Annotated in this window: 450 protein-coding genes, 36 tRNA genes, 18 rRNA genes, 1 other RNA gene, 9 pseudogenes, 2 riboswitches and 2 other annotated features; of the genes and pseudogenes, 432 read left to right on the forward strand and 82 right to left on the reverse strand. The window is 42.0% G+C overall.

The genetic code is table 11. The features are described from left to right. From dnaA to rrf (MKY77_RS00070), 14 genes are all read left to right on the forward strand, one after another. The gene (gene dnaA / locus MKY77_RS00005) at positions 1 to 1,347 is read left to right on the forward strand and encodes a chromosomal replication initiator protein DnaA (RefSeq protein WP_339148263.1); all 1,347 of its coding nucleotides are present in this window, start codon (positions 1 to 3) and stop codon (positions 1,345 to 1,347) included. Positions 1,348 to 1,426: 79 nt separating this feature from the next. Then, positions 1,427 to 1,576, forward strand: coding sequence for a hypothetical protein (locus MKY77_RS00010; RefSeq protein WP_342515557.1), 150 nt, complete (start codon positions 1,427 to 1,429; stop codon positions 1,574 to 1,576). 100 nt (positions 1,577 to 1,676) lie between these two features. Continuing rightward, a complete protein-coding gene (dnaN, locus tag MKY77_RS00015) occupies positions 1,677 to 2,813 on the forward strand; it encodes a DNA polymerase III subunit beta (RefSeq protein WP_339148264.1) in 1,137 nt (378 codons plus the stop codon). Positions 2,814 to 2,968: 155 nt separating this feature from the next. Next, positions 2,969 to 3,181, forward strand: coding sequence for a S4 domain-containing protein YaaA (yaaA, locus tag MKY77_RS00020; RefSeq protein WP_339148265.1), 213 nt, complete (start codon positions 2,969 to 2,971; stop codon positions 3,179 to 3,181). 17 nt (positions 3,182 to 3,198) lie between these two features. Beyond that, entirely contained in the window at positions 3,199 to 4,320 is a 1,122-nt protein-coding gene (recF, locus tag MKY77_RS00025; protein WP_339148266.1) for a DNA replication/repair protein RecF, read from the forward strand. An 11-nt stretch (positions 4,321 to 4,331) separates the two neighbouring features. Continuing rightward, positions 4,332 to 4,580: an extracellular matrix/biofilm biosynthesis regulator RemA family protein gene (locus MKY77_RS00030; protein ID WP_339148267.1), complete on the forward strand. Its 249-nt coding sequence runs from the start codon at positions 4,332 to 4,334 to the stop codon at positions 4,578 to 4,580. 223 nt (positions 4,581 to 4,803) lie between these two features. Next, positions 4,804 to 6,729: a DNA topoisomerase (ATP-hydrolyzing) subunit B gene (gene gyrB, locus MKY77_RS00035; RefSeq protein WP_339149916.1), complete on the forward strand. Its 1,926-nt coding sequence runs from the start codon at positions 4,804 to 4,806 to the stop codon at positions 6,727 to 6,729. A 115-nt stretch (positions 6,730 to 6,844) separates the two neighbouring features. Next, positions 6,845 to 9,337, forward strand: coding sequence for a DNA gyrase subunit A (gene gyrA, locus MKY77_RS00040; protein WP_339148268.1), 2,493 nt, complete (start codon positions 6,845 to 6,847; stop codon positions 9,335 to 9,337). A 79-nt stretch (positions 9,338 to 9,416) separates the two neighbouring features. Continuing rightward, a complete protein-coding gene (locus MKY77_RS00045; protein WP_339148269.1) occupies positions 9,417 to 10,487 on the forward strand; it encodes an HD-GYP domain-containing protein in 1,071 nt (356 codons plus the stop codon). A 390-nt stretch (positions 10,488 to 10,877) separates the two neighbouring features. Continuing rightward, positions 10,878 to 12,429, forward strand: a 16S ribosomal RNA gene (locus tag MKY77_RS00050). 60 nt (positions 12,430 to 12,489) lie between these two features. Then, positions 12,490 to 12,566, forward strand: a tRNA-Ile gene (locus MKY77_RS00055). Between the two features lie 23 nt (positions 12,567 to 12,589). Beyond that, positions 12,590 to 12,665 (forward strand) — tRNA-Ala (locus MKY77_RS00060). A gap of 204 nt (positions 12,666 to 12,869) precedes the next feature. Continuing rightward, positions 12,870 to 15,801, forward strand: a 23S ribosomal RNA gene (locus MKY77_RS00065). An 84-nt stretch (positions 15,802 to 15,885) separates the two neighbouring features. Then, positions 15,886 to 16,002: ribosomal RNA gene (gene rrf / locus MKY77_RS00070) — 5S ribosomal RNA — on the forward strand. The 16S, 23S and 5S rRNA genes sit together here with 2 tRNA genes alongside, the layout of an rRNA operon. 465 nt (positions 16,003 to 16,467) lie before the next feature. Here the strand turns inward: rrf (MKY77_RS00070) and MKY77_RS00075 are convergent. Next, positions 16,468 to 17,439 carry a YaaC family protein gene (locus MKY77_RS00075; RefSeq protein WP_339148270.1) on the reverse strand — a complete coding sequence of 324 codons (972 nt, stop codon included), beginning with the start codon at positions 17,437 to 17,439 and terminating at the stop codon, positions 16,468 to 16,470. Between the two features lie 140 nt (positions 17,440 to 17,579). On the opposite strand from MKY77_RS00075, the gene guaB reads away from it, so the two are divergent. The 6 genes from guaB to MKY77_RS00105 all read left to right on the forward strand — a co-directional run bounded on the left by guaB (position 17,580) and on the right by MKY77_RS00105 (position 24,305). Beyond that, positions 17,580 to 19,043, forward strand: a complete 1,464-nt coding sequence (gene guaB, locus MKY77_RS00080) for an IMP dehydrogenase (protein WP_339148271.1) — start codon at positions 17,580 to 17,582, stop codon at positions 19,041 to 19,043. Between the two features lie 179 nt (positions 19,044 to 19,222). Beyond that, positions 19,223 to 20,530 carry a D-alanyl-D-alanine carboxypeptidase family protein gene (locus MKY77_RS00085; protein WP_339149917.1) on the forward strand — a complete coding sequence of 436 codons (1,308 nt, stop codon included), beginning with the start codon at positions 19,223 to 19,225 and terminating at the stop codon, positions 20,528 to 20,530. 291 nt (positions 20,531 to 20,821) lie between these two features. Next, a complete protein-coding gene (gene pdxS, locus MKY77_RS00090; protein WP_237665466.1) occupies positions 20,822 to 21,709 on the forward strand; it encodes a pyridoxal 5'-phosphate synthase lyase subunit PdxS in 888 nt (295 codons plus the stop codon). An 18-nt stretch (positions 21,710 to 21,727) separates the two neighbouring features. After that, positions 21,728 to 22,303, forward strand: a complete 576-nt coding sequence (gene pdxT / locus MKY77_RS00095) for a pyridoxal 5'-phosphate synthase glutaminase subunit PdxT (protein WP_339148272.1) — start codon at positions 21,728 to 21,730, stop codon at positions 22,301 to 22,303. 64 nt (positions 22,304 to 22,367) lie between these two features. Beyond that, positions 22,368 to 22,603, forward strand: a binding site (T-box leader). 235 nt (positions 22,604 to 22,838) lie between these two features. Beyond that, on the forward strand, positions 22,839 to 24,116 hold the full coding sequence (gene serS, locus MKY77_RS00100) for a serine--tRNA ligase (protein WP_339148273.1): 1,278 nt from the start codon (positions 22,839 to 22,841) through the stop codon (positions 24,114 to 24,116). Between the two features lie 96 nt (positions 24,117 to 24,212). Beyond that, a tRNA-Ser gene (locus MKY77_RS00105) sits at positions 24,213 to 24,305 on the forward strand. A gap of 372 nt (positions 24,306 to 24,677) precedes the next feature. Here MKY77_RS00105 and MKY77_RS00110 read toward each other — a convergent pair. The 4 genes from MKY77_RS00110 to MKY77_RS00125 all read right to left on the reverse strand — a co-directional run bounded on the left by MKY77_RS00110 (position 24,678) and on the right by MKY77_RS00125 (position 28,243). Beyond that, on the reverse strand, positions 24,678 to 25,346 hold the full coding sequence (locus MKY77_RS00110; RefSeq protein WP_339148274.1) for a deoxynucleoside kinase: 669 nt from the start codon (positions 25,344 to 25,346) through the stop codon (positions 24,678 to 24,680). Continuing rightward, a complete protein-coding gene (locus MKY77_RS00115; protein WP_339148275.1) occupies positions 25,346 to 25,984 on the reverse strand; it encodes a deoxynucleoside kinase in 639 nt (212 codons plus the stop codon). The genes MKY77_RS00110 and MKY77_RS00115 overlap by 1 nt, the downstream gene beginning before the upstream one ends. A gap of 335 nt (positions 25,985 to 26,319) precedes the next feature. Beyond that, complete coding sequence (locus MKY77_RS00120) at positions 26,320 to 27,630, reverse strand: glycoside hydrolase family 18 protein (protein WP_339148276.1); 1,311 nt, start codon at positions 27,628 to 27,630, stop codon at positions 26,320 to 26,322. Positions 27,631 to 27,697: 67 nt separating this feature from the next. Further along, positions 27,698 to 28,243, reverse strand: coding sequence for an isochorismatase family cysteine hydrolase (locus MKY77_RS00125; protein WP_339148277.1), 546 nt, complete (start codon positions 28,241 to 28,243; stop codon positions 27,698 to 27,700). 80 nt (positions 28,244 to 28,323) lie between these two features. Between MKY77_RS00125 and tadA the strand changes: the two genes are divergently transcribed. The 22 genes from tadA to rsmI all read left to right on the forward strand — a co-directional run bounded on the left by tadA (position 28,324) and on the right by rsmI (position 47,052). Next, positions 28,324 to 28,812, forward strand: coding sequence for a tRNA adenosine(34) deaminase TadA (gene tadA / locus MKY77_RS00130; RefSeq protein WP_339148278.1), 489 nt, complete (start codon positions 28,324 to 28,326; stop codon positions 28,810 to 28,812). 98 nt (positions 28,813 to 28,910) lie between these two features. Beyond that, positions 28,911 to 29,175, forward strand: an RNA gene (ffs, locus tag MKY77_RS00135) — signal recognition particle sRNA large type. Between the two features lie 414 nt (positions 29,176 to 29,589). Continuing rightward, positions 29,590 to 31,281 (forward strand): DNA polymerase III subunit gamma/tau, encoded by a 1,692-nt coding sequence (gene dnaX / locus MKY77_RS00140; RefSeq protein WP_339148279.1) that lies wholly within the window; start codon positions 29,590 to 29,592, stop codon positions 31,279 to 31,281. Between the two features lie 37 nt (positions 31,282 to 31,318). Beyond that, positions 31,319 to 31,645 (forward strand): YbaB/EbfC family nucleoid-associated protein, encoded by a 327-nt coding sequence (locus MKY77_RS00145; RefSeq protein WP_087942025.1) that lies wholly within the window; start codon positions 31,319 to 31,321, stop codon positions 31,643 to 31,645. Positions 31,646 to 31,655: 10 nt separating this feature from the next. Then, the gene (recR, locus tag MKY77_RS00150; protein ID WP_047972597.1) at positions 31,656 to 32,252 is read left to right on the forward strand and encodes a recombination mediator RecR; all 597 of its coding nucleotides are present in this window, start codon (positions 31,656 to 31,658) and stop codon (positions 32,250 to 32,252) included. 121 nt (positions 32,253 to 32,373) lie between these two features. Continuing rightward, the gene (locus MKY77_RS00155; protein ID WP_339148280.1) at positions 32,374 to 32,586 is read left to right on the forward strand and encodes a YaaL family protein; all 213 of its coding nucleotides are present in this window, start codon (positions 32,374 to 32,376) and stop codon (positions 32,584 to 32,586) included. A 142-nt stretch (positions 32,587 to 32,728) separates the two neighbouring features. Further along, complete coding sequence (locus MKY77_RS00160; RefSeq protein ID WP_339148281.1) at positions 32,729 to 32,992, forward strand: pro-sigmaK processing inhibitor BofA family protein; 264 nt, start codon at positions 32,729 to 32,731, stop codon at positions 32,990 to 32,992. A gap of 321 nt (positions 32,993 to 33,313) precedes the next feature. Continuing rightward, positions 33,314 to 34,865: ribosomal RNA gene (locus MKY77_RS00165) — 16S ribosomal RNA — on the forward strand. Between the two features lie 60 nt (positions 34,866 to 34,925). Next, positions 34,926 to 35,002 (forward strand) — tRNA-Ile (locus MKY77_RS00170). A gap of 23 nt (positions 35,003 to 35,025) precedes the next feature. Continuing rightward, positions 35,026 to 35,101, forward strand: a tRNA-Ala gene (locus MKY77_RS00175). 205 nt (positions 35,102 to 35,306) lie between these two features. Further along, positions 35,307 to 38,238 (forward strand): 23S ribosomal RNA (locus tag MKY77_RS00180). 84 nt (positions 38,239 to 38,322) lie between these two features. Continuing rightward, positions 38,323 to 38,439, forward strand: a 5S ribosomal RNA gene (gene rrf, locus MKY77_RS00185). A 786-nt stretch (positions 38,440 to 39,225) separates the two neighbouring features. Then, positions 39,226 to 39,426 carry a sigma factor G inhibitor Gin gene (locus MKY77_RS00190; protein ID WP_339148282.1) on the forward strand — a complete coding sequence of 67 codons (201 nt, stop codon included), beginning with the start codon at positions 39,226 to 39,228 and terminating at the stop codon, positions 39,424 to 39,426. 369 nt (positions 39,427 to 39,795) lie between these two features. After that, positions 39,796 to 41,238 (forward strand): aminotransferase class I/II-fold pyridoxal phosphate-dependent enzyme, encoded by a 1,443-nt coding sequence (locus MKY77_RS00195; protein ID WP_339149918.1) that lies wholly within the window; start codon positions 39,796 to 39,798, stop codon positions 41,236 to 41,238. A 7-nt stretch (positions 41,239 to 41,245) separates the two neighbouring features. Continuing rightward, complete coding sequence (tmk, locus tag MKY77_RS00200) at positions 41,246 to 41,884, forward strand: dTMP kinase (RefSeq protein WP_339148283.1); 639 nt, start codon at positions 41,246 to 41,248, stop codon at positions 41,882 to 41,884. Between the two features lie 78 nt (positions 41,885 to 41,962). Continuing rightward, positions 41,963 to 42,292 (forward strand): cyclic-di-AMP receptor, encoded by a 330-nt coding sequence (locus tag MKY77_RS00205; RefSeq protein WP_237665377.1) that lies wholly within the window; start codon positions 41,963 to 41,965, stop codon positions 42,290 to 42,292. Positions 42,293 to 42,374: 82 nt separating this feature from the next. Further along, a complete protein-coding gene (locus MKY77_RS00210) occupies positions 42,375 to 42,815 on the forward strand; it encodes a YaaR family protein (protein ID WP_339148284.1) in 441 nt (146 codons plus the stop codon). Positions 42,816 to 42,832: 17 nt separating this feature from the next. Then, the gene (gene holB, locus MKY77_RS00215; RefSeq protein ID WP_339149919.1) at positions 42,833 to 43,825 is read left to right on the forward strand and encodes a DNA polymerase III subunit delta'; all 993 of its coding nucleotides are present in this window, start codon (positions 42,833 to 42,835) and stop codon (positions 43,823 to 43,825) included. 1 nt (position 43,826) lies between these two features. Next, positions 43,827 to 44,651 carry a stage 0 sporulation family protein gene (locus MKY77_RS00220; protein ID WP_237665375.1) on the forward strand — a complete coding sequence of 275 codons (825 nt, stop codon included), beginning with the start codon at positions 43,827 to 43,829 and terminating at the stop codon, positions 44,649 to 44,651. Between the two features lie 12 nt (positions 44,652 to 44,663). Next, on the forward strand, positions 44,664 to 45,032 hold the full coding sequence (gene yabA, locus MKY77_RS00225; protein WP_339148285.1) for a DNA replication initiation control protein YabA: 369 nt from the start codon (positions 44,664 to 44,666) through the stop codon (positions 45,030 to 45,032). Between the two features lie 339 nt (positions 45,033 to 45,371). Then, complete coding sequence (locus tag MKY77_RS00230; protein ID WP_339148286.1) at positions 45,372 to 46,118, forward strand: tRNA1(Val) (adenine(37)-N6)-methyltransferase; 747 nt, start codon at positions 45,372 to 45,374, stop codon at positions 46,116 to 46,118. A gap of 52 nt (positions 46,119 to 46,170) precedes the next feature. Next, entirely contained in the window at positions 46,171 to 47,052 is an 882-nt protein-coding gene (gene rsmI, locus MKY77_RS00235; protein WP_339148287.1) for a 16S rRNA (cytidine(1402)-2'-O)-methyltransferase, read from the forward strand. 253 nt (positions 47,053 to 47,305) lie between these two features. Here the strand turns inward: rsmI and MKY77_RS00240 are convergent, their stop codons facing one another. After that, entirely contained in the window at positions 47,306 to 47,587 is a 282-nt protein-coding gene (locus tag MKY77_RS00240) for an AbrB/MazE/SpoVT family DNA-binding domain-containing protein (protein WP_064097636.1), read from the reverse strand. A gap of 542 nt (positions 47,588 to 48,129) precedes the next feature. Here MKY77_RS00240 and metG point away from each other — a divergent pair. From metG to MKY77_RS00375, 27 genes and pseudogenes are all read left to right on the forward strand, one after another. Beyond that, positions 48,130 to 50,121, forward strand: coding sequence for a methionine--tRNA ligase (metG, locus tag MKY77_RS00245; protein ID WP_339148288.1), 1,992 nt, complete (start codon positions 48,130 to 48,132; stop codon positions 50,119 to 50,121). 155 nt (positions 50,122 to 50,276) lie between these two features. Then, a complete protein-coding gene (locus tag MKY77_RS00250) occupies positions 50,277 to 51,044 on the forward strand; it encodes a TatD family hydrolase (RefSeq protein WP_339148289.1) in 768 nt (255 codons plus the stop codon). Between the two features lie 225 nt (positions 51,045 to 51,269). Further along, on the forward strand, positions 51,270 to 52,484 hold the full coding sequence (locus tag MKY77_RS00255) for a ubiquitin-like domain-containing protein (protein WP_339148290.1): 1,215 nt from the start codon (positions 51,270 to 51,272) through the stop codon (positions 52,482 to 52,484). 325 nt (positions 52,485 to 52,809) lie between these two features. Then, entirely contained in the window at positions 52,810 to 53,364 is a 555-nt protein-coding gene (rnmV, locus tag MKY77_RS00260; RefSeq protein WP_339148292.1) for a ribonuclease M5, read from the forward strand. After that, positions 53,365 to 54,255 (forward strand): 16S rRNA (adenine(1518)-N(6)/adenine(1519)-N(6))-dimethyltransferase RsmA, encoded by an 891-nt coding sequence (rsmA, locus tag MKY77_RS00265; RefSeq protein ID WP_339148294.1) that lies wholly within the window; start codon positions 53,365 to 53,367, stop codon positions 54,253 to 54,255. It begins immediately after the preceding gene. Positions 54,256 to 54,955: 700 nt separating this feature from the next. Beyond that, complete coding sequence (yabG, locus tag MKY77_RS00270; RefSeq protein ID WP_339148295.1) at positions 54,956 to 55,855, forward strand: sporulation peptidase YabG; 900 nt, start codon at positions 54,956 to 54,958, stop codon at positions 55,853 to 55,855. Positions 55,856 to 56,119: 264 nt separating this feature from the next. After that, positions 56,120 to 56,383, forward strand: a complete 264-nt coding sequence (locus tag MKY77_RS00275) for a Veg family protein (protein ID WP_010191377.1) — start codon at positions 56,120 to 56,122, stop codon at positions 56,381 to 56,383. Between the two features lie 291 nt (positions 56,384 to 56,674). After that, on the forward strand, positions 56,675 to 56,857 hold the full coding sequence (locus MKY77_RS00280) for a small, acid-soluble spore protein, alpha/beta type (RefSeq protein ID WP_339148296.1): 183 nt from the start codon (positions 56,675 to 56,677) through the stop codon (positions 56,855 to 56,857). Positions 56,858 to 57,018: 161 nt separating this feature from the next. Next, the gene (gene ispE, locus MKY77_RS00285; RefSeq protein WP_339148297.1) at positions 57,019 to 57,888 is read left to right on the forward strand and encodes a 4-(cytidine 5'-diphospho)-2-C-methyl-D-erythritol kinase; all 870 of its coding nucleotides are present in this window, start codon (positions 57,019 to 57,021) and stop codon (positions 57,886 to 57,888) included. A 57-nt stretch (positions 57,889 to 57,945) separates the two neighbouring features. Continuing rightward, positions 57,946 to 58,788 carry a pur operon repressor gene (purR, locus tag MKY77_RS00290; protein ID WP_339148298.1) on the forward strand — a complete coding sequence of 281 codons (843 nt, stop codon included), beginning with the start codon at positions 57,946 to 57,948 and terminating at the stop codon, positions 58,786 to 58,788. A 14-nt stretch (positions 58,789 to 58,802) separates the two neighbouring features. Continuing rightward, positions 58,803 to 59,175 (forward strand): annotated as a pseudogene (gene ridA, locus MKY77_RS00295) (2-iminobutanoate/2-iminopropanoate deaminase). Between the two features lie 128 nt (positions 59,176 to 59,303). Beyond that, complete coding sequence (spoVG, locus tag MKY77_RS00300; RefSeq protein ID WP_010191385.1) at positions 59,304 to 59,594, forward strand: septation regulator SpoVG; 291 nt, start codon at positions 59,304 to 59,306, stop codon at positions 59,592 to 59,594. Positions 59,595 to 59,604: 10 nt separating this feature from the next. Next, on the forward strand, positions 59,605 to 59,790 hold the full coding sequence (locus MKY77_RS00305; protein WP_342515558.1) for a hypothetical protein: 186 nt from the start codon (positions 59,605 to 59,607) through the stop codon (positions 59,788 to 59,790). 190 nt (positions 59,791 to 59,980) lie between these two features. Next, positions 59,981 to 61,351 carry a bifunctional UDP-N-acetylglucosamine diphosphorylase/glucosamine-1-phosphate N-acetyltransferase GlmU gene (gene glmU / locus MKY77_RS00310; protein WP_339148299.1) on the forward strand — a complete coding sequence of 457 codons (1,371 nt, stop codon included), beginning with the start codon at positions 59,981 to 59,983 and terminating at the stop codon, positions 61,349 to 61,351. Between the two features lie 108 nt (positions 61,352 to 61,459). Beyond that, positions 61,460 to 62,413: a ribose-phosphate diphosphokinase gene (locus MKY77_RS00315; RefSeq protein WP_339149920.1), complete on the forward strand. Its 954-nt coding sequence runs from the start codon at positions 61,460 to 61,462 to the stop codon at positions 62,411 to 62,413. Between the two features lie 84 nt (positions 62,414 to 62,497). Then, positions 62,498 to 63,139, forward strand: a complete 642-nt coding sequence (locus MKY77_RS00320; RefSeq protein ID WP_339148300.1) for a 50S ribosomal protein L25/general stress protein Ctc — start codon at positions 62,498 to 62,500, stop codon at positions 63,137 to 63,139. A gap of 477 nt (positions 63,140 to 63,616) precedes the next feature. Then, positions 63,617 to 64,177, forward strand: a complete 561-nt coding sequence (pth, locus tag MKY77_RS00325) for an aminoacyl-tRNA hydrolase (protein WP_237665360.1) — start codon at positions 63,617 to 63,619, stop codon at positions 64,175 to 64,177. 141 nt (positions 64,178 to 64,318) lie between these two features. Beyond that, positions 64,319 to 64,549 carry an anti-sigma-F factor Fin family protein gene (locus MKY77_RS00330; RefSeq protein WP_339149921.1) on the forward strand — a complete coding sequence of 77 codons (231 nt, stop codon included), beginning with the start codon at positions 64,319 to 64,321 and terminating at the stop codon, positions 64,547 to 64,549. A gap of 89 nt (positions 64,550 to 64,638) precedes the next feature. Continuing rightward, the gene (mfd, locus tag MKY77_RS00335) at positions 64,639 to 68,172 is read left to right on the forward strand and encodes a transcription-repair coupling factor (RefSeq protein WP_339148301.1); all 3,534 of its coding nucleotides are present in this window, start codon (positions 64,639 to 64,641) and stop codon (positions 68,170 to 68,172) included. A gap of 206 nt (positions 68,173 to 68,378) precedes the next feature. Beyond that, positions 68,379 to 68,915 (forward strand): stage V sporulation protein T, encoded by a 537-nt coding sequence (gene spoVT, locus MKY77_RS00340; RefSeq protein ID WP_339148302.1) that lies wholly within the window; start codon positions 68,379 to 68,381, stop codon positions 68,913 to 68,915. Between the two features lie 186 nt (positions 68,916 to 69,101). Then, a complete protein-coding gene (locus MKY77_RS00345; RefSeq protein ID WP_342515559.1) occupies positions 69,102 to 70,694 on the forward strand; it encodes a polysaccharide biosynthesis protein in 1,593 nt (530 codons plus the stop codon). Between the two features lie 179 nt (positions 70,695 to 70,873). Then, the gene (gene mazG, locus MKY77_RS00350; RefSeq protein ID WP_339148304.1) at positions 70,874 to 72,337 is read left to right on the forward strand and encodes a nucleoside triphosphate pyrophosphohydrolase; all 1,464 of its coding nucleotides are present in this window, start codon (positions 70,874 to 70,876) and stop codon (positions 72,335 to 72,337) included. Positions 72,338 to 72,525: 188 nt separating this feature from the next. Further along, positions 72,526 to 72,795 carry an RNA-binding S4 domain-containing protein gene (locus MKY77_RS00355; protein WP_047972408.1) on the forward strand — a complete coding sequence of 90 codons (270 nt, stop codon included), beginning with the start codon at positions 72,526 to 72,528 and terminating at the stop codon, positions 72,793 to 72,795. Positions 72,796 to 72,873: 78 nt separating this feature from the next. Next, positions 72,874 to 73,179: a sporulation protein YabP gene (gene yabP, locus MKY77_RS00360; RefSeq protein ID WP_237665354.1), complete on the forward strand. Its 306-nt coding sequence runs from the start codon at positions 72,874 to 72,876 to the stop codon at positions 73,177 to 73,179. Next, positions 73,176 to 73,814 (forward strand): spore cortex biosynthesis protein YabQ, encoded by a 639-nt coding sequence (yabQ, locus tag MKY77_RS00365; RefSeq protein ID WP_339148305.1) that lies wholly within the window; start codon positions 73,176 to 73,178, stop codon positions 73,812 to 73,814. Before yabP ends, yabQ begins: the two co-directional genes overlap by 4 nt. Before the next feature lie 15 nt (positions 73,815 to 73,829). Further along, the gene (locus MKY77_RS00370) at positions 73,830 to 74,213 is read left to right on the forward strand and encodes a septum formation initiator family protein (RefSeq protein ID WP_063559021.1); all 384 of its coding nucleotides are present in this window, start codon (positions 73,830 to 73,832) and stop codon (positions 74,211 to 74,213) included. An 89-nt stretch (positions 74,214 to 74,302) separates the two neighbouring features. Continuing rightward, positions 74,303 to 74,761, forward strand: a complete 459-nt coding sequence (locus tag MKY77_RS00375) for a S1 domain-containing RNA-binding protein (protein ID WP_339148307.1) — start codon at positions 74,303 to 74,305, stop codon at positions 74,759 to 74,761. 370 nt (positions 74,762 to 75,131) lie between these two features. On the opposite strand, the gene MKY77_RS00380 is transcribed toward MKY77_RS00375, so the two are convergent. Both MKY77_RS00380 and MKY77_RS00385 read right to left on the reverse strand, forming a co-directional pair. Continuing rightward, positions 75,132 to 75,203, reverse strand: a tRNA-Glu gene (locus MKY77_RS00380). A gap of 9 nt (positions 75,204 to 75,212) precedes the next feature. Next, positions 75,213 to 75,289, reverse strand: a tRNA-Met gene (locus MKY77_RS00385). Between the two features lie 493 nt (positions 75,290 to 75,782). On the opposite strand from MKY77_RS00385, the gene spoIIE reads away from it, so the two are divergent. From spoIIE to rpsI (MKY77_RS00905), 104 genes are all read left to right on the forward strand, one after another. Then, entirely contained in the window at positions 75,783 to 78,269 is a 2,487-nt protein-coding gene (gene spoIIE, locus MKY77_RS00390) for a stage II sporulation protein E (protein ID WP_339148308.1), read from the forward strand. Further along, a complete protein-coding gene (locus tag MKY77_RS00395; protein WP_339148309.1) occupies positions 78,270 to 78,713 on the forward strand; it encodes a hypothetical protein in 444 nt (147 codons plus the stop codon). A gap of 49 nt (positions 78,714 to 78,762) precedes the next feature. After that, complete coding sequence (locus MKY77_RS00400) at positions 78,763 to 79,539, forward strand: VWA domain-containing protein (RefSeq protein ID WP_339149922.1); 777 nt, start codon at positions 78,763 to 78,765, stop codon at positions 79,537 to 79,539. Further along, complete coding sequence (locus MKY77_RS00405) at positions 79,505 to 80,539, forward strand: serine/threonine-protein kinase (protein WP_339148310.1); 1,035 nt, start codon at positions 79,505 to 79,507, stop codon at positions 80,537 to 80,539. Before MKY77_RS00400 ends, MKY77_RS00405 begins: the two co-directional genes overlap by 35 nt. 142 nt (positions 80,540 to 80,681) lie before the next feature. Beyond that, entirely contained in the window at positions 80,682 to 82,103 is a 1,422-nt protein-coding gene (gene tilS, locus MKY77_RS00410; RefSeq protein WP_339148311.1) for a tRNA lysidine(34) synthetase TilS, read from the forward strand. After that, a complete protein-coding gene (gene hpt, locus MKY77_RS00415) occupies positions 82,100 to 82,648 on the forward strand; it encodes a hypoxanthine phosphoribosyltransferase (protein ID WP_339148312.1) in 549 nt (182 codons plus the stop codon). Before tilS ends, hpt begins: the two co-directional genes overlap by 4 nt. Positions 82,649 to 82,733: 85 nt before the next feature. Next, the gene (gene ftsH / locus MKY77_RS00420; protein ID WP_339148313.1) at positions 82,734 to 84,656 is read left to right on the forward strand and encodes an ATP-dependent zinc metalloprotease FtsH; all 1,923 of its coding nucleotides are present in this window, start codon (positions 82,734 to 82,736) and stop codon (positions 84,654 to 84,656) included. A 358-nt stretch (positions 84,657 to 85,014) separates the two neighbouring features. Beyond that, positions 85,015 to 85,788, forward strand: coding sequence for a type III pantothenate kinase (locus tag MKY77_RS00425; protein ID WP_339148314.1), 774 nt, complete (start codon positions 85,015 to 85,017; stop codon positions 85,786 to 85,788). 22 nt (positions 85,789 to 85,810) lie between these two features. Continuing rightward, positions 85,811 to 86,692, forward strand: coding sequence for an Hsp33 family molecular chaperone HslO (gene hslO / locus MKY77_RS00430; protein ID WP_339148315.1), 882 nt, complete (start codon positions 85,811 to 85,813; stop codon positions 86,690 to 86,692). 9 nt (positions 86,693 to 86,701) lie between these two features. Then, positions 86,702 to 87,631: a peptidyl-prolyl cis-trans isomerase gene (locus MKY77_RS00435; protein ID WP_339148316.1), complete on the forward strand. Its 930-nt coding sequence runs from the start codon at positions 86,702 to 86,704 to the stop codon at positions 87,629 to 87,631. 93 nt (positions 87,632 to 87,724) lie between these two features. After that, positions 87,725 to 88,651, forward strand: a complete 927-nt coding sequence (gene cysK / locus MKY77_RS00440; protein WP_339148317.1) for a cysteine synthase A — start codon at positions 87,725 to 87,727, stop codon at positions 88,649 to 88,651. Between the two features lie 45 nt (positions 88,652 to 88,696). Further along, positions 88,697 to 88,834, forward strand: a complete 138-nt coding sequence (locus MKY77_RS00445; protein WP_342515560.1) for a hypothetical protein — start codon at positions 88,697 to 88,699, stop codon at positions 88,832 to 88,834. 50 nt (positions 88,835 to 88,884) lie between these two features. Next, on the forward strand, positions 88,885 to 90,315 hold the full coding sequence (locus MKY77_RS00450) for an anthranilate synthase component I family protein (RefSeq protein ID WP_339149923.1): 1,431 nt from the start codon (positions 88,885 to 88,887) through the stop codon (positions 90,313 to 90,315). Then, the gene (gene pabA, locus MKY77_RS00455) at positions 90,312 to 90,893 is read left to right on the forward strand and encodes an aminodeoxychorismate/anthranilate synthase component II (protein ID WP_339148318.1); all 582 of its coding nucleotides are present in this window, start codon (positions 90,312 to 90,314) and stop codon (positions 90,891 to 90,893) included. The genes MKY77_RS00450 and pabA overlap by 4 nt, the downstream gene beginning before the upstream one ends. Before the next feature lies 1 nt (position 90,894). Beyond that, positions 90,895 to 91,797: an aminodeoxychorismate lyase gene (pabC, locus tag MKY77_RS00460; RefSeq protein WP_339148319.1), complete on the forward strand. Its 903-nt coding sequence runs from the start codon at positions 90,895 to 90,897 to the stop codon at positions 91,795 to 91,797. Further along, positions 91,769 to 92,623, forward strand: a complete 855-nt coding sequence (gene folP / locus MKY77_RS00465; protein ID WP_342515561.1) for a dihydropteroate synthase — start codon at positions 91,769 to 91,771, stop codon at positions 92,621 to 92,623. Before pabC ends, folP begins: the two co-directional genes overlap by 29 nt. After that, on the forward strand, positions 92,616 to 92,978 hold the full coding sequence (folB, locus tag MKY77_RS00470; protein WP_339149924.1) for a dihydroneopterin aldolase: 363 nt from the start codon (positions 92,616 to 92,618) through the stop codon (positions 92,976 to 92,978). Before folP ends, folB begins: the two co-directional genes overlap by 8 nt. Next, on the forward strand, positions 92,978 to 93,493 hold the full coding sequence (gene folK / locus MKY77_RS00475) for a 2-amino-4-hydroxy-6-hydroxymethyldihydropteridine diphosphokinase (protein ID WP_342515562.1): 516 nt from the start codon (positions 92,978 to 92,980) through the stop codon (positions 93,491 to 93,493). The genes folB and folK overlap by 1 nt, the downstream gene beginning before the upstream one ends. Then, complete coding sequence (locus tag MKY77_RS00480; protein WP_339148322.1) at positions 93,445 to 93,675, forward strand: helix-turn-helix transcriptional regulator; 231 nt, start codon at positions 93,445 to 93,447, stop codon at positions 93,673 to 93,675. Before folK ends, MKY77_RS00480 begins: the two co-directional genes overlap by 49 nt. Next, entirely contained in the window at positions 93,675 to 94,676 is a 1,002-nt protein-coding gene (gene dusB, locus MKY77_RS00485) for a tRNA dihydrouridine synthase DusB (protein WP_339148323.1), read from the forward strand. Before MKY77_RS00480 ends, dusB begins: the two co-directional genes overlap by 1 nt. A 158-nt stretch (positions 94,677 to 94,834) precedes the next feature. Then, a complete protein-coding gene (lysS, locus tag MKY77_RS00490; RefSeq protein WP_339148324.1) occupies positions 94,835 to 96,325 on the forward strand; it encodes a lysine--tRNA ligase in 1,491 nt (496 codons plus the stop codon). Positions 96,326 to 96,750: 425 nt separating this feature from the next. Further along, positions 96,751 to 98,302, forward strand: a 16S ribosomal RNA gene (locus MKY77_RS00495). A gap of 202 nt (positions 98,303 to 98,504) precedes the next feature. Continuing rightward, positions 98,505 to 101,436 (forward strand): 23S ribosomal RNA (locus MKY77_RS00500). Positions 101,437 to 101,518: 82 nt separating this feature from the next. Then, positions 101,519 to 101,635: ribosomal RNA gene (gene rrf, locus MKY77_RS00505) — 5S ribosomal RNA — on the forward strand. Positions 101,636 to 101,643: 8 nt separating this feature from the next. Then, positions 101,644 to 101,719, forward strand: a tRNA-Val gene (locus MKY77_RS00510). A 66-nt stretch (positions 101,720 to 101,785) separates the two neighbouring features. Continuing rightward, positions 101,786 to 101,861, forward strand: a tRNA-Thr gene (locus MKY77_RS00515). Positions 101,862 to 101,925: 64 nt separating this feature from the next. After that, a tRNA-Lys gene (locus MKY77_RS00520) sits at positions 101,926 to 102,001 on the forward strand. An 8-nt stretch (positions 102,002 to 102,009) separates the two neighbouring features. After that, positions 102,010 to 102,090 (forward strand) — tRNA-Leu (locus MKY77_RS00525). 16 nt (positions 102,091 to 102,106) lie between these two features. Beyond that, positions 102,107 to 102,181: transfer RNA gene (locus MKY77_RS00530), tRNA-Gly, on the forward strand. Positions 102,182 to 102,189: 8 nt separating this feature from the next. Continuing rightward, a tRNA-Leu gene (locus MKY77_RS00535) sits at positions 102,190 to 102,278 on the forward strand. 37 nt (positions 102,279 to 102,315) lie between these two features. Further along, positions 102,316 to 102,392 (forward strand) — tRNA-Arg (locus MKY77_RS00540). A gap of 4 nt (positions 102,393 to 102,396) precedes the next feature. Next, positions 102,397 to 102,473, forward strand: a tRNA-Pro gene (locus tag MKY77_RS00545). 19 nt (positions 102,474 to 102,492) lie between these two features. After that, positions 102,493 to 102,568: transfer RNA gene (locus MKY77_RS00550), tRNA-Ala, on the forward strand. Positions 102,569 to 102,697: 129 nt separating this feature from the next. Continuing rightward, positions 102,698 to 104,249, forward strand: a 16S ribosomal RNA gene (locus MKY77_RS00555). 202 nt (positions 104,250 to 104,451) lie between these two features. Further along, positions 104,452 to 107,383, forward strand: a 23S ribosomal RNA gene (locus tag MKY77_RS00560). Positions 107,384 to 107,465: 82 nt separating this feature from the next. Further along, positions 107,466 to 107,582, forward strand: a 5S ribosomal RNA gene (gene rrf / locus MKY77_RS00565). 1,122 nt (positions 107,583 to 108,704) lie between these two features. Further along, positions 108,705 to 109,166: a CtsR family transcriptional regulator gene (locus MKY77_RS00570; RefSeq protein WP_339148325.1), complete on the forward strand. Its 462-nt coding sequence runs from the start codon at positions 108,705 to 108,707 to the stop codon at positions 109,164 to 109,166. A gap of 11 nt (positions 109,167 to 109,177) precedes the next feature. Further along, positions 109,178 to 109,726 carry a UvrB/UvrC motif-containing protein gene (locus MKY77_RS00575; protein WP_339148326.1) on the forward strand — a complete coding sequence of 183 codons (549 nt, stop codon included), beginning with the start codon at positions 109,178 to 109,180 and terminating at the stop codon, positions 109,724 to 109,726. Continuing rightward, the gene (locus MKY77_RS00580; RefSeq protein ID WP_339148327.1) at positions 109,727 to 110,791 is read left to right on the forward strand and encodes a protein arginine kinase; all 1,065 of its coding nucleotides are present in this window, start codon (positions 109,727 to 109,729) and stop codon (positions 110,789 to 110,791) included. Positions 110,792 to 110,813: 22 nt separating this feature from the next. Next, positions 110,814 to 113,252 carry an ATP-dependent protease ATP-binding subunit ClpC gene (gene clpC / locus MKY77_RS00585; protein WP_339148328.1) on the forward strand — a complete coding sequence of 813 codons (2,439 nt, stop codon included), beginning with the start codon at positions 110,814 to 110,816 and terminating at the stop codon, positions 113,250 to 113,252. Between the two features lie 194 nt (positions 113,253 to 113,446). Further along, positions 113,447 to 114,823, forward strand: coding sequence for a DNA repair protein RadA (gene radA, locus MKY77_RS00590; RefSeq protein ID WP_237665327.1), 1,377 nt, complete (start codon positions 113,447 to 113,449; stop codon positions 114,821 to 114,823). Positions 114,824 to 114,825: 2 nt separating this feature from the next. Continuing rightward, the gene (disA, locus tag MKY77_RS00595) at positions 114,826 to 115,899 is read left to right on the forward strand and encodes a DNA integrity scanning diadenylate cyclase DisA (protein WP_237665326.1); all 1,074 of its coding nucleotides are present in this window, start codon (positions 114,826 to 114,828) and stop codon (positions 115,897 to 115,899) included. 116 nt (positions 115,900 to 116,015) lie between these two features. After that, positions 116,016 to 117,107 (forward strand): PIN/TRAM domain-containing protein, encoded by a 1,092-nt coding sequence (locus MKY77_RS00600; RefSeq protein WP_237665325.1) that lies wholly within the window; start codon positions 116,016 to 116,018, stop codon positions 117,105 to 117,107. A 187-nt stretch (positions 117,108 to 117,294) separates the two neighbouring features. Beyond that, positions 117,295 to 117,972, forward strand: coding sequence for a 2-C-methyl-D-erythritol 4-phosphate cytidylyltransferase (ispD, locus tag MKY77_RS00605; protein WP_339148329.1), 678 nt, complete (start codon positions 117,295 to 117,297; stop codon positions 117,970 to 117,972). A gap of 168 nt (positions 117,973 to 118,140) precedes the next feature. Beyond that, positions 118,141 to 118,617, forward strand: a complete 477-nt coding sequence (gene ispF, locus MKY77_RS00610) for a 2-C-methyl-D-erythritol 2,4-cyclodiphosphate synthase (RefSeq protein ID WP_339148330.1) — start codon at positions 118,141 to 118,143, stop codon at positions 118,615 to 118,617. A gap of 270 nt (positions 118,618 to 118,887) precedes the next feature. Further along, positions 118,888 to 120,339: a glutamate--tRNA ligase gene (gene gltX / locus MKY77_RS00615; protein WP_339148331.1), complete on the forward strand. Its 1,452-nt coding sequence runs from the start codon at positions 118,888 to 118,890 to the stop codon at positions 120,337 to 120,339. Positions 120,340 to 120,901: 562 nt separating this feature from the next. Next, on the forward strand, positions 120,902 to 121,615 hold the full coding sequence (gene cysE / locus MKY77_RS00620; protein WP_339149925.1) for a serine O-acetyltransferase: 714 nt from the start codon (positions 120,902 to 120,904) through the stop codon (positions 121,613 to 121,615). Then, positions 121,596 to 122,996, forward strand: a complete 1,401-nt coding sequence (gene cysS, locus MKY77_RS00625; protein ID WP_339148332.1) for a cysteine--tRNA ligase — start codon at positions 121,596 to 121,598, stop codon at positions 122,994 to 122,996. Before cysE ends, cysS begins: the two co-directional genes overlap by 20 nt. A 7-nt stretch (positions 122,997 to 123,003) precedes the next feature. Further along, positions 123,004 to 123,414, forward strand: coding sequence for a Mini-ribonuclease 3 (locus tag MKY77_RS00630; RefSeq protein ID WP_339148333.1), 411 nt, complete (start codon positions 123,004 to 123,006; stop codon positions 123,412 to 123,414). Positions 123,415 to 123,416: 2 nt separating this feature from the next. Then, positions 123,417 to 124,160, forward strand: a complete 744-nt coding sequence (gene rlmB, locus MKY77_RS00635) for a 23S rRNA (guanosine(2251)-2'-O)-methyltransferase RlmB (RefSeq protein ID WP_339148334.1) — start codon at positions 123,417 to 123,419, stop codon at positions 124,158 to 124,160. A 6-nt stretch (positions 124,161 to 124,166) separates the two neighbouring features. Then, entirely contained in the window at positions 124,167 to 124,676 is a 510-nt protein-coding gene (locus tag MKY77_RS00640; RefSeq protein WP_339148335.1) for an NYN domain-containing protein, read from the forward strand. Positions 124,677 to 124,789: 113 nt separating this feature from the next. Continuing rightward, entirely contained in the window at positions 124,790 to 125,395 is a 606-nt protein-coding gene (gene sigH / locus MKY77_RS00645) for an RNA polymerase sporulation sigma factor SigH (protein ID WP_087942026.1), read from the forward strand. Between the two features lie 119 nt (positions 125,396 to 125,514). Further along, positions 125,515 to 125,664 carry a 50S ribosomal protein L33 gene (gene rpmG, locus MKY77_RS00650; RefSeq protein ID WP_063558983.1) on the forward strand — a complete coding sequence of 50 codons (150 nt, stop codon included), beginning with the start codon at positions 125,515 to 125,517 and terminating at the stop codon, positions 125,662 to 125,664. Between the two features lie 31 nt (positions 125,665 to 125,695). Beyond that, positions 125,696 to 125,878, forward strand: a complete 183-nt coding sequence (gene secE, locus MKY77_RS00655; RefSeq protein ID WP_237665316.1) for a preprotein translocase subunit SecE — start codon at positions 125,696 to 125,698, stop codon at positions 125,876 to 125,878. Between the two features lie 427 nt (positions 125,879 to 126,305). Beyond that, complete coding sequence (gene nusG / locus MKY77_RS00660) at positions 126,306 to 126,839, forward strand: transcription termination/antitermination protein NusG (RefSeq protein WP_060666616.1); 534 nt, start codon at positions 126,306 to 126,308, stop codon at positions 126,837 to 126,839. Between the two features lie 172 nt (positions 126,840 to 127,011). Then, positions 127,012 to 127,437 (forward strand): 50S ribosomal protein L11, encoded by a 426-nt coding sequence (gene rplK / locus MKY77_RS00665; RefSeq protein ID WP_148967032.1) that lies wholly within the window; start codon positions 127,012 to 127,014, stop codon positions 127,435 to 127,437. A 117-nt stretch (positions 127,438 to 127,554) separates the two neighbouring features. Beyond that, complete coding sequence (gene rplA, locus MKY77_RS00670; protein WP_339148337.1) at positions 127,555 to 128,259, forward strand: 50S ribosomal protein L1; 705 nt, start codon at positions 127,555 to 127,557, stop codon at positions 128,257 to 128,259. Between the two features lie 48 nt (positions 128,260 to 128,307). Then, positions 128,308 to 128,451, forward strand: a sequence feature (ribosomal protein L10 leader region). A 42-nt stretch (positions 128,452 to 128,493) separates the two neighbouring features. Then, complete coding sequence (rplJ, locus tag MKY77_RS00675) at positions 128,494 to 128,994, forward strand: 50S ribosomal protein L10 (protein ID WP_339148338.1); 501 nt, start codon at positions 128,494 to 128,496, stop codon at positions 128,992 to 128,994. A 65-nt stretch (positions 128,995 to 129,059) separates the two neighbouring features. Next, a complete protein-coding gene (rplL, locus tag MKY77_RS00680) occupies positions 129,060 to 129,422 on the forward strand; it encodes a 50S ribosomal protein L7/L12 (protein ID WP_060666612.1) in 363 nt (120 codons plus the stop codon). Positions 129,423 to 129,760: 338 nt separating this feature from the next. After that, positions 129,761 to 130,363, forward strand: a complete 603-nt coding sequence (locus MKY77_RS00685; protein WP_339148339.1) for a class I SAM-dependent methyltransferase — start codon at positions 129,761 to 129,763, stop codon at positions 130,361 to 130,363. 286 nt (positions 130,364 to 130,649) lie between these two features. After that, entirely contained in the window at positions 130,650 to 134,207 is a 3,558-nt protein-coding gene (gene rpoB, locus MKY77_RS00690) for a DNA-directed RNA polymerase subunit beta (RefSeq protein WP_339148340.1), read from the forward strand. 66 nt (positions 134,208 to 134,273) lie between these two features. Continuing rightward, on the forward strand, positions 134,274 to 137,870 hold the full coding sequence (gene rpoC / locus MKY77_RS00695; protein ID WP_339148341.1) for a DNA-directed RNA polymerase subunit beta': 3,597 nt from the start codon (positions 134,274 to 134,276) through the stop codon (positions 137,868 to 137,870). Between the two features lie 127 nt (positions 137,871 to 137,997). After that, entirely contained in the window at positions 137,998 to 138,246 is a 249-nt protein-coding gene (locus MKY77_RS00700; protein WP_010191478.1) for a 50S ribosomal protein L7ae-like protein, read from the forward strand. A gap of 102 nt (positions 138,247 to 138,348) precedes the next feature. Further along, on the forward strand, positions 138,349 to 138,771 hold the full coding sequence (rpsL, locus tag MKY77_RS00705) for a 30S ribosomal protein S12 (RefSeq protein ID WP_010191479.1): 423 nt from the start codon (positions 138,349 to 138,351) through the stop codon (positions 138,769 to 138,771). 49 nt (positions 138,772 to 138,820) lie between these two features. Then, positions 138,821 to 139,291, forward strand: a complete 471-nt coding sequence (gene rpsG, locus MKY77_RS00710) for a 30S ribosomal protein S7 (protein WP_010191480.1) — start codon at positions 138,821 to 138,823, stop codon at positions 139,289 to 139,291. 89 nt (positions 139,292 to 139,380) lie between these two features. Beyond that, positions 139,381 to 141,459 carry an elongation factor G gene (gene fusA, locus MKY77_RS00715; protein WP_339148342.1) on the forward strand — a complete coding sequence of 693 codons (2,079 nt, stop codon included), beginning with the start codon at positions 139,381 to 139,383 and terminating at the stop codon, positions 141,457 to 141,459. A gap of 112 nt (positions 141,460 to 141,571) precedes the next feature. Continuing rightward, positions 141,572 to 142,762: an elongation factor Tu gene (gene tuf, locus MKY77_RS00720; protein ID WP_237665309.1), complete on the forward strand. Its 1,191-nt coding sequence runs from the start codon at positions 141,572 to 141,574 to the stop codon at positions 142,760 to 142,762. Positions 142,763 to 143,638: 876 nt separating this feature from the next. Further along, positions 143,639 to 143,947, forward strand: a complete 309-nt coding sequence (gene rpsJ, locus MKY77_RS00725; RefSeq protein ID WP_010191483.1) for a 30S ribosomal protein S10 — start codon at positions 143,639 to 143,641, stop codon at positions 143,945 to 143,947. 36 nt (positions 143,948 to 143,983) lie between these two features. Next, on the forward strand, positions 143,984 to 144,604 hold the full coding sequence (gene rplC / locus MKY77_RS00730; RefSeq protein WP_339148343.1) for a 50S ribosomal protein L3: 621 nt from the start codon (positions 143,984 to 143,986) through the stop codon (positions 144,602 to 144,604). A 25-nt stretch (positions 144,605 to 144,629) separates the two neighbouring features. Continuing rightward, complete coding sequence (gene rplD / locus MKY77_RS00735; protein ID WP_088016681.1) at positions 144,630 to 145,253, forward strand: 50S ribosomal protein L4; 624 nt, start codon at positions 144,630 to 144,632, stop codon at positions 145,251 to 145,253. Continuing rightward, complete coding sequence (gene rplW / locus MKY77_RS00740) at positions 145,253 to 145,540, forward strand: 50S ribosomal protein L23 (protein WP_010191491.1); 288 nt, start codon at positions 145,253 to 145,255, stop codon at positions 145,538 to 145,540. Before rplD ends, rplW begins: the two co-directional genes overlap by 1 nt. Positions 145,541 to 145,578: 38 nt before the next feature. Beyond that, positions 145,579 to 146,409, forward strand: a complete 831-nt coding sequence (gene rplB, locus MKY77_RS00745) for a 50S ribosomal protein L2 (protein WP_339149926.1) — start codon at positions 145,579 to 145,581, stop codon at positions 146,407 to 146,409. A 57-nt stretch (positions 146,410 to 146,466) separates the two neighbouring features. Then, entirely contained in the window at positions 146,467 to 146,745 is a 279-nt protein-coding gene (gene rpsS, locus MKY77_RS00750; protein ID WP_064097836.1) for a 30S ribosomal protein S19, read from the forward strand. Between the two features lie 19 nt (positions 146,746 to 146,764). Further along, positions 146,765 to 147,106 carry a 50S ribosomal protein L22 gene (gene rplV, locus MKY77_RS00755; protein ID WP_339148344.1) on the forward strand — a complete coding sequence of 114 codons (342 nt, stop codon included), beginning with the start codon at positions 146,765 to 146,767 and terminating at the stop codon, positions 147,104 to 147,106. Positions 147,107 to 147,109: 3 nt separating this feature from the next. Continuing rightward, positions 147,110 to 147,766, forward strand: coding sequence for a 30S ribosomal protein S3 (gene rpsC / locus MKY77_RS00760; protein ID WP_010191497.1), 657 nt, complete (start codon positions 147,110 to 147,112; stop codon positions 147,764 to 147,766). 2 nt (positions 147,767 to 147,768) lie between these two features. Further along, a complete protein-coding gene (gene rplP, locus MKY77_RS00765; RefSeq protein WP_010191498.1) occupies positions 147,769 to 148,203 on the forward strand; it encodes a 50S ribosomal protein L16 in 435 nt (144 codons plus the stop codon). Further along, the gene (gene rpmC / locus MKY77_RS00770) at positions 148,193 to 148,393 is read left to right on the forward strand and encodes a 50S ribosomal protein L29 (protein ID WP_010191499.1); all 201 of its coding nucleotides are present in this window, start codon (positions 148,193 to 148,195) and stop codon (positions 148,391 to 148,393) included. The genes rplP and rpmC overlap by 11 nt, the downstream gene beginning before the upstream one ends. A gap of 20 nt (positions 148,394 to 148,413) precedes the next feature. After that, the gene (gene rpsQ, locus MKY77_RS00775) at positions 148,414 to 148,677 is read left to right on the forward strand and encodes a 30S ribosomal protein S17 (RefSeq protein WP_342515563.1); all 264 of its coding nucleotides are present in this window, start codon (positions 148,414 to 148,416) and stop codon (positions 148,675 to 148,677) included. A 42-nt stretch (positions 148,678 to 148,719) separates the two neighbouring features. Further along, positions 148,720 to 149,088 carry a 50S ribosomal protein L14 gene (gene rplN, locus MKY77_RS00780; RefSeq protein WP_010191501.1) on the forward strand — a complete coding sequence of 123 codons (369 nt, stop codon included), beginning with the start codon at positions 148,720 to 148,722 and terminating at the stop codon, positions 149,086 to 149,088. A gap of 37 nt (positions 149,089 to 149,125) precedes the next feature. After that, positions 149,126 to 149,437 carry a 50S ribosomal protein L24 gene (gene rplX, locus MKY77_RS00785; protein WP_339148345.1) on the forward strand — a complete coding sequence of 104 codons (312 nt, stop codon included), beginning with the start codon at positions 149,126 to 149,128 and terminating at the stop codon, positions 149,435 to 149,437. Positions 149,438 to 149,463: 26 nt separating this feature from the next. Next, positions 149,464 to 150,003, forward strand: a complete 540-nt coding sequence (gene rplE, locus MKY77_RS00790) for a 50S ribosomal protein L5 (protein WP_339149927.1) — start codon at positions 149,464 to 149,466, stop codon at positions 150,001 to 150,003. 30 nt (positions 150,004 to 150,033) lie between these two features. Then, positions 150,034 to 150,219 (forward strand): type Z 30S ribosomal protein S14, encoded by a 186-nt coding sequence (locus tag MKY77_RS00795; protein WP_060666600.1) that lies wholly within the window; start codon positions 150,034 to 150,036, stop codon positions 150,217 to 150,219. Positions 150,220 to 150,249: 30 nt separating this feature from the next. Next, on the forward strand, positions 150,250 to 150,648 hold the full coding sequence (gene rpsH, locus MKY77_RS00800; protein ID WP_010191507.1) for a 30S ribosomal protein S8: 399 nt from the start codon (positions 150,250 to 150,252) through the stop codon (positions 150,646 to 150,648). Between the two features lie 31 nt (positions 150,649 to 150,679). Then, the gene (gene rplF, locus MKY77_RS00805; protein WP_339148346.1) at positions 150,680 to 151,216 is read left to right on the forward strand and encodes a 50S ribosomal protein L6; all 537 of its coding nucleotides are present in this window, start codon (positions 150,680 to 150,682) and stop codon (positions 151,214 to 151,216) included. 35 nt (positions 151,217 to 151,251) lie between these two features. After that, positions 151,252 to 151,611 carry a 50S ribosomal protein L18 gene (gene rplR / locus MKY77_RS00810; protein ID WP_237665306.1) on the forward strand — a complete coding sequence of 120 codons (360 nt, stop codon included), beginning with the start codon at positions 151,252 to 151,254 and terminating at the stop codon, positions 151,609 to 151,611. Positions 151,612 to 151,631: 20 nt separating this feature from the next. Beyond that, the gene (rpsE, locus tag MKY77_RS00815) at positions 151,632 to 152,132 is read left to right on the forward strand and encodes a 30S ribosomal protein S5 (RefSeq protein WP_237665305.1); all 501 of its coding nucleotides are present in this window, start codon (positions 151,632 to 151,634) and stop codon (positions 152,130 to 152,132) included. A gap of 13 nt (positions 152,133 to 152,145) precedes the next feature. After that, positions 152,146 to 152,328: a 50S ribosomal protein L30 gene (rpmD, locus tag MKY77_RS00820; RefSeq protein ID WP_047972360.1), complete on the forward strand. Its 183-nt coding sequence runs from the start codon at positions 152,146 to 152,148 to the stop codon at positions 152,326 to 152,328. 34 nt (positions 152,329 to 152,362) lie between these two features. Further along, entirely contained in the window at positions 152,363 to 152,803 is a 441-nt protein-coding gene (gene rplO, locus MKY77_RS00825) for a 50S ribosomal protein L15 (RefSeq protein WP_237665303.1), read from the forward strand. Further along, a complete protein-coding gene (gene secY / locus MKY77_RS00830) occupies positions 152,803 to 154,098 on the forward strand; it encodes a preprotein translocase subunit SecY (RefSeq protein ID WP_339148347.1) in 1,296 nt (431 codons plus the stop codon). Before rplO ends, secY begins: the two co-directional genes overlap by 1 nt. A gap of 60 nt (positions 154,099 to 154,158) precedes the next feature. After that, positions 154,159 to 154,809, forward strand: a complete 651-nt coding sequence (locus MKY77_RS00835; RefSeq protein ID WP_339148348.1) for an adenylate kinase — start codon at positions 154,159 to 154,161, stop codon at positions 154,807 to 154,809. After that, a complete protein-coding gene (gene map, locus MKY77_RS00840; protein WP_339148349.1) occupies positions 154,809 to 155,555 on the forward strand; it encodes a type I methionyl aminopeptidase in 747 nt (248 codons plus the stop codon). The genes MKY77_RS00835 and map overlap by 1 nt, the downstream gene beginning before the upstream one ends. Before the next feature lie 13 nt (positions 155,556 to 155,568). After that, positions 155,569 to 155,883 (forward strand): KOW domain-containing RNA-binding protein, encoded by a 315-nt coding sequence (locus tag MKY77_RS00845; RefSeq protein WP_063558957.1) that lies wholly within the window; start codon positions 155,569 to 155,571, stop codon positions 155,881 to 155,883. Further along, positions 155,883 to 156,101, forward strand: a complete 219-nt coding sequence (infA, locus tag MKY77_RS00850) for a translation initiation factor IF-1 (RefSeq protein ID WP_003348578.1) — start codon at positions 155,883 to 155,885, stop codon at positions 156,099 to 156,101. Before MKY77_RS00845 ends, infA begins: the two co-directional genes overlap by 1 nt. A 41-nt stretch (positions 156,102 to 156,142) precedes the next feature. Next, entirely contained in the window at positions 156,143 to 156,256 is a 114-nt protein-coding gene (gene rpmJ, locus MKY77_RS00855) for a 50S ribosomal protein L36 (protein WP_003156543.1), read from the forward strand. 20 nt (positions 156,257 to 156,276) lie between these two features. Continuing rightward, positions 156,277 to 156,642, forward strand: a complete 366-nt coding sequence (gene rpsM / locus MKY77_RS00860) for a 30S ribosomal protein S13 (RefSeq protein ID WP_010191536.1) — start codon at positions 156,277 to 156,279, stop codon at positions 156,640 to 156,642. A 29-nt stretch (positions 156,643 to 156,671) separates the two neighbouring features. Then, positions 156,672 to 157,061 carry a 30S ribosomal protein S11 gene (rpsK, locus tag MKY77_RS00865; protein WP_063558956.1) on the forward strand — a complete coding sequence of 130 codons (390 nt, stop codon included), beginning with the start codon at positions 156,672 to 156,674 and terminating at the stop codon, positions 157,059 to 157,061. A gap of 170 nt (positions 157,062 to 157,231) precedes the next feature. Continuing rightward, a complete protein-coding gene (locus MKY77_RS00870; protein WP_148990109.1) occupies positions 157,232 to 158,176 on the forward strand; it encodes a DNA-directed RNA polymerase subunit alpha in 945 nt (314 codons plus the stop codon). A gap of 74 nt (positions 158,177 to 158,250) precedes the next feature. Next, complete coding sequence (gene rplQ, locus MKY77_RS00875; RefSeq protein ID WP_064097824.1) at positions 158,251 to 158,613, forward strand: 50S ribosomal protein L17; 363 nt, start codon at positions 158,251 to 158,253, stop codon at positions 158,611 to 158,613. Between the two features lie 552 nt (positions 158,614 to 159,165). Continuing rightward, on the forward strand, positions 159,166 to 159,999 hold the full coding sequence (locus MKY77_RS00880; RefSeq protein WP_339148350.1) for an energy-coupling factor ABC transporter ATP-binding protein: 834 nt from the start codon (positions 159,166 to 159,168) through the stop codon (positions 159,997 to 159,999). Beyond that, on the forward strand, positions 159,975 to 160,841 hold the full coding sequence (locus tag MKY77_RS00885; protein ID WP_339148351.1) for an energy-coupling factor ABC transporter ATP-binding protein: 867 nt from the start codon (positions 159,975 to 159,977) through the stop codon (positions 160,839 to 160,841). Before MKY77_RS00880 ends, MKY77_RS00885 begins: the two co-directional genes overlap by 25 nt. Then, positions 160,838 to 161,635 (forward strand): energy-coupling factor transporter transmembrane protein EcfT, encoded by a 798-nt coding sequence (locus MKY77_RS00890; protein ID WP_339148352.1) that lies wholly within the window; start codon positions 160,838 to 160,840, stop codon positions 161,633 to 161,635. The genes MKY77_RS00885 and MKY77_RS00890 overlap by 4 nt, the downstream gene beginning before the upstream one ends. Before the next feature lie 14 nt (positions 161,636 to 161,649). After that, the gene (gene truA / locus MKY77_RS00895; protein ID WP_339148353.1) at positions 161,650 to 162,396 is read left to right on the forward strand and encodes a tRNA pseudouridine(38-40) synthase TruA; all 747 of its coding nucleotides are present in this window, start codon (positions 161,650 to 161,652) and stop codon (positions 162,394 to 162,396) included. 164 nt (positions 162,397 to 162,560) lie between these two features. Next, positions 162,561 to 162,998: a 50S ribosomal protein L13 gene (rplM, locus tag MKY77_RS00900; protein WP_060666583.1), complete on the forward strand. Its 438-nt coding sequence runs from the start codon at positions 162,561 to 162,563 to the stop codon at positions 162,996 to 162,998. Positions 162,999 to 163,018: 20 nt separating this feature from the next. Continuing rightward, positions 163,019 to 163,411: a 30S ribosomal protein S9 gene (gene rpsI / locus MKY77_RS00905; RefSeq protein WP_060666582.1), complete on the forward strand. Its 393-nt coding sequence runs from the start codon at positions 163,019 to 163,021 to the stop codon at positions 163,409 to 163,411. Between the two features lie 88 nt (positions 163,412 to 163,499). On the opposite strand, the gene MKY77_RS00910 is transcribed toward rpsI (MKY77_RS00905), so the two are convergent. The 6 genes from MKY77_RS00910 to MKY77_RS00935 form a co-directional block, all read right to left on the reverse strand. Continuing rightward, a complete protein-coding gene (locus MKY77_RS00910) occupies positions 163,500 to 164,678 on the reverse strand; it encodes a site-specific integrase (protein WP_342515564.1) in 1,179 nt (392 codons plus the stop codon). A gap of 41 nt (positions 164,679 to 164,719) precedes the next feature. Next, a complete protein-coding gene (locus MKY77_RS00915; protein ID WP_339148355.1) occupies positions 164,720 to 165,106 on the reverse strand; it encodes a hypothetical protein in 387 nt (128 codons plus the stop codon). After that, on the reverse strand, positions 165,099 to 165,710 hold the full coding sequence (locus MKY77_RS00920; protein ID WP_342515565.1) for an ImmA/IrrE family metallo-endopeptidase: 612 nt from the start codon (positions 165,708 to 165,710) through the stop codon (positions 165,099 to 165,101). Before MKY77_RS00920 ends, MKY77_RS00915 begins: the two co-directional genes overlap by 8 nt. 90 nt (positions 165,711 to 165,800) lie before the next feature. After that, on the reverse strand, positions 165,801 to 166,031 hold the full coding sequence (locus tag MKY77_RS00925) for a hypothetical protein (protein WP_339148357.1): 231 nt from the start codon (positions 166,029 to 166,031) through the stop codon (positions 165,801 to 165,803). Between the two features lie 280 nt (positions 166,032 to 166,311). Beyond that, complete coding sequence (locus MKY77_RS00930; RefSeq protein ID WP_342515566.1) at positions 166,312 to 167,226, reverse strand: lipoprotein; 915 nt, start codon at positions 167,224 to 167,226, stop codon at positions 166,312 to 166,314. A 20-nt stretch (positions 167,227 to 167,246) separates the two neighbouring features. Beyond that, the gene (locus MKY77_RS00935; RefSeq protein WP_342515567.1) at positions 167,247 to 167,627 is read right to left on the reverse strand and encodes a helix-turn-helix transcriptional regulator; all 381 of its coding nucleotides are present in this window, start codon (positions 167,625 to 167,627) and stop codon (positions 167,247 to 167,249) included. A gap of 158 nt (positions 167,628 to 167,785) precedes the next feature. Between MKY77_RS00935 and MKY77_RS00940 the strand changes: the two genes are divergently transcribed. Together MKY77_RS00940 and MKY77_RS00945 are read left to right on the forward strand one after the other, a co-directional pair. After that, positions 167,786 to 168,013 carry a helix-turn-helix transcriptional regulator gene (locus MKY77_RS00940; RefSeq protein ID WP_064097814.1) on the forward strand — a complete coding sequence of 76 codons (228 nt, stop codon included), beginning with the start codon at positions 167,786 to 167,788 and terminating at the stop codon, positions 168,011 to 168,013. Between the two features lie 31 nt (positions 168,014 to 168,044). Continuing rightward, positions 168,045 to 168,326 (forward strand): hypothetical protein, encoded by a 282-nt coding sequence (locus MKY77_RS00945; RefSeq protein ID WP_342515568.1) that lies wholly within the window; start codon positions 168,045 to 168,047, stop codon positions 168,324 to 168,326. A 2-nt stretch (positions 168,327 to 168,328) separates the two neighbouring features. On the opposite strand, the gene MKY77_RS00950 is transcribed toward MKY77_RS00945, so the two are convergent. Next, on the reverse strand, positions 168,329 to 168,532 hold the full coding sequence (locus tag MKY77_RS00950; protein WP_342515569.1) for a hypothetical protein: 204 nt from the start codon (positions 168,530 to 168,532) through the stop codon (positions 168,329 to 168,331). Positions 168,533 to 168,600: 68 nt separating this feature from the next. Here MKY77_RS00950 and MKY77_RS00955 point away from each other — a divergent pair, with 68 nt between their 5' ends. The 59 genes and pseudogenes from MKY77_RS00955 to MKY77_RS01245 all read left to right on the forward strand — a co-directional run bounded on the left by MKY77_RS00955 (position 168,601) and on the right by MKY77_RS01245 (position 208,942). After that, a complete protein-coding gene (locus MKY77_RS00955; RefSeq protein WP_342515570.1) occupies positions 168,601 to 168,747 on the forward strand; it encodes a hypothetical protein in 147 nt (48 codons plus the stop codon). A gap of 12 nt (positions 168,748 to 168,759) precedes the next feature. Further along, a complete protein-coding gene (locus tag MKY77_RS00960) occupies positions 168,760 to 169,077 on the forward strand; it encodes a hypothetical protein (RefSeq protein WP_342515571.1) in 318 nt (105 codons plus the stop codon). Further along, on the forward strand, positions 169,074 to 169,379 hold the full coding sequence (locus tag MKY77_RS00965) for a hypothetical protein (protein ID WP_342515572.1): 306 nt from the start codon (positions 169,074 to 169,076) through the stop codon (positions 169,377 to 169,379). Before MKY77_RS00960 ends, MKY77_RS00965 begins: the two co-directional genes overlap by 4 nt. 44 nt (positions 169,380 to 169,423) lie before the next feature. Beyond that, positions 169,424 to 170,125: an ORF6N domain-containing protein gene (locus tag MKY77_RS00970; protein WP_342515573.1), complete on the forward strand. Its 702-nt coding sequence runs from the start codon at positions 169,424 to 169,426 to the stop codon at positions 170,123 to 170,125. A 106-nt stretch (positions 170,126 to 170,231) separates the two neighbouring features. Beyond that, positions 170,232 to 170,495 (forward strand): helix-turn-helix transcriptional regulator, encoded by a 264-nt coding sequence (locus MKY77_RS00975; protein ID WP_342515574.1) that lies wholly within the window; start codon positions 170,232 to 170,234, stop codon positions 170,493 to 170,495. Then, entirely contained in the window at positions 170,486 to 170,761 is a 276-nt protein-coding gene (locus MKY77_RS00980) for a hypothetical protein (protein WP_342515575.1), read from the forward strand. Before MKY77_RS00975 ends, MKY77_RS00980 begins: the two co-directional genes overlap by 10 nt. Before the next feature lie 372 nt (positions 170,762 to 171,133). Then, positions 171,134 to 171,298: a hypothetical protein gene (locus MKY77_RS00985; protein ID WP_342515576.1), complete on the forward strand. Its 165-nt coding sequence runs from the start codon at positions 171,134 to 171,136 to the stop codon at positions 171,296 to 171,298. After that, positions 171,298 to 173,274, forward strand: coding sequence for an AAA family ATPase (locus MKY77_RS00990; protein WP_342515577.1), 1,977 nt, complete (start codon positions 171,298 to 171,300; stop codon positions 173,272 to 173,274). Before MKY77_RS00985 ends, MKY77_RS00990 begins: the two co-directional genes overlap by 1 nt. Beyond that, complete coding sequence (locus MKY77_RS00995; RefSeq protein ID WP_342515578.1) at positions 173,274 to 173,486, forward strand: hypothetical protein; 213 nt, start codon at positions 173,274 to 173,276, stop codon at positions 173,484 to 173,486. The genes MKY77_RS00990 and MKY77_RS00995 overlap by 1 nt, the downstream gene beginning before the upstream one ends. Further along, entirely contained in the window at positions 173,483 to 174,409 is a 927-nt protein-coding gene (locus tag MKY77_RS01000) for a RecT family recombinase (RefSeq protein WP_342515579.1), read from the forward strand. The genes MKY77_RS00995 and MKY77_RS01000 overlap by 4 nt, the downstream gene beginning before the upstream one ends. After that, the gene (locus MKY77_RS01005) at positions 174,409 to 175,110 is read left to right on the forward strand and encodes an MBL fold metallo-hydrolase (RefSeq protein WP_342515580.1); all 702 of its coding nucleotides are present in this window, start codon (positions 174,409 to 174,411) and stop codon (positions 175,108 to 175,110) included. Before MKY77_RS01000 ends, MKY77_RS01005 begins: the two co-directional genes overlap by 1 nt. After that, entirely contained in the window at positions 175,100 to 175,294 is a 195-nt protein-coding gene (locus MKY77_RS01010; protein ID WP_342515581.1) for a hypothetical protein, read from the forward strand. Before MKY77_RS01005 ends, MKY77_RS01010 begins: the two co-directional genes overlap by 11 nt. Positions 175,295 to 175,305: 11 nt before the next feature. Next, positions 175,306 to 176,238, forward strand: coding sequence for a hypothetical protein (locus tag MKY77_RS01015; RefSeq protein WP_342515582.1), 933 nt, complete (start codon positions 175,306 to 175,308; stop codon positions 176,236 to 176,238). Continuing rightward, positions 176,138 to 176,965, forward strand: coding sequence for an ATP-binding protein (locus MKY77_RS01020; protein ID WP_342515583.1), 828 nt, complete (start codon positions 176,138 to 176,140; stop codon positions 176,963 to 176,965). Before MKY77_RS01015 ends, MKY77_RS01020 begins: the two co-directional genes overlap by 101 nt. Positions 176,966 to 176,978: 13 nt before the next feature. Further along, the gene (locus tag MKY77_RS01025; protein WP_342515584.1) at positions 176,979 to 177,170 is read left to right on the forward strand and encodes a Fur-regulated basic protein FbpA; all 192 of its coding nucleotides are present in this window, start codon (positions 176,979 to 176,981) and stop codon (positions 177,168 to 177,170) included. Beyond that, complete coding sequence (locus MKY77_RS01030) at positions 177,167 to 177,607, forward strand: RusA family crossover junction endodeoxyribonuclease (RefSeq protein ID WP_342515585.1); 441 nt, start codon at positions 177,167 to 177,169, stop codon at positions 177,605 to 177,607. The genes MKY77_RS01025 and MKY77_RS01030 overlap by 4 nt, the downstream gene beginning before the upstream one ends. Before the next feature lie 11 nt (positions 177,608 to 177,618). Continuing rightward, the gene (locus tag MKY77_RS01035) at positions 177,619 to 177,987 is read left to right on the forward strand and encodes a replication terminator protein (RefSeq protein ID WP_342515586.1); all 369 of its coding nucleotides are present in this window, start codon (positions 177,619 to 177,621) and stop codon (positions 177,985 to 177,987) included. A gap of 25 nt (positions 177,988 to 178,012) precedes the next feature. Further along, positions 178,013 to 178,720: a hypothetical protein gene (locus MKY77_RS01040; protein WP_342515587.1), complete on the forward strand. Its 708-nt coding sequence runs from the start codon at positions 178,013 to 178,015 to the stop codon at positions 178,718 to 178,720. Between the two features lie 138 nt (positions 178,721 to 178,858). Beyond that, positions 178,859 to 179,356: a hypothetical protein gene (locus tag MKY77_RS01045; protein WP_342515588.1), complete on the forward strand. Its 498-nt coding sequence runs from the start codon at positions 178,859 to 178,861 to the stop codon at positions 179,354 to 179,356. Positions 179,357 to 179,393: 37 nt separating this feature from the next. Then, positions 179,394 to 179,777 carry a YopX family protein gene (locus tag MKY77_RS01050; protein ID WP_342515589.1) on the forward strand — a complete coding sequence of 128 codons (384 nt, stop codon included), beginning with the start codon at positions 179,394 to 179,396 and terminating at the stop codon, positions 179,775 to 179,777. Continuing rightward, complete coding sequence (locus tag MKY77_RS01055) at positions 179,774 to 180,124, forward strand: IDEAL domain-containing protein (protein ID WP_342515590.1); 351 nt, start codon at positions 179,774 to 179,776, stop codon at positions 180,122 to 180,124. Before MKY77_RS01050 ends, MKY77_RS01055 begins: the two co-directional genes overlap by 4 nt. Next, positions 180,121 to 180,348 (forward strand): hypothetical protein, encoded by a 228-nt coding sequence (locus MKY77_RS01060; protein ID WP_342515591.1) that lies wholly within the window; start codon positions 180,121 to 180,123, stop codon positions 180,346 to 180,348. The genes MKY77_RS01055 and MKY77_RS01060 overlap by 4 nt, the downstream gene beginning before the upstream one ends. A gap of 33 nt (positions 180,349 to 180,381) precedes the next feature. Beyond that, positions 180,382 to 180,654, forward strand: coding sequence for a hypothetical protein (locus MKY77_RS01065; RefSeq protein WP_342515592.1), 273 nt, complete (start codon positions 180,382 to 180,384; stop codon positions 180,652 to 180,654). 80 nt (positions 180,655 to 180,734) lie between these two features. Next, positions 180,735 to 180,914, forward strand: coding sequence for a DUF3954 domain-containing protein (locus MKY77_RS01070; protein WP_342515593.1), 180 nt, complete (start codon positions 180,735 to 180,737; stop codon positions 180,912 to 180,914). Between the two features lie 42 nt (positions 180,915 to 180,956). Beyond that, positions 180,957 to 182,216 carry a DNA cytosine methyltransferase gene (locus MKY77_RS01075; protein ID WP_342515594.1) on the forward strand — a complete coding sequence of 420 codons (1,260 nt, stop codon included), beginning with the start codon at positions 180,957 to 180,959 and terminating at the stop codon, positions 182,214 to 182,216. Positions 182,217 to 182,236: 20 nt separating this feature from the next. Further along, positions 182,237 to 182,980, forward strand: coding sequence for a dUTP diphosphatase (locus tag MKY77_RS01080; RefSeq protein WP_342515595.1), 744 nt, complete (start codon positions 182,237 to 182,239; stop codon positions 182,978 to 182,980). A gap of 145 nt (positions 182,981 to 183,125) precedes the next feature. Then, entirely contained in the window at positions 183,126 to 183,332 is a 207-nt protein-coding gene (locus tag MKY77_RS01085; RefSeq protein WP_342515596.1) for a hypothetical protein, read from the forward strand. Positions 183,333 to 183,385: 53 nt separating this feature from the next. After that, entirely contained in the window at positions 183,386 to 183,691 is a 306-nt protein-coding gene (locus MKY77_RS01090) for a hypothetical protein (protein ID WP_342515597.1), read from the forward strand. A gap of 90 nt (positions 183,692 to 183,781) precedes the next feature. Then, a pseudogene (locus tag MKY77_RS01095) lies at positions 183,782 to 183,952 on the forward strand (ClpX C4-type zinc finger protein); the annotation flags it as partial. Between the two features lie 460 nt (positions 183,953 to 184,412). Further along, positions 184,413 to 184,739 carry a YolD-like family protein gene (locus MKY77_RS01100; protein ID WP_342515598.1) on the forward strand — a complete coding sequence of 109 codons (327 nt, stop codon included), beginning with the start codon at positions 184,413 to 184,415 and terminating at the stop codon, positions 184,737 to 184,739. A 148-nt stretch (positions 184,740 to 184,887) separates the two neighbouring features. Beyond that, complete coding sequence (locus MKY77_RS01105) at positions 184,888 to 185,076, forward strand: hypothetical protein (RefSeq protein WP_342515599.1); 189 nt, start codon at positions 184,888 to 184,890, stop codon at positions 185,074 to 185,076. A gap of 13 nt (positions 185,077 to 185,089) precedes the next feature. Then, on the forward strand, positions 185,090 to 185,542 hold the full coding sequence (locus MKY77_RS01110) for a LuxR C-terminal-related transcriptional regulator (RefSeq protein ID WP_342515600.1): 453 nt from the start codon (positions 185,090 to 185,092) through the stop codon (positions 185,540 to 185,542). A 212-nt stretch (positions 185,543 to 185,754) separates the two neighbouring features. Then, positions 185,755 to 186,195, forward strand: a complete 441-nt coding sequence (locus MKY77_RS01115) for a hypothetical protein (RefSeq protein WP_342515601.1) — start codon at positions 185,755 to 185,757, stop codon at positions 186,193 to 186,195. Between the two features lie 80 nt (positions 186,196 to 186,275). Then, the gene (gene terS / locus MKY77_RS01120; protein ID WP_342515602.1) at positions 186,276 to 187,082 is read left to right on the forward strand and encodes a phage terminase small subunit; all 807 of its coding nucleotides are present in this window, start codon (positions 186,276 to 186,278) and stop codon (positions 187,080 to 187,082) included. Continuing rightward, the gene (locus MKY77_RS01125; protein WP_342515603.1) at positions 187,075 to 188,361 is read left to right on the forward strand and encodes a PBSX family phage terminase large subunit; all 1,287 of its coding nucleotides are present in this window, start codon (positions 187,075 to 187,077) and stop codon (positions 188,359 to 188,361) included. Before terS ends, MKY77_RS01125 begins: the two co-directional genes overlap by 8 nt. A gap of 17 nt (positions 188,362 to 188,378) precedes the next feature. Further along, positions 188,379 to 189,875 carry a phage portal protein gene (locus tag MKY77_RS01130; protein WP_342515604.1) on the forward strand — a complete coding sequence of 499 codons (1,497 nt, stop codon included), beginning with the start codon at positions 188,379 to 188,381 and terminating at the stop codon, positions 189,873 to 189,875. Positions 189,876 to 189,879: 4 nt separating this feature from the next. Further along, positions 189,880 to 191,049 (forward strand): phage minor capsid protein, encoded by a 1,170-nt coding sequence (locus MKY77_RS01135; RefSeq protein ID WP_342515605.1) that lies wholly within the window; start codon positions 189,880 to 189,882, stop codon positions 191,047 to 191,049. 12 nt (positions 191,050 to 191,061) lie between these two features. Next, positions 191,062 to 191,445, forward strand: coding sequence for a hypothetical protein (locus tag MKY77_RS01140; RefSeq protein ID WP_342515606.1), 384 nt, complete (start codon positions 191,062 to 191,064; stop codon positions 191,443 to 191,445). A 58-nt stretch (positions 191,446 to 191,503) separates the two neighbouring features. Next, complete coding sequence (locus MKY77_RS01145) at positions 191,504 to 191,758, forward strand: hypothetical protein (protein WP_339148400.1); 255 nt, start codon at positions 191,504 to 191,506, stop codon at positions 191,756 to 191,758. Between the two features lie 99 nt (positions 191,759 to 191,857). Next, positions 191,858 to 192,547 carry a hypothetical protein gene (locus MKY77_RS01150; RefSeq protein WP_342515607.1) on the forward strand — a complete coding sequence of 230 codons (690 nt, stop codon included), beginning with the start codon at positions 191,858 to 191,860 and terminating at the stop codon, positions 192,545 to 192,547. A 22-nt stretch (positions 192,548 to 192,569) separates the two neighbouring features. After that, complete coding sequence (locus MKY77_RS01155; RefSeq protein WP_342515608.1) at positions 192,570 to 193,466, forward strand: capsid protein; 897 nt, start codon at positions 192,570 to 192,572, stop codon at positions 193,464 to 193,466. 44 nt (positions 193,467 to 193,510) lie between these two features. After that, positions 193,511 to 193,804 (forward strand): hypothetical protein, encoded by a 294-nt coding sequence (locus MKY77_RS01160; RefSeq protein WP_342515609.1) that lies wholly within the window; start codon positions 193,511 to 193,513, stop codon positions 193,802 to 193,804. A gap of 2 nt (positions 193,805 to 193,806) precedes the next feature. Beyond that, complete coding sequence (locus tag MKY77_RS01165) at positions 193,807 to 194,211, forward strand: hypothetical protein (RefSeq protein ID WP_342515610.1); 405 nt, start codon at positions 193,807 to 193,809, stop codon at positions 194,209 to 194,211. Continuing rightward, positions 194,211 to 194,546 carry a putative minor capsid protein gene (locus tag MKY77_RS01170; RefSeq protein ID WP_342515611.1) on the forward strand — a complete coding sequence of 112 codons (336 nt, stop codon included), beginning with the start codon at positions 194,211 to 194,213 and terminating at the stop codon, positions 194,544 to 194,546. Before MKY77_RS01165 ends, MKY77_RS01170 begins: the two co-directional genes overlap by 1 nt. Further along, a complete protein-coding gene (locus MKY77_RS01175) occupies positions 194,546 to 194,872 on the forward strand; it encodes a minor capsid protein (protein ID WP_342515612.1) in 327 nt (108 codons plus the stop codon). The genes MKY77_RS01170 and MKY77_RS01175 overlap by 1 nt, the downstream gene beginning before the upstream one ends. Continuing rightward, positions 194,872 to 195,267 carry a minor capsid protein gene (locus MKY77_RS01180; RefSeq protein WP_342515613.1) on the forward strand — a complete coding sequence of 132 codons (396 nt, stop codon included), beginning with the start codon at positions 194,872 to 194,874 and terminating at the stop codon, positions 195,265 to 195,267. Before MKY77_RS01175 ends, MKY77_RS01180 begins: the two co-directional genes overlap by 1 nt. Positions 195,268 to 195,269: 2 nt before the next feature. Then, entirely contained in the window at positions 195,270 to 195,716 is a 447-nt protein-coding gene (locus MKY77_RS01185; protein ID WP_339148408.1) for a phage tail protein, read from the forward strand. A gap of 93 nt (positions 195,717 to 195,809) precedes the next feature. After that, positions 195,810 to 196,259, forward strand: coding sequence for a hypothetical protein (locus MKY77_RS01190; RefSeq protein WP_251436537.1), 450 nt, complete (start codon positions 195,810 to 195,812; stop codon positions 196,257 to 196,259). Positions 196,260 to 196,268: 9 nt separating this feature from the next. Further along, the gene (locus tag MKY77_RS01195) at positions 196,269 to 196,841 is read left to right on the forward strand and encodes a Gp15 family bacteriophage protein (protein WP_342515614.1); all 573 of its coding nucleotides are present in this window, start codon (positions 196,269 to 196,271) and stop codon (positions 196,839 to 196,841) included. Further along, a complete protein-coding gene (locus MKY77_RS01200) occupies positions 196,842 to 200,618 on the forward strand; it encodes a tape measure protein (protein ID WP_342515615.1) in 3,777 nt (1,258 codons plus the stop codon). It abuts the gene before it with no gap. Positions 200,619 to 200,629: 11 nt separating this feature from the next. Continuing rightward, positions 200,630 to 202,057, forward strand: coding sequence for a distal tail protein Dit (locus MKY77_RS01205; RefSeq protein ID WP_342515616.1), 1,428 nt, complete (start codon positions 200,630 to 200,632; stop codon positions 202,055 to 202,057). A 46-nt stretch (positions 202,058 to 202,103) separates the two neighbouring features. After that, positions 202,104 to 205,352, forward strand: a complete 3,249-nt coding sequence (locus MKY77_RS01210; RefSeq protein ID WP_342515617.1) for a phage tail spike protein — start codon at positions 202,104 to 202,106, stop codon at positions 205,350 to 205,352. A 14-nt stretch (positions 205,353 to 205,366) separates the two neighbouring features. After that, on the forward strand, positions 205,367 to 205,729 hold the full coding sequence (locus MKY77_RS01215) for a hypothetical protein (RefSeq protein WP_339148414.1): 363 nt from the start codon (positions 205,367 to 205,369) through the stop codon (positions 205,727 to 205,729). A gap of 68 nt (positions 205,730 to 205,797) precedes the next feature. Next, positions 205,798 to 206,223: a DUF1617 family protein gene (locus tag MKY77_RS01220; protein ID WP_339148415.1), complete on the forward strand. Its 426-nt coding sequence runs from the start codon at positions 205,798 to 205,800 to the stop codon at positions 206,221 to 206,223. Continuing rightward, positions 206,220 to 206,432 carry a hypothetical protein gene (locus tag MKY77_RS01225; RefSeq protein WP_339148416.1) on the forward strand — a complete coding sequence of 71 codons (213 nt, stop codon included), beginning with the start codon at positions 206,220 to 206,222 and terminating at the stop codon, positions 206,430 to 206,432. The genes MKY77_RS01220 and MKY77_RS01225 overlap by 4 nt, the downstream gene beginning before the upstream one ends. Positions 206,433 to 206,496: 64 nt before the next feature. After that, the gene (locus tag MKY77_RS01230; protein ID WP_339149928.1) at positions 206,497 to 206,736 is read left to right on the forward strand and encodes a hemolysin XhlA family protein; all 240 of its coding nucleotides are present in this window, start codon (positions 206,497 to 206,499) and stop codon (positions 206,734 to 206,736) included. A 14-nt stretch (positions 206,737 to 206,750) separates the two neighbouring features. Further along, positions 206,751 to 207,005, forward strand: coding sequence for a hypothetical protein (locus MKY77_RS01235; protein WP_339148418.1), 255 nt, complete (start codon positions 206,751 to 206,753; stop codon positions 207,003 to 207,005). Positions 207,006 to 207,345: 340 nt separating this feature from the next. Next, on the forward strand, positions 207,346 to 208,134 hold the full coding sequence (locus MKY77_RS01240) for a LysM peptidoglycan-binding domain-containing protein (protein WP_339148419.1): 789 nt from the start codon (positions 207,346 to 207,348) through the stop codon (positions 208,132 to 208,134). A gap of 82 nt (positions 208,135 to 208,216) precedes the next feature. Further along, positions 208,217 to 208,942 carry a hypothetical protein gene (locus MKY77_RS01245; RefSeq protein WP_339148420.1) on the forward strand — a complete coding sequence of 242 codons (726 nt, stop codon included), beginning with the start codon at positions 208,217 to 208,219 and terminating at the stop codon, positions 208,940 to 208,942. Here MKY77_RS01245 and MKY77_RS01250 read toward each other — a convergent pair. Beyond that, a complete protein-coding gene (locus tag MKY77_RS01250; protein ID WP_339148421.1) occupies positions 208,939 to 209,091 on the reverse strand; it encodes a hypothetical protein in 153 nt (50 codons plus the stop codon). The genes MKY77_RS01245 and MKY77_RS01250 overlap by 4 nt on opposite strands. A 216-nt stretch (positions 209,092 to 209,307) precedes the next feature. Between MKY77_RS01250 and MKY77_RS01255 the strand changes: the two genes are divergently transcribed. The 3 genes from MKY77_RS01255 to MKY77_RS01265 all read left to right on the forward strand — a co-directional run bounded on the left by MKY77_RS01255 (position 209,308) and on the right by MKY77_RS01265 (position 211,668). Then, positions 209,308 to 210,588 (forward strand): hypothetical protein, encoded by a 1,281-nt coding sequence (locus MKY77_RS01255; protein ID WP_339148422.1) that lies wholly within the window; start codon positions 209,308 to 209,310, stop codon positions 210,586 to 210,588. Continuing rightward, positions 210,588 to 210,758, forward strand: coding sequence for a hypothetical protein (locus tag MKY77_RS01260; RefSeq protein WP_339148423.1), 171 nt, complete (start codon positions 210,588 to 210,590; stop codon positions 210,756 to 210,758). The genes MKY77_RS01255 and MKY77_RS01260 overlap by 1 nt, the downstream gene beginning before the upstream one ends. 646 nt (positions 210,759 to 211,404) lie before the next feature. Next, positions 211,405 to 211,668 (forward strand): YolD-like family protein, encoded by a 264-nt coding sequence (locus tag MKY77_RS01265; RefSeq protein WP_339148424.1) that lies wholly within the window; start codon positions 211,405 to 211,407, stop codon positions 211,666 to 211,668. Between the two features lie 9 nt (positions 211,669 to 211,677). Here the strand turns inward: MKY77_RS01265 and MKY77_RS01270 are convergent, their stop codons facing one another. Further along, positions 211,678 to 211,875 carry a helix-turn-helix domain-containing protein gene (locus MKY77_RS01270; protein ID WP_339148425.1) on the reverse strand — a complete coding sequence of 66 codons (198 nt, stop codon included), beginning with the start codon at positions 211,873 to 211,875 and terminating at the stop codon, positions 211,678 to 211,680. Between the two features lie 268 nt (positions 211,876 to 212,143). On the opposite strand from MKY77_RS01270, the gene MKY77_RS01275 reads away from it, so the two are divergent. The 12 genes from MKY77_RS01275 (at position 212,144) to MKY77_RS01330 (ending at position 221,606) form a co-directional block, all read left to right on the forward strand. Next, entirely contained in the window at positions 212,144 to 213,442 is a 1,299-nt protein-coding gene (locus MKY77_RS01275) for an FtsK/SpoIIIE domain-containing protein (protein ID WP_339148426.1), read from the forward strand. Beyond that, the gene (locus tag MKY77_RS01280) at positions 213,390 to 213,959 is read left to right on the forward strand and encodes a replication-relaxation family protein (RefSeq protein WP_342515618.1); all 570 of its coding nucleotides are present in this window, start codon (positions 213,390 to 213,392) and stop codon (positions 213,957 to 213,959) included. The genes MKY77_RS01275 and MKY77_RS01280 overlap by 53 nt, the downstream gene beginning before the upstream one ends. Then, a complete protein-coding gene (locus MKY77_RS01285) occupies positions 213,956 to 214,378 on the forward strand; it encodes a hypothetical protein (RefSeq protein ID WP_339148428.1) in 423 nt (140 codons plus the stop codon). Before MKY77_RS01280 ends, MKY77_RS01285 begins: the two co-directional genes overlap by 4 nt. A 78-nt stretch (positions 214,379 to 214,456) precedes the next feature. Next, positions 214,457 to 214,567, forward strand: a complete 111-nt coding sequence (gene rpsI, locus MKY77_RS01290) for a 30S ribosomal protein S9 (RefSeq protein ID WP_339148429.1) — start codon at positions 214,457 to 214,459, stop codon at positions 214,565 to 214,567. 463 nt (positions 214,568 to 215,030) lie between these two features. Next, complete coding sequence (locus MKY77_RS01295; RefSeq protein ID WP_339148430.1) at positions 215,031 to 216,302, forward strand: MFS transporter; 1,272 nt, start codon at positions 215,031 to 215,033, stop codon at positions 216,300 to 216,302. Further along, positions 216,289 to 216,882 carry a TetR/AcrR family transcriptional regulator gene (locus MKY77_RS01300; protein ID WP_339148431.1) on the forward strand — a complete coding sequence of 198 codons (594 nt, stop codon included), beginning with the start codon at positions 216,289 to 216,291 and terminating at the stop codon, positions 216,880 to 216,882. Before MKY77_RS01295 ends, MKY77_RS01300 begins: the two co-directional genes overlap by 14 nt. A 219-nt stretch (positions 216,883 to 217,101) precedes the next feature. Then, positions 217,102 to 217,530 carry a hypothetical protein gene (locus MKY77_RS01305; RefSeq protein WP_339148432.1) on the forward strand — a complete coding sequence of 143 codons (429 nt, stop codon included), beginning with the start codon at positions 217,102 to 217,104 and terminating at the stop codon, positions 217,528 to 217,530. Positions 217,531 to 217,552: 22 nt separating this feature from the next. Next, on the forward strand, positions 217,553 to 218,323 hold the full coding sequence (locus MKY77_RS01310) for a hypothetical protein (protein WP_339148433.1): 771 nt from the start codon (positions 217,553 to 217,555) through the stop codon (positions 218,321 to 218,323). A gap of 28 nt (positions 218,324 to 218,351) precedes the next feature. After that, positions 218,352 to 218,795: a hypothetical protein gene (locus MKY77_RS01315; RefSeq protein WP_339148434.1), complete on the forward strand. Its 444-nt coding sequence runs from the start codon at positions 218,352 to 218,354 to the stop codon at positions 218,793 to 218,795. 367 nt (positions 218,796 to 219,162) lie between these two features. Further along, positions 219,163 to 219,603 carry a YbaK family protein gene (locus MKY77_RS01320; RefSeq protein ID WP_339148435.1) on the forward strand — a complete coding sequence of 147 codons (441 nt, stop codon included), beginning with the start codon at positions 219,163 to 219,165 and terminating at the stop codon, positions 219,601 to 219,603. Positions 219,604 to 219,665: 62 nt separating this feature from the next. Next, entirely contained in the window at positions 219,666 to 220,388 is a 723-nt protein-coding gene (gene cwlD / locus MKY77_RS01325) for an N-acetylmuramoyl-L-alanine amidase CwlD (protein WP_339148436.1), read from the forward strand. Positions 220,389 to 220,559: 171 nt separating this feature from the next. Continuing rightward, on the forward strand, positions 220,560 to 221,606 hold the full coding sequence (locus tag MKY77_RS01330) for a P-loop NTPase (protein ID WP_339149929.1): 1,047 nt from the start codon (positions 220,560 to 220,562) through the stop codon (positions 221,604 to 221,606). A gap of 44 nt (positions 221,607 to 221,650) precedes the next feature. Here the strand turns inward: MKY77_RS01330 and gerD are convergent. Beyond that, positions 221,651 to 222,284 (reverse strand): annotated as a pseudogene (gerD, locus tag MKY77_RS01335) (spore germination lipoprotein GerD). 158 nt (positions 222,285 to 222,442) lie between these two features. Here gerD and MKY77_RS01340 point away from each other — a divergent pair. After that, positions 222,443 to 223,042, forward strand: a complete 600-nt coding sequence (locus MKY77_RS01340) for a KinB-signaling pathway activation protein (protein ID WP_339148438.1) — start codon at positions 222,443 to 222,445, stop codon at positions 223,040 to 223,042. 39 nt (positions 223,043 to 223,081) lie between these two features. On the opposite strand, the gene pdaB is transcribed toward MKY77_RS01340, so the two are convergent. After that, a complete protein-coding gene (gene pdaB, locus MKY77_RS01345; RefSeq protein ID WP_339148439.1) occupies positions 223,082 to 223,846 on the reverse strand; it encodes a polysaccharide deacetylase family sporulation protein PdaB in 765 nt (254 codons plus the stop codon). Between the two features lie 141 nt (positions 223,847 to 223,987). On the opposite strand from pdaB, the gene MKY77_RS01350 reads away from it, so the two are divergent. The 12 genes from MKY77_RS01350 (at position 223,988) to MKY77_RS01405 (ending at position 230,371) form a co-directional block, all read left to right on the forward strand. Further along, positions 223,988 to 224,224: a hypothetical protein gene (locus tag MKY77_RS01350; protein WP_237665332.1), complete on the forward strand. Its 237-nt coding sequence runs from the start codon at positions 223,988 to 223,990 to the stop codon at positions 224,222 to 224,224. A 350-nt stretch (positions 224,225 to 224,574) separates the two neighbouring features. Further along, a 16S ribosomal RNA gene (locus tag MKY77_RS01355) occupies positions 224,575 to 226,126 on the forward strand. Positions 226,127 to 226,327: 201 nt separating this feature from the next. Beyond that, positions 226,328 to 229,259, forward strand: a 23S ribosomal RNA gene (locus MKY77_RS01360). 122 nt (positions 229,260 to 229,381) lie between these two features. Continuing rightward, positions 229,382 to 229,498: ribosomal RNA gene (gene rrf, locus MKY77_RS01365) — 5S ribosomal RNA — on the forward strand. A gap of 9 nt (positions 229,499 to 229,507) precedes the next feature. Next, positions 229,508 to 229,582: transfer RNA gene (locus MKY77_RS01370), tRNA-Asn, on the forward strand. Between the two features lies 1 nt (position 229,583). Next, a tRNA-Thr gene (locus tag MKY77_RS01375) sits at positions 229,584 to 229,657 on the forward strand. Between the two features lie 15 nt (positions 229,658 to 229,672). Next, positions 229,673 to 229,747 (forward strand) — tRNA-Glu (locus MKY77_RS01380). Between the two features lie 57 nt (positions 229,748 to 229,804). Next, positions 229,805 to 229,880: transfer RNA gene (locus MKY77_RS01385), tRNA-Val, on the forward strand. 8 nt (positions 229,881 to 229,888) lie between these two features. Then, positions 229,889 to 229,972: transfer RNA gene (locus tag MKY77_RS01390), tRNA-Tyr, on the forward strand. A gap of 142 nt (positions 229,973 to 230,114) precedes the next feature. Then, positions 230,115 to 230,189: transfer RNA gene (locus MKY77_RS01395), tRNA-Gln, on the forward strand. A gap of 2 nt (positions 230,190 to 230,191) precedes the next feature. Continuing rightward, positions 230,192 to 230,264, forward strand: a tRNA-Lys gene (locus MKY77_RS01400). A 34-nt stretch (positions 230,265 to 230,298) separates the two neighbouring features. Beyond that, positions 230,299 to 230,371: transfer RNA gene (locus MKY77_RS01405), tRNA-Ala, on the forward strand. Between the two features lie 138 nt (positions 230,372 to 230,509). Here the strand turns inward: MKY77_RS01405 and MKY77_RS01410 are convergent. Beyond that, positions 230,510 to 230,701, reverse strand: a complete 192-nt coding sequence (locus tag MKY77_RS01410) for a hypothetical protein (protein ID WP_342515619.1) — start codon at positions 230,699 to 230,701, stop codon at positions 230,510 to 230,512. An 84-nt stretch (positions 230,702 to 230,785) separates the two neighbouring features. On the opposite strand from MKY77_RS01410, the gene rocF reads away from it, so the two are divergent. Beyond that, the gene (rocF, locus tag MKY77_RS01415) at positions 230,786 to 231,688 is read left to right on the forward strand and encodes an arginase (protein WP_339148440.1); all 903 of its coding nucleotides are present in this window, start codon (positions 230,786 to 230,788) and stop codon (positions 231,686 to 231,688) included. A 201-nt stretch (positions 231,689 to 231,889) separates the two neighbouring features. On the opposite strand, the gene MKY77_RS01420 is transcribed toward rocF, so the two are convergent. After that, positions 231,890 to 232,093, reverse strand: a complete 204-nt coding sequence (locus tag MKY77_RS01420; protein ID WP_342515620.1) for an aspartyl-phosphate phosphatase Spo0E family protein — start codon at positions 232,091 to 232,093, stop codon at positions 231,890 to 231,892. A gap of 159 nt (positions 232,094 to 232,252) precedes the next feature. Here MKY77_RS01420 and sigW point away from each other — a divergent pair, with 159 nt between their 5' ends. The 15 genes from sigW to MKY77_RS01495 all read left to right on the forward strand — a co-directional run bounded on the left by sigW (position 232,253) and on the right by MKY77_RS01495 (position 250,238). After that, on the forward strand, positions 232,253 to 232,816 hold the full coding sequence (gene sigW / locus MKY77_RS01425; protein ID WP_237665218.1) for an RNA polymerase sigma factor SigW: 564 nt from the start codon (positions 232,253 to 232,255) through the stop codon (positions 232,814 to 232,816). A 20-nt stretch (positions 232,817 to 232,836) separates the two neighbouring features. Further along, positions 232,837 to 233,466, forward strand: coding sequence for an anti-sigma factor (locus MKY77_RS01430; protein ID WP_339148442.1), 630 nt, complete (start codon positions 232,837 to 232,839; stop codon positions 233,464 to 233,466). 314 nt (positions 233,467 to 233,780) lie between these two features. Continuing rightward, on the forward strand, positions 233,781 to 234,602 hold the full coding sequence (cdaA, locus tag MKY77_RS01435) for a diadenylate cyclase CdaA (protein WP_237665224.1): 822 nt from the start codon (positions 233,781 to 233,783) through the stop codon (positions 234,600 to 234,602). Continuing rightward, complete coding sequence (locus MKY77_RS01440; RefSeq protein ID WP_339148443.1) at positions 234,595 to 235,848, forward strand: YbbR-like domain-containing protein; 1,254 nt, start codon at positions 234,595 to 234,597, stop codon at positions 235,846 to 235,848. Before cdaA ends, MKY77_RS01440 begins: the two co-directional genes overlap by 8 nt. A gap of 20 nt (positions 235,849 to 235,868) precedes the next feature. Continuing rightward, positions 235,869 to 237,215 carry a phosphoglucosamine mutase gene (glmM, locus tag MKY77_RS01445; protein ID WP_339148444.1) on the forward strand — a complete coding sequence of 449 codons (1,347 nt, stop codon included), beginning with the start codon at positions 235,869 to 235,871 and terminating at the stop codon, positions 237,213 to 237,215. Between the two features lie 915 nt (positions 237,216 to 238,130). Beyond that, complete coding sequence (gene glmS, locus MKY77_RS01450; RefSeq protein ID WP_342515621.1) at positions 238,131 to 239,936, forward strand: glutamine--fructose-6-phosphate transaminase (isomerizing); 1,806 nt, start codon at positions 238,131 to 238,133, stop codon at positions 239,934 to 239,936. A gap of 385 nt (positions 239,937 to 240,321) precedes the next feature. Then, positions 240,322 to 241,161, forward strand: coding sequence for a TnsA endonuclease N-terminal domain-containing protein (locus MKY77_RS01455; RefSeq protein ID WP_339148446.1), 840 nt, complete (start codon positions 240,322 to 240,324; stop codon positions 241,159 to 241,161). Positions 241,162 to 241,174: 13 nt separating this feature from the next. Then, positions 241,175 to 243,361 carry a Mu transposase C-terminal domain-containing protein gene (locus MKY77_RS01460; RefSeq protein WP_339148448.1) on the forward strand — a complete coding sequence of 729 codons (2,187 nt, stop codon included), beginning with the start codon at positions 241,175 to 241,177 and terminating at the stop codon, positions 243,359 to 243,361. Continuing rightward, the gene (locus MKY77_RS01465; protein WP_339148449.1) at positions 243,345 to 245,075 is read left to right on the forward strand and encodes an AAA family ATPase; all 1,731 of its coding nucleotides are present in this window, start codon (positions 243,345 to 243,347) and stop codon (positions 245,073 to 245,075) included. The genes MKY77_RS01460 and MKY77_RS01465 overlap by 17 nt, the downstream gene beginning before the upstream one ends. Before the next feature lie 15 nt (positions 245,076 to 245,090). Then, complete coding sequence (locus MKY77_RS01470) at positions 245,091 to 246,974, forward strand: TnsD family Tn7-like transposition protein (protein WP_339148451.1); 1,884 nt, start codon at positions 245,091 to 245,093, stop codon at positions 246,972 to 246,974. Positions 246,975 to 247,272: 298 nt separating this feature from the next. Continuing rightward, positions 247,273 to 247,560, forward strand: coding sequence for a hypothetical protein (locus MKY77_RS01475; protein ID WP_339148452.1), 288 nt, complete (start codon positions 247,273 to 247,275; stop codon positions 247,558 to 247,560). 101 nt (positions 247,561 to 247,661) lie between these two features. Continuing rightward, a complete protein-coding gene (locus MKY77_RS01480) occupies positions 247,662 to 248,033 on the forward strand; it encodes a hypothetical protein (RefSeq protein ID WP_339148453.1) in 372 nt (123 codons plus the stop codon). A gap of 372 nt (positions 248,034 to 248,405) precedes the next feature. Further along, positions 248,406 to 248,891 carry a hypothetical protein gene (locus tag MKY77_RS01485; protein ID WP_339148454.1) on the forward strand — a complete coding sequence of 162 codons (486 nt, stop codon included), beginning with the start codon at positions 248,406 to 248,408 and terminating at the stop codon, positions 248,889 to 248,891. Positions 248,892 to 249,019: 128 nt separating this feature from the next. Beyond that, positions 249,020 to 249,391: a hypothetical protein gene (locus MKY77_RS01490; protein ID WP_339148456.1), complete on the forward strand. Its 372-nt coding sequence runs from the start codon at positions 249,020 to 249,022 to the stop codon at positions 249,389 to 249,391. A 265-nt stretch (positions 249,392 to 249,656) separates the two neighbouring features. Further along, positions 249,657 to 250,238, forward strand: coding sequence for an NUMOD4 domain-containing protein (locus tag MKY77_RS01495; protein WP_339148457.1), 582 nt, complete (start codon positions 249,657 to 249,659; stop codon positions 250,236 to 250,238). A gap of 376 nt (positions 250,239 to 250,614) precedes the next feature. Here MKY77_RS01495 and MKY77_RS01500 read toward each other — a convergent pair whose 3' ends face one another. Next, positions 250,615 to 251,811, reverse strand: coding sequence for an IS110 family transposase (locus MKY77_RS01500; RefSeq protein WP_339146208.1), 1,197 nt, complete (start codon positions 251,809 to 251,811; stop codon positions 250,615 to 250,617). A gap of 673 nt (positions 251,812 to 252,484) precedes the next feature. Here MKY77_RS01500 and MKY77_RS01505 point away from each other — a divergent pair. The 6 genes from MKY77_RS01505 (at position 252,485) to MKY77_RS01530 (ending at position 259,872) form a co-directional block, all read left to right on the forward strand. Next, positions 252,485 to 253,576, forward strand: coding sequence for a hypothetical protein (locus MKY77_RS01505; RefSeq protein ID WP_339148458.1), 1,092 nt, complete (start codon positions 252,485 to 252,487; stop codon positions 253,574 to 253,576). Between the two features lie 688 nt (positions 253,577 to 254,264). Continuing rightward, positions 254,265 to 255,515: a TnsD family Tn7-like transposition protein gene (locus MKY77_RS01510; RefSeq protein WP_342515622.1), complete on the forward strand. Its 1,251-nt coding sequence runs from the start codon at positions 254,265 to 254,267 to the stop codon at positions 255,513 to 255,515. Between the two features lie 805 nt (positions 255,516 to 256,320). Next, the gene (locus MKY77_RS01515; protein ID WP_339148460.1) at positions 256,321 to 256,962 is read left to right on the forward strand and encodes a 2OG-Fe(II) oxygenase; all 642 of its coding nucleotides are present in this window, start codon (positions 256,321 to 256,323) and stop codon (positions 256,960 to 256,962) included. After that, positions 256,940 to 257,548: a hypothetical protein gene (locus tag MKY77_RS01520; RefSeq protein WP_342515623.1), complete on the forward strand. Its 609-nt coding sequence runs from the start codon at positions 256,940 to 256,942 to the stop codon at positions 257,546 to 257,548. The genes MKY77_RS01515 and MKY77_RS01520 overlap by 23 nt, the downstream gene beginning before the upstream one ends. An 18-nt stretch (positions 257,549 to 257,566) precedes the next feature. Further along, positions 257,567 to 258,520 (forward strand): hypothetical protein, encoded by a 954-nt coding sequence (locus tag MKY77_RS01525; RefSeq protein WP_339148463.1) that lies wholly within the window; start codon positions 257,567 to 257,569, stop codon positions 258,518 to 258,520. A gap of 737 nt (positions 258,521 to 259,257) precedes the next feature. Continuing rightward, on the forward strand, positions 259,258 to 259,872 hold the full coding sequence (locus tag MKY77_RS01530; RefSeq protein WP_339148465.1) for a methyltransferase: 615 nt from the start codon (positions 259,258 to 259,260) through the stop codon (positions 259,870 to 259,872). A 62-nt stretch (positions 259,873 to 259,934) separates the two neighbouring features. On the opposite strand, the gene acpS (MKY77_RS01535) is transcribed toward MKY77_RS01530, so the two are convergent. Genes acpS (MKY77_RS01535) through MKY77_RS01545 form a run of 3 tightly spaced genes read right to left on the reverse strand, consistent with a single transcriptional unit; the run spans position 259,935 to position 262,310 of the window. Continuing rightward, positions 259,935 to 260,324 (reverse strand): holo-ACP synthase, encoded by a 390-nt coding sequence (gene acpS, locus MKY77_RS01535; RefSeq protein WP_339148466.1) that lies wholly within the window; start codon positions 260,322 to 260,324, stop codon positions 259,935 to 259,937. Further along, on the reverse strand, positions 260,321 to 261,274 hold the full coding sequence (locus MKY77_RS01540; RefSeq protein WP_339148468.1) for a ketoacyl-ACP synthase III: 954 nt from the start codon (positions 261,272 to 261,274) through the stop codon (positions 260,321 to 260,323). Before MKY77_RS01540 ends, acpS (MKY77_RS01535) begins: the two co-directional genes overlap by 4 nt. 16 nt (positions 261,275 to 261,290) lie before the next feature. Then, complete coding sequence (locus MKY77_RS01545; RefSeq protein ID WP_339148469.1) at positions 261,291 to 262,310, reverse strand: LLM class flavin-dependent oxidoreductase; 1,020 nt, start codon at positions 262,308 to 262,310, stop codon at positions 261,291 to 261,293. A 152-nt stretch (positions 262,311 to 262,462) separates the two neighbouring features. On the opposite strand from MKY77_RS01545, the gene MKY77_RS01550 reads away from it, so the two are divergent. The 22 genes and pseudogenes from MKY77_RS01550 to MKY77_RS01655 all read left to right on the forward strand — a co-directional run bounded on the left by MKY77_RS01550 (position 262,463) and on the right by MKY77_RS01655 (position 285,559). Next, entirely contained in the window at positions 262,463 to 262,723 is a 261-nt protein-coding gene (locus MKY77_RS01550; RefSeq protein WP_339148470.1) for an acyl carrier protein, read from the forward strand. A gap of 6 nt (positions 262,724 to 262,729) precedes the next feature. Further along, positions 262,730 to 263,653 (forward strand): NAD-dependent epimerase/dehydratase family protein, encoded by a 924-nt coding sequence (locus tag MKY77_RS01555; RefSeq protein WP_339148471.1) that lies wholly within the window; start codon positions 262,730 to 262,732, stop codon positions 263,651 to 263,653. A 45-nt stretch (positions 263,654 to 263,698) separates the two neighbouring features. Further along, positions 263,699 to 264,736 (forward strand): radical SAM protein, encoded by a 1,038-nt coding sequence (locus MKY77_RS01560; protein WP_339148472.1) that lies wholly within the window; start codon positions 263,699 to 263,701, stop codon positions 264,734 to 264,736. A 29-nt stretch (positions 264,737 to 264,765) separates the two neighbouring features. Further along, positions 264,766 to 265,782 carry a radical SAM protein gene (locus tag MKY77_RS01565; RefSeq protein ID WP_339148473.1) on the forward strand — a complete coding sequence of 339 codons (1,017 nt, stop codon included), beginning with the start codon at positions 264,766 to 264,768 and terminating at the stop codon, positions 265,780 to 265,782. Continuing rightward, on the forward strand, positions 265,779 to 266,924 hold the full coding sequence (locus MKY77_RS01570) for a glycosyltransferase family 4 protein (protein WP_339148475.1): 1,146 nt from the start codon (positions 265,779 to 265,781) through the stop codon (positions 266,922 to 266,924). The genes MKY77_RS01565 and MKY77_RS01570 overlap by 4 nt, the downstream gene beginning before the upstream one ends. Before the next feature lie 21 nt (positions 266,925 to 266,945). After that, a complete protein-coding gene (locus MKY77_RS01575) occupies positions 266,946 to 267,764 on the forward strand; it encodes a glycosyltransferase family 2 protein (RefSeq protein ID WP_339148476.1) in 819 nt (272 codons plus the stop codon). Continuing rightward, positions 267,761 to 268,870 carry a radical SAM protein gene (locus MKY77_RS01580; protein ID WP_339148478.1) on the forward strand — a complete coding sequence of 370 codons (1,110 nt, stop codon included), beginning with the start codon at positions 267,761 to 267,763 and terminating at the stop codon, positions 268,868 to 268,870. Before MKY77_RS01575 ends, MKY77_RS01580 begins: the two co-directional genes overlap by 4 nt. Next, positions 268,867 to 269,136, forward strand: coding sequence for an acyl carrier protein (locus tag MKY77_RS01585; protein ID WP_339148479.1), 270 nt, complete (start codon positions 268,867 to 268,869; stop codon positions 269,134 to 269,136). The genes MKY77_RS01580 and MKY77_RS01585 overlap by 4 nt, the downstream gene beginning before the upstream one ends. A gap of 98 nt (positions 269,137 to 269,234) precedes the next feature. After that, on the forward strand, positions 269,235 to 270,230 hold the full coding sequence (locus MKY77_RS01590) for a radical SAM protein (protein WP_339148480.1): 996 nt from the start codon (positions 269,235 to 269,237) through the stop codon (positions 270,228 to 270,230). A 12-nt stretch (positions 270,231 to 270,242) separates the two neighbouring features. Next, complete coding sequence (locus MKY77_RS01595) at positions 270,243 to 270,920, forward strand: PIG-L family deacetylase (RefSeq protein ID WP_339148481.1); 678 nt, start codon at positions 270,243 to 270,245, stop codon at positions 270,918 to 270,920. Positions 270,921 to 270,923: 3 nt separating this feature from the next. After that, entirely contained in the window at positions 270,924 to 271,964 is a 1,041-nt protein-coding gene (locus tag MKY77_RS01600; RefSeq protein ID WP_342515624.1) for a DUF4872 domain-containing protein, read from the forward strand. 42 nt (positions 271,965 to 272,006) lie between these two features. Beyond that, a complete protein-coding gene (locus MKY77_RS01605) occupies positions 272,007 to 272,996 on the forward strand; it encodes an ATP-binding cassette domain-containing protein (protein ID WP_339148483.1) in 990 nt (329 codons plus the stop codon). A 1-nt stretch (position 272,997) separates the two neighbouring features. Beyond that, complete coding sequence (locus MKY77_RS01610; protein ID WP_339148484.1) at positions 272,998 to 273,792, forward strand: ABC-2 family transporter protein; 795 nt, start codon at positions 272,998 to 273,000, stop codon at positions 273,790 to 273,792. Between the two features lie 105 nt (positions 273,793 to 273,897). Then, the gene (locus MKY77_RS01615) at positions 273,898 to 274,587 is read left to right on the forward strand and encodes an ABC-2 family transporter protein (protein ID WP_342515625.1); all 690 of its coding nucleotides are present in this window, start codon (positions 273,898 to 273,900) and stop codon (positions 274,585 to 274,587) included. Between the two features lie 325 nt (positions 274,588 to 274,912). Beyond that, positions 274,913 to 275,935, forward strand: coding sequence for a glycosyltransferase (locus MKY77_RS01620; RefSeq protein ID WP_342515626.1), 1,023 nt, complete (start codon positions 274,913 to 274,915; stop codon positions 275,933 to 275,935). Positions 275,936 to 275,961: 26 nt separating this feature from the next. Beyond that, positions 275,962 to 276,921 (forward strand): aldo/keto reductase, encoded by a 960-nt coding sequence (locus tag MKY77_RS01625; protein ID WP_339148488.1) that lies wholly within the window; start codon positions 275,962 to 275,964, stop codon positions 276,919 to 276,921. A gap of 239 nt (positions 276,922 to 277,160) precedes the next feature. Next, positions 277,161 to 277,241: pseudogene (locus MKY77_RS01630) on the forward strand (VOC family protein); the annotation flags it as partial. Positions 277,242 to 277,360: 119 nt separating this feature from the next. Beyond that, positions 277,361 to 277,517, forward strand: a pseudogene (locus tag MKY77_RS01635) (helix-turn-helix domain-containing protein); the annotation flags it as partial. Between the two features lie 247 nt (positions 277,518 to 277,764). Further along, positions 277,765 to 278,038, forward strand: a pseudogene (locus tag MKY77_RS01640) (IS21 family transposase); the annotation flags it as partial. Positions 278,039 to 278,623: 585 nt separating this feature from the next. Next, positions 278,624 to 281,668, forward strand: coding sequence for a DEAD/DEAH box helicase family protein (locus tag MKY77_RS01645; protein WP_339148489.1), 3,045 nt, complete (start codon positions 278,624 to 278,626; stop codon positions 281,666 to 281,668). A gap of 370 nt (positions 281,669 to 282,038) precedes the next feature. After that, positions 282,039 to 283,679, forward strand: coding sequence for a hypothetical protein (locus tag MKY77_RS01650; RefSeq protein WP_339148490.1), 1,641 nt, complete (start codon positions 282,039 to 282,041; stop codon positions 283,677 to 283,679). Positions 283,680 to 283,909: 230 nt separating this feature from the next. Continuing rightward, positions 283,910 to 285,559, forward strand: a complete 1,650-nt coding sequence (locus MKY77_RS01655) for a patatin-like phospholipase family protein (protein ID WP_339148491.1) — start codon at positions 283,910 to 283,912, stop codon at positions 285,557 to 285,559. A gap of 342 nt (positions 285,560 to 285,901) precedes the next feature. Here the strand turns inward: MKY77_RS01655 and MKY77_RS01660 are convergent, their stop codons facing one another. From MKY77_RS01660 to MKY77_RS01670, 3 genes are read right to left on the reverse strand one after another with little or no spacing between them, the layout of a single operon-like run. After that, entirely contained in the window at positions 285,902 to 287,056 is a 1,155-nt protein-coding gene (locus MKY77_RS01660; RefSeq protein WP_339148492.1) for a Ger(x)C family spore germination protein, read from the reverse strand. Continuing rightward, positions 287,053 to 288,144: a spore germination protein gene (locus MKY77_RS01665; protein WP_342515627.1), complete on the reverse strand. Its 1,092-nt coding sequence runs from the start codon at positions 288,142 to 288,144 to the stop codon at positions 287,053 to 287,055. Before MKY77_RS01665 ends, MKY77_RS01660 begins: the two co-directional genes overlap by 4 nt. A 25-nt stretch (positions 288,145 to 288,169) precedes the next feature. Then, positions 288,170 to 289,783: a spore germination protein gene (locus MKY77_RS01670; protein WP_339148494.1), complete on the reverse strand. Its 1,614-nt coding sequence runs from the start codon at positions 289,781 to 289,783 to the stop codon at positions 288,170 to 288,172. 195 nt (positions 289,784 to 289,978) lie between these two features. Next, a riboswitch (purine riboswitch) is annotated at positions 289,979 to 290,074 on the forward strand. Between the two features lie 58 nt (positions 290,075 to 290,132). On the opposite strand from MKY77_RS01670, the gene add reads away from it, so the two are divergent. Further along, positions 290,133 to 291,134 carry an adenosine deaminase gene (add, locus tag MKY77_RS01675; RefSeq protein ID WP_339148495.1) on the forward strand — a complete coding sequence of 334 codons (1,002 nt, stop codon included), beginning with the start codon at positions 290,133 to 290,135 and terminating at the stop codon, positions 291,132 to 291,134. Between the two features lie 143 nt (positions 291,135 to 291,277). Here add and brnQ read toward each other — a convergent pair whose 3' ends face one another. Continuing rightward, positions 291,278 to 292,630: a branched-chain amino acid transport system II carrier protein gene (brnQ, locus tag MKY77_RS01680; RefSeq protein WP_339148496.1), complete on the reverse strand. Its 1,353-nt coding sequence runs from the start codon at positions 292,628 to 292,630 to the stop codon at positions 291,278 to 291,280. Between the two features lie 225 nt (positions 292,631 to 292,855). On the opposite strand from brnQ, the gene MKY77_RS01685 reads away from it, so the two are divergent. Beyond that, positions 292,856 to 293,527 (forward strand): GntR family transcriptional regulator, encoded by a 672-nt coding sequence (locus MKY77_RS01685; RefSeq protein WP_339148497.1) that lies wholly within the window; start codon positions 292,856 to 292,858, stop codon positions 293,525 to 293,527. Between the two features lie 293 nt (positions 293,528 to 293,820). Here the strand turns inward: MKY77_RS01685 and MKY77_RS01690 are convergent. Both MKY77_RS01690 and MKY77_RS01695 read right to left on the reverse strand, forming a co-directional pair. Continuing rightward, positions 293,821 to 294,030 (reverse strand): annotated as a pseudogene (locus tag MKY77_RS01690) (putative glycolipid-binding domain-containing protein); the annotation flags it as partial. 365 nt (positions 294,031 to 294,395) lie between these two features. Continuing rightward, positions 294,396 to 294,998 carry a methyltransferase domain-containing protein gene (locus MKY77_RS01695; protein WP_339148498.1) on the reverse strand — a complete coding sequence of 201 codons (603 nt, stop codon included), beginning with the start codon at positions 294,996 to 294,998 and terminating at the stop codon, positions 294,396 to 294,398. Positions 294,999 to 295,482: 484 nt separating this feature from the next. On the opposite strand from MKY77_RS01695, the gene MKY77_RS01700 reads away from it, so the two are divergent. From MKY77_RS01700 to MKY77_RS01730, 7 genes are all read left to right on the forward strand, one after another. Continuing rightward, entirely contained in the window at positions 295,483 to 296,118 is a 636-nt protein-coding gene (locus MKY77_RS01700) for a hypothetical protein (RefSeq protein ID WP_339148499.1), read from the forward strand. Positions 296,119 to 296,465: 347 nt separating this feature from the next. Continuing rightward, positions 296,466 to 297,410 carry an ABC transporter ATP-binding protein gene (locus MKY77_RS01705; protein WP_339149930.1) on the forward strand — a complete coding sequence of 315 codons (945 nt, stop codon included), beginning with the start codon at positions 296,466 to 296,468 and terminating at the stop codon, positions 297,408 to 297,410. Between the two features lie 2 nt (positions 297,411 to 297,412). Continuing rightward, positions 297,413 to 298,147 (forward strand): ABC transporter permease, encoded by a 735-nt coding sequence (locus tag MKY77_RS01710; protein ID WP_339148500.1) that lies wholly within the window; start codon positions 297,413 to 297,415, stop codon positions 298,145 to 298,147. Further along, positions 298,144 to 298,830, forward strand: a complete 687-nt coding sequence (locus tag MKY77_RS01715; protein ID WP_339148501.1) for an ABC transporter permease — start codon at positions 298,144 to 298,146, stop codon at positions 298,828 to 298,830. Before MKY77_RS01710 ends, MKY77_RS01715 begins: the two co-directional genes overlap by 4 nt. 82 nt (positions 298,831 to 298,912) lie before the next feature. Further along, positions 298,913 to 300,052 (forward strand): sensor histidine kinase, encoded by a 1,140-nt coding sequence (locus MKY77_RS01720; RefSeq protein ID WP_339148502.1) that lies wholly within the window; start codon positions 298,913 to 298,915, stop codon positions 300,050 to 300,052. Next, entirely contained in the window at positions 300,030 to 300,638 is a 609-nt protein-coding gene (locus tag MKY77_RS01725) for a response regulator transcription factor (RefSeq protein WP_339148503.1), read from the forward strand. Before MKY77_RS01720 ends, MKY77_RS01725 begins: the two co-directional genes overlap by 23 nt. Before the next feature lie 113 nt (positions 300,639 to 300,751). Next, positions 300,752 to 301,210, forward strand: coding sequence for a GNAT family N-acetyltransferase (locus MKY77_RS01730; RefSeq protein WP_339148505.1), 459 nt, complete (start codon positions 300,752 to 300,754; stop codon positions 301,208 to 301,210). A gap of 46 nt (positions 301,211 to 301,256) precedes the next feature. On the opposite strand, the gene katG is transcribed toward MKY77_RS01730, so the two are convergent. Both katG and MKY77_RS01740 read right to left on the reverse strand, forming a co-directional pair. Next, positions 301,257 to 303,440 carry a catalase/peroxidase HPI gene (gene katG / locus MKY77_RS01735; protein WP_339148507.1) on the reverse strand — a complete coding sequence of 728 codons (2,184 nt, stop codon included), beginning with the start codon at positions 303,438 to 303,440 and terminating at the stop codon, positions 301,257 to 301,259. Between the two features lie 415 nt (positions 303,441 to 303,855). Then, positions 303,856 to 304,902: an NAD(P)/FAD-dependent oxidoreductase gene (locus MKY77_RS01740; RefSeq protein WP_339148509.1), complete on the reverse strand. Its 1,047-nt coding sequence runs from the start codon at positions 304,900 to 304,902 to the stop codon at positions 303,856 to 303,858. A gap of 364 nt (positions 304,903 to 305,266) precedes the next feature. Between MKY77_RS01740 and MKY77_RS01745 the strand changes: the two genes are divergently transcribed. Further along, a complete protein-coding gene (locus MKY77_RS01745; protein WP_339148511.1) occupies positions 305,267 to 305,464 on the forward strand; it encodes a hypothetical protein in 198 nt (65 codons plus the stop codon). A gap of 67 nt (positions 305,465 to 305,531) precedes the next feature. Here the strand turns inward: MKY77_RS01745 and MKY77_RS01750 are convergent, their stop codons facing one another. From MKY77_RS01750 to MKY77_RS01775, 6 genes are all read right to left on the reverse strand, one after another. Then, positions 305,532 to 307,241, reverse strand: coding sequence for a glutamine--tRNA ligase/YqeY domain fusion protein (locus tag MKY77_RS01750; RefSeq protein WP_339148513.1), 1,710 nt, complete (start codon positions 307,239 to 307,241; stop codon positions 305,532 to 305,534). Positions 307,242 to 307,802: 561 nt separating this feature from the next. Further along, positions 307,803 to 307,943, reverse strand: a complete 141-nt coding sequence (locus MKY77_RS01755; protein ID WP_339148515.1) for a hypothetical protein — start codon at positions 307,941 to 307,943, stop codon at positions 307,803 to 307,805. A gap of 108 nt (positions 307,944 to 308,051) precedes the next feature. After that, a complete protein-coding gene (locus tag MKY77_RS01760; RefSeq protein ID WP_339148517.1) occupies positions 308,052 to 309,710 on the reverse strand; it encodes a b(o/a)3-type cytochrome-c oxidase subunit 1 in 1,659 nt (552 codons plus the stop codon). After that, a complete protein-coding gene (locus tag MKY77_RS01765; protein ID WP_339148519.1) occupies positions 309,707 to 310,180 on the reverse strand; it encodes a cytochrome c oxidase subunit II in 474 nt (157 codons plus the stop codon). The genes MKY77_RS01760 and MKY77_RS01765 overlap by 4 nt, the downstream gene beginning before the upstream one ends. A gap of 28 nt (positions 310,181 to 310,208) precedes the next feature. Further along, positions 310,209 to 310,376 carry a cytochrome c oxidase subunit 2A gene (locus MKY77_RS01770; RefSeq protein WP_237665197.1) on the reverse strand — a complete coding sequence of 56 codons (168 nt, stop codon included), beginning with the start codon at positions 310,374 to 310,376 and terminating at the stop codon, positions 310,209 to 310,211. A gap of 16 nt (positions 310,377 to 310,392) precedes the next feature. Continuing rightward, positions 310,393 to 310,752: a cupredoxin domain-containing protein gene (locus MKY77_RS01775; protein ID WP_339148522.1), complete on the reverse strand. Its 360-nt coding sequence runs from the start codon at positions 310,750 to 310,752 to the stop codon at positions 310,393 to 310,395. Between the two features lie 504 nt (positions 310,753 to 311,256). Here MKY77_RS01775 and MKY77_RS01780 point away from each other — a divergent pair. Continuing rightward, positions 311,257 to 312,081: a DUF2935 domain-containing protein gene (locus MKY77_RS01780; RefSeq protein ID WP_339148524.1), complete on the forward strand. Its 825-nt coding sequence runs from the start codon at positions 311,257 to 311,259 to the stop codon at positions 312,079 to 312,081. A 372-nt stretch (positions 312,082 to 312,453) separates the two neighbouring features. Next, positions 312,454 to 312,591, forward strand: coding sequence for a hypothetical protein (locus MKY77_RS01785; protein WP_339148525.1), 138 nt, complete (start codon positions 312,454 to 312,456; stop codon positions 312,589 to 312,591). Between the two features lie 171 nt (positions 312,592 to 312,762). On the opposite strand, the gene MKY77_RS01790 is transcribed toward MKY77_RS01785, so the two are convergent. The 3 genes from MKY77_RS01790 to MKY77_RS01800 form a co-directional block, all read right to left on the reverse strand. Then, positions 312,763 to 313,620 carry a manganese catalase family protein gene (locus tag MKY77_RS01790; RefSeq protein WP_339148527.1) on the reverse strand — a complete coding sequence of 286 codons (858 nt, stop codon included), beginning with the start codon at positions 313,618 to 313,620 and terminating at the stop codon, positions 312,763 to 312,765. A 72-nt stretch (positions 313,621 to 313,692) separates the two neighbouring features. Continuing rightward, positions 313,693 to 314,160: a DUF4188 domain-containing protein gene (locus tag MKY77_RS01795; RefSeq protein WP_339148529.1), complete on the reverse strand. Its 468-nt coding sequence runs from the start codon at positions 314,158 to 314,160 to the stop codon at positions 313,693 to 313,695. Positions 314,161 to 314,162: 2 nt separating this feature from the next. Further along, positions 314,163 to 314,714 (reverse strand): PadR family transcriptional regulator, encoded by a 552-nt coding sequence (locus tag MKY77_RS01800; RefSeq protein WP_339148531.1) that lies wholly within the window; start codon positions 314,712 to 314,714, stop codon positions 314,163 to 314,165. Between the two features lie 168 nt (positions 314,715 to 314,882). Here MKY77_RS01800 and MKY77_RS01805 point away from each other — a divergent pair, with 168 nt between their 5' ends. Both MKY77_RS01805 and MKY77_RS01810 read left to right on the forward strand, forming a co-directional pair. Continuing rightward, positions 314,883 to 315,353, forward strand: coding sequence for a DUF2243 domain-containing protein (locus MKY77_RS01805; RefSeq protein ID WP_339148533.1), 471 nt, complete (start codon positions 314,883 to 314,885; stop codon positions 315,351 to 315,353). Then, positions 315,350 to 316,153 (forward strand): cytochrome c oxidase assembly protein, encoded by an 804-nt coding sequence (locus MKY77_RS01810; protein WP_339148535.1) that lies wholly within the window; start codon positions 315,350 to 315,352, stop codon positions 316,151 to 316,153. Before MKY77_RS01805 ends, MKY77_RS01810 begins: the two co-directional genes overlap by 4 nt. Positions 316,154 to 316,209: 56 nt before the next feature. On the opposite strand, the gene MKY77_RS01815 is transcribed toward MKY77_RS01810, so the two are convergent. After that, the gene (locus tag MKY77_RS01815; RefSeq protein WP_339149931.1) at positions 316,210 to 316,821 is read right to left on the reverse strand and encodes a spore coat protein; all 612 of its coding nucleotides are present in this window, start codon (positions 316,819 to 316,821) and stop codon (positions 316,210 to 316,212) included. A gap of 197 nt (positions 316,822 to 317,018) precedes the next feature. On the opposite strand from MKY77_RS01815, the gene MKY77_RS01820 reads away from it, so the two are divergent. The 3 genes from MKY77_RS01820 to MKY77_RS01830 all read left to right on the forward strand — a co-directional run bounded on the left by MKY77_RS01820 (position 317,019) and on the right by MKY77_RS01830 (position 318,362). Continuing rightward, positions 317,019 to 317,225 (forward strand): hypothetical protein, encoded by a 207-nt coding sequence (locus tag MKY77_RS01820; RefSeq protein WP_339148537.1) that lies wholly within the window; start codon positions 317,019 to 317,021, stop codon positions 317,223 to 317,225. Beyond that, on the forward strand, positions 317,206 to 317,520 hold the full coding sequence (locus tag MKY77_RS01825; protein ID WP_339148539.1) for a YbjQ family protein: 315 nt from the start codon (positions 317,206 to 317,208) through the stop codon (positions 317,518 to 317,520). Before MKY77_RS01820 ends, MKY77_RS01825 begins: the two co-directional genes overlap by 20 nt. Positions 317,521 to 317,594: 74 nt before the next feature. Further along, the gene (locus tag MKY77_RS01830; protein ID WP_339148540.1) at positions 317,595 to 318,362 is read left to right on the forward strand and encodes a MerR family transcriptional regulator; all 768 of its coding nucleotides are present in this window, start codon (positions 317,595 to 317,597) and stop codon (positions 318,360 to 318,362) included. Between the two features lie 47 nt (positions 318,363 to 318,409). Here the strand turns inward: MKY77_RS01830 and MKY77_RS01835 are convergent, their stop codons facing one another. Then, complete coding sequence (locus MKY77_RS01835) at positions 318,410 to 319,645, reverse strand: CNNM domain-containing protein (RefSeq protein WP_339148542.1); 1,236 nt, start codon at positions 319,643 to 319,645, stop codon at positions 318,410 to 318,412. Positions 319,646 to 320,017: 372 nt separating this feature from the next. On the opposite strand from MKY77_RS01835, the gene MKY77_RS01840 reads away from it, so the two are divergent. The 4 genes from MKY77_RS01840 to MKY77_RS01855 all read left to right on the forward strand — a co-directional run bounded on the left by MKY77_RS01840 (position 320,018) and on the right by MKY77_RS01855 (position 322,933). Then, entirely contained in the window at positions 320,018 to 321,184 is a 1,167-nt protein-coding gene (locus tag MKY77_RS01840; RefSeq protein WP_339148544.1) for an FtsW/RodA/SpoVE family cell cycle protein, read from the forward strand. 377 nt (positions 321,185 to 321,561) lie between these two features. Continuing rightward, positions 321,562 to 321,840 carry an RNA polymerase sigma factor gene (locus tag MKY77_RS01845; protein ID WP_339148545.1) on the forward strand — a complete coding sequence of 93 codons (279 nt, stop codon included), beginning with the start codon at positions 321,562 to 321,564 and terminating at the stop codon, positions 321,838 to 321,840. Continuing rightward, complete coding sequence (locus MKY77_RS01850; protein ID WP_342515628.1) at positions 321,830 to 322,465, forward strand: hypothetical protein; 636 nt, start codon at positions 321,830 to 321,832, stop codon at positions 322,463 to 322,465. Before MKY77_RS01845 ends, MKY77_RS01850 begins: the two co-directional genes overlap by 11 nt. Before the next feature lie 57 nt (positions 322,466 to 322,522). Then, positions 322,523 to 322,933, forward strand: a complete 411-nt coding sequence (locus tag MKY77_RS01855) for a hypothetical protein (RefSeq protein WP_339148548.1) — start codon at positions 322,523 to 322,525, stop codon at positions 322,931 to 322,933. Between the two features lie 194 nt (positions 322,934 to 323,127). Here the strand turns inward: MKY77_RS01855 and MKY77_RS01860 are convergent, their stop codons facing one another. Beyond that, complete coding sequence (locus MKY77_RS01860) at positions 323,128 to 324,603, reverse strand: S8 family serine peptidase (protein ID WP_339148550.1); 1,476 nt, start codon at positions 324,601 to 324,603, stop codon at positions 323,128 to 323,130. Between the two features lie 254 nt (positions 324,604 to 324,857). Between MKY77_RS01860 and MKY77_RS01865 the strand changes: the two genes are divergently transcribed. Continuing rightward, positions 324,858 to 325,238: an SRPBCC family protein gene (locus tag MKY77_RS01865; RefSeq protein ID WP_342515629.1), complete on the forward strand. Its 381-nt coding sequence runs from the start codon at positions 324,858 to 324,860 to the stop codon at positions 325,236 to 325,238. Between the two features lie 37 nt (positions 325,239 to 325,275). On the opposite strand, the gene MKY77_RS01870 is transcribed toward MKY77_RS01865, so the two are convergent. The 3 genes from MKY77_RS01870 to MKY77_RS01880 are packed head-to-tail and all read right to left on the reverse strand — an operon-like array spanning position 325,276 to position 327,070. Next, positions 325,276 to 326,043: a hypothetical protein gene (locus tag MKY77_RS01870; RefSeq protein ID WP_339148554.1), complete on the reverse strand. Its 768-nt coding sequence runs from the start codon at positions 326,041 to 326,043 to the stop codon at positions 325,276 to 325,278. Between the two features lie 17 nt (positions 326,044 to 326,060). Next, the gene (locus tag MKY77_RS01875) at positions 326,061 to 326,741 is read right to left on the reverse strand and encodes a DUF1129 family protein (RefSeq protein ID WP_339148555.1); all 681 of its coding nucleotides are present in this window, start codon (positions 326,739 to 326,741) and stop codon (positions 326,061 to 326,063) included. Further along, positions 326,738 to 327,070, reverse strand: coding sequence for a PadR family transcriptional regulator (locus MKY77_RS01880; RefSeq protein ID WP_339148556.1), 333 nt, complete (start codon positions 327,068 to 327,070; stop codon positions 326,738 to 326,740). The genes MKY77_RS01875 and MKY77_RS01880 overlap by 4 nt, the downstream gene beginning before the upstream one ends. Positions 327,071 to 327,310: 240 nt before the next feature. Between MKY77_RS01880 and MKY77_RS01885 the strand changes: the two genes are divergently transcribed. The 12 genes from MKY77_RS01885 (at position 327,311) to MKY77_RS01940 (ending at position 341,361) form a co-directional block, all read left to right on the forward strand. Next, on the forward strand, positions 327,311 to 327,988 hold the full coding sequence (locus MKY77_RS01885) for a hypothetical protein (RefSeq protein WP_339148557.1): 678 nt from the start codon (positions 327,311 to 327,313) through the stop codon (positions 327,986 to 327,988). A gap of 71 nt (positions 327,989 to 328,059) precedes the next feature. Next, the gene (locus MKY77_RS01890) at positions 328,060 to 329,220 is read left to right on the forward strand and encodes a sensor histidine kinase (RefSeq protein WP_342515630.1); all 1,161 of its coding nucleotides are present in this window, start codon (positions 328,060 to 328,062) and stop codon (positions 329,218 to 329,220) included. After that, entirely contained in the window at positions 329,217 to 329,855 is a 639-nt protein-coding gene (locus MKY77_RS01895) for a response regulator transcription factor (RefSeq protein WP_339148559.1), read from the forward strand. Before MKY77_RS01890 ends, MKY77_RS01895 begins: the two co-directional genes overlap by 4 nt. Before the next feature lie 47 nt (positions 329,856 to 329,902). After that, positions 329,903 to 331,171, forward strand: coding sequence for a DUF58 domain-containing protein (locus MKY77_RS01900; RefSeq protein ID WP_339148560.1), 1,269 nt, complete (start codon positions 329,903 to 329,905; stop codon positions 331,169 to 331,171). 182 nt (positions 331,172 to 331,353) lie between these two features. After that, positions 331,354 to 332,286, forward strand: a complete 933-nt coding sequence (locus MKY77_RS01905; protein ID WP_339148561.1) for an ABC transporter ATP-binding protein — start codon at positions 331,354 to 331,356, stop codon at positions 332,284 to 332,286. 11 nt (positions 332,287 to 332,297) lie between these two features. Beyond that, complete coding sequence (locus tag MKY77_RS01910) at positions 332,298 to 333,560, forward strand: ABC transporter permease (protein ID WP_339148562.1); 1,263 nt, start codon at positions 332,298 to 332,300, stop codon at positions 333,558 to 333,560. Further along, positions 333,561 to 334,664, forward strand: a complete 1,104-nt coding sequence (locus MKY77_RS01915) for an ABC transporter permease (protein ID WP_339148563.1) — start codon at positions 333,561 to 333,563, stop codon at positions 334,662 to 334,664. A 143-nt stretch (positions 334,665 to 334,807) separates the two neighbouring features. After that, positions 334,808 to 336,799, forward strand: coding sequence for a methyl-accepting chemotaxis protein (locus tag MKY77_RS01920; RefSeq protein ID WP_339148564.1), 1,992 nt, complete (start codon positions 334,808 to 334,810; stop codon positions 336,797 to 336,799). Between the two features lie 386 nt (positions 336,800 to 337,185). Continuing rightward, positions 337,186 to 337,716, forward strand: a complete 531-nt coding sequence (locus tag MKY77_RS01925) for a sigma-70 family RNA polymerase sigma factor (protein WP_339148565.1) — start codon at positions 337,186 to 337,188, stop codon at positions 337,714 to 337,716. Further along, on the forward strand, positions 337,703 to 338,995 hold the full coding sequence (locus MKY77_RS01930; protein ID WP_339148567.1) for a hypothetical protein: 1,293 nt from the start codon (positions 337,703 to 337,705) through the stop codon (positions 338,993 to 338,995). Before MKY77_RS01925 ends, MKY77_RS01930 begins: the two co-directional genes overlap by 14 nt. A gap of 270 nt (positions 338,996 to 339,265) precedes the next feature. Beyond that, on the forward strand, positions 339,266 to 340,240 hold the full coding sequence (locus tag MKY77_RS01935) for a LysM peptidoglycan-binding domain-containing protein (protein ID WP_339148568.1): 975 nt from the start codon (positions 339,266 to 339,268) through the stop codon (positions 340,238 to 340,240). 479 nt (positions 340,241 to 340,719) lie between these two features. After that, the gene (locus tag MKY77_RS01940; RefSeq protein ID WP_339148569.1) at positions 340,720 to 341,361 is read left to right on the forward strand and encodes a hypothetical protein; all 642 of its coding nucleotides are present in this window, start codon (positions 340,720 to 340,722) and stop codon (positions 341,359 to 341,361) included. A gap of 156 nt (positions 341,362 to 341,517) precedes the next feature. On the opposite strand, the gene metH is transcribed toward MKY77_RS01940, so the two are convergent. From metH to MKY77_RS01960, 4 genes are read right to left on the reverse strand one after another with little or no spacing between them, the layout of a single operon-like run. Further along, a complete protein-coding gene (metH, locus tag MKY77_RS01945) occupies positions 341,518 to 344,997 on the reverse strand; it encodes a methionine synthase (protein WP_339148571.1) in 3,480 nt (1,159 codons plus the stop codon). Next, positions 344,990 to 346,849 carry a bifunctional homocysteine S-methyltransferase/methylenetetrahydrofolate reductase gene (locus MKY77_RS01950; RefSeq protein WP_339148572.1) on the reverse strand — a complete coding sequence of 620 codons (1,860 nt, stop codon included), beginning with the start codon at positions 346,847 to 346,849 and terminating at the stop codon, positions 344,990 to 344,992. Before MKY77_RS01950 ends, metH begins: the two co-directional genes overlap by 8 nt. Further along, positions 346,833 to 348,035 carry a cystathionine beta-lyase gene (gene metC / locus MKY77_RS01955; protein WP_339148573.1) on the reverse strand — a complete coding sequence of 401 codons (1,203 nt, stop codon included), beginning with the start codon at positions 348,033 to 348,035 and terminating at the stop codon, positions 346,833 to 346,835. The genes MKY77_RS01950 and metC overlap by 17 nt, the downstream gene beginning before the upstream one ends. Beyond that, positions 348,032 to 349,150, reverse strand: coding sequence for a methionine biosynthesis PLP-dependent protein (locus tag MKY77_RS01960; RefSeq protein ID WP_339148574.1), 1,119 nt, complete (start codon positions 349,148 to 349,150; stop codon positions 348,032 to 348,034). Before MKY77_RS01960 ends, metC begins: the two co-directional genes overlap by 4 nt. 260 nt (positions 349,151 to 349,410) lie before the next feature. Beyond that, positions 349,411 to 349,531: riboswitch (SAM riboswitch) on the reverse strand. Positions 349,532 to 350,134: 603 nt separating this feature from the next. Between MKY77_RS01960 and cydD the strand changes: the two genes are divergently transcribed. Both cydD and cydC read left to right on the forward strand, forming a co-directional pair. Further along, entirely contained in the window at positions 350,135 to 351,868 is a 1,734-nt protein-coding gene (cydD, locus tag MKY77_RS01965; protein WP_339148575.1) for a thiol reductant ABC exporter subunit CydD, read from the forward strand. After that, complete coding sequence (cydC, locus tag MKY77_RS01970; RefSeq protein WP_339148576.1) at positions 351,865 to 353,589, forward strand: thiol reductant ABC exporter subunit CydC; 1,725 nt, start codon at positions 351,865 to 351,867, stop codon at positions 353,587 to 353,589. Before cydD ends, cydC begins: the two co-directional genes overlap by 4 nt. 501 nt (positions 353,590 to 354,090) lie before the next feature. On the opposite strand, the gene MKY77_RS01975 is transcribed toward cydC, so the two are convergent. The 4 genes from MKY77_RS01975 to MKY77_RS01990 form a co-directional block, all read right to left on the reverse strand. Next, positions 354,091 to 354,687, reverse strand: coding sequence for a PepSY domain-containing protein (locus MKY77_RS01975; protein WP_339148577.1), 597 nt, complete (start codon positions 354,685 to 354,687; stop codon positions 354,091 to 354,093). 117 nt (positions 354,688 to 354,804) lie between these two features. Beyond that, positions 354,805 to 355,368 (reverse strand): PepSY domain-containing protein, encoded by a 564-nt coding sequence (locus MKY77_RS01980; protein WP_339148578.1) that lies wholly within the window; start codon positions 355,366 to 355,368, stop codon positions 354,805 to 354,807. Then, the gene (locus MKY77_RS01985) at positions 355,365 to 356,735 is read right to left on the reverse strand and encodes a HAMP domain-containing histidine kinase (RefSeq protein WP_339148579.1); all 1,371 of its coding nucleotides are present in this window, start codon (positions 356,733 to 356,735) and stop codon (positions 355,365 to 355,367) included. The genes MKY77_RS01980 and MKY77_RS01985 overlap by 4 nt, the downstream gene beginning before the upstream one ends. A gap of 7 nt (positions 356,736 to 356,742) precedes the next feature. Beyond that, complete coding sequence (locus tag MKY77_RS01990; protein WP_339148580.1) at positions 356,743 to 357,411, reverse strand: response regulator transcription factor; 669 nt, start codon at positions 357,409 to 357,411, stop codon at positions 356,743 to 356,745. 197 nt (positions 357,412 to 357,608) lie between these two features. Here MKY77_RS01990 and MKY77_RS01995 point away from each other — a divergent pair, with 197 nt between their 5' ends. Both MKY77_RS01995 and MKY77_RS02000 read left to right on the forward strand, forming a co-directional pair. Next, on the forward strand, positions 357,609 to 359,318 hold the full coding sequence (locus MKY77_RS01995; protein ID WP_339148581.1) for an ABC transporter ATP-binding protein: 1,710 nt from the start codon (positions 357,609 to 357,611) through the stop codon (positions 359,316 to 359,318). A gap of 90 nt (positions 359,319 to 359,408) precedes the next feature. Then, positions 359,409 to 359,831, forward strand: coding sequence for a general stress protein (locus tag MKY77_RS02000; RefSeq protein ID WP_339148582.1), 423 nt, complete (start codon positions 359,409 to 359,411; stop codon positions 359,829 to 359,831). Positions 359,832 to 360,305: 474 nt separating this feature from the next. On the opposite strand, the gene MKY77_RS02005 is transcribed toward MKY77_RS02000, so the two are convergent. Then, the gene (locus tag MKY77_RS02005; RefSeq protein ID WP_339148583.1) at positions 360,306 to 361,847 is read right to left on the reverse strand and encodes an FAD-dependent oxidoreductase; all 1,542 of its coding nucleotides are present in this window, start codon (positions 361,845 to 361,847) and stop codon (positions 360,306 to 360,308) included. A 209-nt stretch (positions 361,848 to 362,056) separates the two neighbouring features. On the opposite strand from MKY77_RS02005, the gene MKY77_RS02010 reads away from it, so the two are divergent. The 4 genes from MKY77_RS02010 (at position 362,057) to MKY77_RS02025 (ending at position 366,532) form a co-directional block, all read left to right on the forward strand. Beyond that, a complete protein-coding gene (locus MKY77_RS02010; protein WP_339148584.1) occupies positions 362,057 to 363,505 on the forward strand; it encodes a VWA domain-containing protein in 1,449 nt (482 codons plus the stop codon). A 328-nt stretch (positions 363,506 to 363,833) separates the two neighbouring features. Then, entirely contained in the window at positions 363,834 to 364,763 is a 930-nt protein-coding gene (locus tag MKY77_RS02015) for a manganese-dependent inorganic pyrophosphatase (protein ID WP_339148585.1), read from the forward strand. A 515-nt stretch (positions 364,764 to 365,278) separates the two neighbouring features. Next, the gene (locus tag MKY77_RS02020) at positions 365,279 to 365,938 is read left to right on the forward strand and encodes a hypothetical protein (protein ID WP_339148586.1); all 660 of its coding nucleotides are present in this window, start codon (positions 365,279 to 365,281) and stop codon (positions 365,936 to 365,938) included. Between the two features lie 12 nt (positions 365,939 to 365,950). Beyond that, positions 365,951 to 366,532 carry a CDP-alcohol phosphatidyltransferase family protein gene (locus tag MKY77_RS02025; protein ID WP_339148587.1) on the forward strand — a complete coding sequence of 194 codons (582 nt, stop codon included), beginning with the start codon at positions 365,951 to 365,953 and terminating at the stop codon, positions 366,530 to 366,532. Positions 366,533 to 366,750: 218 nt separating this feature from the next. On the opposite strand, the gene MKY77_RS02030 is transcribed toward MKY77_RS02025, so the two are convergent. Together MKY77_RS02030 and MKY77_RS02035 are read right to left on the reverse strand one after the other, a co-directional pair. Continuing rightward, entirely contained in the window at positions 366,751 to 366,897 is a 147-nt protein-coding gene (locus MKY77_RS02030; protein ID WP_169291024.1) for a lmo0937 family membrane protein, read from the reverse strand. A 94-nt stretch (positions 366,898 to 366,991) separates the two neighbouring features. After that, positions 366,992 to 367,141, reverse strand: a complete 150-nt coding sequence (locus tag MKY77_RS02035; protein WP_148989869.1) for a lmo0937 family membrane protein — start codon at positions 367,139 to 367,141, stop codon at positions 366,992 to 366,994. Between the two features lie 245 nt (positions 367,142 to 367,386). Here MKY77_RS02035 and MKY77_RS02040 point away from each other — a divergent pair, with 245 nt between their 5' ends. The 3 genes from MKY77_RS02040 (at position 367,387) to MKY77_RS02050 (ending at position 369,544) form a co-directional block, all read left to right on the forward strand. After that, a complete protein-coding gene (locus MKY77_RS02040) occupies positions 367,387 to 367,575 on the forward strand; it encodes a CsbD family protein (protein WP_088016761.1) in 189 nt (62 codons plus the stop codon). Between the two features lie 49 nt (positions 367,576 to 367,624). Then, a complete protein-coding gene (locus tag MKY77_RS02045; RefSeq protein WP_342515631.1) occupies positions 367,625 to 368,515 on the forward strand; it encodes a hypothetical protein in 891 nt (296 codons plus the stop codon). A gap of 150 nt (positions 368,516 to 368,665) precedes the next feature. Then, positions 368,666 to 369,544, forward strand: coding sequence for an SDR family oxidoreductase (locus MKY77_RS02050; RefSeq protein WP_339148592.1), 879 nt, complete (start codon positions 368,666 to 368,668; stop codon positions 369,542 to 369,544). Positions 369,545 to 369,698: 154 nt separating this feature from the next. Here MKY77_RS02050 and MKY77_RS02055 read toward each other — a convergent pair whose 3' ends face one another. Next, positions 369,699 to 370,256 (reverse strand): hypothetical protein, encoded by a 558-nt coding sequence (locus tag MKY77_RS02055; protein WP_339148593.1) that lies wholly within the window; start codon positions 370,254 to 370,256, stop codon positions 369,699 to 369,701. Between the two features lie 161 nt (positions 370,257 to 370,417). Between MKY77_RS02055 and MKY77_RS02060 the strand changes: the two genes are divergently transcribed. Further along, a complete protein-coding gene (locus tag MKY77_RS02060) occupies positions 370,418 to 370,744 on the forward strand; it encodes a YciI family protein (protein WP_339148594.1) in 327 nt (108 codons plus the stop codon). Positions 370,745 to 371,007: 263 nt separating this feature from the next. Here the strand turns inward: MKY77_RS02060 and bioB are convergent, their stop codons facing one another. Beyond that, complete coding sequence (gene bioB, locus MKY77_RS02065) at positions 371,008 to 372,018, reverse strand: biotin synthase BioB (RefSeq protein ID WP_342515632.1); 1,011 nt, start codon at positions 372,016 to 372,018, stop codon at positions 371,008 to 371,010. Between the two features lie 262 nt (positions 372,019 to 372,280). Between bioB and MKY77_RS02070 the strand changes: the two genes are divergently transcribed. After that, on the forward strand, positions 372,281 to 372,415 hold the full coding sequence (locus tag MKY77_RS02070) for a hypothetical protein (protein ID WP_342515633.1): 135 nt from the start codon (positions 372,281 to 372,283) through the stop codon (positions 372,413 to 372,415). A gap of 72 nt (positions 372,416 to 372,487) precedes the next feature. Beyond that, positions 372,488 to 374,818 (forward strand): RNA polymerase recycling motor HelD, encoded by a 2,331-nt coding sequence (helD, locus tag MKY77_RS02075; RefSeq protein ID WP_339148596.1) that lies wholly within the window; start codon positions 372,488 to 372,490, stop codon positions 374,816 to 374,818. 278 nt (positions 374,819 to 375,096) lie between these two features. Here the strand turns inward: helD and MKY77_RS02080 are convergent, their stop codons facing one another. Beyond that, positions 375,097 to 375,648 (reverse strand): VTT domain-containing protein, encoded by a 552-nt coding sequence (locus tag MKY77_RS02080; protein ID WP_339148597.1) that lies wholly within the window; start codon positions 375,646 to 375,648, stop codon positions 375,097 to 375,099. 101 nt (positions 375,649 to 375,749) lie between these two features. Here MKY77_RS02080 and MKY77_RS02085 point away from each other — a divergent pair, with 101 nt between their 5' ends. The 12 genes from MKY77_RS02085 to MKY77_RS02140 all read left to right on the forward strand — a co-directional run bounded on the left by MKY77_RS02085 (position 375,750) and on the right by MKY77_RS02140 (position 391,316). Beyond that, complete coding sequence (locus MKY77_RS02085; RefSeq protein WP_339148598.1) at positions 375,750 to 376,088, forward strand: metal-sensitive transcriptional regulator; 339 nt, start codon at positions 375,750 to 375,752, stop codon at positions 376,086 to 376,088. A gap of 13 nt (positions 376,089 to 376,101) precedes the next feature. Further along, positions 376,102 to 376,308, forward strand: coding sequence for a copper chaperone CopZ (gene copZ / locus MKY77_RS02090; protein WP_339148599.1), 207 nt, complete (start codon positions 376,102 to 376,104; stop codon positions 376,306 to 376,308). 92 nt (positions 376,309 to 376,400) lie between these two features. Further along, positions 376,401 to 378,821, forward strand: a complete 2,421-nt coding sequence (locus tag MKY77_RS02095; protein ID WP_339148600.1) for a heavy metal translocating P-type ATPase — start codon at positions 376,401 to 376,403, stop codon at positions 378,819 to 378,821. A 173-nt stretch (positions 378,822 to 378,994) separates the two neighbouring features. Then, the gene (locus tag MKY77_RS02100) at positions 378,995 to 379,780 is read left to right on the forward strand and encodes a hypothetical protein (protein WP_339148601.1); all 786 of its coding nucleotides are present in this window, start codon (positions 378,995 to 378,997) and stop codon (positions 379,778 to 379,780) included. Between the two features lie 7 nt (positions 379,781 to 379,787). Then, positions 379,788 to 380,420, forward strand: a complete 633-nt coding sequence (locus MKY77_RS02105) for a nitrite reductase (RefSeq protein ID WP_339148602.1) — start codon at positions 379,788 to 379,790, stop codon at positions 380,418 to 380,420. 531 nt (positions 380,421 to 380,951) lie between these two features. Next, positions 380,952 to 383,135, forward strand: coding sequence for a beta-propeller domain-containing protein (locus MKY77_RS02110; RefSeq protein ID WP_339148603.1), 2,184 nt, complete (start codon positions 380,952 to 380,954; stop codon positions 383,133 to 383,135). Between the two features lie 312 nt (positions 383,136 to 383,447). Beyond that, positions 383,448 to 384,518, forward strand: coding sequence for a D-alanine--D-alanine ligase (locus MKY77_RS02115; protein ID WP_339148604.1), 1,071 nt, complete (start codon positions 383,448 to 383,450; stop codon positions 384,516 to 384,518). Positions 384,519 to 384,980: 462 nt separating this feature from the next. Further along, positions 384,981 to 386,342 (forward strand): UDP-N-acetylmuramoyl-tripeptide--D-alanyl-D-alanine ligase, encoded by a 1,362-nt coding sequence (gene murF, locus MKY77_RS02120; RefSeq protein WP_339148605.1) that lies wholly within the window; start codon positions 384,981 to 384,983, stop codon positions 386,340 to 386,342. A 285-nt stretch (positions 386,343 to 386,627) separates the two neighbouring features. Continuing rightward, a complete protein-coding gene (locus MKY77_RS02125) occupies positions 386,628 to 388,136 on the forward strand; it encodes a DEAD/DEAH box helicase (RefSeq protein WP_339148606.1) in 1,509 nt (502 codons plus the stop codon). A 148-nt stretch (positions 388,137 to 388,284) separates the two neighbouring features. Continuing rightward, entirely contained in the window at positions 388,285 to 389,256 is a 972-nt protein-coding gene (gene uvsE / locus MKY77_RS02130) for a UV DNA damage repair endonuclease UvsE (protein WP_339148607.1), read from the forward strand. 85 nt (positions 389,257 to 389,341) lie between these two features. Continuing rightward, positions 389,342 to 389,821, forward strand: a complete 480-nt coding sequence (locus MKY77_RS02135; protein WP_339148608.1) for a PH domain-containing protein — start codon at positions 389,342 to 389,344, stop codon at positions 389,819 to 389,821. After that, a complete protein-coding gene (locus MKY77_RS02140) occupies positions 389,811 to 391,316 on the forward strand; it encodes a PH domain-containing protein (protein WP_339148609.1) in 1,506 nt (501 codons plus the stop codon). Before MKY77_RS02135 ends, MKY77_RS02140 begins: the two co-directional genes overlap by 11 nt. A gap of 103 nt (positions 391,317 to 391,419) precedes the next feature. Here MKY77_RS02140 and MKY77_RS02145 read toward each other — a convergent pair whose 3' ends face one another. Further along, positions 391,420 to 392,133, reverse strand: a complete 714-nt coding sequence (locus MKY77_RS02145; RefSeq protein WP_342515634.1) for a rhomboid family intramembrane serine protease — start codon at positions 392,131 to 392,133, stop codon at positions 391,420 to 391,422. Positions 392,134 to 392,439: 306 nt separating this feature from the next. On the opposite strand from MKY77_RS02145, the gene acpS (MKY77_RS02150) reads away from it, so the two are divergent. From acpS (MKY77_RS02150) to MKY77_RS02215, 14 genes are all read left to right on the forward strand, one after another. Further along, positions 392,440 to 392,805 carry a holo-ACP synthase gene (gene acpS / locus MKY77_RS02150; RefSeq protein ID WP_339148611.1) on the forward strand — a complete coding sequence of 122 codons (366 nt, stop codon included), beginning with the start codon at positions 392,440 to 392,442 and terminating at the stop codon, positions 392,803 to 392,805. Positions 392,806 to 392,967: 162 nt separating this feature from the next. Next, positions 392,968 to 393,999, forward strand: a complete 1,032-nt coding sequence (locus MKY77_RS02155) for an outer membrane lipoprotein carrier protein LolA (RefSeq protein ID WP_339148612.1) — start codon at positions 392,968 to 392,970, stop codon at positions 393,997 to 393,999. Positions 394,000 to 394,398: 399 nt separating this feature from the next. Continuing rightward, positions 394,399 to 395,574, forward strand: coding sequence for an alanine racemase (gene alr, locus MKY77_RS02160; RefSeq protein WP_339148613.1), 1,176 nt, complete (start codon positions 394,399 to 394,401; stop codon positions 395,572 to 395,574). A 145-nt stretch (positions 395,575 to 395,719) separates the two neighbouring features. Beyond that, positions 395,720 to 396,001 carry a hypothetical protein gene (locus tag MKY77_RS02165; protein WP_010195162.1) on the forward strand — a complete coding sequence of 94 codons (282 nt, stop codon included), beginning with the start codon at positions 395,720 to 395,722 and terminating at the stop codon, positions 395,999 to 396,001. A 4-nt stretch (positions 396,002 to 396,005) separates the two neighbouring features. Continuing rightward, positions 396,006 to 396,356, forward strand: a complete 351-nt coding sequence (ndoA, locus tag MKY77_RS02170) for a type II toxin-antitoxin system endoribonuclease NdoA (protein WP_010195163.1) — start codon at positions 396,006 to 396,008, stop codon at positions 396,354 to 396,356. 389 nt (positions 396,357 to 396,745) lie between these two features. Beyond that, complete coding sequence (locus MKY77_RS02175) at positions 396,746 to 397,573, forward strand: RsbT co-antagonist protein RsbRA (RefSeq protein ID WP_339148614.1); 828 nt, start codon at positions 396,746 to 396,748, stop codon at positions 397,571 to 397,573. Beyond that, positions 397,570 to 397,926, forward strand: coding sequence for an STAS domain-containing protein (locus MKY77_RS02180; RefSeq protein WP_010195165.1), 357 nt, complete (start codon positions 397,570 to 397,572; stop codon positions 397,924 to 397,926). The genes MKY77_RS02175 and MKY77_RS02180 overlap by 4 nt, the downstream gene beginning before the upstream one ends. Before the next feature lie 3 nt (positions 397,927 to 397,929). Beyond that, positions 397,930 to 398,331 (forward strand): anti-sigma regulatory factor, encoded by a 402-nt coding sequence (locus MKY77_RS02185; RefSeq protein WP_339149932.1) that lies wholly within the window; start codon positions 397,930 to 397,932, stop codon positions 398,329 to 398,331. A 15-nt stretch (positions 398,332 to 398,346) separates the two neighbouring features. Then, on the forward strand, positions 398,347 to 399,354 hold the full coding sequence (locus MKY77_RS02190) for a PP2C family protein-serine/threonine phosphatase (RefSeq protein ID WP_339148615.1): 1,008 nt from the start codon (positions 398,347 to 398,349) through the stop codon (positions 399,352 to 399,354). 76 nt (positions 399,355 to 399,430) lie between these two features. After that, positions 399,431 to 399,739, forward strand: coding sequence for an STAS domain-containing protein (locus tag MKY77_RS02195; protein WP_339148616.1), 309 nt, complete (start codon positions 399,431 to 399,433; stop codon positions 399,737 to 399,739). Positions 399,740 to 399,787: 48 nt separating this feature from the next. Further along, complete coding sequence (rsbW, locus tag MKY77_RS02200) at positions 399,788 to 400,264, forward strand: anti-sigma B factor RsbW (protein WP_237665411.1); 477 nt, start codon at positions 399,788 to 399,790, stop codon at positions 400,262 to 400,264. Beyond that, the gene (sigB, locus tag MKY77_RS02205) at positions 400,239 to 401,024 is read left to right on the forward strand and encodes an RNA polymerase sigma factor SigB (protein WP_339148618.1); all 786 of its coding nucleotides are present in this window, start codon (positions 400,239 to 400,241) and stop codon (positions 401,022 to 401,024) included. Before rsbW ends, sigB begins: the two co-directional genes overlap by 26 nt. Then, on the forward strand, positions 401,021 to 401,620 hold the full coding sequence (locus MKY77_RS02210; protein WP_339148619.1) for a PP2C family serine/threonine-protein phosphatase: 600 nt from the start codon (positions 401,021 to 401,023) through the stop codon (positions 401,618 to 401,620). Before sigB ends, MKY77_RS02210 begins: the two co-directional genes overlap by 4 nt. Positions 401,621 to 401,862: 242 nt before the next feature. Next, positions 401,863 to 404,082: a Tex family protein gene (locus MKY77_RS02215; RefSeq protein WP_339148620.1), complete on the forward strand. Its 2,220-nt coding sequence runs from the start codon at positions 401,863 to 401,865 to the stop codon at positions 404,080 to 404,082. 55 nt (positions 404,083 to 404,137) lie between these two features. Here the strand turns inward: MKY77_RS02215 and cmpA are convergent, their stop codons facing one another. After that, entirely contained in the window at positions 404,138 to 404,248 is a 111-nt protein-coding gene (gene cmpA / locus MKY77_RS02220; protein ID WP_237665415.1) for a cortex morphogenetic protein CmpA, read from the reverse strand. A gap of 104 nt (positions 404,249 to 404,352) precedes the next feature. Between cmpA and MKY77_RS02225 the strand changes: the two genes are divergently transcribed. The 16 genes from MKY77_RS02225 (at position 404,353) to MKY77_RS02300 (ending at position 411,554) form a co-directional block, all read left to right on the forward strand. Further along, complete coding sequence (locus MKY77_RS02225) at positions 404,353 to 404,826, forward strand: SprT family protein (RefSeq protein ID WP_339148621.1); 474 nt, start codon at positions 404,353 to 404,355, stop codon at positions 404,824 to 404,826. Positions 404,827 to 405,156: 330 nt separating this feature from the next. Next, positions 405,157 to 405,231, forward strand: a tRNA-Asn gene (locus MKY77_RS02230). 5 nt (positions 405,232 to 405,236) lie between these two features. Next, positions 405,237 to 405,327: transfer RNA gene (locus MKY77_RS02235), tRNA-Ser, on the forward strand. Positions 405,328 to 405,334: 7 nt separating this feature from the next. After that, positions 405,335 to 405,406, forward strand: a tRNA-Glu gene (locus MKY77_RS02240). Positions 405,407 to 405,456: 50 nt separating this feature from the next. Further along, positions 405,457 to 405,532 (forward strand) — tRNA-Val (locus tag MKY77_RS02245). Between the two features lie 150 nt (positions 405,533 to 405,682). Continuing rightward, positions 405,683 to 405,757: transfer RNA gene (locus tag MKY77_RS02250), tRNA-Gln, on the forward strand. A 16-nt stretch (positions 405,758 to 405,773) separates the two neighbouring features. Further along, positions 405,774 to 405,857, forward strand: a tRNA-Leu gene (locus MKY77_RS02255). A 24-nt stretch (positions 405,858 to 405,881) separates the two neighbouring features. Continuing rightward, a tRNA-Leu gene (locus MKY77_RS02260) sits at positions 405,882 to 405,967 on the forward strand. A 98-nt stretch (positions 405,968 to 406,065) separates the two neighbouring features. After that, positions 406,066 to 406,142: transfer RNA gene (locus tag MKY77_RS02265), tRNA-Arg, on the forward strand. A 16-nt stretch (positions 406,143 to 406,158) separates the two neighbouring features. Next, positions 406,159 to 406,232 (forward strand) — tRNA-Pro (locus MKY77_RS02270). Positions 406,233 to 406,244: 12 nt separating this feature from the next. Further along, a tRNA-Gly gene (locus tag MKY77_RS02275) sits at positions 406,245 to 406,318 on the forward strand. Positions 406,319 to 406,439: 121 nt separating this feature from the next. After that, positions 406,440 to 407,991 (forward strand): 16S ribosomal RNA (locus MKY77_RS02280). Between the two features lie 202 nt (positions 407,992 to 408,193). After that, positions 408,194 to 411,125: ribosomal RNA gene (locus MKY77_RS02285) — 23S ribosomal RNA — on the forward strand. 121 nt (positions 411,126 to 411,246) lie between these two features. Next, a 5S ribosomal RNA gene (gene rrf, locus MKY77_RS02290) occupies positions 411,247 to 411,363 on the forward strand. A gap of 33 nt (positions 411,364 to 411,396) precedes the next feature. Continuing rightward, a tRNA-Met gene (locus MKY77_RS02295) sits at positions 411,397 to 411,473 on the forward strand. 5 nt (positions 411,474 to 411,478) lie between these two features. Further along, positions 411,479 to 411,554, forward strand: a tRNA-Asp gene (locus MKY77_RS02300). 680 nt (positions 411,555 to 412,234) lie between these two features. Here MKY77_RS02300 and MKY77_RS02305 read toward each other — a convergent pair. Both MKY77_RS02305 and MKY77_RS02310 read right to left on the reverse strand, forming a co-directional pair. Further along, a complete protein-coding gene (locus MKY77_RS02305) occupies positions 412,235 to 413,158 on the reverse strand; it encodes a DUF2268 domain-containing putative Zn-dependent protease (RefSeq protein WP_339148622.1) in 924 nt (307 codons plus the stop codon). Positions 413,159 to 413,357: 199 nt separating this feature from the next. After that, positions 413,358 to 413,675, reverse strand: coding sequence for a DUF3243 domain-containing protein (locus MKY77_RS02310; protein ID WP_064098062.1), 318 nt, complete (start codon positions 413,673 to 413,675; stop codon positions 413,358 to 413,360). A 164-nt stretch (positions 413,676 to 413,839) separates the two neighbouring features. Here MKY77_RS02310 and thiL point away from each other — a divergent pair, with 164 nt between their 5' ends. The 8 genes and pseudogenes from thiL (at position 413,840) to MKY77_RS02350 (ending at position 419,858) form a co-directional block, all read left to right on the forward strand. After that, on the forward strand, positions 413,840 to 414,808 hold the full coding sequence (gene thiL, locus MKY77_RS02315; RefSeq protein WP_339149933.1) for a thiamine-phosphate kinase: 969 nt from the start codon (positions 413,840 to 413,842) through the stop codon (positions 414,806 to 414,808). 12 nt (positions 414,809 to 414,820) lie between these two features. Next, positions 414,821 to 415,340 (forward strand): annotated as a pseudogene (gene tsaE / locus MKY77_RS02320) (tRNA (adenosine(37)-N6)-threonylcarbamoyltransferase complex ATPase subunit type 1 TsaE). Continuing rightward, a complete protein-coding gene (tsaB, locus tag MKY77_RS02325) occupies positions 415,309 to 415,968 on the forward strand; it encodes a tRNA (adenosine(37)-N6)-threonylcarbamoyltransferase complex dimerization subunit type 1 TsaB (RefSeq protein WP_339148623.1) in 660 nt (219 codons plus the stop codon). Before tsaE ends, tsaB begins: the two are co-directional and overlap by 32 nt. Before the next feature lie 9 nt (positions 415,969 to 415,977). Continuing rightward, entirely contained in the window at positions 415,978 to 416,427 is a 450-nt protein-coding gene (rimI, locus tag MKY77_RS02330) for a ribosomal protein S18-alanine N-acetyltransferase (RefSeq protein WP_339148624.1), read from the forward strand. Beyond that, positions 416,424 to 417,458 (forward strand): tRNA (adenosine(37)-N6)-threonylcarbamoyltransferase complex transferase subunit TsaD, encoded by a 1,035-nt coding sequence (gene tsaD / locus MKY77_RS02335; RefSeq protein ID WP_339148625.1) that lies wholly within the window; start codon positions 416,424 to 416,426, stop codon positions 417,456 to 417,458. The genes rimI and tsaD overlap by 4 nt, the downstream gene beginning before the upstream one ends. 459 nt (positions 417,459 to 417,917) lie before the next feature. Further along, entirely contained in the window at positions 417,918 to 418,286 is a 369-nt protein-coding gene (locus MKY77_RS02340) for a GntR family transcriptional regulator (protein WP_339148626.1), read from the forward strand. Next, positions 418,283 to 419,164, forward strand: a complete 882-nt coding sequence (locus MKY77_RS02345) for an ABC transporter ATP-binding protein (protein ID WP_339148627.1) — start codon at positions 418,283 to 418,285, stop codon at positions 419,162 to 419,164. Before MKY77_RS02340 ends, MKY77_RS02345 begins: the two co-directional genes overlap by 4 nt. Continuing rightward, a complete protein-coding gene (locus MKY77_RS02350; protein WP_339148629.1) occupies positions 419,157 to 419,858 on the forward strand; it encodes a DUF4052 family protein in 702 nt (233 codons plus the stop codon). The genes MKY77_RS02345 and MKY77_RS02350 overlap by 8 nt, the downstream gene beginning before the upstream one ends. Before the next feature lie 28 nt (positions 419,859 to 419,886). Here MKY77_RS02350 and MKY77_RS02355 read toward each other — a convergent pair whose 3' ends face one another. Further along, entirely contained in the window at positions 419,887 to 420,075 is a 189-nt protein-coding gene (locus tag MKY77_RS02355) for a hypothetical protein (RefSeq protein ID WP_237665429.1), read from the reverse strand. Between the two features lie 18 nt (positions 420,076 to 420,093). Then, entirely contained in the window at positions 420,094 to 422,034 is a 1,941-nt protein-coding gene (locus MKY77_RS02360; protein ID WP_339149934.1) for an ABC-F family ATP-binding cassette domain-containing protein, read from the reverse strand. A 318-nt stretch (positions 422,035 to 422,352) separates the two neighbouring features. Between MKY77_RS02360 and MKY77_RS02365 the strand changes: the two genes are divergently transcribed. The 4 genes from MKY77_RS02365 to MKY77_RS02380 all read left to right on the forward strand — a co-directional run bounded on the left by MKY77_RS02365 (position 422,353) and on the right by MKY77_RS02380 (position 424,384). After that, positions 422,353 to 422,991 carry a redox-sensing transcriptional repressor Rex gene (locus MKY77_RS02365; protein ID WP_237665430.1) on the forward strand — a complete coding sequence of 213 codons (639 nt, stop codon included), beginning with the start codon at positions 422,353 to 422,355 and terminating at the stop codon, positions 422,989 to 422,991. A gap of 43 nt (positions 422,992 to 423,034) precedes the next feature. Beyond that, positions 423,035 to 423,217, forward strand: coding sequence for a twin-arginine translocase TatA/TatE family subunit (locus tag MKY77_RS02370; protein WP_063558822.1), 183 nt, complete (start codon positions 423,035 to 423,037; stop codon positions 423,215 to 423,217). A 17-nt stretch (positions 423,218 to 423,234) separates the two neighbouring features. Next, positions 423,235 to 423,993, forward strand: coding sequence for a twin-arginine translocase subunit TatC (gene tatC / locus MKY77_RS02375; protein ID WP_339148630.1), 759 nt, complete (start codon positions 423,235 to 423,237; stop codon positions 423,991 to 423,993). 82 nt (positions 423,994 to 424,075) lie between these two features. After that, entirely contained in the window at positions 424,076 to 424,384 is a 309-nt protein-coding gene (locus MKY77_RS02380) for a hypothetical protein (protein ID WP_339148631.1), read from the forward strand. A 104-nt stretch (positions 424,385 to 424,488) separates the two neighbouring features. Here MKY77_RS02380 and MKY77_RS02385 read toward each other — a convergent pair whose 3' ends face one another. Beyond that, entirely contained in the window at positions 424,489 to 424,695 is a 207-nt protein-coding gene (locus MKY77_RS02385) for a YdiK family protein (protein ID WP_251436104.1), read from the reverse strand. A gap of 42 nt (positions 424,696 to 424,737) precedes the next feature. Further along, the gene (locus MKY77_RS02390) at positions 424,738 to 425,484 is read right to left on the reverse strand and encodes a type II CAAX endopeptidase family protein (RefSeq protein ID WP_237665433.1); all 747 of its coding nucleotides are present in this window, start codon (positions 425,482 to 425,484) and stop codon (positions 424,738 to 424,740) included. Between the two features lie 298 nt (positions 425,485 to 425,782). Between MKY77_RS02390 and groES the strand changes: the two genes are divergently transcribed. The 7 genes from groES (at position 425,783) to nikE (ending at position 433,489) form a co-directional block, all read left to right on the forward strand. Continuing rightward, complete coding sequence (gene groES / locus MKY77_RS02395) at positions 425,783 to 426,070, forward strand: co-chaperone GroES (protein WP_063558818.1); 288 nt, start codon at positions 425,783 to 425,785, stop codon at positions 426,068 to 426,070. A 237-nt stretch (positions 426,071 to 426,307) separates the two neighbouring features. Continuing rightward, positions 426,308 to 427,939 (forward strand): chaperonin GroEL, encoded by a 1,632-nt coding sequence (groL, locus tag MKY77_RS02400; RefSeq protein ID WP_339148632.1) that lies wholly within the window; start codon positions 426,308 to 426,310, stop codon positions 427,937 to 427,939. A 454-nt stretch (positions 427,940 to 428,393) separates the two neighbouring features. Then, the gene (gene nikA, locus MKY77_RS02405) at positions 428,394 to 430,007 is read left to right on the forward strand and encodes a nickel ABC transporter substrate-binding protein (protein ID WP_339148633.1); all 1,614 of its coding nucleotides are present in this window, start codon (positions 428,394 to 428,396) and stop codon (positions 430,005 to 430,007) included. 18 nt (positions 430,008 to 430,025) lie between these two features. Next, a complete protein-coding gene (nikB, locus tag MKY77_RS02410; RefSeq protein ID WP_339148634.1) occupies positions 430,026 to 430,970 on the forward strand; it encodes a nickel ABC transporter permease subunit NikB in 945 nt (314 codons plus the stop codon). After that, positions 430,967 to 431,797, forward strand: a complete 831-nt coding sequence (nikC, locus tag MKY77_RS02415) for a nickel ABC transporter permease subunit NikC (protein WP_339148635.1) — start codon at positions 430,967 to 430,969, stop codon at positions 431,795 to 431,797. Before nikB ends, nikC begins: the two co-directional genes overlap by 4 nt. Positions 431,798 to 431,816: 19 nt before the next feature. Further along, positions 431,817 to 432,647 carry a nickel import ATP-binding protein NikD gene (gene nikD, locus MKY77_RS02420; protein ID WP_342515635.1) on the forward strand — a complete coding sequence of 277 codons (831 nt, stop codon included), beginning with the start codon at positions 431,817 to 431,819 and terminating at the stop codon, positions 432,645 to 432,647. 32 nt (positions 432,648 to 432,679) lie between these two features. Next, on the forward strand, positions 432,680 to 433,489 hold the full coding sequence (nikE, locus tag MKY77_RS02425) for a nickel import ATP-binding protein NikE (RefSeq protein WP_339148637.1): 810 nt from the start codon (positions 432,680 to 432,682) through the stop codon (positions 433,487 to 433,489). Between the two features lie 286 nt (positions 433,490 to 433,775). Here the strand turns inward: nikE and MKY77_RS02430 are convergent, their stop codons facing one another. Further along, positions 433,776 to 433,985 carry a hypothetical protein gene (locus tag MKY77_RS02430; RefSeq protein WP_339148639.1) on the reverse strand — a complete coding sequence of 70 codons (210 nt, stop codon included), beginning with the start codon at positions 433,983 to 433,985 and terminating at the stop codon, positions 433,776 to 433,778. A gap of 138 nt (positions 433,986 to 434,123) precedes the next feature. Here MKY77_RS02430 and MKY77_RS02435 point away from each other — a divergent pair, with 138 nt between their 5' ends. From MKY77_RS02435 to MKY77_RS02450, 4 genes are all read left to right on the forward strand, one after another. Continuing rightward, positions 434,124 to 434,390: a hypothetical protein gene (locus tag MKY77_RS02435; RefSeq protein WP_339148640.1), complete on the forward strand. Its 267-nt coding sequence runs from the start codon at positions 434,124 to 434,126 to the stop codon at positions 434,388 to 434,390. Beyond that, on the forward strand, positions 434,342 to 434,500 hold the full coding sequence (locus MKY77_RS02440) for a hypothetical protein (RefSeq protein WP_342515636.1): 159 nt from the start codon (positions 434,342 to 434,344) through the stop codon (positions 434,498 to 434,500). The genes MKY77_RS02435 and MKY77_RS02440 overlap by 49 nt, the downstream gene beginning before the upstream one ends. Then, positions 434,481 to 434,831: a hypothetical protein gene (locus tag MKY77_RS02445; RefSeq protein ID WP_342515637.1), complete on the forward strand. Its 351-nt coding sequence runs from the start codon at positions 434,481 to 434,483 to the stop codon at positions 434,829 to 434,831. The genes MKY77_RS02440 and MKY77_RS02445 overlap by 20 nt, the downstream gene beginning before the upstream one ends. 211 nt (positions 434,832 to 435,042) lie before the next feature. Then, entirely contained in the window at positions 435,043 to 435,756 is a 714-nt protein-coding gene (locus tag MKY77_RS02450) for a SprT family zinc-dependent metalloprotease (RefSeq protein ID WP_339148642.1), read from the forward strand. Between the two features lie 218 nt (positions 435,757 to 435,974). Here the strand turns inward: MKY77_RS02450 and MKY77_RS02455 are convergent, their stop codons facing one another. The 3 genes from MKY77_RS02455 to hxlA all read right to left on the reverse strand — a co-directional run bounded on the left by MKY77_RS02455 (position 435,975) and on the right by hxlA (position 438,004). Beyond that, positions 435,975 to 436,694 carry a 3-ketoacyl-ACP reductase gene (locus MKY77_RS02455; protein WP_339148643.1) on the reverse strand — a complete coding sequence of 240 codons (720 nt, stop codon included), beginning with the start codon at positions 436,692 to 436,694 and terminating at the stop codon, positions 435,975 to 435,977. A gap of 111 nt (positions 436,695 to 436,805) precedes the next feature. Continuing rightward, positions 436,806 to 437,363 (reverse strand): 6-phospho-3-hexuloisomerase, encoded by a 558-nt coding sequence (hxlB, locus tag MKY77_RS02460; protein WP_308080005.1) that lies wholly within the window; start codon positions 437,361 to 437,363, stop codon positions 436,806 to 436,808. Positions 437,364 to 437,371: 8 nt separating this feature from the next. Then, on the reverse strand, positions 437,372 to 438,004 hold the full coding sequence (gene hxlA / locus MKY77_RS02465; protein ID WP_339148645.1) for a 3-hexulose-6-phosphate synthase: 633 nt from the start codon (positions 438,002 to 438,004) through the stop codon (positions 437,372 to 437,374). Positions 438,005 to 438,433: 429 nt separating this feature from the next. Here hxlA and zwf point away from each other — a divergent pair, with 429 nt between their 5' ends. The 7 genes from zwf (at position 438,434) to MKY77_RS02500 (ending at position 445,470) form a co-directional block, all read left to right on the forward strand. After that, positions 438,434 to 439,891, forward strand: coding sequence for a glucose-6-phosphate dehydrogenase (gene zwf / locus MKY77_RS02470; RefSeq protein ID WP_339148646.1), 1,458 nt, complete (start codon positions 438,434 to 438,436; stop codon positions 439,889 to 439,891). 47 nt (positions 439,892 to 439,938) lie between these two features. After that, complete coding sequence (gene gnd / locus MKY77_RS02475; protein WP_339148648.1) at positions 439,939 to 440,832, forward strand: phosphogluconate dehydrogenase (NAD(+)-dependent, decarboxylating); 894 nt, start codon at positions 439,939 to 439,941, stop codon at positions 440,830 to 440,832. A 191-nt stretch (positions 440,833 to 441,023) separates the two neighbouring features. Further along, on the forward strand, positions 441,024 to 441,368 hold the full coding sequence (locus tag MKY77_RS02480; RefSeq protein ID WP_339148650.1) for a winged helix-turn-helix transcriptional regulator: 345 nt from the start codon (positions 441,024 to 441,026) through the stop codon (positions 441,366 to 441,368). Positions 441,369 to 441,625: 257 nt separating this feature from the next. Then, positions 441,626 to 442,042 carry an Rrf2 family transcriptional regulator gene (locus MKY77_RS02485; RefSeq protein ID WP_339148652.1) on the forward strand — a complete coding sequence of 139 codons (417 nt, stop codon included), beginning with the start codon at positions 441,626 to 441,628 and terminating at the stop codon, positions 442,040 to 442,042. Between the two features lie 412 nt (positions 442,043 to 442,454). Then, positions 442,455 to 443,399 (forward strand): LLM class oxidoreductase, encoded by a 945-nt coding sequence (locus MKY77_RS02490; RefSeq protein WP_339148654.1) that lies wholly within the window; start codon positions 442,455 to 442,457, stop codon positions 443,397 to 443,399. A gap of 38 nt (positions 443,400 to 443,437) precedes the next feature. Next, positions 443,438 to 444,532 carry a tRNA 2-thiouridine(34) synthase MnmA gene (gene mnmA / locus MKY77_RS02495; protein WP_339148655.1) on the forward strand — a complete coding sequence of 365 codons (1,095 nt, stop codon included), beginning with the start codon at positions 443,438 to 443,440 and terminating at the stop codon, positions 444,530 to 444,532. A gap of 74 nt (positions 444,533 to 444,606) precedes the next feature. Then, on the forward strand, positions 444,607 to 445,470 hold the full coding sequence (locus MKY77_RS02500; protein WP_339148656.1) for an SDR family oxidoreductase: 864 nt from the start codon (positions 444,607 to 444,609) through the stop codon (positions 445,468 to 445,470). Between the two features lie 219 nt (positions 445,471 to 445,689). Here MKY77_RS02500 and MKY77_RS02505 read toward each other — a convergent pair. After that, a pseudogene (locus tag MKY77_RS02505) lies at positions 445,690 to 445,913 on the reverse strand (hypothetical protein). A gap of 73 nt (positions 445,914 to 445,986) precedes the next feature. Between MKY77_RS02505 and MKY77_RS02510 the strand changes: the two are divergent. After that, positions 445,987 to 446,628: a VCBS repeat-containing protein gene (locus tag MKY77_RS02510; protein ID WP_339148658.1), complete on the forward strand. Its 642-nt coding sequence runs from the start codon at positions 445,987 to 445,989 to the stop codon at positions 446,626 to 446,628. Positions 446,629 to 446,726: 98 nt separating this feature from the next. Continuing rightward, positions 446,727 to 447,149, forward strand: a complete 423-nt coding sequence (locus tag MKY77_RS02515; RefSeq protein ID WP_339148659.1) for a hypothetical protein — start codon at positions 446,727 to 446,729, stop codon at positions 447,147 to 447,149. 116 nt (positions 447,150 to 447,265) lie between these two features. Here MKY77_RS02515 and MKY77_RS02520 read toward each other — a convergent pair whose 3' ends face one another. Further along, entirely contained in the window at positions 447,266 to 447,745 is a 480-nt protein-coding gene (locus tag MKY77_RS02520) for an SMI1/KNR4 family protein (protein WP_339148660.1), read from the reverse strand. 272 nt (positions 447,746 to 448,017) lie between these two features. On the opposite strand from MKY77_RS02520, the gene corA reads away from it, so the two are divergent. After that, positions 448,018 to 448,977: a magnesium/cobalt transporter CorA gene (gene corA / locus MKY77_RS02525; protein WP_339148661.1), complete on the forward strand. Its 960-nt coding sequence runs from the start codon at positions 448,018 to 448,020 to the stop codon at positions 448,975 to 448,977. 83 nt (positions 448,978 to 449,060) lie between these two features. Here the strand turns inward: corA and MKY77_RS02530 are convergent, their stop codons facing one another. Further along, positions 449,061 to 449,594 carry a dihydrofolate reductase family protein gene (locus MKY77_RS02530; protein WP_339148662.1) on the reverse strand — a complete coding sequence of 178 codons (534 nt, stop codon included), beginning with the start codon at positions 449,592 to 449,594 and terminating at the stop codon, positions 449,061 to 449,063. 192 nt (positions 449,595 to 449,786) lie between these two features. On the opposite strand from MKY77_RS02530, the gene MKY77_RS02535 reads away from it, so the two are divergent. The 3 genes from MKY77_RS02535 (at position 449,787) to MKY77_RS02545 (ending at position 454,434) form a co-directional block, all read left to right on the forward strand. After that, entirely contained in the window at positions 449,787 to 451,577 is a 1,791-nt protein-coding gene (locus MKY77_RS02535) for a sigma 54-interacting transcriptional regulator (protein ID WP_339148663.1), read from the forward strand. A gap of 151 nt (positions 451,578 to 451,728) precedes the next feature. Beyond that, entirely contained in the window at positions 451,729 to 452,925 is a 1,197-nt protein-coding gene (locus tag MKY77_RS02540) for an iron-containing alcohol dehydrogenase (protein WP_339148665.1), read from the forward strand. A gap of 51 nt (positions 452,926 to 452,976) precedes the next feature. Continuing rightward, entirely contained in the window at positions 452,977 to 454,434 is a 1,458-nt protein-coding gene (locus MKY77_RS02545; RefSeq protein WP_339148667.1) for a CoA-acylating methylmalonate-semialdehyde dehydrogenase, read from the forward strand. Positions 454,435 to 454,804: 370 nt separating this feature from the next. On the opposite strand, the gene MKY77_RS02550 is transcribed toward MKY77_RS02545, so the two are convergent. The 5 genes from MKY77_RS02550 to MKY77_RS02570 all read right to left on the reverse strand — a co-directional run bounded on the left by MKY77_RS02550 (position 454,805) and on the right by MKY77_RS02570 (position 461,332). Beyond that, complete coding sequence (locus MKY77_RS02550; RefSeq protein WP_339148668.1) at positions 454,805 to 456,049, reverse strand: extracellular solute-binding protein; 1,245 nt, start codon at positions 456,047 to 456,049, stop codon at positions 454,805 to 454,807. Between the two features lie 217 nt (positions 456,050 to 456,266). Beyond that, complete coding sequence (locus tag MKY77_RS02555) at positions 456,267 to 457,295, reverse strand: LacI family DNA-binding transcriptional regulator (RefSeq protein WP_339148669.1); 1,029 nt, start codon at positions 457,293 to 457,295, stop codon at positions 456,267 to 456,269. A 375-nt stretch (positions 457,296 to 457,670) separates the two neighbouring features. Beyond that, positions 457,671 to 458,750: a Ger(x)C family spore germination protein gene (locus tag MKY77_RS02560; RefSeq protein ID WP_339148670.1), complete on the reverse strand. Its 1,080-nt coding sequence runs from the start codon at positions 458,748 to 458,750 to the stop codon at positions 457,671 to 457,673. Next, a complete protein-coding gene (locus tag MKY77_RS02565; protein ID WP_339148671.1) occupies positions 458,743 to 459,828 on the reverse strand; it encodes a GerAB/ArcD/ProY family transporter in 1,086 nt (361 codons plus the stop codon). The genes MKY77_RS02560 and MKY77_RS02565 overlap by 8 nt, the downstream gene beginning before the upstream one ends. A gap of 19 nt (positions 459,829 to 459,847) precedes the next feature. After that, positions 459,848 to 461,332: a spore germination protein gene (locus tag MKY77_RS02570; protein ID WP_339148672.1), complete on the reverse strand. Its 1,485-nt coding sequence runs from the start codon at positions 461,330 to 461,332 to the stop codon at positions 459,848 to 459,850. Positions 461,333 to 461,373: the final 41 nt, after the last annotated feature.

Below are 461,373 nucleotides of genomic sequence, written 5' to 3' on the forward strand. Positions count from 1 at the left end.
ATGAAAAACATTTCTGACCTATGGGTCAAGGCATTAAATCAGATAGAGAAAAAAATAAGCAAGCCAAGCTTTGAAACATGGCTGAAAAGTACAAAGGCCCATTCACTTCAAGGGGATAATTTGGTCATTACCGCGCCTAATGAATTTGCCAGGGACTGGCTTGAGTCTAGATATTCTGGTCTTATTGGAGAAACCATTTCGGATATCACAGGGGAAGAGCTTTCCATCAAATTCATTATTCCTCAAAACCAAGCGGATGAAGAGATAGAAATCAAAACTCCGCCTGCAAAAGTGAAAAAAGACGATGATTCTATAGAAATTCCGCAAAATATGTTGAATCCTAAATACACATTTGACACGTTTGTCATCGGATCTGGGAACAGGTTTGCCCATGCGGCATCCCTGGCCGTGGCAGAAGCTCCAGCAAAAGCCTATAACCCGCTTTTCATATATGGGGGCGTTGGACTGGGAAAAACCCACTTAATGCATGCGATCGGGCATTATGTCATCGAGCATAACCCAGCGGCAAAGGTGGTCTATTTATCATCCGAAAAATTTACCAATGAATTCATTAATTCCATTCGTGACAATAAAGCTGTCGATTTCCGCAATAAATATCGAAATGTCGATGTGCTGCTTATTGATGATATTCAGTTCCTTGCTGGAAAAGAACAGACACAAGAAGAATTTTTCCATACGTTCAACACCTTACATGAAGAAAGCAAGCAAATTGTCATCTCCAGTGACCGTCCGCCTAAAGAGATTCCAACATTGGAAGATCGTCTTAGATCCCGCTTTGAATGGGGACTGATAACGGACATTACGCCACCGGACCTTGAAACGCGTATCGCCATTTTACGAAAGAAAGCGAAAGCGGAAGGTTTGGATATTCCTAATGAAGTGATGCTTTATATCGCCAATCAAATCGATTCCAATATCCGTGAATTGGAGGGGGCACTTATTCGGGTTGTCGCCTATTCCTCCTTGATCAATAAAGATATTAATGCCGATTTGGCAGCCGAAGCGTTAAAAGATATCATTCCAAGCTCCAAGCCGAGAGTCGTGACCATTCATGACATCCAGCGCACCGTCGGAGAAGAATATAATGTGAAACTAGAAGACTTCAAGGCGAAAAAGCGAACGAAATCTGTCGCTTTCCCTCGTCAAATTGCCATGTACTTATCAAGGGAGCTCACTGATTTCTCCTTACCGAAAATCGGCGAGGAGTTTGGCGGACGTGACCATACAACCGTCATTCATGCCCATGAAAAAATATCTAATCTAGTAAAAACAGATACATCCCTGCAAAAACAAGTTCAAGCAATAGCAGATTCCCTAAAAAGTTAATAGATAACCTTAGCTGATGATTGGAGTGATAGCAAAGACTCCGAATGGAAGTAGAGCTAGGTGCAAACTCCTGTGCGTAATGAGGAAGTTCCAGCAACTTTCCACGGAAAGAGAAGCCTATCGCGGAAATCAACAGCAGTGTTTAGAAGATCATCAGTGGAAACTGTGCATAAGTGGGCCAGAGTTAAACACAGTTTATACACATGTGGATATCTACTCCTTGTTATAGAAAAAGGACTTATCCACATAATCACAGCCCCTACTATTACTTCTACTGTTTTTTATTAATAAAAATATATAAATAGACCTGCCCTATAAGGAGGATTACGATGAAATTTATTATCCAACGCGACAAGCTGGTTCAAAGCGTTCAAGATGTACTAAAAGCCGTCTCTTCCCGGACAACGATTCCGATTCTTACTGGAATAAAAATTGTCGCTACAGAAGAAGGAGTGACCCTTACTGGTAGTGACTCTGATATTTCTATTGAATCTTTCATTCCTTGTGAAGAAGAAGGATCTGAAAATGTAGAAGTGCAAACGGCAGGTAGTGTCGTGCTGCAAGCTCGCTTTTTTAGTGAAATCATTAAAAAGCTGCCTATGGATACAGTGGAGATGGAGGTACAAAGCCAATATGTCACGACCATCCGATCCGGTAACTCTGAGTTTAACTTGAATGGCCAGGATGCTGCTGAATATCCTCATCTGCCACAAGTAGAAGAGCAGAACGTATTTAAGGTACCGACAGATCTTTTGAAAAATATTATTCGACAAACAGTGTTCGCGGTGTCCACCTCAGAAACACGCCCTATCTTGACAGGTGTAAACTGGAAGCTTGAAAACCATGAATTGACCTGTATTGCAACAGACAGTCATCGTCTGGCCTTACGTAAAGCAAAAGTAGAAGCGGAGAACGACATTTCCTGCAATGTGGTCATTCCTGGTAAAAGCTTGAATGAATTAAATAAAATCCTCGATGATAACAATGAGCTGTTGGACATTGTCGTAACGGAGAACCAGGTACTGTTCAAGGCGAAAAACATTCTTTTCTTTTCTCGTCTGCTTGATGGAAACTATCCGGATACTTCCAGATTGATTCCTGCTGAAAGTAAAACAGACATCACGGTAACGACGAAAGAATTCCTACAGGCCATCGATCGTGCGAGCCTTTTGGCAAGAGAGGGAAGAAACAACGTCGTAAAACTTGCTACACTTGAAGCGGATACTTTGGAGGTTTCCTCAAACTCCCCGGAAGTCGGGAAAGTGGTGGAGCAAGTTCAAAGCAACTCCATTAGTGGTGAGGAACTAAAGATCTCTTTTAGTGCCAAATACATGATGGATGCGTTAAAAGCGCTCGAAGGAAACGAGATCTTGATCAACTTTACCGGGGCGATGAGACCATTTGTCATCAAAACGTTGCATGATGACTCCATGCTTCAACTTATCCTTCCTGTCAGAACCTATTAAGAACGTGATGAAGAAAGCTACTAGCGACCATTCCTAGTGGCTTTCTTTTCTATATGGAGAAGTTCTAGTACAATAGGAAATAGACAATAAGGGAATGTTAAAAGAAAAGACAGGCAACATCACATAACCCTTAAAAAGAAAGTGAGCGCGAATCGATGAAAGAAATCCAGATTTCAACAGAATTTATTACACTTGGGCAATTCCTTAAGCTTGCAGATGTCATTCAGTCGGGTGGGATGGCAAAGTGGTTCCTTCAGGAGTATGAAGTGAAGGTGAATGGTGAGCTTGAAGATAGAAGAGGAAGAAAACTAGTCGTGCAGGATGTAGTAGAAATAGACGGTCATGGAAGCTATGTTGTTGTTTCCTGATGAGTTGGTGAAGCGGATTGTATATTGAAGAATTGAGCTTAAGACACTATCGGAATTATGAAAGCCTGCATGCTGTATTCGAAAACGGTGTGAATGTCATTTTGGGAGAAAATGCGCAAGGAAAGACAAATGTCATGGAATCCATCTATGTTCTGGCGATGGCTAAATCACACCGAACGTCCAATGATAAAGATCTTATCAGATGGGACGAAGAGTATGCTAAAATAGAGGGTAGGATACATAAACGAAATGGGCCATTGCCCTTGCAGCTCGTTATCAGTAAAAAAGGGAAGAAAGCAAAGATCAACCATATCGAGCAAACCAAATTAAGCCAGTATATCGGTAATATGAATATCGTCATGTTTGCACCTGAGGATCTGACACTTGTGAAGGGCAGTCCTCAGGTAAGGCGTCGTTTCATCGATATGGAACTGGGTCAGGTATCTCCGAGGTATATGCATGACCTCTCGAGGTATCAAAAGGTATTGCAGCAGCGGAACCACTATTTAAAGCAATTGCAGACGAGAAAGCAAAAAGACGAGACCATGCTATTGGTCCTGACAGAGCAACTCATTGAACTTGCCGCAAGCATCACGGAAAAGCGGCAGGAGTTTGTCCAATTGTTACAAAGCTGGGCTCAGCCCATCCATAAAAGCATCAGTAGAGGATTGGAAGAATTAACCATTATCTACAAACCATCTATTGATTATGTATCAGAAACAACAAACTTGTCGAAAATGATAGAAGCATATAACGAAAAGTTTGATAAAATAAAAGTTAGAGAAATTGAAAGAGGCGTGACACTTTTCGGACCGCATCGAGATGACCTTCTCTTTCAAGTGAACGGAAAAGACGTCCAAACATTCGGATCGCAAGGACAGCAGCGCACAACCGCACTTTCGCTGAAGCTTGCCGAAATAGATCTTATTCACTCGGTAGTGGGGGAGTATCCCATTCTCCTTTTAGATGACGTGCTTTCGGAACTTGATGACTATAGGCAGTCCCACCTTTTGAATACGATACAAGGAAAGGTCCAGACTTTCGTGACGACGACAAATGTTGATGGAATAGATCATCAGACCTTGAAACAGGCGGCTACGTATGAAGTGGTTTCCGGTACGATCAAGAAACGAAATTGAGGTGAATGGGTATGTATCTGCACATTGGAGAAGAAGTGATGGTGCGAGCTTCGCAAATAATTGCCATATTAGATCGCAGGTTGTTGCAGTCGGATTGGAAAAGCTCTCTTCCGGATGTGGCAAGCAAATCCATCAAAAATATTAGTAAGCATGATATCAAATCAATTGTGATTACCGAAGAGAATATTTACCTCTCTCCCTTAGCCTCGACAACCTTAAAAAAGAGAATGGACACCTCCTTTGAGGAGATGCTCTATTAGAAATAGCAGTTATATTAACTGGTGAATGGAGCACAGGGCGAAGAATCCAGCAGGAGATAGCACTTTTGGGAGACCCGCAGGGCGTAGCCCGAGAAAAAAGCGCAGCCCTGTGTGGAAATCCCCAGCGGCGCACCACAATCTTTTCTAAAGGGGGAACGCACCCCGTTAACCATAAACGAAGTCTATTGTGTAGAAATAAAAAGTGAAGGTGATAGATATGACGATGGACCAAAAAGAACTGCAAGAAAATAGCTATGATGAGAGTAATATACAGGTACTCGAGGGGCTAGAGGCCGTTCGTAAAAGACCTGGTATGTATATCGGTTCCACCAGTGCCAAAGGATTGCACCACTTGGTGTGGGAGATTGTCGATAACAGTATCGATGAAGCGTTGGCAGGATATTGCTCCGAGATCAATGTCATTGTAGAAAAAGATAACAGTATTACGGTAAAAGATAATGGCCGTGGAATCCCGGTCGGAATTCATGAGAAAATGGGACGACCTGCAGTGGAAGTCATCATGACCGTCCTTCATGCCGGAGGGAAATTCGGCGGTGGCGGCTATAAAGTATCCGGTGGTCTTCACGGGGTTGGTGCGTCTGTAGTAAATGCCCTTTCTTCCGATCTTGAGATCTATGTTCATCGTGATGGAAACATCCACTATCAAAAATATAACAAAGGGGTACCGAATGAGGACCTGAAAGTAATTGGTGAAACCGACATTACAGGGACCATCATTCATTTTGTTCCCGATGAAGAGATTTTTACAGAAACAAAGGAATATGACTACGATACATTAGCACACCGTTTACGTGAGCTTGCGTTCTTGAATAAAGGAATCCGGATCACCATCGAGGATAAGCGTGAAGAAGGATCCAAGAAAAATGAATACCACTATGAAGGCGGTATCGCATCTTATGTGGAGCATTTGAACCGTACGAAAGAAGTCATTCATGAGGAAGTCGTTTTTGTAGAGGGAGAAAAGGACGGCATCTCCATCGAAGTGGCACTTCAGTATAATGATAGCTACACAAGCAATCTGTACTCATTTGCCAATAACATCAGCACCTATGAAGGCGGAACACATGAATCAGGTTTTAAAACGGCATTGACAAGAGTAATCAATGATTATGCACGTAAAAATAATATATTCAAAGATGCAGATGGAAACCTGACGGGGGAAGATGTGCGAGAAGGCTTGACCGCGATCGTATCCATCAAGCACCCGGACCCACAGTTTGAGGGACAAACAAAAACAAAATTAGGAAACAGTGAGGCAAGAACGGTAACCGACTCTGTTTTCACCGAGAAGTTTGAAGGCTTCCTTCTGGAAAATCCTTCTGCGGCAAGGAAAATCGTCGAAAAAGGATTAATGGCATCCAGAGCCCGTATGGCTGCAAAAAAAGCGAGAGAGCTGACAAGAAGAAAAAGCGCGCTCGAAATCTCCAGCCTGCCTGGGAAATTGGCCGACTGCTCCTCAAAAGATCCGGCTATCAGCGAAATATATGTGGTTGAGGGAGATTCGGCGGGTGGATCCGCTAAACAGGGCCGTGACCGCCACTTCCAAGCAATCCTGCCTTTACGTGGAAAAATCATTAACGTAGAGAAGGCAAGACTGGATAAAATTTTATCCAACAACGAGGTACGTGCCATCATCACGGCACTTGGAACCGGAATTGGCGAGGACTTCGATATCTCCCGTGCCCGGTATCATAAAATCGTGATCATGACCGATGCCGACGTCGACGGGGCCCATATCCGTACCCTGTTGCTGACGTTCTTCTATCGCTATATGCGTCAAATCATTGAACATGGTTTCATCTACATTGCACAACCGCCGTTGTACAAGATCCAACAGGGCAAAAAGATTGAGTATGCTTATAATGAGCGTCAGCTAGAAGAGATTCTTGCAACCATGTCCGACCAACCAAAAGCTGGCATCCAGCGTTACAAGGGTCTTGGAGAGATGAATCCTGAACAGCTGTGGGAAACAACGATGGATCCTGTATCAAGAACGCTTCTGCAAGTAAGTTTGCAGGATGCGATTGAAGCGGATGAAACATTCGAAATATTGATGGGCGATAAAGTAGAACCAAGAAGGAACTTTATCCAAGATAATGCACGTTACGTGAAGAACTTGGATATCTAATTCTAAGCAACCAAACAAGAAAGCGGGGTAGTGTCATGCTATCCTGTCTTTTACATAGAGAAGAGCGAAAGCGAATGTAGTCTAGAACTCACATTTCGCAAGGAGGTTCGTAATTATGTCTGAGAGGTCCTCAGTTAAAGAAATAAATATCAGTCAGGAAATGAGAACATCTTTCCTGGACTATGCCATGAGTGTTATCGTATCCCGTGCCCTGCCGGATGTACGTGACGGATTAAAGCCTGTACACCGACGTATTCTGTATGCGATGAACGATTTGGGAATGACAGCTGATAAAGCTTATAAAAAATCCGCCCGTATCGTCGGGGAAGTAATCGGGAAGTACCATCCACATGGTGACTCTGCCGTTTATGACACAATGGTCCGTATGGCGCAGGATTTCAACTTCCGTTACATGCTGATCGATGGACACGGTAACTTCGGTTCAGTCGATGGGGACGCTGCAGCAGCAATGCGTTACACCGAGGCAAGAATGTCAAAGATCTCGATGGAAATCCTTCGGGACATCAACAAAGATACCATTGACTATCAAGATAACTACGATGGTTCTGAAAGAGAACCAATCGTGTTACCAGCACGTTTTCCAAACCTGCTTGTAAACGGTGCTTCTGGTATCGCAGTAGGGATGGCAACGAATATCCCACCACATCAACTTGGTGAAATAATCGACGGAGTACTTGCTGTAAGTAAGGACCCTGACATTACCATACCGGAGTTGATGGAAATCATCCCTGGCCCGGATTTCCCGACAGCTGGACAAATATTAGGCAGAAGCGGAATCAGAAGAGCATATGAAACTGGTCGCGGTTCCATCACGGTTCGTGCAAAAGTGGAGATCGAAACGAAGCCGAACGGCAGAGAAGTCATCCTTGTTCATGAACTACCTTACCAAGTAAATAAAGCAAAGCTGATTGAAAAAATTGCAGACCTTGTGCGTGATAAGAAGATAGAAGGCATTTCCGATTTACGTGATGAATCCGACCGTAACGGAATGCGAATCGTCATGGAAGTCAAAAAAGACGCGAATGCCAATGTGCTTCTTAATAATTTATATAAACAGACTTCCCTTCAAACAAGCTTTGGTATCAACCTGCTTGCATTAGTAAATGGTGAACCGAAAGTATTGAACTTGAAACAATGTCTGTATTACTACCTAGAACATCAAAAAGTGGTAATCAAGCGCCGTACAGCATTTGAACTGCGAAAAGCGGAAGCAAGAGCACACATCTTAGAAGGTCTGCGTATTGCCCTAGATCACTTGGATGCTGTTATCACCTTGGTCCGTAGTTCCCAAACAGCTGATATAGCCCGTGAAGGCTTAATGACCGAATTCTCTCTATCTGAAAAACAAGCACAGGCGATTCTAGATATGCGACTTCAACGTCTAACAGGCTTAGAACGCGAAAAGATAGAAGAAGAATACCAAGGGCTCATGCAGCTTATTGCTGAACTGAAAGCGATCCTTGCAGATGAAGAAAAGGTACTTGAAATTATTCGTGAGGAATTAACAGAAGTAAAAGAACGATTCAATGACACTCGTCGTACCGAAATTATGGTTGGCGGTTTTGAAAACATTGAGGACGAGGATTTGATTCCACGTCAAAATGTCGTGATTACCCTTACACATAATGGCTATATTAAGCGTCTGCCTCTTTCCACTTACCGTAGCCAACGAAGAGGCGGCCGTGGAATTCAAGGGATGGGAACCAATGAGAACGACTTTGTCGAACACTTGTTGACAACGTCCACACACGATACGCTTTTATTCTTTACAAACAAAGGAAAAGTATACCGTGCAAAAGGTTATGAAATTCCAGAGTTCAGCCGTACAGCCAAAGGAATTCCGATCATCAATCTGTTAGAAGTGGAGAAAGGGGAATGGGTCAATGCCATTATCCCGGTAGAAGATTTTGTGGATGACTGGTACTTGTTCTTTACAACCAAGCATGGTATCTCCAAGCGTTCTCCGTTATCCCAGTTCGCCAACATCCGTAAAGGTGGGCTGATTGCATTAGGACTTCGTGATAATGATGAATTGATATCGGTTAAATTAACGGACGGAACGAAAGAGATGATTATCGGAACGAAGAAAGGGATGCTCATCCGTTTCCATGAAACAGATGTACGTTCCATGGGAAGAACGGCAACCGGCGTAAAAGGTATATCCATTTCCGACAGCGATGAAGTAGTGGGAATGGAGCTGTTGGATGAAGGCCTCGATGTATTGGTCGTAACCAAGAACGGATATGGTAAACGTACCCCAGCAGAAGAGTACCGAATCCAAAGCCGTGGAGGAAAAGGAATCAAGACGTGCAACATTACCGAGCGTAATGGGGAGCTTGTTTCAGTGAAGACTGTAACAACCGAAGAGGACTTGATGCTTATCACGGCGAGCGGCGTTCTGATTCGTATGTCAGTGGACGGGATCTCTCAAATGGGCCGAAACACCCAAGGGGTAAAGCTGATTCGTCTTGCAGATAATGAATTTGTCACGACTGTGGCAAGAGTAGACAAAGAAGACGAACCAGAAGATGGTTCGGAAGATACAGAAATCGAAGAAGGAAATTCCACCGAAGAGGTCGAAGAATAAAAGATGCATAGTAAATGATCAACTCTAACAGAGGAGCACTTTCATGTGTTCCTCTTTGTTTATAAGGAGAGAGACGTTCATGTTAGTAAAAACCGAGCAGTTGGTGGAAGGATGTATCTTAGCAAAGGAGGTAAAAGCACTCACCTCCAAGCCCATCATGACCAAAAGAACCGTCCTGACAAACGAACATATCGAAATACTGGAATCTTTTCTTGTGGAAAAAGTAGAAGTGGAAACTTTTCTTTCAAATGGACAGCCATTCAATCCTCAACTTTTAGCAATGATAGAAAAAAAGCCAAAAGAAGACTCCTTCCTGCAATTGTACTTTAAAGCGACCCAAGCCTATAAAAGAATGTATGAGGGTTGGGAATCCGGGACCCCCATCGATTACAGCGCTGTACGTAAGACAATCATTCCTTTGATAGAGAAGTCCCTACAACACCAAGAAGAAGTGTTCACCGTTTATCATTATACAAATGAAGAAGAATACATCTACCACCATTCCGTGGCAGTGGCACTCATCGCAGCGGCTATAGCAAACGCCCTTGGGAATAAAAAGAAAGACATCATCCAGGTTGGAATAGCTGGATTCTTGATGGATTGCGGCATGTCGCGCATTGATCAAAAAATCTTGAAAAACGTGGCTGTACTTAAAAGAGAAGAGTTTTCCCAAATCAAAGAACATCCCATCTTGAGTTACCAAATGGTTAGCAAACAACCGGTCATCCAAGATGAAATAAAACTTGCGGTCCTTCAACATCACGAGCGCTATGATAAAACCGGATATCCTTTCGGGCTTGCAGAAGACAAGATCCATCCTTATACAAAGATACTTGCTGTAGCTGACGTCTTTCATGCCATGACATCACCAAGAAAATATCGAAGCAAGCAATCACCCTTTAAAGTGTTGGAACAGCTCAAGCATGAAACCTTTGGAAAATATGATCTATCTATCGTCCAAGCCCTTATAACAAATGTTTGTAGTTTCAGCATAGGAGACAAAATCAGACTCTCCAATGAAAAGATCGCTGAAATTGTTTTTCTTGATCCAAGTAATCCCCCAAGGCCAATGGTAAGGGAACTTGACTCGGATCGCTTCATTACATTGACCCAGGAATTAGATATCTATATAGAAGAAGTCGTGAAATAGGCTGATAAGGAGGGGCGTTATATACCCCTCCTTTTCCTTTACGGTTGAGAGTCCGATCAAGCCCTAAAGTCGATAATAGTTCAGTGAAAAAAGAAATTAAAAATATATTAAAAAAGTAATTGCATCCCTATCGCCACCGTGCTATAATCAATCAAGTCAGCAACGACAGCAGCTTACATCCTACATGATCTTGAAAAAAGAAAATAAAAAGATGTTGACTTACATGCTGATAAATGATATATTAGTGAAGTCGCTTTCGACAAGTGACACTAACTAAAGAGTTCTTTGAAAACTAAACAAAACAACAGCGTCATAACGTTAATCCTACGGGATTAACAAAATGATTTAAGTAACACAAGCTAGCAAATTTTGAGCAAAAGCTCAGACTCTTTATTGGAGAGTTTGATCCTGGCTCAGGACGAACGCTGGCGGCGTGCCTAATACATGCAAGTCGAGCGGACCTTTCAAAAGCTTGCTTTTGAAAGGTCAGCGGCGGACGGGTGAGTAACACGTGGGCAACCTGCCTGTAAGACTGGGATAACTTCGGGAAACCGGAGCTAATACCGGATAATATAAGGAACCTCCTGGTTCTTTATTGAAAGATGGTTTCGGCTATCACTTACAGATGGGCCCGCGGCGCATTAGCTAGTTGGTGAGGTAACGGCTCACCAAGGCGACGATGCGTAGCCGACCTGAGAGGGTGATCGGCCACACTGGGACTGAGACACGGCCCAGACTCCTACGGGAGGCAGCAGTAGGGAATCTTCCACAATGGACGAAAGTCTGATGGAGCAACGCCGCGTGAGCGATGAAGGCCTTCGGGTCGTAAAGCTCTGTTGTTAGGGAAGAACAAGTGCGAGAGTAACTGCTCGCACCTTGACGGTACCTAACCAGAAAGCCACGGCTAACTACGTGCCAGCAGCCGCGGTAATACGTAGGTGGCAAGCGTTGTCCGGAATTATTGGGCGTAAAGCGCGCGCAGGTGGTCCTTTAAGTCTGATGTGAAAGCCCACGGCTCAACCGTGGAGGGTCATTGGAAACTGGGGGACTTGAGTGCAGAAGAGGAAAGTGGAATTCCAAGTGTAGCGGTGAAATGCGTAGAGATTTGGAGGAACACCAGTGGCGAAGGCGACTTTCTGGTCTGTAACTGACACTGAGGCGCGAAAGCGTGGGGAGCAAACAGGATTAGATACCCTGGTAGTCCACGCCGTAAACGATGAGTGCTAAGTGTTAGAGGGTTTCCGCCCTTTAGTGCTGCAGCTAACGCATTAAGCACTCCGCCTGGGGAGTACGGTCGCAAGACTGAAACTCAAAGGAATTGACGGGGGCCCGCACAAGCGGTGGAGCATGTGGTTTAATTCGAAGCAACGCGAAGAACCTTACCAGGTCTTGACATCCTCTGACACTCCTAGAGATAGGACGTTCCCCTTCGGGGGACAGAGTGACAGGTGGTGCATGGTTGTCGTCAGCTCGTGTCGTGAGATGTTGGGTTAAGTCCCGCAACGAGCGCAACCCTTGATCTTAGTTGCCAGCATTCAGTTGGGCACTCTAAGGTGACTGCCGGTGACAAACCGGAGGAAGGTGGGGATGACGTCAAATCATCATGCCCCTTATGACCTGGGCTACACACGTGCTACAATGGACGGTACAAAGGGCAGCAAAACCGCGAGGTCGAGCCAATCCCATAAAACCGTTCTCAGTTCGGATTGCAGGCTGCAACTCGCCTGCATGAAGCCGGAATCGCTAGTAATCGCGGATCAGCATGCCGCGGTGAATACGTTCCCGGGCCTTGTACACACCGCCCGTCACACCACGAGAGTTTGTAACACCCGAAGTCGGTGGGGTAACCTTTTGGAGCCAGCCGCCTAAGGTGGGACAGATGATTGGGGTGAAGTCGTAACAAGGTAGCCGTATCGGAAGGTGCGGCTGGATCACCTCCTTTCTAAGGAATGTACGCTTGTTGTTTTGTTTAGTTTTGAGAGATCTCTCTCATAGATAGTCGGGGCCTATAGCTCAGCTGGTTAGAGCGCACGCCTGATAAGCGTGAGGTCGGTGGTTCGAGTCCACTTAGGCCCACCATTTTTTAATTATAGAACTTTTATGGGGCCTTAGCTCAGCTGGGAGAGCGCCTGCTTTGCACGCAGGAGGTCAGCGGTTCGATCCCGCTAGGCTCCACCAAGATTTTTTCACTCTGTGAAAATAATCAACCATACAGATAAATCATCCGATTTATCCCTAGACAATTCTTACGAATAGTCATAGTTGTTCCTTGAAAACTAGATAATGTAACTAATATCAAGATATTCACAAAATATCGTTCATCTTAGTAATTTTCTTATAGATATCATCGCTGATATCGACACATGACCAATTTTGGTCGACGGTTAAGTTATTAAGGGCGCACGGTGGATGCCTTGGCACTAGGAGCCGATGAAGGACGGGACTAACACCGATATGCTTCGGGGAGCTGTAAGTAAGCTTTGATCCGGAGATTTCCGAATGGGGAAACCCACTGCTCGTAATGGAGCAGTATCTTTACCTGAATACATAGGGTAATGAAGGCAGACCCGGGGAACTGAAACATCTTAGTACCCGGAGGAAGAGAAAGCAAACGCGATTTCCTGAGTAGCGGCGAGCGAAACGGAATTAGCCCAAACCAAGAGGCTTGCCTCTTGGGGTTGTAGGACACTCAACATGGAGTTACAAAGGAACGGGGTAAATGAAGCGATCTGGAAAGGTCCGTCATAGAAGGTAAAAACCCTGTAGTTGAAACTTCGTTCCCTCCTGAGTGGATCCTGAGTACGGCGGGACACGAGAAATCCCGTCGGAAGCAGGGAGGACCATCTCCCAAGGCTAAATACTCCCTAGTGACCGATAGTGAACCAGTACCGTGAGGGAAAGGTGAAAAGCACCCCGGAAGGGGAGTGAAATAGATCCTGAAACCGTGTGCCTACAAGTAGTTAGAGCCCGTTAATGGGTGATAGCGTGCCTTTTGTAGAATGAACCGGCGAGTTACGATCCCGTGCAAGGTTAAGTCGAAGAGACGGAGCCGTAGCGAAAGCGAGTCTGAATAGGGCGAATGAGTACGTGGTCGTAGACCCGAAACCAGGTGATCTACCCATGTCCAGGGTGAAGTTCAGGTAACACTGAATGGAGGCCCGAACCGACTCACGTTGAAAAGTGAGCGGATGAGGTGTGGGTAGGGGTGAAATGCCAATCGAACCTGGAGATAGCTGGTTCTCTCCGAAATAGCTTTAGGGCTAGCCTCATGTGTTAGAGTCTTGGAGGTAGAGCACTGATTGGACTAGGGGTCCTCATCGGATTACCGAATTCAGTCAAACTCCGAATGCCAAAGACTTATCCATGGGAGTCAGACTGCGAGTGATAAGATCCGTAGTCAAGAGGGAAACAGCCCAGACCGCCAGCTAAGGTCCCCAAGTATACGTTAAGTGGAAAAGGATGTGGAGTTGCTTAGACAACCAGGATGTTGGCTTAGAAGCAGCCACCATTTAAAGAGTGCGTAATAGCTCACTGGTCGAGTGACTCTGCGCCGAAAATGTACCGGGGCTAAACGTATCACCGAAGCTGCGGACTGTTCTTACGAACAGTGGTAGGAGAGCGTTCTAAGGGCGTTGAAGCTAGACCGTAAGGACTGGTGGAGCGCTTAGAAGTGAGAATGCCGGTATGAGTAGCGAAAGAAGGGTGAGAATCCCTTCCACCGAATGCCTAAGGTTTCCTGAGGAAGGCTCGTCCGCTCAGGGTTAGTCGGGACCTAAGCCGAGGCCGAAAGGCGTAGGCGATGGATAACAGGTTGATATTCCTGTACCACCTCCACTCCGTTTGAGCAATGGGGGGACGCAGAAGGATAGGGTAAGCGCGCTGTTGGATATGCGCGTCTAAGCAGTAAGGCTGAGAAGTAGGCAAATCCGCTTCTCGATAAGGCTGAGCTGTGATAGCGAGGGAAATATAGTACCGAAGTTCCTGATTTCACACTGCCAAGAAAAGCCTCTAGCGAGGAGTATGGTGCCCGTACCGCAAACCGACACAGGTAGGCGAGGAGAGAATCCTAAGGTGAGCGAGAGAACTCTGGTTAAGGAACTCGGCAAAATGACCCCGTAACTTCGGGAGAAGGGGTGCTCTGTTAGGGTGTTAAAGCCCGAGAGAGCCGCAGTGAATAGGCCCAGGCGACTGTTTAGCAAAAACACAGGTCTCTGCGAAGCCGTAAGGCGAAGTATAGGGGCTGACGCCTGCCCGGTGCTGGAAGGTTAAGGGGAGAGGTTAGCGCAAGCGAAGCTTTGAACCGAAGCCCCAGTAAACGGCGGCCGTAACTATAACGGTCCTAAGGTAGCGAAATTCCTTGTCGGGTAAGTTCCGACCCGCACGAAAGGCGTAACGATCTGGGCACTGTCTCAACCAGAGACTCGGTGAAATTATAGTACCTGTGAAGATGCAGGTTACCCGCGACAGGACGGAAAGACCCCGTGGAGCTTTACTGTAGCCTGATATTGAATTTTGGTACAGCTTGTACAGGATAGGTAGGAGCCTGAGAAGCCGGAGCGCTAGCTTCGGTGGAGGCGTCGGTGGGATACTACCCTGGCTGTATTGAAATTCTAACCCGCAGCCCTTATCGGGCTGGGAGACAGTGTCAGGTGGGCAGTTTGACTGGGGCGGTCGCCTCCTAAAGAGTAACGGAGGCGCCCAAAGGTTCCCTCAGAATGGTTGGAAATCATTCGCAGAGTGTAAAGGCACAAGGGAGCTTGACTGCGAGACCTACAAGTCGAGCAGGGACGAAAGTCGGGCTTAGTGATCCGGTGGTTCCGCATGGAAGGGCCATCGCTCAACGGATAAAAGCTACCCCGGGGATAACAGGCTTATCTCCCCCAAGAGTCCACATCGACGGGGAGGTTTGGCACCTCGATGTCGGCTCATCGCATCCTGGGGCTGTAGTCGGTCCCAAGGGTTGGGCTGTTCGCCCATTAAAGCGGTACGCGAGCTGGGTTCAGAACGTCGTGAGACAGTTCGGTCCCTATCCGTCGTGGGCGCAGGAAATTTGAGAGGAGCTGTCCTTAGTACGAGAGGACCGGGATGGACGCACCGCTGGTGTACCAGTTGTCTTGCCAAAGGCATAGCTGGGTAGCTACGTGCGGACGGGATAAGTGCTGAAAGCATCTAAGCATGAAGCCCCCCTCAAGATGAGATTTCCTTTTACTTCGGTAAGTAAGATCCCTGAAAGATGATCAGGTAGATAGGTTCGAGGTGGAAGCATGGCGACATGTGGAGCTGACGAATACTAATCGATCGAGGACTTAACCCAACAATGATGAAATAAGTGAACGATATGAATTCTTGATATGGACACATTATCTAGTTTTGAAGGATCAACCTTCAACTGAATATGTCTGGTAATGATGGCGAAGAGGCCACACCCGTTCCCATACCGAACACGGAAGTTAAGCTCTTCAGCGCCGATGGTAGTTGGGGGATCTCCCCCTGTGAGAGTAGGACGTTGCCAGGCAAATTTAAGGGAAACCAGTGCTTATTAAATTAGGCGCTGGTTTTTTTGTGTTTTTTGGGGGATGAGGAGGAGCGAGAGGGAGAGAGTATAGGTGATTTTGAGGTAGTGGTTTTTATCAGTTGGTGTCGAATGGAGTTTAAATGATGTGACTTGGTTGATAACACGGAAAAGTTGACTGATAAAATCAAAGCTGTTGGATCGAAAGCAAAGATTTACAGTGATTAATCACTTCATCAGAGCTATAAAGACAATCTGGAGGTGAATTTTCCATTGAGATTGTCATAATCAAGGCTATAAAGACAATCTGGAGGCAAATTTTCTGTTGAGATTGTCATCATCAGGGCTATGAAGACCATTTGGAGCTGATTTATCAATCGAAAAGGTCCTCATTTGAAGACCTATCTCCATAGTTTCTCACACCACGAACGTCCTCACCTCCTCCCATGAGAGGAACAAGCAGACCCCCTATGCCTCCCTATCGATACCGAGCGTATTCAACAAATACCCATGCAAATAATACGGTATTTTCAGGAACGCAACATCAAGGAACTGGTTGATGAGGGAAATGTCGCTGCTGTTGAATGTATGAAGCAATTCTCCCCACCATTCTGTTTCATACCGGCAGATCATGCTAAGGTTATATAAAAGCAGATAATGCGACAGTATTTCAGGGGAAAAGGTTAGCTGTTCCTTTTTCCTAGGAATGTACAGGGCGTTCTTTTGATAGTTGTATAATAAAGGGGAGTAATTAACATTCGCAACATGATTCTCCAACCTTTTAAATTGAAGGTATTTGTCTGTCACGGAATCTAACTCATAGGACGTTTGTTTAAGAAAATACTGTACGAAGCGGTCTTTGGTCATTTTATAATCATCGAGAATGGATAGCGGTATCCGAATACATTCATCATTCACCTTTCCTACTGGAAGGAATGGGGTTTTGTTTTTGGTTATTTTAATGGTTGTTTCTAGTTCGGGGATGGAGAAAAGTAAATCCTTCATGGAATACTTTGTACCTTCTGTTTGTTTCACATGGAACATTTTGTCGCTAAAGTGCGAAAAGAGTCCATTTTTCTGAACTTTTACTTCATCTTGTATGAATTCGTAGCTTTGTTTTTTCCGCTTTCTTGTAGAGACTCCGTGAGCTAGTACAGAAGTGGATTCTGGATAGGAAGGATCGACCGTTAACAAGCAGGCTTTGATCAGCTGGACCATGCCATAAAACATAAGAACAGGTTTAATGGACGTGGGAGTAGTATTCGCTTGCTGAAGATATGTCAGTCCATGCTCCACATAGTAGATAAAGCTATATGAATTATGGTAGCTCTTTTGTTCATACTGTTCTATTTGCTGCTTTTGATAACTCGCCTTTAATAATTTCTGCGCGGTTTCCACAGATTGAAATGGGAAAAATAAGTGTGAGAAGGAAGCTGTCAATTAGTCCACATCCTTGTTTAACTAGATATAGTTAGAATAATTAGAAAAAATAAACTTATGTTACTGTCCTTGACAGTATTTTGTCCAGTTGATACTCTACTATAAATATTATCGCGAATAAGAAGGGGGAAAATTTTGTCATGTGGGAAAGTAAATTTGCTAAAGAAGGCTTAACATTTGATGATGTTCTTTTAGTACCAGCTAAATCCGAGGTTTTGCCGAGGGATGTGGATTTGAAAGTGAACCTGACGGAAACACTTCAGCTGAATATTCCAATCATCAGCGCTGGGATGGATACGGTGACCGAAGCGGAAATGGCAATTGCCATGGCACGACAAGGCGGATTGGGAATCATCCATAAAAATATGTCCATTGAGCAGCAAGCAGAGCAAGTGGACAAGGTAAAGCGCTCGGAAAGAGGAGTAATCACGGACCCGTTCTTCTTAACGCCTGAACATCAAGTATTTGATGCAGAGCACCTTATGGGGAAATACAGAATATCTGGTGTACCGATCGTGAACAACAACGAAGAACAAAAGCTAGTTGGGATTTTGACTAATCGTGATTTACGTTTCATCCAGGACTTCTCTATTCCAATTTCCGATGTCATGACAAAAGAAAATCTTGTTACTGGTTCGGTTGGTACCACATTGCAAGAAGCAGAGAGCATTCTACAAAAGTACAAAATTGAAAAACTCCCTCTTGTAGATGAAGCTGGCATCTTAAAAGGTCTTATCACCATTAAGGATATAGAAAAAGTTATTGAGTTCCCACACTCAGCGAAGGATAACCAGGGACGTTTACTGGTTGGCGCAGCTGTAGGAGTGACAGGAGATACGATGCTCCGAGTGGAGAAACTGGTTCAAAAGAATGTGGATGCCATTGTAGTGGATACAGCACATGGCCATTCCCAAGGAGTACTTGATACGGTGAGAAAGATCAGGGACAAGTACCCTGACTTGAACATCATAGCAGGAAACGTTGCAACGGCAGAAGCGACTCGTGATTTAGTCGAGGCTGGTGCAAATGTCATAAAGGTAGGAATCGGGCCTGGCTCCATCTGTACCACCCGTGTAGTGGCAGGTGTTGGTGTTCCTCAGATCACCGCGGTATATGATTGCGCAACAGAAGCTAGAAAATTGGGTGTATCCATCATCGCGGACGGGGGAATCAAGTATTCCGGAGATATCGTGAAGGCACTGGCAGCAGGCGGGCACGCTGTAATGCTTGGAAGTATGCTTGGCGGAACGTCTGAAAGCCCTGGAGATACAGAGATCTTCCAAGGCCGCCGCTTTAAAGTATACCGGGGCATGGGGTCTGTCGGAGCGATGGAAAAAGGAAGCAAGGACCGTTACTTCCAGGAAGACAATAAAAAGTTCGTACCAGAAGGCATTGAAGGGCGTATTCCTTATAAAGGCCCTGTTGCAGACACTATTTACCAAATGGTGGGCGGTCTGCGGTCCGGCATGGGGTATTGCGGGACTAAAGACTTACAGGAATTAAGGGAACATGCACAATTTGTGAAAATGACTGGTGCAGGCTTACGTGAGAGCCATCCACATGATGTGCAAATCACCAAAGAATCTCCCAATTATTCCGTATAATAACATTGCATAGGTGTTAAGACTTATATTAGGACAGGGAAAGAAGTAGTCTTTCTCTGTCTATTTTTTTGGGACATAGTGTGATAAAATAACGACTATGTGAAAAATTATGTGGAGGGTACTTAATTGTGACAAAGAAAAACTTTCAACGTGTTATTGCTAGTTTACTAACCATTGCGATGCTGACAACCATTTTCTCGATACAAGATGTAAAAGCGGAGGGGAATAACCCCCACTTGGATATAAATGCAGAAGCTGCATTACTTCTTGAACAAAGCACCGGAAAGATTATTTATCAAAAGAACATTGATTCCATTCTTGGAATCGCAAGTATGACTAAAATGATGAGTGAGTACTTAATTTTAGAAGCGATCAGTGAAGGGAAGCTTTCACTAGATGATCAATACAATGTGAATGAATATGTTTGGACGATCTCCCATGATCGCAGTCTTTCCAATGTTCCTCTTCGAAGAGACGGTACATACAATGTACAGGAACTTTATGAGGCAATGGCCATCTACTCTGCCAATGGTGCAACTATCGCCCTTGCGGAAATGGTAGCCGGTACGGAAACGGAATTTGTGAAAATGATGAACGAAAAGGCCGAGGAATTAGGCCTAGAAGATTATAAATTTGTTAACTCAACTGGATTGAACAATGCAGATCTTTACGGTATGCATCCAGATGGAACAAATGCAGATGAAGAAAATGTCATGTCTGCCCGTGCAACAGCGAAGCTTGCTTACCACTTATTGAATGACTTCCCTGAGATCTTAGAAACGGCCAGCATTCCTAAAAAGAAGTTCAGAGAAGGTACAGACGATGAAATCGATATGTCTAACTGGAACTGGATGCTTCCAGGACTTATTTCTGAGTATGAAGGAGTCGACGGATTAAAAACTGGTTTCACAGATTTTGCAGGCTATAACTTTACTGGAACTATCGAGAAGGATGGCATGAGATTTATTTCCGTGGTAATGGATGCTAAAAATGCTAATGGCCAGCCTCAAGATACTGCTCGTTTTGCAGAAACTAGAAAACTATTTGATTACGGTTTTGCCAACTACTCTGTTAAAGAAATTTACCCTTCTAACTATCAGATTGATGAAAACTCCAATCTGAAAGTAGTGAAAGGGAAAGAAAAGCAAGTAGAAGTGGAAACCAGTGACGCTTTGAAGGTACTAGTGAAGCGTGGAGAAGAAGAAAGCTTTGAACCACTGTATGTATATGATGAAAAAGTGGTATTAGAAGATGCTATTACAGCTCCTTTTGAAGAAGGTACTAAAGTCGGTCACATGACTGTGAATTATACTGGTGAAGAAGAAGACTTAGGTTACCTTTTTGAACAACAAGGTTCGAAAGTGGATCTTGTAACCAAAGAGGGCGTTGAGAAAGCGAACTGGTTCGTGCTTTCCATGCGTGCGATTGGCGGATTCTTTGCAGATCTATGGTCTACAGTTGTTGGAGCGGTAAAAGGTCTATTTTAATTAGATAATCGTAATAGGAAGTGCTTGGAAATCCTCTTTTTTAAAGGGGGGCTTCCGGGCATTTTGTCTATATAAAGTTTGGTGTATTCTGCTTTAGTAAGGAAATACTATGTATGATATAGAGAAGAAGCCAGAAAAACCGAATCTTTCTAAATAGTGGCAAGCAGAACTTTCGATTTTTTATTAGGATTTTTCTAAAATTTAAGGTAAAATAAAGAACGTGTTAGTAAATTATATGGACTTGTTCCATTTTATGAAAAAATCATTTTATACATATAGGGGGACTTATCGATGACACATCAAACAGGTACAGATCGTGTAAAACGTGGAATGGCGGAAATGCAAAAAGGCGGCGTTATCATGGACGTTGTTAACGCTGAGCAGGCAAGAATTGCAGAAGAAGCTGGTGCAGTCGCTGTAATGGCATTGGAGCGTGTTCCTGCTGATATCCGTGCAGCTGGTGGGGTTGCCCGCATGGCAGATCCAACAATTGTGGAAGAGGTTATGAAGGCTGTATCCATTCCGGTAATGGCAAAAGCTCGTATCGGCCATATCGTGGAAGCTCGCGTATTGGAAGCAATGGGTGTGGATTACATCGATGAGAGTGAAGTATTGACTCCGGCTGATGAAGAATACCACTTGGACAAGCGCCAATACAAAGTACCATTTGTATGTGGTTGTCGTGACCTAGGGGAAGCTGCACGCCGTATCGGTGAAGGTGCTTCCATGCTTCGTACTAAAGGTGAGCCTGGAACAGGGAACATCGTAGAAGCGGTTCGTCACATCCGTAAAGTGAACGCACAGGTTCGCAAGGTGGTAGGAATGAACGAAGATGAATTGATGACAGAAGCTAAGCTTTTAGGAGCACCTTTTGAACTGCTTCTTGAAATCAAGCGTACTGGCAAGCTTCCGGTAGTGAACTTCGCAGCAGGCGGGATTGCGACTCCAGCCGATGCAGCGTTAATGATGCAATTAGGTTCTGATGGAGTATTTGTTGGCTCTGGTATCTTCAAATCAGAAAACCCAGCCAAATTTGCTCGTGCGATCGTAGAAGCGACTACTCATTATGAAGATTATGAATTGATTGCTAGCCTGTCCAAAGGATTGGGAACTGCAATGAAAGGTATCGAAATTTCTACACTATTACCTGAAAATCGCATGCAAGAGCGTGGCTGGTAAGTAAAGGAGTTTTAACGTATGGTGAAAGTTGGAGTCTTGGGACTTCAAGGTGCGGTTCGGGAACATGTCAGGTCCATCGAAGCATCTGGAGCAGAAGCAGTAGTGGTAAAAAGAGCGGAACAGCTTAATGAAGTAGACGGCCTGATCATTCCGGGCGGCGAAAGCACGACCATGCGCCGACTGATTGATAAGTATTCTTTCATGGAGCCCCTCCGTGAGTTCGGCTCTAGTGGGAAACCTGTGTTTGGTACTTGTGCCGGACTTATCCTGATTGCGGATGAAATTGTCGGCTACGAAGAGCCACACTTGGCATTCATGGATGCGAAGGTAGAGCGTAACTCGTTTGGCCGTCAGGTGGACAGCTTTGAAGCGGAGCTTTCCATTGCAGGCATAGCAGAGGATTTTGTCGGAGTATTTATCCGCGCCCCGCATATTGTCGAAGTGGGGGAAGACGTGGAAGTGCTGTGCAAGCATAATGGTCGCATTGTTGCTGCTCGTCAGGGGCAGTTCCTAGGTTGCTCGTTCCATCCAGAATTAACGGATGACCACCGAATTACACAGTATTTTGTGAATATGGTGAAAGAGTCCAAATAAATTTGGGTATAAAACTATTGCAAGTATGAGAAACTTGTAGTAGATTATCTAATAAGAAAATATTGTTAAAGCGTTGATAGGAAAAAGTAACAGGTTGCACATACTCTAAGAGAGTCGGTGGCTGGTGAGAACCGATGTATGGCACTTGTGAATCCATCCTTGAGCACTTGGCCGAATTGCCATTAACGGCATAGTAAGTCAAATCGGTAAGATTATTACCGTTATCGAATGAAGTGGGAGAAGGCGTTTTGTCTTTTTCAACAAGGGTGGCAACACGGGAATATAACTCTCGTCCCTATTAGGGGACGGGGGTTTTTTGTGTTCTCAAAATTCCTGCGTAACTCCCAGTTGATTTCCGTTCCAGGTATTCGCTTATCTATCCAGAGGGCGTGTGCTTGAGCCTCCTCACAACGTTTCAGGGGTCTCAACCTACCGCTACCCCCCGCTGGAATTTTATACCTTGCACTACAATCATCAGGGGGATGCCCCCTACCCTTATTAGATATTTAGAGAGTGGAAAAAGGAGGAATAAAGCATGTTGGATTTAAAGTTATTGCGTGCGAATTTTGAAGAGATAAAGGGTAAGCTTCAACACAGAGGGGAAGATCTTTCTGATTTGGACCGCTTTGAAGAGCTGGATGCGAAAAGAAGGGACCTTCTTGTTCAAACAGAGCAATTGAAAAGCAAACGTAACGAAGTTTCTCAGCAAATTGCTGCCATGAAACGCGAAAAGCAAGATGCTGATCATTTAATCAAGGAAATGCGAGAAGTGGGAGATAAGGTAAAGGAACTGGATGAGGAGCTAAGAGGAGTGGAAGAAGCGCTTGAGTTGTTGCTTTTATCTATCCCAAACATCCCTCATGAGAGTGTTCCTGTAGGGGAAACTGAGGATGACAATGTAGAGATCCGTAAATGGGGAGAAGTACCGAATTTCGGGTTTGAGGCGAAAGCGCATTGGGATATTGCCGATGAGCTTGGTATCCTTGACTTCGAACGTGCAGGGAAAGTAACAGGCAGTCGCTTTGTTTTCTACCGCGGTTTGGGTGCAAGACTTGAGAGAGCCTTATTCAACTATATGTTAGATTTGCATGTGGATGAACATGGTTATACAGAAGTGTTACCACCATACTTGGTAAACCGTGCGAGCATGACGGGGACAGGTCAGTTGCCTAAGTTTGAAGAGGATGCTTTCTTGATTGAGAAGGAAGATTACTTCTTGGTTCCAACAGCAGAGGTTCCAATCACAAATATGCACCGTGACGAGATATTAAGTGGCGATCAATTGCCAATCAATTATGCGGCATTCAGTGCTTGCTTCCGTTCTGAGGCTGGATCTGCAGGGCGTGACACTCGCGGTTTGATTCGCCAGCATCAGTTCAATAAAGTGGAACTTGTGAAGTTTGTAAAACCGGAAGAATCTTATGAAGAGCTGGAGAAGTTGACTGGTAATGCGGAAAAAGTATTGCAACTGCTTGGACTTCCATACCGAGTGTTGAGCATGTGTACAGCAGACTTAGGTTTTACAGCAGCGAAGAAATATGACATCGAAGTATGGATCCCGAGTCAGGAAACATACCGTGAGATTTCTTCTTGCAGTAATTTCGAGAGCTTCCAAGCGCGCCGTGCAGGCATCCGTTTCCGTCGCGATCCGAAAGCAAAGCCAGAGCATGTGCATACGCTGAATGGATCTGGACTTGCCGTGGGACGTACGGTGGCGGCCATTATGGAAAACTACCAACAAGAAGACGGTTCTGTCATCATTCCGGAAGTATTGCGACCATATATGGGTGGGAAAGAATTTTTGACCAAATAGTGAACAATGAAAGGATAGGGTGAAAAAACCCTATCCTTCTCTTATATCGTGTTGACATCCATTTTAAAAATATGATATATTACTTTTTGTCGATACGGAGGAATACCCAAGTCCGGCTGAAGGGATCGGTCTTGAAAACCGACAGGGGTGTCAAAGCCCGCGGGGGTTCGAATCCCTCTTCCTCCGCCATTGATTTTTAAAAAGTTTTTCCTATAGCGCATAAATATGGAGATGTTCGTTACATTATGGAGAAGTAACGACTTTTTTATTGTCAGGATGAAGCGACGTCATCTTACGACAATGAATAAGCCGCCCAATTGGGCGGCTTATTTTTTTTACTGTTGACTTTAAAGCAGTTGATTTCCGTTACAGGTGCTTCGCTTTCCTGCGGGCGACCTTGAGCCTCGTCAGGCTACGCTCTACGGAGTCTCAAGATTGTCGCTATCCCCCGCTGGAGTCTACGCACCTTCCACTTCAATCAACTAGATTATTATTTTTTGCATAAGTTAATTGGGATAGAAAAAGACCAGGCATCTATGCCGGGCCTTTCATCCATACATATTATTTTTTCAGCAATTGAGATTGCTTCATGTGGTGAGAGATTTTTTCGATGATTGGTTCGATGGAATCGGAATTACTCAGCACATCGTATTCATTGATGTTTAATCGCAAGACAGGGCATGCGTGAAAATTATTGATCCATCTTTCATAACGCTCGTGCATTTCTTCCCAGTAGGAGACCGGTGTCTGCTGTTCCATCGGGCGTCCGCGTTCTTGGATGCGTCCTAGGATATCGTCCAAACTTCCTTCCAGATAAATTAATAAATCTGGATGTGGGAAGTAAGGTGTCATCACCATTGCTTCAAACAAGCTGGTATAGGTGTCATAGTCGACTTGTGTCATCGTCCCTTTTTCATAATGCATATTGGCGAAAATACCAGTGTCTTCGTAGATCGATCTGTCTTGAATGAAGCCTCCACCATATTCGAAGATTTTCTTCTGGTCCTTGAAACGTTCAGCAAGGAAGTAGATTTGTAAATGGAAGCTCCATCTTTCAAAATCAGCGTAAAATTTATCTAAGTAAGGATTGGTGTCCACTTTTTCAAAGGATGTGCGAAAACCAAGGGCATTCGCCAAGGCGTTCGTCATGGTAGATTTTCCGACTCCCACTGTACCGGCAATGGTGATCACTGCATTGGATGGGATGCCGTATTTTTGACGTAAATTCATTACACGTTAACTCCTTTTTGCAAGGTATCCTTCAGTTGTTGAAAGATACGTTGTAGGTCTTCTTCTCGTTGTACAAAATCAACATCGTCTCCGTTGAAGCGCAGGATAGGCAAAGAGGGATATTGTTTTTCGAGGCGGTCCATTTCTTCATCATAATCGAGACTAAGTTGTTGCAGATAGAGTGGATCAATTTTCTTTTCAATATCGCGACCGCGCATTTCAATTCTATTCAATAGCGTATCCAGACTAGCGTTCAAATAAATGATGACATTCGGCTTTGGCATATCATTTGTCAGAATGTCGTAAATTTGCAAGTACTTATCATACTGCTTGTCCTTTAATGTGCGTTTTGCGAAAATGAGATTCTTAAGGATATGGTAATCCGCCACAACGGGTGTATGCTTCTTCAAATGATGCTGCTCGATATCTTCAAGCTGTTTAAATCTATTACAAAGGAAAAACATTTCCGTTTGGAAGCTCCACTCGTCAATGTTCTCGTAGAACTTTCCGAGGAAAGGATTTTCGTCTACTATTTCTTTTAATAAATGATATTGGAACTCTTCTGCGATCTTTTTCGCAAGCGAGGTTTTTCCAACTCCGATAGGTCCTTCTACTGTTATAAATGGTGTTGCGTGCACCAGGATGCCCCCCCTTTACAAGCGTAAGCAAAATCTATATTTTGACAGACAATTATCATTCTATCATAGATGTGGGGGATATGGAGGAAGAATTTTTGAGAAGATTTCCCCCTCATAAAAAGGCTATTTTCGTAAACTTTGTTTATTTTGAGTATTTTTAAATCAACCGTTATATTCCTTACTGTCGTGCTCTTTTCCTTGTTGTCCTAAAAATACTACAAGATATTTGAGTATGTAAGCGGCAAAAAGTCCAATTACCGACTTTTTACTAGTAAATAGCCACAATCTTTGAGGAAGAGCCGATAAAAAGAAAAAAGACTGAGGTTACTCAGCCTTCAATAAGAGTAATAGAAGCGTTCTGTTGGATTTTTTACCACATTGAAATTATCGGTGATGAGCAGCCAATTCTGTGGAAACGGAAGGCCGAGCTTCCAATAGCTGATACCTCTGAGATTCAGTTCCTTGATCAGGTCGAATTTTGCCTGAATGGACCTGGCATCCTCAAACCAGACTTCATGTTCTTTTCCATCTTTAAAATAGTTGAAGTGCGGGGCCTGGGCCTCTTCATCGTATTCGATCGCGACGTTATTTTCTGCTGCAAGTTCTATGGCTGCTTGCGGACTGATCGCTTTGGCAAATTCCCCGCCAGGCGTGAACGGAAGCGTCCAATCGTATCCATAAAGGTTCTGCCCCATCATGATCTTCTCGCTTGGCATTTCGGTGATGGCATATTCCAATACTTCTCGGACTGGTCCGATAGGCGAAACGGCCATTGGTGGTCCTCCGCTATAGCCCCATTCATATGTCATGATGACAACAAAGTCGACGATTTCGCCATGTGCCTTATAATCATGAGCCTCATACCATTTCCCTGGCTGGTCGGCCCTCGTTTTTGGGGCAAGGGCGGTGGAAATGAGCCAGCCTTCTTGTTTAAAGCGATCCCTGGCTTTGCGAAGGAAGGTATTATAGTCTTCCCTATCAGCAGGCCGTAAAAATTCAAAATCGAAATGGATATCTTTGAAGTTATATTTTTTGGCTGTGGCAACAATATTATCTAGAAACTTATTTTGCACATTCATATCCGTCAAAATAATCCTGCCGAGTTCGTCACTGAATGCATCGTCTTCCAGGTTGGTGAGTACCATCATCAGGATGACATTATCTTGTGCGGCGATCTGTGGGAGGTTGTTGAGTGGCGGTTCCTTCAAGGATCCATCCCGCAGGACCTGGAAGCTAAAAGGTGCAAGGTACGTCAAGTATGGGGCTGCGTTTCTTGAACTCTGTTGTAATTCTTCTGATACCGTGTCCCCGCGTGGCTCGACATACGCAATAATTTCCGCTTCCCTTTTCGGTTGGGGAGGGATATATAGCCTTAAACCCACACGTAAGGGTGTGGCAGGATTTAATTGGTTTACCTCTATTAATACTTCTGGGGTCGTGTTAAATCTTCTTGCGATGGAAAAAATACTGTCTCCCGGTTGAACAAAATAAAAGCGGCCCACGATAGGGATGACCAACGCCTGGCCCACCACCAATCGATCAGGGTTGGGAAGGTCATTCGCTTGAATGATGTCACTAGGGGTGGTGGCGTAGGCCTGTGCGATCCCTGTTAAAGTTTGTCCTTGCCTTACGACATGAGTTTGCATGGTTCGTCCCTCCTATTCATTCTCCTTTATCAATGTATGAAGGAAGTGGAGGGTTCATTCTACAAACTCATGAGTTGGACAGTAACTTTTCTGTTGAACGGACTTCAGCTTTAAGGACATTTTTCATCATCTTTAAAGCATACTCATTGTCCTGTTCATCTGCAGATGCAATGGCATCATGAGGGATGCAGAGTCCCAACTCACGCATATATGCATCATTTGCCGTGAATAATACACAAATGTTGCCGGCGATCCCGGTTAGAATGAGATTTTTGACCTTCAGCTGGGAGAGCAGCGTATGTAGGGCTGTTCCATAAAAAGCGGAATGCTTGGGCTTGATCAGGAAAAAATCCTGATCTGTCGGTCTTAGGGCTTCAATGATCGGTGCACTGAGAGGGTTGCGGCATTTTTCCATGATCTTATCGTAATCTGCCTGCCATAGGTTATAATGGTCATTGATATAGATGACTGGGCGTTGCTCTTTTATCATCATGTCTTTGAGCTTCACGATATTTGGGTAGATCGTCGCTGTTTTCTCTGCTAAGGCATTTCCGTGCTTAAATTGAAAATCATTGATAATATCTATTATAAGTAAAGCGGAATGCTCCATCATGTTTTATCACCTCATAAGGGTTAGTCTATGGATATGAGGCCGAGAATATAAACAGGGTTGATAAGGAAAGGAAATTATATATGCAGGATGAATATTTCATGAAGCTCGCAATCGCTGAGGCAAAGAAGGCCGAAGCATTAAAGGAAGTTCCCATTGGGGCTGTGCTTGTACTGGACGGGCAAGTAGTTGCGAGTGGCTATAACTTAAGGGAAACAACACAGCGATCCATTACGCATGCAGAAATACTGGTTATCGATCAGGCTTGTGAATCCTTGAAAACTTGGCGTTTGGAGGATGCCACGTTGTATGTGACATTGGAACCTTGCCCAATGTGCGCCGGAGCCATCATCCAGTCAAGAGTGAAGAAAGTGGTGTACGGTGCAAAAGATCCAAAAGCGGGCTGCGCAGGGACACTGATGAACCTCTTACAGGATGAAAGGTTCAATCACCAGACGGACGTTGTGAGCGGCGTGCTTGCAGAGGAATGCGGGGAGCTCTTGTCCACGTTTTTCAGAAGGCTCCGCCAGGAAAAGAAAGAAAAGAAACAGCAGTCCAATAATGCCACCTAAATATTTACAGGTGTATAGACTTGCATTTTAAACCATTACCCTTTATACTAAATTATGCGTCGAGTTAATGACGCAACCAACTTATGGTTTTAATTTTGTCGTGCTAAGCGGGGAGGTAGCGGTGCCCTGTACTCGCAATCCGCTCTAGCGAGGCTGAATCCCTTCTCGAGGTTAGTAGGCTGTAGGGTCTGCCTCAAGTAAGTGGTGTTGACACCTGGGTCCTGCGCAATGGGAACCCGTGAACCATGTCAGGTCCGGAAGGAAGCAGCATTAAGCGGACTCTCTCATGTGCCGCAGGGTTGCCTGGGTCGAGCTAACTGCTTGAGTAACGCTTATGGTGACTAATCGACGGAAGGTGCACGGCAGTTTAATAATAGCTATCAAACCCACTCTAGTTTCTAGGGTGGGTTTTTTCATGGATATTTTTTGACCAAAAGGGGGGACGCCGGCCTCTTGATGTGGGGTGAAATTGTAGTATTTTTAGTGGGAAATGGCATATTTTGAGTGTGGAAAAAGGTTTGGACAACTTTCTTCTTCCTTCGGACAAGAACCCGAAATCTTTGGACATTTGCAATAGTAAGCGTCAGATCATCCTACCTCCAGCCAACTGCAACTAGAGCATCTACATCTAACCAATGCCCCCACGTCCACACGCAACTCGAAAACCCAAAAATAAATATCAATTAACAAGAATCCCACAGACATGGAACAAACATTTTATTTTACCCAAGCCATACGGTATAATGGAAGAGGATAAAAAAGAAGGAGGGCATATTGGTGGCATATCAAGCTTTATACCGTGTTTTTAGACCGCAACTATTCGAAGACGTTGTGGGACAGGAACATATAACCAAAACCTTACAAAACGCCCTGCTTCAACAAAAGTTTTCTCACGCCTACTTGTTCTCCGGTCCAAGAGGAACAGGAAAAACAAGTGCGGCCAAAATACTTGCAAAAGCGGTGAACTGTGAACATGCACCGGTAGCAGAGCCATGCAATGAATGCCCTTCCTGTAAAGGCATTACAGATGGTTCGATTTCCGATGTTATAGAAATTGATGCGGCCTCCAACAATGGAGTGGACGAAATCCGTGATATTCGTGACAAGGTCAAATATGCTCCAAGTTCCGTGAAATATAAAGTTTATATTATAGATGAAGTACATATGCTGTCGATCGGGGCCTTCAACGCTTTATTAAAGACACTAGAAGAACCTCCGAAACATGTCATCTTTATTTTGGCGACAACAGAGCCCCATAAAATACCTTTAACGATCATCTCGCGTTGTCAGCGTTTTGATTTTAAAAGGATTACAGGGGAGTCGATCGTCGGAAGGCTATCTACTGTCTTACAGGCCCAAGCAATAGAGGCGGAGCCGCAAGCGCTTGCTGTAATAGCTCGAGCGGCAGAGGGTGGGATGCGTGATGCCCTCAGCCTGATGGACCAGGCAATCTCTTTCAGTGACGGGACATTAACCGTCCAAGATGCACTGGCCATCACAGGTTCTGTTTCCCAAACCTTCATGACAGACATCGTCCATGGCTTGTATCATAAAAATGTTGCAGAGGCGTTGGACTCCTTACATAAGGTATTCCAATTAGGGAAGGATCCCGCCAGGTTTCTAGAAGACCTTATCTTCTATTACCGTGACATGCTTTTATATAAAACGGCACCAAACCTCGAACAGATATTGGACAGAGTACAGGTGGATGAAGCGTTTCAGCGATTTGCCGAGGAAATCCCTACTGAAACGATCTATGAAACGATTGATATCCTGAATAAAAGCCAACAGGAAATGAAGTGGACAAATCATCCCCGTATTTATCTCGAAGTGGCGATAGTCAAGCTTTGCCAGCTTGAAGCCTCCACGCAGGAAGCAGCCAATCAAGATCAGGTGAATCTGCTGCAAAAGAAAATCACCATGCTGGAAAGCAAAGTGAAAGAGCTTGCGGCAGGGAATGTAGGCGGAGCGGCACAACCTACTGCTCCAAGCAAGTCCCCTGCAAGAAGTGGTGGAGGAGCAAGAAACGGCTTTAAGCCTGCAACCGGCCGAATTCAGGAAGTGCTGAAGCAGGCAACAAGAGGAGATCTGGACAGCATCAAAGGCAGCTGGGCCCAATTACTGGAAGCATTACGCAAGCAGAACAAAGTATCTCATGCGGCTTTGTTGACTGATAGCGAACCTGTAGCTGCAGCAAGCAGTGCTTTTGTGTTAAAGTTTAAATATGAAATACATTGCAAAATGGCATCCGATGAACCGGTCAAGCAGAACCTGGAGCAAATCATCCTTGAGCTTACCGGCAAGTCTTATGATATGCTGGCCGTTCCGGAAGAAGAATGGCTGAAAATACGAGAAGGATTCATTCGTGGACAAAAAAGTGATGAAGAGGGCGACGAGGCAAAAGACGACCCCTTTATTGAAGAAGCGAAAAAACTCGTCGGTCCAGATCTTGTAGAAATCAAAGAATGATAAAACATTATGACAATATTAGGAGGAATTTATTATGATGCGTGGCGGCGGAATGGGTAACATGCAAAAAATGATGAAACAGATGCAAAAAATGCAAAAAGATATGGCGAAAGCTCAAGAGGAGCTGGCTGAAAAGACAATGGAAGGTACTGCTGGCGGCGGTATGGTAACAGTTGTCGTTAATGGTCAGAAGGAGATCATCGAAGTAAATATCAAAGAAGAAGTGGTAGACCCTGAAGATATCGAAATGCTACAAGACTTGGTTCTAGCAGCAACAAACGATGCCCTTAAGAAAATGGAAGAGTTAACAAATGACACCATGGGTCAATTCACTAAAGGGTTAAACATGCCAGGACTTTTCTAGGAGGACCTTTATGCACTATCCTGAGCCTATATCAAAGCTGATCGACAGCTTTATGAAATTGCCAGGTATCGGCCCGAAAACGGCCGCTCGTCTGGCTTTTTTCGTACTTAATATGAAAGAAGACACTGTACTTGATTTTGCAAAAGCCTTGGTTAATGCAAAACGGAATCTCTCATACTGTTCCGTGTGTGGACATATCACAGACAAGGACCCGTGCTATATCTGTGAGGATAATAGGCGGGACAGAACCATCATATGTGTGGTGCAGGAAACCAAGGATGTTATCGCAATGGAGAAAATGAGGGACTATAACGGTCTTTATCATGTCCTGCATGGGGCAATCTCCCCTATGGATGGCATCGGTCCGGAAGATATCAAGATCCCGGAACTTATCAAACGATTGCAGGATGATGAGGTGCAAGAATTGATCCTTGCAACCAACCCCAACATAGAAGGCGAAGCTACTGCCATGTATATCTCAAGGCTTTTAAAGCCATCTGGGATAAAAATGACCCGTATTGCTCATGGACTTCCTGTTGGCGGAGATCTAGAATATGCAGATGAAGTGACATTATCTAAAGCCCTTGAGGGAAGACGGGAAATCTAAGATTTTCGTTTCTTATTGAAAGCTTGGTTAAGCCCGGTGCGGAAATCAACAGCGGTGTTTAGTCTTAAGCAAGCCAAGGATAGAAGCAATGACTTAATTGGTAAAGGGGTTAACACAACCTATGTTCTTTCGAAAAAAAGACCGCTTAAAAAAACAGTTCGACGCCAAACTAATGGATACCACTGAAGAATGTAAACACCGTTGGACAAAACACAAGAGTCTAGTGGATAAAAGTCTGGATCCTTCAGAAGAGGTGATCTGCCAACTAAAATTGGCAGAAGCAAAATATCTCTTCCTATTAAGGGAAGTCCGTACACGTATGGTGAAGAAGTAGCTGAAGGCAACATCTCAGCTGCTTTTTTTATTAGATCTTTTCATAAATAGAGATCCATAGAGACTATTATCCACATAGCAAGTTCTTAACTGTAAGCCTCTCACATATAGTTTAGTACAAGCTGGCAAGAGGGGGAAACATAATGGAACCGTTATTGGTAATAGGATTGATAGGCGGGCTGATCTTACTTGTTCTGTTGGTGGGAACACCGATAAAGCCATTGCGCTTTGCCGGACAGGCGCTTATAAAAGTAATGATTGGGGCGCTTTTTTTATTCTTCTTAAACGCCTTTGGAAACTCCATGGGGATACACGTACCAATCAACCCTGCCACTGCTACCGTTTCTGGACTATTAGGAATACCTGGTGTCATCTCTTTGGTAATCATTCAAATGTATATATTATGAGATGATATTAAGCACCAATTAGCCCTCCTGAAAATAAAGGAGGCTTTTTTATTTTTATCATTGACTTCTCCTTTATATAAATGGTATATTATATTTCGTTGTCACAAACGACCGATTAAATAAATCAAAATTACTTTTAAAAAAGTTGTTGACTTGTTTCGGAAGTATGTGATAAGATAATAAAGTCGCTTCGAGAGAACGACGAAAAAGAGTTCTTTGAAAACTAAACAAAACAACAGCGTCATAACGTTAATCCTACGGGATTAACAAAATGATTTAAGTAACACAAGCTAGCAAATTTTGAGCAAAAGCTCAGACTCTTTATTGGAGAGTTTGATCCTGGCTCAGGACGAACGCTGGCGGCGTGCCTAATACATGCAAGTCGAGCGGACCTTTCAAAAGCTTGCTTTTGAAAGGTCAGCGGCGGACGGGTGAGTAACACGTGGGCAACCTGCCTGTAAGACTGGGATAACTTCGGGAAACCGGAGCTAATACCGGATAATATAAGGAACCTCCTGGTTCTTTATTGAAAGATGGTTTCGGCTATCACTTACAGATGGGCCCGCGGCGCATTAGCTAGTTGGTGAGGTAACGGCTCACCAAGGCGACGATGCGTAGCCGACCTGAGAGGGTGATCGGCCACACTGGGACTGAGACACGGCCCAGACTCCTACGGGAGGCAGCAGTAGGGAATCTTCCACAATGGACGAAAGTCTGATGGAGCAACGCCGCGTGAGCGATGAAGGCCTTCGGGTCGTAAAGCTCTGTTGTTAGGGAAGAACAAGTGCGAGAGTAACTGCTCGCACCTTGACGGTACCTAACCAGAAAGCCACGGCTAACTACGTGCCAGCAGCCGCGGTAATACGTAGGTGGCAAGCGTTGTCCGGAATTATTGGGCGTAAAGCGCGCGCAGGTGGTCCTTTAAGTCTGATGTGAAAGCCCACGGCTCAACCGTGGAGGGTCATTGGAAACTGGGGGACTTGAGTGCAGAAGAGGAAAGTGGAATTCCAAGTGTAGCGGTGAAATGCGTAGAGATTTGGAGGAACACCAGTGGCGAAGGCGACTTTCTGGTCTGTAACTGACACTGAGGCGCGAAAGCGTGGGGAGCAAACAGGATTAGATACCCTGGTAGTCCACGCCGTAAACGATGAGTGCTAAGTGTTAGAGGGTTTCCGCCCTTTAGTGCTGCAGCTAACGCATTAAGCACTCCGCCTGGGGAGTACGGTCGCAAGACTGAAACTCAAAGGAATTGACGGGGGCCCGCACAAGCGGTGGAGCATGTGGTTTAATTCGAAGCAACGCGAAGAACCTTACCAGGTCTTGACATCCTCTGACACTCCTAGAGATAGGACGTTCCCCTTCGGGGGACAGAGTGACAGGTGGTGCATGGTTGTCGTCAGCTCGTGTCGTGAGATGTTGGGTTAAGTCCCGCAACGAGCGCAACCCTTGATCTTAGTTGCCAGCATTCAGTTGGGCACTCTAAGGTGACTGCCGGTGACAAACCGGAGGAAGGTGGGGATGACGTCAAATCATCATGCCCCTTATGACCTGGGCTACACACGTGCTACAATGGACGGTACAAAGGGCAGCAAAACCGCGAGGTCGAGCCAATCCCATAAAACCGTTCTCAGTTCGGATTGCAGGCTGCAACTCGCCTGCATGAAGCCGGAATCGCTAGTAATCGCGGATCAGCATGCCGCGGTGAATACGTTCCCGGGCCTTGTACACACCGCCCGTCACACCACGAGAGTTTGTAACACCCGAAGTCGGTGGGGTAACCTTTTGGAGCCAGCCGCCTAAGGTGGGACAGATGATTGGGGTGAAGTCGTAACAAGGTAGCCGTATCGGAAGGTGCGGCTGGATCACCTCCTTTCTAAGGAATGTACGCTTGTTGTTTTGTTTAGTTTTGAGAGATCTCTCTCATAGATAGTCGGGGCCTATAGCTCAGCTGGTTAGAGCGCACGCCTGATAAGCGTGAGGTCGGTGGTTCGAGTCCACTTAGGCCCACCATTTTTTAATTATAGAACTTTTATGGGGCCTTAGCTCAGCTGGGAGAGCGCCTGCTTTGCACGCAGGAGGTCAGCGGTTCGATCCCGCTAGGCTCCACCAAGATTTTTTCACCCTGTGAAAATAATCAACCATACTGATAAATCATCCGATTTATCCCTAGACAATTCTTACGAATAGTCATAGTTGTTCCTTGAAAACTAGATAATGTAACTAATATCAAGATATTCACAAAATATCGTTCATCTTAGTAATTTTCTTTATAGATATCATCGCTGATATCGACACATGACCAATTTTGGTCGACGGTTAAGTTATTAAGGGCGCACGGTGGATGCCTTGGCACTAGGAGCCGATGAAGGACGGGACTAACACCGATATGCTTCGGGGAGCTGTAAGTAAGCTTTGATCCGGAGATTTCCGAATGGGGAAACCCACTGCTCGTAATGGAGCAGTATCTTTACCTGAATACATAGGGTAATGAAGGCAGACCCGGGGAACTGAAACATCTTAGTACCCGGAGGAAGAGAAAGCAAACGCGATTTCCTGAGTAGCGGCGAGCGAAACGGAATTAGCCCAAACCAAGAGGCTTGCCTCTTGGGGTTGTAGGACACTCAACATGGAGTTACAAAGGAACGGGGTAAATGAAGCGATCTGGAAAGGTCCGTCATAGAAGGTAAAAACCCTGTAGTTGAAACTTCGTTCCCTCCTGAGTGGATCCTGAGTACGGCGGGACACGAGAAATCCCGTCGGAAGCAGGGAGGACCATCTCCCAAGGCTAAATACTCCCTAGTGACCGATAGTGAACCAGTACCGTGAGGGAAAGGTGAAAAGCACCCCGGAAGGGGAGTGAAATAGATCCTGAAACCGTGTGCCTACAAGTAGTTAGAGCCCGTTAATGGGTGATAGCGTGCCTTTTGTAGAATGAACCGGCGAGTTACGATCCCGTGCAAGGTTAAGTCGAAGAGACGGAGCCGTAGCGAAAGCGAGTCTGAATAGGGCGAATGAGTACGTGGTCGTAGACCCGAAACCAGGTGATCTACCCATGTCCAGGGTGAAGTTCAGGTAACACTGAATGGAGGCCCGAACCGACTCACGTTGAAAAGTGAGCGGATGAGGTGTGGGTAGGGGTGAAATGCCAATCGAACCTGGAGATAGCTGGTTCTCTCCGAAATAGCTTTAGGGCTAGCCTCATGTGTTAGAGTCTTGGAGGTAGAGCACTGATTGGACTAGGGGTCCTCATCGGATTACCGAATTCAGTCAAACTCCGAATGCCAAAGACTTATCCATGGGAGTCAGACTGCGAGTGATAAGATCCGTAGTCAAGAGGGAAACAGCCCAGACCGCCAGCTAAGGTCCCCAAGTATACGTTAAGTGGAAAAGGATGTGGAGTTGCTTAGACAACCAGGATGTTGGCTTAGAAGCAGCCACCATTTAAAGAGTGCGTAATAGCTCACTGGTCGAGTGACTCTGCGCCGAAAATGTACCGGGGCTAAACGTATCACCGAAGCTGCGGACTGTTCTTACGAACAGTGGTAGGAGAGCGTTCTAAGGGCGTTGAAGCTAGACCGTAAGGACTGGTGGAGCGCTTAGAAGTGAGAATGCCGGTATGAGTAGCGAAAGAAGGGTGAGAATCCCTTCCACCGAATGCCTAAGGTTTCCTGAGGAAGGCTCGTCCGCTCAGGGTTAGTCGGGACCTAAGCCGAGGCCGAAAGGCGTAGGCGATGGATAACAGGTTGATATTCCTGTACCACCTCCACTCCGTTTGAGCAATGGGGGGACGCAGAAGGATAGGGTAAGCGCGCTGTTGGATATGCGCGTCTAAGCAGTAAGGCTGAGAAGTAGGCAAATCCGCTTCTCGATAAGGCTGAGCTGTGATAGCGAGGGAAATATAGTACCGAAGTTCCTGATTTCACACTGCCAAGAAAAGCCTCTAGCGAGGAGTATGGTGCCCGTACCGCAAACCGACACAGGTAGGCGAGGAGAGAATCCTAAGGTGAGCGAGAGAACTCTGGTTAAGGAACTCGGCAAAATGACCCCGTAACTTCGGGAGAAGGGGTGCTCTGTTAGGGTGTTAAAGCCCGAGAGAGCCGCAGTGAATAGGCCCAGGCGACTGTTTAGCAAAAACACAGGTCTCTGCGAAGCCGTAAGGCGAAGTATAGGGGCTGACGCCTGCCCGGTGCTGGAAGGTTAAGGGGAGAGGTTAGCGCAAGCGAAGCTTTGAACCGAAGCCCCAGTAAACGGCGGCCGTAACTATAACGGTCCTAAGGTAGCGAAATTCCTTGTCGGGTAAGTTCCGACCCGCACGAAAGGCGTAACGATCTGGGCACTGTCTCAACCAGAGACTCGGTGAAATTATAGTACCTGTGAAGATGCAGGTTACCCGCGACAGGACGGAAAGACCCCGTGGAGCTTTACTGTAGCCTGATATTGAATTTTGGTACAGCTTGTACAGGATAGGTAGGAGCCTGAGAAGCCGGAGCGCTAGCTTCGGTGGAGGCGTCGGTGGGATACTACCCTGGCTGTATTGAAATTCTAACCCGCAGCCCTTATCGGGCTGGGAGACAGTGTCAGGTGGGCAGTTTGACTGGGGCGGTCGCCTCCTAAAGAGTAACGGAGGCGCCCAAAGGTTCCCTCAGAATGGTTGGAAATCATTCGCAGAGTGTAAAGGCACAAGGGAGCTTGACTGCGAGACCTACAAGTCGAGCAGGGACGAAAGTCGGGCTTAGTGATCCGGTGGTTCCGCATGGAAGGGCCATCGCTCAACGGATAAAAGCTACCCCGGGGATAACAGGCTTATCTCCCCCAAGAGTCCACATCGACGGGGAGGTTTGGCACCTCGATGTCGGCTCATCGCATCCTGGGGCTGTAGTCGGTCCCAAGGGTTGGGCTGTTCGCCCATTAAAGCGGTACGCGAGCTGGGTTCAGAACGTCGTGAGACAGTTCGGTCCCTATCCGTCGTGGGCGCAGGAAATTTGAGAGGAGCTGTCCTTAGTACGAGAGGACCGGGATGGACGCACCGCTGGTGTACCAGTTGTCTTGCCAAAGGCATAGCTGGGTAGCTACGTGCGGACGGGATAAGTGCTGAAAGCATCTAAGCATGAAGCCCCCCTCAAGATGAGATTTCCTTTTACTTCGGTAAGTAAGATCCCTGAAAGATGATCAGGTAGATAGGTTCGAGGTGGAAGCATGGCGACATGTGGAGCTGACGAATACTAATCGATCGAGGACTTAACCCAACAATGATGAAATAAGTGAACGATATGAATTCTTGATATGGACACATTATCTAGTTTTGAAGGATCAACCTTCAACTGAATATGTCTGGTAATGATGGCGAAGAGGCCACACCCGTTCCCATACCGAACACGGAAGTTAAGCTCTTCAGCGCCGATGGTAGTTGGGGGATCTCCCCCTGTGAGAGTAGGACGTTGCCAGGCAAATTTTAGGGAAACCAGTGCTTATTAAATTAGGCGCTGGTTTTTTGTGTTTTTTGGAACTAGTGGTTTTTTGTCAGTTGATGTCGAATGGGGTTTAAATAAGGTGACTTGGTTTCTAACACGGAAAAGTTGATTGATAAAATCCAAGCTGGCTGGATTGAAAGCAGAGATTTAGAGTGATTAAGCACTTCATCAGGGCTATAAAGACAATCTGGAGGTGAATTTTCTGTTGAGATTGTCATCATCAGGGCTATAAAGACAATCTGGCGATGAATTTTCTGTAGAGATTGTCATCAACAGAGCTATAAAGACAATCTGGAGGTGAATTTTCTATTGAGATTGTCAATATCAGGGCTATAAAGACAATCTGGCGGCGAATTTTCCGTTGAGATTGTCAATATCAAGGCTATAAAGACAATCTGGAGGTGAATTTTCCGTCGAGATTGTCATTATCAAGGCTATAAAGACAATCTGGCGGTGAATTTTCCGTCGAGATTGTCATTATCAAGGCTATAAAGACAATCTGGAGGCAAATTTTCCATCGAGAATGTCATCATCAAGATTATGAAGACACTTTAAAAACGGTCTTTCCATTAAAAATTCCCCCTAGCCTCCAATAAGAATCGTTACCTAAAAAACCGCCCATCTTTTTTTATTTCAAGACAAACACAGACTAGTAGGCCTTACATACACTAAGTGTAGGAGATTGGTAGGCTGGCATTTTACTAAAGTAGTATACAATTGGTTAATCTGGTTAGAATAGTGGATGGAGGTGGAGAAAGAGATATGAAGTCAACCATTCATTCATCAATTGGGGAAACGTGTATTGTTTGTGAGGAGCAGAAAGAAAGAGGGATACATCTGTATACGGAGTTTATCTGTACGGAGTGCGAGGGTACGATGTTGCAGACAGAAGTAGAGAATCCAAAGTATAAGTTTTACCTCAAACAGCTCCGTAAGATTACCATTCCGAAAATATTTTCTTAAAACATAACATTGTTGAAAAGTCCTCTGAGGGCTTTTATTTTTTGGCTTTTTTCGTAAACAAAATTATTTTTACGTACTTATAAATCGACCGTTATATTGCTTATTGTCGTGCTCTTTTCCCAATAGTACTAGATTTACTACTGCTTTTTTTTAAGAGTGTAAGCATTAAAAAGTCCATTGCCGACTTTTCTCGTAAAAAGCCTAATTACCAACTTTTTACTAATGAATAGCAACAATCTTTGAGAAAAGAGCCTATTTATTTGTCCAGAAAGCACGGCAACTATAAGTCTAACGGTCTATCCGTTATAATGGTAGTAGATCAGCTTATAAGGATAAGCAGGAAAAGGTTAGTTAGAAGGTGGGCTAATGTTGGACCAAAAAAGGACACCGCTGTTTTCAGCGCTTAAAAGGCATTGGGAGACTTCTCCGTTATCCGGACATGTGCCTGGGCATAAATTCGGGGATGTTTTCCCTGCTGGAGCAAGGGGTTATTTTGAGGATATATTGAAGTTGGATGTAACGGAAATCTCAGGTTTGGATGATTTACATGACCCTGAAGGTATTATAGAAGAGTCACAAAGATTGGCTGCGGACCTATACGGGGCAGAGGAAACCTTTTTCCTTGTGAATGGGTCGACAGTCGGAAATCTTGCAATGATTATGAGCACATGTACGAGAGGCGGGAAGGTGCTTGTACAAAGAAATTGCCATAAATCCATACTGAATGGTGTGGAGCTGGCTGGTGCGGAGCCTATTTTTTTATCGTGTGAAGTGGATGAACGAATGGGAGTGGCTGTCTCCATCAAGCCCGCTCAGTTAAAGGAAGCTTTGGAAACGATTGATGGCATAGAAGCGGTTGTTTTAACGAATCCAAATTATTATGGTGTCGCCATGGAATTGGATGAGCTGGTTGCGATGATTCATGCGTACGATGTACCGGTGCTGGTGGATGAAGCACATGGTGCACACTTCGTTTTAGGGAGACCTTTTCCTAAAACGGCATTGGCCTCTGGTGCGGATATTGTGGTGCAATCTGCACATAAAACCTTGCCGGCCATGACGATGGCATCATTCATGCATGTGCAGGGGGATAGGGTAAAGAAAGATTCAATTGCCTATTACTTAAAGATGCTGCAGTCGAGCAGTCCTTCTTACCCGTTGATGGCATCTTTGGATCTAGCGAGGTTCTATCTTGCTTCCCTGAATGCACAATATGTGAAACGTGTATACGATGACATACAAGCTATCCATCGGGAGCTTAAGAAAATCGAAGGGGTGGAAGTGGTTGTTCCTAAAGGACGGAAGGTAGATCCGCTAAAGTTGACGCTTCGGTCTACCACCGGATTAAGTGGTTACGCCCTGCAGGAGCTTCTTGAAAAAGAAGGCCTCTATGTCGAGTTGGCAGACCCACAGAATGTATTAATTATTTTGCCGCTGGCGGTCCAAGATAGAAAACATGATATGATAGAGAGAATAGCACAAGCATTATTGGGCCAAACAGAGGATGAACTGGAAAAGGGACAGTTGGTCATCCCGCCGTTTCCTGCTGAATTAAGCAATCTGGCCATCCCTATTGGTGAGCAACATGCCTATAAAGTAGTTCAGTGCAGCTTGGAGGAGGCAGTCGGGGAGGTTGCGGCTAAACCGGTAATTCCATATCCGCCAGGTATCCCCTTGCTTTTTAAGGGGGAGAGGATTACACGTTCCACTCTGGAATGTATCAAGGTAATAGATAAGCTCGGTGCTAGATTTCAAGGAAGCGAATGGTTAAAAAGAAATTATATGTTCATATATAAGAAGGAAAAGGAGTAACAAGCTTGTGAAGGGATTATTTATTACATTTGAAGGGCCAGAGGGTGCCGGAAAAACGTCTGTCATCCAGAAATTAGCCAAAGAGCTGGAAGATCGGAGCTATCCAATCATTTTGACAAGGGAGCCTGGTGGCATTGCCATTGCAGAGCAGATCCGAAGTGTCATATTGGATTGTGATAATACAGAAATGGATGCGAGGACGGAGGCATTGCTTTACGCTGCGGCCCGACGCCAACATTTAGTGGAGAGGGTCATACCGGCCTTGCAGGATAATAAAATTGTTCTGTGCGACCGTTTTATTGACAGTTCTCTGGCCTACCAAGGATATGCACGAGGAATAGGGGTAGAGGATGTGCTCGGCATCAATGAATTCGCAACGGAAAAAATGATGCCATCTTTGACTGTATACTTTGATATTGAGCCCGAAGCAGGACTTGAGCGAATTGCAGCGAATAATAAACGTGAAATCAATCGCTTAGATCAGGAGAAGCTTGATTTCCATTACAAAGTAAAGGAAGGCTATGATCTGGTAAAGAATAAGTATCGTGACAGATACACTGTTGTCGATGCGTCCAGAGATTTTGAGGCGGTTTGCGAGCAGGTAAGAATAATTCTCGTTTCTTATTTTACAGAGCATGGGTTTTAAGGAATGGAAATATTTATTCCTAACGACGAAGTAATGAAGTAACACATATTTAATGGTAAAATAAAGGAGGCGCTATATATGAAGATGATTATGGCTGTTGTACAGGATAAAGATAGCAATAGATTAATGAATGCCTTGGTAGAAAACAATTTCCGTGCCACCAAACTTGCAAGTACCGGTGGATTCCTGAAATCGGGAAATACGACTTTTATGATCGGTACGGAAGATGTTCGTGTACAAAAGGCTTTGGATATTATAAAAGATAATTGCCAGCACCGTCAGCAGTTGGTCGCACCTGTATCTCCCATGGGCGGGAATGCGGATTCCTATGTTCCTTATCCAGTGGAGGTCGAGGTTGGTGGCGCAACCGTCTTTGTATTGCCGGTGGAGCATTTTCACCAATTTTAATAATTGAAAAGTAGCTCAGGGGCTACTTTTTTAGAAGCCTGTTTTCAAAAAAGTATGGGCCAAAGGAAAGGGACGTTCAGCATTGAAAATATCAACCGATCTCAGAACAAGTGTAGATAAAGGAAGAGTGGATTCAAGAGGCGGCAACACCTCTAACATTGCCTTTGGTGGGGTCATGCAAAAGCACTCCAATAAATTGCATTCCGAGCAACTTCAACGGTTAATGAAGGATATTGAAATGGTAGGGGACCGTTTGGGTAATTCACGTTCTTTTCAGGACTTGGCAAAATATAAGACGCTAGTAAAGCGTTTTATGGAAGAAGCGGTTGAATTTGGGATGGAGTTGAACCAGTCCCACCATTGGACACATGATGGACAGTCCAGACATCTTCATGTGGTGAAGCAGGTTGATGAAGCGCTGATCGATTTAACCGACAAGGTAATGAATCAAGAGGAACCAAGAATAAACATATTGAGCAGTATTGGTGAGATAAAAGGACTGCTCATCAATTTATATATGTAAGTTAGTGAGTGATGATGGTGATTAAAAGTTGGTCTGATCTACAAAGCCAGCCTACTGTTGCAAGGATTGTTACAAATAGTTTAGAGCGGAACAGGATTGCTCATGCTTATTTGTTGGACGGAATGAAGGGCACAGGAAAGAAAGAGGTCAGCTACCTTTTTGCAAAAAGTCTGTTATGCAAGGACCGAAAAGGGGTCAATCCTTGTCAGGCCTGTTCTAATTGTAAGCGGATAGATTCTCGCAACCACCCGGATGTACATGTACTTGAGCCGGATGGGAATTCTATAAAAAAGCAACAGATTCAATTTTTGCAAGAGGAATTCACTAAAACAGGCTTGGAGTCTAAGAGAAAGATATATATTATCGAGCATGCAGATAAAATGACCACAAATGCTGCCAACAGTCTGCTGAAGTTTCTTGAGGAACCGAACCAGGAAACGTTCGCATTCCTGCTGACAGAAAACGTCAATCAGATGCTGAACACCATCATTTCAAGGTGCCAACCCCTTTCGTTTCGGGCTTTAACGTCAGAAGGCCTAGTAGATAAGCTGATGGCAGAAGATATTCCGCTTCCATTGGCAAAGTCTGCTGCGTCCCTGACAAACAGTTTAGAGGAAGCAGTAGAATTATGTCGAGATGATTGGTTTGCGCTTGCTAGAAATTTAGTGATAAAATTGTATGAAGCGATATTTAATCGTCCTCAAGCATCATTGTTATTTATACAAGAAAAATGGATGCCCCATTTTTCCGATAGAAAACAACTCGAGATAGGTTTAGATTTAATGCTATTCATTTATAAAGATATGCTCTATGCTCAGTTATCCAAAGAGGAGCAGATGGTGTTTGTCGATGAAAAGGAATTTATCCAAAAGTTGGCTCTCCAGACGACTCAACAACGAGTGACCGAGCATTTATCCTATATATTACAAAGCAAGTCTCGGTTAGCATCGAATGTGAATCCGCACCTTCTCATGGAACAATTAGCGTTAAACTTGCAGGAGGGATATTAGTTTGTATGAAGTAGTGGGAGTTCGTTTTAAAAAAGCAGGGAAAATATACTATTTTGACCCAAATGGGCTTGATATAAAGGATAATGAGTTTGTCATTGTCGAAACGGTAAGAGGCGTGGAGTTTGGAAAAGCTGTCATCGGTCAAAAGAAAGTCGACGAAAATGATGTCGTACTCCCGTTGAAAAAAGTGCTCCGTATTGCTGATCAAAAAGATCGTCTTATTGTGGATGAAAATAAAAAGGCGGCAAAAGAAGCGTTTGATGTTTGTTTTACAAAAGTGAACGACCATGGTTTGGATATGAAGCTGGTGGATGTGGAGTATACATTCGATCGGAATAAAATCATTTTCTACTTCACCGCAGATGGGCGAGTGGACTTCAGGGAGCTTGTAAAGGACCTTGCTTCCATTTTTCGCACCAGGATCGAACTCAGACAAATCGGTGTCCGCGATGAAGCAAAACTTTTAGGCGGTATCGGCCCATGTGGGCGCATGTTGTGCTGCTCCACATTCCTGGGTGATTTTGAACCGGTATCCATCAAGATGGCAAAGGATCAAAACCTGTCACTGAACCCTTCCAAGATCTCCGGGTTATGTGGCCGTTTGATGTGTTGCCTGAAGTATGAAAATGATGAATACGAGTCCGCTAAAGAGCAATTACCGGATCTTGATGAAGTAATCAAAACACCGAACGGAGTAGGACGTGTGGTCGGATTGAACCTCCTGGAACGCGTGCTGCAAGTGGAGTTATCCGGAAAAGACCGAGTGGTGGAGTATTCTCTAGATGAATTACTCCAAGAAGGAGCCGTTTCGCAAGCCACAGATTAAGAGGTGGAAAACTTGGACAAGAAGGAAATATTTGATTCTGTCAGCAATATGGAAGAACAGATTGGACATTTATATAAACAGCTTGGCGATTTAAAGGAGCACCTAGCCCTTATTATCGAAGAGAACAACAGTGTGCTGGTGGAAAATAGCCATCTCCGTAAGCGTCTCGAACAGATGACGAAAGTAGAGGAGCAAGCTTCCACCAAACAGAAGCACAAGAAAAAACAGCAGGAGCAAAACAAGCAAATCGATGTGGGGGAGGGCTATGATAACTTAGCCAGGCTGTACCAGGAAGGATTTCATATTTGCAACCTGAATTTCGGCAGCCCGCGAAAAGAAGGGGACTGTATGTTTTGCTTGTCTTTCCTAAATAAAAAGTAAGAAGTCGCTTTTCCGTTAATCGGATGGCGGCTTTTTGTTTTGGGCCATCGTAATGCGGTTGACTTCCATTCCAGGCGCTTCGCTTTCCGCGGGCGGTCCGGGAGTCTCCTCACAACTGCGGAGTCTCCCATGTCCCTTCCTCCTGCAGGACAAGGAAGGATTTCGGCAGCACATTTCATCGCACGAAGAAAATGGGCTAGCATTTTCGAAGAGTCTGCGCGCCTTCCATTCCAGTCAACTAAAGCTCTCATTCTGCGAAGTAAATTACTCCCTTCTTATGTTTTTCGCAGGGATTACGTTATAATAGGAAAAGATTATGGTACGAAAGGGTTTTGTCAGATGGTAGATCTTATAGGTGATGAGCGGCTCGATTATTTATTGGCGGAGAATTTACGGATCATACAGAGCCCATCCGTCTTTTCTTTCTCCTTAGATGCCGTTCTTTTGGCACAGTTTGCGTATGTTCCAATTCAAAAGGGCAATATTATCGATTTATGTACAGGCAATGGGATTATCCCTTTATTATTAAGCAAAAGGACAAAAGGTTCCATAACGGGTGTGGAGATCCAAGAACGCCTTGCTAACATGGCGAAAAGAAGCATTGACTATAATGGGTTGACAGATCGTTTGAGTATTATGAACATGGATCTAAAGGACCTGCCCGCCCTGATCGGAAACAAGAAGTACGATGTGGTGACATGCAATCCCCCTTATTTTCCGTTGACAGAGAACGAAGAGAAAATAAATAGTAATAGGCACTACGCGATAGCAAGGCATGAGATAGAATGTACATTAGAAGATGTAGTCCGTGTTAGCAGCCATGCTGCTAAGCAGGGTGGAAAGGTGGCATTTGTTCATCGTCCAGGCCGCCTACTCGATATCATCACGTTAATGAGAAAATATCGCCTAGAGCCGAAGCGCTTGCAATTCGTCCATTCCAAACTCGGCAAGCCGGCCAATACCCTACTGATCGAAGGCATAAAGGACGGAAACCCAGACCTAAAGATCCTTCCACCACTGCTTGTATACGATGAGAACGGCGAATACACCCCAGAAGTAAGGAAAATGCTCTTTGGAGAAGAGTAAACAGAAGTAAACGAAATAACATAAGTAGCCTAAAATAAATGAGGGATCCAACATGGAATTATGGCAACAAAACAGTTTTTCAGAATCATATACACAAGGAAGGCTATATCTGATCCCAACACCTATAGGTAATTTGGAGGATATCACCTACAGATCACTTAGAATGTTGAAGGAAGTAGATTACATAGCAGCAGAGGATACAAGGCAAACAAAAAAACTATGTAATTATTTTGATATAGCAACACCGCTTATCAGTTATCATGAACATAACAAAGAACAGAGTGGAAGAAAAATAATTGACCTCTTAAAAGATGGGAAGGACATCGGCCTTGTTAGCGATGCGGGAATGCCATCCATATCAGACCCTGGTTATGAAATAGTAGTGGAAGCACTTGAGGAAAAGCTTTATGTGATACCACTGCCAGGAGCAAATGCTGCCCTAACGGCTTTGATCGCTTCCGGTCTGGTCTCACAGCCGTTTTATTTCTACGGCTTTCTTGATCGACAGAAAAAAGAAAAGAAAAAAGAGCTAGAGCGGCTTAAAAAGCTTACGGATACATTTATCCTTTACGAATCTCCCCACCGATTGAAGGATACACTCAGTTTAATGGTTGAGATTCTTGGGAACCGGTCGATTGTCGTTAGCCGGGAGCTCACAAAAAAATTCGAAGAGTTCACAAGGGGAAATATCTCTGACGTGCTGGCTCTCTATGAAGAGCAAGGGATCAAAGGGGAATGTTGCATTATAATAGAAGGAAGTAGTGAAGAAGCCAAAGAAGATGAAGAAGCCTGGTGGAAAGACCTTTCCCTTTTAGAGCATGTGCAACAAGTAATGGACACAGAAGGCTGCTCCTCCAAAGAAGCCATCAAACAAGTATCGAAAGAACGAAATATACCCAAGCGAGATGTGTACCAAGCATTTCACGTTGAATAATAATTTAGTTTTTGCAAGTCTCTCTGAAGATAGAAACCAGTGCTTATTAGACTAAGCGCTGGTTTTTTGTGTGAAGTGAGTGTACAGAGGGTGGGGATGCAGATGAAGACAATCTGGCAGTGAGATTTCAGATGAAAGTGTCTTCATCTCGTGGAAGTAAAAATTATCCCACACAGCTTTCTTTATAATGAGTTTAAGCTAAATTAACAAAAAAAAGAGGGTGCCGCAGCGCCCTCTTTTGTGTGTCATATAATTATTTTGTTTGCAAGTTGTTTTGGATTTCTTGGATGATTTTTTCTGCACCTTCACGGCTTAAGATGATTTTTCCATCAGCAAGTGTAAGGTTGTTGTCAGAAACTTCACCAGTTACTTGGCAAGTCATGTTTGGCTTGTATTTTTTCAAGATGATCTTTTCGTCATCTACGTAGATTTCTAAAGCATCTTTCTCAGCGATTCCTAAAGTTCTGCGAAGCTCGATAGGAATAACCACGCGGCCTAACTCGTCAACTTTACGTACAATACCAGTAGATTTCATAAGAAAAATACCCCTCTCTCAAATTAAAATTATTTAATATTAATAATCTATCATTTTCGTCATTATTCGACAAATCTAACGTGATTTAATCATAACAATATTTACAAAATCCGTCAACATTATGTTTGAAAATATTTGTATTTCTTTTAAAAAATGTATTCCAAAAGCGGAAAAATCGCTCTGTAATAAGGGTTCACTGGAATAAGGGCTTGGTTAACACTTACAATAAATTACTAATTTTCAATAGAATACAAGTATTATTATAATCATTATTCGACAAAATTCAACTGTTGTTTCGACAAATTTTTCGACAAATGTCGATTTGAAGGATGATGGATTAAAAGTGGAATGGAATTGGGAGGGGACGAGAAAAAGTTTTTGTTCAATCCTTAACAATACCGGCCCAAACCATGTATAATAGGTATAAAAAATAGGTTATGATGTTGATATATATAATTTTAGAAGTAAACGCTGATCGCTCTCGTCCATCGGGCGGGAGTTTTCTACTTTTATATGTTTCGATTATAGGGAGGTAATTTTTGATGGTAGCCGATAAAAAAACTTTTTACATTACAACACCTATCTATTATCCGAGTGGTAATTTACATATTGGCCATGCATATACGACAGTGGCAGGGGATGCGATGGCCCGTTACAAACGATTAAAAGGGTATGACGTGATGTACTTGACAGGTACAGACGAGCATGGCCAGAAAATCCAGCGTAAAGCGGAAGAAAAAGGTGTCACTCCTCAAAGCTACGTAGATGATATTGTTTCGGGAATCAAAGACTTATGGGAGAAGCTTGACATTTCCTATGATGATTTCATTCGCACAACGGAAAATCGCCATAAAGAAGTGGTGGAAAAGATATTTAAGCAATTGCTTGATCAAGGGGACATCTATCTTGATGAATACGAAGGCTGGTATTCTGTACCGGATGAAACCTACTATCGTGAGCACCAACTGGTCGACCCGATTAAGGAGAACGGCAAGGTAGTAGGTGGAAAGAGTCCAGACAGTGGACATCCGGTGGAATTGGTAAGGGAGCAATCCTACTTTTTCCGCATGGGCAAGTATGTGGACCGTCTGCTTCAGTATTATGAGGAAAACCCTGAGTTCATCCAGCCGGAATCCCGCAAAAACGAAATGGTCAACAATTTCATCAAGCCTGGTCTTGAAGATCTTGCTGTATCCAGAACTTCCTTCGATTGGGGTGTCAAGGTACCTGGAGATCCTAGGCATGTTATTTATGTTTGGATTGATGCGTTGTCCAACTACATCACAGCACTTGGATATGGGACAGATAATGACGAGAAATACATGAAATACTGGCCAGCGGATGTTCATTTGGTAGGGAAAGAGATTGTCCGTTTCCACACTATTTATTGGCCGATCATGCTGATGGCGTTGGATCTGCCATTACCGAAGAAAGTCTTTGCACATGGTTGGTTGCTCATGAAGGACGGCAAGATGTCCAAATCAAAAGGAAATGTAGTGGATCCTGTTACCCTTATTGATCGTTATGGTCTTGATGCACTGAGATATTACCTGTTAAGGGAAGTTCCATTTGGAGCGGATGGCGTCTTTACCCCGGAAGGGTTTGTGGAAAGAGTGAACTTTGACTTGGCCAACGACCTTGGGAACCTGTTGAACAGAACGGTCGCCATGATTGATAAATATTTCGGTGGAGAGGTTCCTGTTTATAATGGGAAGGTGACAGAGTTTGATCAGACGCTAAGTGAGCTTGCGGTAAATACGGTTCAACAGTATGAGAATGCGATGGAGAACATGGAGTTTTCCGTAGCGCTATCCTCTATCTGGCAACTTGTAAGCAGAACGAATAAATATATAGATGAAACACAACCATGGGTGCTGGCGAAAAGTGAAGATACCAATGAACAATTGGCTTCTGTTATGGCCCATCTGGCAGAATCATTGCGTTTCATCGGAATCCTCTTGAAGCCGTTCCTGACAAGAACACCTGGAAAGATATTCGCACAACTTGGTGTGGATGACTCACTTGCAACATGGGAAAGCTTATCAAGCTTCGGGCAGATCCCTGCTAGTACGAAAACGGTGAAAGCAGACCCTATTTTCCCTCGTCTTGATGTAAAAGAAGAGGTGGAGCATATCAAACAAGTGATGCAACCAACTGCTCCTGCTGAAAAAGCGGAAGAAAAAGTGGTCGAAGAGGCGCCGCCAACATCCGAAGAAATTACATTTGATGATTTTATGAAAATAGATTTACGTGTTGCAGAAGTGACGCATTGTGAGCCAGTGAAAAAAGCAGATAAGCTTTTAAAACTTCAGTTAAATCTTGGCTATGAAAAGAGACAGGTGGTTTCCGGAATTGCCAAGTTCTACAAGCCGGAAGAGCTGGTAGGAAAGCGTGTCATTTGCGTGACGAACTTGAAGCCTGTTAAACTTCGTGGAGAGCTTTCAGAAGGTATGATCCTTGCAGGAGAAAAGGATGGAGTGCTGTCCTTGGCCTCGGTTGATGCGTCCTTGCCGTTAGGGGCAAAAGTAAAGTAATTAGTTTTTCGATAAAATATTTTTTATAAAGGAAGAGGTGTTTCACGTGTAACAACGGGTTGCACCTCTTTGTTTCTTTATCGATATATTATTGGTTAATATTATTTTGAGAAAATCATTGATGGAGCATAAAAAATATAGTAGGAGTGTTACATATGTTATTTGATACACATGTCCATTTGAATGCGGATCAGTATGAGGAAGATCTGCAGGAAGTAATTGATAGAGCTCGTCAGGATAAAGTAGACAACATGGTAGTGGTAGGATTTGATCGTAAAACGATAAACCGGGCAATGGAACTTGTGGAGAAGTATGATTTCCTTTATGCGGCTGTGGGTTGGCATCCTGTTGATGCGATAGACATGACAGATGAGGATTTGGCTTGGATCGAAGACCTTGCTTCTCATGAGAAGGTCGTGGCAATCGGGGAGATGGGCCTTGATTATCATTGGGATAAATCACCGAAAGATGTGCAAAAGGAAGTATTCCGAAAGCAAATCCGTCTGGCAAAAAAAGTAAAGCTGCCAATTGTCATTCATAACAGGGATGCGACGGCTGATGTGGTGGAAATCCTGAAGGAAGAAGAGGCGAAGGAAGTAGGAGGCATCATGCATTGCTTCACTGGAAGCTTGGAAGTGGCAAAGGAATGTATGGAGATGAATTTCTACATATCATTTGGAGGACCGGTCACCTTCAAAAATGCAAAAAAGCCGAAAGAAGTAGTCAAAGAAATTCCAATGGATAAACTTCTGATTGAAACGGATTGCCCTTATTTGACACCTCACCCATACCGAGGAAAAAGAAACGAACCGGCATATGTTCGTCTGGTTGCAGAACAGGTAGCGGAACTAAAAAAAGTAACGATAGAGGAAGTAGCAGAAAAAACAACAGCAAATGCTAAGAAATTATTCGGCATAAACTGACAAAGAAACATGTCAAAAATCGCTGATACTTGTCCAAATTCGAGTGAAAACAAATAAGTTCTACCCATCTTCTTCTCTTCATAGGATAATCTTGTCGATAGTTTTCACTTCCCTTTTGTGAGAATTTTCCGCATAATAGACATTACGGTCGAGCCGATGGAAAGGGTTGACAAGTTACATAACTGTCTATATAATCCATTCGAGGAGAAGGAGGCGTTTTTTTACATGTTAGATAGCATGAAAAAACTGTTTTCTGGTTCGTTGAGTAAGACGAAACTGGCGATGGTTATTACTAGTTTCATAGTCTTTTCAACTATACTTGGCTTTGGTGTCTTCCATGGCACGAAGGCTGCTGTAACAGTGAATGTGGACGGTGAGGAAGTCACGGTGCGCACACACGCAAAAACTGTAGCGGATATTCTGAAAGAGCTGGACATTACAGTCCATCCCGAGGATCGACTGGAACCTTCAAAGGATACCGTGGTCAGTGACGCCATGCAGATTGTCTGGGATCCGGCGAAAGAAGTGAAACTTGTCATTGATGATAAGGAGCGCTCCATCTTTACGACAGCAGAGACAGTACAAGAATTCTTAGCAGAAGAAGATATAGATATACAAGAGCACGATAAGGTAAGTCACAGTTTTAATACCCCAATCAAGGATGATTTAGTCATTGCCATCGATAAGGCATTTGAAGTTACCTTGAATGTAGGGGGGGAAAAGCAACAAGTATGGTCTACTTCGACTACGGTCGCTGACTTTTTAGAACAGCACGATATCACAGTAAATGATCTTGACCGAGTGGAGCCTAGTCTAGAAGAATTGGTAGCAAAAGATTCTGTAGTAAATATTACTAGAGTTGAAAAAGTCACCGATGTAGTGGAAGAGCCTATTGAATTTGGAGTTGTAACAAAAAATGATGATTCCCTCGATAAGGGGAAGGAGCAAGTGGTCCAGCAAGGTGAAGAAGGGACTGTTGCGAATCATTATGAAGTCATTTTAGAAAATGGCAAAGAAGTGTCCCGTGAATTGGTGAAAACAGAGACGGTGAAAGAATCCTTGGATCGCATCGTTGCTGTCGGAACAAAAGCTCCGCCACCACCACAACCAAAACCTCAACAGGTTGTATCACGTAGCACGGAATCAAGCTCTAATGAGTTTTATGTTTCTTCAACGGCATACACAGCATACTGTAACGGATGCAGTGGTGTCACAAGCACGGGAATTAATTTGCGATCTAACCCGGGAGCAAAAGTGATTGCAGTAGATCCTAGTGTCATTCCTTTAGGTACAAAAGTGTATGTGGAAGGCTATGGTTATGCTGTTGCTGGAGATACCGGTGGTGCTATCAAGGGGCACAAGATCGACGTATTCTTCTCGGATAAAGATGCTGCTTATCGTTGGGGAAGGAAAAAAGTGAAAATCAAAATTTTGGACTAATTTGATGGATGACTCAGCAGGGGTTTTTTTAAGCCTCTGCTTTTTTCTGTTAGGCTCTTTTCTCAAAGATTGTTGCTATTCACCAGTAAAAAGTCGGCAATCGGACTTTTTTCTGCTTACATACTCTAAAATATGCATGTAGTACATTTAGTCTCTACAAATACGAAATGGCGACAAAGTTAACGAAAATAGCCTTCTGTTAAAATAAATATTAGTCAAGAAAGACAAAATAAAGTAGAATACATACTATTGTTTGTAATTCCATTTCATTTCAATAATTAGACGTTTATCATAGACGAAAAGTTTCACCCTTTTGGAGGAAAAAATGAAAATAAAAGAAATTATCGTGGTGGAAGGAAAAGATGATACAGTAGCTATAAAAAGGGCTGTGGATGCGGATACCATTGAAACAGGCGGTTCTGCCATCAACGAGGAGATTTTAAGCCGAATCAAGCATGCGCAGGATACAAGAGGGGTCATCGTATTCACAGATCCTGATTATCCAGGTGAAAAGATCCGCCATACGATCAGACAAGCCATTCCAGGCTGTAAGCATGCCTTCCTGCCAAAAGATAAAGCGCGCGGTAAAAATGGAAAAGGAATCGGCGTAGAGCATGCCACAGTGAAGGACATTCAAGAAGCGCTTGAAGGACTGCATCAGGAATATGAGCAGGAAACAGAAGAAATCCCGTTTGAAGCGCTTGTTTACTATGGATTGGTTGCAGGACCTGCGGCGAAAAGTAGAAGAGAGCGACTCGGCACGGAGCTTAATATAGGTTATACAAATGGAAAACAGTTGCAGAAGCGCCTGCAGATGTTCCATATTTCTTTGGATAGATTGAAACAAGCGATAACGAAAATAGATCAGGAGGAGCAATAAATGCATAAAGATATTGCCACACCGAAAAGAACGAAGGAAATACTGGATAAGTACGGCTTCTCTTTTAAAAAGAGCTTAGGGCAGAACTTTCTCATAGACACCAACATCCTGCGCAATATCGTGGAATATGGGGAGGTATCGGAAAAGACCGCGGCGATTGAAATAGGGCCGGGGATCGGTGCGTTGACCGAGCAGATTGCCAAAAGGGCCGGTAAAGTTTTTGCTTTTGAAATAGATCAAAGGCTCCTGCCGATTCTAGAAGACACCCTATCTCCCTATGACAACGTTACTGTCATCCACAAAGATATCCTGAAGGCGGATGTAACCGAGCTGATCGGGGAAGAGTTGAAGGCATATGAGGATGTAAGAGTGGTTGCCAATCTTCCATATTACGTTACTACCCCAATTATCATGAAGCTGTTGCAGGAAGGTTTGCCGCTTACAAGCATTACCGTCATGCTTCAAAAAGAAGTGGCAGAGCGGATGGCAGCGAAGCCTGGATCCAAGGAATACGGGTCCCTGTCCATTGCCGTACAGTATTATACGAAAGCGGAAACGGTGATGATCGTCCCGAAAACGGTCTTTGTCCCACAACCGAATGTTGACTCTGCTGTCATTCGTTTAATTGTACGCGACGAGCCGCCTGTAAGCGTAAAGGATGAGGAATTCTTCTTTGAAGTGGTCCGCGCAAGCTTTGGACAAAGAAGAAAGACGATCCTGAACAATCTTACCAGCCATCTGCCGGACGGCAAGGCGAAAAAACAGGCTATAGAAGCGGCGCTTGCCAATAGCTCCATCGATCCAAAAAGACGTGGAGAGACTCTTTCCATTGAGGAGTTCGGTGCATTGAGTGATGAACTATATACGGTGTTTAAAGCGGAAACGGCCTGATAGTGGGCCGTTTTTTTGTTGTTCGGGACTTAATGGGGCGGATTTGTCTGTTTTTGGTGTCCTGCGTTTTCTTTACTATCGTTGAAGATGATGAAGACCTTTCCGGTGGAGTAATTTTCACCAAAGGGTCTTGATATTGGTGATGAAGACACTTTTGATGGGGAAATCACCTCTATAATGTCTTCATTAACAAGATGAGGCACTTTCAATAGAAAAATCACCCTTAAACTGTCTTTGGACACTGGCCGATGAGGAAAATGCCTGTGTTTTGGCTGTGAAAAAGTGGTTCGGACATTTCGTTTCTTTGATTGGACAATTGAAGCTGTCATTTCTAGAGGTTCGGACAAAGTACCGGGGAGTTCGGCCAACTTTTACTAGGTGCTTGGACAATGTAATTTTTGGTTCGGACAACAATCCCAAAACTTTGGACAACAATTGAAAAACTTCGGACAAGAATGCAAAAACTTTGGACAAGAATCCAAAACTTCGGACATTTGAGAGAAACGCCTTCAATAATGATCCAAAACACCATTAGTAACCAGCACCACCAGCAACCAACAATGCTTTCACTCTTTCTAATTTCAAGTGTGCTACAACCTGTTGCACACCAAGAAAATTGCTCACACACGTTTAGCAAACTGCATACTCTAGGTTAGATAGACCGTTGGGGTAAATGCCTTCTCCAAGTTGGAGGGAAAATATGATGCTGAAAATTGGAGACATTGTTGCGCGGAAATCTTATAATTATGATCTACTTTTTCGCGTGATGGATATACATGAGAATGAATTAAAACAGCGAGTTGTTTTATTATATGGGGAAGATGTCAGGCTGATGGCCGATGCCCCTTACGATGACCTGAAAGTGGTAGATGGAAAAGAGCAGATGACCAGAAAGCAAAGGGCGGAGTCCAAGGTGAACAGGTCTCTGCAGCTCTTGCAACAGGACTACCAACTCATTAGGGAAAAAAATGAATACGAGGCAACGGGTGGCTATAGTACAGAGCAGGACTATTTTCAAGTGCCAGGAAAGGTCTTGCATTTGGATGGCGATCCCTTGTATTTAAAAAAGTGCCTGGAACTCTACGAGAGAATTGGCGTGCCTGTCAATGGGGTGCATGCGAACGAGAAGGAAATGCCCCTTAAAATCACCGAACTGATGGAAAGATATCGACCTGATATTCTTGTTGTCACAGGGCATGATGCATACTCAAAGAGCAAGGGGAAAGCCTCTGATATCAAAGCATATCGGCACTCTTGGCATTTTGTGCAAACGGTGAAAGAAGCGAGGAGGATCCAGCCGAACCTGGATCAGCTGGTCATCTTTGCAGGAGCATGCCAGTCCCATTTTGAATCGTTGATACAGGCAGGAGCCAATTTTGCAAGCTCCCCCTCCCGAGTGAATATTCATGCATTGGACCCTGTATATATTGTTGGCCGTATTTGCTTTACCCCTTTTATGGAGCGAGTAAATGTCTGGGATCTATTGCGGAATACGTTAACAGGCGATAAAGGATTGGGTGGAATAGAAACAAGGGGTGTCCTGCGAACGGGAATGCCATTCAGGCCGTACAAGGAAGATGAGGAAGATGAAAACTCTTAACGATGAATAGTTAAGGGTTTTTTGTCGTATTTCCACCCCTGCATGCACCTCTCAAATCCCTTGATATATAAGGATATGTAGCTGTTTTGAAATTTTATACATAGTATTACCGATTATTGTACAAAGTAAATGTAGACATATGAAGATAATTGTTGAATGAAATATATTGACAGGTTGCTTTTGTGGTTGTTATAATTTTAAGTTTTATTTGATTTTTGGTTAAAATTATGTTACACTAGTTATAGTATAGTGAGGTGGAGTAAAATGGGAAAAACGTTAGTAGATATCAAAAGAACGTTAGATTCTAATTTAGGTAAAAAGTTAACTCTTCGTGCTAACGGTGGTCGCAGAAAGACAATCGAACGTATTGGGATATTAGCAGAAACTTATCCATCAGTATTTGTAATAGAACTAGATCAAGACGAAAATGCTTTTGAACGTGTATCCTACAGCTATGCAGATGTCCTCACAGAGACGGTACAACTTACATTTTTCGAAGAAGGAAATATGGCCATAAGTGGGCAGTAGACAATATGTTTGCTGCTTTTTATTTTGCCTAAAATCCTAAAATACCCTAGCTGGTGATTGGAGCAATAGGCGAAGACTCCAGCGGGGGGATAGCGACAATCTTGAGACCCCGCAGGGCGTAGCCTGAGGAGGCTCAAGGTCGCCCCGCGGAAAGCGAAGCCGTTTGCGGAGATCAACAGCGACGCTTAAAGTAACTCATATAGAAATACATATATATCCGCTTATAAAAACACAAAAGCCTCCCAATACTAATGATGTCGCAACTATTGATCATTAAAGGGGGCTTTTATCATGAGCAGACGACGAAGCATGATGTCTCATCAGTTAAAAGAAGAACTCGCAAAAGAGCTAGGCTTTTATGATGTGGTTCAAAATGAAGGCTGGGGCGGAATAAAAGCGAAGGATGCCGGCAATATGGTCAAACGTGCAATAGAAATGGCGGAGCGACAACTTGTACAAAACCAGCAGAAATAATTGCGAATGCAAAACCGAAGTGGGTCCCACTTCGGTTTTTTGGCAAATGCTTGAATAAATAGAAGCCAGAAACATAATATTTCCCATACATGGAGATATTTCTAACCTGGAATATGGTACAATACATAGATAATTGGAGACGAATAAAGTAGGTGAAGAAAGTGAGACTGTTAGAAAAAGCACCAGCGAAAATCAACCTGTCGCTAGATGTGCTACATAAGCGTCCAGACGGATTCCATGAAGTGAAAATGATCATGACCACCATCGACCTGGCAGATAGAATCGAACTATCAGAGCGTAAGGATGGTCAAATCAGCATCATTTCCCACAATCGCTATGTGCCGGACGATAACCGAAATTTGGCTTATCAGGCTGCCTCTCTTTTAAAAGATAGGTTTAACGTGCAACAAGGCGTATCCATTGCCATTACAAAGGTGATACCGGTTGCGGCGGGATTGGCTGGCGGAAGCAGTGACGCTGCAGCGACACTCCGAGGTTTAAACAAGCTGTGGAAACTGGGCCTGACACTCGATGAGCTTGCAGAGATTGGAGCGGAGATTGGTTCGGATGTTTCTTTCTGTGTCTATGGTGGTACCGCCCTTGCCACGGGAAGGGGGGAGATTGTCAAGCATATCCCTGCACCTCCACATAGCTGGATTGTGCTTGCCAAACCAACCATCGGAGTTTCAACGGCGGAAGTGTATAACAACTTGAACCTCGATAAAGTGACACATCCGGATGTGGATGGGATGCTTGAGGCGATCTATGAGAATGATTATGAAAAAATGATCGGACTTGTAGGCAATGTTTTAGAAAGTGTCACACTTAAGCTCTATCCTGAGGTGGCGCATATTAAGGATCAGATGAAGAAATTCGGTGCAGATGCAGTATTGATGAGTGGAAGCGGACCGACTGTCTTCGGCATTGTCCAATATGACTCCAGGATGCATCGTATTTACAATGGACTAAGAGGCTTTTGTGACCAGGTATTTGCCGTCCGAATTCTTGGTGAGCGGAACAGCCTTGATTAAATCCGTATATTAATGTTATATTTACATTAGAATATTCGGATTTTAGGAGGAAAAAGCATGAAATTACGTCGAAGTGGTCGTCTTGTGGACATGACACATTACTTGCTGCAACATCCACAAGGGTTAGTTCCGCTTTCCTTCTTTGCCGACCGTTATGGGTCAGCGAAGTCTTCCATCAGTGAGGATTTGGGAATCATTAAACAAACGTTCGAACAGCAGGGGATAGGCACGCTCGTTACCGTACCTGGTGCTGCTGGTGGTGTAAGATATATTCCATATGTAAGCCATGAGGAAGCGGAAACATATCTGGAGGAACTATGTGAGATGATCGCAAAACCGGAAAGGTTACTGCCTGGGGGCTACCTTTATATGACAGATATATTGGGGAACCCGAAAGTGTTAAACAAAGTAGGAAAGATGTTCGCAACGGCATTTAGTCATAAAAAAGTGGATATTGTCATGACGATGGCCACGAAAGGCATTCCTCTTGCTCATGCAGTGGCAAGCTTCTTAAATGTACCGGTTGTCATCGTCAGACGTGACAGCAGGGTAACGGAGGGTTCCACGGTTAGCATCAATTATGTGTCAGGTTCATCGAAGCGGATCCAAACCATGGTTCTGGCGAAACGAAGCTTGGAAACTGGCTCTAATGTACTGATTATCGATGACTTCATGAAGGCCGGTGGAACGGTCAGTGGAATGGTGAATTTGCTTGCTGAATTTCAAGCGAACGTAGCTGGAATCGGGATTTTAGTAGAGTCAGAAAACATCGAAGAACGCCTTGTCGATGACTATGTATCCTTGGTTAAGCTGGAGAAGGTAAGTGAAAGAGACCGACAGATTGAAGTGCAACAAGGGAATTACCTTGAACATGTGAAGGAAAATATTACATTTAAATAAAGGGTGTGTTAGAAATGAAAGTTGTTCATACAGACGCTGCTCCAAAAGCAATAGGTCCTTACTCCCAGGGGATAATCGTCAACAATCTGTTCTATAGTTCCGGTCAGATACCGTTAATGCCAAACGGTGAATTGCTTGAAGGGGATGTAAAAGCACAAACACCAGGTGTTTCAAAACCTGCAAGCGGTATTGGAAGAGGCAGGAGCTTCTTTGGAAACGGTAGTGAAAGCGACCGTTTTCATTAAAGATATGAATCAATTCGGGGAAATCAACGAAGTGTATGGGGAGTACTTTCACACACACAAACCTGCAAGATCTTGTGTAGAAGTGGCACGTTTACCGAAGGATGTCTTAGTAGAAATCGAAGTAATCGCCTTAGTTAAATAAAAACTGTTCTTTTTCCACCATTTTGCCCAAAATTTTCAAAAAAATTTTGAAAATAAGAAGGAGTTCTAGAAAATTTAGAGAATTTATAATACTAAGTTTTTTTATTGGGACAAAAGGTGGTGAACAGAATGGAAGTAACTGACGTAAGATTACGCCGCGTAAATACCGATGGTCGCATGAGAGCTATCGCATCCATCACATTGGATCATGAATTCGTTGTTCATGACATCCGTGTAATCGATGGAAACAATGGCTTGTTCGTTGCGATGCCAAGTAAACGTACGCCAGATGGGGAATTCCGTGATATTGCGCATCCGATCAATTCCGGAACGCGTGGAAAGATCCAGGAAGCGGTTCTAGCAGAGTACCACCGCTTAGGCGAATTAGAAGTAGAATACGAAGAAGCAGGTGCTTCTTAATCGATAGAAGGTGAAACAGGCTGTGTTAATATGCGGCCTGTTTTTCTTTTTGGGGGAGGCTTGGAGGTGGGGAATTCCCTTTGAGTATGTAAAAGTCACAATAACCATTGGAATTGTCACAATGACCATAAAATTAGTCACAATAACCCCAGGAAAACTCACAATCACCATAAAAATAGTTACAATCACCCCATAGAATGCACCATCGCCCCTGGTAGAAGTCTCAAAAACCCAACAAAGCCAACGAACTTACCGGATTTCTTAAAAAGACACGCCTATACCGCCTCCTTTTTTGTCAAAAAAATGTACTTTCGCGTACTTCCTTGAAATGGACACCGTTTTAGGATATATTCGTAATGGATAATTAGGTGAAAATGGAGGCCGTTATGATAAATCGATATGCCGTAATATTAGCAGCTGGTCAAGGTACACGGATGAAATCAAAATTATATAAAGTGTTACATCCTGTTTGTGGCAAGCCGATGGTACAACATGTTGTCGACCATGTTTCTGCACTGAACTTCGAGAAGATCGTGACAGTGGTTGGACATGGAGCGGAAACGGTAAAGAGTCATCTTGGAGAAAAGAGTGAATATGCCCTCCAGGCAGAGCAACTCGGAACGGCACATGCTGTCATGCAAGCCGCCCCGGTGTTACAGGATAAAAAAGGCGTAACCTTAGTTATTTGTGGAGATACTCCACTTATCACACCGGAAACGATGCAAGAACTGCTTGACTTGCATGAAAACACGGGAGCGAAGGCTACGATTTTGACAGCTTATGCAGAAGACCCTACTGGTTATGGACGCATTATCCGTAATGGTGAAGGACATGTCGGAAAGATCGTGGAGCACAAAGATGCGAGTGAAGAAGAGCGCAAGGTGACAGAAATCAATACTGGCACATACTGCTTTGATAACGAAGCTCTTTTTACAGCGCTCAACAATGTATCTAATGATAATGTACAAGGTGAGTACTACCTGCCGGATGTCATTGAGATCTTGAAAGAGCAAGGAGATATCGTTTCTGCCTACCAGACTTTGGACTTTGATGAAACACTTGGAGTCAATGACAGAGTAGCGCTATCGCAGGCTGAAAAAACCATGAAGAAAAGAATCAATAAAAAACATATGATCAATGGAGTAAGCATCATTGATCCAGACAATACGTATATCTCTGCAGATGCGGAGATTGGTAGAGATACTGTCATCAACCCTGGTACTGTCATCTTAGGTGCTGCGAAAATTGGGGAAGATTGTATCATCGGTCCAAACTCTGAAATTAAAGACTGCGAAGTCGGGGACCGTACAACCATTCGCCAATCAGTTGCACATGACAGCGCAATTGGTAACGATGTAAATATCGGACCATTTGCTCATGTCAGACCAGATTCCAACATTGGGAATGAAGTAAAGCTTGGAAACTTTGTGGAAGTGAAGAAAGCGACCTTCGGAAATGGAAGCAAGGCTTCTCATCTTAGCTATATTGGAGATGCGGAAGTTGGAGCGGATGTGAACCTTGGTTGCGGTTCCATTACCGTCAACTATGATGGGAAAAAGAAATATTTAACGAAGATTGAAGATGGTGTTTTTGTGGGCTGCAACTCTAACTTGGTGGCACCTGTGACAATCGGCAAAAATGCCTATGTTGCAGCAGGGTCTACCATAACGGAAGATGTACCTGGAGAAGCGCTGTCAATTGCTCGCGCTCGCCAAGTGAACAAAGAAAACTATGTAGGAAAGCTTCACGATAAATAAGCGCTTATACAGCACTATTAAAGGGTTTTGATGATATAGAGTGTTATCAGAATCTTATCAAAGTCACCAAATAAAGCCATTAAATAAACCTAGCGGAGGGTTCAAGTTATCATGCCAAAGTATGCCGATTCTAATTTAAAGATTTTTACGTTGAATTCCAATACAGCCTTAGCAGAAGAAATTGCACAACATGTGGGTGTTCCAATCGGAAAATGCTCGGTAGCTCGTTTCAGTGATGGAGAAGTACAGATCAATATCGAAGAAAGTATCCGTGGTTGTGATGTGTATGTCATTCAATCTACAAGCGCACCAGTAAATGAACATATCATGGAGACACTTATCATGATAGATGCACTTAAGCGTGCTTCTGCCAAAACGATCAACATTGTGATGCCATACTACGGTTACGGCAGACAGGACCGTAAAGCACGAGCGCGTGAGCCGATCACTGCAAAATTAGTGGCAAACCTTCTAGAGACTGCTGGAGCAGACCGCGTCATAACGCTAGATCTGCATGCACCTCAGATCCAAGGTTTCTTTGATATCTTAATTGATCACTTAATGGGTGTTCCAATCTTAGCGGAGTACTTTGACAGCAAAGAACTAGAGGACCTTGTTATCGTTTCACCTGACCACGGTGGGGTAACGAGAGCAAGAAAACTGGCAGATCGCCTGAAGGCACCAATCGCCATCATTGACAAACGCAGACCTCGTCCGAATGTTGCGGAAGTCATGAACATTGTTGGTCATATCGAAGGAAGAACTGCAATCTTGATTGATGATATGATTGATACTGCTGGAACTATTACACTGGCGGCAAATGCCCTGATTGAAAATGGAGCTAAAGAAGTGTATGCATGCTGTACACATCCAGTATTATCTGGTCCGGCAATTGAACGTATCCAGAACTCTAAGATTAAAGAATTGGTAGTCACGAACACTATTTCTTTACCGGAAGAGAAGAAAATCGGGAAAATTACACAACTATCCGTTGCAGAGCTTATTGCAGAAGCGATTATTCGTGTGCATGAAGAGAAATCCGTCAGTACTTTATTTGATTAATCGTTAGATTCATGTTTAACCTTCCGTAAATTGGGGAAATTGAATGAGAGACAAGTATTTTATTTTCCCAGGAAGGTGATAAGAATGTCAGTATTACATGCAAATGAACGTACAGAATTCAAAGGATCTTCAATAACCAAAATCCGTGAGGAAGGATTAATTCCAGCGGTTGTTTACGGGAATGATACAGAAAATAAATCTATTGCTGTCGATAGTAAGGAATTTATTAAAACGATTCGTGAAACAGGACGAAACGGCATCATTTCGCTTGAAATTGGCTCGGATAAGCGCAAAGTAATGCTTTACGATTATCAAATCAATCCGCTGAAAAGCATGGAATTCGTCCACTTGGATTTCCATGTTGTTGATTTTAAATCAGAGATTGATGTGGATGTTACGGTTCACGTTACAGGCGATGCAAAAGGAGTGAAGGATGGAGGAGTCTTGCAACAAGTTCTCCATGAAGTATCCATCAAAGTACTTCCAAACAACATACCGGAATCCATTGATGTGGATGTAACGGAACTAGACGTGAATGAAAATATCACAATCGGTGACTTAAATACATCAGGTAAATACAGCTTCAATCATGAAGATGATGAAGTGGTTGCTTCCATCTTACCTCCACGACAAGAAGAGGAAATCGATTCTGGCGAAGAGCAAGAGCCAGGCGAGCCTGAACTTGTAGAAGGTAGAGAAAACAATGAAAGCACAGAGGAGGCGTAACCTTTATGGTTACGTCTTTTCTCTTGCATAAGAGAATTGGTGTTAGCCAGCATGGAGCTGATGCGGTTTTCCCCTGTTGATTGGAAAGTGCAAGGTATGAGACTCTGGCAGTAGGTTGAGACCCCGCAAGGCGTAGCCCGAGGAGGCTCAATGTCGCCCTCTGGATAAGCGAAGCCGTTTGCGGAAATCAACAGCGGTGTTAACAAGATTATTAAAATTCATTACTTTTTCAATGGTCTCGAAGCGTTGTGAGGAGGCTCAAGCACCGCCTCGTGGAAAGCGAATGCCTGAAACGGAAAGCACCCAATCGTTTTCTGCCAAGGTAGGTAGATTTGGCTTCCATCCCCTTTTCCATTTCCTTTTCGCTCTGTGTTCAAGTAAAATGGTAGATAGCGAATAGGTTTGTGGGAGGTATCCATGAAAAATTTTTTGCGATCCTTATTTAGTAAACAGGAAGAGGCTTCAGGAGGAAAAATAATGAAAGTTTTTGTGGGGCTGGGAAATCCAGGCCGTCAATACGAAGAAACAAGGCATAACATCGGATTTATGGTAATAGATGAATTAGCGGACAAATGGAATATTCCATTGACGCAATCCAAGTTCAAAGGAATATTTGGACAAGGCGTAATAAATGGAGAAAAGGTATTATTGGTGAAGCCTCTTACATACATGAATCTGTCAGGGGAGTGTGTTCGCCCGTTATTGGACTTCTATAAGCTGGATGTAGAGGATCTGGTGGTAATCTATGATGACCTTGATCTGCCTGCTGGAAAGCTGCGCTTGCGCCAAAAAGGCAGTGCAGGGGGGCATAATGGAATCAAGTCCTTAATCCAACACTTGCAAACACAAAATTTCAACCGAATCAGGATGGGCATCGACCGTCCAAAGAATGGGCCATCCATTTCTGATTATGTTTTAGGGAAATTCCATTCAGAGGAACGCCCTGCGATAGATGATAGTATAAAGAAAGCGGCCGAAGCGTGTGAAGAAAACCTGTCCAAGGATTTTCTTCAGGTAATGAATACATTCAATCAATAATAGAATGTATAGGTAACCTTCCCGTAGTTTGTTCGATGAAATCCGACCTTGTATAACTATGTTTCCCTCTGTTTATACTAATGGTAAAAGAGGCCATTTTTTCTAGTTAGGAAAGTGCCTTTAGAAAGTGGAGGGAAGATGATGGCTATCCATTATCATTGCAGGCATTGCGGCTATAAAGTCGGGACCATCGATTCCAAATCGGTGTTCACGGAAGAACTTGGTTTTCATCAGCTATCAGATACGGAACGACATGAAATGATAACATATCAACAAAATGGTGATGTACATGTTAAAACGATTTGTGAGGATTGCCAGGAGGCGCTTGATCGCAACCCTGACTGGCATGATCAAGAACGGTTCATACAATAGATTAGCTTTGGTGGGAAACCAAAGCCTTTTTGCGTCTAAGGAACGAAAAAATAAATATAGTGAAGCGATCGAGAGAGGAGGGTGCTGACATGAAAGGATTCATTCCATATTTTACTGAAAATGACGATTTCCAATCGGTTCTTGTCGGTTTGCAGGAAGGCTTACAGGAACAGTTGGTTTCTGGAATATCCAATTCCGCACGATCCATGTTGATCGCGGCGTTGTATGAAGAAAGAAAAGCGCCGATTTTGCTTATTACTCATAACTTGTACCATGCTCAAAAGGTTTATGATGACCTAGCTGGTTTTTTGCCAGATAATGAACTGTATCTGTACCCGGTAAATGATGTATTGGCTGCCGAAATCGGCATTGCAAGTCCGGAACTAAAGGCGCAGCGGGTTGAAGCACTTAATCACTGGGCCTCTAAAAAGAGTGGCATCGTTATCGCACCTATTGCGGGCTTGAAGCGTATCCTGCCTTCAAAGGAAAAATGGCAGCAAACAATGTTGACCATTGAAGTGGAAAAGACCATGGAGCTCGATAACCTGGCAGAACGTCTGGTGAGATTTGGTTACCAGCGTGTTGGGATGGTGGCAACCCCGGGAGATTTCAGCATCAGGGGGGGAATTATTGATATTTACCCCATTACCGAGGAATATGCGGTACGGATTGAGCTTTTTGATGATGAGGTGGAGTCCATCCGCTATTTCACAGTGGAAGATCAACGCTCTCAAAAGAGTATGGATCAAGTAACGATCGGACCTGCCACTGAAATGCTCCTTACTGATCAGGAGCTTATCAATGGACGGGAAACCTTGGAAAGTGAATTGGCTAAAACCATTAAAAAAGTAAAAAACGAAAAAGTGAAACAGCTGTTAACAGAAAACATTTCGTATGAGATCGAACAGGTTCGCAATGGCCAAGTGTTTTCAGAGCTGTATAAATATCTTTCTTTCTTTTATAGTAGTCCAGCTAGTTTACTAGATTATCTTCCTGAAGGCGGCTTGGTCATCATGGATGAGATCAGCCGTATTCATGAAACGGCCGAAAGTCTGGATAAAGAGGAAGCGGAATGGCTTGTGGAGCTTTTGGCAGAAGGGAAAGCAGTACATGATCTCACGTTCTCGCATTCCTTTGCCCAGATTGTACATAGCAAGCAACAACCGTTCCTCTATTTATCGCTGTTCTTAAGAGCGGTACCACATACCCACCCGGAGAATCTAATCAGTATGTCCTCCAAGAGCATGCAGCACTTTCATGGACAAATGCATCTCTTGAAATCGGAAATTGAGCGCTGGAGAAAGTCGAATTATGCCATCGTGGTGCTTGCGTCCAACCAAGAGCGGATGGAGAAGCTGGAGACCGTTTTTGCAGATTATGAAATGGATATCCGGAAGCTATCGAAAGGGTCCGCTTTTGCCCATGGCGAAGTTCAGCTTGTAGAAGGTGATTTGCACTCCGGGTTTGAATTGCCGATGCAAAAGCTTGCTGTCATTACCGAGGAAGAGCTTTTCAAAAAGAAGGCGAAAAAACCGAAGAACAGGCAAAAGCTCTCAAATGCGGAGCGGATTAAAAACTATACAGAATTGAATGTTGGCGATTATGTCGTCCATATCAACCACGGAATCGGAAAATATTTGGGAATCGAAACTCTCGATATCAATGGTCTTCATAAAGATTATATTCATATAAAATATCAAGGCTCCGACAAGCTCTATGTACCTGTTGAGCAGATAGATCAGGTGCAGAAATATGTGGGGTCCGAAGGAAAAGAACCGAAAGTCTATAAATTGGGCGGAACGGATTGGAAAAAGGTCAAAAATAAGGTGGAATCCTCTGTTCAGGACATTGCCGATGACCTTATCAAGTTGTATGCCGAAAGGGAAGCAAGCGTTGGGCATGCTTTTTCACCGGACGGAGAGATGCAACGGGAGTTCGAAGCGACCTTCCCTTATCAGGAGACAGAAGATCAGCTCCGCTCCATCCACGAAATCAAGCTCGACATGGAAAGAACCCGCCCTATGGACCGCCTGCTATGCGGGGATGTGGGCTATGGGAAAACAGAGGTAGCCATCAGGGCCGCTTTCAAGGCAATATCAGATGGCAAGCAGGTGGCCATCCTGGTGCCAACAACCATCCTGGCACAGCAACACTATGAAACCATCCGGGAGAGATTTCAGGACTATCCGATCAATATCGGCCTGATGAGCCGCTTTCGTTCTAGAAAACAACAAACGGAAACGATGAAGGGGCTTGGGAATGGAACCGTCGATATCGTCATAGGTACCCACCGATTATTATCAAAGGATATTAAATATAAAGAACTTGGATTACTGATCATTGATGAGGAACAGCGTTTTGGTGTTACACATAAGGAAAAAATCAAACAGCTGAAAGCCAATATCGATGTCCTTACATTGACGGCAACCCCGATCCCGCGGACGCTTCACATGTCCATGCTGGGTGTGCGAGATCTTTCCGTCATTGAAACACCGCCTGAAAACCGCTTCCCAGTCCAAACCTATGTGATGGAGTATAACGGCAATCTGGTGAAGGAAGCCATTGAAAGGGAACTTGCACGCGGAGGTCAGGTTTATTTCTTATATAACAGGGTGGAGGATATCGAGCGAAAAGCGGATGAAATATCCATGCTCGTCCCGGATGCCCGTGTGACATATGCCCATGGAAAAATGACGGAAAATGAGTTGGAATCTGTTATGATTCAGTTTCTTGAAGGAGAAGCGGAAGTGCTGGTCAGTACAACCATCATCGAGACAGGTGTGGACATACCAAATGTAAATACCCTGATCGTATTTGATGCCGACCGGATGGGATTGTCCCAGCTTTATCAGTTAAGAGGTCGTGTAGGTAGATCCAATCGTGTGGCATATGCCTACTTTACCTATCGAAAAGATAAAGTGCTGACGGAAGTGGCCGAGAAGCGTTTGCAATCCATCAAAGAATTCACAGAGCTTGGATCTGGATTCAAAATCGCCATGCGTGACCTGTCCATCCGTGGAGCGGGTAATTTGCTTGGCGCCCAACAGCACGGCTTTATCGATTCGGTCGGGTTTGATATGTACTCCCAGATGCTTAAAGAGGCGATCGAGCAGCGCCAAGGGCCAAAAGATATGAAAAAGGTGCACGAAATCTCCATAGACGTGGAGCTTGATGCCTATATTCCGGAATCTTACATTCCGGACAGTAAGCAAAAGATCGACATGTATAAGCGTTTCAGGGGACTTGAAGAACCGCAAGATCTCACAGAGCTTCAGGATGAAATGAAGGACCGTTTCGGAAACTACCCGAAAGAAGTCGATTATTTATTCCAAGTCTCCGAAATGAGGGTATACGGCCTTAAGGAGAAGGTGGATTCCATCAAGCAAACAAAGCAGGAACTTGTCATCCTCCTTTCAGAGGAAGCAAGTGAAATAGTAGATGGACAGAAGCTGTTCTTGCTCGGAAATGAGTTTGGCAGAATGGTCAGCCTTGGAATGGAAGGAAAGAAGCTGAAAATCGTCATTCAGACGAAGCGCGCATCTACAGAAGAGTGGATTCAAGTTGCCATATCCATGATAAAAGGACTAGAAAAAGTGAAAAAAGAAAGCGTGAATGCTTCCTGAAAGGTTTGAGTTTGTGAAGAAACGTCTATATAAATACTGGGGGAATTTACTATCAGAAAAAAACTTTTCCAACATGTATATAACTCCCTAGGTGTAGGATACTAACTTCAACGAATGGTGAATTCTTCAAAAGCAGGACATCTTGATCAATTCCACCAATTTAACTCATCTCTTTTTATCATCGGATGAAGGAGGCAACCTAAGAAATGAAAGCAACTGGTATTGTTCGTCGTATTGATGACCTCGGTCGCGTTGTAATTCCTAAAGAAATAAGAAGAACCCTGCGTATTCGCGAGGGTGACCCGCTTGAGATTTTCGTCGATCGGGATGGAGAGGTTATCTTGAAGAAGTACTCTCCAATTAGTGAGCTTAGCGACTTCGCTAAGGAATATGCGGAAGCTCTCTATGATAGCCTTGGACACCCTGTATTAATCTGTGACCGCGATACGTTTATTGCTGTTGCTGGCAGCTCCAAGAAGGAATATCTAAACAAGAGCATCAGCGAGGTAGTGGAGAAATCCATGGAAGACCGCTCCTCCGTATTAAAAACGGAAGAGCAGCAAATGGCTATTGTCGATGGACACACAGAAACACTTGCATCCTATACCATTGGACCCATCGTAGCGAACGGAGATCCAATCGGTGCAGTCGTTATCATGTCCAAAGATAAATCGCTTGGCGAAGTGGAACAGAAAGCTGTGGAAACAGCAGCCGGTTTCCTTGCAAGACAGATGGAGCAATAATATCTAGTGGGAGCAGCAGACATGCGTGTCTGTTGCTTCTTTTTGTGTAAGGGAGAAGGTGAGTTATACATAACGCTCCATGTGGTTGGTGTTAGCGTAGGCAACAACCTTTGAGAAAAGAGCCTTTCTTTTTTAAATATGCTATAATTATACAATTGTACGAATACCTTTAAGGCGGGCTTTTTTATGAACGAATTATCACCACACTCCTATCAAAAGGTCTGGAAAGGTGCTATGATCCTGACGATTGCAGGTATCCTCACCAAAATCCTCAGTGCGGCATATCGGGTTCCTTTCCAAAATATCGTAGGAGATGTCGGTTTTTATATTTATCAGCAGGTATATCCTTTCTTCGGAGTGGCTATTATTTTATCTACATATGGATTTCCAGTCGTGATTTCCAAAGTCATTGCAGAACATCCGGAAGATACCAGAGAGCAGGCGGCAAGAAAAATCCGATGGGTCTCCTTCTTTTTTCTTGCGTTGCTCGGATCGATCTTTTTCCTTCTGCTTTATTTTGGTGCCCCGCTCGTAGCTTCCTTTATGGGAGATATCGAGCTTGCGATATTGATTAAAATTGTTGCATTCTCCTTTTTGCTGTTGCCATTGGTCTCCGTGTGGAGGGGGAGCTTTCAGGGGCTTGGAGAGATGACCCCCACGGCCGTTTCCCAGGTAAGCGAACAGTTGATCAGAGTGGCAACGATTCTCTTGCTTTCTTACCTGCTTGTCAACGCAGGCTTTTCACTTTATGAAGTTGGCGCAGGGGCCATATTTGGTTCGGTTGCAGGAGGGTTTGCTGCAGTATTAGTCCTGTTGGCCTTTTATCAAAAAAGGAAAAGAAGCCAAAAACATTCAGTTGCACCTTCAAACCTGCTGCCTTCTTCGAAATCTATTATAAAGGTCCTTCTGCTACAAGGCTTCACCATTTGTATCAGCTCTTTATTGCTGATTCTCTTTCAAATGGTGGACGCGTTTACCATCTATGCCTGGTTATTAGAGGCAGGGGTTGATGCGCAAAGCGCCAAAGAGCTGAAAGGTGTTTACGACAGAGGACAACCCCTTATCCAGCTTGGAACAGTGGTGGCAACGGCATTCTCGCTATCCCTTGTTCCCTATATCATTCTTTCCAAAGGGAAGGAAGAGGAAGTGAAAGAGAAAATAAGCCTTTCCATCCGTGTCAGCATCGGAGTGGGTGCAGGGGCAGCTGTAGGTCTTGCCTGGCTGGTTAAACCTGTGAATATCATGCTTTTCTCCAATGAAAATGGCTACCAAGTTCTATTGGTGCTAGGTTTGTCGATTCTCTTCTGCAGTATTGCCCTGACAGGTGCAGCTATCTTGCAGGGGCTTGGCAACCCATATCTTCCTGCCCTTTTCGTGGGAGTGGGTATAGGAATGAAGTATTTGCTGAATGTCATCTTGATTCCCCCCTATTCGACAATGGGAGCGGCAGTCAGTACAATAATCGCATTTGCCTTTGTTGCCATCATGATGGTCCTGTCGTTGAAAAAGAAAACAGGAACCTCCATTTTTGAGAGAATGCCAACCATTCCTTTGCTAGTGAGCATCGCCATGATGTCGGCTGCATTGGCGGTTTATCTTTTACTAACAGACTCATTTATTGGTGACAGCCGAACAATGGCCACCGCCCAGAGCATCCTTGGAGTGGCAATCGGCGGAACCGTCTACCTATTGATCTTGATAAAAAATCACTTCTTCACAAAAGAAGAACTAATGCTCCTTCCCTTAGGCAAAAAGTTGGTGAAGATAGTAAAGCTCTAATATTTACAACAGTCTCCCTGTTAACTGTATCGCAAGGTGTGAGGCTCCGGCGGCAGGTAGCGGTATCTTGAGACCCCTTAGGCATTGTGATGAGGCTCAAGCATCGCCCTTTGGAAAAGCGAACACCTGGAACGGAAGTTAACAACAGAGTCAAAAAAAACAAAAAGTTGGTGTCATATATGAATGTAATAAAGGTGCTAGGCCTTGGTGCCGGTGACCTCGAACAACTTCCCATGGGAGTATATAAGCAATTAATGAAGGCTGAGCACCTTTTCCTCCGCACAAAAGAACACCCCGTAATCGCGGAGCTCGAAAAGGAAGGGCTCACCTACCAGTCATTTGATGCCATTTATGAGCAGGAGGGCACCTTTGGCATGGTATATGAAAGAATAGCAGAAGAGCTGACTGCGCTTAGCGAACAACAAGAAGTCGTATACGCCGTTCCCGGGCATCCGCTCGTGGCGGAAAAAACGGTGCAGATCCTACTGGATAAAGAAAAAGAAGGCATCATCAAGCTCGACATCAAAGGAGGCCAAAGCTTCCTGGATCCGATGTTCACGGCCATCGGGCTTGATCCAATCGATGGCTTCCAGTTTCACGATGCTACAGCGCTTGTGAAGGAGGCAATCCAACCAAAACAAGCGATGATATTCTGTCAGGTGTATGATGCATTCATCGCATCAGAAGTGAAGCTAACCTTGATGGAGATGTTGCCTGATGACTACCCAGTAACAATTGTAACGGCAGCTGGGTCCTCGATGGAGCAGATTACAGAGGTGCCTTTGTATGAATTGGACAGGGTGGCAGAAATCAATAATCTGACGAGCGTATATGTTCCTGCTGTGACAGAGGAGGAATTGCTTTATAAACAATTCTCTTCATTTAGAAAAACGATAGCCACATTGAGAGGGCCAGGGGGCTGTCCATGGGATCAGAAACAAACCCACGAATCTTTGAAGAAGTATTTGATAGAAGAAGCATATGAATTGCTCGATGCCATTGATGAGGATGACACGGATGGAATCATCGAAGAGCTTGGAGATGTTCTTTTGCAGGTGATGCTTCATGCGCAGATCGGCGAGGATGACGGGTATTTCAGCATAGAGGATGTAATTGAAGGGATCAATGAGAAGATGATTCGCAGGCATCCACATGTCTTTGCTGATACTTCAGTGGAAGATGCAGAAGATGTCATCACCAATTGGGAAGCGATCAAGGCCGAGGAAAAAGGAGAAAGGGCGGAGCAGTCCATTCTCGACTCGGTTGCCAAAGGACTTCCTAATCTCACAAAAGCATATCAATACCAGAAAAAAGCCGGCAAGGTTGGATTTGACTGGGACGACGTGGAGCCTATGTGGGAAAAGGTGAATGAAGAAATACACGAGTTGCAGGAAGAGCTTGCTCAAGATGCAACTTCAGAGCGTGTGGCGGCGGAATATGGGGATGTACTTTTTGCACTCGTCAACATTGCTAGATACTATAAAATCGACCCGGAAGAAGCAGTGGCCCTGACCAACCGGAAATTTTACCGCAGGTTTACTTTTATTGAAAAGAAGGTAAAGGAATTAGGGCACTCCTTCGAGAATCTATCATTAGAACAATTAGATGCTATCTGGGAAGAAGCAAAAAAGAACGGGTTATAATTCGGATTCTCAGATATCCTAGCTGATGATTGAAGAACATGGCGGAGACTCCTCGAAAATGTTACACATTTTCTTCGTGTGATGTATCACTGCCGTAGCTTTCCTAGTCCTATGGGAGGCTCCGAAAAGCCGGGTTCGGAAATCAACAGCGAAGTTAAACAGAGTCAAAATATAGGGGGAGAAAGACCATGCGTTTAGATAAATTCTTAAAAGTATCGAGAATCATTAAGCGACGTACACTTGCAAAAGAAGTGGCCGAACAAGGCCGTATCTATATCAACGATGTACAAGCAAAGGCCAGCAGCAATGTAAAGGCGGGAGATGAGCTGAAAATTCATTTTGGCCAGAAGATCGTGACCGCCTCCGTCGATAACATCCAGGAAAATGCAAAAAAAGAAGAAGCGGCGATGATGTATACGATCGTGAAAGAAGAAAGAGTGGAACAAACCGAAGAGTAGACGGCAGGCTTGTTCTAAAAATATATCCCTCTCATATACATGTACTATCTTCAAGTAATGGATAGGTGAGGGATGAATATGAATCAATATTATGATCCGAATCAAGGAAATAAGCAAACTGTCCAAGAGCAAGACATCGTGATGAGAAGTCGCAGAATGTTGGATATCACAGGTGTAAAGCAAGTGGAAAGTTTTGATAACGAGGAATTTCTGCTGGAGACCGTCATGGGATTCCTCTCTGTGAGGGGACAAAATCTCCAGATGAAAAACCTTGATGTGGAACAAGGTGTCGTTTCAATCAAAGGAAAGATCATGGAGATTATCTATCTCGACGATCAACAGGGGGAGAAAGCTAAAGGGTTCTTTAGTAAGTTGTTCAAATGACCTTAAGCACCCAGCTTTATACAATGCTTGCCATGATCGGTGTGGGGGCATGGTTAGGAGTGGCCATCGATACGTATGGACGTTTTCTGAAGCGGGAAAAAAGAGCCAAATGGATTGTCTTCATCCACGACATCCTTTTTTGGCTCTTGCAAGGCCTTATCGCCTTCTATGTCCTGCTCATGGTTAATGAAGGAGAACTTCGCTTCTATATCCTCATCGCACTTGTTTGTGGTTTTGCAGCCTACCAGAGCCTTTTCCGCTATTTCTACCTGAATTTACTTGAGACCATCATTCAACTTGTCATCAATCTATACCGTTTCCTGGAAAAGGTTATAAGGATACTAGTGGTTAAGCCAATACAATTATTAGTACAAGCCCTTATTATTATTTTGCTAGGCATCTGGAAGTTCGTCATTTCCACAATCCGCTTCCTGCTCCTTGTGATTTGGCGTATTATTAAGATATGTGCATTACCCTTTAAATGGATTGGCATGCTATTATGGAAGCTGGTCCCTAAGGTTGTGAAAAAATATTTACACATACTTTTCAAAAAACTTGAAGGATTTTTCACACTAGTAAAGAATAGGAAACATAGTATAATGAATAGAGTAAAGAACTTTTGGAAAAAGCGCTAGGAGAGGAATGATAAGATGAGCGCGGCAAAAAATGAAAAGGTGGCAAAAATCCACTCCGACTATTCCAAGCAAAAACAGGACCAGCAGTTAAAACAACAGAAAAGACGCCGTGGACTTTATCGCCGATTATCATTATTCTTTTGTTTAGCATTAGTCTTTGGAATACTAATGGGGAAAACACTCTTAGACCAACGTGCTATCCTCCAGGAAAAAGAGGATAGAAAAGAAGTCGTCGAACAAGAGCTGGCAAAATTGGAAAAAGAACAGCAGCGTTTAGAAGAGGAAATTGTAAAACTGAACGATGATGATTATATTGCGAAGATCGCACGTAGGGATTATTTCATGTCAGAAGAGGATGAAATCATCTTCAATATACCAGACGATTCGTCCTCAGATTAGTCGTCATATTGACACCTCAATTTTGCTCTAGGTATAATGGTAGGTAAAGTGATTTATTTTTTATGATTTTAAGGAGGAGCATTTTTTTTATGTCAATCGAAGTAGGCAGCAAGTTACAGGGAAAGGTAACAGGAATAACTAATTTTGGTGCGTTTGTTGAGTTGCCAGGAGGAGCTACTGGTCTTGTTCACATCAGCGAAGTTGCGGACAACTATGTGAAGGATATCAACGACCATCTTAAAGTTGGTGACGAAGTACAGGTAAAAGTGATTAACGTGGAGAAGGATGGCAAAATTGGCCTATCCATCAAAAAGGCAAGCGACACATACCGTGAGCCACAACCGCGTTCTGCTCAACCGTCACAACGTCCAAACAACCAACAACGCTCAAATCAACGCCCACCACGAGGAAAAAGAGAAGAATTCCGTCCAAAGGAAAACTTCGAACAGAAGATGGCAAGATTCTTGAAAGATAGTGAAGATCGTTTATCTTCCCTGAAGCGCAACACGGAATCAAAACGTGGAGGTCGTGGAGCAAGTAGAAAATAACTTGCTGCTGAAAATCCCATATATAAAACGTTACGTTTGAAACACGCCATTTTTTACAGGGCGTGTTTTTTTAACTTTTGGGTTGGGTAAACACCGCTGTTGATTTCCGCAAATGGCTTCGCTTTCCTAGGGGCGCTGCTGGAGCCTCCTCGGCAAGCCTGCGGGGTCTCCACCTAGCGCTAACTCCCTCAGGAGTCTTTGCCTTTTGCTCCAATCAACAGCTAAAAACTATTTAATACATGCGGGATTCTTTGCACCTTACACTACAATATAGAAAGAAATACACGAAATCATTTTTAATAAGTTCAAAAACACAAAAAAGCTGCCACAGTTTCAGGTATTCCCTGAAGCTGTGACAGCTTTTATATTATGACCCATACGGGATTCGAACCCGTGTTACCGCCGTGAAAGGGCGGTGTCTTAACCGCTTGACCAATGGGCCTTATAAAGTTGGTAGCGGCGGAGGGGATCGAACCCCCGACCTCACGGGTATGAACCGTACGCTCTAGCCAGCTGAGCTACACCGCCATAAGTTATAAGTGTTTCATAAGATTCACAGGCACCAGTGTTATTGGTCCGTGTCCCTTCCTCTGCAAGTAAAGCCAGGAAGTGAATCCGTCGGGACAACTCGAAGTTTAATCGTAGAAGTGTCGCTCGTTGCTACACCGCCATAAGTTATAAGTGTTTCATAAGATTCACAGGCACCAGTTTTACTGGTCTGTGTACTCCCTGTGCGAGTCATCTCTCACAAGACACAAGAGTTATCATACTAACTTATCATACATATGTCAATACGTTTTAAAAATGTAAGAATAATTAGAACATTTTCCTCGCAATTACCTAGTGAATTTACAAAAACTGATGAGAGGGATTAGCAAATGTGATGATTTCATGACAGCTTTTCCCTCTTTTCCTTGTAATAAGTCGAACTTTTCTTTGATTCAGATGGGTTCGTTTGACAAATCTTTTCCTTTTCGGCTTGTATAATGACCCCAATAGATAAAATATGGGAGTGGATATCATGCAGGGACTAGAAAGGGAAATGGGGGAGCCGGTTTCCAATGTTCAGTTGGGAAAACTCAGAACAACGATCATGAAGTCGATGCATTCGACGAAGACAAAGCTGATGACGATACTTTTTCACCAAGGTTTTCTTTTGGTCTTTATCGGTTTTTTGCTTGGACGAGCCTTGATCCTGAATGAGTTAACACCATTTGCGCTACCGTTTTTCGCAGCAGTATATTTTATGAAAAAGAATCGGGCCGGTCTTACACTGTTGGCCTTGATGATCGGATCGGCCACCATTTCCGCTTTAACGGCAGCATACGTATTGGGTGGGATGATACTTTTTGTTCTTCTTTTCAAATGGGTAAAGGTATTGAAAATCGAGCCACTTAAATCCATCCCGTTTCTGGTATTCGCATCCGCTTTTCTTTCGAAGACGACGATGATTTATTTTACGACAGGCATTGTCACCTATGATTGGCTGATGATCGGTGTGGAGGCGGGGCTTGGGTTCATCCTGACGCTTATCTTTTTCCAAAGCCTTCCGCTAATTACCATGAGAAAGAAGAGGCAGGCTTTTAAAACCGAAGAAATCATCTGTCTCATTATCCTGCTTGCTTCGGTACTGACCGGAACGATTGGTTGGACGGCTTATGACCTGTCCGTTGAACATATATTATCGCGGTATCTTGTATTGATTTTCGCCTTTGTGGCGGGGGCGACCATCGGCTCCACCGTTGGAGTGGTGACAGGCCTTATTTTAAGCTTGGCGACGGTCTCCAATCTATATCAGATGAGCCTGCTTGCTTTTGCGGGTCTGTTGGGAGGTCTTCTGCGGGAAGGAAACAAGCTCGGCGTATCGGTGGGACTGCTACTTGGCACATTACTTATCGGCATTTATGGGGAGGGGATGACGCTGCTTGTTCCTACCATCATGGAATCCATGGTAGCTGTTGCTATCTTTTTACTGACACCCCAGAAAGCGATCTCCAACTTGGCGAAGTTCATTCCCGGAACAGCCGAATATACAGCGGAGCAGCAGCAATATATGCGGAAGGTACGTGATGTTACAGCAAATAGAGTGGAACAATTTTCACACGTTTTCCAAGCGCTTTCTAATAGTTTTTCAAAATTCCAGTTTGAACATTCCAACTCGGAGAAGGAAGTCGATCTTTTCTTGAGCAATGTAACAGAGAAGACGTGTCAAAATTGCTTTAAGAAGGAACAGTGCTGGACACAAAATTTCCAGAAAACCTATGATTATATGACTCATTTAATGGAGGATACAGAGGAAGGTACCATCAGTTTGAACGTCAAACTACAAAAGGAGTGGGATCGTCATTGTGTCAAATCCGAAAAAGTGAAGACAGTGATCAAAAACGAGCTAGCCCAGTTCCACGCGAGTGAAAAGCTGAAAAAACAATTAATGGAGAGTAGGAGGTTGGTAGCCGATCAACTGATGGGAGTATCACAGGTAATGGAGGATTTTGCAAGGGAAATTCAGCGAGAGAGGGAGAATCATTATGTTCAGGAAGACCAGATCCTGGACGCCCTCCAAGCATTCGGAATTGAAATAGAACAAGTGGAAATATACAGCGTCGAGCAGGGGAATGTGGATATTGAAATGACGGTTCCTTACTGCGAAGGCCGTGGTGAGTGCGAGAAACTCATTGCCCCGATGCTTTCAGATATATTGCATGAGAATATTATCGTGAAAAAAGAGGAATGCAACGCAGATAATAATGGTTACTGCCATGTATCTTTCGGTTCTGCAAAAGCGTTTGTAGTCGACACAGGCGTTGCGCATGCCGCAAAAGGAGGAGGACTGATATCAGGGGATAGTTATTCCACCATAGAGTTGGGTCATGGGAAATATGCCATTGCCATAAGTGACGGGATGGGAAATGGTGAGCGTGCACACTATGAAAGCAAAGAAACATTAAAGCTGCTTCAAGAGATTCTGCAATCCGGTATTAAGGAGAAGGTGGCAATCAAGTCGGTCAATTCGGTCCTATCATTAAGGACGACCGATGAGATTTTTACGACGCTGGATCTTGCAATGATCGATCTCCAAGACGCCTCCGCGAAATTTTTGAAGGTCGGTTCGACTCCAAGCTTTGTGAAAAGAGGGGATAAAGTTATCAAAATCGAAGCCAGCAACCTACCAATGGGAATCATTCAAGAGTTCGATGTGGACGTCGTCAGTTCCCAGCTGAAGGCTGGAGACCTGCTGATCATGATGAGCGATGGGATTTTTGAAGGTCCTAAGCATGTAGAAAACTATGATTTATGGATGAAACGGAAGGTATCCGAAATCAGGACGGACGATCCGCAAGAGATGGCGGATATCATTATGGAGGAGGTTATCCGGACAAGATCAGGGCAGATCCAAGACGATATGACGGTTGTGGTAGCGAAGATAGAGAGGAACATTCCAAAATGGGCAGCCATTCCTGCCTATCACTATTTATCCAAAAACCAAGGGATGAAGGAGGCGCTTTAATTGTTGAAAATTTTATCTGAAATGGTAACGGGTCTTGTGAAAGAAATGGGTGTCCGTCGTGTGATCGAGGCGAACGAAACGGAATGCAACCAAGCGGGTGTGCTTGAAGCGAGTACGGTGTTCAAGGTGGAGAGGCAAGTTATGAAACTGGAAGGTAATGGGAAGGTCATGATGGGGAGAAAGGCCATGGAATTACGGGAAGCCGGGAACATGGTGAAGAGAATGTTCGCCAAGCTGGCAAAAGAAGTTAACGTGTTACTGGGTAATAAAGAAATGAGTGTAAATGGAAAAGAAAAGATTCTATCACCGATGCCAAATCAAGCAGTGGGAGTGATAGAACGAATGAGGCGACAATTAACACCGCCAATCAATCTACTCTCAGATTTCAAATTTGCTCTATCTCTTTCTAGTAAGAAGGAAGTGGTTGGGGTGAATACATCTTAGAAGTTAAAATGTACGGAAAAAGGTATAAAATAAGGCCGTCTCGTCCATGATGGCTAATGTAATTATACGCATTAGGAGGGGACGAAACGTGTATAAAGGAAAGTTGAAACAGATTCTATTAATAACGGATGGATGCTCAAATTCAGGGGACGACCCAATTGCCATGGCAGCCCTGGCAAAGGAGCAAGGGATATCAGTAAATGTAATCGGTGTGATGGATGAGGATACGATAGATGAAAGAGGGATGCAAGAGATAGAGGGTATCGCGATGTCTGGTGGTGGAGTCAGTCAGATTGTGTATGCCAAGAATTTATCTCAGACAGTCCAGATGGTGACCAGAAAAGCGATGACCCAAACGTTACAGGGGGTTATTAATAAGGAGCTTCAACAAATCTTGGGATCTGACACTTCCATGGAGGACCTTCCACCGGAAAAACGGGGGGAAGTGATGGAAGTGGTCGATGAACTGGGTGAAACGGTTTCCCTGCAGGTGCTGATTCTAGTCGATACCAGTGCAAGCATGAAGTCCAAGCTTCCAACCGTCAAGGAAGCACTTTTGGATTTGGCACTGAGCTTGAATGCAAGAATCGGTGATAACCAGTTTTCAGCCTTTGTTTTCCCGGGAAAACGACAAGAAGTGGAGAGAATCCTGGATTGGACACCCAAATTGGAATCGCTGTCCAGCATTTTTCCAAAACTATCGACAGGTGGAATCACTCCGACCGGTCCTGCTATTCAAGAAGCCATTCCTTATTTTAAAGAAACGCGTAACCTAAGGAGCATGATTTCCGATGATGAACAATACTATGAAGAATCCGGTAGGTAATCTGCCTCAAGGGAAGACCATTATCGGAAAATGGCATAAAGAAAGCTACACCATTGTCAGAACGCTCGGTTACGGCGCGACGGGGTATGTATATCTAACTAGGAGTTCCAAGGGCTTAGCTGCATTGAAAATAAGTGAAAACAGCATGTCCATTACTTCTGAGGTTAATGTCCTGCGTCATTTTTCTAAGGTCCGAGGGTTCTCCCTGGGGCCTTCTTTGTTGGATGTCGATGATTGGGAGTGGTTAAAGGGAAAACAATCTTTTTCATTTTATGTCATGGAATATTTAGAAGGAGAGCCCCTTCTCTCTTTTGTGCAAAAGAGAGGAATGGAGTGGGCCGGAATCCTGACCCTTCAATTACTGACAGATCTTGAAACCCTCCATAATGAAGGATGGGTGTTCGGGGACTTGAAACCGGATAATTTGATTGTAACGGCAAGTCCTCCAAAGGTCCGCCTTCTGGATGTAGGAGGGACAACCATCAAGGGCCGGGCCATTAAAGAGTTCACGGAATTCTTTGATAGGGGGTATTGGGGTCTTGGTTCGAGAAAGGCAGAGGCTCCTTATGACCTGTTCGCCGTGGCGATGATCATGATCCAGATTTGTTACCCAAAACAATTCCAAAAGAGCGGGGAGGGGGGACTTAAACAGCTCGAAGGTCATATTGAAAAGAATAGCTGGTTGAAAAGATATAAGAGTGTCTTGATGCGAGCCTTATCAGGTGAATATCAATCAGCAAAAGAGATGAAAGACGGGATGCTGGCTGTGATGAGCCAACGGACCTCAATGGCTTCACAGCCTGCGGCGAAGCAGCCGGGAAGTCAACGGGCAAAAGCCACCTCTTCCGTTAGGACAAGACGAACGGCACATGCAGGTGGTGGGACAGCGGTGAAGGCCGCTCCTCGTAAAACGTCAAGCGGTGGGTGGATGGAGACCGCGGTACTTTTATCTGTCATCCTTGTTGCCTATTTCTTCTACTTATATGGCCAGATAATGTAGGTATGAGCGTTTTATGGCTGTGTTTGAGGGTATAAAGCAGTATGGATGTTTTTGGATGAGCATCTATTTTTGCAGGAGAAGATGTCAAATGGTAGGATAAAATAGAAATTATACGCGTAGATTAAAGGAATGGGTACACTGTATGTGGGAAACTGTCTCGACTTTCATAGATAAATATGACTTGCTGCCAAACCATTCCACTGTGGTGGTTGGCGTCAGTGGTGGAGCAGATTCCATGGGTTTGCTTCATTATTTGGATTCTATCAAGGATGCTAAAAGCCTAAAGCTAGTAGTAGCGCACGTGGATCATATGTTCCGGGGCAAGGAATCGGAAGGAGATATGAGGTTTGTCCAAAAGCAATGCGAAGTGAGGAATTTGACATTTGAAGCCGAACAGATCGATGTGGCAGCCTATCAAATGGAAAAGAAGCTCAGTCCTCAAGTCGCAGCAAGGGAATGCCGGTATGAATTTTATGAAAGAGTGATGGATAAACACAATGCAAGGGTGTTGGCACTAGGTCACCATGCAGATGATCAAGTGGAAACCATTTTGATGAGGCTTGGAAGAGGCTCATCCATGGCGGGATATGCCGGGATCCTACCTAAACGGGCAGTTGGAAATGGCGTAATAATCCGTCCGTTTCTATCTATTACGAAGGAGGATATCTTGGAATTCCTGAAGCTCCACGACGTGCCATTCAGGCATGACCCAAGCAATGACAAAGACGCCTACCGAAGAAACAGGTTGCGTCATCATGTTCTGCCTCTACTGAAAGAGGAATTCCCGGGTCTTCATGAGAAGTTCCAGGCCTTCAGTGAGCAGGTACAGGAAAATGAACAATACATAGAGGCATTAATAGAAAAGGAATGGAATAACGTTATTAGAACCAAAGCGAAAGATAGAGTGGTATTAAGTAGAAAACCTTTGCTTTTCATGGCTAAACCTTTACAAAGGAGAGGGATTCAACTAATATTAAACTATCTCTATAATAATGAAATTCCTCCATCTCTTTCCTCTATACATATTGATAATTTATTATCCTTATTGGAAAGTGAACACCCTTCTGGAAGGCTACATTTTCCACACGGCTTACAGGTTATCAGATCCTATAATGAATGCATATTGACATTTGATAAGGATGAACATGATAGCCCCTACAAGTGTATGCTTGAAGTCCCGGGCAATGTGACGCTGCCAACCGATGATATCATCACAAGCGAGATTCAGACACACCATAAACAAACAGATGTCAAAAAGAATCAAGCAGTCATTGATTTATCCAAGGTCGCACTTCCGCTTCATGCGAGAACCCGTTTGGAGGGAGATCGAATGAAACTGAAGGGGACGAACGGCACCAAGAAAATCAAGAGCATCTTCATTGAAGGCAAAATACCTATACAACAACGAAACACTTGGCCCTTGATTGTCGATGCCAATAATCAGATTTTATGGATGCCTATGCTTAAACGTTCCGCTTTTGAAGCAACAGAGGAAACGGTGGGTCCTGTTTTAGTATTAACTTGCAAGACGAGTCAAAAAGTTTGGGAGGCAACAAAGAAATGAACAAAGATATCGAAAAAGTACTCTTTAGCGAAGAAGAGCTTCAAGCAAAAGTAAGAAAACTAGGTGCACAATTAACAGAGGACTACAGCGACCGTTTTCCTTTGGCTATCGGAGTGCTAAAAGGCGCGATGCCATTCATGGGAGACCTGATCAAGCGAATGGATACATATTTGGAAATGGATTTCATGGACGTATCAAGCTACGGAAACTCCACTGTTTCCTCCGGTGAAGTGAAAATCCTGAAAGACCTGGATACTTCCGTGGAAGGAAGAGACATCCTGATCATCGAGGATATCATCGACAGCGGCTTGACACTAAGCTACCTAGTGGAACTATTCCGCTACCGCAAAGCGAAGTCCATCAAGATTGTTACACTACTTGACAAGCCAAGTGGAAGAAAAGCTGATATCACAGCTGACTATGTTGGATTCATCGTACCAGATGAATTCGTTGTAGGATATGGCTTAGATTACGCTGAAAAATATCGTAACCTTCCGTATATCGGAGTATTAAAACCTGAAATTTATACTAACGTAGAAGAATAAACTATCCCAATACAGATTCCTTGAATTGGATTAATTTACTATGTTACTATTGGTTTAGTTTGGCTATCGTGGGAGGAGGTAAGGGATGAACAGAATATTTCGTAATACCATCTTTTATTTATTAATATTTTTAGTGGTCATTGGTGTTGTGAGCTTTTTCAATAGCCCTAACACGAGCGAAAAACCGATCACCTATAATACATTCATCCAGCATCTTGAAGAGAATAAGGTGAAGGAATTCACCATTCAACCAACGCGTTCTGTCTATGAGGCGCGTGGTACATTGGAAGGTGCTGCAGAAGGAGAGACCTTTGTAACGGTTTTCCCTAATAGTGCCAGTGCACTCGACCGTGTGGAGAGCATCGCGGAAGAGCAGAATATTCAATTGACTGTTGAAAAGGCGGAAGAAACGAGCGGTTGGGTAACCTTCTTTACTTCCATCATTCCTTTTGTCATCATCTTTATTTTATTCTTCTTCTTACTTAATCAAGCGCAGGGCGGCGGAAGCCGTGTGATGAACTTTGGTAAAAGTAAGGCGAAGCTGTACAGTGAAGAGAAGAAAAAAGTTAAATTCAAAGACGTTGCCGGTGCAGATGAGGAAAAGCAAGAGCTTGTCGAGGTCGTGGAATTCTTGAAGGATCCACGTAAATTCTCCGAGCTTGGTGCGCGTATTCCTAAAGGGGTACTCCTTGTGGGACCTCCAGGTACAGGTAAAACGTTACTTGCAAGAGCTGTTGCTGGGGAAGCGGGCGTTCCGTTCTTCTCAATCAGTGGTTCCGATTTTGTGGAAATGTTCGTCGGGGTCGGTGCATCCCGTGTGCGTGACCTTTTTGAAAATGCGAAGAAAAATGCTCCATGTATCATTTTCATCGATGAAATTGATGCAGTTGGACGTCAGCGTGGAGCGGGTCTAGGCGGAGGTCACGATGAGCGTGAGCAAACCTTGAACCAATTGCTAGTGGAGATGGACGGATTCGGAGCGAACGAAGGTATCATCATCGTTGCTGCGACGAACAGACCGGACATTCTGGACCCGGCACTATTGAGACCTGGGCGTTTTGACCGTCAGATTACCGTAGATCGTCCTGACTTGAAGGGCCGTGAAGCGGTACTGAAAGTTCATGCAAGAAACAAGCCTTTAGATGAAAATATCAATATGAAGACGATTGCGATGCGTACACCGGGATTCTCGGGTGCAGATCTTGAAAACTTGTTGAACGAAGCAGCACTTGTAGCTGCCAGACAAGATAAAAAGAACATCGATATGTTGGATGTTGATGAAGCAATCGACAGGGTCATTGCAGGACCTGCCAAAAAGAGCAGGGTCATCTCCCAGAAAGAACGTAATATCGTGGCGTATCATGAAGCGGGGCATACCATCATTGGTGTGGTACTAGACGAAGCCGATATGGTACATAAAGTGACAATCGTTCCTCGTGGGCAAGCTGGCGGTTATGCGGTCATGCTTCCGAAAGAAGATCGTTACTTCATGACAAAACCAGAACTCCTGGACAAAATCACCGGTCTTTTAGGTGGTCGTGTAGCGGAAGAAATCACATTTGGGGAAGCAAGTACTGGTGCCCATAATGACTTCCAGCGCGCAACAGGAATAGCTCGTAAAATGGTAACCGAATACGGAATGAGCGAAAAGCTTGGACCGCTTCAATTCGGTCAAGCTTCAGGGGGGCAAGTCTTCCTTGGACGTGATATCCAAAATGAGCAAAACTACAGTGATGCAATTGCACACGAAATCGATATGGAGATTCAACGCTTCATTAAAGAGTGCTATGAGAGAGCCAAGCAGATCCTTACGGAAAACCGGGATAAGCTGGAGCTTGTAGCTCAAACTCTATTAGAGGTTGAAACACTTGATGCAGATCAGATTAAAAGCCTGTATGAAAAAGGGAAGCTTCCAGAACTCCCTGTTAACGAAGATGTGAAAGTGAACATCAACTCTAAAAAAGATGCGGACAAAACGGAATCGACAGACGAGAAAAAACCTGAATAAGTAAAAGGTGCCTGGAGTAACATTCAGGCATCTTTTTTATGTGATTTTGGGGTATGTGTTTCAAACTTGCATCAATAGAATAATTAATGTTCTAATAGTTTCGAGCTGTTGATTGGAGCAAAAGGCGAAGACTCCTGAGGGAGATAGCGCTAGGTGGAGACCCCGCAGGCTTGCCGAGGAGGCTCCAGCAGCGCCCCTAGGAAAGCAAAGCCATTTGCGGAGATCAACAGCGGTCGTTAACGTAATCAGTAGAATCTTGTCGAATCATGATTTCCCAAGGAATAATTATTTCTATTGGGTTTGTTAGGTTACCATATAGTATAATGAAACTAATTTTAAAGCATGGTGGGGGATATAGATGTTATTTGTGTTGGATGTTGGTAACACCAATACCGTAATTGGTGTATATGAAGGAGAAGAACTGAAGCATCACTGGCGTGTAGAAACCAGTCGAAATAAGACAGAAGACGAATTCGGAATGATTTTCAAATCGCTCCTTGAACATGTAAACTTGAGCTTCAAAGACTTTGAAGGGATCATCATCTCTTCCGTCGTACCGCCAATCATGTTCTCCCTTGAGAGAATGTGCCAAAAATACTTTCATTTGAAACCGCTGATTGTCGGACCTGGAATTAAAACAGGTCTAAACATAAAGTATGAAAACCCGAGAGAAGTGGGAGCAGACAGAATCGTCAATGCTGTTGCGGGTATCCATTTATACGGAAGTCCACTGGTAATTGTGGATTTCGGTACTGCCACAACTTATTGTTATATCAATGAACACAAGCAATACATGGGGGGAGCAATTGCTCCTGGGATCAGCATTTCCACAGAAGCACTTTATTCCAGGGCATCAAAGCTTCCAAGAATCGAAATTGCGCGTCCTGACGATGTTATCGGCAAAAATACCGTGAGTGCGATGCAGGCAGGAATCCTTTTTGGGTATGTTGGGCAGGTTGAGGGCATCGTAAATCGTATGAAGAAGCAAAGTGATGTGACTCCGAAAGTAATCGCAACAGGAGGGCTCGCTGCACTTATTGGAAACGAGTCAGATGTCATTGATATTGTCGATCCTTTCTTGACGTTAAAAGGGTTGCATTTGATTTACATGAAAAATTCTAAAGAAGATTGAACTGTGAAAGGGGCAAACTAACATGTCAGACTATCTCGTAAAAGCGTTGGCTTTTGAAGGACAAGTTCGTGCATATGGAATCAGAACAACAGATACTGTGGGAGAGGCGCAAAAGCGCCATCAGACATGGCCAACCGCCTCCGCTGCATTGGGCCGCGCCATGACCGCTTCTGTCATGCTTGGCGCCATGCTGAAAGGCGAAAATAAACTGACCGTCAAAATAGATGGTGGTGGACCGATCGGAGCGATCCTTGTCGATAGCAATGCCAAAGGACAGGTGCGAGGGTATGTAACCAATCCACAAACACACTTTGATTTGAACCAGCACGGAAAACTTGATGTAGCACGTGCGGTTGGAACAAATGGAACCCTTTCCGTCGTAAAGGACCTTGGGTTAAGGGAGCACTTCTCCGGTCAGACGGAACTAATTTCAGGTGAGCTTGGAGAGGATTTCACTTACTACCTCGTGTCGTCCGAACAGGTTCCATCTGCAGTGGGAGTAGGCGTCCTTGTTAATCCTGACAACACCATCCTTGCTGCGGGCGGTTTCATTATCCAGCTTTTACCCGGCACTTCAGAAGAAACCATTACAGTAATTGAAGAAAAAATAAATAATATGACTCCTGTTTCCAAGTTGATTGAAAAAGGATTGACCCCAGAGGAACTTTTAACAGAAATCCTCGGAGAAGGTAATGTTAAATTCCTGGAAACCATGCCGATTGAGTTCAAGTGTACATGCTCCAAGGAACGCTTTGAGCAAGCTATCATTTCCTTGGGAGAAAAGGATATTACGGAAATCATCGAGGAAGACGGTCAAGCGGAGACGCACTGTCATTTCTGTAATGCAAAATACCTTTTCAGCAAAGAGGAACTTGAAGCGATGAGGGAGCAAGTAAAAGGCTAGGGGGCACATATGAACCAAAAGCGGAGATTAAAGCAGAAGTGGGTATGGAATATCATTTTTGGTCTTGTGATTATAAATTGCCTCACATTAGCTGTGGTGGTTAAACAAACCTTCTCCCTAAAAGAAGCGGCAGACGCAAGCGCATTTGTGAATGGGCAGGCTAATATTGTCGCAACGGTTGGGGATACCGTCATTTCAAGAAAAGATATGCTACAAGAGCTTGAAGGAATGTACGGGCAGGAAATGCTTACGAAAATGGTCAATAAAGAAGTGGTCAAACAGATTGCGGAGAAATACAAGGTTTCCGTTTCCGAGCAGTCCGTGGATCGTGAATGGAAAATGATTAAAACGATGTATAGCAGGTCTCCTTTGCATGCCAATTCTTCCGAGGAGCTGGTCAAGGAACAAATCCGATCCAGCTTATTGCTAGAAGAGTTACTTGTAAAGGATGTGGCAATTCCCGAATCGGAGCTTGAAAGCTTTTACCAAGAGAACAAGCAGCTCTATACAATTGAGGATGCCTTTCATCTTTCCCACATTCTTTTGGAAACCAAGGAAGAGGCGGACACAGTAGTAAAGGAACTGGAAGATGGATCGAATTTCACCTCTCTTGCGATGGAAGTGTCGACGGATGAATTGACGGCAAATCAAGGGGGAGACTTAGGTTTTCTTACACATGAGACTCAAGTCTATCCGCCTGCCTATCTGACAGAGGCTGCGAAGCTGAAGGAAGAATCGTGGAGTGAACCCATTTCATTGGACGGAAAGTATGCGGTCATCTATCTTCATGAAAAAATGGATGGAGTTACTTATTCTTTTGAAGAGGTAAAAGATCAAATTCGTAGACAATTGGCACTGGAACAAATGGACGGTTCGGTGGATGCCTCCATTTTCTGGGATGAGGTCGGGGTGGAATGGAACCTTCCCACTGCGCAATAGGTCGAACCAAATAAATTGACAATTCAGATTTAATGGTGTTAAATGGGATTAATCCGACAAAAACACTAAGTTTTAAAGGCAGGGGGAAAAATAATGGTACGAGTAGCAAATTCTATTGATGAATTAGTAGGGAAGACTCCCGTCGTAAAGCTGAATCGAATTGTAGAAGAAGACATGGCTGATGTGTATCTGAAGCTTGAATTCATGAACCCGGGAAGCAGTGTGAAAGATCGTATTGCACTGGCGATGATTGATGCTGCGATGGAAGAAGGGAAATTGAAAGAAGGCGACACGATTATCGAACCAACAAGTGGGAACACCGGTATTGGCCTCGCGATGATCGCTGCAGCAAAAGGATTGAAAGCTATTCTGGTTATGCCTGAAACCATGAGTCTGGAAAGAAGAAACCTTCTTCGAGCTTATGGAGCGGAGCTGGTACTGACACCTGGTCCTGAAGGAATGGGTGGGGCAATCCGTAAAGCGGAAGAGCTTGCAAAAGAGAAAAGCCTGTTCATGCCACAGCAGTTTAATAATCCTGCAAACCCTGACATTCATAAAAGAACGACAGGGAAAGAGATTGTAGAACAGTTTGGTGATGGGCTGGATGCTTTTGTATCTGGTATCGGAACTGGCGGTACGATTACAGGTGCAGGAGAGATCTTAAGAGAGAACTTTCCTGACATTAAAATTGTAGCGGTGGAACCAGCCGACTCCCCGGTACTTTCCGGTGGGAAGCCAGGGCCGCATAAGATACAAGGAATTGGTGCCGGCTTTGTTCCATCGATCTTGGACACAAAAATCTACGATCAGGTCATTACAGTGAAAAATGAAGAGGCGTTTGAGTATGCGCGACTTGCGGCGAAGCAGGAAGGGATACTTGGTGGTATCTCATCAGGAGCTGCCATTTCGGCGGCTTTGCAAGTAGCGAAGGAGCTTGGAAAAGGCAAAAAAGTCCTTGCTGTCATTCCAAGTAACGGGGAACGCTATTTGAGCACGCCATTATATCAATTTGAAGAATAGGTTATCTTAAAGGGAAACAGTCCATCGAGCTGTTTCCCTTTTCTTATGATGGCTATCTGGAATACACCGCTGGTGATTTCCGTACTGGGTTTGGCTTTCCGCGGGGCGACCTTGAGCCTCCTTCATTGCCTGTCCATCTATCCCAAAAAATCAATCATCTTTTTATCGTGCATCCCTACATAAATTTCATGTAATATAAGGGTAGTATGCAATTTAGGAGCGTGACAGCAAGAATGCAAAAGGTACCTGTGGGTCTTAAGATAAAGTTGGACGAAAATAAATGGTTTGCCAGATATAAAACACTTGCCAAGGACAAGCCGTATCATGTTCTGTTGGAAAGCGGCCGCGGCGGGAGATACCATATCATCGGACTGGATCCTGTGGCGACGGTCCAAGGAAAAGGACAAGAGCTGCAAATAGATTATCTGGATGGAAAAAAGGAAAAGAGAAGCGGGAATCCTCTACTGCTATTACAAGAAGTCATTTCTGAACGGTCCATCAGGAAATTGCAGGATTTTCCTGATTTTACTGGGGGAGCAATTGGCTATTTGACATATGACTGCGTACGTTATATCGAGCGGCTTCCGGAAAGCGCTGATGATGACCTTGGATTGCCCGATTTGTATTTCTTGTTATTTGACGATGTATTCGTATATGACAAAGAAGAGAAGGTACTCTTTTTAATCACTCATTCGCCTGAAGGGGAGGAAGAGTCGGCTAAGAATCGTCTGGAGCAATATCGCGAGCAATGGGAAGGCCAAAACGAAGAAACTATCTATCCATACACTTCAGGAAAACAACCGGTGTCAGAAAGAGAGGTTTCTTTCACAGAAGAAGACTTTATGAAAGCTGTTAAGAAAGTGCAGTCCTATATCGCCCAGGGAGATGTATTCCAAGTGAACCTCTCTGTCAGACAGGCGGAGTCCCTAGAGACTCATCCGATGGAAATTTATACGGCGCTCAGGGAAATCAACCCTTCTCCATATATGGGGTACCTACAATTTCCGGACTTCCAGCTTGTCAGCGGATCTCCAGAGCTTTTAGTCAAGAAAAAAGACGATATCGTCAGTACGCGGCCAATAGCGGGGACAAGGTCCCGGGGGATGACAGACGAAGAGGACCGTCAACTTGCGCAAGAGTTGATCGACAATGAAAAAGAGAGAGCGGAACATGTGATGCTCGTTGATCTTGAGAGGAATGATCTGGGCCGGGTCTGTAAGTACGGCACGGTGGAAGTGAATGAGTTCATGGCCATCGAAAAGTATTCCCATGTGATGCATATCGTCTCGAATGTCCAAGGGGTCCTGGCTGAGAACAAAAGTATTTCCGATATTATTGAAGCGACCTTCCCAGGCGGCACGATCACCGGAGCTCCAAAGGTAAGGACGATGGAAATCATTGAAGAGCTTGAGCCGGTTAGACGTTCTGTATATACTGGTTCCATAGGGTGGATCGGCTATGATGGGGAAATGGAACTGAGCATCTCCATCAGGACGATGATTGCCAAAGAAGGTATGGCCTATGTGCAGGCTGGTGCCGGAGTGGTCATTGATTCGGTGCCGAGGCGGGAATACAAGGAATCCCTGAAAAAGGCCGCGGCCCTATGGAAAGCAAAAGAGCTGAGTGAAGAAGAGCAAAAAAATCGAGCAGAGGTGAGAGCATGATATTAATGATTGATAACTATGATTCTTTTACGTACAACTTGGTTCAATATTTAGGGGAGCTTGGAGAGGAACTTGTGGTAATGCGAAATGATGAAATTACCATTGAGGAAATAGAAGCACTAAATCCTGAATTTTTAATGATATCTCCTGGTCCTTGTTCTCCGAATGAGGCAGGAATCAGCTTAGAAGTGATCAGGCATTTTGCCGGGAAGAAACCGATCTTTGGTGTATGCCTCGGCCACCAGTCCATTGCCCAGGTGTTCGGAGGCGATGTGGTGCAGGCGGAAAGGCTGATGCACGGGAAAACATCTGAGATGCACCATGATGAGAATACGATTTTTAAAACCTTGGCAAACCCTTTTGTGGCAACAAGGTATCATTCCTTGATTGTAAAAAAAGAAACCTTGCCGGATTGCTTTGAAATTACGGCTTGGACAGATCAGGATGAAATTATGGCTATCCGCCATAAGGAGCTCCCAATCGAAGGGGTGCAATTCCACCCGGAATCCATTATGACTTCGGTAGGAAAAGAGTTGCTGCGGAACTTTATTGACACCTACTCAATGAAAAAGGTGTAGCGTGATTGTCTATAAGGATGGAAGCTGGCAGCCGTTAGAGAAAACGAACGTCTCGGTCATGGACCACGGTTTTCTCTATGGGGTGGGGCTGTTTGAAACCTTCCGTACGTATAATGGTGTGCCATTTTTATTTCATGATCACCTGAGCCGTTTGAGAAAGGGGCTCGAATCCGTCTATATCGATTGGCGGGAATCAAATGAGCATTTAGAGGAACTGGTGACGGAAGCTCTAAAGAAAAACGAGGTGACGGAAGGCGTAATCCGTCTGAATGTCACAGCCGGCATCAGCAACTGGGGCCTTCCGATCGATACCTACGATGCCCCGTCCCTGCTTTTATTTACGAGGCCCGTTCCGCAAATGGTAGCAGAAAGCAAGGATGCGGTGTTTTTGGAACGGAGGCGTAACACCCCGGAAGGTGACACGCGGTTGAAGTCGCATCACTACTTAAATAATCTTTTAGGTAAAAGGGAGCTCGGAGCGAGAACGGATCTAGAAGGGATATTCCTGACTAGGGAGGGGTATGTGGCAGAGGGGCTTGTCTCTAACATCTTCTGGATAAAAGGCGACACCCTCTATACCCCAAGCATCTCGACGGGCATTTTGAACGGGGTAACAAGGAATTTCATTCTGCACCTAAGCACACTTATAGGATTAGATGTGAAAGAAGGCGCGTTTACCCCGGAAGAGCTTCTTCAAGGGGACGAGGTCTTTATCACGAACTCCACCCAGGAAATATTACGGGTGGGCCGGATGGATGCAAAAGTATTTCCTAAGCGGGAATCTTCTTGGCTTTCCTGTCTGAAGATTTTATATAAAAAAAGTACAGAACTGCAACTCTTGTCCTATCAACAAGTAAAGAAGGTTGAAGTGAATAATGGGAAATACGAACTTATATCAGACTAAACTGACATGTGGACCATATGAATTGCCACTTGGGCAAAAAACCCTGATCATGGGGATCTTGAATGCCACGCCAGATTCTTTTTCGGATGGTGGAAAGTACAACGAGGTGGAAAGGGCTGTTATGCGTGCCAAGGAATTGGTGGAGATGGGGGCTGACATCCTTGATATCGGCGGGGAATCGACAAGGCCCGGATCAGAGAAGGTGAGCCTTGAGATGGAGCTTTCACGTGTCATCCCTGTCATTCAAGCTATCTCAAAAGAGGTGAAGGTGCCAATCTCCATCGACACCTATAAGGCAGAAGTGGCGAAGCAGGCAATAGAAGCCGGTGCCCACATCATCAATGATGTGTGGGGGGCAAAGGCGGACCCCGACATGCCCGCTGTTGCAGCAAAGCTTCAAGTACCGATCATCCTCATGCAGAACAGAAAAGAGCGGGACTATCAGCAATTAATCCCGGATATGATCAGTGACCTGTTTGAGAGTATCACCTTGGTCAAGTATGCCGGCGTGAAGGACGAGAACATCATCCTTGATCCCGGGATAGGGTTTGCCAAAACGTTTGAAGATAACCTGAAAGTGATGCGGCAACTCGAGCACTTCCATACACTTGGGTACCCGCTACTCTTGGGCACCTCGAGGAAAAGGTTCATCGGTCATGTCTTAGATCTTCCGGCCGAAGAGAGAATGGAAGGGACAGGCGCCACAGTATGCCTTGGCATACAAAAAGGCTGCCAAATTGTCCGTGTGCACGATGTGAAAGAGATTGCACGTATGGCAAAGATGATGGATGCCATGCTTACAGAGGGAGGGCTTACCTATCGATAAAATATATGTGAACCAGATGAAATTTTACGGCTACCATGGGGTGTTTCCAGAAGAAACAAAACTTGGACAACGTTTTATGATCGACTTGACGGTAGAATTGGATCTTTCCAAGGCAGGTAAATCTGATGACCTTTCACAATCCGTCAACTACGCGGATCTTTATAACACGTGTAAAAAAGTAGTCGAGGGTGAAACCCATAAGCTGGTGGAAACTGTGGCTGAAAGGGTGGCAGAGGAAATCCTTGCTTCCTTTGGACTGATAGAACGTTGTACGGTCAAAGCGATCAAGCCAGACCCGCCGATTCCAGGACACTACGATTCGGTTGCGGTGGAGATTACAAGGGGCCGCACGTAATGAATACAGCATATATTGCACTGGGTTCCAATCAAGGGGACCGGTACGGATACCTCTGTAAAGCTGTGGAGGAGATCGGTCGTCACGAACAGATTACAGTCGAGAAAGAATCTTCTATCTATGAAACAGATCCTGTCGGGTACACCGATCAGGATAGGTTTTTAAATATGGTAATTAAAGTAAAAACGCAGTTGACTCCCGTTGATCTCTTAAAGGTGTTACAGGGTTTTGAGCACTTTTTTGGCCGGAAGAGAGTGCTTCGCTGGGGGCCGCGAACTTTAGACCTTGACATTTTATTGTTTAACCAAGAAAATATTGAAACAGAAGAGCTTATTGTCCCTCATCCGAGAATGTGGGAAAGGGCTTTTGTTTTTATTCCTTTAATGGAGATCGCGGAAAGTGAGCTGCCCGTAGAGATAAATAGAAAAGAACTTCTTGCAAGACAAGATAGAGAAGGGGTACATGTATGGAAGCCGAAAAGTGGGGGAGACGTATCCGAGCTTACCGAAAGCTGAAAGGATATACTCAAGAATCGTTTGCAAAAAATCTTCATATATCGGTCTCTGTGTTAGGAGAGGTTGAACGGGGAAACCGCGTTCCTTCAGAGGACCTGGTTCAGTCGATTGCACAGGAACTGAACATTACGGTGGAGGAACTAATCCCGCCGGAATTAAAAAGAGAGGAGGTCAATAACTGATGTTGAAAATTGGTGATATCACCATGAAAAACCAAGTGGTCTTAGCACCGATGGCTGGGGTGTGTAATGCCGCATTCCGGCTGACAGTCAAGGAATTCGGTGCGGGTCTTGTGTGCGCCGAGATGGTAAGCGACAAGGCTATCCTTTATAAAAATGCCAAAACGATGGGCATGCTCTATATCGACGAGCGTGAAAAGCCACTAAGCCTGCAAATCTTTGGCGGCGAAAAAGATACCCTTGTAGAAGCGGCGAAGTTTGTGGACAAAAACACGACTGCAGACATCATCGATATTAATATGGGATGCCCGGTGCCGAAGATCGTCAAGTGTGACGCAGGCGCAAGATGGCTGCTAGATCCCAATAAAATCTATGAGATGGTATCAGCGGTGGTGGATGCAGTCGATAAGCCGGTTACCGTAAAAATGCGTACCGGCTGGGATGATGAGCATATCTATGCAATCGAGAATGCCCGTGCCGTTGAGCGTGCCGGCGGTCAAGCGGTAGCGGTCCACGGTAGAACGAGAGTTCAAATGTATGAAGGACATGCAGATTGGGACATCATTAAGCAGGTAAAAGAGTCAGTGAACATCCCTGTCATCGGAAATGGTGACGTTCAAACTCCTCAGGATGCTAAAAGAATGCTAGAGGAAACGGGAGTCGACGGTGTCATGATCGGTCGCGCGGCCCTCGGAAATCCATGGATGATCTACCGCACTGTACAATACCTAGAGACAGGTAAGTTGGTCGGTGAACCTTCTGTTCGTGAAAAAATGGATGTATGTAAGCTGCATCTCGATCGTCTAATCGACCTTAAAGGAGAAAATGTAGCAGTGCGTGAAATGCGTAAACATGCAGCATGGTACCTTAAAGGCATCCGCGGGAACGCAAAGACCCGCAATTCCGTCAATGAATGTAACACCCGTCTCGATCTAGTAAGCCTGATCGACAACCTTGTGGAAGAGTCGGAACAAAAAGAAGCCATGAGTTCACAGGCGATCTAAAGTTTAGCAAGGCAATTGTACCCCTCTGAACATATAGGAACTGCCAGTAAGTTGTTACTGGCAGTTTTAGCTTTATTTATAGTTGGAAAGTCTATATGATAGATAAAAGAAAAGGCTACATAATTAAGTAGATAAATTTCTAGTTGGAGTTGAATAGAATGAGTCAAGAAGAATTGAACTTGAATGACCAGTTGTTGGTTAGGAGAGAAAAACTGCAAAAACACCGTGACAAAGGCCTAGATCCGTTCGGAGCCCGCTTTGAGCGCACTAATGATTCCAAAGAATTGATCAATCAGTACGGGGAAATCGAAAAGGAACAATTGGACGAGCAGGAAATTTCCGTGACACTCGCTGGCCGTATCATGACAAAACGCGGCAAAGGGAAAGCTGGCTTTGCGCACATCCAGGACCTGACAGGTCAAATCCAATTATATGTCCGTAAAGATGCTGTGGGAGAAGAGGCATACGAAATCTTCAACTCAGCAGATATCGGGGATATTGTCGGAGTAACAGGGTTTGTTTTCAAAACCAAAGTGGGAGAACTTTCTATTAAAGCGACTTCCTTTGAACTGTTAACAAAAGCCCTTCGTCCTCTTCCCGAAAAGTACCATGGCCTTAAAGATGTAGAACAACGCTATCGCCAACGCTATCTGGACCTGATCACAAATCCAGAAAGCAGGGAAACATTCATTGCGCGATCTAAGATCATCCAAGCAATGCGCCGCTACCTAGACGACCATGGCTACTTGGAAGTGGAAACACCAATGATGCATTCCATCGCAGGAGGGGCATCTGCCCGCCCGTTCATCACACATCACAATACTCTGGACATGACATTGTACATGCGTATTGCGATTGAGCTTCACTTGAAACGTCTGATCGTCGGCGGATTGGAAAAAGTCTATGAAATCGGACGTGTTTTCCGTAACGAAGGCGTATCCACTAGACATAACCCTGAGTTCACCATGATTGAACTATATGAAGCCTACGCTGACTATAAGGACATTATGAGCCTTACAGAAAACCTCGTAGCGCATATTGCTAAGGAAGTATTGGGCAGCACAAAAGTTCAATATGCAGACAGTGAAATTGATCTGACTCCAGAGTGGAAGCGACTGCACATGGTAGATGCGGTTAAAGAAGCTACGGGTGTAGACTTCTGGCAGCAGATGACAGATGAAGAAGCACGTGCCCTTGCAAAAGAACACGGAATCCAGATCACAGAGCATATGCAATTCGGCCATATCCTAAACGAATTCTTCGAACAGAAGGTGGAAGAGACGTTAATTCAGCCTACGTTCATTTATGGACATCCGGTAGAGATCTCTCCGCTTGCCAAGAAAAACGTAGAAGATCCACGCTTCACGGATCGTTTTGAATTATTCATCGTAGGTCGTGAGCATGCTAATGCATTTACGGAGCTTAATGACCCAATCGATCAAAAAGAGCGCTTCGAAGCGCAACTTAAAGAAAAAGAGCAAGGTAATGACGAAGCACATGAAATGGATCACGACTTCATCGAGGCATTAGAGTACGGTATGCCGCCAACAGGCGGACTTGGTATCGGTATCGACCGCCTTGTTATGTTGCTGACAAATTCTCCTTCTATTAGAGACGTGCTGTTATTCCCACAAATGAGACACCGTTAATTCTATAAAGTAGCGCCGCCCCTCTATCAAAGAAGGACGGCGTTTTTCGTTAGGGTTTTAATATTTGCTTTGAGGTATGGTAGTTGGTAAATCCAAATGAAAACCAGCACTGAATAATAAGACTATTACAACATTATCATTTTAAGAAAATAATCGAAAAAACCTATTGCCTTTGTATTCTAGCGATGGTATATTAATATTCGTTGTCACAAACGACATCACTTCTTCAAAAAAAGAAATGAAAAAAGTTGTTGACACAAAACGATAGATTTGGTAAGATAATAAAGTCGCCTTGAGAGAGACGACAGAGTAAATGATCTTTGAAAACTAAACAAAACAACAGCGTCATAACGTTAATCCTACGGGATTAACAAAATGATTTAAGTAACACAAGCTAGCAAATTTTGAGCAAAAGCTCAGACTCTTTATTGGAGAGTTTGATCCTGGCTCAGGACGAACGCTGGCGGCGTGCCTAATACATGCAAGTCGAGCGGACCTTTCAAAAGCTTGCTTTTGAAAGGTCAGCGGCGGACGGGTGAGTAACACGTGGGCAACCTGCCTGTAAGACTGGGATAACTTCGGGAAACCGGAGCTAATACCGGATAATATAAGGAACCTCCTGGTTCTTTATTGAAAGATGGTTTCGGCTATCACTTACAGATGGGCCCGCGGCGCATTAGCTAGTTGGTGAGGTAACGGCTCACCAAGGCGACGATGCGTAGCCGACCTGAGAGGGTGATCGGCCACACTGGGACTGAGACACGGCCCAGACTCCTACGGGAGGCAGCAGTAGGGAATCTTCCACAATGGACGAAAGTCTGATGGAGCAACGCCGCGTGAGCGATGAAGGCCTTCGGGTCGTAAAGCTCTGTTGTTAGGGAAGAACAAGTGCGAGAGTAACTGCTCGCACCTTGACGGTACCTAACCAGAAAGCCACGGCTAACTACGTGCCAGCAGCCGCGGTAATACGTAGGTGGCAAGCGTTGTCCGGAATTATTGGGCGTAAAGCGCGCGCAGGTGGTCCTTTAAGTCTGATGTGAAAGCCCACGGCTCAACCGTGGAGGGTCATTGGAAACTGGGGGACTTGAGTGCAGAAGAGGAAAGTGGAATTCCAAGTGTAGCGGTGAAATGCGTAGAGATTTGGAGGAACACCAGTGGCGAAGGCGACTTTCTGGTCTGTAACTGACACTGAGGCGCGAAAGCGTGGGGAGCAAACAGGATTAGATACCCTGGTAGTCCACGCCGTAAACGATGAGTGCTAAGTGTTAGAGGGTTTCCGCCCTTTAGTGCTGCAGCTAACGCATTAAGCACTCCGCCTGGGGAGTACGGTCGCAAGACTGAAACTCAAAGGAATTGACGGGGGCCCGCACAAGCGGTGGAGCATGTGGTTTAATTCGAAGCAACGCGAAGAACCTTACCAGGTCTTGACATCCTCTGACACTCCTAGAGATAGGACGTTCCCCTTCGGGGGACAGAGTGACAGGTGGTGCATGGTTGTCGTCAGCTCGTGTCGTGAGATGTTGGGTTAAGTCCCGCAACGAGCGCAACCCTTGATCTTAGTTGCCAGCATTCAGTTGGGCACTCTAAGGTGACTGCCGGTGACAAACCGGAGGAAGGTGGGGATGACGTCAAATCATCATGCCCCTTATGACCTGGGCTACACACGTGCTACAATGGACGGTACAAAGGGCAGCAAAACCGCGAGGTCGAGCCAATCCCATAAAACCGTTCTCAGTTCGGATTGCAGGCTGCAACTCGCCTGCATGAAGCCGGAATCGCTAGTAATCGCGGATCAGCATGCCGCGGTGAATACGTTCCCGGGCCTTGTACACACCGCCCGTCACACCACGAGAGTTTGTAACACCCGAAGTCGGTGGGGTAACCTTTTGGAGCCAGCCGCCTAAGGTGGGACAGATGATTGGGGTGAAGTCGTAACAAGGTAGCCGTATCGGAAGGTGCGGCTGGATCACCTCCTTTCTAAGGAATGTACGCTTGTTGTTTTGTTTAGTTTTGAGAGAGCATTCTCTCTAAATAGGCAATTCTTACGAATTGTCATAGTTGTTCCTTGAAAACTAGATAATGTAACTAATATCAAGATATTCACAAAATATCGTTCATCTTAGTAATTTTCTTTATAGATATCATCGCTGATATCGACACATGACCAATTTTGGTCGACGGTTAAGTTATTAAGGGCGCACGGTGGATGCCTTGGCACTAGGAGCCGATGAAGGACGGGACTAACACCGATATGCTTCGGGGAGCTGTAAGTAAGCTTTGATCCGGAGATTTCCGAATGGGGAAACCCACTGCTCGTAATGGAGCAGTATCTTTACCTGAATACATAGGGTAATGAAGGCAGACCCGGGGAACTGAAACATCTTAGTACCCGGAGGAAGAGAAAGCAAACGCGATTTCCTGAGTAGCGGCGAGCGAAACGGAATTAGCCCAAACCAAGAGGCTTGCCTCTTGGGGTTGTAGGACACTCAACATGGAGTTACAAAGGAACGGGGTAAATGAAGCGATCTGGAAAGGTCCGTCATAGAAGGTAAAAACCCTGTAGTTGAAACTTCGTTCCCTCCTGAGTGGATCCTGAGTACGGCGGGACACGAGAAATCCCGTCGGAAGCAGGGAGGACCATCTCCCAAGGCTAAATACTCCCTAGTGACCGATAGTGAACCAGTACCGTGAGGGAAAGGTGAAAAGCACCCCGGAAGGGGAGTGAAATAGATCCTGAAACCGTGTGCCTACAAGTAGTTAGAGCCCGTTAATGGGTGATAGCGTGCCTTTTGTAGAATGAACCGGCGAGTTACGATCCCGTGCAAGGTTAAGTCGAAGAGACGGAGCCGTAGCGAAAGCGAGTCTGAATAGGGCGAATGAGTACGTGGTCGTAGACCCGAAACCAGGTGATCTACCCATGTCCAGGGTGAAGTTCAGGTAACACTGAATGGAGGCCCGAACCGACTCACGTTGAAAAGTGAGCGGATGAGGTGTGGGTAGGGGTGAAATGCCAATCGAACCTGGAGATAGCTGGTTCTCTCCGAAATAGCTTTAGGGCTAGCCTCATGTGTTAGAGTCTTGGAGGTAGAGCACTGATTGGACTAGGGGTCCTCATCGGATTACCGAATTCAGTCAAACTCCGAATGCCAAAGACTTATCCATGGGAGTCAGACTGCGAGTGATAAGATCCGTAGTCAAGAGGGAAACAGCCCAGACCGCCAGCTAAGGTCCCCAAGTATACGTTAAGTGGAAAAGGATGTGGAGTTGCTTAGACAACCAGGATGTTGGCTTAGAAGCAGCCACCATTTAAAGAGTGCGTAATAGCTCACTGGTCGAGTGACTCTGCGCCGAAAATGTACCGGGGCTAAACGTATCACCGAAGCTGCGGACTGTTCTTACGAACAGTGGTAGGAGAGCGTTCTAAGGGCGTTGAAGCTAGACCGTAAGGACTGGTGGAGCGCTTAGAAGTGAGAATGCCGGTATGAGTAGCGAAAGAAGGGTGAGAATCCCTTCCACCGAATGCCTAAGGTTTCCTGAGGAAGGCTCGTCCGCTCAGGGTTAGTCGGGACCTAAGCCGAGGCCGAAAGGCGTAGGCGATGGATAACAGGTTGATATTCCTGTACCACCTCCACTCCGTTTGAGCAATGGGGGGACGCAGAAGGATAGGGTAAGCGCGCTGTTGGATATGCGCGTCTAAGCAGCAAGGCTGAGAAGTAGGCAAATCCGCTTCTCATTAAGGCTGAGCTGTGATAGCGAGGGAAATATAGTACCGAAGTTCCTGATTTCACACTGCCAAGAAAAGCCTCTAGCGAGGAGTATGGTGCCCGTACCGCAAACCGACACAGGTAGGCGAGGAGAGAATCCTAAGGTGAGCGAGAGAACTCTGGTTAAGGAACTCGGCAAAATGACCCCGTAACTTCGGGAGAAGGGGTGCTCTGTTAGGGTGTTAAAGCCCGAGAGAGCCGCAGTGAATAGGCCCAGGCGACTGTTTAGCAAAAACACAGGTCTCTGCGAAGCCGTAAGGCGAAGTATAGGGGCTGACGCCTGCCCGGTGCTGGAAGGTTAAGGGGAGAGGTTAGCGCAAGCGAAGCTTTGAACCGAAGCCCCAGTAAACGGCGGCCGTAACTATAACGGTCCTAAGGTAGCGAAATTCCTTGTCGGGTAAGTTCCGACCCGCACGAAAGGCGTAACGATCTGGGCACTGTCTCAACCAGAGACTCGGTGAAATTATAGTACCTGTGAAGATGCAGGTTACCCGCGACAGGACGGAAAGACCCCGTGGAGCTTTACTGTAGCCTGATATTGAATTTTGGTACAGCTTGTACAGGATAGGTAGGAGCCTGAGAAGCCGGAGCGCTAGCTTCGGTGGAGGCGTCGGTGGGATACTACCCTGGCTGTATTGAAATTCTAACCCGCAGCCCTTATCGGGCTGGGAGACAGTGTCAGGTGGGCAGTTTGACTGGGGCGGTCGCCTCCTAAAGAGTAACGGAGGCGCCCAAAGGTTCCCTCAGAATGGTTGGAAATCATTCGCAGAGTGTAAAGGCACAAGGGAGCTTGACTGCGAGACCTACAAGTCGAGCAGGGACGAAAGTCGGGCTTAGTGATCCGGTGGTTCCGCATGGAAGGGCCATCGCTCAACGGATAAAAGCTACCCCGGGGATAACAGGCTTATCTCCCCCAAGAGTCCACATCGACGGGGAGGTTTGGCACCTCGATGTCGGCTCATCGCATCCTGGGGCTGTAGTCGGTCCCAAGGGTTGGGCTGTTCGCCCATTAAAGCGGTACGCGAGCTGGGTTCAGAACGTCGTGAGACAGTTCGGTCCCTATCCGTCGTGGGCGCAGGAAATTTGAGAGGAGCTGTCCTTAGTACGAGAGGACCGGGATGGACGCACCGCTGGTGTACCAGTTGTCTTGCCAAAGGCATAGCTGGGTAGCTACGTGCGGACGGGATAAGTGCTGAAAGCATCTAAGCATGAAGCCCCCCTCAAGATGAGATTTCCTTTTACTTCGGTAAGTAAGATCCCTGAAAGATGATCAGGTAGATAGGTTCGAGGTGGAAGCATGGCGACATGTGGAGCTGACGAATACTAATCGATCGAGGACTTAACCCAACAATTGAAATAAGTGAACGATATGAATTCTTGATACGAACACATTATCTAGTTTTGAAGGTTCAACCTTCAACTGAATATGTCTGGTAATGATGGCGAAGAGGCCACACCCGTTCCCATACCGAACACGGAAGTTAAGCTCTTCAGCGCCGATGGTAGTTGGGGGATCTCCCCCTGTGAGAGTAGGACGTTGCCAGGCAGATATATGGAGGATTAGCTCAGCTGGGAGAGCACCTGCCTTACAAGCAGGGGGTCGGCGGTTCGATCCCGTCATCCTCCACCATATTTTTTCACACTAGTGAAAATAATTAGATTTTTTCACGTTAGTGAAAATAATCATCCCTAATATGCCGGTGTAGCTCAGTTGGTAGAGCAACTGACTTGTAATCAGTAGGTCGTGGGTTCGACTCCTATCGCCGGCACCATTTTCCTTAACATAGACATAACGAAGTTATGGTCAACTGAATTGCATAAAACCACTTTTATTGCGTGCCATTAGCTCAGTCGGTAGAGCATCTGACTTTTAATCAGAGGGTCGAAGGTTCGAGTCCTTCATGGCACACCATTTATCTTGCGGGTGTGGCGGAATTGGCAGACGCGCTAGACTTAGGATCTAGTGTCTTTGACGTGGGGGTTCGAGTCCCTTCACCCGCATTGTAATTTTATATTAGCGGAAGTAGTTCAGTGGTAGAACACCACCTTGCCAAGGTGGGGGTCGCGGGTTCGAATCCCGTCTTCCGCTCCAACAGATTTGCCGGGGTGGCGGAACTGGCAGACGCACAGGACTTAAAATCCTGCGGTAGGTGACTACCGTACCGGTTCGATTCCGGTCCTCGGCACCAGATTTTTTTACAGCAGTAAAATGACTTTCATTTATAAGCGCCCGTAGCTCAATTGGATAGAGCGTTTGACTACGGATCAAAAGGTTAGGGGTTCGAGTCCTCTCGGGCGCGCCATTATCGGGGAGTAGCTCAGCTTGGTAGAGCACTTGGTTTGGGACCAAGGGGTCGCAGGTTCAAATCCTGTCTTCCCGACCAGCAGGAAACTTTATACAATGGGGCCTTAGCTCAGCTGGGAGAGCGCCTGCTTTGCACGCAGGAGGTCAGCGGTTCGATCCCGCTAGGCTCCACCAACAGAACTTTCGAGTAAATGATCTTTGAAAACTAAACAAAACAACAGCGTCATAACGTTAATCCTACGGGATTAACAAAATGATTTAAGTAACACAAGCTAGCAAATTTTGAGCAAAAGCTCAGACTCTTTATTGGAGAGTTTGATCCTGGCTCAGGACGAACGCTGGCGGCGTGCCTAATACATGCAAGTCGAGCGGACCTTTTAAAAGCTTGCTTTTGAAAGGTCAGCGGCGGACGGGTGAGTAACACGTGGGCAACCTGCCTGTAAGACTGGGATAACTTCGGGAAACCGGAGCTAATACCGGATAATATAAGGAACCTCCTGGTTCTTTATTGAAAGATGGTTTCGGCTATCACTTACAGATGGGCCCGCGGCGCATTAGCTAGTTGGTGAGGTAACGGCTCACCAAGGCGACGATGCGTAGCCGACCTGAGAGGGTGATCGGCCACACTGGGACTGAGACACGGCCCAGACTCCTACGGGAGGCAGCAGTAGGGAATCTTCCACAATGGACGAAAGTCTGATGGAGCAACGCCGCGTGAGCGATGAAGGCCTTCGGGTCGTAAAGCTCTGTTGTTAGGGAAGAACAAGTGCGAGAGTAACTGCTCGCACCTTGACGGTACCTAACCAGAAAGCCACGGCTAACTACGTGCCAGCAGCCGCGGTAATACGTAGGTGGCAAGCGTTGTCCGGAATTATTGGGCGTAAAGCGCGCGCAGGTGGTCCTTTAAGTCTGATGTGAAAGCCCACGGCTCAACCGTGGAGGGTCATTGGAAACTGGGGGACTTGAGTGCAGAAGAGGAAAGTGGAATTCCAAGTGTAGCGGTGAAATGCGTAGAGATTTGGAGGAACACCAGTGGCGAAGGCGACTTTCTGGTCTGTAACTGACACTGAGGCGCGAAAGCGTGGGGAGCAAACAGGATTAGATACCCTGGTAGTCCACGCCGTAAACGATGAGTGCTAAGTGTTAGAGGGTTTCCGCCCTTTAGTGCTGCAGCTAACGCATTAAGCACTCCGCCTGGGGAGTACGGTCGCAAGACTGAAACTCAAAGGAATTGACGGGGGCCCGCACAAGCGGTGGAGCATGTGGTTTAATTCGAAGCAACGCGAAGAACCTTACCAGGTCTTGACATCCTCTGACACTCCTAGAGATAGGACGTTCCCCTTCGGGGGACAGAGTGACAGGTGGTGCATGGTTGTCGTCAGCTCGTGTCGTGAGATGTTGGGTTAAGTCCCGCAACGAGCGCAACCCTTGATCTTAGTTGCCAGCATTCAGTTGGGCACTCTAAGGTGACTGCCGGTGACAAACCGGAGGAAGGTGGGGATGACGTCAAATCATCATGCCCCTTATGACCTGGGCTACACACGTGCTACAATGGACGGTACAAAGGGCAGCAAAACCGCGAGGTCGAGCCAATCCCATAAAACCGTTCTCAGTTCGGATTGCAGGCTGCAACTCGCCTGCATGAAGCCGGAATCGCTAGTAATCGCGGATCAGCATGCCGCGGTGAATACGTTCCCGGGCCTTGTACACACCGCCCGTCACACCACGAGAGTTTGTAACACCCGAAGTCGGTGGGGTAACCTTTTGGAGCCAGCCGCCTAAGGTGGGACAGATGATTGGGGTGAAGTCGTAACAAGGTAGCCGTATCGGAAGGTGCGGCTGGATCACCTCCTTTCTAAGGAATGTACGCTTGTTGTTTTGTTTAGTTTTGAGAGAGCATTCTCTCTAAATAGGCAATTCTTACGAATTGTCATAGTTGTTCCTTGAAAACTAGATAATGTAACTAATATCAAGATATTCACAAAATATCGTTCATCTTAGTAATTTTCTTTATAGATATCATCGCTGATATCGACACATGACCAATTTTGGTCGACGGTTAAGTTATTAAGGGCGCACGGTGGATGCCTTGGCACTAGGAGCCGATGAAGGACGGGACTAACACCGATATGCTTCGGGGAGCTGTAAGTAAGCTTTGATCCGGAGATTTCCGAATGGGGAAACCCACTGCTCGTAATGGAGCAGTATCTTTACCTGAATACATAGGGTAATGAAGGCAGACCCGGGGAACTGAAACATCTTAGTACCCGGAGGAAGAGAAAGCAAACGCGATTTCCTGAGTAGCGGCGAGCGAAACGGAATTAGCCCAAACCAAGAGGCTTGCCTCTTGGGGTTGTAGGACACTCAACATGGAGTTACAAAGGAACGGGGTAAATGAAGCGATCTGGAAAGGTCCGTCATAGAAGGTAAAAACCCTGTAGTTGAAACTTCGTTCCCTCCTGAGTGGATCCTGAGTACGGCGGGACACGAGAAATCCCGTCGGAAGCAGGGAGGACCATCTCCCAAGGCTAAATACTCCCTAGTGACCGATAGTGAACCAGTACCGTGAGGGAAAGGTGAAAAGCACCCCGGAAGGGGAGTGAAATAGATCCTGAAACCGTGTGCCTACAAGTAGTTAGAGCCCGTTAATGGGTGATAGCGTGCCTTTTGTAGAATGAACCGGCGAGTTACGATCCCGTGCAAGGTTAAGTCGAAGAGACGGAGCCGTAGCGAAAGCGAGTCTGAATAGGGCGAATGAGTACGTGGTCGTAGACCCGAAACCAGGTGATCTACCCATGTCCAGGGTGAAGTTCAGGTAACACTGAATGGAGGCCCGAACCGACTCACGTTGAAAAGTGAGCGGATGAGGTGTGGGTAGGGGTGAAATGCCAATCGAACCTGGAGATAGCTGGTTCTCTCCGAAATAGCTTTAGGGCTAGCCTCATGTGTTAGAGTCTTGGAGGTAGAGCACTGATTGGACTAGGGGTCCTCATCGGATTACCGAATTCAGTCAAACTCCGAATGCCAAAGACTTATCCATGGGAGTCAGACTGCGAGTGATAAGATCCGTAGTCAAGAGGGAAACAGCCCAGACCGCCAGCTAAGGTCCCCAAGTATACGTTAAGTGGAAAAGGATGTGGAGTTGCTTAGACAACCAGGATGTTGGCTTAGAAGCAGCCACCATTTAAAGAGTGCGTAATAGCTCACTGGTCGAGTGACTCTGCGCCGAAAATGTACCGGGGCTAAACGTATCACCGAAGCTGCGGACTGTTCTTACGAACAGTGGTAGGAGAGCGTTCTAAGGGCGTTGAAGCTAGACCGTAAGGACTGGTGGAGCGCTTAGAAGTGAGAATGCCGGTATGAGTAGCGAAAGAAGGGTGAGAATCCCTTCCACCGAATGCCTAAGGTTTCCTGAGGAAGGCTCGTCCGCTCAGGGTTAGTCGGGACCTAAGCCGAGGCCGAAAGGCGTAGGCGATGGATAACAGGTTGATATTCCTGTACCACCTCCACTCCGTTTGAGCAATGGGGGGACGCAGAAGGATAGGGTAAGCGCGCTGTTGGATATGCGCGTCTAAGCAGCAAGGCTGAGAAGTAGGCAAATCCGCTTCTCATTAAGGCTGAGCTGTGATAGCGAGGGAAATATAGTACCGAAGTTCCTGATTTCACACTGCCAAGAAAAGCCTCTAGCGAGGAGTATGGTGCCCGTACCGCAAACCGACACAGGTAGGCGAGGAGAGAATCCTAAGGTGAGCGAGAGAACTCTGGTTAAGGAACTCGGCAAAATGACCCCGTAACTTCGGGAGAAGGGGTGCTCTGTTAGGGTGTTAAAGCCCGAGAGAGCCGCAGTGAATAGGCCCAGGCGACTGTTTAGCAAAAACACAGGTCTCTGCGAAGCCGTAAGGCGAAGTATAGGGGCTGACGCCTGCCCGGTGCTGGAAGGTTAAGGGGAGAGGTTAGCGCAAGCGAAGCTTTGAACCGAAGCCCCAGTAAACGGCGGCCGTAACTATAACGGTCCTAAGGTAGCGAAATTCCTTGTCGGGTAAGTTCCGACCCGCACGAAAGGCGTAACGATCTGGGCACTGTCTCAACCAGAGACTCGGTGAAATTATAGTACCTGTGAAGATGCAGGTTACCCGCGACAGGACGGAAAGACCCCGTGGAGCTTTACTGTAGCCTGATATTGAATTTTGGTACAGCTTGTACAGGATAGGTAGGAGCCTGAGAAGCCGGAGCGCTAGCTTCGGTGGAGGCGTCGGTGGGATACTACCCTGGCTGTATTGAAATTCTAACCCGCAGCCCTTATCGGGCTGGGAGACAGTGTCAGGTGGGCAGTTTGACTGGGGCGGTCGCCTCCTAAAGAGTAACGGAGGCGCCCAAAGGTTCCCTCAGAATGGTTGGAAATCATTCGCAGAGTGTAAAGGCACAAGGGAGCTTGACTGCGAGACCTACAAGTCGAGCAGGGACGAAAGTCGGGCTTAGTGATCCGGTGGTTCCGCATGGAAGGGCCATCGCTCAACGGATAAAAGCTACCCCGGGGATAACAGGCTTATCTCCCCCAAGAGTCCACATCGACGGGGAGGTTTGGCACCTCGATGTCGGCTCATCGCATCCTGGGGCTGTAGTCGGTCCCAAGGGTTGGGCTGTTCGCCCATTAAAGCGGTACGCGAGCTGGGTTCAGAACGTCGTGAGACAGTTCGGTCCCTATCCGTCGTGGGCGCAGGAAATTTGAGAGGAGCTGTCCTTAGTACGAGAGGACCGGGATGGACGCACCGCTGGTGTACCAGTTGTCTTGCCAAAGGCATAGCTGGGTAGCTACGTGCGGACGGGATAAGTGCTGAAAGCATCTAAGCATGAAGCCCCCCTCAAGATGAGATTTCCTTTTACTTCGGTAAGTAAGATCCCTGAAAGATGATCAGGTAGATAGGTTCGAGGTGGAAGCATGGCGACATGTGGAGCTGACGAATACTAATCGATCGAGGACTTAACCCAACAATTGAAATAAGTGAACGATATGAATTCTTGATACGAACACATTATCTAGTTTTGAAGGTTCAACCTTCAACTGAATATGTCTGGTAATGATGGCGAAGAGGCCACACCCGTTCCCATACCGAACACGGAAGTTAAGCTCTTCAGCGCCGATGGTAGTTGGGGGATCTCCCCCTGTGAGAGTAGGACGTTGCCAGGCAAATTTAAGGGAAACCAGTGCTTATTAAATTAGGCGCTGGTTTTTTTGTGTTTTTTGGGGGATGAGGAGGAGCGAGAGGGAGAGAGTATAGGTGATTTTGGACTAGTGGTTTTTTATCAGTTGGTGTCGAATGGGGTTTAAATAAGGTGACTTGGTTTCTAACACGGAAAAGTTGATTGATAAAATCCAAGCTGGCTGGATTGAAAGCAAAGATTTAGAGTGATTAAGCACTTTATCAGAGTTATAAGGACAATCTGGCGTGGAATTTTCTGTAGAGATTGTCATTATCAGAGCTATAAAGACAATCTGGCGATGAATTTTCTGTAGAGATTGTCATCATCAGAGCTATAAAGACAATCTGGCGGCAAATTTTCTGTAGAGATTGTCATCAACAGAGCTATAAAGACAATCTGGCGGCAAACTTTCTGTAGAGATTGTCATCATCAAAGATATAAGGACAATCTGGCGGCAAACTTTCTGTTGAGATTGTCATCATCAAAGATATAAGGACAATCTGGCGTGAAATTTTCTGTAGAGATTGTCATTATCAGAGCTATAAAGACAATCTGGCGGCAAACTTTCTGTTGAGATTGTCATCATTAGAGCTATAAAGACAATCTGGCGGTGAATTTTCCATTGAGATTGTCATCATCAGAGCTATAAAGACAATCTGGCGGTGAATTTTCTGTAGAGATTGTCATTATCAGGGCTAGAAAGACAATCTGGCGGCAAATTTTCCGTCGAGAATGTCATCATCAGCATCAAGAAGACACTCTTCCTAAGATTTCCCCCATTGAAAAGGTATCCATCGCTTTAACTGATTACCTATCTCTCTCCAGCCAGCTACCATACCCAATTCTTTTGAACAATTTTGACCAATTGACGTTTAGAGACATTACAAAAGTGGAATTCTGTTTGAGAGGGAGAGTTTTGCAAGATGCTCTGGTACTTCTCCCGCTACTGCTTCTTCTACATTTAATTTCTACATAAATAGAAGATCAACCTACTATGAATCGTAAAGGATGACAGTTTTTAGCGAAAGGTTATCTATTGAAATTTTTTTCAAGGTCTTATATATTTTACATATAGTCAAAGATAGTCAAGGTCAGATAGGAGGATAGCATGAGAAACATATCTGATGTCATTGAACAATACTTGAAACAAGTATTGGAACGGAGCAGGGAGAATTCTGCGGAGATAAAAAGAAGTGAGATTGCTGATAAGTTTGAATGTGTGCCTTCTCAGATCAATTATGTGATAAATACGAGATTTACGATCGAGCGAGGATATTTGGTGGAAAGCAAGCGTGGGGGCGGTGGTTATATCCGGATTATCAAGATTAAGCCGCATGATCATTTGCAACTAATCGACCAGATCATGGAGTTAATAGATGTGAGGGTTTCACAGGCAAGTGCGGAGGATGTTATCTATCGCCTGGTGGAAGAGAAGGTTATTTCCGCCCGGGAAGCGAAGATAATGGTAAGTGTGATGGATCGATCCGTTTTGTATTTAGGGTTGCCTGAAAGAGATGAATTGCGGGCGAGGATGTTGACAGCAATGCTGACCACTCTGAAGTATCGGTAGGGGGGATATAAATGGTATGTCAGGAATGTAATGAGCGCCCAGCCGCTCTTCATTTTACGAAAATCATTAATGGGGAAAAATCCGAAATCCACATATGTGAGCAGTGTGCACAGGAAAAGGGAAGCATGTCGATGTTTACTGGTGGCTCTGGTTTTTCCATAAATAATTTAATTGCCGGGCTGTTGAATACGGAACAGGCGATTCCTAATCCAAAACAGGAGGAGCTCGAGCCTAAGAAAGTGCTGCAGTGTGAGCGTTGTAAGATGACATTTACACAGTTTACGAAGATTGGCCGGTTTGGCTGTTCCGAATGTTATCATACGTTTTCCGATAAGATGCAGCCTATATTAAAAAGATTGCACAGTGGAAATACCGTGCACGCCGGTAAGATTCCGAAAAGAATCGGTGGCAGCATGCATGTGCGAAAAGAGATTGATTCCCTGAAAGAGGAATTACAGGAGCTTATCAGACAGGAAGAATTTGAAAGCGCGGCGAATACTAGAGATAGAATCAGAGAGTTGGAAAGGCAACTGAGTGAAAAAAGAGAGGGGGAGCAGTAGATGTCTCTTGAACACTTTTTGAATAATGCAGTCAGTTCTTGGATGAATCAGGAGGGCCCCGACTCAGATATCGTCTTGAGCAGCCGGGTAAGGCTGGCGAGGAATCTGGAGAATATGCAGTTCCCAACAGTGGCGAGCAATGAGGAAGCGCAAAAGATTGTCGATGTAATGAAACAGCATTTTGGAGAAAAAGCGTTTCAGGATCTTGGGGATCTGGAGTTCCTTCTTATGGAGGAATTAAATGCGCTAGAGAAGCGGGTGCTGGTAGAAAAGCACCTGATCAGTCCACAACTGGCGGAGGATTCGGCATTTGGTGCATGTTTGTTATCACCTAATGAAGAAGTGAGCATTATGATAAATGAGGAGGACCATATAAGGATTCAATGTTTGTTTCCCGGACTGCAGCTGAATGAAGCATTGCAGGTGGCCAATTCATTGGATGATTGGATAGAAGAGAAGATCGATTATGCGTTTGATGAAAAACGAGGATACTTAACCAGCTGCCCGACAAATGTGGGTACGGGGCTACGGGCTTCGGTCATGATGCACCTTCCAGCATTGGTGCTGACCCAGCAGATGAACAGGATTGTCCCGGCGATTAATCAATTGGGATTGGTTGTTAGAGGAATTTACGGGGAAGGCAGCGAAGCTTTAGGGAACATCTTTCAGATTTCCAACCAGATGACACTAGGAAAGTCGGAAGAGGATATTGTCCAAGACCTTATGAGTGTCGTGCAACAACTAATTACGCAGGAGCGATCTGCCCGGGAAGCATTAGTTAAAACTTCGAACATACAATTAGAAGATAGGGTTTTTCGCTCATACGGGTTGCTGGCGCATAGCCGGGTCATGGAAACGAAAGAGGCGGCAAAATGTTTGTCAAATGTCCGGCTCGGTATCGATTTAGGGTATATCACCGACATTTCCAGATCAATTTTGAATGAATTAATGATATTGACCCAACCAGGGTTCCTGCAGCAGTATGCTGGGGGACCATTAAAGCCAAATGAAAGAGATGTTCGCAGGGCGAGCTTAATTCGGGAAAGAATGCGATTAAAGAGATAAATTATTCGGGAGGCGATTAGATATGATGTTTGGTCGATTTACGGAAAGAGCACAAAAAGTATTAGCATTAGCACAAGAAGAGGCATTGCGCCTAAGCCATAATAATATTGGGACGGAGCATATCCTGCTTGGATTGGTAAGGGAAGGGGAGGGCATTGCCGCAAAAGCGCTGATCGCCCTTGGTTTAGGACCTGAGAAGATCCAGAAGGAAGTGGAGAACCTGATTGGCAGAGGGCAGGACAGTGGACAGTCCATTCCTCACTACACTCCAAGAGCGAAGAAAGTGATTGAGCTTTCCATGGACGAAGCACGTAAACTGGGACACTCCTATGTGGGAACGGAGCATGTCTTGCTTGGTCTTATCCGCGAGGGGGAAGGCGTGGCGGCACGTGTTCTGAACAACTTGGGTGTAAGCTTGAACAAAGCGCGTCAACAAGTGTTACAGCTGCTTGGAAGCAATGAATCTTCAGGAGGGCATCAAGGAGGAGCGTCTGCCAATGTAAATACGCCTACGCTTGATAGTCTTGCAAGGGATCTTACAGCAGTTGCTCGCGAAGGAAGCTTGGATCCTGTTATCGGACGAAGCAAGGAAATCCAACGTGTCATTGAAGTACTGAGCCGTAGAACGAAAAATAACCCAGTGCTGATCGGGGAGCCTGGGGTCGGTAAAACCGCTATCGCGGAAGGACTTGCACAGCAAATTGTGAACAATGAAGTACCGGAAATCCTCCGTGACAAGCGGGTTATGACCTTGGATATGGGGACGGTGGTAGCAGGGACCAAATACCGCGGTGAGTTTGAGGACCGTTTAAAGAAAGTAATGGATGAGATTCGCCAAGCGGGCAACATCATCCTGTTCATTGACGAGCTGCACACGTTGATCGGTGCGGGTGGGGCAGAAGGTGCGATCGATGCATCCAATATCCTGAAACCATCCTTGGCTCGTGGGGAGTTACAATGTATCGGTGCGACAACATTGGATGAGTACCGAAAATATATTGAAAAAGACGCAGCACTAGAACGCCGTTTCCAGCCAATCCAGGTGGATGAGCCGACAACGGCGGAATCCATTCAGATTCTGACGGGTCTTCGTGACCGTTATGAAGCTCATCATCGCGTATCCATTACCGATGAGGCGATCGAGCAGGCGGTTAAGCTTTCCGACCGCTACATCAGTGACCGCTTCCTTCCGGATAAAGCAATCGACTTAATTGATGAAGCCGGATCAAAAGTACGACTTCGTTCTTTTACGACACCTCCGAACTTAAAAGAGTTAGAGGTAAAGCTTGAGTCTGTCCGCAACGAAAAGGATGCGGCTGTACAAAGCCAAGAGTTTGAAAAGGCAGCATCATTAAGAGATACAGAGCAGCGTCTTCGTGAACAATTAGAAGAAACGAAGAAAACATGGAAAGAAAAGCAGGGACAAGAGAATTCCGAGGTGACAGTGGAGGATATTGCGATGGTCGTGTCCAGCTGGACTGGGATTCCGGTATCGAAGCTTGCGCAAACGGAAACCGATAAACTGTTGAACATGGAATCTCTATTGCATTCCCGTGTCATCGGCCAGGATGAGGCGGTTAAGGCGGTATCCAAAGCCGTTCGCCGTGCACGTGCAGGGTTGAAAGATCCAAAACGCCCAATCGGTTCCTTCATATTCCTTGGGCCGACAGGGGTCGGGAAAACCGAACTTGCTAGAGCCTTGGCAGAATCCATCTTTGGTGACGAGGATGCGATGATCCGTATCGATATGTCCGAATACATGGAGAAGCATTCGACTTCCCGTCTTGTAGGTTCCCCTCCAGGATATGTAGGCTATGATGAAGGTGGCCAATTGACGGAGAAGGTACGCCGTAAGCCGTACTCTGTCATCCTATTGGATGAAATTGAAAAAGCACATCCTGATGTGTTCAATATACTATTGCAAGTGTTAGAGGATGGCCGTCTGACAGATTCGAAGGGTCGTACAGTCGACTTCCGGAACACGCTTGTCATCATGACATCCAACGTAGGGGCGGATGCCTTGAAGCGTAACAAGTATGTAGGCTTTAACGTACAAGATGAGAACCAGAACTATAAAGACATGAAAGGGAAAGTGATGGATGAGCTGAAAAAAGCGTTCCGTCCGGAGTTCCTGAATCGTGTCGATGAAATGATCGTCTTCCACTCCTTGGAGAAAACACACTTGAAAGAGATCGTTACATTGCTATCTGAGCAGCTGACGAAGCGTCTGAAAGAACAGGATATTGATCTGGAGCTGACAGATGCAGCAAAAGAAAAGATTTCCGAAGAAGGGTACGATCCAGAGTACGGGGCAAGACCGTTGCGTCGTGCCATCCAGAAGCATGTGGAGGATAAACTTTCCGAAGAGCTGCTAAGAGGCAATATTGAGAAAGGTAAGAAAATCTCCTTGGATGTAGTAGACGGGGAATTTGTGGTTCGTGGTGTGGAAAAAGTGAAATAAGCATGATAGTCGATGGTTGAGAATAGAAGCGGAGGGCAGCTCTTTAATTGGAGCTTTCCTCCTTTCTTGTATTATCCAATGGTTTAAATTAGCGTAAATAATGTGAAATAAGGTATCATAAAAGAAGGAAAACAATGGTATTTTTATTATGCTCTTTTCATAAAGATTATTGTTAACATAGAGAGGATTTTTGGATGGCAAAGCGTAAGACAAAGTTTATGTGTAAGGAATGCGGGTATGAGTCTCCTAAGTGGATGGGGAAATGCCCGGGATGCCATGCATGGAATACGATGGTCGAGGAGCTTGAGGAGTCCAGGACTCCAAGGCGCGGAGGCTTTACGACATCTTCCTCCACACTGGCAAGGAAAGCGGAATCCATTACTAAAGTGGAAAATATAAAGCAGTCAAGGATCTACACCGATATGGAGGAGTGCAACAGGGTGCTTGGAGGCGGATTGGTCCAAGGTTCGCTTGTTCTTATCGGAGGAGACCCGGGGATCGGGAAATCGACTTTATTGCTGCAGGTGTGCTCTCAGTTGGCTATGAAGAAACACCGTGTCCTATACATATCCGGGGAAGAGTCTGTTCAACAGACGAAGCTGCGTGCAGATCGCTTAGGCGTGCAGGCAGAAGAGCTGTTTGTATTATCCGAAACGGATTTCGAACTGGTGGCAAAAGCGGTAGATGACATTCAGCCTACCCTGCTGGTTGTCGATTCCATCCAGACCGTTTATCATCCGGCAGTCACTTCAGCGCCGGGAAGCGTGTCCCAGGTCAGGGAGTGTACCGCGGAGTTGATGCGTATTGCGAAAACGAAGAACATCGCTGTTTTCATCGTAGGACACGTGACCAAGGAAGGATCCATCGCCGGCCCACGATTACTGGAGCACATGGTGGATACTGTGCTATATTTTGAAGGAGAACGGCACCATACATATCGCATATTGCGGTCTGTAAAAAATAGATTCGGTTCCACCAACGAAATAGGTATTTTTGAAATGAAGGAAGAAGGACTGACAGAAGTGAAGAACCCTTCTGAAATCTTTCTTGAAGAACGTTCCAAAGGAGCTGCAGGCTCTACTGTAGTGGCATCCATGGAAGGGACGCGCCCGGTATTGGTGGAAATTCAGGCACTCATTTCACCGACAGGTTACGGTAATCCGCGTAGGATGGCAACAGGAATTGACCATAACAGGGTCTCCCTCATCATGGCCGTGCTCGAAAAGAGGGTGGGCCTCTTGTTACAGAATCAGGACGCTTACCTGAAAGTTGCCGGCGGGGTTAAACTCGACGAACCGGCTATCGATTTAGCAGTAGCCGTGAGCATAGCTTCCAGCTTCCGAAACCAAACGTCTGAACCGACGGATGTGGTGATCGGCGAAGTAGGATTGACAGGTGAGATCAGACGGGTTTCCCGAATTGAACAGCGCGTGCAAGAAGCAGCAAAACTTGGGTTCAAACGGGTGATCATCCCAGCGAAAAACCTTGGGGGATGGACCGTTCCGAAAGAGGTCAATGTCATCGGTGTTAACACCATCGAGCAGGCTCTTCAATATACTCTAGGGGGATAGAGATGGAAGAACAACGGCAGAAAGAAAAAATCATGGCAGATACGTTACAGTTTATTGCACCAGGGACACCCATCAGGGAGGGAATCAACAACATTCTCCGCTCCCAGACGGGTGGACTGGTTGTAGTGGGTTTCAATGATAAAGTGAAAGAAATGGTGGACGGAGGCTTTTCCATCAACTGTCCCTTCAGTCCTGCCTATGTATATGAATTGGCAAAAATGGACGGTGCCATTATACTCAACGAAAAAGGCACGAAAATACTATATGCCAACGCCCAATTGACACCTAACTCCACCATCATTTCCACTGAAACCGGTATGAGGCACCGTACAGCGGAACGTGTGGCCAAGCAGACCGGCTGTCTTGTCATCGCCATCTCCCAGCGGCGTAATGTCATCACCTTGTACAAAGGGGATTTCCGCTATGCGTTAAGGGATATCGGAGTTATTTTCACCAAAGCCAATCAGGCGATCCAGACACTTGAAAAATATAAATCCGTGCTGGACCAGGGGATCACCAACCTTGGAGCATTGGAATTTGAGGAACAAGTATCCTTATCGGAACTATTACAGGTTATCCACCGTATTGAAATGGTACTTCGTATCAAAAATGAGATTCTAAGCTATATCAATGAGCTAGGCACGGAAGGGAGACTCATTCGCCTTCAAATGACGGAACTTCTTGCTCATATTGAAGAAGAGGCAATCCTTCTTATCAAGGATTATTGCGTGGATAAAGACATGGATGCATTCATGATCTTAAGAAGATTGCAGGAATTGGCCAATACGGACTTATTGGATGATGCCGTCATTTTAAAAATGTTAGGATATTCTGGTTTTATGAATCCGGATGAAATCGTCCTTCCAAGAGGGTACAGAGTCCTGCATAAGATTCCTAGACTTCCCCCGCTCGTCATAGAAAACCTTGTCTGCCGTTTTCAAAACCTGAAGCATATCATCGTCGCGACAGTGGAAGAACTAGATGATGTAGATGGCATCGGCGAAGTCCGGGCAAGAAAGATAAAAGAGGGGCTGAAGCGGATACAGGATCAGCTTCTTATCGACCGTCAAATGTAGGACGGAGAGCTTTGAAAATCTTGAATGTGACAAAATCCTAACAAATGTAAATTAAAAGCTTTTTCGACGTTTTATTTAATGGAAACTGTTTATAATGAATAAAAGGAGGTGAGGCAATGTTAAGGCGTATGGTTCAAGTATTCTTTCTAATTCTTGGTGGGACATTGGGAATATTCTTTATCCCCGAGCTGTTTTCCCTCTTAAATGTAGGAGATATTCCTTTTCTTACGAAGCCTTATACTGTTGCGATCTTAGGAGCAATTATATTTTTCATCCTTACTTTTTGGTTAGTGGATTATGTGGTCGGATTCATTAAGTGGATAGAGGAATCATTGGTGAAAGCGCCGGTAACAGATGTGTTATTCGGTAGCCTGGGACTTATTTTCGGGTTGATTGTCGCCTATTTAGCGGTCATCCCCCTTGAGAGAATTCCATTTGTCAGTGCCATCTTCCCTATTTTCATTACCATTCTATTAGGGTATCTCGGATTCCAGGTAGGCTTTAAGAAACGGGATGAGCTAGTGAACTTGTTCTCGATCTCATCTAAATTCGGCAAGAAGAAGGCGGTGGAGGAAGACGATTTAGACCTTTCTTCTAAAAAGCTGAAAATCTTGGATACGAGTGTGATCATTGATGGAAGAGTGGCGGATATCTGCCAGACGGGCTTTTTGGAAGGGACGATTGTCATTCCGAGATTTGTCCTGGAAGAGCTGCAGCATATAGCCGATTCATCTGACGTGCTGAAACGAAATCGTGGCCGACGCGGCTTGGATATTTTGAACAGAATCCAAAAGGAATTAGCCATAAAAGTAGAAATCTATGAAGGCAATTTTGAAGATATACAGGAAGTGGACAGTAAACTTGTTAAATTGGCAAAATTGACTTCCGGTGTGGTCGTGACCAATGACTTCAATTTGAATAAAGTCTGCGAGCTTCAAAGTGTCGAAGTCTTGAATATCAACGATCTCGCCAATGCGGTCAAGCCGGTCGTCCTTCCGGGTGAAGAACTGACCGTCCAAGTCATCAAGGACGGAAAAGAGCATAACCAAGGCGTTGCATACCTAGATGACGGGACGATGATCGTCGTGGAAGAAGGCCGTGATTACATCGGCAAGCACATACAAGTCCTTGTTACAAGTGTCTTGCAGACCTCTGCGGGACGAATGATTTTTGCCAAGCCCAAACAACTGGAACGGGCGGCCTTATAAGTAGTGGATGAATGGATGCTACCCTAGCTGATGGTGGGAGCGAAGCCTGGCGCGGAAACCATCAGCGGTACTCAATCAGTCCAACATAAGAAACCTCTACCCTCTTAAGCCTTGCTTGGAGGGTTGAAGTTATTTCAGAATATTTTTTAATGGACTCTGAAAAATCAACACCTACGGGAGAGAAAAAATGAACTATCAAGTAATCGTACTGGCGGCAGGTCAGGGGAAACGAATGAAGGCGGGAAAGAATAAGCAATTTATCGAACTTGAGGGGAAACCCGTCATCATTCACACCCTCTCCGCCTTTGAAGAAGACCCTTACTGTGATCAAATCAAACTAGTCATCAATGACAAAGAAAAAGATATTTTCCAAGAGCTTTTCACCCTTTATCCGATAAAGAAAATAAAAGAAATCATACCCGGTGGGGAAGAACGGCAGGATAGCGTGTATAATGGGCTTAACTCGATTCAATCAGCAGAGATTGTGCTTGTCCATGACGGGGCAAGGCCCTTCATTTCCCAAAAAGTCATCCACAATCTGGTGAAGAAAGCATCTAAAGAGGGAGCCGCAATTGTCGGAGTCCCTGTGAAAGATACCATCAAGCGGGTAAGCAGTGGGGGAGTTGTGGAAGAGACGGTCGAACGGTCCAGTTTATGGTCCATCCAGACTCCGCAAGCTTTCCGTTATCCTATTTTGAAGGAAGCGCATGAAAAGGCAAAGATGGAAAACTACTTGGGGACCGATGAGGCGAGCCTTGTGGAGAGGATACATATACCGGTACATATAGTAGAAGGCGAATATGAAAATTTCAAGCTGACAACCCCGGAGGATTTAATCCTCGCCAAAGCTTTTTTACAAAAATAGTTCATCTGTAGTGGGGGTGCAAGGTGTGGGACTCCGGCGGGAGGTAGCGGTAGGTTGAGACTCCGAGCGTTGTGAGGAGCTCAAGCACTGCCCACTGGATAAGCGAACACCTGCAGGAGTGAGATCAATCTCAAATGAGAAAAATACATATAAATGGAGAGGTGTACCATGTTTCGAATTGGACAAGGTTTTGATGTACATCAGTTTGCAGAAGACAGACCGTTGATTATCGGGGGAATCACCATCCCTTATGAAAAAGGACTTCTTGGACATTCTGATGCAGACGTACTATTACATACAATTTCCGACGCCTGCTTAGGCGCTATAGGAGAAGGGGATATCGGGAAACACTTCCCCGACACAGATCCCGCATTCAAAAATGCCGATTCCGCTGTTTTAATGGAACAGGTATGGGCAATAGTAAAAGAAAAAGGGTACAAACTCGGCAATGTGGACTGTACCATCATTGCGCAAAAACCAAAGATGGCTCCCCACATCGAACCGATGCGTAAAAGAATTGCCGAACTTTTAGAAGCAGATATTGATCAAGTCAATGTAAAAGCGACCACCACCGAAAAACTCGGTTTCACAGGGAGAGAAGAAGGCATCGCCGCCCAAGCAGCCGTCCTCTTGCTAAAGAAATAGTTTTGTAAGACGTGATATCTAGCTGTTGATTGGAGCAAAAGGCGAAGACTCCTTAGGGAGATAGCGCTAGGTGGAGACCCCGCAGGCGTAAGCCGAGGAGGCTCCAGCAGCGCCCCTAGGAAAGCGAAGCCATTTGCGGAAATCAACAGCGGCGTTATAACAAAGCCATAGAAAGAAATAGATACGAATCCAGTATTTTTATGTTAAAATAATGCTTAGTTTTAAAAACCGTCCGGGCCCGAAAGCCGACGGAAAATGGAGGTAACAAACATGACAGTCCGTGTACGATATGCCCCAAGTCCAACAGGGCACTTACATATAGGAAATGCCAGAACCGCACTATTCAACTACCTGTTTGCACGCAGCCAAAACGGGAAATTCATCATCCGTATTGAAGATACAGACAAAAAACGCAACATTGCAGGTGGAGAAGAGAGCCAGCTGAAATATTTGAAGTGGCTCGGTATGGACTGGGATGAAAGCGTGGATGTAGGTGGCGAGTATGGTCCATACCGTCAATCAGAACGCAATGACATCTACACCAAATTCTATAATGAGCTTTTAGAAAAAGACCTTGCCTATAAATGCTATTGCACGGAAGAGGAGCTTGAAGCGGAGCGCGAAGGACAAATCGCCCGTGGAGAGAACCCTAGTTACTCTGGCAAGCATAGCAACTTAACTGAAGAAGAGCGACATGCCTTTGAAGCGGAAGGAAGAGAGCCGAGCATCCGCTTTCGCGTGCCAAAGGGGAAGGAAATCAAGTTCCATGACATGGTAAAAGGGGACGTCTCCTTTGAATCAGATGGCATTGGGGACTTTGTTATTGTAAAGAAGGATGGAACACCGACATATAACTTTGCCGTAGCGGTGGATGATCATTTGATGAAGATCTCCCACGTGCTACGCGGGGATGACCATATTTCCAACACGCCAAAACAGATTATGATCTTTGAAGCGTTGGGCTGGGAAGTTCCGACATTCGGCCACATGACATTGATTGTAAATGAGAGCCGCAAGAAGTTAAGTAAACGTGATGAATCCATCATTCAGTTTATTGAGCAATATGAAGAGCTTGGCTACTTACCGGAAGCATTATTCAACTTCATTGCCTTGCTTGGCTGGTCTCCTGTCGGGGAAGAGGAGGTCTTCTCTAAGGACCAATTCATCGAGATTTTTGATACGGCACGTTTATCCAAATCACCTGCCGTATTTGATACAAACAAATTGACGTGGATGAATAACCAATACATTAAAACGATGGATCTTGATCGACTTGTAGATCTGTCCATGCCACACCTCGTTAAAGCGGGTCGCCTTGAAAGTTCTATGACAGATGACCAGAAGGCCTGGACAAAAGAGCTTATCGGGCTTTACCAAGAGCAGATGAGTTTTGGAGCGGAGATAGTAGAACTGACAGAAATGTTCTTCCAAACCCACATCGAATACGACGAAGAAGCAAAAGCTGTCCTAGCTGAAGAACAAGTACCTGAAGTAATGACTGCATTCCATAAAGAATTGGAAGCGATGGAGGACTTCTCGGTAGACAACATCAAAGCTGCTACGAAAGCCGTCCAAAAAGCGACCGGGCATAAAGGGAAAAAGCTGTTCATGCCGATCCGTGTGGCAACAACAGGCCAAACACATGGTCGCGACCTGCCACAAACCATCCACCTTTTAGGAAAAGATACGGTTTTAGCAAGATTATCAAAGCTAATCGGTTAACATTTTCATTAAAACGTAATATGATAGAACTAACCTTTTTATAATGATAAAAATGATCGTTTGAAAAATAACTGGGACTGCTTGGTTTTCATGCAGTCTGAGCATGAATGTAGAAGAGGAGAGTAAGGAACGTCCATCCTTCCCAGAGAAGATCGCCACCGGCTGCAAGCGATCTAAGTGATGACTTTTCTGAAATGCACCTCTGAGTCTGTTGCTAAAAGGCACCAATGCCGAGTAAGTACCAGCGGCAACCTCCCGTTACGAGGCTTAAGTAGGGATGATGTGATCTTTTCAAAAAGCCAGTCACCATCCAAACAGAGTGGAACCGCGCCAAAAGCGTCTCTGTGTCAATGACACCGAGGCGTTTTTATTTTTGAGAAACATTCCAGGTGGCAATGAGTAATGGTGGCCTAAATAGTATCACGTACCCCCCCTGTTGACTGAAGAGCAGGGAGTGAGACTCCGGCGGGAGGTAGCGGTAGACTTGAGACGCTCAAGCACCGCCCACTGGATAAGCGAACTCCCGGAACGAAAAAAACAGGGAATTAACCAGTTAAGTAAAATAAACGGAAATAAATTAACAAACGCAAAACGAAAGGAGGATCACTACATGTTTCGTACATTGAAGGAAGACATTGAAGTCGTATTCGAACAAGATCCGGCTGCAAGAAATCATTTAGAAGTGATCCTGACATACTCAGGTCTCCATGCCGTATGGGCCCACAGATTGGCTCACGCCTTTTTTAAGCGTAAAATGTTCTTCATCGCCAGGGTCATCTCCCAGATAAGCCGATTCTTCACAGGGATCGAAATCCATCCGGGAGCAAAAATAGGCCGAAGATTTTTCATTGACCACGGAATGGGTGTTGTCATAGGTGAAACCTGTGAAATTGGGAATAATGTTACTGTCTTCCAAGGAGTAACGCTCGGGGGTACCGGGAAAGAAAAAGGTAAACGGCACCCAACCATTCAAGACCACGCCCTGATTGCAACAGGAGCAAAGGTGTTGGGTTCCATCACGATAGGGGAGAACTCCAAGGTCGGAGCGGGATCTGTTGTACTGAAGGATGTACCAGCCAACTCCACGGTTGTGGGCATTCCGGGCAAAATTGTGATCCAGGATGGGGTAAAAGTAAAAAGGGACTTGAACCATCATGAAATGCCAGACCCGACCGGAGACAGATTTGTGGAATTGGAGAAACAAATCGCACAACTGCAAAATGAACTGATATTTTTAAAAGAGAGGAAGAAAATAGATGACCATTCATCTTTATAATACACTGACACGTCAAAAGGAAAAATTTGTCCCGCTTGAAGAGGGGAAGGTCAAGATGTATGTTTGCGGACCGACCGTCTATAACTATATCCATATCGGGAATGCAAGACCGCCGATTGTATTTGATACGGTAAGAAGATACCTCGAGTACCGCGGCTATGAAGTCAACTATGTATCCAATTTTACAGATGTGGATGACAAGCTGATCAAGGCTGCCAATGAGCTGGGCGAAGATGTACCGACGATTGCGGACCGATTCATCGCTGCTTACCATGAGGATGTCTCTGCGCTTGGTTGCAAAAAGGCAACCGTACATCCAAGGGTCACAGAAAATATGGATATCATCATTGAATTCATTGAAGCGCTAATTGAAAAAGGCTTTGCCTATGAGTCTGGTGGAGACGTGTACTACAGAACCCGCGAGTTCGAAGAGTACGGCAAGCTCTCCCATCAACCGATCGAAGACCTGCAGCTTGGAACACGCATTGAAGTAGGCGAAAAGAAACAAGACGCACTGGACTTTGTACTGTGGAAAGCGGCAAAAGAAGGGGAAATCCACTGGGACAGTCCGTGGGGGAAAGGCAGACCAGGCTGGCATATCGAGTGCTCGGCAATGGCACGTAAATACCTTGGCGACACCATTGATATCCACGCAGGTGGACAGGACCTCTCCTTCCCACATCATGAAAATGAAATTGCTCAATCGGAAGCATTAACAGGCAAGACGTTTGCTAAGTATTGGTTGCATAATGGGTATATTAATATTGATAACGAAAAAATGTCTAAGTCACTGGGGAACTTTGTGTTGGTACATGACATCATTCAAAAGCATGACCCGCAACTGCTTCGTTTCTTCATGCTATCGGTTCATTACCGTCATCCGATCAACTATAATGAAGAGCTGCTTCAAAGCACCAAGAATGGCCTGGATCGTTTACGTACAGCCTACATTAACCTGAAACACCGTTTGGATAATACAGCAGATCTTGCAACAGATGCTACAGAATGGCTACAAAAAGTAGAAGAGTTTAAAAACGAATTCATCAAAGTGATGGACGATGATTTTAATACAGCCAATGCCATTTCTATTTTATTTGACATGGCTAAACAAGCCAACCTTTACTTAAATGGAAAAAACACCTCCGAAAAAGTGTTACAAGCATTCATCACCCAATTTGAAGAGCTGTTCTCAGTAATCGGAGTGTCCCTAACAGTAGAAGAGGAGCTTTTGGATGAGGAAATCGAAAGCCTGATCCAGCAGCGCATCGATGCCAGAAAAAACCGTGACTTTGCAAGAGCCGACCAGATTCGTGATGAGCTGAAAGCAAAAAACATCATTCTCGAAGATACCGCACAAGGCACAAGATGGAAAAGAGGCTAAACCAGTAATGAGCAACAGCAATGTGGATGCAAAGCAATTAAATAGTTTGGCGCTCGCTTATATGGGGGATGCGGTGTATGAAGGGTATATTCGCCACCATCTTTTGAAATCCGGCAAAATACGCCCAAATCAGTTGCATCGTGCAGCAACGAACTATGTGTCTGCGAAATCGCAGGCACATCTGCTTCATCAGCTGATGGAGCGGGAATTTTTCAGCGAAGAGGAACAAGGTGTCATCAGGCGGGGCCGCAATGCCAAATCCGGCTCCGTACCGAAGAATACGGATGTTCAAACATACCGCTATTCCACCGCATTTGAAGCACTGATTGGCTATTTATACTTACATGAAGACATAGAACGAATGGAAGAAATCGTGTTTACCTGCATAGAACTGGTAGACAGCAAGAGAGGTGAATAGAGATGACAAAAGAATTCATTATGGGACGTAATCCAGTGCTTGAGGCACTTAAATCAAATCGTGAAATCAACAAACTCTGGATAGCAGAAGGTGGTCAAAAAGGCTCTATCCAACAAGTGATCGCCATGGCAAAAGAGGCAAACGTTCTGGTGCAGTTTGTCCCTCGTAAAAAAATTGATCAGATGGTGGAAGGGAACCACCAGGGGGTCGTCGCTTCTGTAGCGGCATATGACTATGCGGAACTAGATGACCTTTACCGATCAGCGGAAGAGAGAAAGGAGGATCCTTTCTTCTTGATTCTGGACGAAATAGAAGATCCGCATAATCTTGGTTCCATCATGCGTACAGCGGATGCTGTGGGTGCTCACGGAATCATCATTCCGAAGCGGAGAGCAGTGGGACTGACAGCAACTGTCGCCAAATCATCCACCGGGGCGATCGAGCACATTCCAGTCGTACGAGTGACCAACCTTGCAAGAACGGTGGACGAGCTGAAGGAAAGAGGACTCTGGATATTCGGCACTGATGCAAAAGGAACGGTGGATTACACGAAAATGGATGGCTCCCTGCCACTTGGCCTGATAATCGGCAGTGAAGGCAAAGGGATGGCAAGGCTGTTAAAGGAAAAATGTGACTTCCTTGTATCGTTGCCGATGGTGGGGAAAGTGACGTCTTTGAACGCTTCTGTTGCTGCCAGTCTATTAATGTATGAGGTTTTCCGCAAAAGAATGCCGGCAGGAGAGTAAAGGAAGATGGATATTCTACTGGTGGATGGATATAACATTATCGGAGCGTGGCCGGAGCTGAGAGTACTGAAAGACAAGGATCTCGCGATGGCCCGTGATATCCTTATTTCGAGAATGGCAGAATACCAGGCCTATACTGGCTATAAAGTGATAGTTGTTTTTGATGCCCACATGTCCCAGGGGATAGAAACTAAGTACAAAAACCATCGTGTTGAAGTCATTTATACTCGGGAAAATGAAACGGCAGATGAAAGAATCGAAAAACTGGCCATCAGTTTAAGTGATATCCGTACGCAAATTCATGTTGCAACGTCCGATTATACCGAGCAATGGGCAATTTTTGGACAAGGGGCTTTGCGGAAATCTGCTAGGGAACTCCTGAATGAATCAGATACAATCGAAGTGAAAATAAAAAAGAGGGTAACAAAATTTACCAACGAAAAACCTTCTAAACGCATTGAGTTAGACAATGAAATTTCAGCAATTTTCGAAAAATGGCGCCGAGGACAGCGATGAGTGGTTGACGGTCAATTTGTGCCTACTGTATAATATTTCTATCTACTGATTCAGCCGGAGGGATAGGTGTGATAGTGAGCGATCCAAGAAATGCCAACAGGACATTAGAGCTTATGGAAGACGAACAGATGGTAGAACTTGTGCATTTAGGTGACAGTGAAGCGCTGGATTATTTAATCAACAAGTATAAAAATTTCGTTCGCGCGAAGGCTAGATCCTATTTTCTCATAGGTGCAGATCGCGAAGATATTGTGCAAGAAGGTATGATTGGTCTTTACAAGGCAATTCGTGACTTCAAAGAGGACAAGCTGACTTCTTTCAAAGCATTTGCGGAATTGTGCATCACCAGACAAATCATCACTGCGATTAAAACGGCCACGAGACAAAAGCATATTCCATTGAATTCGTACGTATCGCTGGACAAGCCTATTTATGACGAGGAATCAGATCGCACATTAATGGATGTCATTTCCGGAGCAAAAGTGATGGATCCGGAAGAACTGATCATAAATCAAGAAGAATTTGATGATATAGAGGTGAAGATGGGCGAGCTGTTAAGCGACCTGGAAAGAAAGGTGCTTGCTCTCTATCTGGATGGACGTTCTTATCAGGAAATTTCAGAAGATTTAAACCGGCATGTGAAATCCATCGATAACGCCTTGCAAAGGGTGAAGCGCAAGCTCGAGCGATACCTGGAGCTTAGGGAAATCACATTGTAATCCACAAGTGGAAGCGCATAACAAAACACATGATTGAGCGTTCTACTTGACATTGACTAATTATTACACCTATGTTACATTTTTATGGACATCTTTGTTCAGTTCAGGTGGTGTAACACATGCAAAGTAAGGTGGCACTTGCTTGTGCAGCTTGTTCTTCCCGAAACTATTCAACAGTCAAAGGGAAAGCGCAAAGCGGCGAGCGTTTAGAGATAAAGAAGTTTTGCAAGGTTTGTAATGCTCACACCGTTCATCGGGAGACAAAATAGATCAGTATTTCTGGGGTTGGAGGTTACATGGATGGGACGTTTGACTAATTTTTTTCGTGATGTAGCTCGCGAAATGAAGAAAGTAAGCTGGCCAAAACGCAAGGAATTAACTCGTTACACAATCACAGTAGTAACAACTGTATTGTTTGTCACAGTATTCTTCTGGATTGTGGACATGGGTATTTCCGAATTGTTGCGTACTGTGATTAAATAAGTAATTCAAACTTATTCCTTTTACTCTTGAATAAGTAGTGTTATATCATGGTATAATGTAAATAATACTTTCTGACAAAAAGCCCGTTCAACGGGTTTTTTCATTTGGAAAAAAACAAGCATTCTTTACTAGTTTCAATGATTTTAAAACACTGTTGATATATTGGCCGCCCCTGTTGATTAAAGTGCAGGGTGTGAGACTCCTGAGGGAGATAGCGGTAGCTTGAGACCCCCGAGCGTAGCGAGGAGGCTCAAGCAGCGCCCAAAGGATAAGCGAACACCCGGAATGGAAACCAACAGGAGTTATGGGATTCTTAAGATTAAGGATTTTGGTTGTCATTCATATTCATCTATCAACGATATGTATAAGATTTGCTATCAGCAACAAAAAGTTACGAAAAGGGAGGGACGGACACAAGTCCTAAACAATGGAGAAAAACTGGTACGTCGTTCATACTTATTCCGGATACGAGAATAAAGTAAAAGCGAACTTAGAAAAACGAGTAGAATCAATGGGGATGCAAGATAAAATCTTCCGCGTTGTCGTTCCTGAAGAAGAAGAAACCGACATCAAAAACGGCAAAAAGAAAGTAACAAAGAAAAAGGTATTCCCTGGTTACGTGCTAGTCGAAATCGTCATGACAGACGATTCCTGGTATGTAGTACGTAACACACCTGGAGTCACAGGTTTCGTGGGATCAAGCGGATCCGGTTCCAAGCCAACGCCTCTATTGGATGACGAAATTGCATTCATCCTGAAGAGAATGGGCATGATGGAGAAGCAAGTCGAAGTAGACTTCGATCTGAAAGAATCCGTGAAAGTGACAGAAGGTCCTTTCGCAAACTTCACCGGACATATCGTCGAACTGGATAAAGACAAGCATAAAGTGAAAGTTTTAGTAAATATGTTTGGCCGTGAAACCCCTGTGGAGCTTGACTTTACACAGATTGAAAAATTATAATGTAAAAAAACTTGAAATAGTTTCGTAAAAATGATATTATTTCAAAGGTCAGTATGTCTCTGAAACAGAGACTATTAATAAAAAAATATTCTTTATTAAATATATAAAGAATGAGTTGAGTGGGAGGGAGAAATCCCAGATACCACATCACGGACTTAAGGAGGTGTGTCTCGTGGCTAAAAAAGTAATTAAAATGGTAAAGCTACAAATTCCGGCAGCGAAAGCTAACCCAGCACCACCAGTTGGACCAGCACTAGGTCAAGCAGGTGTTAACATCATGGGTTTCTGTAAAGAGTTCAACGCTCGTACAGCGGATCAAGCTGGATTGATTATCCCTGTTGAAATCACGGTTTTTGAAGACCGTTCATTTACATTTATTACGAAAACTCCACCTGCTGCAGTTTTACTTAAAAAAGCAGCTGGTATCGAGTCTGGTTCTGGTGAACCAAACCGTAATAAAGTTGCAACAGTTAAGCGTGATAAAGTACGCGAAATTGCGGAGACGAAAATGCCAGATCTAAACGCTGCAAGCGTAGAAGCTGCAATGCGCATGGTTGAAGGTACTGCTCGTAGCATGGGTATCACAATCGAAGACTGATCCCATTGCTTTTGATTTAACTGCTGTTCAGGGTTGCGGACTTTGGTTTATGGCCAATTCGCAACCTTTATTCGTGGGAGGTTATTCCGCTAAAACCACATAAGGAGGACATTTAAAATGGCTAAAAGAGGTAAAAAGTACATCGAAGCTGCGAAACTTGTAGACCGTACAACGGCTTACTCTGTTAACGAAGCTATCGAATTAGTTAAGAAAACAAACACTGCGAAGTTCGACGCTACTGTGGAAGTTGCATTCCGCCTTGGAGTTGACCCTCGTAAAAACGACCAACAGATCCGTGGAGCAGTAGTGCTTCCTCATGGAACTGGTAAAACTCAAAAAGTCCTAGTTTTCGCTAAAGGCGAAAAAGCGAAAGAAGCAGAAGCTGCTGGAGCTGACTATGTTGGGGATGCTGACATGATCGCGAAAATCAACCAAGGTTGGTTCGATTTCGACGTAATCGTTGCTACTCCAGACATGATGGGTGAAGTTGGTAAATTAGGACGCGTATTAGGACCTAAAGGCTTAATGCCAAACCCTAAAACTGGAACAGTTACATTTGATGTAACAAAAGCTGTTAACGAGATTAAAGCTGGTAAAGTTGAATACCGTCTTGATAAATCCGGTAACATCCATGTTCCAATCGGTAAGATCTCTTTCGAAGATGCGAAGCTTGCTGAAAACTTCACAACTATCTATGAGACTTTACTAAAAGCTAAACCGGCAGCTGCAAAAGGTACATTCATGAAGAACGTTGCTGTTACTTCTACAATGGGACCTGGAGTAAAAGTTGACGCTTCTACTTTCGTAGCTACCAAAAACTAACATATTGACATAAGATAACTACACGGTTATAATAATCGTTGTGTTTATAAAATGATATTGTTTGTACCGTAGACAGTAGGTGCCAATCGGCTTAATTTCCTACCGAGGTGTGAATTTTTACGATCAAAAGCCTTGTGCTTTTAACGATAAAACTTCTGCCTCCACCTGCGTGGGGGCATTCTTTATGTACACCGGTCGGTATAAGTGGTAACCAACTTTTTAGGAGGTGTAACGATGAGCAAAGCAGTTGAAGTAAAAAAACAAGCTGTTGGAGAAATCGCTGACAAGTTTAAAGCTTCTGTATCTACTATCGTAGTTGACTACCGTGGACTTAACGTTGCGGAAGTAACAGAACTTCGTAAACAACTTCGTGAAGCAGGTGTTGAGTTCAAGGTTTTCAAAAACTCTTTAACTCGCCGTGCGGCTGAAGCAGCAGACATCAACGGACTGAACGACGCATTAACAGGACCTAACGCTATCGCATTCTCTACTGAAGATGTAGTAGCTCCTGCTAAGATCCTTAATGACTTCGCGAAAAAGCACGAAGCATTAGAAATCAAAGCTGGTGTAATCGAAGGAAATGTTGCAACGGTTGAAGAAGTAAAAGCTCTTGCTGAACTTCCATCCCGTGAAGGTCTTCTTTCCATGTTGCTTAGCGTCCTTCAAGCTCCAATCCGCAACTTGGCTCTTGTTACGAAAGCAGTTGCAGAGCAAAAAGAAGAGCAAGGCGCTTAATTTCAATTTAGCAAGTTAAGTAAGAAAAACAATAAAACTTATAATATCTAAGGAGGAAATTAACAATGACACACGAACAAATCATTGAAGCGGTTAAAAATATGACTGTTTTAGAACTAAACGACCTAGTAAAAGCAATCGAAGAAGAATTTGGTGTAACTGCTGCTGCTCCTGTAGCTGTAGCTGGTGGCGGAGCTGCTGAAGCTGCTGCTGAGCAAACTGAATTTGATGTAATCCTAGCTAACGCTGGTGGACAAAAAATCAAGGTTATCAAAGTAGTACGTGAAATCACTGGCCTCGGTCTTAAAGAAGCTAAAGAAGTTGTAGACAACGCTCCTAAAGCTCTTAAAGAAGGTATTGCTAAAGAAGAAGCTGAAGAAATCAAAGCTAAACTTGAAGAAGTTGGAGCTTCTGTAGAAGTTAAGTAATTACAGGCTCTTAAAAAGGAAAGCTCGCTACGTGTTAGCGGGCTTTTTTTAAACGGTGCCACACTTGATGTAAGGATCGTTTGGTTACTGTCTTTTTCAAGGGTGCTAATATATGAAGTTGATTTGTTAAGGCTGTTTCAAAAGAATTTGTTGCTTTTTCGAATGTATCAACCAACGATATATTCCTTACTGCCTTGCTCTTTTCTGGCTGTATATTTAGAATGGGTAAGCGGTAAAAAAGTCCAATTGCAGACTTTTTACTAGGTAATAGCAACAATCTTTGAGAAAAGAGCCTTGTTGAAAAGCAAAAGATAGCTTTTCAGATAAGGAGACTAAATATGACGAATCATTATTATACAAACAAGCCATCTGTGGAAAGCAACCGTCAACAATGGAAATTTGATTTAAAAGGTAACAACTTTTCTTTCATAACGGATAGCGGTGTTTTTTCAAAAAAAGAAGTGGACTTTGGATCAAGAGTGCTGATAGAGGCTTTTGAAGAACCGGAAGTGGAAGGTCGCATTCTGGATGTTGGCTGTGGATATGGTCCGATTGGATTGTCTCTTGCAAAATTCTATCCGCATCGTCACGTGGACATGATTGATGTCAATGAAAGAGCTGTTGAGCTTGCCAAAGAAAACGGTTCTATTAACAAAGTGGAGAATATCACTGTTTTTACTAGTGATATCTATGAAAAAGTCACTACCACCGATTATGCAGCAATACTTTCCAATCCTCCGATACGCGCCGGGAAAAAAGTGGTGCATGAGATCCTGGAAAAAGCTTGGACGCACTTGGCTCCAAAGGGAGAACTGTGGGTTGTGATCCAAAAGAAGCAGGGAGCTCCTTCCGCAATGGAGAAATTGGAGTCTTTATTTGAGGAAGTGGAAGTTGTAACGAAGAAAAAAGGCTATTCCATTATCAAATCAAAAAAGGGTTGACTTGGTTTTTTTGTTATGGTAGCATTGTTTAATGCCAATATGTATTTTTCTGAGCACTAATAATTTTATGTATTTTTCATGTATAAAATTAGTATGCTTGGAAAAGATAGTAAAATCAATAGAGCGATTGAAATGTGGTTTTCTGTATTGAAACCATTTTTTATTTTTAACATGGATTCTTTTAGCAGTATCGTTTCCATGTTGAATGTTTTTTTATGTTTGGCTTTGAGTGGTTTATATTATTTGAACTACTATTTAATAACGCTTGATACGAGGGGTGAATCAGTTGACAGGTCAACTAGTTCAATACGGACGACACCGCCAACGCAGAAGTTATGCTCGCATTAGTGAAGTATTAGATTTACCAAATCTAATAGAGATTCAAACATCTTCTTATCAATGGTTCCTGGATGAGGGATTGAGAGAAATGTTTCATGACATTTCCCCAATTGAAGACTTCACAGGAAATCTATCTTTAGAATTCATCGATTATAGCTTAGGGGAACCTAAATATTCTGTTGAAGAATCAAAGGAAAGAGATGTTACATACTCAGCTCCTTTACGTGTGAAGGTTCGTCTCATTAACAAAGAAACTGGTGAAGTAAAAGACCAGGATGTATTTATGGGTGATTTCCCGTTGATGACGGATACTGGTACGTTCGTTATTAATGGTGCAGAACGTGTTATTGTATCTCAGTTAGTGCGTTCTCCAAGTGTGTATTACAGCGGAAAAGTAGATAAAAATGGTAAAAAAGGCTTTTCGGCTACTGTTATTCCAAACCGTGGTGCATGGTTAGAATACGAGACTGACGCTAAAGATGTTGTATATGTTCGTATAGATCGTACTCGTAAACTACCAGTAACGGTTCTTTTGCGTGCTCTTGGATTCGGTTCCGACCAGGAGATCATTGATCTTATAGGTGAAAACGAGTACTTGCGCAATACTTTAGATAAGGATAACACAGAAAGTACCGAAAAGGCATTACTAGAAATATATGAGCGTTTACGCCCTGGGGAGCCACCTACGGTTGAAAATGCGAAAAGTTTATTAGAGTCTAGATTTTTCGATCCTAAACGCTATGATTTAGCAAGTGTTGGAAGATACAAGATTAATAAAAAGCTTCATATCAAGAACAGACTTTTCAATCAACGTATCGCTGAAACACTTGTAGACCCTGAAACAGGGGAAATCATCGTAGAAAAAGGTACACTGTTAGACCGTAGAACGTTAGATCGCATTCTACCTAACATTGAAGATGGCATCGGCCTGACTTCCTTCCATCCGCATGGCGGGGTAGTAGAAGATGAAGTGCCAATGCAATCTATTAAGATATATGCACCAAATGATGCAGAAGGTGAAAAAGAAATCGTCGTTTTAGGCAACGGTTTTATTGAAGAAAAGGTGAAGCATATCGCTCCGGCGGACATCATTGCTTCTATCAGTTATTTCTTTGACCTTCTACATGGTGTAGGCGACACAGACGATATCGATCACCTTGGTAACCGCCGTTTACGTTCTGTTGGAGAACTTCTTCAAAACCAGTTCCGTATCGGTCTATCCAGAATGGAGCGTGTAGTGCGTGAAAGAATGTCCATCCAGGACACTAACACCATTACTCCGCAACAACTGATCAATATCAGACCTGTTATCGCATCCATTAAAGAGTTCTTCGGAAGCTCTCAATTATCTCAGTTCATGGATCAAACGAATCCACTTGCCGAATTGACACATAAACGTAGATTGTCCGCACTTGGACCTGGTGGTTTAACGCGTGAGCGTGCTGGCTTTGAAGTACGTGACGTTCACTACTCCCACTATGGCCGTATGTGTCCGATCGAGACTCCTGAGGGACCAAACATTGGACTGATCAACTCCCTTTCTTCTTTTGCGAAAGTAAATAAATTTGGTTTCATTGAAACTCCTTACAGAAGAGTAGACCCTGAAACGGGTAGAGTGACAGACCAAATCGATTACTTGACAGCAGATGAGGAAGATAATTATGTAGTAGCCCAAGCGAACGCACGCCTTGGTGAAGATGGTACTTTCCTTGATGAGAACGTTGTTTCCCGTTTCCGCGGAGAGAACACCGTTGTTATAAGTGAAAGAATCGACTACATGGACGTTTCTCCTAAGCAAGTTGTTTCAGCTGCGACAGCGTGTATTCCTTTCTTGGAAAACGATGACTCCAACCGTGCCCTGATGGGAGCGAACATGCAACGTCAAGCTGTACCGTTGATGCAACCGGAATCACCGATTGTGGGTACAGGGATGGAGCACGTTTCTGCAAAAGACTCCGGTGCTGCAGTAATCTGTAAACACCCAGGTGTTGTAGAGCGCGTTGAAGCCCGTGAAGTTTGGGTGCGCCGTATGGAAGAAGTCGATGGGCAACAGGTAAAAGGCAACCTTGATAAGTACAGAATGCTTAAATTCATTCGTTCCAACCAGGGAACTTGTTATAACCAGCGTCCGATCGTTTCCGTTGGAGACGTTGTAACAAAAGGAGAAATCCTTGCAGACGGTCCTTCCATGGAAAAAGGTGAATTGGCACTAGGCCGTAACGTAATGGTCGGCTTCATGACATGGGACGGATATAACTATGAGGATGCCATCATCATGAGTGAGCGTCTGGTAAAAGACGATGTGTACACTTCCATTCATATTGAAGAGTATGAATCAGAAGCTCGTGACACTAAGCTTGGACCGGAGGAAATCACACGTGATATCCCGAACGTAGGGGAAGAGGCACTTAAGAATCTTGACGATCGTGGAATCATCAGAGTCGGTGCGGAAGTAAAAGATGGAGATCTATTGGTAGGAAAAGTAACTCCTAAAGGGGTAACCGAACTTACAGCTGAAGAACGTCTTTTACACGCAATCTTTGGTGAAAAAGCGAGAGAAGTACGTGATACATCACTGAGAGTTCCACACGGTGGTGGCGGTATCGTACTTGATGTAAAAGTATTCAACCGTGAAGATGGAGACGAGTTGCCACCAGGTGTTAACCAATTAGTTCGTGCATATATCGTTCAGAAGCGTAAAATTTCTGAAGGGGACAAAATGGCCGGACGACATGGTAACAAAGGGGTTATCTCCCGTATCTTACCGGAAGAAGATATGCCATATCTTCCAGACGGTACGCCAATTGACATCATGTTAAACCCACTGGGGGTTCCATCCCGTATGAACATCGGGCAGGTATTGGAGCTTCACCTGGGTATGGCAGCAAGAACCTTGGGTATCCACGTTGCTTCCGCCGTATTTGATGGCGCGCGTGAAGAAGACGTTTGGAGCACTTTAGAAGAGGCTGGCATGGCAAGAGATGCAAAAACTGTACTGTATGACGGAAGAACAGGTGAACCTTTCGACAGCCGCGTATCTGTCGGGATCATGTACATGATCAAACTTGCGCACATGGTTGACGACAAGTTGCACGCACGTTCGACTGGACCATACTCACTCGTTACACAGCAACCACTTGGTGGTAAAGCGCAATTCGGTGGACAGCGTTTCGGTGAGATGGAAGTTTGGGCACTTGAGGCTTATGGTGCCGCATATACACTTCAAGAAATCCTTACAGTTAAATCCGATGACGTAGTAGGACGTGTGAAAACGTACGAGGCGATCGTTAAAGGTGAAAATGTTCCTGAACCTGGTGTACCTGAATCTTTCAAAGTATTAATCAAAGAGCTTCAAAGTTTAGGTATGGACGTTAAAATCCTTTCTGGCGATGAAAAAGAGATTGAAATGAGAGACTTGGAAGATGACGAAGAACAATCTTCCGAAGGTATTTCCCTTGATTCCGATCAAGTAGAAGAAGTAAAAGAAACTGTCGCTAAAGACTGATGGCCAACAGGACTTTAAAGATAAGCATTTGGGTAGAACCTGTAGATTATAAGGGAGGTAGGCCCCTTGCTAGATGTTAATAATTTTGAATATATGAAAATAGGCCTTGCTTCACCCGACAAGATCAGATCCTGGTCTTTCGGGGAAGTCAAGAAGCCTGAGACAATTAACTATCGTACATTAAAGCCAGAAAAAGATGGGTTATTCTGCGAAAGAATTTTCGGTCCTACAAAGGATTGGGAATGTCACTGTGGTAAATACAAGCGCGTCCGTTATAAAGGCGTCGTTTGTGACCGCTGTGGAGTGGAAGTGACAAGAGCGAAAGTTCGTCGTGAACGCATGGGTCACATCGAGCTAGCTGCTCCTGTATCTCACATCTGGTACTTCAAAGGCATCCCTAGCCGTATGGGTCTTGTTCTTGACATGTCCCCACGTGCATTAGAGGAAGTCATTTACTTTGCATCTTACGTGGTAACAGAAACAGGCGACACTCCTCTCGAGAAGAAGCAGCTGCTTTCTGAAAAGGAATTCCGTGCATACCGTGAAAAGTATGGCCAGACATTCCAAGCAGCCATGGGTGCAGAAGCAATCAAGAAACTTCTTTTTGACATCGATTTGGAAAAAGAAGTGGATACACTGAAAGAAGAGCTTAAAACTGCTCAAGGACAACGTCGTACAAGAGCGATTAAGCGTCTGGAAGTATTGGAATCCTTCAGGGGATCCGGCAATGAACCATCTTGGATGATCCTTGATGTACTACCTGTCATCCCTCCTGAATTACGTCCGATGGTGCAATTGGATGGTGGTCGTTTTGCGACTTCCGACTTGAATGACTTGTATCGTCGTGTAATCAACCGTAATAACCGTTTAAAACGTCTTCTTGACCTTGGTGCTCCAAGCATCATCGTACAGAACGAAAAACGTATGTTACAAGAAGCTGTTGATGCACTTATCGACAATGGTCGTCGTGGCCGTCCGGTAACAGGACCTGGTAACCGTCCATTGAAATCTCTTTCTCATATGCTGAAAGGGAAGCAAGGTCGTTTCCGTCAGAACTTACTAGGAAAACGTGTGGACTACTCTGGTCGTTCCGTTATCGTAGTTGGACCTAACTTGAAAATGTACCAATGTGGATTGCCTAAAGAAATGGCCCTTGAGCTATTCAAGCCTTTCGTCATGAAAGAACTTGTAGAACGCGGGCTTGCACATAACATCAAGAGTGCAAAGCGTAAGATCGAACGCGTACAACCAGAGGTTTGGGACGTATTGGAATCCGTTATCAAGGAACATCCAGTATTACTAAACCGCGCACCAACTCTACACAGACTAGGTATTCAAGCATTTGAACCTACACTTGTAGAAGGCCGTGCTATCCGCCTACATCCACTTGTATGTACAGCATACAACGCGGACTTTGACGGAGACCAAATGGCTGTTCACGTACCATTATCTGCTGAAGCACAAGCGGAGGCACGCATTTTGATGCTTGCTGCCCAAAACATCCTTAACCCTAAGGACGGAAAACCAGTAGTAACACCTTCCCAGGATATGGTACTTGGTAACTACTACTTAACTCTAGAGCGTGAAAAAGCTGTAGGTGAAGGAATGGTATTCAAAGATACGAACGAAGCCCTTATTGCTTATTCGAACGGATATGTGCATCTGCACACACGTGTGGCGGTCTATGCCGGATCTTTAAATAACGAAACATTCACCGAAGAGCAAAAACAAAAGCTTCTGATCACGACAGTAGGTAAGTTGATCTTCAACGAAATCCTGCCGCCGTCATTCCCTTACATTAACGAACCAACAAAGTTCAACTTAGAAGTGAACACTCCTGAGAAGTACTTTGTGGAAAAAGGTGCGAATGTAAAAGAGGCAATCCAATCACAAGAATTAATCGATCCATTTAAGAAGAAAATCCTTGGAAATATCATCGCTGAAGTGTTCAAACGCTTCAAGATCACGCAAACATCCGAAATGCTTGATCGCATGAAGAACCTTGGATTCCGTTACTCTACAAAAGCTGGTATTACAGTTGGTGTAGCTGATATCGTGGTTCTTAAAGAGAAAGATGAAATCTTGGTGGAAGCACAAACAAAAGTAGATACAGTCCTGAAACAATTCCGCCGTGGTCTTATTACAGAGGAAGAGCGCTATGATCGTGTTATTTCCATCTGGAGTGCTGCGAAGGATAAGATCCAAGGGTTGCTAATGGAGTCCTTGCCACGCCTGAACCACATCTTCATGATGAGTGATTCCGGTGCCCGTGGTAACGCATCTAACTTTACACAGTTAGCTGGTATGCGTGGTCTGATGGCCAATCCATCTGGACGTATCATTGAATTACCGATCAAATCCAGTTTCCGTGAAGGTCTTACGGTATTGGAATACTTCATCTCTACTCATGGTGCGCGTAAAGGTCTTGCCGATACAGCACTGAAAACTGCCGATTCCGGTTACTTGACTCGTCGTCTTGTAGACGTAGCACAGGATGTTATCGTCCGTGAGATAGATTGTGGAACAGACCGTGGTCTACACATTACTTCTCTGAAAGATGGCACAGAAGTAGTAGAGAAATTAGAAGAACGTTTAGTCGGCCGTTATGCAAGAAAAGCTGTGAAGCATCCTGAAACCGGGGAAGTTCTTGTGGCGGGTAACGATTTAATCACTGAAGACCTTGCTACAACCATTGTAGAAGCAGGCGTGGAAGATGTTTGGATCCGCTCTGTATTCACATGTGACACTCGTCATGGTGTATGTAAAAAATGTTACGGCCGCAACCTTGCGACTGGCTTAGAAGTAGAAGTGGGAGAAGCAGTTGGTATCATCGCTGCCCAATCCATCGGTGAGCCAGGAACTCAGTTGACGATGCGTACATTCCATACAGGTGGGGTTGCAGGAGACGATATCACTCAAGGTTTACCGCGTATTCAGGAAATCTTCGAAGCGCGTAATCCGAAAGGTCAAGCGGTCATCTCTGAAATTGATGGGGTCGTAACATCCATCAACGAAGGCCGTGATCGTCAGCAGGAAATCACTGTCCAAGGTGAAGTAGAAACGAGAAACTACACAGTGCCATACACTGGTCGCCTGAAAGTCGGCGTGAATTCAGAAGTATCCCGCGGTCAGGAACTAACAGAAGGTTCCATCGATCCGAAAGAGCTACTGAAAGTGAAAGATATGGTCTCTGTACAGGAGTACCTACTGCTTGAAGTTCAAAAAGTATACCGTATGCAAGGGGTAGAAATCGGCGACAAACACGTAGAGGTAATGGTTCGCCAAATGCTACGTAAAGTACGTGTCATCGATGCTGGTGATACAGATGTACTACCAGGAACACTACTTGATGTTCACCAATTCACCGATGCAAACGAACGTGTGCTTCTTGAAGGCAAAACACCTGCAACAGGACGTCCTGTATTGCTAGGTATTACAAAAGCGTCCCTTGAAACGGATTCCTTCTTGTCTGCAGCTTCCTTCCAGGAAACAACAAGAGTCTTGACAGACGCTGCAATCAAAGGAAAACGCGACGAGTTACTGGGACTTAAAGAGAATGTTATCATTGGTAAGCTAGTTCCAGCTGGTACAGGTATGAACCGTTACCGCAAATTCGATCTAACGAAAGAAGTGGGCCAGGAAGAACCTGTAACAGTAGAATAAAAGAAAGATTGTCGGGCAGCCCCCGACAATCTTTTCAATGTTATTCGAGAAAGTGTTGACATTCAAAAATAGAGATGGTAATATAGCAAAGGTGCTTATATAACCTGTTGCTTTGGAGGATATGTTAATGTCTTATGAAAAAGTGATGCAGGCAAACACCTTCATTGTTGGTACTAAACAAACAGTGAAGGCGCTGAAATCCGGAACAGTAAAAGAGGTTGTCATTGCAGAAGATGCCGATGTGATTGTCACACAGAAGGTTGTCCAAACTGCCAATGAGCACAACATACCAGTCTTAAAAGTAGATTCGATGAAAAAACTCGGAAAAGCTTGCGGGATTGAAGTCGGTGCCTCCGCTGTTGCGATCATTCATTAAAAACTGTTTTTGTGAGTGCAGATTCGCAAAGACTTTGTTTTTTACCTAAAAATGAACCACCTGGATATGTGGTCTTAAAACACTAGGAAGGAGGAAATATTAATGCCTACTATTAACCAGTTAGTCCGCAAAGGACGTACAAGTAAAGTTGTAAAGTCAAAATCTCCAGCTTTGAACAAAGGTTATAACAGTTTCAAGAAGGCTCAAACTGATGTGTCTTCACCTCAAAAACGTGGTGTATGTACTCGTGTTGGTACAATGACTCCGAAGAAACCGAACTCCGCATTACGTAAATATGCTCGTGTTCGTTTAACTAACCAAATTGAGGTAACTGCTTATATCCCAGGTATCGGTCACAACCTACAAGAGCACAGCGTAGTTTTAATTCGCGGCGGTCGTGTAAAGGATTTACCAGGGGTACGTTACCACATCGTTCGTGGAGCACTTGATACTGCGGGAGTTAACAACCGTATGCAAGGTCGTTCTAAATATGGTACTAAGAGACCAAAAGCACCTAAGAAGTAATAAACTTCAAACTGCTTAACATTAAGTTACCCGAAAGGAGGAAAATAATATGCCACGTAAAGGCCCTGTTGCAAAAAGAGACGTATTACCAGATCCGTTATACAACTCTAAATTAGTAACTCGTCTTGTAAATAAATTAATGATCGATGGTAAGAGAGGGAAATCTCAAGCTATCATCTATAACGCATTCAAACTAGTTGGTGAGCGTTCCGGACAAGAACCTATGGAAGTGTTCGAACAAGCTATGAAAAACATCATGCCTGTTCTTGAAGTAAGAGCACGTCGTGTAGGTGGAGCAAACTACCAAGTACCTGTAGAGGTGCGCCCAGATCGTCGTACAACTCTTGGACTTCGTTATTTAGTTAACTACTCTCGTCTTCGCGGTGAGAAAACGATGGAGGAACGCTTAGCTAACGAAATCCTTGATGCTGCTAACAACACTGGTGCTTCTGTTAAGAAGCGTGAAGATATGCACAAAATGGCAGAAGCAAACAAAGCGTTTGCTCACTACCGCTGGTAAGATCACATACTATCTGGAGCTGTTAAGACAAGTACTTAACAGCTTTAGGTATAAATTAAATCTAGTTACTTAGGAAGGAGAAATACACTATGGCAAGAGAGTTCTCCTTAGATAAAACACGTAATATCGGTATCATGGCTCACATCGATGCTGGTAAAACAACGACAACTGAGCGTGTTTTGTTCTACACAGGACGTATTCACAAAATCGGTGAAACTCATGAAGGTGCTTCTCAAATGGACTGGATGGAGCAGGAGCAAGAGCGTGGAATCACAATCACATCTGCTGCGACTACAGCTCAATGGAAAGGCCACCGCGTAAACATTATCGATACACCTGGTCACGTAGACTTCACTGTTGAAGTTGAACGTTCCCTACGTGTACTTGATGGAGCGGTAGCAGTTCTTGATGCACAATCTGGTGTTGAACCACAAACTGAAACAGTTTGGCGCCAAGCTACAACTTATGGTGTTCCACGTATCGTGTTCGTTAACAAAATGGACAAGATCGGTGCAGATTTCTTATATTCTGTAGGAACTATCCATGACCGCCTTCAAGCTAACGCTCATCCAATTCAACTTCCTATCGGAGCTGAAGATGAGTTTGAAGGTATCATCGACTTAGTAGAAATGGTTGCATACTTCTACGAAGACGACCTAGGTACTCGTTCTGAAGCGAAAGAAATTCCTGCTGAGTACAAAGACAAAGCTGACGAGTATCGTCAACGCTTAGTGGAAGCAGTAGCAGAATTAGATGAAGAATTAATGATGAAATACCTAGAAGGAGAAGAGCTTACTACTGAAGAGTTGAAAGCTACTATCCGTAAAGGTACTTGTGACGTTAACTTCTACCCAGTAATCTGTGGATCTGCATTCAAAAACAAAGGTGTTCAGTTAATGCTTGACGCTGTTATCGATTACCTTCCAGCGCCAACAGATGTACCTTCAATCAAAGGTACTATACCTGACACTGAAGAGGAAGTAACTCGTGAACCTGGAGACGACAACCCGTTTGCGGCTCTAGCGTTTAAAGTTATGACTGACCCTTATGTAGGTAAATTAACGTTCTTCCGTGTGTACTCTGGTACATTAAACTCCGGATCTTACGTTATCAACTCTACAAAAGGTAAGCGTGAGCGTGTAGGACGTATCCTACAAATGCACGCCAACAGCCGTGAAGAGATTCCTGTTGTATATTCCGGAGACATCGCTGCTGCAGTTGGTCTTAAAGACACAACTACTGGTGACACTCTATGTGACGACAAAGACCAAGTTATCTTGGAGTCCATGGACTTCCCAGAGCCGGTTATCCAATTATCTGTTGAGCCTAAATCCAAGGCTGACCAAGATAAAATGACAACTGCTCTTCAAAAATTGCAAGAAGAAGATCCTACTTTCCGTGCACATACAGATCAGGAAACTGGTCAAACAATCATCGCTGGTATGGGTGAACTTCACCTTGACATCCTGGTTGACCGTATGAGACGTGAATTCAAAGTAGAAGCTAACGTTGGTGCGCCTCAGGTTGCATACCGTGAAACGTTCCGTGGATCTGCTAAGGTTGAAGGTAAATTTGCTCGTCAATCTGGTGGACGTGGTCAATTCGGACACGTTTGGATCGAATTCGAACCAAACGAAGAAGGAAAAGGCTTCGAATTTGAAAACAAAATCGTAGGTGGAGTAGTACCTCGTGAGTACGTACCTGCTGTTCAAGCTGGTCTTGAAGACTCTATGAAAAACGGTGTACTAGCTGGTTACCAACTAATTGATGTGAAAGCTGCATTGGTTGATGGTTCTTACCATGACGTTGACTCCTCTGAGATGGCGTTTAAAGTAGCTGCATCTTTAGCTCTTAAAAATGCAGTATCCAAATGTAACCCTGTAATCCTTGAGCCTGTCATGAAAGTTGAAGTAGTGACACCTGAAGAGTACATGGGAGACATCATGGGTGGTATCACTTCCCGTCGTGGTCGTGTAGAAGGTATGGAAGCTCGCGGTAACGCTCAAGTTGTTCGTGCTATGGTTCCACTATCTGAAATGTTTGGTTATGCAACATCCCTACGTTCTAACACACAAGGACGCGGAGTGTTCACAATGCATTTCGATCACTATGAAGAAGTTCCAAAATCGATTTCTGAGGAAATCATCAAAAAAAATAAAGGTGAATAATTGATTTTCACCTAATCTTGTTTTATAAATAGTATGTAGGTTAATAAGTGGAAATCACTTGTTAATAACATATAAAATAAAAAATTAATGAAATTCTAAGGAGGATATAACAATGGGTAAAGAGAAATTCGATAGATCCAAGACTCATGCTAATATCGGTACAATCGGTCACGTTGACCACGGTAAAACTACTTTAACAGCTGCAATCACTACTGTTCTTGCTAAGAAGAGCGGTAAAGGTGCTGCAATGGCATACGACATGATCGATGCTGCTCCAGAAGAAAGAGAGCGTGGAATCACAATTTCTACAGCTCACGTTGAGTACGAAACTGAAACTCGTCACTATGCGCACGTTGACTGCCCAGGACATGCTGACTATGTTAAAAACATGATCACTGGTGCTGCTCAAATGGACGGCGGAATCCTAGTAGTATCTGCTGCTGACGGCCCAATGCCACAAACTCGTGAGCACATCCTTCTTTCTCGTCAAGTAGGTGTACCTTACCTTGTAGTATTCTTAAACAAATGCGACATGGTAGACGACGAAGAATTACTTGAATTAGTTGAAATGGAAGTTCGTGACCTTCTTTCTGAGTACGATTTCCCTGGAGACGATGTTCCTGTAATCAAAGGTTCTGCTCTTAAAGCTCTTGAAGGAGATGCTGAGTGGGAAGAAAGAATCGTTGAGCTTATGGCTGCAGTTGATGACTACATCCCAACTCCAACTCGTGACACTGAAAAGCCATTCATGATGCCAGTTGAGGACGTATTCTCTATCACTGGTCGTGGAACAGTTGCTACTGGACGTGTTGAGCGTGGACAAGTTAAAGTTGGTGACACTATCGAAATCATCGGTTTAACTGAAGAGCCTAAATCTACTACTGTAACTGGAGTAGAAATGTTCCGTAAGCTTCTTGACTATGCTGAAGCTGGAGACAACATCGGTGCACTTCTTCGTGGGGTTGCTCGTGACGACATCCAACGTGGACAAGTATTAGCTAAGCCTGGTACAATCACTCCACACACAAAGTTCAAAGCTGAAGTTTACGTACTATCTAAAGAAGAGGGTGGACGTCACACTCCATTCTTTACAAACTACCGTCCTCAGTTCTACTTCCGTACAACTGACGTAACTGGTATTTGTAACTTACCTGAAGGCGTAGAAATGGTTATGCCTGGCGACAACGTTGAGATGACTGTTGAACTTATCTCTCCAATCGCTATCGAAGAAGGAACTAAGTTCTCTATTCGTGAAGGTGGACGTACTGTAGGCGCTGGCGTAGTAGCGACTATCCAAGAGTAATTTTTGGATCTGAATAGATCTTTTACAAACCGGCATCCTGATTGAGGGGTGCCGGTTTTTGTGGTTTTTTGTTTTGGGATTACGGATCGGTTCGGCTAAAACTATGATAAATACCAGCATAGGCAACAAAAAATGAAAATTTTAAAGAAAAATGCCTCAGTTATTGTACTTGAAAAAAAAATGGTTCGGACAATTTATCACTGTCTTCGGACATCAAAGATGAGGTAAACGAGAGGTTCGGACAAAGTAAGGATCTGTTCGGACAACTTTTACCGACCTTTCGGACTTTTGGTTTTGGGGTTCGGACATTTCAGGCAAAACTTCGGACAAGAATCCAAAAACTTTGGACAAGTTCGCGAAAACTTCGGACAACTCTTTAAAAACTTCGGACATTTGACATGTCCATCCATCTCCAACAATTATCTGATATGCCCAGACCTTACCAACAGTGTATATGAAAATGAGATCATCCATCCCCAACATCTACAAAATGATTAGCCCGCTTCAGCAGCATCCGCCTCAGCAGCATCACTTAACCACCGCACTCCAACACGGACTCATCCACGCAAAATCCGTCTTTCTTCTATATAAATAAACACCAACCCTAACTGGAAAAAACTGAAATGAATAAATCTCCCGTCCACTGGTTGCAATAAACCACACTTCTCGTTATAATATGAAAAGTGCTCAGAGATTTATTTGAAATATAGTTGCATTGTCTATTAACTCCATGTATAATAGGTAATGTTGGTCTTTGACTGCGATGATGTGAAAGGTTGCTGGCACACCCGGCCGCTTTGCCATGGCGAGTGTGACAGGTTAATTTTCACGGAGAATGTCTATCAATAATATAGGCGAAAAAAGGAGGGAAAAATAATGGCAAAAGAAAAGATTCGCATTCGTTTAAAAGCTTATGATCACAGAATTCTAGATCAATCTTCTGAGAAGATCGTTGAAACTGCAAAACGTTCAGGTGCAACTGTTTCTGGTCCTATTCCGTTACCAACGGAAAGATCTGTATACACAATCTTACGTGCGGTACACAAATATAAAGATTCTCGTGAGCAATTCGAAATGCGCACTCATAAGCGCTTAATCGACATCATTAATCCAACACCACAAACGGTTGACAGCTTAATGCGTCTTGACCTACCATCTGGTGTAGATATCGAAATCAAGCTTTAATCAATAAATACTTAAAAAATCTAGGAGGTGTGACTGATGACCAAAGGAATCTTAGGAAGAAAAGTTGGTATGACTCAAGTTTTTGCTGAAAACGGCGATCTTATCCCTGTAACAGTAATTGAAGCTACACCAAACGTTGTACTTCAAGTTAAAACTGTTGAAACAGATGGATACGAAGCGATTCAGATTGGTTTTGCTGACAAACGCGATAAATTAGCGAACAAGCCTTTAAAAGGACACGTTGCTAAAGCGAACACAGCACCTAAGCGCTTCATTCGTGAAATCAGTGGAGCTAACTTAGAAGTTGGTCAAGAAGTCAAAGTTGATATTTTCGCAGAAGGCGATGTAGTAGATGTAACAGGAATTTCAAAGGGTAAAGGTTTCCAAGGCTCAATTAAACGCCATAACCAATCTCGTGGCCCGATGAGTCACGGTTCCCGTTATCACCGTCGTCCTGGTTCTATGGGACCTGTTGCTCCAAACCGTGTATTCAAAGGTAAACTATTACCTGGACGTATGGGTGGAGAGCGCATCACTATCCAGAACCTTGAGATCGTGAAAGTAGACGCAGAACGTAACCTATTACTTGTTAAAGGTAACGTACCTGGTCCAAAAAAATCTTTAATCACAATTAAAAGTGCTATAAAAGCAAACTAATTGTTTAGGAAAGGAGGAACTACAAATGCCTAAAGTAGCATTATACAACCAAGCTGGCGCAAACGTTGGTGAAGTTGAATTGGCAGATGCTGTATTCGGTATTGAGCCAAATAACAGCGTATTGTTTGATGCGATTGTTATGCAAAGAGCATCTCAACGTCAAGGTACTGCAAAAGTAAAAGGACGTTCTGAAGTAGCAGGTGGCGGACGCAAACCATGGCGTCAAAAGGGTACTGGTCGTGCTCGTCAAGGATCTATCCGCTCTCCACAATGGCGTGGTGGTGGTATCGTATTCGGTCCTACACCAAGAAGCTATAGCTACAAACTTCCTAAGAAGGTTCGTCGCTTAGCTATCAAATCTGCATTATCATCAAAGGTATTAGAAAACGAACTATTAGTATTAGAAGGATTAGCTTTTGATGCACCAAAAACAAAAGAAATGACTTCTGTATTAAAAGGTTTAGAAATCAATCGTAAAGCGTTGATCGTAACAGCTGACGCTGACGAAAACGTTGCTTTATCTGCTCGTAACATTCCTGGAGTAACAGTTGTTACAGTAACTGGTGTCAACGTATTAGACGTTGTAAACCACGATAAAGTAATCTTTACGAAAGACGCTGTTCAAAAATTAGAGGAGGTGCTTGCATAATGAGAGATCATCGTGATGTTCTTAAGCGCCCCGTGATTACTGAGCGTTCTACAGATTTAATGACAGAAAAGAAATATACGTTTGAAGTTGATGTTAGAGCTAATAAGACTGAAGTGAAAGATGCTGTTGAAGCGATCTTTGGCGTAGACGTTGAAAAAGTAAACATCATGAACTACAAAGGTAAATTCCGTCGTGTAGGTCGTCATAGCGGATTAACTAACCGTCGTAGAAAAGCTATTGTAACGTTAAAAGCTGATAGCAAAGAAATCGAATTCTTCGAGGTTTAATACAAAAATAAAAACATCATCGAAAAGGAGGGAACATGATGGCGATTAAAAAATACAAACCAACCTCTAATGGACGTCGTGGCATGACAGTTTCTGATTTTGCTGAGATCACTACAGACAAACCAGAAAAAAGCTTGCTTGCACCGTTACACAGAAAAGGTGGTCGTAATAACCAAGGTAAATTGACTGTACGTCACCAAGGTGGTGGACACAAACGTCAATACCGCGTCATCGACTTTAAGCGTGATAAAGATGGTATACCAGGACGCGTTGCTACAATCGAGTACGATCCTAACCGTTCCGCTAATATCGCGTTAATCAACTATGCAGATGGAGAAAAGCGTTACATCCTGGCTCCTAAGAACTTAGAAGTAGGAATGACTATAATGGCTGGCCCTGAAGCGGACATCAAGGTAGGAAATGCATTACCACTAATCAACATCCCTGTTGGTACTGTAGTTCACAACATCGAATTAAAACCAGGTAAAGGTGGACAATTAGTTCGCTCTGCAGGTACATCTGCACAAGTACTTGGTAAAGAAGGTAAATACGTACTTGTACGTTTAACTTCTGGTGAAACTCGTATGATTCTTTCTACTTGCCGCGCTACTGTAGGTCAAGTTGGGAACGAACAACACGAACTTATCAACATTGGTAAAGCAGGACGTTCTCGTTGGATGGGTATTCGCCCAACTGTACGTGGTTCTGTAATGAACCCTAACGATCACCCACACGGTGGTGGTGAAGGACGTTCACCAATCGGACGTAAATCACCAATGACTCCTTGGGGTAAACCAACTCTTGGATTCAAAACTCGTAAGAAGAAAAACAAGTCTGACAAATTTATCGTTCGTCGTCGTAAAAAATAACGGGGTTGTACTACGGTTCACAGGAGCCGTAGAGCAATCACGAAGGGAGGTTTCCACATGGGTCGCAGCTTGAAAAAAGGGCCTTTTGTAGATGATCATTTAATTGCTAAGATTGAAAAGTTAAATGAAACTGAGGGCAAACAAGTTGTTAAAACTTGGTCTCGTCGTTCTACTATTTTCCCACAATTTATCGGACATACAATCGCTGTATATGATGGCCGTAAACACGTACCAGTTTATGTGACAGAAGACATGGTAGGTCACAAGCTTGGAGAATTCGCTCCATCTCGTGCTTACAAAGGTCACGGAAATGATGATAAGAAAACAAAACGCTAAATAGAGAGGAGGCTTTTACATGCAAGCTAAAGCTGTTGCAAACACAGTTCGTATTGCTCCTCGTAAAGCTCGTCTAGTTATGGATTTAATTCGAGGCAAGCAAGTAGGCGAAGCAGTAGCTATTTTGAAGTTAACTCCAAAAGCTGCTTCACCAGTAATCGAAAAAGTTCTTAAGTCTGCTATTGCAAATGCAGAGCACAACTTTGAAATGGACGCAAACTCTTTAGTAGTATCTGAGGCATACGTTAACGAAGGTCCAACTTTGAAACGTTTCCGCCCTCGTGCTATGGGTCGTGCGAGCCAAATTAACAAACGTACTAGCCACATTACAATCGTGGTATCAGAAAAGAAGGAGGGATAACCAGTGGGTCAAAAGGTAAATCCGATCGGTCTTCGTGTAGGAGTCATTCGTGACTGGGAGTCCAAATGGTACGCAGGAAAAGATTACGCTAACCTGCTACATGAAGACATCAAAGTTCGCGAATACATCGCAAAACGTCTAAATGACGCATCTGTTTCTAAAGTAGAAATCGAACGTGCTGCAAACCGTTTGAACGTTACTGTTCACACTGCTAAGCCAGGTATGGTTATTGGTAAAGGTGGTACGGAAGTTGAAGCATTACGTAAAGCACTTAACCAACTAACTGGTAAACGTGTACACATCAACATCCTTGAAATTAAGAGAGCAGATTTGGATGCTAAATTGGTAGCTGAAAACATTGCTCGTCAATTAGAAAACCGTGTATCTTTCCGTCGTGCTCAAAAGCAATCACTTCAACGTGCAATGCGCGCTGGTGCGAAAGGTATTAAGACAATGGTTTCTGGTCGTCTAGGCGGTGCAGATATCGCTCGTTCTGAACATTATAGTGAGGGTACAGTTCCACTTCATACTCTTCGCGCTGATATTGACTATGGTACAGCAGAAGCTGATACAACTTACGGTAAATTAGGTGTGAAAGTATGGATCTACCGTGGAGAGGTCCTTCCTACAAAGAAGAAAAATGAGGAAGGAGGAAAATAATTATGTTATTACCAAAACGCGTAAAATATCGCCGCGAACATCGTGGGAAAATGCGTGGTAAAGCGAAAGGCGGTACAGAAGTACATTTCGGAGAGTTCGGATTACAATCTCTAGAAGCTTCTTGGATCACTAACCGTCAAATCGAAGCTGCGCGTCGTGCGATGACTCGTTATATGAAACGTGGCGGTAAAGTTTGGATTAAAATTTTCCCTTCAAAACCATACACTGCAAAACCTCTAGAGGTCCGAATGGGTTCCGGTAAAGGTGCTCCAGAAGGATGGGTAGCAGTTGTTAAACCTGGAAAGGTTATGTTTGAAATTTCAGGTGTATCTGAAGAAGTAGCTCGTGAAGCATTACGTTTAGCTATGCACAAGTTGCCAGTTAAATGTAAGTTCGTAAAACGTGAAGAAATTGGTGGTGAATCTAATGAAAGCTAATGAACTACGCGACTTAACCACTGCCGAGATTGAACAAAAAGTGAAATCTTTAAAAGAAGAGTTATTTAACCTACGCTTTCAATTAGCGACTGGTCAATTAGAAAACACTGCTCGTATTCGCGAAGTACGTAAGTCAATCGCTCGTATGAAAACAGTAGTTCGCGAGAGAGAGATCGCTTCTAACAAATAATCAAGAGGAGGTTCGCGAAAATGAGTGAACGTAACCAACGTAAAGTTTACACTGGTCGTGTTGTGTCTGATAAAATGGACAAAACAATCACAGTCCTTGTAGAAACTTATAAAACTCACGCACTCTACAGCAAACGTGTTAAGTACTCTAAAAAGTACAAAGCGCATGATGAGAATAGCACAGCAAAAACTGGCGACATCGTGAAAATCATGGAGACTCGTCCATTATCTTCAACAAAGCGTTTCCGTTTGCTAGAGGTAGTAGAGAAAGCTGTAATTATCTAATATATAAGTTCGGATATTTAATTCCGAAGGGAGGTACCATGCATGATTCAACAAGAATCTCGTTTGAAAGTTGCTGATAACTCAGGTGCTCGTGAAGTGCTTGCTATTAAAGTACTAGGTGGATCTGGTCGTCGCTACGCTAACATTGGTGATGTAATTGTTTGTACAGTGAAACAAGCAACACCAGGAGGCGTTGTTAAAAAAGGTGACGTAGTGAAAGCTGTAGTAGTACGTACAAAGCGCGGTGTTCGTCGTAATGACGGTTCATATATCCGTTTCGATGAGAACGCATGCGTAATCATCAAGGATGATAAGAGCCCTCGTGGAACTCGTATCTTCGGACCAGTTGCACGTGAACTACGTGATAACAACTACATGAAGATTGTATCTTTAGCTCCAGAAGTTCTGTAATAAATCGAAAAGATGTTTGTCAAGGAGGTGCGAAAGGATGCATGTCAAAAAAGGTGATAAAGTTGTAGTTATCTCTGGTAAGGATAAAGGTAAACAAGGAGTTATTCTTGAATCTTATCCTAAGAAAGACCGTGTTCTTGTAGAAGGAATCAACGTGATCAAAAAGCACGCTAAACCATCTCAAGAAAATCCTCAAGGTGGAATCATCAACCGTGAGGCACCTATTCATGTATCAAACGTTATGCCTTTAGATCCTAAGTCCGGTGAACCGACTCGTGTAGGATACAAGGTAGTAGACGGTAAAAAAGTACGTGTTGCTTCAAAATCAGGTGAACAATTAGATAAATAGAACGTTTAAGAAAGGAGGTACTTTTGATGAACCGCCTAAAAGAAAAGTATCAAAGCGAAATTATTCCTGCTCTAATGGGCAAGTTTAACTATAAATCTGTGATGCAAGCTCCAAAGCTTGAGAAAATCGTTATCAACATGGGTGTTGGTGATGCAGTATCAAACTCTAAAGCTCTAGATGCAGCTGTAGAAGAGTTGTCTTCTATCACTGGTCAAAAACCTGTTGTAACAAGAGCAAAAAAATCTATCGCTGGTTTCCGTCTTCGTGAAGGAATGCCTATCGGTGCGAAAGTTACATTACGCGGTGAGCGTATGTACGAATTCCTAGATAAGTTAGTATCTGTTTCCCTACCACGTGTTCGTGACTTCCGTGGAATCTCCAAGAAGTCTTTCGACGGTCGTGGGAACTACACTCTTGGAGTGAAAGAACAGCTTATCTTCCCTGAAATTGATTACGATAAAGTTAGCAAGGTTCGTGGTATGGATATCGTTATCGTTACTACTGCTAACACTGATGAAGAAGCTCGTGAGCTTTTAACATCATTCGGAATGCCATTCCAAAAATAATACCAGCGTGTGGTAGAGGGAGGCGAAAATGTGGCTAAAAAATCAATGATTGCGAAACAAAAGCGCACACCTAAATATAACGTGCAGGCTTACACTCGTTGCGAACGTTGTGGACGTCCCCACTCTGTAATCCGTAAGTTTAAGCTTTGCCGTATTTGTTTCCGTGAATTAGCTTATAAAGGCCAAATTCCTGGCGTTAAAAAAGCAAGTTGGTAAAACCCGATAATTGGGAAGGAGGTAAATTAAATGGTTATGACAGATCCTATTGCAGATATGCTTACTCGCATCCGCAATGCGAACATGGTACGTCACGAGAAGCTAGAACTTCCTGCTTCTAAAATCAAAAAAGAAGTTGCTGAAATCTTAAAGCGTGAAGGTTTCGTACGTGACGTTGAATTTATCGAAGACAACAAACAAGGTATCATTCGTATTTTCCTAAAATACGGTGCAAATAACGAGCGTGTTATTACTGGTCTTAAGCGTATCAGTAAGCCTGGTCTTCGTGTTTATGCAAAAGCAAATGAAGTACCTCGTGTATTAAACGGTTTAGGTATTGCGATCATCTCTACTTCTCAAGGTGTTATCACTGATAAAGAAGCTCGTCAAAAACAAGCTGGTGGAGAAGTATTAGCATACGTTTGGTAATAAATTTCTTTAAATGAACGGAGGTGTAACTATGTCACGTGTAGGTAAAAAACCTATTGAAATCCCAACTGGGGTTACAATTACAAACGACAACAACACAGTTACCGTAAAAGGTCCTAAAGGTGAATTAACTCGTACATTCAGCCAAGATATGGCTATTACAGTGGAAGAGAACGTATTAACAGTAGTACGTCCTTCTGATAGCAAAGAACACCGTACAATTCACGGAACAACTCGTGCACTTTTAAACAACATGGTTCAAGGTGTAACAAACGGTTTCGAAAGAGGATTGGAATTAATCGGGGTTGGTTACCGTGCTTCCAAGCAAGGTAATAAACTAGTTCTTAACGTTGGTTACTCTCATCCAGTTGAAATCACTCCTGAACAAGGGATTGAAGTGGAAGTACCAGCAAACACAAAGATCGTTATTAAAGGTATTGATAAAGAGCGCGTAGGTGCTTTAGCAGCTAACATTCGTGACGTTCGCCCACCAGAGCCTTACAAAGGTAAAGGTATTCGTTATGAAGGTGAACATGTACGTCGTAAAGAAGGTAAAACTGCTAAGTAATACGGCATAAGCAGATAGAAAGGAGTGACTGCACGATGATTACAAAACCTGATAAGAATTCTACTCGTAAGAAAAGACACACTCGTGTTCGTGCTAAGTTATCAGGCACTGCAACTCGTCCACGTTTAAATGTGTTCCGTTCCAACCAACACATTTACGCTCAAGTGATCGACGATACTAACGCTGTAACAATCGCAAGTGCTTCTACACTTGATAAAGATGTAACGGCAAACGGTAGTAACGTAGAGTCCGCGAAAGCAGTTGGAGAACTAGTTGCAAAGCGCGCAATTGAACAAGGAATCAAATCAGTAGTATTCGACCGCGGTGGATACTTATATCACGGCCGTGTGAAAGCATTAGCAGATGCTGCACGTGAGGCTGGTCTAGAATTTTAATCGACAAAGGAGGGACACTGATGCGTCGTATTGATCCAAACAAATTAGAACTTGAAGAACGCGTAGTTACGGTTAACCGCGTTGCGAAAGTAGTAAAAGGTGGACGTCGTTTCCGCTTTGCTGCTCTTGTAGTAGTAGGAGATAAAAACGGTAATGTTGGTTTTGGTACTGGTAAAGCTCAAGAGGTACCTGAAGCAATCCGTAAAGCAATTGAAGATGCGAAAAAGAACTTAGTTGCTGTACCTATCGTTGGTACAACAATTCCTCACCAAGTACTTGGAGAGTTCGGTTCTGGGGAAATCCTATTGAAGCCTGCTTCTGAAGGTACTGGGGTTATCGCTGGAGGACCAGTTCGTGCGGTACTTGAGTTAGCTGGTGTTCAAGACATCCTTTCTAAATCTTTAGGATCTAACACACCAATCAACATGATCCGTGCTACAATCAACGGATTAAAGCAATTGAAACGTGCAGAGGACGTTGCTAAATTGCGTGGTAAAACGGTAGAAGAACTGTTAGGATAAGGAGGGAAACAAAATGGCGAACAAATTAGCAATCACCCTCACTCGCAGTGTAATCGGTCGTCCACAAGATCAACGTGTGACTGTTCAAACTCTTGGTTTGAAAAAGATGCACCAAACAGTTGTCCATGAGGATAACGCAGCTATCCGTGGAATGATTAACAAGGTATCTCACCTTGTTACTGTGAAAGAGCAATAATAGAAACGGTTTTTTTAAATAAGGAGGTGCCACAATGAAACTTCATGAGTTAAAACCTAACGAAGGATCTCGTAAAGAACGCAATCGCCTAGGTCGCGGAACTGGTTCTGGTAACGGAAAAACTTCTGGTAAAGGTCATAAAGGTCAAAATGCACGCTCTGGCGGTGGCGTTCGTCCTGGATTTGAGGGTGGTCAAACACCTCTATTCCAACGCTTACCTAAGCGCGGATTCACGAACATCAATCGCAAAGAGTATGCAATCATCAACCTTGATGCACTAAACCGCTTTGACGAAGGAACTGAAGTTACTCCTGAATTACTTCTTGAAACAGGTTTAGTTAGCAAATTAAACGCTGGTCTTAAAGTGTTGGGTAACGGTTCTATCGAGAAAAAGCTTACAGTTCGTGCTCATAAATTCTCCTCAGCAGCTAAGGAAGCGATCGAAGCAGCTGGCGGTTCAGTTGAGGTGATTTAATGTTCCAGACATTCTCCAATTTTATGCGCGTGGGTGATATAAGAAAGAAAATAATCTTCACCCTATTAATGTTAGTAATATTCCGTATCGGAACGTTTATCCCAGTACCAGGGGTGAACGCTGACATTTTGAAATTCCAGGATGAACTTAGTGTATTTGGTATCCTGAATACTTTTGGTGGTGGAGCTCTTCAGAACTTCTCTATTCTTGCCATGGGTGTAATGCCATACATCACAGCGTCCATCATTGTACAACTCTTACAAATGGATGTTGTTCCGAAATTCACGGAGTGGTCAAAACAAGGAGAAGCTGGACGTCGCAAATTAGCTCAATTCACTAGGTATTTTACCATTGTTCTTGGTTTCATCCAGGCAATCGGTATGTCAATCGGATTCAACACAATGGCCAATGGTCAATTGATTTCGAATCCAACCATCACTACTTATCTGCTTATAGCAATAGTATTAACAGCAGGAACTGCATTCTTGATGTGGCTTGGTGAGCAAATTACGGCACATGGCGTAGGAAACGGAATCTCCATTCTAATCTTCGCTGGTATCGTATCTGCAATCCCGACAGGCGCAAACCAGATTTATGCTTCTTTGATCCAGGATGCTGGTGATCAGTTGTTCCTAAATCTTGTGATTGTCGCTCTGATCCTACTTGCTATCTTGGCAGTCATCGTAGGTGTTATCTTTATCCAGCAAGCGTTACGTAAGATTCCGATTCAGTATGCGAAGAAGATGGCGGGTCGCGCTCCTACTGGTGGAGGACACACTACACACTTACCATTGAAGGTTAATGCTGCGGGGGTAATTCCTGTTATCTTTGCCGTATCCTTTATCATTACACCACCGACAATCGCTTCATTCTTTAATGAGAATGCTGTGACAAGATGGATCATTAGTTCTTTTGACTATACGAATCCAATCGGTATGGTTGTATATGTGGCCCTTATCATTGCCTTCACTTATTTCTACACATTTGTTCAGTCAAATCCTGAACAGATGGCAGAAAACTTAAAGAAACAAGGCGGATATATCCCAGGAATTCGTCCTGGTGTAAATACACAGGAATACTTGACAAAGATCATCTACCGACTAACTTTTGTGGGTGCATTGTTCTTGGCAGCTATTTCTATCCTACCTATCATCTTTATGAGCTTTGCCGGCCTTCCTGCAGCAGTGCAGATTGGCGGGACTAGTCTACTGATCGTCGTAGGTGTTGCACTTGAGACGATGAAGCAACTAGAAAGCCAGTTAGTGAAGCGTCATTATAAAGGGTTTATCAAGTAATGAAGTAATTGGGATAACATTATCCCAATATACTTCACAAGATACTGAGGGGGCAAAAAGATGAATTTAGTTCTAATGGGACTTCCGGGTGCCGGTAAAGGTACTCAAGCAGAACGAATTGTCGAAAAGTACAATATCCCTCATATCTCTACTGGAGATATGTTTCGTGCTGCTATGAAGGAAGAAACTGAACTGGGCATGAAAGCTAAGTCTTTCATGGATCAAGGTCAGCTTGTTCCGGATGAAGTGACGATCGGTATCGTTCGTGAAAGATTAGAAAAAGAAGATTGCAAGGACGGCTTTCTATTAGATGGATTCCCAAGAACGGTTCCTCAAGCGGATGCTCTTGAGCAGATGCTAGAAGAACTAGGTCGCAAGATTGACTATGTCATCAACGTCAATGTCGACCAAAGCATTCTGATGGAGCGTTTAACAGGACGTCGTATTTGTAAAGATTGTGGATCCACTTACCACTTGGTATTCAACCCACCTACTAAAGATGGTGTTTGTGACAAGTGTGGCGGTGAGTTGTATCAACGTGCGGATGACAACGAAGAGACTGTAGGTAACCGACTTGAAGTAAATGTAAAACAATCTAAGCCATTACTGGATTTTTACGAGTCCAAGGGCTATCTTCGCAACATCGATGGCCAACAAGCGATTGACAAAGTATTCGCTGATATAGAAGAACTTCTTGGAGGTCAGGCGTAATGATTATCTGTAAAACTCCTCGTGAACTTGACATCATGAGAGAAGCAGGTAGGATTGTGGCCCTTACCCACCAAGAATTAAAAAAACATATTGTACCTGGTGTGACTACGAAGCAATTGGATGATATTGCTGAGAAATTCATCCGCAAACATGATGCAATTCCTTCGTTTAAGGGGTATAATGGTTTTCGCGGAAGCATCTGCGCTTCTGTCAATGAAGAACTTGTTCATGGTATTCCGGGCGATCGAGTATTGAAAGACGGAGATATCATTAGCATAGATATTGGTGCTAAATATAATGGTTACCACGGAGACTCCGCATGGACGTATGCTGTTGGTAACATATCCGATGAAACAAAGCGATTACTTGAAGTCACGGAACAATCATTGTATGAAGGCATCAAGGAAGTAAAACCGGGCGCTCGTCTCTCTGATGTATCCCATGCGATCCAAATGTATGCGGAAGGTCACGATTTTTCAATCGTAAGAGAGTATGTAGGGCATGGAATTGGTCAAGACTTACATGAAGACCCACAAATTCCTCATTATGGACCTCCTAACAAAGGTCCACGGTTAAAACCTGGTATGGTTCTTGCAATTGAACCGATGGTCAATGCAGGCACCCGCTACGTAAAAACGCTAGCAGATGACTGGACTGTTGTTACTGTTGACGGTAAAATGTGTGCTCATTTTGAACATACGGTCGCTATTACAGAAACAGGCTATGAGATCTTAACAAAAGCCTAAGAGGTGATATTGCTTGATCGAATCTAATTCGACTCTGCAAGTAGGCCAAATTGTTTCGATTACTCAAGGCAGAGATGCCGGACAGTATGCCGTAATTATTAAAATTCTTGATGAGCGTTTTGTCGTCCTAGCGGATGGAGACAAGCGGAAGTTTGACCGCCCAAAGAAAAAGAACATTCATCATCTTGAATTTTTTGATTACGTGTCTCCAGAAGTTCAGAACAGTATGAAGGAAACAGGCCGTGTGACAAATGGAAAGCTGCGTTTTGCACTGACCAAATTTGTTAATGAGCTTGTTACTGATTTGAAGAAGGGAGAACTTAATTAATGGCGAAAGACGATGTAATTGAAGTAGAAGGTACGGTCGTTGAGACTTTACCAAATGCTATGTTTAAAGTAGAATTGGAAAATGGTCATACTGTGTTGGCTCATGTATCTGGGAAAATACGTATGCACTTTATCCGAATCCTACCAGGAGATAAAGTAACGGTGGAGCTTTCTCCATACGATTTAACACGCGGTAGAATTACGTATCGTTTTAAATAAACCTATTTTAGCACTCCGTACTATCAGGGAGGTAATATAAGATGAAAGTGAGACCATCTGTTAAGCCAATCTGCGAAAAATGTAAAGTTATTCGTAGAAAAGGCAAAGTCATGGTTATTTGTGAAAACCCGAAACACAAACAAAAACAAGGATAACTTGAGGGAGGTGCGCATATATGGCACGTATTGCTGGTGTTGATGTTCCTCGCGACAAGCGCGTTGTAATTTCATTAACATACGTTTTCGGTATCGGTCGTTCCACAGCTGAGAAAGTATTGGCTGAAGCAGGTGTTTCTGAAGACACTCGCGTTCGCGACTTAACGGAAGAAGAATTAGGAAAAATTCGTGATGTTGTAGATAAAATTAAAGTTGAGGGTGACCTTCGTCGTGAAGTATCTCTTAACATTAAACGTCTAATCGAGATCGGTTGCTACCGTGGTCTTCGTCACCGTCGTGGTTTACCGGTTCGTGGTCAAAACACTAAAAACAACGCTCGTACACGTAAAGGACCTCGTCGTACTGTAGCGAACAAAAAGAAATAATTTTAAGTAAGTAAGGAGGTAAGTTAAATATGGCACGCAAAACTAATACACGTAAACGCCGTGTGAAAAAGAATATTGAACAAGGTATCGCGCATATCCGTTCTACATTCAATAACACGATCGTAACGATTACTGACGCTCACGGAAATGCAATTGGGTGGTCTAGTGCAGGTGCTCTTGGATTCAGAGGTTCTCGTAAATCCACTCCATTCGCGGCGCAAATGGCTGCTGAAACAGCTGCAAAAGCATGCATGGAGCACGGTTTGAAAACTCTTGAAGTTACAGTAAAAGGCCCTGGAGCTGGTCGTGAAGCAGCAATCCGTGCTTTACAAGCAGCTGGTCTTGAAGTAACTGCTATCAGAGACGTAACCCCAGTACCTCACAACGGTTGCCGTCCACCAAAACGTCGCCGTGTTTAATTTGTCTGTATAGATTTTGTATACATGTCAATAATGGCTGATGATACAGTTTAAATATACAGAGATAATTAAATGTTGTTGTTGTGCACAATCGGGACATACCTATGGGGAATTTCGGTTAGACATCTTATGTCTTTCCGGGGTTTCGACGTTTTGAAGGAGGGTTATGAATGTTAGAAATCGAAAAACCAAAAATCGAAACGGTTGAAATCAGCGATGACGCCAACTATGGTAAATTCGTCGTCGAGCCACTTGAGCGTGGATATGGAACAACTTTGGGTAACTCCTTACGTCGTATTCTTTTATCCTCACTTCCTGGTGCCGCTGTAACATCTATCCAAATAGATGGTGTACTGCATGAGTTCTCAACAATTGAAGGCGTCGTTGAAGATGTTACAACAGTTATTTTGAACGTTAAGAAGCTAGCATTAAAAATCTATTCTGATGATGAGAAGACGTTAGAGATTGATGTGCAAGGCGAAGGAGCTGTAACAGCTGCTGACATTACCCATGACAGCGATGTTGAGATCCTAAACCCTGACCTTCATATCGCTACGTTAGCGAAGGACGCTCACCTGCGTATTCGTTTCACTGCTAAGCGCGGTCGCGGATATGTACCAGCGGACGGAAACAAACGTGAAGATCAGCCAATCGGTGTCATTCCAATTGACTCCATCTTTACTCCAGTTTCCCGCGTTTCTTATTATGTTGAAAATACTCGTGTAGGCCAAGTATCTAACTACGACAAGCTTACACTCGATGTATGGACAGATGGTAGTAACGGTCCACAAGAAGCGGTTGCACTTGGGGCAAAGATTTTAACTGAGCACTTAAATATTTTTGTAGGCTTGACAGATGAAGCGCAAAACGCGGAAATCATGGTAGAAAAAGAAGAAGATCAGAAAGAGAAAGTTCTAGAGATGACTATCGAAGAACTAGACCTATCCGTTCGTTCTTATAACTGCCTAAAGCGTGCTGGCATCAACACTGTTCAGGAACTTGCAAATAAAACAGAAGAAGATATGATGAAAGTTCGCAACTTAGGCCGTAAATCTTTAGAAGAAGTCAAGCACAAATTAGAAGAGCTTGGTCTTGGCCTGCGTAAAGATGACTAGTTTACACTCGTAAAACTAGGCATCTTTATGTGTTTGAACGTTCATGACTTTCTACAGAAGGAGGGAACATCAACATGGGATACAGAAAATTAGGTCGTACTAGCGCACAGCGTAAAGCAATGTTACGTGACTTGACTACTGATTTGATCATCAGCGAGCGCATTGAAACTACTGAAGCACGTGCGAAAGAATTACGTTCTTTAGTAGAGAAAATGATCACTCTTGGTAAGCGTGGTGACTTACACGCTCGTCGTCAAGCAGCTTCTTACGTTCGTCACGAAGTTGCAAACGAAGAAACTGGTCAAGATGCAGTTCAAAAGTTATTTGCTGATATCGCTCCACGTTACGAAGAGCGTCAAGGCGGATACACTCGTATCATGAAAGTCGGACCTCGTCGTGGAGACGGAGCTCCAATGGTAATCATTGAACTTGTATAATATATATTAGATGATAGTGGTTGGAAGAGGAGGCAACGAGTCTTTTAACTTACTATAGTCAGTCATAAATAAGGGCGGACAGTTGTAATGACTGATCTATGCCCTTTATTTTTTTGCCTTGATTTTGAGCGAATCGTATACGCCCTGTTGCTTTGCGTTCCAGGTGTTCGCTTTCCGCGGGACGATGCTTGAGCCTCCTCACAACGCTTCAGGGGTCTCAACCAACCGTTCCCTCCCGCAGGAGTCTCACACCTTGCACTCCAAGCAACAGGAGGTTACTGACCAAGCTAAACCTTTAAGTAGAAGTGAGATTCTAAAAACCTTTATTCAATGAGATTTATATCTAGTGATTGGAGCACTGGGCGAAGACTCCTTCGGGAGGAAGCGGTTAGGGGAGACCCCGCAGGCAAAGCCGAGGAGGCTCCCCAAGCGCCCCTAGGAAAGCGAAGACCAGTGCGGAAATCACTAGCGGTGTATAGTAGAGCCATTTTATGTTTAAATGGCTATAATAGAGAGAGTCAGTTAAGCGGAGTAGAGAGGAGTTGTGTTTTCGTGGCCATCTTAGAAGTGAAGGATTTATCCTTCAGCTACGCAAATCAAGAGGAAGATACGTTAAAGAATATCAACCTTGAAGTGAATCAAGGTGAGTGGACTGCGATTGTCGGCCATAACGGCTCCGGTAAGTCCACATTGGCCCGAATCCTGAACGGCCTGCAGCTTCCATCAGATGGAACTGTAATGGTTCAAGGAGTAAAATTAACAGAAGAGACCATCTGGGATATCAGAAGACAGGTCGGCATGGTCTTTCAAAACCCGGATAATCAATTTGTGGGATCGACGGTAGAGGATGATGTTGCGTTTGGTTTAGAAAATATTGGCGTCCCCCGCGAAGAAATGCTAACGCGTGTGGCAGAGGGGATCGAAAAAGTTGGGATGGAATCTTTTTTAACCCAAGAGCCACATCAGCTCTCCGGTGGCCAAAAGCAGCGAGTAGCCATTGCAGGCTTGATTGCGCTTCGTCCATCTATCATTATTCTGGATGAAGCAACGAGTATGTTGGATCCGATCGGTCGTAAAGAAGTGATAAATACAATAGAAGAGTTAAGACAGGAAGTCGGTGTAACGGTCATTTCCATTACACATGACTTAGAGGAAGCAGCAAGAGCAGACCGCATCATTGTGATGAATGGTGGAGAAGTATTTGGGGAGGGCACCCCGGACGAAATTTTTCGTATGGGAGAAAAGCTTGTGGAGATAGGGCTAGATCTGCCTTTTCCTATCATTTTGGCAAATAGACTCAAAGAATTGGGTGTTAGGTTCGAAACAGATCCGACGAACAGGGAAAGGCTGATGGATGAGCTATGCAAATTACAATCAAAGACTTAGAACACCGCTATCAGGTGAATACCCCGTTTGAACGGGTCGCCCTTTTCGATGTCAACATGATGATACCAGAGAATTCCTATACCGCGATTATTGGACATACGGGGTCCGGAAAGTCGACTTTATTGCAGCACCTAAATGGGCTGCTCCGACCTACCAAAGGAAGCATCCAAGTGGGGGATATCACCCTGCAGGCTAACAAGAAGGAAAAGAACATTAAGTCTATCCGTAAAAAGGTAGGAATCGTTTTTCAGTTTCCAGAACATCAGCTATTTGATGAGACGGTGGAAAAGGATGTATGCTTCGGTCCTATTAATTTTGGTGTACCCGAAGACGAAGCGAAAAGTCGTGCAAGAGAGGCATTAAAGTTGGTCGGTTTACCTGATAAATACTTAGAATCATCTCCGTTTGACTTAAGTGGGGGGCAGATGCGACGGGTTGCCATAGCAGGGGTGCTTGCCATGCAGCCGGAGGTCTTAGTACTGGATGAACCGACAGCTGGCCTGGACCCTCGTGGCCGTAAAGAAATCATGGATCTATTTTACAAGCTTCACAAGGAGCAGAGTCTCACAACAATTCTTGTCACGCACAGCATGGAGGATGCAGCAAGATATGCAGATACCATCATGGTGATGAACAAGGGGACGGTTGGATTGAAAGGTACACCAAGGGAGATATTTGGACAAGCTGGGGAGCTTCAAAAGCTTGGACTTGATGTTCCCGAGACGGTGCTTTTCATGAAAGAGCTTGGAGTCCGTTTGGACGAGGAGTTCGGTGAAGTTTGTCTGACTGTTGAAGAAGTGGCACAGGCGATAGCGTCCCGTATTGGGGGGGCTGGCTCATGATGAACAACTTGATTATCGGGCGGTACGTTCCGGGCACGTCCCTGATACACCGAATGGATCCAAGGGCCAAGCTATTGCTTGTTTTCATTTTTGTTATGGTCGTGTTCTTGGCAAACAATATCTGGGGGTATGCGATGCTCGGGGCCTTTACACTGGCTGTCGTCCTGCTCACAAAGATTCCGGTCCCCTTTATATTGAAGGGCTTGAAGCCGATCATCTGGATTATCTTGTTTACCATGCTGTTTCATGTGTTTTTGACAAAACAAGGGACACTTCTTTTTGAAGTCGGGTTTATTCAAGTATATGAAGAGGGCGTCATACAAGCAATCTTTATTTCCTTGCGGTTTTTATTTTTAATTACTATAACCACTATCTTAACGCTTACGACGACACCAATCGAGGTCACGGATGGGATGGAGACCTTGTTCGGGCCGTTCAAAAAGGTGGGGGTCCCTGTGCATGAGCTGGCTCTTATGATGTCTATTTCCCTACGATTTATCCCGACTTTGATGCAAGAGACCGATAAAATCATGAAGGCGCAGAGTGCAAGGGGTGCAGACTTTACTGTAGGGCCTCTGAAGGAGCGTGTGAAGGCGTTGGTGCCTTTGCTTGTCCCTTTGTTTATCAGTGCATTCAAACGCGCGGAAGAGCTCGCTACGGCGATGGAGGCACGCGGCTATAAGGGCGGCGAGGGAAGGACGAAATTCCGCCTGCTGGAGTGGCAGACGAAGGATACCATGCTGATGGTGGTCCTTGCTGTCCTTACGTTTATCTTGGTTCTTATTCGAACATAATGGAGTTAGATGTGATGAATAGATTAAAATGTACCCTTTCCTATGATGGGGCACAGTTTGAAGGCTATCAGATACAAAAGGAAAAGCGCACCGTCCAACTCGAGGTGCAGAGGGCGCTGTCACGCATCCATAAGGGAGCGGAGATGAAGGTTTCCGCTTCTGGACGGACTGACGCAGGAGTGCATGCGGTCGGTCAGGTACTGCACTTTGACTCTCCATTGACTATTCCTGAGGAGGCTTGGCAAAAGGCGATGAATGCCCATTTGCCCAAGGATATTTGGGTGAAGAGGGTGGAGTCTGTGTCAGGGGGCTTCCATGCGCGTTTTGATGTGGTAAAAAAGGAATACAGGTACAAGGTGAGCCTTGCGAAGGACTTTGATGTATTTAATCGTAATCAGGTGTTTCACTATCCTTTTACATTGAATGTAGAAGCCATCAGGGAGGCGTGTGGGCATTTCCTTGGCGAGTACGACTTTACAAGCTTCTGTTCCGCTAAGACGGAGGTAGAGGACAAGGTGAGGACCATTTACTCGTTGGAAGCTGTTGTGATTGGCGAGGAGCTGGAGTTTCGCATTGTCGGCAATGGCTTTTTATATAATATGGTCCGTATCATCGTGGGGACCTTATTGGAGATTGGACAAGGTAAAAAATTACCAGAGGATATTTTTTCGATCCTGGAAGCGAGAGATAGGGGAGCAGCCGGAAAAACGGCACCAGCTCACGGTTTATACCTTTGGAACGTGGTTTATGATGACAACTAATCCTGGTGTAACATTTTCTTGACAATCTGGCAAAAAAGATATAAGATATCACATGGTATGTATTTTAACCCCACGATCAAGCCCCGGAAGAGTTTCATCGTGTTGAATAAAATATATGAAGAAATGAAAAATAAAAGGTTTATTTTTTTTAGGAGGGAAATTTAATGCGTACAACGTTTATGGCGAAAGCTAGCGAAGTAAATCGTAAATGGTACGTGGTTGACGCTGAAGGTCAAACTTTAGGTCGTCTTGCAAGTGAAGTTGCATCCATTTTACGTGGTAAACATAAACCAACTTTTACTCCAAACGTAGACACTGGAGATCATGTCATCATCATCAATGCAGAAAAAATCCACTTAACTGGTAACAAGTTGAACGGTAAGATCTACTACCGTCACACAATGCACCCAGGTGGACTAAAACAAAGAACGGCTTTGGAAATGCGTACTAACTATCCTACAAAGATGTTAGAACTAGCAATCAAAGGCATGCTTCCAAAAGGAAGTCTTGGACGTCAGCAAGCTAAAAAATTGAATGTGTATGCTGGAAGCGAGCATCCACACCAAGCACAACAACCTGAAGTTTACGAACTTCGCGGTTAATTAATAAGGAGGGTATAACTTTGGCACAAGTACAATACTACGGCACAGGTCGTCGTAAAAGCTCCGTTGCACGTGTACGTCTAGTTCCTGGTAACGGACAAATCGTGATCAACGATCGTGATATCGAAAACTACATCCCATTCGAAGCTCTACGTAACGTTGTAAAACAACCATTGGCAGTTACTGAAACAGAAGGTAACTACGATGTATTGGTAAACGTTGACGGTGGAGGATACACTGGTCAAGCTGGTGCGATCCGTCACGGAATCGCTCGTGCATTATTACAAGCTGATCCTGAGTTCCGTGCTTCTTTAAAACGTGCAGGTCTTCTGACTCGTGACGCGCGTATGAAAGAGCGTAAAAAATACGGACTTAAGGGCGCTCGTCGTGCACCTCAGTTCTCAAAACGTTAATAGATCAACACTTAAAGCCCTTCAAGCAGTTATGTTTGAAGGGCTTTTTTATGTGGAAAATTTAGTTTTGACCAAATTTTGACCTATTTTATTCTAATTGCATGTAATTCAGGAAGTTTTCAGCAGTCTTCTTAGACATTGTTTTTGTAACGTGAGTATATATGTTCATGGTTGTTTGTATATCTTTATGACCTAATCTAACTTGTACTTCTTTTATACTTGCACCTGCTTCAAAAAGCATAGATGCGTGGGTATGGCGTAATCCATGTATAGTAATTCTGTGAAGGTCATATACAGTCATAAAACTGTTTAAAAGCTCATTTGGATACGCAAGTCTAATTGGGCGCATATCGGCTCTTAGGAGGACGTTGGGGGGCTTGCTGACAATCCCATCTGCCAAAAGTGCTTCTTTCTGCTTTGTTCTCCAATTAAAAAGATGTTTGGTGGTTTGACTATCGATGTCTATCTTTCTATTGGAAGCATATTTTTTTGCAGTTTGAATAATTTCCTTTCCTTTTTCAAAAAACATGGTCTTATTTATATTAATTGTTTGTTCATTTAAATCGATATCATCCCAAGTCAAGGCTATTAGTTCACCTTTTCTCATACCAGTGTAAATAAGTAAATAGTACATGATGAAGTTTTGTTTTGACATATGCTTTTTTGCAAGTGTCAGAAAGTCTCTTATTTCATTTTTTGTCCAATAATTTCTTTCTTCTGTTTTTGCTAAAAAAGATTCTTCCTTTCTAGGAATTGTTACATATTCCATTGGATTTTTTAAAATGTAATCCATTTTGATTGCATATTTAAAAACAAGACTAGCTTGTATTTTTATATCATTTACAGAGTCAATTTCGTTGGATAAGTCATTAATCATTCTCTGACAATACCCTTTAGAAATATCCTTGATTTTTAACTTTCCAAACCTAGGTAAAATGTGCTTTTTAAACTTGGATTGCTTGGAGTAAATAGTACTTGGCTTAATTGTCCGAGTATGAATGTCCCACCATTCTTTAAATACATCTTCATATGTTAATGATTGTTTTACATGAAGACCAGATTCTATTTCTTGCCTCAGATTAAGGTAGGCAGCTTGAGCTTCCTTTTTAGTTTTAAAACCCCTTCGAGTAGTCATGATCTTTTTACCAGTACCAGGATCTATACCTACAATCAATTTAAACATCCACTTTTCGCCTTGCTTTGTCTTATATTTTTGATAAGAGGCCAAATAATCACTCCCTTTTATTTCTTTCTGCAATAAGTTCAATAAGAAGAATTAGCTTTTATAAACAGCTTTTTAAATTCATATTATTTACAACTTTGTACGTAGAATGTTTTAGATTGTTCTTCAGGTAATCTAGCAATAATAAAATCTAAATCTGGAGCGTAAATAATAAATTGCTGGATAAAACTTAGCTCATCTATGTCCGGAAGAAGTCTTCTCTTTAGTGATCTTAAATTTATCCCTAACCGACTAGGAAACTCATTGTTTACAATTAGATCGGTAATAGTCACACTGCAACCTAATAAGGTTTCATTAAGGTTACTGTACTCTTGGGAGTATATAGGAGGGCTTAGGTCGAAATAAAAAACATTCTTATCCCAGTTTATTTCATTGGGGTATAACTGAAGGATATAATAATGAGGTGCTAATTCACCATCTATATATTGATAATCTAAGATTTGTTTAGGCATGATTTTTCTCCTTTCTTTTTTCAATAATTGTTTCTAATTTCCTTAATGCTTCAACAGTTTCGGGCATATAAGGTCCTGCTTTTGGATGGCGAGATTCCATATAGGCCCGGTGTTCTGCATCTGATTTTGCTAGGAGGCATTGGTTCCTAAAATGACTCATCCTTTTTTTAGCAAAAGACTTTGTAACGTTGAAGGTTTGACTAATATAATCAATTTCATTATGGAAAACTGAATCCGATTTTATTTCATCCTTTAGCAACATAAATGTAGGAACACAGAAGTGGTACATAAAACTATTTGCTTGAAATTCTTGAAGCTCTTTGAATGATTGATTGAAAACATGTTGGTTGCCTACATGTTTAATTACATGACCCATCTCATGGCCGAAATCTTCCCACTGTTCTTCCTTTGAAATCGAGTCGTTCAATAAAATGCTATATAGTCCATTTCTTTTTAATACTCGACTTGGGCCAGGATAAGTGTGAATCCATATCTCATAGTGTTGAGCAAATTCATACATAACGGTGTTAGAAGGAGAGTCAATTCCTGCCTGCAAATAAATGTCTCGTATTTTTGCTTCTAGTGGTGTCATCTGATAAATCATAATATCGCTCCTAATAAGAGAATGTATGTTCGGTTTAATCTTTAAATGAAAAGCCCAGTGTTAATTGGACTTTTTAATAAAAACTCATTATTATGTACCTAAAGAGAACCGTTTTCTACCCAGGTCAATCGGTTTTACTTTTACTTCAATTTTATCCATAGCGGTTGTGATCTCCTCTTCGAAAATAGATAATTTTGCAATCGGCAGTTTATCTGTAAGGTTTGAAAGTGGGTTCACAATGCTTGCGGATAGATCTGTTACAGATTTAATTTCAGTTGCAGATTCGATTAAATCTGTAGCGATACCAAGTCTTGAAATCAATTATGTTACCGCACCGGCTTTTTATCCGGTGCTTCTTTTTGTTTCCAAAAAGTTCAGCATATATCATCACCCTAAGGGGGTGTCGGACGCTCGTGGGCAAGGTTATTGGTTGCCGTCCTCACTTGCCTATGCGTTGCACCTTCTGAAGTACCGAACGACTTCCTTCAGCTTGGCTCAGGGTTGCCATATCTAGGAGACTTAGGTTTTCCCTGAATTCATCCGATTTTTCTACTCCCGGTCGCCCGAGAGTGGGGCATTGTTTTCTTTAAGCCTTAATAATCTATTGATGCAATACTCTGTATTTTCGCCAGAAAGGATTAGAATTCTCTTTGTTCATATCTCCTAATAATCGTTGGGTTTCTTCGTCAAGACTGTTCCAAATTCCCATGCGAATATGAAATGCGTCGGTGAATTCGTAAAATTTATAGGCGTCGTAACTGTCAGTGTCTTTCCATTTATCGAAGTTAATGTCATTTAATGCTTCTTTTGTAAAATAGGAGGAAACTGCTACAGTATCTTGATTCGTAGTAGATATTACTATGTTTTCATATTCGTATTCTGACATTATTTTTAGGATCTCCATAGCTTTCTCAGGGAAGCCTGTTTTTCTAGCAACAAAAGAAACTGCACTTAAAGCACTCTCTGTTGGGAATGAAATAGCTATAGACTCTTCTTCAATCTCAACATCAATATCAGAAAGTACGCTATTGCTTGTCAAGGTTGTTTTTATCTCGTCCGTGGCTACTAAACGCCTAGCTGAATGGAGGACCTCATTAAATATTTCTTTATTATTATCTGAAATATTTAAAGGATAATCCGAATTTATATCATAAAGAATTTTTGCTCTGTATTCCATGTGCTCTTTCCATTTATTTATAAATATTTCTGAATCTACTTTAGCTGTAATTAAAGAAATACTCATAAGATTTAGTCTACTTTTATATGTTTGGTAACGGGAATATAAAGTAATATCTTTAAAATCATCAATATCGTATTCTTTTAATATCTCCAATTCAGTTTCAGTTGCAATTCTTAAATTTTCTATAGTAACGTCTTCTGTAAGGCTTTCTGTATACTCCCACCTCTTTTCTAGAGAAAGAGAAAGATTCTCAAGAACCTCATCATCAATTCCACTCCCCAACGAACATCCTGATAATAAAAGCAAGAGTACAATACCGATCAGTATTTGTTTCACATAATACCCCCTTTTAATTTTTATTTCCTTTTTGGCTGCCTATCTCCAGGCTTTCGACCTTTCTCTTTTTCCAGTAACCACTCTAAAGCTTCAAGTGCTTTCTCTTCTGTCATGTCTCCATCTCGAGCAGCTATCTGAGTATTAGGATCTTCCAAAATTTCTTTTGCTTTTTTAATCTGATTAACAGGCTTCTCAGTGCGTGCTGTTAAAAAGTCGAGGTCAACATCGAAGTAATCTGCAAACTTATGTAATATTTCTATATCAGGAGTTCTTGCCCCATTCTCATAACCGGATATCGTTGATTCTGCCAAGTTAAAGATGGCGCCAAATTCCTTCATGGTGTAATTTGTGTGTTTCTTTCTCAGTTCTCTTAGTCTAGAACCAAATTTCTTTTTATCCATATAAAATCACCCACTTCTTAGTACAATTATACTTCGCATAATGCAAAGAATAAATAAATTTCCTAAAAACTTCGCAAAATGCGTTGACACTTTGCGAATCGCATTGTAATATAGAGGTAACAACGCATTATGCAAAGCTTAGGAGGTGGTTATCAATAATGAGAGGCCCAAAACAAGCAAGATTAAAAGCTAAGTATTCCATAGAATCCGCGGCGAAAAAATTAGGAATTTCAGGTGGATACTTATCTCAAATAGAAAATGGCCAGAGACAAGTAAGCGAAGATAGAGCTACACAAATTGCGAATTTATATGGCGTTGAAAGAGATCAAATTTTTTTACCCACTCGCTACGCGGTACGCGAAGTGGAAGGGCGAGAGGTGGTTTAATAAACCCAAATTCAGCCTAGGAGGTAGACCATTGTCCAAAATAAAAACACAAAAATTATTACCGGAGAAAGTACAGAAGATTTTCATTCAACTAGACGCTCAAAACCGTTGTTACGAAGGAGCAGTAATGATAAATGAACTCCAAATGCGAGACGGTATTATTTCTGTTGAATTAATTCTTAAGGCTAATCAACGACCAGAAGTAACTATTGAATACAATCAACAATTTATCAGTAATGAAACAGCAGAAGTGCTTGGTCTGAGTAAGAAAGAGATGGCTTCCTCTCGAACTGCCATTCAAGAGGAAGTATGAATTCACTTCATGATAACTATTGGAGCTGTTCCTGTGTAATAAACATCAGTTTCTTGAATTAACCTTGGATATTCATAGTGCAAAGAATTTACAGTATCAGCAACATCTTGTTGATCATAATGCTCTAAACAATACTCTGTATTACCCTCTGGAGCATCCTTAATTAATTGGCGTATTTCTCTAGCAATGGATTCTTTATAAGCCATATTTTCCACCCCCTTCCACAGTCAACATTCGACAAAAAGGGAGAAAATACCTGCAAAGGAGGACTCCTATGTTAGACATCACCGAGGTACTTTTCAGGTCAGAAATTAAAACGGATTTTCTAAAAATGGCTAATAGCCTTCAAGAGGATGAAACATATAACAAGCGAGAAGCGATTGATGATTTATTAGTAATAATTGAAAAGCACAACCTATAGGAGGTGAAATATTTGCACAGTATCCGTGAAATTGAAGATAAGTTGTTGGAATTACACTTGGAATCCGTTATTCGAAAAGCATACGAGCAAGGTGTATCAGATGGAGTAAGAAAATTCTCACGCCCGGAGTTGCTGACCAATTCAGATTTAGCAGATATGTTTCAAATAGCCAATTCTACAGTAATGAAGATGACTTCTGATCCTACTTTTCCAAGGTCAAAGGCGGTCAAAGCGAGATACCCGCGGGACCTAGTTTATAAATGGATTGAACAAAACTCTAACTGGATTGAACAAAATACCAACTATTTCAATAGGGAGGCGATTGGATGAAGAGTATCCCACCTCAGCTGCTTAGCGATCGTTACTGGCGTGGTACCATTCACTTGTTTCAAAATCACTACAAACTAAATTTAGTCTTCAACACTAAGTATTTTGACTTAGAATCGGGTGATGTTCGAGTGACTGCATTAAAGAGAGTAGCTGCACCATGGTCTGAAAGTGAGAAATTTGTGTTAGCTTTAGCTCTTCATCTTTTCAATGAGAGAAACAAAGTTAATTTGAGTGATATGGACTATCTGGATGATGAAAATAAGCGGCTCTGCATTGAAGCAATTAAATATCGATACATGTAAACACTTGCCCTGTAAATAAAACGACTCCTTAGGAGGTAGACAAGATGCAACACTTAAGTGTTTGTGAGAAAGATGGTCAGCGTGTCTTAAACACTTCTCAGCTTGCAGAATCATTTGGAACTGAGACCAAAATCATCAATAGAAATTTCCAGCGGAACTCAGAACGGTATGTTCAAGGTAAACACTATTTCGCTTTAACTGGTGAAGAGTTAAAGGCATATAAAGGGTCACGTCAAATTGACGACAGCCTAAAGTTCACCTCGGTGTTGTACCTCTGGACAGAAAAGGGTGCCTGGTTGCACGCTAAGTCATTGAATACTGATTTAGCTTGGGACGCTTATGAAAAACTTGTTGACGAATACTACCATGTTAAAAGTAATGTGGTCCCATTATCAAAGGACCAAGCCCTTGTCACGGTATTAAGGACCACAGCCGACTTGGTAGAAGGACATGAATCCATTGTCAAGGAACAAGCGGAATTAAAACAACTCATTAATAATGTAAATCACAAAGTGGAAGAACAAATTACGCTAGATTCTGGAGAGCAACGACGACTTCAAAAAGGAATTGCATCTAAAGTTTACGATCTCTGTGACGATCCTCAGATTCGGCCAAGATTCTTTCGGGAACTCCACAGAGAAATTAAAGATCGCTTCGGTGTTGCAAGTTACAAAGACTTAAAACGCAAGGAGCTCCAAACAGCATTGAGATACATAGAAAATTGGATTCCTAAGAAGGTATCTTAGTAAGTTACTAGTTTCTTCATATATAAATTTTAATAGATTTGGTAAGTATTGTCTGACCACAATCTGCACATGTGCAAAATCTGCACACAGGAGGGAGGTGATTTCGATGTCATTCGGAAAAATCCTCCGTCAATTAAGGGTGAAAGCTGGATACAGTCAAGAAGAATTGGCCGAAAAGATATTTTTATCTAGAAGTGCGGTCTCAAGGCTTGAAAACGACAATCTAGAACTGAAATTAGCAGATGCTATAAGGTGGTTTCAAGCCACAAGGGCGCCGGAGGCAGTCGCAGCTATGTTATGTGGAGTGGATGTAAACACATTACTTCAAGCTTTATCTATATTGGCAGGAGGGATTATTGCATGGCTTTAAAAAAAGAACAATTTCATGCTCATGATTTTCAAAAGGTACTTCGGGAATATCATGCCGCAAAAACTTGTATTGCAAGAATGGAAGAGAAACTGACAGCTGGTGATTTTCAAGAAGTGAAGCTTACAGCGGTTGATTTTCTAAACTCTGTTTCAGAAGTGGAAAAGTTGATGAAAAGAAAAGAACATTACGATCGGTTGGCTCAAACAGTTGAGGACTTAGCAAAACGCGGAATTGATATCACCTTGATTAAGCGATCCATATCATAAGGAGGGACGAGCGATGAAAATCCAGGTAAAACATTGGTTAGCACTTACTAATTTCGAAAAGTATGTACTTCTAAAAAACAGGACAAAAAAAGCAGCAAGCTAATTGGGTTAGCTTACCGCTTTTCATACTAGTAATACGAACAACTTCATCATAACATACACACGTATGTTCGGCAAGACTTTGTCGTGCCGTCATGACTAGGAGGGTAGATGGTTCCCCCTTCACTATCTTCTTCCTGGTTAAGACAGTGCGACAGAGCACTAAAAATGACCCGTGGTGGGGCCACGAGTCAAGGTTTGTGGATAGAAAAATTCACTTGAATACATTCTATCCTAATTACCGAAAAAACTCAATTAGGAGGAGATTAGAAGATGATTGAATTGGTTTTTAGCGGTAACAAATTTGATCAACAAAGACTAACAAAGTCTGGTGGTCAAATCACGATCAAGCAGAATGGCATGCCTGTATTCCAATTTAAAAACAAGGCCCAGTTCACGAAATACGTTCAACTGGGGAAGAAGGGAGCTAGCGCTTAATGAAAAACATTACGCTTCATCGGTTAGAGCTAAGGAATTTCAAAGGTGTGAAATCATTCGCCCTTGAGGTGCACGGTGAAAATGTAAAAGTTTACGGTGACAATGCTACTGGAAAGACGACTCTGTTCGATGCCTTTGTGTGGTTACTCTTTGATAAGGATAGCCAGAACAAAGAAAAATTTTCTATCAAGACATTGAATAAAGGGAAAGAATTACACGGGTTAGAGCATGAAGTAGAGGCGACATTTACAATAGGCGATCAAAAGGTTACTCTCCGAAAAGTCTTTTCAGAGAAATGGACCAAAAAGCGAGGCAGTGCAGAGAAAAAATTCTCCGGCCACACCACTGATTATTACGTAGATGATGTGCCATCAAAAAAGAAGGATTTTACGGATCAAGTAGAGTCCATAGTTGACGAGAAAATTTTCAAATTGCTAACTAGTCCATCCTATTTCAATGACCAACTTCATTGGAAGGATCGCCGTAACATCCTGCTAGAAGTTTGCGGTGATGTAACGGAGGAAGACGTCATTGCATCTAACAAAGAACTGGCACAACTTCCGGCAATCCTAAAAGGCCGCACTATTGAAAAACATCGCGCAGCAATTCTTGGTCGCAGGACTGAGATCAATAAAGAGTTGGACAAAATTCCAGTGCGAATTGATGAGATAGAACATAACCTACCTTCGGTTGAAGGACTAGAAAAGATAGTTTTAGAGGGCCAAGTTGAATCAATCACCTCGCAAATTGATGAAAAACAGGACATCATCAGCAACATTCGGAACGGAAATGCGATTTCCTCGAAACAGAGAGAAATACAAGAAATCGAGTTGGAACTCCTAAAGATAAGACAACAGCATGAAGCTGGCAGCAAGGATGATTTCTACAAGCTAAAAGCGCAAATTCAAGAGGAAAAGTCAGCTATTTCTCTGCTGGAGTCCAAACAATCTAATCTAAGACAAAAGAAAAAATTCAATGATGACAGTATTGCTTCCACGGAAAAGAAATTGCAACAACTAAGGAAAGAATGGATGGAATTAGACGTTAAAGAATTTGTCCATAACGATGAGTGCGAATGCCCAACATGTGGTCAGGATCTTCCAGAAGAACAAGTTTCAGCCACAAGGGAAAAAGCGTTAGCACAATTTAATCTTCAAAAAAGTAAACAACTTGAAGAGGTTGATACCTCTGGCAAACGCATAAAAGCCCAGAAGGAATCTTTGTTATCCGAGAATGAGCAACTAACCAAAGAATACGAGAGTATTAGTTCCCTCATTTCGGAAAAAGAGGAAAATCTCCTTCAAATGAACGAACAACTTAAATTACTAGAAGGTTCTGTTGTGGACATCATGGACAACCAGTCCTATGCGACAAAATTAAAGGAAAAATTAGACCGTACAAGCGAATTAGACAGGATTCGACTAGATGCTCAAACTTCTATCAGAGAAGTAGAGAAAGAAGTTCAGAGTCTGAAAGAACAAAGACTTTCCATTCAAAGTGATCTAGCAAAGTTTGTATCGGTGGATCAGGCGAAAAAGCGGATAGATGAACTAATGGAACAAGAACGATTGTTAGCAACTGAGTTTGAAAAATTAGAACAAGAGCTTTATCTAACGGAAGAGTTCACTCGTTCCAAAGTCAATCTACTGGAGGAAAAGATAAACTCTAAGTTCAAATATGCGCGATTTAACTTGTTCAAAACGAACATCAACGGCGGTTTAGAAGATATATGTGATACAACTTACGAAGGCGTCCCATACTCAAGCGGATTGAACAATGCTGCAAGAATAAACGTTGGCTTAGATATCATCAACACTCTATCTGAGCATTACGGTGTATCTGCACCAATATTTGTAGATAACAGCGAAGCGGTGACGCGGTTAATCGATGTAGGTTCCCAAGTTATTCAGCTGGTGGTGTCAGAGCAAGATAAGGTGCTTCGAGTAGAGTATCCAGAGCATCGGGAGGCTATCTAATGCCACTAGAGATCAGTTTTACGATTGAAATAAATGGACAAACGGGTAGGAACTTTTACGATTCCTACCCAACGGAGAAAGAAATCGAAAAGGCCATAACTGATATGTTTCCGCAGGGTTATATCTATGATCAATTTGCAGGGGAAAATATCTATCCAATTGCACAAGTGAAAAAGGTTTATCGATTGAGAAATATGGAGGGGATTGAATGAGTAGTCAAAATCAATTATCCATCATTCAAAAAGACATCACGGATGATGTGAACAAGAGCTTAACTAGGTTGCAGGACGATGGATTGGTCCTGCCCCCTAATTACAACGCCAGTAATGCGTTAAAGAGTGCTTTTTTCAAACTACAAGAAGTAAAAGATCGAGAAGGTAAGCCAGCATTAAATGTTTGTACAAGAGAATCAATCGCAAACACATTATTGGATATGGTTACACAGGGTTTAAGTCCTTCCAAAACACAATGCTACTTCATTGTTTACGGAAATCAATTGCAATTAAACCGTTCCTATTTCGGCACCCAGGCAGTTCTTAAGCGATTATCGAACGTAAAAGATATTTGGGCAAATGTGATATTTGAAGGAGATGTGTTTGATTACGAGGTTGCAGGTGGTCGTGAAAAACTATTAAAGCATGAAACAAAATTTCTGAATAGAGACAACGAAATTCTAGGGGCTTACGCAGTTGTTAAAACGAACGAGGACGAAGAGTTATTAACGGTTATGACTCGTAAAGAAATCGATGCATCATGGGGGCAATCCAAGACTAGTCAAGGAGTACACAAGAAATTCCCACAGGAAATGGCGAAACGAACAGTCATTAATCGTGCTGCCAAAGCCTTCATAAACACATCTGATGACAGTGATTTACTTGTAGATGCCATCAACCGATCGACAGAAAATGAATATGAAGACGATCGCAAGGAAGTTAATCCGGAATACGCTGCACAAAAGGAAATTGACCAAAATGCCAATAAAGAGCTCCTTGATGTGAAAGGAAGCAAACCTTTAAAAAAACAACCCGAAATAATTGATGGCCGAACGGAAAATGACGTAAATCAAAATGGGAAAAATGAAGGGAATCATCAAGAAGAATTATTTGATACCTCACCTAAAGGGCCGAATTGGTAATGATTGAAATTATAGCACTTGCATCCAGTAGTAAGGGGAACTGTTACCGCGTTACTGACGGTCATACCCCCCTTTTACTGGAGTGCGGTATCAACTATCGAGAGATTCAAAAAGGCTTAAATTTTCAAATGTCAGAGGTCGCAGGGTGCTTAATTACACATGAGCATGGCGACCACTGTAAAGCCTTAAAAGATGTTTTAAAAGCAGGAATAGATTGCTACATGTCAACTGGAACTGCAGGCGCAATTGGAATAAATCATCACCGTATAAAACACGTAAAGGCACAACAGCCATTTACCGTAGGTACCTGGACGATTTTACCCTTTGATGTTCAACATGATGTGAGTGAGCCATATGGCTTTCTGCTCGTAAATAACGCTGGTGAAAAGCTTTTATTCGCTACAGATACCTACTACATCAAATACAAGTTCACAGGGCTTACACACATCCTAGTGGAGTGTAACTACTCGATGGAAATATTGAATCAGAATATCTTGGACGGTTCTGTCCCAGCTGTCATGAAAAAACGACTTTTGCATTCTCATTTTAGTCTAGAAAATGTCAAAGAGTTCCTAAATGCAAATGATCTATCCAAGGTACAAGAAATATGGCTGCTTCACCTAAGCGATTCCAATAGCGATGAAGTGAAGTTCAAGGAAGAAATTATGGCCCTCACAGGACGTCGGGTATATGTCCCATAACATAAAGGTCGTTATTCCATCTTGTTATGTTTGGATGACAGAGGGATTACCGGATCGAGGGAAGTTATTTAAACGTTATGTACAAGGTTATATGGCTCTGTACTATCCAGGTTATGAACTAGAAAAGATATCAGGTATGCATGCTCAATTAAGAAAGATACAAGAAAAAGCCAAAGATAGTTAGGAGGTTTTTCCTTGCAGGGGTACATCAAGGATTTTCGGAAGGAATTAGACAGCTCCATATGGATGATGCCCCCTCTCTATCATAGGACATGGCAGTATCTCAAATACAAGGTCAATCATCATGAGAATACTATACCGATGCGAGATGGTAGCTTCTTAACCATAAAAGCTGGTCAGCATCTTACATCGGTACGAGATATTGCGAAAAACATTGGTTGGTATGAGGGGGTGAAATGGAAAGAACCAAATCCCAAAACCATTTCCACCATTTTGAACTGGTTCGAAAGTAACAGCATGATTGTAATAGATAAAGGTAAGGGTAACAGGCAGTACACACTCATAACGTTGTTAAATTGGGATTTGTACCAGTCAAATGATGTTGAGGGTAACAGTAAGGTAACAGCTAGGGAACACCTCGTGGATATAAACAAGAATGATAAAGAATGTATTAAGAATGATAAAGATATTGCTGCTGCTAATAACGCACATGCAAACGAAGAAAGTGACGGGGTGCTTACGACCGGCCAAAAGGGTGACTCAGTGCCATCTGAGGAAATATCACAAACTTCGGAGCAAGCAATAAAAGCCATTCTTAATCGTTTTATCCAGCTACGGGCATACGGGTTTGATTTCTCCCCTGCAGATGAAAATGCAGCATACGAAATTGTAAACGGGGGTGTCCCTCTAGAAGAGGCGTTACTTTACCTCAAAGAAAGATTTGATACTTACAAACCTAAACACTCAAGAGATCGGATAAACAGCCTTTCTTACTGTGTGGGCTATGTCTTGGACAAGCATCAGCAAATAATAGACTCTCAAAAACTAGCGAAAAGGAGGATACAGGATGGCAACACAAACCATGGAAGAGATACTCAGGAAGCTCCAGATAAAGACAACTCAATTACTGGAGGAAGAGTCGGATGGCTCCGCAAATCAAACGTATGAATGCACTAAATGCAAGGATCAAACCGGATATATCGGTATCGATAATGGCAAGGAAGTATGGATCCGTTGTACTTGCATTACTTGGAGAAGGGTTAAGCGCCTGATGAAATCGAGTGAAATTACAGAAGAGTTTAAGCGGCTCGGTTTTCAAAACTTCAAAATAGATGATAAACCGGATGTGATCAAGGATGCCTACGAATGTTCAAGGATGTACTATCAATCCTTCGATTCTATTAAAAACAACAGAAATAATAGCATTGGATTACTAGGACAGCCGGGAGCTGGAAAGACTCATTTGCTTATGGCTATTGCTAATAACTTGCTTCAAAAAAAACATATTCCGGTTCTGTATTTTCCTTTCGTAGAAGGGTTCGGGGATTTAAAGGACGATTTTGATGCTCTTGAGGATAAGCTAGGAAGAATGAAAACGGTAGATGTCTTGTTTATTGATGATTTATTCAAACCGGTTTCTGTACAAACTAAAGAAGGACGTAAGAGGAAACCACGGGCCACAGAATGGCAGGTTGAACAGATGTATGCAGTGATTAACTACAGATATCTAAACCATTTGCCGATTATGGTGTCATCAGAACTAACAGTAGACGAGCTTTGCGACATCGATGAAGCTTTAGGCACTCGAATCTATCAAATGTGTCAAGACTATACCGTAGTTATCAAAGGTGATCGCAAGCAGCTAAATCATAGATTAGTAGGTGCGCCAGCCTAGGAAGGAGGTTGAAATGAGTACATTGCTTAGAAAAAAGCGTCAAGAGAGAAGGGATTACTTGATGCACCAGTTAAAGCGTCATGGCGTTTCAAAATCCTACGAAGGTTCAGACTTGAAAACTATCAATCTATCAGAACTGGAAAGGATCCATATCAAAGTGAAATGCGATTTTGGTAGGGAGTTATCCAAGGAGGAAAACAAGTGACAATTACCTTTACTGTTTACGGCGAGCCGGTTGCCCAAGGGAGACCACGGGCTTCCACGGTTCATGGAAAAGTTAGAATGTATGATCCTGCAAAGTCCAAAGACTTTAAAAAGTACGTGAGATTAGTGGCCTCACAGCATCGTCCAACTCTGTTGTTAGAAGGACCCTTAAAAATGCATGTGGTGATTTATAAACCAAGCTTGAAAAGTTTTAGCAAGAAAAAGGCTGCGGCTGCTGAAAGGGGTGAGTTGAGACCGGTCACAAAACCAGATGTCGATAACTATGTGAAAGCAATCAAGGACGCTTGTAACAAGGTTATATGGAACGATGACAGCCAGGTAGTGGATCTATACATAAGCAAATATTATAGTGCCACTCCGAGGGTGGAAATACTTGTGGAGCCCTTAGAAAAACAGAATACGCAATTATCCCTGTAGGAGGTTAGAACATGTCAAACATTATAGATTTAAATAACTTTTCGGAAGGAGCACTAGCAGAACGGTTCAACGAAGAGCTCCAAAAAATTCTGGAGAACATTGCTGATCCTAATACAGATGCAAAGAAGGTTAGAAAGCTAACCCTAACAGTTAGCTTAAAAGCTGATGATAAGCGGGATGTTGTACTGACTAGTGTCGTAGCAAAGTCCACACTGGCACCGGCTAAGGAAATCGAGGCTAAGTTGATAATGGACCTTGATGTTAAAGGGAAAGTCACTGGGGCGGAATTAAAGTCCGGAATTAAAGGACAAACCTATATTACTGATGATGGAGAAGTAGAGTCCGACCGTGGCGAGAAAATAGTAAGTTTCCGTAACTAAAAACCATAACAAGGAGGAATGTACGATGATTAGAGAAGCAATTGAATACATTGTAGATTTAGGAAACACACGTAAAGAAATGATTGATGGTCAAGTTTATACTACGCAGAGAATGCACTTGGTCCCGGAAGCAGTAGCTACCTCATTGCAAGTTCGTAGTCTGTCAGGATTGGTTGAATACCTTCAGTCAGATTTTGACACGGAAGATCCACTCATGATTCATGTGGTGAGTCCTACAGAGGTAGTGGTATTCGATACCCTTAACCGTGATTTTAACCGAAATGAATTGATTAGGGCAAAAGCAATGATACCATCTATAACTTTTGACCGTTGGTATGATGCGGAAGATTTCAACATCAAATTACAGTCGGTATTTGTAAAGAATGATGATCGAGATGTCATGTTGAAAGTGGTAGGAAACATTAAAGAAGAAGCCGTAAATACTGTCGGTGACGATGGCGTCTCTCAATCTGTCGTGGCAAAAACTGGAGTAGCAAGTGTGGGCAATGTTCTTGTTCCTAACCCTGTGTTATTAAAGCCATACAGAACGTTTGTAGAGGTTGATCAACCAGCTAGTGATTTTATTTTCAGAATGAAATCAGGTCCAAGTTGTGCATTGTTTGAAGCTGATGGAGGGGCATGGAAAGTCCAAGCTATGAAGAATATCAAAGATTACCTCCAGGTTGCTTTAATAAAGGAATTTGAAACTGGCAAACTTGTCATTATTGCTTAGATCATCAGATGAACGTCATTATTGCTGACGATCGACCGGAATGGATGAAAAAAGAAGACAGGGTGACAGCGTGTCAATCACGCTGCTCCCAATATAGAAAATGTGCAAGTCGATATGGAACGGACTGTAAGAAGCTAGGTGGCACGGAAATACCAAAGATACGCCAAGGAAGAAGGCGAGGAGATGTTGCAAGGAATTTGCGTAAAAGCTGATAGCGCTGACGTGCTGTCTAAGGGAGAGAATTACTATCTCTTTCCGAATGGTCCAGAACATTACTATGTATCGAAATACCCTAATCAGGGAGCCCACAAGGGATGCTATCACGCAGAGAGATTCCAATTAAAACACAACGAGATAGAAATACATAAGGACAAGTTATACTCTGCGGAGTTGATTTATACGGAACCGGGTTACAGTACTAAACTTTTTCAGAGATATATTATAAGGCCAAGCAAAACTCATTGCTACTTTTACAAGGACGCAGAGCAACAGAAGTTAATGGGTTGCTATCCAAAAGAATGGTTTAAGGATTTTGAAGAAATAGAAAGTGTAGTTGAAAGTGAACAAGCAGATGTTTCAGAGTTTGAAAATCAAGAAGATAAGCCCGAAATGATGGAGCAACTAAGCCTTTTCTAACTGGAATTGAAATCAATATGGAGAAAGAGGGTAACCAATGATGCCAAGAGTGGTTGAGTTTCGCGGAATGGACGTTACGACTGGTGATTGGGTATATGGTAATCTCGTCAAACTTGGAACTGGATCTCATTACATCATTCCACAAAACTTTATAGGAAACAATGTTCCGCAAACGTTGGTGGATATAGAGACTATCGGCCAGTATACGAGAATGGAAGATAAGAAAGAAAAGAAGGTATTCGAAGGAGACATAATTTGGTCGGTTACTACAATCATTAAAACCGGACAGAAAATCGAGTCCATTGAAGTAATAAACGACATACGTTTTGTGGATGAACTATTCCAATGTGACGAATTTGTCGTAGTTGGAAATATCCATGAGCATCCTCATTTACTTGAAACAGAAGGAGAACAGTCATGAGTTCAGGAGAATCACTTTTTCTAGAGAAACAGCAACTTAAAGTAGGGGATTGGGCCCACATAACAAGGATTAGTAATGGATTTAATCCAAGAGCCTATGGATCTCGGGGTTTTATAATGGCAATTGATCAAAAAGATAACACTGCCGAAGTATTATTTTTAAAACATGGAAGTGGAATGGACATCAGGGAATTAATATGGATCAGTCTCGAGGACCTTTCAGAGGTGGATTCTAGTTTAGAAGGTGAAGATATTCATACTTTAATAGATATGGCCCTAGCTACAAACGACAAAGAATGGTTCCAGGAGCTTACTGGAAGGTTACAGAAGGAGTTGATTGGCTGGTGAAAGCTACAATGCAGCTGAAGGCTGAACAGTATATGGCTATGGCCGTCGGCATGTTTCAAAATGAAGGATTTTCAAAAGCGGAGATATCAGCTATGTGTAACGGATATTTTGAGAAATTTAAGCGTGACAAGCAAGCTCAAAAGAATTACTCCACTGCGAAAGAAAGAGATCCTTTCTATGAAGTGAATGGGAATGTGATTAAGGCTACTTTTGGGGGAAAGTGAACATTTCATCAATATACGGAAGGAGGAGTTTATGTGATTGAGGGATCAGTTCAAATATCTATTAAAGATTTTGATAAATTACGTGAAGAATCGAAACGCCTGGACTTGTTAATAAAATCCCTTCATAGGTGCGTTGCTAATGTTGAGGATAAAGAAACAGAGGAAGGCAGTGACGAATGGATTCAGATTATAGAAGTTGATGCAAAGACTGTTGCAAGGTTAGCTGCTGAATATGCAGATGTAGAAGAAATACGGGACGTAGACATAATAAAGTTGGTAAACGTGGAATCTTTAGAAACAAAATAAAAAACCTCTGAGAAAACCCAGAGGTTAAGCCAGAATCTCTTCTAGCACGCCAAGGCTATTATATCATAGGAGGGGTTCTGGTGCACTTAGATATAGAGAAAATGACCGCAGTAATTGATCTAATGAATAACAAAAAAATGTATGTCGTGAAAGACGGTAGATTAATAGAGCATGACCTTCCTGATTATGGCGAGATAAACGTTGTTGTTTTTGATGGGAAGGTTGACCGATTAGAAACTTTATTGAAAAAGAAAATATAAATTTGAACAAGGCAGCTGCTGGAATCATTGTTTTAGAAGGGAGTGAACGTGTTGCAACTAGACTTGTTTAGAGAAATCATAGTCGACAACTTTGCGGGTGGTGGCGGTGCCTCAACCGGTATTGAGATGGCGACGGGATTATCGGTTGATATCGCAATTAATCATGATCCAGCTGCTATTGCTATGCACAAGGCAAACCACCCTGATACAGAGCATTATTGTGAATCGGTGTGGGAGGTAGATCCGAAAGAAGCAGTCAAAGGAAGGAAAGTTGGGTTGGCATGGTTCAGCCCTGATTGCACTCATCATTCAAAGGCGAAGGGTGGAAAACCGGTAAAACAAGAAATAAGGGGTCTTGCATGGATAGCTGTTAAATGGGCAATTGCGGTAAAGCCGAGGGTCATCATGTTGGAAAACGTTGAAGAATTTAAAGATTGGTGTCCGTTGGATGAAAGAGGTAAACCATTAAGGGATTTAAAAGGAGTGACCTTCAAAAGCTTTGTCAAAGCTCTTGAGTCATTAGGATATGAAGTTCAGTTTAAAGAGTTGCAAGCTTGCGATTACGGGGCACCGACAATCAGAAAGAGGTTCTTTATGGTTGCCCGTTGCGATGGGAAGAAAATTGTCTGGCCAGAACCGACTCATGGAGATCCTAAAAGTCCTGCAATTCAGTTGGGAAGAATAAAGCCGTGGAGGACATCCGGAGAGATTATCGATTGGTCTATAGGAACGCCCTCAATTTTTGACAGAAAAAGACCATTGGTCCCTAATACACTGAAGAGGATTCAAAAAGGTCTTGAAAAGTTTGTTCTACAAGAAGAAAACCCATTCATGGTACCAGAAGAACACAAAGCAGCGTTCATAATTAGTTATTATACGGAGCAAACCGGACGTGAAGTGAGAGGGTTATCGTTAAATACTCCCCTTCATACTATTACGGCCGGAGGTAATCGATTCGGACTGGTAATAGCTTTTCTTACTAAATATTACGGCCAAGGAGTCGGACAAGGTTTGAACGAACCATTACACACCATAACTACCAGAGACCGATTTGGTCTTGTAGCTGTTAAGTCAAATGGCTATGCGATAAGCGATATTGGTTTAAGAATGCTACAACCTCATGAGTTGTATGCAGGACAAGGGTTCCCAGGCAACTATATTTATGAAATAGGTAAAAAGACAGATCAAATCAAAAGAGTAGGGAATTCTGTTCCCCCACCATTTGCTGATGCATTAGTAAGAGCAAACTTACCTGAATATTGCGTCCAAGATACAAGATATAAAAGTGCAGTAGCCAATTAATTTCAAAAGGAGAGGATCAAATGAGCCTAGAGCTTATGCTAAAAACACAAGAAGGCCTAGACAACCGCATTATTGCTGAGAAAGGCATCGTATGGACAGAGGAGGAGCGATTTTGCAACACTTTAGTAGCTTTGGATGTTGAACTGAGTGAATTTGCCAATGAGGGTCGGTGGTTTAAGGTATGGAGCGATCAACAAACTCCAAAAGTTGAACAAGAATATTGCGATTATTGTGGTGAAAATACTGATTATACAAGACCAAGCCCGTTCATGGGGAGCCAAGGGTCAATGTGTAAACATTGTTGGAACATGACTAAAGAGGAATATGCTGCAGCTAATGGTGAGCATATTCCTGAATTTGAAAATTATCCAAATTTTAAGAAAAAGACACCGATTGCTCTCTTGGAAGAATACGTGGATGGAGTCCATTTCTTCCTATCCATAGCCAACCAAAAAGGGTGGGGGGAGCTGCTTTACTTTTCAGAAGAGGCGATTGAAGATCTTCGGGAAGAAGGTTTTGATGGCGGATTAAATGGAGCGTATCTGGAGTTAAAACGATGGCTTGGGGTCCTTGGAGTCGAAAAGGACGAAGAAAATTACATTAAGGTACTCGGATTGAGCAAACATCAATTCAGTTTTAAGAATGCCTGGTTCATTTTGATTGCTATTGGGATGGTGGAATATAACTTCACTTTCGAACAAATTGCCGAAGCTTACTTTGCAAAGAACAAAATCAATCATGAGCGTCAGACACATGGATATTAAAGTGATCAAGGAGAAAAAGGGTGTACCTACAGTCATTGAATGGAAGGGGCAAAGGTACCAGTTGCAACATCCTTCACAGGCAAAGCGGGGAGGTGAAAAGAAATAGAGTTCATTCGACCGATACTTGAAAAAGGGGGAGTTGAGGATGGGCAAAAACTGTTTAGTGAAAGTCAAAAAGGGTGAATGGGAAAAAGCTGAATTTATTGGAGTTTTCCAATTTTCGAATGTAATTGATGCTTCACCGTTAGTCGGTGGTCATCCTGGAGGTGTGATTGCTTTTCCTGTGGTTGTAGTGAAGATGAATGGAGAAATAAAAGAAGTTAGACCACCTAGCGTAAAATTTTATGAATAGTACGACCAGGTATTTTTGACCCAAACTATTCGATAAAACAAGGAGGAAAAACAGTGAGTAAATTTTATTTTGAGTTTATTGAACATGATTATTATGGCTTAGTTACGGTAAGTGTAGATAAGTACGATCTTAATGTAAATCCTTATAAGAAAGCTTCAAAGATATACTTTGAAAACGTTGGTGGAGAGAGCTTAGAACAAGTGTTAGAAGAGGCTCAACCCATCTTAGTGACAAAAGAGTTAGCTTTTATGAAGTTTATGAAAGCACCTAATACCCTAGACAATAAAGTTAGTGAATTAATTGCTGAATTTGAAAACAGTGAAGATGTTTGTTTGTTGGTAGATGGGTCATTAATCTAGGCGCAGTCCGAAGAAATTAGACGTTAGTTAGAACCGGTTCTATTAGAAAGGGGAGGGATAATGAAAGGATATGAGACGGCTTTATATTCAATGGTAGAGAAAGCTAAAAAGTATGATGAACTGGCAAAGTTGCAATTAAGTGAGTTTTTACATTGTTCTTTCTGTGGACAACATCAGGACCAGGTAAATAGATTAATCGCGGGACCTAACGTCTATATCTGTAATGAATGTGTATCGTTATGTACCGAAATCCTCGATGAAGGAGAAGAAGATATGAGATGTCAATATCATGGATGTAAAGAACAAGCTACACATTTTGCAACAGGACATCAAGGGATCGAGGACAACGAAGCAGTTTTTAAAATGTGTGAACATCATGCCCTTGAGGTTGATTGTAATGCTGATAAGATTGATTGACCGAAACCACGACACGGAGAAAGGGAAAATAATGTGCAAATAGAAATAAATACATCTTCATTATTTGATTTATGTCATTATTGCTTTGGTAGTGGAGAACTTAAAGCTATGCAAAGGGCCATGACACTAAATGGTAGTACAGTAAGGGTGCAAGATACGACGGTGAAATGTCAGAACTGCAACGGAACAGGCCAAAAGAGCAGCCGGAAAAATGTTAATGGTAGAAAAAATTAAAATTCCTCCTGTTGAATACGAACGTAGGTTCGTATAATATAGAAAAAAAGACCTATCAGGAGGAAATACCATGATAAGAGATCGCGGAAACATCAAATGGACTTCATTAATGCTCCCAGAACATGTAAAGATGGTAAGACAACATTACCTTGAAGAAGATTATCAGAGTAAACCAGAAATAGACGAACAGCAGCAGGAGCTACTAAACGAGAAGATAAATGAAGCCCTCGAGTTCGGTAGTGAAGTAGAAATCAAGTTTTTCGAGGATCATAAGATTAAATTGTTGATTGGTACAATCCATTATGTGAACGTGATGGAAAAAAAGCTCCATGTACTAAATCAGAGAGAGCAAACAAGATACATCAAGCTCGAAAATGTATTAGACATACAAAACTAAATAGATAGCCTAACCAAGAACTGGAGGGCACTAGACAGGCGCATGAGCGCTTTGTTTGGTGTCCTTTTTATCTTGTCGAAAACATACTCATTCTTTGCAACTTTTTTACCCAAAAATAAACTATTTGGCAACCAAAGGGGATAGACGGATGAATAGGAGCCTGTCAGAGCAATTAATAGCTTGGAAAAAGCTACATCCAACTGAAACACAAACAAAACCCAAAAAGAAAAAAGAGAAGAAACCTGAGAAGTTCACTGAACAGGATTTAAGAGAGCTCATGGGGACAAACGGGCCAAGATATGTACGCAAAAAGGGTGGAGCATTTATACAAAGATAAGGGGGCAATTACTATGAATAAAAAAGAAATCGAGAATATTTTAAAAGACTATCACTGGATGATGAATTCCATTAAGATTTTAAAGAGCTCCATGAATGATGCGGGAGAAGGATTGACTGCACAATATGGTGATGAAGCAGGGATGCCAAAGGCACAAGGCATTACTGGAGATCCTATATACAGAGAAGTTGTAAGAAGAGAAAAAAGATATTCAGTAATTGAAAAATATAAGGCAAAGATATCCGTCATCCAGGATAGGTTGCATTTAATTATTGATGATCGTGAGCTTGAGGTATTACATTGGTTGCTCGAGGGGAAGAGTTATCGGTGGATTGCTTTGCACATGGGATTATCCCATTCACATATTAGAAGAATTAGAGAGAGTATCGTTAATCGACTATGTGATACAAATGTTCCAAATGTTCCAAACGATACAAAGTTGATGAAACAGAAATCTGCTTGCTAAAATGGAAGGCAGGACGGGGAGGCAGATTAATTATGGCCCTCCACAATTTAACGGGAACGGACGTCACCTTCGGTGGCGTTTTTGTATTTTTAAAAAAATGGAGGTTGTCACCTATGCAGTAACGGAACCTCCAATCAGAAAGAAATGTTGGAAATAGGTTTAGAAGGAAATTATCTCCTTTTGTCGAATAGTCAAGAAAAAGGAGGATGGATATGGAATATTCAAAATTGGTGTTTTCGGTTTTAAGGGAAAATATGTATGCAGATAGTTGGGTCAGTAGCAACAATCATAACGGGCTTTATACTTACACTCTCCGAGATAATATTTCAATATCTATAACTGAATTGCCCGAAAGAAATGACAATAAGGTTTCAAATGAGTTTACTGAGCGTTTTATGAATAAAAATGCAAAATTTCATCATTATTCCTTAAATTACAACGGAGCAGTTGTTAAAACTGTTTTATTATTTTCAGTCGATGGAGGTAGGGCACTAATTCCATCACCGAAGTTGATAAATGAGAACTTTATTGAAGACGATGATATTGTAATAAGTGTAATCATTGATAAATTAGTGTTTGATTCACGTTATGAAAATACAACACATTATCTAAAAAAAGCTAAATTGGTGTATCAAGAATCATTAGTTGACTAACAAAAGATCAGCATCCTAACGGGTGCTTTTTTCTATGTTCCAAAACAAACACAAATATCGGGGGTGGCAGGTGATGTAAGATGGCGGAAAAATATGTGTTGGCCGAGAAGGATTATGTCAAGGGCATGAAATATAAGGACATTGCTGAAAAGTATGAGGTGTCGCTCAACACGGTTAAATCATGGAAGAAACGATATGGTTGGAATCGAGAAAAGGGTGCACCCAAAGAAAAAGGTGTGCACACAAAAAAGAGGGGAGCACCCAAGGGGAATATCAATGCAAAAGGTAATCCCGGGGGAGCTGCACCGAAAGGAAACTCCAACGCTGAAACCCACGGCTTTTTCTCAAAGTTCTTACCCGAGGAAACACTTGAGATAATAGACCTTATGAATGAACGTTCTCCAGTTGATTTAATTTGGGATCAGATCCAAATACAATATGCAGCAATCATTCGGGCCCAGAAGGTTATGTTTGTAACTGCCAAGGATGAAATGATCAAGCAACTTAAAAAGGCAAAATATGAATATCACCCGCGATCAAAAGAAGAAGGCGGGGGACTGGAGCAAGCAACCACCGAAGAAGAATACGAGTTTCAGTTTGCTTGGGACCGACAAGCCACATTCTTGAATGCTCAATCAAGGGCAATGAGTGAACTTCGCAGCTTAATCAAACAGTTTGATGAAATGGCTCATATCGATGATGAGCGTAGGTTAAAGTTGGAAGGCATGAGGTTAGGTATTGAGAAAACGAAAGCTGAAACAGATTTTGCTAAAATGCGTGCTTCTAAACTTCGTGGTGATAAGAAAAATACATCAATGTTTGATGCTCTTATTGAAGGTAGAAAGCAGTATGAAGAAATGAAGAAGGAAAGTGAAAGCGATGACTAAAAACATTGTTTTCAGTCCTAAACAATTAGAAGTTATCTACCGGCCGTTTGACTTCACTTTTGATGTATTGGAAGGTACTCCAAGGAGTGGGAAGACTACTGCAGCTCATTTTCGATTAGCAGACTATTATTCGTGGAGTCGAGATACAAACCATCTACTGGTTGCTTATAACCAGGAACAAGCTTATCGCTTATTTATGGATGGTGATGGCACCGGCCTAATGCACATCTTTGATGGACTTTATGACTTGAAGCACGATGAACACGGCTCACACATGGAATTGCATACACCTAATGGAGTAAAAAAGATTTATTACAAAGGTGGAGGTAAAAGCAATAGTGTAGGCGCTATTACTGGTATGTCACTTGGTAGTGTGGCCTTTGGAGAGATTAATTTACTTCATATGGCTATGATCCAGGAATGCTTCAGGCGGACATTTGCAGCACAAGACCGGTACCATCTGGCTGACTTGAATCCTCCGGCCCCTCATCATCCGGTAATAAAAGAAGTTTTTGAAGTTCAAAATACAAGATGGACACATTGGACTATCCAAGATAACCCGATCATTACTGAAGAACGTAAAAAAGAAATATTCGATATTCTTTCAAAAAACCCTTATCTACTCCAGCGTGACTGGTTTGGAAAGAGGGTTATTCCTGCTGGTGTTATTTATAGCATGTTTAGCATGAAAAATAACATCAAACCTCAACTAGAAGGTCAGAAGATTGAGCTTTACTTTTCAGCTGATGGAGGTCAGAGTGATGCGACAAGTTGTAGTTGTAACATAGTGACGAAGCACCGGGACAAAGGAAAAACTTATTTCCGGCTTAATCGTGTGGCTCACTACTATCACAGTGGAAAAGACACTGGAGAAACAAAGGCCATGAGTGTGTATGCTCGTGAAATCAAAAAATTCATCTTATGGTGTCAGGAAACATTCAATATGAGAAGGTCAGAAGTGTTCGTGGATCCAGCGTGTAAATCACTTCGGGAAGAATTGCACTTATTAGGTGTTGATACTTCTCCAGCGGATAACAACTCAAAAGATGTAAAAGGTTCGTCAGTAGGCATTGAAGTAGGAATTGAGCGCTTGCAATCATCAATGACAAACGAGCAGTTTGTTTTGATTGAGACAAATGAATATGATCACTACAATTTTTTGAAAGAGATTGGAATGTATACGAGGGATAAAGACGGCAAGCCCGTCGATGACTTTAACCATAGCATGGATGAATGCAGATACAGCAATAATTACTTTTACAAGAAATTTGTCCTTTAGAATGGCGGTGATACACAATGTTTAAATCACTCATAGGGAAAGTAAAGGAGGTGCTGCAGAAAATGGGACTAATCAAGAGTATCCGGTCCATATCAGATGTGAAAAGCATTACGATTGATGACCAATATTACAAACATATCGACCAATGGAAAGCTCTGTACCAGGGCTATTTTAGCGAATGGCATGATATAAAGTATCAAACTATCAACGGCCAGAAGAAACGCCGTATGGCTACGCTGAACATGCCTAAAGTATTATCACAGGAAATGGCTACATTGATCTTTAATGAACGATGTGAAATAAATATTTCAGAAAAAAACCTCTCGGAAAATATTAAAGAGGTTTTTAAAGGAAACAAGTTCGTTAAGAGATTTCAAGATTACCTGGAATTCCAGTTTGCTCTTGGTGGGATGGTTATCAAGCCTTATGTATCTGACGGGAAAATCAAGCTCTCCTTTGTTACTGCAGATTGTTTCATACCCATAGGGTGGGATAATCAAGGCATACATGAAGCTGTTTTCCCAAACGAGATACGGAAAGGTGATAAGAAATTCACTCATCTTGAATGGCACCTCTGGGAAGGCAGTGAGTATGTAATTAAGAACGAGCTATTTGTTGCTGAAAAAGGGGAAGCTGATCTAGGCAAAAAGGTGCCTTTAAATACTCTCTATGAAGATTTAGAAGAAGAAGTAAGAGTTCAAGATTTTAAGCGTGCATGTTTTGTTTACTTCAAGCCAAACATCGCCAATCACATTGATATGTCCAGTCCTTTAGGTGTTTCTATTTTCTCTAATGCCCTTGATACATTAAAAACCCTTGATATTGCTTTTGATAGTTATCAGAGGGAGTTTAAGCTAGGAAAGAAGCGCATTTTGGTTCCTGCATCAGCTATAAAAGTTGTAGTTGATGAGAATGGGAATATGCAGCGGTATTTTGATGCAGATGATGAAGTGTATCAGGCTATGCAGCTGGGAGACATGGACGATTCCAAAATTTATGATAATAGCATCGAACTTAGAGTTGAGGAACATATTGCAGCTATCAACTCTTTATTAAATTTACTATCCATGCAAACTGGTTATAGTAGTGGGTCCTTTAGCTTTGATGGAAAGAGCGTTAAGACTGCCACTGAAGTCGTCTCTGAGAACAGTAAAACATTCCGCACAAAGCAATCACACGAAAATGTGATTGAGGAAGGAATTGCAGAACTTATTGATGCTATCGTACAACTGGCTGAATTATACGAACTATTTGAAGGACCGAAAGACGGATGGGAAGTAACAGTTTGGTTTGATGACTCTGTAGCAGAGGATAAGGAAGCAGAAATCAATAAGCAAATAAAAATGGTTGCTGGTGGTTTGCAAAGCAGGAAAAGAGCAATCATGAAGATTCATGGATTGACTGAGGAAGAAGCTTGGCAGATGCTAAAAGAGATTACCGCAGACAGATTGGAAATGGACCTATCAATCTTGGACGCTCAAGCAGAAAAGCAACTGTTTGGAGATGGAGAGTGATTGAATGCCCCGGCCAAAAATCACCCCACATCAACTAGACTTGTGGTCCAGTAATATGTCTGAACTTTACAACTCGCTTGAGGGTGAAATTATCCGGATTATTATCAGGCGCTTAAGTAAAGGTTCAAACGATATTACTAGCTGGCAAGCTCAAAAGCTATTGGAATTGCGATTGTTTAATAGTGAAGTAGCAAAGCTAATATCTAGTGTTACTAGTGTTGCGGAGTCGGAAGTTTCTCGAATGTTTGAAGAAGCCGGTAAAGGTATTATTGATAACATCGATAAATCTATGCCTTATTCCACCAAGCCGGTGCCAACGAATCTGGATGATGTAATGCGTGCTTACAGTAATCAAGCTTGGAAAGATATCGATAATTATGTCAATCAGTCTTTGATTACAACTCAGTATGGTATAGGTTCAGCCCAGGTCGCATATCAAAGTATATTAAATCAAACCTCTGCTTTATTTAATTCCGGAATAGAAAACTTTGAGCAGGCATTAGAAAGATCTATCACGGATTTAGTACAAAGAGGTATTCGAACAACTTTAAAGGACAAAGGAGGAAATTCTTGGAGCCTTGAGGGGTACACACGTACAGTTTTAAAGTCTACGCTAAGTAACACCTATAACCAGCTTAGAACGGAGCGTATGGCTGAATATGGAGTTCATACCGTACTTGTAACAAGTCATGTTGGGGCACGTGAGGCTTGTTCACATATTCAGGGGAATGTGGTTGATTTAAGGCCTGTTTCTGAGTTGCCGGAAGGTAGTGAATTTAAATCAATTTATGATGAATCTTGGTCAGCTAAATATGGGGAAGCGGGTGGGCACCGAGGAGCAAACTGTAAACATCTGCACATACCGTTTATACCGGGAATAAATACAAACAATCAACCCCTGATTGACCCTGCATTAAACCAGAAAATACTTAAAGCACGTGATACTCAGCGAAGAATTGAGCGTGAAATAGTGAAGTATAAGAAAAACCTCATGGTTGCCGAGGAACTAGGAAGTGAAAAGGCTAATCATTGGAGAGAGATGGTTAGACGTAGGCAAGCAGCAATGAGGTTACATTTAAATACCAATGTTGAGTATTTAAGACGGAACTATAAGCGCGAGAAAGTATATACTCCATTAGCTGCATTGCTTGAGGATTTTTCATATGAAGATTAGGAGGAATAGGAGATGAAGATGAAAGAATTAAACCATGATCTACTAACGAACAAATATACTCAGGTTTATCATGAAGAAAAGTTTAAATTTAATGCTCCTCATACATTCGATGTAGTTACACAAGCTGAATTAGTGGAGGGGAAAGGGCCTCTTCCAGCTTCAATACAAAAAATTCATTTTCAAGAAGGTGCAATAAAAGAACATGGCGTAAATGGAGTAATGAATGAGGATTTGATTGCTATGGTCATTTGTCGATTAGACCACTTTCAAGAATCCGAATTTGCTTGCTATGAAAATGACATCGCTATCGTAAAACTAGAAGAAGCCCTATTGTGGCTAAGGAAGCGCACAATGGGTAGAGAAAAACGCGGCGTAGAAGGAACACATATAAAGTAAATCTCGGTTTTAGCTACGATGCTAGAAGACTTTTCATAAAAAGAATAGGAGGAATATTATGTCCAAGTTAACCAAGAAAGATCTAAAAGCGATCTTCACTAAAGCAAAGGAAGAAGGTAGCAAATTTGTTTTTGTTGGAATTGAAGCAGAAGGTGTTCAAGAGACTATCTGTATTCCAGAGCGCTCTTTTGTCGAGAAACATGCCTTTTACGAGAGAAGTTACACTGACGATTTAGTCCATGTAATGAATAAAAATGTATTCATTCGTGGTTTGTCATATGGTGGATCTGACCAGTTGGATAATATCGCATAATTTACATCTATCAATCGATGATAGGTGTTTTTTCTTGTCTTTTATTCGTTAGACGCAATAAAGAAACGAAAGGAAAATACCCATAAGGGAGGAATAATCTTGTTTAACAAATTGATGATGCAGGTTGTTTTGCTTTGGACGTTTTTGTTTGGTCAAAAGGTTGATCAGTCACCTAAAAGAACTGAAGGAAAGTTATTACCGTTACAATTACAATTCTTTGCCGATGGTGGGGAAGGAGATCCACCGCCAGCAGATCCACAGGGAGGAAATGAACCTCCTAATAACGATCCGCCACCAGCCGACCCACCAAAGACATTTACACAGGATGAACTAAACAATATCGCGGCAAAAGAAGCTAAAAAGGCCCAAGAAAAGATTTTCAAAGAGTTAGGGCTAGATTTCGAGAATGCTAAAGAAGGAATGAAAGCATTTAAGGATTGGAGCGAAAGCCAAAAAACAGAGCAACAGAAACAAGCTGACAGATTAAAAGATTTGGAGAAAAACTATTCATCTGCCAGTGAAGAAAATACGTCTCTTAAAGCTCAACTATCCGCATTAAAAGCAAATGTAAAAGCTGAGTCCGTGGAGGATGTTGTCACTCTTGCTAAAACCATGGTTAGTGAGGAATTGGACATGGATGGAGCTATTGCGAAAATAGTAGAGAAGTATCCTCATTTTGCCCAAAAGGTAGAAGAACAACAGGAGGAGAAGAAACCATCTTTCTCCACAGGTCAGCACCAGAAGAAACCAGAATCCGATACGGAGAAATGGTTAAACGCATTTAAATAAAATTAATTAGGAGTGATTCATAATGGCAGTAGTAAACTATGCTGAACAGTATCAACAAGCATTACAACAAAAATTCACACAAGGACTAGCGTTCAACGCTCTTTATTCTTCACCGAACAATGCATACATCAAGTGGGTGAATGCTAAAACAATCCAGATTCCTAACATCACGACTGGAGGATTCACCGACGTTGACCGGGATGTAATGGGTAACTATACCCGCCGAGTAGATAACTCTTGGATTCCGAAAACACTTGAGCATGATCGAGAGTTCAAGACTCTTGTTGACCCTCAAGACATCGATGAAACAAATCTAGCTTTGACAATTGCAAACATCACACGTGTATTTAACGATGAGCACAAGATTCCTGAAATGGACAAATACATGGCATCCAAATTATACACGGAGTACACAGGGTTTGGTGAAACGGCAAACACAGACCAGATTACGGAAGCATCAGCATTATCTATCTTTGATGACATGATGGAGGAAATGGATGAGGCTGAAGTGCCACAAGAAGGCCGTATCCTATATGTAACTCCAGCAGTTAAAAAGGTCCTTAAAAATGCTGAAAAAATTCAACGTACTCTGGATGTAAAAGGAGAAGCTAGTGCAGTAAATCGTAATGTTCGCTCACTTGATGAAGTGACAATCGTTTCCGTTCCTTCTAGCCGAATGAAAACTTTGTATAACTTTACTGATGGAGCTGTTCCTGATGTAGCTGCACGTCAAATCAACATGATCTTAATTCACCCGTTAACTGTAATTTCTCCTCAGAAATACGAGTTTGTTTCTTTGGATGAGCCTAGCGCAAAAACAGGCGGTAAACACCTTTACTACGAGCGCAAATACTGGGATGCATTCTTAATCGAGCAAAAGGTTAAGGGAGTTAAATTCAACGTTTCAGCAGCAGAATAATAAAGGGAGGGCTTCGGTCCTCCTAAATTTTTAGGAGTGATATTATGGCAAAGATGATTAAAGGAAATCGTATTTTGGATGTTGATGCAGGTCGTGTGGAAGCGTATCTCAAACAGGGTTACAACCAGGTGGACGACGCTGGTAAGATCGTAAAACGGGCAACAGGTGGTCGGTCAGTTTCTCTTCAGGAGCATAATAAGGTGTTGGCCGAGCTAGAAGCACTAAAGGGGTCGCCATCGGTTGAAAAGGAATTAGAGGAAGTAAAGAAAGAAAATAAGACCCTCAAGTCTGAGATTACAAAGCTGAAAAAGTCGTTGGATGAAAAGAAGAGTGAATAGTCGTGCACTATATTACCTATACGGAATTTGAGGTGCTAACTGAAGGAACATTTGAAATTACAAAAGAAGAGTTCACTCAGCTACTCCATAAATCGTCAGCGGTACTAGATAGCGCTACTTCATACTTCTATAAAAGAAATAACCTGGAGAAAGACCATGATTGGCGTAGAAACCAATTCAAGTTAGCTTTATGTACGCAAATTCAATATTTCCATTCCCTTGGGGCAACCACATTTGAAGAAATCAATAATACTCCTCAAACGTTTCAAGCGGGGCGTACTAGTGTTTCAAATTCTAGTAGATATAACCCAAATGGAGCTAACGAAAGTAAACCGTTGCTATCAAAAGATGTATATGTATACCTGGATGGGACCGGTCTTTTGTATAGTGGGGTGAACGCATGGTGATGCCAAAGCCACCAAAAAAGTTTTGTATTGATTCTTTTGAGTACAAGGAATACACGGGGGAGAATAATTGGTCCGAACCTGTATTTGCAAACCCGGTGCTAATTGAAAATTGTCGTATCGATCGTGGTGCGGAATATACTTCAACTTCATCTGGAAAGCAACTGATCTACAACGCAGTTGTTTTTTGCTATGAGGAAATAACAGTACCACTACCAATTTTTAAAGTTCAATCTGTACTCCGTTTTGATGGAAAAGATCATGTGTTGACTAAAGTCGTACCAATCTATGAGGCATACAAGAAAACCATCTATTCCTACGAATTGGAGGTGGTGTGATGGTACAAGTAAATATCAACTTAACTAAGGTCAAAAAAAGGATCAGTCAAGCTAGTGTTAATCGAGGACGAATGATATCTGCCAATCAAATGGTCGCTGACATGAATCAATTTGTTCCGATGGATGAAAATATTCTGAGGCAAACTGGTCATTCAAATAAAGGCGGAACAGCATTACTTTGGGAGATGCCTTATGCTGCTAGATTGTTTTATATGCCAATGTACAATTACACCACTCCTGGTACCGGTCCGAGATGGGATATAAAAGCAAAGAGAATGTTCATGTCGGATTGGTTAAAAGCATTTGTGGAAGGTGCTGACTGGTAATGGATTTTATTGAAAGGTTATGCGATCGAGTAAATAAAATGGCTGGTCTCCCTATAGATTGTAAGCTGGGTTATTTAGGAACAGATGAATCTTTTGTGGTGTATCCTCTACCTGGATCACGGACAGTTCAAGAGTATATGAATGGTACCAAGGACCAGCAATTGAATTATGAGTTTGCCATGAAGTCTAAACTACAAAGTAAAATACATGCAACTTTGTGGCTTGTTCAAAAAGAGTTGGAGAAGTTAAAAGAACTTAAAAGCCAAGATGATAGCTTTGAGTTTGAAGAATTAATCATAACAAACAAACCTTTCATCAATAATGCAGATGAACAAGGTTGGTTTGTTTTTTTATTAGATGTGCAAGCAAATATAACCGTTATTAAGGAGGAATAAGGATGGCTAGAAAAAAGAACGCCCTTCGCGGGCATTTTGTCCAGGCATATGTGCCAGGTGAAGAAGTAGGAACCGCATGGTTAGAGCTTGCTAAATGGATTTCCACTATTGGAGACGATACGCAGGAAACAACTGAAGATACCGCTTATTACGATGGAGACGGTACGCCAGAAACGGAAGTGGTTTCTGTTGCAGGGGCGTATACTCCTGAGGGTACATTCGATCCCGAAGATCCTGCACAAGCACTGATTGCAGGACTGAAGTACAAAACGGGTGATGGTCGTAAAATTTGGCACCGGGTAGTGTCTGCAGATGGTAAAAAAGAATGGGTAGGACGTGCAACTGTAACTTCTATTGTTGCAGGGGCAGGGGACGCTAGTGCATATGAAACATTTAGTTGTAACATTCGTTTTGATAGTATCCCAGAGGAAACAGTTCTTACTCCCTAACGAACCTCCAGAAGATGGAGGCGATGAAGAAGAGATACCAGAAGAATGAGAGAGGCACATGCCTCTCTTTAACTTATTTAAGGAGGATGACTAATGTCTGAAGTACAGATTGACATACAACGAACGGGGTTTCCGGTAAAAGTCGGTTCTATTGAGCTGTGGTTTGATAGTTCTTTAGAGAACTTAAGACGTTTCTTTAATGTGGATGAAATTGCACAGGAAAAGTTAAAGGAAGCTCAAGAAAAGGCTAAACATATACATTTCCCGGATGAAGTGGAAATCGAAAATTTAGATGTTACTACGGTTGATGCAGCGTTTGATGTTAATAAAGAATTCATCGCGGCCCAATACGATATCATTTTCGGTGATAACACATTTAAAAAGGTTTACAAAACTTATCCTGATATCTTGGCTTTAGAACAAGCTCTTGATGTAATTGGGATTGCTATTGCAAAACGAATTGAAGAATTAGAAGTTGAAAGGTCTGAAAAGACAGAAGCTAAAAAGATGGAATACTTAAACAAAAAAGCAAAGAAGAAGTAGGTGACTAGCATGAGGTTGAACGACCCTCTAGTTACCTCTTTTTCATATAGAGGGGAAGAGTATTCCATTGACTTGGCTTTTGACAATGTTCTAGATGTATTTGATGTACTAGGCGATAAAAGTCTTAGGAATCAAGAAAAGGCTGAAATCTGCCTTGAATTGTTACTTGGATATAGTCCGACTGATCAATCTTTAACAGTTGAGTTGTGGAATTATATTTATAAAACTTTTATCCATATTGAAAGCAAACAACCTCTTGAATATGACCGTCAAGGAAATCCGATGCCAGTAAAAAAAGAGGATAGTAGAAAGTTGATTGATTTAGAAAAAGATGCACCATATATCTTTGCTTCTTTCCAACAAGCTTACCAGATAAATCTACATAGAGAGCAAGGGAAGCTGCACTGGCATGAATTTCAATCATTATTAAATGGGCTACCAAGTGAAACAATTATGCAGCGTATTATTCAAATACGAATGTGGGAACCGTCAAAAGGTGAGTCAAGTGAATATAAGCAGGCAATGAGAGAAATGCAGAAAATTTATGCATTGGATGACGAAGGTGGAGAGGAGGTGGAATAGATGGCCGATGGGACTATTAAGATTGCAATTGAAGTGGATGGAAAACCGGTCACTTTAGCATCAAAGGAGCTTGATAAGCTAGAGGAATCTGGTAAAAAGTCCGGAAAGGGTATCAAATCGGCAGAGAGTAGCATGGAAAGCCTGGCCGATAGCAGTGCCAAAGCTGGTAAAAGTGTAAAAGGTGCTAGTGATGCGGTAGATAACCTAGGTGATAGTGGGGCCAAGACAAGTAAAGGTTTGAAGAGTGTAGACGGGGCAATGGATGGTCTTGCCGATAGTAGCGCGGATGCATCCTCAAGTGTAAAAGGCGTATCAGATAGTTTAAATAATATGTCTGACAATGCAACTGGAGCAGCTAATAGTACTAAAAAAGCAAAAGAAGAAGCTGCTAGCCTTGGTGAAGAAACTGATAAAGCTTCAGGAAACACGAAGAAATTTGCGGTAGCCCTTGGACTTGTTGCCATCGCTTCTGCTGCTTTCGCGGTATTGAAATCGTCAATGGATAGTGCTATCAGCCGTTTTGATACACTCAACCAGTTTCCAAAGGTGTTACAAGCACTAGGGGTTTCGGCAGAAGAATCAGAGCGTGCAATGAGTCGGTTATCCGATGGCATTGATGGACTTCCAACAACTTTAGATGACATTGCAGGAAGCGCCCAGAGGATGTATACCTCTTTTGGGAATATGGATGAAGCAACCGACACTGCCATCGCGTTGAATAACGCATTGTTAGGGTCGGGATCTAGCGCCGAACAGGCTAAGCGTGGAACAGAACAATATATTAAAGCACTTCAAACCGGTACGTTTGATATGAACACTTGGAACACACTATCAGAAACGATGGATGTAGGGTTGGTTAAGATTGCCGAAAGCTTCGGATTTGCTGGTAAGAGTGCCAAGGATGATCTTTATAAGGCGTTGCAAGACGGGACCATCACCCTCGACCAATTTAATGAAAAGTTAATTGATGTGGGTACTGGGACTGGTATCATGGCGAAACTAGCTAAGGAAAATAGTCTTGGTATCGCTACGTCTTTAGGGAACTTGCGTAATGCGGCTGCCAGAGGTGTAGCTGGAATGCTTGATTCATTTAATAAGCTGACTCGAGATGTTACTGGTAAAGAAATAGCAGAAAATATTGATGGATTAAAGGTTATAGTAAACCAGTCTTTTAAAGTGATGGGTTCAGTAATTGAAAGCACTACCCCATATGTTGTAGGATTTTCATCCGCAGTAAGGGATGCTATGCCTGTTGTGAAAGCTCTCACCCCGGCTTTGGTTGGTATGGCCAGCGCATATACCATCCACAAAGTTATCACCTTGACCACATCAGCCCTAGTGGCAAATACTACTGCAGTTGCAGTTGCAACTACCGCTAAAAATGTCTATGCGGTTGCAACGAATAAATTAGCACTTGCTTTAGCCCTAAGCGCTGTACAAATGAAGGTTTCAAGCGCTGCGATTTTAACTTATAACAAGGTAATCGCATTAACTACAGCTACACAAGCAATGATGGCATCTGGAATGAGTCTCACTGCTATTGCTGCAGTCGGTCTAAGTGGAGCAGTTCACATACTAAACGTAGCAATCAAGGTGCTTTTAGGACCAATTGGATGGGCAACACTTGCTCTTGGTGCTTTGGTAGGTGCTGTGGTTGGAATAGTTAAGTGGTTTAACAGAGCGAGCGAGGATTCAAAAAGGTTAAGCAAAGAGACAGAAGACTTAGGAAATGCTAACGACGAATTAAAAAATTCGTTGGATAACTCTTCAAAAGCTTACAAGGACAATCAAAGAGAAATAGAAAACACTACCGCCAACAACAAAGACCTGATAAAAAGGATTGAAGAATTATCCGAAAAGGAAAATAAATCTGTTGGCGATAAGCAAATGCTTAAAACTTACATCGATGAGCTTAACGGATCTATAACAGATATGAACCTTGCTTATGACGAGGAAGCCGATGCCTTAAATCTATCTTCTGAACAAATACAGGCCAGAGTTGTCTATATGAAAGAAGAGGAAAAACTATTAAGTGCTCGTGAAAGGCAAGTGGAAATATCTCGAGAGCAAGAAGAAGTTGAAGGGCAACTTGCGGAAACGATAGCGAAAAAAACAGAAGTCGAAAATAATAGTAATCTGTCAAAAAGTGAAGCAAAAGAGCTTTCAGAACAACTGACAGAAAAAGAAAGAGAGCTTGAAGAAGCTCTAGCTGCTCTAGCAGTGCAACAAGCAGATACGGAAGAACAAATGACAGCATCTCAAAACAAAATTGCAGAGGCAGTTGAATCAGGAAATACTAGGCAGATAACCTCTTATGAGCAGTTAGAGGGCGCTACCAAAGAAGCATTCGATAGCATGAAATCTTCTTATGACTCTCTAGTAGAAAATGCTACAAACGCATTTGACAGAATGTCCGAAGAATCCAAGGTAAGTGCCGAAGAAATGATTGCTAACCTTGAACACAATCAGAGAATGACGGAAGAATGGGGAAAGAATGTCGCAAACCTTTATGAGCGAGCTGGTAAAGAAGGTAATGAAGGGTTTATCCAGTGGCTAGAGTCTATGGGGCCGGAGTCAGCAGCTGAATTGGCCGTTGTTTCTGACATGTCAGATTCAGAGTTGAATAGATTCATTCAATTAATGAATGAAGGTGGCACGGTTGCCTCTCAATCCTTAAAAGATTCACTTGGAGAAGGCTTTGACGAAGTAGTCGATGTCATGATCAATTTCGTAGACGATGGATCTAAAACGCTAAAGGATCAGATTAAGGCTGCAGATTTTGAGTCAATTGGTATTGCAATTCCTGAGGGTGTGCAAGGTGGAATGGAAAAAGGCAAAAAAGGAGTCATCGATGCATCCTCTGAAATGGCGAAAGGAACTTCTGATGCTTTTAAAACCTACATGGATATCAACAGTCCTTCTCGACGTTTTAAAGGTTATGGGACAAACATCACCGAAGGTCTAGTGCTTGGTATTAATGAAGGCACATCGGCTGTTTTGGATGCTATTAGAAAAATGCTTCAAGCAATTCAGAAAGAATCAGAGAATAACTTCAAACTCATTTCGAAAAATCAAGATTCTTCAGTGAAAGAAATGGAGAAGTCATTTGATAGTTTGAAAAGAGTTACTCAAACAGGCATGCAAAACATGCTGGATAGAGTAAGGGATGGCTCCAATCGTCAAAAAGATGTCATGAGGGGATTGGCTAAAGACTTATTAAATCCTTTTAATAATACTCCATCCCAATTTCTTTCTATTGGTAGAAATTCCATGGCAGGCTTAAATCAAGGGTTATTGGCTGGCAGAGGGCAAGTGTTGTCCACTGCTAGAACTATAGCAAACCAAGTTGCTAGTACAATGAAAAGCGCTTTAAGAATCCACTCACCTTCTAGATTGATGCGTGATGATGTAGGTCGTTTCATTCCGGAAGGGATCGCAGTGGGGATAAAGGAAAATGCAAAGTCTGTTTACAGAGAATTAGACATTCTTTCTAAAAACATGGTTCTGTCATCTACACCTGAGCAAGCATTAGGGACCTCTAGAATGGCGTATGCAAGTTCTAGCAGCCAAGTCATGGATCCGTTCAAAAGAGTACCATTCCCTGGTAATAATACTTCCAATTCCAATATGAATCTAACTGGACTAATATCTGCAATTGAGCGACTGGCAGCAAGGCCGATCAGAGTAGGTATTGACGGCCATGAATTTATTGAAGCTACCGTTGATGGCTTTGATGCTGCACTCCAGTTTAAACAAGCAAGAAAGGACCTGTTTTAGGAGGTGAGTATTTGAGTTTCTATTTTGACAACATAACCAAGACCTATATCAGGGCATTACTAGGAGTGGAACGGCCAGCTTGGGCTCCTATCGAGCATGAAATCATTGAGGTCCCAGGAAGTGCCGGCGGTATTACTGTAGAGAAGAAAAGGAAGGTTAGAATTCTTTACGTGCCGGTGGAAATTAGGGGGAATAATACACTTAATTTGCAAAAAGTTAAAGAGGATTTAGCCAAATGGTTGATTAAGGACGACCCTAGAAATCTCGTATTTCCAGACGAACCTGATCGAGTGTATTATGCAGAAATAACAGGAGAGTTAAATCTAGATGAAATAGTGGAGAAAGGGAAAGGGTTGCTTACATTCCTTTGTACGAACCCTTTTAAATATGGGCCACAACTCACCTTTACTAAGTCTGCATCAACAAGTGGTACGAATACACTAATCATGAACAACCCTGGTACCGTAGAAGCCTATCCGGAATTTAGATTTATTGTTAAGAAGCCTATTACTCATTTGGATATCATTGGTCCGGATAAGTACATGAGAATTGGTAGACCAGTAACGGTTGAAGAAACCATTGTCAATCCTACAGAAACCATTCTATCCGATACTATGCGAACTCTGATTGGTTGGACAAATGCACACAATGTGGATGGAGGAGTCATTGCAGGTAGTTTCCAAGCTACAGAAAATGGATTTAGAGTTAGTAATTTTGGAACAGGAGAAGCATGGCACGGACCAGCATTGCAAAAGTCAATATCGCAGCCATTGGAAGATTTCCAAGTGATGATGCAATGTACTTTCTATTCTTCGAGTAATGATGGTGTAGGGAGAATAGAACTTTACCTATTAGATGAAAACGGGAATGCCTTTGGAAAATTGGCTTTCAAAGATATTCACCGTTACGAATACAAACAACAAGCAGAAGCAAGAGTGGGCCCGTTGTTAGGTGGTACCTTTATCATTGCTGGACAACCTGCAGATCCTAAAATGTTTGATTTCTTTACTGGAATCCTACGACTCAAGCGCGTGAAAGGGAAATGGGAAGCATATGTGGCCAATATCTCCAATCAACATGTTGGGGAAATGCAAGGTTCTATACTGGATGAAAGTGTTTCAGCAAACCTTGCGGGAATTAAAATTCATGCAGGTGTAAGTGGGCAGAATACGCCAGCATACATGACAGTTAATCATATATGGGTTGAAAAAATAAATGATCTTTCTGGATCGGTTGTACCTAACATCGTCCAACCAGGAGACGAGATTGTAATGGACTTTAAGAAAGACTTAATCCTAATAAACGGTGAAGATATGAAGAAGCTGAAAGGTGATTTTATCTCATCTTTCTTTCCAATCAAGCCGGGCGATACCGCCCTAGTCATTTCTCCTGGAGATGCAGTAGACGTCGAAGCAAAAGTGAGGGGGCCTTACCATTAGTCAAATACATTTATTACATCATCAAACCGATGAAATATTATGCACCTTGGAAAACAAAATCAATGCCCCTTCCTTTTTCGATGACACACATATTGAAAACATTAAAAATCTCGAAACATATGATTTTACTATGTTGGCCACCATTCCTAATGCTGCACATGCTACAAGGCGAAACCGTGTAATAATCCCTGATGACGATGGACATTATCGGGAATTTATTATCTTAGACACGATCCAGCTCAATAAGAAAAGACAAGTAAAAACAGTAGCCTCCTATATCGAATTGAAGAAGAGTAAGCGAATTTCTCCAATTGTTTTAGAAGGCCAAACAGTCAATATGTCTATGGATTGGATACTAGCAGGTACCGGGTGGCAACGGGGAATCACAGAGTATGCCGGAATACGTAAAGTAACCATAGAAAACTATCAGGATCCTTACCAGACATTAAAACAACTTGCTAGTTTATATGGACTAGAGCTTCGTTTCCGGATTGAAGTGGACGGCAGCCGTATTGTTGGTAGATTCGTGGATATGATTAAAAAACGAGGACAGGATACCAAGAAAGAAACAAGGATTGGAAAAGACCTCATTGGGGTGGAACGAATTGAAAACTCGGATATCGTCACTGCTCTTCGAGTGCTGGGGCCTGAGCAGGAGGACGGGGACAGGCTAATCGTTGAAGTGAAAAACGAGGAAGCCAGGAAACGATGGTCCCGGGATGGTAATCATCTATGGGAAGATTATGAACCGTCTATCTCTGAAGAAAACGTAACGACAGCACGATTAAAGGAGCTTGGGGAAGCACAGTTAGCCAAGCGAATAAACACCACTGTCCAATATACAGCTGAAGCAGTAGCGATGGAGGAAGTGTTTGGCTACACGCATGAAAAGGTCCGTCTAGGTGATACCAATCGGATCATTGATACTTCCTATGTGCCCCCATTGTATTTAGAAGCAAGGGTTATCGAAATTCAACGATCCATTGCAGCTGGTAAAGTAAAACGAAAATATGTCCTTGGCGATTTCATCGAGTACAACGAAGAAGACCTGAAGAAGACCTTCTTGCAACTGCAAATCCTATATGGCCAAAAAGTAATCCGAAGAGATACCCCTCCACCTAACACACGGCAAGGGATGGTATGGGTAGATACTAGTGGAGAACTGGACGTTATTTATACATGGAATCATTATGCACAAAAGTGGGAGAAAGCCACTCCTACCTCTGCTGAAGAAGTAGGGGCATATGACAAAGAAACGGTAGACAACAAGGATAAGAGTGTGTTTGATGATGCAACCTGGTACACAGACGTTGTATCTGAGGAGAAAAAGCAAGAGGTTATCGATTATACAAACAAGGAAATCCAAACGCGTGAACTTGCTATCATCCGACAAGATACAGAGCCTCCTGGAACCAACTATGCTATAGACCAACTATGGCTTAGAAGCACAGATGATGTGTATTTTAAGTGGACTGGTTCCGAGTGGAAGCAAATCACTCCGAGTCTCGCTGCACTTGGAGAAAAAGCTGGTCTTGAGTATGTGGATGGAAAATTATTAACCAAGGCAAACAAGGGAGAAACATATACCATAGTGGAAGTGGACAATGCTCTGGATTCTAAGGTTAGTTTAATAACTTATACCTCTGATCAGGACGGAATCGTTCAACGTTTTATGAGTGCTGAAAGTCGGATATCTCAAACAGAAGAAGCAATCACGAGTAAAGTCTCCCAGATTTCATTTGATGCAGTGGAAGAAAGAGTCAGTTCAGCTGAGTCTAGGATAATCCAACACGCTTCCTTAATTGAAAGTAAGGTAAGTCAATCCGTTTATGAGTCGGATCGTAATGGACTTATTTCTAGGTTGAATAATGCGGAATCGTCGATCACTCAACAAGCTAATGAAATTACGCAACGAGTCCGAACCGAGGAATACCTAATTGACCAGAATGCCCTCAAATCAAGAGTTCAAACAGCAGAATCCACTATCACGCAGCATGCGAGTGAGATTGCCCTACGGGTAGAGAAGAACGGGGTAGTTGCAGCCATTAACCTTAGCTCGGAAGGTACCAGGATCCTTTCGTCCAAAATTCACATTGATGGAAATGTGACCTTTGCGAATGGATATGATCCCACGAAAATACAAGTTGGAGGAACCAATATTTTTAAAGGTTCCATGTTACAACAAACCGCCGCATGGGGCACTAATGCTACTCAAATAAGAACTGCTTTAGAGATTGGATACAGCGCGAGAGTAAATTATGGTGGGGGCGGTACAAATTTCGGCTTACAGTTAAGTAGTAATACTATTTATAGAAAGACCGAGATTATCCAAGGGAAAACCTACACGCTTTCTTTTGATGTGAGGGGAAATACAGAGAATTTGAATTACACCTATCTTATGAGGGGGGATGGCTCAAACGTATCTTTCCCCAATATAAGTGTAAATTTAGATACTTCAAATTATACAAGGGTTTCTGTTTCTTTAACTTCACCTTGGTCTACGCAAGTGGGTTATCTGTTAATCGGTTCAACAGACGCATCAGTTGGCGGTAAATGGATTGAAGTTAAAAACGTTATGTTAGAGGAAGGAAATAAAAATACTTCCTGGGAGCCAAACCCTTTTGAAATAACAGAAGAGTTTCAAGCATGGAAGTTTCCAAACACCACCGAGATTGACGGCGGAAAGATTAGAACTAACACAATCACTGCTGTACAAATTAATGTAAGCTCTCTTTCTGCGTTAAGTGCGAATCTCGGAACAGTGATAGCTGGAAGTCTGTCCGGTGTAAGTATCTCTACTATTGGAAGTCAAGGCTCCGTTTCGCTATCTGGAGATAGAGTGGAATCCACAAATGCAAGTCGAATTGCACGCCTTTCCAATGGTGAAGGCCTTTTTTCTAGTAATTCCTTAGTAACGATGGTAACAGACAGTAATGGGATTCAATTACGTTCAGAAGAAAACGGATTACCTTGGTCTAGTCTGCAGTTTAGTAGAATAATTGCGAATACGCATGACGCTACTTTATACGCTTCAAGAGATATAGTCCTTTCAGGAGGCCGTGATATCAACCTTACTCCTGGTGTCGGCAGAGGCATCAATGTGCAAGGGAATTTAAATATCAATAGATTAAGGGGATTAAGTGATCCGGTGAAGTTCTTCCTAGGCATAGGAGATGCTCAAATAGATATGACAGGCGGGGACTTACGTATTATGAGAGATAACAATAACTATGTCCGAATCAATAATGGCAGTATCCAATTCTATACCAATGGTACACTGAAGCACACTATTTAATTAAGGAGGGTATAATGGCACCAATACTGAACTGGAAAAAAGAAGTCACGTATTCTTTCAGGTTTCTCGAAACGGAGCATAAGGAATACATGTATGTAAATGAGATTGATGGCAAACGTTATCGTTTGGCCGATGACAACCCTGCTTTTGGGATGAATCCAACCAGCCATCCCTCTACCGGAGAGGAACACACTATTATTGAGGCGGAACTTGTAGGTGAATACTTAAGGAGAGTGACACCCACACTCAAGCGATACGAACTAGTTTACTACCTTCCTGACATCGAAAAATATGTTTTCCTAAACTATGAGGAAGAAACAAGCGACTATCCAGGGGAAAGTGGAGCAAGATTCTATTTCATATCTATTCCATTCTAAATAAAGTAATCAAACAGGCAGGTACTCCTTGCCTGTTTTTAATTTAACTAAAATTGGAGGAACACTTAATGAAAATCAAATTGAAATATGCGTACATTGGAGAGATTATTACATTCCTAATCAACCTGGATCTTACAGGAAAGCAAAATAGACACCGAATCCGATTGGTGAACACGCTACGGGAAAAGTATAAACAGATTGCCGAAGAAGAAATGACCCTTATAAAGGAGTATGCTGGTGTGGATGAAGAAGGGAATCCAAACAGAAAAGATGGTGTATTTGCCATTAAGGATGTTAAGGGCTTTAAAAACCAACAGGACGAGTTATTTGAAGAAGAATATGTACTTGAGGGTGGTGATTATCATGGAATGTTAAAAACCATGAAGCCAATTGTCTTGGATTATGAAGGTAAAGTAAGTGGGAGAGAAGCCTTTGTATTGGACCATCTTTGCGAAGCTTTTGAAAATGCAGAACAGGAGAGTGACAAAGAATGATCATTTTAATAAGATATACCAACGTCCAATGGACCGATGAAGGGGAAGTAAGCTCTGTCCTAGTAAACTTCAGCGGACATACCTCAGACAGGAATATTAACATAAACGGAAACATTCCTTTGACTGCAGAAGAGTATCAAGGTAACGAAGCAATTTCAGCATTAACCGGCATTGTGAAGCAACATTTAGCAGCACAATTATCGGAATAATAGATAGAGAAAGGGGGCATATGTTCCCTATGATAGGGGGGTAAAGTCATTGGAGGCACAGCCTATGAACAGATATGAACAAGATATGGTGGACGCAAAAACAGAAATTAAATTACTTCGGAATGAAGTTAATGATGTGAAGCTTACCGTAGCCAAACACGATGTGAAAATCGAAGCTATCAATAAATCTATAAATAAAATTGAAGAAAATACCACTTGGATAAAACGGACAATAATCGGGGCAATTGTTACTGGAGTCATTACAGGAGCGATTGCTATTTTTTATGCCGTTTTACAAAACTAAGGGAGGAAGAGTTTATGTACACAAAACCACAAACATGGAAAGACTGGGGCATTTTATTAAGCGCTTGGGGATCTGCAGTAGCTTTGTTTTTGACTGCAGTGTTTGGATGGGACCTTGAGAAGTATGTTGGTCCATTTGTATCAGTAGTCATGCTATCAGCCTTTCTTGCATGGAATATATGGGGAATCTGGAAGAACACCTATGTCAGCAAAGAGGCGCAACAACTGAAAGAGAACGCGTTAAAAGCACAAGGATTAATCAAGAAATAGAGCTGCCATTCGTGGTGGCTTTTTCTTTTACAAAAACTTAAGGAGCGATTTTATGCTGTACAAATTTGAAACACTACCTCAATTGGTTGACCTTCGTAATTCTTTACCCAGTAAGGGAAACTTATCGAAAAGAAGAACATCGTTAAAGGACTTAGTCCGAGTCTGGCACCATAGCTTAACACGTAAACATCTTTCTGGATCCACTGCATTAGGATTTGCCAATTATCATGTAAACACGCTGGGTTGGGAACGAATTGGATACACTTTTGTTATTGAACCACAAAATATCATAGATACTCCAAACGGAAAGCGTGCTCGCATAGTATATGCAAACAATGTGTTGGACAGATCTTACCACGTTGGTGATAGCAACGACTTTTCCTTAGGTAGTTGTGTGGCTGGTGACTACCGCTATGACGAGTTAGACGATGCAACGATAGCTAGTATGGTTGACCTACACCTTGCATTAAAAGCTGATAAGATTGGTAAAGAGGACAAATCTCATCACGAAATGACAGGGTATGCGTGGAAACAATGTGCAGTCTTTAATTATGCTGTAGCATTAAACTTTAAGCCGAACAAACCAGTCGATAAGACTTTACCAGATGTTTATACGGTCCAACAAGGTGACACTTTATGGGGATTAGCGAAAAACGATAGTCGTTTTACTGTGGAAGATTTGATGCTTTGGAATAACATTAAGGATCCCTCCAAACTAAAAGTCGGTCAAAAATTGCTATTTAAGCAACCTGAAGTGAAGAATAAACCAGTTACACCACCTACTTCTCAACAGAAAGCACCAACGAGTGTCGTAGATTATCTTAATAGTATTGGTGTTGATTCATCCTTTGCCAACCGTACAAACCTCGCTAGGCAACATGGCATCAACAACTATACTGGTACTGCTGCACAAAACTTGCAATTGTTGGACAAGTTACGAAACCAACCTAGCAAACCAGCTGCACCTAAGGGCGATCAAAAGACCAATAGTATTGTTGATTACTTGAATTCCATAAAACAAGATTCATCTTTCGCTAATCGTGAAAAGTTGGCCAAGCAACATGGGATTAAGAATTACAAAGGGACTGCAGCTCAGAACACTCAGTTGTTAAATAAGTTACGAAAATGATATAAAGGCCTCCCTTTTGGGGGGCTTTTTGCAGGAATTTTAAAATGAACCTAGAATATAAACTATATTGAGGTGAAAGATATTGGAACAGTTTATATCGCTTATTGTTTTTTCTCTACCAGGATTACTTGCGTATTTATGGATCCAGATGTTTGGATTGAATCCAACCGTTAAACATAATCCCACAGAAATAGTAGGTTTAGCAGCGCTCTTGTGGGCACCTACGACCATTCTATCAGTATTAACTTATAACCTTTTATATTTTATCTTTGACAATTTTTTAGGATTTTTAAAGATTGATATCTCAAGTCTAACTTTAAGATATATAATTAATATAAACGATATAAATGAGATGTCCTTAAGTTTAGTTTTCTTATTATATTACTTAATGTTAAGTGGGCTGTTTAGTTTTATAGTGGCATGGGTATGGGTAACTTATATTTATAAATATATGATGGATTTGGTGAATTGGGTTAGAGTAAAAAGAAAGATATCCAAACTTTCGCAAGAAACAACAGTTTGGGATAGTTTCTTCTTGAAGTTGGAAGAAAATAAGGAAAGCCCAATAGTAATAGAGATGTATAAAATAGATAAACCAGAAGAAAAACAATATGGTTCAATTATAAGAATGTCCCGTCCTTTTGAGACGGAACGCGCTTTGATTTTACATGACTCAGAAAATTGGAAACTAGCATATAATCATTTTCAGTATAGTATTAAAAGATCATATGTTGATATTAAATCAGGCATTATTATCAATGAATTAGATGTTCCTCCACCACAAGTAATCGAATCATTAGATAACTAACTCTTTTTTGGAGGAACTGTAGGTGCACTATAGGCAGGTCTTTCACCAGACCTAATACGACCAGGGGTAGTAGTTGCGATCTTAGGCACTGTAGGTGCCTTTGCTGCTGGTCTTGAAATAGAATAATCTTTCCTTGTATTTCTACTCATCAAAACTCTCCTTTCTAAATATCTATGTAAAAACCATACATCGTATATTTCGACATCGGGGAGTGTTTCTCCTTTTATTCAACCCTCTTAAGTTTCATTTCCGTATCTTACTCTTGTTTAAAAGTATTTATTCAAATTGCAGAGTAAAAGTAAATAAAGAAGGATTCATATAAAATATGTCGAATATTCATTCTGTTAGGTAATAGGAGGGATAAGATGACAGCTGAAATCGGAATTCTTAATCGATCCGGAGTCGCTCTTGCAGCTGATAGTGCTGTAACAATTGGAGGGGAAGGTAATCAAAAAGTATATAATTCCGCAAATAAATTATTTTCCCTTTCTAAGATACATCCTGTAGGGATTATGATTTACGGCGGAGCGGATTTTATGGGTGTACCATGGGAAACAATTATTAAAACATATAGAGGTAAATTGGGAGATGCTAAATTTGATACTTTGCAAGAGTATGCGGACCATTTTATAAAGTTCTTTGTAACGGATAACAGGTTTTGCAATAATCACACAGAATACGATTTGGTGCATAAAATCTTATATAGTGAACTAATGGACATGCTAAATTATGAGGTTAATCCGAAAATTAATGAATTAACAGGAACAGGAGAACCTGTTCATAATTCTGATGTTGAAAAAATATTAACTTCAGTTTTAGAGAATAGAATCAATAAATTAAATTCAAACTCAGAAATAATACATAATCCCACTTTTGTAGAGAGTTTTGTTGATAAACATAGAAATACAATATTAGATTTATTAAGAAAAGTTATTAATTTCGAACTACAAACACATGTCATTGATTCATTTGTGGACTTTTGTACTAAGTTAATCAAATCTGATACTTTTTCTAAAAATCACTCAGGTATAGTGATTTCAGGTTATGGGGAAAATGAAATATTTCCTAGTTTATTGGACTATAAAATTGAGGGGATATTTCTGGGGGAACTGAAAGCTAAAGAATCTCAACCAATAAAAATTAATTCATATAGTGATGAAGTTTACTCTACAGCTGCGATGAGACCATTTGCACAAAAGGAAATGGTGTATTCTTTTATGAATGGCCTAGAGCCCTCCCTCCAGGATAATATTATGCAAATAATATATAATACGATAGAAGCATATAATCAAATATTAATTAAAGATTTTTCAATAGACAAGAAATTTACTGAAGGAGTTCCGAATGTTATTGTCGAAAATATACACAGGGAACTCGATAAAATTCAATCTACTTACTATGCGCAACCGATAATGGATATTTTAGAAGTGCTCCCAAAAGAAGAGCTAGCAGCTATGGCGGAAGCGTTGGTAAATCTTACATCATTTAAAAGAAGAATAAGTATGGAAGCTGATTCTGTAGGTGGTCCTATTGATGTGTGTGTCATTACCAAAGGAGATGGCCTAGTTTGGATAAAAAGGAAACATTATTTTGAACCTGAACTTAATTATAATTTCTTCAAAAATTACTTAAAGGGGATAGACTAATGCTAACTCAATTTTTTTCAAGTGATAAGTTAGTTAAAGTGGAAAATCAAAGTTATTTTAACATCTCTAGCAAAGAAAAGTTGATTTTTGAATTAAAGAAAAATGAATCTAATGTAGTAAAATATGCTACTGAAAATATTGTAAAAAATTTAAATGAATTAAATCGATAGACCATCTAACCCCTTATAATAAGGGGTTTTTCTATTTTAACTTTATGGATTTTATCAATTTGAGGATTAATGAAATAACTGTTATATAGTTAGCTTAGAATTTGGTCGATACCTACGATTGTTTCCTTCGTTATTAGGATGTAAGAGGTAAAACTGCCCTGCCCCAAAAGTTATAAGGCGAGGGTCCACGCCGTCAGAGAAAGGTGCAAAAAGGTAAAAAGCCCTCCTTTTATTCACAAGGGCTTTTTAAGTTTATTTGTCTTCTCTTTCTCTACTTTTAAACTCATAGTAATTTCTTCACCATGCGCAAGATTTTATTCTTCTAAGTAATTTACTGTCAATTTATTATGTTCAGATTTATAAAAAATAGGAACATTCGTTCGTTTGTTAACTTGAATAGGAACATTCGTTCGTTTATAATTAGGAGGTCTTATCGATGGTAAATTTACGTAACAGAATAAACGAAGTAATGGAAATGATATATATTAGCAATAAAGGAGAATTAAGCAAAAGAAGAGTAAAAGTTCTAAGTGTACAGGAAGATGCATTTCGAGCCTATTGTTGTTAGAAAACAACAACGTATTTTTAAAATGGTAAATGTATTATCGATAAGACCAGTTCAGAGCGTTAGGAGAGGTGCATAGAAATGATGTTAGCTAAGCCAAAAAAAATGAAAAAAGCTTCTAGGCCAAGTAGAGATGAATTTGAGATGGAAGAGTTGGGGAACGCAATTGAAGAGGCTTATCGGGAAAAAAGTGAAGTAATTGTGACTATCTGGCAACGTGATCCACTTAAAGGCAATATTACAAAGTTGGATGGGCAAACAAAAACTGTCCACATTTTGAGTGGGTATGATACTCATAAAGTAAAGTTTATCGACATACTAAAAGTGGAAAGCGCACCTCGTTAATGAGGGCGCTTATTTTATTTGATCTCCCCATAAATCTTCGACTGTAGTATTCAAAGTCCTTGCTATACGGATTGCAGATGGTAAAGAAGGCAATGACTCTCCTCTAACAATTAAGCTATATGCACCATTTGAGAGACCGGACTTTTCTGCAACGAACCCCTGTTTAATTCCAGTTTCTTTATGTAATTTCTTCAATTTACTTTCCATATACACATCACCCTGATTTATATATTCTGTGAAAAAATAACATGTCCTCTAAAAAATTTTGTTTTAGGACAAACAATTGTTTTCATACGCTTTACTATTCAGTATTACAGTCGCTATCATCTACGTGTACAAACGCCGTTATTAACTTCGCAAGATGCACGCAAAAACGCATTACCAAAACCAATAGTGTCAAGGGTTTGAGATATCTCTTCACTATGCGTTTAAGGTGCAACTATTTATTACTAAATAATAAATACGGGGTGAAGAAATGTTGTTTGAAATCATCACTACAACTGTAGCAGCTGGGCTAGTTGGATTAAGTTATTTTAAAAACTCTGAACTTGATGATGGAGAGAAAATCAAGAAAATCGCGGTTAATTGTGGACTTTATGTAAAGGAAGGTGAAGAGATTAAGACAATTCAATTATATAGAAAAGAAACTCGAGAGTGGGGAAAGGAGTATGTGTACCGGATCCCTCTAGGTCTTTCGTTTAATGATTTTGAAAAAAGATTAAGCAACCTTAGAGACGGAATAAACAATAGGAAAGGCATCATTGATTGGAACATAATAAAAAAGATTCAATATAAAAAGGGGTTGATTCATCAGTTAAAGGAAATGATGGGGAACCGGTATATTTCTGACAAGGATGTAGAGTTGAGCTTTGATGGGATGTTACACATTAAAGTATTAGATCGTCACCTACCATCAAAATATGATTTTGAGGTAAACGTTCTTTCTAAAGAGGATAATTGGAAAGTCCCTCTAGGGGAATCTAGGTATGGATTTGTAAATCATGATCTGGAAGCTGGGCATATCACTTTGGCTGGAGCAACCAGGAAAGGAAAGACTGTCTTTCTAAAATTACTTATTACATCACTTATATTAAAACAGCCTGACAAAGTGAAATTAACATTAATTGATCTCAAAGGAGGATTGGCATTTACCCGATTTAAAAACGCAAAACAAGTAGAAGAGGTGGCTACAAACTTAGATGAATCCCTTCGTGCTTTGATAAGAATCAAAAAAGAAATGGATAATCAAAAGGAGTGGATGGATCAACATGGATGCGAAGACATTAAAGAAGCTAGGCTTGGCACTCGACATTTCATTGTGGTTGATGAAGCAGCACAAATCTCGCCGCACATCCTCACAAACAAAGAAGAAAAGGAAAAAGCAAAGAAGTGTGAAGAAGCGCTCTCGGAAATAGCAAGAATTGGTGCTGGACTTGGGTACAGACTCATCTATTGTAGTCAATATCCAACTGCAGATGTTATGAACAAACAAATAAAACAAAACTGTGATACTGTCATAACTTTTAAGTTAAGGGATGCGGTTGCTTCACGAGTGGTTTTAGATGAGAGTGGAGCCGAGAAATTAGAGGTAGCAGGAAGGGCAATATATAAAACACCAGATGGCACCAAAATTGTGCATACCCCCTTCATAACAAATGGCCAAATAGAGGCACTTATAGCTCCACATATAGTTAATAAGGTTCAAAAGGAGGAGTTGAGGCTTGAAAAACCAAAAGAAGTTGGAGGAAATACTTTTAAGTTTGAAGAAATGTGACTACCTCTCCAGGGAGCAGTTACAACGTATGCATCGATTAGGAAAAGACCGAAATGCGCAGAGAATACTTAGTAATATGGAAGAGTTTATTTCCTACTTTCACGAAAATAGAAGGAAAATCTACTACTTAAATGCAGCTGGTCGAGAGATGGTGCAAGCAGTAAAGAAACGAAAGAAAACAGTACAGGTGAATCATTACTTAATGAGAAACGATCTTTATATTCATAAAGGAAGACCGTCTTCATGGAAAAACGAAGTTAAAATCTCCATTAATAAAGTAGCCTTCATAGCAGATGCCGTCTATATTTCAAACAAAATCCACAAATTTATAGAAATCGATTATAAACAGTCCATGGTTAAAAATGTGCAGAAAATTAAAAAATACAAAGATTTATCCACAGTTAATCCACACTTTTCACTTATCTGGGTAACAACTACACCTTATCGAAAGAACAGGCTAGAACAACTTTGTCAGGGCTTGCGAGGTAAAGTCTATCTATGGGAGGATCTAAAATGAGAACTGAATCCATTTCCTTTGGAGAGTTTATGTCAGGAAGTTATAAGCAAAAGAAAAAGGTTACTGATTTGAATTGGAAGTATATGAGGAGAGTGGCGACATCTATGGCAATTCCACTGATTGCAACAAAACCAGTGTTCGCTGATTCGCCAGAAGTCATTTCGGTAGGTGCTACCCAATACTTGGGTGAGAAATCTTTGGAAATCATTGCTCATGCACTAGACCCTCTTGTAGATTTAATGGTAGCACTCAGCTTTCCGGTTTGTTCTGTCATCATTGTAGGATCCTGTTTCTTCTTTATGTTAGGTAAAAGCGAGAGGGGATGGACTGGAATACAAAATGCAGGGCTCGGGTATGTACTTATTCAGTTAATGCCAATGTTACTGACAGTATTAAAAGAAATTGGTAGTGCTATATAAAATTGACCAACTTTTGACCATTTTTACAATGTTTTTGAATAGAACTACATGTAGAAATTTTTGTTTAAAGAAGAGAAATTGCACAGGAGAGTAAACTCCCGAGAAGTTGTGTATAGGGATGATATGAAAGAGCGTAAAAAATACGGACTTAAGGGCGCTCGTCGTGCACCTCAGTTCTCAAAACGTTAATCTTCGGATTCCAATATGGAAAACCCCCGGCCCTTTGTGGTTGGGGGTTTTTTGGTGTTCCGGAAACAAAATTTTTATGGGGGAACTGTGTACATATTTATATAGGCATCGAGCTCCAGCACCCGTACTGGAATTGCGAGTCATCTCAGTAAATCAACGCCAATGTTTAATCCTGCTTTAATTTTTTGGCTTTGTTAAAGTTAATTGTTGATAATAACCTGTTTCTAGCTGGTGATTGGAGCAAAAGGCGTAGACTCCAGCGGGAGAGTAGCGACAATCTCGAGACCCCGCAGTGGAACGAGGAGGCTCAAGGTCGCCCTCTGGATAAGCGAAGCCTATTGCGGAAATCAACAGCGACGTTTAACAGAGCCAATTTTTTTAAAAAAAAGGTATTAAAACGACACTTGTGTCGATATAATAGTTTTAGATAGACACTGATGTCGTTATTATTGGAGGGAATGGGATGGACGTGAAGTTGAACAGAAATAGAGGGTTTCTTACGCTGATGTTGGCACAGTTGATTTCAAGTTTGGGTGATTGGTTGAGTATTGTTGCGATAATGACGCTTGTGGGATTGAAGTGGGAAGCCTCTCCGATGGAAGTCTCCTTTGTAATTTTGAGCCTAGCAATTCCAATGGCGCTTTTGGGGCCTTTCGCAGGGACAGTTGCAGACAGGGTGAACCGGAGAACGCTGATGGTGATTTCGGACCTTGGTAGAGCGGTGCTTATATTGATACTTGCCTTCGCAAGCTCGATTTGGATGGTGTATGTGTGTTTGTTTTTCATTGGAATGCTGTCCGCTGTCTTTGTTCCCGCTAAGAATGGTAAACTGAAGGAACTCGTACATCAGGAGCATATGAAGAGTGCCATGTCCATCACCTCCATGATCGATGCAAGTACAAAGGTGATTGGTCCGTTGCTGAGCGGGTTATTGGTTACGGCATTCAGTACGCAGCTTGTTTTCTATATAGACTCGGTGACTTTTATCCTCTCGGCCCTGTTATTATTCATCTTGCCGAAAACGGTTAAAGAGACAGTGGTACCAACTGAAGAGTCAGGGGATATGAATAAAACTTCTTTTAAAGAGGAGTTTGTGGAAGGAATGGCCTTTATCAAAGGAAGCCGCTATTTGCTGGTCGGAATGCTGGTGCTTGGAATCAGCCTTTTAATCTTGCAGCTATCCGATTCCCAGATTATCGTATTGGTAAGGGAGCTCTCACAGGCTTCACCCGACCTTTTTGGATTTATCGTCACGGCTTCAGGAATCGGCATGCTCTTATCAGGGGTCCTGCTGGCCAAGAAAACAGACTATCATGCCCTCAGCCTCATGTTTCTCGGGGTATGCGGCCTTGGCTTGGGATTTGGCATGATGGCAGTATTGACCGGAATTGATGCAACATTATCCACCCTATGGGGACCTGCGCTTGGATTATTGGCCGGATTTGCAGCTGGACTAGTTTTCATCCCGTTTCAGGCTGCTGTTCAAACGAGTACACCTGTTCACATGACAGGCAGGGTCTTCGGGGTGATAAACAGTGTAACCACAACAGCGACCATAATCGGACCTTTGTTGGGAGGTTGGCTTGCCACTGTATGGGGTGTGTTACCTACTTTTATCATTACAGCATCCCTATTGGTCGTCATTTCGATACTGGGACTCACTTTTAAAAATAATATAGAGCGGGGGAAGATCAGTGTCTCCGAAAGTCAGCAAGGAACACATGGAACAACGTAGAGCTTATATATTGAATAAAGCAAAAGAGGTTTTTATCGAGCATGGCTACGAAAAGACCACAATGAAGCACATCATGGAGAAGGCGAACATAAGCCGTGGCGGCTTGTATCAGTACTTTTCCAATAAAGAGGATGTGTATGAAACCATACTGGATGAAGCATTGAAAGAGTCCATGAAGAATAGTGCCGAGCTTCTGAAAGATAATGCGGCTTCCCACTGGGAGCTGCTGCTTTCCTGTATGTTTGGTAAAGGGGGAAGGCCAAACGATAAGATGGATCCGATGGGGCCTTCCAATCTGGAATTTTTCATTTCGGGAAGAAAGGATCAGCGCAGAAGGGAGTATGGGAAGGTTCGTTATGAAAATGGTGTGAAAATATACAGGGACATCATTGAACAGGGTCAGGAAAGAGGGGAATTCCAACCATCTTTCCAAAGTGAAGTTCTCGCACGGTCCATTGTCACTTTCCTGGATGGTCTGGCTTTAGACCATACCATTCTGCCCAGTGAAGACCTCAAAATAAAAGAGCAGGCTGAGCTTTTTGTGGAATTTTTGAAAATAGCATTAGGTATGAAGAAATAGCCCCCGCCCCTTTATTGGCTGGGGTTTTTTGTTATGCTCGGCCTTCCTACCTAAGCATTATTTCACAGCCCATATGGAAAATTAGTAAAAAATAGGTAATAACAACCAAATTTTACTTGTTCTATATAGTGAATAAAATAGGCATTATGCAACTTAACATAAATCGGGACATGCTATATCATTAGTTCTTAATAAAGAAAAAATAGCAAAGGGGGATGAATGGCCATAAAGAATAAACGCATGATCATGTGTCTATCACTGACCTGTTTCTTCGTCGCTGGCAGCCAAGTTCAGGCAGGCAGCAGCTGGAACAACCTTAAAGATTGGGTGGCAGGGAAATGGAACAGCTACTCCGATAACAACAGTGAATGGATTACTAAAGACATCTTTTCAAAACAACTCCAAGAAACAGATAACTCCCACCACTCCTTAGAACTAGAAGAATTCATTAATTCCACCACATCTTCATCAAAGCGTAAGATCGAACTCCAACAACAGACATACCTTCAACAATTAACACAAGCGAAAAATCAACTGAACCAACATCCACTAGGCACTTATTACGAAGAGCGCCAAGTGAAATTAGATGTAGAACTGACACAGGAACTCGAACAATATCTTGCTGAATTATTAGGTGAAAAACAATAAATCCCTAAAAGGAGCGATATATATGTCTTGGAAAAAGAAATTAGTAGCAGGTACGGTAGCAGTAGGTTTGGTTTCGGGTGTTGGATTGACTTTTGCGAGTGCGAGTGAGGATTCGCTCTTAAGGCAGTGGTATAACGGTATTTTTGGTACTACACAACAATCCATCTTGGCGGATAATGAAGCAAATGCAACTGCTGCATTTGAAAGCTGGGCAGCAAATACGGAGCAACTTAAGGCAGGAGCAGGCTTGAAGATCAATGAAACAATGGCGGCGGAGCTAACAAGGGCAGGCACGGAAATCATGAGGGTAAAAGAGGGGCATCTTGCTTCATTGGATGCGGAGAAATTGGCTTTGCTTGATAATATGAACTATCAGGTGTACCAGCATATCTTCTTGGAAGGTTATTTCGCCATCCAGAATCAAGGAGATGCAGCCTTAGGAACTGTGCGTGAAGGATTCCGTGATTACACCAGCGAGACTGGACAAGCTGCCGTTAATGAAATGACGCAAGAGTTGACGTCTGCGAAGAACTCGGCGGTTTCCGAACTTGAAGGTGCCATTGAACAGGCAAAAGCGGAACTGTCCGCACAGCTTGCGATGGAAGAGCAGGTGAGCAGATACAATTTAGAGCGGCAGATCACCTTCAAATTGAACGACTTGCGTGAGGCATTGACAACCATCATCAATGGTTTGGTAAGAGAACAGCAAAATATCATAACAGCCAAGGCATTGGAGCTGGAAGAGGAAGCGAAAGCAAGCCTTGATGAGGTGATGAACAGTATCAATGACTAACATTGGGGATTTCTATGAGGTGAAGTGATTGAGTAAAGTGAAGTATAAGAAGCTATTCGTTGTTGCGATGATGATCATGGTACTTCTTTTTACGGCAGAATGGAAAACGGCCTTTGCCAGCTCCAGTATCCAAACCTTGTTGACCAATTGGTTTGAAGGGGAAAAGCAGGAATCGATTCGTTCTCTAGAAATGGAGATCACGAAGCAGAAAGAAGCGCAGATGGCCATATTAAAGAAAGAAATAGCAACCACACTTGCGAATGCCAATCAAGAGCTTGCAAACTTTACAGCACATGAGGCGGAAAAGAGCAAGGAAGAGCTGAAAGCTTATACAAACGCTCTGTTACAAACGATGGAGTTTGATATGGAGGGACAACAAGAGCAATTTTTGTTGGAAGTGGAGCGGATTATGGAAGAAGCGTATGAAAAGCTTGAGCAAGCCCGAGCAGAATCCATAGAGAATACGGAATGAAATCTTGCCTGTACTTAAATGTGCAGGCTTTTTTTGTTTTGAAAGATGGCTCTGTTAAAGCAAACTGTTGGTTTTGCAACAACCTAGCTGTTGATTGTAGCAATAGGCGAAGACTCCTGCGGGGGAGTAGCGACATTCTTGAGACCCCGCAGGGCGTAGCCCGAGGAAGCTCAAGGTCGCCCTTTGGATAAGCGAAGCCGTTTGCGGAAATCAACAGCTGTGTTTAACAGAGCCTAAAAGATAGTTCCAATCCAAGCTTTATAAAGCAAATACATTCCAAATTCATACTTGGAAAAACGTACTCATTCTTTGTACGCATGAAAGCCCACGCCCTTTAGGAAACTAAACGGGAAAGGGTGTGAAAGCGATGACTGTAGTAACAACCTTCAAGGAAAAACGCAGAGAAAAGCAGATGAAGTATGAGCGAAAAATGCTGCGTGAAATATCACTAGAGGTTTTGCGGACGAAGGTGAAGGATTTTTTTTCACCATACTTAAAAAATAAAAAGCAGGTTACTGCCATTGAAGAGGGATGCCTGGATGTTGCCATTGAGGCGTATCTCCTAGGTGCATCATATAGTAAGTTTGGATATTACGGAGAAAGTGCGGAGATGGTGAAAACGCGCTGTCATGTAGAAGAAAAATACCTGATTGATACCCTATACGACTATTTCCTTTATTGGGGCTCGATCGGTGATAATGATATGGTACATGAATCTTTTTATATGACATGCGATGCCTTCGTCGACTACTGGTGGCGTGAAGGCTTCCATAAAGGTGAAAAAAGGTACCGAATGAGGCTGCACTAATTATCATAATCTTCCCCCTTGTCCCATATAGTTTATAGAGCGGACATGCGGGAGGGATACATATGCGAAGGTGGAAGTTCTGGGCGTTTCTAACAGCAGCCTTAACGGTGACAGCCGTTTTTCAATTTCAGTTATTTTCTGAAGATACATGGGAACAATGGAGCCTCCCTTTAAGTGGGAAAATTATCATTCTTGATCCCGGTCATGGGGGACCTGATGGCGGTGCTGTTGGTGGGGACGTGCTGGAAAAGGATGTGGCCCTGCAGGTATCGAGGTATGTGAAAGACTATCTCCAGGAGCAGGGAGCCTTGGTATTGATGACGCGTGAGGAAGATGTAGATCTTGCAGACCCTGGGACAAAAGGCTACAGCCGTAGAAAAGTGGAAGACTTGCGAAAAAGGATTGAGATGATCAACGAATCAGATGGCGACCTCTTTCTCAGTATCCACTTGAATGCCATCCCATCTCCAAGATGGAGGGGTGCCCAAACCTTCTACCACGGCGGCAAACATGATAAAAATGAACGATTGGCGAAATTCATCCAGGAGGAATTTCGGGTCAATCTTGAAAATACAAACCGATATGCTAAATCGATGAATAGCCTATTTATATTGAAGAATGCAAAGATCCCTGGTGCCCTCGTGGAAGTGGGTTTCTTATCCAACCCATCGGAGCGGGCCCTGCTAAACACAGAAGAATACCAAAAGGCACTCGCTGCATCCATCTATAACGGAATCATGAGACATTATACCGATGAAAAGGAACTACCAGATCCCCCTCAATAATAGAAGGGGATTTTTTTGTTTAGGCTAACCATGTTGATTTCGAGTGAAAGGCGTGAAGACGCCAGAAACGGAAATCAATAATTCCATAAGAAATAAGCCTTATGTTATACTGGTATTGTAAACGAATTCAATTCTGAAAATAGACTATTATCACATAAGGGTGGGGTCATGTTGTTAACAGAAGCTAAAGTTGTACAGTTATTGAAAGATCTACAAGATCCGTTTTTACATAGAACGTTCGAAGAAACAAATGCGATTCAAGAAATCTCCATCAAAGAGGAAAAGAACCATGTAAGTGTGAAAGTGGCACTTGCCAAAACAGGCACCGCAGAACAGATGCAACTGCAGGGCACAATCGTCAACCTTTTAAAAGAAGCGGGCGCCTCAACAGTGGGCCTGCGTTTTATGGAACTCCCGCAAGAAGTGGTAGAACGCTTTGGGGCTGCAGCGCCTAAAGAGGAAGAGACACTTCTGCATAGTAATAAAACAACGTTCCTTGCAATTGCTTCCGGAAAAGGCGGTGTGGGAAAATCAACGGTATCCGTCAACTTGGCTGTATCCCTTGCACGTTTAGGGAAAAAGGTAGGATTGATTGATGCGGATATCTATGGATTCAGCGTCCCGGATATGATGGGTATAACAAAACGTCCGATCGTGCGTGGGGAAAAGATCATCCCTGTTGAGCGTTTTGGGGTACAAGTGATCTCCATGGGCTTTTTTGTAGAAGACAACTCCCCAGTCATCTGGAGAGGACCGATGCTTGGAAAAATGCTCAATAGCTTCTTTAATGAAGTGGAGTGGGGCGACTTGGACTATCTCCTTTTAGATTTACCACCTGGCACAGGTGATGTGGCACTTGATGTGCACTCCATGCTGCCGTCCTGTAAAGAGCTCATCGTAACGACACCTCATCCAACAGCCGCTTTTGTTGCTGCCAGAGCGGGTGCGATGGCCATTAAAACAGATCATGAGGTAATTGGGGTCATCGAAAACATGGCCTACTTCGAAAGTAAGAAGACAGGCGAGAAGGAGTATGTTTTTGGCAAAGGTGGAGGAGAGAAGTTGGCGGAGGAATTGCAGGCACCACTACTTGGACAGCTTCCTCTTCAACAGCCTGATTGGAACGACGATGATTTCGCACCTTCCATCTACCAGCAAGACCATGACCTTGGGAAAATCTATCTGAACATTGCTTCCAAAGTGGTGGAACTGACATAAAAGAAAGAAGCAGACCCTTCGTACGAAGGGTCTGCTTCTTTCTATTAACCGCCTTGTTGTCCACCGCCGGAAGCTTCCTGGCCGCCTTCTGAGCCGCCGGATTGTCCTTCCTGGCCTCCACCAGAGCCTTGTTGCCCCCCCTGCATTTCAGAAGCGGCTTTCAACAAGATGTCCTGTATTTTAGCCATTGAACAATGGACTCTCAAATGTTTCGGTCATAACTTTTTGCAGGTGTTTTTTATATTCCTGCCCACTCATTACGGTGATCATCTGCTTTTCCATTTCGGGATCTTGCAGGATCTGTACCATCATTCCTTGATATTCAGGGTCCTTCATCAGGTCCTTGATGAGCTTTTCATGCTCGTCTTTCATGCTTTTTGCGAAGGTCTCTGCAAATTTTGGATCTTCAAAGGCTTTCTTCCAGAATTCGGTGCCTTTTTCACTGTCCAAAGTCTGCTCGATTGACTTGGTGACAACTTCCTGATCAAGGACAAAGTTAGCCTTCATCTTATCATCTGCCATAATTTCTTCAATCGCTTTCTTGCCATCATCTGTCTTTAATATATCCACAACCATTTTTTTGGTTTCTTCATAATCCATTTGGCCGCCTTTTTCACCCTGTGCACATCCTGAAAGCAACAGGAAAAGAAGGAGAGACGGCAAAAGGTAGCTTTTCATGAAAAAAACTCCTTCCATCTGGTTTTTCATACGTTTAATATGTGACAAAGTTAATGAAATATACAAATTTGCAAGCGCGCTATTATAGATTTTTACTGGTTGGATTGGTAAAATGGTAACTAGTGTCTTTAATCTGTGTAAAATGGAGGAAAAGAAAAGTGAACAGTCGTAATTGGGTTCGATTATTTCTTTCCACGTTACTAGTCGGAGCGGTAACCACCGTTATTGTTGCCTTCATAGTCCGTTGGGATCAACATACAGCACAATTTGCAGATGGGGAATATCTTCAATTCCTTTCCATCATTGCTTGGTATATTGGTGTGGGGCTTATATTCAGCATCATCAGCCAAATGGGTTTTTTCGCATATCTGACCATTCACCGGTTTGGTCTGGGAATCTTCAAGTCCCTTTGGAACGCAGTACAGATTGTATTGATCATATTTGTTCTGTTTGATTTGGTGTATTTCCGTTATATAGCTTTTGCAAATGATGGGGATTCCATGCTCCCTTATCTGGCCTTTCCGATTTTCATGCTCGTGTATGGCCTGCTTGTCGCATATGTAAAAAGTGCACAGACCAATAAGCATGCGTTTATCCCAGCCCTATTCTTTATGGTGGTGGTAACCACGATAGAATGGTTCCCAGCCCTAAGGGAGAATGAACCAGGATGGCTGTTATTTATGCTGTTTCCGTTATTGGCATGTAACTCATATCAGCTTCTATTGCTACACAGGCTGAATAATCCTGCAGCAAAATAAGAAAATGGCGCCTCTCCGTTTGGAAGAAGCGCCATTTTTCTATTGTACTTCCTTGCTATTTGCCTTCGTATTATTTATCAATTCCGTCACACTGCTTATATCATATCCCTTGCTCTTGATATATTGGATAATTTCCGGCAAAGCCTCCTCCGTTTGCTTGGCGGAGTCCGATGCGTGCAGGAGCACAATGTCTCCATTCGTGAGGTTCTTTGTCACATTATCCACGATGATCTCCTTGCCTGGGTTAATCAAATCATGGGAATCCACACTCCAATGCACAACAGTAAAGCCAAGGGAATTGGCGATTTCCAGAACTCTTTTATCAAAAGCGCCTTTTGGTGGGCGCAACAGATTGACCTTCTTTACTCCAAGCTTGTCGAAAACATCCAGCGACTTCAATATATCACGTTTCACTTTTAAATCTTCCAAGTCCCGGTAATTTTCATAAGCATAGCCCATACTGCCAATTTCGTGCCCGTCATCCATAATCCGTTTCACTATATCCGGGTGCCTCTCTGCCCAGGAAGCGGAAAGGAAAAAGGTCACCCCCGTCACGCCATTCTGCTTCAGCAAGTTGAGGATAGGTACTGCTTTCTCATCACCCCAGCTGATATCAAATGACAAAGCAACTTCTTTATTCTTCCCCTCGCCTTTATAAATAGCCCTTGGGCCATCCTTTGTTGAAAATACAGGCTGATTAGAAAAATTCTCTATATATAAGATCCCTGCAGTGAAGAATGCTGCCAATATGATAATGGATAATTGCTTGAGTTTTCTTCCGTTAATTACATAAAAGTTAATCATGCTTTGCCCCCTTGTCCACAGTGTCTACTCTCATAAATATTCAGGAGGACAAATCTTATGCAAAAAAAATCTAGGAAAATGTTTCATAAAAACCTGTTTGGTGGAAAAAATAACTATAAAGTAACTTTCAGAGGTGAAGAAATGTTAGGGATGTTATTTAATAATAAAGAAGTAAAAGAAATGGAATACCTGCTCAAACGCGAACTTGAAGAGCTATTACATGACTTCGAGGATAAACGTATCGATAGAGTGGTGAAGCACGCCATGGAAGAACGCTATCAAATACTCTATAAAATGTTCACGCGTATCGCACCGCAGACAGAATGCATGAAATATATCCGATCCAAGGCCGTCTTCAGGGAAAGGGAATCCTTATAGATCTTTAATACCACCGCAGTCACTGCGGTTTTTTGTTTGCCCATTTTAACGGTTAAAAAAACAATTAAAAAATAAATCCGAAAAACAGTTGACGCATAGAGAAAATGCATGGTATATTATTATTCGTCGCTGGGAGATGAACAACAGCTTGCACGATAAAAATAAAAAAACATGTTGACAACAACTTGCTCGATATGTTAAATTAGAAAAGTCGCCTCTGAGCGACAAAGCGATTGAAATGATCTTTGAAAACTAAACAAAACAACAGCGTCATAACGTTAATCCTACGGGATTAACAAAATGATTTAAGTAACACAAGCTAGCAAATTTTGAGCAAAAGCTCAGACTCTTTATTGGAGAGTTTGATCCTGGCTCAGGACGAACGCTGGCGGCGTGCCTAATACATGCAAGTCGAGCGGACCTTTCAAAAGCTTGCTTTTGAAAGGTCAGCGGCGGACGGGTGAGTAACACGTGGGCAACCTGCCTGTAAGACTGGGATAACTTCGGGAAACCGGAGCTAATACCGGATAATATAAGGAACCTCCTGGTTCTTTATTGAAAGATGGTTTCGGCTATCACTTACAGATGGGCCCGCGGCGCATTAGCTAGTTGGTGAGGTAACGGCTCACCAAGGCGACGATGCGTAGCCGACCTGAGAGGGTGATCGGCCACACTGGGACTGAGACACGGCCCAGACTCCTACGGGAGGCAGCAGTAGGGAATCTTCCACAATGGACGAAAGTCTGATGGAGCAACGCCGCGTGAGCGATGAAGGCCTTCGGGTCGTAAAGCTCTGTTGTTAGGGAAGAACAAGTGCGAGAGTAACTGCTCGCACCTTGACGGTACCTAACCAGAAAGCCACGGCTAACTACGTGCCAGCAGCCGCGGTAATACGTAGGTGGCAAGCGTTGTCCGGAATTATTGGGCGTAAAGCGCGCGCAGGTGGTCCTTTAAGTCTGATGTGAAAGCCCACGGCTCAACCGTGGAGGGTCATTGGAAACTGGGGGACTTGAGTGCAGAAGAGGAAAGTGGAATTCCAAGTGTAGCGGTGAAATGCGTAGAGATTTGGAGGAACACCAGTGGCGAAGGCGACTTTCTGGTCTGTAACTGACACTGAGGCGCGAAAGCGTGGGGAGCAAACAGGATTAGATACCCTGGTAGTCCACGCCGTAAACGATGAGTGCTAAGTGTTAGAGGGTTTCCGCCCTTTAGTGCTGCAGCTAACGCATTAAGCACTCCGCCTGGGGAGTACGGTCGCAAGACTGAAACTCAAAGGAATTGACGGGGGCCCGCACAAGCGGTGGAGCATGTGGTTTAATTCGAAGCAACGCGAAGAACCTTACCAGGTCTTGACATCCTCTGACACTCCTAGAGATAGGACGTTCCCCTTCGGGGGACAGAGTGACAGGTGGTGCATGGTTGTCGTCAGCTCGTGTCGTGAGATGTTGGGTTAAGTCCCGCAACGAGCGCAACCCTTGATCTTAGTTGCCAGCATTCAGTTGGGCACTCTAAGGTGACTGCCGGTGACAAACCGGAGGAAGGTGGGGATGACGTCAAATCATCATGCCCCTTATGACCTGGGCTACACACGTGCTACAATGGACGGTACAAAGGGCAGCAAAACCGCGAGGTCGAGCCAATCCCATAAAACCGTTCTCAGTTCGGATTGCAGGCTGCAACTCGCCTGCATGAAGCCGGAATCGCTAGTAATCGCGGATCAGCATGCCGCGGTGAATACGTTCCCGGGCCTTGTACACACCGCCCGTCACACCACGAGAGTTTGTAACACCCGAAGTCGGTGGGGTAACCTTTTGGAGCCAGCCGCCTAAGGTGGGACAGATGATTGGGGTGAAGTCGTAACAAGGTAGCCGTATCGGAAGGTGCGGCTGGATCACCTCCTTTCTAAGGAATGTACGCTTGTTGTTTTGTTTAGTTTTGAGAGAGCATTCTCTCTAAATAGGCAATTCTTACGAATTGTCATAGTTGTTCCTTGAAAACTAGATAATGTAACTAATATCAAGATATTCACAAAATATCGTTCATCTTAGTAATTTTCTTATAGATATCATCGCTGATATCGACACATGACCAATTTTGGTCGACGGTTAAGTTATTAAGGGCGCACGGTGGATGCCTTGGCACTAGGAGCCGATGAAGGACGGGACTAACACCGATATGCTTCGGGGAGCTGTAAGTAAGCTTTGATCCGGAGATTTCCGAATGGGGAAACCCACTGCTCGTAATGGAGCAGTATCTTTACCTGAATACATAGGGTAATGAAGGCAGACCCGGGGAACTGAAACATCTTAGTACCCGGAGGAAGAGAAAGCAAACGCGATTTCCTGAGTAGCGGCGAGCGAAACGGAATTAGCCCAAACCAAGAGGCTTGCCTCTTGGGGTTGTAGGACACTCAACATGGAGTTACAAAGGAACGGGGTAAATGAAGCGATCTGGAAAGGTCCGTCATAGAAGGTAAAAACCCTGTAGTTGAAACTTCGTTCCCTCCTGAGTGGATCCTGAGTACGGCGGGACACGAGAAATCCCGTCGGAAGCAGGGAGGACCATCTCCCAAGGCTAAATACTCCCTAGTGACCGATAGTGAACCAGTACCGTGAGGGAAAGGTGAAAAGCACCCCGGAAGGGGAGTGAAATAGATCCTGAAACCGTGTGCCTACAAGTAGTTAGAGCCCGTTAATGGGTGATAGCGTGCCTTTTGTAGAATGAACCGGCGAGTTACGATCCCGTGCAAGGTTAAGTCGAAGAGACGGAGCCGTAGCGAAAGCGAGTCTGAATAGGGCGAATGAGTACGTGGTCGTAGACCCGAAACCAGGTGATCTACCCATGTCCAGGGTGAAGTTCAGGTAACACTGAATGGAGGCCCGAACCGACTCACGTTGAAAAGTGAGCGGATGAGGTGTGGGTAGGGGTGAAATGCCAATCGAACCTGGAGATAGCTGGTTCTCTCCGAAATAGCTTTAGGGCTAGCCTCATGTGTTAGAGTCTTGGAGGTAGAGCACTGATTGGACTAGGGGTCCTCATCGGATTACCGAATTCAGTCAAACTCCGAATGCCAAAGACTTATCCATGGGAGTCAGACTGCGAGTGATAAGATCCGTAGTCAAGAGGGAAACAGCCCAGACCGCCAGCTAAGGTCCCCAAGTATACGTTAAGTGGAAAAGGATGTGGAGTTGCTTAGACAACCAGGATGTTGGCTTAGAAGCAGCCACCATTTAAAGAGTGCGTAATAGCTCACTGGTCGAGTGACTCTGCGCCGAAAATGTACCGGGGCTAAACGTATCACCGAAGCTGCGGACTGTTCTTACGAACAGTGGTAGGAGAGCGTTCTAAGGGCGTTGAAGCTAGACCGTAAGGACTGGTGGAGCGCTTAGAAGTGAGAATGCCGGTATGAGTAGCGAAAGAAGGGTGAGAATCCCTTCCACCGAATGCCTAAGGTTTCCTGAGGAAGGCTCGTCCGCTCAGGGTTAGTCGGGACCTAAGCCGAGGCCGAAAGGCGTAGGCGATGGATAACAGGTTGATATTCCTGTACCACCTCCACTCCGTTTGAGCAATGGGGGGACGCAGAAGGATAGGGTAAGCGCGCTGTTGGATATGCGCGTCTAAGCAGCAAGGCTGAGAAGTAGGCAAATCCGCTTCTCATTAAGGCTGAGCTGTGATAGCGAGGGAAATATAGTACCGAAGTTCCTGATTTCACACTGCCAAGAAAAGCCTCTAGCGAGGAGTATGGTGCCCGTACCGCAAACCGACACAGGTAGGCGAGGAGAGAATCCTAAGGTGAGCGAGAGAACTCTGGTTAAGGAACTCGGCAAAATGACCCCGTAACTTCGGGAGAAGGGGTGCTCTGTTAGGGTGTTAAAGCCCGAGAGAGCCGCAGTGAATAGGCCCAGGCGACTGTTTAGCAAAAACACAGGTCTCTGCGAAGCCGTAAGGCGAAGTATAGGGGCTGACGCCTGCCCGGTGCTGGAAGGTTAAGGGGAGAGGTTAGCGCAAGCGAAGCTTTGAACCGAAGCCCCAGTAAACGGCGGCCGTAACTATAACGGTCCTAAGGTAGCGAAATTCCTTGTCGGGTAAGTTCCGACCCGCACGAAAGGCGTAACGATCTGGGCACTGTCTCAACCAGAGACTCGGTGAAATTATAGTACCTGTGAAGATGCAGGTTACCCGCGACAGGACGGAAAGACCCCGTGGAGCTTTACTGTAGCCTGATATTGAATTTTGGTACAGCTTGTACAGGATAGGTAGGAGCCTGAGAAGCCGGAGCGCTAGCTTCGGTGGAGGCGTCGGTGGGATACTACCCTGGCTGTATTGAAATTCTAACCCGCAGCCCTTATCGGGCTGGGAGACAGTGTCAGGTGGGCAGTTTGACTGGGGCGGTCGCCTCCTAAAGAGTAACGGAGGCGCCCAAAGGTTCCCTCAGAATGGTTGGAAATCATTCGCAGAGTGTAAAGGCACAAGGGAGCTTGACTGCGAGACCTACAAGTCGAGCAGGGACGAAAGTCGGGCTTAGTGATCCGGTGGTTCCGCATGGAAGGGCCATCGCTCAACGGATAAAAGCTACCCCGGGGATAACAGGCTTATCTCCCCCAAGAGTCCACATCGACGGGGAGGTTTGGCACCTCGATGTCGGCTCATCGCATCCTGGGGCTGTAGTCGGTCCCAAGGGTTGGGCTGTTCGCCCATTAAAGCGGTACGCGAGCTGGGTTCAGAACGTCGTGAGACAGTTCGGTCCCTATCCGTCGTGGGCGCAGGAAATTTGAGAGGAGCTGTCCTTAGTACGAGAGGACCGGGATGGACGCACCGCTGGTGTACCAGTTGTCTTGCCAAAGGCATAGCTGGGTAGCTACGTGCGGACGGGATAAGTGCTGAAAGCATCTAAGCATGAAGCCCCCCTCAAGATGAGATTTCCTTTTACTTCGGTAAGTAAGATCCCTGAAAGATGATCAGGTAGATAGGTTCGAGGTGGAAGCATGGCGACATGTGGAGCTGACGAATACTAATCGATCGAGGACTTAACCCAACAATGATGAAATAAGAGAACGATATGAATATCTTGATACGAACACATTATCTAGTTTTGAAGGAACAAGAAAGTTGAAAAACTTCTTGATTTTCTTTCTCAATTTTGTATAATATTATTTGTCTGGTAATGATGGCGAAGAGGTCACACCCGTTCCCATACCGAACACGGAAGTTAAGCTCTTCAGCGCCGATGGTAGTTGGGGGATCTCCCCCTGTGAGAGTAGGACGTTGCCAGGCTAGTATTGTTCCACCATAGCTCAGCGGTAGAGCATTCGGCTGTTAACCGAAGGGTCGTAGGTTCGAATCCTACTGGTGGAGCCATGCTTCCATAGCTCAGTTAGGTAGAGCACTTCCATGGTAAGGAAGAGGTCACCGGTTCGAGCCCGGTTGGAAGCTTATACAATAAAAATTGGCCCGTTGGTCAAGCGGTTAAGACACCGCCCTTTCACGGCGGTAACACGGGTTCGAATCCCGTACGGGTCACCATAGTTTTTTCGCGCAGCGAAAATAACTTTCCTTTTAAATAAATATATTTATTACATTGGAGGATTAGCTCAGCTGGGAGAGCACCTGCCTTACAAGCAGGGGGTCGGCGGTTCGATCCCGTCATCCTCCACCATATCCCTTGGAGGGGTAGCGAAGTGGCTAAACGCGGCGGACTGTAAATCCGCTCCTTCGGGTTCGGCAGTTCGAATCTGCCCCCCTCCACCATTCAACTTCGAAATGAAAATTCCGGAGTTTTTGTTTGAAATCGTGTATAAACTTTCTTTAACTAGAGATAATAAGTGAAGTTATTCAACCTGGCATTTTGGGTATGAAATACATAAAGTTTATACAAAAAAAATTTCAATAATGGGCTATAGCCAAGCGGTAAGGCATCGCACTTTGACTGCGACATGCGTTGGTTCGAATCCAGCTAGCCCAGCCAACGTGCCATTAGCTCAGTCGGTAGAGCATCTGACTTTTAATCAGAGGGTCGAAGGTTCGAGTCCTTCATGGCACATCTTTTTTATACAAGCTTTATTATTACATCATAAGGGGCCTTAGCTCAGCTGGGAGAGCGCCTGCTTTGCACGCAGGAGGTCAGCGGTTCGATCCCGCTAGGCTCCACTTTCTAATAAAGTTTAAGTCATAGACCTTTGGGTTTATGGCTTTTTTGTTTGTCTTCTGGCCATTTAAGTATCTAAAGAAGTATCTAAACACTTATAGAATATATGAAATGATACTTGGTGCGAAATCGGGCGATAATTAAATTAATCCGGGCTTTTTTAAAAAAATACGGGCGAAAAACTCAGTAAAATGGGCGATTCCAATAAAATGGTTTTCCACATACCCTCTGGACTCAAGAGCTAGCTTAACGGCTTTCCCTTCCTTCTCAGCCATCCCGTCCTTAGCACCATATAAAACGGGCAGTAATAATTCGACAATTCCAAACTGCATATATATTCAAAACTATGTCGAGTTGAGTCATCTCTTGTTTTCGCTATACAATAGAAGTAGATTACAAAAAGGGGGACACGATTCATGAAGAAGGATATTAGCATTATTGGAGTACCAATGGATTTGGGTCAAACACGTCGCGGAGTGGATATGGGTCCCAGCGCAATCCGTTATGCGGGGGTAGTAGAGAGATTGGAAAGGCTGGCACACAGTATTGAGGATTTAGGGGATATTGAAATTGGCAGCAGGGAAAGATCAGATGAAGCTGAAAGCAATTTGAAGAATTTGAAAGCGGTTGCGGAGGCAAGTGAAAACCTTGCATCAAAAGTGGATGAAGTAGTCACTCAGGGTAAATTCCCTTTAGTATTGGGAGGGGACCACAGTATAGCCATTGGAACAATTGCTGGACTTGCAAAGCATTATCCTAACTTGGGCGTCATCTGGTATGATGCGCATGGAGACTTGAATACTGGGGATACATCACCATCAGGTAACATTCACGGGATGCCGTTAGCTGTAAGTCTAGGACTTGGTGATCCAACACTGACCAATATTGGTGGGTATGGTACTAAGATTAAACCGGAAAACATTGTGATCATCGGAGCTAGATCACTTGATGAGGGAGAGAAAGTACTCATTAAGGAAAAGGGGATTAAAGTATTTACGATGCACGAGATAGACAGGCTAGGGATGACTGCGGTTATGGAGGAAGCCATTGCATATTTGAAGGAGCAAGGGGCAGATGGTGTTCACCTCTCCTTAGACCTGGATGGCTTGGACCCGCATGATGCACCTGGCGTGGGTACACCTGTACTTGGTGGAATTTCTTACCGGGAAAGTCATTTGGCAATGGAGATGTTGGAAGAGGCTGATATTTTGACTTCAGCAGAGTTTGTGGAAGTTAACCCGATTCTCGATGAGCGTAATAAAACAGCGACGGTGGCTGTTGCTCTGATGGGTTCATTATTTGGGGAAAAGCTCCTGTAAATAAAACGGTTTTTTCGTAAACTTTGTTCCTTTTACGAACTTATCAATCAACCGTTATATTCCCTACTTTCGTACTTTATTCTCTGTAATACTATATCTACTTCATGTAAATTTTAGAGTATGGGTGCAGTAGTAAAAAGTCTTTTTTCCAAGCAACAATCTTTGAGAAAGAGCCAAATAAAAAAACACCAGCAACTTTTATCAGGAAGTTGCTGGTTTTCGTTTTATTTGTAAATATAAGTATTGGTTTATCAATGAATCAAGCGAGGTGCTCGCATCAATTACTTCTTTGGATTGTAGATGGTTGGAGGAGGAAAGTCGAATCATTTCTTCTCTTTTTCGCTCAATAGCTTCTTGTAAATGGACGGTAGCATGGACTGCCAATGTAAAACACCCCTTATTCATTAGGCTTCAAAACTAATCCTAGTAGTTTTTACCCTCTTTTATCCTTTTTCAAACCAATTTTAGTAAAAATTTGTTAGAATATATTTTAGAAAGAAAAATGAAACCTTTTACGGCGAAGGCACGTATTACTAGTCGACCGCCAGACATCGGGGGAACGGAATGGAAGAGCTAATCAGAAAAAGAATAAAGCAAATAAAAAAGGGCGATCAGGATGCGTTTGCGGAAATCGTGGAGATATTTAAAGATAAAATCTATCAGCTTGTGTACCGGATGATCGGTAATTCACACGAAGCGGAGGATATTGCGCAGGAAGCTTTTATTAGGGCATATATCAATATCAATAGCTTTGATGTTAACCGGAAGTTTTCTACGTGGCTCTATCGAATTGCAACGAACTTAACGATCGACCGTATTCGTAAAAAGAAGCCAGACTATTATTTAGATGCAGAGGTCGCAGGGACAGAGGGATTGACGATGTATTCCCAAGTGGCTGCAGATATTGCCCTTCCTGAGGAGGAAGTGGAAACGATGGAGCTTCAAGGAGAAATCCAGCGTCAAATCTTGAAGCTTCCGGACAAGTACCGCTCGGTGATTGTGCTAAAATATATCGACGAGCTTTCGTTAATTGAGATCAGTGAAATACTGGAGATTCCAGTAGGAACGGTAAAAACCCGTATTCATAGAGGGCGAGAAGCGCTTAGGCAGCAATTGCGCCATGTTTAATTCTGGAGGTGTAAGTAAAAATGAGCAGATGTCCGGAACAAATCGTCCAGTATATGCATGAGTATTTAGATGGTGATTTAGATAAAGAACAGGAAAAGGAACTTAAAGCGCATCTCCACGAATGCAAGGAATGCCTTAAAGTTTTCCACGAGCTGGAGAAGGCAATTGCGCTTGTGCAGAGTACCTCTCACATATCTGCACCAAATGATTTCACGCAAAAAGTGATGAGCAGTTTACCAAAAGAAAAGAAAACCATTGGCTGGAACCGTTGGATGCGTTCGCACCCACTGTTTGTAGCTGCCGCCATTTTCTTTATTTTGATGGCAGGGAGCCTCTTCGGGGGCTGGCAGGAGGATAAATTCGCCTTCACCAACCAGCCGAACCTTGTCGTTCAGGATAATACCGTGATTGTTCCCGAGGGGGAAGTTGTAGAAGGGGATGTTGTGGTCAAAAACGGTAATATCCGCGTTGAAGGGGAAGTCAGGGGAAACGTGACGGTCATCAATGGTGAAGTGATCAATGGAGAAAACTATCTTGCTTCTGCCGGACAGGTAACAGGTGACATAGAGGAAATCAACCAAATATTTGAATGGATTTGGTTCACCATGAAAGACGGCTTCAAGAAGGCTGTCGATGTCTTCAACGATTAAAAGAAGAATAGCAATTCACTTACCATAGCAATAACCTTAGTGATCGCAGTGGAAGAGACGACATGGGAGCCCCCGCCCTTTGGATAAGCGAAGCGCCTGAGACGGAGATCATCAGCTGAATAAAAGTCTAAGATGCTTGAAATACTCAAGCATCTTTTTATATTTCAGGGAGATTATAATAATATTGCAAATCATGATTTACAGGGCCATTTCTACTTGATTATCAAAAATATGCTATAATGACATGGTTACGGTTTTCGTACTTGATACATAAATCTTGTACTGTTAAAGGAAGTGTGAGGATGCCTTTTGAAATACCTTTTGGAGATATGCCATATTTAAGTTACCTGGCAAATATAGTTGATATTTTGCTGGTTTGGTTTGTTATTTATAAGCTTATCATGGTCATCCGTGGGACAAAGGCGGTTCAGCTGTTAAAAGGAATAACAGTTATAGTGGTTGTAAGGATCATTAGTAGCTTCTTGGGATTAAGCACCTTGCAATGGCTGATGGACCAAGCGTTGACCTGGGGATTCTTGGCGATCATCATCATCTTCCAGCCTGAGCTTCGACGTGCCCTTGAGCAATTGGGTCGAGGGAAACTGTTCTATAGAAGCGGTGTGGATGATGAAGAAGAGCATGCCAAGATGATGGAAGCAGTCGTGAAATCTGTTCAATACATGGCAAAGCGCCGTATTGGAGCACTTATTTCAATTGAAAGAGAAACCGGAATGGGAGATTACATAGAAACGGGTATTCCGTTACATGCAAAAGTATCCTCCGAGCTTCTCATCAATATTTTCATACCGAATACGCCACTTCATGATGGTGCGGTAATTTTACAAAAAAGCAAAGTATCTGCTGCAGCATGTTACCTGCCATTGTCCGAGAGTCCTTTTATATCCAAGGAACTGGGAACAAGGCACAGAGCGGCATTAGGAATCAGTGAAGTAACAGATAGTCTTACAATTGTCGTGTCGGAGGAGACAGGAAATATCTCCGTTACGAAGAACGGCGAACTGCACCGCGATTTAGAACCTGATATATTCAGTGACCTGTTGATGAAGGAAATGGATACAAGTATAAAAACAACATCTTCAACTCGCTGGCAGTGGAGGGGGAAAAAGGATGGATAAGTTTATCAATAACCGTTGGGTGATGAAAATTATCGCATTGTTGATGGCCTTTATGCTGTACATGTCCGTTAACATCGAAAATACTTCCACACAGCAGCGAACTAACACCACTCCTCCACCGTTTTCGGGATCCAATGATGTGGAAACAGTGACCGATGTCCCTGTGGAGTCTTACTATGACCGTGAGAACCTCGTCGTTACCGGAGTTCCACAAAGTGTAGCGGTGACCCTTGAAGGCCCGACTGCAACGGTTAAGCCTGCTGCGCTGCAGAAAGATTTTGAAGTGTTCGCAGACCTTTCCGATTTGGGGGTAGGGACACACCAAGTGACCCTGCAGCATCGTAATCTATCAGATAGATTAAGCGTTACGATTGAGCCGGCTATCGCATCTGTGACGATTCATGAAAGAATCTCGAAGGACTTTCCGGTGGATGTTGATTTTATTAACAGAGGCCAGATGGAAGAAGGTTACCAAACAGAACAGCCAATCGTGAAACCGAATATCGTAAAGGTAACAGGTTCACGTGAATTGATTGAAAGCATTGCCCTTGTGAAAGCTCGTGTGGATTTAAAAGGTGTCAATGAGTCTGTGGAACAACAATCGCGTGTCACCGTATATGACAGGGAAGGAAACTCTTTGAATGTGGAAGTGGAACCTGCTGTGGTGGACGTCAATGTCCCGGTTACTAGCCCCTATAAATCCGTTCCTTTGAAGATTAATCGAAAAGGATCACTTGGAGAGAACTTGAGCATCACCAAAGTGGAAGCAGTACCGAACGAAGTGACCGTGTATGGGCCGAAAAGTGCCATAGACAAGCTTGAGTTCATTGATAATATAGATTTGGATTTAACGGAGATAACAGAAAGCACAACCGTTGAAGTGGATGTTCCTGTACCGGACGGTGTAAAACGGATGGTACCGGAGAAAATCAAAATCAACGTGGAAGTGGAAAAAGAAGAACAAAAAACATTTACAAACGTACCTATCCAATTTATCGGCCTTACAGAAGGATTGGAGCTTGAGTTCATTGACCCAGAAAGCGGGTTATTAGACCTGACAGTCCTAGGGTCCCCGAGTGTCCTTGAGACCGTCAACAGCACCGATATGGAGATGTATGTCAATGTGACTGATTTGAATGCGGGAGAGCATGAAGTGCCTCTTGAAATAAATGGTCCACAAAATGTTTCGTGGGACCTGCCAAAAAGAAATGTAAAGTTCAGATTGATAGAAGAAACTAATGAGTAGTAAAAGGAGAGATTTACGAAATGGGTAAATATTTTGGAACGGATGGAGTGCGCGGGGTAGCGAACTCGGAATTAACGCCTGAATTGGCATTTAAAGTAGGACGTTTGGGTGGATATGTGTTAACAAAGGATCAGACCCGTCCAAAAGTGTTGATCGGCCGCGATACACGTATTTCAGGACATATGCTTGAAGGTGCGTTAGTGGCAGGATTACTTTCCATTGGTGCAGAAGTTATGCGCTTGGGTGTTATTTCGACTCCAGGTGTTGCGTACCTGACAAAAGCATTGGGTGCCCAAGCTGGTGTGATGATCTCTGCTTCTCATAATCCGGTGGCGGACAACGGAATCAAGTTTTTCGGACCGGACGGTTTCAAACTTTCGGACGAGCAGGAAGCAGAAATTGAAGCATTGATGGACGAAGAGACAGATAGCCTTCCACGTCCAGTCGGCGCTGACCTAGGTCAAGTGAACGACTATTTCGAAGGCGGACAGAAATACCTTCAATTCCTAAAACAAACAGTGGATGAGGACTTCTCCGGCATTCATATTGCCCTAGATTGTGCACATGGCGCGACATCTTCTCATGCGACACATCTTTTTGCAGATCTTGAGGCGGACATCTCTACGATGGGATCTTCTCCTAACGGATTGAACATCAATGACGGTGTCGGTTCTACTCACCCAGAGGCACTTGCAGAATTAGTGCTGGAAAAGGGAGCGGATATCGGTCTTGCATTTGATGGCGATGGCGACCGCATCATCGCAGTCGATGAAAAGGGACAAATTGTCGACGGCGATCAGATCATGTTCATCTGTGCAAAATACCTAAGTGAGCAAGGACGCCTACGTCATAACACAGTCGTTTCCACTGTCATGAGCAACCTTGGCTTCTACAAAGCATTAGAGGCGAATAATGTGGAAACAAAGCAAACAGCAGTCGGTGACCGTTATGTAGTAGAAGAAATGAAGAACGGTAATTACCTTCTTGGCGGGGAACAATCCGGCCACATCATCTTCCTTGACTACAACACAACTGGTGACGGCATGCTAACAGGCCTTCAGCTTGTAAACATCATGAAGTTGACGAAAAAGAGCCTATCCGAGCTTGCTGGTGAAATGACAAAGTTCCCTCAACTTCTTGTGAACATCAAAGTAACGGACAAGCACCGTGTAACAGAGAACGAGAAAGTGAAAGCTGTCATTGAAGCAGTAGAAGCAGAAATGAACGGCAATGGCCGCATCCTAGTGCGTCCTTCCGGTACAGAGCCACTTGTACGTGTCATGGCCGAAGCTCCAACACAAGAGCAATGCGATGAGTACGTAGAACGTATTGCTGCTGTGGTGCGCACGGAAATGGGTACGGAATAATCGATAGAGTTAACGAGAAAGATATGCATATACCGCACTTTATGAGCGGTGGATGCATATCTTTTTATATGGCCAGGGTTTTTTGGTGTCGATGGTGAAGACTTGTTCTGTGGTGGAGGCGTTTGGTGATTTTATGACCGCCGGTTTGGCCGGAATGCATGGGAAGATTGCTCGGAACGAACGAAATAACGCAAATGTCCGAAGTTTTGCCGATCTTGTCCGAAGATTTGGGAAAGTTGTCCAAAGATTTTGCGTTCTTGTCCGAAGATTGGCTGTAAATGTCCGAACGAAATTTTGAAATGTCCAAAGACCGTAGATTCTTGTCCGAACCATGCCTATCAATTGTCCGAACAAATGCCCTAAGCCTTACTGAAATGTCCGAACCTAACAGAAAAATGTCCGAATGCTTTCTTTACCACTCAAATTTGCTCTTTTTCACAAAAATGAGCATTACTTTGAGTGTGATCCTGACCCAATAACCGAGCTTGCCACCCAATTCAATTATGCCACAGGCTGCATACACCAAAATGCCACACTCTCCTTTGCATAATTTGGTAAAACCCCACATATTTGTTGACGAATTGGGGTATGGAAGGTAAGATATTATTTGTTGCTATTCAAGAACGGAAAGGAGCATTAAAGTCCCACAATAACTATATATACAAAGCGCCTGAACTAAGCGACGGACGAAACAATGCTTAGTTGACGAGGAGGAGGTTTATCGATCTATCGGCGGATGCCTCCCGGTTGCCAATCACAACCGACTCTAGGGAGCAGTTTAAAACATAAAGGCAACTTTATGTACAAAGACTGTTACTATGATTACAAAATTATTTTATAGGTAATGTGGGGGCAAGACTGTCCCCTTCTATGGTGTGCTTTCTTGTCCCTGCAACTCTAGGGAGGAAACTATTTATGTGCGGAATCGTAGGATATATCGGAACACAGGATACAAAGGAAATTCTTTTAAAAGGTCTAGAAAAGCTTGAATACCGTGGGTATGACTCTGCTGGTATCGCAGTAATGAACGATGGCGGCGTACACGTATTCAAGGAAAAAGGCCGTATTGCGGACCTTCGCGAAGTAGTGGACCAAACTGTTTCTGCAACAACTGGAATCGGTCACACTCGCTGGGCAACTCATGGTGTACCTAGCCAAGTAAATGCGCATCCACACCAAAGCACGTCTGGTCGTTTTACACTTGTACACAACGGAGTTATCGAGAACTATTCACAATTAAAGCGCGAACACTTACAAGGTGTAGAGCTAGTAAGTGAAACTGATACAGAAGTAGTCGTACAGATCATCGAGAAATTTGCTAACGAAGGACAGCATGTGGAAGAAGCGATGCGTCGTACTCTTTCCATCCTAAAAGGTTCTTATGCGATTGCCCTACTGGACAACGAAGATCCAGAAACAATCTATGTAGGAAAAAACAAGAGCCCGTTACTGGTTGGGGTAGGCAAAGGTGACTTCAACGTAGTGGCAAGTGACGCAATGGCGATGATCCAAGTAACAGACCAATTCGTTGAGCTGATGGACAAAGAGATGGTTATCGTAAAGAAAGAAGCGGTAACAATCAAAAAGCTGAACGGAGAAATCGTTGAGCGTGCTCCATATACAGCTGAACTTGATGCAAGTGATATCGAAAAAGGCACATACCCACATTACATGTTAAAAGAAATTGATGAGCAACCATTAGTAATTCGTAAGCTCATCCAAAAATACCAAAACGAAAACGGCGAGTTGACGATTGATGAGGACATCATCAATGCAGTGAAACAATCTGACCGCCTTTACATCGTGGCAGCAGGAACAAGCTACCACGCAGGCCTTGTTGGAGCGCAAATGATTGAAAAGCTTGCAAAGGTACCTGTAGAAGTACACGTAGCAAGTGAGTTCAACTACAACATGCCAATTTTATCTGAAAAACCGCTATTCATCTTCATTTCTCAAAGTGGAGAAACAGCGGACAGCCGTGCAGTACTTGTACAAGTAAAAGAGTTGGGCTACCCAGCACTAACTGTTACAAACGTGCAGGGATCCACACTATCCCGTGAAGCGGATTTCACCTTGCTACTTCATGCAGGCCCTGAGATAGCGGTAGCATCTACTAAAGCATACACGGCGCAACTAGGCGTTCTGTCCATTTTCGCAGCTGTATTAGCTGAATCGAAAGGGCACAACCTAGAATTCGACCTTGTGCAAGACCTGGGAATCGTTGCAAACGCAATGGAAGTACTTTGTGACGCAAAAGAAGAATTTGAGGACATCGCTCGCAAATTCTTGGCAACAACAAGAAACTGCTTCTTCATCGGCCGTACAATGGACTACTATGTTGGTCTTGAAGGTGCATTGAAACTAAAAGAAATCTCCTACATCCAAGCAGAAGGATTTGCTGGAGGAGAATTGAAGCACGGAACGATTGCCCTAATCGAAAATGGTACACCAGTTATCGCCATCTCCACACAAGAACAAGTGGACCTATCCATCCGTGGTAACGTGAAAGAGGTAGTAGCACGCGGTGCAAACCCTTGTATCATCTCCATGAAAGGCCTAGAAACAGAAGAAGATAGCTTCGTTGTACCACAAGTGAACGAACTGCTATCTCCACTAGTTTCTGTTATTCCGTTGCAGCTGATCTCTTACTACGCAGCACTTCACAGAGACTGTGACGTAGATAAGCCACGTAACCTTGCGAAGAGTGTTACAGTGGAATGATTCTGTAGAGTGACAACACTACTATGTTCACCGACATTATTGTTAGTAACTATACAATAATGTCGGTAACTAAACATTATAGATAGTAACTGGACAATAATGTCGGTAACTAGGTAACAGGTTATTTATTAAAAAATATCTTTTTGAATAGATTTTTGGAAAATAAGCAATATAAGAATGATTTATTTGATTAGATCATTTAACTAAATGGCACTTATTAAAGGTGATAAATATGTTAGTACCAAAAATCAAAATATTAATTATTAAATTTTTAAAACCCCTGCTTAATGCGGGGGTTTTTATTTTTGTCTTAGAGTCTAAATACTGACTCTATATATAGAGTCTATATTGTCTTCAACATACTATACGAAAGTGAGATGAAAAAATGAATCGTGGTCAAAGAATAAAAAAATTTCAAGAAAATAGAATTAGAGATGGCCGGGGACATGGAACTGGTAAAGATTACGAACCGTTTATTCAAGTTCATGATAATAAGGTTGCTTCGGAAGGATGGGTTACACGTCATTTAGGCTGGAAAACTAACAGAATCCATCATACATTATCCGAACATGAGAGGAGGTACCTTTATTACTTAGAATGGTTAGAGGAAGTTGTTGATATTAGAGAACAATTCCCCCTTCTTCCACTTAGTAGGACAGAAGAAATCGCTGAACAATTAGGGATTAAGCATGCAAATGTTGATGGTGTACCAGTGGTTATGACTACCGATTTCGTTATTACATTAAAAACTTCTAATGGATTAATTGACTTGGTTCGAACGGTAAAGCCTGTATCTAAATTATCTAAGCGGACATTAGAGTTGTTTGAGATTGAGAGGCGATACTTTGCAGAACAGGATATAAATTGGGGGATAATTTTGGATAGTAAATTACCCAAAACGTTAATTTCTAATGTGGAATGGATGTATGAAGCTAGATATCTTAGTACAAGACCAACAATAGATGAAGAACTAATTGATCTTATTGGTGAATCGCTCTTTCTGAAAATTATCAATGATGATGGGGGAACTGCGATTAGCAAGTTGTGTCTAAGGTGTGATAGTGAGTTTGGAATAGATAGTGGAACAAGTATGTTTATATTGAAGCACATGCTTTCGACAAAAAAATGGGGAACCAATATGAATATGGTAATAAAGGATTCCCATCCATTAATTATATTTAACTTGGAAAAGCAAAGAGAATCAATAAATAAAAATATAGGTTAAGGAGACTTCAGTAATGTTAATTGTAGAAAATAGTATAATTGAACTTTTAAATTTTGAAACTGAAACGGAACAACCTATTCTATTGAGAGTTCTTTGGATTAGTCCAGATGGAATAGACATTATTGTAGTAAACATAACTGATCAAAAAAAAATGAAGTTTCCCTATTCACTTAAATTTACACAATTATTAAGTGAAATTCTCGAGAATAGAGCAAGAGTACTCGAAATAGAACCAGATACAAGGTTGATTTCACCTGATGAAAACTATTTAAAGAAATATGGTGCACAAAGAGATAGCAATTGGTTAATTATCCAGAATATTGCAAATGCAGAACCAGATATCTATCTTCCAAAATTAAGAGGAAAATTAATACACAAGACTGTAGAAGAAACAGGGAAGTCCAAAAAAGAATTATATAGACTTCTTAAAAGATACTGGTTTTATGGTAAAACAAAAAACGCTTTATTGCGAAACTACTTTGATTGCGGTGCACCAGGGGAACCAAGAAATTTCACAAAGAAACCAGGACCAAAATCAGCAGATGGAAATGATTACATTGTGAAAGATTATGATAAACAAATATTTAAGAAAGCAATCAAAAAATTTCATATAGAAAGGAAAATGGACCTTACAGCAACTCATCAACATATGTGCGAGGAACATTATAATGCAGGGTATTACCGTAAAAATGGTGTTATGGTCCCTATAATAGAACCTCAAAAAGTACCAACTTTAAGACAGTTCTCCTACTGGTATCATAATGAATACACACTCGGAAAACAGTATGCCAATAGACACGGAAGAAGGAAATCTGAAATGGATGTAAGGCCATTACAAGGTGATGCAACAGAACGGGCGAAAGGTGTAGGTTTCTTGTATGAAATAGATTCTACTCCAGCAGATATTATATTGGTGGCAAATGATAGAAAGACAACCATTGGTACACCTACACTTTATATAGTAAAGGATGTGTATAGTCGTATGGTTGTAGGGTTTCATGCTAGCTTATTACATGCTTCCAAAATAGAACAGATGGTTGCATTAGAAAATTCCGCTAGTGATAAAGTCGAATTTTGTCGTCAATATGGTATTAAGATAGAAGAAAGTGATTGGCCTTGCAAGTATTTGCCAAAGTTTTTAGTGGGGGATCGAGGAGAGTTAAAGGGGAAATGGACAGAAAATCTAGTAAATATAAATGTTGATGTTGCTAATGCCCCCTCTTATCGAGGAGATTTGAAACCATTTGTGGAACAGCACTTTCGTTTAACCAATAAAAAAATAAGAGAACAGCTCTCGCATGCAGGAGCAAAGCCTGCAAAGCTTAGGGAAAGAGGAGAGTTTGACCCAACACGAAATGCTGCTTTGACCATATATGAGTTTACCCAATTTATGATACTACAAATAATAGCCTTTAATAAGAGTGCCCTTAATAAAGAATATTTTGTTACAAAGGAAATGTTTGAGGAAGAAGTGGAGTTAACTCCTCTCGCAGTTTGGAATTGGGGGAAAAGAAAAAATCTACTACATGAGGTTAGACGTGATTTACTTCGTTATAACCTATTACCTAAAGAAAGAGTTCCTGTTACTAGACATGGAATTAAATTTTCAAATATGTACTACACTTGTGAGATTGCAATAAAGGAAGGTTGGTTTGAGGAAAAGTGTATAGAAGGTCAAGATACCATTACTATTTGTTATGATCCTCGTAATGTAAGTAGTATTTTCATTCGTTTAAAGAATGGGCGTATTGAGAAATGCTATCATACTGCGAAGTATAAAGATTATGATGGTCTACATTTAGAAGAGGTCAAAGAAATTTTGAAATATAAAAGAAACCAAATCAAAATAAAAGAAAGGGAAGAAAAACAACATCTAGCAGAATTTCATGCATTTTCAGAAAATCTAGCTGACGAGGCTATTGCAACTACAAAAGAAGCAACTTCTGATTTAAGTTTTTACGAGCGTCAAAAAAACAAGAGAGAAAAAAAGAAGCAGGAGGGCAAATCAATAGGTAGCCATAATGCATGGACTGCATTAAACAATACAAATAAAGATAGTAAAAACAACATTTCAAGAGAAGTGATAGAATTTCCAAATAGCAAAGAGGTAGTTATTAAAGCTGATGAGAATTCTAAAATTCAACAAGTCTTTACTAAGAAAAATAAAGCAAGGAGAAGAAGTAATGAATCTTTGGAATGAAGGACAACAAAGCCTTAAGGGAATCCATTGTATGGCTACATATAAAAGTCAAATTGTACCGGAAAACCAAGGGAACCCGTTTATTGAAGCTATTCCTAACCGTGTGGATATAGATGGATTTTATGATAGGCTTCATTCCGTTCCCAAGTTTGAAGAAGGTTTCTTGGGATTGGGTATTGAAGATCGTTTAGAATTGGTACAACAAATAAAACCGAGCTTCTGGACTCCTCTACCAGCTCATTATGAAAAATATAGAGGTTTATACAACATGATTAAGATAGGTTATCAATCAAGAAACCCGCTTAATGCTGTGTATAATCGTCAGTTTGCTATCGGATGGGACAAGATACTTGAAAATGGAATAGATGAGAAAGGTACTAATTTAGCAGGTAATATTCAAACAGCTCAAAGTCTTGCAGAAATAGGGTTAAGTGGAATGGGAAAAAGTAAGATTTATGAACGTATATTAAACAATCTATTCCCACAAGTTATTCATCACCATGATTATAAAGGAAAGAAATTACTTATGACACAAGTAGTTTGGTTAAAAATTGAATGTCCAAGTGGGAAATCACTGGGGGCATTATGTAAAAACTTCTATTCTGCTGTAGATGACTTATTAGGTAGTAACTTTTATGAAAAATTTGGAGAAAAAGGAGGAACTATTGATAATTTGGCTAAGCGTATGGTCAAAGTTGCTGCTCAGATAAATTTAGGTGTATTGATTATTGATGAGATACAAAACGTACATAAGGCTCATTCTGGCGGGGATGAGCGGATGATTAACTTCTTCACCGAATTAGTAAATACCATAGGAATACCTACAATAGTTATTGGTACATTTAAAGCGATGTACCTATTTAAAAAATCATTAGCTAACGCTCGTCGAGGTGTTCCAGATACATTCAGTGAAAATATTACAAGCTTTATGTTAGAAGATAGTTGGGAATGGGATGAGTTTATCGATGCTCTTTGGGATTTACAATACACTAAAAAATATACACCACTTTCAGATGATTTGAAAAAGGTTATGTATTATTACACTTTAGGAATACCAGATATAGCAATAAAATTATTCATGCATTTACAATCAAAAGCAATACTGAATGAAAGTACAGAAATAATCACACCTTCACTTCTAAATGAAGTTGCATCAAAAAGTCTTAGACTGCTTTTTCCTCTCTTTGAAAAAATAAGAAAGGGAGGGGGGAGTTATTCCGATTTGGAGAGTATAGAAGATGTTGAACCAGAATGGGAAGAGTTTAATAATTATATAAAGCAAGCTGCTTTCAAAATTAATCTCTATGGAAAAATTAAAAAAAACCATTCAAGAGCTCAACAACTGAGAAGTAAAGAACAAATTTTAGAGGAATTGATTAGTTTTGCTACAAATCTTACCCCCACTCTAGAAGTGGCTGAATCGTTGGCTTATGAGGTATATAATGCAAGCGAGGGAATGGGTGAAGAACAACACATGTTTGCTCAATTAGCTCAATTAGCATTAAAAACAACTACTCCTTTTTCCTCTGAAGAAAAAGGAGAAAATAATATAGATAATAAAAAAAAGAGAACAAGAAAAATTAAACCTATCCTTGAAGAATATGATATTAGATATATTGTGAAACAAGGTTATAAAAATAACTTTTCTACAGAGGAAGCTTTAGAAAAGGCAAATCTAGTAGTAGACTGTGATGAACTTCTTAAATATATCTAAGTATTGGGAGGCTATATGAAAAAGTTGTTGTTTTTTCCTGACCCTTATCCGGATGAAGATTTTCGTAGCGTTATTTATAGGTATCATGTTAGGTCTGGAAATTCAAATTTTAATCAAACTAAAAAAGAGCTTTTTAATGTAAATTCTGATAAAGTAGGCTCAATTCCCAGAAATCTTTCGTTTTTACTTAACAAAATGCCTTATGAGAATCATTATACTAAAGAGTATATTCTAGCATTCACTTGGTTCCCTATTCTTAAAGCATTATTACCAAAGAATAGATTACATAATGTAAATAAAGATATTATGTTTGGAAAAACCGGTACAAGTAACTATGCCAATAAAATAGATATACAAAAGCATTTTCCACTAGTAAAGAAAATAGTGAGTTATTGTCCTATATGTATTAATGAGGATTTTGAGAATTATGGCGAGGCTTATATTCATTTACAACATCAATTATCCTTTGTAAACTTTTGTCCCCTCCATCATGTATACCTTATTGAAAAATGTTTGAGATGTGGTAAATACTTAGCTAATAAATATTCAACTTCCCTAACTATAAAGCCGTGTTGTGATTATTCATGTATTAAGAAAATCAAAATAGATACGATTTTTTATTATAAACTTAAGTTACTATCGGAAGTAAATTATTTTAAACAGTACAATAGGATGGATAGTAAGAAATTATTTGCCAAAATAATAGTGCTTCTTGGCAATAATAATTATATTAATAATAAAGGGGTTATAGATAAGACCAAACTAATTGAAGATTTATTTGAAAAATATCAAGAAGATTATTTATTTTCATTAGGTATAGGAAGAGAGACTTTAACCTCCAAATTCTTAAATCCCAATTACATGGCGAATTTCTCAATAATTTATATTCTGTTAATGTGCTTTTTGGCTGGGACTGTCGAGAACTTTTTTAAAAACAAGGATACAAATTCATTACCTTTTGGATCAGAACCGTGGCCATGCCATAATACCGTTTGTCCTACTTATAACAAAAAAGAAACAAAGGTCAATTGTAGAAGAACTTTTTTAGATAATATTATTATTGGCAGCTTTACTTGTAATGTTTGTGGTTTTAAATATACACGAAAATATTACGACGGTATTAGTGAAAGTGATGGGAATAATTACAATGTGACTAATATGGGGGATCTTTGGAGAATTAAAGTAATCAAACTATATCTCGAAGGAAGTAATGTTAGAAAGATTGCGAAAATATTGAATTCTAAACATTCCACAGTAGCAAGATTAGTTAGAAATATTAAAAAGACAAATTTTTCATATAGTGAATGTGCTACTACTGATTCACTTGACACTTCATTGTTAGCCGCAAGTGTTTCCCGAGATAAGCGTAAAGAAAAATATAGAGCAAAAATTATGCGTTTGAAAGATTTAGATCTTAAAATTACTAGAGTTGCAATTAAAAAGATTGCTAATAAAGAGTATAGTTGGCTTTACAAGAGTGACTTGAAATGGCTAAATGACAATATTCCTCCAGTCCGTGAGAGATTAAATTATGTACATTTGGATAAACATTTACAACAAAAGATTAAGGAAGCTACTAGAAGTGCATATGATTCCAATCCCCCAACCAGAATAAGAAAAGGTACAATATTAAGAAACTTAGACCTAAAAGATAGAAATCAAATTGTTAGTCATAAAGAGAAATTACCTAAAACGTATACTGAACTGGAGTCTTCCATAGAAACTATTGAGGAGTATCAAATACGTCATGTTCCTAGTATTTACTTACAATTAAAGTCATCAGGTTATATAAATGTTACTGTGGAAAGTATACTAGCGTTTCGTAGGTCATACAGGAAATGTTCAAATGAAACAAAAAAAAGAATCGAGGAAGTTTTAGAGAAGTTACAAACAAGTTAACAGAAGATAACAGATAACGGGCTCCTGGAGAGAAGAAAGTATTTGAAGGAGGATTGGGAGCTCTAATTTAGCGCGATTCTAAAGCAAGGGTTAGCGCTCATTTTTAATTTTATGGCCAGATTGTTTAGTTAATAAATCAATTCAACCCGACATTGATTTAATGGCAATATAACTGATGATTCCCTACCAATACTTAAAGAAGGTTTCGTTGAGAAGCATCCTTTTAGGGTTTCTTCCAAAGAAGGAAAAACCTCCCTTTTGACGAATAGTTACTTATAACAATCGAAAGGAGTAAAGTATGATTGGAGGAACATTCAGTAAGCGGCTGCCAAGCTGTTTAACAATTAGAGACTATAAACTGCTAATGATATTTATTGAAAATTCCAGCAATCGTGATGTAATTTTGTTAGTAACGAATACGATTTTTAAGATCCTTGAAGCAGAATCAATAAATGATGCTACCAAGAAGTATAAAGAATCTATGGAGAAAACCAGGTTATTATCAATAGATAATTCAACAAAACAAGATATATATGGACTTTCTCACATCGCATATGTTTCTAAAAGGAAGATTTATAAAAATTAGAAACACAATTGAAGGAGTATTATTCTTGTAAGAATAAGAGCATACATAATTTGTATAACATAGTAGAATAGTCTTATTAATATGTTAAAGGAAGATGAGCTATGAACTATGTTGACTATCTAGATGCAGTAGATATTCTTGGTTGTTTGCTGGACAATATTGAGTCAGTGATTGAAAGCTTAGAAACATATAGATTTACTCGTTGCGCCGAGCAGAAAGAAAAAGTGAAGAAAAAATTAATTGATATTAAAATTAACGTAAAAAAGCATTTGGATTTATTTCTGCATAACAATAGAAATATCTACACTCTTGAATATCTCATCGCACCTTTATGTATTAGTAGCTACATCCTTTCAAAAATTGGTGTTAATCGTATTAACCCTAATAGTTATGAAATTGTAAGAAAACAATTGTACCAGGTCCAATTCTATGTCAAAAAATACTACAATTCTATTTTGAATCATTCACATTAAATAAATGGACTTGATAAGGAATTGTTTTAAAAAAATCTTTTATTTTAGCTTATTTTCCAATTAATGTTAGATGTGTTTCTATGAAGTGATAAATTACAAAGCAATTCAAAAACCTATTCATTCATATTGCTTAACATTGATTCTAAATTAAAAGGTTTCAATGCTAAAGGAAGGAAACCAATTCCGCTATCGGGCGCAATCCTGTAACAAGGATCAGCGCCCGTTTTTATATTGACCAAAGAAATTATCTTATTGAAGAAATTGTTAGATTATAAAATAATTAGAATTAAGCAAACGGGCATTTTAGTTGAATAAAGTAGGGGAATCAACTTTATTCATTTGCTTTTTTCGAAGAAGGGGGGAGAATTAGTTATGAAGAATAAATCCCTTGAGAAAAAGAATCGTGAACTGGTTAAAAAGAAATTAAGTGAATTATTATTGCCATATGGCTTTAATAAAACAAAGCCTTCCTTTTATACAAGGTTTTATGAAGATAGGATTGAGTTTATACATTTGCACAAATTCACTTTTGGTCCTGCCTTTAGAGTTCACACTTTAAAAGATGAACAAGATTTTGTAGCATTAAATGGAATTGAAGCGAATGGATATAAAGATGAATATCCAATAAATTATAGCTTCAAATATCATAATGATATTGATATTGATTCAATTTATAGATGTGCAAAACAAATATTGTTATTTGTAGAGTACGAGGCTTTGCCTTGGTTTGAGATATGGCGAAAGGATGATAACTTATATAATAGACCAGAAAGCCCATATAAGTTAATAAAAGAGGGACTTTATAAAGAAGATGAACTAGATACCCTTAGTAAAAAACTATTAGGAAATATGAATTAGTATTTCTTATTCCACTAAATGGAGCAATTACGGCATAATAATCGCTCTTCATTATTGATGAATTGGGCAGATTACTTCAATAAGTATTTTGGAATTTGTGCTTAAGTATTTGTTGAGGAGGGAGAAATTTGAAAAAGAATATAGCGATAATATTAAGTTTAATATTCATTTTAATAGGTTGTTCTTCCGGAGAGGAAAGAGTAGTTAGTAAATTGAAATCTGAAGTTGAAGGTAAGTATAGTATTGTGATTTTTGATGATAAATCGATTTCTGGAGAGTTTCAACAAAGAATAAATAATGATTTAATGGATGCAAATAAATTATGGGATAAAGTTCCTTCCTTATCGTACATAATTGTAGATGAAAATTCATCCCATGATTTTGATTATAAAGAAGTCTTATCTTTAAGTGAGTTCCCTGAAATTTTTGTTTTTGACAATAAAGGGATAGTACTTAGAACAAATAAAGTTGAAGATTTAGAAGAGTTATTGCTAAATTAAAACAAAAGTTACAATATCGTGTTTTTCCATAAACGGGCGCTTATCTGTTACAAGGTAAGCTTCTTTTTTGTGAAATATATATTGAGTAAATGTTCGAAATTTGAAATAATTGGTATTAAGCAATAGGGCAGAATTGTGAAGCAAGAGCAGAATAATGAAGGATCTCTTTTCCCTATGAAGTAATGGTTCAGTACAGTATAAGTAGGAGGGTAAATATGCGAGGAGACAAGATTGATGAGGGAAAAAGTCCCTAAGGATGTGACGTATGGATACACAAACTTTAAATATAATAAAAGAAATTACATCTGTTGGTGAATGGAAAGAAGTTGAAGGTTATCCGAATTATATGGTAAATACAGATGGCGAGGTATTAAGTAAAACTAATGGTAAAATATTAACACATTATATTAACACTGGAGGGTATAAGTTTGTTTGCTTAAGAATTAATGGTAAACCTAAACAACTATTAGTCCATCGACTGGTCGCGATAGCCTTTATACCTAATCCTGATAAAAAACCAGTTGTTAATCATATAGATTCTGATCGAGGAAATCCTAAAAAAAGTAATTTAGAATGGGTTACTCACAAAGAGAATTCAGAACATATGGTTAATAGTTTTGGTAGTCCTAATCAAACTACGATAATTTTGTTAGATAAGACGGGGGATGAGATATGTGTTTTTCCATCCGAAAATCGATGTTTAAAATACGTATATAAACATTTTCGCATTAAATATGGATATGATGAGGATGAGAAAATAGTTGGTGTTGATATAAATTTATACACTGAATTATCTCCTGTATTAAGAGACGGAAGAGTAGCTAGACGCGTTAAACTTAATTTCTAAGAAAAAAGCCCCCGTTACTAAATAACTAGTTCCGCTTTGGAGTACAAGAACTAAAATTGCCATATAAAAAAGCACTACAAAAAGCACAATAAATCAAATAAAAATAGCACTGGTTTTAAGTATACTGCCAGTGCTGTTTAGAATAGAGTTTGTGAAGAAAATTACCTAAACTAACGAGGGCTATAGTGAAAGGAGAATAATTTAATTTAAAGAATGAGACCATGTTATAGTTATTCCATTATACCAGCTAATATAAGTCAACACTTTTTAAGTAATAATACTAGATTAAAGATGTTATAATAAAAACATGCATGACAAAGAAACTTCAATAATTTCATTTGAAGTTTTTGTAAATGATGTGATTATTTGTATAGGATTATGCTGTATACTTTTGCTTATGTTTTAAGATGGCATAAATCCAATGCAATAGCTTGTTGGCGCAAGCTATGATGGCTACTTTGTGAGGCTTGCCCTCACTTCTTTTTTTGTCATAAAACTCTCGGAGTTTCGCATTTCGGTTGTTTGTTAACCCACACTGAACAGCTGTATAGAGTGTTTGACGTAGCTTTGTAGATCCTCTCTTGGTGATGCGATTGATAGATGCTGTAAACTTCCCTGATTGGTAAATCCGAGGATCAATGCCTGCATAAGCTACTAGCTTTTTCGGGTGACTAAATTGTGTGACTTCACCTATTTCTGAGATAAGAGTAGCTGCAATTTTAGAACCCACCCCTGGGATGGAGCGAAGGATCTCATAATCCTCAAAATGCATTGCTAATTTATCAATTTCCTGCTCAAGTACGTTGAGAAATTTTCGTTGTTGAAGAAGCATTTGAATATACATTTTTAGAGTAACTAAATGGCTTTGATACAGTGTTTTCTTAAATGGGTTCCGTTCTGCTGCCTCTTTTAACTTCAATGCCTTTTCGCAAAACCAACCAAATGATCTTCTACCTCCTAGACTATGCATCTCCTTAGCTATTTCATCAGTTTGTATCTTCAATACGTCATCTGAAGTAGGGTAAGTGAGTAAAGTCTTTAATGATATAGGCGAATATAAATTACTAAAAACACCTTTATATTCAGGGAACACTTGATCAAGAATGGTTTGAAATTGTAATTTAAGTTGAACATAATTACGCGTTAATGAATCGTGTTGCCTACACAAATTTCTCAAGTTCATCGTTTGAACACTTTTTCTGTGAAAGGCTACTAAGTCTTCTTTGTAGTACAGTTCACACAAATGTTTCGCATCAGCTGGGTCTGACTTTACTTTTCGGAGGCTACTTTTTTTCGTTTCGTAAGAAACAACGGGATTAACTAAGTAATAAGTAATCCTTCTCTCCTCAAGATACTGTAAAATCGGTTCGTGGTAATGACCTGTAGATTCAAAAATGATGACAGGTTCAGCGTCAGCTTGCCGTTCTACCTCTTTGTAAAATACATAAAAATCTCGCAGTCCATTAGTATCATGCTTAAACTTAAAGCTCTTTCCGAAGGGGCGCTTTCTTGCCAGGAAAGCTTGAACTTGGCTTTCTCCTTTTGCGACATCCAGGCCAATCACTGGATCCATAGTCTATCACATCTCCAATTATTAGATTTGTCGGTAGCCCCTGTCTATCTTGTAGTATCATAGCTTCGCTTGTTATGCGGGGTCCAAGCCCCAACCAGCCTCAAACATGTTTCTACAAGTAGGGGGTGGACAGTATAACGGACGGGATCAATTAGTCCCAAGGGCGCGAACGTCCTACCCCGACTACCTAAAGAATAACCTATAAAAAATAGGCCAACCAGATAAATAAGCAATCTGGATGACCTTATAATACGAAAGGGCGCGATCCAGGATCAGCGCTCGTTTTATATGAGTTCAAAATGATAAATAGCATATTGTAGGACTTTTTAAATTATGAAATAATTGGTATTAAGTAGTGGGGTAATATAAATTAATTAAGTATTTAATATTAAATGAATTATATATAAACCGAAATTTTATGCAGTACTTGTGGATTAAGTCTGAATTTTTAAAAAATAACTGCTATATACAATATTTTTGAATTGTCGTAAACAGTAATTTATTTTAACGAGAGCACTTTTATTATGAAAATTAGTGAATGAATCTGTTTCTGGTATTGTCATTAATACAATTTTATTTAGGAAGAAAGAGGATAGAGTGTGGCGGCTGTGGCATTAGTGCCTTATAGGTTCATGTTCGCTAAAGTAAAAAATAATTAAAAGGAGTTTATTTCATGACGTGGATATTAGAACTAAACAAAGGTTCTATTGAAATCTTAGAAGAAATATCAGCTGAAGAGAATGAGAAAATTACTGAATCAAGTAAGTTAATTAATTCGCTTTATAAAGAAAATAGTTTTATTGAATCAATTATTGAAGAGTATAAGGAATTAAGTAACTCTTTAAAAGGAGAAAATTCTAACAAAGTAATTAGACAACTTAATAACTACCTCAGTGCTTATAAGGCTTTTATAGATCATTGGAAAACATTTATTAGTAGAAATAAGGATGAAAAATTTTTGAGTTTTTATGAAACACAGCTTAATGAAATTTATGATAGATGCTTTAGCTACCGACTTGTATATAACTTAAGAAATTACGCTCAACATAGTGGCATCCCTGTTTCCTCAGTAAGCAAATCAGTGAATACAGAAGTTATGTTAACCTTGCTTAAAGAAGATTTTTTAAATAATCATACTGGTATGCAAAAATCCTTCAAAACTGAACTGAAATCATTAAATGTAAACGAACTAAATATTAATGCAGCAATAAAAGAAGTTCATAATGAACTGTTGAAATTACATCAGAATCTAATAAATAAACAATTAAACTCATTAGGCTATAAGTACTTATTAGAATCAATTGAAATACTAGATTTTTATAACAAGTATAATAAAAATAATGGTGATTTAGTTTTAACAACAAACAAGGATGTAGAGGCACTTAGAAAAATGAAAGATGAACCATCACGGGAAAATATAAGTTGGTCATCCATCCCTTATAATGTTGCAAAACTTATTATCAAAAGTGTTTTTATTAAGTATTCCTACAAAGGAAAAAATATTGGAAAATCTTCAGGGTTTCCTGAGTTACACAAACCCCGAGTAGTATTAGAGATGCCAAATTTTAAAACAGGTAGTAAGTACGTATATCACAAAGGGGTAACATGGCTTCTAGTAGGAGAAAGTTCCGGATGGGCATGGAGAGATGGATATGATAGATACTTTGCACTCTATATGCCTAAAGGATTGAAAATGGATGAATACATGAAAAAATTTGAAACTTTCCAAGATGAAATTAATGTTCTTTTTGAAAAGAACATATAAAAGAACTTAAAATAAGTTTTAAAGAGAAGATTTAAAGTGATGAATTACGGGAACAATGAGCATATTCTAATTTAAGGAGTAAATTATGCTCTTCTTTCCTAAGCTATATGAAGATGAACTACTTTATAGTGTGATAGCAAGATATCACCAATATTCAGGAAACGAAAACTTCAAACATTCATTAAATGAGAGTTTTGGATCAAGTACAATTTGTTCCACTTTATTTTTTCCATCTAGTATTTCAAACTTAATAAATAACCTTCCTCACCATTCCTTAACATCTAATGAAATTATCGATAACCATACAATATTACCTTATTACAAGCCTTGGATTCCTATAAACAGGTATTCAACTTTAATTAATAAAATGGTAAATGGAAAAGGATCAGATTTGTATATGCTGTTAGGAAGAACAGCAAGTAGTGTGAAAAGTAAACAAAGTCTATATTATTGTGAAGACTGCGTGAAATTTGAAACGAGAATGTATGGAGAAACATATTGGCACAGAACACATCAATTAGATGGTGTCTTAGTATGTCATATTCACCGGAAATTCTTAATTAAGTCGAAGATAGATTTAAGTAAAAGAACTAATAAGCATAGCCTATTTACATTAGATAATAGCATCGAAACGAATGACTCAAAGAAAATTGTCTATAGTCGAGATGATTTTAAACATCTTTTAACCGTGGCAGAACAAAGCTATACTCTTCTCGAATCTAGATTTACAGCAATGATTCCAGAAAAATTAAGGGTATTTTATGTGAGCAAACTTAGAGAAATGGAGTTTGTAACTTTATCTGGAAATATTAGATGGAAGAAACTAATAGCATCTTTCACTTCTTATTATGGTGATAATGTTTTGAAGGAATGCAATAGTAATATTAGTTTCGGAACAGAGGATACCTGGCTACATAAAGTACTAAGGAAACCTAGAGGATCTTGCCACCCTCTGAGACATATATTACTTATTAGCTTTTTAGGGGAAACAGTAGAATCACTATTAAAAAAATTTAACACCGACACATATAATCCTTTTGGTGTGGATCCATGGCCATGTCTAAACAAAGCAGCGGATCATTATAAGGAGTCTATAATTACCACTGTTAAGATTACAAAGGATTTTAAATCTTCTAATCCAGTCGGAACCTTTAAGTGTACATGTGGTTTTTCGTATTCTAGAAAAGGACCTGATTTGGTTACAGAAGATCGATATAGAATAGGAAGGATAAAAGAGTTTGGGGGTGTATGGAGGAAGAAACTAAAGGAGATCAATGAGAGTGATTTATCATTAAGAAAAAAAGCAGAAGTGTTGGGTGTAGACCCCAAAACTGTAATAAACCAATTGCTAAAAGATGATCTAATAAATATCAATGTTGAGTCTATTTCAAATGATAAAAAGCAAGGTCAAAAGCAACAATGGCTAAAATTAATTAATGAAAACACGGGTCTTTCCATTTCTGAATTAAGGAAAAGTAATTCAAACCTTTACATGTGGCTATATAGGAATGATAAAGAATGGCTTAAAGAACATTCTCCCAAGAAGATTAGGATAAAAAGTAAAGGGTCGATAATTGACTGGGAGCAGCGTGACATACAGATAGAAGAACTAGCAAAATCTATAGTTAAAGATATTTTAAATGAGAAAAAAATACAACGTGTTACCAAAAATGAGGTAGGGAGAAGAATGGGGAGAATAAACTTATTATACAAAAATATGCATAAGTTACCCAAAACTAAGTTTATTCTGGAAAATGGATTAGAAAGCATTGAAGAATTCCAAATGAGGAGAATTAAAAATGTTGTAAAGAAATTGATGTTAAATCGAGGCGTTGTTAAAGAGTGGGAAGTTATACGGGAAGCAGGACTAAAACCTAAATATGCAAATATACATAAACACTTTATTAAAAGAGGAATTTTCGCATCATATAAATTATAGTTGAAAGTTTAAGAAGTGATTAATTTGACATCCTTGATAAATTGTCTGTAAGTGAGTTAAAACAAAAAGTACTCCTCAAATTAAATTCTATTAAAAACGAAGAACAGCAGTATAAGGGGAAACGGGAAGTCATTGGTTACTATAATTAGTGTTACCAATTACAGTTATTATTATGTAAAAGTGATAAGTAGTGTTAATAGATAATTAAAACAAACACAGTTATGGGACACAATAACTGTGTTTGTTTTAGTTGATAGGACGACTTTGATTATTAACGAAGAAGTTAATTTTGTTTTACCCTTCTTTTTATATTTAAAATCTCAGTGGCTAATTACTAAACCTAAATAAAGTATAAATAAAAGGGTAAGCTTTTTTTACCAAGTTGAACTTGTTGCAATTGTTAATGTTAATCTATGGAGATAATAGGGTTCTGGTTACCTCCCACTCCTTATATTTAGAAGGTTATAATCTTGCAACACCTAGCTATCTCAATACATAACCAATTAAATATATTTTATGTTCTAAATATTTCGATAAATAATTGACAATTTTAAACAGAATAACTTAAAATTAAGATATCCTAAATGATTAGGAAAAATTATACTCAGGAGGTGCTATTATGAAATTCGAATTGATTGACTTAAAAACAAACCTTGAAGATGTTCGTGTACAACCCGGGCCAGCATCAGACCAAACTTACTTATTAGTTGAAAGACAGAAAAAGGAAAAAAAATAAGCTGTTCTTAATGGGTAGATCTCCGGTTTTGGATATCTATCCTCTATTATTTTTTAGGAGGAGAAATTAGTGGTATATAAAGGAAAAAAAGATTCAAATTTTATTTTTAATGGACTAACATATAATATATATCCTTATGGACACATTTTAGTTGAAAAAGTTTTTGAAGAAAAAGTAGCAAACGACATTTTAAACTGGTTGGAAAATAACGAATTATGGAAATATAATGATGCATCTAATCATAAATCTTCAGGTTTTTTTATTAATAAGGATAATCTACCGGATAACTTGTTATCTGTCTTTAGTGGTGAATCACTGGAAAATTTACTTGATACGTTCGAGGAGATTTTTAAAACATCTTTTTTCGAGAAATTTTCTGTTGCCGCTGTAAAACACGAAGTTGGTCACGGAACCACAATACACACAGACTACATCGAAAATAACAAAGCTGATTTTACTCACAGGTTTATAGTTTATTTAAATAGAGACTGGAAGGAAGATGATGGAGGGTTATTCGGGGTTTTTAAGGGTAGGAATATGGATAGTCTTGTATCCACTATACCGCCACTTAATAACTCAGGTGTTGGACTATATATAAGTCAAACTTCATACCATGCTGTAAGTGTAGTGAAGAATAGCAGAAGATTTAGTTTGGTGTTCTCACTTTTATCTAGAGACGGACATGATAATGGTTCTGGTATTTCATATTAATAAAGATGTAGGTGATTTAATGATTGATTATAAAGTATTAAATATTGAACCGTATATTAATAATAGAGGCTTCACATCAATTAGTACAGTTAAAGAAGGAAACTTAACTTTGGGTAATTCTTCTTTTCCTCTTGAAAAATTTCTACACAATAATACATATTTTCATAAAGATGTGCCCTTCCATTTTTATTCCAATTCAAAAGGAGACAATATTGAACTGATGGGGCAAAGGATAGAATTACCTTCAATTATTCGAGCAGATTCTTTACATATAATAGGAAATTCTAGTAATGGTAGCTTCTCAGATAATATTCTTTTTATATTAAATAATAATATAATTTTAAAAAAGAAGATAAATTTAACGTGTTTATTAGAAACAAATAGTTTATTTCAAAATTATATTTTTAAGAAATTTGACTATTTACACAATATGAATGGTATTTGTTACGATGAATCTGGAACCTTATGGTACGAGATAGTTGAATTTGATAGAACACTACAATTTAATGAGATTTTGTTACCTGACAATCCCTTCATGCATATATTTTCAATGACATATGGCTATTCTAAAGACTATAATAACTGAAAGAGTGAGTGTTATCTTGTGGATAAGAGTTTAATATATAAAAATAACTATTTAAACTGTGAGCAATCATGTATCTCAGCAATACTTAGTAGAAGTGATATTAATGTAGATTTAATATGGAAACAAGCAGGGTTATTATTTAAAGAAGTAGGGGAAATCTTTTATCTTTCCCCTTATTATAAAGATTATTCATCTGATTTCCTCGAAAATCATAATATTAAATTAATTGAATATCATTATTCAAAAGAACAACTAAATAGAATTGTAGATGATATCTATAGCTCCCAGAAATTGAACTTAGCCATATGTGTTACTTGTGACCCGTTTTATTTACCATACTACAAACCATATTATAAGAAATTTCATTCAAGACATATGATAGAGATTATAAAAATAAATAAAGAAAAATCATATATAGTTGATCATACTCTTTTATATCAAGGAGAATTAAGTACAATATTTATAAAAGAAGCAATTACGTCACCCCATACAAATGATAGGAAATTGATTACTATAGAAACAAAAAGCCTGAAAGATTCAGTAAAATCAACAACTGATATTATTAATAATATAAAATATGAATACTTACATATCATGGCTGGGAATCCTCTTTATAATTTTAAACAAGAAAATTATAGTGGAGCTACAATTGGGCTTGAAGCTATAAGAGAAATCGAGGAATATATATTAAAATATATAGATTTAGAGGATCAAAGAGAAAGTATGAATTTTTTATTTAAAGCTTTAAGGGAAGTTTGTAATTCTCGCTTTCAAATATACAAGTTGTTTAAAAGTGTAAATTTAATTAGGGAGGCTGAGCTTTTTCTAGAATCTTATCAATGCTGGTCAATACTGAATAATTTAGTCGCTAGATATAACCTAAAAAATGATATATCTAATATCAAATCGCGAATTGCAATACGAACTGAACAGTTATATAAACACGAAAAGAAAATTCTTGAGCTATTATAAGGTGCTTAAAAAGAATAAATCAAATGTTTTTTCATATTAAAAATATTAAGTGTGCTCTAATTTAGTATATGACCAGCAAAGCACTCTTTTTTGTATGTGCAAATTTTTAATATTTACTAACAATATGTAAATTTATACATGGATAGTGTAAAATATTTATGGCAGAGGGAGCAGGGTATCGATATTATAGTTTCTTAGAGTATTTATCCAATAATATTCAGAGTACTCTATTTTGTTGTTCAACATTTCATACTTAATTTATAATAAGGTGTAGGTGAGAGGTTATTCTTTGAAAAAAATACAAACTTACTAACAAAAATATGAAATAAAACTCAAGATAGGGATAATGGGTCTAGGATATGTGGGCTTATCATTAGCCTTGAATTTTTCTAGTTTAGGTTTTAATACATTTGGCATTGATTTAGATACCTAGAAAATAAAGCAGTTAACTTTAGGGGAATCATATATTAAGGTTATTCGGGATAAGGATATTCAGGAGGTTGAAATTTTTTTATGCCCAGTAGCAACTATAATGTAATAAGTTATTTAGATGTGTTGATTGAACGTGTTCTAACACTGGATAAAGAAAACCTTGAACCTGATCGGCAGTTCCGATTTTAGATACTATAGATAGGTTAGATAAAACAAAATATAGTCAACTTTATAAGATAGGATCTCCTAATAATGATTTTATCTACAGTTTTCCTTTATTACTTATATACAAAAGGGTGAAAAATTTGATAAAAACAGTGGTAAATGATGTTGAACTAAAATTTAAAACAAACGAAGAGTTGTTCTCTCCAAAATATTTGGATAAGGGTACTCTTGCAATGTTGTCAATTATTGAATTTGAAAAGAACGATAAAGTATTAGACCTGGGATGCGGTTATGGTTTAATTGGGATTTTAGCGGCAAAGCTATGTATACCAGCCAATATAACCATGGTTGATATTAATGAAAAAGCAGTAAAATGTTCAAAAGAGAACGCTAAATTAAATGGGGTACCAGAAGTAGAAGTTACATTGAGTGATGGATATTCGAATATTTTAACTAATGATTTTAATAAAATTATTTGTCATCCACCATATCATGCGGACTTTTCAGTTGCAAAAATGATTATAGAAAAAGGCTTTAATAGGTTAGCTATAGGGGGACATATTTATTTAGTAACCAAGAGAAAGGAGTGGTACAAAAATAAATTAATTTCTACTTTCGGTGGGGTTAAAATATGGGAGATAGAGGGTTATTATGTTTTTATGGCAATAAAAAAAGAGAGCTCTTATTCAAAAGCGAAACCTAGAAAAAAAAGAAAGAAAACAGGAGAAAATAATAAAGAAATATTTAAAAAATAAAAATATATAATAGGGGACTATTGATTATATTCGAAATATCAATAGTCCTTTTAAATAGTTGTTTAATTATTCTTCTCTATTATTACAAATGAATTTACTATTCGTCTACAGTGGCTAATACTTACATGGATTCTTAATCCATTTTCTATTCCAAGACGTGATAAAGCATTTTCTGATATAGAACAAATTGGCTTTCCTTCACTATCATTCAATATTATTATATCCTGAAACCCAACTTTTTTACCAATACCACAGCCAAATGCTTTTACTACTGCTTCTTTAGCACTTAATCTTCCTGCTACAAACTCACATAAACTATTACCTCTTTTATATCCTATCAGAATTTCTTGTTCAGTTAATATCCTATTTATAAATTTTTCTTTTGTTGATTGACCAAATATCTTCTCAATTCTTGATAGCTCTATAATATCAGTACCAATTCCTATAATCATTCAAATTTCCTCATTAATAAGCAGCTTGCCCATGATAAGCCTATACCAAATCCACTTAGAATCACATATTCTAATTCATTATTATTTAGTTTAGATTCTAAAATAAGTGGTATTGACGAAGAAATTGTATTTCCTTGGTTCTCCAGATAAATAGGAACTTTATCTCTAGGTAGTTCAAGTCTTTTTCTAAGTGTTTCAACAATAAATTTACTTCCTTGATGAAAAATAAAAAGATCTATTTTTTCTGCGTCCATTTTTTCTACATCTAATAATTTTCTTACTTGTACAGGTACTTTTTTTGCAGAAAAATTATAAACAGCTCTTCCATTCATATTAATAAAACCATTTACTTTATTTAAAGAGTACTTTTCACCTTGTGTTGAAAAAATAAACCTTATTGGTGAAAATCCTGATTTAGAGGTATTAGTATTCATATGGTTAGTGTTTATAAGTAGTGTTACTGTAGCTGCATCTCCAAAAAGTAGAGTAGTATTTTTATCAATATCGTTAATTATTTTTGAATATGGATCACAAGTGAATAAAAGGCCATTTTTCATATTGTTTGATTCAATGAAACTCTTTACTATTGATAATCCATAAATATACCCAGAACAACCAATTGAAATATCAAAACTGGCACATTCCTCAACAGCCCCCATTTTCTTATGAAGAATTGAAGCAGTGTTTGGTAATCCTTCTTTATCTGGATTCTGAGTACAAACCACAATACAATCAATATCTTCTACTTTAATTTTTGTCTTTCTAAGTAGATTTTCAAATGCCTTTAAACACATGTCAGAAGTATCTTCATCTTTTAGTTTTCTGCTGACTTGCTTAATTCCTATCGATTGTTCTATAAAGTGATTATCAATATTAAACATACCTTTTCTTTGATAGTTTGATATGTAGTTATCTGGTATATAGCTACCAATTTCTTGAATATATATCAAATGAAACATCCTTTCATCACATTTTCAAGTAAGGAAGAACATAATTACCAATCCGCTCGATTTCCTTATCATTTGAGGCTGACAATAGTAAAAAGAAGCTTACACCTAGTTCTTGATATTTCTTTAAAGTATCTGCAACTTCACCATAACTGCCAATAATAGATAAAGACACAGTTGTACTAATAGACGCTAATCCTCCCCACAGTGCTTTATTACTGAATTCTTTATTGAATGCATTATGCTTTAAAATACCAATCGAATCTGCATTAGAATAATATAACTTAACTAGCCTTTTTTGAAAGGGTGAGGCTCTTTCAATTAACTTATAGGCTTCATTCCATGCTTCATTAGTTGTTTTTCTAGAAATGATATTTATATATATTCCACTTTTTACTGACCTTGAGTATCTTTGTGAAAGATTATTAAGCCTTGAGATTTGTTCACCAACATTAGGAAAATCATCAGCATAACTTAAATGGTAATCTCCAAATTTCGCAGCTGCAGCAAGAGCTTCATTAGAGCTACCGGCTACAAAAATACTTGAAGAGTCCTCCCCCCTTATTTTTGGATATATAGTAGCATTATTTACTTGGAAAAACTCCCCTTCATGTGAACAAATCCCCTTACGTAATTTTTGTAGTAATTCTAGAAACTCATAGGTTCTTTTGTACCTTATTTCATGATTGAGGTATTTAGTATCTTTTAAAATGCCTTCTTTAGAACTTCCAGTTACGACATTTATATCAATTCTGTTATTAGTAATATAATTTAGAGTATTTAATGCTTTTAATGTGCTACTCGGCAAAACATGACTTGTATTTTGAGCAACAATTAATTTAATACGTTCCGTTTTCATAGCTAGATACGTTGCTAATATCCATGGATCAAAAGAATTTGGAGTACTAGAAACTAAAATGGAATCAAAGCCATTCCTCTCAGCTAGTTTGGCTTCTTCAATGTTTTTATTTAAAAATGTTTCTTCATCTTCAAATTTATTAAGTGAATTATTATCTGGTAATACCCAAGAAAATTTCATGATTCCCTCCAAAAAAACTATAAATAAAAATAAAATTATAATTTTGTGAATATTTATAATAAATATTATACAAAAAAAATTGTTAGTTTTCAAAAAATATGATAACCTAATTTTATAAAAAAATGTAACTTCTTGTATAAAGGTGGAGTATAATGGAAATGAAATTAGAATCTAATACAGAAAAAAAAATTTTAAATATCCTAGGGGATATATTAGAAATTGAAGATTTTAAAATTGATGTGGTAACAAACTTATCTACTATAGGACTTGATTCACTATCTGCAATAAAAACATTAATAAAAATTGAAGAAGTATTTAGTATTGAGTTAGATGATGCAGATCTAATTATTGAAAATGCTGAATCTATTAGTAAGCTAGTATTGTTAGTGAAAAAGTATTCTTATAGGGGTTAGTTATAGATGAGGACTGTTGCAATCATTGGTGGTGCGGGTTTTATCGGGTCACACTTATTTAATTACTTTTATAGAAGAGGTATTTACCCAAAAATTATTGATATTAGTGAAAGTAATAATTTTGAGAATTTCTCATCAGTGGATATCTTAGACAGAGAAAAACTGATGTACGAGCTAAAAGGAGTTAATGAAGTCTTTCATTTAGCGTCGTTAGTTGGAGTTGATAGCTGTCTAATTCAAGAAGAAAGACTCTTTCGGACAAGCATAGAAGGTACTATAAATGTCTTGGATTCATGTATTAAGAACGGGGTGGAAAAAATCACGTTTGCTTCCAGTAGTGAAGTCTATGGCGAGTTAACAGAGTCCAAAATGAAGGAATCTGGAAATTTTAAGCCTAAATCCCCATACGGTAAAACAAAGTTAGAATGCGAAAAAATATTGTATTATTACAAAGATAATATACAAACTAATATAGTTAGATTTTTTAATGTATACGGGGAAGGTCAAAGAACTGATTTTGTTATTAATAAATTTATTTCTTCTATACTTAATGATGACTTTATAACTATATATGGAGATGGGGAACAAACTAGATGTTTTACTTATATTAATGATGCTATTACCGGTATGTTAGCGGCTCATAATTATAAAAGTATTAAAAACTATGAAATTTTCAACATAGGAAATAAAAATTCAATTAGTATAAATAGTTTAGTAGAGTTATTAGGTAAAATTATAGGGAAAAGTCCGAAAATTCATTATTTAGAGTATGGGAATAATGGAGTCCGGCCTAGAGAAATTGAAGTATTCAATAGGTTTCCTGATACGAATAAAGCTGAGTCTTTATTGAATTTTACTGCAAAGACTGAATTGCAAAAAGGATTAAGAAATATCGTTAGATTCTATTATAGTAATATGGTTAATAAATAAATCTAAACTTTAGTTTTTTACAACTAATAAGGAAGGAATTTGTTAATGGATCGTATCGCTAAAATGAAGCATAATTTTCTAATAAATGAAGGAGCCTCATTTTCCCCCTATGATTGTCTTCTTTATCTAACTATTAAATGTAACCTAAATTGTCCTATGTGTTTTCAACAAAATCATGAAAAAAGAACAAAGGATATTACATTAGAAGATATTCAGAGCATTTTTGAAAGAACACCGGTGGATTCAGTTTTCCTTATTGGTGGAGAAATATTTGTTAGGAAGGATATTTACGATATTTTAGATTATTTTGATACTTCTGGGAAGAAAATATCTTTTTTAAGTAATGGTACTCTAATAAATAGGGAAGGAATTGAGAAAATAAAAAAATACAAAAACCTTCATGAGGTTTGGTTTTCATTAGATGGTCTTAAATCTGTAAATGACAAAATTAGAGGAAAAGGATCATTCGAAAAAGTTTCTAAAGTTATTAAAGAACTTACTCCATTTAAAACAGTAAATGTAAATTGTGTAATTCTTGAAGAGAATATTGATCAATTGGAGGAAATTTTAGACTATGTAAATAGTTTGGGGGTAAGCAAAATCAGTTTTCAATTTAAAATGTGTTACACCGTTGAACAGTATATCGAAACTATGCACTTAACACAAAAAGAACTAGGATTCAAAAATTTATTCTATGATGACTGTGTTAAAACAAATATAGATCTTAGTTTTATGAATAAGTTAAAGGAAATAGCCCCTCGCTTAAATAAAACTAATCTTCAAACCAAAGTAACATTCTATCCAACATTATTTCTTAAACAATTAGATCAATATATTAATGGCACATTAAGAACAAATAATAAGTTGATTTGTAATGACTTTGTCAATGCTAGATTAAAAATCGGCTCAAAAGGAGAGCTTCTACTATGTGAATCTATGAAATTTAGTCCTGGTAATTTACTTGACAAAGATTTAGACTCTTTGTGGAATAATGATGAAATGAGGATTTGGAGAAAACAACTTTGTAATATTAACATGACAGAAATGTGCAGTAGATGCTGTGGAGTAGGTGTAATTTCTTAATCAATTTTAAGAGAAAAAGGAGCGGTACGATGGAAAATAAATTAAATTTTTTTCCAAAAGTTGCAATTATTCCTGTTACCTATAGGTGTAATTCTAAATGTGTAATGTGTAACATCTGGAAAGATGATCAAAAGGATATGGAAATGGATCACTTATTAAATGTTTTTGATGACCCATTATTAGCTCAAAATATCGAATCAATAAATTTAACTGGCGGTGAACTTACACTCAGGAAAGATGTGTACGACATAATTAAAGGGTTATTAGAGAGATGTCATAAATTGAGAACTGTAACAATCAACAGCAATGGCTTCTTACCAGAGCGACTTAAAAGATTAGTTAGTAATATTCTCGACTTGAAACAATATTATCAATTTGACCTTTATTGTTACTTATCAATCGATGGTATGAGTGATACACATGATTTGGTGAGAGGCGTAAATGGTAGTTATTCAAAAGTATGGGATTCATTGAATATATTGAAAAGTTTAAAAAAAGAGCATGATTTTAGATTCTCAGTGAATTTTACTATAAATAGAGTTAATTATAAGGAATTATATGAAGTGTATAATAACTTAAAAAAAATGAAAATTAAGATGGACTTTACATATGGAATGAGGTCCCCAATTTATTTTCAAAATGATGAATTAGATTCATTGGATATGGACAGTCAGCTTATTAGAGATCATGTTGCAGATTTTATCGCAGCTATAAAAAATGAGGGATTATTAACTAATTCTCTCTCATATTATAAAGATCTTGTAAACATGTTGAAAGGCTCAGAAAGAAAAATTGGGTGTATATTCTCAAATTCAGGGTTTTTCCTCCATCCTAACGGGGACGTATATAGGTGCTGGATTTACGATAAGAAAATAGGTAACGTTTATAATCAAAGTTTTTCACAAATTTGGACTAGTTTACTTGCTAAAGAGACAGAAGAAGGGATATTAGATCGGTGCAAAACGTGCTATAACAATTGCTATGCTCAATTTAAAAGAATTGACTCAATAAACTCTATTATTACAAATGGGCTATTAAGCAAATGAATATAATCTTACTAAGTTCTGAAAATCCGTATGATGCACAAAATAATGGAGGAATAGGCACTTATACAAGAGAAATGGCTGAAGGCTTAGCAAATGCTAATAATATTGTACATATTATTACACTAGAGGCTAATAAGGGGCAGAAAACTAAAATTTTTAGTGAAAATATTAACTTACATATTGCTGGAAGTTCAGGTTTAAGTCCTTTTGAAACTACAAAAGTGTTTCTTGCTAAGATAAATGAGTTAATAAGGCAATACAAAGTTGACTTTATCGAATCTCCAGAGTGGATGGGACAAGGTTTAGATATTGTAAGTAATGTTAGCATCCCATTTAGCACTAGATTTCACACTCCGTTATATTTAATTGAAAGAATAATGCTAGGAAAAAAGTTATATAGTTGTCAAGAAGAAATTAAGTTAATGGAAAAAAAACAATCTATGCAATCTTGCTTTACAACTTCCCCTAGTAAAGATTTAGGCGAAATAATTCAAAGAGATTGGGGCATTCTGTCTAATGTTATTCCTAACCCAATTGATGTGGATAAAATTAATCATGATTATGTTAAGAACCCCTTAGAACCCCAAGTTTATGGTGATTATATATTATATATAGGACGTTTGGAATTAAGAAAGGGAGTACTAGAACTGTCTAAAGTTGTGAAAGATATTATGAAAGATTTCCCTACAATTAAATTTGTTTTTTGTGGTAGAAATTCAATATACAGAAGGCCTTACACTTTTAAAAAAATGATTATAGATGAAAACCTACTATTCAAAAGCAATCTAATCTTTATAGAACATGCTACCTATCTTGAGAAACTGACATTAATAAAAAATGCTAAGGTTATTGTGCAACCATCATTATGGGAAAACTTCTCATACGTTACTTTAGAATCACTGGCACTGGGTGCCACTGTTATTGCTTCTGAATTTGGAGGAAACAAAGAAATGATTGAACATTCGAATAATGGTTATCTGTTTAATCCCTACAAAAAAGGTGAGTTAAAGAAGCGGTTAATAGAAGCTTTAGACGATGAATGTAAACTAAAACCAGAAATCGTTATTCAAAGTATTAGGGACAAATTTGACAGTAAAGTAGTCATACCAATGTATCAGAAATTAATTGAGTCTAACTTGTAAAGAACTTAGGAGATGACTTGAATGGGCGATTACATATACAGTATTTGTATCCTGACACTTAACCACATAAATATTACTAAAAAATGTTTACAGTCTCTATTAAAATCAAAAATTAATGGAAAAACAGAATTAATTATTGTTGATAATGGATCGAGTGATGGAACAGTTGAGTGGTTGTTGAGCTTCAAGAAGATACATTCTGATGATAACTTATCTATAACTATAGTATTAAATGATGAGAATAAAGGTTGTACGGGTGGAAGAAATCAGGCAATGTCTATTGCAAAAGGAGAATTTATAGTAATTGTTGATAATGACGTTGAATTTATTGAAGAGAATTGGCTAATAGAACTACATCAATATTATTTAATAAATGAAAATATAGGAATTATTGGTCCAAAACTCAACTATGCATGTCAGCCTAGTGTTATTCAATCAGCAGGGTTAGAGATTACTGAAACTGGAAAGGTGATATTCTTAGGAGAAGGACAACATGAAACAAGAAAAGAGTTTAACACAATAAAAGAAGTAGATGCTTATCAAGCAGCATGCTGGTTATTTAAAAAGAGCATAATTGAGAAAATTGGGTTATTTGATGAAGCATTCTTCCCAGTGCAGTATGAAGATATTGATTATTGTTTTAGAGTTAGAGATATAGGACTAAAAATTATATATTATCCATATGTTAAAGTTCTACACCACCAACATATAACAACTAAACAAACAAACCAATTAAATTACTCTAGGATAACAGTAAAGAACGGAATGCTTTTTCGAAAAAAATGGAAACATATTTTCGCGAAAAATAAAGGTAATCTTCATGAAGGGGAAATAGTATGACTGTTGGTACTTATAGGATTTTAAAAAATGTATATAAAAACCTAGATGAGTTCAAGGAAAAATGGAAAAAGAATATAGGTTATAAACCACTAGACGTTGAGATAAGGGTTAATTGGATATGTAATTTCAAATGCGAAATGTGTGGTTTAGATGATTATATTGCAGAGCAAGAAAAAAGTAGACAATATGTGATGAAACTAGAAGAAATAAAGAAGGTTTTAAATGAGCTGTCAGCTATGGGATGTGAATGCGTTACATTTTCAGGTGGCGAAGCTACGCTTCGTAAAGACTTGACTGAGATTATTCATCATGCTGCAAAAGTTTGTAATATGAAGGTATCATTAAACACTAACGGGTCAAGGCTCGATAAAAACAGGATAATAGAGCTAATCGAAAACGGATTGGGGAATATAACGTTTTCTATGGATAGTCCTGATCCTTTAATTCACGACAAAATTAGGAAACATAAAGGGAACCATGCTCAAATAGTTGAAAATATAAAAGTAATTAATAATTATAATGAAGTAAATGGAAAGAAAGTATTTATATTTATTAATAGTGTAGTAATGAAAAGGAACATTATGTCATTATCTGGATTTACTAGGCTTTATAAGGAATGTAAATTTGATTACCTTACATTTACCCCTGCCAGTATAGATACCCCCTGGGATGAATGGACCGCTAAGTCAGAAGCTTTAAGAGTAACTACATCAGATGTAATTGAATTTAAGAATAATATAATGCCAATATTTGAAAAGAGTGATTTACCATTTAAAGTTACTGATCCATTTGGCGACACTGTTGAAGAAATTGAGTTAAATAGGCATGCTAAATTTTCTAATAGGCCTAAAGATTGCTATATTTCTACTACTCATGCAGTCATTCAAAGTAATGGAGACCTAATCCCTTGTTGCTATGCGCCTGATAATTTTACCATGGGAAATATTGTAGATGAATCATTTTCTTCAGTTTGGAATAATACAAAATATGAAAAATTTAGAAACGGTTGCAAGGGTGTAAGTTACGATATGTGTAAGAGTTGTAGACAATATGTGTCAGTAAATAGTCAGTTAACAAATAAATTTAAAAAGGAGCTAGTAAAATGATTACAAATGAAATTAAATATCAGGAAATAACAATGACTGTAAAACAGATGGTAAAGGAACAATTAGATTTATCTCAATCGTTAGAAGAAATTGAAGATGAGATAGTTTTTGGAACTGCTTATGGATTTGATTCGACAGCATTATTAGAATTTATTCTACAATTAGAAGAACATTTTGATATTGTTATTCCGGACGAAGATTTATCTATCTCTGTATTTGGTTCAATAACTAGCATAACTAATTATATTATTGAGCAAAAAGGATAATTTAAATTAGGACTATATAGATTTAATTTAATTAGAATAATATGGTCCTATCTGATTAATAATGTGAAGTTATAATAATAACTAGTTAGGAGAGTAGGATGATTAAAGTATTAGTTTTCCCAACTACGTATATCTGCGATGAAAGATGTATCATGTGTACAATTCCGGGGAGAGAATCAACGGATCTTCCTGTTGATTTTTTTGAAAGGTTTTTTAGTGATGAAAATTTATCAACACTACAATCAATAAATCTTACAGGTGGGGAACCGACACTAAGAAAAGATTTAGACAAAATAGTACAAATGATAATGAGGCATTGTCACCAATTAAAGGAGATAATAATAAATTCAAATGGATCAAATCCTAATAGAGTAATAAGTAGAGTTACAGATGTATTAAAAGTACTAGATTCCAAGGTTAAATTATGGGTTAACATCTCACTTGACGCCTTAGATGATAAAACATCTGACTTTATTAGAGGAAGGAAAAACACAGCTACAAATGCAAAAAATTCTCTTTTAGGCTTGAAAAAATTATCCACTAATCATAGTAACCTAGAGGTAGGGATTAATACAACAATTACATCTCAAAATTACAATAAATTAAGGGATATATTTGAGTTTGCAATAATGAATGACTACTTTTTAGATTTTTCATATGCCACTGTTAATACAGCTTATATCAACAGTGCACCACTAGCTCATAAATTTGTTATGAATCAAGAACAAAAAAATGAAGTTATAGAATTCTTAAAATCTATTTCCTATGAAAAGATCGGATCTACTAAGCATTACTTTAATAAGTTAATCGAACGTTTAGAAGGAGTAAAAGGAAATAGAGAATGTGTTTTTTTTGACAGAGAGGGAGTGCTTTTAGAAGCCGATGGTAAAGTTAGAGTATGCGGCATGACAGAAGATAGTTATTTAGGGGACCTAAATAGTGAATCTACAAAAGATATACTCAATAAATGCACACCAGATTTGTCAAAAAATTGTAGTGTTTGTGAAACAAATAGTTATTTTAACTGGACAAAAACAGCCCAAGAAAAAATAAGTCAAGATATGTTTGATTCCATAAAATTATTAAGGTCGTAAAGGAGCTTAAAAATGAATGTTTTAGCTATTGTTGCTCATCCTGACGATGAAATAATTGGAGTTGCTGGTACTCTATATAACCATATACAAAATGGAGATAACGTGAAAGTTATTATTTTTGCTGAAGGGAAATCTTCACGGTGTGAAAATTATGAAGACTTCGACTTAAATACTCTAACTGATTACGAATATGAAACAAAAAATGCATTGAATATTTTAGGTATATACCAATATGAATTCCTTGCTTTAGCAAACAACAGATTAGATAGTTATGACTTTTTGGATATAGTTAAAAAAGTTGAAAAATTAATAGTAAGCAATTCACCTGATGTAATATATACACATTATTATAAAGAGATGAATAATGACCATAATATTCTTAGCAAAGCTGTTCTTACAGCTGCAAGACCTTTACCCGGTAGTTTAGTCAAAGAAATACTCCTCTTTGAAACATTATCATCAACGGAGTATGCACTTTCATTAGGTGAATCATTTACTCCTAACTTATTTGTTGACATATCTTCCTCTATAAATATAAAGCTGGAGGCTATGAATGCATACAAAAGTGAATTAAGACTCCCTCCACACCCAAGAAGTATTGAACTAATTAAGAAAAATGCTGAGTTATGGGGGGCAAAAATTGGGAAGAAAGCTGCAGAAGCATTTATAGTTTCTAGAATATTAAGGTAAGTGATGAAATTGAAAAATAACTTCTCTAATTCAAAATATAAATTATGTTATCTTTCTGCATTTTTGGAGCTTATCAACTTTTATTCTAATCCAATAAATGAAGGTACACTTTTTGCATTAACAGAGGGACTAAACTTTGAATATTGCTACATAAATAATGGTAGCATGGTTACTAAACCAAGTAGTATGGAAGATTGGATTTGTATATTAGGGGCAAAGACAGAAGTCATTCCTAGCATTAATAAATATTTTAATATCAACTTTAAAGAAATGGTTTCCTCCAAAGAAGGATTAATTGAGATAATAAATAAAAATTTATTAATAAAGAGTCCAGTAATAGTTTCTGTAAATGTCCATGATTTATATTATCACCCGTTATTTAATAAGTTTAATGGTGAATCCCAACTTATCCTACAAGACATCGATAAAAATGGAGATGTCTGTTTTTTAGACTGTCATATTCCATCCTCACCAGTAAAGCGTTTTGAAGGGGTTATTCCAATTAACATAATAGAAAATGCGCTATGGCTAGACTCGAACCAAAAATCAACTATATATACGGTTCACAAAAGTGACATTAACGAAAAAATTACAAAAGGAATACTCTTAAATAGTATGTACAATAATTGTAGATCCTTACTGAATGATAATAAATATACCGGAATAGCAGGTCTGAAAAATTTAGCATTCGAGTTAGAGAGTTGGTCAGATTTTTGGACTTCCCCCAAAATGCAAACAGTGTTTCAACAAGCTTACTTCCATATTCAAAATAGAGGAGGACCTGCATTAACAAGATTAGTTTATGCTGAAGTTGTGAGAGATGTATTATTAAAACATTGTAAGAATGAACAATGCATCTATGAATTATATGAATCATTTATAGATATATCTAAAAACTGGACTAGTTTGGCAGGTGTTTTTTTTAGAGGCTATTATAAAAATCCGGAACTTTATATCGATAAAATTAGGGTTATGATTAACGAAATATCTAATAAAGAAGAAGAGGCACTTTACAGATTAATTAGATTAATAGAAAAGGGTTAGATTAAGCAAGAATATTCTAGTGTCAAAAAAGGAAGTGAAAAATTGAGTGAAATAATCTTGAATAATGTTTCTAAATATTATAAGTCGTACAAAATACAGAATGGAATTAAAGGAAGAATATCTGATTTTGTAAATAGAAAATACTTTAATATCCCAGCTGTTTCAAATATGAATCTAAAAGTTAATAAAGGCGAAATTGTAGGTCTATTAGGTGAGAATGGAGCAGGAAAGACAACAACTATGAAATTAATGACCGGTATACTTCATAATTCTTTAGGTGAGATATCCGTTCTAGGTCATACCCCTCTACATAGAAAAAAACAATTTCTCAAATCAATTTCTTTTGTTATGGGAAATCGCAGTCAATTAATTTGGGATCTGCCTGCACTAGATAGTTTTAAATTCCAAAAACACATATATGAAATACCTAACAATACTTATCGATTTAATTTGGAAAGGTTAGTAAGTTTATTGGGGGTTGAGGAGCTTCTAAATATACAGGTCAGAAGGCTGTCGTTAGGCCAGCGAATGAAAATGGAATTAATAAATAGTCTATTACATCATCCCCAAGTGGTTTTATTGGATGAACCAACAATAGGGCTAGACTTACAATCTCAGAAGAATATAAGAAAGTTCTTATTGGATTATAACAGGGAAACTAATGCTACGATAGTTTTAACAAGTCATTATATGGAGGATATTAAATCAACTTGTAAAAGAATAGTAATTATGAGAAAAGGAGAAAAAGTATATGATGACAATATAACAGAACTAAAAAAGAACTTTAATATAAAGAAAACTATCCACCTTACTTTTGAAGGGACTCCTAACATTTTTGAACTAGAGAGAATAGGAAAAGTTATGAAAAAAAGTGAAAACCTTATAGTATTAACCCCCTTTAAATTTGATAAATATATTTTAAGTAATATCGCTTCCCAATTTCAGGAAGTTAGAGATATTTCAATTCAGGAAGAAGATGTATCAAATCTAATCGAAAATATCATGTATAAAGATAGTAGGAATGTGAACTAATATGGGTTATAGAAAGTATTTATTTGCATTTAAAGTTTACTTTAATGCTAATCTTCAATATAGGTTTAACACTATGTTAAATATAATCCTTTGGAATCTAAGTATTGGAGCATTAATTTTGTTCTATTCTACAATATATGACGGTAGACAAGAAATCAATAATTATTCATCCTCAGAAATGATTAATTTTATTCTGATAATAAAATTAATTACATTATTTATGTTCCAAACCGTATGTTATGAAGTTGCGGATACTATAAAACAAGGTAATTTAAGTAAATACCTCGTAATGCCACAAAATTATTTTTTATACTTATTTTTTAAGACAATGAGCACCAAGATAATAGAGTTGATTTGTGGATCAATCCTAATTAGTATATTAATGCTAATACTAAGGGTAAATTTAAAAGTAAGTTTCTATAATTTTATCTATGTTATTATTGCCGTTGCCATTGGCACAATAATAAGCTTTCAGATAGGTATAATAATTGGTTTGCTAGCTTTTTGGCTAGAAGAAATTTTTGCCCTGATATGGACCTTAATGGTAGTTATCAGTTTAATTTCTGGTCAGATTATTCCTATTGACTTTTTCCCTAAAAATATTTCAAATATTTTGGAATATCTACCAACTGCTTCAATTGGTTACTTTCCTACAAAAATAATAATCGGACATTACACAATCCAAGAAATGAATAGCTATATAATAGTGTTTTGCGGTTGGATAATAGTTTTAACATTAGTTAGCATGCTTTGTTGGAAGATGGGCTTAAAGAAATTTTCTGCTGTCGGTACTTAATTAATTGTAAAGGATTTAAGTTAAATGATTCGATATATAAAGATATTTACATCTTCTTTTCATATTTCATTAAAAAGGTTATTAGTATTTCGTTTTAATTTCTTTATGATGTTAATACAGAATCTTTTATATTCCTTTTCAGTAATAATATCTATTGAGTTACTATTCAATTTCATTGATGATATCGCTGGTAATAATAGATCAGAGGTAATTATAGTATTTTCTTCTGCACTTATTATTAACGGCATATATAGAGGAGTTTTTAGACCTAATCTTCTTTTATTTTTAGATTCAATCAGAATGGGCACATTTGATTTTATGTTAATAAAACCTATAAGGATAGGTTATCAAATTTTGATTGGAAGATTTGATTTCCCTAGTCTATTTTCAATTATATTTCCAATGTACATAATCTTCTTTGAACATAGTATTAATATTTCTAAATTTTTTATATTTATGATTTTAATTTTTACAAGTTCATTATTAATTGGACTGATTATGTTGATAATTTTTTCGTTATCTTTTATTTTTGTCAATATCCAAAAGATTGATGAGAGTTATTATACCTTTATTTCAATCATAGAAAAACCTAAGGAAATTTATCCGAAATTTATTGCTTCAATACTCTATATTTTTCCGCTGATACCAATAGCTAATATTCCTTCAAATTATCTTTCGAGTGGTTATGAAAAATTTGATTTAATATTATTGTTTACGCTCACAACTCTGTATTTTTTTATTGCAACAATAGTTTTAAGTCGAGGGGTAAGAAAATATGAAAGTGCAAGCAATTAATTAAAACACTGGAGTTGGGCCAAGAATATACTGATATTTTTTACTTTTAATCATAAAAATCTATTATATGAAAAACTAAATTGTATAACCCCATTAATAATAGCTCAAAAAGAAAAAACTGAATTTATAACAAATTTAAGATGAAGTACAAGCTAAACAGGGTTCAGCTTAATAAAAAAATATTGGTGGCTTTGTTTAAAGACACTTGTTTATGCGAAGAGCATAGGAAGCGTTCAGAAAATTTAAAACTACTGCTTGTAAAACAGGATGAATGTATTAACAACTAATCAATGGAAATTAATAAATAATAATCCTATTAAGGAGCATGACAATGAGAATATCGTGTGTAATTCTTACAAGAAACGAAGAAGCAAGAATAGCACAATGTATTGATTCTTTATTAATACAGAAAGAAGTTGTTAAATATCTTGAGGTAATCATTGTGGATGGACATTCGACTGATTCAACTAGAGAAATAGTTAAAACTTATGTAGACACATATAGTGAAGTAAAATTAATTGAATGTCATAAATGGGGTTATAGCTACCAAAGAAATATAGGGGTAAATTGTGCAAATGGAGACTATATTTTGTTTATTAGTGGAGATGCTTATTCATCAAAAAATTTATTAAAAAAATATGTATCCTATATAAATCTAGGTTATGAGGTTATTCAGGGGTCAATAATTAATATAAGTAATGCAAAATTTTTCAGTAAGATCATGAGAACATTATACCCATCTATCTATTCTAACTCAATGAACAACAAAGAAGATGAAAGTTTTTCCACAGTAAACGTGTTAATAAAAAAAGATTTATTTAATTTGGGTAAGTTTAATGAAAGTATTAATTCAATGGAGGATAAAGAGTGGTTTGCTAAAATACAAAGCTTAAATAAAGTTAAATTTATAAGAGCGAAAGGTGCAGCAGTTCATCATCACATTCATGAAGACTATAAGCAATATTCAAAAAAAATATTTAAAGAAGCAGTAGCTATTGGAAATATAACCATTAAAGAAAAATCAAAAAAATATAATTACTTTGGATGGCTGTCACTAACAAACCAAATAATTACATTAATGTTGTTTACCTCTATATTTCTTTTTGTTTTTCCAATTATCCCAAATACCTTCTTTACAATTGCTGTTTTCATAATAATGCTTTTACTCCCAATAATATTTAAGATACAAAGAAAGTACCCGAGAAATAACACTCTTAAGTATAATGAAAAGATTGCGTTAATAATATATTTTATATCTTTTTATATAATAATTCCTATTGGAATTACGAAAGGCAAAATAATAGGGTTAAAGAATTTGTATCTCTTAAAAATAACTAGTTATAGATAAAGTCGAATATTTAAAGGAGCATTAGAATGAAATATAATAGACTTGGTAGTAGTGGCTTAAAAATCAGTGAAATTAGTATAGGAACTTGGATGACAAAGGGGATAAAAGATAAAGAATCTTTTAATGAAATAATTAACAAATCAATGGATCTTGGAATTAATTCATTTGATACTGCTAACGTTTACGGAAAAGGGCAAGGTGAAGCACTACTAGGCAATGCATTAAAAGATAAAAAAAGATCTGACTTTGTTGTTTCATCAAAAGTTTTCTGGCCAGTAGGTGGTGGCCCTAACGATTACGGACTTTCTAGAAAGCATATTATTGAGCAATGTGACAATAGTTTAATGAGATTAGGTCTTGATTACATTGATATATATTACTTTCATAGATTTGATAAAGAAACCCCTGTCTTTGAGAGTCTCAAAGCAATGGACGATCTTATTAGAAGTGGAAAGGTGTTATATTGTGGAATAAGTGAATGGACTTTAGAAGAATTGATAGAAGCAAAAGAAATAATTGAGAAATACCACTTTGATAATATCATTGTCAATCAAGTAGCCTATAATTTACTTAATAGAAATATAGAAAAATTTATAGCAACCCCTTATTTTGAAGATATCGGGGTAATAGCATATTCTCCTTTAGCACAAGGTGTACTTACTGGTAAGTATAATTTAAATCAAGAACCACCGAATAAAAGTAGAGCAGCTATTATAGGAAATAGTTCATTTTATTGGTACCATAATCGTAGGAATATCGAGATTGCAGAAAAATTAAACCACCTTTCTGATAACATCGGGACTACAAACTCAATACTCTCTTTAGCATGGGTTCTCAAAAACCGCTCTATTTCTAGTGCTTTAATTGGAGTAAGCAATATTAGGCAATTAGAAGAAAACGTTAAAGCTTGCGAATTAAATATTCCTAACGATTTGCTACTTGAATTAAATCAACTATCGGATAACGCTATGTTCAACGTTAAATAAATTGAAAAATTATTTATGTGTGGATAAGTGACTATATTTAATAATTATTAAGTAAGAAGCGAGAAATCCTATACTCTAAGGTTATTAAATGTAGGTTCAGATATAAACCATTTCCGTTTATTAATCAGACTAGATAAGGCCATTTATTATGGTTTATTATTTATTATTTATATTTTTAATATCCTCTTTTTTGCATGTACCTCCGGGGCAAAATGCCTCGGTTATCTACGCTTCATGTCACCGTTGAAGATATTGACGAAATGGCATCTAGACTCACAAAGCATAATGCTCACCTCGTTGGCGAAGTGGTTCAGTACGAGTATGTAAACGCTAGAATAAAGTTGAAAGTTTTCGCTTGATAAGACTTTACCCTTTTCTTCTATTAACTTCCATTAATAAAATAGAAGTTGACGTTATTTTACTGGAGGTTAGGGTTTTGGTGGAGAAGTTAGTGTTTAAAAGGAATCATGAACTACATAAAGCAAATTTAAAGTAGCACAAATCTCTAAGGAGCTTAAGGTTTCAAGACAACTGTCTATAAGTATTTAAAAATGACATTTGAAGAGGCCAGAGCATACACTGAACAGCCTTTAGGTGTTTCTGCCCCCCTTAAATTACCTAATGCTGATGGTATTGCCTGTCCAGGATTAGTCGATTATAATGTCCGTATAATTAAAAAATTTCCAACATTAATAATCCTGGAGAAAGTAAAAGACGCCTCCCAAAATATATAACTGCGCAAACAGTTATACGGGAGACGTCCCACCAAAAAGTATATGGTTATTGCATGAGGTTATCAGCGTTTTGAGAACACTCTTACTGGAGTTTTTAGTTAGGGGTGTTCTCCTCGAAAAGCAACACTTAAAGCCAGTTTCTTCGTTACTCCGTCCCACTAGGAACTTATGTATTGAAGTAACAGATGAAAAGCATAAGACACTCGTCATCCGTAAAGAAGCAAATGGTGAGGTAATTGCCCAGCATATTATTAGCTCAGAAAAAGTAAGCTCATTCAAAATTGACATCATATCAGTGATTGTTCCAAAGAGGTTGAAGAGTTTAAACAGACCTAAACTCTCACTTTGAAAATCAGGCCAAGACAACTGCTTATTTCGATGAAAAGTAATGGACATGGAAGGCAATATCATTTATTTGTAATATCACTTCTAAATCTAAAGACAAAACTATTTGATTCATGATCTAATTTTTAAACACAAGGACCCTTCTTTTCGATGAGATTTTGTGTGGTAACTTTATTTTATTAGAAGTAGTCCTTATTTTAATTCCAAAATAAACAAAGCCGGTGAAATTTTAATCATTGTAAAATTTCACCGGTTTTTTAATTTAGAGGAGGGTTTTGTCCCAGCCTCTTTTTTGTTTGAAATAATTTTATGAAGTTATTTTTGTTAGAGAAAATTAAACATAAACGAAGCTGTTTAACATCTCCAAAAAATTGATTTGTTGTCTGCACCTGCAAAGTCCATTGATTCAAGTGTATCAGCACAAAACTTTTATTAAGTTAATTAAAAGATTATATAGACAGGGTTGATTTGGGAAGATATACAGTTATAAAATTTACACTTTCGTTCTAATACAAACGAAGGTGTTTTATTTTAGGCAGGAATATAAGGTGATTTGTCGAATAATGTAAATGGTAATCTTAATGGTAAAATTAGTATTATATAAAATTTTAGGGTGAACAATTATGAGTTTAATTAAATGGGAACACCGTTCAGTAATATCTTCTAAATTAAGAACTTATCAACTCAAAGCAATTGAAACTTCTTTAAGATATATAAAGAGTTCTTCAGTTAAACAAGCATTAATTAAAATGCCAACGGGAACAGGTAAGACATTCGTAATAGGTGTTTTAGCATTATTTATAAAAGGGTGCAATAATGTTTTAATTGTTTCCCCTTCTTCGGCTATTAGAGAGCAACTATATAAGGAAATAAAGAAAAATTTGTGGGAAAAACTGAACATTGATTTGGAAATTAAAAAATCAATTGAACGTTTATTTCCCAAAAATGCTTCTGACTTAGTGGATAAGGAAGATAATAAGGTATTCATCACAACTATACAGGCTTTAACTCAAGTTAAAAATGAAAACGAGGAATTGTTTAATACTTTAAAAGACAATGTTGATTTAATTTTGTTTGACGAAGGGCATAAAGAGCCAGCGAATACTTGGAGTGAGACAATTAGAAGTTTGGGTAAGAAAACAATTCTGTTTACTGCTACACCGATTAGAAACGATCATCATATCTTTAATATTGATGAGGAGTATTTTTATAATTACTCACTAATAGAAGCAATAGATGAAAAAATTATAAGAACACCTGAATTTATATATCTAGATCAAGATATATCACCCTCAGAAGTGTGTGTTTTTGTCGATATGATCATAGAATTAAAAAGAAGGTTTGAAGAGGAAAACAATTTTGAACCCAAAATTATCATTAGATATGCAAATTTTAATGATTTGGAGACATCAATTGATTATTTAAATAGCAAAGAAGAAAAAGCAATCGCTATCCATGAAAGATTTATTAATACTAAAGATGATGAATCTAAATTTCAAAACGTACCCACTGAAAATGATGCAATTTATTGGTTAGCTCAAAATAAATTAGTCGAAGGAATTGATGATAGTAAGTTTGCCATATTGGCTATTTATGGTGGATTTGATAATGCAAGGTCATTTATACAACAGATAGGAAGGACGGTACGGAAAGAAAGACCTAATAGTAGTCTTGAAAAGAGTTGGATAATAATAAATCCTTCTGACAATTATCTTGAAGATATCTGGAATACTTATGTTGACTATGAATCAGATAAAACTCAAAGAGATAAACTTCCTACTAATAACTTTAAAAATTTTTTCCAAAACTTTTTATCAAATCAGCCAGACTATATTTACGGTGCTAGAAAATTCTTAAAAAAATTTGATAATCAAACACCAATGGAATTTCGAGATACGCTTTTCCGTTATAGGTTACCTTTAAAAGTAAATATATTTTCATTAAAAGACGAGGCATTAGGGGAGTTTCGATTTGATAACTTGCTAAATGAAATAATAAATCAGAAAGGGCTTTCAAACGAGTATGTTATTAATAAACATAAACATGAAAGCGAAGATATGTATGTTGTTATTTATACTAAGTTTGGAAATTCTTCAATTTTGAGTAATGAATCATTTGTAGAAGTTAAACTTGGATTGTTTTTTTTATGGTTAAAAGACAATTGTTTATTTTTTTATGATACTACCAATTATATACCGAGTATAATCTTTGATTTATCAGATCCGATAGATACCAACAAATTACAATTGCTTTTTAATGAGGATGCAGAATTTACACAGGTAACGTTAAAGAACGGAATTATAAGTCAAAATAACATTCATAGACAAGTTATAAATAGTCGAAATATGAAAAGTATCGCACCGAATATTACGGACAAATATAATTTTTGCACTACAATTACGGGTTCAGTTAATGAAATGGGTAGCAGAGGAAGAAGGTATATCGGTTTTTCAAACAGTAGGGTATCCGACGACTCGGGTTATATTCACCTAGCAGATTATTTAAATTGGATTAAAAAAATAGCTGATAAAGTTCTGAGTGGGACAGGTTTAGCAAATAGTTTTTTTCAAAGATATTCGCCTATTGTGGGTATCCCTTCAGATACTAATCCTATTTTAATTACTTTTGACTTTAATGATTTTGAAGACATTTTAGTCGATGAGAATGGGAGTAAAGTTAAAATTGAAGAATTAAATTACAAAATAGATAATAACAAGACTCAGTTGGAAGTAAATGGAGAAAAGGTTTGCTTCAAAGTTAATTTTGAAAACAAAAGATATAATTTATCTTTTGAGGATTACTCTTTAAACTATAAGTATCGTTTTAGTGATGATAAGATTACCGAAGATTATAGTGTACGCAAGAATGAGACATTGATTAGCTATTTAAATAGATATCAGGATTTTCATATTGTTACTAATGATGCGACACATATATATTACAAGAAAGAATTCACACAAAGTGGAATCTCTTTTGATGATCGAAGAATGGATGGAATTTTTGGTGAATATGAACTTAAAGATGATAAAAGGATTAATAGTGAAAAAGGAGATCTAGATGTCCGGCGAGAGGAGTGGGCCGAAGACTCATTATTCTATTTAGTTTCTTCTTTAGGTGAGAACTTGGAGGAACAAAATGAAATTAAAATGACATTGAAAGAGATGGATTATTTAATTTGTACTGACCTGGAAAAAGAAATATCGGATTTTATTGGCCTGGATACTAAAAATAAAAGGATATATTTTATCCATTGTAAATCAAAAAAGGCTTCTTATTCTGCTTCTGCATTTCAAGATATTGTTTCTCAGGTGATGAAAAATCTTGACTACGCACATCCATTAAGTAATCGTGTTCCTAAAGATGTAGAAAAATGGAATGAGGATTGGAAGCTAAAAGAAGTGACTAGGAAGAGAGTAATTAAAGGGGATCTGGAAGCAAAAAAAATTTGGGATTTGATTAAACATTATCAAAGAGATCCAGAATCTGTTACCTACATATGGGCACTGACCGCAAATATGTTTTCTTTAAAGACGTATATCAATCAAAAGCAAGAAGATTTAAAACAATATCCAGAAATCATACAAATAGATTACCTGCTAATGTATACTTGGGCAGCTGTTCAATCGGTTGGTGCGAGATTTAAATTCTTTTTTGATAAAAAAAGTTAATTCTATATTTTATTGCTGAGTTCCAAGTGAAGTATCTTGGAAGCTGTGTTTTAGATACAGTAATATAGTAAAGTTTTTTACTTTTAAAAAAGGTGGGAAAAGTGAAAAGTCTCTCCTCAATACTGTTGGAATTTTTATTTTGTGCACGAGTAAATAGAAATATCACACCAACAGATTAAGAACATATATTAAACGGAGATTTCCTTTGGGAAAATGGAAAATGGGGTCACTATAATTCGCGGGCTAGATATAATTTTATCTGGCGTTACAAGAGAAAGTAGATAGAAGCTTGTCCTAATAGGTTTTTTTTCGAAATCTCCTGTGCCCTATTATTTAAAGGAATAATATTTATATAAGGGCAGTGTTACAAATGAAATTAAATAAATTTGATATATATATTCAGTCACTATTCGAAGATGAAAATTCCTTTTATTCGGCATCAGACTTGATTGAAATGCTTGAAAAGAAGTTTGGCATTACAAATAATTATGCGAGACAATTAATACTACGAGCTTCAAATGATAAGAATGTTATTAAATCAAGCGTGCCCTTTAGCTTTAATAAAGGTCAATATTATTATATGCATCCCTTAAGAAGCGTTAGCTTGGAAACTCTAACAGAGATTTGTAAAAAATATAGAAAACCACTATATAGATTACTTAGTCTCCTAAAAAAAAATAATGGAATTATATCTATGTATGAAGCTATAAAAATTACAGCTACTCCAATTTCTAACCCTGAGAAATACAAGACAATTTCTTTAAATAAGGATTTGGAAAAATTAAAAGAGTTAAACTTTATTACCGTAAAAACATACGTTAAAACAGGTGAACGATTCATTATTAATAAAAGTGAAGAGTCTTTTAGTGATGAACTGATAAAAAAGCATAGAGATAAAATGAGTGAAGATACGGTTTTTATTGTCGATATTATTCGTTGGCTTTCCAGCCATGGGTTTATCACGGGTAAACCCATCTATAGAAGGAAGGAAAATCCAAGTGTTGGAGCAGTATTAAACGACTATCTTTTTGATATTTATTCGTTTTCAAAAACAACAGGTTTCTATATAGGAGAACCAAAAAAGGAAGATAAGCAAACAATTATGGTTGCAGATATTCTTCTGAACAGAACGTATAATAATATTGATTTGGCTTCGTTTTATGATCGAGTACAATCAATTAGAAACAGTACAAAATTAGGAAGAAGTTCACGTAAAGTAATGCCTATAATTTTTTATATGGATATAGAGGATGAAACAAAAAAGCAGCTTAATAACCTTCATATTCTCAATTTTTCTATGGAAGATATATTGGGAATTAAGGTGAGGGAAATCCTGAATAATTTACAATCTTTGAGGAAATTAATCCAAGATAATTTTCAATTAACCGAAGCCGATAGTGTCAAAATTATTTCGACTGTTCAAGAATCGCTACGTTCTATCGAGGAGAGTGGCCAAATTGATAATCTTAAAAATATTAAAGGAGACCTATTTGAAACATTAATGTTTACTATTTTCACAAGCATGTTCATTAGAGCTAATGTTGAGCATTCTGTTTTTATAAAAAACCCGGAAGAACCCCAAAAACAGCCTTACGAATTTGACCTAGTTATTCAGGGTCGCGAAGAGATTATCATAGTGGAATTGAAAGGTTTTAAAAATACAACTATTATTAATTTAGGTCCAAAGGATGAAAAAAATACGGTACTATGGTTCTTTGGTAAAACCTATCCCATAGCGAAAAATTATTATTTTAAGAATTCAAGTTTAGAAAAGCGAGCAATAAAATGTTGTTATATCACAAGTGCGAGCTTTTCTGAAGAAGCATTAAATAAGCTGGAAGATTTTAATGGGACAAGCATTAAACCGAGTGAACTGGATTGTTATTATGATCGAAAAAAACTATTAAAGTTACTTAAAGAACATAAAGCATTAAAAGAAATAAGAGATACTACTGGTTTTGTAAAGACTATTGAAAAGTATTACCTTACGGAGGAAAAGAAAAACAAGTAAAAAAATAGACATGGAATAAAATTTTGGCACTAATAAACCCAAAAGGGAAAAGTCGAAGGAAACTAGTATTTATCTAAACTTCATCTCACCAAATTTATTAGCAATAACTGCTGATGTTTTCATTAGTAAGGAATTTATAAGATAACCATAGTTAGTAATAATAATCTAAAAGAATCTCATAAAGTATTATATAAATAAAGGTGAAAAAATATAATTAAGAGGTGTCGGATTTGGGAGATAAACAAAATATTGGTTTAGCCCTTTCTGGAGGTGGATTCAGAGCAGCCTTTTTTCATATAGGAGTACTTGCTAGTTTAGCAGATGTAGGTGTTCTTAAAAATGTTAAAGTTCTTTCTACAGTTTCAGGAGGTACAATTATTGGTGTTTTATATTATTTAAAGTTAAAAAGTAAAATAAAAGACCTTGAAACTAAATCAACTGGGGATGAGATTAATCAGTTTTATAGAGATATTATTGAGGAAGTAAAAGGAGAATTTTATGAATTTGTGAAACTAAATATAAGAACAATGTCTTTTTTAAATCCATTAAAAAACTCTAAGATTTTTCTTTCAGAACTATTGAAAGTTGATGATTATACTCGATCGAAACATATTGGAGAATTAATAGAAAAGCATCTTTATAAAAAATATAGAGTAGATGCGAAGAAACCGTTACTAATGAGTGACTTGCACTCTGTGGAAAATGGTCTCCCTAAGCTAATAATTAATACAACCAATTACAACTCTGGCGGTAGTTGGTTATTTGAAACAGATAAAATGCGTCAGTTACAGAGTAATGCCAGATCAACTAAGAACATCTCTTTCTCTACAATTAATTATAAAAAGGGAGAGAAAGAGGTGTGTTTAAGCGATGCTGTAGCTGCGTCTGCCTGTGTTCCAGGGTTATTTAGACCTATTAAGTTAAGAGGTATGTTTAATAGTGGTTTGAATCTAAATTTAATTGATGGTGGAATTTTTGATAATCAAGGAATTGAATCTTTATTACCGGAAAATTGTACTCATTTTATCGTTAGCGATGGTTCAAAACAACTAAATAACCAGTATAGAGTAAAAAGTACACTTGAAATTTTCGGAAGAACTAATGATATGCTTATGAGCAGAGTTCGTGAACAGCAAATAAATAATTTATTGGATAGGTTTGGGCAGGAAAAGGTTGCATTTATACACTTACTATATGGAACAAATGGAGTAAAGTGGACCGAAGACGAAGGTAGTATGTTTTTGGAACAAAAGACCGATAACATCGAAAAAGAAGTTATACCAAATAATCATTTAAACTTATTGTCAAAGATTAGGACGGATTTAGACTCTTTCACAGAAATAGAAGCATATTCATTAATGTATTCGGGATTTAAGATTTCAAATACTGAAATTGAGGATAGGTTCGGTCTGGAGAGTACAAATAATATAAATTTTGCGAAAAATGCAGAGGGTTTTTTTGGAAAAAGTGTTGTGGATGAGAAATTCAAAGATCATATAGAAATTAGTCAAAAGCGCTTTTTAAAATGGTATTACCATATTTTGCTAAAAATTAAAAAGTATCCAAAAGTTAATAAAAAAGAATCAACCTTAGATAGGTTTAGAAACCGGATTTTTAATTTTATTTGTAAACCAAAAAACTTAATAATTCCTAGTTTAATCACTCTGTATTTGATTTTTGGTTTAGACACATTTATATCTTTGTTTGGTCTTCATACCAGTCCATCAATACATATTTCATTTGTCAAACTGTTATGGTTACTTGCTGTAACTATAATATTTTTACCGGTTGTTTTAATAGTTATCTCAACTTTAGTATTTATATCATTAAATACATTAGATAAACTATTTTTACATTTAGGAAAAATCAAGAATAATTGATGGTAAAACACTTTCGTATTATGGTACAGCACTTGCTTATTCTGGTACATAATTAATGTTTTTAGATATTTTTTATTATTGCAATAGTTACTCTACATACGATAAAGGGAATCAGGGAATAGTTACTTCAAAACTAAAGTTACCAACATTAATGGAAGAGCATTATATTATCGGGAAAATGATTACCAACATTAATGTAACTTAACTTTTATATAAAAACCCGTTAATCGTTGATATTAACGGATTTTTTAGTTACCAACATTAATGTCGGTGAACAACTACTTTAAGTTTAAACGTAAGAAGCACCTTTACTGTAACTAGTAAGGTGCTTTTTATATCTTCTTAGTTCTGTATCCCCAATCCAAAGTCAGTGATTGTGACCTGTACTTCATAATCGATAGGGGCCTGACTGAAAATAGAATCCCAGTCGTTTTGGTGCTCTTTCCAAAACTTAGGGTATTTAATTCTTACATAATCATGGAAGCCAATGACATCTACTTGTAAATCTTTTTGAATTCTATCCAAGCTGGCCTGAATCTCTTTTTTTACTTCTTCTGCTATTTGCTCCTCTATTTTTTTTCTGGTTTTTTCCTTTGCAAAGTCTTCAGTATGGGTTGCTACCTCAATGATTAGTCCTTCTGATTTAACTTTTACCTGAAAAGAAAGCTTGTCGTCCTTTAAAGTGGGAGTAATCTTACTTGTTAATATTTCTTGTTCGTAAACTATTGGTTTATCACTACTTTCTTCTATCACTTTTATAATAGCTCCATTAGTTTGTGCAGTAATCCAGTTTACCCCCTTTATTTCTTCTTCCTTTAAGAAACCAATAAGTTTCAACGTACTTCCTTTTATTACAGCAGCACCGGACAGTTTAAGTTCACCATTCATTTGTACGACATTTTGCAGGATGAAACTGGATTGTGCTTCCATCAAAGCGTTTATTTTCGCAAGGGACTTCCGTTCAAGTAGCTTGTTCGATTTCTCGAGGTTTTCAGATATATCATATATATGCATAGATGGGATATCGTCTGTCTCCATATAACCCAGTATATCTTTTGCCAGCCCGTCTGTAATCATGACAAGCATACTCATTCGGGCCTCAGGTTCACGGATGAAAAAATCAAGAATTTCTTTTATACTTCGATTTTCTGCTACCTCTCTACTTATGATTATTAACCTTTGGTGTTGACCGTTCACTGTGTTTTTTCTTGATAGTATAATATCTCTAGCTGTTTCTAAAATGGAGGCTCCGGTCTGTTCCACGTTTGTGTAGGGTTTTTCTTCTTGATTTGTATCTTGACTTTGATTGCTTTTTACTTTTGCCATTTGATAGGTAACGGTAAGAAGGGAATCAGTCTCTTCTTGAGCTGTATCCACTCCAACCCCAATCAAGAGATCCAATTTTTCAATATCCCTGGAACTCCAGCAGCCGGTAAGCAGGGGAATTAATATAACCAGTTGGAAAGAGCGTTTTAAGAAAATGAATAAATTCTTCAACTGTGCTTCCTCCTTAAAAAAGAGAGACCTAATAGAATAATGGGGGTTATCCCAAATAAAACAATGGCTGCATTTCCCAGCATGTCACCAAGCGAAAAAGCTTGCTGCAGATTTTGAGGTAACATGGAAATAAAGAAAGCAACGGGGAGGAGAATATACATAAATGTTTTCATTTTCATATTAAATAACTGAGATAGTCCCAAAGATGCTGCATATAACGTGATTGATATTGTCGCGAAAATTTGTAATATCCAAATCGTTAAAAAGAGGGAGTCATATCTTTCAAAGAATATTCCCGGAAATTCAAAAGAGCGGATCAGTGTTATCGTAGGCCATGTTAAATTGCTTACTCCATCAAGCGATAAGGCTCCAATCACTATCACGATAGTAATAAGATAGAAAATAGTCGGCATTAATACACCTACAAATACAACCTTCTTTCCTTTCTTGGGATCAGTTAAAAAGGCAGAGAGAATAATAAGTATTTCAATGCCGATATAAGATAAAGATGTCGTTTTAATTCCTTTTAAGACAGGGCCGATACCGCCGCCAAGAACTGGTCTTAAGTTTTTTAATTCAAATAAACCTAAGCTCATTAATGCTAATAATATAAAAATAAAAACGGTAAGAGGAAAAATGACCTGAAACATCCGTGCAATTGAATTAAGGCCATCTACATTCAAATAAAGGGTAAGCCATAAAAAGATGATGATTAAGATTTGGATAGGAGTGCCTTCCAGTAAATATGTTTCTGTAACCTCAGCTAAAATCCTCACTTCAAAACTTGTTAAGGTAATAAAATATGTGACCATCGATAGGCAAATTATGGTACTTAAAATCCTTCCTACAATTTTGGAGCTGTATTGATAGAAAGTTTTCTTAGGATATCTATTATTAAGCATTAAAATAATGAAGCCTACTGCCAAAGGAAAGAGGCTGCTAATTAGGATGGTAATCCATAAATCAGGAGTTCCAACTTCATCAGCAAGTGCTCTAGGTAAGGTAAGTATCCCTACACCTAGAATATAGTTGATGATGATGATGATCGCTTGTGCAGGCGAAATTAGATTTTCCTGTTGTGGGTTCATATTCAATAAATCCTTCCCTAAAAAATTACCCTTTCCGGATAGTGTCAGTTGGCTTTAAAATCTTTGGTCTTTTTTTCATCGCTGATATAGGAAATCTTATTAAAAAGTCTTTCCAATCATTAGTCTGATAAGGTACTGCTGGGCTAAGGTAAGGAACTCCAAAGCTTTTTAAGCGAACAAGGTGTATGCTGAAAAATATGAAAAAGACTATAACACCATACAATCCTAAAGTTGCAGCAAGGATCATGGCAATAAATCTCAATATTCTTAACGAAATGCTTATATTATATTGTGGAAGCGAGAAGGAAGAAATCGCTGTAAGAGCTACGACAATAACAGTTACTGGGCTTACTATACCAGCTTGAACGGCAGCATCTCCGATTACCAATCCACCAACGATTCCAATCGTTTGACCGATTGGTTTCGGTAGCCTTAAACCTGCTTCTCTCAGTATCTCAATAGATACCTCCATTAAAAGAGCTTCGATAAGAATTGGAAAGGGAACCCCTTCCCTGGAACTGATAATGGAAATGGCAAGTTTTGTAGGTATTAACCCTTGATGAAACGATACGAAAGAGATATATAATGCAGGTGTGAAAACTGCAATAAAAGCAGCTACATACCTTAGGAATCTGACTAAACTGCCGGCAATCCAACGCTCATAGTAATCTTCCGGTGATTGCAAAAACATATTTATAGTAGCAGGTACAATTAATGCGAAAGGCGTCCCATCTAATATGATCGCAACTCTTCCTTCAGTGAGAGCAGCTACAACCCGATCAGGCCGTTCTGTACTCTGAACCTGTGGAAACAGAGAGAAATTATTCTCTTCAATTAATTCCTCCACATATCCCGATTCAGGTAAATTATCAATATCGATAGACTCAATTTTTTGTTTCACATTTTCAATGATTTCAGGGTTTGCTATACCTTCTACGTATGTAATGACTAACTCTTTGTTAAATCGTTTGCCTAATTGAAAGGTGATAAACCTTAGTTCAGTATTAACTCCCGCTTTCCGAAGAAGGGTTATATTATCAATCAAGTTTTCATTAAAGCCTATTCGCGGTCCTCTAACCTGCAACTCAGATACAGGTTCTTCCAAGTTACGACCAATAGCATTGCTTGTTTTTAATACAAACGCATAATCGATATCCTGTAAAAATAATACTGTTTGCCCTCTAAGAACACTTGTATTGATAACGTCAATCCGGTTTTCTTCGGAAATCTCACTGATTGGTAAAAGATTTCTTATTTGAATAGGTGGAGGATCAACATGATGCGGAAGATTTACTAACAATGGTTCCAATATATTACTATTAATAATAGTTGTATCTACAAGACCCTTTGCAAAAATGATGGCAGCTCTAGTCTGTTCTTTCCCAAAGGTGAATTCTCTTGTAATTATGTCCTTGTTTGTCCCGAAATTCTTGTTTATTTCATCAACATTGGCAGATAAGTCATTCGAAAGGAAAGCAGGAATTTCCTTATCCTGTTGGTCATTGCTTGGTTTTTCCTTATCGCCTTGAAAATAACCGCTAATCTTAGACATGGCCAAAGGAACCAAAAGAGTAATGATGGTATACACATAGATATTTGCTTCTGGAAGAAAGTTTTTTATAAATTCAATAATATGCACTGAGGGACCTCCTAAAGCTAAAAGAGAGGGTACTTCAATTAACTTTTCATGGATATATTATCACTCATGACCTAAAAACTATGCGTTCCCTTATATAATTATCTAACTTAAAAGGAGTAGCGATTGTCCCTGAGAAAGTTGAATGTAAAACTAGCTCCTTGACAATAGAGATTAATTTTATTATTTTTATATAGAACTTAATAAAATACTCAAATTCGTATAACTCAATATGGTTTGGAGGTTTCTACCAGGTACCAATAATTCCTGATTACGAAGAAAATACAAGAATTTTCACTTGTGCTTTCTTCGTAATCAGGATTTTTTTTGTTGAAAAATAGGAGGGGTCACAATGAATTTTACTAAAATGCCTAAAATTGAACTTCACTGCCATTTGGATGGGAGTGTTAGACCGGAGACCATCATGGACATCGCAAAGAAAGACGACATCCGTATACCTTCCTTCGATAAGGAAGTATTGAAAGAAGAACTAATTGCCCCACTAAACTGCGAATCCTTAGATGAATATCTTAAAAAATTTTCTATTCCTAATTTAGTAATGCAGTCAAAAGAAAATTTGAAAAGAATTTCTTATGAGCTTTTTGAAGATGCAGCAAAGGAAAATGTAAAATATATGGAGGTTCGATTTGCACCCTTGCTTCATACGAAAATGGGATTATCTATAGAAGAAATTATCCTTAGTGTGATAGAGGGAATGAAAGAGGCAGAAGAGAAGTTTGATATTCATGGAAATATCATATTGTCATGTATGAGAACGATGGCGGTGGAAAGTGCCTTTGAGGTCGTTGAGAAGGGGAAAGAATTCTTAGGGAAAGGGGTTGTCGCAATTGATTTGTGTGCTTCTGAGGAGGAAGGTTTTTGCAGGGAATTTATTGAACCAATCACATTGGCTAGAGATTATGGCTATAGAGTAACGATTCACGCAGGTGAAACTGGAATCGGAAAAAATGTGCTTGAGGCAGTAAAATTATTAGGGGCTGAAAGAATCGGACACGGTGTGTTCATTCATGATTGTGAAGAAGCTTATGATATTGTAAAGCAAAAACAGGTTGTACTTGAAATGTGTCCAACAAGTAATGTCCAAACCAAAGCAGTAAACCAAATCAGTGATCATCCAATCTGCGATTTCCACAGGGATGGAATAAAAGTAACCGTTAATACAGACAACAGAACGGTTTCGAACACAACAATGGCAGAGGAATGTGATATAGTCTGGAATGAATTTGCTATGAGGGATGTAGAGTATAAACAGATTTACATGAATAGCGTGCAAGCCTCTTTTGCAAATGCAAAGGTAAAGGAACATCTGAAGAAATATTTACAGTACATTTAAACATAATCGTCTTTTGAATCCCAGTAAATGGTTGAAATTCAGAAAGAATTGGTATAAAGGTAGCTTTAAAATAAAACACCGTTTCAGTAAAGAAACGGTGTTTTATGTGTTATGTCGCTCTCACAATTTTATTATGGGAGTCATTAACTAGCCTTTCTTTCAAGCTGTACACGTTGCGGCTTTTCTTTTTTAACCTGCGCCCAAACATACCCTAACAAACCACCGATAATCGCTGGGAGAATCCACCCCAATCCTACTTCATATAAAGGAAGAACCGCGGTAAATAGGTTTTCAATAGCCGCAATGCTCATTCCTGCAGCCTTTAACGCATCAGATATTGCGACAACGGAAGTAAAAATCATGCTTCCTTGATACACTTCTTTTTTTCCTTTAAAGAATGAATGTAAAAAGGTTAAGGCCATCAGACAGACAACAAATGGATAAATGGCGACCAACACAGGTACAGAGACCGCAATCAATTGAGTTAAGCCCACATTTGCAAAAATAGCACTTATCGTGGATAACATAATAACAAAGGTCTTATAAGGAATGTTTGGTAACAGTTTATTGAAATACGAAGAACAAGAAATTATAAGACCGATACTTGTTGTGAGACAAGCGGCAATAACGATTAGGCTTAGTAAAAGTCCACCATAAGCTCCAAAAAAGTGGGTGGCTGCACCTGATAACACGGCGCCTCCATTTTCTAATTGTCCTAGTGTTTCCACACTTGAAGCCCCAATATAAGATAGGGAAGTATAAATGATGGCAAGAAGTCCTGCAGCAATACTGCCTGCTTTTGTTACAGCAATCATAATTTCCTTTTTAGATGTCGCACCTTTTGCTTTCACGGCGTTGATGACAACGATCCCGAATACAAAGGCAGCAAGGGCATCCATTGTCAGGTATCCCTCTTGAAATCCAGTGAAAAAGGAGCCATCTACATAACTTTCCGTAGGTGCTTGGAAACTGCCAATTGGGAAGATAAATGCCGTTGCAATTAAGATTCCTATGAAAATTAATAATAGTGGGGTTAAAACTTTCCCTACAATATCGACTATTTTAGTAGACTTCAAAGAAAAGAATACGGTAACGCCAAAAAATAGAATGGTGAAGATCAATAATCCAAAGCTACTGCTCTCTTCTGACAAGAAAGGCCTAATTCCCATTTCAAAGGACGCAGTTCCTGTTCTTGGGATGGCAAATAGAGGTCCGATGGCTAGATACAAAATAACGGTAAATGCAAGTCCGAAAGCGGGGTGTACCCTGCTTGCCAAGGACTGAAGATCACTTTTGCCCGAATAGCCTAACGCTAATACTCCAAGTAGTGGTAAGCCAACCCCCGTTACGATAAAGCCCGCATTAGCAGACCATATATTCGTACCTGCAGATTGTCCGAGCATGGCTGGAAAAATTAAATTCCCCGCACCAAAGAATAAAGCAAAAAGCATAAAACCAATGGCTAGTACAAATGAAAAAGGCATGTTGGTTTTCATCTCAAATCCTCCTGGTAGTCTAGTTGTTTTAAGTAAATATATAGAAAGTTAGTTCGATTAGGTAATATATTGCATAACACAAGATATCACATGCAGAATATTTATGCAATATATTACGTAGATTTGTTTTATGCAATATATTGTATTTAAAAGCAGAATGCTATACACTTTTAACATATATTACTTGAAGTCGTATTTGATTTTTTATAAAGGTGGTTGTTCATTATGCCCATACCTTCTAACTATTCATCTCCCAATCGTGTGTCTGCAAAAAAGCGCGCTTTTTCTCAAATTCAAGAGTGGATCATCGATGGAACGCTTCAACCGAAAGAAAAGCTAAATGATGCGGAACTTGCACAAGCTTTAGGTGTGAGTAGAACACCTATACGGGAAGCGCTGCAATTACTGAATGTTCAAGGTTTAGTGGAAATGTTTCCAGGGGTAGGCACGCAAGTAACCTCTGTAAATAAAGAAGACATAACCAAAATTCTACCTCCATTAGGGGCATTAGAGGCCTTAGCAGCTGAACTTGCAACACCCTTAATTACCCAAGACACGATAAATGCATTGCGTGAGATAAATAATAAATTCGCTCATGCCATCAAAAAAGGTGATTTTTATTCCGCTTTAAAGCAGGATGAACAGTTTCATAATATTATTGTAGAGAATGCACAAAACCCGTACCTTGCCAATTCAGTATCCAATCTACAGGCACATGTTCTGCGTCTCTATTTTCACCAATCCATTATTCTTACAGATACTTCTATAGAAGAGCACGAGTCCATATTAAAAGCATTCGAGAATCGCGATAAAGAAATGGCTGCTAAAATAGCACGCACAAACTGGCTGCGTGCTATTGATGAGTTTTATGCGGAGCAAGAAGGCAGCGGGGAATAGATAAGATAAAGTACAAACGCATCTCTTTTAGTGGAGGCGTTTTTATTTAAAGTGAACCCGGATCGGGACTTGTGGTGAGGAAAATGAAAAGAGTATCTTCGCTTAAATGGTGGGGGATGGGGGAACATATGTAACATATGCAAAGGGACGAATCAACCAAAAGAGTTATATAGAGGGATAGACGCACGTGGATAAGCGGATACAGGAATTGATAGATTTAACAAAAGGGAAATTCAGGTTACAAGATTACTATTTAGTGTGACATGGTGATGCCTGAAGCTCTCAATTACTCTCTAAGCGCAATCCCTATCCACCCCGTTCCCCAGCCTATTAAACACCCCAGTATAATCAACAACCAATCCGTCTGCATCAACCGCAATGGTAGCTTTATAGTCGTAACAGCGGTAAAGGAAATACCACAATCCGTCTTCCTCACGAAAGTATTGATAGGATTGGGGTACTTTTTTGAATTCTAGAGTGGGGACATCTATGTAGACCATGTAGAAGTTTTCTTTCCGATTACTATCCTATTCCATTCGATTGATCGGCAGGAGTTGGAGAATGGGTAGTAGAAATGTCGATGTCTATGAAGCATTGTAGATTATCCGATGCCTCTCCGTCTTGATTGAATCAGTTTCCTTTGCCATCTGTATGTAATTTTAAATCGTACTGTTATCAACAATCAGCTTAACTTTTCTTGTAATCCAAATGGTGTCTAAGTCTACTTGGTATTGAACTTGGGTGGGAGAGTACATAGATCACTGTGCTTTGGACCACTTCACTATCCACCTCTTCCTCTAATTTGGGATATTCACAACCGTATTGCTATTCGTTATTCCAGACTACCTTTTTCTCCAACGGAAATCCCTCATTTCTTTTTAACACTGGTAGATATAAACATGGAAGCATCTTGTTTCATGAATATCCCTTTTCCATGATAAAAAGTCTTCATAGTAATGGATGTAAATCCGGTTTCTGATAGCAATTGCTTTAGCTCCTCTTGAGAGAATCCGTTGTGGACGGATGGATGCTGTACGCGTTCGTTTTTGTCAAAGTCGACTAGGATGAGTTTTTCACCGGGATGTAAGGAGTTGTAAAGTTCTTTTAATAATTGTTTTGTGTCTGGGATATGAAGTAGCACCAAGGAAAGTAATAGGATGTCCGCTTTGAGATCTGAACTTTCCTTGGTGAAATCGGAATAACGCACACGGGCATTGGTGATGCCTTTATTTTTTATTTTAGCCGCTGCTACCTCGAGCATTTGCTTAGACGAATCTACGAGCAGAACGGATTCTACGGAATCGGCTAGCGCTAAACTAACGAGGCCGGTTCCACTGCCATAGTCGATTAGAGATTTAGATTGGCTGTCTCGTAGTTCCGTTTTTACTTCCTTTGATATGATGTTTGCCAACTTGATTCTTTCTTCTGTATCATACTTTTTTGCCATTTGTTCGAAAACATTTTGTTCCATGTGTCACTCTCCGTATAAATGATTTTTTAGCATAAAAGACCTTAAGCAATTAATCCCTGTTTATCATAATACCTGCGCAATGACCGCTAACATAGGGAGCTCAATCAATGGACCGATGATAAGGGCCAGGGCAGGATGAATGAATCCGCATGTGCTACTATGCAAGGGTTTTGACTTAATGATAAACCCAGCCCGATTGCAATTAAGATGAGGATGAATTGAAATTTTCCGAATGATGCTAATATGTAATGCTCCTTAAGGTTTACCTAATTAATAGGTTAAGTGTACCTAATACATACCAAAAATGCACCTTTGGGAAAACCATTAAATTATGCCTTGATAATTCCAAAATTTTGATAATATACTAGGGGGATTGCTTTTTAATTAAGGTTGTAATGGTATATTCAAAAGGGCTTAAAGATATAGAACCATTAATATTAAACATCATTATCGGAGTACCTTCAAAACAGAAAAGGAGCAAAGTATGGATATTTTTGTAGATTATAGTTGGGAACTATTCATTGTCGCAGAAGTACTGTCATTCTTGGCGTTATTAGGATTCGGTTTATTTAGGTATTTCTTTAACAGGCCAGGGTTCAGCATGGTATTTATTGTAGCCTTTCTGATGCTGCTTGTGTTGGAATCTGCCCTGGGGCTCTATGTGTATCAACAAACGGGAGAGATTTCAACGTTCATCATCGTGATCACAGTATTTGTCATTTACGCATGTACATTCGGTATATTTGATTTCCTTCGATTAGACCGATGGATGCGGCTTAAGATCGGAAAGCTTCGAGGCGTGGAGCTGCTTACAGAGAAAGACTACGAAATCATGGAGCGGACCAGAAACCCCAAATACAAAGCGAAGAAATACCGCATATCCTCTTTTATTCATCTGGCTATCTTTCTTACTGCCCAAATCATCTTCTGGACGATGGGTACTGACAGTGTGTCGGAAATGATCAGCTATCTCAGAGACTTTTCCTGGCTGGAAAATGAAACGGCAGAAGGTACACCGTATCCCAATGACACCCTTTATGGAATCGGCGTCATCTGGGGGATCGTCTTTATCGTAGACTTCCTTTACTCATGGTCATATACGGTGTTTCCGAGTAAATAAGAGATGAACAACACCCCATTGGTACATTCTAATGGGGTGTTAGTCATTCCATCCTTTTACCGACTACCCATTTACATACAATCATTACATTTGTAACTACTCCCATTAATGTGAACCAAATAAGATAATAATAGGCTCTTTTCTAAAAGATTGTTGCTATTCACGGGTGAAAAGTACAATTGGACTTTTCATTGCTTTCATAGTCTTGAATTTGCAAGCAGTATTCTTAGCACAATAGGGAAAAGAGCATGACAGTAAGTAATATAACAGGTTGATTGGAAGTTACGAAAGCAACAAAATATACGAAAACAGCCTAATAATAAGAACGGAATCAAGGAGGGCATATGATGACGGTTGTGCGAATGAAAAATATAGTGAAAAGATACGGATCACAGTTAGTATTGGATAACATAGACCTGAATTTAGCTGAAGGAGAAATTGTTGGTTTACTGGGACCGAATGGGGCGGGGAAAACGACATTGATTCACGTCTTGTCAGGGATCATCGGGTTTGACTCAGGTAATGTCCATGTGTTCGGAAAGGAACAATCATCAAACCTATTGGATATTAAACGGGAAATTGGGCTTGTGACGCAAGAAATTTCTTTGATAACAGATTTAAGTGCAAGGGAAAACCTGGAGTTTTTCGGAGGTATTTATGGTCTCAAGGGCAAAGAATTAAAAGAAAGAGTAGATGAAACGTTGGAGTTTGTTGGTTTAAAAGAACATGCCAGAAAGCTGCCTGTCAAATTTTCTGGCGGGATGCAAAGGAGGCTTAACATTGCCTGTGCACTTGTTCATAGACCTAAGTTTCTAATTATGGATGAACCGACGGTGGGAATCGATCCCCAATCCAGAAACCACATTTTAGAGACAATCCGAAAGCTGAATGGGCAGGGAACAACGATTTTATACTCCACTCATTACATGGAAGAGGTCCAAAACCTAGCATCGCGTGTTGTTATCATGGATCAAGGGCATGTCATTGCAGTAGGCACCATCAAAGAACTAGTGAAAAGAATTCAACACGAAGAAAAAATAAAAATGGTAGTAGCAAACCCAACGGACCTTCTTTTAGAAAGACTCCATAAGCTTGACGGGATAAAAAAAGTGACACGAAACCACAAGGAAATAACAGTAATTTCACAAGTTGGAGCGGGAAATCTCGATCGTGCACTTTCCATTGCAAAAGACTTTGGGGGAATCCTATCCGTCACTGCAGAAGAACCGACCTTGGAGGATGTGTTTTTAACCCTGACCGGTAAAAGCCTTCGTGATGGAGGGGAGGAATAACCATGATAGTAAGATCTAGTTATTTTATCCTTCGCAGGATGCTCAGAAACTATATAGGTATGGTGATCTTACTGGTTACCCCGATTGCCTTAATAACTGTTTTGGGAATGATAGCGGATGATGCGGTGAATGAATCTCTTGGCATTCCTATTCAGGATGAAATTGCGGTTACTATGGTTTTCGCCTTTCTTATGTTTGGTGGCTTTTACACAATGGAGTATATTAGAGGCGACCTGATGACTTCCATGAAATGGAGAATGTACTCCTTGCCATACCAAGCTCATAAGCATGCATATTCTATTTTGATTTCAAGTTCACTCTTTAATGTGCTTCAGAGCTTTATCATTGTAGTTTACACATTTTTTGTCTACGACGTCCATTGGGGGAATTTGGCGTTCGTGTTGTTAACTCTTTTGACAGTATCCATTCTTATCCAATTTTTGTTCACCAACTTGGTTTTAGGGGTGAATAATTATAAAACTGCTGAGCGGCTTGGGACAGGATTTGGACTGGTATGCTTAATGCTGGCAGAAGTTTGGTTCCCTCTGCCGGAAGGTCGCCTGTTTCACCTGCTGTCAACCTACAGCAACCCCTTTTCCCTTGGCAAAAACATGATTTTTGCTAACATGACAGGGGAAAATATAGATAAAGCATTGATCAGCTTTCTTATTCTGATTACTTCATCTATCCTATTGGCTATTTCAGCCGCGTATTTTGGAAGGCGGAAGCTTCTATGACGGTTTTCACTTTTGTATTCAAGCGTTTTTTTCGAAAGAAATCCAATATAATCTTCCTATTGGCTCTGCCGACGGGGGCCGCATTTCTTCCATCTGGAGAATGGCCGAATATCCCAATAGGCTTCCAATATTACAGTATTGTCCTGTTATTTTTGGCCGCTAGACTTGGGGGTATCATTTTGGAGGATAGGGAAGATAAGACGTTATTGAGAATAAGTGTAGCTCCTATCACCCATTTTCAGTACTTGTGGCAAAACTTGTTGGCCTATTCGTTAATTTTGTTTTTTGTCAATGTGGTTTTTGTCATTCTTGGAGTCCTTGTTCATGGAAATGATCTGCCCGAGCCGATTTTACTTTTTATCATTTATACGGTTTTTTCCATGACCGCTTTAGGTTTCTCCTTAGCATGGTATTCCTTGTTTCGTAATAAGGAGGTAGCCTTTAGTATATTAGGAGGCTTCATCATTCTCATGGCAATGCTTGGTGGAGTGATGTGGCCTGTGGAAATAATGCCTGAATATTTTCAGAGAGCGGTGATGTTGCTGCCAACCTATTGGGTAGCGGAAGGGACCATTCTTGTTTCCTACGGGACGCCTGTAGAAGAACTGGGTGTACCGATTGTCGTCATGTTCCTCTTTTGTATCGCCTTTCTATTATTAGGAAGCAGAAGAAGATTAAATTAGTTATGAGCTATAAGTAACATGAGAAGCGGACCTACTGGAATTTGCTATAATAAAAGTAGTATCAATGAGGGCGGGTATATGCATGATGACTAAATGGAATAGTTGGAATTCCGAATCGGCCACCAACCTTTGGCGTCTTTTAGGGTTACTTTTCCTTAGTCTGCTATGGCTGCAAAAAGCCGGCGACGAAGGAGGGGTAATCCTTCTGCTGTTTCTTATCGTAATGACATTAGCTCGATGGAGGTTCCGGCTACCAGGCTGGACGGTCCTTTTGGATCAGGTTGCATGTCTTATGGCCCTCATTTATTGGCCATTTGCCGCATTTGCATTGGCCCTGCCGATTTTTGAAAGTATGTATAGAAGGCAACCAGTGTACTTTCTCCCGACGCTGTTGGTGATTTTCGTCTATTTTGACTCATCCATTCTGGTTTATGCCGTCTTCCTCCAAGCTGCATTATCAGGCGCAATCCTTGGAGGGTGGGCGAAAGAAACGGAAAAGAATCAGAGGGACGCCGATCGTCAACGAAGGGGCCGTTACGAATTGGAAAATCTAAAAGAGGAACTCCTAATGGCAAATGCCCAAGGTGCACGCCTGGCTGAGCTTTCAGAAAGAAATCGAATTGCCCAACAGCTGCATGATGATGTAGGGCACGAACTAACCGCCTCCGTTCTTGCCATGCAAGCCTTTGAGCAACTTTGGAAGGAAGGTGACCCGGCAGCAAGTGAAATGTTCACACTAGCTCAACAGCGCCTCTCCAATTCTGCAGTCTATTTAAGGGAAACAGTCCATAATTTAAAGCCGGTAAAAGAACTGGGGTTGGAGGGAATACATGACATTTGTGACAAGTTCACACTATGTCCGGTGAACTTCCAAGTATTTGGCGATACCTCCAAGGTTCCTGCCAATCTCTGGACTATTCTCTTTCCCACTCTTAAGGAAGCCTTAACGAATATTATTCGGCATGCCAAACCGACCCAGGTGGAAATATCTTTGGACATCAGCCCTCACATTTTGAGGTTAGCTGTCCATAACGATGGTGTCGTGAAGGATAATAGTGTTCAAGGAGAAGGTGTGGGTCTAAGGAATCTTCGTCACAGAGCCAAGGCTGTGGGAGGCAGTATATCCACTGACACCACCAGGGGTTTCTTGTTAATCTGTGTCCTTCCAATTCAAAATGCAGAACAAAGGAGCACCATTTATGAAAATTCTGATTGTAGATGACGATGATCTTGTTTGCAAAAGCCTCAAAGTCCTCCTATCCCGCGAAAGGGACATGGAAGTAATCGGCACAGCCCATAATGGTGCCGAAGCCATAACATCCTGTCGTGGGGTAGTGCCACATGTCGTATTAATGGATATCCAAATGCCTATCATGGATGGAATTCAAGCTACACGGCAAATCAAGTCGGAATGGCCGCAGGTTCATATCATGATGTTAACGACCTTTAAGGATGAAAAGAACATCCGCCTTGCCATACTCGCCGGAGCGGAAGGCTATTTAATTAAATCTACAGAAGTTTCCAGTATGGCCCAGCAGTTGCGAGCACTCATGGCAGGCTCTACTGTATTAGATGCGGATGTGCTAAGGAAATTGACCCAGCCTGTTGAACAGGAGGGGGTGGAGGGGCTGACCCCTCGGGAAAAAGATATCGCAGGGTTAGTAGCTAATGGCCTTTCCAATCGGGAGATCGCCGAACAGCTTTATATTAGTGAAGGCACTGTTCGAAATACCCTATCTATCATATTAGAAAAGCTCCAGCTCCGTGACCGCACCCAGCTGGCCATCCATTACTTAAAAAAGAATTAAAAGTGACATGCAAAATACTTGAGTTTATTCTTTTTTGCTAAAAATGCAGGATATCGTTTCCTCTAAAACGAAATTTGGTATATAACAAAGCATAGAGAGAACGGAGTAGATCAATGGAAATTATCGAACTAAGAAAGAAGGATCCATTGCTTGATCAGGCAATTCAAGTATTTTGGCAGCAGTGGGGAAGTGAAGAGAACTTTAAGTTTTATGAAGATGCGATTCTCCATTCTGCAACAACCTCTTCTGATATACCAAGGTTTTATGTGGCAGTTGAAGGTGAAAAGATCATTGGTACTTACGCCATTTTAAGAAATGATTTGAATAGTCGTCAGGATCTGTGTCCATGGTTGGCTTGCCTTTATGTAACGGAGGAGCATAGAGGGAAGGGGATAGGTGAAAAGCTTTTGGATCACGGATTAAGGGGGGCGGCAGACAAAGGCTATGAGAATCTTTACTTAACGACAGATATAGAAAACTATTATGAGAAGTACGGCTGGAAAAATAGTGGTATCGTATATGGTCCTGGCGGTGGCTCGATTAAGCTTTATGAAAAAAAGACAGCTCAATAAAAGAAAAGCCAGATGAAGGGTCTAATCTCCATCCGGCTTTTTTGTATTATTTTTTCACTTTCACATCATAACGATCTGCATCCATCACTTTCACCCAAGCCGCCACAAAGTCTTTGACAAACTTTTCTTGGCTGTCGTCTTGTGCGTACACTTCGACGAGGGCACGGAGGACGGAGTGGGAACCGAAGACAAGGTCTACTCTTGTAGCAGTACGGACGAGTTCACCTGTTTGGCGATCGCGTGCTTCGTAGTAGCCTTCTCCTTCTACTGGCTTCCATTCTACACCCATATCAAGCAGGGTCACAAAGAAGTCGTTGGTGAGCGTGCCTACCCGTTCAGTAAAGACGCCATGCTCGGTATCGCCGTGGTTGGCACCAAGGACACGCAAGCCTCCAAGAAGCACGGTCAATTCCTTCGCAGAAAGGTCCATTAGCTGAGCTTTGTCCACCATGAACTCTTCCGGTTTCAAGGAGTATTCTTTCTTATGGTAGTTGCGGAATGCATCAGATACAGGCTCAAGCACTTCGAAGTTTTCTTCGTCTGTTTGGTCCTGTGTGGCATCTCCGCGTCCTTGTGTAAATGGAACTTTCACATCAAAGCCGGCATCCTTGGCAGCTTTTTCAACGGCTGCACTTCCACCAAGTACGATTAGATCTGCAATGCTGACGTTCTTGTCCAGACTGCTCTGCAGGTCTTCTAAGGCACTAATAGCCTTTGCAAGCTGCTCTGGCTCGTTCGCTTCCCAATCCTTTTGAGGGGAGAGGCGAACGCGGGCACCATTTGCCCCACCACGCTTGTCCGAATGACGGTATGTGCTGGCAGAAGCCCAAGCAGTTTTCACAAGCTCACTTACAGAGAGACCGCAATTTAAAAGCTTAGCTTTGAGATCCTCAATTTCTGCATCTGTTAATGTGTAGTCCACTTTTGGAACCGGATCCTGCCAAATGAATTCCTCTTCTGGCACTTCAGGTCCTAAATATCTGTCGCGAGGTCCCATATCACGGTGGAGCAGCTTGAACCATGCGCGTGCAAAAGCATCAGCGAACTCATCCGGATTCTGATGGAAGCGGCGGGAGATCTTTTCGTATTCTGGGTCCATGCGCATTGCCATGTCGGCAGTGGTCATCATGGTTTTCACTTTTTTGGATGGATCGTGAGCGTCTGGAGCTAAATGGTCTTCATCCGGATCGATTGGTGCCCATTGGTAGGCGCCAGCCGGACTCTTCGTCAGCTCCCACTCATACCCAAACAGCAAATCAAAATAGCTCATATCCCATTGAGTTGGTGTCGGTGTCCATGCACCTTCAATTCCACTCGTGATCGTGAAAGCGCCGTGGCCGGTTTCATGGCTGCTCTTCCAACCAAATCCTTGATGTTCAAGGCCTGCTCCTTCCGGCTCTTCTGTCACATGAGATGGATCACCAGCTCCGTGGGCTTTCCCGAAGGTATGTCCGCCAGCAGTCAATGCCACGGTTTCCTCATCGTTCATTCCCATCCTTTTGAAGGTGTCCCGAATATCAAAGGCACTTTTCTTCGGATCTGGTTCGCCGTTTGGTCCTTCTGGATTCACATAAATCAAGCCCATTTGGACGGCAGCAAGAGGGTTCTCAAGGTCACGCTCACCGGAATAACGGTTGTCTCCAAGCCATTCCTTCTCAGGACCCCAGTTAACATCTTCCTCAGGATTCCAAATATCTTCACGGCCTCCCCCAAATCCAATGGTTTTCCCACCCATGGATTCGATTGCGACATTTCCTGCAAAAACGAGCAAATCTGCCCAAGAGAGCTTGTTACCATATTTCTTTTTAATCGGCCAAAGCAGTCGGCGGGCCTTGTCCAAGTTTCCGTTATCCGGCCAGCTGTTTAATGGTGCAAAACGCTGAGATCCGCTTCCGCCGCCTCCGCGTCCATCTGCTTGACGATATGTACCTGCAGCGTGCCAGGACATCCGGATGAAGAACGGCCCATAATGCCCATAGTCCGCCGGCCACCAGTCTTGGCTGTCTGTCATAAGATTGTGTAAGTCCTCTTTTAGACCTGCATAATCGATCTTTTGAAATTCCTCTGCGTAGTTAAAATCTTCCCCTAGTGGGTTTGTCTTCGTGTCATGCTGGTGAAGCACATGCAGATCTAGCTGATTCGGCCACCAGTCTTTGTTCTTTGTTACTACCACCGGCTTATCGGAACTTTCCCCCGTAAACGGGCACTTTCCAACGTTCTCATTGTCCATACATCTTTTCCCCTTTCTGTTTTAGAAGAGTAAGTAGCACACTAACTAGCCTTACAACGTACGAAACCACAAAATGAGACAACATCAATTCTTACATTGTAATTATAATAAATAATCGGCCAAATAAAAAGAAATATGCAGAATATTTTTAATAATATCCTAAGATTTCAAAATTATGGTTGTAGCGCTAATAATTAAAGTGCCTTTTTAGTGGGATTTAATACCCGTGGAAACAGAAAAAAAACCAATCGCTACTAGATTAGGATTGGCTTTACTATATAGGACGAAATTAAAATGAGCTATAAGTGAGAAGGTGGATACTCAAAAGAGGCTGTCTAAAGTCAATAATGGGCGAAAAGCCTGACAGCCTCAATTTTTGTTTTACATGCATATACCGTAAAGAAGGGTATGTACATTACCGAATCATTTGCTTGATCAATTCTTTATTTCTAGCTTTAAATACTTCGTTATGGGAGGAAACCATTGCCACTTTGCTTGCTTGTGGTTGAATATATTGTTTTGCTTTGTTGACTGCATTTGCTGCATCCTGGAAGGCACCTGCAATCAAATGCAATTTCCCATCATGATTTAATATATCGCCAGCAGCATAGAGTCCTGGTATGGAGGATTCACTATTAGAATTTCCCGCTATGTAATATGTGTCCACCATTTCAATAGGCAGTTCGCTGTTCTCGATTAAAGTTCCGTCCCGTTCATATCCATGGCTGATAATGACTTCATCAATAGCAAGGCTAGAGATATCCCCGGTTTCATGATTGGTAAGCTGGACTCGTTCGATTACTTCATGGTCTGTGCTCGCAATAAGCCTCGTGATGGAGGTGTGGAATAGACATTTTGCCGAGTTGTTCAGCAGCTGTGATACCTGTGCCTCGTGAGCGGATAGCGCATCTTTACGATAGGTAACATAGACTTGTTTAGCAATCGGCTCCAGTTCATTCGCCCAATCGATGGCTGAATTGCCTCCGCCGGATATGATGACAGTTTTGTCTTTAAAGCGTTGCAATGACTTAACAGTATAATTCAAATTTGTCACTTCAAATCTCTCTGCCCCTTCGATCGCCAGCTTTTGCGGATGAAGGATGCCTCCACCTACAGCAACGATAACCGTTTTGGAAACATGTCGTTCACCCTCTGAATCCAACAAAACAAAGAAGCCTTCTTCATTTCGGGTTATTGATTCTACTTTTCTATTTAAAACAACTTCAGGGTTGAAGGTTAAGCCTTGCTCCACAAGCTGTTCAATCAGTTTTGCTCCAGGCAGAGGAGTCTGTCCGCCAACATCCCAAATCATCTTTTCCGGATACACATGAATCTTTCCGCCCAATTGAGGCTGATACTCGATCAGCTTTGTCTTCATTCCTCTAAGACCACTATAAAATGCAGAGTAAAGCCCTGCAGGACCGCCACCAATAATCGTTACATCAAACACATCCAGGTTCACATTCCGTCACTCCCTATAGGAATTAGATAAAATTGATTATCATTCTCATTTAAGTATATAACTATTTTACTAGTTTATGCAATATGGGGACGGGTCTGATGTGTACTTATTAGCCTTTTTCATTTTTAGGAGCCGGGGACGGGTTGATATTTGGTAAATGTCACAATAACCCGATGAAAAGTTACAATGACCTTCCTAAAAGTTACAATCCACAGCAAAATAGTTACAATAACCCCTCGAAAAGTTACAATCAACCAAAATGTCGCGGCAATCAGCAGAAAAAATAAGCTAGTATAGTTGAAAAAACACCATTTATAAGCTACCGTTCAAAGTAGAGAGTATTTCCAGAATGGAGAGAGAGTATATGATGTTAGCATTAGGTGTTTTAGGAGTGCTAGTTTTAGTTGGTGGGCTGTTCGCTACGCTTCAGGTAGCGGGAAAAGGAGATCAGGACTATCACAAGGAAACCAAGGGAAATGTGACACGTCTCACGTATATTTATATCGCGTTGTTTGTTGTCATTATTATCGGTTTTATTGTTTATTTGAGATGGTTTGTGTAGCATGCTTGCAAAGTCAAAAGACCCCCGGGAGGCTATCTCCACGGGGGTCTTTTGACTTTTCTTTTTTCTATAACTTAAACGAACTCTTCAACGACACAATCTCATTAAACACAAGCTTATCTGAAGTGGTATATTTCGGATCCACATTAAAGTAGCCGTGGCGGAAAAATTGGAATTTCTCCTGTGGCGCCACACCTTTCATGTTTTCCTCCACAAATCCATTCAACACTTTCATGGAGTTCGGGTTCACGTGGTCAAGGAAAGATTTTTCCACTTCCACCGAATCCTCTTCCGTGCCAGCAACATTTGCCACTTCAGCTTCCACTTCCGCCTCAGGCTCCTCATCCAACAGCAACGGTTCAAACAAACGGAACTCAGCAGGAACCGCTTGGGACGCTTCGACCCAGTGCAAGGTGCCTTTCACTTTACGGCCTGTAAAGCCTGTTCCACTCTTTGTTACCGGATCATACGTACAGTGGATTTCCACCACATTTCCGTCTTCGTCCTTTACAAAGTCCTCACACTTAATGAAGTAAGCGTGCTTCAGGCGAACCTCATTGCCAGGGAAGAGGCGGAAGTATTTCTTTGGCGGATCCTCCATGAAATCCTCTTGCTCGATATAGATCTCACGGGAGAATGGAATTTGTCTAGTTCCCATTTCCGGATTTTCCGGATTGATTTCCGCATCCAGCATCTCCACTTGTCCTTCTGGATAGTTAGTGATGACGACTTTCAATGGACGTACAACACCCATCGTACGAGGGGACTTCAATTTTAGGTCTTCCCGTATAAAGTGGTCAAGCATTTGTGAGTCAACAAAACCGGACCCTTTGGAAACACCTGTTTCACGAACGAATGAGCGGATTGCCTCTGGCGTGTACCCTTTACGACGCAGTCCGGAAATCGTCGGCATACGCGGGTCATCCCAGCCGTCAACAATTCCTTCTTCCACCAGTTTGCGCAGCTTACGCTTACTCATTACTGCATTTGTGATGTTCAAACGGCCAAACTCAATTTGCTGTGGCGTTCCAGCCATTTCCGTTTCTTCTACTATCCAGTTGTATAACGGGCGTTGGTCTTCAAACTCCACCGTACAAATGGAGTGGGTTACATCTTCAATAGCATCCTCGATCGGGTGTGCAAAAGCATACATTGGGTAGATGCACCATTTGTCTCCTGTGTTGTGATGGGTTGCATGAGAAATGCGGTAGATGACCGGGTCGCGCAGGTTGATGTTCGGTGACTTCATGTCAATTTTTGCTCGAAGAACTTTCTCTCCGTTGCCGAATTCGCCTTTACGCATGCGCTCAAAAAGATCAAGGTTCTCTTCCATAGAGCGGTCGCGGTAGGGGCTGTCTTTTCCTGGTTCTTTCAACGTGCCGCGGTAAGCGCGGATTTCATCAGCAGAAAGGTCATCCACATACGCTTTGCCTTTTTTGATTAAAAGAACAGCGCGATTGTACATTTCTTCAAAGTAATCAGATGCAAAGAAAAGCCCGTCCCAATCATAGCCAAGCCATTTTACGTCTTCTTTAATGGAGTTAACATACTCAACGTCTTCTTTTAAAGGGTTGGTGTCATCAAAGCGCAGGTTCGTTTTTCCGTTGAACTCGTCTGCGAGGTCAAAGTTGATGACGATGGATTTTGCGTGACCGATATGTAGGTAACCGTTTGGCTCTGGAGGGAAGCGGGTGATGACATGGTTGCGTTTGCCGGATTCCAGGTCCTCTTTTATGATATTTCGAATAAAATTCGAGTTTGCTGGGTTATGTTCCAAGTTTTTCAACCTTCCTTATATAAGAATGCCGGGGGAGCGGGCTATTTCAGCTGTTTTCCCCACATTTATGATAGTCAATATTGTAACACAAGAAATGGCAAGCGCAAAAGCTTATAAAAGAGAAGAAAAGGCAAGTTGAAAGGATGAGGACCTCAGTTCAGAACTTTTCACATCAGAGAGGTCCTCATAGCTCGAAGTCAGTCGTCATAGAGACCGTATGGAACCACCAGAACCCGAAAAAAGGAAAAGTCAGTCGTCATAGAGGCCGTATGGAACCACCAGAACCCGAAAAAAGGAAAAGTCAGTCGTCATAGAGACCGTATGGAACCACCAGAGCCTGAAAAAAGGGAAAGTCAGTCGTCATAGAGGCCGTATGGAACCACCAGAACCCGAAAAAAGGAAAAGTCAGTCGTCATAGAGGCAGTATGGAACCACCAGAACCCGAAAAAAGGAAAAGTCAGTAGTCATAGAGACCGTATGGAACCACCAGAACCCGAAAAAAGGAAAAGTCAGTCGTCATAGAGACCGTATGGAACCACCAGAACCCGAAAAAAGGGAAAGTCAGTCGTCATAGAGACCGTATGGAACCACCAGAACCCGAAAAAAGGAAAAGTCAGTCGTCATAGAGACCGTATGGAACCACCAGAACTCTGAAGACCTCAGTTCCAATCGTTTCACATCAGATAGGTCTTCATCGCTCAAATGAAGAGCTCCCCACACGCATTTTCACATCAAAGGAGTCTTCATAGCGATTACCACCCAAAAAAAAGCAGCGGGAAACCTTCATCCCACTGCCCATTCCACCATCCATCACCAAGGCCTGAACGGCGGTGATCCCGGTGGTGCATTTTGTATCATATCCATCAACGGAATGGTGTAGGCGAACAAGATCAATGCCACAGCAATTCCGATCCAAAGTTTCCAGTTTTCAAGAATACGCGGTGTTTCGCGAGCATCTTCTGCCACCTCGCCGATCGGGAATTCCGTATGTGCTTTTGGCGCGAAGAAGGCGAGGTTGATGACGATATAGATCATCAGCATGGATGCAACAAACAGGATGACGCCGCCAAGTGCCATTGTCACTTGATTTGCTAACAGTCCTTCAAACCAAGCAGCAGCTGTCGCATGATCCTGGTAAGTAGTAAAAGCAGTTCGACGCGGTGCCCCGAGCAAGCCGAGTATGTGCATCGCACCAGACATGAAGAACATGCCGACTGTCCAGAGAATCGTCTGAGTCATCGCTAGCTTGTTCATGCGAGCTGTGAAGGCTCTGCCGCGCAATACTGGAATCAGCCAGTAAGCAATCCCGAAGAATGTCAGGATGACGGTGGATCCAACGGTAATGTGGAAATGTCCCACCACCCAAAGTGTGTTATGGACGACAGCATTCATCTGGTTACTGGCATTGATGATTCCGCCGGTTCCAGCTGGGATAAAGAATAGCATCCCCATAAATGGTGCGAAAAAGCGTGCGTCCTTCCAAGGCAGTTTGCGTACCCAGCCAAATGCCCCTGTTGCTCCTTTAGCCCGACCGGCCAATTCAAACGTTGCAAAAATGGAGAAGGCGGTTAACAGGGAAGGAACGATTACAGCAAAAGTTAAAACAACCTGCAGGTATTTCCAAAACTCAGAGATCCCAGCTTCCATCAGCTGATGGTGAAATCCTACGGGAATCGAGAACAACAGGAACAACACGAAAGCCAAGCGGGCAAGCGAATCGCTGAACAGCTTACCGCCGATGATTTTTGGGATACATACATACCAAGCGATGTATGCCGGCAAAAGCCAGAAGTACACCAACGGATGCCCGAAGTACCAGAAAAGCGTGCGACTCAATAGAATATTGATGTTATCAACCAGACCAAGGGACCAAGGTAAGAATTGAAGTAACACAGTTACGGCAACCCCGATGGAAGCGACATACCATAAAAGAATGGTTCCAACTGTCATAAAGCTGAACAGTGGTGTTATTTGTCCACGGTTCTGTTTTTTCCAGCGGATGTAATGGACCAATAAGCTGGCGCCACCTATCCAGGTCCCGACCACAAACAGAGTCAGCCCAACATAATAGAGGGGAGAGGCTTGCAATGGCGCGTAAAAAGTATATAAGACCGATGCGTCATTCGTTAAGATCATTGCAAAGCTCAACAGCGTACCAATCGTGAGTACCCAAAAGCCGATCCAACCCAATCTCCTTTCTAAAGGTGTCATCGTGCCAAGTGTCCTGCTCATCCCGGCATGCAAGAATCCGTAGATGAAATAAGTTGTCAGCACAAGTGCAAGCAGCACGCCATGTGCAGTCAGCAGCTGGTAATAGCTGATGCTGTAAGGAAGCTCGATAAGTCCCCCGCGGACAAGTCCCTGGACCACTCCAGCCATCGTTCCCAAAAATAATGCGGCAAAAGCAATATAGATATAGGCCATGCTTAATTTTGAATCATGAATGTCTACTTCCGCTGCCTGTCTCATTCTTCCGTCACCTCAATTTCCATTTGCATATGCTGATGTCCAATTCCGCAATATTCATTGCAAAGGACAAGGTACGATCCCGCTTCCTTGAATGTATGTTCCGATTGGTTGATGTGCCCCGGTGTGATCATCATATTGACGTTTGTCATAGGAATCGTAAAGCTGTGCACGACATCCTGACTTGTCACCTGGAACCTGACGGTGGAGCCTTTCGGAACGGTAATTTTATTCGGTTCATAGCCGAATGTCATGGCTATAATGGTAGCTTCATAGGTATTCTTGTCAATCTGTTTCAATCCCGGCTCATCAAACGGAGCGGAACCTTTTACATTCTGTGCATCCACGGTGGCCATATGACTAGGTGGATGGTGTCCGTGAGCAAAGGCGGTAAACCCGATAATGGATAAAAAGACAACCAAGGTCCCAACGCCGAAAATTAACCAATATTTTTCATAACGGTGTAAATGCATCTATTTGTACCCCCTTTTTCTGACCTGACTAATTTCGTGAAATAAATAAGCTGAACACGCTAACCCACGAAATGACGATAAATGCCCCCAACATAAATACGGCAATCAATGTCCCTTTTAATGAAGCTTCCTCCTCTTTCACAGGAAGTTTTTTATTGGTGCTTTTTTCAGGACGTTCATATTGTACATTTGCCATCCCTGTCACTCCCTTCCTATTCCACGACTAGCTTGGAAACCATCTCGGCATGACCGGTTCCGCACATGATGTCACAGATGATTTCATATTCTCCGGGCTCAAGGTTTGCGACAACACTGCCATCTCCTTGAATCTTCACATCTGTTCCCTTAATGGTGATACCATGATGACCTTCTGCATTTTCATGGTGGATAGCAACTGGTTTGCCAGCTGGTACGGTGTAAGTAGCCTGATCAAACTCCCAGTTTGAACTCTTGATTGTTACTTCTGCCTCCGCATCTTCTACTGAAACTTCATTAGAACCACAAGCGGTCATAACCCCTAAAACTAATACAAGTGCAAAGCAGCACGCCAAAAATCTTTTAAAAGAAAACATATTTGCCACTTCCTTTTCCAATTTTTATATAAATTCTTATGCACCTTCATTGTAAAAGGTGGGAGGATTTAAAAGTGTGATAAAAGTCACACATCTGGAAGAAAAAGGTGAACATTTTGTTAACAAGTGAGCAAAGCAGAATCCAAATCTAAATTATTAAAAACAAGTGGATTGGAGTGGAAGGCACTTGACTCCAGCGGGGAAGTAGCGACAATGTGGAGACCCTGCAGGGAAAAGCCCGAGGAGGCATGGTCGCCCCGCTTAAAGCGAGTGCCTGCAACGGAAAGGAACGTCAAACTTTTCATAGACGTTTTGACGATGCACAATTTTGTTATTAAATGCTAATAAAAAAGAGGGGGACGTGTGTGAGTGTGAATGCCGAAAAACCATTGTCGATAAACTAAGTCTGCAAAAATATGAAAACCGTTTTCAAAAATGCTGCGCTTTTACTTATCATGAAAATGCCTCCTTTTAAATAAGTTGTATTAAGAGGAGGGGGACGCAATGAGCTATGAACCGATCACCCCATGGGAAGAGCATGAATTCTGGCTGGGCATCCTAAAGGACCATGCTTATTTCATAAGGGATTATTTATCACCCGAAGAAAAGAAATGGGTCAAGCAGGCGGAAACATTTATTGAGACATTTGGAAAAGTGGAGCAGGAGCTAAGAAAGGTTCCTAAAGATGCACCTGTGGATTCCAGGCCGATGATCCGGCTGTCGGAAATGGCGAATGAAGTGGCTTACAAGTATTACTTATTCGAAGGAAACCTCTTGAATCTAAGGTTATTCAATCAGGTGAATTTGAACCTGACGCCGACTTATTTAAACGGAACACTTTTGGAGAATAGGGAGTATTTGAGGATATTGGAGAGTTATGTCCAGGGACGGGAATACCCGGCCTTATCGCTAGTGGAATTATTGAGCATGTGGCTAGATGATCAGATGGGGCACGCCGCCTTACTATTAAGACTGCTGGATGGAGTTGAATTCGCACTGGTCGAACGGGCGAATCATGTGAGAGGAAAGTTCTCGCAGTTCATTGTGAAAAATGACATGATGGAAGGTTATCTTCATTTCGCGGAACCCGGCTTCCCCGCACAGATGAGATTTGCAAAGGAAGTGTCAGTCGAAGTGGTGAAGTTTAACAATCTGGTAGCCGAAGTGCTGGAACTATACTTAAATGATGAACTCATTAATCAAAGCACCCTACGATTCTTAGAACATCACTTCCCGGAGTCCTGCTATTTTATGAGGAAGCTATCCTACTACGCCCCTTCCATCAGCTATCCAGCCTGTAAGCTGACGAAGCCTACGGTGAGAGGATAGGTATTATAAGAATACAGATAGCCAACTAATTCTAATGGGACTTAGTTGGCTTTTTTTCTGAAGCTTAACTCTTAATAAATCTTCAATTTGGAGGATATAAAAGGGGGAATCTAGAATGATGAAATATACAGATTTTAGAAGAGTGGCAGTGTAGTAAGGGTATTCTTATTTCGGGGGTGCACGGATGGAAAACCTATTAGTCATATTATGTAGGACGGCATTAGGCAGATTAGTAATAAGATCTAGATTAAAGAGGCTAGTACAAAAGTTAATAATCGCGATTTTCTTCCTCCTGGTTTTCATCGTATCCTTACTAGAATGGATTTTAGAGACTTAAATAAATTCACTTTACTTAGAAAAGGAGTGTATCTTATGGCATATATTTTTATCGGAGTGGTAGTGTTTGCCGTCAGCTTTTCGATAATTAAAGCCATTAAGAAAAGGAAACTACCAAGTAACAACTATACTCCATTTGAAGATATAGAAATGGGTAGGTCAGATAAAGATTAGAAGAATCTACCAATCTTAAAAAACGGCTTTCTGATAGCTGGGAAAATGGACTCTGGCATCAACTCGGTCCATTTTGGCATCAACTCGCCTGATTTTGGCATGAACTTTTCAAAAAAAGTGCTCTGGAATGACAAAAGCGACCAGAAGTTAACCTGGTCGCACGGCAATTGTTCAATTATTGAGATCAAAAAGGCCTGGTGCATGTTCATTTGGCATATCGGGCATTTCAGGAACCGGATAGCCTTTTGGTGGATCGATAATTGATAGTTCTCCACCATTTCTGCTTGGAGTTGTACCTTGAAAGATTTCACCAATCCGCGTATCGTCGAGGCGGAAGTTGAATTGGGCATTATGGAAGCCCATCTCAACATATTTACGGCATTCCGGGTATTTGTTAATATCATAATTTGGAATCGGAAAAATTTTTCCCCAATCAACGCCAAGGGTTTCTAATGCTTTGGCGAATGCATTTTGGTGGGCATTATCCCGTACAATCAAGAATGCGATTGTTTCCCTAAGCGTTTTATTGCTGCTCATTTCGTAAATTCTGGACTTTTGTAATACACCAGTTGATTCTAATACCACATTATTAAGTAGGTTTGCGACAAGGTTTCCGTGGTCATATACCCATGAACCGTTCCAAGGATTTCCTCCTGCATCTACAGGCAGGGAAGATTTAGCACCCATAATATAATGGTGAGGGTTTGCGCCAGATTGTATGACATCGTCTAATGGAGCTGCATCAGAAGCTTGATTCCCTGGTAGGTCTCCACCGGATTCATTTAACAGTTGGTTAATGGTCGATTGGACGAGTTCAACATGACTAAGCTCTTCAAGAAATATCCCTCTGATCAAATCACGATATTGTTTCGCTTTCCCCCTGAAGTTGGCACTTTGGAATGAGAATTGCATCAATGTTCTCATTTCCCCAAACTGGCCCCCAAGTGCTTCTTGAAGTACCTTTGCAGCATGAGGATCAGGTTTATCCGGCACAATCATATTGATTAAGTCTTCTTTATAAAAATACATATACACATCACCTTCCAAGTAAGTTCTCATTTATATTGCCAAGATGATGTGCTTTATATTCGGTCGTTAATGCTAGGAGATTCTCTTCCTAAAACTATTCTTTTCCTTCGTAATTTTACTGATTCCAAAAACCTTCCCTAACCCGAACTTCGGCATATTTCCATAAACAGATTCGTAATTCCCCTGTTTAACCAAAAATGTCTCATGGTAGATTCCCACAGCGTCGTTATTACCGACTTTTTTATTAAATTCATTCCATGCTTCCAGGTGCTTCTGTCCTCTGGCGTATGCCATCAAATCCTCTTCCGAACGCCAGTATTGAAGCAGCAAGGTGGTACGGAGGCTGTAGAAGTGTTCCATGGACAGGCAACCGAGATCTTTGTTCATGTATAACTCCCTGATCATCGGTGGCATGGCTTTAAAGACCGGGAACCATTTATGAATGGCCCACCATTTGTTGATACGCATTCCAATCGTAAAAACTACAATATCCTCTTGGTTTTCCACTGTATAACGTCCTGGAAAATTTTCAGCACTCATCCTTATCTCTCCTTTGAAAGTAATTTTATTTTCGTTTGTTCGCACCAATCGATGGCGGCTTTGGTAGTACATAAACCATAATCCAAGGTCATGAGCCAGTAGGGGGCATCTGCGTCCTGGATATGATTTTCATTGATTCTTTTGCTGATTGCTTGAAAAGTATCATGACGGGTGGTCAGTTTTTCTTTGTAGGAATCCAACAGGTCCAAGGTTTGTGATGAGTCTTGATGTCTGGAGAAAAAAAGCTTGAGAAGCAATTCGTTCTTATCGGTGGCAAGGTCTAAGATGGGGTCTTGAAGCCATTCTTTCAGAGCGATCTTTCCTTTTTCAGTGATGTGATACTCTTTTTTGTCTGGTTTGCCTTCCTGGGATGTATCCTGCACGGATGCATAGCCATTGTCGACCAGTTTCTTTAAGGTCGGGTAAATCTGGCCATAGCTGATTTTCCAGAAGTGATTCAAGCTGCCGTCCATCGTCTGTTTGATGGAATAGCCGGTTTGACAGCCTATGGTTAGTAGTCCAAGAATGGCGAATTGGGTATTTTCCTTTGACATGGTGAATTGCTCCTTTTACATATATCTTTTTGATATATATCATTATGATATAAAAATACCATCTTATTCCTTATAAGTAAATAGATAAATAAAAATTGATTATAAGCCTCTAATTAGGGAAATTATGAAGGAAAGCTAATCTTCAAAGAATGGGAGTTGAGCAATGACGTGAATAATGCTACATCCAACTATAGCAGGCGGAATTTGTGGTCGGGGATCCTCTTTGGGTTAGGGATGGTTGCCTTCATAGATGAGACTATCTTCCATCAATTGCTACACTGGCATCATTTTTATGACAAGTCGACAACAAATATTGGGTTAGTATCTGATGGGTTATTTCATGCCTTCAGCTGGTTTGCTACGATTGGTGGCTTATTTTTATTTGCAGATTTACGGAGAAGGAATGCGCTTGTATGGAAAAGGTGGATAGGCGGGATTTATTTGGGGGCAGGAGTTTTTCAATTATATGATGGGATCATTCAACACAAAATCATGCGGATTCATCAGATTCGGTATGTTGATAATGTGATAATCTATGACGTGGTTTGGAATGTGATCGCTGCCGGCATGATAGTGGTGGGTGTAATTTTAACGATTAACACGAATAATAAGCACCGTTCCCAAGAGGTTTCTTCATGAGTGTAATGACTCATATCCATCATCATGCAGAGCTAGGTGGTTGGAACAGTCAACTTCTGGTGGTTCCTTTTTTATTGGCCCTTCTTTTATATATAGTGGCAGTGAAAAGATCCAATCGAAGATATACCAAATGGCCGCTCAAGCGGACTTTGCTGTTTACTGGTGGGATTGTCTTTGCTGTGAGTGCATTGGCAGGTCCGATTGCAGAAAGGGCACATGTGGATTTCTCCTATCATATGTACGCACATCTTTTATTAGGGATGTTGGCTCCGCTTTTGCTCGCTTTGTCGGCACCTATGACCCTTTTAATGAGGACGCTGAACGTCAACACTTCCAGGAAGTTATCAAGGCTGTTAAAAAGTAAACCTATTTCGGTAGTTACAGATCCGGCTGTTACCACTGTTTTAAATATCGGAGGATTGTGGCTTCTATATACCACCCCGTTGTATGAAGCCATGCATCAGCATATGTGGCTGTATCTTTTCGTGCATCTTCATGTGTTCCTGGCAGGGTATTTATTTACGATATCCATGATTTATGTTGATCTGACCACACATAGAAGAAGCTACCTTTACCGTGCCATCATTTTCGTCCTAGCACTTGCAGGACATGGGACTCTATCGAAATTCATTTATTCCCGGCCTCCTATGGGTGTGCCGGTAGAACAAGCAGAAAGAGGCGGAATGGTTATGTACTATGGTGGTGATGTGATCGACGGTATCATCTTAGTGATCCTTTGCTATCAATGGTATAAAGCTACAAGGCCTAAAGCATTTGGCGAGGTAGCGATGGAAGGGTAGGAGAAAAATGAAATAAAAAGCCGTGGAGAAGTTGCGCTCCATGGCTTCTTTGTATTCTAATGAGGCATATTCCCTTGTATGGGTACGGTTGTATAACTTTGCAACATAGCATTCATATCCTGCATGGCAAGCTGTGGAACTTGATAATAGCCGTGTTTATTCTGATATAGGAAAATCTCATAGCTCATTTCAATGAAGTTTGGAACACTGTCGGCAACAACGCGACGAAGGACGGGATTGGTCATTTCAAGCGCCGTCATGGCAAGCAGCGTTGCAAGCCCCTTTGTTTGACCAAGCATATAAGCAGAAAGTCCTTTGTCAGCAAGCTCATTGACAGATTGGTTCGGTTTTTTCGGTTGAGATGGTGTGATTCCGTACACTACGTCGTGTGTTTGAGTCATCTTATAAACTTGAGTGGAAACAGATGGTTTCTGCCCTGTTTGAAAGCTTTCCACGATGGTGTTGTACAACTGGGTAACAAAGGTTGTCTGGCGATTCAAGATATCTTTTAATGCCGGATCTTGGATATGCTGATCGTATATTTGATATTGGTCGAGCATACTGATAATGCCGGCAATTATTTCATGGGCATCAAACATTTCATGTCCACCATGGTTTGTATTCGGGGCTTGAGTGCCCGGTGTGTTCATGTTCATCGTTGGTGGCATCTGATTTTGATTCATATTTTGCCCTTGTGGGGTAGGTTGATTTTGCATGGTTTGCATCTCTCCTTTAAATGACATTCCCTTATATGATGAACAAAATTGTCCCATTCATGTATGAGAGAAGTGGTGGCAAAATATACTTTCCATGATGGACAGGAAATTCATCTCGGGCGGTGAATAGTAGTGGTGGGGGGATCAGGATGATTGAAACTCTGAAAAAAGTGTTATTGCTTGTGGCAGTACTGGGACAGGTGGTAGGGATTGCTTTACTTCTTGTGAGTATTTGGTTGGGCATATTATTTTACATACTTTACGGGCTTGCCATCATTGCGCTTTTCATCGTGCTGATAGTAGAGCGGGCCAAGGAAAAAGAGGAGGATGACAAAAATGATTATAGTGACTACTGAGTCGGTACCAGGCAAGAAAGTTGTAGAGTTAAAGGGCTTTGTGAAAGGGAGCACGGTGCAGTCGAAACATATCGGGAAGGATCTGTTGGCAGGATTGAAAACGATTGTCGGTGGCGAAATTAAGGAATACTCAGAAATGATGCAGGAAGCGCGTCAGAAGGCAATTGGCCGGATGGTGGAGGATGCAAAGAGCCAAGGGGCGAATGCCATTATTTGTGTGCGCTTGGAAACCTCTAGCGTGATGACGAATGCTTCGGAGATTATTGCGTATGGGACGGCCGTGACGGTGGAATAAATTAATTTCGAAATACCCCTTTACCTTCACGCTACGTCAAGGTGTACACTGATTTTGTCAGGAGGTGATCAGAGGTGGAATACACCGTACAGAAATTAGCAAAATTGGCTGGGGTGACTGGCAGGACGCTGCGATATTATGATGAAATCGGGATTCTCAAGCCGGCGAGAATCAGTGCTTCGGGATATCGAATTTACGGGCAGGCGGAAGTGGATAAGCTGCAGCAAATCCTCTTTTACCGGGAGCTCGAGATAGATCTCGAAAGCATCCAAAAAATCATCAACGCCCCTTCCTTTGATGAAGTAGAAGCACTTAAAGAACACCGTGACAAGCTTCTGACAAAGCAAAAGCGGCTGGAGGGCCTCATTGAAAGTGTAGACCGGACCCTGGCGGCGAAGGAAGGGAGCATTACCATGAGCGACAAAGAAAAATTTGAAGCATTCAAGCAGGACCTGATAGACGAAAATGAAAAGAAATATGGCGAGGAAGTCAGAGCGAAGTACGGCAACGAGGCAATCGATAAATCTAACTCCAAGCTGAAAGGCATGACCAAGAAGCAATACGAACAAGGAGAGAAACTTGGGGAAGAGGTGCTCGTTGTATTAAACGAGGCATTCCAAACAGGTGATCCTGCGTGCGACCTTGCGCAAAAAGCGGCGGATCTTCACCGTCAATGGCTAGGCTTCTACTGGGATTCATATTCCAAAGAAGCACACGCAGGACTTGCCCAGATGTATGTGGATGACGAGCGGTTCACGGCTTTTTATGATAAAAAACAACCAGGGACGGCCGAGTTTCTAAGAGATGCCATCCTTATCTATACCGGAATGAAACAGGATTAAAAAAAGAGTGGGGGAGCATCTGAACATGATGCTTCCCCACTTTGAACTTATTTTAAGTTTGTTTTTTTCTTCACTTTCACCTGTTTTAACACGTTATCCTCCATCTTGAATATGTCAAAGTGCAGGTGATGGTATTCCAAAGAATCGCCTTCCTCTGGGATATGGCCGAGTTCTTTGAAAAGGAAGCCGGAAATGGTGTCTTCTTCTTCTGGTACCTTTGTTTTGAACACTTCGTTAAATCGGCGGATCGCTATTTTTCCGTGACAGATAATATGGTTATCAGTCAGTTCCTCAATCAGGATTTCTCCCACTTCATCGGTTTCGTCCTCAATTTCCTGACCGATCATTGCTTCGATTATATCTTCATGGCTGATGATCCCGGTGGTACCGCCATACTCATCGATCACGATGGCCATATGCTTCTTTTCTTTAAGCATCATTTTAAATACGCGTTCAATGGACGTGGATTCCGCTACAAACAGCGGGGTATCATCCATGAAATCCTTAATCTCAAGGTCTGTATTAAGAGACCAGTTGAGGAGGAATTTTGAATGAAAAACCCCAATGATATTATCCATATTATCCTTGTAGACAGGGTACCTCGTGTAACTGCTTTCCATCACATATTCTCGTGCCTCTTCAAAGGATACCTCACATGGCAAACCATGAATATCAATACGTGGGGTCTTCAATGCATCCCGCACATCTTTTGTGTAAAAATCAATGGCCCCGATAATATGTTGAGATTCCTCTTCAAAAAAAGTCCCCTCTGTCAGGCCGATATCCACCATGCTTTTCAATTCTTCCTTTGAAAGGGTAGCCTCCTGAACCATCCCCCTTGAGAGAAGGCGGATAACAAAGTTGGTAAACAACGACAATAAGTAAATCAACGGTTTGAAAACAAATAACAAGATCGAAATCACGGGTGCCACAATATAAGCGACCTTATTGGCAAAGGTAGCAGCAATGGACTTTGGCAGGACTTCGGCAAAAATGATCAGGATGACGGTCAGAACCGCTGTCGCAATCCCAACATTAAATCCATAGTCAATAGCAATCAACGTCACTAAGGTAGGTAGCATGATGTTGGAAATGTTGTTACCAATAAGAATCGCAGTAATAAATTGATTTGGACGTTCCACAAGCTTTAAAAGTTTTTGGGCAGCCCGATCCCCGTTTTCCGCCCGTATCTGGATCTTCATTTTATTGACAGCTGTCAGCGCGGTTTCGCTACCTGATAAGAAGAATGACATGAATAAGAAAAATGCAAGTGCGACAAACAATTCGTTTTGCCTCCTAGCGACTTCATAGTATTTTTAGTTTTTAATCAAACACCAATCATTATCCATTTTTTTATAGGCACTTTTCTCAAAGAAGTAGGCAATTGGACTTTTTACGGCATATCTACTCTAAAACAGGCATGTAGTTTATTCCGTACAGCCGGGAAAAGAGCACGACAGTAAGGGATGTAACGGTTAATTGATAAATACGACAAAGCAAAACAGTTTACGAAAAAGTGCCTTTTTATAAATTGACGGGGTTGGTTTTCTTGAATATGATTTATGGGTTAGGCAAAAAATACACAACAATTACTATGATAATAATACAAATACCCAATAAATAAAAAGAATAAGGCAAAGGGCGGGGAGAGGAAAGTGGAAAAAGACTATAAACCACAATTAGATACCACATTAATCTTTCTCATGGGGATAATGGTTGTGGCAAGCTTGTTTGCATTGAAAAGTGTGGAGCCGACGCTGCCGCCGGTTCTACGCAATATTGATTTTATGGAAAAGCAATTAATGTGGTTTGTCGTAGGAGCCATTGGCATAGGTTTGTCCATGCTAATCCACTTTGATTATTTGCGGAACCTCGCCTGGATCACGTTTGGCATTGGCGTCATCCTCTTACTTGGACTGGAATTCAACTTTCCCTCCGCCCTTGTGAGTGAAATTAAAGGGGCAACAAGCTGGTACACCTTGCCGGGACTAGGAAACATCCAACCCTCCGAGCTCATGAAAATTTCACTGATTTTAGTCTTAAGTAAGATAATCGCCGACCACAGGGCAAAGTTTGAAGAAGCAACCTTACAGGATAGCTACCTGCTGCTTGGGAAAATCATTGCCGCATCCAGTATCCCATTGTTTCTTGTTGCCAAACAGCCCGACATGGGGACAACCCTTGTCTATTGCGCCATCATCGCTGCCATGATCCTGGTGTCAGGAATCAAATGGAGCATCATTCTCTCGCTTGCTGGCGCAGCCTTGGGATTCATTGCATTATTCTTATATATTTTCATTGCGCATCCAACCTTTTTCCATACGTATCTGATTCCTGAGTATCAATTGGACCGATTCTATGGTTGGTTGAACCCATACGAATACCAGGATGTGCAAGGGTTTCAATTGGTAAGGTCGTTGCTGGCCATCGGATCAGGTGAATACACCGGTTCAGGTTATGGGGAAATGAATGTCTACTTGCCGGAAGCGCACACGGATTTTATCTTTGCGGCCATCGCCAGCCAGTTTGGCTTTATGGGCGCGACCGTTGTCATATCCCTTTTCTTTTTCCTGATATATAAAATTACCTTCATCGCCATGGAGTGCCATGACCCATTCGGCACCTACCTTTGCGCCGGAGTAATTGGAATGCTGACATTCCAAGTGTTCCAAAACGTTGGAATGACAATCGGACTGCTTCCGATAACAGGGATTCCACTGCCGTTTTTCAGCTATGGTGGGAGTTCCTTGCTGACGTATATGATAGCGATCGGGATTGTGTTGAATGTGCAGTTGAGGACGAGGAAGTATTTGTTTGAATAGGTTATTGGAGACCCTTACTGTGGGAGAGCGCGGTAAGGGTTTTTTATATGCTAAAATTTAACTGTAACAAAATAACAACTCAATCGACTATTAGATAAAGATGTGCAAGGGGGAGTTCATTTGGGGGAGAACAGGGAGGCATTTATACGTGATGTGTATCAGCCATATCACCAGGACGTTTACCAATACTGTCTTTATTTTACCAATAACATAGAAGAGGCAAAGGACCTCACACAGGAAACATTTATGAAGGCATTACATAGCATAGGCAGTTTTCAGGGGAAGTCTAGTACGAGAACTTGGATTATTTCAATTGCTAGAAACACGACAATCGATTTTTATAGGAAGAGAAAGTTTCAACGATTTTTGCCGGAGATGTGGCTCAGGAAAAGCATGAGGGTAGGGAGGAATCCCCTGCAGATTTGGCGGATAAAGGGGCAGATTGGGAAGTGTTGCAGCAAGCCTTAAGCAGCTTGAAAAAGGATTATAGACAGGTCGTAATTTTACGGGCTTTAAAGGACTTTTCGGTAAGGGAGACCGCTGAGATACTAGGTTGGACAGAGTCGAAGGTGAGGGTGACCTATCACCGGGCACTCCAAAAAATGAAACAATCCATCGGACATGATACAGAAGGGGTGATGTTCTATGAAAAATAATACAGAATGGCTAGAACCATTGAAGAACAGGCCGGGTCTGCTGATGGATGATGAGACGAGCAAGCGGATGGAGCGGGAGTTGAGGGGGACGGAGCGGAAAGAGAAGCTCCTGCCTTTATGGATACCGTCTGTTGCAGTTTCGGCTCTCGTTGTAATGATGTTGGTGGTAGTGGGGAAAGGCGTCCTTCCTGGTGATGATGCCGATGGATTATCTGCAGAAATGAAAGAAACTCTTAGTGTCTTTCATGAAACGGGAGAGCCTGCCTACTATTTGACGGTACTACCATTTGAACCGGAGCAAATTTCCGCTACGGAACTTCAGTTAAGTTTTTCGAGAAGTGTGGCACTAACCTATATTGGGAATTATGCGGATAAGGAGCATATCTCCGTTTACATCTATTTTGACATGCCTGATGGATTTAATTTCGGTCCCACTGATTACGAGAAAAATTTTGAAACAATTAATGGTGATAAGATTGATTACTCTGTTAAACAGACTAGGCCAGACCTCCAGACAATATCTTGGATACAAGATGATGCCACTTTTCAAATAATGAACATGCACGATCCACTCATTGAAGCTGAAATTGAAGAACTCATCAACTCCATGAAAAAGTATGAATGATACGGGTTGTCTGATATATAATGGGAAGTAGAGAAGAATAGAAACGGGGGTTCAAAGATGTATTTATTTGGTTTGATTTTATTTGCAATCAGCTTTGGTCTGATAGGTTTCGGGGTGTTCACCACGCTAGTCAGATCAGAAAAGAAAAAAGGGCGCATTGCGCTTGTGATGGGAACGTTGTTGCTTATTACGACGTTTGTCATGTACACGTATATGCCGTCGACTTCGGGTGAGGATCGAATTACGGTGGAAAGTGTGGCAGTGACAGAAGATGAGAACGGTGCTTATCGTTGTTCGGTAACGGAACAGGATTATGATGGACTGACCTATCATTATGAAGCGGCAAGTGAAGAGGATGCAGAAGCATTTTGTGGAAAGGTTGAGGTTGGAGGAAAGTATTTGATTTCGTTTGAATACGATTTAAATACTGAGGAGTATACCTTGGTGGAATTGAAAGTCGAAGAATAGATGGGGATTAGAGGTCTGCTTGTTGGGATAGCGGCTGTAATCGGTGTGATTATGGTGATTAGTTTTATTGTCTATGATACTGATTTAAAAGCTCGTCCCGGTAGGGAATGAATGATATAGAAGAGAGGAACACTAAACCTGTCTCCAAAAACAAAAACCCCTCGTCCAATCTGGACAAGGGGTTTTCACTTAATTTATCTCAGCAACGCATGATGTGCATTAACAATTCCGTGGCCGTATAGTTCGTCGTAGCCGTTTTTACCTGCATCTACTGCAGTTTGTTGTAACTTTGTTTGAACTTGTGCTGGAGATGGTTTTTTTCCGGTTTTTTCTAGTACCTTCGCGATATAGGCTGCTGCAGCTCCTGCAACCTGAGGAGCTGCCATCGATGTACCGCCTTTCCAGCCATATCCATCACCGAATAAACCTTTTGCTTCAATTCCTCTGGCGGTATTGAATGTCAAATATGTTGGCACTGCACTTAAAACTAAATGTTTACTGCCGCCAGCATTGTTCACTCCAAGATCTCCACCAGGCGCCCCTAAATTAATGGCACCATTACCATAGTTTGAGTAATATGCTAAACGGTTTTCAGTACCAAAACCTGCACCAGTTGAAGAAACTGTCAAGACTCCAGGAATCTGGGCTGGAACATATTTAATAGCGCCTTTTGCTTCCCAGCCATCGTTACGGCCGGCATTAATCGTATCTGCCACTTTGGAAGGGTTGCTTAAATCATACGCAGAGTTTCCTGCAGAACCGACAACTGTTACCCCTTTGTTGACTGCATAACGGATGGCACGAGTGTATGCCACATAATCAGCAGCACTGTTACCGGTGCGGATTTTTTCACCAGTTGCTGGATCTGTGTAGAACCATTGACCAAGTAATCTTGTTCCGCCTAAGCTCATGTTAATAACATCTACGCCATCATTTGCAGCAGCTAAAATGGCATCCGTGATCCAAATTTGCTGAGCTCCGCCCGTTGCACCGAATACTCGGTAGGAACGTAAAGTTACCCCTGGAGCTACACCTTTCATTCTGCCGTCTGCTCCGATCGTTCCTGCAACATGCGTTCCGTGACTGTTAAAATCCCAAGAATCAGTCGTTCCCGGCACGAATGTTTTAGAACCTTCCAAGTCCACATTTGCCGCTAAATCAGGGTGGTTAAAGTCAAACCCAGTATCAATAACCCCAACGACTACTTCACTTCTTGCGTCTTTGTATAAACCATGACTTGCTCCGTTATTTGTCACCTGCTCAATATCCCATTGGTAGCCTGATTCCCAGATGTTTTCAATGATAGAAGCTGGAGATGATTGCCCTTCTGCTTCTTCATTTATTTCCGGTAAATCAAGTGTTACTTCAACGGAAGGACCAACAGATAGTACTTGATTGTTTCTCATTATGCTCTTTAAAAAAGAACCAGTATTTTCCGCAGATACTTCAATAATCCCAATTTGAGGAACGGAATATGTAACTTCTCCTCCAGCATCTGAGACAAGCTGTTCCACGTTGTTTGGAAGACTTTCGGATTTAAATACTACGAGTAAACTAGAAGAATCAACTTGGTTCTCCTTCACACTGGCTGAAGCACTGAAACCTAAAGTAGATAAAGCTAACACGACTGTCAAAAGTAGGACGAATGCTTGTTTAAATGAATTTTTCATAATTTTCCCCTTCCCAAAAGTTAATGTAACATAAAAACAAGAAAGTACTCAGTCCCTCCCTCCATGTGCACCCAAAAGGTCATACACGAATAACTAAATTTTATGTCAAAAATTAACGGATTGCCCATGCTAAAAGACTTAATTTTCAGAATTTTGTGTAGGTGAAAAGAACTTGGGGGACACGGTACCTGTCTTCCTTGACCGACCACCTGGAGTAACAGAGTTCCAACATTTGTTCATCCAATTCCAGCAAGGTGGCTCTATGGGTATTCTTCATTTTAGTGGAGGAGCATTCGCTGATAGATAAGACGGAAACAGAGGTAGGTGCCAAACATCGCCAAACATATCGGGAGGGCAAACGTGTGGAGACGTATATCGTGGAAACACTGGCTTATGAGGACAAGCCCGATAGGAAACATAAACAAATAGCTTTTTTACTTGGAAAAGCATTTGAAATCAATTTGTCTTTTACACTGGAAAAGGTGGATGAGACGCATACCCGCTTCATTTATGCCGGGCATAATAAAGGGGTTAATTTTGTAGGGCGGGCGATGTTGAAGCTCGGCAGCGAGAAGAGTAATAACAAGGTAGTGCAGGAGTACATGGACCGGGTGGAAGCGGAATCCATGAAATAGAAAGGGGGCTGACCCATTAAGAGTAGCCCCTTATGTATTAGTGAACAGATTTAACTTCCTTCGTTCTTTTAAGTGAGAACAGCAAATAGATACCGATTCCTGCAAACATCAAAATGCTGCTGGCTAAAAGTTGATTACCTTCTGATAGGTCAGTAAAGCTGACCAAGTATTCCGGAACGATGTAAAAGATCGGCAATACAATCGACACGAACGTTTTACTCCAAATAGAGATCCCAATCAATAACGAAATGGCCAAGCTTGCTACCACCAAATTACCATAATAGCCAAGCAGTATAATCGGGGACTCGATATAATTAGGGAGGAACATCAACCCTGTAAACAATGCAATCGATATAAAGCTAGCCAGGTACAAGAAAAAGAATTCTTTACCCTTGGAAAAGTTATGGCTGGAAATAAGCCGAAATGTCCACATGTAAGCAAGAAGCAAGATGATGCAAACAAGAGGGTAACCAATCAACTCCACGAGCGAGTATTGAAACCCGCCAAATACGATGTCCTTAAGAACGATTCCGGCAAATGCCCCAAGGATGATGATGGGAACATATTTAGCCCAGCCTCGTACATCAAAGGACATTTCGCCGGAGATCTGCTCCATGTATTCTTTAGGGGAGCTTCCGATGATATGTTCGACACTCTTGTTCTCTTTTTCGGCCTCATATAAATGCACCGATAATTCGTCGGTTATTTCATCGATCTCCCTTGTCTTTTTGCCGCAAGAAAAAAGGTAGATCCGAAGGTTTTCTATGAAGGTTTGGCTCTTTTTAGTTAATGGTAGATGGGTCATGTTACTTCTCCTTCCTATTAGTGAGTGTGGTAGGCACGTTGAATCAGTTTTCCTGTACCGAGTAGAATGAGTGCGATGATCAGATAAATCCACCATTCTATCAAAATTCTTGGCCCGAAGTCAGGAACAAGCCAGGCGAAAAATAAAATGACCGCAAAAGATCCTCCCCCAAAAAGGCCGGCTTTCCAATAGGCTCGCTTTGCTTTTTTCTTTTCACTAAAAAGACTGGACCGAACTAAAGTGAAGATCACTTTCACGCCTAGTGCGGAAACGCCCAACACGGCCAAAGCCAATACGATCAAGTTCCCTAAAGGAGAAGGAGCTTTTATTTCCGTAAACATAGGCATCACCAGATGGACAATGGATAATACGAGAGCGAACCATCCTAAGGAATTACTGACTTGGGAGCTTATGAAGGGGATCACATCCCGTTTTTTATCTTTAGGCAATCCTTCAATCAGCTCATCTGCATATGCTTTGGGATCGGAACCAAGTAGGTCTGTTGCAGATCGCCCTTCATGTTGCGCTTCGAGCATATGATCGAGAAGCTCCATCAATAGCTCTTCACTTTCATGCACCGCCACTCTTAAATCTGTACGGATGTAAAGTAGGAAATCCTCATATAATTGGAGATTATCATCACTCAACAGCTTTCGTTTTTCATTATTCTCTTCAATCAACTTCTTCGTATGGCTCATTCTTTTTCCCCTCTTTGCAATAATTGACTTACAGGCCCTGCGATCAGCAGCCATTCACTCGAGATTCGTTCAAGTTCTTCTTTTCCCGCGTCTGTTAGAAAATAGTACTTGCGGTTCGGGCCGGATGCGGATGGGCGCATTTCCCCTATGATAAATCCGTTCTTTTGCAGTCGGAGCAGTACCGGGTAGATGGTGCCTTCACTGATGTCTGGTAAACCTACCTTTTGCAGTTGCTGGGACAGTTCATACCCGTAAACCGCTTTCTCCTCGACAATCGCCATCACGCAGGCATCGAGGATTCCTTTTAATAGCTGGCTTCTTGCTGCCATATGTTCACCTACTTTTGTTATGGTTAGCGTTATGTTGATTCTGGAAGTTAACGTTTTGTATATCTACCTTGTAAAGCAAGGTACTGGAGCGGAGCGACGTCGGTATCTTGTATTACATGATACTTTCATTATATGTAAAGCTATCTTGTATTGCAAGGTATATTTGGAAAAATTTTAAAGGACTCTCCGCCCTCCATGTAGAATTTCTAAAGCAAAAGGAAAATAAAGGAGAGCGTTACCATGACCATACAAACTCGAACCATCCATACATATGAAGAAGCAGTAGCGGTGATCAAGGAGGTGGGGTTGCTCCCCCTTGCACCACTGTTTGATGATTATCCATCGCTTGGAAGCATCACTCCAAAAGAAGCTTGGCATTCCGATACCGATCAGGACCCATGGATTTGGCGGACTCAATTTGCTGCAGACGGGGTGGCGGCATATGGGAAATTTATCAGGAAAAAAGCGGTGTTCCTTTCAAAAGACTTGCTTCCGCTGGTGCTCGCGGCACTTGCAAGTCATGAAACCATGGAAGAACGGTATGAAAAAGGGGAAGTGTCCCGTGAAGCCTTAACTCTTTTTGACCTCATTTCGGGGAATCAAGGAATTGATACGAGAGTATTGCGCGCAGAAGCAGGGATGAAGGAAAAAGACAAAAAGAAGGCGTTCGATCAGACTTTACTAGAGTTGCAGGGGAATCTGGACATCGTCGTCTCTGGTACAAAAGAAAAGCAGGACGAAAGCGGGGAGAAGAACGGCTGGAGCAGCACTTCCTATGAAACGATGGAGCATTGGTGTAAAAAGAATGATATTGCTGCATCCGAGCTTAATAAAGAAGAGGCAAAAAAACAGCTAGAGCAGCATTTCTCAAGGTTCACTACTGCCGCGACTATGAAAAAGATCAAGAAAGTCTTTTGATCAAACGTTTGTTCAAAAATAGAAAGGGTGCAATACGATGGGCAGCAGGAACATACAGATAGCAATTTTTAATGGAAAGGCTGGAATCACTCATGCGTGGTAGAAAACTCAAACTGCTCTGGGTGAAAATAGGGTTCATCCTCTGTATATTCTTCGCCATTCCGGTCTATTATTCCATATCTGGTCCTCTTCTTGCAGGCTACTTGTTAGCAGCCGGAAGCTACCTCGGCCTGTATTTCTCCCTGCCGCTTTGGCGGAATGAATGGGTAGTTTATCTAGTTGCTAGCACTTCGGTTGTCCTGATTCAGCAGTACATACTGACTCCGTTTGACGTTCTCCCTTGGCTACTGGTCTATTTTCTGTTATTGGAAGGCATACAAACACCAGCAGGAAAGCGGGCAGTCACAAACGCGATAGCTGCCCTTCTTCCAATAACATTACCTCTAAGCAGAATGGCCTTTACAGATCTATCTTTCTATCATTTTTTCCTGCTTATTTTAGTGGGAGGAGCAGGGGCTTTTACCCATCAGTACTTTCGTGACAACGAAAAATTCGATAGAGAGTGGAAAAGGTTGTTGGTGGAGTATCGTGCACTGAAAAGGCAGGTCCTTGAAAATGAGGAGGTTGCTAGAGTCGAGGAGCGGAACCGGATCGCACGGGATATTCATGATTCAGTCGGACACCAGCTGACGGCGCTCATGATGCAACTGGCAGTGGCGGAGCAGGCGGCAGGCGAAGAGAAGGTCGCTTCCATGGTGAAGCAGTCCAAGCAGTTGGCACGAGAAAGCCTTGATGGGATGCGAAAAGCGGTGAAAGCCTTGCAGGGAGAAGAGGAACAGGGGATCTCGTCTGTGATTCATCTGATCAGAAAGTTAGAGGCGGAAAGTCAGATGAGGGTGCAGTTGACGACGAAAACCGGTGTACTTTCGCAGCCCCTTACCAATGAGCAGAATATAGCGGTATACCGATTTGTGCAGGAAGGTCTCACCAATGCGATGAGGCATGGGAGCTCAAGGGAAATCTCCATCACACTTGAAATCATGGGAGAGCACAGTTTTCAGGTCGAAGTGGAGAATAAGAGGGTGGTTTCAAGGCCTGTTGAAGAAGGCTTCGGACTGCAAAATATGCGGAAGCGTATGGAAAGCCTGAACGGTCGGATGGAGCGGGAAGTCACCGGGGGTTATTTTACAGTGAAGGGAATTTTCCCTTTGAAAGGAGTTACATATAAGTGATTAATATATTGCTAGCGGAGGACCAGGCATTGGTTCGACAGGGCATAAAAATGATGATCGAGCAACATCCATCGTTTCGTGTTGTGGCAGAAGTGGCAACCGGGAAGGATGCAGTGGACGCTTATGAAAAGCATCTCGTAGATCTTGTGCTGATGGATGTTCGTATGCCCGTCATGACGGGCATTGAAGCGACCAAGCTCATCAGGCAGCGTGATCCGAACGCAAAAGTGCTGATACTGACCACTTTCGCAGATGACGAGTATGCGATGGAGGCGTTGAAGCTTGGGGCATTGGGCTATCTTTTGAAGGATGCGGATGCGGCAAGCCTATTGACCTCGATCGAGAGCTGTCTGAATGGCGGGATCTCGATTGACGCATCTGTAGCGGGGAAGGTGGTGCCGAGGTTGATCAACCGTCCGCGAGAAGCATCTGGCATGGAGCCGGTCGAGTTGACCAGTCGGGAGCGCTCTATCTTACAGCTTGTCGGGGATGGGAAAAATAATCAAGAGATTGCAGAAGCCTTGCACCTGTCTGTTGGCACGGTGAAAAATCATGTGACCGCCATTCTGCAGAAGCTTGGCTTGAGGGATCGCACCCAGCTTGCGATCTTTGCGATTCGGAATGGGATTGTGTAAGAATAGGAAACCGCCTAAATGCATATCTGGAAAAAGGAGGACGATAAATGGATCCTAACCAATATGATTTGTATATGAAAACACGGTTCCAACGTATAAAAGATCGGGTAGGGGGTAAGAAGTCCAGACAATATACAAATGGGGAATGGAGTGGCTGGGAGCAACAGATTGAAAATGAAAGACTGCACCGGATGATGAATGCCGTTCTTTTTCTTTTGTTGTCTGCATCCATCTTCCTTGGTTCCACGCCGTTGATTTTCCTTTTTTTCGCCATTTACACATACATGTGGGGGAACTTCTTTTATCTCAGCTATGTGGCCAAAAGCCTAGAGATCTGCATAATAGAGGAGCGGTTGAAGCAATTCACTGAGGAAAAGGGAATGTTACGACTAAGGATCACCCACAACAGTCTGCTTCCGATATTTTTTGGAAAGCTCAGGGTGGGGACGGACAAGAACATATTGTTTCGGCACGGGGATGAGCTAATACATATCAATCAGTTACATTTCCATTTTCAACAGGTGGGTAGAAGCCAATGGGAGGTGGAGCTTCCCTTTACGGCTGTGAAAAGAGGCGTGGCACAGCTTCGGTTGTTCGACATGGAAATCGATTCTTTCTTTGGGTGGGGCAAGGTGTATCTTCAGACAAGGGATAGGATGAAGTTTGAAGTAATCGTCTACCCAAGAAGTGAGCAGGTAATGGGGCTTGAAAAAATCCTTCCGAAAAAACAGGGGGAGCAGCCTTCCAGAAGTTCATTATTTGAAGAGAAAAGTAGAGTGCTTGGCACCAGGGAATATGTAAATGGGGATCCTTTCGGACAGATACATTGGAAGGCGACGGCCAGAATGGCTAGTCTGCAGTCCAAAGTGTATGAGCGGACCTCCCAATTATCCTGGCTATTCATCATTGATATCAGCACAAGTAGTTTGGAGGAGAAACTTCGCGGGATGGCCTTTTTGGTGCACTATGCCACAAAGCACAACATTACTATAGCCATTCTGGTGAACATCAAGAAGTTTGGGAGTCCGTCGTATATCGTGTTGAATGCAGGGGAAGGTAAGCAACAGCTGCATGCTGCTTTGATGCTGCTGGCCCGGATCCAGGTGGAAAATGTGATAATCCCACCGTCGATGTTTGCACAAGTGGTCCATCAACATGCACTAACATATCCATATGTGATTGCCTGTGCAGAACAAGTGACAATCGAGAAGTGGAATCTACCGCAGTCCACAGAGGCATTCGCCCTGGAGGCTACAGGGAAGGAAGTGAAGATGGTGAGGATACCATTTCAGGCAAAGCGGAAGGTTGTGGGGTGAAGCATGTGCTTCGCCTATTTTTTTTGCTAAAGGCTGTTTTCGCAAACTTTGTTGCTTACTTGAGAAAAGAGCCTTGCGTAAAAGTGACCAAAGTCACCCCTATCCTCGGAAACTAATGACCTTCTTCAGGTTAACTCTCCTCCCACCGATAGTATAGTAGAAGTAATAAAGGGGGCATCCATATGCTAGAAGCCATTCAACTAACGAAATCATTCAAAAACACCCAAGCCGTCAAGGGTGTTAATGTATATCTGGAGAAAGGGGAAACGGTGGGATTGCTTGGACCCAATGGAGCCGGCAAGTCCACCACCATTTCCATGCTCTCCTCCCTTGTCCCACCGACAAGCGGGGATGTTTTACTCAAAGGGGAAAGTGTCAAAGAGCAGCCACAGCACCTCCGAGAAATCCTTGGGGTGGTTCCACAAGAAATTGCCGTCTTCCCTGAGCTTACAGCCTATGAAAATATGAGTTTTTTTGCAAAGATTTATAAACTGCCAAAAAGTGAGCGGAAACAGCGTATAGAAGAGGTTTTGACGTTAGTAGGCCTGGAACAACGACAAAAGGAACCGGTCAAGCAATTTTCCGGGGGGATGAAGCGCCGTCTTAATATTGCGGTGGCCTTGCTACACCGGCCGGAAATCTTGATCATGGATGAACCGACAGTCGGGATCGACCCGCAATCAAGAAACTATATCCTCGAAACGGTGAAGAAGCTGAACGAGGAAAATGGAATCACGGTCCTTTACACAAGTCATTACATGGAGGAAGTCGAATTTCTCTGTCAGCGCCTCTATATCATGGACCGCGGGGAAGTGATCGCCTCCGGGACAAAGGAAGAAGTGAAGAATATCCTCTCGTCCGAGCACACGATCGAAGTGGAAGTAGAAAAGATAAAGCCGGAATTCATCGGAAAACTGGAGACCATACCGGCCATTTCTACCGTGACAACGTTGGAAAAGAAAATCATCCTGTTGGCACCGAAGAAAATAAACCTCCTAGAAGACGTTTTCGATGCTGCCAAGCAGACAGACAGTCCGCTCAAAGGAATACAAATAAAAGCGCCGACACTTGAAGATGTCTTTTTGCATCTGACCGGTCGCAAGCTTCGGGATTAGGGGGAGCGTACGTGTTAAGTGCATTTATCAAAAAAGATCTCCTTCACTTACTTCGGGATAGAAAAGAAGTCCTGATCTTGCTCGCGATGCCATTTGTGTTGATTACCATCCTTGGCTTTGCCTTAGGGGGAAATGCTAGCGGGGACATCACGTTGAATGCTCAGGTTGCGGTCATTGACAAAGGAGATCTACAAGCAGAGTTGGAACAGTTTGATGAATGGATGCTGACGGAGAATATTCCTGAGGAAGCCAGAACCTCCATCCTAGACGTTGCCGAACAGACCTCCATGCCAGAATTGCTCGTGGATACAGTAATGAAAGAGGAACTTCAAAATCTGCTGAAAGTAAAAGAAGAAACAGATCTGGAAACCACACTGGCTGATGACAAATTTGCGGGAATTCTACAGTTCCCGGAAGGTCTTCGACTGGAAACCTGGAAGGGACAATTCTTTAAGCAGGGAAGCGGCATGGAATTGCAGCTCTACCTGAACGAGGAAAAGGGACTAGAAGCCAGTGTCATCTCAAATGTGGTGGAGAACTTTACCGATCAGATGCGACTGCATACGGTATTGACACAAGAGGCACAACAATTAAACCAGGCCCCACCGGAGTTTGAAGCGATAGCCGAGGTGACAGGTGAAACAGTGACAGTGGACGGGAAGGTGCCCGTGGATTCCTTTGGCTATTTTGCAGTGGGTATGAGTACGATGTTTGCTTTATATGTTGTGTCCTTTGTTGCTGGCTATGCCTATTACGAAAAAGCAACCTTTGTGTATGACCGCATCCTGTTAACCAATACAAACCCCTGGACCTACGCGACAAGCAAGTGGTTGTCCGCCGTTTTAATCTGCTTTTTGCAACTTTGTGCCCTATACGGATTGGCAGCGGTGATTTATCAGGTAATCTGGTCAGATCTCCTAGCATTCCTTGCCATCACCCTTTTCTTCAGCTTTGTGGTCGGTTCGATGGCAGTGTTGATCACTGCTTTGAATTATCGCTTTGAAACGCAACGGATATCCACCATGTTTTCTGGATTCCTTGTCAGTGTGTTTGCTTTCTTGGGTGGAAGCTTTATCCCTTGGAATGAGGTTTCCGACACGATGTTTACCATCGCATCCTTCACGCCAAATGGTACGGCCCTGCAAGGATACTTGAAAATATTAAGTGGTGGGGAGCTTGCAGGTGTGACCGATAATCTTTTCCGCTTAGCGGTGGTGAGTATTGGCCTCATCTTGATAGCCATTCCTATTTTTCCAAAAAGGAGGTTGATCTAAATGAGGGCGATTCTAATCAACCATTTACAGTATTTAAAAAGACAGCCTTTTGCAGTAATCGGAATGATTGTTTTAACGTTTGTGTTTGCCCTGGCCTTAGGGCAGGTGAACCAAGGTGCTCCGGGAGAGGTCCCTGTTTTTTCAACCACCCTTACCGAAGTGGAACAAGCAGAACTGATTCAGGCTTTGAATGCAAAAGTGGAGGATACCATCTTTGTTTCTGAAAAGGAAACCGCTGTGAAGGAAAAACTCGAAAAAGGGACAGCTGACATCGGGATGCAATTGGAGAAGGATCGTTACAAACTCTATCTTAGTGCCATCACTCCCAACACAACACTGATAGAGGCGCATGTAGCGAACGTGCTGCAGTCAGAGAGTACGCTTACCCTCGCAGCTCAAAGGCTTGATTCTTCAACAGATGAGTTGAGGGAAAAGGTAGAAGAAAGCAGCAGTCTCTTTGCGGTCTCAGAAAAATCCTTTAAAGAAAGTGAGTTCATCTATGATTCTTCTCTGCAGGCCTTGTTCGGATTCTCGCTTTTCTTTGTCATCTTCACGGTCACCTACACGGTTAGTACTGTATTGGAGCAAAAGAGGAATGGAATGTGGAATCGGATGATCCTTTCTCCATTGACGAAGGTTCAATTGTACTTGGGACATGTAAGCTTCAGTTTTTTGTTGGGATACGCGCAACTGGCGCTCATCTATACTTTTTTCCACTTCGTTTTAGGAGTGGATTTAAGGGGGGGATATCCAATGATTCTCCTTGTGATCATTCCATTTTTGTTTGCGATCGTGTCCCTCGGTATACTCATCAGCGCTCTTGCCACCAACCTAAGGCAATTGGATGCTGTCATCCCATTGATATCTGTGAGTATGGCCATGATCGGGGGCGCATACTGGCCGCTGGAAATCGTTCAATCTGAGGCTTTGCTCACCTTGTCCAGACTAATCCCGATGACGTACGGGATGGAAATGCTAAAAGGGGCAACCCTCTTGGATTGGTCCTGGTCGCAATTTCTCCTTCCAGCCTCCGTTCTATTTTTCATGGGTGTCCTCTTTATGGGAGTCGGATTGAATCTTATGGAGCGGAAAGCAACTGTGTGAATTAATTTTGGGGGACGGATTGTGACGCGCGGCTTTTGTCGAGATCCATTTTTCTAAAAATACTGACTTCTCCTTTGTTTCTTAACAATTAACTTCCTATGTCGATAAAATGTTTATCTGTTAAAAACAAAGGAGACTCATACATGTTCACATCATTACGAGGCAAACTGGTCTTTTCGTTTTTGTTATTAATATTCCTGATAATAGGAAGCGTCGGGGTCATTACATACAACCAGGCAAAAGGGAAGATAGACAAAGACGTTGTGGCAAATGCGGAAGCTTCCATGAGCGATCTGGAAAAAACCATTCACATTTATTTAGATAACTACTCTAACATACTCGCTTCCATCGGGAGTACGTCATTGGTCAGTGATTTTCTGGTCGATGCCTCATCAGCGAATGAAGCCACTATGGTAGAGGGATTCAATCGGGTATTGGAAAATTATCCTGATATGCAGGTGCTTTACCTGGCAACCAAGGAAAAAGGGTTCTTTTCATACCCGACAGTAGACCTGCCGTCAGATTTTGACCCAACCACAAGGACTTGGTATCAAGATGCCATGCTAAGTCCCGGTGAAGTCATCTTTACGGATGTGTATATGGATACATCTACTAATGAACCGGTAATAACCCTTGCCAAAGCCGTAACCGGAAACGGAATTGTCCAAGGGGTACTTGCAACCGATATAAACCTTTCTTCTTTAGAGGAATTGGTAACCCAAAAAGAATTGGGACATGGTGGATACAGCATTCTTTTGGATAAGAACGGGGTAGCGCTAGTACATCCTACTTTGATAGGGGAAAATCTGTTAGAAAAGGACCTGCCGTTTATCGAGAACATCTATCAGGAAGAAGCGAGGGATGGGGTCCAAAGATACACCTATGATGGGGAAAAAAGAATCCTGGCTTTCAACACTATCCAAGCGACAGGCTGGAAAATTGGTGGAGTCTTCTTGGAAAAGGACATGCTGCAACTGGCTTCTGGTATTTTGCGCACCATCATTATAGTTGGAGTAATAGCACTTGTTGTCGCAACGATCTCTACCATTTTACTAGCTGGCTACATTACTAGGCCGATCTTAAAGCTGAACGCCGAAGTGACCAAGGTTGCAGAAGGAGATTTAACAGGGGATATCGAAATTCGCTCCAAGGATGAAATAGGTGTGTTGGCAACTTCATTTAAAACAATGCTTGTTAACATGCGCGAGATGATTGGGACAGTGGCAGATTCTTCTCAAAAAGTGAAGGTGGCCGTTGAGGATATGAGTGCCGTTACAGAAGAGGTTTCCGCGACAAGTGAAGAGATGAACCGTGCGATTGAGGAGCTTTCAAAAGGTGCGGTTCAACAAGCGACCGACCTTGAAGGCACAAGCTCACGCACACAAAATCTTGCTGATAATATAGAAGATGTTTTATCTAAACAGGAGACTCTAGATGCACTTTCCGGACAGATCATCACGGCCAATGAAACGGGTGTAAGGAAACTAGAAGTCCTTCAGGGGCATACACGTGAATCAACGGAGATCGTGATGAGCCTCAGTTCGTTGATGACCCAGTTTACGGAGAAAATCAATAGTATCGAAGAAATCACGCATACCATCAATGAAATTTCCAATCAGACGAATCTGTTGGCGTTAAATGCAAGCATTGAAGCGGCACGCGCCGGCGAACATGGTCGTGGATTTGCCGTCGTGGCAACGGAAGTGAGGAAGCTGGCCGAGCAAACCGCCGATTCGACCCATCACATTAAAGAGACGATTTCAAGTATCCAGGAAGAGTCCAAGGTGATATTGGAAGAGATGGAGAGAACAAACCGAATCTCTGGGGAGCAAAGTGTTGCTGTAAAAGATACCGGTGAATCCTTTGGGGAAATTGCCACCAACATTCGCTCCATTGTAGGGTTCCTCGAGGACATCATGGCTAACATGAACGAAATGAACGAGTCCAAGGAAGAGGTGCTCGCCTCCGTTCAAAGCATCTCCGCCATCGCCGAGCAATCTGCTGCAGGCACGGAAGAAATCGCCGCTTCCACAGACGAGCAGGTGAAAGCGATCAGCAGTATCGCTTATTCGGCCGAGGAGTTGCTCGCGATGAGTGAGGATCTCAGCGAATTGATAAAGAGGTTTAAATTGTAGGATATTTTTGGGGGACCCCGGCCGGGTGGATTTTTGGATGGCCGGGGTTTTTTGAAAAGGATTTATTGAGGGCATTCACTATACAAGGAGAGGTTTCCTGATATAATCCAGGATTTCCTGATATATGTTGATTTTTCCGGATATAACTCAATTTTTCCGGATATCTCTCAAAATTTCCTGATATAACTCATTTTTTCCTGATATATCCTTCGGTTTTCCCGATATCTTTATTTTTGCAAAGGTATTTTAAGTGTCCCCCGCACTATTCCCGCCGCTTTGCTCCAATATCACCCCACTTTTACCCCACCTCAGCAAAATTTTACTAGATTGCTTGGAACGTTTTCCAAAAGTCGCTTGTCTAATTAGGGAAAGGAGGTCACAACATAGTGAAAAGATTAAAAGCATTGTTCAAATCGTCCGCAAGTGGCCCGACATTCGAGTCCCTGATAAAAGATGAACAAGAAAAATTATATAAGATAGCCTATGCCTATGTGAAAAATGAACAGGATGCATTGGACGTGGTGCAAGAGGCGATCATCAACGCATACAAGTCATTCCCGAAACTTGAGAATCCCCAATATTTTTCCACATGGATGACCCGTATTCTGATCAACACCGCAATCAACGAGCTGCGAAGAAGAAAAAAGATTACCTTCCTTGATGTAGAAAAGCATGAACAATCCGTCAAGGAAACGCATCTTTCTATACATAAGTTGGACCTTGCCCAAGTACTGGAAAGGCTGAAACCAGAACAGCGGAGCTTACTGATGATGAGGTTTACCTATGGTTACTCCATCAAAGAAATGGCGCAGATTTTTGAAAAGCCAGAAGGAACGATCAAGTCGCAGTTACACAGGACACTCGCTCAGGTAAAAGCGGAATTGGAAGAAGGGGGAGAGAAGTATGGAGAAGCTTAGCCGCGAAATCGGGTCTGAATTTGAGGAGATATATGTACCAAAGAAAGAACTGGATGCGAGGGTGCAGAAAGCATTGGAAATTGCGCAAAAGCGGGAACGGAAGAAGTCCTCCAGGTTACAAGCTTTAAAAATGAATGCTGTTGCCGTTTTGGTAATCGGGATTGTCGCGGTCTTGTTCCAATCAAACTTTTGGGATACAGATAGTACTTCTGGATTTGGGTATCAAAAGGGGATTATATATAACCATAGTGGAGGCACGACGGGAATTAAACAAATAGCAAAAGAAGGCCGCGTCCACCATTTAAACCTAGAAGAGGAAACCTCAAATGTGAAGGTACAATTGAAGGAAGCCTATTACGATGCAGGCGTTGTGATGGTAGGTTATCAAATGGAATCAAAAACCCCATTTGAAGGGAATGTACTTGTTCATCTTACTGCTAGGGATGCAACAGGCTATTATACTTCCAGATTCATGGACTTGGATCCAAACCACACCGAGCAAGGGGTATTTCAGTTTGAACACTCGGACTATTTCATTGAGGATGAAAACTTTGAGCTTAGGCTCATTTTCATGAATGAGGATCACAAGAAAGAAGAAATAAGCTTTCAGTATACACTCGAAAAAGCTTCCGGTCTAATGGAAAAGGCCGTAGGGAATGAAGCGGAAAATCAAGCTGGTGTCTGGCTAAGAGTGGATCATGTGAAAGAAACGATGTCCCAATTAGAACTTATTGGCACGATGCGTCTGCCAGAACACTTTGGGGATATCCAGGAGGAAATCTGGCCCCAGCTCGCATTGGTTGGTACATCTGAGGACGGCTCCATTAAAGTTTCAACCCCAAATGGTCAAGGATGGGGTTACAATTCCCCTGAAAAAGTGGATATAAGATTACAGGGAGAGTTTGCCCCGTTACGCGATGTTAAGGAAACGAAAGCAATTCCTTTTATCAGTAAACGGGACACACAAGAAATTTCGCAAAGCCTGGAAAAGGGGACCACGATGGAAGTCATGGGCCAAACAATCAAGGTCAATCAAATAGTACAAAGCCCCGATGAAGTAACAATCAACATTTCAAAGGGGAGCTTGCCGGTGGAATATATAGTGGGGTTTGTAACTTTAGGGGTGATAGGTGGTTACAGCGAAAACGTGGATTCCTATAAATTAACGGGTGATAGGATGGAGTTGACCTATAAATTGAGAGGAAATCCAAGGGACTTAGAAATAAATCACCTTCCTGTGGAGCATTTCTTTAGCGACTTAAGAGTTGATGTGAAATGATGATTTTTGAAACGGCGGTCTCGTTCAGTCGTTTCTTTATAAGTAATTATACTTAATAAACATCCACTAATAGTAAAAACATAATTCTATATTCCTCTTTTTAATTTCCACCCTGATAATTTTTCAGGTGTTTACGAAATATCTTCTTGATTTCGACAAAATACTTCTAACAGAAGAATATATTGGTAGATAACAAGGGGGATTATGGTGGAAAGTCAGAATATTAAGTCTCGTAAAGAGAGAATTGAGACACAAAAAAGGGCAAGCAAAATGAAGAGAAATAGAAAAATGGTTAGTTATGTCCTAGCTGGAACGCTTGCAGCTAGTGCATATATCACGGTCAATATAAAAAGCGGTGGAGTGTTGGCAAATGCCCAAGTTTATCAAGTAAAGCCAGGTGATACCCTATATTCACTAGCTCAAAAACACGGCTTGTCCGTCAATGAATTAAAGGCGCTTAATGGTCTAAAGTCTGATGTTATCAAAGTGGGGCAAACATTGAAGGTTAGTGAGGCTGGTTCGAAAGATAGGGAAACGCAAAGAGTCGTTCATCATACGGTTACCAAAGGCGATACTTTATTCTCAATCTCCCAGAAGTACGGAACAACCGTCTCAGCAATTAAACAACTAAATGCTTTAAAGAGTGATGTCATCAAAGTAGGAAAAACGCTTACAGTCAGCAACGGCCAAACGGCTGCTGTTTATAAGGTAAAGTCAGGAGATACATTGTTTAGCATTGGTAAAAGGTTTAGTGTTCCAGTGGGGTTGATCCAGAAGGAAAATAACCTCACAACAGACATTATTTTTGTTGGTCAGCAGTTGAGCATCCCGACTACTAAAAGCCTCCCAGTAAAAGAAAATAAACAGGAAACAGTAACAAAGGCATATTACACGGTTGCGCCAGGAGAAACATTATGGGGAATAGCCAACAAGTTCAATCTATCTGCTTACAAATTGAAAAAGGATAACAACCTCTCCTCTGATCATGTATTGATAGGCCAAGAACTTAAGATCCAAACGGACGGGTTAATAAAAGCCAATGCCGTCATAACCGGAGTGGTCGATCGTAATTCAGTGGAGTTTATAATTGAAGGTGAAAAAGAACCACTTGTCTTACGTGTGGCATATGGCACAGCAGGGAATTATGATCTCATCGCTGGGGCAGAGCTAATGATCATTTATAAAAATGGGGTTAGCCCCGTGTTGGTTGACCTTGTGTTTGCTAATGAGGGGTTTGGTTACTGATAATAAGGAAGGGGATCACTTTACTTTGAGTGGTCCTTTTTTTTGCAGAAATCATGAAAAAAAGCCAATTTTAAAAGGAAAATGCTACTAATTAGTGTTAGGTAAATGGGCTTCGGACACAAATCTTCTTTCTTCGGACAAGAAATGCGAGAAATGCGTGAGGTTCGGACATATTACTTAGGAGTTCGGACAACTTTTGCTGGTCGTTCGGACACCCAAAAAATTCGTTCGGACAAGAACGGGGAAACTTTGGACAAGTTCACGATAACTTTGGACAACTTTTAAAAAACTTCGGACTACTTCCCGAAAACTTTGGACATTTAAAAAGGAGGAAGCAATTCCAAGCAAACACGCACCCCCATCCATCACTCCCCTTCCGAGCAACAACCAACCTCCCCATGGAATAACTCTCAATTAAGAAGGTATTTTGCCAGCTTTATAGAAATAGTTTCCAATGATAAAAAGAAAGCAGGTACCCCATGTTCAAAAACAAACCAGCCTTATATATTTCTGTATCACTGATTGCCATCGCAATGATGATGTCCTTTCCCTTTAAACTTAGCGCACCATACGGACCTGAACGAGTTTCCATATTGGCGATACCTACTAGGACAGTGGAAGGACCGGTGTATCTGGGAATGATCATTGTATCCATTCTATTGTTAGGATTAGTCTTCTTGGTGCTGGCTTTGAAAAAATATCGTGCACGCGCTGTCCTTATTGCCATTCTTCTATTTGTGTTTGGTCCGTTAAAGATTGCAGAGGCATACCAGGATACCTTTGCTACAGGCCTCGATGCAATTTCGTATGACCGGGACAGGAGTACCTGCTCCTATGAGAAGAAGAATGACATAACCATGACAGCACATTGCGAATTATATCTTCAAAACCATAGTAAGGAGGATGTGACATTAATGCTCACTTTTTATGAAGAAGAGTATGCAATAGGGTCACACTATATGAACGGTGCAGGTCCATTCGAAGTAACCGTCCTAAAACAGAACCAGAATCCTATAATTGTGAAGCGAGAGCTGAAACTAGAAAAGGAGCAGCCTTTTTCAGGATCTGATAGTCATTTCAACGTCATTGTGGAAGCCAAAGGAAAGAAACGAATACTTTAGTCAAACGTTTGTTTAATATCTCCAATCCGTTGGTATTCCTAATCAAACGGCAATTCATCAAACGTTTGTTTAAAGGGATTCACCAACATTAATCAAACGTTCGTTCAATAAAAAACCCCGCTTGGCCACTCCACACGGCCACGCGGGGTTTCTTATCTACAACACATTGAAATACCTAGCCTCTGGATGGGCAAACACAATCGCTGACACCGAGGCTTCCGGCTCCATCATACACCCATCTGTCAGCTCCACGCCGATATCCTCCGGCTGGATCAATTTGAACAGCTTCTGCTGATCATCCAGGTTTGGACACGCTGGGTAACCAAACGAAAAACGCTGGCCTTGGTACTTGGCGGAGAATCGTTCCTTCATGGTAAAGCTGACAGGATCCGGGAAGCCCCAGCGGTCCCGCATTTGCTGGTGGACCAGTTCGGCAAGGCCTTCTGCTGTCTCAAGGGCTAAAGCCTGCAGGGCATGGCTTTCCAGGAATCGGCCTTCCTTTTTATAAGCGGCACCGAGTTCGCGAATTCCTCGTCCGGCAGTTACCGCAAACAGTCCCACATAATCCATCACGCCACTTTCACGTGACTTCACATAATCGGATAAACAGAGATGAGGTGCTTTTGCCTGTCTTGGAAAATCGAATTGCTCAATCACTTTGGACGTGTCTTCCGGATCATAGATGAACAAGGTATCTCCTTCTGACTGGGCCGGGAAGTATTGGTACACGGCAGCTGGAGTGATCAGTTTTTTCAGCTTCGCCTCCGATAACAACTGATCCACCACTTCCTTCACCTGCAAGGTGCGTTCGTCTTTTTCAGCCAACAACTTCTCGATTTTCCCTTTCACCCCAAGATGATGACCAATCAACATTTGCATATTGATGTATGGCTCAACATGGGAGACGGAGATGTTCCGTAGCAGGTGGCGTTTTGTATCACTTGGCGTGAAGACACGGACATCCCGCGAGACTGTAGAACGAACCTTTACGGCTGTCGCCACCGCACTACTATCTGACACATCTCCAGAAGCATTTCCTGCAAAAGCCTCGGCCTCACTCAGCTTCTTCCGCTTCGCAGCCTGCTCGGTAACCAACACTTCCAACTCCTCAGGGGAGCGAAGCTGATTGGCAAGGGACAAGCCGTTCATCGCATCTTTTGCGTACAGGACAAGCCCTTCGTATTCTTTGGAGATCTTGTTATCTGTGAACTTCCTCGATAACGCAGCCCCTCCTACTAAAATCGGGACCGAAATATCCGACTGCTTCATATCATGCGCCGTCAATACCATCTGTTGAGCGGATTTCACAAGCAGCCCGGATAAGCCGACGATATCTGGTTTCTCTTTTTTGATAGCCTGTATCAAGTCGGTGGAAGTCACTTTGATGCCGAGATCGACCACGTTATAACCGTTGTTGCTCAAAATGATGTCGACCAGGTTTTTCCCGATGTCATGCACATCGCCCTTTACAGTCGCAAGCAAGACCTTTCCTTTTGAGGAGGAGGTATCGCTTGCTTCCATGTGTGGCTCAAGAAAAGCAACGGATGCTTTCATGACCTCTGCGCTTTGTAGAACTTCCGCAACGATCAGCTGATTGTCGTTAAAGAGCCGGCCGACTTCCTTCATCCCGTTCATCAATGGACCATTGATGATTTCAAGTGGAGTGGGATAGGCGGCCAACGCAAGCTCAAGGTCAGGGAGGAGCCCTTCTTTTGTCCCTTCCACCACATAGTAGGCAAGTCTTTCATCAAGAGGCATATCCGGAATATTGGATTTTGCCTCTTTCTTTTTGCCGCGGTAAAAATCAGTGAATAATGCGAGTGACTCATCGGTGGTCTCAAACAGCAATTTCTCAGCCATCTCAACCTCTTCGGCTGGGATGGAAGCAAAACGCTCCAGCTTTTCCGTGTTGACGATCGCATAGTCGAGGCCTGCCTGTGTGCAGTGATAGAGATAGACAGCATTGAGCACTTCACGCCCAACAGGTGGGAGCCCGAAAGAAACGTTGCTGACGCCAAGAATCGTCAGACAGGCAGGGAAGTGTTCTTTTATCAGACGGATCCCCTCAACGGTTGCATTCGCCGAACCGATATACTGTTCATCACCGGTACCGACAGGGAAGACAAGTGGGTCGAAGATAATATCTGTCGGAGAGACCTTGTACTTGTTTACCAAAAGATCATAGGATCGCTTGGCAATCTCCAATTTCCGTTCAGCGGAGACACCCATCCCCTCTTCATCGATCGTCCCGACGACAAGTGCCGCACCGTATTTATGGACAAGTGGTACGATGGCGTCAAAGCGCTCCTCGCCATCCTCGAGGTTGATGGAATTGATGATCGCTTTTCCTTGCGAGTATTTCAAAGCGGCCTCGATGACTTCTTCGTCCGTGGAATCGATGACAAGCGGTACCTTCACTTTCTTGACGACCTCTTGTACAAAGGCTTTCATATCCTCCAGCTCATCGCGATCAGGATCTGCCAGGCAGATATCGATGACGTGGGCTCCGCCTTTGACCTGGGCACGCGCCACTTCTGCCGCTTCTTCAAATTTCTTCTCCGCAATCAATCTCTTAAACTTGCGGGAGCCGATGACATTGGTTCGCTCCCCGACCATGATCGGGCGTAGGGAAGGGTCGTCATAGATGAATGACTCAATCCCGGACACGCTATGGTGGTCGGAAACGTTGGAATTGCCACGCGGCTTGTAATCCTGCATTACATCCGAAATCGCGCGAATATGGTCTGGGGTGGTCCCGCAGCAGCCGCCGACAATGTTCAGCCAACCTTGCTCGGCAAAGCCAGCTAGCTTAGTGGCAAGGGACTGAGGTGTTTCATGGTAATGACCTTCCTCATCCGGCAAGCCGGCGTTTGGATAGCAGCTGACCGCACTTTTAGAAAGGTTGGAAAGCGTACGGATGTGATCCTGCATGAATTCCGGACCTGTCGCACAGTTCAATCCGACTGCAAGTGGCTTCATGTGCTCCACAGAAACGTAAAATGCATCGATCGCCTGACCTGCAAGGGTGGTTCCCATCGGTTCGATGGTACCGGAGATGATGACAGGGATGGTGACACCAGTTTTTTCAAAAGCTCGCTGGATCCCAAGGAACGCACATTTCACATTCAGCAAGTCCTGGCTCGTCTCTACTAAAAGACAATCGGAGCCGCCGTCCAGCAATCCACGTGCTTGCTCCTCAAAGGAATCTGTTAACGCATCAAAGGTGGTTCCACCCGTAACGCTCAGTGTTTTCGTTGTCGGACCGATGGAGCCTGCCACAAAGCGGGGCCATTCCGGTGTGGACACAAGAGCTGTTGCACGCTTGGCAATTTCCGCTCCTAAACGATTAATTTCGTAAGCCTTGTATCCAAGATCATATTCATCAAGGACAAGATCAGTCCCGCCGAAAGTATTTGTCTCCACAATATCGGCACCGGCGTTCAAATACTCCACATGGATACGCTCGATGACATCAGGGGCGGTGATATTCAGGTTTTCATTACAGCCGTCGTATTCTTCTCCACCAAAATCATCAGGTGTAAGATTAGCTTGCTGTAGCATCGTTCCCATGGCGCCGTCCATGATCAATATTTTCTTTTGCAGCTGTTGTTCTAGTAGTGTGATAGGTTTAGACATTTTGAACCCTCCTGGATGAATGGAACGGACCGTATTTTTTGGCATAGGTGGCAAGCTCGACTGTCAGTTCATAACGCATGAATGGTGTGATCAGATAGATGCCATTGAATAGTTCAAGTGCCGCATCCAGCAGCCCCTTCGCGATGTTCAGCCCCTCAAGGCTTGCCTGCTGCGGGTCATCCTGGTGATGGTTCATCGCTTCAAGCACCTGTGGAGTCAGCTTGATTCCCGGCACCTCATGGTGAAGGAAATTTGCGTTCCTGCTGCTGATCAACGGCATGATGCCAATATAGATGGGGGCATCGATATGTTTGGTAGCATGATAGACTTCCAATAATTTTTCCTCTGAAAAGACGGGCTGACTGATAAAGTAGTCTGCTCCCGCATCTATTTTTTTCTCCAGCCGTTCGACGGCCTTATCGATGACGCGCACGTTCGGATTGAAGGCTGCCCCGACAGAAAAGTTGGTGCGTTCCCCAAGCTCTTTTCCGGAAAGGGAGACGCCCTGGTTGAATTGCTTGATCATATTGATCAGTCCGAACGACGTCACATCGTAAACGGAGGAGGCCCCAGGGAAATCACCGACCTTCGTCGGATCACCAGTCACGGCCAGGACATCGTGGATGCCTAGCTGATGCAGTCCCATCAAGTGGGATTGCAAACCGATGAGATTTCGGTCGCGACAGGTGATATGGATAAGTGGGCGCAAGCCGATGTCCGATTTCACGATCGAGCCGAGTGCGGTGTTGCAGACCCTTGGGGAGGCAAGGGAATTGTCCGCCAACGTTAGCGCATCAATGCCCGCATCCTTCAACGCCTGTGCGCCGCTCATGAATTTTTCTGTGTTCAACTTACGCGGTGGATCTAGCTCCACGATGATGGATTGTTCCTTTTTTGCCTTTTCAAAAATAGGTGTCGGCACGTCCTTCTTTTGCGAAGGGATGATGATTTTTCTTTCTTTTCGCTTTACCTGCTTTTCTTTTAAAGGAGCTACGTCCTGAAGCGCCTCGGAGAAAGCCTGGATATGGGCAGGCGTTGTCCCGCAACAGCCCCCTAGCAAACTCACACCCTGATCCCGAAAAGCCAATGCCGTTTGTTTAAAATATTCGGCATCACTCTCGTACTCCAGCTTCCCGTCGACATAGGAGGGAAGGCTCGCATTAGGATAAGCAGAAAGGTAGGCATGCTTTGGAATCGATACCTCCTCGAGCGTCGAAATCATGTGGAAAGGTCCCAACCTACAATTGAGGCCAACGATATCTGCACCAAGTGATTCCAAGCGGTTGAGGGCATCTGTGATATGCACGCGGTTCTGCAGGAAGCCCACTTCCTGAAGGGAAACCTGGGCGATGATGGGCAGGTTCGTTTCTTTTCTAGCAATCTGCAAGACTGTTTCCAGTTCCTCGAGGTCATAGAAGGTCTCCAGCAAGATCCCATCCACCCCTTCAAGCAGCAGGCAGTAAAGCTGCTCCCGGAAGGTGCGTTTGATCTCCTCAAGCGGAATGGCTTCAGGCTTGATGGCACGGATGCCGCCAATTGTACCCACCACATGGGCGTCAGGTTGATCTGCCACCGCTTTTTTGGCCAGCCTTACCGCTGCGCTGTTTATTTCTTTCACCTGATCCTGTAACCCGTAGCGCTCTAGTTTATGATAATTGGCCGCATACGTATTTGTCTGGATGAGGTTCGCACCGGCATTAAGATAAGCCTTGTGGATGTTATAAATTTGACTAGGATGCGACAGGTTCAGCTCCTCAAAGCAACAATCCGATCCGAAGGAATAGAGGAGGGTCCCCATCGCACCGTCTGCAATCAATATTTTGTCCTGCTGTAAACTATCTAAGATTCCCATGATATACCCTCCGTTGTTCTAGGTCTGCATTTCTAGCTGTAGTTATCTGTTGTAATGCCTGTTCAAAGTCATTTATTAAATCATCCGCACTTTCGAGGCCTACTGACAGGCGAAGTAAAGAATTCGAGATGCCACGTTTCAACCGTTCTGCTTCTGGCATCGCCGCATGGGACATTTTCGCCGGGAAGGAGAGGATTGATTCCACTGCCCCTAAGCTAACGGCAAATACGGGGATCTCCACCTCACCGACAAATTTCCGGAGGTCTCCTTCACTGTGTAGCTCAAAAGAAAGAACGGCACCTGGTCCCTGAGCCTGCCTGTGTTGAAGCGTGAAACCGGGATGGGTCGTCAATCCTGGAAAATAGACATTCTTTACAGCAGGATGCTTTTCTAGGTAACTAGCAATCTTGTAGGCTGACTTTTGTGACTGTTCGAGCCTGACATGCAACGTCTTGAGTCCTCTTAAGACGAGCCAAGCATCTTGGACACCAAGTACGGCCCCGAAGGAATTTTGCAAAAAGGCTAAACGATCCGCAAGTACGGGATCCTTTGCCACCGCAAGTCCTGCCACCACATCACTATGTCCGGATAGGAACTTGGTGGCACTGTGAAGGACAAGGTCCGCGCCAAGCTCCAGGGGCTTTTGCAGTGCCGGTGTCAGGAAGGTGTTATCAACAAACGTCCAGGCTCCCGTGGATTTGGCAAGTGTGGATATCGCCGTGATGTCCGTCACTTTTAACAAAGGATTAGATGGTGTCTCCACGTAGAAAAGCTTGGTGTTGGCTTGAATGGCTGCTTTCACTTTATCCAAGTCCGTCATATCCACAAAAGTATGCTCCACTCCATAGCGGGTCAGCACCTCTGAAACCATCCGGTAAGTACCACCATAAACGTCTTCTGAGATCAATACGTGATCCCCTTGTGAGAGAAGGAGGAAAGCAGTCGAAATCGCCGCCATCCCGGATGAAAAGGCAAAACCTCTTGTTCCTTCTTCCAGCTGGGCGATCGTTTCCTCGAGGGCCTCCCGGGTCGGATTGGCAGAACGGCCATAATCATATTTGCCAAAGGAATCGATATCTGATTGATGGAAGGTGGAAGCATGTTGAATGGGCACGCTGACAGCACCATTGCTCTTGTCTACCTTGTGGCGATTGTGCAACAGCTTCGTTTGAAAAGAATGGCTCACGATAGGACCTCCTTTTGGATGGAAGCAGCCTTTAGCGCCGCCTCTAAGTCTTCAATCAAGTCTTCTGCGTCTTCAATGCCGACCGAAAAGCGCAACAGCCTGTTGCAAACACCGGTCTCGATGCGGATTTTTTCCGGGATGTCCGCATGTGTCTGGGTGGCAGGGTACGTGATGAAGCTTTCTACGCCGCCGAGGCTTTCGGCAAAAGTGATGAGGTTGAGGTTCTGGAGCAACGGGTTCACCCATGCCTCATCTTGGATTCGGAAGGAGAGCATCCCGCCCCTTCCCGGATACAGCACATCTGTGATGGCATCGTGTTGTCTCAAGTAATCAGCAATTCGCTTCGCATTCTTTTCGTGCCGTTCCATGCGAAGGGAGAGAGTCTTCATCCCGCGAATCAATAGCCACGAATCGAATGGACTCAGCACGGCGCCAGCTGCGTTATGGTGGAGGGAGAGTGATTCACAAAGCTCCGCGCCTTTTGCGACAATGAGTCCTGCGAGCACATCATTATGCCCGCCAAGGTATTTGGTGGCGCTATGAATGACGATGTCTGCGCCTAATGTTATGGGGTTTAATAGAACAGGAGTGTAGAACGTATTGTCAACGATCAAAAGGATTCCGTGAGCTTTCGCAAGCTGGGAAACGGCTTCAAGATCTGTTTCTACCATCAGGGGATTGGTTGGAGTCTCCACAAAAATGGCCTTCGTCTGTGGAGTGATTGCGTCTTCGATACGTGAAAGATCGGTCGTGTCCACATAGCTACAACACAGTCCCCATTTCTTATAGCCTTCTTCAAAAAGACGGTATGTGCCGCCGTACAAATCCTTACATACGATAAGATGGTCACCGGTCTTGAAAAGGGAAAGGATCGTCAAAATCGCAGCCATGCCGGAGCTACAGGCAAACCCTTGGTCGCCGCCCTCGAGGTCTGCAATCGCTTTTTCCAACACATGTCGCGTCGGATTTCCGGTTCTTGTGTAGTCATAACCTGTTGATTGCCCAATCCCTTCGTGTCGATAGGCAGTGGAGAAATAAACAGGCGGATTGACGGTTCCAGTGGCAGTTTCTGAGCGGTTTCCAATTTGCGCAAGCTTCGTTTCCGTTTTATACATGATAAAGGCCTCCTATATTTGCAAGTGACGACTTTCTATAGGCAGAGTGGATGGGGATTCAGTCTTCCAAGGTGTGAGACTCCGGCGGGAGAAGCGTGTCAAGGGTGGCCCCGCATAAGCTGAGGAAGCTCACAAGACCGCCCGCGGAAGCGAACACCTAGAACGGAAAGCAACAGGGGAGCTTCAGAGATAAGAAAAGGCCGAGAATAAAAAGAAAAAGCCTTCTATAAGAAGAAGACTTTTCTATCAAAAGTTCATTCTTCTCATCTCTGCAAGCATCACAGCTTGCTGGAATTAGCACCTTTTCAACGTCCGATCTAACGGGCGCTGCTGGTTGCTGAGGTGTCTTCGGGCCATTCCCTCAACCTCTCTGGATAAGAAAGTTCACTATTTAATTATCTGAACAATTTAATTATTTTACTAATTTACAACAGGTAAGGGGGAAATGCAATGTTTTTTTCTGAATGATTTAATTTTATGCGGTAAAGGGGTGGGGTAGAAGTTGCAAGTATGGAATTTTTGTAAATGATTAATACGTTTGATGAAAATTACTTTGTATAGTAGATCTTTCAACTAATCCCTTCACAATAACGCTTAATTCCTTCGTTAACTTGTTCAATTCCCTCACAACGACTGCCATTCCTATAGATTTGGTGTCATGGAGGAATTTCAAAAAATTAATCCCTTCACAAGAGAGAGAAATCCCTTCATAAGTGGAAAGAATTCCGTCATATCTCCTCTTAATCCCATCATAACGCAAAAAAATCCCTTCACATGAAAAGGAGGGCCCAATTGTAGCTTGAAAAATCCGTTACTTTAATAACGGAAGAGGGAAAACATAAATATGTCATAAAATGGTCAATCCCAAAAGAAGAAATTCAAACGGGCATGTTATATAATGTTAACTATAAAGTATGTGAAGTTTTTCACTAACTAAACTATTCCATCCGATTTTCACTTACAGAAAAGAGGGGTTTTAACGATATGACTGATTTAAAAACGATCGCAAAATCACATAGAGGCACAAGAATGACGCTAATCCTAATCGCCATCCTGACAGGGGCGACGGTCATCGGGCAGGCGTATTTCTTTGTCACCATCGTCGATCGCGTGTTCCTAAGGGGCCACACGTTCCAAGAGATCCTCCCATTCCTTGGGGGGCTTCTTGCGGTATTGGCTGCAAGAGCGGCATTGGCCTATTGGAGCGGTCTCACCGGCGTGAAGCTTGCTGCCAAAGTAAAACGCGATTTCCGGATTGCCTTGCTCCGTAAATTTTCTAATAGCCCGGTTCAAGCTTCCCTAAAAGGTCAATCTGGCCAAAAGGTGAGCGTCATGATGGATGCGGTGGATGAAATTGATCCGTATTTCAGCAGGTATGTGCCACAGGTCATCCAATCGAGCATCATCCCGATCATGATCTTGATTGCTGCATTCAGCCAGCATGTAAATACAGGGTTGATCATCTTGGTCACAGCACCGTTCATTCCGATTTTCATGATTGTCGTAGGCTTGAAAACGAAGAAGAAATCAGAAGAGCAGATGGATAAACTGAACGCATTTTCCGGAACGTTCCTTGATACCTTGCAGGGGCTGACGACGTTGAAGCTGTTCGGTCGCTCTGCCAAGCAACAAGAAACAATTGAAAGCAGTAGCTTAAGCTTCCGTGATGCGACGATGGAAGTGTTGAGAATCGCATTTCTATCTTCCTTGATGCTTGAGTTCATTTCGATGCTTGCCATCGGATTGATCGCGCTTGAGGTAGGATTACAGCTTGTTGTTTTTGAAAATGTGACGTTCTTTACTGCTTTTTTCGTATTGGTATTGGCACCTGAGTTCTACCTTTACCTGAAGGAGCTTGGAAGCGCCTTTCATACAGGGCGCGGAAGCATGGGAGCAGCGAAAAAAGTGACAGATGAGCTCGCAGAAGAGGAGGCACCTATGGAATGGGGAGACGAATCCCTAACAACAGAGGACGGTCCGCCTTCTATCCAATTGAAAAACCTGGGCTTCCGTTATGGGGAACAAGGCTTTGCCATAAATAATTTATCAGTGGATATTCCGCCCTATACGCAGCTTGCCTTGATTGGTCGAAGTGGTGCGGGAAAATCAACATTGCTCAACCTGATGGCAGGGTTGATCCGCCCGACAGAAGGCGAAGTGCTGGTGGATGGAAAACCATTATTTGAATATGAGGAAAAAGGATGGTTTGACCGTGTGAGCTATATCTCGCAGAATCCTTATCTTTTTTCCGGAACAATAGCAGAGAACATCGCTATCGGTGGAAAAGCGGAAGCGACACAAGCGGAAATAAAAGCCGCTGCGGAGAAAGCGGGAATCCTGACGTTAATAGAATCTTTACCTGAAGGCTTCCAAACGAGGATCGGAGAAGCGGGAAGAGGATTATCCGGAGGGGAGAAGCAGCGATTAGCGTTGGCACGGGCCTTTTTGAAAAAGCCGTCGGTTATCCTGTTCGATGAACCAACAACAGGACTCGATCTGCAGACAGAGCGGATATTGCAAGCTTCCATGAAGGAACTGGCCAAAACGTCGACTGTCATTACCGTTGCACACAGACTGCATACGATCAAAAAAGCGGACTCCATTTTACTGCTCGAATCAGGTGAATTAATCGCCCGAGGAAAACATGAAGAGCTGGTCGAAGCAGTACCGGCTTACCGTGAAATGGTGTCTGCCCAGCAAGGAGGGAGCGCAGGATGAGAGAATTAGCACATGTTGTGAAACTGGTCATGTTGGAAAAGAAAGACATACTCCTGTCCATTTTGCTCGGATTCTCTGCAGGGATTACGGCTGTGGGGCTGTTTGCCTCTAGTGGTTACCTCATTTCCAAGGCGGCACTTGCTCCACCGATCTATACGTTGACGGTGATGATTGCGGTATTGAAGCTTTTCGGTTTTGCGAGGGCATTCAGCCGCTACGGCGAGAGACTATACTCGCATAGGGCGACCTTTACAATATTAAGTAATCTACGCGTTTCTTTTTATAAAAAAATAGAGCCCCTTGCGCCACAGATTTTTCAGAAGTATCGCAGCGGCGATTTGCTTGCACGGATTGTGGGGGACGTGGAGAGCTTGCAGAATTTCTTTCTTCGCGTATTTTATCCACCGATTGTGCTAGTGCTCATCTTTTTAAGTACGATATTTTTCATTTCGTTTTTCTCTGTGTATTTAGCAGTAGTGATGTTGATCGGACTGATTTTGACAGGCTTTGTGGTACCGGCTATCTTTGCGGTAGGACAACGTCGATTGCAAAATCGTGTCAGGGAAGAGCGAGGGTCGCTTTCTACAGAGGTGACGGAGCTACTTTACGGATTCCGGGATTTGAAAATCTATCAGCAACTGGAAGGTAAGGAAAAGTTGCTTGCCGATGCTGCAGGTTCTTATGTGGCGGAGCAAGAGCGAGAAGGGAAACAGGCGATGTTCAATCAATCGGTGAACACGTTTATCACGTTGCTTGTTTCATGGACCTTGCTTGCACTTGGAGCCTATCTGACGGTGGAAGGACAGTTTGATGGGCTGTTCCTTGCGATGCTTGTGATGATCTCCTTGACTGTATTTGAAAATGCCGCGCCGATGGCGGTTTTCCCTAATCATTATGAAGATAGCAGACGGGCTGCAGCAAGGCTGAATGATGTGGTGAGTGTGGAATCGCCAGCCAGGGACGCAACTTTGGGATCAAAGATGGACTTACCAGCAAATAAGGCGTTTTCCTTCCAAATGAGAGATGTTAACTTCCGTTTTCCGGGAGAATCCCGCCTGACATTGGACGGGGTGAGTATCAACTTGCCTGAAGGATCCAAAACGGCAATCGTCGGTCCAAGCGGATCCGGTAAATCTACGTTATTACAGCTGCTGTTGAAAATCTATGACGCGGAGAAAGGGATTGTTTCACTGGATGAGTGGGATTATGCTGCAGTGGAGCAGGAGGACCTGTGGAGCAAAGCGAATGTCGTCATGCAGGAAAACCACTTTTTCTACGGCACGATCAGGGAGAATCTAGCTCTTGCCAAGGATGGACTGGGCGATGAGGAGATGCTGGAGGCGTTGGGCGCAGTGAAGCTTGACGGGTTCTCTTTGGATGATGAGGTGTTGGAAAAAGGGGAGAATCTTTCCGGTGGAGAGAAACAACGCCTAGCGATAGCACGTTCGTTGCTGAAGGCAGAACGCTTGTGGTTGCTGGATGAGCCGACCTCCTCCGTGGATGCTGTGACAGAAGCGACGATTTTGGAGGAGCTTTTTGAAAAAGCGGCAGATGATACATTGGTGCTCGTAAGTCATCGATTGACTGGCCTGGAGAAGATGGATCGGATCATTGTCATGGAGAATGGCCGTGTTGTGGAGGCAGGCACGTTTGATGAATTGATGAAGGCGCAAGGTTATTTTTATGAGATGAAAGAGATTGAGAAGAGTGTGTTTATGTAAGTTGGGGGCTTTGTTTTGATCTGGCCGTCTGGGGAGAATTGCTGATCCTTGGACGGCTATATTTTATATTGGATGGGGGCGAAGGGGCTGGTTGGGATTGGCGGAAAAATGAAATGTCCGAAGTTTTTCTGATCTTGTCCGAAGATTTGGCGGAGTTGTCCGAAGATTCGAGAAAGTTGTCCAAAGTTTTGGGATTCTTGTCCGAACCAAATTTTCAATTGTCCAAACGCCGCCCACTCTTGTCCGAACAAGCTATGGCAAATGTCCGAACCCCCATCCCAAAAGCATATTAAGTGTACGAACCCATGAAATAGTTGTCCGAATGCTTTTTCACAATCTTAAAATCCCACAAATCCCCCCAATATCAGCATAATACAAACATTCAAAAGACTAATTTGCCAAAAACCCTTCATAAAAAACATGCCCGGGGAGCTACAACACCCCAGATTTTACCCGACCTCAAAAAAGCAGCCCCATCAAAGGGCTGCCCTCATCAAACCATTAATCATCCCACTCTACATACAACACTTTTCCTGTAATGGCATCAATATAGACCGTTACATCTTCATCGTCGCCATTTTGAAAGTTTTCAATTTCCACTTCATACACAAGCTTTCCGTTTTCGCGTTCTAGTTCAATATCTTCGAGCTTGCCCGGTACTTCCTTCTTTGCGATGCCTATGGCCTCACCGATGGAGATCACGGCTTCATTCGCTCCAGCGTCCTCAGCCTTCCCGTTTCCACCAGTAGTGGATGCTTTTTTACCCCTACGCTCATCTCTTTCTTCCTTGATGATCTCGCCATTCGAGGCATCCACCTTGAAATCAAACTCGTATTCATCGTTTTTCACTTCGATTTCATAAACAAGACGCCCATTCTCGCGATCTTTCTCGGCTTCCTTGATAACGCCATTTTCCACCTTCGCCAATACGATATCAGATGCTTCGGATAATGTGATGCCGGTCTTTTCTTCAGTCGGAGTGGCAACCTGGACCTGTTTCAAGTTTTCCTTTGTGTCCTCGTTCTTTAATGTTTCTGCTCCTACGCTGATTCCTCCGATAAGTACGGCTCCTGCTATCACTGCTGTGAAAATTTTCATTGTGAATTCCTCCTTGAAATGTTGTTTGTTTCGCTTGCTACACTTACATAATAGCCAGCCAACATTAATAGAAAAGGAGGAAAACATTAAAAAATCTTAATGAAACTTCTGTTTATCTTAATCCCATGTCAAGGACAGGATTTCACCTGTATAAGCATTGATGATGATGGTTGCCTCCGAATCCTCATCCACTTCGATTTCGACTTCATATACCTTGACGCCATTATCTTCATCAAGCTCCACATCATCCACTTTACCTGGCACTTCGTTTAAGGCGATTTCAATGGCTTCATCCCTGCTAAGCATGCTTGGAGCGGGCTTCTCCTCTGCGGGATCTTGGGGCTCTTCGCCACCTGGCTCCTGTTTCCCTGAGCCAGGTTCTCCTCCACCGGCATCCTCTTTACGGTTCATGAGTTTCAACGAGGTGATCTCTCGTGATCGGCCATCCACCATCAGCTGATATTCCCCCATGTCATTTTCCATGAACACTTCAAAGGATTCCTCTTTTTGTTGCATGGAGGTAATGATGCTGCCCCTATATTGGCTTTCCACCAGCTCCCGTACTTCCGCTTCTGAAGCCAAGGCCTCCGTCTTGTTAAAAAAAAGATAGAAGAGCGCAATCCCTGAAAGTACCACAAAAGCGCCAGTGATTAGAATCAGGAACCGTTTCTTATTTTTCATTCTCGTTCACTGTCCTTTCCCTTGGGCAATGTCACTTTCACGGTCGTACCTTTTCCTTCCACACTTGTAAAGTCGATCCTTCCTTGGTGTGCGTCCACAATCTGCTTGGCGATGGAAAGACCAAGCCCTGCACCACCTGACTCGCGGTTTCTGGCTTTATCGACCCGGTAAAAGCGGTCAAAGACTTTGTCCAGGTCCTCTTTCGGGATCCCCATCCCTTTATCCCGTACAGAGAAGTAGCAGTTGCCAGCCGTCTCGCCAAGCTCCAACTCTACTTCTGCTTCACTATATTTCCGCGCGTTATCCAAAAGAATATAAAGTAACTGTTTTATTTTATTGGTGTCTGCCAAAACAGAAGATGTTAGTCCACCATCCATTAGCCTGATTTCCCTGTTAAAAGAAACCTCCATGTTGTGTGCTGCTTGCTTGCAGAGGTCTTGCAGATCGACCGTTTCTTTTTTTAGCACCATATCATTATCCGCATTGGCCAGTTGCAGCATCTGCTCGGTCATTTCCTTCATCCGGATCGATTCGGAGTAGATGGCGTCCACCGATTCCTCCAATAGCTCAGGCTTTTTCATGCCCCAGCGTTTGAGCATGCTGGCATAGCTCTCGATTACCGTTAGTGGCGTCTTCAATTCATGGGAGGCATCGGAAACGAACTGCTGTTGTTTTTGATAGTTTTTCTCGAGGATATCAATCATCTGGTTGAACGTGTTGCCCATTGTATAAAGCTCATCCTTGGAAGTGCCCTCAAGTCGCAGCTTCTGATAATCCCCGGTCTGCTGGATCTGCTTCATCGTTTTCGTCATGGCATGAATCGGGGTCAAAATGATCCGGCTCAATACGTTTCCGAAAAATAAGGCAGGAATCAAGATGATAACCGAAGCGAGCAGTAGCACGATAAGCAGGGTGTTGATCGTTCGTTTGGAATCCTCCAGCTTTTCTGTGACCTCCAGCATCACGATGTTTCCGTCCGTCCATATCAACGGGTAGGAAACGACCGCATATGGAGTGCCTTCCAATGTTCGAACGGTGGAAAACTGCTGATTCTGAAACTTAGTGGGAACCAACCTCATATCGTACTCCTTGGCACTGTTGGCAACAGAGGTATTCTCTTCTGTCACGATACGGATCATTCCGTTAGGAGGGAGGTAGGCATTGAGCAGGGAGCTGAAATCCGTTTCGTTCTCGCTTATCGCCCTGTTCACGGCCGCTGTCACTGACTCGGCATGATCCCTGACCCGGTTCAGGTCATTGTCCAGAATGTTTTTTTGGAAAAGAAAATAGATGGCCCCGTTAACTAGAAGCAACATGATGACGAGCCATACGGTGGAAAACAAGAGAATTTTGCTTTTTATTTTCATCTGCCTGCTACTCCTTTAATCGGTATCCGACACCGCGGACAGTCAAGAGCACATCTGAGATGTCCAGCTTTTTCCGAAGATGCCTGATGTAAACGTCGACGATATTGGTGTCCCCGTAATAATCAAAGCCCCATACCCGGTTGAGGATTTGTTCGCGATTCAGTGCCTGTCCTTTGTTTTCGATAAAGTAGACAAGAAGGTCGAACTCTTTGGGAGTCAGGTCCACTTGTTCTTCGCCACGGAGGACCTCGCGTGTTTTTTCATTAACGGTCCAGTCTTGGACATTCAAGACACTGGAATGCTCAGATTTTACCTGTACCATTCGCAGGGAGGCCCTTACTCTTGCCAAAAGCTCCTCTATTTCAAAAGGCTTTGTCACATAATCGTTTGCTCCAAGATCGAGACCGCTTACTTTATCGGGGATGGAATTGCGGGCGGTCAATAGAATGACAGGAGTGTTTGGATCGGCAGTGCGGATCCTCCTCAATACTTCTAAACCGCTCAATTCCGGCAGCATCACATCAAGCAACACCAAGTCCCAATTCTGCTCTTTGAATTTTTCCAAGCCACTGGTGCCAGTAAATGCAGCGTCCGTCTCATAGCCCTCATGCTCGAGCTCCAGTTGAAGGACACGGGCAATCTTTTTTTCGTCTTCAATGATCAGTATGTTAGCCATCGCATAATCTCCCACTCTCTACATAGGATTCTTTTGATTTCTTTATAACATAGGTAGTCGCTTGTTTCCTAATATAATTACATTGACGTGTATTGGGTAAGGGTAGTATAGTAGAATGTAAATGATAATGATTATCATTAGGGGGTCGAAGAAAAAAGGCACGATTACATAACTATTTGGAAAAGGGTGTGGAAGTATTGGTACGACGGTTTTTCTCTTACTATAAGCCATATAAGTGGCTGTTCATTTTGGATTTTTCCTGCGCCGTCTTGGTAGGGTTGCTGGAGCTTGCTTTTCCGATTGCCGTTAACCAGGTAATTGATAAGCTGTTGCCACAACAGAATTGGACGGTGATTGTTTGGGCCTGCATCGGGTTGCTAGCCATCTATGCGATCAATACCTGCCTACATTATATTGTTACCTATTGGGGACATATGCTTGGGATCAATATTGAAACCGACATGCGCAGGAAGCTATTTCAGCACATGCAGAAGCTGTCATTCGGCTATTATGACAATAATAAAACAGGGCACTCCATTTCCAGGCTCACCAAGGACCTAGAAGAGATCGGAGAAGTTGCCCACCATGGACCTGAGGATGTTTTTGTGGCATTGATGACCCTTATAGGGGCGTTTTTCATCATGCTCGCCATCAATTGGAAGCTTGCCATTCTATCATTTTTGGTCATACCGCTTCTGATGATCCTAGCCATCCATTTTAATAAAAAAATGACACGAACATTCCGCAGAATGTTCAGTGACGTGGCAGAGATTAATGCAAGAGTGGAGGATAGCATCGGAGGAATCCGCGTGGTGCAGGCTTTTGCTAACGAAAAACATGAACAGAAGCAATTTGCGGTGAATAATGAAAGCTACCGTTCTACAAAACTAGCTTCGTATAAAATCATGGCCCAGAATGTCACGGCAAACTACATGCTGATGCGACTTGTGACGTTATTTACCTTGTTGTTTGGGACCTTCTTCGTCATTCGCGGGGAGCTTAGCTACGGGGAGTTTGTCGCATTCATCCTTCTTTCAAATATATTACTAGGACCTATTCAGAAAATAAATGCGGTAATCGAAAGTTATCCAAAAGGGATTGCCGGGTTTAAACGTTACACAGAGATCATGGACACCGAACCAGATATTGCAGATGCGCCAGGTGCGGTCCATGCCGATCTTGAAGGGGAGATTCATTACCGAAATGTATCGTTTGGCTATGAAGGCAACGAGAGAGTATTGAGAAACATCAACCTCACCGTCAGGGCAGGGGAAACGGTCGCGATTGTTGGTCCATCAGGTGCCGGAAAAACAACGCTTTGCAGTCTTTTGCCAAGGTTCTATGAACTAGAGGAAGGCAGCATCCTCATTGACGGCTATGATACGCGGGAATTGAAGCTCGAATCCTTACGAAGCCAAATAGGCATCGTGCAGCAGGATGTTTTTCTCTTTTCAGGAACCATCCGAGAGAATATTGCATACGGAAAACTTGAAGCCACAGATGAAGAAATCATGGAGGCGGCAAGACGCTCCCAGCTTGATGAATTCATTTCCACTCAACCACAGGGACTTGATACAGTCATTGGGGAACGAGGGGTGAAATTATCTGGCGGTCAAAAGCAACGCCTTGCCATTTCACGGATCTTCCTCAAAAATCCACCGATCCTTATACTCGATGAAGCGACATCTGCTCTAGATACGGAAACAGAACGCGCTATCCAGGGGTCGTTGACGGAGCTTTCCAAAGACCGGACAACGCTTGTCATCGCCCATCGTCTGGCCACCATCAAAAATGCAGACCGCATTATGGTCGTGACCAAGGATGGCATCGCAGAACAGGGCCGACATGAGGAACTGATTGAGGCAGAGGGGATCTATAGCAGATTGCACCAAGCACAATTTGGTTAAAGACAAGGGAATTTTTGTAAGGGTGTTTCAACAGTTTCCACGGGGGAATGTATAGAGAAAAGAACTATCATTTTCCTAGGAGGAACGACAATGAAAAAAACGATATTAGGTGTTTATGATACCGAGAAAAAAGCCAGAAATGTGGTAGAAGGTTTGATTGTTCAAGGGTATCAGGCAGAAGAGATCGTCATCGTGGCACTAGGTGATTCCCTTGGCTCCGATTATCCATTGGGAACACGAATCGAGAGGATTGAAGCGGAAGAGGACGACTCTATGGTCGATAAAATCTTTTTGCCAGATGAAGTGCAGGCACCACAAGGGATCGGCAACAAGCTGCTCGCCCTCGGCCTATCAGATCGTGATGCGCCGATGTATGCAACAGATGTGGAGAACGGCAGGATCCTGGTGCTGGTGAATGAAAAGCAGAGCAAGGAAGCAAAAACCATCGAAACTTGTGTGGAAGATCGTGCACAGCAAGGAATGCATGCAGCAGGTGTAAGACAGATAGATTGAAAAAAAGAGGGACGACTCCTTTGACGGGTCGTTCCTCTTTTTTTAAGGCTCTTTTCTCAAAGATTGTTGCTATTCACTTCGGCAATCTTAAGACCCGCAAGCGTTGGGAGGAGGCTCAAGGTCGCCCTTAGGATAAGCGCAGCATTTGTGGAAAGGAACAGCGGTGTTTAAAAGAACCATTCAATAAAAAGACCGGGCGGTATTTGCCCGGTTTCAGACTGTTGACAAACTATAAACTAGTTAGGTTATCTGTTGGAAGAGTTGATCTTCGTTGCAGGAGCTTCGCTTTCCGCGGGCGGTCCGGGAGCCTCCTCGGGCTAACGCCCTGCGGGGTCTCCCATGTCCCTTCCTCCCGCAGGAGTCTTCGCTCCTTCCACTGCGATCAACTAGAGAATTTCATTATTTTAAGCTTTGTCTACACACTGAGACCGGGCGGTATTTGCCTGGTTTATATTATGGTAAAAAAGAATAGTGTTATTTTTCGTACTCCTTCAACGGTTTTGTTGCTGGCCCTTCCAATACGTCCCCCTTATAGGAGAATCGGGAAGCATGACATGGGCAATCCCAGGAACGTTCCGCATCGTTCCATTCCACGTCGCATCCCATATGTGTGCAGGTAGGCTTTATGAGGTGGCAGGTGCCTTCGCTGTCCTTATAGGCTCCTACTTTTTTGCCATCCAAATGGACAATGCCACCCTCATCACACCTCAGCTCCTCTAAGCTGCGAGACTTTCTCTTCAATTTTCCTTTAACCAGCTCTTTGGCTACTGTTGCATTTTCCTTTACAAAATTTTTGATGCTGCTGGCCTCCATTTCGCCCCTGCTAGGATGGAAAAGGTCCTTATACGGATTGACCTGGTTGAGGATCGTATCTTTCAATATACAGGCGGCAATCGTCCCGTTTGTCATTCCCCACTTGGCATAAGCGGTGGCTACGAGCACATTTTCCGACCCTTTCTGAATGGGACCGATATATGGCAGGCGATCGAGCGAAAAAATATCCTGTGAAGACCAATGATACGGGATATCATTTATATCAAAATACCTGGCTCCAAACTCGGCAAGCTTCTCATAATTGGTGAGGGTGTCTCGATCATGTTGGCCGGTGGGATGCCCTTCCCCTCCAAGGAGCAATAATTTCTCTCCGTCAGGACCCATTGCAGATCGGATAGAGCGGGTCGGTTCATCCGCACTCAAGTACATGCCTTCCGGAATACTAACTTGTTCCATGTTAGCAGCTAGAGCGTAAGAGCGTTCAACATGCAATCTGGAAAAGAGTAGGCCATTCATATCGTTGAATGGGTAATGCGTGCTGACGATGATACTTTTGCTTTTCACCTCAAAACCACTCTCTGTTTCAACAATCGAGGAATCCTTCTGTATGTCCCTGGCTTTTGTATGTTCATACACGTTACCACCCAATTCTGTAAAAGCTCGTAGCAACCCATTTAAATATTTGACTGGATGAAACTGTGCCTGATCTCGCATCATCACACCATTTTTCACGGGAAAAGGGAGTGACAGATCTTCCGTATGGGCAAAGCCGCCATTTATACCAAGTTTGAGATAGGCATTTGCTTCTTCCTCCACCTTTTGCTCCATTTCCTTGCTTGTGGAGTAGACGAATGACGGGAGTGTGTGGAAATCGCAATCTATTTGCAAATCGTTGATGCTTTCCTGGATGAAAGATAAACCTTCCTGATTTGCTTCATAGTAAAGCCGTGCCTTTTCTTGTCCGTGTTGCTTGATTAGGTCTTGATAGATCAACCCGTGTTGGGAGGAAATTTTGGCGGTCGTAAAACCGGTGGTACCTCCGATGACCCTGCCTGCTTCGAGGAGTGCGACACTCAATCCTTCCTTCGCAAGAAGATATGCGGCGGTGATGCCTGTAATTCCAGCCCCGATGACAGTCACATCCGCAGAGATGTTCTCTTTAAGTGGGGAGAATGTGTCCGATGAATGTTGTTGCTGCCAGAGTGAAGCAGGATGAGATGATAGTTTTGCAATTTTATGCATGTCAGAACCTCCATAAATAAGTGTTACTATTTCCTACCCTACTTGATGGGAAAATATCGTTCTGGAGAGTATTTGGAAGATTGATAGGAAAACAGGTTGCAATATTTTTTAATGGAAAAAGAGAGCTGGAATAGTTATCCTATTTATGGAAGGTGACTGAAACAAAGTCAGCGACAAGCCGTACAAACAGTAGAAATGGAGGGAGACAGATGAGATTATTCATAACGTTACTGAGTATAACCGTGTTTTTCCTTGGAGGTTGCTCATCAAAAGGGGAAAACATAGCAACTGAGCCAACTCCTTCTTCCAATGAGGAAGAGTGGCAGGGGGAAGAGGATAGCGACGAAAAAGAGCCAGCAGAAGAGGTGGAATCTTCTGAGAATGAGGTTCTTGGGAAGTTGGATGAAGTGGTGATCCCGTCCAACCTGGAGGAATTTGTAGCAGTCCAGTCCGGAACAATGACTGGGGATATGGAGTATAAAGAGGAAACCAGTATGTGGCCCTCGCTTAATCCTTTGAGCGGTTTGGAAGAAGAATTTCTTTTACATATGGAAAATGTAACGAAGGAAACGACAGATTCGGAGGATTTAATGAAGGCTTTTATCCACCTTTTAGGAAACAATGCGTACCCTGAGACAATCGGAAAACTAGCAAACTATGAGCCTTCTTTTAATGAACCTTTGTTGCCCGAGCCAGAGCTGAACGATGAAGCGCCTAATGGGCAAGGGACGCCTGCAAAAGCCTTGATCCTTTTGGATGCTAGCTCCAGTATGCTGTTGGATGTAGATGGCAAGCAGAAAATGAAGGTGGCAAAGGATGCCGTGCTGAGCTTCGGGAAAACAATCGGAGCGAACAGTGATGTGTCATTGTATGTGTACGGGCACGCCGGCTCCCAGGAAGACAAGGATATGCAAGTGTCCTGTACAACGATAGATGAAGTCTATCCAGCACAGGCATATAACGAAAAAGCATTCTTTGAAGCGGTTCAAGGGGTAGAAGCAAAAGGATGGACCCCACTTGCGGAAGCAATTAAGACTGCTCGTGAAGATAGTGCAGATTACGACGGGGATATTACCCTTTATATTGTAAGTGACGGGATGGAAACGTGCGAGGGTAACCCGGTAGAGGAAGCTAGAGCCTTTGCAGATGAAAAAGAAGGGCGCCATGTCAATATCATCGGGTTCAATGTCGACAAGCAATCCGAAGATCAGTTAAAGGACGTGGCAGCTGCCGGAAACGGTGAGTACATCTCTGCCGACAGCGCAGACGACCTGCAGAACAGCATGAAATACAAGTGGTTACCAGATAGTTTAGACTTGATGAACAAATCACTCGCATCACCAAAAGGAACCTTTGCCGTCGCCTTTGCCAATCTGGACCTTGATAATATGAAAATGGCCATTCAAAATGCCATCAACAAAGAAACAGAGCGCTTCAGAGCCGCTGCCACTTCCCTGAAGAATGCAGAGCAGATTACAGAAGAAGAGAAAGCGGCCTTACTTGCTAGAATCGAGGAATATGGAGAGACGATGCGGAGTCTAACAGAAGAATTGCATGACAAAAAGGATCAGGAAATGAACGATGAACTTGATCGAATCGATGCAGAAATTAAAGATTGGATCGAGCGAATGAAAAAGCTGAAAGAAGAGAACGGGTAAGACGAGGGAACCAGCTGGAAGATGCTTTGCGGCTTTGGCACGAACTCTGGGTGTTTTGGCATGAACTTTGGCCTTTTTGGCACGAACTTGCCCAGTTTTGGCATGAACTTCACCCATTTCGGCATCAACTCGGATTTGTAATATCGACTGCGACGGCTCCCCCTGCGTAATAGCTACAAAAGTAAAATAGTAAAAGGATCCAGTTGGTACGACGTTTTAATGAATGATAAGATTTTCATTTTGAAACAAGAGAAATTTTAAGGTAATATACAAAGTGGAAGAGTTAGCACGAATAGCTCGATATTACATTTAAGCAAGGAGAGTACTCATGACAAAAGTTTTAGTACTAGGACATAAAAACCCAGATACAGATTCCATCTGCTCGGCAATTGCTTATGCAGAGTTGAAAAAGCAATTGGGCATGGATGCAGAGCCAGTCCGCCTAGGTGAATTAAACGGCGAAACGGAATATGCCCTTAAAGAATTCAACAGTGAAGTGCCGCGTCTAGTGGAAACTGTTGCAAACGAAGTGAAGGAAGTAATTTTGGTCGACCACAACGAGCGCCAACAAAGCGTAAGCGATATTGATCAAGTTCGCGTCCTTGAGGTAATCGATCACCACCGTATCGCAAACTTTGAGACAGCTGATCCATTATACTACCGTGCAGAGCCTGTAGGTTGCACAGCGACGATCTTGAACAAGCTTTACAAGGAAAATGGAGTGGAAATCTCCAAGCCGGTTGCAGGTTTGATGCTTTCTGCCATCATTTCTGATTCTCTATTGTTCAAATCCCCAACTTGCACGGAACAAGATGTACAGGCTGCTAAAGAGCTTGCTGAAATTGCGGGTGTGAATGCAGAAGAATACGGTTTAGCGATGTTAAAAGCGGGAGCGGACCTTAGCGACAAAACGGTAGAACAGCTTATCTCCCTTGATGCAAAGGAATTCCAGATGGGCAACTACAAAGTGGAAATCGCACAAGTGAACACGGTTGATACAAATGACGTTCTTGCAAAACAAGAAGAGTTGGAAGCGGTAATCACAGCAAATGTGGCGAACAAGAACTTAGATTTATTCTTGCTGGTAGTGACGGATATCTTAGAGAATGATTCTGTTGCGCTTGCACTTGGCTCACAGGCTCCGGCTGTGGAGAAAGCGTACAATGTGAAGCTTGAGAACAACACTGCCTTGTTAAAAGGTTTGGTTTCCCGTAAGAAGCAAGTTGTACCTGTGTTGACAGATGCTTTAACAAAATAATGAGTCCCTTTGGATAGAAGTAGACGCATGGATTGATTCTTTTAGTGAGTTGATCCATGCGTTTTTTTGGATTTTTGAATAGAAACAGGGGTTTTTTAGGCAATTTTTGATGCTAATAAATCCGTTCGGACAACTATCGTGGAGGTTCGGACAATTGAGCCCTTTTTCAGCATAGGTTCGGACAAGTTCATGGCCGGGTTCGTACAACATGCATGGACGTTCGGACATTGAAAAGTTCGTTCGGACAACTATCGGAGAACTTCGGACAACTTTGCCAAAACTTCGGACAAGAACGCCAAAACTTCGGACAAAAAACGAAAATCTTCGGACATTTGCCCAAAACAGAAGCGAGCTCAGCCCGCAGGTCCCCCGTCCACCCCAAAAATCCCGCACAAAGACCCAAGGTGATCCAACTCCCCTCCAAGACCGTTAGGTTCCTAAAGAGCCTAAACCCAAAGTGTAAAAGGATAGTGTTATATATATAGCTAGAGAGAAATCGATAAAGAGGGACGTCCATGAAAATAAGGTTGGCCCGGGCCCTGATCACGAATCCTCAACTTTTGCTTTTGGATGAGCCGTTCAGCAGCATCGATAACGAAAAAAGGGACGAATTGCGACTATGGGTGAAGAATTTATTGAAAGAAGAAGGTATTGCAAGCCTTTTTATCACCCATGATAAAGAAGAAGCCATGCTGATGGGGGATCGGGTCGTCATATTTGCCGAACAGAAAATCCAGCAGATTGGCAAACCGATGGACGTGTATGAGGAGCCAGCGACACCTTTTGTGGCAAAATTCTATTCCGATGGCCTTCTAATAGATGCCAATTCCTTTGTTCATTCGAAAAAATTGACAGTTGCAAATGAACAGGCAGAGGAAAGCTATCAGTCCTATAAAGGAACGGTAGTACAGAAAAAAGTGAAACATGGAAGCCTTTTTTATGATATCCAGATGGAAGCCCTTAATCAAAAGCTCACTCTTCCCTCTATTCGGTTTACCCATTTCCTTTTAGGGACGGTACTCGGAATCATCCCAGGTACGTTTGCCTTTAACTTTCTGGGATCAAGCTTTGTAGAGGGTGACTATACCTATATGTTGGTGGCGGTGGTCGTGTTTCTTCTGATTGCTGTCATTCCTATATTTTTCAAAAATCGTCTTCAAAAATTCTTCAAATAAAGGAAGGTTTCTATGCTTGATACGCATGCCCGGAAATATGTACAACCTTTAATATCACATACGGCAGAGCGATTGCTGAAGTTCGGATTGACCCCAAACCAGGTTACGGTCATTTCTTTTTGTATCGGCGTTTCATCTGGAGCTTTTTTCTATTTCGGCCTCCCGATTATAGCAGTATTGGTTCTGTGGGTTTCGGGCTTTCTTGATGCGGTCGATGGCACGATGGCCCGCAAAACCAAGTCCTCTCCATGGGGAACGGTGATGGATGTCACGTTTGATCGACTGGTTGAGATAAGTGTCATCCTCGGAGTGGCTTTTGTCTATCCCGAAATACAGTGGGCTTTATTATTATTGAGCGTGTCCATCATTTTTTCCATTACGGTCTTTTTAACGGTAGGAGCGGTGTCTGAAAACCAAGGCATGAAGTCATTTTATTATCAAGCTGGGCTTGCGGAGAGAACAGAAGGATTTATTCTACTTTCCCTTATGATGTTGCTGCCGGCTTTTGTCCTATGGACCACCTTGATTTTCCTAGTGGTTGAAATTATCACTGGCCTGCAGCGTTTCTTCGAGGCAAAAAGAATTTTACAATAAGGCTATTGAGGAAAAGGCTACAGATACCCTAGTTGATGATTGGAGCACAGGGCGAAGACTCCAGCGGGAGGTAGCGCGTAGTGGAGACCCCACAGGCGCCCCGCGGAAAGCGAAGCACAGTGCGGAAATCAACAGCGCGTTATTAGATGCTCATGAAAAAAGCTGGAAAGCTTCAGTGTTGTCACTGATCCTTCCCAGCTTTTTTCTATTTATCATCACTACGGCCTTCTGCGACCAGTGAATAAGTTAAAGACTAATGCGATTAGTGCTAATACAAGGATGATGTGGATTAGGTTCCCTGCGATATCAAAAGAGAATCCAAGTAACCATAAGATAAGTAATACTGCAAAGATTGTCCATAACATAGTGATATGCCTCCTAAACATCTGACTTAAAATAGCTGTACTATTGTTTTACCCATAGGATATACAATTAGTCGTAGAAATTTATGGATAAGTGTTACCTGACACCTCGTCTTCTTCCGAATAGGTTAAATACGATTGCCAATACAGCTAGGACTAGAAGAATGTGAATTAGTCCTCCACCGATTTCCATTGCGAAACCAAGTAACCAAAGAACTAATAGTACAACAAATATTGTCCATAACATGTGATTTTCCTCCTCTATCGTTTTAGTATTTTTTTCATCGTCTACACAGAAGGTAATTCCCTTGGGTGAGAATTTTAAACCAATATTTTTTATGATGGAATATTTGATAGGAACTAAAAGTAGGAAAAAAGTTTCGAAAAAAAGTTTGTTCCTAAATTAAGGTTTTAAATAATGCCAAGGTGGAATGGAGTAACTAGTGACGAGCTATCAGATGTCACAAATTGAAGTGGGAGGTGATGTTGATTATGAATCAGACAACCATGAAAGGTAAGTGGAACCAGATGAAAGGTGACGCCAAGAAGAAATGGGGAAATCTCACGGATGATGATCTTCAACAAATTGAGGGAGATCGTGATAAGCTGGTAGGCAAAATTCAGGAGCGTCACGGGAAGTCCAAAGAAGAGGCGGAACGTGAAGTGGACGGTTGGATGTAGGCAATACTTAGGTATTTTTAAAGAAATTACTTAAAGGAGAGGAAACGACATGGCAAATAACAACAATAGCAACAACTCTAATAACAGCAACTCCAATAATTCTAACAACGGTAACAACTCTAACAATAACAATTCTAGCAACAACAGCAACAGCGGCAACAACAACAGCGGCAACAACAGCAACAACAGCGGTAACAACAGCAACAGCGGCAACAACAGCGGTAACAACAGCAACAGCGGCAACAACAGCAACAACAGCAACAACAGCGGCAACAGCGGCAACAACAACAGCGGCAACAACAGCAACAACAGCGGTAACAACAGCAACAGCGGCAACAACAGCGGTAACAACAGCAACAGCGGCAACAACAGCAACAACAGCAACAACAGCGGCAACAGCGGCAACAACAGCGGTAACAGCGGCAACAACAGCAACAGCGGCAACAACAACAGCGGCAACAACAGCAACAGCGGCAACAACGGTAACAACAGTAACAGCGCAACAACAGCAACAGCAGCAACAGCGGCAATAACAGTAACAGCGGCAATAACAGCGGTAACAACAGCAACAGCAACAACAACAGCAACAACAGCGGTAACAGCGGTAACAGCGGCAACAGCGGCAACAGCGGCAACAGCGGCAACAACAGCGGTAACAGCGGCAACAGCGGCAACAACAGCAACAGCGGCAACAGCGGCAACAACAGCAACAGCAGCAACAGCGGCAACAGCGGCAACAGTGGCAACAACAGTAACAGCGGCAACAGCGGTAACAGCGGTAACAACAGCAGCAACAACAACAACTCTAACAGCAACAGCTCTAACAATTCCTCAATGTCATATGAGGAACGCGGACGTATGGGTGGAGAAAAGACCAAACAGGAATATGGTCAGGAGCACTTCGAGGAAATCGGCAGACAGGGCGGTAATAAGACGTTGAACGAGCACGGCACAGAGCACTTCGAGGAAATCGGTAAAAAAGGCGGAAACAATTCCAACTAATTTGAGTCACATAGATACGTAACATAATGGGCAGCCGGGATAAGTGAAGGCTGCCTCTTATCATTCAAAAAACAGAGGAGTGGGAAAAATGAGTGAAGAACGTTTTGATTCCGTACAAACTGATGGTCAACCGGCACAGGAGCAAGGGAAGCAACCAGGTGATGAAAATGAAATGATTCCAGAACCAATCTGCGATAACCCGGACTACAAGGGAAGCGGCAAGCTCCAAGGAAAGAATGCTATCATCACTGGCGGAGACAGTGGAATTGGTCGTGCCGTGGCCATTGCCTATGCAAAGGAAGGTGCAAATGTCAGCATCGTTTACTTGGACGAACATGAGGATGCCAAAAAAACAAAGCAAATGGTGGAAGAGTATGGTGCCAAGTGTTTACTTTATTCTGGAGATATCGGTCAGAAGGACTTTTGTACCGACGTAGTCAAGCAGACAGTGGAGGAGCTGGGAGGCTTACATATTCTTGTGAACAATGCGGCCGAACAGCATGTGCAGGAGAAAATCGAGGATATTTCAGAAGAGCAGCTGATGCGTACGTTCCAGACCAATATCTTTTCTTATTTCTATTTCATCCAAGCGGCCATGCCATACCTCGACAAAGGAAGCTCTATCATTAATACCGCTTCGGTAGTAGCTTACAAAGGTATGCCAATTCTGATGGACTACTCTGCAACAAAAGGTGCCATTGTTGCCCTTACACGTTCGCTATCTGAGAACATTGTAGGAAGTGGCATCCGAGTGAACGGCGTGGCGCCGGGACCGATTTGGACGCCGCTCATTCCGGCTTCTTTTGATGGGGAAAAGGTTGAGGACTTTGGAACGAACAGTCCAATGGGAAGACCTGGTCAACCGGCTGAACTGGCACCGGCTTATGTCTACTTGGCATCGGAGGATTCCTCTTATGTCTCAGGACAAATGATTCACATCAATGGAGGAACAGTCGTGAACGGTTAAAAAAGGGGACGGTTCATTTGCTTCGGAAGCAAGTGAGCCGTCCCTACTTTAGTTAAGGCTGATTTCGTACCGTTATATTCCTGCTGTATTAAAAATACAACTTGTAATCTTTAGAGTTTGTAAGCGGTAAAAGGTTCAACTGGAGAAAAGGGCCTTAGTTAAATTGATTTGTCCGGTCCACAGTGTATGGAAAGTCATATTCTCTCCTTGCGTGGTTGAACTGATACAATTGAAGGGTGAATTTATGGTCACGGATCATGGAAAGCTCATTTCCATCGTTGAAATAGAAAACCATCCTGTGTTTTTCCCCATGCTTCGGTAAAATCAGGACAACCTCTTTTACATCCTCCCATGAATATTGGTTGGTCTTGAACGTACCTGTTGCACTCCACGAGATACTCTCGGAACCTAAAGCCTGGTAACTGAACGTTCCAAGCGTGAAGAAGAACAACGCCACGATGATTCCTACTCCAACCAACCACTTCGCATACCTTACAAACAGAAATGCCAGAAAGAAAAACAACGCCAATAAGACTCCTGAAATCCCATAAAGCCAATACGTATCAGGGGATTCCTGCAAAAGCCAAATCGTTTTATCATCGAAAAAGATCCCTTGGAATAGAAAGGGGCCGACTAATATGTATAAAGGCAACAACACAAGGGTTACTATTGCATACATAAGATAAACATGCTTTTTTTCTATATTATTCAACGTTAGATTTCTCCTCTCAGATGAGTGAAAATTAATACTATTCTATACTCTTCATTATACACTAATTGGAAGTCGGAATTGTGCATTATTTCCTTCGTGCGATAAAAGGATTTTCTCAAAATTTGTAGAAATTTAAGGTATCGAAAGGAGTGGGGAAATCCATGAGCTTACAAACGTATATCTACGTGTTGCGACTGCCTGAAAGATTATATGATCCGGAGTATTGGACTGAAGAGGAAAAGAACGTTGTATCCCGACACTTCTCCTACTTGAAGAAGAATGTGGAAAATGGAGTGGTCATCCTCGCGGGAAGAACTGAACAGACGGATGAAACCGGGTTTGGCATTGTAATATTCTTGGCTAGAAGTGAAACGGAAGCTGAAAGGTTTATGAACCACGATCCTGCGGTCGCAAGCGAAATAATGACAGGAGAACTCTCCCGCTACCGACTTGCATTGTTGAACGAAAAATTTTCCGTAGGGGTATAAAAAGGACAGTGGCATTGTTCAAGGCCACTGAAAAAGTACATTATTTTAATAACACTGTTGATTTCCACAAACAGCTTCGCTTATCCAGAGGGCGACAATCTTGAGCCTCCTAGGGCTAACGCTCTGCGGGGTCTCAAGATTGTCGCTACCCTCCCGCTGGAGTCTTCGCCGATTGCTCCAATCCATAGCTAGAAATCGTAATAAAGAAAAGTTATTGGGGGTTTCAGTGGCCTTGCATCGTTCCACGGCCCTTTTTGTTCTATTTACACTCCTGCAAAATGCTGGCTTTCCGTTTCAAACGCGTTCTCCTCAATTTCAAAACCAAGGTCATTAATCATCTGATAATCTTGATTGGATGCCTGCCCGCTGGTTGTCAGGTAATCACCTACAAAGATGGAGTTCGCCATGTACAACCCTAGACTTTGAAGTGTTCTGAGGTTGAACTCGCGGCCACCAGAAATCCTGATTTCTTTTGTAGGATTCACAAAACGGAACATCGCCAAGATCTTCAGGCATTTAATAGGAGTCAAATCGTCCATACCCGCAAGCTTTGTCCCTTCAATTGGATGGAGGAAGTTGACTGGAATGGAGTCGGCATCAAGTTCCTTTAATGAATAAGCCATTTCCACGACGTCCTCAAGCGACTCCCCCATACCACAAATGACGCCGGAGCAAGGGGAAATCCCAGCATTCTTCAACGTTTCCAGGGTGCGGATTCGATCTTCATAGTCATGCGTGGTGGTAATCTCGCTATGATGTCCTTTACTTGTATTGATATTGTGGTTGAAGCGATCCACACCTGCTTCCTTCAACAGCTTGGCCTGTGCATCGTTAACCAGTCCAAGACAGGCGCAAATCTTCATATTGTCGACATCTTTTTTGATATCCTGTACGGCCTGGACCACCGTATCCACATCACGGTTTGTGGGTTTGCGTCCGCTCATGACGATACAATATGTCCCAATCTTATTTTTTTTGGCTTCCTTGGCGCCATCCACGATGATCTTTTTGCTCACAAGCGGATAGCTGTCAATTTCGGTGTCAGCTTTCATGGATTGGGAGCAATAGCCACAGTCTTCCGGGCAAAGGCCGCTTTTGGCGTTTATAATAAGGTTCAGTTTTACTTTTTTTCCGTAGTAATGCTTTCGGATTTGAAAGGCTGCTTGTACAAGTTCCAATACGTGATCATCGTCTTCATTTAGAATGCGTAAAGCTTCTTCTTGTGTTATGTGATAGCCACCCACCACTTTTTCTGCAAGCTGTTTCCAAGTCAAAGTAATCACTCCTAGGTAATAAATATGTAAACTTAATAACAAATAAAGTTTACATTTAAAGTTGTAGGCTGACAAGGAAAAGAAGTAAATCTGATAGAAAATTGCAAATTGTTTTGTAAGCGGTTATAATTGTTTTTCCGGCAAGGCTCTTTTCTCAACCTTTGTTGTTAGCCCATAGTAAAAAGTCGGCAGTTGGACTTTTTACCGCATATATATCCTAACTATTCCATTGCTGTATAAATAGAATTATTAGAAAAAGAGCATGGCAGTAAGGAATATAACAAGTGATATAAAAATGCATGAAGGTTTAGAAAATGCCTCCCAAAAAGAACAGAAAACCGTTGCGTACTTTGAAAAGGTTACCAAGGATGTATACCATGAATGGAGAAAACTCTAGTTCATGGTTTTTTGCGTCTTTATTAAAGGCTGTTTTTTCTTTGAGAAAAGAGCCTTACAAAACCTCAGGAGTGTGAAGAGTTTGGCAGAAAAGAAGAAGAGGCATCCTGATTTTGATCAGGAAGTGGAACGGCTGACATTTACCAAAAAGTATATGGATATTGTGATCCAGGCAACAGAAATGGACGAAGAGTCCTTTAAGGCAAGCTTTAAAGATGCACTGGACGGAATGGACTTTAAGGACAGTAGTTTAAGCTATATGAGCATGCTCACCAACGCGAACCTGCTTCAGCGGACGACCGAAGAAATCCGCAGCCTCAAGAAAATCTACCATAAGCCCTACTTTGCCAGAGTGGATTACAAACGCGCAGGCAAAGACGAAGAGGAAATTCTTTATTTTGGAAAAGCCTCTTTGTTTGATAGGGAAACGCAAGATCCAATTATCGTGGACTGGCGCTCTCCCATTGCCAATCTCTACTATGACGGAAGATTAGGAGATGTGGAATACGAAGCGGAAGGCGAAGTTTACGACGGTTACCTCTCCCTGAAAAGACAATATATCATGGAGGATGGCGAGCTTCAGGACATAAGGGATGTCGACCTGACGACTACCGATGAGCTTCTGCAAGAGTCACTTTCCGGCAGTTCAAGCAACCGCTTGACCGATATCGTGTCCACCATCCAGGAAGAACAGAACCGCATCATCCGGGCGGACCTCAATAAACCGATAATCGTGCAAGGGGCGGCGGGAAGCGGGAAAACGACCATTGCCCTTCACAGAATTTCCTATTTCATCTATACCTACCAGGACCAATTCCGACCAGAACAGCTTATGATTCTAGCACCCAATAACCTGTTCATCGACTACATCTCGGAAGTTTTGCCAGAGCTAGGGGTGGACAGGATCCTGCAAACGACCTTCATAGATTTTGTCTTGAGTTGCATCGGGAAGAAAATAAAGTTAAGACCACCGTCTGAGAAACTAATGGGCTTCATCAATCACGAATATGAGGACCCCGAGATGGTACAATGGCTCGCAAGCTTCAAGGGGTCCTTGGAATTTAAGGGAATCATCGATCGCTATCTTTCTGACATCCTGGAAACACTCATTCCGACAGAGGATTTCTATCTCACTGCTAAGTTCAAACTCTATACTGCTGAAAAAATGGAGCAACTGATCCGCAATGAGTATACCTACCTCCCGTATTATCGCCGGGTGGAAAAGGTGAAAAGCGTTCTGCAAAACTATGTGCGGACCGAGAAGAAGGTGCTTCTCCATAAAGTGGAAAAATTCTATGACCACAAGCTAGACAAAGCGTTGTTTAACATGAACTTAGATCCTGCCAAACGGAAAAGCTATGTGACAAAAGCGATGGACAAAAAAGATGAGATGACCGAAGAGATAAAACGGGAGTCCCGAACCGCCGTCAACGCTTTTATCCGAAAGCTCCCGAAACAGACACTTTTTCATTATTTTAAAGAGCTTGTAACGGACAGGACGACGTTTGCGAAATATGCGAGTGGCTATCTGGATGACTATCAGATTAAGTACTTTGTGGACTATCAGGTGAAATTACATAGACAGAAAAAGTATGAACTGGAGGACTTGGCGGCACTACTCTATTTGCAACACCATTTGTACGGAATTGATAAGGATTTGCGTGCTCGCAACGTGGTGATTGATGAGGCGCAGGATTACAGTTATTTTCAACTGGCAGCGTTGAAGAGTGCACTGGAAACAGATATGTTCACCATTGTTGGCGACCTTGCCCAAGGCATCCATTCCTATCGTGGCATCCAGGATTGGAACAAGGTAAAGGAGTCCATCTTTCCTCGGGCGGCCTATACGACTTTGCAAAAAAGCTACCGGACAACCGTTGAAATTATGGAAATGGCAAATGATCTCCTGAAGCTATTGCCATTCGAGCTGCCAAAAGTGGAGCCGGTAGTGAGACATGGTGCGAAACCGGTATTTCATGAGTGGCCTGCTTCTGGCGGCGGACCTCGTAAAATGGCGGGCATGCTCGAGACAGAAATTAAGAAGTTGTACTCTGTGGACGGTCGAAAAACAATCGCGGTAATTGGCAAAACCGAGAAGGAATGCAAGAAGATAGAGGAGATGCTAAGCAAGTATACAGATTTACGCGTACAACTGCTTCAAGAAAATGAAGAAATCAATCAAGAGGATGTTGTCATCGTTCATGCGCAATTGGCGAAGGGGCTCGAGTTTGATGCTGTGCTATTGTGCGCGCTGGATGAAGTGTTTACGGTAACTGAAATTGATGTGAAATTGCTGTACGTTGCCATGACGAGACCACTGCATCATTTGAGTTTTTATGGGAATGATGTGGGGGATTTCCTTCTGGGACATGTGGCAGGGGGTAAGTTTGTGCTAGAAGAGTAGTGATGAATGAAGAGCGACAGAGCCTTAAGTTAGAGGTTCTGTTGCTTTTTTGTTGTTGAAAACGATTTACACTTTCAATGGAACACGAAAAAGGAGTGACGTGGGAAATCCGGGTTTCATAGCCTCTCTATGAAGCCCGGATTTGAAGGAGCAATGGGAATCTGGGCCTCATAGCCTCCCTATGGAACCCGAGATAGGGGTAACATCATAAATCCGGTACTTATACCCACTACTTTCAAACGGATTTTCGCTGAATCATCCCACCCCAAACACCATTCTTACCTCCTAAGCCTTCCCTTCAACACCAACACGACAAACCCGAGCGCCACCAAAGCCAATATCACTTTCCCGGCCGTATTCCACTGCAGCACCTGATAAACCGAAAATGCCTCCAACAACAATGCGGGAACCTTTCCGACAGTACTTGCCACCGCAAATCCGACCAAGCTGATTTTGCTAGTTGCCCCTGCTAATGTCACAAGACCGGATGGTGCAAATGGGAACAGGCGTAAAGCCAATACCAACAAGAAGGCTTCCCGTCCGCCGGTTTCCTGCAACTTCACCAGCCATTTGTTTTTCATCAACGCGTCAGGGGCAAACCTCTTAATTCCTTTTCGATAGAGCCAAAAGCTTACAACAGCCCCAATAGACTCGCCCAAAAAGGAAACCAACGTGCCGAGCCAAAAACCGAAGAAAGCCAAATTGGCGGCGGTGAGAAATACACTTGGCATAAAAGCGAGTATGCTTATGAAGGTATTGATTAGAATACTAAGTACGATGGCAAACGGACCGACCGCAGTAAACCATTCCAATACTTGATCTCTCCACATGATCATTACCTCTTTTAAAGTTATTTTAATATTATAAATTCAAACCCTTTACATACCGTATAGGGGTATGTTACTCTAAAAGGGATAGGAGGTCAAGAACGATGGAAAACCTTCCAATAGAAACAATGAATACTGAAGATTGCTGCCATACGGATAGTGGTAAACGTAAAAGTCATCATTCCGAAGAGGATAAAAAGGCATTGATCTCCCGCTTGAACCGAATCGAGGGTCAGGTCCGAGGGGTAAAACGATTGATTGAAGAGGACACATATTGTGATGATGTGCTGACTCAGATCTCTGCTGTTCAGTCCGCTCTGAATGGCCTCGGCAAGTTGCTTTTAGAGGGACATATGAAATCCTGTATCGTGGAAAGAATTCAAGAGGGCGATACAGAAGTGATAGATGAGTTGTTAGTAACAGTGAAAAGACTAATGAAATAAGGGGAGATTGGGAATGGAACAAGTAACATTAAAAGTAAATGGAATGTCTTGTGGGCATTGTGTGAAAGCGGTAGAAGGAAGCGTTGGGGAATTGGATGGAGTGAACTCTGTCAAAGTAGACCTAGCATCTGGCACAGTAGCCGTAGAATTCAAAAGTGAACAAGTGACAGTGGAGAAAATCAAGGAAACAATCGACGAAGAAGGTTATGAAGTAGCGTGATTCAGTCCATTTGATGCGTGCTTTCTTACGGGAAAAGCACGTTTTATTCGCAAGGAAATATACCCCCTGTGGGTATAAAGGAGGTTGCAATCATGAGCGATCAGAAGAGAAAAGAAACGCAGTTGCAAATTACGGGGATGACGTGTGCTGCATGCTCTACAAGGGTGGAGAGGGGACTGAACAAGCTTGCCGGAGTGGAAACGGCCAATGTGAACCTTGCCCTTGAGAATGCATCCATCACCTATAATCCGGAACAGGTTTCCGAAAAAGACATAGAAGAGAAAATCCAGGATCTTGGCTATGATGTGGTCAAGGAAAAAGCGGAATTTCTCATCACAGGCATGACATGTGCCGCTTGCTCGAGCAGGATCGAGAAGGTACTGGGCAAAATGGAAGGTGTAAATTCAGCTAATGTGAACCTGGCATTGGAAAGTGGAACGGTGGAATATAATCCGTCCAAGTTGAAGCCATCAGACATCATAGCCCGCATTGAAAAAGCCGGCTATGGTGCAACGGAAAAGGTGGAAAAAAGCGAGAATGCCGAGAGCTTCCGCCAAAAGGAGCTAGAAAAACAACAAGGGAAGTTTGTTTTTTCCTTGATTTTAACCATTCCGCTGCTTTGGGCGATGGTGAGTCATTTTTCCTTTACTTCCTTCATTTATCTGCCTGATATGTTTATGAACCCTTGGGTCCAGCTCGCACTCGCGACACCTGTTCAATTTTTTATCGGTTGGCAGTTCTATACTGGTGCCTATAAAGCGTTGAAAAATAAGAGTGCCAATATGGATGTGTTGGTTGCACTCGGTACGACGGCTGCGTATGTGTACAGTCTTTACTTATCGATTGAATCCATCGGTTCGGGTGCCCATATGGTCGACCTTTATTTTGAAACGAGTGCCGTCATCATCACCCTCATTATTTTAGGAAAGCTTTTTGAGGTGAGGGCGAAGGGCCGTTCTTCAGAGGCAATCAAAAAGCTGATGGGCTTGCAGGCTAAGACAGCCCTCGTATTACGCGATGGCAAAGAGATGGAGGTCCCATTGGAAGAGGTTCTTGTGGGAGATATCGTTTCCGTCAAGCCCGGTGAAAAAGTGCCGGTAGATGGAGAAATTCTTGAAGGACAATCAGCGGTGGATGAGTCAATGCTGACAGGAGAAAGCATCCCTGTCGATAAAAAGATGGGCGACACTGTCTATGGTTCGACCATCAATAAAAATGGCTTTTTAAAAGTAAAAGCGACAAAGGTCGGGAAGGAGACCGCCCTTGCTCAAATCATCCGGATTGTGGAGCAGGCGCAAGGCTCCAAAGCACCGATACAGCGTCTAGCAGATAAAATTTCAGGCATTTTCGTTCCGATTGTGGTCGGGATTGCCATTCTTACTTTCTTGGTTTGGTATTTCTTCGTCGATCCAGGGAACTTTGCACAAGCATTGGTCAACCTGATTGCTGTCCTTGTCATCGCTTGTCCGTGTGCGCTTGGCCTTGCAACGCCGACGTCCATCATGGCGGGCTCAGGCCGGGCAGCCGAGCTTGGAATTCTATTTAAAGGCGGCGAGCATTTAGAACAGACCCACCGCATCACAACCGTTGTGCTGGACAAAACAGGGACGGTGACAAATGGGGAGCCGGTTCTGACAGATGTAAAGTTGGAGGAGGGTGAGGATGAAGCGACAATCCTAGCGATGGTTGGAGCTGCAGAGAAACAATCCGAACATCCATTGGCGCAAGCGATCGTGGATGGTATTCAAGAGAAAGGAATCGAGTTTGGTTCCGTCAATGCTTTTGAAGCAATACCTGGGTATGGTATCGAAGCGAGTGTTGGCGAAGACCGTGTAATCGTCGGAACACGCAAGCTCATGGTGAAGCATGGAGTAGCTGTTGAGCAGGCGGAAAATACGATTCGCACGCTCGAGACAGAAGGAAAAACCGCGATGCTAATTGCGGTAAACGAAGAATACAAAGGCATTATCGCGGTCGCAGATACAATCAAAGATACCTCCAAGCAAGCCGTTAAACGTTTGAAGGACATGGGACTGGAAGTTGTCATGATGACCGGGGACAACGAACGTACCGCTAAAGCGATTGCCGGACTTGCCGGCATCGATAACGTCATAGCTGAAGTACTTCCGGAGCAGAAAGCGGAAGAGGTTGCGAAATTGCAGAAGCAAGGCAAAAAAGTCGCGATGGTGGGTGATGGCATTAATGATGCACCAGCCTTGGTGACAGCGGATATTGGGATGGCCATTGGAACAGGAACGGATGTCGCGATGGAAGCGGCGGACATCACCTTGATGCGTGGGGATTTGAATAGCATTGTCGATGCGATTGTGATGAGTAAAAAAACAATCACAAACATTAAGCAGAACCTATTCTGGGCATTTGCCTACAACTCTATGGGTATACCAATTGCCGCTTTAGGCTTCTTGGCACCATGGGTAGCGGGAGCGGCGATGGCGTTCAGCTCCGTGTCGGTTGTCCTGAATGCACTGCGACTACAGAAAGTGAAACTTTAAGGCTCTTTTCTCAAAGATTGTTGATATAGACTAGTGAGAAGTAAGTAGACAATTGGACTTTTTATTGCTTACTTACTATTGATTGCACGTAGCATATTGAGTATTGCAGGGAAAAGAGCAAGCAGTAAAAGAAACAAAGTATACGAAAATAGCTTTAATAAGGTGGGGACAGAATGAAAAAGTGGATTGGATCCGCGTTGGTATATTTATTGGTGGTCATCGGGGGGTATGCGGCGTATTCGTTTTATGCAGGTGGGGATGAGGCTCATAATAGTGCAGACCACGGAGATCATGGCGACCATGAAGGAGCTACATCTAGTGAAGTGCAGGCAGATGTACAGCTAGAAGGAGAAGAGCTGACAATTACACTGACGGACCTTGAGGGCAACCCGATGGATGAGCTCGAAATCAGTCATGAGAAACTGATGCATTTAATTGTCATCAGCGAGGATCTGGATGTATTCCAGCATCTTCATCCGGAAAAGGTATCAGCAGGAGTTTTTAAGACTACCGCAGACTTGGAGGATGGGATGTACCAAGCATTTGTAGATATCAAGCCAAGTGAATTGCAATATGTAAATGAACCGCACCAAGTGATGGTAGGGGAACATGCTGGTCATGAAGATGCTCATGTTCATCTTGAACGGGAATCAGAGTGGACAAAGGAGCAGGATGGGTATTCCGTTACCCTTGAGGTGGATAATTTTTCGGTAAAAGAAAACGTGGTTCTCTCCTTTGAGATAGAAGGAGCTCAGCCTGAAAACTACCTGGGTGCTTTAGGGCATGTGGTCGTGGTGGATGAAGGGTTGGATGAGTTTATCCACGTGCATCCGCGTGAAGGAACAGAGCCAGTTTTTGAAGCCCATTTCAGTAAACCTGGCATGTATAAACTCTGGGCTGAATTCAAATTAAACGGCGAAGTATATGCCTTCCCGTATGTGTTGGAAATCACAGAGTAAAGGGGATATGGATATGGGGGAGAAATCGGTGAAACTAGCGGTCAATGGCGGGATAGACTTTGGCGCCAAGCTGAATGGCAAGCAGCTACTGATGCTTGCCCGCTATATGGGAGATGAGCAAGAACTCGAAGTCACGACCTTTCAGCAATTGTATGTGGATGTTCCAGAAGGACGATTGGAGGAAGCGAAGGCCGATTTTGCAAGTGTTGGTCTGCAGTGTTATCCAGTCGGCAATTTTGTCAAAAGCCTTCGCACCTGTAATTTTTGTAAGGGAGAGCTGGAGGAAGGTATGCCCGTTGCAAAAGAAATCAATCGCCGGATTGCCGGGAGGGAAGTACCTTTTACTTTGAAGCCGGCCTACACAGGCTGCCCGGTCGGGTGCGGCGAGCCGTTGGTCAATGATATCGGTGTAATCAAACAGCACGGAGATCGTTTTGATTTGTATGTCGGTGGCAAGGCAAAAGGACTAGACGCCAGGACTGGCGTGCTGTTTGCGGACGGTCTGGAGGAACAAGTGTTGTATTCCATGATTGATAGATTGATAGATACCTATGCCGCTGAAGGCAAGAAGCGCGAGCAGTTTGCCAAGTTTGTGGGACGTTACGGACTCGATGAGCTGAGGGAGAAGGTAATGGCATAGGGGTATAGTAAGGTGGCGCTCGGGGAGCCAACGGTCTAGAGGGATGGCTGGCTGGTTTCTCGGGTGCTTTTTTATGGGGGGATTTAAGGGAGAGGTGATGATTTGATGCTGCTTGAAGCCACATCTATGCCTGGTTTTCTCTCAAATGTCCGAAGATTTTGCATTCTTGTCCGAAGTTTCCCCGAACTTGTCCGAATATTTCTTGATATTGTCCGAACATCGGCTCGAAAAGTCCAAACCGCATTTTTGAATGTCCGAACACATTAAAATGTTGTCCGAAGCGAAACAATAAATGTCCGAACATCCCCCTTGTCACGGTAAAAGTGTCCGAACCCAAGAAAAAGTTGTCCGAACGGTTTTTCTACTCCGGAAAACAAGCTGTTTCAGGAGCAATTTTGCCTGATTACTACAAAATATCACCCTCAACTCCCCCAATTCAAAATCACTAGTCCTATCCTCCGAAACTATTCATCCCTCCCTTGTAACTTTTTGACAACCCCTTCGTCTAACCGTATAAAAGGGGGCAATTGTATGAAAAAAAGGGTGGTAATTTTTTCTTTCCTCGTAGTGGGGCTTGCAATAATATTTGCAGCTTTCTATCAAACAAAGGAACCATTTACCGTGAATGGCACGGGCAATCCGATTTTAGCAAAAGATACACAAACCGTACTTTCCAATAAAACATGGATGCTGACTTTTACCAAAGAATTCAAAAAGGAAAGCATCGATCAGGATGAATCCATCTATGTGACGGATAAAGATGGCAACAGAGTCGAATCAAGGCTTGAGATATCGGATGACCATGTAACGGTAATGCCTCCTGACGGTGGATATGATCCAAAGAAAGGACCATATGTGCTCCACATCAGCGGAGATATCGAATCGGTGGACGGAAAAAAGCTTGATGAGCAAAAAAATATTAAATTTACAGCAATAGCTGAACTGCCAACCGTGGCTTCCAAAAAGGAGCTTAACAAACTATTCACTGCTCAACTCGAGCAAATGGAAACAGCGCAGAGAAGCAGCAAATCGTTTTTCGAATTCAGTAAAGAAGAATCCACCTCAACCTCAGATGATAGCGCAAGTGGTTCAGATAATGCAGATATGGGAGCAAGCGAGGCAGAATCCGCTGGTGGTGGCCACTCCGATACAAACGTCCAGGTCCAAGGGGTCGACGAAGCAGATATCGTCAAGACCGATGGAGATTTCATCTATCAAGCGACAGACCAAAAGCTAAAGATTACAAAGGCTGCACCTGTAGAAAAAATGACGGTTGTGTCAGAGTTGAGGTATAAAGATTTCAGCCCGTACCAGTTGTTTTTAGACGGCAACCAGCTGGTGGTCATCGGAACCTTTTGGGATGAAAAGATGTATTCTAGCGACAGTTCCAAAGTTGCGGGGGAGATGATCATGCCGATGTACGATTCGACAAAGGCCATCATCTATGATATTTCCGACCGCTCCAATCCTGTCGTGCAAAAGACAATAACCCTTGAAGGGAATTACGTATCAAGTAGAAAGATAGAAAACCATGTTTATCTGATCACCAATAAATATGCTGACTATTGGATACTTCGGGAGCATCCGGAAGCAGACTTGCGACCACGTATTTCTGATACAAATGGCGAAGAAGAGGAGAAGCTTGAAGCTGTCCCATATGATGGCATCCGCTATTTTCCTGATTCAAGCGAAAATAATTTCATGACGATTGCTTCACTAGATCTGAATCAGATACAAGACGATGCGGCTATTACTACCTATGTGGGAAGCGGAAACCAAATATACATGTCCAAGGAAAATCTATATGTAGCCGTTCCTAACTACAGCCATGGACCGCACTGGACACATAATGAAAGTACCGAGGTTTACAAGTTCGAGGTGGAGGGCACTTCTGTGGAGTTTCATGCCAATGGCTCCATTCCCGGATACCTGTTGAACCAATTTTCCATGGATGAGCACAAAGGATATTTTCGTGTCGCGGCAACAAAAGGGCAGACATGGGATGAGCATTCACCATCCAGCAACCATCTTTTCATCTTAGATGGAGGAATGAATGTGGTAAGCAGCGTGGAAGACTTGGCAAGGGGAGAGCGCATCTATTCCGTTCGCTTTATGCAGGATAAAGCGTATGTGGTCACCTTTAAAGAAGTTGATCCACTCTTTGTCTTTGACCTTAGCAATCCGAATGAGCCAAAGGTGCTTGGAGAACTCAAGATACCGGGCTTCAGCAACTATCTGCATCCGTATGATGAGAACCACCTGATTGGTTTTGGGTATGATACGAAGCTTGAAAAGGATCAATGGGGAACAAGGGTAGTGACAAATGGAGTGAAGATATCCTTGTTTGACGTAAGCGATCCGACGAATCCATTGGAGAAACATACAGAAATCATCGGGGGCAGGTCCACCCATTCTCCATTGAACTATGACCATAAAGCATTGCTTTTTAACAAGGAGAAGGATATCTTCGCATTCCCTATCACGAGTTATAATGAAAATGATAAAGACGGTAGCTATCGCTTGGCATTTGAAGGTGCGATGGTTTACGGAATCGACCCGGATAAGGGCTTTACCTTGCACAAGAAAATCACCCATCAGCAGGAAAATAGCTTATATGAAGATTGGGAGAACATGGTGCAACGTATCCTTTATATCGATGAACACCTTTATACGGTGACACCGAAGGAAGTTAAAGCGACGAAAATCACCTGGTAAGGATGGGGGAGCGGAACAAACCGCTCTCTTTTTTCGTCTTATATAAGGAAATAATGACAGAAAACAACGGCGTTTTATTTCCTAGGAAAGAATCCTGTCGAAAATAATCTAGGCTTTTAGGTTTGCCCATTACACCTCGGTGGAATGACATTCATATATTATGGGAAAAGATTTTCTTTTTTCCACCTACTTAATGGAGGAAGAAGTTTCGAAAACTTGTATGTAGGTGCTATAATGAAATAATTGAGGTAAGGGCATAAAGATTAAAAGAATGAACACATAAACAGATCATCTCTTGAGGGGGAACGCAATATGAAAACAAAATTGCATTTATTATACGGTGGGAAATCAGCGGAACATCAAGTTTCCTTACAAACGGCACTAGCTGTGACAAAGGCTTTGGATACAGAAAAGTTTGAAGTATATCCGTTATACATAACGGAAACTGGAGAATGGAAGCGCGGTGGCTTATTAGATGGGCCAGCAGAGAGCGTACACCAACTAAAGCTTGAAGACGGAGGGACTACAATCGCTCCGCTTGCATTGACTGAGGAAGAAGAAATGGAAGAAGCTCCAACGGTCGTGTTTCCTCTATTACATGGTCCGAACGGCGAAGATGGAACAGTTCAAGGAATGTTGGAACTCTTAAACCTTCCTTATGTAGGAAATGGCGTGTTAGCATCATCAGCCGGGATGGATAAAGTTATCATGAAAAATCTTTTCGACCAAGCAGGGCTGCCACAAGTCGGTTATGCACATTTCCTTCGCTCTGAGTGGGAAAAGGCTACGGATGCAACGTATGAAAAAGTGGAATCCGAGCTTGGATACCCTTGCTTTGTAAAGCCTGCTAACTTAGGTTCAAGTGTCGGGATCAGTAAAGCGAAAAACCGTGAAGAGCTTGAAAAGGCTTTCCGTGAAGCGTTCGATTATGATCGAAAAATCATCGTGGAACAAGGTTTAGAAGGGGCACGTGAAATCGAGATTGGCGTTCTTGGTAACGATGAGCCTGAATGTTCTGTGGTTGGGGAAATCGCCCCTAAGACAGAGTTCTATGATTATAAAGCAAAGTATGAAGATGGCGATACTGCGATGATCATCCCTGCGGAGATCAGTGATGAAATCTATGAGCAAGTAAAAGAAATGGCAATCACTGCTTTTAAAGCGATTGATGGAGCAGGCCTTGTGCGCGCAGATTTCTTTTTAACAAAAGAGGGTAAACTATACATCAACGAAGTGAACACGATGCCAGGTTTCACCCCGTTCAGCATGTTCCCATTATTATGGCAGCATACTGATGTTTCCTACCCGGAACTCATCAAAAAGCTGGTAGGATACGCACAAGAACGCCACGCAGAAAAACAAAAAATCAAGCACACATTTTAATAATAGGCTTTGTTAAAGTTAGTTGTTGATTATGACCTGTTTCTAGCTGGTGATTAGAGCAAAAGGCGTAGACTCCTGCGGGAGAATAGCGACAATCTTGAGACCCCTCAAGTGAAACGAGGAGGCTCAAGGTCGCCCTCTGGATAAGCGAAGCCTATTGCGGAAATCAACAGCGGCGTTTAACAGAGCCTAATAATAAAAAGAATCCCCCTGAAGATTGAAGTGAAAGGTGTGAGACCCCGGCGGGAGGTAGCGGTAGGTTGAGACCCCCAAGCGTTGTGAGGAGGCTCAAGCACCGTCCCGCGGAAAGCGAACACCTGGAACGGAAATATACAGGGAGTTGAACGAAACACACAATATGCAGATAAACAGACAGGGGTTGGGTCATCACGGGCGATAACGCAGGATACGTGATGTCAGCCTCTTCTCTGTTTAAAGATGAACAGGAGGGTGAAAATCCATATGATAAAAAGAACCTTGAAGGAAATTCAGGAGATGGCAAAAGGAGAGGAAATCTCCTCTGAATACAGCGCCATCGTAGTGGAGGGTGTTTCAAAGGACACGCGCGAGGACATGAGCGGCAAATTGTACATTCCGATTATCGGGGAGAATTTTAACGGTCATGCATTTGTTCGTGATGCCATTGAAAAGAAAGGGGCAGTTGCTTCCTTTTGGCAAAAAGATCAGCCTGAGCCGCCGGCAGACCTGAACCTTATATTTGTCGACGATACGATTGAGGCGTTGCAGTATCTTGCAAGCAGCTATCGCAATGAAATCGGCATGAAGGTCGTGGGGATTACAGGAAGCAATGGGAAGACAACGACAAAGGATATGGTTACTTCCGTCCTTGAGACATCCTTCCGCGTACATAAAACGGCGGGTAACTACAATAACCATATCGGTTTGCCGCTGACCATCCTATCCATGAAAGAGGACACGGAAGTCGCTGTACTTGAGATGGGGATGAGTGGTCGTGGTGAAATTGAGCTGCTGTCTAATATCGCTAAGCCCGACGCAGCCATTATCACGAACATCGGGGAATCTCATATGCAAGACCTTGGTTCACGTGAGGGGATTGCAGAAGCAAAACTTGAGATCGCTTCAGGGCTGAAACCGGACGGGAAGCTGATTATCAATGGAGATGAGCCACTGCTGACTGACAGAGTTGGTGGCAATGCTAACGTCATTCCATTCGGGTTGAAAGCAAAAAACGCATATCAAGCAAAGGACATTGCGCTTAAGGGGAAAGGCACTCATTTTATAATAGAAGAAACAGAGTATTTCATCCCGGTACTTGGTGCCCATAATGTGACGAATGCTCTTGCGGCAATCATCGTCGGTGAGCTGTTCGGGGTGACAGAAGAGAACCGGAAAAAAGGACTGGAGCAACTGGTCATCACTGGTATGAGAAACGAAGTGGTGGAAACCACTGGTGGTTGGACCGTAATCAATGATGCCTACAATGCAAGCCCGACGTCCATGCGTGCTGCATTGGATCTATTGGGAAGCCTCAGTGGTTATAAGAAGAAAATTGCCGTGCTTGGTGATATGCTAGAACTTGGTGATATGGAGAAAACCTTCCACTATGAAATCGGGCAATATGTAAAAGGGAAGAATGTGGATTATGTCTTCACTTTCGGGGAACTTGGCATGGAGATTGCTAAAGGAGCGCAGGAAGTGATGGAACCGGTTCGAGTGAAGCCGTTCATGAACAAGCAGGAGCTGACAATGGAACTTCTGCCTTTACTGGAGGCTGGTGATGTGGTAATAGTAAAGGGATCACGCGGAATGAAGCTAGAAGAGGTAATAGAAGGAATTAAATAATTTCTTTTTAAGAATACAAAACCCTGGATAAGTGAAAATTAGAAGTGTACTTGTAGTAGCCCTCGACTCAGAAGGGTAGAAAAATATTTTGCCGATTTTTTCGGCAAGAGAGTGCGTTTGTAAGCGTAATCTCCTATAAGTTGACATTAACCTTTATTGCTATTTAGTAACCAAAGTGTTATGATAACAGGTAATGTGTATAAAATGTCTACTTATAAAGATTAGGCAAGCGCTTTGACGCGTGCCTAATTTATTAATTTGTATAGATAAAGGAGTAGGAATAATTTGGCGTTATTTAAAGAATTAGGTTTATCAGAAGATATAATGAAGTCGATCGACAGAATGGGGTTTGAAGAAGCTACCCCTATCCAATCGGAAACGATTCCTGTTGCATTAACCGGTAAAGACGTTATCGGGCAAGCTCAAACAGGTACAGGTAAAACGATTGCATTTGGTCTTCCATTACTTGAAAATGTTGATGTGAAAAATGATTCCATTCAAGGTATCGTAATTGCACCGACTCGTGAATTGGCAATCCAGGTTGCTGAAGAAATTTATAAGGCTTCTTACCATAAACGTGCTCGTGTTCTTTCCGTTTTCGGAGGCCAGGACATCAGCAGACAGATCCGTTCATTGAAAAAGAACCCTCACATCGTAGTTGGTACTCCAGGTCGTCTACTGGACCATATCAACCGTAAGACTCTTCGTCTTCAAAATGTGAACACGGTTGTTCTTGATGAAGCGGATGAAATGCTAAACATGGGATTCATCGAGGATATCGAAAAAATCCTTGCTGAAACTCCAGAACAAAAACAAACTTTACTTTTCTCTGCTACAATGCCTGCACCGATCCGTGCAATCGCTGAACGTTTCATGAGCGAGCCTGTAAGTGTAAAGGTAAAAGCGAAAGAAGTAACAGTTTCCAACATCCAACAATACTACGTGGAAGTTCCGGAAAAGAAGAAGTTCGACACATTGACTCGTCTTCTTGACATTCAATCTCCAGAGCTTGCTATCATCTTCGGTCGTACAAAGCGCCGTGTTGATGAGTTATCTGACGCTTTGAACGTGCGTGGATACTCTGCAGAAGGAATCCACGGTGACCTTTCCCAAGCGAAGCGTATGAGTGTACTACGTAAGTTTAAAGAAGGTTCCATCGATGTACTTGTTGCAACAGACGTAGCAGCTCGTGGACTAGACATCTCTGGTGTAACACATGTTTACAACTTCGACATTCCACAAGACCCTGAAAGCTATGTTCACCGTATTGGACGTACAGGTCGTGCTGGTAAGAGTGGATTGGCGATCACATTCGTTAGCCCTCGTGAAGTTAGTTACTTGCACCATGTAGAGCGTGTAACTAAACGTAAAATGGACAAAATGAAGGCACCTACTCTAGACGAAGCGCTAGAAGGCCAACAGAAAATGTCCATGGAAAAATTAACGCAAGCGGTTGAAGCGCAAAACCTTGGTTTCTACCGTAGTGCAGCAGAACAATTACTTGAAGAGCACGATGCAGTGACACTTGTATCTGCAGCTTTGAAATTGTTCACAAAAGAGCCGGACGAAACACCTATCCGTCTTACTGAAGAAGCACCTATGCACTCAAGAAGAGGCGGCGGTGGTGGTGGCCGTGGCGGCGACCGTAACCGTGGTGGTGGAAAAAGTCATGGCGGCGGCGGAAAAGGCGGCTGGAACAAGCGCTCCGACAACCGTGGCGGCGGTTCTGGTTCAAGAGACGCTAACGCGAAGCGCCAAGGCTACAAGCGCTCTTCCCGTAAAGAACGCGTATAATCTATGATAAAAGCTCGAAAACTGACCGGTGATGGTTGGCTTTCGGGCTTTTTTTGTAGGAATGAAGTTGAAAATACCAACAACAATCCAACCACACTTGGGCATACTACTCCCAAATCAGCAATCCAATAAGGAGTGACCCGCCACCATGACCCTTGTAAAACTAGGCTATGTTGCCATGAGTGTTCAGCTCACCAACGCCTCCCCGTCCAAAACCATGACCTATGCGCAATTCAGCAAACTCAAGGACAGGGAAGCGGCCATTGAAAAACTCGAACGCATCTCGATAGAAAACCTGGAGAACTGCCTGCGCCTTCTCAAGCACAATGTGGCTAATGATATTCGATTTTTCCGCTTCAGCTCCAAGTTGATCCCGCTTGCGAATCACGAAGAACTGAAAGACTGGAAATTCATGCGACCGCTCAAAGAAATTTTATCTCAAATAGGTGACTACATAGAAGCAAATCCGATGCGAGTGGATTTTCATCCAGACCACTTTGTCCTGTTAAATTCCAAAAAGAAAGAAATCATCAACCAGACCATCAAAACCCTTAGCATGCACCGATCGCTTTTAAAAGGAATGAGGGTGCCGACGAAACATAGATGTGTGCTTCATATTGGCGGTGGATATGATGACAGGGAACTGGCGCTTGAGCAATTCATCCACAACTGGGCGCTGGTACCGCAATCCCTTCAAGAAATGCTGATTCTGGAGAACGATGACACCACATTCCATCTCCGGGATGCTTTATATGTATGTGAAAAGCTAAATGTGCCCCTTGTATTTGACTACCATCATCACCTGGCCCACTACGAAAAAGAAGCCAAGCCATGGGAAGAGGACTGGGAGAGGGTGGTGCAAACGTGGGAGCACTCCCCATTACCTGTGAAAATGCATATCTCAAGTCCAAGGGATGAAAAGAACTTCCGGGCGCATGCGGAATATGTGGATCCAAAGATGTTCATGGACTTTCTACAAGGAATGAAAGGGAGCACACCCGAAATTCATTGCATGATCGAGGCGAAGAAGAAGGATGAAGCGCTTTTTCAGCTCATGCGCGATATGAAGGATTATTCCGATATAGAAATAGTGGATGGGGCCTCTTTTGTAATCAATTAAAATTTTCCAATGATACCGTTAAGTAGTATACTAGGAACTGCGGCAACGAGAATAAGCTGCTAACAAGTAATTCGGAGGGAATGACATGAGGCCGGAACCTAATCAGATGATAGATAGAAAAGCACTGTCGGTATGGAGAATTTCCGCCGCGCTTAACGCCATCTTCTACTTATTGATGGTGGGGGCATTTTGGTTTATCCAACGGACGTTCGATCTGCCTTGGTGGACACTGCTGATAGCGGGGGGACTTTTTGTCATTATCATTATTTTTACCGTATTTATCTTCCCGGCCATGCAGTGGAAACGCTGGCGGTTTGAGGTGCATGAGCATGAGATCGACCTGCAGCATGGCATTTTTATAAAAAGAAGGACATTGGTTCCGATGGTTCGCGTCCAGCATGTGGATACGAGACAAGGCCCAATTTTGAAAAAGTATCACCTTTCAACTGTTTTGATTTCAACGGCAGCGACCATCCATGAGATTCCTGCACTTGATGAAGAGCAGGCAGATCAACTTCGTGACTACATATCAAGGCTAGCTAGGGTGACTGAAGATGATGTTTGAGAAAAGAAGGATGCATCCTGCTGCCATCGTCGTGGGATTTTTCAAGCAACTGCGGGAACTCCTGTTTCCGATCATCCTCTTCGTATTCTTTGGGAGTACTGGGGATGGGTGGTTCGGGGTCGTCTATATCGGTGTCATGCTCCTATGGTTTGCCGGGTTGATCGTGGTGGGCATCCTTTCCTGGTATCGATTTTATTATTGGATAGAGGATGGCGAATTGAGGATGGAATACGGTGTCTTCGTGAGAAAACGCCGTTTCATCCCGCAAGAGCGAATCCAGACATTGGACACATCCGAAGGCATCATTCAACGGATATTCGGCTTGGTAAAGGTGCAGGTCGAGACGGCAGGTGGTGGTGCGGAAGCCGAGGCAAGCCTTACCGCTGTCACAAAGGATGAGGCCCATCGTTTAAGAGAAGCCCTATTGTATAAAAAACATCAGGCTGATATTGGGGACGAGACAGATGATCTAACGGAATCGGAAGATCTAGAAGCGGAAAAGGTGGAAGAATTGCCGAAGCCGGTTTTCACTGTTTCATGGAAATCGCTATTCATTGTCGGGACAACCTCCGGAGGCATTGGGGTCGTCCTATCAGCAGTCATCGCGTTTACTTCTCAGTTTGACCAGATCGTGCCATATGAAGATATCATCGATCGCTTCGGGATGGTGTTGCAAACGAGTGTGTTCCTGATTGCTTCCATTATATTTTTGGTTCTATTCCTCTCTTGGCTCATCTCCATCGTCATGACCATGTTCAAATATGGGAATTTTACCGTCGTGAAAAATAAGGATGAATTGCAAATCTCAAGGGGGATCATCGAGAAAAGGCAGCTGACCATTTCGCTTGAGAGGATCCAGGCAATCCGAATCACCCAAAATATATTAAGGCAGCCATTCGGGTTTGCTACCGTCTATGTGGAGAGTGCCGGCAGCTCTGGTGGGAAGGAAGCGGACTTTTCGACGATCCTATTCCCATTAGTGAAAATGTCCGAAGTAGAAGCATATTTGAAGGAGTTTGTTCCAGCTTATCAGCTTTCTAAAGACATCCAACCTTTACCAAAACGATCTTTGATCCGTTACTTAATCCGATTAGGGGTGCCGGCAATCCTGCTATCTGCCCCATTCGCCTATTTCTTTCAACCCTATGGATACTTTGCGTTCCTGTCAGTAGGGGTAGCGTTGCTTCTTGGATACAGCCAATTCAATACAGCTGGCTGGTCCCTTGGCCAAACTGGAAGTGGAAATGGAGAGCAATTGCAACTTTCCTACCGTCATCTCAGCAAAAATATCGTCATGGTGAGGAAAAAACGGATCCAGTCGTTTGAATTGAGAGAATCATTTTTCCAAGGGAAAAGGAAGCTTTATACCGTAAAGGCTTCGATTAAAACAGGCCTTGGAGGGAAGAACTTCCAAGTGGTGGACGTGGATAACGAGGATGGCGACCGAATATACGAGTGGTATTCCCATGAAAAAAAGCAAGGGAACGTCGTGTAACCGACTCCCTTGCTTTTGTTTTGTAATAAGATTAGCGTAGTGAGGAGCCTCAAGCACCGCCCCGCGAAAAGCGAACACCTGGAACGGAAATCTACAGGGGTTATTACATATACCTCGCCAAAATACCGACAAGCACCAAGCCGATCAACACAATCCATACAATGGTCTGCTTCCCGCTCCGGGGTGCCCGTGGACTATCGGTTTTAGGGAAAATGGCCCGAAACGAACGTGGGGCTGTATTAGGTCCTCTCCCTAAAAAGAAAGGAGCCAACACCGTTCCGGCAAAAAATCCGAATAAATGAGCAACCACATTGATGTTCTGGTTTAAAAAGGTCATGACAAGACCTATCACCAAGATGGTTAAGATTACTTGTGAATTGGCCCGATCTAAAAGGTCTGGGCGCAGGAACACCATATAAAAATAAAGGCCGAAAATCGCAAATATAGCACCGGATGGGCCGAGATGCATATAGATTTCAGGTTTTAATAGTAAAGTTGCCACGTTTGCTAGGATACCACCTAGTACATAGAACACAAGGAATTTCACCTTGCCCAGCATGCGCTCCACGCCAGGGCCGAACAGGACCAGGGACAGGGAATTGAACAATAAGTGCGTCAGGCTGGCATGAAGGAAAATGGGTGTGACAAGCCGCCAAATTTCCCCTTGCCAAATAAGTAAATTGAAACCGATTGTTAAACTGCGAAACGTTGGAGAAAATTGTACAATCAGCCATAAAACAAGATGGATGGCTACAATTATGGTGATAATAGGATATAATCTTCTAAACGTACGAAAATTTTCCGTTCGGACAAACATTTGCTTCACCCCTTCTATATATAGGTTGTTACAATGACAATCAATAGTAAAAAGCCGGATGCGGATAGTCTATAAGTAAGAGTACCATGTAACCGCCTTAAATGTCTTTTTAGGTGAATTGGATAAGCTCTTTTCTCAAAGAATGTTGGACTTTTTACCAGAATAGAATCTCTACAAAAGGCATGAAAGCTTTTTTGGATAGTTAGGAGTAGGGCACGACAGCAAGGATTATAACGGTTTGTTTATAAATGAGAAAACAGCCATTGGAGAATATATCACTATTATATGAGAAAGGTTGGTCGAAGTATGATTATTGGAACCGGGATAGATATTATCGAGCTCGCGCGGATCGAAAAGTTGATGGAACGCCAGCCGAATTTTATAGATAGAATCCTTACGCCGCCGGAAAAGGAGAGATTCTCTTCCTTGAGCGCCAAACGGAAAGTGGAATTCCTTGCAGGCCGTTTTGCGGCAAAAGAGGCATTCTCCAAAGCGAATGGGACCGGAATCGGAAAAGAACTGAGTTTTCAGGACATGACGATTGCTTCCACGGAAAAAGGAAAGCCTTATTTTATGGCACCTTCACTGGAGGATGGAAAGGTCCACTTGTCCATCTCCCACAGTGAGCAGTATGCCATCGCGCAAGTAATTATCGAAAGCTTGTCAAGCTAGTCTGCATATTCCCCAAAACTGCCTCATATACATAGTTCAGAAAGGAGACAAGGTGTACAAGTAAGAGGTGCAGCCAACCTGCAATACGTATAGAAGCGGCGAGCCTGTTATCTCTGCACTCTCACTTTTCTCTAAGATAATCATGTATTGAAAGCAAAGGGGATGAATAATTTGAGAAAAGCATGGCTATTGTTAGTGGTTGGCCTTGTGAGTATCCTTGTTCTCGCAGGGTGCGGTACGAAATCGAAAGAAGATGTAACAGCTTCTCTTGGTGCGAAAGTGGAAGAGATGAAAGGCTATGAATCCAATGCGAAAATGACACTTCAAACCGGCGCCGAGCCACAAGTGTATGAGGTGCAGATCGGTCACAACAAACCGAACTATTACAAAGTCAACCTGAAAAATGCGGAAAAAGATCAAAGCCAAATCATTATCCGCAATGATGAAGGCGTATTCGTTTTAACGCCAGCATTGAATAAAAGTTTCCGTTTCCATAGCGAATGGCCGCAGAACAGCAGCCAAGCCTACCTGTTCGAATCGCTTGTGAATGACATTAAAAACGATCCGGATGCAACCTTCACTGCAACGGAAGAGCACTATGTATTCGAAACAAAAACAAACTATCAGAATAATAAACTGTTACCAACACAAGAAATCACGCTTAGTAAAAAAGATTTATCACCTGTTTCGGTAAAAGTGATGGATCCAGATAAAAAGCCTTTGGTTCTAGTGGAGTTCTCTGATTTCAAATTCGATGCAAGCTTTGATGCGGATGCGTTTGATGTGAAAAAGAATATGACTGGGGCTCGTGCAAGCCTGGAAATGCCTGCTTCCGGACCTGTCACGGAAGAGTCGGATGAATTCTCTGCCATGACACCGCTGGATACTCCTGCCGGTACTGATCTTAAAGAAGAAACGGTTGTGGAAACAGCCAATGGAAAACGTGTCGTCATGACATATGAAGGGGATAAGACCTTTACGCTTATCCAGGAAAAGGCCCGGAATGCCGATGTCCCGACATCCACATTCGTCAACGGACAACCAGCTGACCTTGGCTTCACCGTAGGAGCCATGACAGAAAACAGCCTGACATGGACCTACCAAGGAGTCGACTTCACCCTGGCATCCAAAGACCTCACCCAAGAAGAACTACTCATGGTCGCACGCTCCGTCCAAGGCGCAGCCATCAAATAGTAAGGCTCTTTTCTCAAAGGTTGTAGTTATCCACCAGTAAAAAGTCGGCAATTGGACTTTTTACCGCATATCTACTCTAAGATAAGCAAGCTGTCTATTCCGTACAGCTAAGAAAAGAGCACGACAGCAAGGTAGCTACGAGTGACAATTAAATGCGAAAGATCATCAGATTCACGTTAACATCCAATAATAAGCACCACCTAGCGGGCCCGTTGAGACGGGCCTGTATTTTTTTGTGGAAAGAAAAATTCCTGTGGGGGGTCAGACCCCCGCAGGAATTTCGCCCTCCACGTCGAAGAGCTGTCGAAGAGCTATTGTTCGGGCATGACTTTCGCGCTTTTTTTGGGTATGATAGTACATATATTTTTAGTCAGAGGGTAAAAGGAAGTGCTTAGGAAGATGTCAAGCTTTCATCGGGACACATGGGTTGAAGTGGACTTGGATTGTATATATGAGAATGTGAAAGCCATACAGGAGCATGTGACAAAGGATGTCACGGTCATAGCCGTCGTGAAGGCGAACGCGTATGGGCATGGAGATGCGCAGATTGCAAAAGTTGCACTGGAGGCTGGAGCGAAATATCTTGCCGTTTCCTTCCTGGATGAGGCAATGTCGCTAAGAAAGCAAGGCATCACCGCCCCGATTCTCGTGCTTGGGGCATCAAGGGTTTCAGATCTGCCGCTCGCCGCGAAAGAGAAAATCACACTGACTGTTTTTCAAAAGGAATGGGTGGAAGAAGCAATCAGTGCATACAAAAATACTGTCCTTGAAACAGTCAACCTGCATCTCAAGCTGGACACAGGGATGGGGCGTATCGGGGCACGCACAAAAGAAGAAGTCACACAAATTATGGACCTCATAGAAAAAGAGCCAAACCTTCAAATAGAAGGAGTTTATACACATTTTGCAACAGCTGATGAACTTCACTCCAATTATGTGGAGCAGCAGTTTGGAAGGTTTGAAGCACTGCTAGGGGATATAAAAGAAAAATACACGATCCCGATGATACATTGCGGAAATAGCGCTACCACGTTGCGATTCCCGGAACGTATTTTTAACGCGGTTCGGGTGGGTATTGCCATCTATGGACTGACACCATCACCGGAAATGGAACCCACACTCCCTTTTCAACTAAAAGAAGCCTTTTCCCTTCTTACTAAGCTTGTTCATGTGAAAAAGCTTTCGATAGGAGAAAGTGTCAGCTATGGAGCCACCTACACGACAAAAGAGGAAGAGTGGATCGGGACAGTTCCGGTTGGTTATGCGGACGGGTGGATACGAAAGTTACAAGGGATGAACGTATTGGTGGACGGAAAATTTGCGCCAATTATTGGTAGGATCTGTATGGACCAATTTATGATCAAGCTACCACATGAATTGCCGCTTGGGACCACGGTAACACTGATTGGAAAACAAGGCGACAAACGAATAAGCTCCAATGATGTGGCAGCAAAGCTTGAAACCATCAACTATGAAGTACCGTGCATGATCAGTTACAGGGTTCCGCGCATGTTTTGGAGGAACAACAATATAATGGAAGTGAGAAATTATTTGCAGGACCAACCCGTAGAATAGTTAATGGTAATTTTCTGCATAAAAAAGGGATTTTATAGTGATAATAGAGAAGAATTAGCTAAATGGACTTTGCAATTATCGGCGTTGATGGTATTATGGAATATGGAATAGTATTAAGTGTCTGTAGTTCTTGGAGGTGTATGCTGTGTCTGAATCCAGCGCAACAACTGAAATCTTGATTCGATTACCTCAAAACTTAGTATCGGAATTAGATGGTTTGGTAAAACAAGAAAACGGCAATCGAAACGAACTGATTTTTCAAGCAACAAAGATGTATCTTCGCGAGCGCAAGAAGCGTCAGATTCGCGAGTCCATGAGACGTGGCTACATGGAGATGTCTAAAATCAATTTAAACATTGCATCTGAAGCTTTTTTGGCTGAATATGAGGCGGAGCATACGGTTGAACGCTTAGTTAGCGGGGGGTAATCATTTGATTGTCAAACGCGGTGACGTTTATTTTGCTGATTTATCCCCGGTTGTTGGGTCTGAGCAAGGAGGCGTTCGACCAGTACTTGTCATCCAAAATGATATCGGAAATCGATTTAGCCCGACCGTTATAGTTGCTGCAATTACTGCTCAAATCCAAAAAGCCAAACTCCCAACACATGTAGAAATCGATGCAAAGCGATATGGTTTTGAACGCGACTCTGTTATCCTGCTCGAACAAATTCGAACAATCGATAAACAAAGGTTGACGGACAAAATAACTCATCTTGACGAAGAGATGATGGACAAAGTGGATGAGGCGCTTCAAATAAGTTTAGGACTTATTGACTTTTAATATGTTGAATCCGTTTTATCGATAAAGAGCTATTCACAAGTGCGTGAGTAGCTTTTTTATTTTGCAGTGATAAGATGAGAGGACCCTAGCTGTTCTAATGGAGCAAAAGGCGAAGACTCCGGCGGGGGTATTCTTGAGACCCCTGAATTATTGTGAGGAGGCTCAAGGTCTTCCCGCGGAAAGCGAACCCATTTGCGGAGATCAAACCCGGCGAACATCTATTTCTAAAGAGATACCACCATAATTAGGTAAATAAACCACAATTTTGGATGATATGGGATTAAACATATTTGACTTTTAAAATGATAAAAATTTATAGTGGTATTAGTAGAACTATAATTATTTGTCGAATTTATAAATATATCTTTACCGAAAAAGGAGTCGGGATAATGAATCATGAGATAATCAATTATATTGAGGGAAACCGTGAAACAATTTTTAACCGCTGGATTGAAGGTATGGATGAAATCGGTGAAAAAAAGGAATTCAAAGCCATTTCTGAAAAAGTGTACTTGAGTACTAGTCGTGAATACATCAATTTGCTGCTAAATAATATCAGCAGGAATTCAGAAGACCTGTCTAGTGTATTGACGGATTTTGCTGAGAAGATTGTGCGCTTCGGTTGGCCGCTTGTCTATGTGACGGAAGGTTTGACCCTTTTTGGGAAGATTGTATATGAAGGGATGACAGAAGAGGCGAATGATAGCCGTAAAGTTTCCTTGATGTACGATTTTGAAAAGTGGCTTCGCCCGGTCCAAAACGAAATTTTAAAAACTTATACAGGATCATGGGAACACACTGTTTCTATGCAGAAGATCGCATTGCAGGAATTGGCTGCACCGCTTATCCCGGTTTTTGACAGGATTTCTGTCATGCCACTTGTAGGTACGATCGATACGGAACGTGCAAGGCAGATCATGGAAAATCTTCTTCAAGGAGTCGTCAAGCATCGTGCAGAAGTGGTGTTGATCGACATAACCGGGGTTCCTGTGGTAGATACCATGGTGGCCCATCATATCATCCAGGCAGCAGAAGCGGTCCGCCTTGTCGGGGCAAAGTGTCTGCTTGTGGGAATCCGTCCTGAAATTGCGCAGACCATTGTCAATTTAGGCATCAACCTGGATCAAATCATTACGAAAAACTCCTTGAAAAAAGGAATTGAGACAGCACTTGAGATGACAAACAGACAAATTGTGACTGTGGGGGATCAAACGTGAGAATACCAATATTAAAACTGCATAATTGCCTTTTAATATCGATTCAGTGGGAGCTTGATGATCAGACAGCGTTGCAATTTCAAGAGGATCTTCTAAATAGAATCCATGAAACAGGTGCGAACGGAGTCGTGATCGACCTGACATCTGTGGATATGATTGACTCGTTCATCGCGAAAGTGCTTGGGGACGTAATCAGCATGTCAAAACTCATGGGGGCGCAAGTTGTATTGACGGGTATCCAGCCAGCGGTAGCCATTACTTTGGTGGAACTGGGGATCCAATTGGATGAAGTGTTCACAGCACTAGATTTAGAAAAGGGTCTAGAGAAACTACAACAGGAACTGGGGGAGTAAATGATGACTGTCCAATCCTGTGTAAGCATAAGAAACGAATGGGACATTGTCGCTGCCCGTCAAATGGGTAGGGATGTCGCCAAAGATCTAGGTTTCGGAACAGTAGACCAAGCGAGGATAACGACGGCAATATCTGAGTTGGCTCGAAATATATATTTATATGCAGGTACAGGTCAAATTTGTATCGAAGAAATGGACGAGTATGGAAAACGGGGACTGAAGGTGATCGCTACAGATGATGGTCCCGGAATCGCTGATATTCGACAAGTCATGGAAGATGGATTTTCCACTTCAGGCGGCCTGGGGGCAGGACTGCCTGGTGTTAAACGGTTGATGGATACGTTCCAGATTGATTCTTCTTCAGGGGAAGGAACGACAATCTATGCCGTGAAGTGGGTTCGCTAGAAGGGGGGATAACCCATGGATTATGAAAAGTTAGAATGTGAATATAAAGAAATACTTTCCGCCTATCTGAATAGACAGTCGGAGGAAGCCTTGTATAAGGGACAGGAGTTCAGTAGAAGACTGCTTGGGGAAAAAGTATCTCCCGAAGAAATCATCAGTGTGCATAAATCGATGTTGCAGGACCTTTCTCCCGATATCCCGGACAATATTCTGCATTCCCTGGACTTTCTTCTTGAAGTCATGATCGGATATGGGATTGCATATCGTGAGCATCAAAGCCTGCGTCACAGGCAACAGGAGATTCAGACAGAAATTGAAATTGCGGCAAATGTGCAACAGACGCTGCTTGAAACGCAGATACCTAAAACGGATTCTGTGGAGATCGGTGCGATAAGTGTTCCTGCCAAGCATATGAGCGGGGACTACTATCATTTTGTTCACAGTGATAATGATTCGTTCAGTGTCGCGATTGCAGATGTCATCGGTAAGGGAATTCCGGCGGCAATGTGTATGAGCATGATCAAATATGCGATGGATAGTTTACCAGATACCAGAGTTGCTCCGAGTTATGTTCTTGGGAATTTAAACAGAGTGGTAGAGCAAAATGTGGATGCGAGCATGTTCATAACGATGTTCTATGGAATGTATGACCTTCACAAACACCTCTTTTCCTTCTCTTCCGCAGGACATGAGCCACCTTTATATTTTGATGCAAAGAAAAATGAATTCTATGAACTGGATGCAAGGGGGCTTGTATTAGGGATCGACCGCCTGGCAACCTATCAGCAGTATGAAAAAGAAATAGAAATAGATGATATGGTCATATTATTCTCTGACGGAGTGACAGAGTGTCGAACAGACGAAGGTTTTGTAGAGGTTGATAAAATAATAGATTTAATAAGGTCATATATCCACCTGCCTCCTCAAGCTATAGTGGAACTGGTGTACAGGGACCTAGAAAAAATCCAGGACTTCCAGCTCAGGGACGACTTTACCTTAATTATTTTAAAAAGAAAGGTTTAAATGTTTGAGAAGCGGGTATTTAGTATTGGGATGACCTGAAATTGGAATCTTAATTCATGTTTGGGGTGACGTAAGAATGAATATGGACATTCAGATAAAAGAAGATCAAAACCAGACGATTGTTGTTCTGGAAGGGGAAATTGATGCCTATACTGCACCAAAGGTTAAGGAAGAGGTTGCCCCGTTATTGGAAGGTTTCACTGGAGAACTCATTTTTGACTTATCCAATGTTAATTATATGGACAGCACAGGTTTAGGGATGTTTGTAGGTTTCTTTAAAACCGTAAAGGCAAATGGCGGTGTGTTTCGCTTGATAGGTTTATCCGACCGTCTGAAGCGATTGTTTGACATTACTGGTCTAGCGGGAATAATGGAAATCAAATAGGCTAGAAAGTAGCCAATTAAATTAAGTTCACTTAAAGGTGGGGGAACAATGAACCGGGCTTACGATTATATAGAAATGTCGTTTCCAGCTAAGGCTGAGTACGTAGGAGTCATCCGACTTACCTTATCTGGAATTGCGAATCGTATGGGTTTTTCCTACGATGAAATCGAAGATATCAAGATTGCTTTGAGCGAAGCTTGTACAAACGCTGTGGAGCATGCTTATAAGCAGGACGAAAAAGGAAATATTCGAATCGGATTCGGAATTTATAAAGACCGACTCGAGTTGGTGGTAGCTGACAATGGTCAAAGCTTCGACTTTGATAAAGTGAGAGAAGAATTAGGTCCATACACCGAGTCGCAACCAGTAGAAACTTTGCCAGAAGGAGGGTTAGGATTATTCTTAATCCAAACGCTGATGGATGATGTGAAGGTGCACAGCAATCAGGGCGTTACCGTCTTCATGACAAAGTATGTACAAGGAGAGCAGGTGGAAAGGGATGCAGAGTCAATCTCAATCCAGTAAGCTGGATGTTAATATGCTATTAGAGCGGTACCAACAAGACGGTTGTGAAGTATCGCAGTTGCAATTAGTCGAGCATTATACTGCACTTGTTGAATCCATCGCTCGTAAATACTCAAGGGGAAAAGCCTTTCATGAAGACCTATCCCAGGTTGGGATGATTGGATTGCTTGGGGCCATGAAACGTTTTGATGCAAGCTTTGGTCGAAGTTTCGAAGCATTTGCCGTACCGACGATCATCGGTGAAATCAAACGTTTCCTGCGCGATAAGACATGGAGTGTGCATGTCCCTCGCAGAATCAAGGAAATAGGACCGAAAATTAAATCAGCAGTGGAAGAGCTGACAAATGAACTTCAACGTTCACCGAAAGTAGTGGAAATTGCGGACTACCTCGAGGTTACGGAAGAAGAAGTATTGGAAGCGATGGAGATGAGCCAGAACTACCAAGCTCTATCTGTCGATAATGCTATTGAAGCAGACTCTGACGGAAGCACGGTGACCATCCTAGATATTGTAGGGAATCAGGATGCCGGCTTTGATCAAGTGGATCAGCGACTTCTCTTACAGAAAATCTTCCATGTGCTATCGGAGCGGGAAAAGCAGATTATCGAATGCACATTCTTTAAAAATATGAGTCAAAAAGAGACAGGGGAAAAACTGGGTATTTCTCAAATGCACGTTTCCAGGCTTCAACGCAAGGCACTAACCAAGCTGAAGCAAGCCTTCATGGCAGATAACGCAAATACGGAGATTTTTTCATGATAGAACAATTCAAACATGAAAGAGCTAACGTCAATGCCTACCAGAATGCCAAAAATGGAATGTATTTCTGTGGAGACAGCTACTACGTGAATACAACAGATGACTATTTTCTGTGTGTAGTAGCGGATGGTCTAGGTAGTGGGGAATATGCGCATGATGCATCACAAGCGGTCATTTCCGCTGCCAAAGATCATGAAACTGAAGACGTTTCGGTCATTATGAAAGCTTGTAACGAAGCGATGAGAAATAAGCGTGGAGCAGCAGTATCCGTGTTGAAGGTCAACTATGCCCAGCGGGAGGTTGTTTACAGCTGTGTTGGAAATATTCGATTCTACCTATATCCTCCGACAGAAAAGCTAATCTATCCTCTTCCGGTCAAAGGCTATCTTTCTGGAAAACCTCAGAACCTTAAAACCCATCGCTTTCCTTACAGTTCCAAAATGAAATTCTTCATCTATTCGGATGGATTGAATATCCCGTCCGTAAAAAAATATATTAAGGATATACCATCTGCGACGACATTGCTTGAAATCGCAGCAATGTTTACCGGCAACGGAATGGATGACGTCACCATCATCTCTGGTGAAATTCATTAGGAGTGCGTATGAATGTAGAAACCATGTTGATCGTAGTGGAAGGTCCGAAGACTTCCGCGGGAGGAAGGGACACGGAATACCCCCCCTCAGGGCGAATGCCCGAGGAGGCTTCCGGACAGCCCGCGAAAAGCGAAGCACCTGGAACGAAGATCAACAGTTGAATGCAAATACTTTTGGGTTTCAACAGTCCAAGACTAACAAATTAGTGTTAGTCTTTTTTCTTTGTTCATTAATTTGTTAAAATGGAAGATGGGATACTATGTTGGGAGGCTACAAAATTGGAATGGAACGAAAAAAGTGAGCAATTGGTAAATTTGCTAGTCAAAGATGTAGAGGTATCAAAATCGCAGGCCAAAAAAGTGATAGGACTTTTAGAAGAGGGCAATACAGTCCCTTTTATCGCCAGATACAGAAAAGAACAGACTGGTTCGTTAGATGAAGTCCAAATCAGGGCGATCATGGAAAAATGGCAATACATACAAAACCTTGAAAATAGAAAAGAAGAAGTTATCCGCCTTATTGAAGAACAAGGAAAACTGACGCCTGAACTTAAGGCAAATCTTCTTAAGTCGACAAAACTGCAACAGGTTGAAGACCTTTACCGTCCATACAAACAAAAGCGCCGGACAAAAGCGACTGTTGCAAAAGAAAAGGGGCTCGAGCCATATGCTCAATGGTTGCTCACCTTCCCGTCATCTCCATCATTGGAGGAGAAAGCACAGGGCTTTCTATCCGAGGAAAAAGAAGTGACCTCCGTTGAAGAGGTGCTAGAGGGTGCGAAGGATATCCTTGCCGAAACATTTTCAGATGAGCCTTCTTATCGCCAATACATTCGTGACGTTACTTTTAAGCAAGGAAAGGTCGTTTCGACAGTAAAGAAAGCGGAAAAAGACGAAAAAGAAGTTTACGCCATGTACTATGAGTATGAAGAAGCCATATCTCGGATTCTTCCTCACCGGATCCTGGCTGTAAACCGTGGGGAAAAAGAGGATGTTTTACGACTTTCCATCTCTGCTCCAACAGACAGGGTGATTGATTACTTAAATCGCCAAGTGATAAAGAGGGAGTCGTCCATTGCAACCCCTCTTGTAAAGGAAGCGATTGAAGACGGCTACAAACGATTGATTGAACCGGCCATTGAGCGTGAAATTAGAAAAGAGTTAACGGAAAAGGCCGAGGAACAGGCTATCCATATCTTTTCCGAAAATCTGAGAAACCTTTTGCTCCAACCACCTTTAAAAGGGCGAGTTGTATTGGGGGTAGACCCTGCATATCGAACGGGATGTAAGCTCGCGGTAGTGGACGAGATTGGAAAAGTGCTCCATATCAGTGTCATTTATCCGCACACTGGCGCAAACAAGCGAGAAGAGGCTATCAGGAAGCTACTCGATGTGCTGGCTACCTATAAAATCGAAGTGATCGCAATAGGTAATGGTACGGCATCCCGTGAAACAGAACAGCTAATCGCAGAAGTAATGAAAGAAAGCGGGAATAGCATCTCCTACTTGATCGTTAATGAAGCGGGAGCGAGTGTCTATTCCGCTTCTGATCTTGCAAGAGAGGAATTTCCGGATCTGCAAGTAGAAGAGAGAAGTGCCGTTTCCATTGCCAGACGACTACAAGACCCGTTGGCGGAACTAGTGAAAATAGATCCGAAATCAGTAGGGGTGGGTCAATATCAGCATGACGTCGCTCAAAAGCGCCTGGCGGAATCCCTTAATTTCGTAGTCGAAACAGTGGTAAACCAAGTAGGAGTGAATGTAAACACTGCATCTTCCTCTTTGCTTCAATATGTTGCTGGCTTATCAAAGACCGTCACCAACAATATCGTCAAAAAGCGTGAAGAGGATGGCAAATTCGCCAGTAGGGCAGACCTGAAGGGTATCCCTAGACTTGGTGCCAAAACCTATGAACAGTGTATCGGATTCCTTCGAATCATCGACGGGAAACAACCGCTTGATAGAACAGGTATCCATCCCGAAACCTATCCGGACGTAAAGAAACTCTTAAAGCAGCTAGGGGCTTCCGAAAAAGAAATTGGAACGGCCAAGCTCCAAGAAGCACTTAAAGGCGTAGATGTTTCCAAGCTTGCGGAAGATTTAAATATCGGACCTATCACGCTTCAGGATATCATTGATTCCTTGATCAGACCCGAGCGTGATCCTCGCGATGATATGCCAACTCCGCTTCTTAAACAGGATGTTTTGAAAATGGAAGACCTGCAAAAAGGAATGGAGCTAGAAGGAACGGTCCGTAATGTAGTCGACTTCGGAGCATTCGTTGATATCGGAGTAAAGCAGGATGGTCTGGTCCATATCTCCAAGCTAAGCAACCGGTTTGTAAAACACCCACTCGATGTTGTCTCGGTGGGGGACATCGTAACCGTTTGGGTGGACGGTGTGGAAGTCAACAAAGGACGTGTCTCCTTGACTATGTTGCAACCACAAAAACAGGAAGTATAAATACAGCACACAATGAACCCCGAGCGCAATGTTCCATGCAACTCGGGGTTTAGCTTTAGCCATTCTTCTTATAATAAAAAAACCAACACTGATTCAACATTTTGATTTGGTAACGATCCTTTTCCAGGTAAGCGCGTTGCATCTGCTTTCTAAACCAAGACGGCATCTTCCTGTACCTCCTTCTACATTTAACTCGAAGGCTACAAATGACTTAATTTATTCTATAGTATGCAGTATAATGGGGAGGGTTCAAAGGAAGGGGGAGGACAGATGGAAGACAAGGATCTTCAGAAGCTAATAGAAGAAATATCTATGACCTATTTTAATAGACCTTTTCTACATACAGCATCATTCAACCACCGCTTGAAAACAACGGGAGGGAGATACCTGACCTCCACAAGCAACATCGAAATCAACAAAAAATACTACGATGCGTTAGGGATGGACGAGCTTGTAGGGATTATCAAACATGAACTCTGTCATTACCACTTGCATATCCAAGGGAAAGGATATAAGCATCGAGACCGGGATTTCCGCACCCTGCTGAAAAAAGTCGGAGCCCCAAGGTTCTGTACACCGATTGAGGCACCGCAGTCCAAGCCGAAAACTTTCCGTATATATGAATGCAAGGACTGTCACCAATTATATAAAAGAGTAAGAAGGGTGAATACAATCAAGTATAGATGTGGAAAATGTAGAGGGAAGCTAAGAGAAATCGAAAAGCGTGTTGACATACGACCATGAAATATGATACTTTATTCTAGTCGCTGTTTTAAAAAAGTGACGAAATGACAATTATGATGATATATCATTTTGTTGCAAAAAAACTTGACTTTTTCGTACAATCTTATTAAAATTAAAACAGTCGGTTGCGACGAATAAGAACGAAAATCGACATAACAATTTCATTACCGTAGTAATATTCCACCATAGCTCAGCGGTAGAGCACGCTCGAATAATCTCCCTTGAGATTCTACAGCGTACCGATTGAGCAACTTCACTGTAATGCTTCCCGAAATCGGGACGTTCGGCGTCTGCAAGTTATAAGATGCGTAGTGAAACCTTTTGCATTATTCCACCATAGCTCAGCGGTAGAGCATTCGGCTGTTAACCGAAGGGTCGTAGGTTCGAATCCTACTGGTGGAGCCATAAATGGAGAAGTACTCAAGTGGCTGAAGAGGCGCCCCTGCTAAGGGTGTAGGTCGTGTAAGCGGCGCGAGGGTTCAAATCCCTCCTTCTCCGCCATTCTTAAGGCCCGTTGGTCAAGCGGTTAAGACACCGCCCTTTCACGGCGGTAACACGGGTTCGAATCCCGTACGGGTCACTACTAAGTGGGTTGCAAAGCAAGATTGCTTTGCTGCCCACTTCCAATCTGGAGGATTAGCTCAGCTGGGAGAGCACCTGCCTTACAAGCAGGGGGTCGGCGGTTCGATCCCGTCATCCTCCACCAGAGGGACATTATCCTCTATCTATTTAAGAACATCGTGGACTTTGGTGTCGATATTATTCCGCCTATTTCCTTCTGAAATAGTCAAAATAATATCTGCGGTGTAAGCTCATGTAGCTACTCCAAGAAGATAGATTCACGAAGTATAATCAGTGGGCTATAGCCAAGCGGTAAGGCATCGCACTTTGACTGCGACATGCGTTGGTTCGAATCCAGCTAGCCCAGCCAACTTTATAAAATGTATGCGGGTGTGGCGGAATTGGCAGACGCGCTAGACTTAGGATCTAGTGTCTTTGACGTGGGGGTTCGAGTCCCTTCACCCGCACCATACATTTTCTAGCCATTCATTTTCGCGGTCGTGGCGGAATGGCAGACGCGCTAGGTTGAGGGCCTAGTGGGGGCAACCCCGTGGAAGTTCGACTCTTCTCGGCCGCACCAAAAAATAATTTCAAAAAAGTGTTGACATGAAACGCTGAAATTGATATTATAGTTAAGTCGCCTCTGAGAGCGACATTGAAAATAAACATTATTACGAAGCGCCCGTAGCTCAATTGGATAGAGCGTTTGACTACGGATCAAAAGGTTAGGGGTTCGAGTCCTCTCGGGCGCGCCATTATTTATAAAGTGAACGGGGAGTAGCTCAGCTTGGTAGAGCACTTGGTTTGGGACCAAGGGGTCGCAGGTTCAAATCCTGTCTTCCCGATTTCTAGATAATGCGGGTGTAGTTTAATGGTAAAACCTCAGCCTTCCAAGCTGATGTCGTGGGTTCGATTCCCATCACCCGCTCCATAATATTGAATGATCTTTGAAAACTAAACAAAACAACAGCGTCATAACGTTAATTCTACGGGATTAACAAAATGATTTAAGTAACACAAGCTAGCAAATTTTGAGCAAAAGCTCAGACTCTTTATTGGAGAGTTTGATCCTGGCTCAGGACGAACGCTGGCGGCGTGCCTAATACATGCAAGTCGAGCGGACCTTTTAAAAGCTTGCTTTTGAAAGGTCAGCGGCGGACGGGTGAGTAACACGTGGGCAACCTGCCTGTAAGACTGGGATAACTTCGGGAAACCGGAGCTAATACCGGATAATATAAGGAACCTCCTGGTTCTTTATTGAAAGATGGTTTCGGCTATCACTTACAGATGGGCCCGCGGCGCATTAGCTAGTTGGTGAGGTAACGGCTCACCAAGGCGACGATGCGTAGCCGACCTGAGAGGGTGATCGGCCACACTGGGACTGAGACACGGCCCAGACTCCTACGGGAGGCAGCAGTAGGGAATCTTCCACAATGGACGAAAGTCTGATGGAGCAACGCCGCGTGAGCGATGAAGGCCTTCGGGTCGTAAAGCTCTGTTGTTAGGGAAGAACAAGTGCGAGAGTAACTGCTCGCACCTTGACGGTACCTAACCAGAAAGCCACGGCTAACTACGTGCCAGCAGCCGCGGTAATACGTAGGTGGCAAGCGTTGTCCGGAATTATTGGGCGTAAAGCGCGCGCAGGTGGTCCTTTAAGTCTGATGTGAAAGCCCACGGCTCAACCGTGGAGGGTCATTGGAAACTGGGGGACTTGAGTGCAGAAGAGGAAAGTGGAATTCCAAGTGTAGCGGTGAAATGCGTAGAGATTTGGAGGAACACCAGTGGCGAAGGCGACTTTCTGGTCTGTAACTGACACTGAGGCGCGAAAGCGTGGGGAGCAAACAGGATTAGATACCCTGGTAGTCCACGCCGTAAACGATGAGTGCTAAGTGTTAGAGGGTTTCCGCCCTTTAGTGCTGCAGCTAACGCATTAAGCACTCCGCCTGGGGAGTACGGTCGCAAGACTGAAACTCAAAGGAATTGACGGGGGCCCGCACAAGCGGTGGAGCATGTGGTTTAATTCGAAGCAACGCGAAGAACCTTACCAGGTCTTGACATCCTCTGACACTCCTAGAGATAGGACGTTCCCCTTCGGGGGACAGAGTGACAGGTGGTGCATGGTTGTCGTCAGCTCGTGTCGTGAGATGTTGGGTTAAGTCCCGCAACGAGCGCAACCCTTGATCTTAGTTGCCAGCATTCAGTTGGGCACTCTAAGGTGACTGCCGGTGACAAACCGGAGGAAGGTGGGGATGACGTCAAATCATCATGCCCCTTATGACCTGGGCTACACACGTGCTACAATGGACGGTACAAAGGGCAGCAAAACCGCGAGGTCGAGCCAATCCCATAAAACCGTTCTCAGTTCGGATTGCAGGCTGCAACTCGCCTGCATGAAGCCGGAATCGCTAGTAATCGCGGATCAGCATGCCGCGGTGAATACGTTCCCGGGCCTTGTACACACCGCCCGTCACACCACGAGAGTTTGTAACACCCGAAGTCGGTGGGGTAACCTTTTGGAGCCAGCCGCCTAAGGTGGGACAGATGATTGGGGTGAAGTCGTAACAAGGTAGCCGTATCGGAAGGTGCGGCTGGATCACCTCCTTTCTAAGGAATGTACGCTTGTTGTTTTGTTTAGTTTTGAGAGAGCATTCTCTCTAAATAGGCAATTCTTACGAATTGTCATAGTTGTTCCTTGAAAACTAGATAATGTAACTAATATCAAGATATTCACAAAATATCGTTCATCTTAGTAATTTTCTTTATAGATATCATCGCTGATATCGACACATGACCAATTTTGGTCGACGGTTAAGTTATTAAGGGCGCACGGTGGATGCCTTGGCACTAGGAGCCGATGAAGGACGGGACTAACACCGATATGCTTCGGGGAGCTGTAAGTAAGCTTTGATCCGGAGATTTCCGAATGGGGAAACCCACTGCTCGTAATGGAGCAGTATCTTTACCTGAATACATAGGGTAATGAAGGCAGACCCGGGGAACTGAAACATCTTAGTACCCGGAGGAAGAGAAAGCAAACGCGATTTCCTGAGTAGCGGCGAGCGAAACGGAATTAGCCCAAACCAAGAGGCTTGCCTCTTGGGGTTGTAGGACACTCAACATGGAGTTACAAAGGAACGGGGTAAATGAAGCGATCTGGAAAGGTCCGTCATAGAAGGTAAAAACCCTGTAGTTGAAACTTCGTTCCCTCCTGAGTGGATCCTGAGTACGGCGGGACACGAGAAATCCCGTCGGAAGCAGGGAGGACCATCTCCCAAGGCTAAATACTCCCTAGTGACCGATAGTGAACCAGTACCGTGAGGGAAAGGTGAAAAGCACCCCGGAAGGGGAGTGAAATAGATCCTGAAACCGTGTGCCTACAAGTAGTTAGAGCCCGTTAATGGGTGATAGCGTGCCTTTTGTAGAATGAACCGGCGAGTTACGATCCCGTGCAAGGTTAAGTCGAAGAGACGGAGCCGTAGCGAAAGCGAGTCTGAATAGGGCGAATGAGTACGTGGTCGTAGACCCGAAACCAGGTGATCTACCCATGTCCAGGGTGAAGTTCAGGTAACACTGAATGGAGGCCCGAACCGACTCACGTTGAAAAGTGAGCGGATGAGGTGTGGGTAGGGGTGAAATGCCAATCGAACCTGGAGATAGCTGGTTCTCTCCGAAATAGCTTTAGGGCTAGCCTCATGTGTTAGAGTCTTGGAGGTAGAGCACTGATTGGACTAGGGGTCCTCATCGGATTACCGAATTCAGTCAAACTCCGAATGCCAAAGACTTATCCATGGGAGTCAGACTGCGAGTGATAAGATCCGTAGTCAAGAGGGAAACAGCCCAGACCGCCAGCTAAGGTCCCCAAGTATACGTTAAGTGGAAAAGGATGTGGAGTTGCTTAGACAACCAGGATGTTGGCTTAGAAGCAGCCACCATTTAAAGAGTGCGTAATAGCTCACTGGTCGAGTGACTCTGCGCCGAAAATGTACCGGGGCTAAACGTATCACCGAAGCTGCGGACTGTTCTTACGAACAGTGGTAGGAGAGCGTTCTAAGGGCGTTGAAGCTAGACCGTAAGGACTGGTGGAGCGCTTAGAAGTGAGAATGCCGGTATGAGTAGCGAAAGAAGGGTGAGAATCCCTTCCACCGAATGCCTAAGGTTTCCTGAGGAAGGCTCGTCCGCTCAGGGTTAGTCGGGACCTAAGCCGAGGCCGAAAGGCGTAGGCGATGGATAACAGGTTGATATTCCTGTACCACCTCCACTCCGTTTGAGCAATGGGGGGACGCAGAAGGATAGGGTAAGCGCGCTGTTGGATATGCGCGTCTAAGCAGTAAGGCTGAGAAGTAGGCAAATCCGCTTCTCATTAAGGCTGAGCTGTGATAGCGAGGGAAATATAGTACCGAAGTTCCTGATTTCACACTGCCAAGAAAAGCCTCTAGCGAGGAGTATGGTGCCCGTACCGCAAACCGACACAGGTAGGCGAGGAGAGAATCCTAAGGTGAGCGAGAGAACTCTGGTTAAGGAACTCGGCAAAATGACCCCGTAACTTCGGGAGAAGGGGTGCTCTGTTAGGGTGTTAAAGCCCGAGAGAGCCGCAGTGAATAGGCCCAGGCGACTGTTTAGCAAAAACACAGGTCTCTGCGAAGCCGTAAGGCGAAGTATAGGGGCTGACGCCTGCCCGGTGCTGGAAGGTTAAGGGGAGAGGTTAGCGCAAGCGAAGCTTTGAACCGAAGCCCCAGTAAACGGCGGCCGTAACTATAACGGTCCTAAGGTAGCGAAATTCCTTGTCGGGTAAGTTCCGACCCGCACGAAAGGCGTAACGATCTGGGCACTGTCTCAACCAGAGACTCGGTGAAATTATAGTACCTGTGAAGATGCAGGTTACCCGCGACAGGACGGAAAGACCCCGTGGAGCTTTACTGTAGCCTGATATTGAATTTTGGTACAGCTTGTACAGGATAGGTAGGAGCCTGAGAAGCCGGAGCGCTAGCTTCGGTGGAGGCGTCGGTGGGATACTACCCTGGCTGTATTGAAATTCTAACCCGCAGCCCTTATCGGGCTGGGAGACAGTGTCAGGTGGGCAGTTTGACTGGGGCGGTCGCCTCCTAAAGAGTAACGGAGGCGCCCAAAGGTTCCCTCAGAATGGTTGGAAATCATTCGCAGAGTGTAAAGGCACAAGGGAGCTTGACTGCGAGACCTACAAGTCGAGCAGGGACGAAAGTCGGGCTTAGTGATCCGGTGGTTCCGCATGGAAGGGCCATCGCTCAACGGATAAAAGCTACCCCGGGGATAACAGGCTTATCTCCCCCAAGAGTCCACATCGACGGGGAGGTTTGGCACCTCGATGTCGGCTCATCGCATCCTGGGGCTGTAGTCGGTCCCAAGGGTTGGGCTGTTCGCCCATTAAAGCGGTACGCGAGCTGGGTTCAGAACGTCGTGAGACAGTTCGGTCCCTATCCGTCGTGGGCGCAGGAAATTTGAGAGGAGCTGTCCTTAGTACGAGAGGACCGGGATGGACGCACCGCTGGTGTACCAGTTGTCTTGCCAAAGGCATAGCTGGGTAGCTACGTGCGGACGGGATAAGTGCTGAAAGCATCTAAGCATGAAGCCCCCCTCAAGATGAGATTTCCTTTTACTTCGGTAAGTAAGATCCCTGAAAGATGATCAGGTAGATAGGTTCGAGGTGGAAGCATGGCGACATGTGGAGCTGACGAATACTAATCGATCGAGGACTTAACCCAACAATTGAAATAAGTGAACGATATGAATATCTTGATACGAACACATTATCTAGTTTTGAAGGAACAAGAAAGTTGAAAAACTTCTTGATTTTTCTACTTAGTTATTTTACAATAGTATATGTCTGGTAATGATGGCGAAGAGGTCACACCCGTTCCCATACCGAACACGGAAGTTAAGCTCTTCAGCGCCGATGGTAGTTGGGGGATCTCCCCCTGTGAGAGTAGGACGTTGCCAGGCAAGTGCTTTTGTAAAAATAGCATATATTATTGTCGCGGGGTGGAGCAGTCTGGTAGCTCGTCGGGCTCATAACCCGAAGGTCGCAGGTTCAAATCCTGTCCCCGCAACCAAATAAGGTCCCGTGGTGTAGCGGTTAACATGCCTGCCTGTCACGCAGGAGATCGCCGGTTCGATCCCGGTCGGGACCGCCATTCTTTTAAAATGCGAAACTAGGTTTCGTTATTTTTTTTGTCTTTTTTTATGACTTTTTGACGACTGAACCATTCATTTTTGCACTTATGGTGGCCCCATACACCCTCAATGACAACTGAACACCTCATATTTCCGCATGTGGTGGTTCCATACACCCTCAATGACGACTGAACATCTCATAATTCCGCGTGTGGTGGTTCCAAACGCCCTCAATGACGACTGAACATCTCATAATTCCGCGTGTGGTGGTTCCAAACGCTCTCAATGACGACTGAACACCTCATAATTCGGCTTGTGGTGGTTCCATACACCCTCAATGACGACTGAACACCTCATAATTCGGCTTGTGGTGGTTCCATACACCCTCAATGACGACTGAACACCTCATAATACGGCTTGTGGTGGTTCCATACACCCTCAATGACGACTGAACACCTCATAATACGGCTTGTGGTGGTTCCATACACCCTCAATGACGACTGAACATCTCATATTTCGGCTTGTGGTGGTTCCATACACCCTCAATGACGACCGAACACCTCATATTTCCGCATGTGGTGGTTCCATACGTCCTCAATGACGACCGAACACCTCTTGTGGTGGTTCCAAAGCCCCCAAAAAAATGAAGCCCCCACCAACGAGGCTCCATTCCAACTACCTTCTACCTGCAACCTATTTATTAATTATAATTAGCTTTATGCGCTTCAAGGATTTCTTCGGAAGTGGCAGCTGACCAATCTTCAATGGATGCCCCATCATTTGCGTCTACATAGGACTGAACCATTTTGTAGCTTTCGCTGTATCCATATTGGCTAGGTAGACCGTTTCTTCCACCTTTGAAGATTTCTTGTGCCTTTTTATCATCTTCCTTTTCCAATTCGCCTTCAATTCTTGACCATAGATCTTTGTTGTATGTTTCATCTACAGGTGCTACGTTGATGTTAGGGTATACAAGCTTTTGGAACATAGTTCCTTTTCCTTCGATTACAAGGTTGTCCAAAACGGTGAATGTTTCGCCGTTATAGTGGTTATCCATCCAGTAGCTGTGATGATACTTGTTAGCTACACCTGCTTTAAGAATGTTGTCTGTCGTGTTGCGGTCAAAGAAAACAACAATTTGGCCTATACCTGCAGTTACAAAGGTTGCCGGTGCGTTGTTGTCTGTCGGGAATACACATACAGTGGTTTTGCTACCTTCTAGTGGAAGCTCATTGGACGATTTTGTTAAAGAATCTTTGATGGCAGCATTGATCTTGCGAGTGTCCATTCTCTTTAGGTTATCCTGAACAGCGATTCTGTTCTTTGGTGGAGCAAGAACATAGTCTGTCTTCTGTTCAAATTCTCCGCCCTTGTAACATCTATCCGCAACCTCATCAAGGATGCTTGAAGTGTACAGTTCAGTTGCTTCTTCCCCTTTAAGTCCTTCTGCATAGAATGCTTCATACAACTGGTACACGTGAATAATCTCAAATTCTTGTCCATCTTTTTCAAAGGTGTACTCTAAGCCTACTGCCTCTTCGGTTTCGGCTTCTACTCCTCCGTTGTTACAACCTGTTAATGCTACAGCCATGATGAGAAAAAAGAAAAAACTAGTAAAGCGCATTGATTTCCCTCCTAAGATAGTATTTGCCCCCTATAGATTATATATCGGCAACCAAGTTTAAATATTCTATAAATTATGACAAATTCCTTCTTTTTCATTATATTTTTATTAAGGAAATATTACCCACAAAAAAGCCACCTCTAGAGGTGGCAGGATGTTTAGATATGTTTTATCAAAGTGTAGGGTGTATTTCCTACGATTAATCTACTAGTTTGACTAGCATGTGCGCAAGTTTGTGGCGCTCGTCTTTGTCGCCGACTTTCCAGAGTTCCTGAAGAAGCTTTTCTTCACTATTTCTTGGGTCCTCATGCTTCGCTAGGTAATCTCCTACTTTTTCAGCTGCAACAGCAAGCTGTTCTTCTCCTAGCCCCACTTTTTTCCCTTTGGAGACTTTTTCACTTAAATAGCTCTTGAAGGTATCGAAGTCGGCGAGGATCTGTTCTTTCTTGCTTGGATCCATATTTTCTACTTTACGTTCTACTCTGTCTTCTGTAGCTTCACGATCTGTGTATGCCATTTCATTTATTCCTCCTTTAAATTTAAGCGTTCTCTTGTCCATATCCTTTTTATGGGAGTGTTAAACCTTATCAAGCATATCCTGGCAGAATTATTTTCTTTATAGTGTCCCTTTCGCTATAATAGTGGGTAGCAGTCGGAAGCAAAGGAGTGAAGAGATTGTCCATTTCAGATGAGTTTGCTTTTATAAAAGATATACAGCCAGCTAGATTGTTTCATGAAGAGATGGTGATTGGGATCGGTGATGACGCGGCAATTGTCTCTTTTGAGGATGGATATGAGAAAATCGTGTGTGTGGATACGATGGTGGAAGATGTCCATTTTACAAGACAGACGATGGCGCCCTTTGATATTGGTTTTAAGGCACTTGCCGCTAACATCAGTGATGTGGCAGCGATGGGTGGATACCCGATGTATTATCTCGTTTCCATCACCATCCCGAAAAGCTGGAAACCCGATGAGCTGAAGGAAATCTATAACGGCATGAAGCAGCTTGGCGATCAATATGAAATGGATTTGATCGGTGGAGACACGACTTCCGGCAAAACGATGGTGTTAAGTGTTTTTGTTATTGGTAAAGTGGAAAAGGGGAAAAGGCTGCTCCGTTCTAATGCGAAGGAAGGCGATGTGGTGTTTGTCTCCGGTTCATTGGGCGATTCGGCTGGTGGATTGGATATCCTTTTACATAACAGGCCTGTTGCATATCAAACATTAGTAACGAAGCATCAACAGCCCAAGCCTCAGGTGGCCTTAGGAAGGATCTTGAGCCGCTATGAGCGTGTTTCCCTAAACGATGTGAGTGACGGCTTGGCAAGTGAGCTTCTGGAGATTGCAGAAGCCAGCCAGGTAGATATTTTGATAAATAAGGAAACAATACCTATAAGTGATGATTTACGGAACTATGATGCGGACAAGGCCTTCAGTTGGGCCATGACTGGCGGGGAAGATTTTGAGTTGGTAGGATCCCTTCCTGCTTCTGATTGGGATTCCTTGCATGAGAAATGTATGGCATCCGGTATACCGATCAGCAAGATCGGTTCCGTCCAGGGTGGTCAGGGACAAGTATTCTTGAAGACGGATGAAGGGCTGCAGAAGCTGAAAAAAGAAGGATATAATCATTTTAATAGAAGTTAGGAGTAGGATGATATGTTGCAAGTGGAGCTTATGACACATTCTGCCGAGGAGACCATGGCAAAGTCCGAGGCGCTAGGAAAATTGATGAGAGGCGGCGAGGTCCTGCTGCTGGAAGGTGATCTTGGCGCAGGGAAGACCACTTTTACAAAAGGGTTGGCAAAAGGGCTTGAGATCAAGAGGAATGTAAACAGTCCTACCTTCACCATCATCAAGGAATACCAAGGGCGCCTTCCGCTCTACCATATGGATGTGTACCGCTTGGCTGACAGTGAAGAGGACCTTGGATTTGATGATTATTTTGAAGGAGAAGGTGTGACGGTGGTGGAATGGGCACACCTGATCGAGGAATTTTTACCGAATGAGCGGTTGGAAATCTATATCTATCACCATGGGGACGATGAACGGAAGCTCGTGCTCACGCCAAAAGGGGAAAGATATGAAGCTATTTGTAAGGAGTTAATGGAATGACGAAAGTATTAGCAATCGATACATCCACCTATGTGTTAGGGGTAGCAATTGTCGAGGAAGATAAAGTAATTGGGGAACTGGTGACAAATGTGAAAAAGAACCACTCGCTGCGAGCAATGCCTGCAGTAGAGAAGCTTATGCAGGATTGTGATGTGAAACCTGCAGATCTTGAGCGGATTGTGGTGGGAAAAGGGCCAGGATCTTATACGGGAGTCAGGATCGGTGTGACGCTTGCGAAGACGTTGGCTTGGTCGTTGAAGATTCCGCTTGTTGGGATTTCCAGCTTGGAGCTTGTGGCAGCGAATGGCCGTTATTTTCAAGGAAGTATCTGTGCCTTGCAAGACGCAAGACGTGGTCAGGTGTATACGGGGCTTTATCGTTTCCAAGAGGACGAGCTGATCACGGAGATGGAGGACGTGAACATCCTGATGGTAGACTGGCTGCAGGCGTTAAAAGAAAGACAAGAGCCGGTATTGTTCATCGGGAATGACGTGCACCTTCATAAGGAAACCATCATAGAGTACCTTGGGGAACTGGCTCATTTTGCTCAGGTCAGCGAAAATAACCCAAGACCTAGTGAGCTGGCTTTTCTTGGCTTGAAAAGGGAGGCAGAAGATGCCCATTCCTTCGTGCCGAACTATACAAGGCTTGCAGAAGCAGAGGCGAAATGGCTGGAAAGTAAAGAAAAATAGGTGAGCGGAATGAATACAATGATAGGAATCTCAAAAATGACGGTTTATGATATTGAAGGGGTACATCGGGTGGAGCTTCATTCTTTTGCCACACCATGGACAAAGGATGCCTTCTATTATGAACTGACCAACAATCCCTATGCCCATTACCTCGTGATGAAAGAAGCCGAACGGGTAATCGGCTATTGTGGGATCTGGATTGTCATGGGGGAAGCGCAAATTACCAATATCGCTGTAGACCCAGCATGCAGGGGACGAAAACTTGGCGATCTTTTACTCGGAAAAGCAATGGAATATTGTAAAATGGTCGGAGCCACCACCGTTTCGCTGGAAGTGAGGGTTTCGAATGTAGTGGCACAGTCGCTCTATCGCAAACACGGCTTCCAAAACGGAGGCATCCGAAAAAAATACTATGTGGATAATAACGAAGATGCACTAGTGATGTGGGTGAATATATGAAAACAATCGATGAAAAAGACGAACTTATATTAGGGATTGAAACGAGCTGTGATGAGACGGCGGTGGCGATAATTAAGAATGGAAAAGAGATCGTGGCAAATATCGTTTCCTCGCAAATAGAGAGCCATCAACGTTTTGGCGGGGTTGTGCCGGAAATCGCTTCACGTCATCATGTCGAGCAGATGACAGTGGTATTAGAGGAAGCATTGGAACAGGGCGGTGTGACCATGGCAGACTTAGATGCCATCGCAGTGACAGAAGGACCGGGACTTGTTGGTGCGCTGTTGATTGGTGTGAATGCAGCGAAGGCGCTGGCGTTCGCTCACCAGAAGCCACTCGTCGGGGTTCATCACATTGCAGGCCATATCTATGCCAACCAACTTGTGGCAGACCTTGACTTCCCGTTGCTTGCGCTTGTGGTGTCAGGTGGACATACAGAGCTTGTGTACATGAAAGAGCACGGTTCCTTTGAGGTAATCGGGGAAACGCGTGATGACGCCGTTGGAGAAGCCTATGACAAGGTTGCGCGCACCCTTCAGCTACCTTATCCAGGCGGTCCTCACATCGATCGTATGGCTGCGGAGGGGTCACCTTCTATCAAGCTGCCAAGAGCGTGGCTGGAAGAGGACTCCTATGATTTCAGTTTCTCAGGATTGAAATCAGCTGTTATCAACACGTTACACAATGCCAAGCAAAAGGGGGAAGAAATCATCCCCGAGGATCTTGCGGCAAGCTTTCAGGAAAGCGTGATAGAGGTGTTGGTTGGAAAGACGATCCGTGCGATGAAGGAATATGGCGTGAACCAAGTGTTGCTGGCAGGTGGAGTAGCGGCGAACAAGGGCTTGCGTGCGGCCCTGCAGGATGCTGTGGATAAAGAAGGGAAGAATCTGGTGATTCCACCATTATCCCTGTGTACGGACAACGCTGCCATGATAGCAACGGCAGGTAGTGTGATGTATAGACTAGGAAAGCGATCTGGAATGGACTTGAATGCCAATCCGGGTTTGGATATTGAGAAGCCTTTTAACTGACTTTGTGCAGTTGGAAGGCTTTTTTTGTGCTTGCGTTTGAAGGGGGGTTATGTGCAATGGAAAGTGTTATCCACACAACTGTGGATTAAATGTGGATATTTACCCAAATATCCACTAAAATAAACCTCCGAAATGTGAATAAAAAGTGTGGATAACTTTGTGTGATTTTGTGGATAGTGTGAATAATTATCTTGATAACTTATAAAACAAGGGTGGATATGTGCATAAACCTGTGGGTAAGTGGGGCTAATCGACAAGCTTCAGCAAGATACCTTTTTTGTTCGACAAAATGCGCGTGAGGAAGAAAACGGGGATAACTTATGAGAATATTTCCTCTTGGAAAAATTTCTAAATACCATTGACTTCCAACTCTTTTACTTATATAGTTAGTTACATAAGTAATTAACCAAATAACAAGCACCGCTAATATAAAACAAGTAAATCAAAGTAGGTGAATACGTGGAATTTAATCTTAATAGTGATATACCCATTTTCCAGCAGGTGGCCGAACTGATCGAGAGCGGCATCTTAGAAGGCAGCATGCAGGAGGGGGAGCGGGTGCCATCCACTAACGAATTTGCGAAATACTATCAGATCAACCCAGCAACAGCAGCTAAGGGAATCAATCAGTTGGTAGATCAGGAAATCTTATTTAAGAAAAGAGGGGTCGGAATGTTTGTTGCAGAGGGAGCTAAGGAAATCATCCTTACAAAAAGGAAAGCGGCATTTTTCAAAGACTTTATCGTTCCTTTAAAAAAGGAAGCGGGGAAGCTTGGGATCAGTGAAGAGGAATTGACTGACTTTATACGCAAGGGGGAAGGGCAATGAGAGTAGAGCTGAGAAACGTGTCTAAAAACTTTGGCGTGAAAAAAGCAGTGGATGACCTGACGCTTACGCTAGAAGAAAACAAAATCTACGGTCTGCTTGGACGGAATGGGGCTGGTAAAACCACATTGATGCAGCTACTGGCAGGGCATGCGCTTCCTTCGTCTGGAGAAATTCTTATAAATGGTCAGAATCCATTTAACAACAGGCAGATCACGAAAGACATTTGTTTGGTAAACGAGAGCAATAACTTCATCAAGCGCTTAAAAATCAAGGATATCCTGAAAGTGGCGTCCCTCTTTTACCCTAACTGGTCCTGGGACACAGCTAATGCGTTGCTCACAACCTTCAACCTGGACCCCTCCCTCAAAACGAAAGGCTTATCCAAAGGGATGGAATCCTCGCTTGGCATTACCATCGGGCTTGCCAGCAGGGCGAAAATCACCATCCTAGATGAACCGTATATCGGACTTGATGCAGCAGCCAGGTTTAAGTTCTATGAAGTGCTGTTAGAGGAATATGAGGAATATCCGCGAACCATCATCTTATCCACTCATCTGATCGACGAAGTGAGCAACTTATTCGAAGAAGTAATCTTATTGAGGAGCGGGGAAGTGGTTTTCCACAAGTCCACAGAAGAACTTATGGACTCAAGCATAACGGTATCGGGAAAAAGGGAAGCGGTAGATGAATTCGCTCAAGGCAAGCGAGTATTGCATGAGTCGGTACTTGCAGGAAGGAAGACCGCAACGTTGTTTGGCGAAAGGCTGACAGTGGAAGAAGCGGCTGCTCATAACCTGGATGCAGATCGCAGCTCCATTCAACAATTAATGGTGTATATGACAGAAGAAGAGTCGAAAGGAGGCCAAAAGCATGCTTAACGAAATGAAAGCAGTACTTTACTATTTAGCAGTGGATATTCGCTACTCGTTCATGGTGTTCTGGTCCATCCTGATTCTCAGTCTGACCGCCATGTTCATCATTGTGCTTTCGTTTGATACACGAATGATTGTGACGACCAGCATGGCCATCTATATTTTCTGCGGAATCACGGGCTTTTTAACGACAAAAGAGACGTTCCCTTACTGCATCAAGTTTGGTGCGACGAGAACGCAATACTTGCTCAGCGTCCTCATTTATTGCGCGGGGGTGGCAGCGGTGTTTTCCATCGTCCACGTCTTCGTCCAAGGAATCTTCAATAGCCTGGTGCAAGCCAGCACAAGTGGGCGATTTTTAACCTACCACACCGTGCAGGCCACGACGCTTGCGAACACATGGTATAACCAACTTCTAGTTGATCTGACCATCTGTTTCCTATTATTATCACTTGGCTTCCTTTTAGGCTCCACCTTCTATCGATTTGGCCTCATTGGAGGTTTTGGAACATTGGCAGCGTTGGCTATTATCATCATCCTGCCATATACAAGGTCCTTCCTTATAGATGTTTTGGTAAATATGGAAGGGTGGAAGCTTGGGGTTAATTTTCTGATGCTGGTGGGAGTTGCCTTATTGGCGTACCTGCCGAACTGGGGCATGCTTAGAAAAGCGTCCACTGTGCCTGGGGCAACAAGGTAGTTATTGCTAACAAAAAGAGGAAAGGGATTTACCCCCTTCCTCTTTTCTGTTTCTTCTGGAAAAACAAATAATAAATTCCTAGTCCTAGTCCCGCAAAATTGATAGCCAGCATCACGAAAAAGTAAGCTTCAACCGGGCCGGTAAAGATATAGTACAAGTATCTGATTGTATTGATAATAATGACAAGCAATAAAATGACTGAAAAAGTCTTATTCATCCAATCCCCCTAGCAAACTTAGACAAGCTCTTCCCATTCCTCCATCAAGGCAAGAAGCCTCTCCTGAAATGCTTCGTTCGCGGTGTTCAGCTCGAGCACTTTTTCATGATCCTGATAGACCTCGGGCAGACAGAGTTCGCTTTCGTTATGCTCGATTTTCTGTTCCAGCTCTTCCATCTCTTTTTCGATCTCTTCAACGCGGCGTTTACGCTGGCGTTCGAGACGCTTTGCTTCTTTTTCCTGTTCGTAACTCATTTTTTCTGGCGCCTCAGTAGCTACGGCCGAAGTGACCTTAGAACCTTTTGAACTCCCAGCCTCTGCTTCTAAACGCTCAAGCTCCAACGCCTCTTCTTTTTTCTCCACATAATAGTCGTAGTCGCCGAGGTACTCTGTCGCACCAATCGTACTCAACTCATACACTTTCGTCGCCAAGCGGTTGATGAAATAACGGTCATGGGAAACAAAAAGGATGGTTCCAGGATAATCGATAAGGGCATTCTCCAGGATTTCCTTGCTGTCCAGGTCCAAGTGGTTGGTAGGCTCGTCCAGGATCAGGACATTGGATCGTTCCATCATCAGTTTGGAAAGGGCAAGCCGCGCCTTTTCGCCTCCGCTCAATGTGGATACAGGCTTCAGCACGTCATCACCGGAAAATAAAAAGTTTCCTAGAACGGTCCGTATCTCCTTCTCCATCTTCTGAGGATATTCATCCCAAAGTTCTGCTAAGACCGTCTTATTGGAGGTAAGGTCTGCCTGTTGCTGATCGTAGTAGCTGATCGACACATTCGCTCCAAAGGAGAAAGTTCCCTCAAGCGGCTTTAATTTCCCAACAAGCGTCTTAAGTAAGGTCGATTTCCCGATTCCGTTAGGCCCAACAAGTGCGACACTGTCGCCTCGGCTCATCGAAAAGTCGACATGACGGAAGACGGGAGTCGTATCATAGGAAACCGCTAGATCTCTTGCTTTAAGGACATCATTTCCGCTTTGGCGGTCAATGTCGAACATAATGGAGGCAGATTTCTCATCGCCTTTCGGGCGGTCCATCACGTCCATTTTCTCCAGCTGCTTACGACGGCTTTGGGCACGCTTGGTAGTAGAAGCACGCGCAAGGTTCTTTGCCACAAAATCTTGCAGCTTGGCGATCTCGTCCTGCTGCTTTTCAAACATTTTCATCTCGCGCTCATATTGTTCAGCCTTCTGCTCTAGATACTTACTATAGTTCCCAATGAACTTAGCGGATTGCTTACGCGAAATTTCATACACAATGTTCACGACCTTGTCCAAGAAATAGCGGTCATGGGAAACGATTAGCAACGCACCAGGGTAGCCTTGAAGGTAGTTCTCCAGCCACGATAGCGTATCGATGTCCAAATGGTTGGTCGGCTCATCGAGGATGAGGAGGTCTGGCTTGGTTAAAAGTAATTTTGCCAGCGCCAGGCGGGTCCGTTGTCCACCGCTTAACGTTTCAATGGGCGTTTCGTAATCGTATTCGGAAAATCGCAGGCCGTGCAGGACGGAGCGGATGTCGGCTTCGTACTGAAAGCCGCCCTGTTGCTTGAATGCTTCCTGGACCTCGTCGTATTCTTTGAGGATGCGAGCATAAACGACTTCATCTTCAAAGTAAGCGGGATCGCCCATTTTTGCCTCAAGTGTGCGCATCTGGGTTTCGAGTTCGCGAAGGCCGGAGAATACTGTCAGCATCTCGTTCCAGATCGAGCGCTCAGTCTGTAAGCCGGTGTCCTGTGCGAGATAGCCGATCGACACACCTTTAGGTTTAATCAAGTCTCCTGAATCAAAGGACAACTGATTGGATATGATTTTTAATAGGGTGGATTTACCGGCCCCATTACGCCCCACAAGGGCAATACGATCTTTCGATTGTACTTCTAGTTTTATATTCGATAAAATAAGGTCAGCGCCGAAATATTTGGTCAACTGATTTACCTGTAAAATAATCATCATCTTCACCTCGAGTAATTCTAGGTTAAGTGTATCTTTCTTTGGGGTTTACATCAAGATTTTGGGTATTTCTCGTTTACTTTCTGTTGATTTCCGTTCCAGGTGTTCGCTTATCCTAAGGGCGCTGCTTGAGCCTCCTCACAACGCTTCAGGGGTCTCAACCTACCGCTAACCTCCCGTAGGGGTCTCACACCTTGCACTCCAATCAACAGAAGGTGACTGTAATGACTTCATATTTAATATAGACATAGAAATGTAATCGTTTTCGTTCCGTGGTAGAATAGAGGAGCAAACAGGTTCGACAAATGGGGGAGTACAATGAATAACGAACAACTGAAAATTCCACAAGCAACAGCTAAGCGCCTGCCGCTGTATTATCGTTTCATCCAGAACTTGCACTCGTCCGGCAAGCAACGCGTATCATCCGCAGAGCTGAGTGAAGCGGTCAAGGTCGATAGTGCGACGATCCGCCGGGACTTCAGCTACTTCGGTGCACTGGGGAAAAAGGGATATGGATATAATGTTCAATATTTGTTAACTTTTTTCAGGAAAACGCTCGACCAAGATGAATTGACATATGTTACTCTAATAGGTGTAGGTAATTTAGGAACCGCCTTCCTACATTATAATTTTATGAAAAACAATAATACGAAAATAGTGATGGCCTTTGATGTGGACGAGTCCAAGATCGGCTCGGAAATCGGGGGAGTCCCTGTTTATCATTTAGACGATATTGAAGAACAAATGCCTGAGAATGTAACGGTAGCCATCTTGACGGTTCCGGCTCCGGTAGCACAGCCAATAGCGGATAGACTAGTAGAAAAGGGCGTAAAGGGCATACTGAACTTTACACCGGCACGTATCAATGTACCGGAAGAGATTCGCATCCATCATATCGATTTGGCGGTGGAACTGCAGTCATTGGTATATTTTCTCAAGCACTATCCAAGCGAGTGAAAAAGTAGTAGAATGAGTATATTTCAAGGAGGTGGCAAACAATATGCCAGGTGGATTAGGAATGGGAAGCCTCTTACTTATTGTATTTGTAGCACTATTAATCTTCGGACCAAGCAAGTTACCTCAACTCGGTAAAGCAGCAGGGAACACATTGCGTGAATTCAAAAACGCAACAAAAGGATTGGCCGATGACGACGATAAAGAGAAAAAAGAAGAAACGAAGTAATGTAAGGATGAACATATATGCTAGATAGAGAAATGTCGGTGTATGACCATATAGGCGAGCTCCGAAAAAGAATCATCATCATAGCATCCTTCTTTTTCGTTTCGGCAATCGGCGGCTTTTTCCTAGCCGAACCGATCATTGTCTATTTACAGCAAACAGATCAAGCGAAAGACCTCGTCATGAACGCCTTTCGCATGACAGATTCCATCAAGATTTTCATGCAATTCGCCTTTTTGATTGCATTTATCCTGACGTTCCCCGTCATTCTCTACCAGCTATGGGCCTTCATCAGCCCCGGCTTGTATGAAAGGGAACGCCGCGTTACGTTAAGCTATATCCCAATCTCGATTATCTTATTTCTAAGCGGTCTGGCTTTCTCCTATTACATCCTGTTTCCATTTGTTGTGGATTTCATGAATAGGCTGGCAGAACGCCTCGAGATCAATCAGGTTATCGGAATAAATGAATACTTTCAGTTCCTCTTCCAGCTGACCATCCCATTCGGCATCCTGTTTCAAATGCCGGTTATTGTGATGTTCTTAACAAGACTTGGGATCATCACCCCGGACTTTATGGTGAAGATCCGCAAGTACGCCTACTTCGGGCTACTTGTTGTCGGTGCCTTGATCACACCGCCAGAGCTCTTGTCGCATCTGATGGTAACGGTCCCGCTCTTCATCTTGTATGAGATCAGCATTGTGATTTCCCGCATTGCTTATCGAAAAGCAAAGAAAGCGGAAGCGTTGATGGAGCAGGAAGAGAAGATGGATAATTAGAGGACAGGCTCGTACCTTATTGAGGGGTACGAGCCTGTTTTGTTTTGGTGGTAGGGAAGGTGGCAGGTAGTCAAGAGATGAAATGTCCGAAGATTTTACGTTCTTGTCCAAAGATTTTACAATCTTGTCCGAAGTTTTCGGAAAGTTGTCCAAAGATTTCAAGGAAATGTCCGAACCAAATTTCGGGGTGTCCAAAGGTATCGAAAAGTTGACCGAACATGCCCTCCAATTGTCCAAACACCCTGCTAATGAACGAAGAAAATGTCCGAACGAGCCAACAAAATGTCCGAACGCTTTTGAAGGCGCGCTAAAACGAGTATTTTCCCATGCTTTTCTCACGAAATCAGCCACATTTCATTACGCGGTCGGTCCCTCTAAAGAACCCCCATAATTACCCAAACCCACTTTTAGTAAAACCTAACACCTAATTACCCAAAACCACTTCTAGTAAGACCCAAAAAAAGACCCGCACCCCCAATAGGTACGAGCCTGTTCTCACTTTTTCTTCTGTTGCATTTCTTTTATCTTTTGATGTAGGAAATAGGACCGGATGGCAACGCCAAAGTCAAACGTGGCAATGAGCATCAACAGGATCGTGTGCCAGTGCCAGATGGTATCCTTCACAGAGACGATAGCCAGATATAAAAACAAACTGCCCATAATCGCATAGAAGAAGACCATTCGTAACGGTGTTATTTTCATGTGCAAATCCTCCAGGTAAGTTCAACTCTAGCGGAGAGCTGTTTAAAAGAACGAAATGAAGTTGGATACGTTTTGTTGCATCTCTTCCATTTGACGCATCATTTCTTCAATGCGATCACGGAACACATATTGCACGATGACCACAAACGAGTTCATGGCAACGTGGGCGATGATCGGAACGATGATGCGATTTGTTTTTACATAAAGGAAAGCGAAAATGCCTCCCATTACAAAATATATGAGCAGATGCTTGAAATCTTGATGGACCACGGCAAAAAGTAGCGAACTAACTGTCAGTGCAATCGCAAAATTAAATTTCTTATAGATGGCACCAAAAATGATCTTCCGGAAAATGATTTCCTCTAAGATAGGCCCAGCCACAGCCACCGCGAAAATCATGACCGGGAATGCCGTGACAAATCCCATGATTTCCTGTGTATTCTCAGATCCCGGCTGAATGCCGAAAACCTGCAGCTGAATCTGTGCAGCGACTGCCTGCCCAATCAGTGCTAGTGGGAAACCGACAGCCGACCAAAGAACGGTTTTGGGGATGGAGGCCGTTTCGCCTCGGAAGTCGCCCTTGGTCCATTCATTACGGAGTATCCAGGTAACGATGGCCAATCCGATTGTAAAACTGATAAACGCCCATACACCAATCAGATAAGCTTCCCTGCTGGCACGCTCCATTCCTTCCCCGACGCCGAGTGCGATCAAGAGAGGGTACCCAAGCAATCCGGAAAGCTGCATCAGGACATATGTAATAATGACTAACCAATATTTTTTCGTCATAATAAGCTCCTCTTAAACCATTATTCACTTTTCGTATTGTACCATATAATCTATATGTCCTTATAACGATAAGGTTTCCCTGAATGCGCTGATTTTACGAAAAGAATCTTTATTCGACACGTTTAAACCACCCGACACATGTAGAGAATGAAAAGGGTTCCAAGTCGAAAAAAATTTAGATAAAGATACTTGCAAAACAGAAGCAGATTCATTATTATAATAATTGTGTTAGCACTCAAGTGATAAGAGTGCTAATAAATAATAAAACATTACATATGAAACCAAGGAGGTTGTTTTCATGTTAAAGCCATTAGGTGATCGCATTGTAATTGAGCTTGTTCAATCAGAAGAAAAAACGGCAAGTGGTATCGTATTACCGGACTCTGCGAAAGAAAAACCTCAAGAAGGTAAAGTAGTAGCAGTAGGATCTGGTCGCGTACTAGAAAGCGGCGAGCGCGTAGCACTAGAAGTAGCAGCTGGCGACAGCGTAATCTTCTCCAAATACGCAGGAACTGAAGTGAAATTCGAAGGAAAAGAACTTCTAATCCTAAAAGAAACAGACGTACTAGCAGTAGTAAGCAAATAATTCAATCATCAAAGCGGCAAGGCTTGAGGCAAAGTCACCGCATTCCCTTATAAAATTTCAAACTGGTTGATTGCAGCGGAAGGTGTGAGACTCCGGCGGGAGGTAGCGGTAGCTTGAGACCCCACAGCGCAGCGAGGAGGCTCAAGCACACTCCCCGCGGAACGCGAACACCTGCAGCAAAAATCAACCCACCAGTAACCAAAATAAATTTCAACTATACGAGGAGGTCTATCTATCATGGCAAAAGAAATTAAGTTCAGTGAAGAAGCCCGCCGCTCCATGCTTCGCGGTGTAGACAAACTAGCTGATGCAGTGAAAGTAACATTAGGACCAAAAGGACGTAACGTAGTACTTGAAAAGAAATTCGGTTCTCCACTAATCACAAATGACGGTGTAACCATCGCAAAAGAAATCGAACTAGAAGACGCATTCGAAAACATGGGTGCGAAACTTGTAGCTGAAGTTGCAAGCAAAACAAACGACGTTGCTGGTGACGGTACAACAACTGCAACAGTTCTTGCGCAAGCAATGATCCGCGAAGGATTAAAGAACGTTACAGCTGGTGCAAACCCAATGGGGATTCGTAAAGGAATCGAAAAAGCGGTTGCGGTTGCAATCGAAGAATTAAAAACAATCTCTAAACCAATCGAAGGCAAAGCTTCCATCGCTCAAGTTGCAGCAATCTCTGCAGCAGACGAAGAAGTAGGTCAATTGATTGCAGAAGCAATGGAGCGCGTTGGTAACGACGGCGTTATCACTCTTGAAGAGTCCAAAGGCTTCACTACAGAGCTTGAAGTAGTAGAAGGTATGCAATTCGACCGTGGATATGCATCTCCATACATGGTAACAGACTCCGACAAAATGGAAGCTGTTCTTGAAAACCCTTATGTGTTAATCACAGATAAGAAAATCACGAACATACAAGAAATTCTTCCAGTTCTTGAGCAAGTAGTACAACAAGGTAAGCCGTTGTTACTGATTGCAGAAGACGTAGAAGGCGAAGCGTTGGCTACATTAGTAGTGAACAAATTACGTGGAACATTCAATGCAGTAGCGGTTAAAGCTCCTGGATTCGGTGACCGTCGTAAAGCAATGCTTCAAGACATCGCAGTACTAACTGGCGGAGAAGTGATCACAGAAGAACTAGGTCTTGACCTAAAAACTGCGAACATCAGCCAATTAGGACGCGCTGACAAAATCGTTGTAACAAAAGAAAACACGACTGTTGTAAACGGACACGGCAACACAGAAGAGATCCAAGCTCGCGTTGGCCAAATCCGTGCACAATTAGAAGATACAACTTCTGAATTCGACCGTGAAAAATTACAAGAGCGCCTAGCTAAAATCGCTGGTGGAGTAGCTGTAATCAAAGTTGGAGCGGCGACAGAAACAGAACTAAAAGAGCGCAAACTTCGCATTGAAGATGCTCTAAACTCCACACGTGCTGCAGTTGAAGAAGGAATCGTAGCCGGTGGTGGTACTGCTCTTGTAAACATCTACAACAAAGTAGCGGCAATCCAAGCAGAAGGCGACGAAGCAACTGGTATTAAAATCGTTCTTCGCGCAATCGAAGAGCCTGTACGCCAAATCGCGCACAACGCTGGTCTAGAAGGATCTGTCATCGTAGAACGCCTGAAAAAAGAAGAAATCGGCATCGGATTCAACGCAGCAACAGGCGCATGGGTAAACATGCTTGAAGCTGGTATCGTTGACCCAACAAAAGTAACCCGCTATGCACTACAAAACGCAGCAAGCGTATCTGCAATGTTCCTAACTACCGAAGCAGTAGTAGCAGACATCCCAGAAGAAAACGCTGGCGGCGGCATGCCTGACATGGGCGGCATGGGTGGAATGGGCGGAATGATGTAATGACCGCTCAATCCCTTGATATATAAGGGTTTTGAAGTGATTTGCTAACAAAATGCTAACATAAGGTAAACATGAATGAGGCTTCTCAAAAGTTGATCCAACTTTTGAGAAGCTTTTTTGTGTTATATGTTCACCACATTCTCTCAGGTACACGCTTACAGAACTCTTGTAATACGTAGTAGCAATGACTGCGAACAAGATAAAATCTATTTCAAATGAAACGATAAAATATAATGAGTATTTATGGAGGGATATAATCATTTTTATATCTATTGAAGCTCAAACATTAGGAGATAGAGCTCACTTGAATTTTTACCACATCCCTATACTTGATTATTAAAATATCAATAGACTTGATTCTTTGCTGAAAAATATGAAATTAAATTGACAAATAGATGTACCCACATTACCATTGATAATGGTTATCACTTTCAACTAAAGGGGAGCAAGTTTAATGAAAAAACGAATACCTAAAAGATTTTTAAAAATTTCTGTAATGATTCTAACTTTATCCATGATTTTACTTGGTTGTACGAGTGAAAATTCAGATGCTCCAAGTGAAAATAGCAATATGATTACTTTTGCTTGGCCTAGAGATGTAGGAGAAATGAATCCACATGTATACAATCCATCTCAATTGTTCGCTCAATCTATGATTTTTGAAACTTTAGTTAGTTACCAAGATGGAGGAGAGTTAAAACCACAATTAGCAGAGTCCTGGAAGATTTCTGAAGATGGAAAAGAGTATGTGTTCAATTTACGTCAAGATGTGAAATTTTCTGATGGCTCAAATTTCAATGCTGAGATTGTGAAAAAGAACTTTGATACTATTTTAGACCACAGAGAAAGACATAGTTGGTTAAGATTTATTTCGTTAATTGATAAAACAGAGGTCATAGATGAACATACGTTTAAATTTACATTAAAAGAATCCTATTACCCTACTATTCAAGAATTAGCGGTTGTTCGCCCGGTGCGATTCCTTGGAGAAGCAGGCTTTCCTGAAGACGGTGACACATCGAAAGGTATAGTACAACCAGTTGGAACAGGTCCATGGGTATTAGATGAATATAAAGTAGATGAATTTGCGACTTTCAAACGTAACGAAAACTATTGGGGGAAATTACCTAATATTGAGAAAATTACTGTTAAAGTCATTCCTGATGCGGAAACACGTGTATTAGCTTTTGAGAAGGGTGAATTGGACCTTATATACGGTGAAGGTGTTATTAATATAGATGCTTTTAATCAATTAAATTCTACAGACTCTTATGAGAGTAGTGTTTCTGAACCAGTTGCAACTAGAATACTAGTAATGAATACGAATAGGGAGACGCTTTCAGATATCCAAGTTCGTCAGGCTTTACATTATGGCTTTAATAAGGAAGCAATCGTCGAGGGTGTGACATCTGGTTTGGAAGAGAAGGCTGACTATATCTTAGCAAACAATTTCCCTTACACTTCAAATGTTGATGCAACCATAGTTGATTATGATTTGAACAAAGCAAAGCGATTATTAGATGATGCAGGATGGAAGCTACCAGAAGGAAAAGATATTCGTGTAAAAGACGGGAAATCACTTGAAATCGAGCTAATGTATAATTCTGCTGAATCCATTCAAAAGACGATGGCCGAAGCACTACAATCTGAGTGGGCGAAAATTGGTGTGAAATTAAACATTAACGGAGTTGAACTTCCTACTCAAGTCGAAAGATTTAATAAGAATGATTTTGATATGAATTTCTATAGTAATTGGGGAGCTCCATATGACCCACATGCTTTCGTAAACGCAGTTGCGACAGAAGGATTTGGGTTTAGAGAGGCTATATCATCTTATCCTAACAAGGATGAGTTGTTGAACCAAATTGCTGCTGTCCAACAATCAACTGACGAAAATGAGCGTCAGGAACTATACACATCCATTTTAGGTTCATTACAAGAGCAAGGTGCAATTGTACCGATTTCTTATATTAAGCAAATTGCAATCTATCAAAAAGGTGTTTCTAATTTTACATTCCCTGCTAATAGGGATGAACATCCTTTTACAGGTATTAGTATCGAGGAGTAAGCGACAGGGGTTTTTCTAATGGGTACTTATATTTTGAAACGAATAATAACTATTATTCCAATTTTTTTAATATCTACTCTGCTGACATTTGGAATGATCCACCTATCACCAGTAGATCCTGCTGAAGCGTACTTAGCTGCAATTAATATCCAGCCAACAGAAGAACTTTTGGCTCAAAAAAGACAGGAGTTCGGATTAGATCAACCTCTCCTTATTCAATATGTGAACGCTGTAATTAAGATATGTCAATTTGATTTTGGCATATCTTATGTTACGAATAAGCCAGTATGGGAAGAGATATCTTCCCGTATTTCAGCAACTGTTCAGTTAACCTTAGGCAGTCTCTTGATTGCAATAATAGTAAGTGTGCCCATTGGTTTTTTAGCAGGAGTTAAGAAAAACAGTGGAATTGACCATTTTAGTCGACTCCTCTCTTTCATTGGTGCATCTATTCCATCATTTTGGCTCGGATATTTATTCATATTTTTCTTTTCAGTAAAATTAGACTTGTTCCCGGTAGAAGGTACTGGAACATGGAAACATTTAATTCTACCTTCTCTTACATTGGCATTCCCTTTAATAGCATTATATACTCGTCTGTTACGTGCAAGCGTTCTTGAAAATTTACAAGAGTCTTATGTTCTCTTTGCAAGGACGAGAGGGATTCATGAAAAGGTAATAATGGGTAAACATGTCCTTCGCATTGCTATTTCTCCTATGATTACTGGATTAGGAATGAATTTAGGAAACTTAATGACAGGAGCTATTATTGTAGAGGCCGTCTTTTCATGGCCTGGATTTGGACGGTATTTTATTGAGGCTATTTTTAACCGTGATGTCCCTGTCATTCAAGGATATGTGCTATTAGCGGCTGGTATATTCCTAATAAGTAACTTAATAGTCGACATTATTCAAATGTATATTGATCCTCGTATTTCAAGAAAAGGAAGTCAGTTCCAATGATAGCGAAGTTTCGTGGTATATTAAAAAGTCGAATTTTGATTGTTCTTTGTTCGTCAATAATTTTAGTGTTATTTTTGATCACGATTTTTGCCCCATGGCTCGCACCTAACGATCCTGTTTTGGTTAATTTAGCTCATAAATTACAATCACCTTCTTTAGATTATCCATTAGGTACAGACCACTTAGGTAGATGTACGTTTTCACGTATACTATTTGGAGCTCGAATCTCACTTGGGTTTGCTATGCTCATTTTTATTTCAGCTTTAAGTATAGGTTTAATCGTCGGGATTATTGCTGGGTATAAAGGTGGTTGGATAGATCAATTGTTAATGAGATTTGGTGATGGTCTAATGGCAATCCCAAGTCTTTTGTTTGTTCTAGGGTTTGTTGGTATTTGGGGAGCCGGACTTAAACAAGTCGTTTTAGGGTTAATCCTCGTACAATGGGTTTATTATGCGAGGATCATTAGAGGAATGGTACTTAGCCTGAAAGAACAGAACTACATTACCGCAGCTAAAATCAGTGGTTCTTCTACGTGGACTATCATGAAGAAACATATTTTTCCTAATGTTATACCACCCCTAGCAGTAATGGGAACATTAGAAATGGGTTGGGCAATAATGAATTTATCATCTATGTCCTTTTTAGGTTTAGGTGTGCAACCTCCTACACCTGAGTGGGGAGCAATGATTCATGAAGGGAAGTCCTATATTAGGACACATCCTTCATTAATGATTTATCCAGGTTTAATGATTATGCTAGTTGTTATTACTTTTAATTTATTAGGTGAATCACTCTCAGAGCGATTTGGAGTAAAACGTCGCTAATGAGAAGGGAGTCTTAAAAATGGGAATAACTGAGCAAAATGTTTTACATGTAAAAAACTTACATGTTCAAGTGCGAACGGATGAGGGTTTTTCTACACTAGTTCAGGATATTAACTTTGGAATTCAGAAAGGAAAGATTTTAGGACTTGTTGGGGAAAGCGGTTGTGGTAAAACCGTTACAAGTATGTCTATCTTACAGCTTCACAACAAGAACAATTTAGATATTAGGGGAAGCATTACACTACAAGGTAGAGAGTTAAATGGTCTAGAAAACAAAGAAATGCGAAAAATACGTGGGAAAGAATTAGCTTTTATTATGCAAAATCCGATGAATGCTTTTACTCCCGTGTTTACAATTGGACAACAATTTGTTGAAACAATTAAATCGCATACCTCATTAAGTAAAAAGCAAGCAAGAGAACTTGCGATTAATGTGATGGAAAGTGTAAATTTGCAAGATCCACAAAAATTGTTGAAAAACTATCCTTTTGAATTGAGTGGAGGCATGCTTCAACGAGTGATGATCGCTATGGCAGCATGTTTACAACCTTCTGTTATTATTGCAGATGAGCCTACTACAGCATTGGATCTTCATAGTCAATTACTGGTGCTTCGTCTATTAAACAAGGTTCGCTCTGATTATGGAACATCTATTTTACTCATTTCACATGATCTTGGTGCAATTTCAGAAATGGCAGATGATGTAATCGTGATGAAACATGGTAAAATTGTTGAATCAGCAAATGTGTTTGATTTATTTGATAATCCAAGTCATGAATACACGAAGAAGTTATTAAAGAACAGGCCTACTTTATATACTGAGAAACAACCCTATACTTATACGTTGTGATAACCGATTAAAAAATCCGAGAGGTGAAATCATTGAACTTATTGCAGGTACAACAAGTACACCTTAGCTTTAATTCAAATAAACTATTTAAAGCTATGACACAATCAAATAATGTCCTTAATGATATTTCCTTTACTATTGAAGAGGGAACATGCTTGGGCTTGATAGGTACAAGCGGAGCCGGAAAAAGTACCTTAGGAAAAGTAATTCTTGGGATACAACGTCCACAGCAAGGTCAAGTTTTGTTTCAAGGATATGACATATATAATACCAGCAAAGTAGCTCAACAAAAAATACGTCGCGACCTACAAGTTGTTTTTCAGGACTCATACTCATCTGTAAATCCTCGGATGACAGCTGAACGTATTATAAGCGAACCCTTAGAGAACTATGAGAAATTAACTAACGAAGAACAAAGAAATAGAGTTATTGAGCTATTAGAAAGAGTAGGATTAGGAGAAAAAGATTTAAAAAAGTACCCTCATCAATTTAGTGGCGGGCAACTGCAAAGGATCAATATTGCTAGAGCTATCGCACTAAAGCCAAAGTTAATCGTCCTTGACGAATCAGTAAGTAGTTTAGATATGGTAACACAAAGCTTAATTTTACAATTATTAAGCGATTTAAAGTATGATTTCGGTTTATCTTATCTTTTTATTACACATGATATTAAAGCTGCTTTTTCAATATCCGATAAAATTGGTGTCCTTGAAAAAGGAGAATTGATAGAGCTTTACGATTCAAAAGATGAATTTATTTCATCAAAGCACCCTGTAGTTACAAAATTAAGGAACTCCGTCCTTGCTGAACACCCAAGGTTTCGATCGATTCCAACTGTGTGAAAATGGTATAAAGCGTTAAATAATGATTAGATATAGTTAAATCAGATTTAAAACTATGATGTAGTGTCACAACATATAATAATGGTGTGACTCTTCTTGCTATTAAAAGGAATAGCATATGGGCTTTAAATTCATAATGATATAGATAAAAGGTGAATATTATGAAACTAGCAACCCAACCTATAAAAATACAAACCTATGAATTTGAGAGAGTCTTTATTTGCAAATGAAATAATAAACGTTAAAACTTTGACTCCATTGTAATACTCCCTCATCCCCAAAAACCCTAACCCGGACACCCCGGATATCCATGTATATCCTGCACCGTAAACACATCATACTGCTTCAACGCAAATTGCGCCTGATATAAGTATTCCATCACCAAAAGCTTCCCACCAGAGACCCCACATAAAACCCCCGAAGTTCCTGTCCCATCCACAAACGACACCCCAATAGGCTGATTAATTAAGTACGGTATTTTCTGTTGCCAAAGCATAGCTGACACTCCTCTCCCTCTAGTGTATAACACATCGAGCCGTTAAGTGCCTGTATGAATGTTGTGGGCTGAACATGTGTACCGCACCGTGCATAGGTTAGTTGTAACAATTAAATGTGTGCACGGGAGGCAATATGAATGAATAGGTATTATAACAATTCCAACTGGAGGATTACTGGGGTAGTGGCTTCGGCAACTGGGGATGTAAATGGCGATTTGATTCCTGATAGTGTGTATGTGACAGGTTATAGGGAATCAGAGGTTTCCATCATACAGAATATGGTACTCGGGATTCGAGATGGAGCAACAGGTGTTTCCGTTAGTATTCCTCTAAAGGAAAATATGGGGATGATCCGATGCTGTTTTTGGAGGATTTTACGGGAGACGGGATCAATGATATTTTAATCACCATTCCTACAGGTGGCAGTGGTGGAACGACAAACACCTATATTTATTCTTTTGTTAACAACGAACCACGGTTGTTGTTCGACTCGGATGAATTTAACCAAGCATAAGGACAATTACAAGGTTGAAGTATTTAGTAAAAGAAATAATGCAAGGTATCTAATAGATCTATCCCTAAGGGACCCTGAATATTTAACTGGAATTTATGATACCAATGGCAAATTGAAGGAGCCTATCAGTGGGTGGGTGGATCCCATAAGCGGAATATACCCAGTTGATTTTGGATTTGATGGTGTATTTTATTTACTTGCCTATCAACAGATTGCTGGAACCTTCCATGCAGATACGGTCGGTACTATGCAGAATAGGCTTAAGTGGAATGGTTATATGTTTGTGTTGGACTATCAGGATTTGGCTATCTATGGGGCTAATGACGGTTGAAATAACATTGTTAAATATGGGTGCCAGAGAGCCACGGGACGGTTATAGCCTCAGCAGGAAAGCATGAGAAACGTCCCTCTGCTTCCTGGGCGTGACAGACTGGATTCCTTTTGTAATTAGGATTTTGGAGTAAGGTGTTAACCTCCGCTACTTTTTATAGGCAAAATTTAATATAATTACTTGAAAAAGCACATTGAAGTAAGGTGATAAAATGATACATACATATTCAGGAGAAACCATCCATTTTGAGATAAAATATAAAAATCGCAAATCCATTGCCATTCGTATGGACGTTTATGGAAATGTGGAAGTCCAGGCTCCTAAAGGTACACAGGATGAAAAAGTGATTCAATTGCTGGAGGAAAGGTGGGAATTGATTCAAGAAAAATCAAAGGAAATGAAGGACAGAATGCATAGGCAGCAGGAGAAGGAATACAGTCAGGAGGAGGAGGAGAGGATTCTTTATTTAGGAAACTCCTATCCTGTAAAGGTTTATCAAGATACCACTATTGAACAAGATTATGTCGTGTTTGATGAAAAACATTTGAATGTATATGTGAAACAGGCGGAGGACGGAAAGATAAAACAAGCTTTAAAGAGATTTTATTACCAGCAATGCAAAGCTATTGTGGAGAAGAGTGTAAGATCCTATCAAAGTAACTTTAAAGTAAAACCACGGTCTATCCGTATATCCGATAGTAAGACTACATGGGGAACCTGTGATTCCCAATTACAGTTAACTTTCAATTGGAAGTTGGCCATGGCTCCAATGAAAGTAATTGATTATGTAGTAGTACACGAAATGTGCCATATGATTCATCTCAATCACGACCGATCCTTCTGGCGACTTGTAGGGAAAATAGCGCCTGATTATAAAGAGCAGGAAAATTGGTTGGCGCTGTCAAGTTGGAAGATGACTATTTAAGCAGTAGAGCCTCTATTATTTATGATCATTATGAGTGAGCCGATCCATGATTTGTTTGTTCAAGTGAGATGAGAGGGTGTTCAAAGGGAAAATTATTGCAGAATGAAGTTAATCAGTTAATTGTTAATTTAGAGAAAGTACTCTCCTTGTATCACGGATACATATAAGAGTATTTTGTACGAACTAAAAAAAGCAGACCCCACCGGATCTGCTTCGTTTTATGATGGATTTGTTGACCATAATCCAGCTGTTTTAACAAATACTCTTGGATTGAATTTTAAACTAGCCACGACTAATTCTGCAAGGTCTTCTGGGTGCATTACGTTTTCTTCATTGCCTTTAACAAGATTTGTATCAATCGCTAAATCTGTAACGACCGTACTTGGTGTTAAAGCAGTGACACGGACATTATGTTTTCTTACTTCAAGCATAAGTGATTCTGTTAGTCCTAAAACAGCGAATTTAGAAGCACTGTAGGCACTTGTAACAGGAGCACCTTTTTGGCCAGCAGATGAAGAGATATTGATGATATCTCCTGATTTTCTTTCGATCATTCCTGGTAATACTGCTCTTGTTACATTATACACACCCATTAAATTGACTTGGATGATTTTTTCCCATTCTTCTGGTGTTAGATCAAGGAACCCACCAAATTTAGCAACACCAGCATTGTTGATTAGGATATCAATTGGGCCTAAGTCTGATTTGATATCTTCAACAGCATGGGTAACGGATTCAAGATCGGTCACATCTGCTGTTGTTGCAGAAACCTTAACATCAAATTGTGCTAGTTCAGCAGCTACCTTTTCTAGATTAGACATATTTAAGCCGATTAGGCCTAAATGAACGCCTTCTTTGGCTAAGGCGATAGCAGTTGCACGGCCAATGCCTCTTCCTGCGCCAGTAACTATTGCAGTTTTTTCATTTAAAGAAATCATTTTATCACTCCTAAAATTATTACAAATAGTAGCTCATTTTAACAGAAAGACCGCAAACTTGCATGGGAACAGTTGCGGCCTTTCCTATTTAGAACTCGAGGAATAATATATTTATTCTAAGTTGGCGTGTTTACCGTACATTTTATTGGTATCCAACCCTTTTTTCTCCATGAACCGAAGAATCACAGCGTCGTAAAATAGTAAAAGTGTTTGTTCAAATAACGAGCCCATTGGTTGAATCGTCTTAAAGTCACTCTCCGACTGATCTTTAGGTGAGCCAGGCAACTTAATTGTGATATCCGCTAATTGTCCAATAGTGGACTCAGGAAAAATGGTTACAGCTGCAATAGTCCCACCGATGCTTTTTGCCTTTTCAGCCATGGAAACTAAACCTTTCGTTTCTCCTGAACCTGAGCCAATGATTAAGATGTCATCTTTTTCAAAGTTAGGGGTTACTGTTTCGCCAATCACATAGGCATCTATCCCCATGTGCATCATTCGCATGGCGAATGATTTGGCCATAAATCCAGATCTACCTGCGCCAGCAACAAAGATTTTTTTTGATTCAAGAATCCCATTAACTAATTTTTCAGCTTCATCATTCGAAATTAAATCTACGGAGCGATTTAACTCTTTTATGATTTCAGCCAGGTATTGAGTTGTATTCATGATTTGAATTACCCTTGATTAATCATTTGTTGCATTTTGGCAGCAGCAGCTTTTTTATCAGCTTGGCCAGTAATCCCGCCACCTACAATGACAAGGTCTGGTTGTACTTTGATGACTTCTGGAAGTGTGTCTAACTTAATACCACCTGCGATTGCAGTTTTAGCATTTTTTACAACACCTTTGATGGTCTGTAAATCTTCAAAAGAGTCCTTTCCAACTGCTTGAAGATCGTAGCCAGTATGAACACAAATATAATCAACGCCCATAGCGTCCACTTCTTTTGCACGTCCAGCAAGGTCTTTAACAGCAATCATATCAACAAGGATTTTTTTACCTTGTTTTTTCGCTTCTTCAACAGCACCTTTAATTGACATATCTTCAGCAGTTCCAAGAATTGTCACGATATCAGCACCAGCTTCAGAAGCTTTCATCACTTCATAACCAGCTGCATCCATGATTTTCAGGTCTGCTAATACCTTTAAGTTAGGGAATGCTTCTTTTACTGCTTTTACTGCATGAAGTCCCTCATTGATTACAACCGGTGTACCGATTTCAACGATATCAATGTGATCCTCCACTTCTTTAACTAACTCAATTGCTTCTGGAATATTTACTAAATCTAACGCTAATTGTAATTCCATCTATATTCACTCCTAAATTTTTTTTAATTGTTGTACAGTGATATTTTTTCCACCATGGCCTCTCACTGAACAATTGCAAGTATATAACGTATGATTCAATATTAAAAGTACGCACTTTTATTTTACATAGTGCTAAAAAGTATACTGTGAGACAGATCGTTTTTATGTTCTTACTATTAACTATAAATCTACCATGCACCATTTTTGGCCAGGGAGAGGATGCTCACCCTGGCTTTTAATTTTTTTGCACATAAATAGAAGAGTTTATTTCCTATGGTATACATTTTGTTAGTAAGTTATTTTTTTATCACTATTTAAATAAAAAGTGCGTACTTCCATTTGAAAAATGTAGGTATTATACTTACATCTTGTTGCAGCAATGTTTCATGAAATACTGAAATTTATTTCTAATTTTTGGAGGTATGTAAAATGGAGGCAATGACATTTGTCTTGTTTGGGGCGACAGGGGACTTAGCAAAAAGAAAAATCTTCCCTGCTCTATATAATTTATTTTTGGATGAAAAATTACCTCTGCCCATCTCCATTATTGGGGTGGGCAGAGGAGACTTATCAAATACTGATTTCCAAAAACATGTGAAAGATTCTTTAGAAGCATTTTCTAGACGATCACAACATGACGATTCAAACCTTGAAGTGTTTATCCGTGCATTTCGTTATAGCCATGTAGATGCTATTAAGGCTGAAGGTTATAAAGGATTACTTGAACTCGTTAAACAACGTGAAGAAGAATTGAATATTCCAGAAAATCGTATGTTCTACCTATCTGTTGCTCCAGAGCTTTTTAATGTGATTGCTTCCAACATTAAAGAGAGTGGTCTAGGTTCTACTAAAGGTTGGAAACGTCTTATTATCGAAAAACCGTTTGGTCATGACCTAAAATCAGCTCAAGTATTAAACGATAAATTAAGCAAAGCTTTTGATGAAGAAGAAATTTTTCGCATCGACCACTATCTTGGAAAGCCGATGGTACAAAACCTGGAAGCGTTAGGATTTGCAAATCCAGTGCTTCAAGCATTATGGAACAACCAATACATTGCAAATGTGCAAATAACTGCAACCGAAACAGTTGGGGTTGAAGAAAGAGCTGATTATTATGATAAAGCTGGGGCTATTCGCGACATGTTTCAAAATCATATGCTGCAAATGTTGATGATGACAGCAATGCAGCTGCCAAAACAAATTAGTGCAGAAGAGATCCGCAATGAAAAGAGAAAAATAATAGAATCACTTCGTCCGTTAAAGAAAGAAGATGTAGTGAATCATGTGATTCGAGGTCAATATGGTCCTGGTGAAATCCAAGGTAAACCAGTTGTTGGCTATACAGGAGAACCTGAAGTTGCTCCTTCTTCTTTAAATGACACATTTGTGGCTGCCCGTCTATATATGGAAGATGATTTTTGGAGAGGGGTTCCTTTCTATATCCGTACAGGAAAAAGAATGACAGAGAAATCCACCCGAATTGTGATTGAATTTAAAAATACTTTAAAGGATTTGTATAAGACTCACGAAGAAGAAACTGCGCCAAATCTATTAGTGATTGAAATCAATCCAAACGAAAGTGTTTCATTACAATTAAATAGTAAAAACCCATTAAACAATGGAAAACTCGAACCAGTCAATATTGATTTTTATGCTAAGCAAGCAGATGTTCCTGAAGCATATGAGCTTTTAATTAACGATGCAATGCGTGGTGACTCATCATTCTTTGTACATTGGAAAGAAGTGGAGTTGTCTTGGAAATGGGTACAACCTATCTTAGAGGCTTTTGAGGAAAATATAATTCCTCTTCCATTATATCCATCCGGGTCAATGGGACCAGATGCTTCCCATCAATTATTGGCAGAGGAAGGATATAAATGGTGGTAGTAATAAAAGATGAACAATATTTTTAGATTATTAAGGAGGAAATAAACATGAAAGTTGGGTTAATTGGTTTAGGAAAAATGGGTTTAAACTTAGGTCAAAATTTAATTGATAACAAGCACGAAGTAGTAGCTTTCGATGTAAATGGAAGTGCCGTTGAAGAGATGAAGAAATATGGTGCTCAAGGTACATCTGATTTAAAAGAACTTGTTGAATCATTAGAAAAACCAAGAGTTGTATGGATTATGGTTCCGCATGCTGTGGTGGATTCAGTAATTGCTGAAATGACACCATTATTAGGCACTGGGGATATCGTAATTGAAGCTGGAAATTCTCACTATAAGGAATCGATTCGCCGATATAACCAGCTAAAGGAAGTAGGAATTCACTTTATGGATGCCGGTACTTCTGGTGGAATGGAAGGTGCTCGTAATGGAGCAAGTTATATGATTGGTGGAGACCCTGAAGCCTGGAGCATCGTGGAACCTATTTTCAAGGATACAGCTGTCGAAAATGGATATATCTATGCTGGTAAAGCAGGGAGCGGTCATTTCTTAAAAATGGTCCACAATGGAATTGAATACGGTATGATGGCAGCGATTGGTGAAGGATTCGAGGTATTAGAAAAAAGCGAATTCGATTTTGACTACGAAAAAGTGGCTAGAGTGTGGAATAACGGCTCGGTTATTCGTTCATGGCTCATGGAGTTGACTGAACGTGCATTTTCAAAAGATGCAAAGCTAGATGAAATTAAAGGGATTATGCACTCTTCTGGTGAAGGGAAGTGGACAGTTGAAACAGCTTTAGATTTACAAGCCGCCACTCCTGTTATCGCAATGTCTCTTTTGATGCGTTACCGATCTTTAGACAGCGATACTTTTACAGGTAAAGTGGTAGCTTCATTAAGAAACGAATTTGGTGGACATGGTGTTGAAAAAAACTAACAAATATATATCTGTCACATTTAATTGAAAAAGAGTCAATAAAAATACGTGAAGAAAAATAGCTCATTATTTGTGAGATGGTAAGGAAACAATGAATATGTTGTATGGAAGGATATAACAAGTACAGCCTTATTTTTTATATAGTGAAAAAAGTATACTATGGGCTATAATAAATATGGAGGTGATGTGAAATGTCGCGAATGGAGGAAAAGATGTTTAATTGTGAAAAAGAATTAACTCTTTCCGTTATCGGTGGTAAATGGAAGATGCTTATACTATGGCATCTAGGAAAAGAGGGAACGAAGCGATTTGGTGAATTGAAAGCTCTTATGCCAGGAATCACGCAGAGAATGCTAGTTAATCAATTGCGAGAACTGGAAGAAGACTTGATAGTAAAACGGGAAGTCTATCCCGTTGTTCCTCCAAAAGTAGAATACTCCCTTACTGAACAAGGAAGAAGCTTGATGCCGATTCTCGATGCGATGTATAACTGGGGAAAAGATTATATGGAAAATACCGGGTTGTCGATTAGGTAAAACTTAACTGATAATCTAAGGTTGACTCCGGTCAAGGGGGTCAACCTCTTTTCATGATAATTTATTTTTAGTATTTTTTTATAATGATATTCAATGGGATTGAGTCTGAAAGAAATTGGCGAAGAATTATAGGCATTAAAAGAGTAAATCCGATTTGCTTTACAAAAATTGGAATAAAAGTAACTAACCATTTCATTGACTTTTCAAACTGTATTAATTAATATTACAGTACAGGTGCCAAGAGGAAGTGAAATCCATTGAATAGTGAATTTACAATAGCCGTTCATAGCTTAGTTCTTTTAGCGCATTTGCCTGATCATATGGCAAGTAGTCAAAAGATTGCGGACAATGTTTCCACAAATCCAGCTAGAATTCGTAAAATAATGAGTTGTTTACGTAACTATGGATTTGTACGAACAAAGGAAGGAATAGGAGGAGGCTACATTCTTCAAAGAGATCCTGATGAAATTACATTGGGGCAAATCTATCGTTCAGTGTCAGGTGCAACGATTAAACCCAATTGGTGTTCTGGAGATCCTGAAGAGGAATGTGTGGTTGCTTCTAATATTCAACTTGTGATGGATGAGGTGTTTGAGGAAACCGATCAATATTTTTCAGCATACCTCGATCGTATTTCCATTGCGTCCATCTTAAAGAAAATAAAACAATATTAATAAGTTGTTTTATTTTTGATCAAAATGTAATGTTTTTGGTTACAGATAGTAAATGCTATTTTAGTTAGATGGTTTAAGGTTCTTTTTGTGTAAACTGTAACTATTTTAAGTTCAGTTAACTTCGATAAATCTTATGAGGTTTCATTCAATAAAATAAAGAAAGGTATGATAAACGTATGGTTATGTCAAATGCAAAACATAGACACGTTTGCGACAAATGCCTAACGATAACGAAAGAAATTGGTCATTGTCCTAAATGTGGCAATTCCGAATTACGACCATTCATGTTTTTTTTACAGAGTGGGGGCAAATATCATGTCGCAAATCCAAATTCAGTGAAGCAAGAAACTGCATAATTAACAGGGAAGTTCACTTATTCACATAGGAAGATGAAAGGGGAGAGTTTAAAAATATGAATAAATTTGAAAAGCACAAAGGTTATTCACGCACATTCCAAGAAAACAAACTTTCACTTGGTTTATTCTTTCCTTTAGAAGCATATAAGGGAAGTATCCCGGTCATGGATTTAAAGCATCAAGTAGATGTTGCTCAAATAGCCGAGGAAGCTAGTTTTGCTTCTTTATTTGTTAGAGATGTTCCGTTGAATGACCCGACCTTTGGTGATGTTGGTCAAATATATGACCCTTGGGTATTTCTAGGTTACTTAGCTGGTCAAACAAAAGAAATTGCATTAGGGACAGGAAGCATTGTGACGACACTACGGCATCCACTTGACCTAGCGAAAGCCGCTGCATCTGTAGATCAAATATCCAATCAAAGGCTTCTTTTGGGTATTGCAACTGGAGACAGACCTATTGAATTTTCTGCATATAAAGTTAACCAAGAAGAACGAACCGAATTATTTCAAGAGTCATTTTTTGTTATGAAAGAGGCATGGAAAAAGTCATTCCCACTGATTAACTCACAAAGAGTTGGATTAGAAAAAGGAGACCTCTTGCCAAAACCAGTTTTATCAGATATTCCTGTTTTCGTGACAGGACGTTCAGGGCAGTCACTAGAGTGGATAGCAGAAAAAAGTGACGGTTGGATTAGTTACCCGCGAAATATTGATGTACAAGCTAAACTCATTGATGATTGGCGTTCCTTAACGAATGATTTCCAGCCATTTTCTCAATCGCTTTTTATTGATTTAGCAAAAGATCCGGATGAAGGTCCCACTCCTATTCACCTTGGGTTTAGGAGCGGATACAAATTCTTAATTGAATTTCTGAATCGCTTACAGGAAATTGGAGTTAACCATGTTATTTTGAATTTAAAATACGGTCAACGTCCGGCAAAGGATGTAATTAACGAATTAGGAGAAAAGGTAGTACCTCATTTTCCTGCATTTAAGTAACATTTAATTGAATAAGAGATCGAAAGGTGGTGAGAGGTATGAAGAAACGACCAGAAGATACAAGAGTAGTAGTCGGTATGTCTGGAGGTGTTGATTCATCTGTTACAGCTTTGCTTCTTAAAGAGCAAGGATATGATGTAGTGGGTATTTTTATGAAAAATTGGGATGATACGGATGAAAGTGGTTTTTGTACAGCAACTGAAGACTACGAAGATGTGATTAAGGTTAGTAATCAAATTGGGATCCCATATTATGCGGTTAATTTTGAAAAACAGTATTGGGATAAAGTCTTCACATACTTCCTAGAGGAGTACAAATCAGGTCGGACACCTAATCCTGACGTCATGTGTAATAAAGAGATTAAATTTAAGGCGTTTTTAAATCATGCGATGTCAATTGGTGCTGACTATATTGCAACAGGTCACTATGCACGAGTTGAAGAAAAGGATGGACAATACCGATTGTTGCGAGGTACTGATCATAATAAAGACCAATCATACTTCCTTAATGCTCTTTCTCAAAAGCAATTATCGAAAACTATGTTTCCGCTCGGGCATTTATCCAAACAGGAAGTGCGTGAGATTGCGATAGAGGCAGGTCTTGCAACAGCAAAGAAAAAAGATAGTACGGGTATATGCTTTATCGGTGAACGAAATTTCAAGGAATTTTTAAGTGGCTTTTTGCCAGCTCAACCTGGTGAAATGCAAACCATAGATGGTGAAATTAAAGGTCACCATGATGGTCTTATGTATTATACTATTGGTCAACGTCAAGGTCTTGGCATTGGCGGATCGGGGGAGCCTTGGTTTGTCATTGGTAAAGACTTAAAGCGTAATGTTCTGATTGTTGGACAAGGGTTTCATAACGAAGGACTTTATTCAGAAGGTTTAGAGGCTATTGGTATGAATTGGTTTAAAACAGATCTAACTTATAAGCAAGAATTTAGTTGTACCGCCAAAATGAGATACCGTCAAGAGGATCAAGAGGTAACAGTGTATCCGCAAGAAGATGGAACAGCAAAGATTTATTTTCACAAAAGACAAAGGGCTATTACCCCAGGACAAGCTGTTGTTCTGTATGATGGTGATATTTGTATTGGTGGGGGAACAATAGACCGTGTTATTAAAAAATAGGAAAAGGCCTAAATCCGTGAAAGTTCAATTATTACTACACTATTAAAATGAAAAGTATATCGGGGGAATAAAACATGAAAATGTTAGTTACTGGAGCGACAGGAAAATTAGGTTCTAAAATTGTAGAGACTTTATTAAATAAGGTACCAGGAAACCAATTAGCTGTTAGTGTTCGTAATCCAGACAAAGCTGAAGGATTGCGGGCTCGAGGAGTAGATGTCCGAAAAGGTGATTTTGATTATCCAGAAACACTTGATGCGGCTTTTGCTGGCGTTGATCGCTTGCTAATTATCTCTGCGGATGGGGAAAATGAAACAAGAATTCGACAACACGCGAATGCAATAGCTGCTGCCGAGCGTGCTGGAGTGAAATTTATTGCTTATACGAGCATAGCGAATGCAAAGGAAAGTGAAAACTTCCTTGCTCCAACGCATAAAGCAACAGAAGAAGCTATCATGAAAACAGGTATTCCTTATTCTTTTTTAAGAAATAATTGGTACTTGGAAAATGAAATTTCAAGTATTCAAGGTATTCTAGCAGGAGCTCCTTGGGTGACATCAGCAGGAAATGGTAAGGTAGGATGGGCATTACAACAAGATTATGCAGAGGCTGCGGTTGCGGTATTGACTGGAAATGGCCACGAAAACACTATCTACGAGCTTTCTGGAAAATTATTAACACAGAAAGAGTTTGTATCAGCTCTTGGTAATGTATTGGGTAAAGAAGTACCAAAACAACAAGTAGACGACAATACTTATGCAGACATTATGAAAGGTGCAGGTGTACCAGATTTTCTTATTCCTTTTCTTGTGGAAATCCAAACAGGAATTAGAGAAGGTACGCTTGAAGTAGAAAGCAATGACTTCGAAAAACTTCTTGGGCGTCCAGCTACACCAATTAGTGACGGACTCAATCAAATTGTTAATCGAATCTCTTAAACACTGAATCATTTCAAGAATTAAGAAAAGTTTTATATCACTCAATTTTAACCATGGGCAGTATAATGTAATAGCTGCTCAAACCCTTGATATTATTGAGTATTAGAGTAATAATATCAAATTTATTGAGGCTTTCCATAAGTTTACTGAACAATGGAGAGCCTCTTTGTTTATGAGTGAAAAAAACATTAAAAATTTAACTCCATTATAAAAACTCCCTCATACCAAAAAACGATGACCAGGGCACCCCGGATACCCATGTATATCCTGTATCCTACTCATTTCATATTGTTTCAACGCAAATTGCGCATGGTACAGGTATTCCATAACCAATAACTTTCCATTATATGTTCCGCATAACACCCTGAAGTTCCAGTCCCATCCACAAACGAGACCCCAATAGACTGATTCATTAAGTACGGTATTTTCTGATGCCAAGGCATAGCTGACACTCCTCCCCCTTTAGTGTATAACCCATCGAGCCGCTAAGTGCCTGTATGAATGTGTGGGCTGAACATGTGTACAGCACCGTGCACAGGTTATAGGGAATCAGAGGGTTCCATCATACAGAATATGATGCTTGGAATCCGGGATGGAGCAACAGGTGTCTCTGTTAGTATTCCTCTGAAGGAAAATATGGGCTATGATCCGATGCTGTTTTTGGGAGATTTTACGGGAGACGGAATCAATGATATTTTTATCACCATCCCTACAGGTGGCAGCGGTGGAACGACAAATACTTATATTTATTCTTTTGTTAACAACGAACCGCGGTTGTTGTTTGACTCGGATGCATTTAACCAAGCGTATCAATGTGTGGTAACTTACAAGGATAATTACAAGGTTGAAGTAGTTAGTAAAAGAAATGGTGCAAGATATCTAATAGATTTATCACTAAGGGACCCTGAGTATTTAAATGGAATTTATTATGCTAATGGCAAATTGAAGGCTCCTATCAGTGGGTGGGGGGATCCGATAAGTGGAATATACCCGATTGATTTTGGTTTTGATGGTTTGTATGATTTACTTGCGTATCAACAGATTGCTGGAACCTTCCATGCAGATACGGTCGGTACTATGCTGAATAGGCTTAAGTGGAATGGTTATATGTTTGTGCTGGACTATCAAGATTTGGCTATCTATGGGACTAATAGTTGATATAATAATAGCAGCATATTTAATCATTCTCGATTAAATATGCTGACGTACTTGTCCCGCTGCTTCCTGGAAGGGGTAAGTAAAGGAGGACAGGTATAATGCATCCAACAGAAATAATAGAATTAATGTTTGTCGGGGTCATAATTGTCTCAATCCTAATTATTACAATCTTTCTAAAAGGCAGATGGCGAAAAACCGGTTGGTTATTAGCATTGGTGATATTTATAGCTTACTGTATATTTTTTGTCGTTCGTCCTTTTTGGATAGATTCGCAAATTGATAAGAAGGTGCAATTACTAAGACCATACTTAGAGGAGTGCTATCCAGATGAAGAATGGACTATTTCCACTGTTCCTCATCGTAAGGACGGCTATAAACATCTAAATCCATACTATATTAGTGTTGTTTTTGAAGATGAACCAGAGGTTACTTATGATTATTGGGTAGAAAGTAAGGATAATATCTATCAGATTAGTTTTTTAACAAACAAAAGGTTAGGGGAATTAGAGCATTTAGAATGATTAATTCACCACTTTCACATTAAGTAAAAATGGGTTTTTCTTTTTAATATCTGTATTTTTTACGTAATCATTATTTTGAACTCAATTCACTTGTTAAATACTTATGGCATCAACTCTCATCTAAACCAATCCCAATAAGAGGCCCCCTGGGCAATAATAAAGCGCTCTAACCATGTAGAATAGTCCACTGCTAGTTTTTCAAATTCGTCTTCATAGTTTAAAAATTCACCAATCCATACTGAATTATCATCTGAATTCTTATCGCATTGGCATACTATCCAAATACCGTCTAAGCCCACTCCTATAGGCAAAAAAGAATCAGGACATTCCCAAGTTTTCATATGTTCTATGATTTCATCTGCAGAAAATAAATGAGCTCCTCCTCCATCTTCAGGGTGGACGAAAAGCTCAGCGCCATTCTGGTGCTCTAAAAAAGTAATAAGATCTTTGGGTGTATAGTCTGGAAGCTTTGCCAAATCGGTTTCAGAGGCAGGAGGATAAAAATGAAAAGTTTCTTCTTCTACATATCCATCTTCTCTTTGAACAAGCAACTTATTTTCAATTAATCGCTTTTTAAAAGATTTAATAGCTTGCATATGCTTCATCCTTTTGGATTAATAGTTTGAGCACCATGGAGACACTGTTTTTCGGTGATAACGCTTTTATTATAATAAATAGTATGTGCAAATATAAAGTAATATTTTTCTAGATAACCCCTTAGTATCTATGCTCCTTTTTTATTTGATGCTTAGAACCGTCCCCCACTGCTTCAGAGGATTAGACCATACAGGAATCATTCACCCCCCACTTTTAAACCCCCACAATTCTGGGTATAAAAAACCCTATAAGAATGTGAGGGAAAAGCCAAATGATAAGAATAGCCGCAATGACAAGGGATCATCAAATTAACAATAATATTAATATAGAAAACCTCGATAGGAACGCCTTTAAATGGATTTGGGTTGACTTCAATCAGCCGACGGAAGAGGAAGTAAGGCATTTGGATAGTACGTTTTACTTCCATCCATTGGCGATAGAGGATTGTATACATAGACTGCAACGACCGAAGCTTGATCATTATGAGGATCATACTTTTTTCGTGACGCATAGTATTCAGGAAAAGGATGACGAGCTTCATAAAGAGGAAGTGAATTTCTTTTTAGGGGAGAATTTTATCGTGAGTTTTCATCAGGCACCTTCTAAAGAGGTGGATGAGGTTTGGGAGAGCTTGGACAAGCCGCCAAAAGATGTGGAAAACTGGGATCAGTATTATGTGTTTTATGAGATTCTCGACAACATTGTCGATAATTATTTTCCGTTCCTTTATATCCTGGAGGATCAGCTGGACAATATTGAGGCAAACACGCAAGAGAAATCGATGAATCAGCTGATGGAAGAGCTGTTTGATACGAGGTATTCCTTATTGGAACTGCGACATACGATCATTCCGATGCGGGATCTGTTGTATCGCATGCTCCATACACATCGCCTGGATGGAGTGATGAAAAGGAAAGAGTACTTCGCGGATATTTATGACCATCTCCTGAAGCTCTCTGACATGATTAACTCCAACCGGGAGTTGACGGCGGACATTCGGGATAATTACCTTTCCTTGAACTCGCATCAAGCCAACAATGTCATGAAGGTCCTTACCATCATCACCTCTATCTTCGCACCATTGACTTTCATTGCGGGAATCTACGGGATGAACTTTCAAAATATGCCGGAGCTGACCTTTCATTACGGATACTTTGTCGCGCTTGGAGTCATGGCAGTGGTTGGGATAAGCTTGTTTATTTTGTTTAAGTGGAAGGGGTGGTTTAAGTAAGAGTACTTTGAAGGATGAGCCGTTGAAATAAAACAAATAGCATGTTTAATCCCTCAGGACTAAACATGCTATTTGATGTGCTTCTATTTTTTTGAAAAACGCAGCTCCGCAAACTGCGCGTATTTTTCCACTTGTTCTAGTTTAAGGTTAATGTTGGTGTGTAGTTCTTTAAATAATGGGATGCCGCTTCCGAGAATGATGGGTGCGATGGTGATGATGTATTCATCCACTAGGTTTTCCTTTATATAATGATGCAGCAGCTCGCCGCCACCGACGATCCAGATATTTTTTCCTGGCTGTTGTTGAAGCTGATGGATGAGTTCGCTGACCTCCCCATGAATGAAGGTAACATCCTCGGTGTCGACAGCTTTGGTAGAGTTGGTGTACACATAGCAAGATTTTCCCTTGTAGGGAAACTCCTCAAGCTCTTGGTTTAACACCCAATCGTACGTTTTTTTCCCCATGATGACCGTATCGATGGTTTCGTAAAACTCCGAAAACCCATTATCCCCCTCTGCTTCTGTTTCGTCGAGCCAGTGGACAGATTCTTCCTTTGTTGCGATATAGCCATCTAAACTTGTGGCAATATATACTACGACCTTTCGGTTATGATTCATATGGTTTCGTTTCTCCTTTTAAGTAGATTTATTAAAGGATCTAATTGTATATACCTTACCATACTAGCCTCGAATTACCTCGATTTATTCTACAGTCTGATACCATTTCCTCCGCAGCATGCTGTATTCTTCTCTAAACAAATCTCAAGAAGTGTTATAATTTAGAAAATTGCAACGGAAGGATGCGCTAGCATGTCTCTATCAAAATTAGATGAAAGGCTTCATTTTCAACACGAAGAGCTATTTCAAGTGAAAAATTGGATGACGCCAAGCCCCTATTCTATTCATCCAAGTAAAACATTAAGAGAGGCTTCCGAGATGATGGTGCAGTTTCGACTGGATAGCCTGCCTGTAGTGGATGAGGCCAATCATATCATGAACATGATTACGTCGAGAAAACTCCTTCATTATTTTTCACAAGGAAATGGCGGGGAAGAGTTAATCGGTAGCATTCCAAAGGCAAATCTCACTTTTGTCCGTCCAGATGAATCCATTCTTGAAATACTATCCCTTCCATATGATCAGTTTCCTGTCATCGATAAAAGCGGCAAGCTCGTTGGCCTCCTGACAGTAAGGGATATACTCGACGGGGTGTCCAAATATATGTATAAACGGAATCAACAACATTCAACAGGTGCTCTTGGGGCCATTTTAGAGACGGCGTATGAGGGGATTGCGGTAGTCGATGAAAATGGTATTCTGCAGGAATTTAATGAAGCATATAGCCGGTTTACGGGAATTTCCCGTGAGGATGCCATCGGGAGGCATGTGACAGAAGTAATTGATAATACCCATCTGCATGAGACAGTGAAAACGGGGATTGCAGAAAGGGGTGTGCTCCAAAACATTCAAGGACATGACATGGTGGTCCATCGGATTCCGCTTTGGCAGAATGGCAGGATTGCTGGGGCTATTGGGATGTTGATTTTCGAAGGTGTAACAGAAGTATATAAAATATATGAAAAGCTGCAGGGAAAACAAGAAAAGCAACCAGACCTGCTAACAAAAAAACAGGAAAGAGACAGCAGAATCACGATTGATCACATTATTGGTACAAGCGAAGGTGTGATGGAGGTCAAGAGGAGGGCCCGTAAGGCAGCAAGAACGGCAGCTACAGTCTTGATAACAGGGGAAAGCGGAACGGGAAAGGAGATGTTTGCCAAAAGCATTCACCATCTCAGCCCCTTTTCAACCGGTCCGTTCATTAGCGTGAATTGTGGGGCCATACCGGAGCATCTCTTTGAATCAGAACTATTTGGCTATGAAGAAGGGGCCTTTACCGGGGCAAGAAAGGGCGGGAAGCCAGGGAAATTTGAGCTTGCCGACAATGGGACGATATTTCTCGATGAAATTGGAGATATGCCGCTAGTGATGCAGACGAAACTATTAAGGGTCCTTCAGGAAAAGGAAGCGGAGCGGGTAGGAGGTCTGAAAAAGATCCAAATCAATGCAAGAGTCATTGCTGCGACCAACCGTAACCTAAAGCAATTAATTGAAGTGGGAAAATTTCGTGAGGATCTATACTACCGGCTTAATATTATTCAGTTGCATATCCCACCGCTGCGTGAAAGGAAAAAGGATATACCGGTTCTTTTGATTTATTATTTGAGAGAAATATGTGAACGGTATCAGATGCCAGCAAAGATTTTCACGTCTGAAGCAGTGAATGCCTTTGTTCAGTTTTCTTGGCGAGGAAACATCAGGGAGATGGTGAACACGATTGAGCAACTGGTGACACTTGTAGATGGAAAGGTGATTGAGTATCATCATTTGCCAGATATGTTGAAACGAGCGGAAACTTCGAATACAAAGGTAGAAAGAGGTTTTCTTGAAGAAGCCAAGTTTTTGGGAAACAAACGAGAGTCGGAATTAATTTTTGAGGCACTAAAGAAAGCTGGTGGAAATAAATCCAAGGCTGCAGAATTGCTTGGCATCCATCGTACAACTCTTTATCAGAAACTAAAGAAATACGGAATCGTGTGAGGATAGTGTAGGGAGTTCGCTACAATAAATCTACAACTGTAGTGTAGGGACTACAGTTTCACAATCCAAAAACAGCGAAATGTATGGATTTCCATGTTGGCACGCTTTTTGCAAGTATGTCAGTGACAGAACAAAAGGGGTGGAAAGTTCAATGGAGAAACCAGCAATTTTTCGTGTTCCGGAAGCTATTTTTTATGGAAGAGGCTCTTATGAAAAGGTTGGAGTGGAAGCTGCACAAAGAGGAAGCAAAGCTTTAGTCGTTAGTGATCGAATAATGGAGCAACTCGGATATGTGAATGAATGCAGAACGTATTTGGAAGCATCAGATGTTCAAAGTGTCGTATACCTTGGCGTAGCGTCTGAGCCAACCGATGATTATGTAGCAGAAGCACTTGAGATGTTTCAAAAAGAACAATGTGACTTGGTCATCTCTGTTGGTGGTGGAAGCTGTATCGATACGGCAAAGGCAATTGCGGTTCTTGTGACGAACGGTGGCCATATTGGTGACTATATGGGTGGAAAGAAGCTCGCAATGCAAGCACCGGTTCCTCATATTGCGATACCGACAACAGCAGGGACAGGCTCTGAGGCGACAGATGTAACGGTGATCACGAGCTCCACCACTGATGTCAAAATGATGATCAAACAGCCTGCTTTTATGCCAAATGTCGCAATTGTTGATCCGTTGCTGACTTTATCTTCACCGCAACATGTAACATCAGCAACTGGAGTGGACGCCCTAAGTCACGCGGTGGAAGCTTATTTATCCAAGAAAGCACATCCGATGACAGACACGATAGCCTTGTCGGCGATGAAGCTGATCGCGGAGAATATTTTAACTGCTTATAATGATGGGGAAAATGTCGATGCACGGGAGGCGATGAGTTTGGGAGCGCTTCAGGCTGGGATGGCATTCTCCAACGCATCTGTATGCCTAGTGCATGGGATGAGCCGTCCGATAGGGGCATTGTTCCATGTACCACACGGAATTTCGAACGCCATGCTTTTGCCGGCGGTATTGGAATTCAGCCAGGAAGCATGTGTGGATCGCTTGGCGGATATCGGCAGGATTTTTAAACCTCAAAATGAAAGCCTTTCCAATAAAGAAGCAGCTGAGATTGCCGTTCAATCTATTAAAGAGCTTTGCTTAAAATTGCAGATTCCTAACTTGCGAGGTTGGGGGATTGATGAGGAAGCATTTAAGCTTGCCGTGGCAAAAATGACAGCAGACGCAATGGACTCTGGCAGCCCGGCAAATAACCCAAGAGTGCCGACCCCGATTGAATTGGCAGAACTGTACCATATATGCTATGACTATCAGCTTGCTACTGAGGAAGAGAAAGTCTAATACATTGCTTGAAAAATCCATAGATTCTAAAGGTGAAAGGAGAAATGAAAGATGACAACTGCAACTAAAAATGTATTAAAAAACTTTATCAATGGGGAATGGGTAGACGCCAATACGGATAAATTCGATGCTGTCCCAAACCCTGCAACTGGTGAGGTGCTTGCACATACGCCGATATCTACAAAGGTAGATGTTGATAGAGCGGTTCAAGCAGCAAAAGAAGCGTTCCAAACCTGGAGTAAAACCCCAGTTCCGAAGAGAGCGAGAGTATTATTTAAGTATCAGCAGCTATTAATAGACAACTGGGATGAGTTAGCCAAACTGATTACACAGGAAAACGGCAAAAGCTTTAAAGAAGCATATGGCGAGGTACAGCGTGGCATAGAGTGTGTGGAATTCGCTGCAGGTGCCCCATCCCTGATGATGGGTAAGCAGCTTCCAGACATAGCAACAAATATTGAATCCGGCATGTACCGTTACCCTGTTGGAGTCATTGGCGGCATTACGCCTTTTAACTTCCCAATGATGGTACCTTGCTGGATGTTCCCTCTTGCCATTGCATGTGGAAATACATTCGTCCTAAAGCCATCGGAAAGAACACCAATCCTAGCGAACCGTCTGGCAGAATTGTTTACGGAAGCTGGTCTTCCTTCTGGCGTATTCAATATTGTCCATGGTGCCCATGATGTAGTAAACAGCCTGATTGACCATAACGACGTACCTGCTATTTCTTTTGTTGGCTCCCAGCCAGTTGCCGAATATATTTACAAATCTGCGACAGCAAAAGGCAAACGTGTTCAGGCACTTGCAGGTGCGAAAAATCACTCCATCGTCATGCCGGATGCGGATCTTGACAGTGCTGTTAAAGAAATCATTGGTGCTGCATACGGTTCTGCAGGGGAAAGATGCATGGCGTGCTCCGTTGTAGTTGCGGTGGACTCTGTTGCGGATGAGCTTGTTGCGAGATTGAATAAAGAAGCAAGCCAGCTGATCATTGGAAACGGAATGGACGAGGATGTCTTCTTAGGTCCAGTTATCCGTCAGGAAAATAAAGACCGTACAAGCAGCTATATTGAAAGTGGCGAACAAGAAGGGGCTTCCCTTGTCCGCGATGGCCGCAATGACGAAGCTTATCACGAAAAGGGTTACTTTATCGGCCCAACCATATTTGATCATGTTCAACCAACTATGAAAATCTGGAAGGAAGAAATCTTTGCTCCAGTCCTATCTATTGTCCGTGTGAAGAATCTGGAAGAAGCAATCGAACTTACCAATAAGTCTGATTTTGGAAACGGAGCATGTCTTTTCACTCAAAGTGGTAGCAATGTCCGTACCTTCAGAGAAAACATTGAAGTCGGCATGCTTGGTGTCAACATAGGTGTTCCTGCCCCAATGGCGTTCTTCCCATTCTCAGGCTGGAAAAATTCCTTCTATGGCGATCTTCATGCTAACGGATCAGACGGAGTGGAATTTTATACAAGAAGAAAAATGCTGACCGCCCGTTGGTAAAAATGAAAGAAGAGCTGCTTATATCTATATCAAGCAGCTCTCAGTGTGTAGACAAAGTTAATTATTATTCAAAATGATGAGATTCTTGTGTTGATCGGAGTGGAAGGCGCGAAGACTCCTGCGGGAGGAAAGGACATGGGAGACCCCGCAGGGCGCAGCCCGAGGAGGCTCCCGGACTGCCCGCGGAAAGCGAAGCGCCTGGAACGAAGATCAACAAGTAAATGCAAATCTAAAGATAATTAGAGTTTGTCAAAAGTCAAAGAGCTACTGATATATAATATCAAGCAGCTCTTTGGCTTTTAACAGACTTTTATATCTATTACTTTTTTGTAAGTATCCTGTTGGATGCAAGATAACTTCGCATTTTGTTTTATTCGTAGTTCATTTCTATTTCTTGACGGATTAATTCTTTAGCACTTTCTAATGTTTCTTTGACATCATCGCCCTCTGAAATAAATGTCAACGCATTAGCCATCGGATCCCAAACTGCTGAAAGTGCAGGTACTGGAGGGAAAGGATTCGCATGCTCAAGTTGTGTTGCAAAACCAGTTAATAAAGGATCATTTTGAAATTCTTCGCTGCTAAGGATGGAGGATTTTGCTGGCATTTCTCCTGTTTCAGCAAAGTAATAGCTCAAAGATTCTTCATTTGTTAAATAAATAGCTAATTCTGTTGCCTCTTTTGGGTATTCCGTGAATTCAGAAAGCATCCAGCCTTTTGTTCCTAAAAACGTTATAGGATGTTCACCGTTCTCAAGTTTTGGTAGTGGCGCAGTTCCTAATTTATCCCCTAGTTGCTCTTGTAATTCCTTAAGTGCCCAAGGACCATTGATGATTGCACCTACATCTCCTTGAGTGAATAAACCGCCTACAACATCCATTGTTATTCCTTGCGGGATGTATCCTTTTTCAAACCAACTTTGAATTAATTGTCCACCTTGTTTGGCTCCTTCGCTTGCTATGCCTATATCATCCGTATTATAGACATTGTTTTCTTGACCAAAAATCTCTGCTCCATACCCCGCCATAAATGGAAAGGAGAAATAGAAATCTATTGCAGGATATAAGAAACCAAACTTATTGTTTTGCATATCGGTTAATGATTCCGCGATTTCTTCTAAATCTGCCATGGTTTCCGGTGCTTCTGGAACAAGATCTTTATTATAGTAAAGCGCAAGTGATTCTACGACAGCAGGAAGTCCATAAACTTCTCCCTCAAAGCTTAAAGCTTCTACTGAACCTTCTGAATACGTATCAAGAATGGCCTGATCCACTTCCATTGGTCGAACCAATCCTTTCACTGCCAAGCTTCCGATTCCCGGTTGGAAGAACAGGTCAGGACCTTTCCCAGCCGGACCATCAAGTGCCAATGCTTCTTCTTGTTTATCCATCGCAAATGGAAGGACTTTTACGGCAATACCTGTTTCATCAGTGAAGCCTTTTACAATTTCTTCGACCGCTGGAGCTTGATCTGTTGGTGTCCAAACTAATAATTCCTTTGGAGCACCTGCTTCACTTGTATCTGAATTACTATTCTGTGCTCTGTCTGGACCACAAGCAACTAAGAACATCAATACTAAAATTGAAGATAGAATAGCCAATTTATTTTTCATCATAATTTCTCCCCCTTTTAATTAATAAGATAAGCTTGTTAATTTCCGAGTTGAATGAGTGTTATCACCACCCTCCCTGAAGGTTAATCGGTTAATTGATTATAAGCGCTTACAATTTAATCAACTTCAAGTAGATTCTCAGGTTAACCGCTTAACCTAGTTTTTAAAATTTAAAGTGCTATATGTTTTTGAATAGCACTTCTTCCTTTACTGTTTTCATTTAGTTGCGTTTCTGGGTTGATTCTCTAATGATTAGTTCTACTGGTATTTCAACAGTTTGATGTTCGGTATCTGTTGATTCAATAGAATTTAAGAGTAGGTTACCAGCTGTTTTTCCTTTTTCAATAATGTCTTGTCGGACTGTCGTTAAACTAGGAGTCGTATAGTTACTTATAGTCAAATCATCAAAGCCGACAATCGAATAATCACCGGGTACTTGTTTACCTTGTTTTTGTAGAGCTTTCATGATTCCAATTGCCAATACATCTGACACCGTTACAATTCCTGTTAATTTTCGTTCATTGTTTATAATCTTCTGTCCTAGCTTTAATCCAGTATCAAATGTAATATCTTTCGTTTCAAAAATTAACTTCGTATCCAAACCTAGACCAGCTTCTTGTAATGCTTTTTTATAACCCTCATAACGCTTTGTATCGACAGGGCTTGATTTAAGGTTCGTAGCGACAAAACCGATATCTTCGTGTCCTAAATCAATTAAGTGTTTAGTTGCTAAATATCCACCTTGTTCATCATTTACTTTCACATTATCAAATAGATTTGTATATTCCTCATAAGTATCAATAAGGACTGTTGGAATGTTAAGCGCTTTCAACTCATTGTATAAGTTTTCGGAAAACATCCCCAAGAATATCAATCCATCTAAATTTCTTTTCTTTACCCAATTTCTACACTCTTCAGGATTTCCAACGCCTGCGATCATCGTATCAAACTTACGGTTTCGAGCGACTGACTCCACTCCGCTTACAAACTCATTGTAATATAGGTTGTTCTTAAACACCGAAGCCGGTGAATCTTCCACTAACGGGAGCATTATTCCAATCAGATTGGATTTCTTTTTTGACAAGCTAATGGCGGTAAAATCAGGATAGTAATTTAAAACTTTCACCGCTTCAAGTACTCGCCGCTTTGTATCATCCGATACTTTCTTTACACCGTTTAATACATAGGATACGGTTGCAGGCGAAACTTCCGCATATTTAGCTACATCTTTGATCGTTGTTTTTTTCATCTTTGCCTCCAGGTTAACCGGTTAACTCCTTGTGTTATAAGAGTAATATATTTCATTGAAAGTTGTCAATATGCTTTATTTTTGGCAGGTTCGTTCTTTCATTATGGTGCACGATATCTGCTTATTGTAAGTCAACATAAAAAACAGCATACCTATCCCCTCCGGATTAAGTATGTGCCATGTTTGTTTCCTTAAACCTTAATACACTTTATCCCCATTAAAAATAGAGTTTGTCACAATCACATAATCTACTTGACGGAGGGAGTCCAAAGTGGTCATCCGGCGTAGGAGAGGAAGTAGTCCACTAAACTCATGACAAACTTCCTTTCCCATTTCGTGAGTAGCTTTATAATCACCCAGAATAGCGAAACACTCCTAATCAACCGTCCCTGTTTGCTCTATTTTAACTTCTGCCTTAACAGAAACTTCTACATCTGGATAATACGTTTCCCATTCTTGCTTATTAAATGCGCGGTATTGTTCCTTATACTTTGCTCCTAGTCCTAATGGATCAACTTGCTGCTCTTGAAGCTGTGAGATGATTTTTATAGCCTGTTCTTCTATCTGTTTTTCCACCTTTTTTTCATACTTCTTTTTATTAAAAGGCTGCTTTTGTTTCTCTGAAGGAGCAAATTCTTGCAGTTTTGTTTTCATTTTAAGATTGATAGTAAACTCGGGTCTGCCCTTTACAGTTTTAATTTTATAATCTGGTTTTGAATAAAGAGTTTCCAGAACCACTTTATCTCCGTTTTCAAATACAAAAGATTGGAGACCATTATTTCTGTTTTTATCAACTAGCGTTTTGAACATGTAAGTATCTTCCATCGGCATCGAGGTGATAAATTTGTCATATTTAAAAATTGCCAGTCCTATGATTCTGATGCTGCCATTTACATTTTTAATAAGTGGCAAATACGGATCTTGGCCGATTTGAAATAATTGAAATAAAAAAGTTTTTAAATTGGTGTTGGGAAGCTGCCCGAATTCAGTGTTTTGTTCCAATAATTCTTGAATGTATGTGGAGATATTCTCATTTTTATACTTATTCAAATTCAATAATTCATTCGTATCGCCATCAACAATTGCCAAATGAACGATACTTCCGATAGAAGGATCTCGGTTTATCGTATCTACAAAATCATTAATACCGGTTTCTGCCAGCTCTTTCCCGTAAAGAGCAAACCGAAGCTGTCCGCTTACTAAACGGAACTGTGTTTCATTATTTAAAATAGACCGTATTTCTTTACTTGATTGCCCAAAGGCGGATTTGACTTCAGTGGAAGATTTGTCTTGGTTGAAAACCGGAAATACAACGGTCTCCTGTATGCCTCCATCATCTGCCAAGTCATAGCCAACGCCTTGTATCATCCCGATTTCATTGACAATATTGGAAGGGAGTAGGGAACACCCTGATAATAAAATGAGTAATATACAAATGGCTGGATGTTTAACCACTTTGATTCCCCCTTTTAAACAAAGTAAAATAAAGCAGAAGCAGAGGAATATAGCCGTAAAAAATGTATAAGTTCATTTGAGTGATGGATGTATCAATCAAATCCTTAAAAGGCTCGTTTGCTAATTGACAAATCAAGACACTTACGAAGCCGAGTATTAGCAAGGCATATTTCTGCTTCATATTGAAAATTTTCTTCAACCCTCTACTTGCGCACCATAACAATAGGGAAACCAAAGCCGTAACAATGATTAAATACATAGAAATATACAAGTATTCAAATCGCTCCAAAAAAGAGTACTTAATTACTTTTGTAATGGAAAGCTCTGGCCAAATGGTTGTTTGTAACTGTTCTTCACTATAAAAGGTGAAAGAAACTATACTTGAAATGGTATAGAGTACTGTAGTAAAAAGAACACCCAAATGGGCAAACTTTTTGGATTCATCGGGATTCCTGATGAACGGATAGCACATTAATAATACTTCGGTACCAGCTATTGTGTACATCGAGCTCTTAACGGAGTCCAATATGTCCATAAAGGAGTGATTCATAATGGGCAGCAGGTTGGAAAAATGGGCAATTTTCAATGGGAAAAGATATAACACCAGGATATATACTTGCGGAAATACAAAAGACAAAAAAGATAAGCCGACAACGACGCGGAATCCTCCGGAGATACAATAATAAACTAACATGAGAGTCATAGTCGCGATAAGCCAGGATGGTAACGTCGGGAACATCCAAACTTGAATGATTTCTATGAATGCAAGCATTACAGAAATGCTTGCTATACCGTAATAACTGATTATGAAAAAACTTAAGAACTTCCCAAGAAACTTACCGAAGGCAACAGTATGAACGTCAATGATATCCCCGTCTACTTTCCCTAACAGTTTATACATAACCCAGATGAAAGCTTGGACCAGGCACCCTGCGGCTAAGACACCTATCCATGCGTCATAACCTGCTTTCTCTGCAATCGTTTTTTGAAAGCTTAAAATGCCAACACCGACCTGAGAATTGTAAATGATAAAGAAAACTAAATAAGGAGATACTTGGTGCCTTCTACTTACATTCAAATGTAATCACCCTAGAAATTTATTCATAAAAATCATTCAATGGCTCAGGACTTTTTTGGTTGTCTACATATTTTTCCTTTTTGGCAGGCCTTAAGGTTTTGGGATTATATTTTTGCAAGGGGAAAGGAAGCCTTACCCATAAATCTTGAAATGCCGTTATTCTAACTGGATATAGAGGTAAATAAGGTCGTCCAAGGGATGTTAGTCTTAATAAATGGATCAATGTATAAATTAAACAAATAAAAATACCTAATAAGCCCATCCATGCGGCAAGAAAAATGAAGGGGAATTTAATGAACCGAATGGTATTGCTAAATTTATACACAGGTGAGGTGTAGGAAGCTAATGTTCCAAGTCCTACAATAATCAACAGAACATTACTGGTTAATCCAGCCTCGACCACTGCTTGTCCAATAACAATCCCCCCTACTACACCAAGAGATTGACCAATCTTTAAAGGTAAGCGGATTCCTGCCTCCTTTACCATTTCGATCATCAGCTCTAAAAACAGTGCCTCAAGAAATGGGGGAAAGGGAACAGTCGCTCGGGATACAACAAGCGGTTCTAGTAAGCGAGCAGGTATTAATTCGTAATGATAGGTCATGATTGCCACGTACATCGGAGTGACAAAAGCTGCGATCCATATGCCAGCATATCGTATAATCCGAAAAAAATTGCTAATGATCCAAGAGTAGCTGTAATCTTCCATCGCAATAAACGATTCCACCAATGTTACTGGCAGGATAATCAGATTAGGCGATCCGTCAACCCCAATGATAATTTTTCCTTCCGACAGACCAGCTGCCACCCTGTCAGCCCTTTCCGTTGCAATAGATTGTGGAAACAAAGAATTTGAATTGTCCTCAATCATGGAAGAGATATAGGAACTATCTTGAATATGATCATATTGGATATCTTGGATCCTTTGGATGACGGTGTTTATATTTTCCTGGTCAGCGATCCCTGTCACATATAATACTGCAACTCTTGTTTTTGATAATTTCCCGACTGTCATTTCTTTGACAATGAGATCTGATATACGCAATCTTTTCCGGATGAGATTAATATTTGTATCTAATTCCTCAATAAATCCAGCCTGCGGACCTATTGCGGATGCTTCGGTTGTCGTAATTCCTACGTCGCGAAATTTAGTGTTTGCGATATTCACCAATAAACAAGCATCATCATTTGAATCTATTTGAATAGCCATATACCCATCCATAATGTTATTGATAATTTCATCTGTGTCCCTAGAAAGAATGATTTCTTGAACGGGAATGATGCTCTTAAGTTCTTCTAAAGAAAACGGCTTCTGTAAGTAGGGAAGTACATCTGTATGTAAGATGTCAGATGAAATAAGCGTGCGAAAATAAGAAATCCAAAATGGGCCGTTATCATGTGTGGAAGTATGATAATGGATAAAGTCATTTGAATGGGAGAAAGTTTCTATCCAATTTTGATTTATTGTTATGGAATCATCATTATTACTATTGCTATTTACCATTATAGGATAACCTCAGCTAATGTTTTTTTTATTATGTGAGA

Source organism: Sutcliffiella sp. FSL R7-0096 (assembly GCF_038595065.1).
GTDB lineage: Bacteria > Bacillota > Bacilli > Bacillales > Bacillaceae_I > Sutcliffiella_A.

Excerpts from the sequence above, each read along its gene's own strand:
- MKY77_RS01890 (WP_342515630.1), top strand. The coding sequence starts at position 328,060 with ATGGAAAGGCTGGAATCACTCATGCGTGGTAGAAAACTCAAACTGCTC.
- rsbW (WP_237665411.1), top strand. The coding sequence starts at position 399,788 with ATGAACCGGGCTTACGATTATATAGAAATGTCGTTTCCAGCTAAGGCT.
- rplV (WP_339148344.1), top strand. The coding sequence starts at position 146,765 with ATGCAAGCTAAAGCTGTTGCAAACACAGTTCGTATTGCTCCTCGTAAA.
- MKY77_RS01765 (WP_339148519.1), bottom strand. The coding sequence starts at position 310,180 with ATGCATTTACACCGTTATGAAAAATATTGGTTAATTTTCGGCGTTGGG.
- groL (WP_339148632.1), top strand. The coding sequence starts at position 426,308 with ATGGCAAAAGAAATTAAGTTCAGTGAAGAAGCCCGCCGCTCCATGCTT.
- tsaD (WP_339148625.1), top strand. The coding sequence starts at position 416,424 with ATGAAAACAATCGATGAAAAAGACGAACTTATATTAGGGATTGAAACG.
- MKY77_RS01170 (WP_342515611.1), top strand. The coding sequence starts at position 194,211 with ATGCCAAAGCCACCAAAAAAGTTTTGTATTGATTCTTTTGAGTACAAG.
- ispF (WP_339148330.1), top strand. The coding sequence starts at position 118,141 with ATGTTTCGAATTGGACAAGGTTTTGATGTACATCAGTTTGCAGAAGAC.
- MKY77_RS02510 (WP_339148658.1), top strand. The coding sequence starts at position 445,987 with ATGTGTACAGCACCGTGCACAGGTTATAGGGAATCAGAGGGTTCCATC.
- rpsQ (WP_342515563.1), top strand. The coding sequence starts at position 148,414 with ATGAGTGAACGTAACCAACGTAAAGTTTACACTGGTCGTGTTGTGTCT.
- MKY77_RS00890 (WP_339148352.1), top strand. The coding sequence starts at position 160,838 with ATGATGAACAACTTGATTATCGGGCGGTACGTTCCGGGCACGTCCCTG.
- MKY77_RS02005 (WP_339148583.1), bottom strand. The coding sequence starts at position 361,847 with ATGCATAAAATTGCAAAACTATCATCTCATCCTGCTTCACTCTGGCAG.
- MKY77_RS01785 (WP_339148525.1), top strand. The coding sequence starts at position 312,454 with ATGGCATATATTTTTATCGGAGTGGTAGTGTTTGCCGTCAGCTTTTCG.
- recR (WP_047972597.1), top strand. The coding sequence starts at position 31,656 with ATGCACTATCCTGAGCCTATATCAAAGCTGATCGACAGCTTTATGAAA.
- tilS (WP_339148311.1), top strand. The coding sequence starts at position 80,682 with ATGTGGGAAACTGTCTCGACTTTCATAGATAAATATGACTTGCTGCCA.
- MKY77_RS01975 (WP_339148577.1), bottom strand. The coding sequence starts at position 354,687 with ATGAAAATTTTCACAGCAGTGATAGCAGGAGCCGTACTTATCGGAGGA.
- dnaN (WP_339148264.1), top strand. The coding sequence starts at position 1,677 with ATGAAATTTATTATCCAACGCGACAAGCTGGTTCAAAGCGTTCAAGAT.
- serS (WP_339148273.1), top strand. The coding sequence starts at position 22,839 with ATGTTGGATTTAAAGTTATTGCGTGCGAATTTTGAAGAGATAAAGGGT.
- MKY77_RS01025 (WP_342515584.1), top strand. The coding sequence starts at position 176,979 with ATGAGTACATTGCTTAGAAAAAAGCGTCAAGAGAGAAGGGATTACTTG.
- MKY77_RS02545 (WP_339148667.1), top strand. The coding sequence starts at position 452,977 with ATGACAACTGCAACTAAAAATGTATTAAAAAACTTTATCAATGGGGAA.
- MKY77_RS00085 (WP_339149917.1), top strand. The coding sequence starts at position 19,223 with ATGCTGACAACCATTTTCTCGATACAAGATGTAAAAGCGGAGGGGAAT.
- MKY77_RS02155 (WP_339148612.1), top strand. The coding sequence starts at position 392,968 with ATGAATAATTTGAGAAAAGCATGGCTATTGTTAGTGGTTGGCCTTGTG.
- spoIIE (WP_339148308.1), top strand. The coding sequence starts at position 75,783 with ATGCAGGGACTAGAAAGGGAAATGGGGGAGCCGGTTTCCAATGTTCAG.
- rplP (WP_010191498.1), top strand. The coding sequence starts at position 147,769 with ATGTTATTACCAAAACGCGTAAAATATCGCCGCGAACATCGTGGGAAA.
- ispD (WP_339148329.1), top strand. The coding sequence starts at position 117,295 with ATGAACTATCAAGTAATCGTACTGGCGGCAGGTCAGGGGAAACGAATG.
- MKY77_RS01590 (WP_339148480.1), top strand. The coding sequence starts at position 269,235 with ATGATTAAAGTATTAGTTTTCCCAACTACGTATATCTGCGATGAAAGA.
- hpt (WP_339148312.1), top strand. The coding sequence starts at position 82,100 with ATGAACAAAGATATCGAAAAAGTACTCTTTAGCGAAGAAGAGCTTCAA.
- MKY77_RS02440 (WP_342515636.1), top strand. The coding sequence starts at position 434,342 with ATGCTGTTTTTGGAGGATTTTACGGGAGACGGGATCAATGATATTTTA.
- MKY77_RS00045 (WP_339148269.1), top strand. The coding sequence starts at position 9,417 with ATGTTAGTAAAAACCGAGCAGTTGGTGGAAGGATGTATCTTAGCAAAG.
- MKY77_RS00915 (WP_339148355.1), bottom strand. The coding sequence starts at position 165,106 with ATGCCTAAACAAATCTTAGATTATCAATATATAGATGGTGAATTAGCA.
- rplL (WP_060666612.1), top strand. The coding sequence starts at position 129,060 with ATGACACACGAACAAATCATTGAAGCGGTTAAAAATATGACTGTTTTA.
- MKY77_RS01650 (WP_339148490.1), top strand. The coding sequence starts at position 282,039 with ATGAAATTAAATAAATTTGATATATATATTCAGTCACTATTCGAAGAT.
- MKY77_RS01225 (WP_339148416.1), top strand. The coding sequence starts at position 206,220 with ATGATCATTTTAATAAGATATACCAACGTCCAATGGACCGATGAAGGG.
- MKY77_RS02360 (WP_339149934.1), bottom strand. The coding sequence starts at position 422,034 with ATGATTATTTTACAGGTAAATCAGTTGACCAAATATTTCGGCGCTGAC.
- MKY77_RS01815 (WP_339149931.1), bottom strand. The coding sequence starts at position 316,821 with ATGCCACCAACGATGAACATGAACACACCGGGCACTCAAGCCCCGAAT.
- MKY77_RS00345 (WP_342515559.1), top strand. The coding sequence starts at position 69,102 with ATGAACGAATTATCACCACACTCCTATCAAAAGGTCTGGAAAGGTGCT.
- lysS (WP_339148324.1), top strand. The coding sequence starts at position 94,835 with ATGAGTCAAGAAGAATTGAACTTGAATGACCAGTTGTTGGTTAGGAGA.
- MKY77_RS01460 (WP_339148448.1), top strand. The coding sequence starts at position 241,175 with ATGTTAATTGTAGAAAATAGTATAATTGAACTTTTAAATTTTGAAACT.
- MKY77_RS00145 (WP_087942025.1), top strand. The coding sequence starts at position 31,319 with ATGCGTGGCGGCGGAATGGGTAACATGCAAAAAATGATGAAACAGATG.
- MKY77_RS00280 (WP_339148296.1), top strand. The coding sequence starts at position 56,675 with ATGAGCAGACGACGAAGCATGATGTCTCATCAGTTAAAAGAAGAACTC.
- groES (WP_063558818.1), top strand. The coding sequence starts at position 425,783 with ATGTTAAAGCCATTAGGTGATCGCATTGTAATTGAGCTTGTTCAATCA.
- MKY77_RS02535 (WP_339148663.1), top strand. The coding sequence starts at position 449,787 with ATGTCTCTATCAAAATTAGATGAAAGGCTTCATTTTCAACACGAAGAG.
- MKY77_RS01160 (WP_342515609.1), top strand. The coding sequence starts at position 193,511 with ATGGCAAAGATGATTAAAGGAAATCGTATTTTGGATGTTGATGCAGGT.
- metG (WP_339148288.1), top strand. The coding sequence starts at position 48,130 with ATGGTAGCCGATAAAAAAACTTTTTACATTACAACACCTATCTATTAT.
- MKY77_RS01715 (WP_339148501.1), top strand. The coding sequence starts at position 298,144 with ATGACGGTTTTCACTTTTGTATTCAAGCGTTTTTTTCGAAAGAAATCC.
- MKY77_RS01575 (WP_339148476.1), top strand. The coding sequence starts at position 266,946 with ATGGGCGATTACATATACAGTATTTGTATCCTGACACTTAACCACATA.
- MKY77_RS00230 (WP_339148286.1), top strand. The coding sequence starts at position 45,372 with ATGGTAGATCTTATAGGTGATGAGCGGCTCGATTATTTATTGGCGGAG.
- MKY77_RS01085 (WP_342515596.1), top strand. The coding sequence starts at position 183,126 with ATGGGCAAAAACTGTTTAGTGAAAGTCAAAAAGGGTGAATGGGAAAAA.
- MKY77_RS02550 (WP_339148668.1), bottom strand. The coding sequence starts at position 456,049 with ATGATGAAAAATAAATTGGCTATTCTATCTTCAATTTTAGTATTGATG.
- MKY77_RS00935 (WP_342515567.1), bottom strand. The coding sequence starts at position 167,627 with ATGGATAAAAAGAAATTTGGTTCTAGACTAAGAGAACTGAGAAAGAAA.
- MKY77_RS01625 (WP_339148488.1), top strand. The coding sequence starts at position 275,962 with ATGAAATATAATAGACTTGGTAGTAGTGGCTTAAAAATCAGTGAAATT.
- MKY77_RS01005 (WP_342515580.1), top strand. The coding sequence starts at position 174,409 with ATGATTGAAATTATAGCACTTGCATCCAGTAGTAAGGGGAACTGTTAC.
- rocF (WP_339148440.1), top strand. The coding sequence starts at position 230,786 with ATGAAGAAGGATATTAGCATTATTGGAGTACCAATGGATTTGGGTCAA.
- rplO (WP_237665303.1), top strand. The coding sequence starts at position 152,363 with ATGAAACTTCATGAGTTAAAACCTAACGAAGGATCTCGTAAAGAACGC.
- MKY77_RS01235 (WP_339148418.1), top strand. The coding sequence starts at position 206,751 with ATGTACACAAAACCACAAACATGGAAAGACTGGGGCATTTTATTAAGC.
- MKY77_RS02010 (WP_339148584.1), top strand. The coding sequence starts at position 362,057 with ATGAGATTATTCATAACGTTACTGAGTATAACCGTGTTTTTCCTTGGA.
- hxlB (WP_308080005.1), bottom strand. The coding sequence starts at position 437,363 with ATGAATACAACTCAATACCTGGCTGAAATCATAAAAGAGTTAAATCGC.
- MKY77_RS00445 (WP_342515560.1), top strand. The coding sequence starts at position 88,697 with ATGATGGCTATCTGGAATACACCGCTGGTGATTTCCGTACTGGGTTTG.
- rsmA (WP_339148294.1), top strand. The coding sequence starts at position 53,365 with ATGCATAAAGATATTGCCACACCGAAAAGAACGAAGGAAATACTGGAT.
- MKY77_RS00835 (WP_339148348.1), top strand. The coding sequence starts at position 154,159 with ATGAATTTAGTTCTAATGGGACTTCCGGGTGCCGGTAAAGGTACTCAA.
- MKY77_RS01745 (WP_339148511.1), top strand. The coding sequence starts at position 305,267 with ATGATGTTAGCATTAGGTGTTTTAGGAGTGCTAGTTTTAGTTGGTGGG.
- MKY77_RS01795 (WP_339148529.1), bottom strand. The coding sequence starts at position 314,160 with ATGAGTGCTGAAAATTTTCCAGGACGTTATACAGTGGAAAACCAAGAG.
- MKY77_RS02060 (WP_339148594.1), top strand. The coding sequence starts at position 370,418 with ATGAGCTTACAAACGTATATCTACGTGTTGCGACTGCCTGAAAGATTA.
- cydC (WP_339148576.1), top strand. The coding sequence starts at position 351,865 with ATGAGAGAATTAGCACATGTTGTGAAACTGGTCATGTTGGAAAAGAAA.
- MKY77_RS01585 (WP_339148479.1), top strand. The coding sequence starts at position 268,867 with ATGATTACAAATGAAATTAAATATCAGGAAATAACAATGACTGTAAAA.
- gltX (WP_339148331.1), top strand. The coding sequence starts at position 118,888 with ATGACAGTCCGTGTACGATATGCCCCAAGTCCAACAGGGCACTTACAT.
- rplE (WP_339149927.1), top strand. The coding sequence starts at position 149,464 with ATGAACCGCCTAAAAGAAAAGTATCAAAGCGAAATTATTCCTGCTCTA.
- MKY77_RS01920 (WP_339148564.1), top strand. The coding sequence starts at position 334,808 with ATGTTCACATCATTACGAGGCAAACTGGTCTTTTCGTTTTTGTTATTA.
- MKY77_RS02350 (WP_339148629.1), top strand. The coding sequence starts at position 419,157 with ATGCTTAACGAAATGAAAGCAGTACTTTACTATTTAGCAGTGGATATT.
- rplX (WP_339148345.1), top strand. The coding sequence starts at position 149,126 with ATGCATGTCAAAAAAGGTGATAAAGTTGTAGTTATCTCTGGTAAGGAT.
- MKY77_RS01230 (WP_339149928.1), top strand. The coding sequence starts at position 206,497 with ATGAACAGATATGAACAAGATATGGTGGACGCAAAAACAGAAATTAAA.
- MKY77_RS02115 (WP_339148604.1), top strand. The coding sequence starts at position 383,448 with ATGAAAACAAAATTGCATTTATTATACGGTGGGAAATCAGCGGAACAT.
- rpmJ (WP_003156543.1), top strand. The coding sequence starts at position 156,143 with ATGAAAGTGAGACCATCTGTTAAGCCAATCTGCGAAAAATGTAAAGTT.
- rplM (WP_060666583.1), top strand. The coding sequence starts at position 162,561 with ATGCGTACAACGTTTATGGCGAAAGCTAGCGAAGTAAATCGTAAATGG.
- spoVT (WP_339148302.1), top strand. The coding sequence starts at position 68,379 with ATGAAAGCAACTGGTATTGTTCGTCGTATTGATGACCTCGGTCGCGTT.
- glmS (WP_342515621.1), top strand. The coding sequence starts at position 238,131 with ATGTGCGGAATCGTAGGATATATCGGAACACAGGATACAAAGGAAATT.
- MKY77_RS01300 (WP_339148431.1), top strand. The coding sequence starts at position 216,289 with ATGGAACAACGTAGAGCTTATATATTGAATAAAGCAAAAGAGGTTTTT.
- rplW (WP_010191491.1), top strand. The coding sequence starts at position 145,253 with ATGAGAGATCATCGTGATGTTCTTAAGCGCCCCGTGATTACTGAGCGT.
- tuf (WP_237665309.1), top strand. The coding sequence starts at position 141,572 with ATGGGTAAAGAGAAATTCGATAGATCCAAGACTCATGCTAATATCGGT.
- rplQ (WP_064097824.1), top strand. The coding sequence starts at position 158,251 with ATGGGATACAGAAAATTAGGTCGTACTAGCGCACAGCGTAAAGCAATG.
- MKY77_RS00425 (WP_339148314.1), top strand. The coding sequence starts at position 85,015 with ATGTTATTTGTGTTGGATGTTGGTAACACCAATACCGTAATTGGTGTA.
- corA (WP_339148661.1), top strand. The coding sequence starts at position 448,018 with ATGATAAGAATAGCCGCAATGACAAGGGATCATCAAATTAACAATAAT.
- MKY77_RS02040 (WP_088016761.1), top strand. The coding sequence starts at position 367,387 with ATGAATCAGACAACCATGAAAGGTAAGTGGAACCAGATGAAAGGTGAC.
- MKY77_RS01665 (WP_342515627.1), bottom strand. The coding sequence starts at position 288,144 with ATGAACCCACAACAGGAAAATCTAATTTCGCCTGCACAAGCGATCATC.
- MKY77_RS01195 (WP_342515614.1), top strand. The coding sequence starts at position 196,269 with ATGAGGTTGAACGACCCTCTAGTTACCTCTTTTTCATATAGAGGGGAA.
- folK (WP_342515562.1), top strand. The coding sequence starts at position 92,978 with ATGAATACAGCATATATTGCACTGGGTTCCAATCAAGGGGACCGGTAC.
- MKY77_RS02435 (WP_339148640.1), top strand. The coding sequence starts at position 434,124 with ATGAATAGGTATTATAACAATTCCAACTGGAGGATTACTGGGGTAGTG.
- zwf (WP_339148646.1), top strand. The coding sequence starts at position 438,434 with ATGGAGGCAATGACATTTGTCTTGTTTGGGGCGACAGGGGACTTAGCA.
- MKY77_RS01305 (WP_339148432.1), top strand. The coding sequence starts at position 217,102 with ATGGCCATAAAGAATAAACGCATGATCATGTGTCTATCACTGACCTGT.
- uvsE (WP_339148607.1), top strand. The coding sequence starts at position 388,285 with ATGACCCTTGTAAAACTAGGCTATGTTGCCATGAGTGTTCAGCTCACC.
- MKY77_RS01050 (WP_342515589.1), top strand. The coding sequence starts at position 179,394 with ATGATGCCAAGAGTGGTTGAGTTTCGCGGAATGGACGTTACGACTGGT.
- MKY77_RS02345 (WP_339148627.1), top strand. The coding sequence starts at position 418,283 with ATGAGAGTAGAGCTGAGAAACGTGTCTAAAAACTTTGGCGTGAAAAAA.
- MKY77_RS02140 (WP_339148609.1), top strand. The coding sequence starts at position 389,811 with ATGATGTTTGAGAAAAGAAGGATGCATCCTGCTGCCATCGTCGTGGGA.
- spoVG (WP_010191385.1), top strand. The coding sequence starts at position 59,304 with ATGGAAGTAACTGACGTAAGATTACGCCGCGTAAATACCGATGGTCGC.
- MKY77_RS01720 (WP_339148502.1), top strand. The coding sequence starts at position 298,913 with ATGATGACTAAATGGAATAGTTGGAATTCCGAATCGGCCACCAACCTT.
- MKY77_RS00580 (WP_339148327.1), top strand. The coding sequence starts at position 109,727 with ATGTCTCTTGAACACTTTTTGAATAATGCAGTCAGTTCTTGGATGAAT.
- MKY77_RS01270 (WP_339148425.1), bottom strand. The coding sequence starts at position 211,875 with ATGGAAAGTAAATTGAAGAAATTACATAAAGAAACTGGAATTAAACAG.
- rpmG (WP_063558983.1), top strand. The coding sequence starts at position 125,515 with ATGCAAAGTAAGGTGGCACTTGCTTGTGCAGCTTGTTCTTCCCGAAAC.
- MKY77_RS01710 (WP_339148500.1), top strand. The coding sequence starts at position 297,413 with ATGATAGTAAGATCTAGTTATTTTATCCTTCGCAGGATGCTCAGAAAC.
- MKY77_RS02530 (WP_339148662.1), bottom strand. The coding sequence starts at position 449,594 with ATGAATCATAACCGAAAGGTCGTAGTATATATTGCCACAAGTTTAGAT.
- rpsM (WP_010191536.1), top strand. The coding sequence starts at position 156,277 with ATGGCACGTATTGCTGGTGTTGATGTTCCTCGCGACAAGCGCGTTGTA.
- MKY77_RS01855 (WP_339148548.1), top strand. The coding sequence starts at position 322,523 with ATGTATTTATTTGGTTTGATTTTATTTGCAATCAGCTTTGGTCTGATA.
- MKY77_RS02430 (WP_339148639.1), bottom strand. The coding sequence starts at position 433,985 with ATGCTTTGGCAACAGAAAATACCGTACTTAATTAATCAGCCTATTGGG.
- MKY77_RS01565 (WP_339148473.1), top strand. The coding sequence starts at position 264,766 with ATGGAAAATAAATTAAATTTTTTTCCAAAAGTTGCAATTATTCCTGTT.
- MKY77_RS02215 (WP_339148620.1), top strand. The coding sequence starts at position 401,863 with ATGGAAGATGGGATACTATGTTGGGAGGCTACAAAATTGGAATGGAAC.
- terS (WP_342515602.1), top strand. The coding sequence starts at position 186,276 with ATGGCGGAAAAATATGTGTTGGCCGAGAAGGATTATGTCAAGGGCATG.
- MKY77_RS01485 (WP_339148454.1), top strand. The coding sequence starts at position 248,406 with ATGAAGAATAAATCCCTTGAGAAAAAGAATCGTGAACTGGTTAAAAAG.
- purR (WP_339148298.1), top strand. The coding sequence starts at position 57,946 with ATGAAATTACGTCGAAGTGGTCGTCTTGTGGACATGACACATTACTTG.
- MKY77_RS01130 (WP_342515604.1), top strand. The coding sequence starts at position 188,379 with ATGTTTAAATCACTCATAGGGAAAGTAAAGGAGGTGCTGCAGAAAATG.
- pdxS (WP_237665466.1), top strand. The coding sequence starts at position 20,822 with ATGACACATCAAACAGGTACAGATCGTGTAAAACGTGGAATGGCGGAA.
- rplR (WP_237665306.1), top strand. The coding sequence starts at position 151,252 with ATGATTACAAAACCTGATAAGAATTCTACTCGTAAGAAAAGACACACT.
- rplD (WP_088016681.1), top strand. The coding sequence starts at position 144,630 with ATGCCTAAAGTAGCATTATACAACCAAGCTGGCGCAAACGTTGGTGAA.
- MKY77_RS00435 (WP_339148316.1), top strand. The coding sequence starts at position 86,702 with ATGAACCAAAAGCGGAGATTAAAGCAGAAGTGGGTATGGAATATCATT.
- rplN (WP_010191501.1), top strand. The coding sequence starts at position 148,720 with ATGATTCAACAAGAATCTCGTTTGAAAGTTGCTGATAACTCAGGTGCT.
- map (WP_339148349.1), top strand. The coding sequence starts at position 154,809 with ATGATTATCTGTAAAACTCCTCGTGAACTTGACATCATGAGAGAAGCA.
- rpsH (WP_010191507.1), top strand. The coding sequence starts at position 150,250 with ATGGTTATGACAGATCCTATTGCAGATATGCTTACTCGCATCCGCAAT.
- disA (WP_237665326.1), top strand. The coding sequence starts at position 114,826 with ATGGAAGAACAACGGCAGAAAGAAAAAATCATGGCAGATACGTTACAG.
- pdaB (WP_339148439.1), bottom strand. The coding sequence starts at position 223,846 with ATGATTAACTTTTATGTAATTAACGGAAGAAAACTCAAGCAATTATCC.
- nusG (WP_060666616.1), top strand. The coding sequence starts at position 126,306 with ATGGAGAAAAACTGGTACGTCGTTCATACTTATTCCGGATACGAGAAT.
- MKY77_RS01560 (WP_339148472.1), top strand. The coding sequence starts at position 263,699 with ATGGATCGTATCGCTAAAATGAAGCATAATTTTCTAATAAATGAAGGA.
- MKY77_RS01580 (WP_339148478.1), top strand. The coding sequence starts at position 267,761 with ATGACTGTTGGTACTTATAGGATTTTAAAAAATGTATATAAAAACCTA.
- MKY77_RS01470 (WP_339148451.1), top strand. The coding sequence starts at position 245,091 with ATGAAAAAGTTGTTGTTTTTTCCTGACCCTTATCCGGATGAAGATTTT.
- MKY77_RS02100 (WP_339148601.1), top strand. The coding sequence starts at position 378,995 with ATGAAAAAGTGGATTGGATCCGCGTTGGTATATTTATTGGTGGTCATC.
- MKY77_RS01100 (WP_342515598.1), top strand. The coding sequence starts at position 184,413 with ATGATAAGAGATCGCGGAAACATCAAATGGACTTCATTAATGCTCCCA.
- MKY77_RS01255 (WP_339148422.1), top strand. The coding sequence starts at position 209,308 with ATGACAGCTGAAATCGGAATTCTTAATCGATCCGGAGTCGCTCTTGCA.
- MKY77_RS02085 (WP_339148598.1), top strand. The coding sequence starts at position 375,750 with ATGGAAAACCTTCCAATAGAAACAATGAATACTGAAGATTGCTGCCAT.
- copZ (WP_339148599.1), top strand. The coding sequence starts at position 376,102 with ATGGAACAAGTAACATTAAAAGTAAATGGAATGTCTTGTGGGCATTGT.
- rnmV (WP_339148292.1), top strand. The coding sequence starts at position 52,810 with ATGAAAATAAAAGAAATTATCGTGGTGGAAGGAAAAGATGATACAGTA.
- nikC (WP_339148635.1), top strand. The coding sequence starts at position 430,967 with ATGATAGCGAAGTTTCGTGGTATATTAAAAAGTCGAATTTTGATTGTT.
- MKY77_RS02540 (WP_339148665.1), top strand. The coding sequence starts at position 451,729 with ATGGAGAAACCAGCAATTTTTCGTGTTCCGGAAGCTATTTTTTATGGA.
- MKY77_RS01950 (WP_339148572.1), bottom strand. The coding sequence starts at position 346,849 with ATGGGAATCTTAGATAGTTTACAGCAGGACAAAATATTGATTGCAGAC.
- MKY77_RS01825 (WP_339148539.1), top strand. The coding sequence starts at position 317,206 with ATGATTATAGTGACTACTGAGTCGGTACCAGGCAAGAAAGTTGTAGAG.
- MKY77_RS02135 (WP_339148608.1), top strand. The coding sequence starts at position 389,342 with ATGAGGCCGGAACCTAATCAGATGATAGATAGAAAAGCACTGTCGGTA.
- MKY77_RS00575 (WP_339148326.1), top strand. The coding sequence starts at position 109,178 with ATGGTATGTCAGGAATGTAATGAGCGCCCAGCCGCTCTTCATTTTACG.
- rplB (WP_339149926.1), top strand. The coding sequence starts at position 145,579 with ATGGCGATTAAAAAATACAAACCAACCTCTAATGGACGTCGTGGCATG.
- MKY77_RS00320 (WP_339148300.1), top strand. The coding sequence starts at position 62,498 with ATGTCAGTATTACATGCAAATGAACGTACAGAATTCAAAGGATCTTCA.
- MKY77_RS02210 (WP_339148619.1), top strand. The coding sequence starts at position 401,021 with ATGATAGAACAATTCAAACATGAAAGAGCTAACGTCAATGCCTACCAG.
- murF (WP_339148605.1), top strand. The coding sequence starts at position 384,981 with ATGATAAAAAGAACCTTGAAGGAAATTCAGGAGATGGCAAAAGGAGAG.
- yabP (WP_237665354.1), top strand. The coding sequence starts at position 72,874 with ATGAATCAATATTATGATCCGAATCAAGGAAATAAGCAAACTGTCCAA.
- MKY77_RS00400 (WP_339149922.1), top strand. The coding sequence starts at position 78,763 with ATGGCTAATGTAATTATACGCATTAGGAGGGGACGAAACGTGTATAAA.
- MKY77_RS00125 (WP_339148277.1), bottom strand. The coding sequence starts at position 28,243 with ATGATGGAGCATTCCGCTTTACTTATAATAGATATTATCAATGATTTT.
- rplF (WP_339148346.1), top strand. The coding sequence starts at position 150,680 with ATGTCACGTGTAGGTAAAAAACCTATTGAAATCCCAACTGGGGTTACA.
- MKY77_RS01135 (WP_342515605.1), top strand. The coding sequence starts at position 189,880 with ATGCCCCGGCCAAAAATCACCCCACATCAACTAGACTTGTGGTCCAGT.
- MKY77_RS01495 (WP_339148457.1), top strand. The coding sequence starts at position 249,657 with ATGGATACACAAACTTTAAATATAATAAAAGAAATTACATCTGTTGGT.
- MKY77_RS00940 (WP_064097814.1), top strand. The coding sequence starts at position 167,786 with ATGAGAGGCCCAAAACAAGCAAGATTAAAAGCTAAGTATTCCATAGAA.
- MKY77_RS00950 (WP_342515569.1), bottom strand. The coding sequence starts at position 168,532 with ATGGCTTATAAAGAATCCATTGCTAGAGAAATACGCCAATTAATTAAG.
- MKY77_RS01190 (WP_251436537.1), top strand. The coding sequence starts at position 195,810 with ATGTCTGAAGTACAGATTGACATACAACGAACGGGGTTTCCGGTAAAA.
- MKY77_RS01350 (WP_237665332.1), top strand. The coding sequence starts at position 223,988 with ATGTTAGGGATGTTATTTAATAATAAAGAAGTAAAAGAAATGGAATAC.
- MKY77_RS02195 (WP_339148616.1), top strand. The coding sequence starts at position 399,431 with ATGAATATGGACATTCAGATAAAAGAAGATCAAAACCAGACGATTGTT.
- MKY77_RS02095 (WP_339148600.1), top strand. The coding sequence starts at position 376,401 with ATGAGCGATCAGAAGAGAAAAGAAACGCAGTTGCAAATTACGGGGATG.
- MKY77_RS01310 (WP_339148433.1), top strand. The coding sequence starts at position 217,553 with ATGTCTTGGAAAAAGAAATTAGTAGCAGGTACGGTAGCAGTAGGTTTG.
- MKY77_RS01620 (WP_342515626.1), top strand. The coding sequence starts at position 274,913 with ATGACAATGAGAATATCGTGTGTAATTCTTACAAGAAACGAAGAAGCA.
- MKY77_RS01915 (WP_339148563.1), top strand. The coding sequence starts at position 333,561 with ATGAGGGCGATTCTAATCAACCATTTACAGTATTTAAAAAGACAGCCT.
- MKY77_RS02225 (WP_339148621.1), top strand. The coding sequence starts at position 404,353 with ATGGAAGACAAGGATCTTCAGAAGCTAATAGAAGAAATATCTATGACC.
- MKY77_RS01440 (WP_339148443.1), top strand. The coding sequence starts at position 234,595 with ATGGATAAGTTTATCAATAACCGTTGGGTGATGAAAATTATCGCATTG.
- rimI (WP_339148624.1), top strand. The coding sequence starts at position 415,978 with ATGAATACAATGATAGGAATCTCAAAAATGACGGTTTATGATATTGAA.
- MKY77_RS01900 (WP_339148560.1), top strand. The coding sequence starts at position 329,903 with ATGGATCCTAACCAATATGATTTGTATATGAAAACACGGTTCCAACGT.
- MKY77_RS00480 (WP_339148322.1), top strand. The coding sequence starts at position 93,445 with ATGGAAGCCGAAAAGTGGGGGAGACGTATCCGAGCTTACCGAAAGCTG.
- MKY77_RS01705 (WP_339149930.1), top strand. The coding sequence starts at position 296,466 with ATGACGGTTGTGCGAATGAAAAATATAGTGAAAAGATACGGATCACAG.
- rpsE (WP_237665305.1), top strand. The coding sequence starts at position 151,632 with ATGCGTCGTATTGATCCAAACAAATTAGAACTTGAAGAACGCGTAGTT.
- MKY77_RS00975 (WP_342515574.1), top strand. The coding sequence starts at position 170,232 with ATGTCATTCGGAAAAATCCTCCGTCAATTAAGGGTGAAAGCTGGATAC.
- MKY77_RS02305 (WP_339148622.1), bottom strand. The coding sequence starts at position 413,158 with ATGCGCTTTACTAGTTTTTTCTTTTTTCTCATCATGGCTGTAGCATTA.
- MKY77_RS00985 (WP_342515576.1), top strand. The coding sequence starts at position 171,134 with ATGATTGAATTGGTTTTTAGCGGTAACAAATTTGATCAACAAAGACTA.
- MKY77_RS01520 (WP_342515623.1), top strand. The coding sequence starts at position 256,940 with ATGGTTCTGGTATTTCATATTAATAAAGATGTAGGTGATTTAATGATT.
- MKY77_RS01730 (WP_339148505.1), top strand. The coding sequence starts at position 300,752 with ATGGAAATTATCGAACTAAGAAAGAAGGATCCATTGCTTGATCAGGCA.
- MKY77_RS01125 (WP_342515603.1), top strand. The coding sequence starts at position 187,075 with ATGACTAAAAACATTGTTTTCAGTCCTAAACAATTAGAAGTTATCTAC.
- MKY77_RS01810 (WP_339148535.1), top strand. The coding sequence starts at position 315,350 with ATGAGTGTAATGACTCATATCCATCATCATGCAGAGCTAGGTGGTTGG.
- MKY77_RS01200 (WP_342515615.1), top strand. The coding sequence starts at position 196,842 with ATGGCCGATGGGACTATTAAGATTGCAATTGAAGTGGATGGAAAACCG.
- MKY77_RS01455 (WP_339148446.1), top strand. The coding sequence starts at position 240,322 with ATGAATCGTGGTCAAAGAATAAAAAAATTTCAAGAAAATAGAATTAGA.
- sigH (WP_087942026.1), top strand. The coding sequence starts at position 124,790 with ATGGAAGACGAACAGATGGTAGAACTTGTGCATTTAGGTGACAGTGAA.
- MKY77_RS02020 (WP_339148586.1), top strand. The coding sequence starts at position 365,279 with ATGAAAATAAGGTTGGCCCGGGCCCTGATCACGAATCCTCAACTTTTG.
- MKY77_RS01870 (WP_339148554.1), bottom strand. The coding sequence starts at position 326,043 with ATGACCCATCTACCATTAACTAAAAAGAGCCAAACCTTCATAGAAAAC.
- rplA (WP_339148337.1), top strand. The coding sequence starts at position 127,555 with ATGGCTAAAAGAGGTAAAAAGTACATCGAAGCTGCGAAACTTGTAGAC.
- MKY77_RS00600 (WP_237665325.1), top strand. The coding sequence starts at position 116,016 with ATGTTAAGGCGTATGGTTCAAGTATTCTTTCTAATTCTTGGTGGGACA.
- MKY77_RS01035 (WP_342515586.1), top strand. The coding sequence starts at position 177,619 with ATGTCAAACATTATAGATTTAAATAACTTTTCGGAAGGAGCACTAGCA.
- MKY77_RS01850 (WP_342515628.1), top strand. The coding sequence starts at position 321,830 with ATGAAAAATAATACAGAATGGCTAGAACCATTGAAGAACAGGCCGGGT.
- MKY77_RS01410 (WP_342515619.1), bottom strand. The coding sequence starts at position 230,701 with ATGCAGTTTGGAATTGTCGAATTATTACTGCCCGTTTTATATGGTGCT.
- MKY77_RS02520 (WP_339148660.1), bottom strand. The coding sequence starts at position 447,745 with ATGCAAGCTATTAAATCTTTTAAAAAGCGATTAATTGAAAATAAGTTG.
- rsmI (WP_339148287.1), top strand. The coding sequence starts at position 46,171 with ATGGAATTATGGCAACAAAACAGTTTTTCAGAATCATATACACAAGGA.
- mnmA (WP_339148655.1), top strand. The coding sequence starts at position 443,438 with ATGAAGAAACGACCAGAAGATACAAGAGTAGTAGTCGGTATGTCTGGA.
- hslO (WP_339148315.1), top strand. The coding sequence starts at position 85,811 with ATGTCAGACTATCTCGTAAAAGCGTTGGCTTTTGAAGGACAAGTTCGT.
- MKY77_RS01935 (WP_339148568.1), top strand. The coding sequence starts at position 339,266 with ATGAAGAGAAATAGAAAAATGGTTAGTTATGTCCTAGCTGGAACGCTT.
- MKY77_RS00870 (WP_148990109.1), top strand. The coding sequence starts at position 157,232 with ATGTTAGAAATCGAAAAACCAAAAATCGAAACGGTTGAAATCAGCGAT.
- MKY77_RS01645 (WP_339148489.1), top strand. The coding sequence starts at position 278,624 with ATGAGTTTAATTAAATGGGAACACCGTTCAGTAATATCTTCTAAATTA.
- MKY77_RS01215 (WP_339148414.1), top strand. The coding sequence starts at position 205,367 with ATGGCACCAATACTGAACTGGAAAAAAGAAGTCACGTATTCTTTCAGG.
- MKY77_RS01140 (WP_342515606.1), top strand. The coding sequence starts at position 191,062 with ATGAAGATGAAAGAATTAAACCATGATCTACTAACGAACAAATATACT.
- nikD (WP_342515635.1), top strand. The coding sequence starts at position 431,817 with ATGGGAATAACTGAGCAAAATGTTTTACATGTAAAAAACTTACATGTT.
- MKY77_RS00255 (WP_339148290.1), top strand. The coding sequence starts at position 51,270 with ATGTTAGATAGCATGAAAAAACTGTTTTCTGGTTCGTTGAGTAAGACG.
- MKY77_RS02190 (WP_339148615.1), top strand. The coding sequence starts at position 398,347 with ATGGATTATGAAAAGTTAGAATGTGAATATAAAGAAATACTTTCCGCC.
- MKY77_RS00160 (WP_339148281.1), top strand. The coding sequence starts at position 32,729 with ATGGAACCGTTATTGGTAATAGGATTGATAGGCGGGCTGATCTTACTT.
- MKY77_RS02480 (WP_339148650.1), top strand. The coding sequence starts at position 441,024 with ATGTCGCGAATGGAGGAAAAGATGTTTAATTGTGAAAAAGAATTAACT.
- MKY77_RS01700 (WP_339148499.1), top strand. The coding sequence starts at position 295,483 with ATGGATATTTTTGTAGATTATAGTTGGGAACTATTCATTGTCGCAGAA.
- MKY77_RS01615 (WP_342515625.1), top strand. The coding sequence starts at position 273,898 with ATGATGTTAATACAGAATCTTTTATATTCCTTTTCAGTAATAATATCT.
- MKY77_RS01220 (WP_339148415.1), top strand. The coding sequence starts at position 205,798 with ATGAAAATCAAATTGAAATATGCGTACATTGGAGAGATTATTACATTC.
- MKY77_RS02570 (WP_339148672.1), bottom strand. The coding sequence starts at position 461,332 with ATGGTAAATAGCAATAGTAATAATGATGATTCCATAACAATAAATCAA.
- MKY77_RS01260 (WP_339148423.1), top strand. The coding sequence starts at position 210,588 with ATGCTAACTCAATTTTTTTCAAGTGATAAGTTAGTTAAAGTGGAAAAT.
- truA (WP_339148353.1), top strand. The coding sequence starts at position 161,650 with ATGAATAGATTAAAATGTACCCTTTCCTATGATGGGGCACAGTTTGAA.
- gnd (WP_339148648.1), top strand. The coding sequence starts at position 439,939 with ATGAAAGTTGGGTTAATTGGTTTAGGAAAAATGGGTTTAAACTTAGGT.
- pdxT (WP_339148272.1), top strand. The coding sequence starts at position 21,728 with ATGGTGAAAGTTGGAGTCTTGGGACTTCAAGGTGCGGTTCGGGAACAT.
- mfd (WP_339148301.1), top strand. The coding sequence starts at position 64,639 with ATGAAAGGATTCATTCCATATTTTACTGAAAATGACGATTTCCAATCG.
- acpS (WP_339148466.1), bottom strand. The coding sequence starts at position 260,324 with ATGATTATAGGAATTGGTACTGATATTATAGAGCTATCAAGAATTGAG.
- sigB (WP_339148618.1), top strand. The coding sequence starts at position 400,239 with ATGCAGAGTCAATCTCAATCCAGTAAGCTGGATGTTAATATGCTATTA.
- MKY77_RS01610 (WP_339148484.1), top strand. The coding sequence starts at position 272,998 with ATGGGTTATAGAAAGTATTTATTTGCATTTAAAGTTTACTTTAATGCT.
- MKY77_RS02175 (WP_339148614.1), top strand. The coding sequence starts at position 396,746 with ATGAATCATGAGATAATCAATTATATTGAGGGAAACCGTGAAACAATT.
- MKY77_RS00110 (WP_339148274.1), bottom strand. The coding sequence starts at position 25,346 with ATGAATTTACGTCAAAAATACGGCATCCCATCCAATGCAGTGATCACC.
- MKY77_RS00970 (WP_342515573.1), top strand. The coding sequence starts at position 169,424 with ATGCAACACTTAAGTGTTTGTGAGAAAGATGGTCAGCGTGTCTTAAAC.
- MKY77_RS00885 (WP_339148351.1), top strand. The coding sequence starts at position 159,975 with ATGCAAATTACAATCAAAGACTTAGAACACCGCTATCAGGTGAATACC.
- glmU (WP_339148299.1), top strand. The coding sequence starts at position 59,981 with ATGATAAATCGATATGCCGTAATATTAGCAGCTGGTCAAGGTACACGG.
- hxlA (WP_339148645.1), bottom strand. The coding sequence starts at position 438,004 with ATGGAATTACAATTAGCGTTAGATTTAGTAAATATTCCAGAAGCAATT.
- MKY77_RS02370 (WP_063558822.1), top strand. The coding sequence starts at position 423,035 with ATGCCAGGTGGATTAGGAATGGGAAGCCTCTTACTTATTGTATTTGTA.
- MKY77_RS01570 (WP_339148475.1), top strand. The coding sequence starts at position 265,779 with ATGAATATAATCTTACTAAGTTCTGAAAATCCGTATGATGCACAAAAT.
- glmM (WP_339148444.1), top strand. The coding sequence starts at position 235,869 with ATGGGTAAATATTTTGGAACGGATGGAGTGCGCGGGGTAGCGAACTCG.
- ftsH (WP_339148313.1), top strand. The coding sequence starts at position 82,734 with ATGAACAGAATATTTCGTAATACCATCTTTTATTTATTAATATTTTTA.
- MKY77_RS02185 (WP_339149932.1), top strand. The coding sequence starts at position 397,930 with ATGACTGTCCAATCCTGTGTAAGCATAAGAAACGAATGGGACATTGTC.
- MKY77_RS02455 (WP_339148643.1), bottom strand. The coding sequence starts at position 436,694 with ATGATTTCTTTAAATGAAAAAACTGCAATAGTTACTGGCGCAGGAAGA.
- MKY77_RS02035 (WP_148989869.1), bottom strand. The coding sequence starts at position 367,141 with ATGTTATGGACAATATTTGTTGTACTATTAGTTCTTTGGTTACTTGGT.
- MKY77_RS01695 (WP_339148498.1), bottom strand. The coding sequence starts at position 294,998 with ATGGAACAAAATGTTTTCGAACAAATGGCAAAAAAGTATGATACAGAA.
- MKY77_RS01760 (WP_339148517.1), bottom strand. The coding sequence starts at position 309,710 with ATGAGACAGGCAGCGGAAGTAGACATTCATGATTCAAAATTAAGCATG.
- MKY77_RS01105 (WP_342515599.1), top strand. The coding sequence starts at position 184,888 with ATGAATAGGAGCCTGTCAGAGCAATTAATAGCTTGGAAAAAGCTACAT.
- MKY77_RS01880 (WP_339148556.1), bottom strand. The coding sequence starts at position 327,070 with ATGGCAGCAAGAAGCCAGCTATTAAAAGGAATCCTCGATGCCTGCGTG.
- MKY77_RS00370 (WP_063559021.1), top strand. The coding sequence starts at position 73,830 with ATGAGCGCGGCAAAAAATGAAAAGGTGGCAAAAATCCACTCCGACTAT.
- MKY77_RS00355 (WP_047972408.1), top strand. The coding sequence starts at position 72,526 with ATGCGTTTAGATAAATTCTTAAAAGTATCGAGAATCATTAAGCGACGT.
- MKY77_RS00155 (WP_339148280.1), top strand. The coding sequence starts at position 32,374 with ATGTTCTTTCGAAAAAAAGACCGCTTAAAAAAACAGTTCGACGCCAAA.
- MKY77_RS00250 (WP_339148289.1), top strand. The coding sequence starts at position 50,277 with ATGTTATTTGATACACATGTCCATTTGAATGCGGATCAGTATGAGGAA.
- fusA (WP_339148342.1), top strand. The coding sequence starts at position 139,381 with ATGGCAAGAGAGTTCTCCTTAGATAAAACACGTAATATCGGTATCATG.
- MKY77_RS02515 (WP_339148659.1), top strand. The coding sequence starts at position 446,727 with ATGCATCCAACAGAAATAATAGAATTAATGTTTGTCGGGGTCATAATT.
- pth (WP_237665360.1), top strand. The coding sequence starts at position 63,617 with ATGAAAGTTTTTGTGGGGCTGGGAAATCCAGGCCGTCAATACGAAGAA.
- MKY77_RS00570 (WP_339148325.1), top strand. The coding sequence starts at position 108,705 with ATGAGAAACATATCTGATGTCATTGAACAATACTTGAAACAAGTATTG.
- MKY77_RS00375 (WP_339148307.1), top strand. The coding sequence starts at position 74,303 with ATGTCAATCGAAGTAGGCAGCAAGTTACAGGGAAAGGTAACAGGAATA.
- gyrA (WP_339148268.1), top strand. The coding sequence starts at position 6,845 with ATGTCTGAGAGGTCCTCAGTTAAAGAAATAAATATCAGTCAGGAAATG.
- nikA (WP_339148633.1), top strand. The coding sequence starts at position 428,394 with ATGAAAAAACGAATACCTAAAAGATTTTTAAAAATTTCTGTAATGATT.
- MKY77_RS01180 (WP_342515613.1), top strand. The coding sequence starts at position 194,872 with ATGGATTTTATTGAAAGGTTATGCGATCGAGTAAATAAAATGGCTGGT.
- brnQ (WP_339148496.1), bottom strand. The coding sequence starts at position 292,630 with ATGAAAACCAACATGCCTTTTTCATTTGTACTAGCCATTGGTTTTATG.
- MKY77_RS01595 (WP_339148481.1), top strand. The coding sequence starts at position 270,243 with ATGAATGTTTTAGCTATTGTTGCTCATCCTGACGATGAAATAATTGGA.
- tadA (WP_339148278.1), top strand. The coding sequence starts at position 28,324 with ATGCAGGATGAATATTTCATGAAGCTCGCAATCGCTGAGGCAAAGAAG.
- MKY77_RS01930 (WP_339148567.1), top strand. The coding sequence starts at position 337,703 with ATGGAGAAGCTTAGCCGCGAAATCGGGTCTGAATTTGAGGAGATATAT.
- MKY77_RS02070 (WP_342515633.1), top strand. The coding sequence starts at position 372,281 with ATGGCAGTAAGGAATATAACAAGTGATATAAAAATGCATGAAGGTTTA.
- MKY77_RS01430 (WP_339148442.1), top strand. The coding sequence starts at position 232,837 with ATGAGCAGATGTCCGGAACAAATCGTCCAGTATATGCATGAGTATTTA.
- MKY77_RS00700 (WP_010191478.1), top strand. The coding sequence starts at position 137,998 with ATGTCTTATGAAAAAGTGATGCAGGCAAACACCTTCATTGTTGGTACT.
- MKY77_RS00980 (WP_342515575.1), top strand. The coding sequence starts at position 170,486 with ATGGCTTTAAAAAAAGAACAATTTCATGCTCATGATTTTCAAAAGGTA.
- rpsL (WP_010191479.1), top strand. The coding sequence starts at position 138,349 with ATGCCTACTATTAACCAGTTAGTCCGCAAAGGACGTACAAGTAAAGTT.
- MKY77_RS00630 (WP_339148333.1), top strand. The coding sequence starts at position 123,004 with ATGAGCAACAGCAATGTGGATGCAAAGCAATTAAATAGTTTGGCGCTC.
- yabQ (WP_339148305.1), top strand. The coding sequence starts at position 73,176 with ATGACCTTAAGCACCCAGCTTTATACAATGCTTGCCATGATCGGTGTG.
- MKY77_RS01875 (WP_339148555.1), bottom strand. The coding sequence starts at position 326,741 with ATGAGCCATACGAAGAAGTTGATTGAAGAGAATAATGAAAAACGAAAG.
- MKY77_RS02355 (WP_237665429.1), bottom strand. The coding sequence starts at position 420,075 with ATGAATAAGACTTTTTCAGTCATTTTATTGCTTGTCATTATTATCAAT.
- MKY77_RS02445 (WP_342515637.1), top strand. The coding sequence starts at position 434,481 with ATGAATTTAACCAAGCATAAGGACAATTACAAGGTTGAAGTATTTAGT.
- MKY77_RS01155 (WP_342515608.1), top strand. The coding sequence starts at position 192,570 with ATGGCAGTAGTAAACTATGCTGAACAGTATCAACAAGCATTACAACAA.
- MKY77_RS01550 (WP_339148470.1), top strand. The coding sequence starts at position 262,463 with ATGGAAATGAAATTAGAATCTAATACAGAAAAAAAAATTTTAAATATC.
- MKY77_RS02015 (WP_339148585.1), top strand. The coding sequence starts at position 363,834 with ATGACAAAAGTTTTAGTACTAGGACATAAAAACCCAGATACAGATTCC.
- rpsG (WP_010191480.1), top strand. The coding sequence starts at position 138,821 with ATGCCACGTAAAGGCCCTGTTGCAAAAAGAGACGTATTACCAGATCCG.
- MKY77_RS02490 (WP_339148654.1), top strand. The coding sequence starts at position 442,455 with ATGAATAAATTTGAAAAGCACAAAGGTTATTCACGCACATTCCAAGAA.
- tatC (WP_339148630.1), top strand. The coding sequence starts at position 423,235 with ATGCTAGATAGAGAAATGTCGGTGTATGACCATATAGGCGAGCTCCGA.
- MKY77_RS01020 (WP_342515583.1), top strand. The coding sequence starts at position 176,138 with ATGGCAACACAAACCATGGAAGAGATACTCAGGAAGCTCCAGATAAAG.
- MKY77_RS02555 (WP_339148669.1), bottom strand. The coding sequence starts at position 457,295 with ATGAAAAAAACAACGATCAAAGATGTAGCTAAATATGCGGAAGTTTCG.
- infA (WP_003348578.1), top strand. The coding sequence starts at position 155,883 with ATGGCGAAAGACGATGTAATTGAAGTAGAAGGTACGGTCGTTGAGACT.
- MKY77_RS00405 (WP_339148310.1), top strand. The coding sequence starts at position 79,505 with ATGATGAACAATACTATGAAGAATCCGGTAGGTAATCTGCCTCAAGGG.
- rpsK (WP_063558956.1), top strand. The coding sequence starts at position 156,672 with ATGGCACGCAAAACTAATACACGTAAACGCCGTGTGAAAAAGAATATT.
- MKY77_RS00030 (WP_339148267.1), top strand. The coding sequence starts at position 4,332 with ATGTATCTGCACATTGGAGAAGAAGTGATGGTGCGAGCTTCGCAAATA.
- MKY77_RS00190 (WP_339148282.1), top strand. The coding sequence starts at position 39,226 with ATGAAGTCAACCATTCATTCATCAATTGGGGAAACGTGTATTGTTTGT.
- MKY77_RS02000 (WP_339148582.1), top strand. The coding sequence starts at position 359,409 with ATGAAAAAAACGATATTAGGTGTTTATGATACCGAGAAAAAAGCCAGA.
- MKY77_RS01990 (WP_339148580.1), bottom strand. The coding sequence starts at position 357,411 with ATGGCTAACATACTGATCATTGAAGACGAAAAAAAGATTGCCCGTGTC.
- MKY77_RS01685 (WP_339148497.1), top strand. The coding sequence starts at position 292,856 with ATGCCCATACCTTCTAACTATTCATCTCCCAATCGTGTGTCTGCAAAA.
- yaaA (WP_339148265.1), top strand. The coding sequence starts at position 2,969 with ATGAAAGAAATCCAGATTTCAACAGAATTTATTACACTTGGGCAATTC.
- MKY77_RS01985 (WP_339148579.1), bottom strand. The coding sequence starts at position 356,735 with ATGAAAATAAAAAGCAAAATTCTCTTGTTTTCCACCGTATGGCTCGTC.
- rpmC (WP_010191499.1), top strand. The coding sequence starts at position 148,193 with ATGAAAGCTAATGAACTACGCGACTTAACCACTGCCGAGATTGAACAA.
- MKY77_RS01885 (WP_339148557.1), top strand. The coding sequence starts at position 327,311 with ATGACCATACAAACTCGAACCATCCATACATATGAAGAAGCAGTAGCG.
- cwlD (WP_339148436.1), top strand. The coding sequence starts at position 219,666 with ATGCGAAGGTGGAAGTTCTGGGCGTTTCTAACAGCAGCCTTAACGGTG.
- acpS (WP_339148611.1), top strand. The coding sequence starts at position 392,440 with ATGATTATTGGAACCGGGATAGATATTATCGAGCTCGCGCGGATCGAA.
- MKY77_RS00920 (WP_342515565.1), bottom strand. The coding sequence starts at position 165,710 with ATGATTTATCAGATGACACCACTAGAAGCAAAAATACGAGACATTTAT.
- MKY77_RS01145 (WP_339148400.1), top strand. The coding sequence starts at position 191,504 with ATGTCCAAGTTAACCAAGAAAGATCTAAAAGCGATCTTCACTAAAGCA.
- folP (WP_342515561.1), top strand. The coding sequence starts at position 91,769 with ATGGGAAATACGAACTTATATCAGACTAAACTGACATGTGGACCATAT.
- MKY77_RS00965 (WP_342515572.1), top strand. The coding sequence starts at position 169,074 with ATGAAGAGTATCCCACCTCAGCTGCTTAGCGATCGTTACTGGCGTGGT.
- cysS (WP_339148332.1), top strand. The coding sequence starts at position 121,596 with ATGACCATTCATCTTTATAATACACTGACACGTCAAAAGGAAAAATTT.
- dnaA (WP_339148263.1), top strand. The coding sequence starts at position 1 with ATGAAAAACATTTCTGACCTATGGGTCAAGGCATTAAATCAGATAGAG.
- gyrB (WP_339149916.1), top strand. The coding sequence starts at position 4,804 with ATGGACCAAAAAGAACTGCAAGAAAATAGCTATGATGAGAGTAATATA.
- MKY77_RS01420 (WP_342515620.1), bottom strand. The coding sequence starts at position 232,093 with ATGAATAAGGGGTGTTTTACATTGGCAGTCCATGCTACCGTCCATTTA.
- MKY77_RS01055 (WP_342515590.1), top strand. The coding sequence starts at position 179,774 with ATGAGTTCAGGAGAATCACTTTTTCTAGAGAAACAGCAACTTAAAGTA.
- nikB (WP_339148634.1), top strand. The coding sequence starts at position 430,026 with ATGGGTACTTATATTTTGAAACGAATAATAACTATTATTCCAATTTTT.
- MKY77_RS01790 (WP_339148527.1), bottom strand. The coding sequence starts at position 313,620 with ATGTATTTTTATAAAGAAGACTTAATCAATATGATTGTGCCGGATAAA.
- MKY77_RS01500 (WP_339146208.1), bottom strand. The coding sequence starts at position 251,811 with ATGGATCCAGTGATTGGCCTGGATGTCGCAAAAGGAGAAAGCCAAGTT.
- MKY77_RS02025 (WP_339148587.1), top strand. The coding sequence starts at position 365,951 with ATGCTTGATACGCATGCCCGGAAATATGTACAACCTTTAATATCACAT.
- metH (WP_339148571.1), bottom strand. The coding sequence starts at position 344,997 with ATGTCTAAACCTATCACACTACTAGAACAACAGCTGCAAAAGAAAATA.
- MKY77_RS00685 (WP_339148339.1), top strand. The coding sequence starts at position 129,761 with ATGACGAATCATTATTATACAAACAAGCCATCTGTGGAAAGCAACCGT.
- MKY77_RS00990 (WP_342515577.1), top strand. The coding sequence starts at position 171,298 with ATGAAAAACATTACGCTTCATCGGTTAGAGCTAAGGAATTTCAAAGGT.
- rpsJ (WP_010191483.1), top strand. The coding sequence starts at position 143,639 with ATGGCAAAAGAAAAGATTCGCATTCGTTTAAAAGCTTATGATCACAGA.
- rlmB (WP_339148334.1), top strand. The coding sequence starts at position 123,417 with ATGACAAAAGAATTCATTATGGGACGTAATCCAGTGCTTGAGGCACTT.
- MKY77_RS01905 (WP_339148561.1), top strand. The coding sequence starts at position 331,354 with ATGCTAGAAGCCATTCAACTAACGAAATCATTCAAAAACACCCAAGCC.
- MKY77_RS01800 (WP_339148531.1), bottom strand. The coding sequence starts at position 314,714 with ATGTCAAAGGAAAATACCCAATTCGCCATTCTTGGACTACTAACCATA.
- MKY77_RS01980 (WP_339148578.1), bottom strand. The coding sequence starts at position 355,368 with ATGAAAAATAAGAAACGGTTCCTGATTCTAATCACTGGCGCTTTTGTG.
- MKY77_RS01185 (WP_339148408.1), top strand. The coding sequence starts at position 195,270 with ATGGCTAGAAAAAAGAACGCCCTTCGCGGGCATTTTGTCCAGGCATAT.
- rplJ (WP_339148338.1), top strand. The coding sequence starts at position 128,494 with ATGAGCAAAGCAGTTGAAGTAAAAAAACAAGCTGTTGGAGAAATCGCT.
- MKY77_RS01040 (WP_342515587.1), top strand. The coding sequence starts at position 178,013 with ATGATTAGAGAAGCAATTGAATACATTGTAGATTTAGGAAACACACGT.
- MKY77_RS00120 (WP_339148276.1), bottom strand. The coding sequence starts at position 27,630 with ATGCAAACTCATGTCGTAAGGCAAGGACAAACTTTAACAGGGATCGCA.
- secE (WP_237665316.1), top strand. The coding sequence starts at position 125,696 with ATGGGACGTTTGACTAATTTTTTTCGTGATGTAGCTCGCGAAATGAAG.
- clpC (WP_339148328.1), top strand. The coding sequence starts at position 110,814 with ATGATGTTTGGTCGATTTACGGAAAGAGCACAAAAAGTATTAGCATTA.
- MKY77_RS02145 (WP_342515634.1), bottom strand. The coding sequence starts at position 392,133 with ATGTTTGTCCGAACGGAAAATTTTCGTACGTTTAGAAGATTATATCCT.
- MKY77_RS01465 (WP_339148449.1), top strand. The coding sequence starts at position 243,345 with ATGAATCTTTGGAATGAAGGACAACAAAGCCTTAAGGGAATCCATTGT.
- MKY77_RS00010 (WP_342515557.1), top strand. The coding sequence starts at position 1,427 with ATGAGGAAGTTCCAGCAACTTTCCACGGAAAGAGAAGCCTATCGCGGA.
- MKY77_RS00330 (WP_339149921.1), top strand. The coding sequence starts at position 64,319 with ATGGCTATCCATTATCATTGCAGGCATTGCGGCTATAAAGTCGGGACC.
- MKY77_RS02500 (WP_339148656.1), top strand. The coding sequence starts at position 444,607 with ATGAAAATGTTAGTTACTGGAGCGACAGGAAAATTAGGTTCTAAAATT.
- guaB (WP_339148271.1), top strand. The coding sequence starts at position 17,580 with ATGTGGGAAAGTAAATTTGCTAAAGAAGGCTTAACATTTGATGATGTT.
- MKY77_RS01475 (WP_339148452.1), top strand. The coding sequence starts at position 247,273 with ATGATTGGAGGAACATTCAGTAAGCGGCTGCCAAGCTGTTTAACAATT.
- MKY77_RS01860 (WP_339148550.1), bottom strand. The coding sequence starts at position 324,603 with ATGAAAAATTCATTTAAACAAGCATTCGTCCTACTTTTGACAGTCGTG.
- MKY77_RS00205 (WP_237665377.1), top strand. The coding sequence starts at position 41,963 with ATGAAGATGATTATGGCTGTTGTACAGGATAAAGATAGCAATAGATTA.
- MKY77_RS01080 (WP_342515595.1), top strand. The coding sequence starts at position 182,237 with ATGAGCCTAGAGCTTATGCTAAAAACACAAGAAGGCCTAGACAACCGC.
- radA (WP_237665327.1), top strand. The coding sequence starts at position 113,447 with ATGGCAAAGCGTAAGACAAAGTTTATGTGTAAGGAATGCGGGTATGAG.
- mazG (WP_339148304.1), top strand. The coding sequence starts at position 70,874 with ATGAATGTAATAAAGGTGCTAGGCCTTGGTGCCGGTGACCTCGAACAA.
- rpsS (WP_064097836.1), top strand. The coding sequence starts at position 146,467 with ATGGGTCGCAGCTTGAAAAAAGGGCCTTTTGTAGATGATCATTTAATT.
- add (WP_339148495.1), top strand. The coding sequence starts at position 290,133 with ATGAATTTTACTAAAATGCCTAAAATTGAACTTCACTGCCATTTGGAT.
- MKY77_RS01480 (WP_339148453.1), top strand. The coding sequence starts at position 247,662 with ATGAACTATGTTGACTATCTAGATGCAGTAGATATTCTTGGTTGTTTG.
- MKY77_RS02110 (WP_339148603.1), top strand. The coding sequence starts at position 380,952 with ATGAAAAAAAGGGTGGTAATTTTTTCTTTCCTCGTAGTGGGGCTTGCA.
- MKY77_RS02050 (WP_339148592.1), top strand. The coding sequence starts at position 368,666 with ATGAGTGAAGAACGTTTTGATTCCGTACAAACTGATGGTCAACCGGCA.
- MKY77_RS00955 (WP_342515570.1), top strand. The coding sequence starts at position 168,601 with ATGTTAGACATCACCGAGGTACTTTTCAGGTCAGAAATTAAAACGGAT.
- MKY77_RS02030 (WP_169291024.1), bottom strand. The coding sequence starts at position 366,897 with ATGTTATGGACAATCTTTGCAGTATTACTTATCTTATGGTTACTTGGA.
- sigW (WP_237665218.1), top strand. The coding sequence starts at position 232,253 with ATGGAAGAGCTAATCAGAAAAAGAATAAAGCAAATAAAAAAGGGCGAT.
- MKY77_RS01545 (WP_339148469.1), bottom strand. The coding sequence starts at position 262,310 with ATGAAATTTTCTTGGGTATTACCAGATAATAATTCACTTAATAAATTT.
- MKY77_RS01265 (WP_339148424.1), top strand. The coding sequence starts at position 211,405 with ATGATGTTAGCTAAGCCAAAAAAAATGAAAAAAGCTTCTAGGCCAAGT.
- MKY77_RS01725 (WP_339148503.1), top strand. The coding sequence starts at position 300,030 with ATGAAAATTCTGATTGTAGATGACGATGATCTTGTTTGCAAAAGCCTC.
- MKY77_RS00995 (WP_342515578.1), top strand. The coding sequence starts at position 173,274 with ATGCCACTAGAGATCAGTTTTACGATTGAAATAAATGGACAAACGGGT.
- rpmD (WP_047972360.1), top strand. The coding sequence starts at position 152,146 with ATGGCGAACAAATTAGCAATCACCCTCACTCGCAGTGTAATCGGTCGT.
- MKY77_RS00640 (WP_339148335.1), top strand. The coding sequence starts at position 124,167 with ATGGATATTCTACTGGTGGATGGATATAACATTATCGGAGCGTGGCCG.
- MKY77_RS02105 (WP_339148602.1), top strand. The coding sequence starts at position 379,788 with ATGGATATGGGGGAGAAATCGGTGAAACTAGCGGTCAATGGCGGGATA.
- cydD (WP_339148575.1), top strand. The coding sequence starts at position 350,135 with ATGACTGATTTAAAAACGATCGCAAAATCACATAGAGGCACAAGAATG.
- MKY77_RS01000 (WP_342515579.1), top strand. The coding sequence starts at position 173,483 with ATGAGTAGTCAAAATCAATTATCCATCATTCAAAAAGACATCACGGAT.
- MKY77_RS01250 (WP_339148421.1), bottom strand. The coding sequence starts at position 209,091 with ATGAGTAGAAATACAAGGAAAGATTATTCTATTTCAAGACCAGCAGCA.
- MKY77_RS02450 (WP_339148642.1), top strand. The coding sequence starts at position 435,043 with ATGATACATACATATTCAGGAGAAACCATCCATTTTGAGATAAAATAT.
- MKY77_RS01555 (WP_339148471.1), top strand. The coding sequence starts at position 262,730 with ATGAGGACTGTTGCAATCATTGGTGGTGCGGGTTTTATCGGGTCACAC.
- MKY77_RS01780 (WP_339148524.1), top strand. The coding sequence starts at position 311,257 with ATGAGCTATGAACCGATCACCCCATGGGAAGAGCATGAATTCTGGCTG.
- MKY77_RS01600 (WP_342515624.1), top strand. The coding sequence starts at position 270,924 with ATGAAATTGAAAAATAACTTCTCTAATTCAAAATATAAATTATGTTAT.
- MKY77_RS01960 (WP_339148574.1), bottom strand. The coding sequence starts at position 349,150 with ATGTATAAAACGGAAACGAAGCTTGCGCAAATTGGAAACCGCTCAGAA.
- alr (WP_339148613.1), top strand. The coding sequence starts at position 394,399 with ATGTCAAGCTTTCATCGGGACACATGGGTTGAAGTGGACTTGGATTGT.
- pabA (WP_339148318.1), top strand. The coding sequence starts at position 90,312 with ATGATATTAATGATTGATAACTATGATTCTTTTACGTACAACTTGGTT.
- katG (WP_339148507.1), bottom strand. The coding sequence starts at position 303,440 with ATGGACAATGAGAACGTTGGAAAGTGCCCGTTTACGGGGGAAAGTTCC.
- MKY77_RS02080 (WP_339148597.1), bottom strand. The coding sequence starts at position 375,648 with ATGTGGAGAGATCAAGTATTGGAATGGTTTACTGCGGTCGGTCCGTTT.
- MKY77_RS00275 (WP_010191377.1), top strand. The coding sequence starts at position 56,120 with ATGGGAAAAACGTTAGTAGATATCAAAAGAACGTTAGATTCTAATTTA.
- MKY77_RS02310 (WP_064098062.1), bottom strand. The coding sequence starts at position 413,675 with ATGGCATACACAGATCGTGAAGCTACAGAAGACAGAGTAGAACGTAAA.
- MKY77_RS01285 (WP_339148428.1), top strand. The coding sequence starts at position 213,956 with ATGAGAACTGAATCCATTTCCTTTGGAGAGTTTATGTCAGGAAGTTAT.
- MKY77_RS02390 (WP_237665433.1), bottom strand. The coding sequence starts at position 425,484 with ATGACGAAAAAATATTGGTTAGTCATTATTACATATGTCCTGATGCAG.
- MKY77_RS02385 (WP_251436104.1), bottom strand. The coding sequence starts at position 424,695 with ATGAAAATAACACCGTTACGAATGGTCTTCTTCTATGCGATTATGGGC.
- rplC (WP_339148343.1), top strand. The coding sequence starts at position 143,984 with ATGACCAAAGGAATCTTAGGAAGAAAAGTTGGTATGACTCAAGTTTTT.
- MKY77_RS01115 (WP_342515601.1), top strand. The coding sequence starts at position 185,755 with ATGGAATATTCAAAATTGGTGTTTTCGGTTTTAAGGGAAAATATGTAT.
- dusB (WP_339148323.1), top strand. The coding sequence starts at position 93,675 with ATGTTGAAAATTGGTGATATCACCATGAAAAACCAAGTGGTCTTAGCA.
- MKY77_RS02380 (WP_339148631.1), top strand. The coding sequence starts at position 424,076 with ATGTCCGAAGATTTTACGTTCTTGTCCAAAGATTTTACAATCTTGTCC.
- MKY77_RS01320 (WP_339148435.1), top strand. The coding sequence starts at position 219,163 with ATGACTGTAGTAACAACCTTCAAGGAAAAACGCAGAGAAAAGCAGATG.
- MKY77_RS01775 (WP_339148522.1), bottom strand. The coding sequence starts at position 310,752 with ATGTTTTCTTTTAAAAGATTTTTGGCGTGCTGCTTTGCACTTGTATTA.
- MKY77_RS01820 (WP_339148537.1), top strand. The coding sequence starts at position 317,019 with ATGATTGAAACTCTGAAAAAAGTGTTATTGCTTGTGGCAGTACTGGGA.
- MKY77_RS02045 (WP_342515631.1), top strand. The coding sequence starts at position 367,625 with ATGGCAAATAACAACAATAGCAACAACTCTAATAACAGCAACTCCAAT.
- yabG (WP_339148295.1), top strand. The coding sequence starts at position 54,956 with ATGATGCTGAAAATTGGAGACATTGTTGCGCGGAAATCTTATAATTAT.
- MKY77_RS01110 (WP_342515600.1), top strand. The coding sequence starts at position 185,090 with ATGAATAAAAAAGAAATCGAGAATATTTTAAAAGACTATCACTGGATG.
- MKY77_RS01770 (WP_237665197.1), bottom strand. The coding sequence starts at position 310,376 with ATGGCAAATGTACAATATGAACGTCCTGAAAAAAGCACCAATAAAAAA.
- cmpA (WP_237665415.1), bottom strand. The coding sequence starts at position 404,248 with ATGCCGTCTTGGTTTAGAAAGCAGATGCAACGCGCTTACCTGGAAAAG.
- MKY77_RS00240 (WP_064097636.1), bottom strand. The coding sequence starts at position 47,587 with ATGAAATCTACTGGTATTGTACGTAAAGTTGACGAGTTAGGCCGCGTG.
- MKY77_RS01295 (WP_339148430.1), top strand. The coding sequence starts at position 215,031 with ATGGACGTGAAGTTGAACAGAAATAGAGGGTTTCTTACGCTGATGTTG.
- MKY77_RS02365 (WP_237665430.1), top strand. The coding sequence starts at position 422,353 with ATGAATAACGAACAACTGAAAATTCCACAAGCAACAGCTAAGCGCCTG.
- MKY77_RS01175 (WP_342515612.1), top strand. The coding sequence starts at position 194,546 with ATGGTACAAGTAAATATCAACTTAACTAAGGTCAAAAAAAGGATCAGT.
- secY (WP_339148347.1), top strand. The coding sequence starts at position 152,803 with ATGTTCCAGACATTCTCCAATTTTATGCGCGTGGGTGATATAAGAAAG.
- cysK (WP_339148317.1), top strand. The coding sequence starts at position 87,725 with ATGGTACGAGTAGCAAATTCTATTGATGAATTAGTAGGGAAGACTCCC.
- MKY77_RS01275 (WP_339148426.1), top strand. The coding sequence starts at position 212,144 with ATGTTGTTTGAAATCATCACTACAACTGTAGCAGCTGGGCTAGTTGGA.
- MKY77_RS01940 (WP_339148569.1), top strand. The coding sequence starts at position 340,720 with ATGTTCAAAAACAAACCAGCCTTATATATTTCTGTATCACTGATTGCC.
- MKY77_RS01505 (WP_339148458.1), top strand. The coding sequence starts at position 252,485 with ATGACGTGGATATTAGAACTAAACAAAGGTTCTATTGAAATCTTAGAA.
- MKY77_RS01010 (WP_342515581.1), top strand. The coding sequence starts at position 175,100 with ATGTCCCATAACATAAAGGTCGTTATTCCATCTTGTTATGTTTGGATG.
- MKY77_RS00450 (WP_339149923.1), top strand. The coding sequence starts at position 88,885 with ATGCAAAAGGTACCTGTGGGTCTTAAGATAAAGTTGGACGAAAATAAA.